The organism is Thermoleptolyngbya sichuanensis A183 (assembly GCF_013177315.1).
Classification (GTDB): domain Bacteria; phylum Cyanobacteriota; class Cyanobacteriia; order Elainellales; family Elainellaceae; genus Thermoleptolyngbya; species Thermoleptolyngbya sichuanensis.
This window is the reverse complement of sequence record NZ_CP053661.1, coordinates 4,661,438-5,122,810: the sequence shown is the minus strand read 5'-3', so window position 1 is coordinate 5,122,810 and position 461,373 is coordinate 4,661,438. Positions and strand designations below refer to the sequence as shown.

373 protein-coding genes, 6 tRNA genes, 3 rRNA genes and 5 pseudogenes (2 of these 387 only partly in view) are annotated in these 461,373 nt (G+C 56.4%); 198 read left to right on the top strand and 189 right to left on the bottom strand.

The genetic code is table 11. The features are described from left to right. Both HPC62_RS21210 and HPC62_RS21205 read left to right on the top strand, forming a co-directional pair. Window positions 1-190, top strand: partial view of a hemolysin family protein gene (locus HPC62_RS21210; RefSeq protein ID WP_172358406.1) — the end only. 857 nt of this gene lie to the left of the window's left edge; only the last 190 of its 1,047 coding nucleotides appear in the window; its start codon lies beyond the left edge, outside the window; its stop codon occupies window positions 188-190. A 19-nt stretch (window positions 191-209) separates the two neighbouring features. Continuing rightward, window positions 210-1,097, top strand: coding sequence for an RNA methyltransferase (locus HPC62_RS21205; RefSeq protein WP_225910583.1), 888 nt, complete (start codon window positions 210-212; stop codon window positions 1,095-1,097). 25 nt (window positions 1,098-1,122) lie between these two features. Here HPC62_RS21205 and HPC62_RS21200 read toward each other — a convergent pair whose 3' ends face one another. Beyond that, a complete protein-coding gene (locus HPC62_RS21200) occupies window positions 1,123-1,350 on the bottom strand; it encodes a hypothetical protein (protein ID WP_172358405.1) in 228 nt (75 codons plus the stop codon). Between the two features lie 1,334 nt (window positions 1,351-2,684). Here HPC62_RS21200 and HPC62_RS21195 point away from each other — a divergent pair. Beyond that, on the top strand, window positions 2,685-4,763 hold the full coding sequence (locus HPC62_RS21195; protein WP_172358404.1) for a choice-of-anchor Q domain-containing protein: 2,079 nt from the start codon (window positions 2,685-2,687) through the stop codon (window positions 4,761-4,763). A 281-nt stretch (window positions 4,764-5,044) separates the two neighbouring features. Then, entirely contained in the window at window positions 5,045-7,174 is a 2,130-nt protein-coding gene (locus HPC62_RS24060) for a bluetail domain-containing putative surface protein (protein WP_276568589.1), read from the top strand. Between the two features lie 262 nt (window positions 7,175-7,436). Here HPC62_RS24060 and HPC62_RS21185 read toward each other — a convergent pair whose 3' ends face one another. Continuing rightward, window positions 7,437-8,876: a hypothetical protein gene (locus HPC62_RS21185; RefSeq protein ID WP_172358403.1), complete on the bottom strand. Its 1,440-nt coding sequence runs from the start codon at window positions 8,874-8,876 to the stop codon at window positions 7,437-7,439. A gap of 642 nt (window positions 8,877-9,518) precedes the next feature. Here HPC62_RS21185 and HPC62_RS21180 point away from each other — a divergent pair. The 3 genes from HPC62_RS21180 to HPC62_RS21170 all read left to right on the top strand — a co-directional run bounded on the left by HPC62_RS21180 (window position 9,519) and on the right by HPC62_RS21170 (window position 13,607). Then, entirely contained in the window at window positions 9,519-12,245 is a 2,727-nt protein-coding gene (locus HPC62_RS21180; RefSeq protein ID WP_172358402.1) for a C45 family autoproteolytic acyltransferase/hydolase, read from the top strand. A 232-nt stretch (window positions 12,246-12,477) separates the two neighbouring features. After that, the gene (locus tag HPC62_RS21175) at window positions 12,478-13,008 is read left to right on the top strand and encodes a hypothetical protein (protein ID WP_172358401.1); all 531 of its coding nucleotides are present in this window, start codon (window positions 12,478-12,480) and stop codon (window positions 13,006-13,008) included. 227 nt (window positions 13,009-13,235) lie between these two features. Further along, window positions 13,236-13,607, top strand: coding sequence for a phage holin family protein (locus tag HPC62_RS21170; RefSeq protein ID WP_172358400.1), 372 nt, complete (start codon window positions 13,236-13,238; stop codon window positions 13,605-13,607). A 41-nt stretch (window positions 13,608-13,648) separates the two neighbouring features. Here the strand turns inward: HPC62_RS21170 and HPC62_RS21165 are convergent, their stop codons facing one another. Continuing rightward, window positions 13,649-13,963 carry a TMEM14 family protein gene (locus HPC62_RS21165; RefSeq protein WP_172358399.1) on the bottom strand — a complete coding sequence of 105 codons (315 nt, stop codon included), beginning with the start codon at window positions 13,961-13,963 and terminating at the stop codon, window positions 13,649-13,651. Window positions 13,964-14,110: 147 nt separating this feature from the next. Then, complete coding sequence (locus HPC62_RS21160; RefSeq protein WP_225906807.1) at window positions 14,111-14,395, bottom strand: small RNA NsiR4-regulated ssr1528 family protein; 285 nt, start codon at window positions 14,393-14,395, stop codon at window positions 14,111-14,113. 322 nt (window positions 14,396-14,717) lie between these two features. On the opposite strand from HPC62_RS21160, the gene HPC62_RS21155 reads away from it, so the two are divergent. Together HPC62_RS21155 and gndA are read left to right on the top strand one after the other, a co-directional pair. Next, window positions 14,718-16,598, top strand: coding sequence for a CHASE4 domain-containing protein (locus tag HPC62_RS21155; protein WP_172358398.1), 1,881 nt, complete (start codon window positions 14,718-14,720; stop codon window positions 16,596-16,598). A 179-nt stretch (window positions 16,599-16,777) separates the two neighbouring features. After that, window positions 16,778-18,214 (top strand): NADP-dependent phosphogluconate dehydrogenase, encoded by a 1,437-nt coding sequence (gndA, locus tag HPC62_RS21150; protein ID WP_172358397.1) that lies wholly within the window; start codon window positions 16,778-16,780, stop codon window positions 18,212-18,214. A gap of 226 nt (window positions 18,215-18,440) precedes the next feature. Here gndA and HPC62_RS21145 read toward each other — a convergent pair whose 3' ends face one another. Continuing rightward, window positions 18,441-20,135, bottom strand: coding sequence for an NAD(P)H-quinone oxidoreductase subunit 4 (locus tag HPC62_RS21145; protein ID WP_172358396.1), 1,695 nt, complete (start codon window positions 20,133-20,135; stop codon window positions 18,441-18,443). Window positions 20,136-20,475: 340 nt separating this feature from the next. Here HPC62_RS21145 and HPC62_RS21140 point away from each other — a divergent pair, with 340 nt between their 5' ends. The 3 genes from HPC62_RS21140 (at window position 20,476) to HPC62_RS21130 (ending at window position 22,056) form a co-directional block, all read left to right on the top strand. After that, window positions 20,476-21,120, top strand: coding sequence for a hypothetical protein (locus HPC62_RS21140; protein WP_172358395.1), 645 nt, complete (start codon window positions 20,476-20,478; stop codon window positions 21,118-21,120). A 5-nt stretch (window positions 21,121-21,125) separates the two neighbouring features. After that, a complete protein-coding gene (locus HPC62_RS21135; protein WP_172358394.1) occupies window positions 21,126-21,575 on the top strand; it encodes a hypothetical protein in 450 nt (149 codons plus the stop codon). A 139-nt stretch (window positions 21,576-21,714) separates the two neighbouring features. Beyond that, window positions 21,715-22,056, top strand: coding sequence for a hypothetical protein (locus tag HPC62_RS21130; RefSeq protein ID WP_172358393.1), 342 nt, complete (start codon window positions 21,715-21,717; stop codon window positions 22,054-22,056). Window positions 22,057-22,314: 258 nt separating this feature from the next. Here HPC62_RS21130 and rpsU read toward each other — a convergent pair whose 3' ends face one another. The 4 genes from rpsU to HPC62_RS21110 form a co-directional block, all read right to left on the bottom strand. Next, window positions 22,315-22,494, bottom strand: coding sequence for a 30S ribosomal protein S21 (rpsU, locus tag HPC62_RS21125; RefSeq protein ID WP_058881784.1), 180 nt, complete (start codon window positions 22,492-22,494; stop codon window positions 22,315-22,317). Between the two features lie 207 nt (window positions 22,495-22,701). After that, window positions 22,702-24,009 carry a hypothetical protein gene (locus HPC62_RS21120; protein ID WP_172358392.1) on the bottom strand — a complete coding sequence of 436 codons (1,308 nt, stop codon included), beginning with the start codon at window positions 24,007-24,009 and terminating at the stop codon, window positions 22,702-22,704. Window positions 24,010-24,618: 609 nt separating this feature from the next. Continuing rightward, a complete protein-coding gene (locus HPC62_RS21115; protein WP_172358391.1) occupies window positions 24,619-26,313 on the bottom strand; it encodes a hypothetical protein in 1,695 nt (564 codons plus the stop codon). Further along, the gene (locus HPC62_RS21110) at window positions 26,310-28,142 is read right to left on the bottom strand and encodes a hypothetical protein (RefSeq protein WP_172358390.1); all 1,833 of its coding nucleotides are present in this window, start codon (window positions 28,140-28,142) and stop codon (window positions 26,310-26,312) included. Before HPC62_RS21110 ends, HPC62_RS21115 begins: the two co-directional genes overlap by 4 nt. A 132-nt stretch (window positions 28,143-28,274) precedes the next feature. On the opposite strand from HPC62_RS21110, the gene HPC62_RS21105 reads away from it, so the two are divergent. Together HPC62_RS21105 and HPC62_RS21100 are read left to right on the top strand one after the other, a co-directional pair. Then, a complete protein-coding gene (locus tag HPC62_RS21105) occupies window positions 28,275-30,080 on the top strand; it encodes a DUF6798 domain-containing protein (protein ID WP_172358389.1) in 1,806 nt (601 codons plus the stop codon). 35 nt (window positions 30,081-30,115) lie between these two features. Continuing rightward, window positions 30,116-31,813 carry a glycosyltransferase family 39 protein gene (locus tag HPC62_RS21100; protein ID WP_172358388.1) on the top strand — a complete coding sequence of 566 codons (1,698 nt, stop codon included), beginning with the start codon at window positions 30,116-30,118 and terminating at the stop codon, window positions 31,811-31,813. Here the strand turns inward: HPC62_RS21100 and HPC62_RS21095 are convergent. Next, the gene (locus tag HPC62_RS21095) at window positions 31,760-32,773 is read right to left on the bottom strand and encodes a lysylphosphatidylglycerol synthase transmembrane domain-containing protein (protein WP_172358387.1); all 1,014 of its coding nucleotides are present in this window, start codon (window positions 32,771-32,773) and stop codon (window positions 31,760-31,762) included. The two genes, HPC62_RS21100 and HPC62_RS21095, sit on opposite strands and share 54 nt — an antisense overlap. A 263-nt stretch (window positions 32,774-33,036) precedes the next feature. After that, complete coding sequence (locus HPC62_RS21090; protein WP_172358386.1) at window positions 33,037-34,014, bottom strand: response regulator; 978 nt, start codon at window positions 34,012-34,014, stop codon at window positions 33,037-33,039. Between the two features lie 882 nt (window positions 34,015-34,896). On the opposite strand from HPC62_RS21090, the gene HPC62_RS21085 reads away from it, so the two are divergent. The 5 genes from HPC62_RS21085 (at window position 34,897) to HPC62_RS21065 (ending at window position 38,749) form a co-directional block, all read left to right on the top strand. Further along, on the top strand, window positions 34,897-35,796 hold the full coding sequence (locus HPC62_RS21085; RefSeq protein ID WP_225910582.1) for a sulfurtransferase: 900 nt from the start codon (window positions 34,897-34,899) through the stop codon (window positions 35,794-35,796). A gap of 420 nt (window positions 35,797-36,216) precedes the next feature. Then, a complete protein-coding gene (locus HPC62_RS21080; RefSeq protein WP_172358384.1) occupies window positions 36,217-36,732 on the top strand; it encodes a LabA-like NYN domain-containing protein in 516 nt (171 codons plus the stop codon). 296 nt (window positions 36,733-37,028) lie between these two features. Then, entirely contained in the window at window positions 37,029-37,238 is a 210-nt protein-coding gene (locus HPC62_RS21075) for a hypothetical protein (protein ID WP_172353202.1), read from the top strand. Then, window positions 37,235-38,227 (top strand): NAD(P)H-dependent glycerol-3-phosphate dehydrogenase, encoded by a 993-nt coding sequence (locus HPC62_RS21070; RefSeq protein WP_172358383.1) that lies wholly within the window; start codon window positions 37,235-37,237, stop codon window positions 38,225-38,227. The genes HPC62_RS21075 and HPC62_RS21070 overlap by 4 nt, the downstream gene beginning before the upstream one ends. 30 nt (window positions 38,228-38,257) lie before the next feature. After that, window positions 38,258-38,749, top strand: coding sequence for an ureidoglycolate lyase (locus tag HPC62_RS21065; RefSeq protein ID WP_172358382.1), 492 nt, complete (start codon window positions 38,258-38,260; stop codon window positions 38,747-38,749). Window positions 38,750-39,214: 465 nt separating this feature from the next. Here HPC62_RS21065 and HPC62_RS21060 read toward each other — a convergent pair whose 3' ends face one another. After that, complete coding sequence (locus HPC62_RS21060) at window positions 39,215-40,387, bottom strand: NAD(P)/FAD-dependent oxidoreductase (RefSeq protein ID WP_172358381.1); 1,173 nt, start codon at window positions 40,385-40,387, stop codon at window positions 39,215-39,217. A gap of 1,285 nt (window positions 40,388-41,672) precedes the next feature. Between HPC62_RS21060 and HPC62_RS24245 the strand changes: the two genes are divergently transcribed. The 4 genes from HPC62_RS24245 to HPC62_RS21040 all read left to right on the top strand — a co-directional run bounded on the left by HPC62_RS24245 (window position 41,673) and on the right by HPC62_RS21040 (window position 45,714). Then, window positions 41,673-41,864: a hypothetical protein gene (locus HPC62_RS24245; RefSeq protein ID WP_068509894.1), complete on the top strand. Its 192-nt coding sequence runs from the start codon at window positions 41,673-41,675 to the stop codon at window positions 41,862-41,864. A gap of 245 nt (window positions 41,865-42,109) precedes the next feature. Further along, window positions 42,110-43,705, top strand: coding sequence for a hypothetical protein (locus HPC62_RS21050; protein WP_172353201.1), 1,596 nt, complete (start codon window positions 42,110-42,112; stop codon window positions 43,703-43,705). A 159-nt stretch (window positions 43,706-43,864) separates the two neighbouring features. Further along, entirely contained in the window at window positions 43,865-44,944 is a 1,080-nt protein-coding gene (locus HPC62_RS21045) for a glycosyltransferase family 2 protein (protein WP_172358380.1), read from the top strand. Window positions 44,945-45,021: 77 nt separating this feature from the next. Further along, window positions 45,022-45,714 carry a class I SAM-dependent methyltransferase gene (locus tag HPC62_RS21040; protein ID WP_172358379.1) on the top strand — a complete coding sequence of 231 codons (693 nt, stop codon included), beginning with the start codon at window positions 45,022-45,024 and terminating at the stop codon, window positions 45,712-45,714. A 68-nt stretch (window positions 45,715-45,782) separates the two neighbouring features. Here HPC62_RS21040 and HPC62_RS21035 read toward each other — a convergent pair whose 3' ends face one another. Beyond that, entirely contained in the window at window positions 45,783-47,489 is a 1,707-nt protein-coding gene (locus tag HPC62_RS21035) for a hypothetical protein (RefSeq protein WP_172358378.1), read from the bottom strand. Window positions 47,490-47,575: 86 nt separating this feature from the next. Here HPC62_RS21035 and HPC62_RS21030 point away from each other — a divergent pair, with 86 nt between their 5' ends. From HPC62_RS21030 to HPC62_RS21020, 3 genes are all read left to right on the top strand, one after another. After that, complete coding sequence (locus HPC62_RS21030) at window positions 47,576-48,982, top strand: 16S rRNA (cytosine(967)-C(5))-methyltransferase (protein WP_172358377.1); 1,407 nt, start codon at window positions 47,576-47,578, stop codon at window positions 48,980-48,982. Window positions 48,983-49,077: 95 nt separating this feature from the next. After that, the gene (locus tag HPC62_RS23245) at window positions 49,078-49,938 is read left to right on the top strand and encodes a hypothetical protein (protein ID WP_216655303.1); all 861 of its coding nucleotides are present in this window, start codon (window positions 49,078-49,080) and stop codon (window positions 49,936-49,938) included. A gap of 31 nt (window positions 49,939-49,969) precedes the next feature. Beyond that, a complete protein-coding gene (locus HPC62_RS21020; RefSeq protein ID WP_172358376.1) occupies window positions 49,970-50,386 on the top strand; it encodes a DUF1824 family protein in 417 nt (138 codons plus the stop codon). Between the two features lie 306 nt (window positions 50,387-50,692). Here the strand turns inward: HPC62_RS21020 and HPC62_RS21015 are convergent, their stop codons facing one another. From HPC62_RS21015 to HPC62_RS21005, 3 genes are all read right to left on the bottom strand, one after another. Continuing rightward, complete coding sequence (locus HPC62_RS21015) at window positions 50,693-54,103, bottom strand: phycobilisome rod-core linker polypeptide (RefSeq protein ID WP_172358375.1); 3,411 nt, start codon at window positions 54,101-54,103, stop codon at window positions 50,693-50,695. 433 nt (window positions 54,104-54,536) lie between these two features. After that, a complete protein-coding gene (locus HPC62_RS21010; protein WP_172358374.1) occupies window positions 54,537-55,424 on the bottom strand; it encodes a CHAD domain-containing protein in 888 nt (295 codons plus the stop codon). A gap of 136 nt (window positions 55,425-55,560) precedes the next feature. After that, entirely contained in the window at window positions 55,561-56,181 is a 621-nt protein-coding gene (locus HPC62_RS21005) for an L-threonylcarbamoyladenylate synthase (RefSeq protein WP_172358373.1), read from the bottom strand. Window positions 56,182-56,520: 339 nt separating this feature from the next. Between HPC62_RS21005 and HPC62_RS21000 the strand changes: the two genes are divergently transcribed. Next, entirely contained in the window at window positions 56,521-57,012 is a 492-nt protein-coding gene (locus HPC62_RS21000; protein WP_172358372.1) for a hypothetical protein, read from the top strand. Between the two features lie 134 nt (window positions 57,013-57,146). On the opposite strand, the gene prmC is transcribed toward HPC62_RS21000, so the two are convergent. Continuing rightward, on the bottom strand, window positions 57,147-58,046 hold the full coding sequence (gene prmC, locus HPC62_RS20995) for a peptide chain release factor N(5)-glutamine methyltransferase (RefSeq protein WP_172358371.1): 900 nt from the start codon (window positions 58,044-58,046) through the stop codon (window positions 57,147-57,149). 17 nt (window positions 58,047-58,063) lie between these two features. Then, window positions 58,064-58,861, bottom strand: a complete 798-nt coding sequence (locus tag HPC62_RS20990; protein WP_172358370.1) for a Tic22 family protein — start codon at window positions 58,859-58,861, stop codon at window positions 58,064-58,066. Window positions 58,862-59,246: 385 nt separating this feature from the next. Here HPC62_RS20990 and xylB point away from each other — a divergent pair, with 385 nt between their 5' ends. Together xylB and HPC62_RS20980 are read left to right on the top strand one after the other, a co-directional pair. Next, a complete protein-coding gene (xylB, locus tag HPC62_RS20985; RefSeq protein WP_172358369.1) occupies window positions 59,247-60,725 on the top strand; it encodes a xylulokinase in 1,479 nt (492 codons plus the stop codon). A 93-nt stretch (window positions 60,726-60,818) separates the two neighbouring features. Further along, window positions 60,819-61,352 carry a GNAT family N-acetyltransferase gene (locus tag HPC62_RS20980; protein ID WP_172358368.1) on the top strand — a complete coding sequence of 178 codons (534 nt, stop codon included), beginning with the start codon at window positions 60,819-60,821 and terminating at the stop codon, window positions 61,350-61,352. Between the two features lie 11 nt (window positions 61,353-61,363). Here HPC62_RS20980 and HPC62_RS20975 read toward each other — a convergent pair whose 3' ends face one another. Then, the gene (locus tag HPC62_RS20975; RefSeq protein ID WP_172358367.1) at window positions 61,364-62,986 is read right to left on the bottom strand and encodes a cation:proton antiporter; all 1,623 of its coding nucleotides are present in this window, start codon (window positions 62,984-62,986) and stop codon (window positions 61,364-61,366) included. Between the two features lie 75 nt (window positions 62,987-63,061). Beyond that, entirely contained in the window at window positions 63,062-64,390 is a 1,329-nt protein-coding gene (locus HPC62_RS20970) for an FAD-dependent hydroxylase (protein ID WP_172358366.1), read from the bottom strand. Window positions 64,391-64,736: 346 nt separating this feature from the next. On the opposite strand from HPC62_RS20970, the gene HPC62_RS20965 reads away from it, so the two are divergent. Further along, window positions 64,737-65,615, top strand: coding sequence for a class I SAM-dependent methyltransferase (locus tag HPC62_RS20965; RefSeq protein ID WP_172358365.1), 879 nt, complete (start codon window positions 64,737-64,739; stop codon window positions 65,613-65,615). A gap of 20 nt (window positions 65,616-65,635) precedes the next feature. Here HPC62_RS20965 and obgE read toward each other — a convergent pair whose 3' ends face one another. Beyond that, the gene (obgE, locus tag HPC62_RS20960) at window positions 65,636-66,646 is read right to left on the bottom strand and encodes a GTPase ObgE (RefSeq protein ID WP_172358364.1); all 1,011 of its coding nucleotides are present in this window, start codon (window positions 66,644-66,646) and stop codon (window positions 65,636-65,638) included. A gap of 27 nt (window positions 66,647-66,673) precedes the next feature. On the opposite strand from obgE, the gene thiL reads away from it, so the two are divergent. Further along, on the top strand, window positions 66,674-67,744 hold the full coding sequence (gene thiL, locus HPC62_RS20955) for a thiamine-phosphate kinase (protein WP_172358363.1): 1,071 nt from the start codon (window positions 66,674-66,676) through the stop codon (window positions 67,742-67,744). A gap of 19 nt (window positions 67,745-67,763) precedes the next feature. Here thiL and HPC62_RS20950 read toward each other — a convergent pair whose 3' ends face one another. Further along, the gene (locus HPC62_RS20950) at window positions 67,764-68,153 is read right to left on the bottom strand and encodes a hypothetical protein (protein WP_172353200.1); all 390 of its coding nucleotides are present in this window, start codon (window positions 68,151-68,153) and stop codon (window positions 67,764-67,766) included. A 243-nt stretch (window positions 68,154-68,396) separates the two neighbouring features. On the opposite strand from HPC62_RS20950, the gene HPC62_RS20945 reads away from it, so the two are divergent. The 9 genes from HPC62_RS20945 to HPC62_RS20905 all read left to right on the top strand — a co-directional run bounded on the left by HPC62_RS20945 (window position 68,397) and on the right by HPC62_RS20905 (window position 77,133). Then, window positions 68,397-68,864: an Lrp/AsnC family transcriptional regulator gene (locus tag HPC62_RS20945; protein ID WP_172358362.1), complete on the top strand. Its 468-nt coding sequence runs from the start codon at window positions 68,397-68,399 to the stop codon at window positions 68,862-68,864. Window positions 68,865-68,898: 34 nt separating this feature from the next. Beyond that, window positions 68,899-70,320, top strand: a complete 1,422-nt coding sequence (locus tag HPC62_RS20940; RefSeq protein WP_172358361.1) for a BCD family MFS transporter — start codon at window positions 68,899-68,901, stop codon at window positions 70,318-70,320. A gap of 5 nt (window positions 70,321-70,325) precedes the next feature. Continuing rightward, a complete protein-coding gene (locus HPC62_RS20935) occupies window positions 70,326-70,913 on the top strand; it encodes a gluconokinase (RefSeq protein WP_225906809.1) in 588 nt (195 codons plus the stop codon). 71 nt (window positions 70,914-70,984) lie between these two features. Beyond that, window positions 70,985-72,427 (top strand): DICT sensory domain-containing protein, encoded by a 1,443-nt coding sequence (locus HPC62_RS20930; RefSeq protein ID WP_172358360.1) that lies wholly within the window; start codon window positions 70,985-70,987, stop codon window positions 72,425-72,427. Between the two features lie 129 nt (window positions 72,428-72,556). Then, entirely contained in the window at window positions 72,557-73,297 is a 741-nt protein-coding gene (locus HPC62_RS20925) for a pentapeptide repeat-containing protein (protein WP_172358359.1), read from the top strand. Continuing rightward, window positions 73,275-73,991 carry a ribonuclease III gene (rnc, locus tag HPC62_RS20920; protein ID WP_172358358.1) on the top strand — a complete coding sequence of 239 codons (717 nt, stop codon included), beginning with the start codon at window positions 73,275-73,277 and terminating at the stop codon, window positions 73,989-73,991. Before HPC62_RS20925 ends, rnc begins: the two co-directional genes overlap by 23 nt. A 111-nt stretch (window positions 73,992-74,102) precedes the next feature. Further along, a complete protein-coding gene (locus HPC62_RS20915; RefSeq protein ID WP_172358357.1) occupies window positions 74,103-74,444 on the top strand; it encodes a hypothetical protein in 342 nt (113 codons plus the stop codon). 21 nt (window positions 74,445-74,465) lie between these two features. Further along, on the top strand, window positions 74,466-75,998 hold the full coding sequence (locus HPC62_RS20910; protein ID WP_172358356.1) for a DUF6745 domain-containing protein: 1,533 nt from the start codon (window positions 74,466-74,468) through the stop codon (window positions 75,996-75,998). Window positions 75,999-76,146: 148 nt separating this feature from the next. Next, window positions 76,147-77,133, top strand: a complete 987-nt coding sequence (locus tag HPC62_RS20905) for a FecR family protein (protein WP_172358355.1) — start codon at window positions 76,147-76,149, stop codon at window positions 77,131-77,133. A 10-nt stretch (window positions 77,134-77,143) separates the two neighbouring features. Here the strand turns inward: HPC62_RS20905 and HPC62_RS20900 are convergent, their stop codons facing one another. Further along, entirely contained in the window at window positions 77,144-77,809 is a 666-nt protein-coding gene (locus HPC62_RS20900) for an HAD family hydrolase (protein ID WP_172358354.1), read from the bottom strand. Window positions 77,810-77,899: 90 nt separating this feature from the next. Between HPC62_RS20900 and HPC62_RS20895 the strand changes: the two genes are divergently transcribed. Together HPC62_RS20895 and HPC62_RS20890 are read left to right on the top strand one after the other, a co-directional pair. Continuing rightward, window positions 77,900-79,924, top strand: coding sequence for a CHASE2 domain-containing protein (locus HPC62_RS20895; RefSeq protein ID WP_172358353.1), 2,025 nt, complete (start codon window positions 77,900-77,902; stop codon window positions 79,922-79,924). 147 nt (window positions 79,925-80,071) lie between these two features. After that, entirely contained in the window at window positions 80,072-81,046 is a 975-nt protein-coding gene (locus HPC62_RS20890; RefSeq protein WP_172358352.1) for a lysylphosphatidylglycerol synthase domain-containing protein, read from the top strand. Between the two features lie 99 nt (window positions 81,047-81,145). Here HPC62_RS20890 and HPC62_RS20885 read toward each other — a convergent pair whose 3' ends face one another. The 7 genes from HPC62_RS20885 to HPC62_RS20850 form a co-directional block, all read right to left on the bottom strand. Beyond that, complete coding sequence (locus tag HPC62_RS20885) at window positions 81,146-81,580, bottom strand: hypothetical protein (protein ID WP_172358351.1); 435 nt, start codon at window positions 81,578-81,580, stop codon at window positions 81,146-81,148. Window positions 81,581-81,830: 250 nt separating this feature from the next. Next, window positions 81,831-83,684 (bottom strand): nickel/cobalt transporter, encoded by a 1,854-nt coding sequence (locus tag HPC62_RS23240; RefSeq protein WP_216655302.1) that lies wholly within the window; start codon window positions 83,682-83,684, stop codon window positions 81,831-81,833. 86 nt (window positions 83,685-83,770) lie between these two features. Further along, window positions 83,771-85,186 (bottom strand): tetratricopeptide repeat protein, encoded by a 1,416-nt coding sequence (locus tag HPC62_RS20870; RefSeq protein WP_172358350.1) that lies wholly within the window; start codon window positions 85,184-85,186, stop codon window positions 83,771-83,773. Window positions 85,187-85,538: 352 nt separating this feature from the next. Beyond that, window positions 85,539-86,831, bottom strand: coding sequence for a DUF4331 family protein (locus tag HPC62_RS20865; RefSeq protein ID WP_172358349.1), 1,293 nt, complete (start codon window positions 86,829-86,831; stop codon window positions 85,539-85,541). 158 nt (window positions 86,832-86,989) lie between these two features. Further along, complete coding sequence (locus tag HPC62_RS20860) at window positions 86,990-87,937, bottom strand: phosphoribulokinase (protein ID WP_172358348.1); 948 nt, start codon at window positions 87,935-87,937, stop codon at window positions 86,990-86,992. A 302-nt stretch (window positions 87,938-88,239) separates the two neighbouring features. Beyond that, window positions 88,240-88,764 carry an RNA polymerase sigma factor gene (locus HPC62_RS20855; protein ID WP_172358347.1) on the bottom strand — a complete coding sequence of 175 codons (525 nt, stop codon included), beginning with the start codon at window positions 88,762-88,764 and terminating at the stop codon, window positions 88,240-88,242. A gap of 373 nt (window positions 88,765-89,137) precedes the next feature. Beyond that, the gene (locus HPC62_RS20850; RefSeq protein WP_172358346.1) at window positions 89,138-89,731 is read right to left on the bottom strand and encodes a hypothetical protein; all 594 of its coding nucleotides are present in this window, start codon (window positions 89,729-89,731) and stop codon (window positions 89,138-89,140) included. 454 nt (window positions 89,732-90,185) lie between these two features. Between HPC62_RS20850 and HPC62_RS20845 the strand changes: the two genes are divergently transcribed. Then, window positions 90,186-91,445, top strand: coding sequence for an inorganic phosphate transporter (locus HPC62_RS20845; RefSeq protein ID WP_172358345.1), 1,260 nt, complete (start codon window positions 90,186-90,188; stop codon window positions 91,443-91,445). Window positions 91,446-91,681: 236 nt separating this feature from the next. Here the strand turns inward: HPC62_RS20845 and HPC62_RS20840 are convergent. Then, window positions 91,682-91,924 (bottom strand): annotated as a pseudogene (locus HPC62_RS20840) (hypothetical protein); the annotation flags it as partial. 478 nt (window positions 91,925-92,402) lie between these two features. On the opposite strand from HPC62_RS20840, the gene HPC62_RS20835 reads away from it, so the two are divergent. Further along, window positions 92,403-93,998, top strand: coding sequence for a NupC/NupG family nucleoside CNT transporter (locus tag HPC62_RS20835; protein ID WP_172358344.1), 1,596 nt, complete (start codon window positions 92,403-92,405; stop codon window positions 93,996-93,998). Between the two features lie 92 nt (window positions 93,999-94,090). Here HPC62_RS20835 and HPC62_RS20830 read toward each other — a convergent pair whose 3' ends face one another. From HPC62_RS20830 to HPC62_RS20805, 6 genes are all read right to left on the bottom strand, one after another. Beyond that, window positions 94,091-94,792, bottom strand: a complete 702-nt coding sequence (locus HPC62_RS20830; RefSeq protein WP_172358343.1) for an esterase/lipase family protein — start codon at window positions 94,790-94,792, stop codon at window positions 94,091-94,093. Further along, entirely contained in the window at window positions 94,789-95,685 is an 897-nt protein-coding gene (locus tag HPC62_RS20825) for an alpha/beta fold hydrolase (RefSeq protein WP_216655301.1), read from the bottom strand. Before HPC62_RS20825 ends, HPC62_RS20830 begins: the two co-directional genes overlap by 4 nt. 169 nt (window positions 95,686-95,854) lie before the next feature. Beyond that, the gene (locus HPC62_RS20820) at window positions 95,855-98,662 is read right to left on the bottom strand and encodes a cation-translocating P-type ATPase (protein WP_172358342.1); all 2,808 of its coding nucleotides are present in this window, start codon (window positions 98,660-98,662) and stop codon (window positions 95,855-95,857) included. 545 nt (window positions 98,663-99,207) lie between these two features. Beyond that, window positions 99,208-100,302: a pseudouridine synthase gene (locus HPC62_RS23235; protein WP_205371053.1), complete on the bottom strand. Its 1,095-nt coding sequence runs from the start codon at window positions 100,300-100,302 to the stop codon at window positions 99,208-99,210. 36 nt (window positions 100,303-100,338) lie between these two features. Next, entirely contained in the window at window positions 100,339-100,638 is a 300-nt protein-coding gene (locus HPC62_RS20810) for an AzlD domain-containing protein (RefSeq protein WP_172358341.1), read from the bottom strand. Window positions 100,639-100,873: 235 nt separating this feature from the next. Continuing rightward, window positions 100,874-101,257, bottom strand: coding sequence for an allophanate hydrolase-related protein (locus tag HPC62_RS20805; RefSeq protein WP_172358340.1), 384 nt, complete (start codon window positions 101,255-101,257; stop codon window positions 100,874-100,876). A gap of 295 nt (window positions 101,258-101,552) precedes the next feature. On the opposite strand from HPC62_RS20805, the gene HPC62_RS20800 reads away from it, so the two are divergent. From HPC62_RS20800 to HPC62_RS20790, 3 genes are all read left to right on the top strand, one after another. After that, entirely contained in the window at window positions 101,553-102,422 is an 870-nt protein-coding gene (locus tag HPC62_RS20800; RefSeq protein WP_172358339.1) for a DUF928 domain-containing protein, read from the top strand. 314 nt (window positions 102,423-102,736) lie between these two features. Then, a complete protein-coding gene (locus HPC62_RS20795) occupies window positions 102,737-103,216 on the top strand; it encodes a CRR6 family NdhI maturation factor (RefSeq protein ID WP_172358338.1) in 480 nt (159 codons plus the stop codon). A gap of 261 nt (window positions 103,217-103,477) precedes the next feature. Beyond that, entirely contained in the window at window positions 103,478-103,717 is a 240-nt protein-coding gene (locus HPC62_RS20790; RefSeq protein ID WP_225910581.1) for a hypothetical protein, read from the top strand. Window positions 103,718-103,754: 37 nt separating this feature from the next. Here the strand turns inward: HPC62_RS20790 and HPC62_RS20785 are convergent, their stop codons facing one another. Both HPC62_RS20785 and HPC62_RS20780 read right to left on the bottom strand, forming a co-directional pair. Beyond that, entirely contained in the window at window positions 103,755-104,219 is a 465-nt protein-coding gene (locus HPC62_RS20785) for a hypothetical protein (RefSeq protein ID WP_172358337.1), read from the bottom strand. A gap of 135 nt (window positions 104,220-104,354) precedes the next feature. After that, the gene (locus tag HPC62_RS20780; RefSeq protein WP_172358336.1) at window positions 104,355-105,884 is read right to left on the bottom strand and encodes a site-2 protease family protein; all 1,530 of its coding nucleotides are present in this window, start codon (window positions 105,882-105,884) and stop codon (window positions 104,355-104,357) included. Window positions 105,885-106,951: 1,067 nt separating this feature from the next. Here HPC62_RS20780 and HPC62_RS20775 point away from each other — a divergent pair. Continuing rightward, window positions 106,952-107,632 carry an MBL fold metallo-hydrolase gene (locus HPC62_RS20775; protein ID WP_172358335.1) on the top strand — a complete coding sequence of 227 codons (681 nt, stop codon included), beginning with the start codon at window positions 106,952-106,954 and terminating at the stop codon, window positions 107,630-107,632. Window positions 107,633-107,744: 112 nt separating this feature from the next. On the opposite strand, the gene HPC62_RS20770 is transcribed toward HPC62_RS20775, so the two are convergent. Next, window positions 107,745-108,557, bottom strand: coding sequence for an HAD family hydrolase (locus tag HPC62_RS20770; protein WP_172358334.1), 813 nt, complete (start codon window positions 108,555-108,557; stop codon window positions 107,745-107,747). A 625-nt stretch (window positions 108,558-109,182) separates the two neighbouring features. Here HPC62_RS20770 and HPC62_RS20765 point away from each other — a divergent pair. Further along, window positions 109,183-112,131 carry a PAS domain S-box protein gene (locus HPC62_RS20765; RefSeq protein WP_172358333.1) on the top strand — a complete coding sequence of 983 codons (2,949 nt, stop codon included), beginning with the start codon at window positions 109,183-109,185 and terminating at the stop codon, window positions 112,129-112,131. Between the two features lies 1 nt (window position 112,132). On the opposite strand, the gene HPC62_RS20760 is transcribed toward HPC62_RS20765, so the two are convergent. Beyond that, window positions 112,133-112,891 (bottom strand): hypothetical protein, encoded by a 759-nt coding sequence (locus HPC62_RS20760; RefSeq protein WP_172358332.1) that lies wholly within the window; start codon window positions 112,889-112,891, stop codon window positions 112,133-112,135. Between the two features lie 291 nt (window positions 112,892-113,182). Here HPC62_RS20760 and HPC62_RS20755 point away from each other — a divergent pair, with 291 nt between their 5' ends. Both HPC62_RS20755 and HPC62_RS20750 read left to right on the top strand, forming a co-directional pair. Then, the gene (locus HPC62_RS20755; RefSeq protein ID WP_172358331.1) at window positions 113,183-114,103 is read left to right on the top strand and encodes a DNA-methyltransferase; all 921 of its coding nucleotides are present in this window, start codon (window positions 113,183-113,185) and stop codon (window positions 114,101-114,103) included. A gap of 538 nt (window positions 114,104-114,641) precedes the next feature. After that, window positions 114,642-114,803, top strand: coding sequence for a hypothetical protein (locus tag HPC62_RS20750; RefSeq protein ID WP_225906810.1), 162 nt, complete (start codon window positions 114,642-114,644; stop codon window positions 114,801-114,803). A gap of 360 nt (window positions 114,804-115,163) precedes the next feature. On the opposite strand, the gene HPC62_RS20745 is transcribed toward HPC62_RS20750, so the two are convergent. The 5 genes from HPC62_RS20745 to HPC62_RS20725 form a co-directional block, all read right to left on the bottom strand. Continuing rightward, window positions 115,164-115,559 carry a hypothetical protein gene (locus HPC62_RS20745; RefSeq protein WP_172358330.1) on the bottom strand — a complete coding sequence of 132 codons (396 nt, stop codon included), beginning with the start codon at window positions 115,557-115,559 and terminating at the stop codon, window positions 115,164-115,166. Continuing rightward, the gene (locus HPC62_RS20740; protein WP_172358329.1) at window positions 115,552-115,917 is read right to left on the bottom strand and encodes a hypothetical protein; all 366 of its coding nucleotides are present in this window, start codon (window positions 115,915-115,917) and stop codon (window positions 115,552-115,554) included. The genes HPC62_RS20745 and HPC62_RS20740 overlap by 8 nt, the downstream gene beginning before the upstream one ends. 29 nt (window positions 115,918-115,946) lie before the next feature. Continuing rightward, on the bottom strand, window positions 115,947-116,321 hold the full coding sequence (locus HPC62_RS20735; protein WP_172358328.1) for an HNH endonuclease: 375 nt from the start codon (window positions 116,319-116,321) through the stop codon (window positions 115,947-115,949). Between the two features lie 290 nt (window positions 116,322-116,611). Continuing rightward, window positions 116,612-117,913: an IS110 family RNA-guided transposase gene (locus tag HPC62_RS20730; RefSeq protein WP_172358327.1), complete on the bottom strand. Its 1,302-nt coding sequence runs from the start codon at window positions 117,911-117,913 to the stop codon at window positions 116,612-116,614. Window positions 117,914-118,428: 515 nt separating this feature from the next. After that, window positions 118,429-118,653 (bottom strand): hypothetical protein, encoded by a 225-nt coding sequence (locus HPC62_RS20725; RefSeq protein WP_172358326.1) that lies wholly within the window; start codon window positions 118,651-118,653, stop codon window positions 118,429-118,431. Between HPC62_RS20725 and HPC62_RS20720 the strand changes: the two genes are divergently transcribed. Both HPC62_RS20720 and HPC62_RS20715 read left to right on the top strand, forming a co-directional pair. Continuing rightward, on the top strand, window positions 118,636-118,896 hold the full coding sequence (locus HPC62_RS20720) for a hypothetical protein (RefSeq protein ID WP_172358325.1): 261 nt from the start codon (window positions 118,636-118,638) through the stop codon (window positions 118,894-118,896). The two genes, HPC62_RS20725 and HPC62_RS20720, sit on opposite strands and share 18 nt — an antisense overlap. Before the next feature lie 33 nt (window positions 118,897-118,929). Further along, window positions 118,930-119,106: a hypothetical protein gene (locus tag HPC62_RS20715; RefSeq protein WP_172358324.1), complete on the top strand. Its 177-nt coding sequence runs from the start codon at window positions 118,930-118,932 to the stop codon at window positions 119,104-119,106. An 11-nt stretch (window positions 119,107-119,117) separates the two neighbouring features. On the opposite strand, the gene HPC62_RS20710 is transcribed toward HPC62_RS20715, so the two are convergent. Next, window positions 119,118-120,632, bottom strand: coding sequence for a hypothetical protein (locus HPC62_RS20710; protein WP_172358323.1), 1,515 nt, complete (start codon window positions 120,630-120,632; stop codon window positions 119,118-119,120). Between the two features lie 333 nt (window positions 120,633-120,965). Between HPC62_RS20710 and HPC62_RS20705 the strand changes: the two genes are divergently transcribed. After that, window positions 120,966-121,841 carry a pirin family protein gene (locus HPC62_RS20705; protein WP_172358322.1) on the top strand — a complete coding sequence of 292 codons (876 nt, stop codon included), beginning with the start codon at window positions 120,966-120,968 and terminating at the stop codon, window positions 121,839-121,841. Window positions 121,842-121,995: 154 nt separating this feature from the next. Here the strand turns inward: HPC62_RS20705 and HPC62_RS20700 are convergent, their stop codons facing one another. Both HPC62_RS20700 and dnaK read right to left on the bottom strand, forming a co-directional pair. Further along, window positions 121,996-123,351 (bottom strand): DUF4912 domain-containing protein, encoded by a 1,356-nt coding sequence (locus HPC62_RS20700; protein WP_172358321.1) that lies wholly within the window; start codon window positions 123,349-123,351, stop codon window positions 121,996-121,998. Between the two features lie 432 nt (window positions 123,352-123,783). Then, complete coding sequence (gene dnaK / locus HPC62_RS20695) at window positions 123,784-125,691, bottom strand: molecular chaperone DnaK (RefSeq protein WP_172358320.1); 1,908 nt, start codon at window positions 125,689-125,691, stop codon at window positions 123,784-123,786. A 700-nt stretch (window positions 125,692-126,391) separates the two neighbouring features. Here dnaK and HPC62_RS20690 point away from each other — a divergent pair. Further along, window positions 126,392-126,465: transfer RNA gene (locus tag HPC62_RS20690), tRNA-Arg, on the top strand. 584 nt (window positions 126,466-127,049) lie between these two features. Here the strand turns inward: HPC62_RS20690 and HPC62_RS20685 are convergent. The 6 genes from HPC62_RS20685 to HPC62_RS20660 all read right to left on the bottom strand — a co-directional run bounded on the left by HPC62_RS20685 (window position 127,050) and on the right by HPC62_RS20660 (window position 132,520). After that, window positions 127,050-127,250 (bottom strand): hypothetical protein, encoded by a 201-nt coding sequence (locus HPC62_RS20685; protein WP_172358319.1) that lies wholly within the window; start codon window positions 127,248-127,250, stop codon window positions 127,050-127,052. Between the two features lie 54 nt (window positions 127,251-127,304). Then, a complete protein-coding gene (locus tag HPC62_RS20680) occupies window positions 127,305-128,096 on the bottom strand; it encodes a coiled-coil domain-containing protein (RefSeq protein WP_172358318.1) in 792 nt (263 codons plus the stop codon). Between the two features lie 320 nt (window positions 128,097-128,416). After that, complete coding sequence (ppk1, locus tag HPC62_RS20675; protein ID WP_225910580.1) at window positions 128,417-130,534, bottom strand: polyphosphate kinase 1; 2,118 nt, start codon at window positions 130,532-130,534, stop codon at window positions 128,417-128,419. A 99-nt stretch (window positions 130,535-130,633) separates the two neighbouring features. Next, the gene (locus HPC62_RS20670; protein ID WP_172358317.1) at window positions 130,634-130,840 is read right to left on the bottom strand and encodes a hypothetical protein; all 207 of its coding nucleotides are present in this window, start codon (window positions 130,838-130,840) and stop codon (window positions 130,634-130,636) included. Between the two features lie 217 nt (window positions 130,841-131,057). After that, a complete protein-coding gene (locus HPC62_RS20665) occupies window positions 131,058-131,663 on the bottom strand; it encodes a superoxide dismutase [Fe] (protein ID WP_172358316.1) in 606 nt (201 codons plus the stop codon). A gap of 149 nt (window positions 131,664-131,812) precedes the next feature. After that, complete coding sequence (locus HPC62_RS20660; protein WP_225906812.1) at window positions 131,813-132,520, bottom strand: bifunctional 4-hydroxy-2-oxoglutarate aldolase/2-dehydro-3-deoxy-phosphogluconate aldolase; 708 nt, start codon at window positions 132,518-132,520, stop codon at window positions 131,813-131,815. 92 nt (window positions 132,521-132,612) lie between these two features. On the opposite strand from HPC62_RS20660, the gene HPC62_RS20655 reads away from it, so the two are divergent. Further along, window positions 132,613-133,044 carry a TMEM165/GDT1 family protein gene (locus HPC62_RS20655; RefSeq protein WP_225906813.1) on the top strand — a complete coding sequence of 144 codons (432 nt, stop codon included), beginning with the start codon at window positions 132,613-132,615 and terminating at the stop codon, window positions 133,042-133,044. A 7-nt stretch (window positions 133,045-133,051) separates the two neighbouring features. Continuing rightward, window positions 133,052-133,378, top strand: coding sequence for a TMEM165/GDT1 family protein (locus tag HPC62_RS20650; RefSeq protein ID WP_172358315.1), 327 nt, complete (start codon window positions 133,052-133,054; stop codon window positions 133,376-133,378). Window positions 133,379-133,388: 10 nt separating this feature from the next. Here HPC62_RS20650 and HPC62_RS20645 read toward each other — a convergent pair whose 3' ends face one another. Further along, on the bottom strand, window positions 133,389-133,907 hold the full coding sequence (locus HPC62_RS20645) for a hypothetical protein (protein WP_205371066.1): 519 nt from the start codon (window positions 133,905-133,907) through the stop codon (window positions 133,389-133,391). A 610-nt stretch (window positions 133,908-134,517) separates the two neighbouring features. Here HPC62_RS20645 and HPC62_RS20640 point away from each other — a divergent pair. Continuing rightward, entirely contained in the window at window positions 134,518-134,763 is a 246-nt protein-coding gene (locus tag HPC62_RS20640; RefSeq protein WP_172358314.1) for a hypothetical protein, read from the top strand. 109 nt (window positions 134,764-134,872) lie between these two features. Here the strand turns inward: HPC62_RS20640 and HPC62_RS20635 are convergent, their stop codons facing one another. From HPC62_RS20635 to HPC62_RS20620, 4 genes are all read right to left on the bottom strand, one after another. Continuing rightward, the gene (locus HPC62_RS20635; protein WP_172358313.1) at window positions 134,873-135,175 is read right to left on the bottom strand and encodes a hypothetical protein; all 303 of its coding nucleotides are present in this window, start codon (window positions 135,173-135,175) and stop codon (window positions 134,873-134,875) included. 20 nt (window positions 135,176-135,195) lie between these two features. Next, window positions 135,196-136,647: an aminotransferase-like domain-containing protein gene (locus tag HPC62_RS20630; protein ID WP_172358312.1), complete on the bottom strand. Its 1,452-nt coding sequence runs from the start codon at window positions 136,645-136,647 to the stop codon at window positions 135,196-135,198. Between the two features lie 572 nt (window positions 136,648-137,219). Beyond that, window positions 137,220-137,948 carry a ParB N-terminal domain-containing protein gene (locus HPC62_RS20625; protein WP_172358311.1) on the bottom strand — a complete coding sequence of 243 codons (729 nt, stop codon included), beginning with the start codon at window positions 137,946-137,948 and terminating at the stop codon, window positions 137,220-137,222. Window positions 137,949-137,951: 3 nt separating this feature from the next. Further along, complete coding sequence (locus tag HPC62_RS20620; protein WP_172358310.1) at window positions 137,952-138,809, bottom strand: ParA family protein; 858 nt, start codon at window positions 138,807-138,809, stop codon at window positions 137,952-137,954. A gap of 329 nt (window positions 138,810-139,138) precedes the next feature. Here HPC62_RS20620 and HPC62_RS20615 point away from each other — a divergent pair, with 329 nt between their 5' ends. The 3 genes from HPC62_RS20615 to HPC62_RS20605 all read left to right on the top strand — a co-directional run bounded on the left by HPC62_RS20615 (window position 139,139) and on the right by HPC62_RS20605 (window position 141,740). Continuing rightward, window positions 139,139-139,732: a hypothetical protein gene (locus HPC62_RS20615; RefSeq protein ID WP_172358309.1), complete on the top strand. Its 594-nt coding sequence runs from the start codon at window positions 139,139-139,141 to the stop codon at window positions 139,730-139,732. Between the two features lie 147 nt (window positions 139,733-139,879). Next, complete coding sequence (locus HPC62_RS20610) at window positions 139,880-140,581, top strand: ATP-dependent Zn protease (protein WP_172358308.1); 702 nt, start codon at window positions 139,880-139,882, stop codon at window positions 140,579-140,581. Further along, window positions 140,556-141,740: a glycosyltransferase family 4 protein gene (locus HPC62_RS20605; protein ID WP_172358307.1), complete on the top strand. Its 1,185-nt coding sequence runs from the start codon at window positions 140,556-140,558 to the stop codon at window positions 141,738-141,740. The genes HPC62_RS20610 and HPC62_RS20605 overlap by 26 nt, the downstream gene beginning before the upstream one ends. A gap of 165 nt (window positions 141,741-141,905) precedes the next feature. On the opposite strand, the gene HPC62_RS20600 is transcribed toward HPC62_RS20605, so the two are convergent. Then, window positions 141,906-142,586, bottom strand: coding sequence for a hypothetical protein (locus HPC62_RS20600; RefSeq protein ID WP_172358306.1), 681 nt, complete (start codon window positions 142,584-142,586; stop codon window positions 141,906-141,908). Window positions 142,587-142,794: 208 nt separating this feature from the next. Here HPC62_RS20600 and HPC62_RS20595 point away from each other — a divergent pair, with 208 nt between their 5' ends. Then, a complete protein-coding gene (locus tag HPC62_RS20595) occupies window positions 142,795-144,045 on the top strand; it encodes an MFS transporter (RefSeq protein ID WP_225910579.1) in 1,251 nt (416 codons plus the stop codon). A 23-nt stretch (window positions 144,046-144,068) separates the two neighbouring features. On the opposite strand, the gene HPC62_RS20590 is transcribed toward HPC62_RS20595, so the two are convergent. From HPC62_RS20590 to HPC62_RS20570, 5 genes are all read right to left on the bottom strand, one after another. Beyond that, on the bottom strand, window positions 144,069-145,076 hold the full coding sequence (locus tag HPC62_RS20590) for a glycosyltransferase (RefSeq protein ID WP_172358305.1): 1,008 nt from the start codon (window positions 145,074-145,076) through the stop codon (window positions 144,069-144,071). 76 nt (window positions 145,077-145,152) lie between these two features. Beyond that, the gene (locus tag HPC62_RS20585) at window positions 145,153-146,280 is read right to left on the bottom strand and encodes a glycosyltransferase family 2 protein (protein WP_172358304.1); all 1,128 of its coding nucleotides are present in this window, start codon (window positions 146,278-146,280) and stop codon (window positions 145,153-145,155) included. Window positions 146,281-146,638: 358 nt separating this feature from the next. Beyond that, complete coding sequence (locus HPC62_RS20580; RefSeq protein ID WP_172353244.1) at window positions 146,639-147,952, bottom strand: NF041680 family putative transposase; 1,314 nt, start codon at window positions 147,950-147,952, stop codon at window positions 146,639-146,641. 121 nt (window positions 147,953-148,073) lie between these two features. Next, entirely contained in the window at window positions 148,074-148,280 is a 207-nt protein-coding gene (locus tag HPC62_RS20575; protein WP_172358303.1) for a hypothetical protein, read from the bottom strand. A 200-nt stretch (window positions 148,281-148,480) separates the two neighbouring features. After that, on the bottom strand, window positions 148,481-149,407 hold the full coding sequence (locus HPC62_RS20570; RefSeq protein ID WP_225906814.1) for a 3'(2'),5'-bisphosphate nucleotidase CysQ family protein: 927 nt from the start codon (window positions 149,405-149,407) through the stop codon (window positions 148,481-148,483). Between the two features lie 335 nt (window positions 149,408-149,742). Between HPC62_RS20570 and HPC62_RS20565 the strand changes: the two genes are divergently transcribed. Further along, window positions 149,743-149,964, top strand: a complete 222-nt coding sequence (locus tag HPC62_RS20565) for a hypothetical protein (protein ID WP_172358302.1) — start codon at window positions 149,743-149,745, stop codon at window positions 149,962-149,964. Window positions 149,965-149,999: 35 nt separating this feature from the next. On the opposite strand, the gene HPC62_RS20560 is transcribed toward HPC62_RS20565, so the two are convergent. Continuing rightward, window positions 150,000-150,920, bottom strand: a complete 921-nt coding sequence (locus HPC62_RS20560; RefSeq protein ID WP_172358301.1) for a PfkB family carbohydrate kinase — start codon at window positions 150,918-150,920, stop codon at window positions 150,000-150,002. A 356-nt stretch (window positions 150,921-151,276) separates the two neighbouring features. Here HPC62_RS20560 and psbQ point away from each other — a divergent pair, with 356 nt between their 5' ends. Then, the gene (gene psbQ, locus HPC62_RS20555; protein ID WP_172358300.1) at window positions 151,277-151,735 is read left to right on the top strand and encodes a photosystem II protein PsbQ; all 459 of its coding nucleotides are present in this window, start codon (window positions 151,277-151,279) and stop codon (window positions 151,733-151,735) included. Between the two features lie 36 nt (window positions 151,736-151,771). Next, the gene (locus tag HPC62_RS20550; RefSeq protein WP_172358299.1) at window positions 151,772-152,941 is read left to right on the top strand and encodes an NAD(P)/FAD-dependent oxidoreductase; all 1,170 of its coding nucleotides are present in this window, start codon (window positions 151,772-151,774) and stop codon (window positions 152,939-152,941) included. 14 nt (window positions 152,942-152,955) lie between these two features. Here HPC62_RS20550 and HPC62_RS20545 read toward each other — a convergent pair whose 3' ends face one another. Beyond that, window positions 152,956-156,654: a Calx-beta domain-containing protein gene (locus tag HPC62_RS20545; protein WP_172358298.1), complete on the bottom strand. Its 3,699-nt coding sequence runs from the start codon at window positions 156,652-156,654 to the stop codon at window positions 152,956-152,958. Between the two features lie 661 nt (window positions 156,655-157,315). Next, the gene (locus tag HPC62_RS20540) at window positions 157,316-158,869 is read right to left on the bottom strand and encodes an adenylate/guanylate cyclase domain-containing protein (protein WP_172358297.1); all 1,554 of its coding nucleotides are present in this window, start codon (window positions 158,867-158,869) and stop codon (window positions 157,316-157,318) included. 244 nt (window positions 158,870-159,113) lie between these two features. Between HPC62_RS20540 and HPC62_RS20535 the strand changes: the two genes are divergently transcribed. Further along, window positions 159,114-159,194: transfer RNA gene (locus tag HPC62_RS20535), tRNA-Leu, on the top strand. A gap of 88 nt (window positions 159,195-159,282) precedes the next feature. Here the strand turns inward: HPC62_RS20535 and HPC62_RS20530 are convergent. Both HPC62_RS20530 and HPC62_RS20525 read right to left on the bottom strand, forming a co-directional pair. Beyond that, window positions 159,283-159,807, bottom strand: coding sequence for a GNAT family N-acetyltransferase (locus HPC62_RS20530; protein ID WP_172358296.1), 525 nt, complete (start codon window positions 159,805-159,807; stop codon window positions 159,283-159,285). Window positions 159,808-159,846: 39 nt separating this feature from the next. Beyond that, window positions 159,847-160,413, bottom strand: coding sequence for a hypothetical protein (locus HPC62_RS20525; protein ID WP_205371079.1), 567 nt, complete (start codon window positions 160,411-160,413; stop codon window positions 159,847-159,849). Between the two features lie 484 nt (window positions 160,414-160,897). Between HPC62_RS20525 and HPC62_RS20520 the strand changes: the two genes are divergently transcribed. Continuing rightward, entirely contained in the window at window positions 160,898-162,517 is a 1,620-nt protein-coding gene (locus tag HPC62_RS20520; protein ID WP_216655300.1) for a sensor histidine kinase, read from the top strand. A 409-nt stretch (window positions 162,518-162,926) separates the two neighbouring features. Here HPC62_RS20520 and HPC62_RS20515 read toward each other — a convergent pair whose 3' ends face one another. The 5 genes from HPC62_RS20515 to HPC62_RS20495 form a co-directional block, all read right to left on the bottom strand. Next, complete coding sequence (locus HPC62_RS20515; protein ID WP_172358295.1) at window positions 162,927-163,904, bottom strand: DnaJ C-terminal domain-containing protein; 978 nt, start codon at window positions 163,902-163,904, stop codon at window positions 162,927-162,929. A gap of 184 nt (window positions 163,905-164,088) precedes the next feature. Further along, a complete protein-coding gene (locus tag HPC62_RS20510; protein ID WP_172358294.1) occupies window positions 164,089-164,718 on the bottom strand; it encodes an AAA family ATPase in 630 nt (209 codons plus the stop codon). 47 nt (window positions 164,719-164,765) lie between these two features. Then, on the bottom strand, window positions 164,766-166,055 hold the full coding sequence (locus HPC62_RS20505; RefSeq protein ID WP_172358293.1) for a glucose-1-phosphate adenylyltransferase: 1,290 nt from the start codon (window positions 166,053-166,055) through the stop codon (window positions 164,766-164,768). A gap of 224 nt (window positions 166,056-166,279) precedes the next feature. Continuing rightward, entirely contained in the window at window positions 166,280-167,128 is an 849-nt protein-coding gene (locus tag HPC62_RS20500; protein WP_172358292.1) for an alpha/beta fold hydrolase, read from the bottom strand. 580 nt (window positions 167,129-167,708) lie between these two features. Further along, complete coding sequence (locus HPC62_RS20495; RefSeq protein ID WP_172358291.1) at window positions 167,709-167,879, bottom strand: hypothetical protein; 171 nt, start codon at window positions 167,877-167,879, stop codon at window positions 167,709-167,711. A gap of 445 nt (window positions 167,880-168,324) precedes the next feature. Here HPC62_RS20495 and HPC62_RS20490 point away from each other — a divergent pair, with 445 nt between their 5' ends. Beyond that, entirely contained in the window at window positions 168,325-169,530 is a 1,206-nt protein-coding gene (locus tag HPC62_RS20490) for a homospermidine biosynthesis protein (protein WP_172358290.1), read from the top strand. Window positions 169,531-169,802: 272 nt separating this feature from the next. On the opposite strand, the gene HPC62_RS20485 is transcribed toward HPC62_RS20490, so the two are convergent. Further along, complete coding sequence (locus HPC62_RS20485; RefSeq protein WP_172358289.1) at window positions 169,803-170,687, bottom strand: Npun_R2479 family HD domain-containing metalloprotein; 885 nt, start codon at window positions 170,685-170,687, stop codon at window positions 169,803-169,805. Window positions 170,688-171,322: 635 nt separating this feature from the next. On the opposite strand from HPC62_RS20485, the gene HPC62_RS20480 reads away from it, so the two are divergent. Further along, window positions 171,323-171,394, top strand: a tRNA-Gly gene (locus HPC62_RS20480). 114 nt (window positions 171,395-171,508) lie between these two features. Next, entirely contained in the window at window positions 171,509-171,928 is a 420-nt protein-coding gene (locus HPC62_RS20475) for a DUF4346 domain-containing protein (RefSeq protein ID WP_172358288.1), read from the top strand. A gap of 78 nt (window positions 171,929-172,006) precedes the next feature. Here HPC62_RS20475 and HPC62_RS20470 read toward each other — a convergent pair whose 3' ends face one another. From HPC62_RS20470 to HPC62_RS20455, 4 genes are all read right to left on the bottom strand, one after another. Further along, complete coding sequence (locus tag HPC62_RS20470) at window positions 172,007-172,744, bottom strand: hypothetical protein (RefSeq protein WP_172358287.1); 738 nt, start codon at window positions 172,742-172,744, stop codon at window positions 172,007-172,009. Between the two features lie 282 nt (window positions 172,745-173,026). Beyond that, window positions 173,027-173,632: a slr1601 family putative cell division protein gene (locus tag HPC62_RS20465; protein ID WP_172358286.1), complete on the bottom strand. Its 606-nt coding sequence runs from the start codon at window positions 173,630-173,632 to the stop codon at window positions 173,027-173,029. Window positions 173,633-173,955: 323 nt separating this feature from the next. Then, on the bottom strand, window positions 173,956-174,051 hold the full coding sequence (psaM, locus tag HPC62_RS20460; RefSeq protein ID WP_172358285.1) for a photosystem I reaction center subunit XII: 96 nt from the start codon (window positions 174,049-174,051) through the stop codon (window positions 173,956-173,958). Window positions 174,052-174,150: 99 nt separating this feature from the next. After that, window positions 174,151-174,321 carry a hypothetical protein gene (locus tag HPC62_RS20455; RefSeq protein ID WP_172358284.1) on the bottom strand — a complete coding sequence of 57 codons (171 nt, stop codon included), beginning with the start codon at window positions 174,319-174,321 and terminating at the stop codon, window positions 174,151-174,153. A 464-nt stretch (window positions 174,322-174,785) separates the two neighbouring features. Here HPC62_RS20455 and HPC62_RS20450 point away from each other — a divergent pair, with 464 nt between their 5' ends. Continuing rightward, window positions 174,786-175,502: a sugar transferase gene (locus HPC62_RS20450; protein ID WP_172358283.1), complete on the top strand. Its 717-nt coding sequence runs from the start codon at window positions 174,786-174,788 to the stop codon at window positions 175,500-175,502. A gap of 32 nt (window positions 175,503-175,534) precedes the next feature. Here HPC62_RS20450 and HPC62_RS20445 read toward each other — a convergent pair whose 3' ends face one another. Next, a complete protein-coding gene (locus HPC62_RS20445; protein WP_172358282.1) occupies window positions 175,535-176,713 on the bottom strand; it encodes a histidine kinase in 1,179 nt (392 codons plus the stop codon). 395 nt (window positions 176,714-177,108) lie between these two features. Between HPC62_RS20445 and HPC62_RS20440 the strand changes: the two genes are divergently transcribed. Beyond that, the gene (locus HPC62_RS20440; protein WP_172358281.1) at window positions 177,109-177,771 is read left to right on the top strand and encodes a dienelactone hydrolase family protein; all 663 of its coding nucleotides are present in this window, start codon (window positions 177,109-177,111) and stop codon (window positions 177,769-177,771) included. Window positions 177,772-177,988: 217 nt separating this feature from the next. Here the strand turns inward: HPC62_RS20440 and psb34 are convergent, their stop codons facing one another. Beyond that, window positions 177,989-178,159, bottom strand: a complete 171-nt coding sequence (gene psb34, locus HPC62_RS20435; protein WP_172358280.1) for a photosystem II assembly protein Psb34 — start codon at window positions 178,157-178,159, stop codon at window positions 177,989-177,991. Window positions 178,160-178,386: 227 nt separating this feature from the next. Further along, the gene (gene codB, locus HPC62_RS20430; RefSeq protein ID WP_172358279.1) at window positions 178,387-179,676 is read right to left on the bottom strand and encodes a cytosine permease; all 1,290 of its coding nucleotides are present in this window, start codon (window positions 179,674-179,676) and stop codon (window positions 178,387-178,389) included. A gap of 124 nt (window positions 179,677-179,800) precedes the next feature. Here codB and HPC62_RS20425 point away from each other — a divergent pair, with 124 nt between their 5' ends. The 3 genes from HPC62_RS20425 (at window position 179,801) to HPC62_RS20415 (ending at window position 182,287) form a co-directional block, all read left to right on the top strand. Beyond that, on the top strand, window positions 179,801-180,361 hold the full coding sequence (locus HPC62_RS20425; protein WP_172358278.1) for a hypothetical protein: 561 nt from the start codon (window positions 179,801-179,803) through the stop codon (window positions 180,359-180,361). A 106-nt stretch (window positions 180,362-180,467) separates the two neighbouring features. Then, window positions 180,468-180,866 carry a hypothetical protein gene (locus HPC62_RS20420; RefSeq protein ID WP_172358277.1) on the top strand — a complete coding sequence of 133 codons (399 nt, stop codon included), beginning with the start codon at window positions 180,468-180,470 and terminating at the stop codon, window positions 180,864-180,866. Window positions 180,867-181,537: 671 nt separating this feature from the next. Further along, window positions 181,538-182,287, top strand: coding sequence for an SIMPL domain-containing protein (locus HPC62_RS20415; protein WP_172358276.1), 750 nt, complete (start codon window positions 181,538-181,540; stop codon window positions 182,285-182,287). A 26-nt stretch (window positions 182,288-182,313) separates the two neighbouring features. Here HPC62_RS20415 and HPC62_RS20410 read toward each other — a convergent pair whose 3' ends face one another. Then, a complete protein-coding gene (locus HPC62_RS20410; protein WP_172358275.1) occupies window positions 182,314-183,402 on the bottom strand; it encodes a serine hydrolase domain-containing protein in 1,089 nt (362 codons plus the stop codon). Window positions 183,403-183,479: 77 nt separating this feature from the next. Here HPC62_RS20410 and HPC62_RS20405 point away from each other — a divergent pair, with 77 nt between their 5' ends. The 4 genes from HPC62_RS20405 to HPC62_RS20390 all read left to right on the top strand — a co-directional run bounded on the left by HPC62_RS20405 (window position 183,480) and on the right by HPC62_RS20390 (window position 185,438). Further along, window positions 183,480-184,064: a peroxiredoxin family protein gene (locus HPC62_RS20405; protein ID WP_172358274.1), complete on the top strand. Its 585-nt coding sequence runs from the start codon at window positions 183,480-183,482 to the stop codon at window positions 184,062-184,064. Between the two features lie 158 nt (window positions 184,065-184,222). Then, window positions 184,223-184,369, top strand: a complete 147-nt coding sequence (locus HPC62_RS20400; RefSeq protein WP_172358273.1) for a hypothetical protein — start codon at window positions 184,223-184,225, stop codon at window positions 184,367-184,369. 31 nt (window positions 184,370-184,400) lie between these two features. Then, entirely contained in the window at window positions 184,401-185,123 is a 723-nt protein-coding gene (locus HPC62_RS20395) for a peroxiredoxin family protein (RefSeq protein ID WP_267313418.1), read from the top strand. A gap of 6 nt (window positions 185,124-185,129) precedes the next feature. After that, window positions 185,130-185,438, top strand: coding sequence for a 2OG-Fe(II) oxygenase (locus tag HPC62_RS20390; protein ID WP_172359085.1), 309 nt, complete (start codon window positions 185,130-185,132; stop codon window positions 185,436-185,438). 145 nt (window positions 185,439-185,583) lie between these two features. Here the strand turns inward: HPC62_RS20390 and secA are convergent, their stop codons facing one another. Further along, window positions 185,584-188,478 carry a preprotein translocase subunit SecA gene (gene secA / locus HPC62_RS20385; protein ID WP_172358271.1) on the bottom strand — a complete coding sequence of 965 codons (2,895 nt, stop codon included), beginning with the start codon at window positions 188,476-188,478 and terminating at the stop codon, window positions 185,584-185,586. A gap of 235 nt (window positions 188,479-188,713) precedes the next feature. Between secA and HPC62_RS20380 the strand changes: the two genes are divergently transcribed. Beyond that, the gene (locus HPC62_RS20380; RefSeq protein ID WP_172358270.1) at window positions 188,714-189,574 is read left to right on the top strand and encodes a mechanosensitive ion channel family protein; all 861 of its coding nucleotides are present in this window, start codon (window positions 188,714-188,716) and stop codon (window positions 189,572-189,574) included. After that, window positions 189,571-191,343: an ABC transporter ATP-binding protein gene (locus HPC62_RS20375; RefSeq protein ID WP_205371083.1), complete on the top strand. Its 1,773-nt coding sequence runs from the start codon at window positions 189,571-189,573 to the stop codon at window positions 191,341-191,343. Before HPC62_RS20380 ends, HPC62_RS20375 begins: the two co-directional genes overlap by 4 nt. On the opposite strand, the gene HPC62_RS20370 is transcribed toward HPC62_RS20375, so the two are convergent. The 8 genes from HPC62_RS20370 to HPC62_RS20335 all read right to left on the bottom strand — a co-directional run bounded on the left by HPC62_RS20370 (window position 191,340) and on the right by HPC62_RS20335 (window position 200,214). After that, window positions 191,340-192,182: a glycosyltransferase family 4 protein gene (locus HPC62_RS20370; protein ID WP_172358269.1), complete on the bottom strand. Its 843-nt coding sequence runs from the start codon at window positions 192,180-192,182 to the stop codon at window positions 191,340-191,342. The genes HPC62_RS20375 and HPC62_RS20370 overlap by 4 nt on opposite strands. 541 nt (window positions 192,183-192,723) lie before the next feature. Continuing rightward, window positions 192,724-194,055, bottom strand: coding sequence for a glycosyltransferase family 4 protein (locus tag HPC62_RS20365; RefSeq protein WP_172358268.1), 1,332 nt, complete (start codon window positions 194,053-194,055; stop codon window positions 192,724-192,726). A gap of 22 nt (window positions 194,056-194,077) precedes the next feature. Next, on the bottom strand, window positions 194,078-194,914 hold the full coding sequence (locus HPC62_RS20360) for a WecB/TagA/CpsF family glycosyltransferase (RefSeq protein WP_172358267.1): 837 nt from the start codon (window positions 194,912-194,914) through the stop codon (window positions 194,078-194,080). 319 nt (window positions 194,915-195,233) lie between these two features. Further along, on the bottom strand, window positions 195,234-196,358 hold the full coding sequence (gene rfbB / locus HPC62_RS20355) for a dTDP-glucose 4,6-dehydratase (protein ID WP_172358266.1): 1,125 nt from the start codon (window positions 196,356-196,358) through the stop codon (window positions 195,234-195,236). Between the two features lie 99 nt (window positions 196,359-196,457). Beyond that, a complete protein-coding gene (locus HPC62_RS20350; RefSeq protein ID WP_172358265.1) occupies window positions 196,458-197,534 on the bottom strand; it encodes a glucose-1-phosphate thymidylyltransferase in 1,077 nt (358 codons plus the stop codon). Further along, window positions 197,506-198,495: a dTDP-4-dehydrorhamnose reductase gene (gene rfbD / locus HPC62_RS20345; RefSeq protein WP_172358264.1), complete on the bottom strand. Its 990-nt coding sequence runs from the start codon at window positions 198,493-198,495 to the stop codon at window positions 197,506-197,508. Before rfbD ends, HPC62_RS20350 begins: the two co-directional genes overlap by 29 nt. Continuing rightward, a complete protein-coding gene (gene rfbC, locus HPC62_RS20340) occupies window positions 198,492-199,037 on the bottom strand; it encodes a dTDP-4-dehydrorhamnose 3,5-epimerase (protein ID WP_172358263.1) in 546 nt (181 codons plus the stop codon). Before rfbC ends, rfbD begins: the two co-directional genes overlap by 4 nt. Window positions 199,038-199,161: 124 nt before the next feature. Then, the gene (locus tag HPC62_RS20335) at window positions 199,162-200,214 is read right to left on the bottom strand and encodes a glycosyltransferase family 2 protein (RefSeq protein WP_216655299.1); all 1,053 of its coding nucleotides are present in this window, start codon (window positions 200,212-200,214) and stop codon (window positions 199,162-199,164) included. Window positions 200,215-200,935: 721 nt separating this feature from the next. Here HPC62_RS20335 and HPC62_RS20330 point away from each other — a divergent pair. Continuing rightward, complete coding sequence (locus tag HPC62_RS20330) at window positions 200,936-202,267, top strand: glycosyltransferase (protein WP_172358261.1); 1,332 nt, start codon at window positions 200,936-200,938, stop codon at window positions 202,265-202,267. On the opposite strand, the gene HPC62_RS20325 is transcribed toward HPC62_RS20330, so the two are convergent. The 4 genes from HPC62_RS20325 to HPC62_RS20310 all read right to left on the bottom strand — a co-directional run bounded on the left by HPC62_RS20325 (window position 202,252) and on the right by HPC62_RS20310 (window position 208,555). Then, a complete protein-coding gene (locus HPC62_RS20325) occupies window positions 202,252-203,394 on the bottom strand; it encodes a Gfo/Idh/MocA family protein (RefSeq protein ID WP_172358260.1) in 1,143 nt (380 codons plus the stop codon). The genes HPC62_RS20330 and HPC62_RS20325 overlap by 16 nt on opposite strands. Before the next feature lie 123 nt (window positions 203,395-203,517). Further along, a complete protein-coding gene (locus tag HPC62_RS20320) occupies window positions 203,518-204,729 on the bottom strand; it encodes a Gfo/Idh/MocA family protein (RefSeq protein WP_172358259.1) in 1,212 nt (403 codons plus the stop codon). 211 nt (window positions 204,730-204,940) lie between these two features. Next, window positions 204,941-207,322, bottom strand: coding sequence for a GumC family protein (locus tag HPC62_RS20315; RefSeq protein WP_172358258.1), 2,382 nt, complete (start codon window positions 207,320-207,322; stop codon window positions 204,941-204,943). 213 nt (window positions 207,323-207,535) lie between these two features. After that, the gene (locus tag HPC62_RS20310; RefSeq protein WP_172358257.1) at window positions 207,536-208,555 is read right to left on the bottom strand and encodes a polysaccharide biosynthesis/export family protein; all 1,020 of its coding nucleotides are present in this window, start codon (window positions 208,553-208,555) and stop codon (window positions 207,536-207,538) included. An 862-nt stretch (window positions 208,556-209,417) separates the two neighbouring features. Between HPC62_RS20310 and HPC62_RS20305 the strand changes: the two genes are divergently transcribed. From HPC62_RS20305 to HPC62_RS20295, 3 genes are all read left to right on the top strand, one after another. Further along, window positions 209,418-210,755, top strand: a complete 1,338-nt coding sequence (locus HPC62_RS20305; protein WP_172358256.1) for an oligosaccharide flippase family protein — start codon at window positions 209,418-209,420, stop codon at window positions 210,753-210,755. Between the two features lie 248 nt (window positions 210,756-211,003). After that, entirely contained in the window at window positions 211,004-212,371 is a 1,368-nt protein-coding gene (locus tag HPC62_RS20300) for an O-antigen ligase domain-containing protein (RefSeq protein WP_172358255.1), read from the top strand. 284 nt (window positions 212,372-212,655) lie between these two features. Then, a complete protein-coding gene (locus HPC62_RS20295) occupies window positions 212,656-213,522 on the top strand; it encodes a LysR family transcriptional regulator (protein WP_172358254.1) in 867 nt (288 codons plus the stop codon). A 176-nt stretch (window positions 213,523-213,698) separates the two neighbouring features. Here HPC62_RS20295 and HPC62_RS20290 read toward each other — a convergent pair whose 3' ends face one another. Further along, window positions 213,699-214,088: a hypothetical protein gene (locus HPC62_RS20290; protein WP_172358253.1), complete on the bottom strand. Its 390-nt coding sequence runs from the start codon at window positions 214,086-214,088 to the stop codon at window positions 213,699-213,701. A 199-nt stretch (window positions 214,089-214,287) separates the two neighbouring features. On the opposite strand from HPC62_RS20290, the gene HPC62_RS20285 reads away from it, so the two are divergent. From HPC62_RS20285 to HPC62_RS20265, 5 genes are all read left to right on the top strand, one after another. Continuing rightward, window positions 214,288-215,484, top strand: a complete 1,197-nt coding sequence (locus HPC62_RS20285) for a glycosyltransferase family 4 protein (RefSeq protein WP_172358252.1) — start codon at window positions 214,288-214,290, stop codon at window positions 215,482-215,484. 735 nt (window positions 215,485-216,219) lie between these two features. Then, complete coding sequence (locus HPC62_RS20280) at window positions 216,220-217,029, top strand: FHA domain-containing protein (RefSeq protein ID WP_172358251.1); 810 nt, start codon at window positions 216,220-216,222, stop codon at window positions 217,027-217,029. A gap of 82 nt (window positions 217,030-217,111) precedes the next feature. After that, a complete protein-coding gene (locus HPC62_RS20275) occupies window positions 217,112-217,615 on the top strand; it encodes a DNA recombination-mediator protein A (protein ID WP_172358250.1) in 504 nt (167 codons plus the stop codon). 58 nt (window positions 217,616-217,673) lie between these two features. After that, a complete protein-coding gene (locus tag HPC62_RS20270) occupies window positions 217,674-218,066 on the top strand; it encodes an MAPEG family protein (RefSeq protein WP_172359083.1) in 393 nt (130 codons plus the stop codon). A gap of 74 nt (window positions 218,067-218,140) precedes the next feature. Beyond that, window positions 218,141-218,632, top strand: coding sequence for a YajQ family cyclic di-GMP-binding protein (locus tag HPC62_RS20265; RefSeq protein WP_172358249.1), 492 nt, complete (start codon window positions 218,141-218,143; stop codon window positions 218,630-218,632). A 609-nt stretch (window positions 218,633-219,241) separates the two neighbouring features. On the opposite strand, the gene HPC62_RS20260 is transcribed toward HPC62_RS20265, so the two are convergent. Both HPC62_RS20260 and HPC62_RS20255 read right to left on the bottom strand, forming a co-directional pair. Next, a complete protein-coding gene (locus HPC62_RS20260) occupies window positions 219,242-220,465 on the bottom strand; it encodes a tocopherol cyclase family protein (RefSeq protein WP_225906815.1) in 1,224 nt (407 codons plus the stop codon). Between the two features lie 5 nt (window positions 220,466-220,470). Then, on the bottom strand, window positions 220,471-221,391 hold the full coding sequence (locus tag HPC62_RS20255; RefSeq protein WP_172358247.1) for a hypothetical protein: 921 nt from the start codon (window positions 221,389-221,391) through the stop codon (window positions 220,471-220,473). 1,155 nt (window positions 221,392-222,546) lie between these two features. Between HPC62_RS20255 and HPC62_RS20250 the strand changes: the two genes are divergently transcribed. The 6 genes and pseudogenes from HPC62_RS20250 (at window position 222,547) to HPC62_RS20225 (ending at window position 231,984) form a co-directional block, all read left to right on the top strand. Further along, window positions 222,547-223,272: a calcium-binding protein gene (locus HPC62_RS20250; protein WP_172358246.1), complete on the top strand. Its 726-nt coding sequence runs from the start codon at window positions 222,547-222,549 to the stop codon at window positions 223,270-223,272. A 403-nt stretch (window positions 223,273-223,675) separates the two neighbouring features. Next, window positions 223,676-224,053: a helix-turn-helix domain-containing protein gene (locus tag HPC62_RS20245; RefSeq protein ID WP_172353945.1), complete on the top strand. Its 378-nt coding sequence runs from the start codon at window positions 223,676-223,678 to the stop codon at window positions 224,051-224,053. A gap of 4 nt (window positions 224,054-224,057) precedes the next feature. After that, a complete protein-coding gene (locus tag HPC62_RS24335) occupies window positions 224,058-224,399 on the top strand; it encodes a transposase (protein WP_172358245.1) in 342 nt (113 codons plus the stop codon). Window positions 224,400-224,472: 73 nt separating this feature from the next. Beyond that, a protein-coding gene (locus HPC62_RS20235) for an ISKra4 family transposase (protein WP_172353248.1) occupies window positions 224,473-225,533 on the top strand; the annotation gives its coding sequence in 2 pieces (ribosomal slippage) (window positions 224,473-224,629 and window positions 224,629-225,533; 1,062 coding nt in all). A gap of 54 nt (window positions 225,534-225,587) precedes the next feature. Then, window positions 225,588-225,821: pseudogene (locus HPC62_RS24020) on the top strand (transposase); the annotation flags it as partial. 649 nt (window positions 225,822-226,470) lie between these two features. Then, a complete protein-coding gene (locus HPC62_RS20225; protein ID WP_172358244.1) occupies window positions 226,471-231,984 on the top strand; it encodes a trifunctional serine/threonine-protein kinase/ATP-binding protein/sensor histidine kinase in 5,514 nt (1,837 codons plus the stop codon). A gap of 155 nt (window positions 231,985-232,139) precedes the next feature. On the opposite strand, the gene map is transcribed toward HPC62_RS20225, so the two are convergent. After that, window positions 232,140-232,919 (bottom strand): type I methionyl aminopeptidase, encoded by a 780-nt coding sequence (map, locus tag HPC62_RS20220; protein ID WP_172358243.1) that lies wholly within the window; start codon window positions 232,917-232,919, stop codon window positions 232,140-232,142. 135 nt (window positions 232,920-233,054) lie between these two features. Next, window positions 233,055-234,881, bottom strand: a complete 1,827-nt coding sequence (gene pabB / locus HPC62_RS20215) for an aminodeoxychorismate synthase component I (RefSeq protein ID WP_172358242.1) — start codon at window positions 234,879-234,881, stop codon at window positions 233,055-233,057. A 573-nt stretch (window positions 234,882-235,454) separates the two neighbouring features. On the opposite strand from pabB, the gene HPC62_RS20210 reads away from it, so the two are divergent. Both HPC62_RS20210 and HPC62_RS20205 read left to right on the top strand, forming a co-directional pair. Then, window positions 235,455-237,419 (top strand): caspase family protein, encoded by a 1,965-nt coding sequence (locus HPC62_RS20210; RefSeq protein ID WP_172358241.1) that lies wholly within the window; start codon window positions 235,455-235,457, stop codon window positions 237,417-237,419. A 683-nt stretch (window positions 237,420-238,102) separates the two neighbouring features. After that, entirely contained in the window at window positions 238,103-239,149 is a 1,047-nt protein-coding gene (locus HPC62_RS20205; protein WP_172358240.1) for a pentapeptide repeat-containing protein, read from the top strand. Window positions 239,150-240,068: 919 nt separating this feature from the next. On the opposite strand, the gene HPC62_RS20200 is transcribed toward HPC62_RS20205, so the two are convergent. Both HPC62_RS20200 and pedR read right to left on the bottom strand, forming a co-directional pair. Then, window positions 240,069-240,329: a hypothetical protein gene (locus HPC62_RS20200; RefSeq protein ID WP_172358239.1), complete on the bottom strand. Its 261-nt coding sequence runs from the start codon at window positions 240,327-240,329 to the stop codon at window positions 240,069-240,071. Between the two features lie 209 nt (window positions 240,330-240,538). Continuing rightward, window positions 240,539-240,790, bottom strand: a pseudogene (gene pedR, locus HPC62_RS20195) (photosynthetic electron transport-dependent transcriptional regulator PedR); the annotation flags it as partial. Window positions 240,791-240,951: 161 nt separating this feature from the next. Between pedR and HPC62_RS20190 the strand changes: the two are divergent. After that, window positions 240,952-241,419 carry a DUF4168 domain-containing protein gene (locus HPC62_RS20190; RefSeq protein ID WP_225906816.1) on the top strand — a complete coding sequence of 156 codons (468 nt, stop codon included), beginning with the start codon at window positions 240,952-240,954 and terminating at the stop codon, window positions 241,417-241,419. 4 nt (window positions 241,420-241,423) lie between these two features. Beyond that, entirely contained in the window at window positions 241,424-242,404 is a 981-nt protein-coding gene (locus tag HPC62_RS20185; RefSeq protein ID WP_172358238.1) for a carbohydrate kinase family protein, read from the top strand. 12 nt (window positions 242,405-242,416) lie between these two features. Here HPC62_RS20185 and HPC62_RS20180 read toward each other — a convergent pair whose 3' ends face one another. After that, window positions 242,417-243,841, bottom strand: a complete 1,425-nt coding sequence (locus HPC62_RS20180; RefSeq protein ID WP_172358237.1) for a gluconeogenesis factor YvcK family protein — start codon at window positions 243,839-243,841, stop codon at window positions 242,417-242,419. Between the two features lie 748 nt (window positions 243,842-244,589). Between HPC62_RS20180 and HPC62_RS20175 the strand changes: the two genes are divergently transcribed. Further along, entirely contained in the window at window positions 244,590-245,372 is a 783-nt protein-coding gene (locus tag HPC62_RS20175; protein ID WP_172359081.1) for an ABC transporter ATP-binding protein, read from the top strand. A gap of 79 nt (window positions 245,373-245,451) precedes the next feature. Here the strand turns inward: HPC62_RS20175 and HPC62_RS20170 are convergent, their stop codons facing one another. After that, window positions 245,452-248,067 (bottom strand): sensor histidine kinase, encoded by a 2,616-nt coding sequence (locus tag HPC62_RS20170; protein ID WP_172358236.1) that lies wholly within the window; start codon window positions 248,065-248,067, stop codon window positions 245,452-245,454. Between the two features lie 135 nt (window positions 248,068-248,202). Between HPC62_RS20170 and HPC62_RS20165 the strand changes: the two genes are divergently transcribed. Next, a protein-coding gene (locus HPC62_RS20165) for an ISKra4 family transposase (protein ID WP_172353248.1) occupies window positions 248,203-249,263 on the top strand; the annotation gives its coding sequence in 2 pieces (ribosomal slippage) (window positions 248,203-248,359 and window positions 248,359-249,263; 1,062 coding nt in all). Here HPC62_RS20165 and HPC62_RS20160 read toward each other — a convergent pair. Then, window positions 249,255-249,695 (bottom strand): PAS domain-containing protein, encoded by a 441-nt coding sequence (locus HPC62_RS20160; RefSeq protein WP_172358235.1) that lies wholly within the window; start codon window positions 249,693-249,695, stop codon window positions 249,255-249,257. The two genes, HPC62_RS20165 and HPC62_RS20160, sit on opposite strands and share 9 nt — an antisense overlap. Before the next feature lie 172 nt (window positions 249,696-249,867). Here HPC62_RS20160 and HPC62_RS20155 point away from each other — a divergent pair, with 172 nt between their 5' ends. Further along, a complete protein-coding gene (locus HPC62_RS20155) occupies window positions 249,868-251,181 on the top strand; it encodes an NF041680 family putative transposase (RefSeq protein ID WP_172353244.1) in 1,314 nt (437 codons plus the stop codon). A gap of 622 nt (window positions 251,182-251,803) precedes the next feature. On the opposite strand, the gene gyrA is transcribed toward HPC62_RS20155, so the two are convergent. Beyond that, a complete protein-coding gene (gene gyrA, locus HPC62_RS20150) occupies window positions 251,804-254,326 on the bottom strand; it encodes a DNA gyrase subunit A (protein WP_172358234.1) in 2,523 nt (840 codons plus the stop codon). Between the two features lie 368 nt (window positions 254,327-254,694). On the opposite strand from gyrA, the gene HPC62_RS20145 reads away from it, so the two are divergent. Together HPC62_RS20145 and HPC62_RS20140 are read left to right on the top strand one after the other, a co-directional pair. Beyond that, window positions 254,695-255,093 (top strand): response regulator, encoded by a 399-nt coding sequence (locus tag HPC62_RS20145; RefSeq protein ID WP_172358233.1) that lies wholly within the window; start codon window positions 254,695-254,697, stop codon window positions 255,091-255,093. 368 nt (window positions 255,094-255,461) lie between these two features. Then, window positions 255,462-256,703 carry a glycoside hydrolase family 10 protein gene (locus HPC62_RS20140; protein ID WP_225910578.1) on the top strand — a complete coding sequence of 414 codons (1,242 nt, stop codon included), beginning with the start codon at window positions 255,462-255,464 and terminating at the stop codon, window positions 256,701-256,703. Window positions 256,704-256,819: 116 nt separating this feature from the next. On the opposite strand, the gene HPC62_RS20135 is transcribed toward HPC62_RS20140, so the two are convergent. Beyond that, window positions 256,820-257,683: a tetratricopeptide repeat protein gene (locus HPC62_RS20135; protein WP_172359079.1), complete on the bottom strand. Its 864-nt coding sequence runs from the start codon at window positions 257,681-257,683 to the stop codon at window positions 256,820-256,822. A gap of 273 nt (window positions 257,684-257,956) precedes the next feature. Next, window positions 257,957-260,464, bottom strand: coding sequence for an ATP-dependent Clp protease ATP-binding subunit (locus tag HPC62_RS20130; RefSeq protein ID WP_172358232.1), 2,508 nt, complete (start codon window positions 260,462-260,464; stop codon window positions 257,957-257,959). A gap of 1,032 nt (window positions 260,465-261,496) precedes the next feature. Between HPC62_RS20130 and HPC62_RS20125 the strand changes: the two genes are divergently transcribed. Then, window positions 261,497-261,745 carry a hypothetical protein gene (locus HPC62_RS20125; RefSeq protein WP_172358231.1) on the top strand — a complete coding sequence of 83 codons (249 nt, stop codon included), beginning with the start codon at window positions 261,497-261,499 and terminating at the stop codon, window positions 261,743-261,745. A gap of 210 nt (window positions 261,746-261,955) precedes the next feature. Beyond that, the gene (locus HPC62_RS20120) at window positions 261,956-262,495 is read left to right on the top strand and encodes a YbaY family lipoprotein (RefSeq protein WP_172358230.1); all 540 of its coding nucleotides are present in this window, start codon (window positions 261,956-261,958) and stop codon (window positions 262,493-262,495) included. 86 nt (window positions 262,496-262,581) lie between these two features. Here HPC62_RS20120 and HPC62_RS20115 read toward each other — a convergent pair whose 3' ends face one another. Further along, on the bottom strand, window positions 262,582-264,171 hold the full coding sequence (locus HPC62_RS20115) for a hypothetical protein (protein ID WP_172358229.1): 1,590 nt from the start codon (window positions 264,169-264,171) through the stop codon (window positions 262,582-262,584). A gap of 324 nt (window positions 264,172-264,495) precedes the next feature. Between HPC62_RS20115 and HPC62_RS20110 the strand changes: the two genes are divergently transcribed. The 4 genes from HPC62_RS20110 to HPC62_RS20095 all read left to right on the top strand — a co-directional run bounded on the left by HPC62_RS20110 (window position 264,496) and on the right by HPC62_RS20095 (window position 269,374). Then, on the top strand, window positions 264,496-265,998 hold the full coding sequence (locus HPC62_RS20110; RefSeq protein ID WP_172358228.1) for a UDP-N-acetylmuramoyl-L-alanyl-D-glutamate--2,6-diaminopimelate ligase: 1,503 nt from the start codon (window positions 264,496-264,498) through the stop codon (window positions 265,996-265,998). A gap of 394 nt (window positions 265,999-266,392) precedes the next feature. Beyond that, the gene (locus HPC62_RS20105) at window positions 266,393-268,024 is read left to right on the top strand and encodes an ATP-binding protein (RefSeq protein WP_172358227.1); all 1,632 of its coding nucleotides are present in this window, start codon (window positions 266,393-266,395) and stop codon (window positions 268,022-268,024) included. Between the two features lie 165 nt (window positions 268,025-268,189). Continuing rightward, a complete protein-coding gene (locus HPC62_RS20100; RefSeq protein WP_172358226.1) occupies window positions 268,190-268,708 on the top strand; it encodes a hypothetical protein in 519 nt (172 codons plus the stop codon). A gap of 93 nt (window positions 268,709-268,801) precedes the next feature. Continuing rightward, on the top strand, window positions 268,802-269,374 hold the full coding sequence (locus tag HPC62_RS20095; RefSeq protein ID WP_172358225.1) for an Npun_F5749 family FMN-dependent PPOX-type flavoprotein: 573 nt from the start codon (window positions 268,802-268,804) through the stop codon (window positions 269,372-269,374). Between the two features lie 55 nt (window positions 269,375-269,429). On the opposite strand, the gene HPC62_RS20090 is transcribed toward HPC62_RS20095, so the two are convergent. After that, a complete protein-coding gene (locus HPC62_RS20090; protein WP_172358224.1) occupies window positions 269,430-271,460 on the bottom strand; it encodes an FAD-dependent oxidoreductase in 2,031 nt (676 codons plus the stop codon). 455 nt (window positions 271,461-271,915) lie between these two features. Here HPC62_RS20090 and HPC62_RS20085 point away from each other — a divergent pair, with 455 nt between their 5' ends. Further along, a complete protein-coding gene (locus HPC62_RS20085) occupies window positions 271,916-272,689 on the top strand; it encodes a peptidoglycan-binding protein (protein WP_205371110.1) in 774 nt (257 codons plus the stop codon). A 259-nt stretch (window positions 272,690-272,948) separates the two neighbouring features. Next, window positions 272,949-274,262: an NF041680 family putative transposase gene (locus tag HPC62_RS20080; RefSeq protein WP_172353244.1), complete on the top strand. Its 1,314-nt coding sequence runs from the start codon at window positions 272,949-272,951 to the stop codon at window positions 274,260-274,262. A gap of 488 nt (window positions 274,263-274,750) precedes the next feature. On the opposite strand, the gene HPC62_RS20075 is transcribed toward HPC62_RS20080, so the two are convergent. From HPC62_RS20075 to HPC62_RS20065, 3 genes are all read right to left on the bottom strand, one after another. Further along, window positions 274,751-275,356 carry a protease-associated domain-containing protein gene (locus HPC62_RS20075; RefSeq protein ID WP_172358222.1) on the bottom strand — a complete coding sequence of 202 codons (606 nt, stop codon included), beginning with the start codon at window positions 275,354-275,356 and terminating at the stop codon, window positions 274,751-274,753. A gap of 401 nt (window positions 275,357-275,757) precedes the next feature. Continuing rightward, window positions 275,758-276,243, bottom strand: a complete 486-nt coding sequence (gene apcD, locus HPC62_RS20070; RefSeq protein ID WP_068507529.1) for an allophycocyanin subunit alpha-B — start codon at window positions 276,241-276,243, stop codon at window positions 275,758-275,760. 211 nt (window positions 276,244-276,454) lie between these two features. Beyond that, entirely contained in the window at window positions 276,455-277,693 is a 1,239-nt protein-coding gene (locus HPC62_RS20065) for an acetate kinase (RefSeq protein ID WP_172358221.1), read from the bottom strand. 237 nt (window positions 277,694-277,930) lie between these two features. On the opposite strand from HPC62_RS20065, the gene HPC62_RS20060 reads away from it, so the two are divergent. The 4 genes from HPC62_RS20060 to HPC62_RS20045 all read left to right on the top strand — a co-directional run bounded on the left by HPC62_RS20060 (window position 277,931) and on the right by HPC62_RS20045 (window position 281,157). Beyond that, window positions 277,931-278,014, top strand: a tRNA-Leu gene (locus tag HPC62_RS20060). Window positions 278,015-278,136: 122 nt separating this feature from the next. Next, window positions 278,137-280,056, top strand: coding sequence for a precorrin-3B C(17)-methyltransferase (gene cobJ, locus HPC62_RS20055; protein ID WP_172359078.1), 1,920 nt, complete (start codon window positions 278,137-278,139; stop codon window positions 280,054-280,056). A gap of 161 nt (window positions 280,057-280,217) precedes the next feature. Next, window positions 280,218-280,385, top strand: coding sequence for a metallothionein (locus HPC62_RS20050; protein ID WP_172358220.1), 168 nt, complete (start codon window positions 280,218-280,220; stop codon window positions 280,383-280,385). Window positions 280,386-280,653: 268 nt separating this feature from the next. Next, window positions 280,654-281,157: a type IV pilin-like G/H family protein gene (locus HPC62_RS20045; RefSeq protein WP_205371113.1), complete on the top strand. Its 504-nt coding sequence runs from the start codon at window positions 280,654-280,656 to the stop codon at window positions 281,155-281,157. A gap of 268 nt (window positions 281,158-281,425) precedes the next feature. Here the strand turns inward: HPC62_RS20045 and infC are convergent, their stop codons facing one another. Further along, entirely contained in the window at window positions 281,426-281,953 is a 528-nt protein-coding gene (gene infC / locus HPC62_RS20040) for a translation initiation factor IF-3 (RefSeq protein WP_197673295.1), read from the bottom strand. 545 nt (window positions 281,954-282,498) lie between these two features. On the opposite strand from infC, the gene HPC62_RS20035 reads away from it, so the two are divergent. From HPC62_RS20035 to HPC62_RS20025, 3 genes are all read left to right on the top strand, one after another. Continuing rightward, the gene (locus HPC62_RS20035; RefSeq protein WP_225906817.1) at window positions 282,499-283,122 is read left to right on the top strand and encodes a ComF family protein; all 624 of its coding nucleotides are present in this window, start codon (window positions 282,499-282,501) and stop codon (window positions 283,120-283,122) included. A 382-nt stretch (window positions 283,123-283,504) separates the two neighbouring features. Next, window positions 283,505-284,164, top strand: a complete 660-nt coding sequence (locus HPC62_RS20030) for a Uma2 family endonuclease (protein WP_172358218.1) — start codon at window positions 283,505-283,507, stop codon at window positions 284,162-284,164. 90 nt (window positions 284,165-284,254) lie between these two features. Continuing rightward, on the top strand, window positions 284,255-284,866 hold the full coding sequence (locus HPC62_RS20025) for an adenylate/guanylate cyclase domain-containing protein (RefSeq protein WP_172358217.1): 612 nt from the start codon (window positions 284,255-284,257) through the stop codon (window positions 284,864-284,866). Here the strand turns inward: HPC62_RS20025 and HPC62_RS20020 are convergent. After that, on the bottom strand, window positions 284,863-285,216 hold the full coding sequence (locus tag HPC62_RS20020; RefSeq protein ID WP_225906818.1) for a type II toxin-antitoxin system VapC family toxin: 354 nt from the start codon (window positions 285,214-285,216) through the stop codon (window positions 284,863-284,865). The genes HPC62_RS20025 and HPC62_RS20020 overlap by 4 nt on opposite strands. A gap of 1 nt (window position 285,217) precedes the next feature. On the opposite strand from HPC62_RS20020, the gene HPC62_RS20015 reads away from it, so the two are divergent. Genes HPC62_RS20015 through ispD form a run of 3 tightly spaced genes read left to right on the top strand, consistent with a single transcriptional unit; the run spans window position 285,218 to window position 287,125 of the window. Next, window positions 285,218-285,397, top strand: coding sequence for a DUF2256 domain-containing protein (locus HPC62_RS20015; protein WP_084781995.1), 180 nt, complete (start codon window positions 285,218-285,220; stop codon window positions 285,395-285,397). Window positions 285,398-285,444: 47 nt separating this feature from the next. Continuing rightward, complete coding sequence (locus HPC62_RS20010) at window positions 285,445-286,413, top strand: isoaspartyl peptidase/L-asparaginase (RefSeq protein ID WP_068507512.1); 969 nt, start codon at window positions 285,445-285,447, stop codon at window positions 286,411-286,413. A 13-nt stretch (window positions 286,414-286,426) separates the two neighbouring features. Then, window positions 286,427-287,125 (top strand): 2-C-methyl-D-erythritol 4-phosphate cytidylyltransferase, encoded by a 699-nt coding sequence (gene ispD / locus HPC62_RS20005; RefSeq protein ID WP_172359075.1) that lies wholly within the window; start codon window positions 286,427-286,429, stop codon window positions 287,123-287,125. A 97-nt stretch (window positions 287,126-287,222) separates the two neighbouring features. Here the strand turns inward: ispD and HPC62_RS20000 are convergent, their stop codons facing one another. Together HPC62_RS20000 and hrcA are read right to left on the bottom strand one after the other, a co-directional pair. Beyond that, entirely contained in the window at window positions 287,223-287,957 is a 735-nt protein-coding gene (locus HPC62_RS20000; RefSeq protein WP_172358216.1) for a proteasome-type protease, read from the bottom strand. Window positions 287,958-287,984: 27 nt separating this feature from the next. Beyond that, window positions 287,985-289,079 carry a heat-inducible transcriptional repressor HrcA gene (gene hrcA / locus HPC62_RS19995; RefSeq protein WP_172358215.1) on the bottom strand — a complete coding sequence of 365 codons (1,095 nt, stop codon included), beginning with the start codon at window positions 289,077-289,079 and terminating at the stop codon, window positions 287,985-287,987. 483 nt (window positions 289,080-289,562) lie between these two features. Here hrcA and puuE point away from each other — a divergent pair, with 483 nt between their 5' ends. From puuE to HPC62_RS19970, 5 genes are all read left to right on the top strand, one after another. Continuing rightward, a complete protein-coding gene (gene puuE / locus HPC62_RS19990) occupies window positions 289,563-290,477 on the top strand; it encodes an allantoinase PuuE (RefSeq protein ID WP_172358214.1) in 915 nt (304 codons plus the stop codon). Between the two features lie 301 nt (window positions 290,478-290,778). Then, complete coding sequence (locus HPC62_RS19985) at window positions 290,779-291,078, top strand: ferredoxin (RefSeq protein ID WP_068507500.1); 300 nt, start codon at window positions 290,779-290,781, stop codon at window positions 291,076-291,078. 632 nt (window positions 291,079-291,710) lie between these two features. After that, window positions 291,711-292,193, top strand: coding sequence for a Dps family protein (locus tag HPC62_RS19980; protein WP_172358213.1), 483 nt, complete (start codon window positions 291,711-291,713; stop codon window positions 292,191-292,193). 387 nt (window positions 292,194-292,580) lie between these two features. After that, on the top strand, window positions 292,581-293,075 hold the full coding sequence (locus HPC62_RS19975) for a hypothetical protein (RefSeq protein WP_172358212.1): 495 nt from the start codon (window positions 292,581-292,583) through the stop codon (window positions 293,073-293,075). 329 nt (window positions 293,076-293,404) lie between these two features. Next, a complete protein-coding gene (locus HPC62_RS19970) occupies window positions 293,405-294,061 on the top strand; it encodes a hypothetical protein (protein WP_172358211.1) in 657 nt (218 codons plus the stop codon). Between the two features lie 37 nt (window positions 294,062-294,098). Here the strand turns inward: HPC62_RS19970 and HPC62_RS19965 are convergent, their stop codons facing one another. Then, window positions 294,099-295,625 carry a YifB family Mg chelatase-like AAA ATPase gene (locus HPC62_RS19965; protein WP_172358210.1) on the bottom strand — a complete coding sequence of 509 codons (1,527 nt, stop codon included), beginning with the start codon at window positions 295,623-295,625 and terminating at the stop codon, window positions 294,099-294,101. Between the two features lie 310 nt (window positions 295,626-295,935). Between HPC62_RS19965 and HPC62_RS19960 the strand changes: the two genes are divergently transcribed. Next, window positions 295,936-297,489 carry a phospholipid carrier-dependent glycosyltransferase gene (locus HPC62_RS19960; RefSeq protein ID WP_172358209.1) on the top strand — a complete coding sequence of 518 codons (1,554 nt, stop codon included), beginning with the start codon at window positions 295,936-295,938 and terminating at the stop codon, window positions 297,487-297,489. Window positions 297,490-297,552: 63 nt separating this feature from the next. Here HPC62_RS19960 and trmB read toward each other — a convergent pair whose 3' ends face one another. Next, window positions 297,553-298,197: a tRNA (guanosine(46)-N7)-methyltransferase TrmB gene (trmB, locus tag HPC62_RS19955; protein WP_172358208.1), complete on the bottom strand. Its 645-nt coding sequence runs from the start codon at window positions 298,195-298,197 to the stop codon at window positions 297,553-297,555. A gap of 99 nt (window positions 298,198-298,296) precedes the next feature. Then, window positions 298,297-299,355 carry a chlorophyll synthase ChlG gene (chlG, locus tag HPC62_RS19950; protein ID WP_172358207.1) on the bottom strand — a complete coding sequence of 353 codons (1,059 nt, stop codon included), beginning with the start codon at window positions 299,353-299,355 and terminating at the stop codon, window positions 298,297-298,299. Window positions 299,356-299,690: 335 nt separating this feature from the next. On the opposite strand from chlG, the pseudogene HPC62_RS19945 reads away from it, so the two are divergent. From HPC62_RS19945 to HPC62_RS19935, 3 genes and pseudogenes are all read left to right on the top strand, one after another. Further along, window positions 299,691-300,044, top strand: a pseudogene (locus tag HPC62_RS19945) (Uma2 family endonuclease); the annotation flags it as partial. 116 nt (window positions 300,045-300,160) lie between these two features. Beyond that, a complete protein-coding gene (locus HPC62_RS19940) occupies window positions 300,161-301,474 on the top strand; it encodes an NF041680 family putative transposase (protein WP_172353244.1) in 1,314 nt (437 codons plus the stop codon). Between the two features lie 132 nt (window positions 301,475-301,606). Beyond that, window positions 301,607-301,756, top strand: a pseudogene (locus tag HPC62_RS19935) (Uma2 family endonuclease); the annotation flags it as partial. Between the two features lie 95 nt (window positions 301,757-301,851). Here the strand turns inward: HPC62_RS19935 and HPC62_RS19930 are convergent. From HPC62_RS19930 to HPC62_RS19885, 10 genes are all read right to left on the bottom strand, one after another. Further along, complete coding sequence (locus HPC62_RS19930) at window positions 301,852-302,610, bottom strand: HEPN domain-containing protein (RefSeq protein ID WP_172358204.1); 759 nt, start codon at window positions 302,608-302,610, stop codon at window positions 301,852-301,854. Continuing rightward, window positions 302,594-303,664: a ParA family protein gene (locus HPC62_RS19925; protein ID WP_172358203.1), complete on the bottom strand. Its 1,071-nt coding sequence runs from the start codon at window positions 303,662-303,664 to the stop codon at window positions 302,594-302,596. Before HPC62_RS19925 ends, HPC62_RS19930 begins: the two co-directional genes overlap by 17 nt. A gap of 127 nt (window positions 303,665-303,791) precedes the next feature. Continuing rightward, window positions 303,792-307,064 (bottom strand): glycoside hydrolase family 15 protein, encoded by a 3,273-nt coding sequence (locus tag HPC62_RS19920; protein WP_172358202.1) that lies wholly within the window; start codon window positions 307,062-307,064, stop codon window positions 303,792-303,794. A 420-nt stretch (window positions 307,065-307,484) separates the two neighbouring features. Then, window positions 307,485-307,694 (bottom strand): hypothetical protein, encoded by a 210-nt coding sequence (locus HPC62_RS19915; RefSeq protein WP_172358201.1) that lies wholly within the window; start codon window positions 307,692-307,694, stop codon window positions 307,485-307,487. Between the two features lie 167 nt (window positions 307,695-307,861). After that, window positions 307,862-309,271 carry a 23S rRNA (uracil(1939)-C(5))-methyltransferase RlmD gene (rlmD, locus tag HPC62_RS19910; RefSeq protein ID WP_172358200.1) on the bottom strand — a complete coding sequence of 470 codons (1,410 nt, stop codon included), beginning with the start codon at window positions 309,269-309,271 and terminating at the stop codon, window positions 307,862-307,864. A gap of 19 nt (window positions 309,272-309,290) precedes the next feature. Next, a complete protein-coding gene (locus HPC62_RS19905) occupies window positions 309,291-310,985 on the bottom strand; it encodes a tetratricopeptide repeat protein (protein ID WP_205371125.1) in 1,695 nt (564 codons plus the stop codon). A gap of 5 nt (window positions 310,986-310,990) precedes the next feature. Further along, the gene (locus tag HPC62_RS19900; protein ID WP_225906819.1) at window positions 310,991-312,421 is read right to left on the bottom strand and encodes a hypothetical protein; all 1,431 of its coding nucleotides are present in this window, start codon (window positions 312,419-312,421) and stop codon (window positions 310,991-310,993) included. Window positions 312,422-312,619: 198 nt separating this feature from the next. Next, window positions 312,620-313,048, bottom strand: coding sequence for a hypothetical protein (locus HPC62_RS19895; RefSeq protein WP_172358199.1), 429 nt, complete (start codon window positions 313,046-313,048; stop codon window positions 312,620-312,622). Between the two features lie 263 nt (window positions 313,049-313,311). Then, on the bottom strand, window positions 313,312-313,503 hold the full coding sequence (locus HPC62_RS19890; protein WP_172358198.1) for a DUF4278 domain-containing protein: 192 nt from the start codon (window positions 313,501-313,503) through the stop codon (window positions 313,312-313,314). A gap of 234 nt (window positions 313,504-313,737) precedes the next feature. Further along, window positions 313,738-313,938, bottom strand: coding sequence for a hypothetical protein (locus HPC62_RS19885; RefSeq protein ID WP_172353199.1), 201 nt, complete (start codon window positions 313,936-313,938; stop codon window positions 313,738-313,740). A gap of 450 nt (window positions 313,939-314,388) precedes the next feature. Between HPC62_RS19885 and HPC62_RS19880 the strand changes: the two genes are divergently transcribed. From HPC62_RS19880 to HPC62_RS19840, 9 genes are all read left to right on the top strand, one after another. Continuing rightward, a complete protein-coding gene (locus tag HPC62_RS19880) occupies window positions 314,389-316,383 on the top strand; it encodes a phosphodiester glycosidase family protein (RefSeq protein ID WP_216655297.1) in 1,995 nt (664 codons plus the stop codon). Window positions 316,384-316,910: 527 nt separating this feature from the next. Continuing rightward, the gene (locus tag HPC62_RS19875) at window positions 316,911-317,270 is read left to right on the top strand and encodes a cupin domain-containing protein (RefSeq protein WP_225906850.1); all 360 of its coding nucleotides are present in this window, start codon (window positions 316,911-316,913) and stop codon (window positions 317,268-317,270) included. Window positions 317,271-317,517: 247 nt separating this feature from the next. Further along, window positions 317,518-317,850, top strand: a complete 333-nt coding sequence (locus HPC62_RS19870) for a HesB/IscA family protein (protein WP_172358197.1) — start codon at window positions 317,518-317,520, stop codon at window positions 317,848-317,850. A 117-nt stretch (window positions 317,851-317,967) separates the two neighbouring features. Beyond that, the gene (rpsL, locus tag HPC62_RS19865) at window positions 317,968-318,354 is read left to right on the top strand and encodes a 30S ribosomal protein S12 (protein ID WP_068507464.1); all 387 of its coding nucleotides are present in this window, start codon (window positions 317,968-317,970) and stop codon (window positions 318,352-318,354) included. 377 nt (window positions 318,355-318,731) lie between these two features. After that, the gene (rpsG, locus tag HPC62_RS19860; RefSeq protein ID WP_172358196.1) at window positions 318,732-319,202 is read left to right on the top strand and encodes a 30S ribosomal protein S7; all 471 of its coding nucleotides are present in this window, start codon (window positions 318,732-318,734) and stop codon (window positions 319,200-319,202) included. Between the two features lie 185 nt (window positions 319,203-319,387). After that, window positions 319,388-321,508, top strand: a complete 2,121-nt coding sequence (fusA, locus tag HPC62_RS19855) for an elongation factor G (protein ID WP_172358195.1) — start codon at window positions 319,388-319,390, stop codon at window positions 321,506-321,508. A gap of 26 nt (window positions 321,509-321,534) precedes the next feature. Further along, entirely contained in the window at window positions 321,535-322,764 is a 1,230-nt protein-coding gene (gene tuf / locus HPC62_RS19850) for an elongation factor Tu (RefSeq protein ID WP_172358194.1), read from the top strand. A 125-nt stretch (window positions 322,765-322,889) separates the two neighbouring features. Beyond that, window positions 322,890-323,207 carry a 30S ribosomal protein S10 gene (gene rpsJ, locus HPC62_RS19845; protein ID WP_068507455.1) on the top strand — a complete coding sequence of 106 codons (318 nt, stop codon included), beginning with the start codon at window positions 322,890-322,892 and terminating at the stop codon, window positions 323,205-323,207. A gap of 221 nt (window positions 323,208-323,428) precedes the next feature. Beyond that, window positions 323,429-324,742, top strand: coding sequence for an NF041680 family putative transposase (locus tag HPC62_RS19840; RefSeq protein WP_172353244.1), 1,314 nt, complete (start codon window positions 323,429-323,431; stop codon window positions 324,740-324,742). Between the two features lie 198 nt (window positions 324,743-324,940). Here HPC62_RS19840 and HPC62_RS19835 read toward each other — a convergent pair whose 3' ends face one another. The 5 genes from HPC62_RS19835 to HPC62_RS19815 all read right to left on the bottom strand — a co-directional run bounded on the left by HPC62_RS19835 (window position 324,941) and on the right by HPC62_RS19815 (window position 331,091). Further along, window positions 324,941-325,714: a glucose 1-dehydrogenase gene (locus tag HPC62_RS19835; RefSeq protein ID WP_172358193.1), complete on the bottom strand. Its 774-nt coding sequence runs from the start codon at window positions 325,712-325,714 to the stop codon at window positions 324,941-324,943. A 56-nt stretch (window positions 325,715-325,770) separates the two neighbouring features. Beyond that, window positions 325,771-326,475: a gamma-glutamyl-gamma-aminobutyrate hydrolase family protein gene (locus HPC62_RS19830; protein ID WP_172358192.1), complete on the bottom strand. Its 705-nt coding sequence runs from the start codon at window positions 326,473-326,475 to the stop codon at window positions 325,771-325,773. Between the two features lie 86 nt (window positions 326,476-326,561). Beyond that, a complete protein-coding gene (locus HPC62_RS19825; protein WP_172358191.1) occupies window positions 326,562-328,502 on the bottom strand; it encodes a sensor histidine kinase in 1,941 nt (646 codons plus the stop codon). A gap of 293 nt (window positions 328,503-328,795) precedes the next feature. Beyond that, window positions 328,796-330,430: an ATP-dependent DNA ligase gene (locus tag HPC62_RS19820; protein WP_172358190.1), complete on the bottom strand. Its 1,635-nt coding sequence runs from the start codon at window positions 330,428-330,430 to the stop codon at window positions 328,796-328,798. A gap of 7 nt (window positions 330,431-330,437) precedes the next feature. Beyond that, a complete protein-coding gene (locus HPC62_RS19815) occupies window positions 330,438-331,091 on the bottom strand; it encodes an HAD hydrolase-like protein (protein ID WP_172358189.1) in 654 nt (217 codons plus the stop codon). A gap of 348 nt (window positions 331,092-331,439) precedes the next feature. Between HPC62_RS19815 and HPC62_RS19810 the strand changes: the two genes are divergently transcribed. Both HPC62_RS19810 and HPC62_RS19805 read left to right on the top strand, forming a co-directional pair. Further along, window positions 331,440-332,564, top strand: coding sequence for a site-2 protease family protein (locus HPC62_RS19810; RefSeq protein ID WP_172358188.1), 1,125 nt, complete (start codon window positions 331,440-331,442; stop codon window positions 332,562-332,564). A 362-nt stretch (window positions 332,565-332,926) separates the two neighbouring features. Beyond that, window positions 332,927-333,781: a retropepsin-like aspartic protease family protein gene (locus HPC62_RS19805; protein WP_172358187.1), complete on the top strand. Its 855-nt coding sequence runs from the start codon at window positions 332,927-332,929 to the stop codon at window positions 333,779-333,781. 7 nt (window positions 333,782-333,788) lie between these two features. Here the strand turns inward: HPC62_RS19805 and HPC62_RS19800 are convergent, their stop codons facing one another. Continuing rightward, on the bottom strand, window positions 333,789-334,124 hold the full coding sequence (locus HPC62_RS19800) for an SH3 domain-containing protein (protein WP_172358186.1): 336 nt from the start codon (window positions 334,122-334,124) through the stop codon (window positions 333,789-333,791). A 110-nt stretch (window positions 334,125-334,234) separates the two neighbouring features. On the opposite strand from HPC62_RS19800, the gene HPC62_RS19795 reads away from it, so the two are divergent. Then, the gene (locus tag HPC62_RS19795; RefSeq protein WP_172353244.1) at window positions 334,235-335,548 is read left to right on the top strand and encodes an NF041680 family putative transposase; all 1,314 of its coding nucleotides are present in this window, start codon (window positions 334,235-334,237) and stop codon (window positions 335,546-335,548) included. A gap of 501 nt (window positions 335,549-336,049) precedes the next feature. On the opposite strand, the gene hemL is transcribed toward HPC62_RS19795, so the two are convergent. Continuing rightward, complete coding sequence (gene hemL / locus HPC62_RS19790; RefSeq protein ID WP_172358185.1) at window positions 336,050-337,351, bottom strand: glutamate-1-semialdehyde 2,1-aminomutase; 1,302 nt, start codon at window positions 337,349-337,351, stop codon at window positions 336,050-336,052. Window positions 337,352-337,499: 148 nt separating this feature from the next. Here hemL and HPC62_RS19785 point away from each other — a divergent pair, with 148 nt between their 5' ends. Together HPC62_RS19785 and HPC62_RS19780 are read left to right on the top strand one after the other, a co-directional pair. After that, window positions 337,500-337,862 (top strand): cupin domain-containing protein, encoded by a 363-nt coding sequence (locus tag HPC62_RS19785; protein ID WP_172358184.1) that lies wholly within the window; start codon window positions 337,500-337,502, stop codon window positions 337,860-337,862. A 200-nt stretch (window positions 337,863-338,062) separates the two neighbouring features. Then, window positions 338,063-338,620, top strand: coding sequence for a glutathione S-transferase family protein (locus HPC62_RS19780; RefSeq protein WP_172358183.1), 558 nt, complete (start codon window positions 338,063-338,065; stop codon window positions 338,618-338,620). Between the two features lie 30 nt (window positions 338,621-338,650). Here the strand turns inward: HPC62_RS19780 and HPC62_RS19775 are convergent, their stop codons facing one another. Next, window positions 338,651-339,091, bottom strand: a complete 441-nt coding sequence (locus tag HPC62_RS19775; RefSeq protein WP_172358182.1) for a VOC family protein — start codon at window positions 339,089-339,091, stop codon at window positions 338,651-338,653. A 399-nt stretch (window positions 339,092-339,490) separates the two neighbouring features. Here HPC62_RS19775 and metG point away from each other — a divergent pair, with 399 nt between their 5' ends. The 3 genes from metG (at window position 339,491) to lptC (ending at window position 343,390) form a co-directional block, all read left to right on the top strand. Then, window positions 339,491-341,092: a methionine--tRNA ligase gene (metG, locus tag HPC62_RS19770; protein ID WP_172358181.1), complete on the top strand. Its 1,602-nt coding sequence runs from the start codon at window positions 339,491-339,493 to the stop codon at window positions 341,090-341,092. A gap of 325 nt (window positions 341,093-341,417) precedes the next feature. Next, window positions 341,418-342,026, top strand: a complete 609-nt coding sequence (locus tag HPC62_RS19765; RefSeq protein ID WP_172358180.1) for a LabA-like NYN domain-containing protein — start codon at window positions 341,418-341,420, stop codon at window positions 342,024-342,026. A gap of 227 nt (window positions 342,027-342,253) precedes the next feature. Further along, window positions 342,254-343,390: an LPS export ABC transporter periplasmic protein LptC gene (gene lptC, locus HPC62_RS19760; protein ID WP_172358179.1), complete on the top strand. Its 1,137-nt coding sequence runs from the start codon at window positions 342,254-342,256 to the stop codon at window positions 343,388-343,390. Between the two features lie 73 nt (window positions 343,391-343,463). Here lptC and HPC62_RS19755 read toward each other — a convergent pair whose 3' ends face one another. After that, on the bottom strand, window positions 343,464-344,789 hold the full coding sequence (locus HPC62_RS19755) for a D-alanyl-D-alanine carboxypeptidase (protein WP_216655296.1): 1,326 nt from the start codon (window positions 344,787-344,789) through the stop codon (window positions 343,464-343,466). 385 nt (window positions 344,790-345,174) lie between these two features. Between HPC62_RS19755 and HPC62_RS19750 the strand changes: the two genes are divergently transcribed. Continuing rightward, on the top strand, window positions 345,175-345,567 hold the full coding sequence (locus HPC62_RS19750) for a hypothetical protein (protein ID WP_172358177.1): 393 nt from the start codon (window positions 345,175-345,177) through the stop codon (window positions 345,565-345,567). A 916-nt stretch (window positions 345,568-346,483) separates the two neighbouring features. Here the strand turns inward: HPC62_RS19750 and HPC62_RS19745 are convergent. From HPC62_RS19745 to glmM, 3 genes are all read right to left on the bottom strand, one after another. Then, window positions 346,484-347,038, bottom strand: coding sequence for a hypothetical protein (locus HPC62_RS19745; RefSeq protein WP_172358176.1), 555 nt, complete (start codon window positions 347,036-347,038; stop codon window positions 346,484-346,486). Window positions 347,039-347,440: 402 nt separating this feature from the next. Continuing rightward, complete coding sequence (locus tag HPC62_RS19740) at window positions 347,441-348,673, bottom strand: DUF445 domain-containing protein (protein ID WP_172358175.1); 1,233 nt, start codon at window positions 348,671-348,673, stop codon at window positions 347,441-347,443. Window positions 348,674-349,094: 421 nt separating this feature from the next. Further along, a complete protein-coding gene (glmM, locus tag HPC62_RS19735; RefSeq protein WP_172358174.1) occupies window positions 349,095-350,549 on the bottom strand; it encodes a phosphoglucosamine mutase in 1,455 nt (484 codons plus the stop codon). A gap of 680 nt (window positions 350,550-351,229) precedes the next feature. Here glmM and cbiT point away from each other — a divergent pair. From cbiT to HPC62_RS19710, 5 genes are all read left to right on the top strand, one after another. Continuing rightward, a complete protein-coding gene (cbiT, locus tag HPC62_RS19730; RefSeq protein ID WP_172358173.1) occupies window positions 351,230-351,832 on the top strand; it encodes a precorrin-6Y C5,15-methyltransferase subunit CbiT in 603 nt (200 codons plus the stop codon). Window positions 351,833-352,157: 325 nt separating this feature from the next. Further along, entirely contained in the window at window positions 352,158-353,027 is an 870-nt protein-coding gene (locus HPC62_RS19725) for a phosphatidate cytidylyltransferase (protein ID WP_172358172.1), read from the top strand. A 170-nt stretch (window positions 353,028-353,197) separates the two neighbouring features. Then, window positions 353,198-354,148: a putative 2-dehydropantoate 2-reductase gene (locus tag HPC62_RS19720; RefSeq protein WP_172358171.1), complete on the top strand. Its 951-nt coding sequence runs from the start codon at window positions 353,198-353,200 to the stop codon at window positions 354,146-354,148. A 199-nt stretch (window positions 354,149-354,347) separates the two neighbouring features. Beyond that, window positions 354,348-355,106, top strand: coding sequence for a 2-phosphosulfolactate phosphatase family protein (locus HPC62_RS19715; RefSeq protein WP_172358170.1), 759 nt, complete (start codon window positions 354,348-354,350; stop codon window positions 355,104-355,106). Window positions 355,107-355,287: 181 nt separating this feature from the next. Next, window positions 355,288-355,935 carry a class I SAM-dependent methyltransferase gene (locus tag HPC62_RS19710; protein WP_172358169.1) on the top strand — a complete coding sequence of 216 codons (648 nt, stop codon included), beginning with the start codon at window positions 355,288-355,290 and terminating at the stop codon, window positions 355,933-355,935. A gap of 355 nt (window positions 355,936-356,290) precedes the next feature. On the opposite strand, the gene HPC62_RS19705 is transcribed toward HPC62_RS19710, so the two are convergent. The 8 genes from HPC62_RS19705 to HPC62_RS19670 form a co-directional block, all read right to left on the bottom strand. After that, window positions 356,291-357,124 carry an ABC transporter permease gene (locus HPC62_RS19705; RefSeq protein ID WP_290427089.1) on the bottom strand — a complete coding sequence of 278 codons (834 nt, stop codon included), beginning with the start codon at window positions 357,122-357,124 and terminating at the stop codon, window positions 356,291-356,293. A gap of 19 nt (window positions 357,125-357,143) precedes the next feature. After that, complete coding sequence (gene argH / locus HPC62_RS19700) at window positions 357,144-358,541, bottom strand: argininosuccinate lyase (protein WP_172358168.1); 1,398 nt, start codon at window positions 358,539-358,541, stop codon at window positions 357,144-357,146. A gap of 198 nt (window positions 358,542-358,739) precedes the next feature. Then, window positions 358,740-359,009: a hypothetical protein gene (locus HPC62_RS19695; protein ID WP_216655295.1), complete on the bottom strand. Its 270-nt coding sequence runs from the start codon at window positions 359,007-359,009 to the stop codon at window positions 358,740-358,742. 163 nt (window positions 359,010-359,172) lie between these two features. Next, complete coding sequence (locus HPC62_RS19690) at window positions 359,173-359,856, bottom strand: Uma2 family endonuclease (protein WP_172358167.1); 684 nt, start codon at window positions 359,854-359,856, stop codon at window positions 359,173-359,175. 57 nt (window positions 359,857-359,913) lie between these two features. Then, complete coding sequence (locus HPC62_RS19685; RefSeq protein WP_172358166.1) at window positions 359,914-361,338, bottom strand: PP2C family protein-serine/threonine phosphatase; 1,425 nt, start codon at window positions 361,336-361,338, stop codon at window positions 359,914-359,916. Window positions 361,339-362,136: 798 nt separating this feature from the next. Continuing rightward, window positions 362,137-362,775, bottom strand: a complete 639-nt coding sequence (locus HPC62_RS19680; RefSeq protein WP_225906851.1) for an ABC transporter ATP-binding protein — start codon at window positions 362,773-362,775, stop codon at window positions 362,137-362,139. A gap of 832 nt (window positions 362,776-363,607) precedes the next feature. Continuing rightward, a complete protein-coding gene (locus HPC62_RS19675) occupies window positions 363,608-364,846 on the bottom strand; it encodes an FtsX-like permease family protein (RefSeq protein WP_172358164.1) in 1,239 nt (412 codons plus the stop codon). Window positions 364,847-365,206: 360 nt separating this feature from the next. Further along, a complete protein-coding gene (locus HPC62_RS19670; RefSeq protein WP_172353733.1) occupies window positions 365,207-366,520 on the bottom strand; it encodes an NF041680 family putative transposase in 1,314 nt (437 codons plus the stop codon). Window positions 366,521-366,866: 346 nt separating this feature from the next. On the opposite strand from HPC62_RS19670, the gene gloB reads away from it, so the two are divergent. The 6 genes from gloB to rrf all read left to right on the top strand — a co-directional run bounded on the left by gloB (window position 366,867) and on the right by rrf (window position 373,549). After that, on the top strand, window positions 366,867-367,640 hold the full coding sequence (gloB, locus tag HPC62_RS19665; RefSeq protein ID WP_172358163.1) for a hydroxyacylglutathione hydrolase: 774 nt from the start codon (window positions 366,867-366,869) through the stop codon (window positions 367,638-367,640). Window positions 367,641-368,148: 508 nt separating this feature from the next. After that, window positions 368,149-369,636 (top strand): 16S ribosomal RNA (locus HPC62_RS19660). A 115-nt stretch (window positions 369,637-369,751) separates the two neighbouring features. Further along, window positions 369,752-369,825 (top strand) — tRNA-Ile (locus tag HPC62_RS19655). 227 nt (window positions 369,826-370,052) lie between these two features. Beyond that, window positions 370,053-370,125 (top strand) — tRNA-Ala (locus tag HPC62_RS19650). Between the two features lie 294 nt (window positions 370,126-370,419). Beyond that, window positions 370,420-373,300, top strand: a 23S ribosomal RNA gene (locus tag HPC62_RS19645). 132 nt (window positions 373,301-373,432) lie between these two features. Beyond that, window positions 373,433-373,549, top strand: a 5S ribosomal RNA gene (gene rrf / locus HPC62_RS19640). Together the 16S, 23S and 5S rRNA genes with 2 tRNA genes alongside form the textbook arrangement of a ribosomal RNA operon. Before the next feature lie 100 nt (window positions 373,550-373,649). On the opposite strand, the gene HPC62_RS19635 is transcribed toward rrf, so the two are convergent. Together HPC62_RS19635 and HPC62_RS19630 are read right to left on the bottom strand one after the other, a co-directional pair. Continuing rightward, window positions 373,650-376,160: a glycogen/starch/alpha-glucan phosphorylase gene (locus HPC62_RS19635; RefSeq protein WP_172358162.1), complete on the bottom strand. Its 2,511-nt coding sequence runs from the start codon at window positions 376,158-376,160 to the stop codon at window positions 373,650-373,652. A 252-nt stretch (window positions 376,161-376,412) separates the two neighbouring features. Next, window positions 376,413-378,848, bottom strand: a complete 2,436-nt coding sequence (locus HPC62_RS19630; protein WP_172358161.1) for a phosphoketolase family protein — start codon at window positions 378,846-378,848, stop codon at window positions 376,413-376,415. Between the two features lie 748 nt (window positions 378,849-379,596). Between HPC62_RS19630 and HPC62_RS19625 the strand changes: the two genes are divergently transcribed. The 3 genes from HPC62_RS19625 (at window position 379,597) to HPC62_RS19615 (ending at window position 382,703) form a co-directional block, all read left to right on the top strand. Continuing rightward, a complete protein-coding gene (locus HPC62_RS19625; RefSeq protein WP_172358160.1) occupies window positions 379,597-380,124 on the top strand; it encodes a peptidoglycan-binding domain-containing protein in 528 nt (175 codons plus the stop codon). Window positions 380,125-380,382: 258 nt separating this feature from the next. Further along, window positions 380,383-380,637 (top strand): UPF0175 family protein, encoded by a 255-nt coding sequence (locus HPC62_RS19620; protein WP_172358159.1) that lies wholly within the window; start codon window positions 380,383-380,385, stop codon window positions 380,635-380,637. Then, on the top strand, window positions 380,637-382,703 hold the full coding sequence (locus tag HPC62_RS19615) for an NAD-binding protein (protein WP_172358158.1): 2,067 nt from the start codon (window positions 380,637-380,639) through the stop codon (window positions 382,701-382,703). Before HPC62_RS19620 ends, HPC62_RS19615 begins: the two co-directional genes overlap by 1 nt. 57 nt (window positions 382,704-382,760) lie before the next feature. On the opposite strand, the gene HPC62_RS19610 is transcribed toward HPC62_RS19615, so the two are convergent. The 4 genes from HPC62_RS19610 to HPC62_RS19595 form a co-directional block, all read right to left on the bottom strand. Continuing rightward, window positions 382,761-384,068, bottom strand: a complete 1,308-nt coding sequence (locus HPC62_RS19610) for an LCP family protein (RefSeq protein WP_290427087.1) — start codon at window positions 384,066-384,068, stop codon at window positions 382,761-382,763. A gap of 274 nt (window positions 384,069-384,342) precedes the next feature. After that, window positions 384,343-384,708, bottom strand: coding sequence for a hypothetical protein (locus tag HPC62_RS19605; RefSeq protein ID WP_172358157.1), 366 nt, complete (start codon window positions 384,706-384,708; stop codon window positions 384,343-384,345). A 96-nt stretch (window positions 384,709-384,804) separates the two neighbouring features. Continuing rightward, on the bottom strand, window positions 384,805-385,713 hold the full coding sequence (locus tag HPC62_RS19600) for an ABC transporter permease (protein ID WP_172358156.1): 909 nt from the start codon (window positions 385,711-385,713) through the stop codon (window positions 384,805-384,807). Window positions 385,714-385,719: 6 nt separating this feature from the next. Further along, entirely contained in the window at window positions 385,720-386,754 is a 1,035-nt protein-coding gene (locus HPC62_RS19595; RefSeq protein ID WP_228721662.1) for an S-layer homology domain-containing protein, read from the bottom strand. A gap of 335 nt (window positions 386,755-387,089) precedes the next feature. Here HPC62_RS19595 and HPC62_RS19590 point away from each other — a divergent pair, with 335 nt between their 5' ends. The 3 genes from HPC62_RS19590 (at window position 387,090) to ptsG (ending at window position 393,006) form a co-directional block, all read left to right on the top strand. Beyond that, window positions 387,090-387,764: a hypothetical protein gene (locus HPC62_RS19590; RefSeq protein WP_172358155.1), complete on the top strand. Its 675-nt coding sequence runs from the start codon at window positions 387,090-387,092 to the stop codon at window positions 387,762-387,764. A 508-nt stretch (window positions 387,765-388,272) separates the two neighbouring features. Next, on the top strand, window positions 388,273-390,831 hold the full coding sequence (gene ptsP / locus HPC62_RS19585) for a phosphoenolpyruvate--protein phosphotransferase (protein ID WP_172358154.1): 2,559 nt from the start codon (window positions 388,273-388,275) through the stop codon (window positions 390,829-390,831). A 252-nt stretch (window positions 390,832-391,083) separates the two neighbouring features. After that, on the top strand, window positions 391,084-393,006 hold the full coding sequence (gene ptsG / locus HPC62_RS19580) for a glucose-specific PTS transporter subunit IIBC (RefSeq protein ID WP_172358153.1): 1,923 nt from the start codon (window positions 391,084-391,086) through the stop codon (window positions 393,004-393,006). A gap of 334 nt (window positions 393,007-393,340) precedes the next feature. On the opposite strand, the gene HPC62_RS19575 is transcribed toward ptsG, so the two are convergent. The 3 genes from HPC62_RS19575 to HPC62_RS19565 form a co-directional block, all read right to left on the bottom strand. Next, window positions 393,341-394,189 (bottom strand): MBL fold metallo-hydrolase, encoded by an 849-nt coding sequence (locus HPC62_RS19575; RefSeq protein WP_306466878.1) that lies wholly within the window; start codon window positions 394,187-394,189, stop codon window positions 393,341-393,343. Between the two features lie 776 nt (window positions 394,190-394,965). Continuing rightward, window positions 394,966-395,088: a photosystem I reaction center subunit IX gene (gene psaJ / locus HPC62_RS19570; RefSeq protein WP_068509544.1), complete on the bottom strand. Its 123-nt coding sequence runs from the start codon at window positions 395,086-395,088 to the stop codon at window positions 394,966-394,968. Window positions 395,089-395,195: 107 nt separating this feature from the next. Beyond that, window positions 395,196-395,681 (bottom strand): Photosystem I reaction center subunit III, encoded by a 486-nt coding sequence (locus HPC62_RS19565; RefSeq protein WP_172358151.1) that lies wholly within the window; start codon window positions 395,679-395,681, stop codon window positions 395,196-395,198. A 315-nt stretch (window positions 395,682-395,996) separates the two neighbouring features. Between HPC62_RS19565 and tsaD the strand changes: the two genes are divergently transcribed. Further along, window positions 395,997-397,064 carry a tRNA (adenosine(37)-N6)-threonylcarbamoyltransferase complex transferase subunit TsaD gene (gene tsaD / locus HPC62_RS19560; protein ID WP_172358150.1) on the top strand — a complete coding sequence of 356 codons (1,068 nt, stop codon included), beginning with the start codon at window positions 395,997-395,999 and terminating at the stop codon, window positions 397,062-397,064. An 11-nt stretch (window positions 397,065-397,075) separates the two neighbouring features. Here tsaD and HPC62_RS19555 read toward each other — a convergent pair whose 3' ends face one another. Further along, window positions 397,076-397,762, bottom strand: a complete 687-nt coding sequence (locus HPC62_RS19555) for an HD domain-containing protein (RefSeq protein ID WP_172358149.1) — start codon at window positions 397,760-397,762, stop codon at window positions 397,076-397,078. A gap of 17 nt (window positions 397,763-397,779) precedes the next feature. Then, window positions 397,780-398,943 (bottom strand): ferrochelatase, encoded by a 1,164-nt coding sequence (gene hemH, locus HPC62_RS19550; protein ID WP_172358148.1) that lies wholly within the window; start codon window positions 398,941-398,943, stop codon window positions 397,780-397,782. 363 nt (window positions 398,944-399,306) lie between these two features. Between hemH and HPC62_RS19545 the strand changes: the two genes are divergently transcribed. After that, on the top strand, window positions 399,307-400,494 hold the full coding sequence (locus HPC62_RS19545; RefSeq protein WP_172358147.1) for a site-specific integrase: 1,188 nt from the start codon (window positions 399,307-399,309) through the stop codon (window positions 400,492-400,494). A 114-nt stretch (window positions 400,495-400,608) separates the two neighbouring features. Here HPC62_RS19545 and HPC62_RS23225 read toward each other — a convergent pair whose 3' ends face one another. From HPC62_RS23225 to HPC62_RS19525, 4 genes are all read right to left on the bottom strand, one after another. After that, a complete protein-coding gene (locus tag HPC62_RS23225) occupies window positions 400,609-401,943 on the bottom strand; it encodes a hypothetical protein (RefSeq protein ID WP_216655294.1) in 1,335 nt (444 codons plus the stop codon). Window positions 401,944-402,027: 84 nt separating this feature from the next. After that, complete coding sequence (locus tag HPC62_RS19535; protein ID WP_225906666.1) at window positions 402,028-402,528, bottom strand: hypothetical protein; 501 nt, start codon at window positions 402,526-402,528, stop codon at window positions 402,028-402,030. Beyond that, a complete protein-coding gene (locus tag HPC62_RS19530) occupies window positions 402,500-402,937 on the bottom strand; it encodes a hypothetical protein (RefSeq protein ID WP_205369946.1) in 438 nt (145 codons plus the stop codon). Before HPC62_RS19530 ends, HPC62_RS19535 begins: the two co-directional genes overlap by 29 nt. A 75-nt stretch (window positions 402,938-403,012) precedes the next feature. Continuing rightward, a complete protein-coding gene (locus tag HPC62_RS19525) occupies window positions 403,013-404,332 on the bottom strand; it encodes a hypothetical protein (protein WP_172358145.1) in 1,320 nt (439 codons plus the stop codon). Between the two features lie 687 nt (window positions 404,333-405,019). Between HPC62_RS19525 and HPC62_RS19520 the strand changes: the two genes are divergently transcribed. The 13 genes from HPC62_RS19520 to HPC62_RS19460 all read left to right on the top strand — a co-directional run bounded on the left by HPC62_RS19520 (window position 405,020) and on the right by HPC62_RS19460 (window position 420,595). Then, the gene (locus HPC62_RS19520; RefSeq protein WP_172358144.1) at window positions 405,020-405,454 is read left to right on the top strand and encodes an Npun_F0494 family protein; all 435 of its coding nucleotides are present in this window, start codon (window positions 405,020-405,022) and stop codon (window positions 405,452-405,454) included. A gap of 178 nt (window positions 405,455-405,632) precedes the next feature. Continuing rightward, entirely contained in the window at window positions 405,633-407,129 is a 1,497-nt protein-coding gene (gene cobQ, locus HPC62_RS19515; protein ID WP_172358143.1) for a cobyric acid synthase CobQ, read from the top strand. Between the two features lie 70 nt (window positions 407,130-407,199). Further along, window positions 407,200-407,439: a 2Fe-2S iron-sulfur cluster-binding protein gene (locus HPC62_RS19510; protein ID WP_172358142.1), complete on the top strand. Its 240-nt coding sequence runs from the start codon at window positions 407,200-407,202 to the stop codon at window positions 407,437-407,439. A gap of 28 nt (window positions 407,440-407,467) precedes the next feature. Further along, a complete protein-coding gene (gene folK / locus HPC62_RS19505) occupies window positions 407,468-407,992 on the top strand; it encodes a 2-amino-4-hydroxy-6-hydroxymethyldihydropteridine diphosphokinase (RefSeq protein ID WP_172358141.1) in 525 nt (174 codons plus the stop codon). Beyond that, window positions 407,989-408,792 carry a 5-formyltetrahydrofolate cyclo-ligase gene (locus HPC62_RS19500; RefSeq protein ID WP_172358140.1) on the top strand — a complete coding sequence of 268 codons (804 nt, stop codon included), beginning with the start codon at window positions 407,989-407,991 and terminating at the stop codon, window positions 408,790-408,792. The genes folK and HPC62_RS19500 overlap by 4 nt, the downstream gene beginning before the upstream one ends. Before the next feature lie 186 nt (window positions 408,793-408,978). Further along, entirely contained in the window at window positions 408,979-410,307 is a 1,329-nt protein-coding gene (locus HPC62_RS19495; protein ID WP_172358139.1) for a methyltransferase domain-containing protein, read from the top strand. Between the two features lie 126 nt (window positions 410,308-410,433). After that, complete coding sequence (locus HPC62_RS19490; protein WP_216655293.1) at window positions 410,434-411,759, top strand: class I SAM-dependent methyltransferase; 1,326 nt, start codon at window positions 410,434-410,436, stop codon at window positions 411,757-411,759. 136 nt (window positions 411,760-411,895) lie between these two features. Beyond that, window positions 411,896-412,378 carry a type IV pilin-like G/H family protein gene (locus HPC62_RS19485; protein WP_172358137.1) on the top strand — a complete coding sequence of 161 codons (483 nt, stop codon included), beginning with the start codon at window positions 411,896-411,898 and terminating at the stop codon, window positions 412,376-412,378. 287 nt (window positions 412,379-412,665) lie between these two features. Then, window positions 412,666-414,921, top strand: a complete 2,256-nt coding sequence (locus tag HPC62_RS19480) for an O-linked N-acetylglucosamine transferase, SPINDLY family protein (RefSeq protein ID WP_172358136.1) — start codon at window positions 412,666-412,668, stop codon at window positions 414,919-414,921. A 253-nt stretch (window positions 414,922-415,174) separates the two neighbouring features. Then, window positions 415,175-415,711 carry a DUF3122 domain-containing protein gene (locus HPC62_RS19475; RefSeq protein WP_172358135.1) on the top strand — a complete coding sequence of 179 codons (537 nt, stop codon included), beginning with the start codon at window positions 415,175-415,177 and terminating at the stop codon, window positions 415,709-415,711. A 90-nt stretch (window positions 415,712-415,801) separates the two neighbouring features. Further along, window positions 415,802-419,011 (top strand): UPF0182 family protein, encoded by a 3,210-nt coding sequence (locus HPC62_RS19470; RefSeq protein ID WP_216655292.1) that lies wholly within the window; start codon window positions 415,802-415,804, stop codon window positions 419,009-419,011. A gap of 137 nt (window positions 419,012-419,148) precedes the next feature. After that, on the top strand, window positions 419,149-419,604 hold the full coding sequence (locus tag HPC62_RS19465) for an EVE domain-containing protein (RefSeq protein WP_172358134.1): 456 nt from the start codon (window positions 419,149-419,151) through the stop codon (window positions 419,602-419,604). A gap of 79 nt (window positions 419,605-419,683) precedes the next feature. Continuing rightward, window positions 419,684-420,595: an amino acid ABC transporter substrate-binding protein gene (locus HPC62_RS19460; RefSeq protein WP_172358133.1), complete on the top strand. Its 912-nt coding sequence runs from the start codon at window positions 419,684-419,686 to the stop codon at window positions 420,593-420,595. Here the strand turns inward: HPC62_RS19460 and HPC62_RS19455 are convergent. Further along, window positions 420,528-421,307 (bottom strand): ABC transporter permease, encoded by a 780-nt coding sequence (locus HPC62_RS19455; RefSeq protein WP_172358132.1) that lies wholly within the window; start codon window positions 421,305-421,307, stop codon window positions 420,528-420,530. The two genes, HPC62_RS19460 and HPC62_RS19455, sit on opposite strands and share 68 nt — an antisense overlap. Window positions 421,308-421,400: 93 nt before the next feature. Beyond that, the gene (locus HPC62_RS19450) at window positions 421,401-422,228 is read right to left on the bottom strand and encodes an ABC transporter ATP-binding protein (RefSeq protein ID WP_172358131.1); all 828 of its coding nucleotides are present in this window, start codon (window positions 422,226-422,228) and stop codon (window positions 421,401-421,403) included. Between the two features lie 524 nt (window positions 422,229-422,752). Between HPC62_RS19450 and HPC62_RS19445 the strand changes: the two genes are divergently transcribed. Further along, window positions 422,753-423,877: an ABC transporter substrate-binding protein gene (locus tag HPC62_RS19445; protein WP_225906665.1), complete on the top strand. Its 1,125-nt coding sequence runs from the start codon at window positions 422,753-422,755 to the stop codon at window positions 423,875-423,877. Window positions 423,878-424,136: 259 nt separating this feature from the next. On the opposite strand, the gene HPC62_RS19440 is transcribed toward HPC62_RS19445, so the two are convergent. Beyond that, the gene (locus HPC62_RS19440; RefSeq protein ID WP_205369932.1) at window positions 424,137-425,018 is read right to left on the bottom strand and encodes an ABC transporter permease; all 882 of its coding nucleotides are present in this window, start codon (window positions 425,016-425,018) and stop codon (window positions 424,137-424,139) included. A 107-nt stretch (window positions 425,019-425,125) separates the two neighbouring features. Then, entirely contained in the window at window positions 425,126-425,380 is a 255-nt protein-coding gene (locus tag HPC62_RS19435) for a hypothetical protein (protein WP_172358130.1), read from the bottom strand. Window positions 425,381-426,137: 757 nt separating this feature from the next. Here HPC62_RS19435 and HPC62_RS19430 point away from each other — a divergent pair. Next, on the top strand, window positions 426,138-426,488 hold the full coding sequence (locus HPC62_RS19430; RefSeq protein WP_172359063.1) for a 4a-hydroxytetrahydrobiopterin dehydratase: 351 nt from the start codon (window positions 426,138-426,140) through the stop codon (window positions 426,486-426,488). Between the two features lie 88 nt (window positions 426,489-426,576). On the opposite strand, the gene HPC62_RS19425 is transcribed toward HPC62_RS19430, so the two are convergent. Continuing rightward, window positions 426,577-427,902, bottom strand: coding sequence for an NAD(P)/FAD-dependent oxidoreductase (locus HPC62_RS19425; protein WP_205369930.1), 1,326 nt, complete (start codon window positions 427,900-427,902; stop codon window positions 426,577-426,579). A gap of 551 nt (window positions 427,903-428,453) precedes the next feature. Between HPC62_RS19425 and HPC62_RS19420 the strand changes: the two genes are divergently transcribed. Next, the gene (locus tag HPC62_RS19420) at window positions 428,454-430,664 is read left to right on the top strand and encodes a sensor histidine kinase (protein ID WP_172358129.1); all 2,211 of its coding nucleotides are present in this window, start codon (window positions 428,454-428,456) and stop codon (window positions 430,662-430,664) included. An 88-nt stretch (window positions 430,665-430,752) separates the two neighbouring features. Here HPC62_RS19420 and HPC62_RS19415 read toward each other — a convergent pair whose 3' ends face one another. From HPC62_RS19415 to pyrH, 3 genes are all read right to left on the bottom strand, one after another. Then, window positions 430,753-431,880: a geranylgeranyl reductase family protein gene (locus HPC62_RS19415; RefSeq protein WP_172358128.1), complete on the bottom strand. Its 1,128-nt coding sequence runs from the start codon at window positions 431,878-431,880 to the stop codon at window positions 430,753-430,755. 168 nt (window positions 431,881-432,048) lie between these two features. Continuing rightward, window positions 432,049-432,597 carry a ribosome recycling factor gene (gene frr, locus HPC62_RS19410; RefSeq protein WP_172358127.1) on the bottom strand — a complete coding sequence of 183 codons (549 nt, stop codon included), beginning with the start codon at window positions 432,595-432,597 and terminating at the stop codon, window positions 432,049-432,051. Further along, the gene (gene pyrH / locus HPC62_RS19405; protein WP_172359061.1) at window positions 432,584-433,312 is read right to left on the bottom strand and encodes a UMP kinase; all 729 of its coding nucleotides are present in this window, start codon (window positions 433,310-433,312) and stop codon (window positions 432,584-432,586) included. Before pyrH ends, frr begins: the two co-directional genes overlap by 14 nt. Before the next feature lie 267 nt (window positions 433,313-433,579). Between pyrH and HPC62_RS19400 the strand changes: the two genes are divergently transcribed. After that, window positions 433,580-434,071, top strand: a complete 492-nt coding sequence (locus HPC62_RS19400) for a glutathione peroxidase (RefSeq protein WP_172358126.1) — start codon at window positions 433,580-433,582, stop codon at window positions 434,069-434,071. 87 nt (window positions 434,072-434,158) lie between these two features. Here the strand turns inward: HPC62_RS19400 and HPC62_RS19395 are convergent, their stop codons facing one another. Then, window positions 434,159-434,710 (bottom strand): thioredoxin family protein, encoded by a 552-nt coding sequence (locus HPC62_RS19395; RefSeq protein WP_172358125.1) that lies wholly within the window; start codon window positions 434,708-434,710, stop codon window positions 434,159-434,161. Between the two features lie 248 nt (window positions 434,711-434,958). Here HPC62_RS19395 and HPC62_RS19390 point away from each other — a divergent pair, with 248 nt between their 5' ends. The 3 genes from HPC62_RS19390 to ctpC all read left to right on the top strand — a co-directional run bounded on the left by HPC62_RS19390 (window position 434,959) and on the right by ctpC (window position 438,801). After that, window positions 434,959-435,753: a glutathione S-transferase family protein gene (locus HPC62_RS19390; RefSeq protein ID WP_172358124.1), complete on the top strand. Its 795-nt coding sequence runs from the start codon at window positions 434,959-434,961 to the stop codon at window positions 435,751-435,753. A 280-nt stretch (window positions 435,754-436,033) separates the two neighbouring features. Then, a complete protein-coding gene (gene ispG, locus HPC62_RS19385) occupies window positions 436,034-437,263 on the top strand; it encodes a (E)-4-hydroxy-3-methylbut-2-enyl-diphosphate synthase (protein ID WP_216655291.1) in 1,230 nt (409 codons plus the stop codon). A 248-nt stretch (window positions 437,264-437,511) separates the two neighbouring features. Beyond that, window positions 437,512-438,801, top strand: coding sequence for a carboxyl-terminal processing protease CtpC (gene ctpC / locus HPC62_RS19380; protein ID WP_172358123.1), 1,290 nt, complete (start codon window positions 437,512-437,514; stop codon window positions 438,799-438,801). An 80-nt stretch (window positions 438,802-438,881) separates the two neighbouring features. Here the strand turns inward: ctpC and HPC62_RS19375 are convergent, their stop codons facing one another. The 3 genes from HPC62_RS19375 to mraY form a co-directional block, all read right to left on the bottom strand. Further along, window positions 438,882-439,127, bottom strand: a complete 246-nt coding sequence (locus HPC62_RS19375) for a DDE transposase family protein (protein WP_172358122.1) — start codon at window positions 439,125-439,127, stop codon at window positions 438,882-438,884. 233 nt (window positions 439,128-439,360) lie between these two features. After that, window positions 439,361-439,513: an isochorismate synthase gene (locus HPC62_RS19370; protein ID WP_068509430.1), complete on the bottom strand. Its 153-nt coding sequence runs from the start codon at window positions 439,511-439,513 to the stop codon at window positions 439,361-439,363. A 175-nt stretch (window positions 439,514-439,688) separates the two neighbouring features. Next, a complete protein-coding gene (gene mraY / locus HPC62_RS19365; RefSeq protein ID WP_172359059.1) occupies window positions 439,689-440,789 on the bottom strand; it encodes a phospho-N-acetylmuramoyl-pentapeptide-transferase in 1,101 nt (366 codons plus the stop codon). Between the two features lie 690 nt (window positions 440,790-441,479). Here mraY and HPC62_RS23220 point away from each other — a divergent pair. The 3 genes from HPC62_RS23220 to cobA all read left to right on the top strand — a co-directional run bounded on the left by HPC62_RS23220 (window position 441,480) and on the right by cobA (window position 445,674). Further along, window positions 441,480-443,372: a Ycf66 family protein gene (locus tag HPC62_RS23220; RefSeq protein ID WP_205369917.1), complete on the top strand. Its 1,893-nt coding sequence runs from the start codon at window positions 441,480-441,482 to the stop codon at window positions 443,370-443,372. Window positions 443,373-443,430: 58 nt separating this feature from the next. Next, the gene (locus HPC62_RS19355; RefSeq protein WP_172358121.1) at window positions 443,431-444,456 is read left to right on the top strand and encodes an ABC transporter permease; all 1,026 of its coding nucleotides are present in this window, start codon (window positions 443,431-443,433) and stop codon (window positions 444,454-444,456) included. Window positions 444,457-444,900: 444 nt separating this feature from the next. Next, on the top strand, window positions 444,901-445,674 hold the full coding sequence (cobA, locus tag HPC62_RS19350) for a uroporphyrinogen-III C-methyltransferase (protein WP_172358120.1): 774 nt from the start codon (window positions 444,901-444,903) through the stop codon (window positions 445,672-445,674). Window positions 445,675-445,688: 14 nt separating this feature from the next. On the opposite strand, the gene HPC62_RS19345 is transcribed toward cobA, so the two are convergent. The 3 genes from HPC62_RS19345 to psaI form a co-directional block, all read right to left on the bottom strand. Further along, window positions 445,689-445,841: a Uma2 family endonuclease gene (locus HPC62_RS19345; RefSeq protein WP_172358119.1), complete on the bottom strand. Its 153-nt coding sequence runs from the start codon at window positions 445,839-445,841 to the stop codon at window positions 445,689-445,691. Between the two features lie 181 nt (window positions 445,842-446,022). Further along, window positions 446,023-446,505, bottom strand: coding sequence for a photosystem I reaction center subunit XI (locus tag HPC62_RS19340; RefSeq protein WP_172358118.1), 483 nt, complete (start codon window positions 446,503-446,505; stop codon window positions 446,023-446,025). Between the two features lie 100 nt (window positions 446,506-446,605). Beyond that, the gene (gene psaI / locus HPC62_RS19335; protein ID WP_172358117.1) at window positions 446,606-446,710 is read right to left on the bottom strand and encodes a photosystem I reaction center subunit VIII; all 105 of its coding nucleotides are present in this window, start codon (window positions 446,708-446,710) and stop codon (window positions 446,606-446,608) included. Window positions 446,711-447,092: 382 nt separating this feature from the next. Between psaI and HPC62_RS19330 the strand changes: the two genes are divergently transcribed. Then, entirely contained in the window at window positions 447,093-449,729 is a 2,637-nt protein-coding gene (locus tag HPC62_RS19330) for a hypothetical protein (RefSeq protein ID WP_172358116.1), read from the top strand. Between the two features lie 53 nt (window positions 449,730-449,782). Here the strand turns inward: HPC62_RS19330 and HPC62_RS19325 are convergent, their stop codons facing one another. Continuing rightward, complete coding sequence (locus HPC62_RS19325) at window positions 449,783-450,427, bottom strand: hypothetical protein (protein ID WP_172358115.1); 645 nt, start codon at window positions 450,425-450,427, stop codon at window positions 449,783-449,785. 388 nt (window positions 450,428-450,815) lie between these two features. On the opposite strand from HPC62_RS19325, the gene HPC62_RS19320 reads away from it, so the two are divergent. Together HPC62_RS19320 and HPC62_RS19315 are read left to right on the top strand one after the other, a co-directional pair. Beyond that, the gene (locus tag HPC62_RS19320; RefSeq protein WP_172358114.1) at window positions 450,816-451,031 is read left to right on the top strand and encodes a hypothetical protein; all 216 of its coding nucleotides are present in this window, start codon (window positions 450,816-450,818) and stop codon (window positions 451,029-451,031) included. A 497-nt stretch (window positions 451,032-451,528) separates the two neighbouring features. Continuing rightward, entirely contained in the window at window positions 451,529-452,128 is a 600-nt protein-coding gene (locus tag HPC62_RS19315) for a Uma2 family endonuclease (protein ID WP_172359058.1), read from the top strand. Between the two features lie 105 nt (window positions 452,129-452,233). Here HPC62_RS19315 and HPC62_RS19310 read toward each other — a convergent pair whose 3' ends face one another. Both HPC62_RS19310 and HPC62_RS19305 read right to left on the bottom strand, forming a co-directional pair. After that, the gene (locus HPC62_RS19310; RefSeq protein WP_290427086.1) at window positions 452,234-452,821 is read right to left on the bottom strand and encodes a CPBP family intramembrane glutamic endopeptidase; all 588 of its coding nucleotides are present in this window, start codon (window positions 452,819-452,821) and stop codon (window positions 452,234-452,236) included. A gap of 338 nt (window positions 452,822-453,159) precedes the next feature. Next, complete coding sequence (locus HPC62_RS19305) at window positions 453,160-454,281, bottom strand: DUF3326 domain-containing protein (RefSeq protein ID WP_172358113.1); 1,122 nt, start codon at window positions 454,279-454,281, stop codon at window positions 453,160-453,162. 865 nt (window positions 454,282-455,146) lie between these two features. Between HPC62_RS19305 and HPC62_RS19300 the strand changes: the two genes are divergently transcribed. Together HPC62_RS19300 and mtnA are read left to right on the top strand one after the other, a co-directional pair. Further along, complete coding sequence (locus tag HPC62_RS19300) at window positions 455,147-456,502, top strand: S8 family peptidase (protein WP_205369911.1); 1,356 nt, start codon at window positions 455,147-455,149, stop codon at window positions 456,500-456,502. A 156-nt stretch (window positions 456,503-456,658) separates the two neighbouring features. Beyond that, window positions 456,659-457,720 carry an S-methyl-5-thioribose-1-phosphate isomerase gene (gene mtnA, locus HPC62_RS19295; protein ID WP_172358111.1) on the top strand — a complete coding sequence of 354 codons (1,062 nt, stop codon included), beginning with the start codon at window positions 456,659-456,661 and terminating at the stop codon, window positions 457,718-457,720. A 51-nt stretch (window positions 457,721-457,771) separates the two neighbouring features. On the opposite strand, the gene psb28 is transcribed toward mtnA, so the two are convergent. Further along, on the bottom strand, window positions 457,772-458,152 hold the full coding sequence (gene psb28 / locus HPC62_RS19290; RefSeq protein WP_172358110.1) for a photosystem II reaction center protein Psb28: 381 nt from the start codon (window positions 458,150-458,152) through the stop codon (window positions 457,772-457,774). A 184-nt stretch (window positions 458,153-458,336) separates the two neighbouring features. Here psb28 and HPC62_RS19285 point away from each other — a divergent pair. Beyond that, window positions 458,337-459,400 (top strand): ISKra4 family transposase gene (locus tag HPC62_RS19285; RefSeq protein WP_172355863.1). Its coding sequence is split into 2 segments (ribosomal slippage): window positions 458,337-458,493 and window positions 458,493-459,400, totalling 1,065 coding nucleotides; the frame shifts between segments, so codons are not numbered across the junction. Here the strand turns inward: HPC62_RS19285 and HPC62_RS19280 are convergent. Both HPC62_RS19280 and HPC62_RS19275 read right to left on the bottom strand, forming a co-directional pair. Then, window positions 459,378-460,151 (bottom strand): hypothetical protein, encoded by a 774-nt coding sequence (locus HPC62_RS19280; protein ID WP_172358109.1) that lies wholly within the window; start codon window positions 460,149-460,151, stop codon window positions 459,378-459,380. The genes HPC62_RS19285 and HPC62_RS19280 overlap by 23 nt on opposite strands. 260 nt (window positions 460,152-460,411) lie before the next feature. Further along, a protein-coding gene (locus HPC62_RS19275) for an ISKra4 family transposase (protein ID WP_172355863.1) occupies window positions 460,412-461,373 on the bottom strand; the annotation gives its coding sequence in 2 pieces (ribosomal slippage) (window positions 460,412-461,319 and window positions 461,319-461,373; 1,065 coding nt in all) (it continues 102 nt past the right edge of the window).

Here is a 461,373-nt window from a genome sequence, read left to right as displayed (position 1 = left end):
CAGCCGCGAACATCTGGCCGTGGTGGTCGATGAATATGGGGGCGTGGCGGGCGTGATTACGCTGGAAGATGTGCTGGAAGTCATTACGGGTGAAATCGTGGATGAAACCGATTACATCATCGACATGCAAGATGTGGCCCGTCGCCGCCGCGCCCGCATTTTGAATGAAAATCCGAGCCTGCTAGACTGATGCGCCGACTGCTGTTGCCGTGGAAAACGTTGTGAATACTGGGCTGGAGCAGATTCGCATTGTGCTGGTGGAACCCGCCGGGCCGCTGAATGTGGGGGCGATCGCCCGCGTCATGAAAAACTTTGGGCTGCGGCAGTTGGTGCTGGTCAACCCCCAGTGCGACCCACTCAGCGCCGAAGCGCGGTTGCTGGCTGTCCACGCGGCCGACGTGCTGGAAGCCGCCCAACAGGTTGCAACGCTATCGGAAGCGCTGACGGGCTGCCAGCGAGCAGTTGCCACGACCGGGCGCGATCGCACCACGCTGCCCATTCGCCTGGAATCTCCCCAAGACTGCCTGCCCTGGCTGCGATCGCCCCTAGCTGACGGCACTTTGCCCGCCGCCGCCCTCATCTTCGGCCGCGAAGACTCTGGACTCACCAACGCCGAACTTAACCTGGCCCAGCGCTTCGTGCAAATTCCCACCAGCGAAGCCTATGCCTCCATGAACCTGGCCCAGGCCGTCGCCGTCTGCTGTTATGAACTGGCCGCAGGTCAACAGTCCGCCGCCCGCCGCCCGCAGGCAGGCTGTGACCACGGAACCGATCAAGTCATCGATCAAGTCACCGATCAAGCTATCGATCAAGCCATCGACAAAATCGACAAAGCAGAGGTAAGCAGGCGCAACCCCCACTCCTCCGCTACTCCTATCGCCTCCCTCGACACCCTAGAAGCCTACTTTAACCAGCTCGAAGCATTGCTGCTCGACATTGGCTACCTCTACCCGCACACCGCCGCCAGCCGCATGGAAAAATTTCGCCGCCTGTTCCTGCGGGCCCAGCTTTCAGAGCCAGAGGTGGCGATGCTGCGGGGCGTGCTGAGCCAGATGAAGTGGGCGATTGGGCGGGGGAGTGGTGAAGTTAGGGAATAAAGTTAGGGAGTCGGAGAAACGGGTTCTACGATTCCAACCGGCTGTCACTTGGTTCCCCGCTGCTTTGCCCTTGATCCTTGTTGATGCAGCCAGGGCGCTTGGCATACTGACAGACGCGAGTCCAGAGGGTGGCGCGAGTGCCCGGTGGGCCAGCAGAAAACAGGACGCGATCGCCCGTGATGCCGCCGGGGGCAATCTTGACCCCGCAGGCAGGACAAACTTTCAACCCAGATGATTCAGCAGACGTAGACATAGAAACGGCTCCTCATGCGAAGGGGGATAACTTACCTTTCAGCGCGACGGGCCTAATTTACTCAGGTCGATAGAAAACGTTAACTTTGGAGGTTGCTGCTTATCAGTAACCGCTCCAGCGTCAAGATGTGCTGCGGTGTGTGCCACATCCGGAGTAATTGACGAAGTGGCTGACAACAGTGGTCGCAGAAGTGCAGGTGGCAATTAACAATGCTGAAAAATAAACATTTTCAGCGGTTTCACGGAATGTTTTATGCATGGTGTGGGCTATTAATGAAAGCGTGGAATCAGATCGGGTGCCTCGTTCTAGCAGATCTGGTCATGTTCGTAGCCATTTTCTCTGTCAGGATCTTCCACCCATTCTTTTAATCAGGGTTTCTGAAAGATCGCTCACTGGACTTCTCTGCTGTCCGCTCTAGACTGCATTTCTTAGATATTTCTTGGGGTGTTATTTACGCAGTCTACTCGTCTTCCTTATCCCCTAGTCCAGACTTTTGGGTGCTTTTTGACTCGTTTCTTGAATACTTCTTGCATCGTAAAACAAGACGAAGTTCGTATCCTATTTCATATTTCGAGCAGTCAAGAATTACCGTTTAATCGTGAGTTCTTGAACCATTACTCTGCGTCTATGGCTTCATCCAGAATTCCCGTCTCAGTATTTTCACGGTAATTTTTGCAGGATCTTGATTGAGTTGGACGGGGCGATCGCCATCGAGTGCATCCCACTTTTGGAACCCTCACCCTAAATCCCTCTCCCGCTTTGGGGAAGGGACTGCCAATCCGGCTCTCCTTCTCCCTTTTTGGGAGAAGGGGCTGGGGGATGAGGGCAAACTTGCAGAACTAGGATGCGCCCTCGCCATCTCGTTTTATCGTGAACAAAATCCTGCACTTTGCGTCTACTCAATTAACCCAATTACGTTCTAAAACCTGACTTGATGCAACTTGATTTCCTGCAATCGAAAGAACCTAATCTGGAATGAGAAATGTTTCTTTTTTTGTTTGCAAAAGCGATGATTTTGCCATCCCTGTGTCAGGGGTAAAAAGGTTCGGCGTTAATGCAAGTCTTCCTTCATTGGAGAGAATATAAAGCAAGTAAATTGACCGTCTTCTAGATGAGCATTGACGTTCTAGTAAGGTGAATTACAGCCTGCATCATTGCGTCCGTTTTGCCCCCCTTTTTTGCCCTTTTCGCGTATTCCGTTTCGGCTGATTAGCTTCCATAAACACTTATGAATTCATCTGCTGAGCGTTTGCTTTAGCGTTCCTCAGGACGATTTCTAGCGTGTCAACCTCTGGTTGCACCCTTTCCAGCTAACCATCAGAAAGGAAACATTCATGTCTACAATCATCACGGTGACAACGACCGCTGACAGCGGTGCAGGATCTTTGCGGGCGGCGATCGCCCAAGCCACCAACGGAGCCACCATCCGCTTTGCCGCCAGCCTCCAGGGAAAGACCATCACCCTGACCAGTGGCCAACTCACCCTCAACCGCTCAATTACGATAGACGGCTCGACCGCCCCCGGCATCACCCTCAGCGGCAACCGCAGCAGCCGCATTCTGCAAGTTGGGGACAATGCCAAAGTGACCCTACGGGAGCTGACCCTGAGACACGGGCGGGTCACGGGCAACACCGAACAGTCGGGCGGCGGCGGCGCAATCTTGACCGGAAACAGCAGCGAGCTGACGGTGATCCGGTGCCGTTTCCAGGAAAACGCGGCTGGGTTTGGTGGGGCAATCTACACCGGATTTCGCGGGCGGACGCTCGTGCAGGGCAGCACGTTCATCGCCAATGACGGCACGCTTGCCCAAAACGAACGAGGCGGAGGAGCGATCGGCACCAAGAGCGGCGGCGTGCTGACCGTCCGCAATAGCCGATTCCTCCGCAATCGCGGCATCAACGGCGGCGCAATCAATAGCCTGCTGGGTGAGCTAACGGTTGAGAATTCGATCTTTCGTGGCAACGACTCCACGCCAGGCGCGTCTCAACGGGGGGTGAGCGGCTACGGCGGCGCAATCTACACCGACGGAGCCAATGCATCGGGCCCCAACAGCAGCTATGGCCCCATTGGCGGCCAAATCACCCTCCGCAACAGCCGCTTTGAAAACAATCGCGGTGCGGCCCAGGGCGGCGGGCTGTTTCTCTTTGCCTATCCGCCCGACAAGGTGCTGATTGAAAACTGTGCGATCGTCGGCAATACTGTGATTCGCGGCGCTGACGGTGAGGCGCTGGGCGGCGGGCTGCGCCACGGCAATGCCGAACTGACCCTGCGGAACAGCACGCTGGCCAACAACACGGCTCAGGGGCAGGGCGGCGGATTGTGGATTGGCGAATCGTCGCCGACTACTATCGTGAACACAACGTTTTCGGGCAACCGGGCCGACGATGGCAACGGCGGCGGGCTGGGCGGCGCAATCACCTTTGGCAACCGTACCACGTCTGCTGCAACGCTGACCAATGTCACCGTTGCCTACAATCACGCCGGATTCCAGGGCGGCGCGTTTTGGATGGGCGACCAGTCAATTACGCTCAAAAACTCCATCGTTGCGTTCAATACTGCTAGCAATCCCTGGAAGACTCGCGTTCAAACGCGCAGACCGCTCATTGACGGTGGCGGCAATATCGAATTTCCAGGGCTGCAAAGTAAAGATGATCCGCGCGTTGTGGCTAACTCTCGCATCATCGACCCCAAGCTCGATCCACTCCAGGCAAACGGCGGATTGGGGCAGACCCATGCGCTGCTAGCCGGCAGCCCCGCCATCAACACAGGAACGGGCGCAGGCGCACCTCCGATAGACCAGCGGGGGCTGAGCCGGGATGCTCAGCCTGATGTCGGCGCGGTCGAGTTTGGGCGGGGGCTGCGGTGGGAAGGCAGCGCCGGGGATGACTGGCTGGTGGGCAGCACGGGTGGCGACACGCTGTTGGGCAGTGGCGGCAACGATCTGCTGTGGGGCGGCGCAGGCAGCGACACGCTGACGGGCGGCGCGGGGGCGGATACGTTTGTCTACGTTGGCGCAACGCTGAAATCGGCTCTGGCTCACTCGCGGCTGTCGAGCCTGGATCGCATCACGGATTTCAACCCTGCTCAGGGCGATCGCCTCCTGATCGAAGTCAACGGCGAATCAGTGTTGCCCAAGGGTTTGTTCCATGCGGGAACCGTGCAGGGCAGCACCCTGAGGGGGGCGATCGCCGCTGCCTACGCCGACAAAAACCAGCAGCAGGCAGGCAAGCAAGTCCTAGCGATTGGTGAAGCGGTGCTGTTTTCCTGGGGCAGTCGCACGCTGCTCTCGATCAACGCAGAGGGTGCTGGCTTTAGTGCGGCCCAGGATGGCGTGATCGACGTGACGGGGATTGCGCTGTCGCCGCGCCAGCAGCGGGCGGGCGTGCTGCCTGTGCAGACAGTTTTCACTTAGGTGAAAAAATCATGAACCCGTTGGAATGTTTCCTGAAGGAATTTTGGCGTTCCCGGAAAGTCGATCAGGGTCATGCGACTTCGTTCGGTTTTGTGTTTCCTCGACTCGGTTGCTTTGGTTCCGTGTGCATCTACTAATCTCTCCGGAAAGCGTTTAATCTCACGTTCTGTGGCTTGATTTCTAACGTGTTGATAGTTGCTTTATTTCCTGTGCATTTCTTGTGCATTTCCTGTATATTTCTCCTGCATTTCCTACAGCTAACCATCAGATAGGGAACACTCATGTCCACAATCATTACGGTGACGACGACCGCCGACAGCGGTGCTGGATCATTGCGGGCGGCGATCGCCCAAGCCACCAGCGGCAGCACGATTCGCTTTGCCAGCAGCCTGGCCGGGCAAACCATTACCCTCACCAGCGGCCAGATCAATATTCCCGCAGGCAAAAATCTAACTATCGACGGCAGCACTGCGCCGGGGCTAAAAATTAGCGGCAACAACAAGTCGCGCATTTTTAACCTGCAATCGACCTCGGTGCAGCCCACCAGCCTGTCGGTGAAAAATCTGACGCTGATCAACGGCTTCACCACCGAGCGCGGCGGGGCGATCGCCACGGAACACCAGGGCAAGCTAACGCTGGAAAACGTTGTTTTCACCAACAATGTCGCCAACAAGGGCGGCGGCGCGGTGTTCAGCGCCTTTGAAGGCTCCCTGACGGTGACGGGCAGCAAGTTCACAGGCAACCGGGCCACGGCGGGCAATGACGAACGGGGGGCAGGGGCGATCGCCTTTTGGGGCCCCGGCCCGCTGACGGTAAGAAACAGCGAGTTTGTCAACAACCAGGGCATCAACGGTGGCGCGATCAACAGCCTCAACGGCAAGCTCACCATCGAAAATTCCAAGTTTCTCAACAACAGCACGACGGCTGCTTTTTACGACACAGGCAAGCCCAACCCGTTTTTGCGGGGCTTTGGCGGCGCAATCTACACCGACCGCGCCAGTTCCACCAGCGAAGCGTCCGGCTTTATCCGCATTGTCAACAGCGTGTTTGAGGGCAACAAGGGCAAGGGCGAAGGCGGCGCGGCCTACCTCTATACAGGCAAGCAAGATAGCGTCACTATTACGGGCAGCCTGTTCAAAGACAACGCGGTGACGGCACTGCCCCAGGGCAACGGGGGCAACGGCGGGGCGATCGTGGTCATGAGCAACGACCTGAACCGGGGGCTGACCATTAGCAACACGGCGTTTGTCGGCAACAGCGCCACAGGTCAGGGCGGCGGCATCTGGACGATGAAGGCTCCTGCCACGATTACCAACAGCACCTTTTCTGGAAACTCGGTCACTGGCCGCGGACCGAGCAATGTGGGCGGCGGCATGGCGCTCTACAACAACGCCACGATTGTCAACACCACGATTGCCCTCAATACCGCAGGCTGGGTCGGCGGCGGCGTTTCGGTGGCAGGTGGCAGCACTGCGACGCTACGAAACACTGTCTTTTTCAACAACACCGCAGCCAACGGCGGCAACACCTGGAATATCCAGCAGCAGAGCAGCGGCACGTTTGCCAATGGCGGCGGCAACCTGCAATTTTCCACCTTTGCGGGCGGTGCAAACAGCAGCAATCTGGTGTTTTCTGGCATTCGCATTGCCGATCCGAAACTGGGCGGTTTGCAGCAGATGAGTGACGGTTTTCTGCTGTTTCATCCGCTTCTGGAGGGCAGCGCTGCGATTAACGCAGGCGTTAGCTCCGGCGCACCCACGACAGACAAGCTAGGCCGCACCCGCGACAGCAAAATCGACATTGGCGCAGTGGAGTTTGGCGCAACGGGCACAGTGGTCAACCCGCCCACCGAAATCACGGGCACGGCGGCAGACGACATCCTGCTGGGCACTGCGGGTGCGGACGTGTTGCGGGGCGAAGGCGGCAATGACATCCTGCTGGGTAGGGCAGGCGGCGATACGCTGGTCGGCGGCGCGGGAGCAGACTGGTTTGTCTATAGCGCGGGTCGGCAGGGCAAGGCGCTCAGGCAATCGCTGGTCACTGCGCCCGATCGCATTTTAGATTTGAATGTGCTGGAGGGCGATCGCCTCGTGTTCGACTTTGACAACAACCTGACCACGCTGAACCGCCCCAAAGCGCTGTTCAACGCAGGCAACATTAGGGCAAAAACCCTAGAAGATGCCGTCAAGCTGGCCTACGCCGACAAAAATCAGAAGCGAGGCGGCCGTCAGGCGCTCAAGGCAAACGAAGCAGTCATGTTTCGCTGGAAGCAAGAGCTATACCTCTCCGCCAACAACGGCACTGCCAGCTTCAATGCCAAGGATGACCTTGTAGTCAACCTCACGACCGCAACCCTCGCAGAGGGCCACGCCACCCTGGGCGCACTGCCCGTTGCTACCTACTTTGCCTGATCCGACCTATAGCAAAGCGTTTTTGAAGCTAGTGAGGCATAAGACTAAGACACAAGCCCTCGCCTTTCCTATCTAGCGCATGCCTCACCTCGCATAAAAATGCTGTACCCCCGCTTGTAGCAATAGTTGGGGACTTTACCAAAGCGCTGCGCGATAACGACTCCTCGCGCAGCGCTTTTTGGGTATCAGTAAACGCTGTTTGGTAAACGTTCGATATTGCCAGAAGTTTTAATGACAGCGCTTCTTAATCGCTTTTTAGTAATTAGTAAGGCGAGAATGTATAAACCAAACCCAGCGTTGCGCCCACATCGAAGCTATCAAACAGCCCGACGTTGATGCCCGTCGTCAGTGCCAGAAAAGCCGTGAGGGGGATATCAAGACCGCCCGTCAGCAGCAGGTCTAACCCGCTGTCATCGCCAAAGGAGAAGGCAATTCCTGCCCCAACGTAGGGAGCCAGCGTTGTGTATCCCGTCCGAATTGGCTCCAGGTCAAAGGTGACAGGCAGTAGCACTTCTACGTCGTCCTCGATCAGCAGACCTGGGCGAATCGACAGCGTGCGGTTCAGGGCAAACTTGCTCAGGATGGCGAAGCTGGTGTTGCCCAGCGCAGAGTCGCCGCCGATGCCCAGGTTCGCCCCAGCGCCAATAAAGCTGGGGTTGATGCGGGATCTGCGGCCAAGCGTATCAGCCGTGCCGCCGACCGCATCCTGCACATCGGCGATCGTGGGACGACGCACCACCGCCCGACGAGCGCTAAAGGTGTAGCCCAGACCCAGCAGAATGCCAAAGTCTACTTCACGGCCAAAGGGCGCAAGGTTGGCTGATGCTGTGGCCACTAGTGAACTGTTGATCGGAAAATCTAGCCCGCCTGTCAGCAAGAAGTCTACGTTGTTGTCATTGCCTGTGGAAAACGTGAGGCCCAGGCCGGCAAATGGCGCAATGCCCGTGCCTGGCCCGGCAATGCCAAAGTCGTAGGTCACAGGAACGAGAATGCTCACATCGTCTTCGATCAGCAGGCTGGGACGCAGGGAGAGGTAGGGATTGAGGGCAATTTTGCTGAGGACAGCAAAGCTGGTGTCGCCGATGGCGGCATCGCCCGCAATGCCCAAGTTGACCCCCACGCCGATGTAGCTGAAGACATAGCGGACTTCGCGAGGGCCTGTTTGAGCAATTTCGATGGGGGCGGGAACTGAGAAGCTGGGATCGGATAGGTCTGGATCAAGCTCTGTATCAGTATTGGCGATCGCCGGATTGGTTGGCATTGGCTCTAGATCTGCGGCCGTGCCCATCGGAATCTCGATTTCAGCGGCTTCGACTTCATCTGACCCAACCTCAGCGCTCTCGATGCTGGGTGTTGTAGTTAGCCCTGTGGTGCTTTCAGAGTCCGGCTCTGCGTCTGGAACAACCACGACGGGTTCGGGAGCAACGGCTGCTTCGGGAGCCACCTCGACAGATTCCAGTGGTTCGACAAGCAAAGGTTCGACACTCAGTGAGCGAATCGGTGAAAGCGGGGGAATCGTGCTGCGAACTGAGCCAGATTTGGTCGTTGATTCTGCGGCAATCGATTCTGCGGCCGCTGCTTCTGCAACGATTGCTTCTGAAGCAACGGCCGCCTGTCCCCCGACAATGACCGTAGACACCAACACGCTGCCCGACAGCAAGAGGCACTGCCATTGGCGGGTAGATTGCAAATCGGATTTCATGGACTCACTCCTCAAAAGATTTCCTCAAATTTCCTCAACACCAGATGCGATCGCAGCACTACCAAAATAAAGGCGCACCAGCATGTAAACCATTGGAAACTCAGTGGTAATAACGGTAATAACCACGTCAATGTATTGCCTATGAAATACTGCCAGGGTCAAGAGATACCGGAAGGAATGACTCAACCCTGCTTAAAAATGGATGGCGATCAGCCGTCCTGCGCCTTTTTTCGGTAAGTGCTTGCTAATGTCGCTATTTTGTAGGATTTTACAAGGTGATACGTGTCTTTGCTAGATATACCCGATACTTTACTGTCGATCTCATTTACACTACGGGTGTGCTTGAAGTGACGCTAAGGGTATTTTCTCGTAGAGCTAGACCGTTTTGAGTCTTCGGTTTGGAAATTTAGGCTAGAAGTTTTTAGTCCAGGAATTTCTTGAAAATTGACTAGCTCCAGGTTGCAAATTCCAAATTCAAAGGCTTGTGTTTGAATTTCTTAAGGGTGCCTCGATTAATTGCCTTATTGAGAATTTTGGGAGCCTGAAACTCTCGTTTTCTCGTAGCTATTATCAAGAAGATCTGAATTTTTCGAGGTGCCCTTAACAGAGTTGATTTTTTTAACAGAGTTGATTGAGAAACCTATGAGGCATGGCGTTTGGGATGTTCGAGGATTGCGAAATTGGGCGATCGCCCGGTTCTTGCGACTGCGGCAGATGTTTCATCGTCCTTATCGTCCGTCTGTAAAACTAGGCGTAGGACTGGGTTTGGGGCTGCTGCTGAGCCTGCTGCTCAACCTGCTGATGGCTCATCGCGTCAGCGCTGCCCAAACGGTGATTCTTCAGTTTCGGGATCAGCGGCTCTCAGTTCCCTATGCCGAATTGGCGACCTTTGCAGCGCAGAAAACCCTTTCAGAACCAACCCAGGCATTGTTGATTGCCGCAGAGATTGAGCCAGACGCAATGCACCACTGGCTGACGCAGGCGATCGCCCTGCCCAATTTGGACGCACTGCCAGAGCGCCAATTTATCCTTCTCCAGATCAATAAAACCGTGGGCGATCCCCTCGGCAGTGAGCGGCTCGACGAGGTGGAAACGGCCCTTCGCCGCGCCCTCCGAGATGACGGCACGTTTTCTGTGCTGGAACTGCTGCAACAGTATCCCCAACCTGCCGTGCGGCTGGAAGTGGGACGACTGGAGCAAGCCTATACGGATGTGGAACTGGTGGTGAATCGGCTGCTGCCCGTGCTGCGGACGGTGCAGACGCTGCTGCCGGAGTTGGTGTGCGACTGCGCTGCAACGCTTGAAGCCACTCGTCTCAACGTCCAGCCTGGTGACCAAGCTCAAACGGCCGCGGCTGGGTGGACTGAAGCCGCTGCGGCGATCGCCCCTGCCATACACTCGCCCCCCATCGAGTCGTCTGTTCAAACCACTGCTCTCACGGGGGCGATCGCCAGCGCAAAAAACCGCCTGATCGCAAACACAGGCATTCTTGCCGACCCCAGCGCCAGCCCAAAACAGACCGCCAGCCCAAAACAGACCGCCAGCGCTCAGGCTGTGCCCCCGCTGCCAGACTTTGCCAATCGGCGACTGGTGATTGCCTTGGGCCCGCTGCGCCCGTCTATCAGCATTGGCGAACTGACCACCTTTGCCGAAACGGGCTACCTTTCACCCGGATGGCGATCGATGCTACGGATTGCCAAAATTGCGCCTGATCAGTTTCGGGAGGCTTTGAACGACTCCATTAGAGCCAACGCAGTTAACTTAGATGAAGATCTGAATTCCATATTGGGAGAATACGCGCTATTTAAGATTGGCGAGGTGATTCAAACCCCATCCAATCGGGCAAATATCCAGGCGCTGCGGTCTACGCTGGTGCTGTCTGCGGCGGGCGACGGGCAGTTCACCCTGCTGGAACTGTTGCAACGCTATCCGACTTCACAGATTGTGCTAGACGGGTCGCGGCTAATTCGCTTGGGGCAGTTGGTCAATCGCGCACCTTCAACGGCCGACGGGGCGATCGCCTTTGAATCGTGGCTGCTAAACCTGCAAGCCTCCGCCGCCGAAACCGTCTGCGATTGCAATATAGCAACCCCAGGATCACCCGCGCCTAAAGTGGCGATCGCCCCCGAAAAAGTCGCTGAATTCCTGCCCGCCAATTGGCAGCCCGTCCCCGCCCACCGAGAAGAGCGCGGCTTAATCAAAATCGTCTGGCTAGCAGGAACCCCCTACGACATGGGCTATCAGCACGGTACCCTACTGCATGATGAAATCGCCAGCATTGGCGAACGGCCGCTGCGGATCGCTCGGCTGGCAGGTGTAGGGCTGGGGCTAGGGCGACTGGCCAAAAACCGAGCCTTCCCAGAGCTACTAGAAGAATGCCGGGGATTGGCCGATGCGACCAGCGATATCGGCATTGATATGGACGTTTGCATGATGATGTCCTACGCGGACGTGTTCCAAGAAATCCTCGGCTACACGCTGCCGCGAGAGCTGTTTTGGGAAGGCTGTAACCAGTTTGTGGCAACCAACGCCGCAACCAGAGACGGCTATCTCTACCACGGCAGCAGCGTCGATAACAACGAAAAACCCGTCGATTACGTCGTCTACAACCCCATCCTGTTTATCCGGCAGCCGCTTGACGGCCTGCCCCATGTGTTTGTCACCTATCCCGGTGTAATCTGGCCAAACTCTGGGGTGAATGTGGCAGGCATTTCGCTGGGCCTGGATACGGCCCACGCGGCGGATATCACCGAACTGTCGCGGGAAGGGCGCAGCAATGTGCAACTTATGGGGCAAATCTTGAAAACGGCCACTAGCTTTGCCGAAGCCCGCAGCCTCATGGAAACGCAGCCTCGCGTGCGGGGCAACATCATTATGATTACTGATGGCAAGTCGCGGGAAGCAGGCGTATTCGAGTTTACGGGGCGGCACTTGGGCGTGCGTCCCCTCCAAGACAACGGCGTGCTTTACGCGACCAATCATTTCGTCCTGCCGGAGATGTTTGAGCGCCAGCCGCTGCCAATTGACCTTTCGAGTGATCTCCGGTTTCAGCGCTTGGGGCAGCTTTTGGAGCCAGATGGTATCAGTTCTCGCTATGGCGAAATCGACCCGACGGTGGTAGCAGACATTTTGCGCGATCGCACTCATCCCATCACGCTGGAAGCCAGCCCGTTTGATGTGTTTGACGACGATGCTAGTCCCGGCGGCAATGGCGCGTTGCGACAGGCAATTTATGACCCGATGCGGCTCAAGGTGTGGATTGCGGCAGGCGATCCGCCTGTGCCCCAAAATCCGTTTCGCTGCTTTGCCGTTGGGCAACTGCTAGGGTTCCCTGATGCAGCGGGCTGCAACGCCCCGATCATCCCCTAGACGGAAGCCTTGCAGGCGGCTTTGCACCGCCTAAGAAATTGCAACCGCGAATGTACGCAGGAAACCTACACAAAAAGCGTTGTTTTCCAGTATCCTGCTGTAATGCATACGGAAATTACTGAGATTTTTTGAAAGCTCCTTCCGGCGTGGTTGGATCGGTTCTCAGAAAACGGGTTGTTTTACAAAGCTGTTTTCTGGGGCGCAACTCGAAGAAACGATTGAGGAAACAGTTATGGTGCAACAATATTTCTCAGAAGAGGAGTGGGCAGTTTTAACGCAAGCGCCTATGCAGGCAATTATTGCGCTGACGCTGGCTGATAAGACCGATCCTGTCTCTTTTATGAAAGAAGTGCAGGCGGGTGTCAAAATCCTGGCTGTTGAGCAGCAGCGTCAAGATCTTCCGCCCGATGGGTTGGTGAGTTCGGTAGTCTCAGCGCTGAATGAAGTTGACCTGGCGGATAGTACTCCGGCTGATTCACTTTTGCTTAAGAAGGAGTTTCAAATTCTCCGCTATATTCGTGATTTGAAAAACGCATCTGAAGGACGAAATGCGGCGATCGCCCATTTTGATAAAGTCAAATCGGTGCTGGCGGCGAAGGTAACGGGGGTGCAAGCCAATGAGTACAGGGGCTGGCTATTGGCGATCGCCACCAAGGTCGCCGAAGCCGTGAAAGAAGGCGGCTTTCTGGGGATTGGCGGCGAGAAGATCAGCCAAGCCGAAGCCTCGGTTCTCCGCAAGCTTGAAGATGCCTTAACACCCTAGTCTAGCCTTGGTTCACCATTAATTTTGGTGCTAATCATCAGTGCAAAGGTCTGACGGTTTCAACTAGAAAGAACGGCTTCTTTCGCAGTGCTATAGGGACTTAAGAATAGAAAGACTGCTCCCTTTTACCGAGCCAGATCGTTTTAACGTTGATTGCATGAATCGTCCTAACCTGTTGTTTGATCTCGCTGATTGGTTTTTAAGTAGTTAACTTTGGAGGAGTGGCTATGATTGGACTTTTAATTTCGATTTTGGTGTTGGCAATTAGCCTGCTGATTATCTCTAAACTCCCTCTGGGAATTGACATTGACAATCCCGGTGCGGCCCTGTTTGCGGGTGCCATTATTGGGGTGCTGAATGGCATTTGGTACGCCTTTCCGCAGTTTATTCGCACGGCCTCCTGGCTGTTTACCCTGGGCATTGTGCCGCTGCTGGGTTCGGTCATTGTGTTTGGTCTGGCGGCCCTGCTGACTCAGGGCTTCCGCCTGCGCTGGGGCATCGGCAGCGCCATTTTGGGGGCGATCGCCCTAGCCTTCGTTAGCTCGATTTTGAACTATATCCTGTCGGCAACGGGTCTGCTGCCTGCGGGTGCGGTGTAGGTTACCCCGATTCAGCCGGTTTCACGACGCGATAAAGCCCATCACAAGATAAAGCCCGTCACAAACAGCGATGCCAGTCCTGCCACGATCATCAGCAGGGCTGGCATTGGCTTTCGGGTTTTAATCCAGCGCATAATAAAAACGACCACCAGTGTCCCAGTGATCAGCGCGGCCAGCCCCCGCGCCCAGGGTATGCCCGCTGCTTGCAAGATCCCTGACAAAAGGAGCAGCGCGCCGCTGATGCCGCCGGAGATGAGCGAGGCCCGGCTGCTCGCCTGCCGATAGCCAATGATGCCGCCGACCAGCGCCAGTAAGCCATAGGCGATCGCCGCAATTGCGCTGGGAGTAGGCACCATTGGAGAAGTTCATGTCTAAAAAACTTTGGCGAGCAATAAGCAACTGGCGATCGCACGCTCCCCAGCTCGATCTCCAACTGCTTACTGCCTGCTTAACAGTATTACAGCGTTTGGTGACAAATCCCTGCGCTCTGTAACGCTTGTTTATTACGATTTACCACCGTAAAAGAAAGCGATTTCTTTATCCTTCAGCGGGGCAAAGTCGGCCGCAATCAACATCTGATTTAGCTCGTCCTGAGGAATGTGCTTTGCGCCGATGCGGACGATGCGCGATCGCATGGTGTTGCTTACGCCGCTGCGCTGCCGACCCGCCTCCAGCCCCATCACTCGACTGTAGAGGTCTAATTTGGCTTGGGGAATGGGCGACCCGTCAAAATCAATGCCACGGGCGATCGCCTCGTCCACTGCGTCAGCCCCTCCATAATTAGGCATTTCTGTTGGTGTTTCTGAATTAGACATTTCCGGGCTAGCCATAGAAAAGCGTGTAGTTTTGGTCATCTGGGAGCATTTTATCAATCGATGTCGCCTCCTCTCAGGAGGCTGGGCACTCTGAGCTTAGAGAATTCAGGAGATAGCCAACGCAGGGCCTTGGAGCGGTGCTATATTCCAGTCTCTAAGTAGTCCAGCCTCTAACTTTGTTTTGCCCTGCGTCCGAGTCTTCTCAATTCAGGTTCCCAGAGTATTTAGAAACCTTGCACCGCTGTTTTTCAAACCGCACGTTTACATGCGAGTTCCGCTTCCAGTTAGCATCTTCTTGATTCTTGGAGGAATCACAACCCTGCTGTTTGCTGGCTCATCAACGATTCTGCTCAACAGCGCCCGTCAGGTCGAAAGGCTGACCCTGACGAGAAACTTGGATCAGGTTGAGCGAGCACTTCAAAATCAAATCGACATTCTGGGCAATGCCGCTACAGACTATGCCATTTGGGACGAGACCTACGCCTATGCCCAGGGTCAAAAGCCAGACTACATCAGCAATTCGATTGGCGACGTTACCTTCACATCGACTCAGGCAGACTGGATGGCGATCGCCCGCGACCCCCAAACCCTACTCTATAGCGCCGCCTACGACTATTCCAGTGGACAAATCAACAGCCCTGCTGATGAAGTCTTTCAGGATGCGCTGATGGCGCTGCCCAAGCTGTTTCAGGTAGGGCGAGAACCGTCAAATCCTCAGGGCATCGTGCTGATTTCTGGACAGCTAACGCTGCTCGTTAGTCGCCCTATTCTGAGAAGTAACGGCAGTGGCCCCGCTGTCGGCAGCTTTATTTTTGGACAAACGCTAGATGCCGATAAGCTTGCTAAGCTCTCCGAATCGACCCAACTGTCGCTATCGCTGCATCCACTCACAGGCCCCACCCATCAGCAAGCCCTAACTCAGCTAAAAACAGGGCAATCGGAGATAGTCATTCCGCTTACAGCGCAGGCGATCGCCGCTTACCGCCTTATCTATGACCTGCACCGCCGGCCCGTCATGTTGCTGCGGATCGATGCGCCCCGACCTGTCTATCAGCAGATGTTGCTGGGTCTGCGCTATTTGGGGTTGTCGCTGATGGGCGCAGGAGCCGTGTCGGGGCTGATTATCTGGCGGCTGCTAGAGCGATCGCTCCGATACCTGCGAGAGCGCGATCGCATCCAGCAAGCCCTCCAGCAAGAAGCCGCCCTGCGTCAGTCAGAACTGCGCTACCGCGAAAAAGCTGAAGAACTCGAACGCACCCTCCAGGAACTTCGCAAAACCCAGGCCCAACTGCTCCACAGCGAAAAAATGTCCGGCTTAGGGCAACTCGTCGCAGGCATCGCCCACGAAATCAACAACCCCATCGGCTTCATCTACGGCAACATCACCCACGCTCGCCAATATGCCCATGCTCTGCTCGACCTAATCGCTCTTTATCAGCAGCACATTCCCCATCCCCCACAACCCGTGCAAGAGGCGCAAGCCAGCATAGATCTACCGTTCATCACTGCCGATCTGCCCAAACTGCTCAACTCCATGCGGGTCGGAGCCGAGCGCATCCGTACTATCGTCCTCTCACTCCGCACCTTTTCCCACATGGATGAGGCAGGACTGAAGCGAGTCGAAATTCATAACGGCATCGACAGCACACTGCTAGTCTTGCAGCATCGGCTTCAAACGTCTGCCAGCGGTTCTGCTATTCAAGTTACAACTGACTACAGCGATTTGCCTCTTGTAGAGTGCTACCCCAGCCAAATCAACCAGGTGGTTCTGAACATCCTCAACAATGCCATTGATGCTCTTCAGACTCCGCGAATTCCCAGCGGATTCCTATCAGATTCCTCCCCTCCCCTGATCCATATTCAGACTCGATATCTGGAGGACAGGGAGGGCAAAGGAGGCAAAGCGGGTAAGGAGGGAAGCACTGATGGACACATCCAAATCCGCATCGCCAACAACGGCCCCCCAATCCCCGAAGATCTCCAATCCCGCCTGTTCGATCCCTTCTTCACCACCAAGCCCGTCGGCCAGGGCACAGGCCTCGGACTCGCCATGTGCTACCAAATCATCGTCGAAACCCACCACGGCATCCTCCGTTGTAATTCTGCCCCAGGACACCACACCGAATTCATCATTCAAATTCCTGTATCCCAGACAACCAAACGGTTTAAGGCATAAAGAAAATCTTTGATGAACTGCCCTTTCTGAAAAACTTGTCTACTCTGATAAGGAACAGACAGTCCCAAAAATCTATATAAAGCCTTGGGGTCGTGTGGGCTTTGCCTGCATTCGTCCTCTGTGAAGCACTTTGGAATTTGGTTCGGCGTTGTCCAGCAGTAAGCAAGTAGGCAGAATCTATGGCACAGAGCTTTGGTCTCATTGGTTTGGCCGTGATGGGCGAAAACCTCGCACTCAACATCGAGCGCAACGGCTATTCAATGGCGGTCTACAACCGCACTGGTTCGGTTACAGAAGAATTTATGAGAACGCGGGCCGCAGGGAAAAACTTCGTCGCCTCCTACACCCTGCCTGAGTTTGTGCAATCCCTAGAGCGCCCTCGCAAAATCCTGATCATGGTCAAGGCTGGTGCCCCTGTTGATGCTGTAATCGAACAGCTTAAGCCCCTGCTTGAACCCGGCGACATGATCATCGACGGCGGCAACTCCCTCTACGAAGACACCGAGCGTCGCGTCAAGGATTTAGAATCCACCGGATTACGCTTTATTGGCATGGGCGTGAGCGGTGGCGAAGAAGGCGCGCTGAACGGGCCCAGCCTCATGCCCGGTGGCACCGAAGCCGCCTATCGCGAAATCGAACCCATTGTCACCAAAATTGCCGCCCAAGTAGACGACGGCCCCTGCGTCACCTACATTGGCCCCGGCGGCTCCGGGCACTACGTCAAGATGGTTCATAACGGCATTGAGTACGGTGACATGCAGCTCATTGCCGAAGCCTACGACCTGCTGAAAAATGCAGGCGGACTGACCAACGAGCAACTCCACGCCGCCTTCGCCGAGTGGAACACCACCGACGAACTCAACTCGTTCCTGATCGAAATTACCGCCGACATCTTCCAGAAGATTGACCCCGACACAGGCAAGCACCTGGTGGATTTCATCCTGGATGCGGCTGGGCAAAAAGGCACGGGTCGCTGGACGGTAATGAGCGCCCTAGAACTGGGTGTCAGCATTCCCACTATCATCGCAGCGGTGAATGCTCGAATCATCTCCTCCATCAAAGAAGAGCGGGTTGCAGCATCCAAGGAACTGACGGGGCCCAGCGGACTCTATGAAGGCGACCAGCAAACTTTTATTAACATGGTGCGGGATGCGCTCTACTGTTCCAAGATTTGCTCCTACGCCCAAGGCATGGCGCTGCTGGCCAAGGCTTCGCAAGAGTTTAACTACAACCTTAACCTGGGCGAAATGGCCCGCATCTGGAAGGGTGGCTGCATTATCCGTGCGGGCTTCTTGAACAAAATCAAGAAAGCCTACGACGAGAACCCTGCTCTCCCTAACCTGCTGCTGGCTCCAGAGTTCAAGCAGACCATTCTGGATCGTCAGGCGGCCTGGCGTGAAGTTATTATGACCGCTGCTAAGGTTGGCATTCCGGTGCCCGCCTTCAGCGCCTCGTTGGACTATTTCGACAGCTACCGCCGCGCCACCCTGCCGCAAAACCTCACCCAGGCTCAGCGCGACTACTTTGGGGCGCACACCTACCAGCGCATCGACAAAGCAGGCACGTTCCACACTGAATGGGCCCCCGAAGCACCCGCACTGGCTAGTGTCAGCTAAGGGTTAGAAGCGCTTTTCCTGCAAGAAACCGCCGCTTGGGTTGCCAGGCGACGGTTTCTTAATTCTCAAAACTTTTTAGTTCTAAAAATTTTGAGGTTTGCAGCGCAGCACTCAGAGATTCGTAACAGACTGGCAGCAGTCAGAACTATCAAAAATTCTGGAAGCTTTGACCAAGCTAACTGAACAAGCTAACTGTCGTCCAAAGCTCCTGCCGTCCACCATCCGGCTATTCCACCACACCCAAGACCGGTGCTTTGGCGCTGGAAACAACTCCATCAAGCAATCCACCCGCATAGGTTGAGGAATGCGTGAGTGCAAATTGCTGATAAGACGTTTGCATTTGAGCATTCACGGCAACAGTCTTGGCATCATACATCTGCATGGCAGGCTTGGGATATAGCCCGATCGCCACAATCAGCGCTAAGAAGCAAACGGCGATAAATAATTCTCGTGGTTTAGCATCCTCAAATTTCGCATCTGCTGGCAACACGCAGTTGGTGCCAAAGCAGGCAGCTTCCTCATTGCCCTGACGCTTCATTTCAAAATCGCCCAGGTCACAGGACGGAACTACGTCGCACATTAGCTCGGCGCTCGTGCCAAAAAAGACCTGACGTAGCATTGACAGTAAATAGATTGGCGTAAGGATTAGGCCGACTGCGGAGAGAAACACCGTTACCGTGCGGAAGGTAGAACCGTAGACATCGCTCGTCGTCATGCCCATGAACACGGCGATTTCTCCAGCAAATCCGCTCATTCCGGGCAGCGCCAGCGAAGCCATTGCGCCAGCCGTGAATAGGGCAAACACGCGAGGCATCACCTGTCCGATGCCGCCCATCTTGTCCATCATCATGGTGTGGGTGCGGTCGTAGGTTACGCCGGCCAGGAAGAACAGCATCGAAGCAATCAGCCCGTGGGAAATCATTTGCAGCATTGCGCCGCTCACGCCGATATCGGTGAAGGAAGCAATGCCTAGCAACACAAAGCCCATGTGGGAAATGGAGGAGTAGGCGAGGCGACGTTTCATGTTCGTCTGCCCGAAGGAATTGAGCGCACCGTAGACGATGTTGACTGCACCAAGGATAGCCAGAACCGGAGCGAAATAGACGTGAGCGTTGGGCAGAAGCTCCATATTCAAACGGATTAGCCCATAGCCACCCATTTTCAGCAGCACACCTGCCAGGATCATCGATACTGGGGAGGAAGCTTCGCCGTGAGCATCGGGGAGCCAGGTGTGCATCGGGAAGATGGCCAGCTTAACGCCGAAGGAGATTAGCAGCCCTGCGTAGAGCAGCAGTTCCATTGGCAGGGAGAAGTCCTTGAGGCGGAGGGCGGCAATGTCAAACGTAGTAGTGTCGCCGGAGAAAGCCATCGCCAGACCGGCCACTAGAATAAAGATAGAGGCGATCGCCGTGTACATTAGAAACTTCATCGCCGCGTAGCGACGGTTTTGCCCGCCCCAGATGCACACCAGCAGGTACACGGGAATTAGCTCCACTTCCCACATGATGAAAAACAGCAGGAGATCCTGAGCAACAAACACGCCCACCTGCGCCGCGTATAGCACCAGCATCAGCGCGTAGAACAGGCGCGGTCGCCGATCGACACCCCAAGCGGCAAACATCGACAGCGTGGTCACAAAGCCAGCCAGCAGCACCAGCGGCACCGACAAGCCATCCACCGAAACCGTCCAGCTTAGCCCAAGCTGCGACATCCACCGGAAGGTTTCCACCATCTGAAAGTCTGCGACAGTGGGGTCATAGTGAGTCCAGAAGGCGAAACACATCAGCACAAAGTCCGCCAACCCCACAGCGAGGGCGTACCAACGGACAATTCTGCCGTCTTTGTCCGGCAGCAAGGGAATTAGGAGCGCAGCCGCCAGGGGCAGCAGAACGATGGAGGTTAACCAGGGAAAGTCGGTCATGGCGATGAAGCGAATGTAATGAGAATAAATACCTATTGGTCTTGTAAAGTTATTTTACTAAACTTTTCGACTTGCACACACCAATTTTTTCAAGGCGAATCAGTATTAGATTTTGGGTCAACCTTAGAGAGAACTCTGGGTTTTTGTCAGAACCGGAGAATTTCTCTCTCAAAACATTCCTCACCCAAACATTCCTCAGATCGTCCTCAAATGCCCCAAATGGGATGAAATTTAGGCAGAGACAGCCTATTTCATGAAGCTTTTATGTAAAACCAGTGCAGTTGTCCCCTGTTCTGGGCATTCTGAGCCAAGATCAGGATAGATAGTGAACCTCCGAGCTATGGCTTTTTCTGACCCTTCTCACCAAATTTCGTCCGAGCAGACCGCCAGCCGCACGCCCGACCGCTTTCGCCCGGCGACCGATTTCCCCAGAGACGTGTCCCAACTTCAGCGGGCAGAGCTAGAGCGCACCTACCTGGAAATGCGAGAGTGCCTAGTTTTTACTAATCGCAGCCGGGGGCAACTGCTTCGCCGCAACGAGGAGCATAAGCAAACGTCGCTGCAACTCAGAGCAGATGTTGCCAAGCTGCAAGTGTCTATCCAGAAGCTAGCGCAGGAAAAACAGCAGCTTGCTGCTTCGAGCCAAGAGCTGCTGCGAGGAATGGAGCAAGAACTGATGGCGATGGGCAGTCGCCTAGAAACGCTGTCATCGGCTTTCGATGCGGTGGCGGATGTGGAAACGGCAGACCGGATGCAGTGGAGCTTTTTGACGCTGCCGCAGCGGTTTTTGAATTTCCTGAATGCGGTTCGCGGTATTGTGAACTGGTGGCGCGAGGAGCAGGGCATCGAACCTACGCCGCCACAGCCTGTGCTGCCTTCTGCGGAGCCAAAGCTGACCCCAGAAGAGGAGGCGCAGAAGCGGAAGGATGATTCGCAAATGTACACAGACCAAGCTTCTGTAGGGCGATCGCTCCTTGATCGATAACTCTCATGGGCAAGAAGCGCATCAACCAACTGCTGAACCAGCTCAAGGAAAACCAGCAGGCCGAACTCCGCAACGCCGCCGCGATTTACTCTGTGGCACAGATTGCAGTGGATGAACTGGAGGCGATCGCCACCACTGGTTTACCCAAGCCAGAACGGGCGATTCGCGAAGCGATCCCTGCGGGAATCGCCCCTGCGACTCCAGCGCCTGCCTTGCCTGCGGCTGTGCCAACCCAACTCACTCAAGCGGAACTGCTGCAACGCTACGGTTCGTATAACGGCTGTCGCAGCGCGGCCAAAGCGCTGGGCATCCATTTTCCTAAAAATCCTAGTTGGCCCCAGCTCATCGCTGCATTTTCCTACATCGATACGTTTCGCCAACTCATCCACGACTACGCCCAACAGCAGGAGATTCGCAATCTTGCTGGTGTCTGGTTCACAGTCACGCTGAGGTAAGCCAAAGTAACCAAGCTGAGTCCTCAGGGTATGTATAGTGCATGTATAAAGTAAACTCTTTAGCCTAATAGCTATCCGGATTTCTGCGGTTCGCATTTGTTTCTCTCTATATCGAGTCGCTGAGGCAGACAGGCAGAAAATGGACAGATTAATCGTAAAGCTGATCGGGCTGGCGCTTTTAGTAGGCGGAATCTACTTCCTGGGCAAGAACGTGTTTTTTGCAACTAGCCTGGCCTTTTATTGGCGCAATCTTCCGGCGACGGGTTCGCTGCTCTGTCTGATGGGCGGCGTGGTCTCGCTGATTTTTTTCCCTCGGCAAACCGGGAGTTTGGGCTGGGGTCTGCTGGCTGTGGGCATTTTGCTGGTCTTTTTGAGTGGGGGTGCATACTTGCTGCCCACCAGCCTGTGGCACTTTGTGGTGTCTTTTGGGGCGATCGCCGCTGGTTTCAAGCTCTTCACCGAGGAGCGCATCCGGTTTTAGAACTCCTGTCTTTCGGGGCCAATCGAGGTTCAGCTATCGCTAACTCAGCGAAAAAACAGGCAAAAAACAGCAGTGGGGAAAGAAACTGGCTTTCTCACCCCACTGCTTAAAATTTATTTGCCAAAACTTATGTGCCATGCATACATCACACGTACACATGAAGTATTAAACTGAGCCTTCGCCTTAAACCTGCGATGCAAAGACTTGCTGCAAAGACATATCGAGGCTTAACACTAAACTCGTAGCTGATCACCAAACCTAACGGAAACGGCGCTTCCGACGAGCCATAATCGCCTTGCGCTTGCGCTTTTCCAGAGGAGTCTCGAAGTGACGGTGGCTCTTCACATCGGCCAAGATTCCCGCCTTGGAAACCTGACGCTTGAACCGTCGCAGTGCCGACTCAATCCCTTCGTTTTCTCCTAAGACCACCTGGGTCATGCAAAACACTCCTTAACTGATTGCAGAAAATGGTTTAGTCACTTTTCTAAGAATACCGCGTTTTATCCATCCTATGCTACCCTTACCGCGCAGTTTGAAAGGTTAGCATGGGAAGGCGCTTATGAAGAACTGAACAAAGCCGGAAACCCGGCAGCGTTGTGATTTGAGGGCAAGTGATTTGAAGTTAAGTGGGTTGAGGTCTAGAAATTAAGTTAAGAAGGACAAATCGACGGAGCCAAAATTAACGCTGAGCGCTACGTTTAGATTTTCCAGCGCCTCAATGAGCCAGCTCACTGCATCACGAGAACAAGATTCGTAATGGCTGAATAAAATTGAGAAGCGCCGTTCCAGGGCGGGCTTGACCTTGCGACACAGCAGCACAATCTTGAGCAGTAGTCCTGTCGTCAGCATCGGGCCAAGATTCGTCAATAGATCTACGAAGACAAAATGCTTAGGGTGCTGAGCGCTGTCTACCACCAGGAAATTCAGCAGATGACTACAGGTGCGAACGAGCAAGAAGTCGTTAAGGCGCTGGTCGTCGCTGTCGGGCATGATGTCCTTTAGATAGCCGTAGAGTTGGTTGTTGAACTGTCTGCGCCCATACTCCGGATCGACGGACGACGTGATGTATTCGTACAGGTCGTTCTTAAAATCGGCGAAACAGTGCGTGTAGTTGCTCTGGGCCAGAAAATTTTGAGCCAAATCTTTGTAGCTGCGGCTTCCTTCGATTTTGCCGGTGTAGTGGCGCACCACGCGATTCAAGTCTTGATCTTCTAAGAGGGTGGGGTTAGAGACTGGGTGAATCAGTCGAGGAGTCGAAGGCGTGGCGATCGCCCCCACAAAGGCATTTTCGGCCGCCCGATCTTGACGCACCTGATAGGTCAGATATTGCGACAGGTCAACCTCAAACTTGTGCTGCCGCGATGCCCGTACTTGGCGAACCGTGTTCTGCTGCTCACGGGTGCAGTCTTCGCTGATCAGGCAATGCTCGTATAGGTAGGGATAGCGCGGAATCAAAGTGCCCAGGGGGCGTTGTCCGTTGCCCTGCTGCGCCTCGGCGGCCTCGCTCAACACTTGGGCCAGGCGACGCAGCGTCAAATATTGCTCGGTTTCGGTGAATTGGCGAGTCAACTCCCGGAGGCGGCGGAGCGATCGCGAGCGGTGGATGCTGATCTGGCTCTGGGCTTGGGCAGCATTGTTTTCAAACAGTTCAATTAGCTTGGGGATGGCCAACTGAGACTGCGATCGCGCCTGCCAGCGGTTAATCAAGATGTGGCAACAGCGGTTTAAGACATAGCGAAATTCTTCGGACGCAAGGCGAGAGGCTGTGACCTTATCAAGCGCCGCCACGATATCGGGATCACTATAGCGAGAGCCATCAATAAACAGCGCATGAAAGCGATCGACCATCTGCTCTGGCGTTTCATGCTCAATCCAGTGCAGGAGATGGTCGTAGATCGTCTGCTCTTCCAGACTAATTTGCCGATAATAGTGATCAACTTGCGTGGTTACCACAACCTAATGCTCCCTTGTCAAACCAAGCCTCAAACTCAGCTTCCGAACCCGCTAAAGCGAACTGTGATAGTAGACAAACCCCAGTGATCAAGCAGCGACTCAGCGGCTAGAACTCAAATGTGAAACCCGAAGTGCAAATTGAGAGCTGCGCTGAGAGCAATACCGAAAGCAACACATTCCTGGCGTTGAGCCTTGCCGTCGATCTCTGCGTAACTTGCTGCTTAACCTTTGCATGTATTTACCCGATTGCATTAAATGCTATCAGAGGCTTTTACGCCTTCGGTGTGACTGAAGTCACGCCAAGCTTAAAGCTTTGATGAACTTCATTGGCGAGATCCTGACATCTGTCAAGGAACCCCATGCGTCTTATATCTACGCTTTGCGTGGGGGTTATGCAAAAACACCAGCCCTCGAATACTGAATTCTCCTGTCGATGTTTGTGTATCAAGTTTTAGAGCAAGGTTCCGTAATAATCTGTATTTTTTAAAGCTTTTGTCAAGTTTTCAAGTTGAACTGTAACCCAAGTCGGCAAGTTCTGTATAGAGGGGACGAATGTTTTAGCAGAATAGATTCCACTTAAACCTACAGCTTTGGTCTATCTTGATGGATTCATCTGCCGCGCAGACAGGCGGCATCTAACACTGTCCATTCCTCAACTTGCAAAACCTGGCAGCGGTTGATGCGTCTCGCCAGGATGGGTTTTGCGGTTTGCAGATTAGCCTGGGCTTCGGTCAGTGCCTCCGGATATTGGCGAAACTTGAGCGCTTGCAGCGTGCCGAGACGAAACGTGGCGCGGGAGATCAGCCAGAAGTCGATGCTGTAGCGGTCGATCGTGGCTCGCAGCAGCGCCGGATCGAGGGTGTATTGGGCGCGAATCAGGTCGATCGCCCGCTGGCGCATCTGCTGTCCGTAGGCTTTGTGGTAGGGAATGGCGTACTCCCGTCCAAACAGGATCGAGCGACTGGAAAAGACCGGAATAAAGTCGGCTTCGTCTTCTAGAGAAGCAATCACAATATCTTTAGGCTGCTGGGCAAAGAACTCATACAGGGCGGGGGCACGACCCACCCGAAACTCGTCGGCGGGAAAGGGCGTAATGTAGCGCGGATAGAACCAAACGCTGGCGGCGATCGCCCCGATTCCCCCAAGCAGCACCACCGCAGGCAGCCACCGAACTTGTGCCCTATGCAGCCAGCGTAGCCCCGCATCCAGGAACAGCGTCAGGGCGATCGCCGCCGCAAAGCACAGCACAAACCGCAGCGTGTAGCCCGTATAGCGACTGGGCAGGTGCAGCCGAAACAGCAGCGCATGGGCCGCAACAAACAGCACCAGTGCGGCCGCCACAATCCGCAGCAGCAGCCCCAGATGCTTGACCTGGCGCACCAGTGGCGTGGGCAGCTTCCACAGCAGCAGCGGCAAAAACACGCCCAGCCCCATGAGCGGCGGCTTGAAGGTGGGAAACAGACCGCTGCGATGTCCCGACAGCCAGAACATAGTGGCATCGTCTAGAAAGAAGCGGCCGCGCCCGTCGCCCAGAAATTCCGGGTCATCCAGCACGTCGGCTGCGGTCAGCGCCGGGCCGTAGGGATTGGCCGCCAGCAGGTAGGGCAGCAGCGTCGCCACTGTGATCCCCAGTCCGATGCCCAAAAACACCCAATCGGCGCGGCGGTGCGTCAGATCCATCTGTCCCTTTTGCCACTGCACCAGCGAGAACGCCAGCACGCCGCCGCACACCAGCGCGTATTGCGGGTAGAACAGGCCCATGAGGGCGATCGCCAGCCAGCAGCCCCAGTGTCGCCGCAGCAGCGTGTACAGAAACGCCAGAAACAGCGGAATCATAAAGGCGCGGGGCGTGGCCGAAGCCAGATCATCGTGGGACCAAAACACCAGGTTTAGCAGCACCGCCGCAAAGAAGCCGCCGATGGGCACCGGGAGGAATTGCATTGCCACGCCAAAGCCAAAACCCGTCGCCACCAGCGCCAGCACGGGCGGCAGCAGTTTGCTGAGCAGCAGCGGGTCAATGCCCAAGGCGGCAAATAGCCGATAGAAAGTGGTAAACCCCCAGGGCGCAACGGACTGAAAATAGTCGGCAATCAGGTCATTAGCAAACAAGTCGGGGTCTAAAAACCGCTGCATCCAAAACAAGTGCTGCCGCGCATCATCCTGCACCACGTATTCGGCGCGAAAGGCCCGTTGCAGCACTAGGCTGCTGTAGGCGATCGCCACCAGCAAGCTTGCGCCCAGCCAAAACCATCGACTGCGGCGCGTGTTTGCCAGAAGCGGGTGAGCATTGGATTGGTGCGTCACGCCGGGTTCCTCCGCAGGCGGTTCAGCGTCAGCACACAGTTAGCGTCGATTATTTGATAGGTCTGATCTTCGTAGCCAATGCAGCGTCGGGGAATGCGCGAGAGCGCCGGAACGATACCACTTTCAATCTGGGCGAGCAAGTCGCCAATGCGGTCGGCGTATTCCACCAGCGACGGATTGATCCGGAAATATCCGGGACGAAAGGCGTTGCGCTGGAGTAGCCAGAAATCTACCTCCTGCTGCTGGATGAACTGCTGGAGTGTGTCCAGGCTGGGGGTGTATTGCGCCTGGATCAGCGCGAGCGATCGCCCCACGACTTCGTTGTAGTAGCCCAGGTGGTAAGGAATGGCGTAGCCCCTGCCGCCCGCCACGAGCGATCGCCGTGTAAAGCTGGGCAAATTGTTCATCTCTGGCGCAATCGAGGCAATGCGCGTGTCCTTGGGCTGCGCCGCCAAAAATTCATACAGTTCCGGTTGCGCTGTGCCGATTACGTAATCCGTGATGGGGTAAGCATTTTCGTTGATTCGCAAAAACAGCGGATAGCCCAGCAGCAGCGCCGTCAGCAGACCCGCCAGCCCCAGCGGAGCCAGCCGCACCCGCGCCGATTGCACCCACCGCAGCAGCGCATCGAAAATTAGCGCCAGCCCAATTCCCGCCGCCAGAATCGCCACCACGCGAAAGGTATGCTCGGTATAGCGGTTGGGCAGGTGCAGCTTGAAGCGAACCAGGTAGGCCAGGACGTAGAGCGCTACTGAAGCGGCGATCGCCTGTCCAAATACATGGGCGTTGCCATTGACCCAACGGGCCAGCGGAAACCGTCGGGGCAGCCGCAGCAGCAGGGGCAGCAGCAGCGCAAAAATCACCTGTGGTAGCCCAAACCGCACCCGGCTGAGGTGAATAGGCGGCTGGGTGGGGTCGCCGTTGTCGGGATAGAGCCAGTTCAGCGGGCCATAATCGACCGAACACCAGTCGCCGGGGAGCATTCCCGCTCGTTTGCCGCAGAGCCAGTAGCGGAGGTAGTACTCAAACGGGTCAGAGAGATAAAACTCTGACCAGTTCGGCTCCCAGAAGGTGGGCATTTGCAGCGACTCGGCGGCGGAAACGGTTGGGCCAAAGCCGTGGTTTCGCAGCACGTAGGGCAATAGGACAAAGAAGGCAACGATCAGTCCGGCGATCGCCCTGCGATAGTGTTGACGGTCATAGGTCAGACCCGGTCGCCAGCCGTCAAACCGCAGCAGCCGTACCAGCAAAATGCCGCAATAGACAAACAAGACTTGTGGGTAAAACAATCCCTGTAGCGCAATGATTCCTAGCAGGGGCAGCAATTTTTGCCGCAATAAGAAATAGAGGAACGCAAAGAAAAACGGGTAAACGAAGGCGACAGGAGTCGCCGACACAATATCATCCCGCATCCAAAAGCCCTGGTTGAGCAGCAGCGCCGACAGGAACCCGGCAAAGGGCACGGGCAAAATTTCTAGCACAGTGATGAAACACAGCGCCGTCGTCGCCAGCGCCAGCACGGGCGGCAGCAGCTTGTGCAGCAGCAGCGGATCAACACCAAGCTGGGCAAAGACCCAGTAGAGCGTGGTGTAACCCTTAGGCGCAACCGCCTGGAAATAGTCGGCGTGAATATCGTTGGGGAACAGATCTGGATCGACAAAGCGCAGCATCCAGGTGACATGCTGCCGCGCATCGTCCTGCACCACGTAGGCATGACTCAACACCTGAATCAGCGCAGGCAGATAGTAGAGCAGCGACACCAGCAGGCTTAGCCCTAGCCAAAACCAAACGTGTGGTTCCCACAGGGATTGCTTCGCGAATTTCGGCATTTTATCAGTTGCCGTCGCTAGAGCAGATGGGTAAAACCAGGGGCGGGAACGTGACATGGCAGAGCGAGGTTACAAAACTTTGCGGACGCGACCCAGAGTAGTGTAATAGTACCTTAGGTTTTGACGGTCGCCATGAGTACCCTCGGCAAGGATTTTCAGAGAAAGTTTGGAAAGCAGATTCGAGCCCCCCTCGCAGCAGTTGCATCGCTCTGGCTGCCTGTGCTGCTGCTGGTAGGGCTGGTCAGCCTGCGGTGTCTCTTGGCTGGCAACATGGGCCAGGTGAATGAAACGAACATCCTCCCCTTTGCCCGCCAGCAGGCTAATCCAAACTGGCTTCCCCAGGACTGGTATCTGAATCAGCCCCCTGGCTATCGCGTTCCGTTTATTGCGATCTTTGGACGCATGGCGGATGCGTGGGGGTTCCTGCCTACCTCGATCATTGGCAGACTGCTGGGCTACACAGGGTTATCGGCAGGGCTGGTCTTCCTCAGCCGTCGCATTGGGCTGAGCCTGCCGCTGCTGCTGCTGTCGATGATTCTGTTCCTCTATGTCAATACGGGCCTGAGCGGCGCGTCGGGGGCACAGGGCACGGTTTCCCGCGAGTGGCTATTTGGCGGCATCGAGCCGAAAATTCCGGCCTACACCTGCATTTTGTTTGCCCTTGGGCTGCTGCTGGAGGGGCGCATCGTGCTGGCGGGGCTGCTGCTGGGCGTGGCGACTTCGTTTCATACGCTGGTGGGCGGCTGGGCCTTCCTGGTGGCGATCGCCTGGCTGGGGCTGTGGCGGCGTGATCTGCTCCGCAATCTGGGCAATGTCCTCAAAATGCTGGCTCTGTACGCGGTGGGCGCGGTGTTTTCGATTCGCCCCGTGCTGCAACAGTTGACCACGCAAACGCCGGAGGGACGCTTTTCAGAATCCTTCGTTTACGTGTTTATCCGCACGCCGCATCACCTGAACCCGCTGTCCTGGGACGGGGGCTGGTGGCTGAAGCCAGTGATGCTGTTGGCGATCGCCCTCGGAAGTGCCGTTTTACTGCACCGCATCGCCAAACAGCGGCGACAGTTGCACACCCCCCATTACCAGGCGCGGATGGGCCTCACTGCGTTTCTGCTGTGCAGCCTGATTCCCTTTGTGGCTGGACTGCTGGCCGCGCCCTTCGACACCGAAGGCAAGTTCTTGCAATACTACCCGTTTCGGTTTGGCGATATTATGCTGCCGCTGAATGCCTGCCTGCTGGGGTGCTGTGCGCTGGAGCAGGCCATGAGCGGGCGATCGCCCGTTGGATCGTTCAGTCAATTGCACGGTGAATTACCCAATAGATTGCCCAGTGAATTACCCAATAGTGGTGCAAGTGCAACTGGGCAAGCAGCAAAACGACTGCGGCGCGTGAGTTTGTGGATTGTGGCGGCAGTCTGTGCAGCGCAGGCGGTTGTGTTTGTGCAGCAGGCGATCGCCCTGCAAGACTTCCCCAGTCGCGCCCAGCGCATCGACCGGGCCGGCAAGGAATTGTGTGAATGGATTCAGCAAAACACGCCCCGCGATGCCATCTTCGTGACACCGCCCGTGGAGTTGGACAACTTTCACTGGCTGGCAGAGCGGGCAACGATTGCTAAATTTAAGCTCGTGCCACCCGCTTCAGTCGGGATTGCCGAATGGATTGACCGTTTAACTCGCTTGAGTGGCAGTGTCGATCCGTGGGTGGGGATTCAGCGCGATCGCAACAACAGTCTGGACATTCAGCGGCGGATGACACAAGGCTATCGCAACCTGACCACCGAGCAGGCGATCGTTCTGATGCAGACCTACAGCGCCGCCTATTTTCTATCCAAAGGGTCACCCAAACTCGATCTTCCCGTCCTGTACCAAAACGAAGACTACACGCTCTATGCAGCACCCAATGCGGCTGCCCAACAAGGCGCTCAGGTTCCGCCGCCGTAGGATCTTCGGCTGATCGCCACTCCATCAGGGTCTCTATGCACACTATCGAAACGCCAGGTTCTGTCAGTCAACTCCTATGCCCAAAGGTTCCGACTTGGCTCCGCTATGCCGTCATTGCGCTACTCATCGCGGGCATTTTCTTCCGCTTCATCAACCTCAGCCAGAAGGTGTATTGGACAGACGAAGCGCTGACCTCGCTGCGATCGTCGGGGCATACCAAAGTGGAGTTTGTGGAGGAGCAGTTTACGGGTGCAGTAATTTCGCCCGAAACGGTGATGCGCTATCAAAGCCTGGAGCCAGAAAACGGCTGGGGGCACACGCTGGCGGCGCTGATGGGCAATGCAGAACACACGCCGCTGTACTTTTTGGGCGTGCGCGGATGGATGCAGTGGTTCGGCAGCGGGTCGGGGGCGGTGCGGGGGCTGTCGGCGGTGTTTGGCGTGCTGGCCTTGCCGTGTGTGTTCTGGCTGGCGCTGGAGTTGTTTCAGTCGCAGGTGGCTGCGTGGGTTAGCTTGGGGCTATTTGCCATCACGCCGCTGCATATTTTGTATGCTCAGGAGGCGCGGCCCTATAGCCTGTGGACGCTGTGCATTGTGCTGTCGAGTGCGGCGCTGCTGCGGGCGATGCGGGTGCGAAGCTGGCAAAGCTGGTCGATTTACGGGCTGAGCGTGGCGCTGGGGTTGTATACACAGCTTTTGTTTGCCCTGGTGGCGATCGCCCATGCGCTCTACATCCTTGGTGTTGAGCAGGTTCTGCAAAAGCGGCGGCTGACGGACACTGCTCGTGCCTACGCGCTATCGGCAGGCGGGGCGCTGCTGTCGCTATTGCCGTGGATGGTGCTGCTGGTGGTGCGGGCCGACCGCATTCGCGACACGACGGCTTCTCTCAACGAGGTGACCTCGTTTGACCATTTGATTAACCGTTGGTTTTTGGGCCTCAGCCGCTCTTTGGTCGGCATCGACTTGGCCGCCGCGAATCTGCTGCTGGTGCTGCTCGTGGGGTGGGCGCTGGTGGTGCTGTGTCGCCAGACGGTGCCGCGCTGCTGGCTGCTGGTGCTGCTGCTGGTGGCGGTGCCGTTTTTGGGGTTGGCGCTGCCGGATGTGCTGTTGGGCGGCAGGCGCACGGTTCGCATTCGCTACCTGATCCCGTCTTACGTTGGGCTGCAACTGGCGCTGGTGTATCTCTTTACTAGGGCGATCGTTACCCAGGCGAGCGGGCAGTTGCATCGCTGGCAACCCTGGCTCTGGCGCGGCGTGCTGGGTGCAATGGTGGCGATCGCCCTCAGCAACACCCTCGACAGCGCCAACTCCGATCTGTGGTGGAATAAGAGCATTTCCCGCAGCGCCTACTATCTTCCCGTGGCAGAAATGATTAACCGCGAGGCCAAGCCGCTGGTGATTGCCGATCGTCATCCCAGCGCCATCCTAGCCTTTAGCCGTCGGCTCGATTCCCATGTGCGGCTGCAACTGGTGGGCGATCGCGCTCGCTTTCAGGTGGCACGGGGCTATAAACCCGTCTTTTTGCTCAATCCCTCCGAAAAATTGCGAACCGTTCTGGAACGCCAGGGCTATTGCCTCAAGATGGTCTACCGCGATCCCCATGCTCCCGATGCCGAGGCCGACCGGCTCTGGCGCATTCAGCGACCCGCCAAGGCGCAGCCCCTCCAGCAAAAACCCGCCTCAGCCCCGGCGGATCTCCCGCGCAACGCTGAGGTATTGTCCGAGGAAGGGTAGGCCGGCGATCGCCGGAATGAAGTAACGCGATGTACACAGCACCCCCAGCGCCGCCGCCGTTGCCGCATTGAAATAGGGTGCATAGAACAAAATGAGCGCTGCATCCCGCGTGCCCACGCCCGCAAACGTCAGCGGCAGCAGCCCCGCCAAAATCGCCAGCGGCGACAGCGCCAGGTTCGTGACAAACGGCACCCACGCCCTCAGCGCCAGAATGAAAAACCAGATTTGCAGCAGGTGCAAAAACCAGATGAAAATTGACATCGCCGAGATTTTTGCAAGCCGGGGGCGATCGCCCCAAAAATAATCGTGCATCTCCTGCCAAGAATGGCTTAGCGTCACCAGCTTTTTGCCCATCTTTTTCGGCGCAATCCGCTCTGCCTGTCGGAAGAAAAACTGGGCAAAGCGCGGCCAGCCCAGCAGCAGCAGCCCCAGCACCAGCCCACTCAGCACGCTCACCGTCATCACCCAAAACAGCCAGTCCTTTTGGGGATAGAGCAGCAGCCCAAACACGCACCACAGCAGCAGCGACAGCATATCGCAGGCTTTTTCAAACACTACCAGCGACAGCGCCAGGAAACCTGTCAAATGCCCGCGATCGCGCATGAAATAGGCCTTGGCAATATCCCCCATCTTCGACGGCAGCACCATGTTCAGTGAACTTGCCGCCAGAATCAGTTGGTTTGCTTCCCAAAAGCTGAGGCGGGCGGGATCAGGTTTCAAATCCCAGGGATCGGGGATCAACTCAGGCTCTGGCTCATAACCCCTACCCCCCGTCCCAGGCATCAGCATTTGCAGCCGTCCCGCCGTTAGCATCGCCAGCGGAATCACCATGCCCAGGCTGATGGCCATCCACGGGCGATCGCACTCGCGGAACACTCGGATCAGCCCAGAAAAGTCAATCTTCCAGTAAATCAGCAGCAGAATCACGCCGCTGACGAGAATCGAAACCAGTCTTTTCATGCGTGCCTTATCATGCCTTGTCTAGCGGCAGCGTCTTGGGCGCTGATGCGACGAAGTTCAGTCATACCGCAGCGCTCAGGCCCGCTTGATCCCGCTTGATTATGACATGAGCAGTTATCAGGTTTTGCGCGCGCATTTTGCACACGCACCGCCACGACTGGGAAACCGTCAGAATCCTATGGCTTGCTGGGCTAAGCGGCGATCGCCCTTGCTAACAACTCGTTAGTTAAGGCAGCTTGCTGGAGTTGAGGCAGCTTGCTGGGCTAAGCGGCAATCGCCCTTGCGCCAATAAAGCTGGAAAACTTATCCATCAGGTCAGGATTGCGCCACCCTTTCGCCGTTTCTTCCATCATGATCTTCAGCGCCTCTTCGGGTGAAAAGGCTGATTTATAGGGACGCTCGCTGGTCAGCGCGTCGTAGATATCGATCAACTGGAAAATCTGAGCCAGGTAGGGAATCTCATTGCCCTTCAGTCCGTCTGGATACCCCGACCCGTCCCAGCGTTCATGATGATGGCGGATAATGGGAACCACTCCCTGCATCGTTCGCAGCGGTTGGCAGATGCGCTCACCAATCAGCACATGCTGGCGCATGATAATCCATTCTTCGGGAGAAAGCTGACCCACCTTAAGCAGCACTGCATCCGGAATCCCGACCTTGCCAATGTCGTGCAGATAGCCGCCCCACATCAGGTCGCGCACTTCCGTCCGCGAGAGGCCCAGAAACTCGCCAAACGCCTTGCCCAGTTGCACTAGCCGCTCGCAGTGGTCGCCCGTGTTGGGATCTCGACTCTCAATCGTGCGGGCAATCGAAAATAGCACCTGCCCCGCATGATCCAGATCCTCATTCAGCCGCTTTTGGCGCACCAAAGAATTCACGCGGGCCGAGAGTTCTAGCTGATCAAACGGCTTCGACAAAAAATCATCGCCACCGGCCTCAATGCCTCGCAAGCGGGCGCGGCGATCGTTTAGTGCAGTGACAAAGACGACCGGAATCAGGCGTGTATGCTCATCCTGCTTGAGCTGGCGGCAAACTTCGTAGCCGTCCATTCCTGGCATCATCACGTCCAGCAGAATCAGGTCTGGATTAGCCTGCGCCACGCAGTCCAGCGCGGCAGTGCCGCTGTCTGCCTCTAGCACGTCGTAGCCTTCCACTGACAAAAGCGCAACCGCTGTCATGCGGCTTGATGGGTGATCATCTACGACAAGGATTTTAGGCTTTTCAGAATCAGAGTAGTTCACAGGAAGATCTCGCTTTCGCTCGCTGGAGGGGCTAGGAAGATTTTGGAGCGCAGATTTTCTATGTGTCGATCTTGAGGAGGGCGCTCGAATAGCTCATAATTACTTCAGTATGTTGAATGACTGAACACCAGAGATCAGGCTTTTTACGGAGATTTTCTGCATTTAAGGCTTAACAATCCCGCCGGGGAGGTAACAGAACTTATAGTCTTAGACTGGAGAGTTAGACCAAGCCTAAATGTAGTCTATACAACGCTGAATTTTCCCAAATCAGAGGATTAAAGGGTTTTCGGGGTTTACTGCAACACCAGGAAACAGCCGAGAGGCGCTCCCTCTCTCTGGAATTAATTAAAAAACTGACAGGATTTACGCACTTGTGGTAGGTTTCCTGGGTTTTGGACGATTTCTCGCGGGCTGCGCCCGCGAGAAATCGTCCAATTGCGTAAGTCCTAACTGATTAAAAAACCAAATGAAAGCGGCGAGAACGGCAAGAATAGCAAATCAATGTATCGCAGTCTTGAATGACTTCTAAACCACGAATCTTCATTCGCTTTTCTAGCTGGAATCGTTTTTAATGCCTCAGGATGACCAGAGGTTAGTGAGAGATTAACCACTTGTATTTTAGAGATTTCTTCCAAGTATCTGTAGCGGTGACCAGTGGTAGCGGATTTGTGGCGGATATGCTGGTGGCATCGGCAACTGGGGCGATGCTCTACGCCCGTTTCGCTTTACCTGTGCCCTGCCTACAGCCCAATGTACCCACACCTAGTCCGTGCCCAACCGAATTTACCTTAACCAGAAAATATACCTTGAATGGCTGAAGAGATTTCACGAAAGATTTCACAAGAGATTTCACCCGACCCCGTTCCTAGCCCTGCTGCTGTCGTGACCGCAGACTGGCTGCTGGCTCATCTGGATGATCCGAGCGTGGCGATCGCCGACTGTCGGTTCTCGCTGATGGAGCCAGACTTGGGGCGGCAGCAGTATTACCAAGGCCACATTCCGGGTGCGGTGTATTTTGACCTGAATGCTGACCTGTCGGGGCCCGTGCAGCGCCACGGCGGCCGCCATCCCCTGCCCCACCCAGACGCTCTGGCGCAAACCCTGGCGGCAGCGGGCATTACCCGCGGCGAAACCTGGGTGATTGCCTATGATGACTCCCGTTTGGGCTTTGCGTCTCGGTTTTGGTGGCTGTTGCGGTATCTGGGGCATGATCGGGTGGCGGTGCTAGACGGTGGCTTCGCGCACTGGCAGGCGGCAGGATATCCTGTGACAGCGGCGACTGCGCCCAGCACCCCACGGCAGGCAGGGCAGTTTGTGCCTGCGTTACGCCCAGAGATGGTAGTGGATATTGAAACGGTGAAGCGGCGCAAAGATCGAGCAGGCGTGGTGCTGGTGGATTCGCGGGAGGGCGATCGCTATCGAGGAGAGCGCGAACCCATCGATCCGATCGCGGGGCATATTCCTGGCGCGGTCAACTATCCCTGGCAGGGCGTGACAGACGATCGGGGCAGGGTACTCTCCGTTGAGGTGCAGCGTCAGCGCTGGCAGGATTTATCCAAGACCAAGACTAATGCCGATACCAATGCTGATACCAATACCGATACCAACGAGATTGATGAAGTGGAGGAGATTATTGTCTACTGCGGCTCTGGCGTGACGGCTTGTGTCAACCTGCTGTCGCTGGAGATGGCAGGGCGGGGCAGCCAGAGCAAGCTTTATGCTGGAAGCTGGAGTGACTGGTGTTCGTATTTAGTTGATGAATCGGGAACGCCACCGGGGTAGAAGCGGGAGAGCGGGCGATCGCCCCCGTAGCTCCGCTGTCATCGCCTCCAGCAGTTGCATCCCCCGTGCAGCTTGAGCTTGTCTCTGTGTCTCAGGGCTGAATCTTGGCGCAAAGCTTGAGGAATCAAGTGATTCTGCCAAATAGCTGAAAAGACCGTGGGATGAGCCTTTCTGGAGGCTGACCGCAACCGTAAAGCTGATTCAGCACAGGACATTCCTGTGCGTTGAAAAACAGCGACGCTGGGCGCAGTTGCTATACTGAGAGCATTTATCAGCCCCTAGTTCTCCAAAAGTTTCTAAATTTATGCCGCTCAGGAATCTCCGCCGGAGTAGATTGTGCCTGCTTTGTGCGATGCCTGACTTACGTTAAGCAATAGACTCTAATTCTCTAAGCTCCCTAATTTTTAGGTTCTAACTTCTATGTCATCTGTTAGCCGCCTTTCGATTTTTGTTGATGGGAACAATATGTTCTACGCTCAACAAAAAAATGGCTGGTTCTTCGACCCGCGACGAGTCCTGGATTATTTCACAAACGACCCCGACGTTGAGTTGATCAACGCTTTCTGGTACACGGGGCTGAAAGATCCGCAGGATCAGCGTGGGTTTCGAGATGCGCTAATTAGCCTGGGATACACCGTGCGAACTAAAATTTTGAAGGAGTATTACGACGACAACTCCGGGCGCTATTCCCAGAAAGCAAACCTGGATGTGGAAATCGTGATCGATATGTTCAATACGGTCGATCAGTATGACCGGGTGATCCTGTTTAGCGGCGATGGCGACTTTGAGCGGGCGATTGAACTGCTACGCTCTAAAAGCACCCATATTACAGTTGTGTCTACTGAGGGCATGATTGCCCGCGAACTGCGAAATGTGACGGATAAATACATTGACCTCAACGATATCCGCGACCAAATCGAAAAAGTGGATGGCTGATCAAAGTGGACCATTGCACCAGTTGAAGCCTTCTCTGGTTGTGGGTTCTGGGCGATCGCAGACTCGACGGAACCTCCAGATCAAGTCCCTCCGGCAGGGATCTTGAACAGCCTTCTTGAACAGCCTTCTTGAACAAAACTATTGAACAGACGGGCACCTCGAAAAATTCAGATCCTCTTGAGAATAGCTACGAGAAAACAAGGGTTTCAGGCTCCTAAGATTCTCAATAAGGCAATTAATCGAGGTGCCCAGACTTCTTAAACAAACCCCTTTAATAGCGTGTGAGGCGTGGTGCAATGGATCGATCTAAAGTGGTAGCGGTGATTACAGGGGCGATCGCCATTTTGCTGAGCATTGCCTACCTGCTGATCGTGCAACTGCTCGACTGGCGAGGCGAGATGATCCCTGCACCCGTCGATCTCTCAGCCCTACCGTTCGCCCACAGCAGCGGCTGGGTGGCGCGGATGATCTCCTGGACGGCTTCGTTGGGTGGACGGCTCCTATGACGGCTCAGCCTGCGAATTTTTCTGCGGAAAGCGTGTCTGCTGCAAGCCTGCCCAAGCCAGTACCCCTTCGACCGACCGTGAATCTGACAGTGTTGGGGGCTGGAGCTTGGGGCGGCACTCTGGCCACGCTAGCAGAGCGTAATGGGCATCGGGTGCGGCGCTGGTCGCGGCGGTTTCATGCGCCCATCGAAGACAGCCTAATCGGGGCTGAAATTTTGGTGTCTGCGATGTCGATTAAGGGCGTGGTGGAATTGGCACCGCGTTTGGGACAAATCGGAATAGACCCGGCGACTATCCTAGTCAGCGCCACCAAAGGGCTTGATCCAGAAACCGGGCGCACGCCTACCCAACTCTGGCGGGATGCCCTGCCGCAGCAGGCGATCGCCGTCCTCTCGGGCCCCAACCTGGCCAAGGAAATCATGCAAGACCTCCCGGCGGCAACGGTGGTGTCCAGCAGCGACGCGGCGGCGGCGCAGTTTGTGCAGCGGGTGTTTGCCTCCGAGCGCTTCCGGGTCTATACGAATACCGATCCACTGGGCACTGAACTGGGCGGCACGCTAAAAAACGTGATTGCGATCGCCGTGGGCGTGTGCGACGGGCTGAAACTGGGCACGAATGCCAAATCTGCCCTGATTACCCGCGCCCTGGCAGAAATCATTCGCGTGGGCACCTATCTGGGCGGCGAAACCGATACATTTTTTGGACTGTCGGGACTGGGCGACCTGCTGGCCACCTGCAATAGTCCCCTCAGCCGCAACTATCAGGTCGGCTATCAGCTTGCCCAGGGGCTTTCTCTGTCGCGGGTGCTGGCAGACCTGGAAGGCACGGCCGAAGGCGTGAATACGGCCAATGTCCTCTTTGATGTGGCCCAGCGGGAGCAAATCCCCATGCCCATCGCTCACCAAGTCTATCTGCTGTTAAATGAGCAAATCACGCCGCAGCAGGCAGTGGAAGCGCTCATGGAGCGGGATTTAAAGTCGGAAGATTAGTGCAAAGAGCAAAGACAGGGAGGGTGACCCATGCCAACGTCAGTCGTTCGTCAGCTTGTGGTGCAGCCCATTTCGGTAGAGGCGTTTCGGCCGTTTGGGCAGGTGATTTTTGCCAGTCCTGATGGGGCGCGGTTTGGCCCCGATGATGCTCAGCTTTGTTTGGATCGGGGCATTCCTCGGTTTTACATCATGCGGCTGCACCAGCGAGGCCGGCAGTTTTCTCGGATTACGCGCCATCGGCAGTGTACCCAATGTCTGGGGTCGCTGGAGGGCAAGGATTGGCTGATTGCGGTTGCGCCGCCGTCGGAATTGGATCAGCCGGAACTGGAGGCGATCGCCGCCTTCCACATTCCGGGCACCTGCTTTATCAAGCTGAACCTGGGCACCTGGCACGCTGGCCCCTACTTCGACCAGGACACGGTGGATTTTTATAACCTGGAACTCAGCGATACCAACCTCATCGACCACCAGACCCACGACTTTCGCCAGAGCCACGGCATTCAGTTTGAATTGGTGGGCTAATTTCTCGATTTTGGATTTGCGATTTTGGATTTCCGATTGTGTGATTTGCGGTTCACAGTGACGTAAATCACGCGATCGCCCTGTCACAATCACCCAGTCGGGTTTGCCCATGTCACTGGCTGGAAGGGTTGCACCCCGCATACTAGACGGTATAGACACCTAGCTAACAACCAAGCTCCTCGCCTAGCCAGAACGTCTATAAACCTCCTGAATATGCTCCTCAAAGCCACGCCGCAAGGGTGGCTTTTTTGTTGGTGGTTTGTTAGCACTCCGTTGCTGGCTTTCCAAACGGGTACATCCCACTTTGGGAACCCTCACCCTAAATTCCTCTCTCAGAGCGGGAGAGGGACTTTGAATCCGGCTCCCCTTCTCCCAAAACGGGAGAAGGGGTCGGGGGATGAGGGCGAATTTGCATCACTGGGATACATCCTTCCAAAGCCGCATATCCAAAATCAAGAACCTACGCTACGTTCCAAACCGTCCCGGACTCAGACCCTCCAGCAGTGGATCGGGCTGTTCCACCAGGTGGCGGGCATAGCGGCGGGCCAGGGGCGGCATGATCGCAAAGGGATTGCTAAACCCAGAGAAAAGATGCATCCCCTCCGCACCGGGAACCGGCCCCACCAGCGGCAGGCGATCGCCACTAAACGCCACAGGACAGCGACTCCAGGTTCCCGGAACCTCCTTGAGGCTGGGCAAGAACCGCCCCACGGCCTGGCGTAGCGCAGACTCGCTGGCCGCCGCATCAACCTCCGGCTCCAAGCTGCTAATCATGCGCGTCACCTGACCAATCCGAATCCGCCCGTCTTTGAACTGGATCACGCCCTCGTCCAGAATGGGCGGCACGACTTCCTGATTGGGCTGATTCCACCGCGCATCTGCTGCACCGGCCGCGGCCTCCTGCTCAAAGCGTTTTAGCGCAGCAGGCATAATCAGCGTGTGCGTCTGAGTCGGCGTATTTGGCGGTGTTTCAATTAGCTCTGCCTGAGAAAAGTAGATCCGCACAGACAGCCCCGCCTGCCGCAGTAGGATGCGACTCCATCCCCCCGCGCTGACAATGACTCCGGTCGCGCTCAGCGTTCCTGTTGGGGTTGTGATGCCCGTCGTGCGATCGCCCTCCCGCACAAAACCCGTCACCTGCGCCAGCCGCATCTCGCCGCCTAGCCGCCGAAATGCCTGCTGATAGGCCAGGGTTGTTGCTTCAGGGCTGACGTGGCCGTGCGTGGTGTGCAGCGCCCCACCCAAAGCCGCCGGGTTCAGCAGTGGCTCCAGTTCGCAGGCAAATTCTACGCTGATGGGCTGCGGCGGAATCCAGCACGAGCGATAGGACTGGGCGATCGCCCCCACATCTTCCCCTGGCTCGATCACCAGCACCAGGTCTAGTTCACGAAACTGCGTGTCTCCCTCCAGCTCGTCCGACAACTGGCGATGAATCTCAATTCCTTCCTGGCAAAGCTGCTGAGCCAGGGGAGTATTACCCGACCAGTAGGCAATCCCACCATAGCTATAGCGTGTTCCATTCTTGGGCGCAGCAAACTGCTCTAGCAGCAGCACAGAACTCCCCAGTTTGACTAACTCGTAGGCCAGTGCCGATCCAGCAACCCCGCCCCCAACCACAATCCAGTCATACGTTGTCATGTGCAGTCCTGATCTTTCCTAATCTTTCCTAATCTTTGTAGAGTCCTGGTAGCGTCCGTTGAATCCACATTCTGGCTTTTCAGAGTAGCGCGAGTTTCTCCAAACGCAAAATTCAACGCGCAAAACTCAACGCGCAAAATCAGGATGCAACCCGATGAGTTCAAAGGGATACGTTCTACTTTTGCGGAAATTCTGTATCTGTGCTTAGCACAATCATTATTTTTGCATAGCACAACATTCAGGATATGACAGGAAAAACAGTGTTTCTGAAATAAAGCGTTACGCCATCCTGCGGGCACGGCCAGAGCAGCATCAGCATCCGCAAATTCTGGATGCAATTTCTAACAAATCGCAGAGATCACCTGACTGTTAATTCGTACAACTCGATACCAGTTTTGCGTCTTAAATGATACAAATTTTATCGCCTGAGCAATCTATTTTTGCCTATGACTTGCAAATGCCAGATTTTAGTCACAGCGCAGAGAGCAGACACTCCAAACTCTATACAAAATATTTAAATCTCGCCTTGACAGAAGCAAATCAAGAAGCAAATTAATTGATGTTCAAAGCGTAAACTCTCACGACGAAGCTTGTAACATTTTCTTTAGAAGTCTTGCACGTCCATTAATTATGTTCAACAATGATAAGTGGAGGACAAGACTAAGCATTATCTTGCGTGATTGATTCTTTGGTTGACTCTTTGGTTAATTGTGAGATTGATCTCGATTGAACTAAACCGTATTTTTATCTGTCAATCAGCCGTCTATCAACTAGCCTTCTATCGGCCAGCTAAGTCGAGTCATTCTGAAAAACTTCTATCCTTCATCCTTTCTTATCCTTTTTCATCTTCATTGGAAATAGTCTGATTCTGGAATAGTTCAAGTCTAGGAAGTCAAATTTTTCTGACTAAGACTGCGAAATTAAGAACGCAAGACTAAGCTTGTGAGTCTTGGACTGCTGGGGTTCGGCTAGAGAGGGCAGTAATTCGTGTTCTTTAGAATCTTCCTCAGGGACGACCTCTGAAAATTCGATCGTGTTCCTCTAGAAACTTTTCAGGTTTTTGTTGAACGCTAGACTTAAAGAGAAGGTTTTAGAAACATGCCGTTAAACACATAACACATATTTAGACGCATTAGACGCATTTCTTTATCGACCTAACCGATTGAAGTAATGCTCGGCGAGAGCTAAAGAAACTTACTCGGATAGCTTCTTCAGGCAGATCTGAATCCTGCATTCCTCGTTGTCTGTATTTCTCGCTTCATAATCAAGCGCTCCTTATAAAGCCATGAACCTTTGCCCTTGCTGCTCTGAGCCTTTGTTGCGCCATGCGCGACACAATCGTGTCTACTGGTTTTGTACGCACTGCTGGCAAGAAATGCCAAACCTCGCAGATGTAATTCAGGCGCGGCAGCAAGTTCAGCTTGCTGCACCTGTGGCGTTGAGCCTGCGAACCAACCGCGTGCTTCAGTCGGTGTAGCCCAATCTGTGTCATGTTGCGTTGTGCCTGTCGTAATTCTGCGTCGCAATCTGCATGACTATCTGCACCACAGTCCGCGTTATCAGCGGCGGCGACGAGTTTGATGTATCATGCCGAAAAACTACGATTAAACTAATAGGCGGGCTTCCGGTTTTGGGGGCCCGCTTTTGGTTGGGGCTTTTTGATAGACGCTTGGTTTTTAATTTAGAGCGATCGCCCATTGGGGCAGGGTGAGGGGTTGCGCGATGAGTCTGCCGATCATTTTTGATATTACGCTTGGGGTTATTTTCCTATTTCTTATCCTCAGTTTGCTGGCTTCAGAACTTCAGGAACTCCTCGCAACGCTGCTGCAATGGCGGGCCGACCATCTCAAAAAGTCCATCGAGATTTTGCTCACGGGTAATGCAGAAGAAGTCAGCACTTATCAAACCTTTATCGACAATTTGTACAGCAGCCCGTTGATGCGATCGCTCAACCAGGAAGCAAAAGGAACCCTGCCCCGATTGTTTCGCCGGGTGTCTCGCAATATCGGGGCGCTCTATCGCAGCGTCACGGGCGCTCGCAATGTGTTTGGCAACCAGTTCAGCGGCCCTTCCTACATTCCATCCAAGACGTTTGCCGATGCGCTCCTCCAGCAGTTGGATGTCGAACGCCTGACTCAAAAAATTAGCGACTACACCATGTGCCGATTGGGCGAAGAAAAGCTGGCGCTGGTAGAAGATATCCTCAAATCGCTCCGCAACAGCGTCGGCGACGACTCGCTTCTAGAAGCGGAATTTGAAGGGCTGCGGCAGCGACTCCGAAACATTCGCGACGACTTTCGCAGCAACCGGATTTCGCTGTCTCGAAGTATGGATCTGGCGACGGAGCAGATTCGCCTGTTTATCGACAGCACCGAGGCGTACCTAAAGAACAACCACCATTGTCAAGACATCATCCTGGGGCGGCTGCCCTACCTGAAACAGGCCGTGCAAATGAAAAAACTGGAGCCGACCATTGGCGAGGTGATGGCGCTTGTCCTGAACAATCGCAGCAATTTGCCTGCCGAGCTAGAGGATGCAGTGATTCAGGTGCGATCGCGCATCAGCCAGCTTCCTCCCCATCTCAAGCAAAACCTGATCATCCTGGCAAACCAGGCGCAAATGCGGTCAGACGGACTCCAGGACGGGCTACGCAAACTGGAGCAAGAAGTAGAGAACTGGTTCAACCGTTCGATGGATCGAGCATCCGGCGTTTACAGACGCAATGCCAAAGGGGTGGCGATTATTTTGGGCATTTTGCTGGCAGCGGCGACCAATGCAGACACGTTTCTTGTGGTCGATCGCCTGTCGCGAGATTCGGCGATTCGGGCTGCGGTGTCCGAAAGCGCCAACCAACTCCTGAGCCAGTCGCCCCAAGCGCCCACCCGGTTTCGTGAAGCCTTCTCCACCACTGGACAGCCATTGCCAATTCCAAATTCTCCCAGTTTTGGCGAGTCCAGTTTTGGCGAGTCCAGTTTTGGCACGCTGGAACCCAGCGCATTGCCGCCGGATACAACGCCCATTTCACCTAGCGCAGCAGCGCCCAACCTTCAGCAAGAACTGGCAGACGTTCGCGATGCGGTCGATACGGTGCTGGACGATATCCCTTTACCCATCGGCTGGAACCGGCGCAACCGCTTGCAACAGTTTCCGCCCAATACCAGTCTGTTTATTTCGATTCCCAAGCGGATTTTGGGCTGGCTGATTACAGGAATTGCGATTTCAATGGGGTCATCTTTCTGGTTTGACCTGCTGAGCAAGGTGGTGCGTGTCCGCAACGCTGGCACACCATCTTTCCCAAATGACCATCGTGTTGAATAATCTTCACAGAGTACCTTGTCGCGTATTTTGTAAAGCGTACTCCGTAACTTTTTGTCTAGGCGTGTTGTCTAGGTAGATTGTCTAGGCTTGCAGCCAGGTTGCCTTCAGGATGCCCGAGGTGGTATGACGACTTCTTTTTCTTCGCAAGATCCGAAATTGATGCATCCAGTTGATGGGCATCCGGTGGATACGCATCCGGTTGAGGGGCGACTAGAGGGGCAGCTAAGGGAGCAGCTAAATGGGGCAGAGAGCCATACCGCTGCACCAGCCCTCTCGGTGGTGGTGCCGATTTACAACGAAGTGGAGAGCCTGCCCCGGCTGATCGAGGCGATCGCCTCCACGCTCCAAGCCAGCGGGATGGACTACGAAATCGTCTGCGTTGATGACGGCTCCAAAGACGGCTCCACTGCCCTGCTGAAGCAACTAGCACAACAGCGCACCGACTTGCGGGCCGTGCTGCTGCGGCGAAATTATGGCCAGACAGCCGCCATGGCCGCGGGCTTTAACCATGCGCGGGGCGCGGTGATCGTGACGCTGGATGGCGACTTGCAAAACGACCCGGCCGATATTCCCATGCTCGTGGCCAAGCTCAACGAGGGCTATGACCTGGTAAGCGGCTGGCGCAAACATCGGCAGGACGCAGCGCTGACCCGGCTGCTGCCGTCTAAAATAGCCAACGCGCTGATCGGCTCCGTCACGGGCGTAAAGCTGCATGACTACGGCTGTTCCCTCAAAGCCTATCGGACAGAGGTGGTGGAAGACATGAACCTCTACGGCGAACTGCACCGCTTTTTGCCTGCCCTTGCCTACATCGAAGGGGCGCGAATTACTGAAGTGCCCGTGCGTCATCATGCCCGCCAGTTTGGCAAGAGTAAGTATGGGCTGGGGCGCACGGTTCGCGTGGTGATGGATCTGTTCACCATTGCCTTCATGAAAAAGTTTCTGACCCGCCCGATGCATGTGTTTGGGCTGTGGGGGCTGGTGTTGATGGGTACCAGCACGCTTGTGGGACTGTATCTGGGCTTTCTCAAGTTTGTGCGGGGGCAAGACATTGGCGATCGCCCCCTGCTGATCCTCGCGGTTGTTCTTTTCTTGGCTGGGGTGCAGTTGTTTTGCTTTGGGCTGCTGGCAGAGCTGCTGATGCGAACTTACCATGAGTCCCAAGGACGACCCATCTACCGAGTGCGCGAGGTGGCCGGGCCAGGGTCATCGCCTCCTCTGCGACAGCCGCCGAACTAAACCCAGACGTGCTGCATTCAAGCCTCTCTCACAGCCTGTCTAAAGCCTGTCTTTAGAAGATAATCCCGGTGGAGTAGATGAGTTCCTTCAATCATGCATCTGTCCCAGAGCAGAATAGCAGCTACGTTCAACCCAATCTGCTGGGGTTAGTCAGCAAGCTGTCGCTCTATGCCCGCAAGCGAATGGTGCGATCGCTCCTCGATCTGGCCCGGCCCACCCCCGACACTACAGTACTCGATGTCGGCGTAACGCTCGATCGCCGCGAAGACTGCAACTTTTTTGAAAAGGCCTATCCCTATCCAGACCGCATCACCGCCGTTGGGCTAGAGGATGCATCCTTCCTTGAACAGGAGTTTCCGGGCCTAAAGTTTGTCCAGGCAAACGCCCTAGATTTGCCCTTTGCCGATCAGAGCTTTGACCTGGTGGTGAGCTTTGCCGTCATTGAACACGTCGGCAGTCGGGCACAGCAGCGAGCCTTCGTTCAGGAACTCTGCCGCGTCGGAAAACAAGTCTATATCGCCACGCCCAACCGCTGGTATCCGGTGGAATTTCACACCATCTTGCCGCTGATTCACTGGCTGCCGGCCCGCTGGTTTCGGCGAATTTTGCGGCTTTTGGGACACGATTTTTGGGCAAAAGAAGCCAACCTCAACCTGCTGACGCTCTCGGAGTTTAAGCAACTGTTCCCGCCCGACCTGACGCTCTACTATCGCCCGACCCGGCTGCTGGGCTGGGTGTCGAACCTGTCGCTGTTCGCCGTTCGCCGTTGATTTGGCTCAGTCAGTGTCTCAAACCATACGCACAAGCCCTGGCAACCCTCCAACTGCCCCTTCATCCCTTAAGGAGACGGCGCGGGCGTTTTGAGCTTGGGCGTTTTGAGCTTGGGCGTTTTGAGCCTATAGGGAGCCATCAAATATTTACTCACCTGAATCGGCTCGCCGACTTTCACCAAACACAGTCCAAACTGCTGCATTTCCCTGGGAAATGGATCGTCGGCAGCGCTCACCGCCTCCAGCCACTTTCCCTTGACTGCATAAATCGTCGGTGCAGCGAGGGCACGCCGAGTGCAGCGGGGACAGCGGGGACGGGAAATTCTGGTCAATCGCTCCTGAGAATTGCTGAGCGGGGAGTCTGCATCGCAGGCGGCTTTCCAGTTGACACTTGCGGGAGTACAGTCCAGGTTTGCGGGGTCAACCGCGCAAAACAGATAAGGCCCCCCAGGCTGGGCGATAAAGGCGGCGGGTGCAAGCGTCTGAAGTGGCTGTAGGCGAGCGATGGTGGAGGGCGGGCGCTTGAATGACAGCACGTTTGGCAGCGTTAGGCTGGATACCAGCGCCGTGCCCAGCAGCAGCAGCCCCAAGCGGCGAAACCAGGGGCCGCTGAGGGGCTGCAAAAAACTGAGCGCTGCTAGCCACAGCAGCAGATAGACGGGCACAAAATATCGCAGGCTGACGCGATTGTGATAGACCCAGGCGAGGCAGAGGAGCGCGGCAAAGCTGAGAACTGCGGCAGCAAGGAAGTAGGAGAACCAGGGCGAGAGTCGGAGGGCGTGCGATCGCCCCTTCATCCACAGGTACCCCATCGTTGCCACGCTGCCCAACACCAGAACGGCATGAACCCCCAGCAGCGGCCCGTGCTGAAAGGTAAGGGTTTCCCAGGCGGCGATCGCCAGGTGCGTTGTGGCGGCCCAGATCTGGTCGGGACTGCTCAGGGTGCCATAGTTCTCATTGCGGCGCATTGCCTGACTCTTGGCAAAGGCGATAAACCCAATGCCGGCCAGCGAAGTCAGCCCCAAGGCCAGCAGGTCGAGCCGGGATAGCCCCATACGCTGCCAGAAGGTTTGGTTAGCAGTTTGGTCAGCAGTTTGGCTAGCAGTTTGGTCAGCAGATGTGGGGCGATCGCCCAGCCGGATCAGCACCAGCACAACGGCCAGACAAAAAAAGATCAGCGCTGAAAAGTCGGAAATCCAAATCGCCAGAAACGCGCAGAGGGCGATCGCCGCCAGGGTCAACGGATGATTTAATGCTTCGCCGGGTCTGGACTTGGTTAGCAACTGGCGGCCCAACAGCAGCGCAGCGCCAACCATCAGAAACTGCGCCCTGTAGGGATGGGCGGGCAGCACCAATTCGACAAAAGAGTCGAGCGGCAAAAACCAGACCAGCGCCAGGATGATGCTGATGAGTGGCTGTTTGAAGAATCGGGCAAACATCCAAAAGCCCGCGATCAAAATCGCATACTGAACGATTGAAATCGCCACTACCGGGCGCAGCGGCAGCAGGGTCAGCAAACCGTGCGCCAGGATAGGTTCCAGGCTGCCGAGGCGATCTTGTCCCCAGTAGTAAAAATCGGCGGGCAGTTGCAGATCCTCTGCCATCAGCACATGGATTGCCTGATCAGAGTTAAGACTGGGCGAATAGTATGCCGAAAAGTTCAGACCCGACAGGATGGCAATCAGCGTGCAGAGGGCGATCGCCCAGAGCCACTGGGTTTTGAGGGTCCAGAATTGTGCGAGTCGGGGGGTTGAGCGGGGTATCGAGCGCTGCATCGAGGATTGCGTTGGGAAACAGGTTTTGAGCGCCAAACTAGGGCAGATCTGATTTTCGCACCAGCTTTTTAGCTACGGTAGTCAGTATGAGTCAAACTGTAGGCCAAAACTTGAGGCAGGTTGCCCTAGACGCGCTGCGGGATGTAGAGCGGGGCGCATTTGCCGATGCGGCGCTGGACAAACGGCTGCACCGGGGTGATCTGTCGGAGCGCGATTGCCGCTTGGCCACCGAACTGGTCTACGGCTGTGTGCGGCGACAGCGCACCCTCGATGCCCTAATTAGCCAACTGGCCACAAAACCCGCCGACCAGCAGCCGCCCAATCTGCGACTCATCTTGCATTTGGGACTTTATCAACTGCGCTATCTCAGCCACATTCCCCCCTCGGCGGCAGTCGATACAACCGTAGACCTGGCCAAGGGCAACGGCTTTGCAGGGCTGGCGGGTTTCGTGAACGGGCTGCTGCGGGGGTATATTCGACAAGCCGCAGAGCGCGAGGCGGGTGACCCGCTGAACCTGCCAGCCGACCCGGTTTCGCGCATCGGCATTGCACACAGTATGCCCGACTGGATCGTGCAGCAGTGGATCGCCCAATTTGGCGAAACTGATGCTGAGCAACTCTGCAACTGGTTTAATCAGCCGCCCAGTATTGACCTGCGGGTAAATCCCCTGCGGGCTTCGGTAGAACAGGTGGAGGCCGCCATGCAGGCGGCGGACGTAGCCGTGGAACGGTTGACGGGCTTTCCCCAAGCGCTGCGGCTGCGAAACCATCGGGGCGCAATTCCAGCGCTACCGGGCTATGCAGAGGGCTGGTGGTCGGTGCAGGATGCCAGCGCCCAGCTTGTGGGGATGCTGCTCGACCCGCAGCCTGGGGAAACGGTGATCGATGCCTGCGCTGCGCCGGGCGGCAAGACGACGCACCTGGCAGAACTGATGGGCGATCGCGGCGTGGTTTGGGCGGGCGATCGCAGCGCCAACCGCCTCAAAAAAGTGCTGCAAAATGCCGAACGACTGCAACTCACCAGCATCCAACTCTGTCCTGGCGACAGCCGCACCCTCACCCAGTTCCCCAAGCAGGCAGACCGGGTGCTGCTGGATGCGCCCTGTTCGGGACTGGGCACGCTGCACCGCCATGCCGATGCCCGCTGGCGGCAAACCCCCGACTCTGTGCAGGAGCTTTCCCAGCTACAGGCTGAACTGCTGCACCGCGTCGCTACCTGGGTCAAACCGGGCGGTACGCTGGTCTATGCTACCTGCACGCTGCATCCTGACGAAAACGAGCGCGTTGTGCAGGATTTTCTGGCCGCCCAGCCTCAGTGGAAAATCGACCTGCTGCCCACCGATCATCCCGCTATCCAGTTTCAACAGCCGCAGGGCTGGCTTCGCATTTTGCCCCATCAGCACGACCTGGATGGCTTTTTTATGGCAAGACTGATTTCCAGCGACCGCACCCTGCCTGCTGGCAATCCAGATCAGGGGGATATGGCAAAATAACGTCGATCTCGGTGCGAATCTCGGTTGCGTTTGACCTGCACTGTTACGATTAACAGATAGTGAATGATTGTTGCGGCAGGGTATAGCTGAGCGTTATGGTTGAACGTCCTATCAAAAAATCTGAGCGTCAGACCCAGGAAGCGTCTGAGACTACTTCTAGCACTCCATCCGGCGGCAACAAGCCGCGCCCGGTTAAAAAAGGCGAACGTACAGGTGGAGATGAGTCGCCGCGTGAGCGATCGGATGATTCCCGATCGGGCGATCGCCAGCGTCGCAAGGGCAAAGGCGGGCGTGATCGAGACGATCGCCCCTCGCCCTCGGTTAGCCCTGCCCTGATGCGCGGGCCCAAGCCAAGCCAGAAAAAAACCGTTGAAGAGCCGCCGCCAGAGGAAATCGCAGCCGAGGACGCAGCACTAGAAGCAGCAACAGCAGAAGTTGTCGCCGAAGAAGCTGTCCCAGAGGAAGTCGTTGCAGAGGTGGCTGAAGCGCCTGCACCTGAGCCTGCTGCGGAACCGGAACCTGCACCGGAACCCGCTGCCGAAGCGCCTGCACCGGAACCCGAACCCGCTGCCGAAGCACCCGCGCCCGAACCAGAATCCGCTGCTGATCCGGAACCCGCTGCCGAAGCGCCTGCACCGGAACCCGAACCTGTTGCCGAAGCACCCGCGCCCGAACCAGAATCCGCTGCTGATCCGGAACCCGCTGCCGAAGCGCCTGCACCGGAACCCGAACCCGCTGCCGAAGCACCCGCGCCAGAGCCGGAACCTGAACCTATGCCGGAACCTGCGGCCGAAGCACCCGCGCCAGAGCCGGAACCCGAACCTATGCCGGAACCTGCGGCCGAAGCACCTGCGCCCGAACCCGAACCTATGCCGGAACCTGTGGCAGAAGCGCCTGTTGATGAAGAAACTGCGGAGCCTGAGGCCGCTGCCGAACCGGAAACCTCTAAGGCATAGTTAGGGATTAGCTTAGGGATTGGCCAGAGTTATGACGGATTCTAAGGCGATCGCCCTCACCTGCGACCAGGCCCATCGCCTGCTCAAGCAGTTCGATTGTCAGACTGCTGCGTCTGTGCAGTCGGCTGAAGAAAAAGCGAGTCTCCGTGAAGCGCTGAGGCTGGTCGCACAGCACTCGGATTACCAAATGCTAGGGGTTTGCGCCAGTTCTCAGGCAGAAGGTTGGGCTGCTCTAGAACAATATGCGATCGCCCTTGGCTATGCACCCCAGCCGCCAGCGGTTTCGCTGGAAGGCCCGGTCTATCTCAAGTTCAATCCCAAATCAAGCCTGTGCTACGTAGACACTTATCCTGGTGAGCATCGCGGCGTGCTAGTTTCCTGTCAGTCTGCTGATCCCGACGACATCAACGACCTCTATGGGCATCTACCCCTAGATTTGTGGGATTAGGGTTAGGACTTACGCAGTTGGACGATTTCTCGCGGGCTGCACCCGCGAGAAATCGTCCAAAATCCTAGAAAACTTATCGTGCGTAAGTCCTGAAGGTTTGGGGTTGAGGGTTGGGTCTACCAGTTAACCCTGCCCTCTGATTCCCCTGACTCTTGCCCAAAAAAAGCCTCGGCGGAGAATTATGCCGAGGCTTTTCTATTCAACGGGTCAAATCAGCCTGTGAGCTTGACTAGACGATCCAGCCAGGGCAGCCGCATAAGCCGCATAGACCGACCGCCCTAACTCCCAAGCCCTACTGCCCGGTTCCTACTGCCCAGTCAGATACGAGGGCGACAGGCTAGACCAGGATTGCTTCACCAGGTCGGCATCAGCCGTCACGCTGCCCAGGTAGTTGCCCGCGGGCAAGGACGGGAAGCGCTTGTAGGGCACCACATCTTCGCCAAAGTAGCGCGAGTATTCGGCGCTTTCCACCATCGCGTCTACGGCTGCTTTCAGACCGCTATCGGCCAGCAGCTTGTTGTATTCGCGAATCTCTGCTTGGGTGGCCGGGGCCCGTCCCAGCAGATGGCGGAACAGAAACTCGATCACCTTGGTATTGGGATAGGGCGTGTAGAACCGCTTGCGGTAGATATCCGAACCCGCCAGCGTCTTCACAAACTCGCGCACGGAGATTTCGCTATTCCGCAGCTTGCTTTCCAGGTCGCTGCGGCGGAACTCTGCCGGGACTTGTCCGCTGAACACGTCCATCACCTGCACGTAGATGGCATCAATCACCAGTTCCGTCTCGCCCCGCGTCATGCTGGGGTTCATGCGGAAGATCCGAGCAGGCTTGCGGCGAGAGGTTCCTACCCCAATCTCAACGGATTGCCCCTGACCTTCCGCCAGGAAGGAGCGGCCCAGTTCCACAAACTTGGGCTTGGTGGGGTCAGGCTGACGAGCTTGGGCGGATAGATTGGCGATCGCCAGCCCGGTCAGCGGCAGCTTAGTCGGATCTAGCTTCGACTTCACTGGCTCAAAGCTCGGCACCACCAGCGTCTTGTTCTGCTTGGTCAGCGTGTTGTATAAGCGCTGCGTATTGGGGAAGTTGGCAGCGGGCAGCGTCAGGAAGCGGTTGTAGGGAACTGTATCCTCGCCAAAGGCCTGCGCGTATTCAGCGCTGTTGACCATCGCGTTGATAAAGCCCTTCAAACCCTGCGATGCCAGGATCTGGTTATACTTGCGAATCTCCGCCTGATCCAGCGGCGCACGACCCAGGAAGTGCTTCGTACCCAACTCAATCACTTTGGTATTGGGATAGGGCGTGTAGAACTCCTTGATATAGAGGTTCGAGGTTCCCAGACCTTCGATGAACTCCTTCAGGTTGATTTCGCCGTTGCCCAGCTTGCTCTCCAGCGCGGTGAACTCGTTCTGAACAATATAAGGCGCGATATCCCGCTCGAAGATTTGGCGATAGGCTGCACCAATCACCGTCTTCAGTTGCGCCACGTCAGCCGCAGCAGTCAGCTTGAAGACCTTTGTCTGTTCCCGCTTCTTCGACACGCCCTGGCTAGAGCGGAACTGCACATCCGGCTCTGTGCGAACTTCCCTCACCGCGCCCAAGCTCACAAAGCTCGGCGTTTCTTCAGCCACGGGTTTCAGCATACCCTTATCGACAATGCTGCCGACTCGGTTGGTTCGCAGCGACAAGCCCGCTGGCGTGAGATAGCGCTCGTAAGGCACCGTATCTTCGCCAAAGGCTTCGCTGTATTCCATACTGTCGATCATGGCATCGACCACCGCATAGAAGCCCTTCTTCGCTGCAATGTCAAAGTAGGCGTTGATCTCTTTGCGGCCGTAGGTGGGTCGGCCCAATAGGCGGCGGTGGATATACTCGATCGCCTTCGTGACGTACAGCGGAGTCCAGTAGAGGCTGCGGAACAGGTCAGACTTCGCCAAAATCCGCACAAACTCGCGCACCGTAATCTCGCCGTTCTCCAGCTTGATTTCGGCAACCTTCTGGCGCTGCCCCTCATACACATCGCGTCCAATCACTTGCAGGTAAATGGCGCGAATGACCGCCTGCGTGGAGCTTTCGGAATACTTGACGCTGATGCCCTTGGTGTCGCCGCCCTTCTTGCTGAAGGTGCCCGTATAGCTGGGAACCTGATCCAGCTTGAACACTTTGGGGCCGAGAGTTCCAGGAGCAACACCGCGTGCGCCCGGATTGCTCAACTGGTTGTTGATACCGGGGCCACGATTGATCAGAATCCGACGGGTGTCCTTGCCAAAGGGCGCAGGACTGGTGCTGGGGTTGCGCGTCTGTTTCGGGAAGATCGCGCCAAACTGGATTTCCAGCGGGTCGTTGCCAGAACCATACACATGCTGATCGGGCAGCGGCTGATTGTACTTGGCAAAGGTGGTGATGAAGTGCGGCACCTTGCGGAAAGGAGCGCTGTACTTAAACAGGTCTTGCTGCGGGCCCCAGTTGCGACACTCTTGGGCCTCTTGTCCCAAACCGCGCAGGTAAGGCACGGTTTCTTCGCCAAAGTAGTCAGAATATTCCTGAGAATCGACTAGGGCATCCACCAGCGCCGACAGCCCACCCTTAGAAACGATGCTGAAATACTTTTGCACCTCTTCGCGAGAGCTGGGCCCGCGACCCAGGATGTGGCGGAATGCCAGTTCCAGAGCGCGGCTGTTGATATACGGCTCGTAGAAGTTCTTGCGATACAGCGGCGACTTGGCCAGGCGGCGGATAAACTCCTTCATGGAGATTTCGCCGTTCTTCACCTTGGATTCCAGATCAGAAATGCCTAGGGAATAGGCGCGGGTGATGTCCCGCTCAAACACTTGGCGGTAGGCAGCCTTCACCACGTCGTTTTTCTCGCTAGCCGATAGCCCCGGCTTCATGGCGTACTTGGGACGACGCTCTGCCGCGTTGAAGTAAATCTGAGGCAGTTGCAGACCTTGCTGGTCGCCAGAGGGCCGCTGACGCAGTTTGTTGGAGGGGCTGGGGGCAACGAACTCGTTGATCAGCACTTCAAAATATTGCGTCACGATCAGCGCAGCGTCGGCATCATTGCGGAACAGCGTCAGGGCCCCGACCCGCATTTCTTGCAGCGCTACGATGGTGGCTTCGCCGGAGCAGGCATTCTCGATGATTTCCCGCAGACCGCGCACGTTCACCGAGATGATGTTGGGGTCGCCCGCGACGATGGCATAGGTGACGTAGCGCAGAAACCAGCTTAGATCCCGCAGAGACTTCTGCATGTTGGCAGGGCCGTAGCGGGCGACGTTGATGGGGCGGAAGCCAGGAGGAATGGGACCGGCACTGGGCGTAGTAAACAGGTTCCGTAATCCTTCCAGCAAGCCACCGCTGCTGCCAGAAACGTAGGTCACGGTGCCTAGCTTCATGGCTTCTTCGGTGTCGAGGGCAACGCCGCCCATCGTCATCATGACAGGGACTTCTTCGGGGGGCTTTTCGAGAAAGGCCATGGGGGAGCCGCCGACAAAGATGCGGTTGGCGGCCCGAGAGACGATGAGTTCGGAGTTTCTGGTGATGGCATCGGCGATCGCCAATCGCTTGAGTCCAGAAGAGAAGAAACTGGTTAATTCGGCGAGTTCACCCCGCCCCAGGAATCGGTCTTGCTGCTCCGCCTGGGAAATGGTTGAGACGGGTAGGGTTTGATAAAGGTTTGGACGCGCAACAGAGCTTCCACCGCTTGCCGTAACACTCATTGGATTTCAAAAGCTCCCTTAATAAACAACTGCCTCAGGTGAGAAGTAGACGTTCCCAGTACGAAATTCAGAACGGCTTGAATAACGACACCCTCCGATGGGCACAGGAGAAATTGTCGCAAGCGATACTAAACAAGCGTTCTGGGGTCTTACAGATTAACTTTTAGATTAGAACGTTTAGGCCCCGCCATGCGGAATGTTAAAAAGCATGTCGAGAACTCTCTCTAGAGTGTCCCAAAAAACCTGATTCTGTGGATGGAATCAGGCTGAGAGAAGTGATAAGTTTTGTTGCAAAACAAAGAGGGCGGGGAGATGGGGCGGAGCGGGGATAAGGGGGTGAGCAATTCTCTCACCCGGTTCACTCCTCCTCCGGTCATTTCTCGGCGTGTCAATCTCAGTGCGCCAGCTCATTTATCAGTGCGTCAATGCTGCATCACTCTAACACTGGCTGGAGCAGCATTTCATAAAGCTGGTAGCGCGAGGCTGGGTCGAGATGCTGGAGGCGTGTTTGGTTCCAGTTCGCCAAAATTTGCTGCTGGTTGGATTGCACCATTTGCCGCAGTTCTAATAGCTCCGTGCCTTTGGGCAGCACGTCGGATAGCAGCTCCAGCAGCACCTGAATATCTTGCAAGCTACCAAGGCTGTCTTGTAGCGACTTTAGCCCAGCGATCCAGGCTTTGAACTGAGCGCCATAGAAGCTGACGAAAAACTCTGCCTGGTAACGAACGTGCTTGCAGGCTTTGCGGAGGTCGTGCAGCGTTGGGGCGGTGTCTTCGGTCAACGCTTCGGTGGCAATGAGCCAGCCGGGGTGTAGCAGCGAGGTCGATAGCAACGGGCTGAGCAGGTCGGGCAGAACGGTCACAATGGGGATTTGAGCCAGTGGCGTGAACCGGGGAGCGCTGAGCCAGGTTTCGTAGGCGGTTTTCAGGTCTTGATAGCGGCTCTGGCTGAGGATGTCGCGGGTGCCTGCAAGGGTTTTGCGGCGCTTTTGCTGGAGTGCGGCGATCACCGTTTCGAGATACGCCTGCTCTGGCTGGCTCAGATGGGGATGATAGTCTGTCTGGAGCGTGGCGATTTGCACGTCCAGATCCCGCAGTTTGCCCAGTGCCTTGGTGAGCGATCGCACGCGCTTGGAATGTGCCGCCTTGGGCAAATCGATGGCGGCTCCGAATACTTGCAGTGCCGTATAGAGCCGACGGCTATGAACGCGCATTTGGTGGAGATGCTCCGGGTCGGTATCTGCCAGGACGTGCTTTTCGTGCTTCACCATCTGGCGATACTGCTCGTCCACGATGCGATGGGCATACTCTCCCAAGGTCAAGGGTTGAGGCGTTGGCTGTTCCTTGGGTTGCCTGATTTGCTTGCTTTGCCTGGGTTGCTTGCCCTTGCTCCGCTGCTCGGTTTTCATAGGAAATTTACCAATTTTTAGTCTTATCTTAACTTACGGCTTTTGCAGCCTATGGCTGGAAAACGACCTGGCCCTGCCGCAAAACGAGCCAGCCTTGATCCGTCCATTTCACCACCGTTGAGGGGGTTCCAGAACCCGCATAGGTGGCAGACACCGAGAGCGATCGCCCCAGTTCGTCCAGTGCTGCTTCGGTCAGCGTATAAACATCGGGAAACTGTGCGTTAATGTCTGACAGATTTTGCAACGCGGGTTCTCCAGAGCGGTTAACGCTGGTGGTGGCCAATGGGCCTGTCTGCGCCAGCAGATGTCGGGCTAGGGCATGGTCGGGTACACGGATGCCGATGGTCGTTGGGTCGGTCGGGTTCATGGCGCGGGGGAGGCGATCGCCCGCAGGCAGCACCAGCGTCACCGCCCCCGGAAAGTAGCGCTCTGCCGCCGCCTGCCACTGCGCCTTTGCCGCTCTATCCCCTGCCACAAACGCCCACAAATCTTCCACACTGCCGCCCATCAAAATCAGCGGCTTGCGCTCGTCCCGCTGCTTGGCGGCATAGATCAGCCCCGCCGCATCTGGTCGCGTTGCCAGCGCGGGCACGGTATCCGTCGGGAAGCTAATCAGCCCAGCACCCCGCCGAGCGACATCAACCAGTTCAGCCAGAGACACTTGCGGCATAGCAGAGAGGTATCACAGACACCACAATAAGTTAGGTGGACATTAATAAACATAAAGCCCAAAGACCCTGTGCCGCCCGCTGCGCGGGCGGCGCAGGGTTCAGGATCTGTTTTTTAATCTGGTCTATCTACTTAGAAAACACAGGGGATTTTAGCTAATCTGAAACTCGCGCTATTCTACGGATTGCAAAGGGTTAAGGCAACGGTTCAATGCCAAATTTCCCCGTTGTGCCGCGCCTCGACTGCGGTACGCTACCCACCGAAACCCTGCTCACCACTATCGCTCACCTCACCACTGCGTAATTCTCCCAAGGTAATTCTCCCAATAAATTCTCCTAATATGGATAATCCGCTCAGCCCAGACCCAACGCCCGTGCAGCAGCAGTGTGCCAGCCTACTCAAAACCTTTTGGCAAGCCAAATACGCCGCCTATCAAAGCGGAGAAGATGCGACTGAGGAAATGCCGCTGCGTCAGAATGCGATCGGTGGCATCGGCATTGCAAGCACGCCTCCCCTGCCCGCCAGTGTCCAGGCTGCCTACGATTTTTACGATGAACACGTGATGCAGCACGACTGGGGTTCGGTGTCTGTTTCTCAAGTGCCGATGGAGGGCGCACCCAACGGCGCGGTGTATGCCGTGGTGACGACGACCGATGGCGATGACGGCTGGCTGGAACTCTTTGACCTAGACGGCAATCCGCTGGGCGCAGCCCGCACGTATCTGGAACTGGTGTCCTGGGGTGATCCAGAGGCGCTGCGGGAACAGGTGCATACGGGCGAGTTTCCCGAAGAGTTGCGGGCGCGGATGGACACGACGCTGTGGGGAAAGTGAGAGGGAAGAACGAAGAGGGAAGAACGAAGAACGAAAAGAGGGAAGAGCGAAGAAGGGAAAGAGGGAAGAGCAGGTTTTCGCTTTTCTATTTTCGTTCTTCCTTTTTCCCTCTTCCTTCAAGTCCCTATTGCCTATCACCTTCTCACGCTGACGGCAAATCGCTCGATTCCGGCCAGGTCGGGATGAATCTGAACCGTGGCGTATTGCCCCGTGTTGCTGAGGAGTTGGGCGACGGCTGGGGCCTGACCGGCCATCATTTCCAGCAGCAAGAGTCCGCCCGGTTTCAGGTAGTGGGGGGCCGTGTGGACAATGTGGCGAATGCAGTCTAGCCCGTCGGGGCCGCCGTCGAGCGCGGCGTGGGGTTCGTGGCGAGCTACCTCTGGGTCTAGGTGGGTTAAATCACTGGTGGGAATGTAGGGCGGGTTTGAGACGATGCCCTGTAGCTGTCCGGCAAGGAAGGCTAGCGGCTCGAACCAGGAGCCTTGGTGAAACTGGATGCGATCGCCCAAGCCAGCAGCATCAGCATTTTGTCGGGCGATCGCCAGGGCGGGTTCACTCCAGTCAACCGCGTGAACCGTAGCCAGCGGAAAGACCGAGGCCAGCCCAAGGGCGATCGCCCCGCTGCCCGTTCCCAGGTCGGCCCAACGGCTGACTTCCTGAACCGGCCAGCCATATTGCAAGGCCGCTGAGTTTGCCAGGTCGATCAGCAGTTCTGTCTCTGGACGGGGAATCAGAACCGCTGGCGACACAGCCAGGTCAAACTCTCGCCAGGGAACTCGACCGACCAGATATTGCACGGGCACTCGGTCACGCAGCCGCGCCTGCCAAAGCCGGGTCAGGTCAGCCAAGGAACGGCTGAGCGAAATTTCTGGTGGAAACGGTGGACCCAGCTTCAGCAGCAGCGGCTCCACGTCGGCCCCCTGTTGCAGTAGCCAATCGACCTCTGCTGGACTGACCTGATGGGCGATCGCCGCCTGACGCGCCAATTGTCGCCACTGCCAGAGGCGATCGCCCGCTACCGTTTCCTTCACCACAGCTTCAACAGCAGGGACTAGCGGGTTCTGCCGCCGCTATTGCGACCGCCCCCGGCTGGTGCTGTGCCGCCATTGGGCTGCAACGTCCGGATATACTCCAGCGTCTCGCGAGGCGGCACCAGCACCACCTGATTCAAATCAGGATCATCGCTGCTTTGGAAAATCTGGATCAGCGTTTCCAAACTGGTCACTTGAACCCGCGTCCGACCTGCCAAACTCGGCTCTTGTTGGGTAATCCGGGTCACCATTGCCTGCAAGTCTTGCTGCGTAAAGAAAATCGGAATCACCCGCTGGTTCCCCTGCTGAATGGTGAGATAGCCACCGCCCTCCTGGGTCGATTCCAGGAAAAACAGCGGAACACCCTCGAAATTCTCAGGATTTTGCCGATTTTGCTGGAGTACCGTGCGGGCCGACTCGACCTGCTGACGCATGGGCACGAAGTAGAACCGCAGGGCATCATCGTCGTTTTGCTGGCGCACCGCCAGTTCAAAAATTTCCGCCAGCGAAACGGTTGTCACTTGCACCGAGTTGCCAAGCTGGGGATTGCGAGATTTCAGTCCCTCGACAAACTGCTGCGCGTCTTGACGGCTGATGAAGACCCCTGCGACGGGGGTGGCGTTATCTCCTTCCCCAGTTGTGGCAACGAGCGGGGTGCCATCGGCATCGGTAACTGCAAACACAGGGATGGGGCGGAGACGTTCCATGACTTGCTCGGTGGTCAACGCCAAGACGCGCAGCCCACCCGCTAATAGACCAGTCAACGCGATGCCGCTTGCTACTGCGATCGCCGCACTCCGTTGAAATAGTGACCTCATAACGACTTAATACTCCTTAATTACAGGCCCAAACGGACGTTGATTTGGGGCTTGTTTGGGTCATCGGGGGAAAGTTTAGACGGTTGCAGCAACGCCGCTCGTCAGAGATTTTTTCCCTGGCACCACCAGCGCCGAAAGTTGGATTCATTCTACAGGCAAGTGGGTCGAGTTAGCAGACTGCTTGTGCCAAAGGCAAGTTCCGCCGCTAAGAGGCACGTCTATTCTTCAAGAGGCAGATCTTTAAGAGGCAGATCTGAGGAGACAGGGTGATTGGCGGGGTGGAGTGGGGTTAAACGGTTGAAGTCAGTCACTCACCCTCACATTTCCTGCTTATCTAGCCCCTTGTTTATTTTTCCTTTTTCCTTTTTCCCTTTTCCTTTTCCCAATGTTTCTTGGAATTGACCTCGGCACCAGTTCCCTAAAAGCGCTGCTGATGAGCGCTGATGGAACCGTCATCGCTGAAGCTTCCCATCCGTATCCGGTGAATGCGCCCCATCCGGGCTGGGCCGAAAGCGACCCGCAGGACTGGTGGAACGCAGGGGCGATCGCCGTTCGGAAGGTGGTTCAGTCCTATGCTGCGCAGGTGCAAGCCATCGGGCTGTCGGGGCAAATGCATGGCGTGGTGGTGTGTGATGGGGCGGGAAACCCGCTGCGGTCGGCGATTCTCTGGGCCGATGGGCGATCGCACTATGAGCTAGAACACTATCGGGCGCTGGGAACTGAGGCGCTGCGGCCGCTGGCCAACCCGCTGACCGTGGGCATGGCGGGGCCGAGCCTGCTGTGGCTGCGGCAGGGAGAACCGGAGGTATATCGGATGGCCCGTTGGGCGCTGCAACCCAAAGACTGGCTGCGGCTGCGGCTAACGGGACAGGCGGCGACGGAACCCTCGGACGCTTCGGGTACGCTGATGGCGGATGTGGCAGCGGGAACCTGGGCGATCGCCCTGCTGGAGGCCCTGCACCTGCGAACCGACTGGCTGCCGCCAATTGTGGCTTCGAGGGCGATCGCCGGAACCCTGACCCGCAGCGCCGCCGAGCATCTAGGGTTGCCTGCCGATCTGCCCGTAGTGGCCGGAGCCGCCGATACTGCCGCCGCGCTGCTGGGGAGCGGACTAACTACGGCTGGAGATTGCCAGCTCACTGTCGGCACGGGTGCACAAATTACGCTGGTGGGCGATCGCCCCACCCTCGACCCGCACGGCTGCACCCACCTGTTTCATGCGGCCCTCCCGAATCAGTGGTATACCCTCGCCGCCATGCAAAATGCGGGGCTGGCGCTAGAGTGGGTGCGGCAACTGCTGGGCCTAAGCTGGGCCGACCTCTACGACCAGGCGTTTACCGTGGAACCGGGCTGCGACGGGCTGGTGTGCTTGCCCTACCTCACCGGAGAACGCACCCCCCACCTGGATCCCACCCCCACCGGGGCCTGGATTGGGCTGGGGCTGCACCACACCCGCGCCCACCTGGCCCGCGCCACGCTAGAGGGCGTTGCCTTTGCTATTGCTCAGGGCTTTGCGGCACTCCAGGCAACCGGGGCAAATCCCGATACCCTGTATCTGGCGGGCGGCGGCAGCCTGCATCCCCAGTGGCGACAACTTTTGGCCGATGTGCTTCAGCGTCCGCTACACAGCGTCGAAACCCAATCGGCCTCGGCCAAAGGAGCCGCTCTGCTGGCGCGGCTGGGAATCGGGCAAGATAGACAAATAGGAGAACCCTGGAAAGAGAAGCAGGCGATTCCTGGAGGGAGCGCGACGCAAATTGCCCCCGCCCCGCAGATCACCATTCCTAACTCCCCTTCCCCTGCCCTAGAAACCGCCCATCAGCGCTTTGCTCAACTTTATCCGGCAGTGCGATCGCAGCTTTGAAAGAAGGGTCAGGAGACAGAAGGCAGGGATTCAGGACGCACGCTCTGCCCGCTTTACTTTTCCCCCTGCCCATCCACAACCCAATCCTCTCCCATGCTCACCCCCGTCACCACCTGGTATCTGGAAATGCTCAGCCCAGAGTGGCTGCGCCCCACCCTATCCAGCCGTGCCGATCTAGTGGTCATGCAGGCCGAGGTTCCGTCGCCAGAGTTTAGCCGCTTTCTCTATACGGCAGTCGGGGGCGACTGGTATTGGCTCCAGCGGTTGTCTTGGAGCTATGAGCAGTGGTTGCGCTATCTCGATCGCCCGCAGGTGCAAACCTGGGTAGCCTATGTGTCGGGTACGCCAGCAGGCTATGTAGAACTGGAGGCGCAGCCCGATGAGAATGTGGAAATTGCCTACTTTGGGCTATTGGGGCAGTTCATGGGGCAAGGGCTGGGTGGACACTTGCTGACCGTGGGCACGCAGCAAGCCTGGAACATGGGGGCAAAGCGGGTGTGGGTGCATACATGCAGCCTGGATGGCCCCTACGCGCTGAAAAACTACCAGTCTCGCGGGTTCAAACTGTATGACCAGCAGGTACATTCCGAAGAGCTGCCGGAGCAGCCACCGGGTCCCTGGGGTTGAGGGTTCAGGGGTTAGCTTTCTTTGGTGGCGGCGATGGGGGCGATTTCTGGCTTGGCGGCTGGTTCTGGAGTGTGAGGATTTTCCTCGTCGTTAATGATTGATTCCAGCAGCGCGGGCGGCTCTTGGCTCAGCCGGCCCAGTTGCACCAGCTCGTAGTAGGCGTTGGACTCTACAGCCAGCAGTTCTTTCCGCAGGGTTTCGATGCCCAACTCAGCCAGGGATGGGTTTTGCTGACAAAGGGACTGGCTCTGCTGCTGCAACTTGTGCAATTCTGCTTCGATGGTGGACTGTTCGGCGCGAAACGCAGCGGGGTCGATGCCTGCGCGAGTGCCTGGCTGCTGCATATAGTCCAGCACTTTTTGCAGAGCGGTTTCCCGCGAGATGAGTTCTAGATACTGCTGCTGGATTGGGTTTGCCTGGATCAGGTCGAGCGCCTGCAACAGCGGCTTGACCGTGATGCCCTGCACCAGGATGGTGAAAAACACCGTGCCAAACACCACCGCGATTAGGGCATCTCGCTGGGGCACGGTTTCGGGCACGCTGAGGGCCAGCGCCAGCGCAACGCCACCCCGCAGCCCGCTCCAGCACAGCATGGTCTGGAGGTTCCAGCCGATATCGACAGTGGTGATGCGGTTGCTGATGGCCGTGAGCAGGGCGATCGCCACGACGCGAGTCACCAAAACAGCGGCGATCGCCACGGCAATGCCCGCCAAGCCCGACCACACCGAGTCGATCAGCAATTGGTCGCCAATCAGGAAAAACAGGATGGAATTAAAGAAAAAGGCGATAAATTCCCAAAACTCGCTGACCACCACCCGCGTCCGGGGGTTCATGCCCACCCGCGACCCAAAGTTGCCCATGATCAGCCCGACGGTGACGGTGCCGATCACGCCCGATCCGCCCAGGTTTTCGCCAATCAGATAGGCGGCGTAGGCTCCCACCAGCGTCAAGGACTGCTCTACTAGCGGCAGGTCAAATTGTTTGGTGATTAGCGAAATGCCAAAGCCCACCAGCAGCCCCACGCCCACGCCAATGCCTACGACCGAGGCAAATTCCACAATCAGGTTTTGCAGATCGAAGGTTTCTGTGCCCGTCGCCAGCCCCAGCAGCAGGCTAAAGGCGACCACGGCCGTGCCGTCGTTGAACATGCTCTCGCCTTCTACCAGCACCTTGAGCCGCGAGGGTGCGCCCAGTTCGCGTAGCAGCGTGCTGACTGCCACTGGGTCGGTCGCCGATAGACACGCGCCCGTCAGCAGTGCCACCGGCCAGAGAAAATCGGCCCACTGCGCCAGCGCAAACGCAATGCCCAGGATCGTCACCACTACGCCCAGCGTGGCATAGAGCGCGATGGGAACCAGGTTGCGGCGGAGTTCGCGCCATCGAATGTTCCACGCTGCCTCAAACAGCAGCGGCGGCAGGAAGATCCACAGAATTAGCTCTGGCGATGGCGAAAAGAAATGAATATCCAGCAGCGCTAGCCCCATGCCCGCGATCACCAGCAGCACGGTGTAGGGCAGCTTCCGCATCCAGGGGATACTCTGCGGCAGTACGGCGATAATCAGCGCCGCCGAGATCACCAGCAAAAACTGCTTTAAGTTTTCTTCAATCGAGACAGGTTCAATTAGGGATTCCATAGCGCAAACACATGAACCGACAAATGCAGTTTAGTGTAGCGTCTTTTCTCTGAAAGCCCGGTACTACAGGCCTCACTAACGCTCTAGTTGGGGTTTTCCAGGGTGTTGGGCGAGTTGGGGCGATCGCCCGCCCAGCCCCGTCATCAGCCGCAGTGCCAGAAACCGCAGCGGCCACAGCCCGGCCATCAGCCGCAGCGCCAGCCGTCGCGCCATCACCAGCGGACGCCAGCGGTTGGAGAAGGTGCGATCCAGCAGGTCGGTAAAGCCCAGAATTGTTAAGTTCTCTAGCTTTCGCCAGCGCTCGTAGCGCTTCAGCACGGGCAAGGTGCCCAAGTCTTTGCCTGTGGCGTGTGCCTGGGTTAGCACCTCTGCCAGCGCCGCTGCATCCCGAATGCCCAGATTCAGCCCCTGACCGCCGACGGGATGGCAACAGTGTGCCGCGTCGCCCACCAGCGCCAGCCGGGGCTGCACGTAGCGATCGCTCTGCATCAGCCGCACCGGGAACAACGCGCGATCGCCCACCAGTTCCAGCCGCCCCAACTGCCCGCCATAGCGTCGCTCTAGCTCTACCAGAAATGCCGATTCTTCTGTCTCTAGCAGCGCCCTGGCTTCTTCATGGGGAGCCGTCAGCACGATCTGGCAGCGGTTGTCGGGCAGCGGCAGCGTGGCAAAGGGACCACTCGTCCAGAAGTGTTCGCGGGCTACGTTGCCGTGGTCTTTTTCGGGGCGAATCACCGCCGTCACACAGGACTGCCAGTATTGCCAGCCGTGGGTGCCGATGCCCGCCGATTCTCGCAGGGGCGATCGCGCTCCGTCCGCCGCCACTAGCAGTTGCGTGGTGAATTGCCGCCGTTCGCTCTCCTGCTCCAAATGCAGAGTGACGTGATCGGATTTATAGTCCACCGCCACCAGCGTTGCGGGGCAGTGCCAAGTGAGGTTGGGCGTGTTGTCTAGGGCTTCGTAGAGCGATCGCAGCAAGACGTGATGTTCGCCCACATAGCCTAGTTCCGCTGTGCCTAGGTCTTGGGGCTGGAGCGTCACCACGGCGGGCGAGTCTTCGTCTGCCAGCCGGATCTGGCGAAAGGTGGCAATTTGCGGCAGAATTTTGTCCCATAGCCCCAGCCCTGCAAGAATGCGCCCCGTCATCAGGGTTAGCGCGTAGGCTCGCCGCCAGGAAAAGCCCGCCTCGATGGGCTTCGCCTCAATCACCGCCACCCGCAGCCCGGAATGTTTCAACGCGCAGGCCAGAGTTAGCCCGACGATGCCCCCTCCGGCGATCGCCACGTCATAATCCAGCCGATGGGTAAAACTGTCTACCGGAGAGGGTTGGGAAACGCTCTGCTGATTTGAAATTTCTAAAACCGAGCCAGCGTGGTCAACCAAAGAACGCGAATCTAAAACCATGTCGGAGCGCAAAAGGCAGATGAATAAGGGAAATTAAAAGTGTTAAGTAATTTAACTAATTCTATTGTGACGCGATCGCCCGCTTCCTTTCAAGCCAGCGAACCGAAATCGCATGGGCAGACCCAGCGTTCTCCAAACTTTCACCCCGCTACGACCTCGACGGAGGGGATGGAAATGGTGAGAAATGCAAGGAGTCTTCCCAGTAAAATAAGAGCTTTGCGGATGCCGAAATTACAAAACCCTTACAAAGCCTCACGCGCCACGCCGACCTCAACCCTATACGCTCAAATAAGACGCTTAAAGATAGACGCTTAAAGACGCTCTCAATTCAACGCTCTAGCTCACTATGCAGCCACTCAGCCCCACCGAACGCCTGATCAAAGCCTACGTAGACCTGGGCAACACGCTCTATCGCCAGGGCGACTTTGCCCAATCGCTGTCCTATTTTCAGCAGGCGCTCGACGCTGCGCCAGACCTGAGCGCGTTTCAGAAGGCGCGGCTGCTCTACAACATCGGCGTGTCGTATCTGAATATGGGGGAGCGCGATCGCGCCATTGGCTACTTTCAGCAGGCGCTCGAACTCTGTCCTGACCTGGCCCCAGCCCGCGCCGAATTGCAGCGGATTGCATACCAGGATGACGTTCAAGCCAAGGGCTATGAGTTTACTCAGGACTGGTTTAGCCGCAACGTCTGGCTCTGGCAGGAACAGCTTCAGGCATTGGCGGGGCGGGAAAACCTAAATGCGCTGGAGATTGGCAGTTGGGAGGGGCGATCGGCCTGTTGGCTGCTGGAAAATGTGCTGACCCATCCCACGGCGCGGCTGACCTGCGTCGATACCTTTGCGGGCAGTTCCGAAAATCTGTCGCTGGATCACGACACCGAGGGCATCGAAGCCCGGTTTGATGCGAACATTGCCCGCACTGGGGCTGCCGAGAAAGTGACCAAGCGAGTCGGGGTATCCAAGGATGTCGTGCGATCGCTCCCCCTGGATTCTTTCGACTTTATCTATGTCGATGGCTCTCACCACGCGCCCGACGTGATGACCGACGGCCTGCTAAGCTGGCTCGTCCTCAAACCCGGCGGCATCCTCATCTTCGACGACTACGACTTTGGGCTAACGGGCTACGGCACCAAAGAGGCGATCGATGCCTTTCTCGCCACCTTCAAGAGTCAGCTTGAGCTATTGCACCAGTCACACCAGGTCGCCGTGCGAAAGAAGGCGTGATGGGTCGGCTGAGAGCCAGGTTAAACTTCCACCTCTACGCTATCTAGCACGCGCCAGACTTCCTGAAGCAGCGCCTCCAGACCCACTCGGGCCACCGCAGAAATCTGGAACACGGGTAGACCGCTGAGGCGGTGCAGTTCAGCGGCGATCGCCTCCGCCCGTTTCCGCTCACCCCCCAGCGCATCGACCTTATTCAGTGCCAAAATTTGCGGGCGATTGGGCAGGCCGCGGCCATAGGCTTCCAGTTCGTCCTGAATCACCTGGTAAGCGGCGATCGGGTCGTCTTGTGTCGCGTCAATTAGGTGCAGCAGCACGCGCGTCCGCTCGATGTGTCGCAAAAAGTCGTGCCCCAGTCCTGTGCCCAGGTGTGCTCCCTCGATCAGCCCTGGAATGTCGGCAAACACTGTGCCGTCGCCCGTGGGCTTGCGGACGACCCCCAGGTTGGGCACCAGCGTTGTGAAGGGATAGTCGGCAATTTTGGGTCGCGCCGCCGACAGCGCCGAAATCAGCGTAGACTTGCCCGCATTGGGCAGACCAATAATGCCCACCTCTGCCAGCAGCTTTAGCTCCAGACGAATGAGGCGCTGTTCACCCGGAAGCCCTGGCAGGGCCTTCTCTGGGGCGCGGTTAAAGTTATTGAGAAAATGCTTGTTGCCCAGCCCGCCCTTGCCACCCTTGGCGACAACAAGCCGCTGGCCGGGCTGCACCAAATCGCCGAGCTGTTCGCCGGTTTCGGCATCGTAAACCATCGTGCCGCAGGGGACGCGAATCAGGCGATCGCTCCCCGAAGCCCCGGTCATATTCTTCGGGCCGCCGCGCTGCCCGTCTTCTGCCTTAAACTTGCGGGCATAGCGAAAGTCGAGCAGCGTCTGCAAATCCGTCGCTGCTTCTAAAATCACCGAGCCGCCGTGCCCGCCGTTGCCGCCCGACGGCCCGCCCGCAGGCACGTATTTCTCCCGGTGAAAGGCCACCAGCCCATCGCCGCCTTTTCCGGCCTCAACTTCGACTTCCGCCTGATCGATAAATTGCATTCCCACTCTTGCCAATCCGCTTTTCTGATGGTATCTGAATCCTTGCAAGTCAAACACCTCGGCGAACAGGGCCTGCTCCGTCGCATTCAGACCTTTTGCCCGGCGGGGATGGTTGGCGACGACGCGGCCCTGCTGACGGTTTCGCCGGGGCGATCGCTCGTCGTCACCGAAGATTTGCTAGTGGATGGCGTTCACTTCAGCGTCGGGCTGGCCTCGCCGGGCGTGATCACCACGTCGCCTGCGGATGCGGGCTGGCGGGCCGTAGCGGCGAACCTGTCGGATCTGGCGGCGATGGGCGCTGCGCCGTTGGGCATTACCGTGGGGCTGGGGCTGCCCGGTGATCTGCCTGTGGACTGGATCGAGCAGCTTTATCAAGGCATGACCGACTGTCTGAGCCAATTCAACACGCCGATTGTCGGCGGGGATCTCTGCCGATCGCCCGTGTTTACCGTGGCGATCGCCGCCTTTGGCGAAGTAGACCCAGGCCATGTCCTGCGTCGCGCTACGGCCCGACCGGGCGACGTAATTTGGGTCACGGGCCCCCACGGAGCCTCTCGCGCTGGTCTGGAGTTGTTGATTCATCCTGAGCAAGGCGAGGGCCTCACCGAGGGCGATCGCGCTGCCCTGATCCGCGCCCATCAGCGTCCTTTGCCCCGGCTGGATGTGATGCCGCTGTTGCGGGCCTGCGGGGCCGCAGGAGAGGGGGAGACTGACGGGAAAGGGCGCTTCAACCCCCCAACTGCCCCGCTCACTGCAATGGACAGCAGCGATGGACTCGCCGACGCGGTGCTGCAAATCTGCCGGGCCAGCGGCGTGGGCGCGGTGCTGCATCGCCGCCAGATTCCGCTCCCCGTGGGGCTGGTGGACTGGGTGGGAGAACCGCAGGCGATCGCCTGGGCGCTGTATGGCGGCGAAGACTTTGAACTGGTGATGTGCCTGCCGGGGGCGATCGCCCAAGCGCTCCAGGCTCAGTTGCCGGGTTCCGCCATTGTCGGCGACATTGTTGCCGGCCACGATGTGATCTTGCGAGACGAAACGGGCGAAACCCCCGATGAGTCTCTCCGTCTCGACCAGGGGTTTCAGCATTTTGGAGATTAGGGGTCAGCCCCTGCTCTCTTTATCCTGCGTAGCGTGCCTCGATCCAGCGCCGCATTTCGTCTTCAGAATCGGTCGAAAAGTGGCGATCGCGCTCTGGGTCATAGGCGTGCCAGTCCACCTGCCCGCTGGCATGTCGGGTCTGCCAGACGCGCAGTTCTGGCGCTTGGGTCAACCAACGAACAAATCCCTGCCATGCATTGCGCTGGCGCTGAGCGGAATCCGCCGTGGGAGTAAACTGAGTCGTCGCGGCTGCTTTGAACTGTTCAAGCTGCTTCAGACTCAACGTGAGTTGAGTAGCGAGGTCATCGGATGGCTGCGTCGTGCGTTGCGATGACACGGACTGAGTTTTCCCACGGAACAGAACCTCAAAGCCATGAGCAATCGGCGTAAAGAGATTGATCGATTTCATAAATTCAACCTCCAAACTGAACTCAACAGAACTTATGCACTTTCGATAAGCTCGGTTTTTGGACAATTTCTTGCGGGCGCAGCCCGCGAGAAACTGTCCAACTGCGTAAGTCCTACTCAAATTAGGAATATCCATCCGTGGAATGCCTTCTATATCTAGAATAGAAGGTGGATTTGGGAATGCACAGCCTGAATCAAAGGTGGAACCGCTTAATAAACTTAAAAACGAAGCAGTTTTTGCCCTATGAGCTTGGAAATAGAAAGGCTCCTAGATGACACAGGCTGGGCGCTGCTGCGATCGCTCCAAGACGATGCGCGGCTGTCCTACAGCGAACTGGGGCGGCGCGTTGGGCTGTCGGCTCCGGCGGTGGTCGATCGCATCCGCCGCATGGAGGAGTTGGGCATCATTACGGGCTATCGCGTCGAACTGGATTTGTCTAAACTGGGCTATAGCATCATCGCGTTTATGCGAATCGAGTCGTTTCCGGGCGAGTTTGCCCGCCTGAGCGATCGCCTCCAGTCCATGCCCGAAGTGCTGGAGTGCCACCGCGTCACGGGCAGCGACGATTACATTGCTAAGGTTGCCGTGGCCTCCGTGGCCCATCTAGAATCCCTGATCGACCGATTTACCAATAGCCAGGTGACAACGCTCATCGTCCTCTCGTCCCCCGTCACCCGCCGCACCATCGATCACGGTCCCCGCCATCCCTGACTCTTTTACTTGATGAACTTGCTAGGACACATTCATGGCTAAAGGAGAGTTTATAAGCTCGGCAGTGGCTCAACCGACGGTCAAGCTGGGGCTACCCACCATGTTTCGGCTGGGTCTGTTTCAGATGGGCCTGGGCATTATGTCGCTGCTGACGCTGGGCGTGCTGAACCGCGTCATGATCAAAGAACTGGCCCTGCCCGCAACCATCGTAGCGGCGACCATCGCCATGAACCAGTTTGTTGCGCCATCGCGGGTGTGGTTTGGGCAACTGTCCGATTCCAAACCGCTGGGCCAGAGCCACCGCACCGGCTACGTCTGGCTGGGGGCGGCGCTGTTTACCACGGCTTCGTTTCTGGCGGTTCAGGTGGTGTGGCGGCTAAACAACAGCATCCAAGCAGCGGGCTGGGGCTTTGCGACCTATGCGTGGATTGCGCTGCTGGCGCTGGTGTTTGCGCTGTATGGGCTGGCCATTAGCGCCAGTTCTACGCCTTTTACGGCGCTGCTGGTGGATGTGTCGGATGAAGACAACCGTCCGAAGCTGGTGGGCATTGTCTGGTCGATGCTGATGGTGGGGATTATTGTGGGGGCGATCGCCTCTAGCGGGCTGCTGCGACAGATCGACTCGGACGCTCCCCTAGAACTGGTGCGGGCTTCGATTAACCGGATCTTTCTAATCATTCCAGCAATCGTGTTTGGGCTGACGCTAATTGCCACCTGGGGCGTTGAAAAGACCTTTTCGCGCTATCGATCGCGCTCGATGATTGCCGACCGGGAAGACAGCATTACCCTGGGGCGATCGCTCAAGGTGCTAACCGCTAGCCGCCAGACGGGGCTATTCTTCAGCTTTTTGATGATGATGACCCTCAGCCTGTTTTTGCAGGAGTCGGTGCTGGAACCTTACGGCGGCGAGGTGTTTGGTATGTCTATTGCCGAATCCACCCGGCTCAACGCCTTTTGGGGACTGGGCACGCTGATCGGCATTGCCACGACGGGCTTTCTGATCGTGCCGCGCATTGGCAAACACCGCACCGCAAAACTGGGCTGCTATGCTGTCGCCGCCAGCTTTGTGCTGATCATCCTGGCGGGCTTTTCGGCCAATCCTCGGATGCTGAACCTGGCGATGCTGATTTTTGGACTAGCCTCCGGCGTGACGACCAACGGCGCAATTAGCCTGATGCTGGATTTGACTGCGGCAGAAACGGCGGGTACGTTCGTCGGCGCGTGGGGGCTGGCGCAGGCCATGTCGCGGGCGGTGGCGGCGGTGCTGGGCGGTGCGGCGCTGGATGCGGGGCGGGTGCTGTTTGGGTCGCCCGTCCTCGCCTACAGCTTTGTGTTTGCCCTGCCCATTTTGGGAATGCTATTTGCCGTGCGCCTGCTGGATCGGGTGAACGTGCAGGAGTTTCAGCTCAAAGCCAAAGAGGCGATCGCCGCTGTGCTTCAGCAAGAGCTGGATTAGGCTCTATGAGGCTTCAATCCATGCCCCAATTCCCCATCGTCTGGATCGTCATGGGTGTCGCAGGTTCCGGCAAGACCGTCGTGGGGCGGCGGCTGGCGCAGTGGCTAGAGTGCGATTTTCTGGAGGGCGATCGCCGCCATTCCCCAGCCAATATCGCCAAAATGCAAGCCCAGATTCCGCTCGACGAGGGCGATCGCCGCCAGTGGTTGCTGGATATGCAGGACGACATTCAGCGGGCGATCGCCCTCCGCCGCGAAACCGTAATCACCTGCTCTGCCCTCAAGCGGGCCTACCGTACCCAACTCGCCGCGCCCGGTGGGGTGCAGTTGGTTTGGCTGGATGTGCCCCCAGCAGAGCTAGAGCGGCGGCTATCCAATCGCCTGAACCACTACATGAAGCTGGAAATGCTAAATAGCCAGCTTGCCGCCTTTGAACCTGTGTCTGCCGAAGAGGCCGTCATCCGAATCGACGGCAGTTTGCCCCCCGATGCCATCGTGGCAGACTGGCTCCGTCAGGCAACCCAGCAGTTTCCGGCTCTCAATCTCCCCTGGTGGCAGCGCCTCCACCCAGAGAGTCCCAAACGCGACCCATAGAGATTTCCTATGAACCGGAAAAGTCTGCGAGAATCGAAGCAAGAAGTCTTGCACCACCGCCAATCGCCAGGATGCTAACCGGATCAATCTTGCAACAGTTGAGGGATGCTCACCAAGGCAGCCAGTCTCAGGGCAAGCGCCCGCTCAACTTTGGAGTTTATTACAAAAACACGCTCGTCGCCCTATGCCACGCGCTAGAAGACTCGATTTTGGAGCATGACTACTCGCCGCTGATGATTACGGCATTTCAGCGGGGCAAGTGGTATTTGCAGGAAGCCGACCGCTATGGGCAGATCGCCGAAAAGTCTCCGCAGATCGTGATTCTGGCAGCAGACGATGCGGGCTTTGCCGAACACCCCACCAGCCAGCGGGACAACGTGGCGCTGGTCAGCCTGGAGGATGCCGACCCGGTGGCGCAGGAGTGGCATTTGATTATCGTTTCGCCAGACTATACGGCAATGGTGCTGTGCCAGGAGTTGGCGGAAGCAGACTATCTCAAAGCAGGCGTGCCGACCCATGACCTAGAGCGCAAGTTCTACGGACTATGGACCTTTGAGCCGTCGCTGGTGCTGGAAACGGCGGAACTGGCGATCGCCCACATTGGCCGCTATAACCCCCAGCTTCAGCAGCAGTTGACCCAGCAACTCAGCGCGATCGCCGCCCAAGTCCAGCAGGTCGACGCGCTCTGCAGCTCCCCCACAGCCGACAACCTGGGCGACATCGTGACGCGGGTGGTGGACTATCTGCAAACCCATCAGGCGGCAGACCCCCAGGCAGAGTTTCGCGATCGCTTCTCGGTCAACGACAACCTGATTTCCAACGAGCTGCAAGCCTATTTGCGAATTGCCCAACTGATCGACCTGACAGACCTCAGCAACCCGATGGCCGCCGCCGAAGTGGCGACGCTCACCGAGGCGATGGGGAATTTGCTCGACCTCCCTGCTTGGCAACTTCATCGGCTCCAGTTGGCCAGCCTGCTGCACCGCATTGCGCGGATCGAGTCGGGGGGGCCCGTGCTAAGTCCGGGCGCGTCGTCTCGGTATGACGAAGACGCGACGGTGCCCCTGGCCTGTCCGCTGATTCCGGGAACCCAATTGCTGCGGCGGATGAACCGTCTGAAGGCGATCGCCACCATTCTCGCTCACCACACCGAACGCTGGGATGGGCGTGGCTATCCGGCCGGGCTACGCGGCGATGAAATTCCCCTAGAGTCGAGAATCCTGGGGCTGGCGATCGCCTTTCAAGCCCACGTCACCCATCTCAATGCCCAGCCCAGCGCCGACCCCCTGCAAAACCTGACCATCGCCCTCGACCAGTGCAAAGCCGAACAGGGCCAGCAATGGGATCCCAAGCTGGTGGAAACACTGTCGCTGCTGATTGCCGGAATCCAGCAAGGACTCAGCCTGCCTGCGGCATTGCCCAAAATCGCCTCTGGACTGTGGCTACTCGACTCCCACTCGGAGGAGGATGTGCTGGGGCTGTCGCAACTTTCCAGTCCTGTCGAAGCGCCTTAGCATCCTGGTTTGCACAGGGTTCTGGTTTGCACAGTGCCCAATTTGCATAGTGTCTAATTTACATAGTGCCCCGGTTTGCATCCTGTCCCCCTTTGCATCACGTCCCGGTTTGAACGCTCTGAACCGCCCATGAACATTAAAGAAATCCACGCCGGAACCCTAAAGCAGCTTGCAGGAGCCGACCTGCAAGACGAAGACCTGGCAGGCGCAGACCTGTCGCGGGTAAACTTGGCCGGAGCCAACCTCACCGGAGCCAGCCTCACTGTCGCCAAACTGAGCGGGGCGCGGCTCGACGGGGCAAACCTGATGGGCTGCGACCTCAGCCGCGCCGACCTGCGGGCCAATTTTCTCGGCGCAAACCTGATGCAGACCAACCTCAGCGAGGCCGACCTGCGCGGCAGCAACCTGCGCGGCGCAAACCTGATGCAGGCAAATCTCACCCGTGCCGTGTTCACGGGCGCATTCCTCAGCGGTGCCAACCTGATGGGCGTGAACCTGAGCGGGGTCGATCTGCGCGGGGCAGACCTGCGCGGCGCAAACCTCAGCAACGCCAATTTGCAACACGCCAACCTGCGGCAGGCAAACCTGCAAGGCGCAGTGTTAACCGAAGCGAACCTGGAATCTGCCGACCTCCAGGACGCGAACCTGGCTGGAGCCAACGCGGTCGGCGCAAACCTGCTCTGCGCTGAACTAGAAGGCGCGAACCTGGACGGGGCAAATCTGTCGGGGGCCTGCGTGCGGGGGACGAGGCTGGATGGGAAGAACGAAGAGGGGAGAGGGAAGAACGAAGAGGGGAGAGGGAAGAACGAAGAGGGGAGAGGGAAGAACGAAGAGGGAAGCGTGACAAATGGTTCTCCATCCTTCTCGTGAAACGAAACTGCGTGGGTTGATGCAAAAGCTGGGTCTGTCTGCAATGGCTCCGGTGGACTTGGGGCTGCTGGATCAGGCGCTGACCCATGCGACGGCTTCGGCTAGCAAGAACTATGAGCGCCTGGAGTTTGTGGGCGATGCGGTGGTGAAGCTGGCGGCGGCGGAACTGCTATATGAGCTATATCCTAAGCTGCCGGAGGGAGAACTGTCGGCGTTTCGGGGCATCATGGTGAGCGATCGCACGTTGGCTACCATCGCTGATCAGTACAACCTGGAGCGCTACTTGCTGATGGGAGCCGCTGCCTATGCAAATCCGGTGGGCAGAGAAACCCGTCTGGCAGACGCGCTAGAGGCAATGGTGGCGGCGTTTTACCTCAGCACCCAGGATCTCAGCCTAATTCGCCCGTGGCTAGATGGCCACTTCCGGGCGATCGCCGCTGACATTGCCCAAGACCCCACCCGCCAAAATCACAAAGGCGCACTGCAAGAAATTACCCAAAGTCGCTATCGCGCCCTGCCAGAATATCGCGTGACCGAAGTAGGGCAAGACTACGGCGATCCGGAGCGCTTTGTCGCAGAGGTTTGGATTCAGGATCAGTGTGTGGGAATCGGGAAGGGCCAGTCTAAAAAAGCAGCGGAGCAGGCGGCGGCACAACAGGCCTATCTCAAGCTAAGCCAACAGCCTCCGCTTTAGCTGGATGAGACCCATCGCATTCAGCCAGAGGCATAACCCTTCTGCCTGCACTCAATAGGTGCTTGAAACTTGCGCCGCAGGTTTCGAGAATTTTGATTTGGAGGAAGTGGTATGAATCCGATTCGCCAGGGTGATGTGATTTTGACCCCTGTGGAGTCCAGCGAGTTGGCACAGCGGCAACCCGCCCTGTTAGACCGAGCGCAAAGACTGAACCATTTGACGCTGGCAGAAGGAGAGGTGACTGGACATCGACACCGCATTGCGGACGGCGAGGCGGAGCTATACGAACGCAATGGCACGTTGTATCTCAGTGTCCGGTCGGAGTCTGCCCGATTAGTCCACGAAGAACACAAGCCGATTGATATTCCAAGGGGCCTTTGGCAGGTTCGGATTCAGCGCGAGTATGTGGGAACGGAACAGCAGCAGGTCGTTTTTCGTTCTGTGGAAGATTAGCCGAGCGAGAGGATTCCAGCCATGACCGATCTGCGGACTCCGCTTACGCCTGAACAGCGATCGCGCTTGCAAGCTTGCCGCCAAAAGTGGGTTGACCTGGCCCATACAACGCAACCCGTCGATGCCAAGCAGGTGACAGAGCGCGTGCTGGAGTTTTATGCGGCGTTTGGGCAGCCAGCCCCTAATGTTGTGGTGTGCCCAGGGGTGATCAGCGCGATGACCGATGCGCTGACCTATCGCCCACTGGGCCAGCGATTGCAAAAAATGCGCTCTAACTGGGAAGAGTGGGTATCAACAATAGGGGTGGCAATCGTCGTCGGCACAATCTGGGGCGGCGGGGCGGTGGTGTTTATCAGGTGTCTGCTGACTGCTGCGGTGTCTGAACTTGAAGGAAAAGCGGTGGATGATTCTCTCAGGCTGCTGACCCGCATTACCCTATGGGGAACGCTGCCTGCTGGAATTGCCGCAATGTTTTTGTTGGGCGTTTTGTGTTCGTCTGTGAGCGCTCTGGTGACCACAGTCTGCGATCGCCATTTTCTGAAATGTACCGAGCGCTCCGTCTATCAGTCGGGGTTCCGCAGCCCCAGGGCGCAAGCCGACCCCAAATGGCGGCAAGTGGCTGATTGGGTTGGCACGGACTGGCGATCGCCCCTGCACGGGATTAACTTCTGGCAAGTCTGGATACTGTGGGAATTTCAGAGGCTCCACTGGCAGTTTCCGGAGTCGATGTTGCGAGCCGTCTGGCAGATCTGCATTAATAGCGATCGCCCCCAGGATGAACTTTATAGCTCGCACTTCGCCAGAGACTTTTTGAATCGTCGTGATTTTGAGGACTGGCAGGCGCAGGCTCGACGAGCTGATCAACGCCTGTGGACGGAGGCTCAATGGCAATTTGTGCTATCCAACGGCTCATGGCGTAACGCTCAGTTGCTAGCACGATTCTCGCTGGAAATTAGCCTGCTGGCTCCCTATTTCACGATGCTGGATTTTTGCGAGGCGGAACTGGGCTATCAGCCTGACCCGGTTCGCTGGAAGGCGCTGCGCCACCTGATGCAATCCACGGGCTATGTGATCGCAGGGGGACGAACCTGCTGGGTGGGCGATCGCCCCATCTGCCTCAAGTGCGATCGCCAGGGCCGCTTCCACGCAGACGGACAGCCTGCCCTCGCCTTTGCCGATGGCGCACGCCTCTATGCACATCACGGGGTTTTCCTGCCGCCCAAGTATGGACAGACTCCCATTGCCCACTGGCAGCCCCGCTGGCTCCTCCAAGAAACCAACGCAACCCTGCGCCAGATTTTGATTCAAGGCATTGGCTATGAGCGCATCGCCCGCACACTCCAGTCTCGCAGCGTCGATTGCTGGCGCGAGTACGTGCTTTGCCGCATCCCGACCCATCCAGACGTGGAGCCGTTTTTGCTGCTCCAGATGACCTGTCCCAGCACCCGGCAAATTCACGTCCTTCGAGTGCCGCCGACCCTGCGAACCGCCCGCGAAGCTGCCCGCTGGGTCAACTGGGACATCGACCCAACCGACTTTGCCATTGAAGCCTGAGCCACCGATCGCAAAATGGCGATCGCAGTGTAAAAAACATCCAAAAGTTTACTGAAGCATCTCCCAAAATTTACGGAAGTTTTTCACGGAATCCCCTGGCAAATGCCTGAATGGATCAGTGGAGTTCTGTAGATGTGCAGGTGCAATCATGCCTTATCGAAAATCCTCGATCGGGTTTCTGGAACGGGTTTCGGGTCAGGTTTTCGGGCAAATTTTGGGACGAGTTTTCGGGCAAATTTTCGGGCTGCGGCGGCGCTTCGTGTCGAGCCTGCTGATCGGGTTTTGGGTGGTGCTGGTGATGGGGGCAGTGGCGCAGGTATCGGAGGCGCAGACCAGCGTCACGCGCGGCACCATTACAGAAGTGCTGGACGGCAATCAGGTGTTTATTCAAAATCGGCAGGCGCGGGTCAACGATGTGGCCAACCGAGGGCAGCAGGTGCGGACGGGTCGGGCCCGTGCCCAGGTCAATTTTAATACTGGGGCTGTGGCGCGGCTGTCCAATAACTCGGTGCTGACGGTGGGGCAATGCGCTCAGCTTCAGCGTGGTGTGCTGCTGGTGAATGGCGCGGTAAACGGCTGTACGTCGTCTGTAACGGCGGGGGTGCGCGGCACGACCTACATTCTGGAGGTGGACGACGACGGGCGAGAGGAAATCAAGGTGCTGGAAGGTGAGGTCGTGGTGACGAAGAACGAGGCTGGCTTTATAGAACCCAGTTCCCTGATGGAGCGACTAGAAGGGCGATCGCGCTTTCGGCGAGGCACTAAACAGCTTTCGCTGCCTCGCAGACCCAGCCTGGGGATTCCGTCCACCCGGCCCAGCCCTAGCCCCTCGCCCAGTCCCTTGCCCAGTCCGTTGCCCAGTCCGGTTACAGAGTCAGCCGATCCAGAGAATACGGTTGTGCTGTCGGCGGGGCAAAAGGTCGCCACGCGGCGCGGCTCGCCCCTGGGCCCGGTCGAAGACATCACGCTAGAAGAAATTAACGCCATTCTGTCGGGCAGCCTGTTCAACGGCTATTTGCAATCGCTGCCGGGGTACGCTGCGATTCAGAGTACGCTTCAGCGGATCTATCCAGGGCTGTCGCTGCCAGGAGTGCCGGGGCTGCCTGTGCCGGGGCTGCGGATACCGTTTTTCTAAGTCTGGTTTTCTAGGTCTGGGCTGCAACGAGCGCTTTGAGTTCGTGCAGGGTGCGGATGTGATGGGTCGCAAGATTGGTGGGGGCCACGCCAGGACGGAGGATTTGCACTGTGGGGATGCCAAGGCGATCGCCCGCGGCCAGTTCCGAGTCAGGATTGTCCCCTACCACCAGCGCCTCAGCAGGGCAGAACTGATGGGCGTTTAGGATGGCTTGAAAAATGTCCTGCTTGCTAGTGCGGTTGGGGTCATCAACTGCATCGATGTAGATCCCGGTAAACCACTGCTCGAAAGGCTGCTCCATGCTCAGCGCCTTAATCTTGCTGTCCTGAAGCGGGCGAAAGCCCGACGTAACCAGAAACAGCATCGGCAGTGGGTCACCCCGCAGTTCTGCTAGGACGTGCAGATCGCCGTAGCCCCGCATCGGCGTGCTAACGCGAGTTTGCGAAATCACGGCCTGCCCCGCCGCCAGCATCTCGTCTGAGAAGTCGTGTTTTTTGGCCACAAAGTCGAGCGCATGATACCAGCAGTCGCCCAGCGCGGCTTCCAGAACGTCGTCGGGCAAGGTTCCCTGATTGGCTTGCCGAATTGCGTCAAATACAGGCTCTAGGAGTTCGGCTCCGGGTTCATCAGCCGCACTGAGGCAGTTATCCAGGTCAAAAATGATGGCTTTGATCATGCGGATGATTCTGCTGGGTGTCCTTCGTTTGGCAAATGGCGATCGCACGGCACGAGGCCGCTCTCATTCTACGGTTAAGGGTGATTCACCATGTTTTTCAAACCACTGCGCCGCGTTCGACCCTTGCCCGCGCTGCGTTCCGAAACGACCCCGGCAGACCAAGCACCCCTAGCGCAATCGCCCTGGCAGGTGTTGGGCTATGGGCTAATTGGCCTGTGGGCGGTGACGGGGGCGATCGCCACGGGCGTTGACCTGGGCACGGTGCAGTGGATGGAGCGACAGGCGCAGGTGTTGTTCTTTCGGCTGCGGGGCCAGGTAGAGCCACCTGCCAATATCGTAATTCTGGCGATCGACCAGGAATCGCTGGCGCGGGGAGCAGACGTGCAGGCAGACCCCGACCGCTATCCCGAACTGGCTCCGATTGAGATTTGGCCCTGGCAGCGGGCAGCCTATGCCCAAGTGATCGATCGGCTGCTAGACAACGGAGCGCGGGCGGTGTCTGTCGATCTGGTGCTGACCGATCCCAGCCTGTATGGTCCAGCGGACGATCGCCAGCTTGCGGCGGTGCTCCGGCGGCATCCGGGGCGGGCGGTGCTGGCGGCAAACTATGAGGTGTTTGGCACGCCCGACGGCGGCGAACAGAGCCAGATCGTGATGCCCAATCCCGACTTTGGTGCGGCGATGACGCAAATTGGGCTGATTAACTTTTTGCGCGATGCCGACAAGCGGGTGTACCAGTTGTCAGACAATCTGATTGCCGAAGTGCTGCAACCCCAGGGCATAGGCGAGGGGCTGGATTCCTTTGCGGTGGCGACGCTGCGGGCGGCCCAGCTTGAAATTCCGGCGGTGACCACGGGCGACATTTTCTACTACGGGCCGCCGACGACGTTTCGGCGGGTTCCCTTCTGGCATGTCCTCGACCCCACAAACTGGGCCGTTCACCAGCGCCAGGGGACGTTTCAGGATGCAATTGTGCTAATTGGGCCGCTGTCCAACGATGTCGGCAATGACTTTATTCCCACGCCCTTTTCGGAAACGATGCCGGGGGTGGAAATTCACGCCAATGCCATCGCCACGCTGATGCAAGACCGCGTGATTCAGAGTGCCTTGCCGACGGCGCAGGAGCGGGGCTGGTTTGTGCTGGCGCTGGTGGGGGGCGGCGGGCTGGCGCTCATGGCGCTGATTCGGCAGCCCGTGATGCAGATGAGTCTGGCGGTGGGGGCGATCGCCCTCTGGGGCACGATCGGCTACCTCAGCTTCACCGCAGGACAGCAGATCTGGCCCGTAGCCGTGCCCTGCTTGGGCCTCTTCCTCAGCGGCGCAACCTGCCTCACCACGGGCACGATCCATACCCAGCTTGAGCGTCGTCGCCTGCGAACCACCCTAGAGCGCTACGTCGCCGCGCCCATCGTGCAGGAAATTTTGACACACCATTCCAGCGATTTTCAGTCCCTCCTGAAAGGGCGGCGGGTGCAGGCGGCGGTGATGTTTTGCGACATTCGCAGCTTCACCACGCTCTCGCTGGAGCTAGAGCCAGAAGCATTGCTTGAGCAGCTTAACGAATACCTGAATGCAATGGTGGAGGCAATCCTGGCAGCAGGTGGCACGATTGACAAGTTCATCGGCGACGCGATTATGGCGGAGTTTGGCTCGCCCATTTCCCACGGTGCAGAAACCGATGCGCTGAACGCGATTCGGGCGGCGCTGGCGATGCGGCGATCGCTCTCCGTTCTGCAAGCCGAGTGGCAGCGGGCAGGCAAACCGATCCTGTTCAACGGCGTGGGGATCAACTTTGGCGAGGCGATCGCTGGAGACATCGGCTCCATCCGCCGCCGCGAATTTGCCCTGATTGGCGATGCCGTGAACATTGCCAGCCGCGTCGAAGCCCTCACCCGCAACTTCTGGACTGACATCCTGATCACCGACTCCCTCTACGCCCTGGTGCAAGATCAGGTGGAAGTCGTTCCCATTGGCGCACAGGAACTCAAAGGGCGCAAAGACGAAAAGGTAATGCTCTACAGCCTCGTCGGCTTCAAAGGCGACGACCCAACGCTGTATCACACCGTCCACGAACGGCTGCGGGCGTTCAAAGGGTTTGAGGAGATGCGGAGTTAAGGGGGGGAAGGGATGATGAGATGATGGAACGAAAGCCAAAAAACGAAGAACGAAGAACGAAAACCAAAAAACGAAAACCCATTCTTCCCTCTTCGTTCTTCCCTCTTCCCTCTTCGTTCTTCCCTCTTCCCTCTTCGTTCTTCCCCAATGCCATCTATAAACCTCCGCCCCAAAGATTTCCTCCGCTGGGCCATTTTCGGCGGGGCGCTGTTCTTTTTGGCGCAGGCGGTGCGGCGACACTGGGCAGAGGTCGCGCAGATTCGGATCGAGGGGGCGGGCTGGAGGCTGCTGGCGATCGCCCTGCTGATCACCCTCATCGCCCATCTCTGGACGGGTTGGGTCTGGGGCTGGATTTTGGGCGATTTGGCTCAGCCCGTTCCGGCGCTCTGGGCCACGCGCACCTACCTGAAAACCAACATTGCCAAGTATCTGCCGGGAAACGTCTGGCATCTCTATGGGCGGGTGGTCGCGTCGCAGAAGCGCGGCATTTCCCTGGGTGCGGCGACCCTCAGCGTGCTGCTGGAACCGCTGCTGATGGCGGCGGCGGCCCTGATGCTGGGGCTAGTGGGAATTCGGCAGGCAAACTGGAGCGTGCAGGCGCTGAGTCTGGTCATCGTGCTGGCAGGCGTGCATCCCCGCGTGCTAAATCCAGTGCTGTCCGTGCTGCGGCGGCTCAAGGGCAGGGGCAAAAAGACGGCTGATGCCGCCGCAGATTTGGCAGATTCCGCGCCGTCTTCTGCGCCGTCTTCTGTGCCATCTGAGGCTAAACCCTGGCAGCTCAAGCGCTATCCCCTGCGGCCGCTGCTGGGAGAACTCCTGTTTGTGGCGCTGCGGGGGCTGGGGTTCGTGGCGATCGCCCTGGCCTTGCAGCCCGTTGCGCCGGCCCAATGGCTGCCGCTGATCAGCGGGTTCAGCTTTGCGTGGCTGCTGGGACTGGTGATTCCTGGCGCACCGGGCGGCATTGGCGTGTTCGAGGCAACGGCGATTGCCCTCCTGGGCAACCAGCTTGCGCCCGCCATTCTGCTCAGCGTTGTCGCCCTCTATCGGCTGATCAGCACGCTGGCAGAGGCCATCGGCGCGGCGCTGGCATGGCGAGAACTGGGAGTCCAGCGTCCACACTAGCAGGGCAACCCACACGGGCGATCGCTTGGTAATCATCTTTCAACCCCAGCAGCAGCCAGAATTGTTTCGCCAAGACAACTGGATGCAAGCGGGAGCGTGCTATGGGCAGCGGCGACCCTGTGCATCCAGCACCACGCACCGACCGTTGTTCACGCTGATGCGGCTATTGGCACCCGCCGTGTCATAGATGGGAACAACGGGCGTAAAGTAAGGCTCATCCTCGATCGGCGTGGCGGAAAGTGGCTCTTCGTTGAGCAACAAGTCCGGGTCGCGGCCCGTCGGAGTCGTGCTACCGCCATTACTGCCAGGATTGTTAAGAGAGGGCGGACGAGACATCGGACTGACTGGATAGGGCGCAGCAGCCGGAGGACGAGTCGAGTTGCCACACAGTCGATTCAGATCCAGCACTTGCCCGCTGCTGGTTTCCATATAGCAAGACAGGTCGCGGTTATCAAGCGGATTGCTGAGGGTGGCTTGCGGAAGAAGGGCGATCGCCCCAGCACCAGACAGCACCAACAGGATGTATTTCAGCATAGGAGTTTGCTCAGAATTTACTCACGATGAAATTGCAGTCACGTTCTCAAAAATCCGGTCAAACAATCGTCAAAATAAGTAGATGGATCAGATTAAAAAACAGATCCTGAACCCTGCGCCGCCCGCGCAGCCGGCGGCGCAGGATCTTTGGGGTTTATGTTTATTAATGTCTACCTACTTAATCTACGGAAATCGCCAGTCCAAAATCCAAAATCGCCAATCCAAAATCCAAAATCACCCTCACAGCACCTCACAGCAATAGTTGCGTAAGCGCCTTAAGCGAAATCCCCACGCCCAGCAGCGTAATGCCCGCCGCGCTAACCAAGGGTAAGATATGCGTCCACCGCTGGGGCGTAGGCACTCGCCAAAACCAGTGCTTGGCCCGCACCAGCAGCAGCCCCAACCCCGTCAGCACGCCTGCCAGCCCCAGGCTAAAAGCCAGCACCAGCACTAGCCCAAACCCAGTTTTACCCAGGGCGATCGCGCTCAGCAGCAGCACCAGCGCCGCCGGACAGGGCACCAGCCCTCCCGAAACGCCAAGCGCTACCAGACTGCGCCAAGTCACAGGTTCACCATCCGCTCCGGGCGGCAGATGAGAATGCCCCTGAGAGTGTTCATGAGAATGTCCGCGGGAGTGTTCATGAGAATGTCCGCGGGAGTGTTCATGAGAATGTCCGCGGGAGTGTTCATGAGAATGCTCCTGGGAGTATTTATGGGAATGCCTCTGGGAATGTCCGTGGGAGTATTCATGAGAATGCTCACGGGAATGCTTGTGAGAGGACTCCTGCGAATGCTCATGAGAAGGCTGGCAAACAGGCTCATTCGGGTACTCAAGACTATCCTCGCGAGAAGATTTATGGAAATTCTCATACGGATGTCTATGAGAATGTTCATGGGAATTTCCATAGGCATGGCTATTAGGATGCTTATGAGAATCTCCTCGATCGTCCTGAGAAGCACAGTGGGAATGTTCAGGAGAACGGCTATGGGGAAGCCCACGCGGATTTTTTTGCAGCCTGTAGGAATCGTGAGCACGAACCAGGGCAGGCACATGAACCAAATTCTGTGAATGATAATGATCTTCTGAATACACTTGATTAGGCTCGGCAGACTTATGAGATTTATGAGGCTGAGGATGTGAATGGAAATGACTGCTAGACGGTGATTTGGAACTCAAGCTGGAATGCAGATTATGATGTACTAGGTCATGCTGATGCGAATCGGGTTTTGAACGTAGCCGACGATGCAGCAGATTCAGACCAATCCCAACCACCATCGCGCCCGATGCCAGACTTAGCCAGGGATAAAGCTGCTCTGGAAGCACGTACTGAGCCGCGAACAGCGTCGCTAGCCCCAGCGCAAACACGCCGAGGGTATGGGTGATGGTGGTCGTCAGCGCTAGGAATACTGCATGTTTGGGCGTGGCGCGTTCGCCTACCAGATAAGCGCCGACGATCGTTTTGCCGTGCCCTGGCGACATGGAGTGAATCGCGCCCCAGAGAAACGCTCCGGCGATCGCCAGCAGCAGTTCCCCTGTGCCGAGTCCGGGCAGTCCTGGCGCAAGGGCCAGGGTTTGTTGCCTTGGGGTAAACAGAAACGTCCGCAGCCGCCCGTTTTGTAGAATTGTGGTCAGGCAGCTTGCCGTGGGCACATCGGGCAGGAACAGGCCGTAGTGAATTTGCACCCCCTGAACAGGCTGGGGCCAGGCAAAGGTAAGGCGTAGCGTGCTGTGGGTGGTGTTTGGCGCGAGGCGGACGCTGTTAGGCAAAGGTGCATTGGCTTCCAGCGGTTCCAGGGTGAGCGTACCGGGGCGGCGATCGCCATCCAGCATCCGAATCTGGCTGCCCAAAAACGCCTGTAGCGTGGTGGCATGGTCGCGCACTTCCTGGGGAGAGAGTTGACCGTTGCGATCGCCATCGGCAAACGCCGTTAGCCCGGTTGGATAGGTGAGCATCATTTCCACAGTGGATTCTGCCACGCGCACTTCCGCAACGGACAAATCTGCCCAGTGGGCCTGCCCAGGAGCCGCCAGTCCCAGCCACAGCATCACTGTGACGACTCCAGAGAACAACGCCCAGTATCGAGAGCGACCTGGTTTACGCATGAGTTTATCCATAGATCAATGCATGAATCCATGCAGTAGAAGAGAATAGAACTGATCCGCAAATACAAACGATGAATGTCATTTCGCTAGCCGCCCAAGCCTATGCCTAGACCAGCGGCATGACGTGCGTTTTGATCAAATTGGGGATCGATCTCAAGCATTTGCTGGCGATAGGCGGCGGCCTGCGCTGGGTTGCCCAGGGCTTCCTCGATTTGGGCGGCGCGATCGCACAGGGCTGCATCACGAGTGCCCAGGGCGATCGCCGCTTGAACCACCTCCCTAGCCTCCTGCCAGCGCCCCATCTGTGCCAGCGCCCAGGCGTAGGTATCGAGCGTGTCTGCGTCGCGCCGCTGCTTGACCTCCGCTTCCATCAGCGCCAGCGCCTCGGCGGTGTCTTCTGGGCGGCCCCGCTCCAGCAGCAATCGCGCCAGGTCACGCCGATGCCCAAAGCCAAAGGCGCTAGAATCCGCCGATGTCTCTGCCAGCGTTTGCCGCAGTTGCAGTTCGGCGTTTGCCCAGTGGATTTCTGCCTGGGCGGGCTGGTGTTGCAGGGGCTTCAGTCGGGCCTGTCCCCGCTGCACCAGCGGTTCGTAAACTGTCGCGGCGCTGCCCATGTCCTCGACCTGGCGATAGTATTGTGCCGCCAGCCCATAGCGCCCCTGCCGCAGCGCCAACTGGGCCAGGTTCAGGCGGGCGGGCAGGTAACTCGGCAAAATTCGCAGCGCCTCATGATACAGACCCCGCGCCAAATCAAGCTGTCCCCGTTCGTAATAGAACCGGCCGAGCAGCGTGCGCGTGCGGGCGGCACTGCCGAGATCGCCTGCTTCCTCAACCTCTAGGGCGTATTGGAAACTTTGCAATGCGCCCTCATCGTCTCCTTGGGCTGCCCGCACTAGCGCTTGTTGGGTAAAGGCGGCTGGACTCAGGGTTTGATCAACGAGGCGATCGCCCGCCTCAGCCGCTGCTACCAGGTTGCCTCTTGCCAGATGCACCGCTGCCTGGACGCTCAGCGCCTCTTTCGACCCATCCAGTTGTACTGCCAGCGCCAGTGCTTGATCAAAGTCGTGCCGTGCCTCTGCCACCCGTGCCAACACGGCGATCGCCTCTGGGTGTTCTGGCATGGACCTTAGCGCCTCCTGCGCCGTCTGGTCTGCCAGCAGATACCAGTGGCTTTGCCCTGTCAGCCGCGCCATTTTCAAATAGCCCAGCGCCAGCGCCGACTGCTCCAGTCCTTGCGCTACGCTCTGGGCAGGCATCTGCCGGACGCGCTCCTGAAAATGGGCAATTTCCTGCTCTAGTCGTGCCGTTGCGCTGCCGGAGGTGCTAACGAAAAACGGGTAGCGGTAGGGGGCATCGAGATGGCGAGAAGGGCGATCGCCCAGTCGATTTAGTGCCGGCCCGCCTGCCTGCGTGAACCACAGCACGGCACTGGTGGCCGACAATCCCACCGCCGCCAGCAGCCATCCCCGCCTGCTGGAACTCAAACTATTCAGCGTGTTCATGACAATTCCTTTAGCTTGAAAAGCTGCCCTGGTTTAGGCACTAACAGACTTGAGACAGCAAACTTACTGCCCTCATCCCCCAACCCCTTCTCCCAAGCGGGGAGAAGGGGAGCTAGATATGGGGTTGAAGTCCCTCGCCCGCTCTGGGAGAGGGATTTAAGGTGAGGGCTGAAATTGCTGCGTGAAGTATATTAGTGCCCTGGTTCAGGGGTTGGGGAATCTTGCCCGGTGAGAACAGGAATCGAAGCCTATCAGGAGAAACACCTTAACTCCCTGATCTGGCGCTGAGAGAGAAACTCTCACCCTCACCCCTAACCTCTACAGGACTGATCGCAACTGCGTCAGTCCTACCCTAATTGGGTGGTGCTAAATAGGGGAAAGTGGTCGCCAGCGGCTGATGCCCCTGCGCCGGATTGCCGGGTGTGCCGTTGTAGGAAACATTGTCGGTGGTAATAGCCCCGTTGGTTACGATGTTTAGCGACGCATCTACCACGTCATCCAGCAGCCGCCGGCCTGCTGCCGGGGAACCCAGCGCATTGAACTTGTTGCCATAGCCGCTGGGGACCGTGGTGTCAATCCGCATTACGTCTGGCAGCAGCGCCCGCACCAGCGCGTTTGCCCGCGTGTCGTTGTTGCCCACCAGTTTCAGAACGGCTGTGATGTTGTTTCGAATTACGGTGCTGTCGGATGAGTTAAACCGGGCAGGCTGCGTCCGGTTATAGGTTTCGTAGATGGTTTGGGAGCCAGTGGTCAGCAGTTCGTTGATGCCGGGCCGGGCAATCTGCTCCACCTGGGTAAATTGACCTGTGCGGGGGTCGCGGATGTTGATCGTGCCCCAGAGGTCGAAGGTGTTGACCGCTCTGCCGCCTGCTAGGAGCTGCTGCGGCACCCGCACGACGATAGTGTTGACGTTGTACCCTTTGGTAAAGTCGAGGGCGGTGTCGGGCGAACGGAAGCTCGCTGCTGGGCCAAAGCCTGCGACCGCCGCCCGCACGCGGAAGTAGGCCTCCACGTCAAAAAAGAAGGGATCTTCGCGCAACCCCGCAAAAACCGTGAGATTAGCGCCCCGCACCCGCACGGTATTGAGCCGAGGGGCCGCATCGGTGATGGACGTGGTGAGAATGCGGCCGCCGCTGGTGGTGGTATTGGTGCTGCTGGTCTGCCCGCTGCTGTCGATGGTGGTCAGGGTGACGACCTGGCGATTGCCTTTATTGGGAGGCGAGAAGGTGAACCGCAGCGTCAGATCGGGCTGAGGTACGGGGGCATTGTTGACATTGGCAACTCGCGCAATCTTGATGTCGTACTGAGCGTTGCTGCTGAAGTAGTATTGCTGGCGAGCGAGCGATCGCGGGTTCGTGTTTAGCACCAAGATCAGGTCGCCCGCACGGGCCGCCGTGTTTTGGTCAATTTCCCGAAAGACGTAGAGATCGGTCAGGCTGAGGGCGCGGCTGCGAACGTCGATATCGCCGTCATCGTGGTCAGAGGCCTGTAGCGGTGCAGGCTGCAAGCCACTCGTCAGACCCAGTGCGGTGATCGAAAGGCAGCCTGCGAGAGTGCTGAGGGCGATCGCCCGCCTTAGCCCAGATCGGCGGGGGATAAGCCGCTGTAAGAAAGTACAAACTGCGATCTCGGAGGGGGGTTCCATAGTTTAATTGACTCCTAATGTGCCTAGAGCAAGGCTTATAAAAACGCCTATCCGGGGAAGGGGGTTGGCGCTCTAGACACAAATACGGAGGTCAAATCAGAATGGATCTCACGAACCAAAATTTCCTGATTTTTAGAATGCCATTTAGAATCTCACCGTCAGGCAACGTTTGCAGAAACGTTCGCAGCCTTCAGCATGTGATAAGTAATCAGCAGTTGAGTAATGGCGAGTGGATAGCTTTGCAGCGTCTCTCCAGTGGTGCCAATCAGCTTGCCAATTCCAGGATTGCCCTCCAGACTGCAAAACTGACCCAAGTAGGGCACCTCCTGGCACAGGCTGCGCTCCAGATCTCGCACCTGCTCTGCTGTAGCGTGGGCATCGATCTCCATTACGTCCACAGGCTTGCCCATGTCGCGGTCTAGCCCCAGCCGCACCGCACCGCCTGCATGTTCTCCGTCGCCAATAATGCTGCTGAAATCTGGATGGGGAATCGTGGGACGCAGCACCAGCCGCACCGCCAGCAGCAGTTCATCCTGCGTTAAGTTATCGCTGGGCGGATAGAAGCTCACTACGACATCCGCCCACTGCCGCTGCGGCCGAATAAAGGCTTCTGAGTCCGACTCGCGCTGCTGGATTTGCTTGATGACCTGCTCACGGGTATAGCCACGCTTGCGGGTATCGCGGTTTATCTTCCAGGTGTGGCGCAGGTCTTCCGGCGGAGCCAAATAAACTTTAACATCGTAGCTGTCGCGCATTCCTCGCGTGGCATAGCCCAGCAGCCCTTCCACAATTACAAATCGCTTAGGTTTGATATACTCTGGCGGGTCGAAGGTGCCGCTGCTGTGGTTATAAATCGGCTTTAAAATGGGCTGTCCCGTCCGCAGCAGCGAGAGGTGCTGCTGAATAATGTCGAGATAATTGCAGTCGGGATGTAGGGCAGAAATTCCCAGCTCAGCCCGCTGTTTGCGGTCGTAGCGGTGATAGTCGTCGGTGCAGATGACGGTCACATCGTTTTCGCCGAGCACCTGCGCGATGCCGCGAGTCAACGTCGTCTTTCCGGCGGCACTATCGCCAACAATGCCAAGGATGATAGGTCGGTGGGACATGGAGCCTCCTAAAAGCGCAATCACCAGCCCCCACCAACGCTTTGCGCCAGTGACCGAAGCTAGGCGATCGAGTTCACGAATAGCCCCAATTATTAGCGTCTGGGGGACTCAGCGCAAGGCTTCTGCAGAGATAGGTAAGATTTTGCAACGTTCCTCTTGAGAGGTAGCGTGAACGGTAGCAAATGTACAAAATTGCTGTAACCTAGCCGTAACCTAATAGAAAATACCTGCGAAACGTTGATCCCGCAGAGACACTGACCCACAGAAGCGTATTGCATCGTTGCGGATGTTTCCCGGCTGCTCTAGGCCTGTTTTTTACGGCCGCGAGTCGAGGTTGTAGAAGTGGTCTTCGTCTTGGTCGAAGTGCGGGGAGACTTGGTTTTGGCGGCGGTGGTGCTGCGCGTGCTGCTGGTGCGGGGGCCGCGCTTTTTGGGGGTGGCAGCGGGTTCTTCGGACGCGGCAGGTTCGACCTCTGGCAGCGCGGCAGCGGCCTCGGTCACGGCTTTTTTCTGAACGGCGGTGCTGCGGCGGCGGCGAGTTTTGCCTGCAGTGCCCGATTTGTCCTTTTTGGTGGAAGCCAGATAGCGTTTGAGGGAAGAGACGCTGATTTTGATGTTCTTATCGGCTAGCAGCGCAGCAATTTCCTCATGGCTATAGCCACGGTCGAGCGCGGTTGAAATGGAGTCTTGCAGCAGCTCGATGGCTTCCCGCAGAGACCAAACTTCTTTGGGCTTTTCGGGGAGTTGTTCCAGCAGGCTGGTGGCCTGTTCGATGGATTCTTGCTGAACCAGGACAGTGCCGGGAAGGCGTTTTTTGGTGGTAGTCATAGTGGTAAAGGTTGGGTCAATGAGCGAGTGTTTCTGCGGTCAGGCTGAGGGTCAGAGGTGATCAGAATCGATTCGCCGCTCTATTCAGCGGTTCTATTCGTACGCTATTCGTACGCTGTTCTTGGAGTCGGCGATTCCCAATTGAGCAGGTTGCAGTGGGGGTTGCAAAGTGGATAACTTAGTGTATCCAAAAGCGAACAATTTCTATCAATTTTCCTGATCCAATCTTGATTGATTTGCTTTTTGCCGTGTCAACTCCGCCTCTTCTTCACAGTCTCGCTGCTGAGGCAAGGCTATTCCTTTGGCAGGGAACGGGATATTTGAGGGACGCTGTGACCCGTTCGCGCCCGCGTTCAGCAAAACGGTAACAAGGTTATCTCTTTCGCTTTTTGCGTTTTTGCTCGGAGGTTGACGACTTCTGAGTTGGAGCGATATCGGTTGCTCTTAGCGGGGGTGTTTCGGGTTTATCGAGCAGGTAGGCGATGACATTTTCGACAGAACGGTTTGAGGCGGAGTGATTTGCAGGGGGGCGGTTTGCAGGGGCTTCTGCGGGGGGTGTGGGGTCTGGGGGTGAGATCGCAGGTGCGGCGGGGGCGATCGCACGGGCCTGCTGTTTGGGTTTCTGTCCAGCGGGCCTGGAGCGCACGGGCGCAGTCCGAGATGCAGCCGACTGCTTGAGCCGGGTCAGGTAATAGCGCAAAGACGACGGGGAGACGGGAATTCCTGCCTGGTTGAGCAGCGCAGCCACATCTTCCTGGCTATAGCCTTTGTCGAGGGCGGCGAGGATCACGTCTTGCAGCAAGGCGATCGCCTCTCGAATTGACCACTCCTTTGCCGGTTCGGGGGGGGTGTCGGGGAGCGCAGTCAACGCCTGACTCGCCCGCTTGAGCGATCGCCGAGGCACCGCAGCCGGAGAGGTTGCGCTGCTCGAAGACGACTTACGGGTTGACTTGGTTTTTCGAGTCACGCCGAAACCCAGAGACACGGGGGAGAAACTGCCCCTTACGTTAACGCTGAATCCTGAAATTGTGAGAGCTTAAGGGGGGTTATTTGCAATTCTCAATAATGTTGTCGGAATATTTCGAGGTCAGGCATTGCACCGATTCTTGATTGGGACTTACGCAGTTGGACGATTTCTTGCAGGCGTAGCCCGCGAGAAATCGTCCAAAGTCCAGAAAACTTATCGAAAGTGCGTAAGTCCTGTGGATTTGGGATTCTTGATTTTGGATGGGCGATTTTGGACGGGGGTCGGGCATCTGCGGGGCTTCCAGTCATCTCATTCTTAGCGAGACTCAGAAGAATTGATGCTGGAAAGTCTGTGAGGAGTGATTGACCGCCTATAGACAGCCGTCTTGTCATTGTTAAGCCATTAAGCCGTTAAGCCATTAAGCCATTAAGCCGTAGCGTGGAGCGCAAGCAGCGTGATTTGGATTGTGATTGCCAGTGGATTAGCCCTGTACGTTGCCTGGAACCTGGGCGCGAACGATGTGGCGAATTCAATGGGCACGTCGGTTGGATCGGGAGCGGTGTCGCTGCGGCAGGCATTGGCGATCGCCGGAGTGCTGGAGTTTGCAGGAGCAGTGCTGTTTGGGCGGCGAGTGGTGGACACGTTGGCCAGCGACGTGGTCAGTCCAGATCAGTTCACCGATACGCCCCAGGTTTTGGTGCTGGGCATGGTGTCTGTGCTGCTGACTTGCGGGCTGTGGCTTAATCTGGCCACGCGGCTGGGGCTGCCCGTCGCGTCGTCTCATGCCGTTGTGGGGGCGATCGCCGGGTTTGGCTGGGCGGCATCCGGTCTGCATTCCGTGAACGGGTCCCTGCTGGGTCAAATTTCCCTCACTTGGCTGGTCACGCCGCTAATTAGCGGGGCGATCGCCGCTGGGGTTTATACCGTTCTGCGGCGCGGCATCTTGCAGGCTCCGCAGCCGCTCCAGCAGACCTATGAATGGCTACCCTGGCTGAGTTTGGTGCTGGTCAGCGGGTTTGGGCTGATTGTGCTGCCTGGGCTGCAACCTGCCATTTCAGCCCAAATTAACCTACCGCCCCACACGCTGGCGCTGGCCACCGGGGCGATCGCCACTCTGGGCCTTAGCGCGATCGCCGCTCGTCCTGTGGCGTTGTCTGATGCGCCAAATCCTACCGAAGAAAATGGGGAGGGGATTGCCGTCAAGCTGGTCAATCCTGTCGAGCAGATCATGGCGCGATTCCAGTTGATCAGCGCGTGCTTTGTCGCCTTTGCCCACGGCTCAAACGATGTCGGCAATGCGATCGCGCCCTTGGCGACAATTGTCCACCTGACGCAGCCTGCCGGGGATGAGGCAATCCTACCGCTGTGGATTTTGGGGCTGGGGGCGCTGGGCATGGTGGGTGGGCTGGCGGTGTGGGGGGGGCGCGTCATCGCCACCATCGGCGAAGGCATTGTCGCGCTGCGACCCAGCAGCGGCCTCTGTGCAGAACTGGCCACCGCCGCGACCGTGCTGATCGCCTCGCGGGTGGGACTGCCCGTGTCTACGTCCCACGCGCTGGTCGGCGCAGTCGTGGGGATTGGTCTGTCCCAGCGCAACAGCCAGATTCACTGGAGCATGGTGCGTCAGATCGGTCTGGCGTGGGTGGGCACGATTCCGCTTTGTGGCGGACTGGCCGCTGCAATTTTTTGGGGATTAATCAGCCTAACGCATTGATGCAGCTTTTTCACCCTCATTCTAAATCCCGCTCTCAGAGCGGAAGAGGGATTTCGATCCGGCTTCTCGCGTGACGGATCTGACTCCCCTGCTTCTTCAACTACTCACCTTTACTCACCTTGCAACTATTCACCTTGCAACTACTCACCTTGATAAACGTCGGGCAGGTCGTCAAATCCGCCCAGCAGGTAGTCGGGAAACAGGGTCGGCGTGGTGTCGGGGCGATCGCCCTGCGATTCTAGCGGCGTGAGGTCGGTGGGTGGGCGATCGCTGCTCCAGGCCCACCAGGCCGTCCCGCAGGCGCAGTGATAAAATTCCTGCCACTTGCGGCGATGGTCATGGGTAAAGACGGGCGATCGCCGATTAATCCACACTTGCTGCGCTTCGGAGCAGGACAAGCGGCAGCTTGGACAACAAAACTCAACGGCGTGAACTGCCGCCTCTGTCCAGTCGGGCGGCACGAGAGCAAAAGCGTCCATGAGCAGGTGTGGGAAAGGAATATCCCTATCCTATCCGACTCGTCAAGCGGCTGGATTTTCAGTGAACCCACACAGAAATTTTTATCCCTTTCCCCCCGTCTTATGTAAAATCCAAAGCGAGGCCGTCAGCAAGTTGCCCCATTTGGAATTGCGCGACCCACCGTGCGACCCACTGCGCGAGCAGGTCGTCCTATCGATTCTTCAGTTTGTGACCGAGCGGGTGATTGAGCGGGTGGTTTAGCGCAGTCTAGCGCGATGTGCAACTTTCAATCAGCCCTCCTGCTCCAAACTCTCCTCCCCAGTCGGGAGCAGGGGAGCAAGCGAGGCTTGAAGTCTCTCTCCTGCTCTGGGAGAGGGATGCAGGGTGGGGGGAATCGGCAAAGTTGCACATTGCGTCAGTCTAAATAGCTGCCTAAATAGCTGCATGTAGCCGCATGACCATGACGACCCGGATATCTCTCAGAGAGGACAACCTCAAATGTCGATTCTGAACTTAATCTCCTTCATTGGAATTTTCGGGCTGTGTGCAGTCGCGTGGCTGTTTTCCGAAAACCGCAATCCCAAATATTTCCCCTGGCGAGTGGTCATCTGGGGCATCTTGCTTCAGTTGATTCTAGGCTTTTTGGTGTTTGCCTTTCCGATTACGCAGCTTTTTCTGCAATGGTTTACCGATTTGCTGAACGTGATTTTTGACGCAGCCGACGCAGGCGCACGGTTTGTGTTTGGCAATCGGTTCGTGCCGCTGCCAGGTCAGGAGCCGCTGGTGCTGTCGCCCCTGCCTGCATCGGGCACCTGTGCGCCAGCGCAGCCGGGAGAGGTGCTGCCGGGGCTGTGTGGCATTCAGTTGGGGTATATTTTTGCGTTTCGAGCGCTGCCAGCGGTCATTTTCTTTTCGGGGCTGATGGCACTGCTCTATAACCTGGGGATCATCCAGGTTGTTACGAACTTTTTTGCTCGGATTTTCTATCGCGCGATGCGGCTGAGCGGGGCAGAATCCCTGAGCGGCGCGGCGAATATTTTTGTGGGCATTGAGGCGGCGATCGTGGTGAAGCCGTTTCTGGCCAGCATGACCCGCAGCGAGCTACTGGCGATTCTGGCCTGCTGCTTTGGCACGGCGGCCTCGTCTACGCTGGCCATTTACGTGAGCTTCCTGAAGCCTGTGTTTCCCAATATCCTGGGGCATCTGGTGTCAGCCTCGGTGATGGCGATTCCGGCATGTTTTGTGCTGTCGAAGATTTTGCTGCCGGAAAGGACCGTGCCCGTGACCGCAGGCGGCATCCCCGATGAGCGATCGCTCGATCAGGCGCTGAACGAAGAAGTGGAAGACTTTGAAGCAGGCGTGGCGCGGACGGAACCCGTGCATCAAGAAACCGTCGCGGGGGAACCGATTGAGCGGGTCAGTCCGCTGGATGCCGCCATTGTGGGCGCACTAGACGGGGTGAAAATGGCCGTGGCGATCGCCGCTGTGCTGATTCTGATCCTGGGTTTGGTGTATCTAGTCAACCAATTTTTTGGGGCATTGGCCAGTATTCCTGGCCCCATTGGCAACGTCTTTCAGGTGATTACGCTGCAAAACATCCTGGGGGCGCTGTTTTTGCCGCTGACAGTGCTAACGGGCGTATCGCTCGACTGGAGCGAACTCTGGGCTTCGTCGGTGATTATCGGTCGTCGCCTGTTTGAGACAGCGATTCCGCCCTACCAATCGCTGGCGGCTGCTTCGCGGGATGGCGTGTTGAGCGATCGCGCTTTGTTAATCGTCAGCTATGCCCTCTCTGGCTTCGCGCACCTGGCCTCGGTCGGCATCTTTGTCGGCGGCACCACAGCGCTGATTCCCTCTCGCCGCAAAGACATTTCCGAACTGGGCTGGAAGGCGCTGTTTGTGGGCACGCTGGCCACCATGATGATTGCCTGCGTGGCGGGCGTATTCGACACGGGCAACCCTAGCATCCTGGGCACACCCGACGAACCCGCGCCGCAGGCTACCCCCGCCAGCCCTGCCGCACCCAGTCCGGCGGCTCCCGCGCAGACCATCCCTGCGCCCCTTCCTGCTAGCCCCTCACCAACCACGCCCTAAAAGAACAGGACTTCCGCACTTGCGATAAGTGTTCTGGGTTTTTGGGAAGCTTTGACTTGATTTCCAGCCAAGCGGAGGCCAAGTCACAGGTTTTACGTCAGATATTTTGCCCACTGGCTTACGATTTCCGGCGAGCCGTACCAGAGCCGCCCCGGTCGCGGCGAATGAACGACATCCGGCAGGGTAATATTTTCCGCGCCTTCCAGGTGGGCTGCTTCGATGGGCGTAATGCCGTCGCCCCAGCAGCCGCCCACGCCGCAGGTCATTTCGTAGCTGCTGTGGGCAAACCAGGTTCCTGGTCGCCGCTGCCCATACACGGCCTTGCCCGCCACGCAGACATAGCGCACCTGCGGATAGAACGCGCCGGGATAGTGCGTTTTCACAAAGTCCAGGTTGCGCCGTGTCCAGCGCTCCCGGCTGATGTGGGGCGTGCCCAGCGTCACCAGTGTTGCCACCGAGGGATGCGCTTTCCAGAGGCAGGTCTTGCCCGCATCGCTGGGATGAATCTGGTACGGCACATCACCCAGATAGATCCGGGCAATCCATCCGCCTGCGGAATGACCAACCAAATTGAGGCGATCGCCCCCCGTTTCGGCCTGCACCAAGCGCACCGTCGTATCCAGCTTTTCCAAAATTGGAGTCATCGAGCGGCCGCCCAGCGTTGGCACCCAGTCTCGTCGCCGCAGGGGAACGGTCTTGGCCCAAATGCCCAGCCCTTCGAGCGCCCGTTCCATCTCCCGATAGGGCGCAGCATCGGCAAAGTACCCCGGCAAAATGACCGTCGGCAAACTCATCCCCGGTTCCCCGCGCTCAACCAGTCCAGCACCAGCCGATTCACCGTGTCGGGGCACTCGTCGTGGGGACAGTGGCCGGCCCCCGCGATAGGCGTGTACTGGACGCGATCGGGTTCGGCGGCCGCCAGTTCTCGGTAGATTTTGGAGCCTGTAATCGGAGTCCAGGGGTCGGCATCGCCCCACAGCACCAGGATGGGCTGATGCACGCGGGGCAGCAGTTCCGTAGGGCTGGGGCCGGGCGGAGCCGTGAGAATTGAGGCGAAGACCTTCTGTGCGCCGGGGTCGCAGGAGGGTTCGTAGATCAGTTCCACCAGTTCATCGGTGATGGCGGTGTGGTCGCGGTAGACTTGCATCAGAGTGCGGCGGATGCGCGGCTTTTTGCGGACTTGCTCAAACAAAAACGGCCCCACTAGTTCCGAACTCACCAGTTGGGTAAACACGCCCATCACTAGCCGCAGCAGTGGGTTTAGCTCCTCTGGGCGATGGTTTAGCCCGCCCGCTGCATTGAGCAAAACGACGCGCTGTACTAGATCGGGATAGTCGGCGGCCATCATCAGGCTAAGCAATGCGCCGATGGAGTTGCCGACAAACACAGCCGGTGCGCCAATGTGGGCGGCCCAGAAGTCTTTGAGCAGGGCTTGCCAGAGTTCCAAACTGTAGGCGATCGCCGGCTTACTCGATCCGCCAAAGCCTAGCAGATCCAGCGCAAACACGCGATAGCCCGCCGCCGCCAGCACGGGGATATTGTTGCGCCAGTGCCCAATTGCTGCGCCAAAGCCATGAATCAGCACCATCGGCTGACCCGCGCCCTGCACAGTGTAGCGGATAGTGTGGCCCTGCCAGTCCCAGTTGAGCCGTTCGAGGGGTTGGGGTGCGGTGAGTTGAGAAGTCACAGATAAGAGGCTACGGAGAATATTGAAGTTTTCTTAACTTCTTCTATCATAAAGGCTTTATCGCCTAGCCCGTGTCCTCACCCGCTTCTGCAACCTTCCCTCTTCTTTTTTCCTTCTTCCCTCTTCTTTTTTCCTTCTTCCCTCTTCTTTTTTCCTTCTTCCCTCTTCTTTATTGCCCCGCCCACTTCCTCACCAGCTTCTGCAACTCTACTGCCCAAAAGCCGATCGTGCTGACCCCCACGCAGGCCCACAACTCAACGCCTGTGAGCGGCTGAGTTTCAAACCAGCGCTGGAGGACTGGCAGCGTCATCACTAGCATTTGTAGCCCAAAGGTGAGCAGCACCGCGCCCAGCATTGGCTTGTTGCTGAGCAGCCCAATTCGCGCTAGCAGGCGCTGTTCCGACCGCATCGCCAGGGCCAGCCAGATCCGAGAAAACGCCAGCGTCGCAAACACCATTGTTTGCCAGTTGGGGCGGCCCGTAGACCAGGCCCAATAGCCAAAGCCGAGGAAGGTAATGCCCATGAGGATGCCGATCCACACAATATCGCGCCCCACGCCCCGACTAAATACACTTTCGCCCGGCGGATAGGGCGGACGCTGCATCACGTTTTTCTCGGCAGGTTCCACGCTCAACGCCAGGGCCAGCAGCCCGTCTGCCAGCAGGTTGATCCAGAGAATCTGAATGGGTCGCAGGGGCAGGGGCATGGCAATCAGCGGAGCCAGCAGCATCAGCACCACGCCGCTGACATTGCCCGTCAGGTTGTAGCGGATGAACTTGCGGATGTTGTCGTAGATGACGCGCCCCTCTTCGACCGCTGCGACGATGGTGGAAAAGTTGTCATTCAGCAGCACCATGTCTGCCGCTTCTTTGGCGACATCGGTGCCCGTAATGCCCATTGCCACGCCGATGTCTGCCTTGCGCAGGGCCGGCGCATCGTTTACCCCGTCGCCCGTCATGGAGACAATTTCGCCGCGATTTTTCAGGGCTTCCACAATCTTTAGCTTTTGCTGGGGCGAGACGCGGGCATAGACCGACACCTCGCCCACCTGCTGCTCTAGTTCCTCCGTGGAAAGCTGGTTAAGCTGCTGCCCGGTCAGGTATTTGTCGTTGGTGGCAATTTCCAGATCGCGGGCGATGGTGCGGGCCATTAGGGGATGGTCGCCTGTGATCATGACCGTGCGGATGCCTGCTGCGTTGCAGGTTTGCACGGCGGTTTTGGCTTCGGGCCGCGCCGGATCGAGCATTCCCACTAGCCCCACCATCACCAAGTCTTGCTCGACTTCTAGTTCTCGACCCGGAGGCGGCAGTTCGTCTAGCAAGCGAAAGGCCACACCGAGGACGCGAGTGCCCATGCTGGCCAGCCGGTCGTTATCTTGCAAAATGCGATCGCGCATGTTGGCATCAAGCGGCTTTTGCCCGTTGTCCCAAATGCGGGTAGACACCTCTAGCATTCCGTCGATCGCCCCTTTGGTGAAGGCAATGTAGGGCGCATTGGGCAGCTTGACCAGGCTCAGCACCAGCTTGCCCACATTGGAAGACTCCCACCCCTGGCGATCGCCCCACTGGTGGATCGTCGTCATCCGTTTGCGGTCGGAGTCGAACGGTGCTTCGGCAACGCGAGGCAGTAGCACTTCTAGTTCTTCTTTGCTCAGGCCCAGACGATCGGCTGCGACCACCAGGGCGATTTCCGTCGGGTCGCCCAGCGCCTTGTCTTTGCCGTCCTCATCTTCTTTGACCAGCGCGTTGTTGCAGAGGGCACTGCCTCCCAGCGTCAGGGCGATCGGCGCACTCAGCGGCACGCCGTCTCCGGGGCGAAAGATGGACTTGTTGCCATCTAGCCGGGAGGTAATTTCGGCAAAGGATTCGCGCAGTTCCACCTGTTCGCCTGCCAGCGCCAGGATTTTCACCGTCATGCGGTTTTCCGTCAGCGTGCCCGTTTTGTCGGAGCAAATTGTGGTGACGGAGCCGAGGGTTTCCACCGCAGGCAGCTTGCGGATCAGGGCTTGCCGCTTCAGCATCCGCCGCGAGCCGATGGCCAGGGCGATCGTCACCACAGCGGGCAACCCTTCGGGAATAATCGCCACGGCCAGACTGACCGCCGTCAGGAACAGATCTTCTACATTGCCTCCCCGCGCCAGACCAATAGCAAACATGAGGGCCACCAGCGCAAGAGCGGCGATCGCCAGCCGCTTGCCCAGTTGATCGAGGCGCTTTTGCAGGGGCGTTTGCTCCGATTCCACAGACTGGATCGAGTCGGCAATTTTGCCCAGTTCTGTGTCCATGCCCGTCGCAACCACCAGCCCACGCCCGCGTCCGTAGGTGACAACCGTGCCCATGTAGACCATGTTGCGGCGATCGCCCAGCGACAGATCTTGCCCGTCGATCTTGGCCACCTGCTTTTCTACCGACTCCGACTCGCCCGTGAAGGCGGCTTCCTGAGTCCGCAGGTTGGTGCTTTCTAGCAGGCGACAGTCTGCTGGAACCTGGTCACCGTCCTCTAGCTGGACGATGTCGCCCACGACCACTTCTCGCGCCAAGATCTGCTGCCACTCGCCATCGCGCAGCACCCGCGCCTTGGGAACCGCCATTTTTCTCAGCGCTGCAAACTCTTTGCCAGCCCGATATTCCTGCGTAAAGCCCAGCACCGCGTTGAACACCACGATCGCTAGAATCGCCAGCGCGTCTTCAAAATCGCCCAGCAGCGCCGAGGCGATCGCCGCCACAATCAGCACCACCACAGTCGTTGCGGTGATCTGTTCCCACAGCATCCGCAGCACGCTTTTGGGCGGCGGCTCGGCCAGTTCATTTGCGCCATCTTGAGAGAGGCGATCGCTCGCTACAGCCTGACTCAGCCCTTTGCGCGGGTCGGTTCCGATCTGGCTCAGTGCCTCCTGCGGCTCTAGTGCATACCACCGTGTCCCGTCTCCCGTTCCCCTTCGCGTCAGCGCATAGTCCGGTCGATTGCCTCTACTCATAGCAAGCCTGCACCATTTGCCCGATGGGCCTAAAAGTCAATTTCGAGAATTCAAGAACACAGATTTCACAACACAAATTTCACAACAGAAATTTCACAACACAAATTTCACAACACAAAAACCAGGTACGACCGGATACGAAGAATTACGAAGAATCATAGAGAACGGGATCGTCTGACCCGGCCATGCCACGCAGTTTGACAGCCGTACCGTCTGACGCACCGCACTGACCGCTGATAGGAGTTCCCCCAATGGCGCTACGGATGAGATGGCTGAAAGCCCCGCAGATGCCCGACCCGCCATCCAAAATTACCCATCCAAAATCGCAAATCCAAAATCCAAAATCGGCATAACATCCATATCTCATAGCACCAATCAGCATTCATAGCATCAATCGACAGATTGAGAGAGTATTTGACAAATCATGTTCTGAATCGTTGGTGTGAAGGACTGGGCGTGAAGGACTGGGCGTGAAGGACTGGGCGTGAACGAATGGGAGTATTCGGTGAGAAGGGATTCAAACAATTCCTTATTCAAACAATCCCTTAACTGCGTGCAAAGGGTGCAGGAAGCGTGAACCTCATGGGCTGCGCGTAGGTGGGATGCAAAAACGTGAGATGGTGAGCGTGCAGGCAATAGCCACAGTCGCCAGGAACGGGCAGTTTTTCATCAGACGCTTCGGTCGTTTCGGCTTCCATGTCAAAGGTGCGGGGCGTGCCGCCAGGAGCGTAGAGCGGGTCACCCAGCAAGGGATAGCCCACCGCCGCTAGGTGAATGCGAATCTGGTGGGGGCGGCCGGTGAGGATGGTCATCTCGACGAGGGTGCGATCGCCCTGCCGCTGCAAAACCTGTCCTTCGCTGTAGGCAGGCAAACCGTTAGGCGCAGCACCATACACGTAGCCGAGAACCGGATGGGACAACTTGCCGATGGGCTGAGTAATGGTAAAGCGATCAGGCAGATCGCTAGGGCCGACTAGCGCAAGATAGGTTTTTCGTAAGGGGCGATCGCCCAGATTCTCAGATTGGAGAATATCCGGGGTATACCAACCAGAATTCAGGTGTGAACGCCGGGGCGAACCAGAGGGAGAACTGGAGGGCGAACCGGGAGGAGAACTAGAGGGCGAACATAAATCCGCAATGAACTGTAACAAGATCTCTGCCTGTCGCGTCTGGTCGCGCATCTGCTGGCTGAGGCGAGATTTTGCGGCGGGCGATCGCCCCAGCAGCACCAAACCAGAAGTCCCCCGTCCCAGACGATGGACGGGCGTTGGCGGGTTCTGCGGGTAGCGCTGCTGCAACTGCCCCAGCAGTGTATGTTGCAAAAAAACGCCCCCCGGCAGCACAGGCAACCCCGACGGCTTCGCCACCACCAGCACGTCCGCATCTTCATGCAAAATGTCAAACGCCAGCGGTACGTCGGGTTCCTGCCATGGGGGACGATGGTATGCAAGCTGCTGCCCCAGGCACAGCACATAGTCTGCCGAAACTGGCTGACCATTCACCAAAACCTGCCCCTGGGCAATGCGGCTTTGCCACTCGTCGCGGCTGGAGTGCGGATAGCGCTGGCTGTAATAATCCAGGAGCGATCGCCCCACGTCGCGCCGCGCCACCTGCTCTCGATAGACCCAGCCCTGGTTCATAAGCTGCGTAGCAACAATAAAGCAAACAGCGCCAGATCACCAGGCAAGGGATGACACCATGCCAAACACCCCGCATCCCAGCAAAATACAGACCGCCAGTGGCCATTTGCACAGCGCTCCGCCCACCACCGCCAGTGTTGTCAAAATCGTTGCCACTGTTTCAGATGGTTGGCTCACCAATCCCATTACACTCGCCACCGCCATTGCCAAAATCACCGCCAGCGGCAGGTAAGCCAGCCATCGGGTGGGAACCCACGCTTCGGGTAGCCACACGCCCGCTGTTCGCATGAGAAACGTGCCAATGCCTGCAAGGAGGATGAGGACGGTGAGGGACATAACGGTGAGATATTGAAGACCGAGATGGGGGATGGGGTTGATTTTGGATTTTGGATTGGTGATTTTGGATGGCCAGTCCGAGTGGCTACGAGGCTTGCAGCGATTTATTGACAGCAGCGTTTGGGAGAACTGGCACGAGGCGCAAGGCCAGCGCTCTGCTCATCATCCTATTACCTTTAGGACTCACGCGGTCTTCCACCCAAAATCCAAAATCCAAAATCGCTCACTCCCTCCATCAATTGACCCGCTCCACATACGCCCGCCAGCCGCCATACTCTGTGATCTCCCGTTCCCCTTCGCACAGGTACGGTTCTCCCAGCACGCCCAGCACGTTTTCACCGTCGTCTAGTATGAGGCGGCCGATGCAGAGGCCGGGGGGTTCTTGCAGCAGGAGTAGGCCCAATCCGTCCGGGGGAACGTCCCAAACTTCGACGGCGATCGCCCGCCCCCCGTCGCGCACCCGCAGCATGGCCGGATGGCGATCGCCAATGCTCCACAGGCGATAGGCAGGCTCCGTTTTGGCCTCGCGGACGAAGGTAGCCCCCACTGCAAGCAGATTGCCATTGAGCGCCAGCCCCCGCATCAGCGTTCCATTGACCGCAAGAGGAATTCGTTGCATAGATACGGCTCTCTTCAAGGTTTTCTTTACAATCCCAGCATTTATCCAGGCTTACGGATTTTTTGTTGCAGAATAGCAGACTGACCTCTCAAACTTTTAGCAGAACTTTTGGCAGAACTTTTGGCAGAATAAGGCTGACGGGGATTATCCCCACGCGCATTTGTTCTGGAGGATGGCGATCGCCCCCATCGACCCGGCTCACCCTTCACCCAGTTCCTGCTCATTGACCGAATCAATGGGGTTGTCGAAACCTTTGCGACCTGAAACGCACTAGTCATCGGAACCGATTCATTAAATGCAGACTTTTTTATCATCGTCGATTCTGCTGATGGCGCTGTTGGGCGTGGGGGCCTTCTCCGAAAGCAGCACTGCTGAGGCGCGGGTTTTCCAAAATGCTGCGCCACCTTCCGTCTTGGACTCGTCTGCGCTATCCCGTCCAGCCTTCGATCCGCCTGTTCAGATCGCGCAGCTAGGATTTAGCGTGCGGCAGTCTCGCCCCGTCCGCAATCGCATTGGCGGCATCACGCGGGGCGGACAGGCGTGCAGCCCAGATGGAGCAACGGGGGTGCGGCTGCTGCCCCTGGTGCCGCCCACCGACCCGACTGCTGCCGAGCAGGGCAAGATCAACGTTGAGCCAACGGTTTCCGAGCAGCCGATGGTGTTTGTATATGTGCCGCAAACGGTGGCTCGGCAGGCGCAATTTTCGCTGGCGATCGCCACAGACACCCCTTCCGGACGCACCGTAGAGGAAGCGCTCTACGAATATCGCCTGCCGCTACCCCAAGAGCCTAGTATTATTGGCATTCCGCTGCGGCCGCTGGACGAGGGACGGCTCTATCACTGGGTGTTTCAGCTCCAGTGCGACCCGTCGGGCGATCGCTCTGGAGACGCGCTGACGGACGGCTGGCTCCAGCGGGTCGTCCCCAACAGCAGCCTCTCGCTGCGGCTCAACCGCGCCACGCCCCAAGAACTGCCCGCCCTCTATGCCCGGTCGGGCCTGTGGCAAGACACCGTAACCAGCCTGGGAACCCTGCGAGCCGCCACGCCCGATGATGCAGCGCTGATCGCCGACTGGGACAGCCTGTTGTCCTCCGTCAACCTGGACGACCTGGCCAACGTGCCGCTGCTGTTTCCCCCCGTGGAATACCGCTCCCTGCAAGAATAAGAGATACAGAACTGTCGTCATTTATGCTTGCTTAGGGCGTGCTTGAAAACCCTTTGATCCCCCCTTAGTCCCCCCTTAACAAGGGGGGAACTGGGCCAAACCGATCCGGAAGTCCCCCTTTTTAAGGGGGATTTAGGGGGATCGACTCAGGGCAATCCCGGAAGTCCCCCTTTTTAAGGGGGATTTAGGGGGATCGACTCAGGGCAATCAACGACCTAGAAAGTTTTAAAACAATGCCTAGTCATCTGCGTTGATCGCAGGCGTAAAAGAGATAAAAGTTCTACCCCTCTGCTCTACCCTTTTCGACACCTAACATGTCCCCCATTCTCACGATCACGGCCGACCAGATCAATCGCCTGGATCTCTCGCCTGCCACAGCGGCGATCGCCCCTTGGCTGGCTCAGCAGACCAGCGCCACGGCCCAGCCCAGCCTCCAACTCCAGTTCAAGATCGACATTCCCCGCGATCCCGACGACCCGCGAGAACTGTCGGAAATTCCCGAAGTGCGGCTGTGGTTTGTGCGGCTGGATGCGTGCTATCCCTGGCTGCCGCTGGTGCTGGATTGGGAAGCGGGTGAACTGGGGCGCTATGCGGCGATGCTGGTGCCGCACGAGTTTAGCCGGACGGAGGGCATCCGGTTCAACCCGGAGGCGCTGGAGCTATTTGTGATGAGCAAGATCTTTGCCGTGGCAGACTGGATGCAGCAGCACGGCGGCATCAGCCCCACCCGGCTCAAGTTCATGACCCAACTGCTGGGCTACGAGCTAGACGACGGCTTCTTTGAACTACTTTGAGTCCGGCAATCTACACTCCACAGCAAAACACTCCACAGCAAAACTTGGCTTGCACCGATTACAAAGTTTTGCTTGCGCCCATCCAATCTATCGACTATAGTCATCCATCAAGCTGTGAAATTTCCCTTGACCGCAGCTTTCTCCCCGAAAATTTGGCCGTTTCGTCGTTTACGGCATTGGCAGGTGTTCGCACCACCCACCAACGCCTGACCCATAGACAGTACGGAGCTGTCTCAGGGCTTTGCCGATTGTATAGCCGCCTTGAAACCTGCTTTGCGTCTTCCGCTGACGTGCGAATTGCCCCAGCGTCGGAGTCTGCGCCACTATATCGTCGGCCAGCCCGCAGACGCGCAACAGGCTATCGATCGCCTGCACTTGCTGCACTATGCCGAGCGCTTTGAGTGGACTCGTGCCCTAGATCTTCCGCAAAACGGCATTGTGATCAACGCGCTCTATCCGGGCGAAGTGCTGCGCTATCTGCGGCGCGATGTGCGGGCGTGAAAACGAGTCAGCAAAGCCCCTCAGACCGACCATTGCCTCAGTGAGGATGTTGCCCCTTCTGGATGGCGGCCCGCTCCTTGGCCAGCCGATCTACCGTTTCGCCTAGGGCGGCCGTCAGGCTCTTGCGGGTCTGGTCGTGGTCGGTCTGCTCGGCCCGCAGCGCTTGGGCCAGGCGATCGCACTCTACCAGGGCTTGCGCTAGGGCTTGCTGCAAGGATTCCAGCGTATCCAGGCTGGCGATTTTTTGGGCGATCGCCGGGGGCACGTCGCCCATTAGCTTGGGCAAAGGGCTGCTCTGGGTCATTTGCAGGCGCTCTTTCAAGTCGGCGATCGCCCGCTGCGACAAGTTAGTTTCGGTGCGCCGCTGCTGAGCTTCTGTTTCGTATAGCCGCCGCCAGTTGGCCGCACTGCTCAGCGCCTCGTCTCGCTCTTTATAGGCGCTCTCCAGCTTATGCTGCAAATGCTTAATTTCAGCTAACCACTGCCGGACATCCTGACTCATGACTCAACGGCTCCTCCAACCTGAGTGGTAATGGGTGGACAAAAAATACGAAGACGAACATCGCCTTGTTTAATCAACGGGCAGTGCAGCATCAAAACCGCAAAGAACTAAAATTAACTAGAGTACATCAATCGTCTATCCGGCGATACCCAAAAGCTGGGACAGAACGGGCGGCGGCGGCAGCAGGATAATGACCAGTAGTGTCAATGCAGCCAACCCCAGAAAGTCGCGCAGGTTGTCCAATTCGCTCACATCATTAAGCGTTGGTGCATCCACCGCAGGTAGTAAAAATAACAGCACTGCCCACAGCAGGAGTTCTTGCTGCACCAGCGACAACAGCAGCACCAGCAGCCGCGCTACCTGCCCGATCAACGCTCCCATCCGCTGACCAAACATGGCGTGAACAATCTGCCCGCCATCCAGTTGTCCCACAGGCATCAGGTTGAGCGCTGTGATCACGATCCCAATGCACCCCGCCACGGCCACCGGATGCAGCCGCAGCGCCGTGTCTGCTGTAAACGCGCTACCCAGCGCCAGCTTGCTCAGCACCGCTAGCAGCAGCGAACCGTGGGGATTAAACGACTCGAACCGGAAAAGACCCGACTCGGCAGTGCGCTGAATCGGCTGCGACTGCGCCAGCCCCCACAGCAAGATCGGCAGGCTAATCAAAAAGCTGACCATTGAACCCGTTAGCCCGATGTCGAACAGGGCGCGACGATGGGGAACGGGCGATCGCCGCTGGAGCAGCGCCCCAAACGTGCCGAAGGGAAACACCGCCATCGGCGGCACGGGGATGAAGTAGGGATAGGACACGCGCAGCCCATAGCGACGCGCCACCCAGAAGTTTGCCAGTTCCCGCCCGCCCAAAATCAGCAAAATGGCGATCGCATAGGGCAGCCCCGTCAACAGCGTCGGCAGGTTAAAGCTGAGAGTGCTGGCTAGTGGCTCATCTGCTGCCACGCCTGCGGTAAAGCGCTCTGTCAGAATTGCCCCGCCTAGGCAGGTGGTGAGCAAAGTGGCCGCAAACAATCCGAGCGATCGCCCTAGTCGTCGTTCGGGTTTTCCGTCCGCCTGGTCTGCTTGGTCGCGCTGGGCCTGGGCATTGGGCACGAGGGCAAAGAAGGGTTTGCCGTTCAGCCCTTCTTGAAACAACACCAGGAAGCGATCGCCAAACTGGGCTTCAATATTTTCGCGAATCGTGCGATAGGCCACCTCCGGCGAACTCCGCAGTTGCCCGCGACAGATCAGCGCCTGCGGCCGATATTCCAAATTCTGCAAATAATAGACCGACCAGGGAAAGCAATTTTGCAACGTGGCTTCTTCCTGTCGATCGATCGGGCGCAGCGGCGCTTTGGGGTCTGGCTCTGGCTTTTGCGGCGATGGCTCGGCACCGGCCTCGTCCGCGGCGGGTCGAGGCGGGCGGCCCCACTGCACCAGCAGCCAGTACAGCACCGGGCTAATCAAAAATGGCCCAAACAGCAGCGTTGCGGGAATTCGAGCATCTGGCCCATTCAGCAAAATCCATCCCGTCCAGATTAGCGCAGGCAGCATCATCGCCAGCCACAGCAGCCAAATGGGGGTGCGCGTGATGCTGGACACGCTTCTCTGCACGATGTAGTAGGTAAATAGCCCAGTGATGCTGAGCAGCAGCAGCCAGAAAATCATAATGGGCTTCTCAGAAGCAGTTGAAAAAACGCCTATGAGCTTTCAAAGCTCTGGTAAACTAGGTGGTTTAACTTGCGGTTTTCACGGGTAGATCTCCAGGATACTCTGGATTCCTCGGTCTCGTGAAACACGATTGGAGTCACGCCAGGGTCAGCAAAAGGCTACCAGGCACACACCAGTCTTCCGTATTATTGAGCGGCGATGCGTTGATCCCCCCTAACCCCCCTTGAGCAAGGGGGGAACCGAACCCTAAGCACCCGAAGCAGGTCAGGACTGGCTCGGAAGTCCCCCTTACTAAGGGGGATTTAAGGGGGATCGAGTGGAGCCTTCCGCCTTGATAAGCTACTGTGTACACACCAGTCTTCCGTATTATTGAGCGGCGATGCGTTGATCCCCCCTAACCCCCCTTGAGCAAGGGGGGAACCGAACCCTAAGCACCCGAAGCAGGTCAGGACTGGCTCGGAAGTCCCCCTTACTAAGGGGGATTTAAGGGGGATCGAGTGGAGCCTTCCGCCTTGATAAGCTACTGTGTACACACCAGTCTTCCGTATTATTGAGCGGCGATGCGTTGATCCCCCCTAACCCCCCTTGAGCAAGGGGGGAACCGAACCCGAAGCGCCCGAAGCAGGTCAGGACTGGCTCGGAAGTCTCCCTTACTAAGGGGGATTTAAGGGGGATCGAGTGGAGCCTTCCGTCTTGATAAGCTACTGTGTACACGCAAGTCTTCTATTCTTGAGCGGCGATGCGTTGATCCCCCCTTAACCCCCCTTGAGCAAGGGGGGAACCGAACCCGAAGCGCCCGAAGCAGGTCAGGACTGGCTCGGAAGTCTCCCTTACTAAGGGGGATTTAGGGGGATCGAGTGGAGCCTTCTGCAAAGAACCGAAAGATACGTAAGAGATGCGTCAGAGATGCGTATAAAACAGTTCATAAAAAGTAAGCGCTCTGTCCTTAGGTTTCCCAGAAGAACGGCCTAAAGACCTAAGGATAGCTCCCTTGTCGCTTCACTGCACCCTTATCTTCAATCCAATCTACTCATCCACCGCGTTTAACCCATCGCTTCTGCCCTATGTCTGTTGCTGTTCGTCCTGCTGCCACCAAGCCGCCGCGCCCTGTGTTGCCAGGAGTGTGGGCTTTTGCGCCAAATCGGGATGCCCTCGGCGGCACGGCCTATCTGCTGCAAGCGCCTGACGGCAACCTGCTGATCGATTGCCCTACATGGGACGATACTACTTGCCAAGCCCTGGCAGAATGGGGCGGCGTGCGCTGGCTGGTGCTAACCCATCGGGGGGCGATCGCCCATGTCTCTGACTTCCACAAAAGCTACGGCTGCGAAATCCTGATCCAGGAACAAGAAGCCTACCTGCTGCCGGGGCTTCCCGTCACGACGTTTCACCAGGAGCATGAGATCAGCCCTGCCGTTCAAATCCTCTGGACACCTGGTCATTCCCCTGGTTCCGCCTGTGTGTACACCCCGATGCAGGGCGGCGTGCTGTTTTCCGGTCGGCATCTACTGCCCGATCGCCAGGGCAATCCTGTGCCGCTGCGCCTGTCCAAGACCTTCCACTGGCCGCGCCAGCTTCGCAGTGTTGCAAAATTGCGCGATCGCTTTTCACCCGACACGCTCCAGCATCTCTGTCCGGGCGCAAACCTCGGCTTCCTGCGCGGCCAGCCCACCGTGACCCCTGCCTACGAAAAGCTCGCTGCCCTCGATTTGGAGGCTCTCCGTACCCAGCCTCCTGGACTGTAGACCCACCTGACCCTCGCCCCCAAGTTCTGACAGGGCGCATCCCTAGCTTTGATCTGACAAGTGGGGGAAATTTTGAGCGGGCGATCGCCCCTTATGCTGAACTCGGCAAGCGCTACGCAGGCAGCCATCCGGGAAACGCGCCGGCAAACTGCGCCAGGGAGATCAGGTGAATTTGTGGGTCTTGCTGGGCGGTGTCGCGCTCGGCGGCGGTGTTGTAGCCCCAGTCTGCCAGAAATAGCTGGACGGCTGCTAAATCGGGCTGGGGCTGAATCGCTTGCAGCGTCTTCAGGCGATCTTCTACAAACCAGATGGCGGGCGGTGTGCCGTCTTGCGTGTGCTGTTGGAGCAGGTCGCGCAGGGTTTGCGCCTTGGGCTGGCGGATCTCTTTGCCAATTAGGCGATCGCCCGGAAAGTCCACCCCCTGCTGCGCCAAAAGCTGCCGAATAAAGCGCGATTCCTTGGTGCTGATGATATACACATCCACGTCACTGCGAAGCACCTGCGCCACCCGTTCCACCACGCCCGGATAAAAGCGATGCTGGGCTAGCCAGGTGTCCAGATCGGCGGCGATCCACTCGTCGCGGCTGCCATCTAGGGCGGCGCTGAGGTCGGCCGGATTTAGCCCTTCCCGCTCGATCTGCTGCTTGGCCAGCGTGCCCCAGTGTGCCAGAATCTCGGCTTCGGAGATGCCCTGCAAGAGCGATCGCACGATCAGCGGCATTTCCCAGCCTGTTTCCACCACGGGCCGCGTGCGATAAAACGATTCTGCCAGTCCCGCAGGCGGCGTTTTCTCCTCTGGTGACCAGATGCGGCAATAGCCCCGCCACGCCGTTTGAAAATATTCAACCATGCCGTCGCACAGCACCCCGTCAAAGTCGAGCGCCAACAGCGTCGGCATGGCATCAGCTAGCACTGCATTGGACATAGAGCATACTGGGTAGGGCGTACTGGGTAAGGCTGACTAGATAGGGCCTACTAGGTAGGGCTTTCCGAAAACACGACGGGTTGCAGCAGCCTGCGCCTGCGAGCGGCAGCCCTGTGCGAAGGTCGCAGCAAACCTGGAAGCGGCCAGATGCAAACTCAAGCGTCAGTCTATCGCAGATGAAATTGGGCATTGCGTAGTCAGGCAAACTGTAGTTGAGCCAAAACTCATGGCAAAGTAGGAGGAATTCGTCGATTTTGGGCTAAACGGGTGTGAGATCGAGGTCAATTTTGATTTAAGCATCGACATTAGGGATGAGTAAGGATCAGGATTGAGGGTCAATCAGGGTGCTGTGTGCAAAGGCTGCGAAAGCGGGCAGTTCGGGGCGGCTGAGGGCTGTCGGACACCGAGCGATCGCCCCAGAGCCACAAGAACAGTTCGCGGTTCTTCAGAGCTGCAAGCGCAGCGCAAAGCCTCAGAACCTTGCAAAACGCTGTAAAATCTGAAGTCTTCGCTTTGAATTCTGGAGTGACGCAGCCAGAGCTTGTAGATTAGAAGGTTATTCGGAATTATCGAAACGTGGTCGAATAATTGCCGGAGGTTTGGCAAACAAACCCCTCTCTGCGCTATGGTTTCTGGGCTTGACTATCTTCGGGCACTGCGAGACTGCTGCCAAGACGAGGCCGCCTTTGATCGGTTAAAGGTGCTGCTCAACTTGGCAGATGACGCTGCACAGTCATTTGCTGCACAGTCATCTGTAGACGCTCATTCTGCGGAACAGCGCTACCGCGCCATGCTGGATGCCATTCCCGATCTCATGTTTCGGCTCGATCGCCAGGGATATTACCTGGATTTTGAGGGCAAACAGGTGGTAACGCTGCCCCGCGAGGCAATGCTTGGTAAGCACGTTACCGAAATTCTGCCACCGGATGTGGCGGAGGTTTGTCTGGCGGCGATTCGGCGGACGCTGGAAACTGGGCAACTCCAGACCTGCGCTTACCAGCTTTGGGTGGATGGAGCATTACGAGACTATGAGGCGCGGCTAGTGGTGAGTGGGAAGGACGAGGTGCTGTCGGTGGTGCAAGATGTGACCGATCGCCAGCGGGTAGAGTCAGACTTGCAGGCGAGTGAAGAGCGGCTCCGCTGCTTTTTTGAAGCGACATTTGAGGCGGTGATCATTCACAACTTTCAGCAGATTTTGGACGTGAACCCGGCGGCGGTGAAACTGCTGGGGTACTCAGCAGAAGAACTGATTGGGATGCCCGTGATTGATCTGATCGCGCCAGAGTCGCAGGAGATGGTGCGCGAAAAGTGGCGATCGCTCACCCGTCCTGAAGATTCCTACAGCTACGAAGCCACGGGTATCCGCAAAGATGGCAGTCGCTTCTTTGGCGTGGTGTTTGCTAAGGGCATTGAGTATCAGGGTCAGCGAGTGCGAGTTGCCAGTATCCGCAACATCACCGCCCGCAAGCAGGCCGAGCTGCGCTATCAAGCAATGCTGAATGCCATTCCAGATCTAATGTTTCGGATTAATCTAGACGGCATTTATCTGGACAGCAAGGCAGAGCGTGATAGCGACCTGTTGGTGCCTGCCAAAGATCTGGTGGGCCGGTCAATTTACGACGTGCTGCCCCATGATGTGGCAGAACAGCGGATGGAGTTTGTGCGGCGGGCGATCGCCACGGGCGAAATCCAGGTCTTTGAATACCAACTGCGGCTCAAGCATCCGTCGAAATATGCAGCCGACCAAAAGGACTGCGACCCCTATCTACGCGACTATGAAGCGCGAGTCGTGGTCAGCGGCGAAGACGAAGCGCTGGTGATCGTGCGCGACATCAGCGAACGCAAACGAGCTGAAGCCGCTCTCCGCCTGTCGGAAGAAAAATTCTCCAAGGCCTGGCGCTCTAGCCCCAACCCCATGAGCATCGCCACGCTGCTGGGTGGGCACATGATCGACTGCAACGACGGCTTTTTGGAGGTGATGGGCTATCGCCGCGATGAAGTGATCGGGCGACAGGTGCATGACCTGAAACTGTGGGCTCGACCGGGCGATCGCAACAAAGTCGTGGCGATGCTCCAGCGCGATGGCTCGGTGCATAACATCGAACACTACTTCTGCACCCGCAGTGGCGAAGTCCGCGAGGGGCTGTTTTCCGCTGAAATTATTGAAATCAACGGCGAACAATGCCTGATCGACACCATCGTAGACATTACTGAACTGAAGCAGGCCCAGGCGCAACTGCTGGCCACCACCGAGCGCGATCGCCTGCTGGGAGAAATCGCCCTCCGCATTCGCCAGTCGCTCGACCTGGAGCAAATCTTGAACACCACCGTAGAAGAAGTGCGGCGCGTGCTAAAGGCCGATCGCGTTACCATCGGGCTGGATCTGGACGATCGGCGCGGGCAGATCGTTGCAGAATCGGTCGATTCCTGCTGGCGCTCCATGAAGGGGCTAATCATCGAAGACATGGAGTATCTGGAGGAAACGCGGCAGGGCTTCACCAAGCACGAGGTCGAAGTGGTGAACGATGTGGCCGCCAGTCATCATCCCCGCGCAACTAGGGCGCTAACCGAGTTTCAGGTGCAGGCGTGGCTGGCCGTGCCGATTACGCTTGAGAAAGATCTGTTTGGGCTGCTGGTGGTGGATCAATGTGACGGTCCGCGCCAGTGGCGCACCGAAGAAATCGAGTTTCTAGCACAACTGGGCACCCAGGTCAGCATTGCCGTTCAGCAGTCTAGGCTCTACGAGCAGGTGCGCGAACTCAACACCGGCTTGGAGCAAAAGGTGCGCGAGCGGACGCTGGAGTTGCAGCAGAAAAACGAAGAACTGCTGGAGCTAAACGCGCTCAAGGATGAGTTTTTGAACGCCTTTTCTCACGACCTGCGAACGCCAGTGATGGGCATTTCGCTGGTGATTAACAACCTGCTAAACCAGCCAGGAGACACGATTCCCCTCAGCCGCGCCATGCTGGAGCGAATGCTGCAAAGCAACGATTATCAGCTTCAGTTGATTAAATCGCTGCTGGAGGCACACTCAGCCGAAACGCGGGGCGTGTCACTGAATTACGAACTGGTGCAACTAAGCCTGCTCATTCAGGTCATTGTGGAGGATTTGGAGCCGCTGGTGGCCAAAAACCACGCCACCCTGCGAAACGACGTGCCACCAGACTTACCGCTGGTCAATGCCGACTCGATGCAGATTCGGCGCGTGTTTGAAAACCTGATTACCAACGCGCTGAACCATAATCCCCCCGGAATTTGCATCACCATCAACGCCACGGTCGAGGGCGACTTGGTTCGCTTTACGATTCAGGACGACGGCGTGGGCATGGCTCCCGAAACGTGCGATCGCCTCTTTACTCGCTACAGCCGGGGGCCAAACTCGCGTCATTCTACGGGTGTTGGGTTAGGGCTATACCTGGCGCGGCAAATCATCACTGCCCACGGCGGACAGATCGGCGTGACCAGCACCCCCGGCAGCGGCGCAACCTTCTGGCTGACGCTGCCGCTGGCCATTCCCCCCGGCGCAAACCCAACCCCAGAAGATGAATTAGATGAGTTAGATGAGTTAGCGTGACCTACGCTCGCTCGGTCATGCGCGTGGTGCGGAAAGTGACATTCACGCCTTCATTGGATTGCTCCAGCACCAGCAGCGGCGTGGGTTTTGCTTTTTGATCCCAGTGAATCGAAGCAATGCGCCCTTGAATCGTCGGCTGCCAGTTGTCATCAGCCTGCTGGCTCATGTAGGTTTGCAGACATTCGATAATCTGGTTAATCGTGACCGAGGTGGGCTGGGTGGGCAGTTTCGCCAGCTTGATCTGGATGCGGAACAGCACGCCTTTTTTGCCGCCGGGAATGTCCGTCAGATCGTATTGAACATCGAAGATTTCATCCACCTGGCGCGGGGTGCTAGCAATGCCCAACGTTCCTTGCTCTGCTTGGGGCGGGCGCAGGGCAACGGTAATTTTTTCCTTGATCTTGATCTTGATCTGGTTGACGATGGCGAAATGGAATTGTTCTTCTTCCATTCGCAGCCGCAGATAGTCCAGGTTGAACTCGCGGGAATGCACCAGGTCGGGGTTTTTCTCCATCTTGCTGATGGTGTTGAGCGCCAGCTTCAGCTTTTTCTGAAGCTCCCGATTTTTGTATTCCTCGAAGCGCTTTTCTTTGCTGATCTTGTCGTAGGTAAACTTGCTGTAAGCCCCTAGCCCCAGCAAGAGCAGCAGCAGCCCACCGGACGTATACATCCAGAACTGTCCGGGCTGAGACGGCTGTGCGCTAGCTTGGGCAAGCGTCGGCTGAATGACGATAGACTGGGCTGAAACGTGGGCTGACATGGCAGGGCTAAATACAGGGCGTAAGGGATATGTATCGTGTCCTATTGGTTAGAGTGCCCCCTGATTCTGGCGATCGCGCTATCAAGCATCTCTCTTCAAGCGTCTACATCTTCAAGCTTCAGATATCAAGCTATCAGATATATTGAAAGCTTCTACTAGGCTTAGAGTGCCCAGCTTTGGCTCAGAACCTTACAGCGGGCGATCGCCAGATAAAGTCCATTGAATCAGTTGATTGAATCAATTGAACTTACGGATTAGTCTCAGTATGGATTAAAGGGAACCCGGTTCGCAATGCCACATCCCCACTCCCCTGCGCCAACTGCCATTTCGTCTCCGCCTCAGCCCTTTTCGTTGCAATATACCCACGCCCACGGACAGATTTATCAGGGCAATTCGGTGGTCTGGCTGACCTCGCTGGCGGCGGAAAGCATAGATTTGGTGTTTGCCGACCCGCCCTACAATGTCAAAAAGGCGGATTGGGATAACTTTGCCAGCCAGGAAGACTACATCGCCTGGTCGCTGGAGTGGATCGCGCAGGCGGCGCGGGTGCTAAAGCCCACCGGATCGCTTTACATCTGCGGCTTTTCGGAAATTTTGGCAGATTTGAAACACCCCGCCTCGCGCTATTTTGCGGGCTGTCGCTGGCTGGTGTGGCATTACAAAAACAAAGCAAACCTGGGACGAGACTGGGGGCGATCGCACGAAAGCATCATTCACTTTCGCAAAAGCAGCCGCTTTCGGCTCAACCTGGACGACATTCGCATTCCCTACGGCGCACACACGCTCAAATACCCTGCCCATCCCCAGGCCGACAGCAGCGCCTACGGCCGCAAGGTCGATCAGACGGGCAAGTCCCGCGCCTGGTTGCCCCACCCCAGCGGCGCAAAGCCCAAAGACGTGATCGAACTGCCCACCACCTGCAACGGCATGGGCGAAACCACCCCCCACCCCACCCAAAAGCCAGAGGAACTGTTGCGGAAGCTGGTGCTGGCGGCATCGAGTCCGGGCGATATCGTCCTTGACCCGTTTTCGGGATCGGGCACAACGCTGGTGGCCGCAGAGCAGCTTGACCGCCGCTGGCTCGGCTGCGACCTGAATGCAGAATACAACCAGTGGGCGATTCGCCGCCTCGAAGCGGTGGACTGCCGATCGCCCCAAATCTGGATCGAGCGCGATCGCAAAACCGCCGAACGCCGCGCCTCCATCCGCTAGCCCCCGACCTGATATGACCTTACACAACCTGATGCACGGTCCACATCGGGATCGGCCAACTCCCGATAAACAAACAGCGCACCGCATGGCGATCGCCGCCAACCCGCTTCACACTCCGTAGCAAAATTTTGCTTGCGCTGAGCGATCCTCTCTACTACAATCGTCCATCAAGCTGTGATTTTTCCAACTTCCGCAGCTTGCTTCACTCCCCGAAAATTTGGCCGGTTCGTCGTTTACGGCATTGGTAGATGCGCCAACACCTACCAACGCCTGACCCCAGGACAGTAGGGGCTGTCTCAGGGCTTTGCCTATTGTATGGCCGCCTTGAAACCTGCTTTGCGTCGTTTGGGCGGCCATCTTTTCGGGGTTTCCTACCCCACTCGTTTCCTGGAGGAAACCCCAAATGCTGACAGTTCAATAAACCTGGTCGTCCCCATTCTCGGAGGCGACCCAGTTTTCGCTGCCCCCGCTCACCTGCGAACTGCCCCACCACCGCCGCCTGCGCCACTGCATCATTGGCCTGCCTGAAGATGCCCAGATGGCGATTGACCGTCTGCACCTGCTCCGCTACGCCGAACGCTTCGAGTGGACTCGTGCCCTCGACCTTCCACCCTACGGCATCATCCTCGATGGTCGCCCCGGCGAAGTGCTGCGCTACCTCCATCGTGAAATCCGCAGCAACCCTAGCGCAAACGAGTAAGAACAGGTAAGGAGGATTTTGGGTTTTGGATTTTAGCAGGGCATCCCCTCAATCCAAAATCCAAAATCCCCACTCCAAAATCCACAACCTTGCAGCCGCGCCATCCAAAGCCTTTGTGAACCCATCTGCCCAACTCCGCAAAACAGGGGTATTATGCAGATTAGCGTCAGCCTAACTCCCCAAATTGGGATCTTAGACAGATCTGAATCAGCCTAATCCCCCGAATTGGGATCTTAGACAGACAAATTTCAGCCTAATTGCCCTTATGGAGGTAGATAGGCAGACACGATCAGTCTAATTACTAGTTGGGCGGCAAGTGACCTAGCCCCCGATTCATCTAAGCTCTGTTACATGGCGTATCTATCTGCTTGCCGCCATCTGCTTAGCTCGGGCTAACAGTTTTGCAGTATCCTCATTGAGTATTTGTTCTTGGGATTCTAGTTCCTGTACACGGGCGCGTAAGACTTCAATTTTTTTCTCAGGTGACAAGCCTTGCAAGAAATCTACCGGGATAACATTAGACTCACCATTAAGCCAGAAAAGAACTCTCTGAAGCATTTCCCTTGTCTTAGACTGGATTCTCGGATTTTCCAATCTTTTTTCTACTGCTACTTTTACATCAGGAGCAGCGTACTCATTTAATCCAGTACTTCTAGACTTGGCATCAAGATCCTTAAAGATTTGTCTAATCATGTAATCAGAGAGTCCAAAAGCCTGTAAGTGGAGTTTGGTAAGCTTCTCAATATCACTACCCATTGGAACCTCCTTGATTTTTCCCAGATACTTGCTTTAGTAAATCTGCTATGTATGTAGCCTGTGCATCAATTGTAGCTTTTAGCGTGGGAACCACCTGTGTAGCGTAGAAGCTTTGGACACTGGTCAGTTGATCAACCAGGCTAGCAATCATCTCCTTCTGTTGATTACTGACTCTTTTCTGTGCCCCAAGTTCACGATTGCGTTGTAGGAGTGCTGGGCCTGCATAGCGAATCATACAGGCAATGATTTCATCCCTAGTAGTTACTTCATCCTGAGAAGCCTCAATAGCGCGTTTAATATCTGCTTGTGTCCAACCAAACTCATTTGCGACTTGTTTAATTAGTGTGGTGCTAGCCATGTTTCAAGATTACTCCAAGTAAAGAAAGCTCAAGAAAAATCAACGATTTTTGTTCCGATTGCAAGATTACAGCCAGGATGTAGCAATTTGAAGTTTTCAGGTCTGTTAGCAGAAGAACCAAAATCTTTTAATGGAAGGACATGATGTACAACTGCATCAGCAAAACGTAGCGGTTCGTTGCAAGCTGCACATTTACCTTCTTGAAATTCAAACTGCTTATTCTTCCAAGATTTTCCAGTTTTTGTTTGAAGCCATCTATTAAATTCTTTACGAGGATCAATAACAGCTTTAGCTTTTTCCAACTTCCTTTGCGTTTCTTTACGTAGTTCCTCTTCCTGCTTTAGTAGGACTAAAAGCTCACTATAAAGTAGATTCAGGTTTTGAGCTGATTTGTCAGATGCCATAGATTCTTCCTCGGATCCTCTTTAGGCATAGCAGTTGAGAAACGTTATGCCTATCAACTAGTATTCCCATGAATCTCGAAAGCCAAACTAAAACTTCTGGGTTGCCGCCCAACATAGGCCCTGAGGGAGACGGAGTCAACAGTCAACCGTGAAAAGGTACTGAGTAAATTGATGCACAGACTCTAAACGCAGCAAACCATAAGCCAGCCCGAGGTTGGCTACATTGCATTAAATGTTTCATTCCTAAATACGTTCCATTTGTTGAACTGTCATGTGTCTTTTAGCGTGACTTAAACCATAGAATTGCCGCACTTATCTGCTGTAGTAGTCATTTCAACTGGGCTTTGGACTAGCATCGCCGCTAGCGGCGACTTCTTCCGCTGGAGCGCCGCCAGATAGCGGTCTTCGTCATAGGGCACTCGGTCTTGCCAGCAGCGCCAGAGAATCCGTCCCCACTTATACGCCAGAGCGCGAATCGCTTTGGGATGACTTTTGCCCGATCGCCGGTGCTGCTGATAGAACGCATTGGCCCACGATGAGTGCCGCCGCGACTGGTCAGCCCACTCTACAAAGGACTGCCGCAAGAACTTTGGACAACTCCAGCGCCAATGCGTCCAGCGTTTCTTGCCACTCTCCTCTTTGACGGGTGCAATGCCGATATAGCTCATAAACGCCTGGGCGCTGCCGAAGCGACTGCGGTCATCGCCAAACGCAATCAGTAGCCGGGGCGCAAGATGGGGTCCTGCTCCGGGTAAAGCATCGAAAAACGCCGCATCTGGCAAAGACTGAAACAATTGCTCAATCGTTTGATTTAACTCATCGAGTCGATGCAACAGCGCCTTGAGCTGAATCACCAGCGTTTGCACCAGCCATTGCATCGGTTCAACCATCCCTGGGTCTTCTGTCAGGGGGATGCCAGCGGTTTGGATTTGGTGAATGCGCCGCTCAATGGCGCTCCGGCGGATGACTCGATGAGACTGGAAGAACAGAGTCAATTCCTCAGCCGAAACCGCTTGGGCAGAGTGGAGGTCAGGGTATTGAGTGATAAAGTCACAAAACACTTGAGTATCTTTATCCTCAAACCACTCCAGCACTTGAGGATAAAAGTTCTTCAAAGCAGCGGTGATGCGATTGGTCAGTCGTACCTTCTCTCCCACCAGCATGCGGCGGGATTCACTCCACTGCCGCAACGCTCGCAGTTCACAAGATGCGGCTTGCCACGGGGGGATCTTGTCTGGGTGCTTGAGCAGCAGCTCAATCAAAATCTGGGCATCTACGGGGTCTGATTTTGCTCGTGAGGGCTGAAAGGCTCGTCGATAGTTAGAAACCGTGCGCGGATTGATGGGAAACAGCACTAGGTTGTCGTACTGGCACAGCGCGTAAATCAGGGGTCCTCGCTTTTGCTCCAGGCAGATGGCAATTGGGCTGTTGCCGTATCGCTGTTGCAAGGTCGCAACCCAGTTGGCAATCTCTTGCGGTTGAGCGCCAATCACGCTGTATTCTCGCTGTGCGCTCTCGGGGTCGTACAGACAGATGTCGTGTTTGCGATCTGACCAGTCAATGCCGATGTAGGCGACAAAGGTTCTTTCCATCAGCTAAGTTGGGGATAGTTTGTTGTCTGGAACTGGGCTGCCTGCTTCTGAGCGAAGAGATTATGGAAGGTGTCTGTCACCACTCCCTGAGAATTCGTTGAAGGAAGCTGGTCAAGGTTGAGGCGATGCAATATGTTAGTAGACATCGAGATGTCTGACGTTGGATGGTCGTCCTCAATCCCTAGCCCAGTTCCTTTTCCTATTACCATTTCTCTGGCTCTTAGTGAGCTGTATGAGAGGAGCGAAGCGATATGTTAGTAGACATCTGACTGTCGCTCAATGCATGGTCGTCTCCTCTCTGTTGCGGTTCTGTCTCCCCATAAACCGTGTTGCAGCAGACGAGTAGAATATGCGAGTAGTGATGAAAACGTTATCTGTCGCTGCTGAACACGAACGTTAGCCCTCAGCGCCTTGGTTCTGTCAGCTTCCGGTGGGGTCGGCGATTCGCCCCCCAATTGCAGAGGCTCGGTTCTTCGAGATCTGGGTCAAGCCGCATACTCTCAGCCGCTTTCGGGTCAGCCGCAGAGGTTGAGTAGCGATAGATTTCGGTCAGTGTGCAACGTCCCAAAAGGTATCCGGGGGGCGATCGCCCAAAGGTGTCGGTGCTGGGAAATGAAGGGCGATCGCCACAAGGTGTCGGTGCTGCCAGATGAGGGCGATCGCCCAAAGATGTCGGTACTGGGAGATGAAGGGCGATCGCCGAAAGGTACGGGTGCAATGAGATGAAGGGCGATCGCCACAAGGTGTCGGTGCTGCCAGATGAGGGCGATCGCCCAAAGATGTCGGTGCTGCCAGATGAGGGCGATCGCCCAAAGATGTCGGTGCTGGCAGATGAAAATCGCGTTTCTGAAGGGCAACTCCTGGCGTATATGGACGACTCGAATCTCCAAGGCGAGCTGGTGCAGGTGCAGGGGCAACTCGATGCAGTCCAGGCCCGACTCGCGCGATCGCAGACGGGTAACCGCCCCCAGGAAATTGCATAGGCCAAGGCCAGACTCCGCAGCGCCGAAGCCAGCTTGTGCCAGGCCAAAGAAGACCTATGCCAATATCATCTGCTATGTGACAAAGGGCGACACTATGAAAGTGACTCTGGCTATAACCAGCGCAACTTGGGGCAGATGTATCACCTGATCCGCACGATCAACCGCCTCAGCGCAACCCCGCCCGAAAAATCCCGCCCAGAGCAAAAGTAGACTAGTTCCCGCTAGAACCCGCGAGCCGACTGACCGAGCCGCTGCCGCGAGGTGTTGCCCGGAACCGCCACATCACCAGATGGATCGTAGGTTCTAGAACTGCCCGGTTCGCAGCGTTCTTCTAGTACGCAGATGGCGTAGAGCAGGGCCCCGCGTTGGCGTTCGTGATGGTCGGCAATCCAGCCAACGCGATCGCCCGTGCTGCCTGTTGTTGCAGCTTCTACGCCGTCGCGATAGTGTCCCAGATCGGTCAGGTCGTCGATGTCCTGGGCGCTGCGATCGCGCGTGGCTCGGTCAACACGTTCCCAATAGTCCCTTACGGCTTGCTGCTGGTCGTAGGCTTCGCGGCCGCGCCGGGCCCAGTCCCAATAGCGATCGCCCTGGGCTGTGAAAAATCCAGGCAAGGGCAGGGCGGCTGCCAGCGTCACCGGATTGCTGGCGGCGCGGCGTGGCGCATGGGTAAAGGCCCAGCCCTGATTTTGCACCTCAAACTGTTCCGTTTGGGCGCGATTGGCAGGGTTGGGGCGAGTCAGGCGCACGGATTGAAAGGCGTAGGCAACCAGTTGCGGATCGGTGGGGTGGGGGCGGGGTGCAATGCGGTCGTCGTAGACCACTTCGCTGCGATACCCCTGGCTATCCGTGACGGATGTAATCCGCCCTAGCGTGTCTCGCGTGATGGTATATCGATCGGGTAGCGCAAACTGAACCTTGGTGCGGCTATAGCCCGACGGGTTATAGCGGACAAACAGCCCGCTGGGATGCATCGACCAGCGGCCGGTTGGAACCTCGCGACTCCCCTCGCCCATGCCAACCTCGCCCACCAGCACAGCGATGCGCTCCATCTCGGCATAGGACGCATTGCCGCGTGTGAGGAGCGATCGCAGGTTCGCCTCTGCCTGCACGACTTGGCGCACCGCAGGCGGCAGTTCGGCAAAAATGCGGCGCTGCACCTCTGGCGGAATGTTGCCCAGTGCGCCGCCATTCAGGTCGTTGATATCTTCGCGGGTGAGCAGCCGTCGCCCTGCTGCCTGTAGGTCGCTGGACAGGTCATTAAACCGGGTCCGCGATAGAATTGCCCACAGCAGCAGTTGGATATCCCGCTGGGGAATGTCGGGATGGGCAACGGAGTTTTGCAACACCCGCCGCACGATGGTTTCTCGCTTGCCCAGCAGCGGCGCATACAGATAGCCGTCGCCTTGCCCCGGCCCGTGCGTCCCTGCATGTAGGCAATAGCTCTGCGCCTCGTATTCATACACACCGGGCACGACGACAAAGCTGCCGTGTTCGCCGCGCCGCAGTTGGCTGGCGGGTGCAACACGCTGGGGATTGTATGTATCCAGCAGGGCCAGTTCCGTTTTCGCATCTTCCAGGCTGGTGGAGACAGGGGGGCGATCGCCCATCAGTTCTCCCAGTCCTGGCACGGGCGGAATCGGCACACCACCGGGCAACCCGGGAATATTTGGCAGCCGCAACTGCGCCATCACCGGAACCGGAGCCATTGCCACCAGCCCTACTCCAACTGCCATTAAAATACGCCGCATATCCATGTCTCCAAACACACCAAGCCAAACTAAGAGTTGTAACGCTGATTGTTGATTCACACCAACGTTTGATTCACACCAATGTTTGATTCACACTAACAGTTGATTCACACCAACAGTTGATTCACACCAAGACAGCGTCGATCCGGGATACTGAATCCAGACTGTATGCAAGATCGCCTCAATTCTGGCAGAGCGATCGCCCCCGCCGCCACAGTTGATTCTAAATGTAACGGACATTACAAAAACAAAGCCGAGGCAGTTTCCCAGAACCGCACCCCCGCCTCGACGCTCGATTCACCCGGATCAGGAAAATTCATGGTTTTAGCATCCCACCTAGCGCAAGTCATCGAACCGGAAACGAAAGGCCTGGGCGGCTTTCAGGCACGGCGCGTATTGCCGAGCGACACCTGCACGATGGTCGGCCCGTTTATCTTTTTCGACCACCTCGGCCCCGCTGTTTTTCCACCAGGCAAGGGGCTGGACGTGCGCCCCCATCCCCACATCAACCTGGCCACATTGACGTACCTGTTTGAAGGCGTGATTTTGCACCGCGATAGCCTGGGCAGCGTCCAGGAAATTCACCCCGGCGCGGTGAACTGGATGACGGCTGGACGCGGAATTACGCATTCCGAGCGATCGCCCGCCTGGGCCCGCCCCATCGAATCGACGCTGCACGGCATCCAGACCTGGATCGCGCTGCCCGATGCCCACGAGGAAACCGATCCCTGGTTTCGCCACTATGCTGCCGCAGAAATGCCGTCCTGGGAAACGGGCGGTGCATCAATCAAGCTGATTGCCGGACAATTGGGCGATCGCACCTCGCCTGTAAGAACCTTCTCGCCCATTCTCTACCTGGATGTAAAGCTTGCAGATAACGCTGAGTTTACGCTGCCTGCACTGTATTCCGAACAAGCCGTCTATGCCGTCACACCCGGAATCGTGCTGAACCAGGAACCGATGACCGTCCACACGATGGCGCTGCTGAAATCGGGGGAATCCGTCACCCTTTCGACGGATCAGCCCGCCCGCTGCATTGTGATTGGGGGCGAACCCGTGGGGCCGCGCCAAAAGTGGTGGAATTTTGTCTCCAGTCGCCCAGAACGCATCGAGCAGGCCAAGCGAGATTGGCAAGACTGGAAGTTTCCAGAAGTTCCAGAAGAAACGGAGTTTATTCCGCTCCCCGAAGCATAGGGTTAAGTCCTGGGGTCGAGAAAATGCCGACAAAAAATCAGGGGTCGGAAACCCTCCGACCCCTGATCTGATGCCTGATTTTCTAGTAAGTCAGCTTTAGTCGGTTAGCCTCGTAGGTTAGCCTCAATAGATCAGCCTCAGTATGTCATCAGCCTCAATAGGTCAGCCATTCTTCTACAGCTTCCTCCTTAGTGTTGGTGCGGCGATCAAGCGTTTCGCGGGTGAACTTCATGTGAATGTTGCGGGTTTGTTCGCCATCGGCCGCAACCGCCATAATTGGGTAGTCAATCAGCCCGTCCTGGAAGGACATCTGGAAGCGGAAGGTGCCGTCGGGATTGAGCTTGATGGGCTGGCCGCCGATGGTAACAGTGGCATCGGGTTCCGTTGCGCCGTAGACAATCAGTTCAGCATCGGCAATTAGCCAGAACTTGCGGGGACGAATGGGCGGCGCGGAGGCAGAGAAGCCGATCCCGCTGCCCGATGCCGTGTAGGCCAGTCCCGCGCCCGATGCCATATAGCCCACGCCCGATGCCATATAGCCCACGCCCGATGCCGTGTATCCCACGCCAGACATGGTGTAACCCATGCCCACGCCCGATGCCGTGATTCCCGACATTGTGGGCACGGCCCACAATCCCGCACCCGACGGGAATACATAGGAACTGACGGCTTTTTCGGCCATGTGAACCGAGCCAAATAGCGATCCTGCAACGTTCGGCACTGCGCCCATCATCGACGCATCGACTCGCTGCCCACCGACCATCGCCTCGCCGAAGAGTTGGTCGTAGATCGAGTCGGCGGCCGCACCCCGCTTGCTGGGGGGCACCAGTTCCAAGAACTGCTTGCCGACCAGTTCCTCGTCCCAGTTCACAGTGATGAACTGATCATCGACCCAATCCGATGGATAGACCGGGGGGACGCGCACCGGAGCAGACCGGGCCAGCACCAGCCAGCGACCATCGGTGCAGACGTAGCCAATTTCAACCAGATAGTCCCGATCGCTCACGGGGACGGGCAAGTACCACTCCCGCGCCAATTCGTCACACTCGTACTGCTGGAGGCTGTGGGGACGCTGCACTGCTAGGTTAATATCCGTCACGTCGTAGAACCGCAGCGCCAAGCGTGAGCCACCCTGCCGACGCAACTCCTCTTTTTGGCTATTGGGAATGTCCCAGTAGGCGTAGACCCACTGCGGGTCGCGGGGCATCAACACAATGCGGCTCTCGCCGTAGCCATCGGGGAGATCGCTGAGGGGTTCATCCACTTCTGCCAGGGACATGGGAGCGCGATCGCTCTGCCCGACATCAAACTTGGCTGCTTCGACCTCCGCCTGTGCTTCCACCAGACGAGAGGAGGCAGGCGCATAGCCCGCAGCCCGCTGAGCGCTCAAAATTGCGGCAACAAGCTGCTCCTTTCTCATGCGGCTATAGCGTGAGACGTTAAACTCGCTAGCCACGCGGCGCAACTGCCGGAGCGTCATCTCTTCCAGGGGTGGGCGTTCCTGTGCCATGATTTTCCTCCAGTAAAGGGATGAAGAAGTGGGTAAAGGAATGACGAATTGACACCCTGCCCAAACGGACGCCAGCCATGTTGCCTACGGGGATCACCAACGGAGCTTATAAACCTTTTGGGATCACGGGGATCGAATCGTTAAGACCTATAGTGCGTAAAAATTCCTATTCGGTCAAGGGGTAGAAAGTGTTGAATCATAGGGACTTCACGAGATTACAGGTTTTGTTGGGATCGTATTGTCAGGAAAACATGACTTTTTGCTGAGTTGGGATCGTCAGTGAAATCGCCTCATTGTCAGGACTTCATGACTTGCTTTGTGCGGGTTAAGGGCAAAATTTAGGCACAAGAAAAGGGGAGCGATCGCCCCCCTTTATTCCGGTTAAATCAGGTTTTAGAACCGTACCAAACCGTTCTTGTTGCAGCCTCAGTTCTACTTGGTTTCCGAGAATTCTGCATCGATCACGTCGTCGTCGCCGCTGCTAGAAGGCGTTCCCGCATCTCCACCCGGAGGCGTTGCGCCGCCGTCGCCACCATCGCCGCTCTGATAGAGGTTGCTGCTGAGGCTATAGAGGGCCTGTTGCAGCTCGCTCATCAGCGACTTGATGCTGTCCATGTTCTCCTGGGCGATCGCATTCCGCAGATCCTTTGCCAGTCCTTCCACCTTGGTTTTGTCGGCTTCAGGCACTTTGTCGCCTTGGTCAGTCAGCAGCTTTTCTGCCTGATAGGCTAGCGAGTCGGCCTGGTTCTTCAGTTCAATCTTTTCACGGCGCTCTTTGTCGGCGGCGGCGTTGCGCTCGGCCTCGTTCACCATCCGCTCCACTTCATCCTTGGGCAGGGTCGAAGCGCCCGTGATGCTGATGGACTGCTCTTTGCCCGTGCCCTTATCCTTGGCGCGGACGTTTAGAATGCCGTTGGCATCGATGTCGAAGGTCACTTCGATTTGCGGCACGCCACGGGGCGCGGGGGGAATGCCGTCCAGCCGGAAGGTTCCCAGGCTCTTGTTGTCCGAAGCCATTTCGCGCTCCCCTTGCAGGACGTGGATTTCCACATTGGTCTGCCCGTCAGCAGCCGTTGAAAACACTTCCGACTTTTTGGTGGGGATCGTCGTGTTGCGCGGGATAATCTTGGTCATCACGCCACCCAGCGTTTCCACACCCAGCGATAGGGGGGTCACGTCGAGCAGCAGAATGTCCTTCACTTCGCCGGCCAGCACGCCCGCCTGAATCGCAGCGCCCACAGCCACGACTTCATCCGGGTTCACTGTCTGGTTAGGTTCCTTGCCCAGCACGCGCTTCACCACTTCCTGCACCGCAGGAATCCGGGTGGAACCACCCACCAGTACCACTTCGTCGATATTGTCCTTCGACAGCTTCGAGTCGCGTAGGGCGGCTTCGACAGGTACGCGGCAGCGGTCGATTAGGTCGGCACAGAGTTCTTCAAACTTGGCGCGGGTCAGCGTTACGTCGAGGTGCTTCGGCCCGTCCTGAGTCGCGGTGATAAAGGGCAGGTTGATTTCGGCCTGGGTAACGCTGGACAGCTCGATCTTGGCTTTCTCAGCCGCTTCTGTTAGGCGTTGCAGAGCTTGTTTGTCTTTGCGGAGGTCGATGCCCTCGTTGCGCTTGAACTCTTCGGCCAAGTAATCCACGATCTTCTTGTCGAAGTCGTCGCCGCCTAGGTGAGTGTCGCCGGCGGTTGCCAGCACTTCAAACACGCCGTCGCCCACTTCCAGAATCGATACGTCAAACGTACCACCGCCCAGGTCAAACACCAGGATGGTTTCGTTGCTCTTTTTGTCCAAACCGTAGGCGAGAGAGGCGGCCGTCGGCTCGTTGATAATCCGCAGCACTTCCAGACCTGCGATCTTGCCTGCGTCCTTTGTGGCCTGCCGCTGGGAGTCGTTAAAGTAGGCGGGAACGGTGATCACCGCCTGGGTCACTTCTTCGCCTAGATACTTCGTGGCATCTTCTTTGAGCTTCCGCAGCACCAGCGCCGAGATTTCTTCAGGGGCAAACTGCTTGCCTTCGGCGGGGCAGTCGAGCTTGACGTTGCCGTTGACGTTTAGCACCTTGTAGGGCACTTCAGTCGTTTCATGGGTCACTTCGTCAAACTTGCGACCGATGAAGCGCTTCACCGAGTAAAACGTATTTTCGGGGTTAATCACGGCCTGCCGCTTCGCAATCTGCCCCACGCGACGTTCTTTGGTCTTGGGGTCAAACGCGACCACGGAGGGCGTTGTGCGGAACCCTTCTGCGTTCGCGATGACCGTGGGCTTGCCGCCTTCCATCACTGCCACGCAGGAGTTAGTGGTTCCCAGGTCAATTCCAACAACTTTTGCCATAGATAGTCTCCGGTTCAGATACAGTTCCAAGTCTTGATTAACCGATGTGTGCGATCGCCCTTCTACCCGTTTTCAAGCTCAATGCAAGCTGAGTCCTAAATGCGATCGCCCGGCCCAGCGGTCTGGGCGCTATTTGTGAACTACGTCTCACAAGTAACGTGTTTCACCAGTGACGTGTTTCACCAGTAACGCAGCGTTTGGGTTACGTACCCTCTCAAGCTGCACACTCTCTGAGGATAGAGTGCCTTCAGCCAGCTCTAGCCAAACCCGTGGGCGGCAGTGGTTCCCAATCTATATACTGCGTACCTTTTCCGAGTTCGATGAAGTCGTATTTCCCGAACCTGGGGTAGGGCGGTTGTGAATTCGCCACCGGTTTGCAGTCTGGGGAGCGATCGCCGCCTTGCGTGCAAACCTGCCTGACAACAGATGCACACTGATCAACCTCACGCTGAATCGATGCATCAATGCAGGCGGAAATTGCCTCTAGAGGGACGATTTCCTGCTCTGTTTGTTTGAGTCGAATGTTGTTGATGTTCCTAAGGGCTTGGTTATGCTGCATGTTTTTAGTGTAAAAAGCAGGCGCGATTAGGATTGACGGTGAACCGTAATCCGCTGGGGCGTGTTTACCGTCTGTCGCTGCCTCCTTTTGGGTTGCTGCTATGATTGGCTTAGAAACATTGGGTCGTCCCAATTCACCCCTGGGGCTGTAGCTCAGTTGGATAGAGCGATCGCCTCCTAAGCGATAGGTCGCGCGTTCGAGCCGCGCCAGTCCCGTTAGCCTCAAAAGCACTGGTAGTAAAGGGTTTAGCCGTTTTTGCGTAATTCCTGACAAAGCCTGAAGTGGCGCAGATGCGTTGGCAATTTCCGGTAATGTGGTCATAGTTTGGGTCATGGATAGCCACAGCTTTGCTGAAGCAGCGATTTTGTGGGCAGTGCAGCGGCGATCGCACTCACACAAATAGGAGTAACTGCAAAAACTGGCTCATCTGACTAACCTATGGCGACTTCCAAGATTGAATAGACGCATGACGCGGTAAGCCAGCGGCTTAAAGATGGGCGCGTCAAGGTGTCGGTAGAGCAGATAGGTGGGATGCTGGCACTGCGGGCCAAATTGCCGCCTAAACCTGGCAGCGATCGCCCCAAGCCCTACCGACAGCGCATATTCCTGAATTCGATGCTGTCACGATGGTGCGATTCTTTGACGGCGTGACCGGGCAGGCGACCGACACCAGCAAATTAGTGGCGATCGCCGATCTCGCCCTCAATACCGTTGCCAGCGCGATGGATCAGAAATTGCGGTCAAGCACAGAATTCGTTGCAGAAAACACTGAGCGAATTTTAGTTGCCAGCGCGATGGATCAGAAATTGCGGTCAAGACGCTGGGCATCGAGGGACAAGGCAGCCTGCGCGAGTGCTTCACCTTTATTCGCAGGCGTGGCTTCGTCGAAGACCATGTGCGACGGCTGAAAGATGAGGCGATCGCTCGGTGGGTGCAGCAGCAGCCCTTCCCCTGGATGGTAGAGGATTCCAGAGGCGACGCGCCTGCTAGTGTGGCTCACCCGCAAGACAGATCAGGGCAAGACCCCACCCACACCATCACGGGCTTTATCTCTTCATACCCTGGCTGCAAGGAGCTGAGAAACCAGCGTCGTAAGCGTTGCCACACTCTGCGCCTGCTGCTCCGCTAGGCGAATATGCCCCTCTAGCGCCCGGTTCTGGCTTTCCAGCGTAATCGCAATGCGGTCAAGTCTGTCGTCAATGGCGACGGTTCGCTGCTGGGTCTGGTCAACAAATGTGGCGATCGCCTCGGATAATCGATCTAGCTTGGCATTGAGCGACGCATCCCGCTGGGCGGCCTCTTCGGATAATCGATCCAGCTTGGCATTGAGCGACGCATCCCGCTGGGCGGCCTCTTCGGATAATCGATCCAGCTTGGCATTGAGCGATGCATCCCGCTGGGCGGCCTCTTCGGATAATCGATCCAGCTTGGCATTGAGCGACGCATCCCGCTGGGCGGCCTCTTCGGATAATCGATCCAGCTTGGCATTGAGCGATGCATCCCGCTGGGCGGCCTCTTCGGATAATCGATCCAGCTTGGCATTGAGCGACGCATCCCGCTGGGCGGCCTCTTCAGATAATCGATCCAGCTTGGCATTGAGCGATGCATCCCGCTGGGCGGCCTCTTCAGATAATCGATCCAGCTTGGCATTGAGCGATGCATCCCGTTGGGCGGCCTCTTCAGATAATCGATCCAGCTTGGCATTGAGCGATGCATCCCGTTGGGCGGCCTGTTGTCCATTAGTAACAATTAGCTCTGACAGATAGGCGATTTGCTGGGTCGAGGTTTCTAGCAACACTGCCACACGGTCGAGGCGTTCATCGATGGTCGGTTGATTCTCACTCATGACGCTATTCCGCTGCGAATAGTTGAATAATATTCCCACGGCGCAACTCATAGCGGGATTCTGAAAATTCGGGCAGCCACTTAACGGACTCGTCAAACGTCGTGTGGGGGATTGGAGCGCTGAATCATGGCGATTTCCTACTTGATTGAAGACCGACAGATTGAAGACCTACTAGAGTAACATTTCAGCCGGGATGCTCAGGTCTGGAAATGCCAGATCGAGTCTTGGCTCTGACCCATCCCTCAGCGTAGTGGGAGCCGCAGGGCACACCTGAGCGCGATTCCCGTAGGGATCGCTTCGCGAATCGCCCAATCGCTTTATCAGGACTGCCGCGCCATGTCCATGAGAATTTGTTGGGCACTTTGCACTGCGTCTGGGGATGCAGGATGGCGCTGGCGATAGCTACCGTCGGGCTGAAGCTCCCATGCCTGGCGGTTGTCGGCCAGCAAGATGCCGAGAATTTCCTGCAAATCTTTGGCGATCGCCCTATCGTCCACTGGCGTAACGGCCTCCACGCGCCGATCCAGGTTGCGCGGCATCCAGTCGGCACTGCCGATGTATACGTCCTCCGCGCCGTCATTGTGAAAATAAAAAATGCGGGAATGCTCCAAAAACCGGCCCACAATGCTGATGACCCGAATGCGATCGCTCACCCCTGCCAGCCCCGGCCGCAGACAGCAAATGCCCCGCACAATCAGGTCGATCTGCACACCCGCCTGCGACGCTTCGTATAGTGCCCCAATCAGCGGCGGATCGACCAGTGCATTCATCTTGGTGACAATCCGGGCATGGCGACCCGCACGGGCAATCTCGCGCTCTCGGTGAATCAGGTCAAGCAGGCGATCGCGCAAATTGGTCGGAGCCACCAGCAGCTTGCGATAGTTTTTTTGCCGCGAGTAGCCCGTCAGCGCGTTAAACAACTCCGTCACGTCTGCACCCAGATCCTCCCGACAGGTCAGCAAGCCCAGATCGGTGTAGAGCCGCGCCGTTTTGGGGTTGTAATTACCCGTGCCAATGTGGACATAGCGACGCAGGCGATCGCCCTCCTGCCGCACCACCAGCATCAGCTTGGTATGCGTTTTCAGCCCCACCAGCCCATAAACGACGTGAACCCCTACCTGCTCTAGCTTCCGCGCCCACTGAATATTATTCTCTTCGTCAAAGCGTGCCTTTAGCTCCACCAGCACCGCCACCTGCTTACCGTTCTCGGCGGCATCGATCAGCGCGTCCACAATCGGCGAATCGCCCGACGTGCGATAGAGCGTCATCTTAATCGTCAGCACGTCGGGATCTTGGGCTGCCCGCTGAAGAAACGCCTGCACCGACGACGAAAACGATTGAAACGGATGATGCACCAGCAAATCTTGCTTCCGGATCAGGGCAAAAAAATCCTCATCCGTGGAATATTCAGACTCCATCAGTCGGCGCAGTCGGGGATGGCTCACAGGCTTCCAGGGCGCATCCTTGAGATGGGGCAACGGCAGATCCACCAGCGCCATTAGGTCGCGCCCGCCCAACAGCCCCACCACCGGATACACATCTGCGTTGCTCAGCCCCATCTCCGCCATCAGCGTTTGGCGAATTTCATCCGGCATGGATTCGTGAACTTCTAGCCGCACCACAGACCCCGCAAACCGCCGCTTGCGAAGCTCCTGCTCGATTGCCTGGAGCAGGTCATCTGCTTCGTCCTCCTGCACTTCCAGGTCAGCATTGCGGGTCACCCGAAACACATGGCAGGCGACGACCTCCATGCCTGGAAACAGCTTGTCCAGATTGTGGGCAACGATTTGCTCGATTGGCACGCCCATCCAGACTGGCGTTTGCTTGCGCCGCTGCAACTCTAGCGGCAACAAGACGAATCGGGGCAGTGAACTGGGCACTTTGAGGCGGGCAAAATGGCTGGTTCCTTCGGGCGATCGCACCACCACCGCCAGATTCAAGCTGAGGTTAGAAATGTGCGGAAAGGGATGCCCCGGATCGACCGCCAGCGGCGTTAGCACGGGAAAAATCCGCTCTTCAAAATACTCCCGCAAATGGCGCTGCTGGGCCTGGTTGAGCGCTGCATAGTCCAGCAGGAAAACGCCGTGGCTCGCAAGCTGCGGCCGCAAGACCGACTGCACATGCTGGTGCTGCTTTGCGACTAGGGGCAAAAGCTTTTGGCAAATGGCTTCGAGCTGTTCCTGTGGCGTGCGACCATCGAGCGATCGCCGATCCACCTGTGCCTGCACCTGGCGCTTGATGCCCGCCACCCGCACCATAAAAAACTCATCCAGATTGCTGCTAAAAATCGCCGCAAACTTCAAGCGCTCCAGCAAGGGCGTGCGCTCGTCCATCGCCTCATGCAGCACCCGCGCATTAAACTCGATCCAGCTCAGTTCGCGGCTGAAGTAGTATTGCGGATCTGACCAGTTGGGTTGGGGCGGCTGGGTAGAAGACACGATAGGAGAATCGGGGGGCTAGAGCTAGGAAATCTGAAGCGAACGCTGAGCAGCCGATCATATCAGATCATTATCCCCCTATTCTCGAACTGAGGATACTCAAAACACCTCATCTTCGCGGCCGACCCACCATTCCCCAAGCTGCATCAGGTCGTGATGCACATCCGCCAACGCCCGGAGATACTCCTCGTTAGACAGGCTTGCTCGCTGCTCTTGCAATTTTTTGAGCCGCAGTTGTGCCAGGAGCCACGGCTGATGGAGGCGATCGCTCTCGGCCATGTAACGTGCCAAGTCTTCACTATTCATAGGAACTATCCACCAGAACTACCTATAGGAACTATCCACTGGAACTACCCACCGGCACTATTCATAGGAAACCGCTTACAAAGCAAGAGTGGATAAAGCGATTTTGCACTCTATCCACTCGCGGCAGCTTCATAACTTACAAAACTGAACCATGCGCTTTATCAAGCTAGAAAAAGCCTCAGAAAAAGCGCCAGCGTCAGCCAAAACCGGGTTGTACCTAGGCGGCAGCCAAGTTCTCAGCGACAAAATCCCAGTTCACCAGCTTATCCAAAAAGTTCTGGATAAAAGCAGGGCGGGCATTGCGGAAGTCGATGTAGTAGGCATGTTCCCACACATCAAGGGTCAGCAGCGCTTTTTGCCCATGTGCTAGGGGGTTTTCGGCGTTGGGAGTCTTGGTCACTTTCAGCGTGCCGTTGTCATCGATCAGCCAGGCCCAACCGCTGCCAAACTGGGTCGCAGCGGCGTTGGCAAAGGCTTCGCGAAACTTGTCGTAGCTGCCGAAAGAAGCGTCGATCTTGGCGGCCAGGTCACCCGTCGGCGCACCGCCGCCACCGGGCTTCAGGCTGTTCCAGAAGAAGGTGTGGTTCCAGACCTGAGCGGCGTTGTTGAACACGCCAGCTTTGGCAGAGTCGCCAAAAGTCGCCACGATGATTTCTTCCAGAGACTTGCCTGCCAGGGAAGAATCGCTCTCGATCGCCTTGTTCAGGTTATCGACGTAAGCTTTGTGATGCTTGCCGTAGTGATATTCAAACGTCTCAGCCTTCATGCCATAGGGTTCTAAAGCATCCATCGCAAAAGGCAGGGGCGGCTGTTCGATAGGCATAGTGTTCATCCTCTATTAACTGCGCTGTGTTCAGTTTGAGTCTAGAAGAGCTAGTTGCCCCTACGCATGATCCGCCAGACGTAGCTAGGGCGGAGCGCGTCCTCAAACTATTGATAGAATTTTATATCAAAAATTGGCCCGGCCGTGTCTTACACAGCACCGAACGCAGCCCGACTGCCGAGGCTTGGTTCAAGGCTGTGTTCAAGGCTGTGTTTTAGCTGCGCGGCTCGTTCTTGCACGATCGCCCATTCCCCATTTTTCACGGCCGCCTTGGGAAATAACTGCCCCGCCAGCCCAACGGCGATCGCCCCTGCCTCCAGCATGGTTCGCGCATTCTCCAGCGTGACCCCGCCCGTGGGCACTAGCGGAATCTCGCCCAGCGGTTCTCGCACGGCCCGCAAATAGTCTGCGCCGCCGACACACTGAATCGGGAACACCTTCACCGCCGCTGCGCCCGCCTGCCATGCGGTCATGATTTCCGTCGGCGTGAGGGCCCCCGCCACAAAGGGAATCTCGAGTTCGGCCGCCTGCTGAATCAGCGCCCGGTTTGTGTGCGGGCTAAACAAAAACTGGGCTCCGCTGGCGATCGCCGCACTCACCTGCTGGGGAGTAGTAATCGTGCCCGCGCCAATCAGACAGTCGGGCAAGCGCTGCCGCAGTTGATGCACCAGGGTTTCAGGGCGATCGCTGTTCCAGGTAACTTCGATCAGCCGCATTCCACCCGCCGCCACTGCCCGCGCCATGGCCTCGCCGGTCGCCAGGTTGGGCGCACGAATGACGGCGATCGCCCGCTCGGTTTGCAGCCAATGCAGCCATCGATCGTTGAAGGAAACCGCCTGAGAATGGGAAGAAATCACAGTTCACTTACCAGACTTTCTAGGAGCGCGGGTGACGGAGCAGACGGATTGCCATAAAATGAGAAGAATATGAAAAACATTGGTGACTGCCCGTGAGCCTGGTTTCCCCCGACTCGATTCTATCTTCACCCGTTTTGACCGCTGAGCGCCCAGTCCCCCCTTCGATTCAGCCGCTTGCTGCGTCGTCTGACGGGGCTGCCGACTCAACCCAGCCTGCGCCGACTGCTCAGCCGCTCCGTCTGCGAGACGAATTCGGCATTTTCTTCTCGACTTTTATCACGATTTTCCTGGCAGAAATTGGCGACAAAACCCAAATGACGGTGCTGCTTATGAGTGCCCAGTCCAAAGCGCCGTGGGTGGTGTTTTTGGGAGCGGGTTCAGCGCTAATCGCCACGAGTCTTTGTGGGGTGCTGCTGGGCAAGTGGCTCTCGACCCGCATTTCGCCCCGACTGCTCGACAAAGCAGCAGCCGTGTTGCTGCTGGTTGTGGCGGGAATGCTGGTGTGGGATGTAATTCAGGGATAGAGCAAAAATGGACTGGAATTTGCTGGGACTGGCGTTTGTCACGGTGTTTGTGTCGGAACTGGGGGACAAAAGCCAGCTTGCGGCGATCGCCCTCGGCAGCAGCGGCAAGTCTGTTCGGGCTGTGTTTTTGGGGACGGCAGTAGCGCTGGTGCTGGCCAGTTTTTTGGGCGTGATGCTGGGCGGCGGCGTGGCTCAGGTTGTGCCGACCCGCTGGATCAAGGCGATCGCCGCGATTGGGTTTGTCGTCATGGCTATGCGTCTGCTGCTGGGTGCGGCGGATGAGTTGCCAGACGAGCCGCTGGATGAGTCATTGGACGGTAACGAACCTGCCTAAACAAACCCACCTAGCGTCCCGCTTCCAGCCGCTCGCCCAAAAACCGCCGACCCACCGCGACCAGCAGCGCTGCACTCAGCCCTAGCTTAACCAGTTCCAAAACCCAGTAAATTCCGTGCATTTGCGCCATGCTGCCAGGAATGCTGGCTTCACTCGTCAGCCAGTTCAGCGGCATCGCTAGACCGCTCATCACGGGAGTCATCACGTAGGTCAATACAAAGGTCACGCCCAACAGGAGCCAGACCGCAGCGATTGCCCAGCCCGCAACTTTGTGCTGCCGCAAAAGCGAGAGAAGCCCCACGAAGGCGATCGCCACACACAACAGCCCCAGACGGTTGAAAACCCAGAACATGCTGTAGCCTGCGCTGGCAAAACCGGGCTGCGTCATCATGCCGCTGGCGTACATGGCAGGCATCACGACCAGATCCAGCAGCAGGCTGCCGCTGAGCCAAAACCCTACCGCCAGTAAAACCGCCGACTGCCAGACAGAGCGACCCGGCAGCAGATTAAATTTAGTAGAAGTCATCATGGGTATAAGACATTCTTAACTCTTACCTCCAGCCTATCGGATTCGGCTCAATCCAGTCATGAACAATCGTTTCGAGTCATAACTAGATTTGTCTGAATCGAGCTTCAACAAATCATTAATGAATTCTTGCTGACTTAACGTAAGTGATTACGCTGGTTCGCGCTATTCTCAGACTAGGAAAATTCAGTATATTCTCGGATAGTTCCTTGAATTTGGGTTGCTCAGTTCTGCTGGTTTTCCAGAGCGTTCAGGAAATTCTTGGTTTTAGTTTGTCTCATGTAGCCGTCTAGGGCGATCGCTCTCGATCCTACGGAGCAATTCTCTCAGCGCAGCTTGATCCCGCTTGGTGCGCTCGAAAGCACGGGTCGCTGATAAGCGTTGTAAGGCGCTAAGGCTTGACTAGCCAGGTTGGCCCAAGCTGACAGAGCTTTCCGGCACTCGCTTTCGTCCTTTTGCTTCAGGTCTTGGTGCTGTTTGTCAAATTTGGTGCTTCGCAGCATACGCGGACTCGAACAGTCTCAACGAATTCCCAACGAATATAGAAAAACCAGTCACCTGTATGAATAGTGCTTGCTTAACAGACTTTTATCGCGGTTGGATGATTGAGGTTGTGCCTCAGGGAATCGGTTATACCAGCGTTTGCTATTCCCCCTCTCGGCAGCGGATCGATGACGACGTAATCTACTCGCGCGACTTTCTGGCGCTAAACGCAGGCAAGGCACTGGTTGATCTTTATCTCGCCTGCCAGCAGTTTTCCGGTGTGCTGCGCGAACTGTACGAATCGGACAAGCTGGAGTACGAAGAGTGGCGATCGCTCAGCCAGTCCATTACTGATGCCATCGGCGTGTCTCGCTAAAGTATTCCCGGCCGTTCCTCGTGAAGAGTTTTGGGGAATTCTTTGGGGCGATCGCACCCGATGCTGCCCATTCCCGCTATCTGCCATCCCAAGGTTCCCGGCTCGTTCGCTATTGGATATAGTCCGGGTCAATGCCGAGGGCCCGCAGGCATTCGGCAAGTCGTTCTGCGCGGCGCTCTGCACGCTCAGCCCGCTGCTGGGCCTGTTCGGCCTGCTGCTGGGCCTGAAGTCGTAGCGTCTCTAGTTCTACAAACGTCAGAAAAGGCTGCCCATCTGGGCGGAAAATCTGCAAGCCCGACTCGCTGGGTTCAAACCGAATCTGCAAGCGCGGACTGACCCAGCCGTCCATCTCCTCGATCACGTCGAGCCGTCCAGCGGGCGATCGCGCTCCAAAAGTGCCGGAGTTGCCCAACCTGCGCCGAAATGTTCCGCTCAGGTGGCCAAGTGGCGTTTCATAATGCGTCCAAGGATTGCCATTCCCTGCTCAATTACCTCTGCATCAAAGGAAAAATTCAGCCGCATTGCCGGGTAGCCCTGCAAATTTGGGAAAAATGCAGAACCGGGTGTGACCAAAATGCCCTCGGACGCTGCCTCGCTGCATACCAACTGCATCGGCAGGCGATCTGGCAGCTTCACCCAGAGAAACAGCCCCCCAGTAGGCACTGTCCAGGAAGCCTCGGCAGGAAAGTATTGCTCCAATGCCTGCAGCATGACACCACGCCCCTGAAGATTGCGCGTACACAACTGCGCCAAATGGCGGCGATAGTAGCCCGTCGCCAAATACTCGCTGACAATCGCCTGCGAAGCCGTAGACACACACAGGTCATGCAGCATCTTGCGCTCTCGCAGCCGTCCATAGTCGTCCCCCGTCGCGACCAGATAGCCCACCCGCAGACCGGGCATCAGCGTTTTGGTAAACGTCCCTGCGTAAATCACAAAGTCGTCTTGATCCAGCGCCTTGATGGGGGGCGGCACGGGGTCAAAGTTCAGCCCTTCGTAGGCGTTGTCTTCCAGAATGCGGCAATCGTAGCGGCGGGCCAGATCGAGCAACTGCTGGCGATGGGCGAGGTCAGTGGTAATGCCCGTTGGGTTGTGCAGCGTGCTGATGGTATAAATCAGCCGGGGGCGATGGCTGTGGAGGTATTGCGCCAGCAGGTCGAGGTTCATGCCGTCGCGAGTCATGGGAATGCCGATCACCCGTGCACCAAGCTGCTGAAGAACCGCCAACGCGCCGTGAAAAGTCGGGCTTTCTACAATGACCCAGTCACCGGGCTGCACAATTTCCTGCATCACCAGCGACAGTCCCTGCATAGACCCATTGGTGACAATCAACTGGTCGGGCGAGGCATCTAGCCCCTTTTGCACCAGCAGTTGAGCAATTTGCTTTCGCAAGGGATATTGTCCCTGCGGCAGGTCATAGTTAAACAGCAGCGCCCCCATCTCCTTAAAGGCGCGACGAGCCACCCGCTGGAGAATGTCTGTGTCGTGGGGGTGGGGAAAGCCGGAACTGAAGACCGTCACGCCATCCTGATGCAGCGCTGACACAGAGGCCATGTAAATGTCGAAGTAAGACATTTCGCCCTGGTCAGGAATAATGACCTCCTGAGAGGGGGCAAAGCGGGACGGCGGAATCGGCGAGGTGACGGACGGTTCGCTAACGAAATAGCCAGAGCCAGGGCGGGCGTAGATCAGTCCGTCTGCTTCTAGCACGCTGTAGGCTTCGATAACCGTGAGCTTGTTGACCTGGGCTGCTTCGGCCAGGCTGCGGATGGAGGGCAGGCGATCGCCCGGTTGCAGCGTTCCCGACTGAATCAGGCGATGGATGCGCTGGCGAATTTGCAGGTAGACGGGCTGGGGCGATCGCCGATCGAGGGGAATTTTCACAGGCGCAGAGCGGCGCAAAACAACCGCTACGAAAGCACTATAGATGCACTATAGGCGATCGCCCCCGTTTTCACCCGGTACAGTTTGGCTCAAAACAGGTAGTACAGTTTCTAGTCTTCAATAACTGTACTAGTTAAAGTTTGAAAATCTGTACCTTATCAAATGGCTTTGAATTAGCGAAGCTTGGAACTGTGAACCCCTTTCCCTCCTCCAAGCCGTATGAATGTTTCTGAAGTTTCTCCCACTTCCTCATCCCAGGCTCCTTCGGTCAGCGCCGCATCTCATCTCGAAAACCCGAATCATTCAACTCAAAATCGTTGGTTAGAACTGGTTTTAAGTTGGGTCAATCATTTATCAGGAAGCTCAGAGCCAATCATCCGAGAAATTCCGCAAAGGACTGGCTCAAGCCTTTGGCAAATCTACGATCCACACACTCAATCTAAAATCACTTGCACTTCCGAACGCGAAGTCAGAATTTGGATAGAGCAGCACTATTCTTCGAGATAGCTGCCAGCTATCAACACCTCCTAGCTAACAAAAAACTATGAAGGGAAGGCTGAATCCATTCTCCCTTAGAAGACTCTGTTCCATGCATCTAGAATGCTGAGCATTCGCTTATCGCCTAGCTTCTCGACCCGTTTGACTACATCCGAAAATGAGGTGAAGGGCGCTTTGGCACGAGCTTTTTCAATGTTTTTGATGAGTGTGTCAGCCGTTTTACCTCGAATACCAGCGCTCGCCAGCTTCTGCATCAGGGTTGCTGGAGGGGCGGTGTTGAAGGTTTCCAGCGGCTCTACCTTCTGAGGAATCTGCTGCTGGAGTGCCTGGAGGTGTTGTTCTAATCGCTGTATGTCTCGCTGCTGGGTTTGTTTCATGTCTTGAATTGCAGCATCCAGTCGCGATTCTAGATTAGTGACTCGTTGATCCATATAGCTAAGAGGGGCAAGGGTAGGCGTTTGCGTGTCGGGGCTGGGCACTGAAGGCGGAGACGGATGCAGCGCTCTAGATTGTTCAAATTGTTCAACCGCAGCGTCTGACACATCCTCCGGCACCACAAACGCATTCACCATCTCGGCTTCGCGGGGGTTGATTTCTCGGGCCCGCACGGCAGCATAATACTCGCGATCGCCCGCCAGCACCTCATAGCTTTCTGCCCCCGTCTGCTTCAGCAGAATGGGAGACAGCAAACCACCCGCCGCCAAAATGCTCTTAGCCAGCGCTTCGATTTCATTTACAGCAAACTGAGAGCGGGGCACCTTCGAGGTAATACTTTTGACATCCACCAGATAATATTCGCTCATTCCCTAGGCCCCAATTTTTTGCATCACTTCGTAGGAAAGGTTCCTGAACTCCTTCACCGACTCGGAATCTGCATCAAATTCAAAAATAGACTTGGGGTCTGGAATCTCCAGGTTTCCCATCGTCAAGGTGTTGTTCACGCAGTTAGACAAGGCAATCCGCTCATAGATGACGGTATCCAGCAGCGGCAGCCCATACCGCTGCACCACTGCTTCTCGCTGCCGGGGAAAGACATGCTCCAGGTAACGATTATTCGTTAACACCTTAGAAGGCAAAACTCCTAAGACATTGAGTGGCTTCTTGCCGATGCTAGACCGTGTTTCATTTACCTCACTGACGAAGTTCTTGACATTGCTCAAGCCCTGGTTCGCAAAGGGCTTCAAATCAGACGGAATAATCAAATAATCGGCCGCAATTAGCGCAATTTCTGCGTAGAGATCACGGGAGGGCGGCGCATCAATAATCACAATGTCGTAGTCGTCTTCTACTTGCTGGAGCTTCATATTCAGGCGGAGGCGACTAGCGGCAATGCGAGTCAGGCGCTGTTGTTCATCGATTAGCGTAATGTGCGAGGGGATGACATCGATTTCTGGCGTGTTGAACCCATTGGAGCGACGGACAATTTCCGGAATGAAGTTGAAATCCCCGGCACTAATGATGTGAAAAATATTTCGGTCTTTGAGGTTGTCCTCTTCTTCAAACTGAAACTTGATCAGGCCCGTTGCAAAGGTGGAATTGGCTTGGGCATCAATATCCACCAGCAATACCTTCTTGCCCTTATTGGTAAAGGCAGCAGCCAGGTTGACAGCCGTGGTGGTTTTTCCGACTCCACCTTTGTTGTGGTAAATGGCGATCGCTTTCATCAGGGCTACATCCCGCTAAAAAAAATCCCTCGTTTATTCAAGCACAAGTATTCAAGCACAAGAATTACCATCAGGATTCTAAACAAATCATCCAGATCCACAGGAATCTAGTAAAGATTTAAGTCTTGTTCTACGGGGTACTTGCTTGATGCAGACGGATAAACTGTCAGATACCCGCTCGCTGCTTCACCAATCGGGCTGATGTCCGAGGGGGGCTGTTGTAAGGAGTCGCTCATGCTTCTTCCGGATGCGCGATCGCCCTGGTGGAAGTTGAGATATTTGGACGGATGTCCGATTCAACCTTCTCAAAGCTTCTGGATGAGCGTGGCATGAAAAAAGCAATCTATTCCCTGACGATGGTGGCTCCGGCTCTGGCCGTGGGGGCGCTGGGCGAGGCGGCAGAGGCGGCACAGTCGCCTGTCAACCTGCGGGCTGAGGAACTGTATCGCAACCTGCAACTGTCGGTGTGCAGCAACGACTGGAACGGGGCACTCAGGGCGATCGCCCCTCTTATCGCCTCGGCAGGCATCACGCCAGAATCGCGTCAGCAATTGGTCGAATATCGCCACCAGCTTGAAGATTTGCGGGCCGTGCGGGCGGTCTACGCCAACCTGCCCAGTTGCCAGAGCAGCGCCCAGCCCATCTGGTCGGATCAGCCCGCTGAGCGCACCATCGTCTTTGCGCCCGAAGCCCAAGACATTAGCTTTGAACAGCTCTATGCCGCGTTTCAGGGGTCGATTTGCAGCAACGACTGGGCCGAGGCACTGCGAGTGATTGGCCCGATGATTGGCTCTCCCAGCATTTCGCCAGAATATCGCGCCCAGTTGGTGCAATATCGCCGTCAGCTTGAGACATGGCGGGCCTCGCAGGCGGTGTTTTCCGGGATGGAGGGATGTGGTGGGGGTGGGGTGGTTTGGAGTTGAGGGGGGAAGAGGGAAGAGGGAAGAACGAAGAGGGAAGAGGGAAGAACGAAGAACGAAGGGGGAAGAAGGAAGGGGGATGATGCGATGATGGGAATGGGAGGGTGAATTATTGCTGCCTCCGGTTGTTGTTTGCTTGCTTGAGTGTTCATGAATCAGTCTGCGCTGAACCTGATCGCGGTTACGGTCTTTGCGTTTACGATGCTGAGCCTGCTGGGGCCGGTGATCCATGTGTCGCCGCTGGTGACGGCGATCGCCGCTGGAGGGCTGCTGGGTGCGGCGACGCTGGACACGCTGACCTGGCAGGGACGGGGCGGGACGCTTCTGCTGGACTGGGTAGCGGGCTTTTCGCCAGAACACCGGGCGCGGGTGCTGCGGCATGAGGCGGGGCATTTTCTGGTGGCGCACCATCTCGACATTCCCATCACGGGCTATACGCTGAGCGCCTGGGAAGCGCTGCGGCAGGGGCAACCCGGCGCGGGCGGCGTGAGCTTTGATACGACCCAGCTAGACGCAGAACTGTTGCAGGGTAAACTGTCGGCCCAGCAAATCGATCGCTACTGTACCGTCTGGATGGCGGGGATTGCGGCGGAAACGCTGGTCTATGGCAATGCCGAGGGCGGCGGCAACGATCGCCAGACGCTTTACGCATTGTGGAATGCCTTGCGGCGATCGCCCGCCGAAGCGGCCCTCAAGGAGCGCTGGGCCACGCTCCAGGCAAAAAATATGCTGGAAACTCACCGCGCTGCCTACGACCGTCTGGTGGCCGCGATGGAGCGCCGAGACAGCGTAGAAGCCTGTCGCGCCGTTTTAAGCAGCCCTGCCGATGCCTCAGCGCCCCCTGCTGTCTGAACTTAGCGTGTCGCTGGTGGTCAGCGACTGGTCGGGGGGCGGGGCAGTGCGAGCGTTGTTGCTGGCGCAGGTGTTGCAAACCCTGGGCTGTGGCGTGCAGTTGGTCGGCTTCCGGTTTGGCGAGGCGCTGTATACAGAGCCGCCTGCGGGGATGGAGGTGCTGGCGTTTCCGGGGGCAAGCTATCCCGCGATCTTGGGCACGGCGCGGCGGGTTTTGTCCCACCTGACGGGCGATGTCCTTTATGCCGTGAAGCCCAAGCCCACTAGCTTTGGACTGGGGCTGCTGCGACGGCTGCAAGTGCGGCGGCCGCTGCTGCTGGACATGGACGACTGGGAGCTAAGCTGGCACGGTGGCGACGACTGGCGCTATCGACCTGGCCCCCAGCAATTGGCGCGAGATCTGCTGAAACCGGGTGGAGCGTTGCGATCGCCCGATCATCCCTTTTACCTTCGCTGGCTAGAGCGGGCCGTGCCCTGGGCCGACGGACTGACGGTGGACACCACCTTTTTGCAGCGGCGGTTTGGCGGCGTATATCTGCCCAACGGCAAAGATACGTCCTTGTTTGACCCAGCGCGACAGGATGCGGCGGCCAGCCGTCGGCGGCTCGGACTGTCGGACGTTTGGGTGCTGATGTTTCCCGGTGCGCCGCGTCCGCACAAAGGGCTAGAAGACTTGCTCCTGGCGCTAGAAGAATTGAACCACCCTGCGGCGCGGCTGGTAATCGTGGGCGGCAACCCTTATGACGACTATGATGAGCAGCTGCGATCGCGCTGGGGTCGGTGGATTATCTCGCTGCCCAAAACGCCTTTAGCGGAAATGCCCGCCGTGCTAGCGGCCGCCGATGTGGTCGTCGTGCCCCAGCGCGACACGGCGATCGCCCGCGCCCAGTTTCCGCTGAAGCTGACCGACGGCATGGCGATGGGCAAACCCGTCCTCGCGACTCGCGTTGGCGATATTCCCAATATCCTGGGCGACACGGGCTATCTGGCAGACCCCGACTCGCCTGCCCAGCTTGCTGCCCAGCTTCGGCACATCCTGGCCCATCCCGATGAAGCAACGCACAAGGGACAGCGGGCCCGCGATCGCTGCGTAGCCCGGTATAGCCTCGACCCAATGGCGATCGCGCTGCGGGCAGTGCTGGAGCGAGTGACGGGGTGATAAGGCGGTGGGGCTGAAGTCCCTCGCCCTTTGGGAAAGGGAGTCAGGGTGAGGGCTACTGAGTGGGGTGAAAGTCCCTCGCCCTTTGGGAAAGGGAGTCAGGGTGAGGGCTACAAACGCAGGATGCACGCCGTCCCCCCACCCTTGTTTAAACTACGGGCATCGCTACGGGCATCGCACGAAGTTGATACCAATGCCACCTGTTCCGGTTTCAGCGACCCAGCCGAGGTTCGTTGTGCCGCGATAATAGACGCGCTGCCAGATACGTCCATCAGCCGTTGTTTGACGCTGAACGGGATTGGTGCCGTAAATGCGATCGCCACTCAACACGCTAGACAGAATCGTGTCGTAGGGAGCCGAGCGCACCACCAGTTCGGGCTGCGTCACCTGATAGCACTGGCCCACAGGGTCAACGGGGGGACGCGCGTCGCAGTTGGTCAGCAGCGTCGCCGAACGCACCCAGCCCACCGCAGGTTCACGAATCTGGGCGACCCCATCCCCCAGCACGCCCGTCAGCGTAATGCGGGTGTAGGGCTGAAGCTGTCGGACGACGGTGCCTTGGGCAGTGCTGGTGTAAACGGCTAACGTACTCGCGCCGCTGTTGCGACAGGTGTTGACGTAGCTGGGCCGCTCGAAAACCTGGACATCAGCTGCCTGAGCGATTGGGGCTTGAGCCAGCAGACCTGCCGATTCCTTCAGACCAGATTCATCCAAGGAGTCGGTTGATGGGGCGATCGCCTGAGCCGCCAGGGGAGCGAAGACGCTTGCGCCCAGCAGCCCTGCTACCCCTGCAACCAATCCGCCGTAGCTGAGAAGCTTGTCCGTCCGCGTTACTCGTTGCACCATGCCGTTCCACTCCTCGATGTCAAGAGTTCTTTTCGCTGAGGAATTTAGCACATTGGGCAATGCTGGAAACTAGCTGTACACAATGTTTTCAGGTTTCCGTAATGCTTGCACATACGCGCTCCCAATTTGCCCGGGACTAGCCCAACTGGGGGAAGTGGCCGCCTGAGGATTCAGCGGACAATGCGACATTTAAGGTTGCTATCTGTCCATGCGCCATGAACCGTCGATGACCCGCGAAAGGCAGAATGTAGCGTTGCTGGCGCTGTGTCAGGCCCTCGCCATGACTAGCATGACTGTGCTGTTTACCGTGGCAGCGCTGGTGGGCAGGGCGCTGGTAGCCGATGCCTCGCTGGCGACGCTGCCGCTGGCGGTGATGCAGGTGGCGGTGATGCTGGCGACGATTCCCGCATCGATGTTGATGCAGCGGCGGGGCAGGCGCTTTGGGTTTGCAGTGGGCACGCTGATTGGCATCGTCGGGATTGGGCTGGCGGTGGCGGCGGTGCTGATCCAAAGCTTTCCGCTGTTTTGTGCGGGAACTGTTTTGATGGGCGTGTTTAGCGGGTTTTCGGGGTTCTATCGGTTTGCGGCAGCAGAGGCCGCCAGCGAGTCATTTCGGGCGCAGGCGATTTCGCTGGTGGTGGCGGGCGGCGTAATTGCGGCGGTGCTGGGCCCCAACCTTGCCAGCGTGGCAAAGGATGCGATCGCCCAGGCAGAATTTGCCGGATCGCTGCTGTCAATTGTGGGTCTACAAGTCCTAATCCTACTGCTGCTGATCGGCATCAGGCTCCCAGTTATGCAACGTCCGGTCATGCACAAAGAAATTGCAGCAGCAGGGCGATCGCCCTCAAGTCCCGAAGGCCGAAGCCTTTCACAGATTTTGCGACAGCCTGTGTTCATCGTCGCAGCCTTGGGCAGCAGCGTCGGCTATGGGGTGATGGCGCTGCTAATGACGGCCACACCGCTTGCCATGACAGGGATGAATCATTCGTTCCATTCAGCGGCCTCCGTCATTCAGTGGCACGTCCTGGGTATGTTCGCGCCGTCGTTCTTCACTGGATTCCTAATCGCGAGATTTGGCGTTCTCAATATTATCCTTGCAGGAGTCGCGCTGAATCTTGCTAGCGTGGCGATCGCCCTCTCCGGCGTGACGCTCCCCCATTTCCTGATTGCGCTCACGGTGCTGGGGCTGGGCTGGAATTTCATGTTTGTCGGCTCCACCACGCTGCTCACCGAAACCTACACGCCCGCCGAAAAAGCAAAAATGCAAGCCGCCCACGATTTCCTAATGTTTGGTGCGGTGGCAGGCTTTACGTTCCTATCAGGACACCTGCTCAACGGCTTCGGCTGGGACGTGGTGAACTATGCCGCGCTGCCGCTGCTGCTGGTGACGCTGGGTGCGATGCTGTGGCTAAAGCTGAGGAGCAAAGAGGGTGCGGGAAAGCGGGGAATCGTGGGCTGATGGAGCGGCCCTCCAGCATTCCGTCACTTCCCAAACCGTGCTAGGAGCGATCGCAGCCTGGGGCCGCGCTGGTGGGGATAGAGCCAGCGGGCAGGCAGCAGTCGGCGCAGTGCTACGGCCAGCCGCAAGTCCTGATGGGAGCGGACTGGCAGCGTTCCGCCCAATAGTCGCAGCGGTTCCTCAATCAGGGCTTCCTGACTTGAAAACTGCACCAGCGGGGCGATCGCTCGAAACAGGTCATATTCTCCAGCCTCCAGGGTTGTGTCGAGTAAGAAATAAAGGCTGCGCTGGCAGTCGGGAAGCAGGTCGGGATAGCGATCGCCCACCCAGCGAAATAGCGCTGCGTAGGACTGCCTCAGTATCCTGGCGTTTTGCGTCAGGTTTGCCCCATGCTGTCGATAAAACGCCGCCACCATCGGCACGTACACCAACCGCGCCCCGTCCCGCAGCAGCGCTAGCCCAAAGGCTCGATCCTCGCAGGCCTGCAGGGTTTCGTCAAATGAGAACTGAGCCAGCACCGACCGATGCAGCAGCATGGCCTGTTGCAGCAGCGGAAAGGGGATGTCGGCCAGGCGATCGGGGCAAATCAGCAATCGCCGCGCCAGGGCTTCTGGAGGCTGTGAGCCAATTTCACAGCGCTGGCGCAGTCCCGATCGCTCCACCCGCTCATAGTCGGAGTAAATTACCAGCCGATCGGGGTGCTTCCCGTCCACCGCCGCAAGCTGGCGCGATAGCTTATCCGACGCAAGCCAGTCGTCCCCATCCAAAAACTGCACCCACTCGCCACGGGCACACCGCGCCCCCAGGTTGCGAGCCGCCGATACGCCGCCGTTGGGCTGCGACTGGTAATGAACTCGCGTATCTTGCTGCATCAGCCCTTGGGCGATCGCCTCTGTGCTATCGGTCGAGCCATCGTTGATAATCCAGCACTCGATATTGTCATAATCCTGCCGCAGCACGCTGTTCACGGCATCTTCCAGAAACCGCGCCTGGTTAAAGGCAGTGACGACGACCGAAACCAGCGGAGGCATGAGAAAAGAAAAATAAGATAACTTACCGAGTTGAACCGTTGACCCTGGAATGGTTGTCTAGATAAGTTTGGCAAGTTTAAGTTTGATAAGTTTGGTAAGTTTGGGTTTGCCCCGTTTGAGATTGCCCCGTTTGAGATTGCCCCGTTTGAGTGTGCGCCGTTTGATTCGTTTGCGACACGCTCGCGTCTGGCTTGGCGGCTGATAAGCCCTCTGACGGGAAGTTTGCCCGCAGCACCCAGTCCTCGATCGCCATTCGCAGCCAGCCAGGACAGCGGCGATCGCCACACAGCGTCAACAGCCGCTCTTCCAAACTCCCGTCCTGCACCGATAGCCGCGCTGGAATCTGCCGATTCTTAATCACCCATCGCCAGATCGACCTAATGCTGGGGTCATCCGCCGCCAGCCCCCATTTCCGCACCGCATGGGCAAAGTTTCGCGCCGTGTAGCCCTCACTCCATTTGAATCGGTAAAACGGCAAGTCCGTTGCGTCAAACTGGGGCAGTAGCTCCGGGTTCAAAAAAATCACGCGGGCAGACGGTTCCAGAATATGCCTGCCGCCCAGCGCTGCCACCTGAAAGGATACATCCGTGTGGCTGGCGAGGCTGTCGAACTGTTCATCCAGCCGCACCCGTTGCAGCACATCCCAGCGCACCATCAGGCAGTGAAACTCGGCTGAATCCACCTCCTGTCGCCGCAGTTGAGGTTCTGCCTGAGCGAGCGGCACGCCCGCCATCAGTTGCTTTTGCTCGAACCAGCGCTTGCCCCAGCGACGGGGATGAAACCGGGTGGCAATACCCGCGACGTGAATCTCTAGCCTGTCGGAATGGGGATCGCCTTGCAAAATGAGCGGCGCAGTGATGGCAGCGTGTTCTGCCTCGGCCGCCAAAACGAGCGATCGCAACCATCCTGGCTGCACCACCACGTCGTTATCCAGAAACACGACGTATCCTGGACGCTCCACCCACGGCAGCGCTAGGTTTCGCGCCTCGTTCGACCGCAAGTATCGCTCCCGAAGAATCAGCGTCATCCAGGGATAGGTAGCGGCCTGGCGTTCCAGGTAGTGGCGCACCGGGGTAGGCGAGTTGCCGTCTACATAAATCAGCCGAAACGGGTAATCGCCATAGCTGGCTAGCAGGCTGTCCAACGATACCTGGCTGGGGCTAAATCGCTCACGCTGCGTCACGATGAGGGTGACTGGTGGCATGGGGACGGATGATGCGTGGGGCACAGCGCCAAAACCCTCGGAATGACGGAAACGATAAACCTACACCCAGAGCTTAGCAGAAGCAACCCATTGGCCTGTTGCCGATCCGCCATAGGGCGGTCTGGAACAGGGGATATCTTGCGTTGGGCGATCGCCCAATCCAGCCTGTAACTCAATCCTCAATCCAGTCCCCAATCCAGCCCGAAACTCAGTCCCCAATCCAATTCCTGTCCAGTTCCTATCCACTTTAGTTTGGACTAACTGGCATCACAATAATGCTCAACAGGATGCCATAAAGAATCTGCTCAACCGTTCATAACAGTTGAACTTAAGGAATTGGATACAATCCTGCTCGCAGTTAAGCTGCTGTTGCAACCGGACTGTTCAGGGATTGTTCGGATGTCTTGCGTTTCGAGGCTCGTTTTTTGACCATCGGATAGCAGGGACGAGGAGTTGGCTTGTGCCCCTTGCCTCGTCCTGGCGATTTACCACGAGGTTTAGGCGCAGGAGCAGGGGTGCCAATCGCTGCCAAAATGCCTGCAAACGCTTGTGCGACCCGACCCGGAGTCAACGTTTCTTGCGGTGCCTGCCAGGGCAAGGGGTGGTCAGTACAGTCCTTTCGCGCTAACCACAACTGCCAACTGAGCAACGGCATCAGGCTGCTCCACTGTTCGGTTGCCGATACAGAACTGAACTGGGGATGTGTCCAATATAGCCTCTGCTTGGCAAAGCGATACCAGTGTTCAATGGCAAAGCGACGGAGGTAGTGCAACCACAGGGTTTCTAACGGAGGCATCTGCTCACCCAGCCAAACTAACCACAAAGGAGCCAAGCGTCGCGTGCTGCTCTGTGTCTCCAGCACCTCCACGCGCAACACTTCCATTGCCCGTTTGGGGGATTTGCGGAAATGGTATGCACTCCAACGACTGACCCGCACTCGTCCCCAGTTGGGATCATCGACTTCAACGGTTTCGACCGGGACACTCCAAGTGTCAGGGTCATTGAGTTTCATCTTATGTCCATGCTTGGCAGGTGCGCCTCGCCCTCGATACGCTGGGGGCGCGCCATAGACACATCGATTGGATGTAACCCGCAGCAGCAAGTCTGCCTCAATCCCTGCCGTTTGGTTGACAAAACTGGCATTGCCGTACCCTCGGTCGTAGATCGCCAACGGACGCACCGCTAACTGCCGAGTCACTTGTTTGAGTTGGAATGCCGCTTTACTGGCGGGTGTTTCAAAGCTGGTGATGCGCTCATGCCGCAATGGTAATGCCCAACTGCCCCTGTCTTCAGCAATCCAGGCTAAGGTACTGTAGTTTTGTCCGGCTATCGGGGCATGTCCTGTTCTGCCTGATAAGGTGCGGTCTTTCAAACGCCTGGCAGCAGGACGGTTCCACCGACTCGCATCACCTGCCAACAACGGTTGCTGCTGAGTCGGTATCTGCTGCACCAACAGCTTCAGCACCTTTGATCGGGGTAGGCGGCTATCGCGCAACGCTTCATAGGTGCTCGACCACTGGCGACGAAAGACAGGACTCTGCGATAGCCTCACAAACGACACGATGCACGCACTCACTAACACGGCATCCATCAGATCAAACAGGGCATCTCTGGCGTTTCCCAAGCTGGCATACAACGTTTGGCGAAATTGCTGAAGTTCGTTGAAAATCATGGGGTCAATGTTGGTTGTACTTCATTGACCTTACGGCAGTCGGTGCTTCTCATTGACTGCCTTCCTCTTCACCATTAGTCCAAACTAAAGTATCCAGAGCTGACTTTTCTGACTTTAGCGTCTAATCGACCAGCATCACGCGGCCGGCTTGCAACTCGTCAAACACGCGGCTAATGTGATATCGCTCCGCTTGGGTTAACCGCTGATCGGACAGGATCGTGGCGGCAAGCTGGAGATGCTCTTTGCGGGTCATTTGCCCCGAAGACAAAATTCGATCGACCAGCGCTTGCGTAGAGACGCTGGCGCGACCAGGAAGCGCCCAAACCATGTAGTGAACCTCTGCTGCTGAATTCTGACCAGATCCGTGTGACAGGAACGGTTTTCCTAGCCTTAGTAAACCCAAGATCCCGCCCCTATGGATCGATCTTCTGGCGAAAACAGGGGATCGGGGGCAAAGCTTCTGTAATGGCGGGTGTCAGGACTGTGAAGATTCTGCGTAGCAGCGGGGTTGGGCGCAGCGCTTGGGGTTCAGGAGAGGCCGTCGATTTCTGCCAGGATGCGAATGGCTTCGGCGCAGAGGGCTTCGTGGCAGCAACCGTTGGAGGCCATCAGTCCGCCCCACTGGTTGACATCGCCCGTGTTATATCGCAAGGGTTCGCCGCTGAAGTGGGTGAATTTGCCGCCTGCCTCGGTGAGGATGAGTTCCGGGGCGGCCATGTCCCAATCCTTGGGGGCAGACTTGCCGGAGAGCGAGATGTAGAGGTCGGCTCGGCGATCGACCAGCGCGGCGATTTTGCCGCCGACGCTGCCAACGGAGAGCTGGTTTTGGCAGGGCAGCTTTTGCAGCAGGGCATTCAGCCGTCCGTCGCGGTGGGTGCGGCTGACCACCACGACCAGATCGGCAGGGCGATCGCACGCCGACACCTGCAACCGCTCCACCTTTCCATCGGGCGTTTCCACAAATGCCCCACCGCCAAGGGTGGCGAAATACTGCCGCTCTAGCTCTGGGCAGGTGACCACCGATAGCACCGGGCGACCGCGATAGGCCAGCGCCAGGTGAAAGGCATATTCCCCCGTTTTGTCAATGAAATCTCGCGTGCCGTCGAGCGGATCGAGAATCCACACCCAGTCTTGAGGGAACGGCGCGGCGGAAGCTTGGGATTTGTAGGTTTCTTCGCTGAGATAGCCGAACTGCTCATCGCCCAGCAAATCGTGCAGTCTGCCGAGTACGAAGCTGTTCACTGCCAGATCGGCTGCAGTCACCGGGCCGTCTTTTTCATTCTGGATATCGAGATTGCGGGCCGTGCCATCCTGAAACGGTTCCCCCCGATAATACGCCCGCAGAATTTTCGCTGCACCCCAGCCCAACGCACGGGCGATCGCCAATAGGTCTTCTAGGGGATGGCCATCTATCAATTCCGCAGGGTTTGCTTGGATCACAACGTTTCCTTTCACGTTTTTTGGGCACAGGCGAGCATCTTTGCCCCTACTGCAAGCCGCTGTAGTATCAGTCACCACAGTATCAGTCACCACAGTATCGGTCACTATAGTATCAGTCACTATCGCCCTAGCATAGAACGGCTGGTCAATTATAGGGCACGGGTTCGACCAATTCTGAACTAAAGCTTAAGCAGGCGTTATCAGACATAAAGCAAGATTATATACAAAACCTCTTTTCATGAATTGAGTTTATATCTAGTCTGGGGAGAAGACGCGATGGTGACTGGTGTTTTTCGCGTCTTCCCTCACTCGCGCTGCCTTCTTTTTACCAACTACCAAAGGTGAATGGCATGAAGAAACTGCCCGATCAAGTGACAGATGGAGGATGGTCGGTTCAAGTGTACAGTGGCGATCGCCGCCTGCTGTGTTCGCTAGACCCGTCTCATATTTGGATGCTGATGCTGGGAATCTTTTTGGGGCTGGTAATGGGCATCTCTTGGGTGCGGGTGTCGCCGCCCGCAGAATCGGAATGGAGTGAATCCAGCGCACCGCCTATCTTAAATGTAGATTAGTCTCAGGCAGTCTTTTTGCGATCAGTCCTTTGCCATCAGTCCGGTTTGGGGAAGCGGGGGTTCTCCTCGTGCGGCGGTGCTTTCATCCAGCGGCGCGGACCAAAGGATTGGCAGGCGCGGGCAGCGACTTGGGCTGCTTGGGCGATCGCCGCCTCGAATCCCAGTTGCAAAATAAAGTGGCAGAATGCGCCGTGAAAGATGTCGCCCGCGCCCAGCGTGTCTACTGGGGAAATGGTGGGAACCGCCACTCGCTCCGCGTGTTCGCCCTTGAGATATTCTACGGGCTGAGAACCGTGTGTCCGTGCGACTTGGGCAACGCCGAGCGATCGCAGGTAGGGCAGCACATCCGCCGAGTCGCACCCTGGCGGCAAAAAGTTGGCCGAGCAGATGGCATAGTCCGTGTGGCGCAAGACTGCCTCAAAGCCCGGTTTCCAACTGCCGCCATCGACTACCACGGGAATGCCCAAGGCTCTTGACTGCTGGGCGATCGCCTCGCTAATTGCCATCTGGTGTCCGTCGATCAGCACCACGTCAAACCTGCGCTCTTTCAGGGCTTGCATCAGGTCGGCTGGAAGGCGATCGCCCGCCACCTGTGCCCCCACGGCATTCCGCGATACCACCGCGCGATCGCCCGTCGCCGCTGTCACCAAAATGGACGACACCGCTGGCGAGGCCTGCCGCTCTGGGTCAAGGTCGCGGTGCTGCACACCCCAAGTTGCCAAGTCTGCCCGAATTGACCCCGCTATTGGGTGCTGTCCCAAACTGCTCAGCAGCAGCGCGTCTCCGCCCAAGTGGGCAAAGGTTACGGCTGCGTTGGTTGCGGGGCCTCCAGCGGCGATCGCCACATCCTGGGCCACGACTTTCTGATTGCTGGCGGGCACGGCCTCGACCTGGTAAATCAGATCGAGCGTCGTTAGACCCACAAATACCCCCCGCCCTCTTGAAGACTCTCCCATGTTCATCGCTCTGTTTTGGATTTTGGTAGGACCTACGCAGTTGGATGATTTCTCGCGGGCGCAGCCCGCGAGAAATCGTCCAGAACCCAGCAAACTTATCGCAAGTACGTAAATCTTGTTTGGATTTTGGATTTTCGATTGCCGTTTGGAAACGCGCATTGGGAACGCACAGGGTTCCGGTCAGATTCAGTGCCCTCTCGTCCTGCGAAACCCTTCCCACTCGTCCCCTTGTGGTTTATAGTGCTTTACCGGAGCCAGTGTTCAGTCTATCGGGATGTTGCGACTATCCCGCCATTGGCTGATGTATTCTGGGGTAATCCGTTGGCAAATGTTGGGCAAGTAATAGAGTGAGATCTATGAAAAAGTGGTATCGAAGCGTCCTCAGTTTGGTGTTGGTGGCGATCGCCGTCTTGTCCATTGGCTGTAGCAGCGCCCCTGTTGCCAAAGGGCCACTTTATTCACCTGAACAACTGGCGCAAATTGAAAAATACGTGAGCGATGTGGACGCACTGCGGGTGCGGATGCAGGAAATTCCCCCGCTGGTGCAAAAGAAGCAGTGGGTGGACGTGCAGACCTTCATTCACGGGCCGCTGGGTGAACTGCGGACGAAGATGACCCGTCTGGCCCGGCTGCTGGAACCCAAGAAAGCTCAGCCCGCCGCGCTGGATGCCGCCAAGGCCGTGTTTGGGCACCTAATCGCCATCGACGAAGCGACCCAGACGGGCGATTCTCAAAAGGCGCTGCTGAACTATAACGAGGCGCTGCGCGATTTTCAGGTGTTTCTGGATCTGATGCCAACGACGCAGGACGGTTAGGATAATCCAGCTAACCCCCCAGAGGCAGGTAGGATTGTGCCAACCGACGGAAGCCGCGTGGTGATCGTGGGCTGCGGAGTGGTGGGGGCGGCGATCGCCTACGAGCTAAGCCAGGTGAATGGTCTGGCGATTACCGTAGTCGATCGTCAGCCTCCGGCCCGCGCCTCGACAGGGGCCGCGCTGGGCGTGCTGATGGGCGCGATCAGCCAGAAAACTAGGGGCCGCGCCTGGAACCTGCGACAAACCAGCCTCCGCCGTTATCAGCAGTGGCTCCCTGAGCTAGAGGAATTGACCGGGCAGCGAGTGTCCGTGAATCGGCAGGGCATTTTGCTCCTGTCCTATGAAGCAGATTTATCGAAATGGGACGCGCTGATCCGCCTCCGCCGGGAGCAGGGCTGGACGCTGGAGCATTGGGCCCCGGCTCAGGTGGGCGATCGCTGTCCTCAGGTTTCTCTGAATGCAGTCACAGCGGGCATCTACTCGCCACAGGACTGCCAGATTGATCCGACGGCCTTGACCCGTGCGCTGGTGGCAGGGGCCGCACAGCGCGGCGTGCAGTTTGATTTTTCGAGTCCGGTTGCATCGCTAGAATTTGCCGATGCGACGGGGCAGCGCTGCGTGGGTGTGCGAACCGTGCAGGGCGATCGCCTCTTGGCCGATTGGGTGGTGATCGCCTCCGGGCTGGGAACTACACCGCTACTCGACGCGCTGCCCCTCCCCCAGATCGACATCCGCCCCGTTTTGGGACAGGCAATGCGGGTGAAACTGGGGGAACCAATGGGCGATCGCACGTTTCAGCCTGTGATTACAGGCAACGATATTCACGTCGTGCCGCTGGGCCAGGGAGAATACTGGATTGGCGCAACGGTCGAGTTTCCAGAATTTGCAGAAGGGGAGTCTGCGTCGAGTTTTAGTCAGGCAAATGGTTTAGGGGCGATCGCCGCCAGCCCCGCCGCGCTAAAAACGGTCTGGGAGGGGGCGATCGCCCTCTGTCCTGCCCTCGCCCAAGCCGAGGTGCAACACACTTGGTCGGGTCTGCGCCCTCGCCCCGCCAACCGCCCCGCGCCTGTGCTGGAGCGTCTGAGCGCCTGCCCAAACGTCATTCTGTCCACAGGGCACTACCGCAACGGCGTGCTGCTGGCTCCCGCCACTGCTGTGTGGGTGCGGGGAGAGATTGAAGATACGAAGGGGAAGATACAGGGTTAGGCTTCGGCTAAAGGCTAAATGCCCGTGTTTCCAGTTCCGCTGAAGTTAGACAAGTCGCCAGCCAGGTTGTTTGGCGTATTCAGCGGCGAATTATTAAAGATCGAATTATTCACCGCCAAAACACCACCTGATGCGATGAAAATCCCGCCGCCGCCCATACCAATATTGCTCGCCTGATTGCCGACAAAATTGGCAAAGTTGATATTGGACGTTCCAGCATTGTACAAGCCACCGCCTGACGAGTTCTGGGCAACATTACCAGAAAACAGAATTCGCTGACCTGCAGTTCCTGTCACATTCAGGGTGCCGCCAGAATCGTTGGAAACCCCGCCACCGATGCTAGCCGCTGCGTTGTTCACGATTTGGCTACTGCCCTGGATGTTAACCGTACCGCTCTGGTTGCTGATGCCGCCGCCCGCGCCGCTCGTCCCACTGCCGGCAGTATTATTCCTTATGATTGTGTTTAGCAGCGTCGTTGTACCGCCTTGGTTGAAGATGCCACCGCCGAGCTGCGCCTGGCTATTCTGCACGACCAGGTTTTCCAGGTTCAGCGTACCGCCCAAGTTGGCGATGCCGCCCCCATTTCCCGTGGCCACGTTTCCACCGGAGATTGTTAGCCCTTCAATCGTTGCTGTGATAGCTGGCTGGAGAGTAAAGATTCTGAAGTTTGTTGCTGCGGCTGAATCCCGCGAAATGGTGAGCGTCCCAGCCCCAGGCCCGTCAATCGTCATATTGCGCGACAAGTCAGGCAGCGCTGAGGCAAGCTGAATCGTGCCGCTTACCGATGACGCAAAGGTAATCGTTGGGTTGGCAATCGAGTTGGCATTATTGGCGGCAATAATCGCCTGGCGCAGCGACCCCGCTCCAGAGTCGTTTGTGTTGGTGACGATGCCGTCATCGTTGAGGATCGTGCTGATCTGCGGGGCTGTCGTGCCGATGGTATAGCCAGACCCGCTAGCGAGCGTCAGGCTAATGGTCTCGTCTGGTTCAATCGTGCCTAGATCCGCAACAGGCTTAATCCGCAAAACAGCCGTGGTCGCCCCAGGTGCAAACGTAATCGTGCCCGCTGTGGGGTTAAAGCTGGCTGCGCCTTCGACCGTGTAGTCATTGCCGCCTGCACCAAACGTCGCCGTACCGCCTACCGCAAAGTTTACCGTCAGCGCACGAGTCGTTGCGCCTACTCGCGTGAAGGTGTAGACAATTTCCTGTCCGCTGTCTTCCAAAACATTGTCGGGCGAAACCGTTAGCGTCACGATTGCGTCGTCGTCTTCGATGATGCCGGAAACTGGTGTCGTGCTGACGGGCGTGTAGCCTGTCCCCGGTTGCAGGGTCAGCGTCACCAGTTCATTCGGCTCTAGGCTGGAGTCTGCAACGGGCTTCACAAGGATCGTCTTGGTCGATTCGCCAGCGGCAAACTGCACCGTTCCCCCCAGCGCCGTGTAGGTAAAGGTTGTGCCTACGGGCGCAGACACCGTGTAGTCGGTGCTGAAGGTTGCTGTGCCACCCACGCCAAAGTTGACCGTAATTGGGCGATCGAGGAACGCTGTACGGGTGAAGGTAAAGACCAGATCTTCGCCGCTATCTTCTAGCACGCTGCTGGGCGATACGGAAAGCTGGATGCTAGAGTCATCATTTTGAATCGTGCCTATGGCAGTGCTGGGTGAACCGACTACATACCCCGTGCCAGTTGCCACCCCAATCACAACAGTTTCACTGGGTTCCACCACGTTGTCGCTGGTGGGCGTGACGGTGATCGTCTTTGTAGTTTCTCCGACCGCAAAGTTAATGGTGCCCTTTCCACCCGTGACCGTTGCGCTTGTGATGGTGTAATCCGAACTTGGCCCGCCTAAGGTTGCCGTGCCGCCGACTGTAAAGTTTACGGTGATTGCGTTGCCTGTGAATCCGTTTCGGGTAAAGGTGTAGACCATCCCCGTGCCGCTATCTTCGAGAACAGCACTAGGCGAAACCGCAACACTTACGGAGCTATCGTCATTTACGATGGTTCCAATCACTGGAGTCATCGTGGCTCGAACGTAGCCGACACCATTGTTAAGCGTCAAAGCCACGGTTTCGTCAGGCTCAACCACTGTGTCTGCGTTGGGGCGGATACGCAGCGTTTTGGTGCTTTCCCCTGCCGCAAAGGTAATCGTGCCCGCCGATGCGCCATAGGTAAATGTTGTTCCTAGCGGTGCGTTTACGGTGTAGTCGCTGGTTGCGCCAAAGCCTGCGGTGCCGCCCACTCCAAAACTCACCGTGATGCTGCGGTTTAGAAATCCTGTCCGAGTGAAGGTGTAAACCAGCTCACTGCCGCTGTCTTCTAGAACGCTAGCAGGAGACACAGATAGTGCGATCTGGCTTTCATCGTCGATGATAGTGCCTGTGGCGCTGCTGGCAGAAGCGAGACTGTAGCCAGCACCAGGGGCCAGCGCTACGATGACCGTTTCGTTTGGCTCGATCAGGTTATCTGCAATGGGGGTGACTTGGATCGTGGCAGTGCTGGCGTTGGGGGCAAAGATAATCGTGCCCGTGCTGCCTGTAATGCTGGCTCCCGTCACGTTATAGTCGGTGCCGCGCGTGGCGGTGCCGCCTAGGGTGAAGTTGACAGTCAGGGCATTGCGGATGAAGGTGGTGCGGGTGAAGGTGTAGACCAGAGTGCCGCCGCTGTCCTCGACCACGTTAGCAGGCGAGACGGCAACGCTGACAGGCACGATGGGAATGGGCACGCTGACATTGAAACTGCCAAGCGTCGCCGCAGGGGCTGCGTTGCCGCTGGTGTCGAAGATTTGCCCGGCTTGCAGCGAAACCTGGTAGGTGCCGTTGTCGTTGGCATCCCAAGTGCCGCCGGGGGCTGTGATTTGATAGGTCACGGTGCGGGAGGTGCCGTTGCCGACGGGAGTAAAGCCGACCAACTGCGCCCCCTGCACAAAGCCATTGGGGCCCGTGATGAGCAGGTTGCCATTGCGGAAGCTGAGGCTATTGAGCTGAACCGCATCGGCATATTGAATAGTGAAGGTCTGGGTGGTTCCTCCCGCAACAGTGATATTGGGATTGGCGATGACTAGGTTGGCAGCGCTGGGCGGCGTGGTGTCGCGGGGGGGCAGCGGGAAGGCGGCTACGTTGGTGCGGGTGAGGCGGCTGACGTTCACATTGCGGACGATCGCCAGAAATTCACCCGTCTGACGGTTGCGAATGATGACGTTGTTGCGGTTGTTGCCTGTGCCCTGGACGATGCTGAGGTTATTGAAGCGCAGGTCGCCTGCTAGACCAATGCGGTCTTGATTGGGGTTGAAATCGGTGATGACGTTGGCGTTTCTTCGTTGGCTACCGCCTGTGCCATTGGCCAGGACGAACACATCGCGGCCGGGGCCACCGGTCATGACATCTCGCCCGCCAGTGCCCGCGACCAGTGTATCGGCTCCTTGTCCACCATTTAGTCGGTTGAGGCCGCTGTCAGCATAGATCAGGTCGTCGCCGTCGCCGCCGTTGAGAGTGTCATTGCCGATGCCGCCGGAGAGGGTGTCGTTGCCAGCGCCGCCATCTATCAGATCGTTGCCTGCATTGCCCTGGAGCAGGTCGTTACCATTGCCACCGTTAATTTGGTCGTTGCCAGCAGCGCCAAGGAGGTAATCATCTCCATCCTCGCCAAAAATGAGATCAGCATCGGGAGTGCCAAGCAAAAAGTCCGGGCCGGGGGTTCCAATCAGAGTAGCCATTAACTGTTTTCCTAACGAACTTGAACAGCGGGAGGAAGTACGGAGGGGGGACAGGGATTCTGCGTTGCCAGATTGGGAATTTCGGAGTTTTTTCGGAGTTCTATTTCATGCTTCTGAGAGCATTTCTGAGAACTCCTGGGAAGGTCGAGAAAGGGAGGCGGGACATGACCTTGCTAGAAGGTTGAACCCAATATCTCCTGATATCTAACGTCTGAAACAAAAGTGATAAAGCAAGGTTGCCCAATCTGGAGCGATGAAATTAACATGTCAATTGATTAATTTGACTAACCTAGTATCCTTTTTGACATAAAACTGAATCCGTAGGCGATCGCCCTATAATTTGCCCTCAGAGAAAGCGTTAAGGCAGCTTTGAAACTGGAGTTTGGCGTGTGGGTAAGCCATCTGAAAAACCGTGCTGTATCCGCACAAGCCACGCTGAAACATGCTTTTCAGAGCGCTACAAAAATTGCTCTGAAAAACGGCTTAATGATAGCAACCCCTGTTTCAGTCAGGACAATTTTTTTAGCCTGAAGCTGGGATTGGAGCTTAGTGCGTCTCTGTCTCAAATCGGGGCAGGGCTTACGCACTTGCGCTCAGTTTTCTGAATTTTGGACGATTTCTCGCGAGCGCAGCCCGCGAGAAATCGTCCAACTGTGAAGTCCTATGGGGATTCAAGCTCAAAGGTGGGCTGGGGTGTGGTTTTGCCTTTGAGAAACAAATCACCGATGGGCGTGCAGGGATAGTGGGGGGCGATCGCCCGATACACCGATTCCGTCAGCAAAATTTGTCCACTGCTGGCAAGGGTCATCAGGCGGGCGGCCGTGTTCACGGGGTCCCCCAGGATATTAAACTCGCGGCGGGCACGGGGCGAGCCGATTTCGGCGGCAAACACTGGGCCCTGGTCGAGGCCGATGCGACAGGCGATGTCCACAGGCTGACCCGCAGACCGTGGTGGTGCAAGCTGGTGGACAATTTGGCGAACCTCCAGAGCCATGTCTGCTGCCCGCAGCGCATCTTCGGGGTGGCTGCCCAGCGCTCCGAAGTAGACCAGCATGTCGGAACCGAGGGAATGATAGGTCACCTTTTGCAAAATGCCGCCGCGCGATCGCACGCTGGCGTGGATCAGCGCAAACGCTTGCGAATAGCGGCGCACCAGCAGATCCACTTCATCAGGCGAGGCCAGGTCTACGGCTTCCGGCAGCCCCATCAGGTTGACAAAGACCACCGTTGGGGTTGGGAAGGCCGGCGGAATCTGACGCTGAGCAGCGCATTCCACCAGCAGGTTCAGAATCGGCGCGGGCAAGTAGCTGGCCAGTGGCTCTACCAGACCTACCGACTTTTGAATTTCCTCACTCAGGCCGGGGATGCTGCGATCCATCAGCATCGATGAAGCCATGCGGCGACGGGGCAGCGTGATGTCATATTCTCCTAGTTCCTCCGGGCTAAGCTGGTCAATCACCAGGCTGTGCTGGGCATCGAGCGGCTGGAGCGGAAATTCTTGACCGAGGCGATCGCCCACTTCCCGACTCACGCACACCCGCCCCACAGCACTAGCTGACTCTGCCCGCTTCGCCTGCTGCACTGTCTTTCCCAGCAGCACCCGCCCCATTCGCTCTGGCGTGCCAATATCCGCCGTCAGAAACCGTCCAGAATGAATGCCCACCCGCATCTCCAGCGAAAACTGACCCTGGGGCATGTCCAGCGCGGTGAATTGGGTCATCGCCCGCTGCATTCGCAGGCCCGCCCGCACCGCCTGCGCCGCATCGCTGCCATCTCGCCCTGGCAAAAACTGCACCAGCATGGCATCGCCCGTAAACTCCAGCAGGTCGCCCCCCGACTTGCTGATAATTTCAATCATGCTGGAGAAATATTGGTTAATCAGCGTCAACAGCGCCGCCGCGCCCTCCGACCCCGCATCCGCATTTGCCTCTAGCAGGGGCGTAAAGCCCGCCAGATCGGTAAACAGCAGCGTCCCCTCCTGCCAGCCATGGCGCAGTTCTCCTGGCAGGGGCGGCGCTTCGGACACCTGGCGGGGCATGTAGTCATGCAACACCTGCTGCATTGTGCGTAGGTGCTGAAACACCTGCATCAGCGTGTCGGCAGTGGGATCGACCCACAGCGCGGCATAGAGGCTGGCGGGCAGAAGCGGGCGCATTCGCTGCTCTAGGTCAACCAGCGGCTTTGGGAGTGAGTCGGGCGAAGAAGGAGACAGCATCAGCGACTAACGAAATGGGCCCAACTTAGACGCGCACCCCTTGAGAGGACGCAACAATGAGAGGCGCAAAACTTGAGGGATGCAAAAATTTTCTAGCCCTGAGAAAAACATAGGCGAAATTGGCGAGAAATTGGTGGCAAATTTGCAGCGCGTGGCTTGGACGATTGCGCGATTTTGGAGTACAGTTAAAGACTGTGAGTAAGTCAGCAGTCATCCCTCATGCTGATTTGCCTGTTCCCCCCACGCGGATGTGGCGGAATTGGTATACGCGCACGTTTGAGGGGCGTGTGGCTTTGCCTTGCGAGTTCGAGTCTCGCCATCCGCATTGAGTCTAGTGTATTGCTCCATTCATCCTTCTACGCTAGGTCGAGGGCAGCCTCAGGCTAGTTTGAGGGGGTGACTGTGAGTGGGTGTCATGGCGAGAAATGTTCGCGGGCGATCGCCCAATACACGACCGCACAGTTGTAGTAAAAAGCGTCTTTTTCATAGGTCATGCCGAGTTTTTGCATGACACGCTGTGAGGCGTGGTTTTCGGGCCGGGCGATCGCCACGATTCGCTCCAGCCCTAAGGTATCAAACCCAAACTGGAGGCTGGCCCGCGCCGCTTCGGTAGCCAGCCCACGTCCCCAAAAGGGGCAACCCAGCACATACCCCACTTCGATTTCTGGCGTGCTGTCCAGATAAATCAGCCCGGCCCGCCCAACAAAAGCCCCTGTCTCGTTTTCCACCAGCTTCCACATGCCAAAGCCGTGCGCCTGCCAATGATCAATCATGCGATGCAGCCCGATTTGAGTTTCTGCTCGCGTACGGACACCTTTTCCCACGTAGCGCATCACGTCTGGATTGGCTGATAGCGCTGCCAGCGCGTCGAGGTCGTCTGGCTGAAACTGTTGCAGATAAAGTCGCTGCGTTTCTAGTTCAGGTGTGGAGTGGAGCATTGGGGTTGTCGATTAGGTGGATATGCGACCCTAAAGCGGTTATTGAGCAACAGCAGTCTGAATCAGCGCTTGCAGGCACGCCGCCGCCGTGGTGAACACCTGAGACCCCGATGCCGAATGCCACCAGCCCGTCGTCGTGTGGGGCGATCGCCACAGATCCAGATGCGCCACGGCGGGTTCTGCATAAAAGCGGCTTCCCCTAGCGCTCACCGCTGGCCCATCTAGCAAGGCCGAACTCCAGTCGGTAAAGCGATCGTGGCTGAGTCGATGGATGGGGAAAGGGCCGCTCAGGGGCATACCCCAGCCGTCTAGCGCAATCAGCCCCAGCACGGTTCCGCCGAGCGCTTGCCAGAGGGGGGCGATCGCCGCCAACCCTACCACACCTGCACTAAAGCCGAGAAACAAGACCGGCGGGGCGGCCCAGGGTGCGCCCAGCCGATGCTGCAACACCTTCAGCCCGTACAGCGGCGAATAAACGGGCTGGCGATCGCCCGGTATGACGCAAATTTGCATCGTGTCCAGCCGATCCAGCGCTACTGCCGCTAGAAAAGATTCTGTAAGCCGGGGCGAATGCATCCCCGGACACACCACCAGTACCGTCGCCAAGTCTCTGCCCTCTGTCTTTTCAGGACTTACGCACTTGCAATAACTTGCAATCAGTTGGATTTTGGAGGATTTCTTGTGGACTGCGCCCGCGAGAAATCCGGCCACTGCATCAGTCCTCTGTTCGTGTCCCAGCTTGAGGGCGATCGCCCCTGATCCCCATCATAGGGCGGGCATTGCGACCCCAGAGTTCGGTTCTAGAGCTAGGCTCTCTGGAGGTTTATCGATATCGTCTTATATAGGAGCATGAGGTGATTCATGAGGTGATTAGTGATAAGGCGCGATCGCTGTGCATTGGCCCAGATGGTGCCAGGCAAGTGTGCCAGGTAAGTGTGCCAGAGAGATGTACCAGAGAGATGTGCCAGGGCTGAATGCCTGTGGGTATACTGCCTCTGTAGAACCTCTCTAGGGGCAATGGCAGCCGCGTTTTACCTCACTGCTCTGCACTCATCGATATTGGAACCGTTTGTTTCCAGGACGCGCAGCCGTGCATAAGTGGTATCTACCCACCCTCAGTGAAGTCGTTGCCCAGGCAGAAAGCCCGGTGCGGCAGCCTGGCCCTGTGGCCCGGCAGCAGCTTAAGGCTGAGCGCGAATGGTGGGGGGCGATCGCCGCGCTGAACCATCTACTTTTGGAAACGCTCCCCCTTGACCCCAAACCTCGATCTTCCAAAGCAAAAGCCCAGGCTTTGGTGCTATCGGGGCCGCTGCCCGTGCTAGAAGCACCCGATGTGGTCGCACGAGTTGCCACCTGGAATTTCACGGTAAATGCGCTAGAAACCGCGTCGTGGCTTCCGTTCCGGCTGTTGCCCTCGGCCCAGCACAACGCCCCGCACGGCTCTACGGCGGCCACGGTGCCCCTCATGCCCAATGATCCGCTGGCGGCGGAGCAGTTTTGCCTGGTGCTAACGCCCACCTTTGGGCTGGTGATGGTGCTAGGGGAAGATCTGGAAGGCACGCCTGCGTTTATGCTGTCCTTTGACCCGGTGGTGGTGCGGGCGGCGTGGCAGGCGCTGCGGGCACGGCTGCTGTTCGCAGGGGCGGGGATCTTGGGACAGATCGAGCCACTGGTTATCCAGTTCATGCCGCTCGATCCCAATCGTCCCGACGATCGCCCCACCGCATTGCCCGACTATCGACTGGTTTCCCGGTTCAATCGGCTGATGCTCGACTTTTTGCCAGAGCCGCTGGAGTGGGAAGCCCATCCCAACTCGCTGCCGACTGTGGGCGATCGCTCCAGTGTCCCAGAAGAAGCGGCCGAGGTCGTTGAGGTGTCGCCCTTGCACTGGCTCCATGATGGCGAGGCGATCGCCCTGGGCTTGCAGCAGTCAAGCTCGACCAATGGAAACAATGCTAGCCGCAAGGGCCAGGCAGAGGCAGATAATCTGCTGAGCGCCAAGAGCGAACACCTGGATATGGAACTCTTGCAGGCGATCGCCCACGAAGTCCGCACGCCGCTGACCACCATCCGCACCCTGACGCGGCTCCTGCTCAAGCGCAAAGACCTCAGCCCCGACGTGCTAAAGCGCCTGCAAGTCATCGACCAAGAATGCACCGAACAAATCGATCGGTTTAACCTGATTTTCCGCGCCGCAGAACTAGAAACGGCTCCGGTCAAGCATCCGCTGATGCCCCTGGCCCCGGTGTCCCTGGCGCAGGTGTTCGAGCAAAACGTGTCCCGGTGGAAGCAGCTTGCCAGCCAGCGCAGTTTGACGCTCCAGGTCGAACTGCCCCAAAAGCTGCCGAACGTCGTCACCGACCCCAACCTGTTTGATCAGGTTTTGACCGGGCTGATCGACCGACTCACGCAGACCCTTGCGCCAGGGAGCGAAATTCGCCTCCAGGTGGAGCTAGCCGGACACCAGCTCAAGCTCCAATTTGAGGCAGAACAACCAGCCGCCGACCCAGCCGGAGCTAATCTGGGCTTTGTGCCACCGCTAAAATCGCTGGGGCAACTGCTGATGTTCCAGCCCGAAACGGGTAGCCTCAGCCTTAGCCTAGCGGTAACCAAAAATCTGTTCCAGGCGCTAGGCGGTAAGCTAATCGTGAAACAACGACCCCAGCGAGGCGAAGTGCTGACGGTGTTTCTGCCGCTGGAGTCGAGGTAGCCAAAAGCCTGGAATAGCTAAAAGCTCAATAAATCCGTGGCTTCATAATCCAAAATCGGCAATCTAAAATCGGCAATCTAAAATCCCCAATCCCTACAGCCCCGCGCACCCCATCGCGCCCACATCAGCAACAATCCATATCAGCGACAAAAAGAGGGACGTGCGGTAGGCACATCCCCTCAGGGAGTCAAGATATATCTCCAGAGTATGTAACTCGATCCAGGGGTGTCCTCTGTCTCAGGAGGTAAATGTGGGGCGCAGCTTTTCAGGAGCCAGCTTTCTGAATCAGCTTTAGGACTTACGCAGTTGGACGATTTCTCGCGGGCTGTGTCCGCAAGAAATCGTCCAACACCCAGCACACTTGTCACCAGTGCATAAGTCCTACAGCTTTCTGAATCGAAAATAAGGGCTAGAGCCGGATGTGCTTTAGTCCACTACGGGGGTCAAACGTCCGGCTATCGCGGATTTTTTCGTAGTATTCGCGCTCAGCAGGGCTGAGATCCTTAGGAGGCACGATGACGATTTTCACCAACTGATCGCCACGCCCGCCTTTAGGATTCACCCAGCCCTTACCTCGCAGCCGCAGCGTTTGGCCGGAGCGGATTCCAGCGGGCACGTTCATGGTCACGAGACCGTCTGGCGTAGGCACGTCGATGGCGGTTCCCAGCACGGCTTCATCAGGGGCGATCGCCACTTCACACACCAGATTGTCCTCTTCAAATCGGAAAAACGGGTGGGGCTGGATGTCGATTTTGAGATACAAATCTCCTCGCTGACGGGTATAGGGATTCATCTGTCCTTTGCCCCGCACGCGAATCTTGCTGCCCGGTTTGGCCCCCGCCGGAATCCGCACCTCGATTTCTTCGCTGCCCAAAATTAGTCGTTTTTGCACACCCTTAAACGCCTCCGATAGGGTCATGCTGAGGTTGGCTTCCAAATCGCCGCCCGCGCTGGTCGGAGGTTCGCCAAACCCACCAAACCCCCCAAAGCCCCCCGGTGGAGTGCCCGGACGATAGCCATAGCTGCGATCGCCACCCGGAACGCCGCCCGCAAACCGGCCCAGCAGCTCATTGATAAAATCATCGAAGCTGCCGTATTGGCTAAAGTCAAATCCGCCAAAGTCGCCCGGAGCGCCGCCGCCAAAGCCTTCTGCCTGTTTCCAATATTGCCCAAACTGGTCATATTTGCGGCGCTTGTCTGGGTCAGACAGCACTTCGTAGGCTTCGTTGATTTCCTTAAAGCGAGCCTCGGCTGCCGCGTTGCCAGGATTCATGTCAGGGTGATATTGCCGCGCCAGTTTGCGGTAGGCCCGCTTGAGTTCGTCGGCGCTGGCGCTTTTGCTGATTCCAAGGATGGCGTAGTAGTCTTTGAAGTCCTGAGCAGCCATCGGGTCATCACCTACTCTGAATTGACTGAATTGACTGAATTGACTGAATTACTTGACTTGCTGAATTGCTTGAATCGCTTGAATGGCTCAGATTCCTCGAATCGATCAAGCTACTTGAGCCAATGGGTTAGGCATACCAACTGGGGGGTGGCGACAACGCCCCTATTCCAACCCTATCAAAGCTTCAAGAGAATTGGGGGTGTGGTTTCCCAAACCGAGCCGAATCCCAGGTTGTAGGGTCTGGACAAAAGGCTGGCGGCAGGTGAATCAAGGTATCGAAGCCGTCGCTGAGGCTGGGTGGGGCTGTGGAGAGGCGGCAATGCATCTGCTCGATGATGGGTTCAGGAACCTGGCGATCGCGCTTTCGGTTTCGCTCCAAACACAGGCTCAGCGGCACATCTAGCCATAGCCCCGTAATGTGTGAAAAGCCACAGCGCCGCCCCAGTTGCACGACCTCCCGCCGCTGCCGCCGTGCTGCATTGGTCGCGTCGTAGAGCGTATGAGAGATTTCGTGAGACGGGGTGCGCGTAAGCGGCTTTGCAGCGTCAGACCGTCGCTTCAGAACGATTTGATTTGGACGAACGCCCGTCACCGCTCGAAAAGCCTGCTCGACTTCCTGCCAGATCAGCGGCCAGGGGCCCTGCGTCGCCTCGTCGCCAAACAGTCGCCCCCGGATCGCGTCTGTAGACACTAGCCGACAGCCATAGTTATTGACTAAAACCTGCGCCAGCGTGGACTTTCCGCTTCCCGGCAGACCAATCAGAACAATCAGATGAAAAACCGTTGGCGTTGGGGCAGCAGTGCGTTGATCCACAGCAGCAGAGTCTTGCCCTCCAGAACCAAACCCTAAGGTCTGAATCCTCAGATCACGGTTCCATCTGGAATCGTTGCCCCCTTGAGAACCACCACGATTCCGTTGCGGATATAGAAGCCGTATTCTTCGCGGGCAGCTTCTTCGACGTGATCCTTGTTCAAAATTTTGACATCGCAGCCGATGCAGGCGTTCTTGTCGATAATTGCCCCGCGAATCGTGGTGTTCGCGCCGATGCCGAGGGGCACTTTGCCATCATCGCAACTGTTCGAGCGCTCGACCAGGGGCTGATAAAAGTCTGACCCCATGATCAGCGTGTCTTGCACTACGCAGCCCGACTCGATGCGCGTGCGGATGCCCAGAACAGAGTGATGCACCTGACAGTTTTTTAGAATGCAGCCCTCGCCGATCATCGACTCGGTAATGGTGCAGTCGAGCAGCTTGCTGGGCGGGAGCGATCGCCCGCGGGTATAGATGGGAGCCTTTTCGTCGTAGAAGCTAAAGGGCGGATGGGGCTGTTGCGTCAGCGCTAGGTTGGCATCGTAGAACGAGCGGATTGTCCCAATGTCTTCCCAGTAGCCGTTATACAAATAGGCCTGCAGGTTGTAGTCTTTGGCAGAGGAGGGAATGATTTCCTTGCCAAAGTCGGTCTGTTCGGGCGATCGCCGCAGCAGGTCAAACATCACCTGCTTTTCAAACACATAGATGCCCATCGACGCAATGTAAGGCTTGAGCTTTGCCTCTTCGGGGGTCAGCCCTAGCACAGTAGTATCCACCTGCATCTGCTTCAGGGCCTCGCCCTTGGGCTTCTCGTAAAAGTCAATGATGCGTCCATCCTCATTGATCTTCATCAGACCAAAATCTGAGGACCGCTCATTGTCCATCGGCAGCACCGAAATCGTAATGTCGGCCTTGGTTTCGCGGTGGCGCTCCACAAAATCGCTATAGTCCATGCGATAGAGGTGGTCGCCAGACAGGATTAGATACTGATCTACGTCGTAGTCCTGGAACATCCAGAGATATTGCCGCACCGCGTCAGCCGTGCCCTGAAACCAGTTGGGATTTTCGGGAGTTTGCTGTGCTGCCAGCACTTCCACAAATCCTTCGTGGAACCCCGAAAAGCTATAGGTACGGGAGATATGGCGATTGAGCGACGCTGAGTTGAACTGCGTCAGGACGAAGATCTTGTAAATGTCGGAATTGATGCAGTTGCTAACCGGAATATCAATCAAGCGATACTTGCCCGCCAGCGGCACGGCTGGCTTGGCTCTCAGCTTTGTGAGTGGATACAGGCGGGTGCCTGCACCGCCGCCCAGAATAATCGCTAATACCCTTTTCACAATGACCTCTTAACCGCCGTTTAACGCCTGTTTGATCCCCACGTTTAGTGTGATGCGACATGTGATCCTTTGCAAGGGGATCGGGGTAAAGAATCGAGACTTTTTTATCCTCCAAAAGGCGGATGTTTCTGGAAAAAAAGTGCTGAAGAAATATATTGATCTCCGAATCTGCTGAGAGAGTCACCGTGAGGTCTGCCCAGAGGGCCGCAGTGAGAGAACCTGGGTCAAATGACGGTTCTCAGCAGGAAGGGCAGGATCGCTTCATTCACCTTGTCGAACCAGTCGATTTGCGGATAGTGCCCCACGTCCGGCAGTTGGATCAGTTCTGCTTCAGGAGTGGCTTGCACAAATGCCTCGGCCAGGCTGAAAGGCAGCCAGCGATCGCGCATTCCCCAGCCCACCAAAACGGGCTTCGTCCAGGCTTGAAACCCCTGCTCAATCTCGGCAGTAGCCTGCGGCAGGCGCAGGTTTTGCACGGCGGCAAACAGGGCCCGACCCGCATCCGAGCTTTTCAAAAAGGGGCGGCGATATACATCCAGATCTTCGTCTTTCACCACATAGCCCCCGCCGCCTTCGAGCGTCCGATCCACCAGCAGCGGGTCTTGGGTGAACATTTCGCCCGCCAGCGGCAGCCCCAACTGCTGCATCTTCCAGGGAAGTTTGGCGCGGCTCGTCACCGGGGCATTCAGGATGACCAGCCGCTCGATCTGGTCGGGATGGCGCAGAGCATATTGCAGCCCCACAGAGCCGATGAATCCCTGCACAATCAGCGAGCAGCGATCGATCCCCAAGGTGGTCAGAAACGTTTCCAGTGCAGTGGCGTAGGCATCGGGCGTGTAGGCAAAGGTGCGGCGGTCGGGTTTTGCCGAGGAACCAAAACCAATCCAGTCGGGGGCGATCGCCCCAAACCCCCACTCCTCCAGCGCCAACATCACACCGCGCCAGCTATAGCCCGCAGCAGGCAGCCCGTGCAGCAGCACGACAGGCACTCGGTTGCTCGCTGTATCTCCTTCTACTGCTCGATAAAACCATTCGAGCTGCCCACAGGTCAGCGTTTTCTCCTGCACCGCCATGACGTTCTCCTTCGTTCCAGAACAGCAGGTGGGATGAGCTTACCGCTGCGGGGGATCAGAGGACAAGCGAAAGCCACAGGAGAAACAGGACAGACGCATCCTATGGCGACCGAAGCCCTGCTTTACCCGCCGGGAGCAGCGCTTGCTGGACTGCCTATTCTATATCGCTCATGTTGCTGAGATAGGCTTTGCGCTTGGGATTGGCGATTTCCGGCAGGCGAGTGCCTCAGGGCAGGATAGAACAACGGAATCACTTCTGCCTCTCTTCCCTCCTTGCGTCCTGAGTAGGCGTTTGCCCTGCTCTATCACCCATTAGCCTCTGGTCGTTTGCGAGAAGGATGTTAAACTGTAGACTGACGTAGCGCTAAAGGGTTGCAAGCCGTTGAAACTCCTTTCTGCTGGAAGTCGCCTCTGGCTTCTCTTCTGGTACTTGGGAATGAATCTACAGCGAATTCGGCTTTCCGATCCTGCATTATCCTGGGCAGACCGCTGCGAAGGGCCCAGTATGCGCTGATCGACCTGCAACTTTAGGTTTGTTTTTATCCATCTGCCTGGGGCCTCCTGAATTGGGGTCGGCTTCTTACAGAAGGTTGAGCAAACTGGGTCGATCTGCACTCCATATCAAAGTTTTTGAACGGCTAACCGCTGGATTTCGCAAAACGGGCGATCGCGCTGCTTCTTCCACGAGGCGCTCGATCACTTGCGGCAGTGCGACAGGGTCTCCGGCGATCTGCTCAGGCAACAGGGTCATCCTGTTCTGGAAGGCTTCTGCCTGCACTTCTGCCAGTGCCCCTGACGAGCTTGCAATCTGTTCGAGATTCCCTGTTTTGAGGAACCCTGAGGGGGTTCTCGCTGTCCTGCCGCGCCGATGAGGTCTTTGAGACAAAATATTTCACCCGCCCTGCGTAACCGCACCCCGTTCAACTCTCTCTTCTGAGCCGACTGGTTTTCGCCGACTGGTGTTCACAAGTTTTCTGCTCTAGTTCTACATCTGACTGCCTGACACATCTCTGGAAACCCCTGATTTCTCGTAGGGGACGCTGGCCCAAAAGCTCCTCTGACCAAGCCCTCCGGCTCCAACTCAGGAGCTATGGGCTTCGATCCCAAGACAACGAATTTTCTGGGCTTTCGGGACTTGTGTCAGGCAACCAGGTTCTACATTCACAATTCACGCCGGATCTTATTGGGAAAAAGCCATGACCAAACTGCTTAGTCGTCAAATTTCGCCTGCGCCGCTGTCTGCCAATATCGGCATCACTGACCTAATTGATACCTACTTCACGGCTTACAACTCAGCCCGTCTGCGCGAAGCCTGTCATCTGCTCAGCCGTGACATCATGCAACCGGGCGTGACGGTTGCCCTCAGCCTATCCGGTGCGCTCACACCTGCGGGGTTGGGGGTATCCGTCCTGTCGCCGCTGATGCGCCACGGGTTTGTAGATTGGATCATCAGCACGGGCGCAAATCTGTATCACGACTTGCACTACGGGCTGGGGATGGAGCTTTATGCCAGCAACCCCTTTGTAGACGACGTGAAGCTGCGCCAGGAAGGGCGAATTCGCATCTACGACATTGTGTTTGGCTATGACGTGCTGCTGGAAACGGATGCGTTTATCCGGGAACTGCTGCGCTCCGAGCCATTCCAAAAGCGCATGGGCACAGCAGAATTTCACCACCTGTTGGGCAAATACATCAACGCGATGGAAAAACAGCTTGGTGTGAAAAATCCCTGCCTGCTGTCTACGGCCTATGAGTGTGGCGTGCCGATCTACACCTCTTCTCCGGGCGATAGCTCCATCGGCATGAACGTCGCAGCCCTAGCGCTGGAAGGCTCGAAGCTGGTGATCGACCCATCGCAGGATGTGAACGAAACAGCGGCGATCGCCTATGCAGCCCGCAACTCTGGCATTCCTGATGTAGAAGGCAAGAGTGCTGCACTCATCCTCGGCGGCGGCAGTCCCAAAAACTTCCTGCTGCAAACCCAGCCCCAACTGCATGAGGTGCTGGGGCTAGAGGAGCGCGGGCATGATTACTTTGTGCAAATTACCGACGCTCGTCCCGACACGGGTGGACTTTCCGGCGCAACCCCCAGCGAAGCCGTGAGCTGGGGCAAGGTTGACCCAGAAGAATTGCCCAGTACCATTGTTTGCTATACCGACAGCACCATCGCTCTGCCGCTGATAGGAGCCTACGTGATCAACCAGTGCGAACCGCGTCCGCTGAAGCGCCTCTATGATCGCCGCGAGGAAATGCTGGCGACGCTGCAACGGGACTATCTGGCAGCCCGTGCGGAACGAACTGAGGAAAAGGTAGCCGCTGCCATTCCCAACGCTAAGCCTGTGCCCAAACCCGAACGGGAGCCTGTGGCCACCTATCCCTGCGGCACGCCCATCCGTCGCTAGGCGGGTTCAGGGCTGGCTGAAAAGGTATAGAAAAGGTTGGCTTTTCGGGCGTTTCGACCTCGAAAAGTCAACCTTCTTCTACGCATCACCCTTCCACGCAAAATCTAGGGCATGTTTTAGAACTCTTCGATTCCCCCTAGCCCCCCTTAAAAAGGGGGGAGCCGAACCACTCCGGAAGTCCCCCTTATTTCTAGCGAAGCGGCGCGTAAGCGCGGGGATTTAGGGGGATCGACTCAAGGCAATCAACGACCTAGAAAGTTTTAAGACACTGCCTAGTGGGTTGCGCTGCCTACAGGCTGATTTTCGGGATGGGGGGTGGAAAGCTGTCCCCCTGGCTCATGCTCGACTACGAACACATTGGAGTAAAGGTTAGCAATGATCTGTTGCCCCTGCTGCGTCAGTGAAAGATACTTCAGACCATCTTTCACATAGGGATAGACTCCGTTCCAATAGAACTTAGGATAGTTTGCCCGCAGGTCACCCGGATGGCGATAGCCCAGCGCCTTGTTCACGCCTGTTTCTTCAAATTCGTAGTAAAGTGCCCCAATTTTTTTGAGATAGCGGGGATCGCTCAACTGGCCAATTAAATCCGCAGCCCGCACCAGCCCTGGATAGTGTATCGTATCTTGGTGGTCGTCGTCGTGGGGCACCGGGAAGCGGGTCAGCTCGATGTTGCGCTTTACAATAGCGGAGTCGATCTTTTGGTTGCCGCCAAACCGCTCGTCGATGAAGAGCTTGGCACGATCGACGTGGTAGGGCGTTAGGGCTGCATCGGATGAGCCTGGTGGCAGGCTGATCATTTCGCCGTTTTGCCCGGTGGCATACCAGCCTTCGCGATCGCTCCGACAGACCCCTTTCACGTAGCCAATATCGTGGCACACCAGCGACACGATGAAATGCAGCCAGTCATCGGGTGAAACACCACCCTCGCGGATGTGTTTGCCACGCAGGATTTCCTGACCCACCAGCGTCACCAAGATTGTGTGTTCGACGTTGTGATAAAGTGCGTCGCTGTTGGCAATGTTCTCCAGCGCCATTGCCCCGACCCAGCCGATAATATCTTCATAGCCAGCATTGAGACCGCCATAGGTATGGTGATATCCCTCTTTGAGCTTGGTCACAAAATCAGAGATTAGGAGTTCAGTAGCGTTAAACATTGCGAATCGCTCACAGCGCTACAAGACAGCAGGAAGAAGGGCAACAGCGATAAAGACAACAGAACACTAAGTATTCGGAAAGTATTCGGACAGGAGGCAACCTAGAAACTGTTAGATTCAGAGTACCCACTTCTACGATATAGATACCGTAGCGTACCTAGCGGCAGATGGGGGGTGAGATGGAGCATCTGGGGCGATCGCCCGCATCACTGGCATTGTGATCTGAGATCACATCTTGCAGATGAGAGGTCGCACCCCTTAATCTGCGCCTGTTTCAATCCCTCCATTCCCCGATATTCAATAGCAGCAAGCAGAGATAGCATCAAGCGAAGATAGTAGCAAGCAAAGATATTGCTCCCGTTTCCATTGATCAACCCTTCATTCAAAATAGACGAATAGAGCGGGTTAAGGGAGTAAATATCAGCTGATTTTTAATTTTTTTAAAATGGGAAGAATTCCCTTGGAAAATAGCCGTAGTCCGCTCTATTTAATTTAAATCAGACTGAATTTGTGATGATTTGTTGCATGGGCGATCGCTCATTTTGATAGCACTCGTTCATATAAACTTATCCATAAACTACCTCCCCCATCGCACGATCAGTGTTCAGGATGCTATCCTAGAAGTCTCCAAAAATGCGGGTGTAGTTCAGTGGTAGAACGTCAGCTTCCCAAGCTGAATGTCGTGGGTTCGAGTCCCATCACCCGCTTTCAATCGCATCATCACATCTATATAGCCCATCCGATACTCTGCTGGGATGCGATAGATTAGGGGTTGGGCCACCCTTCAATATCCGTAGCTTCCGAGAACCTGTACCTTTGTTATGAATCAAACTGCCGAACAAGAGTTGCGTCCTGAGGCGATCGCGCTCCGCAATGAATACGCCGCTCTAGATGACAAGCTGTCCAATCGCTACATTGAGCTAGATCCCCAGGGCTATTTCATTATTTATGTGGATCGGGATGCCAAGCTGATTTGTGCAGACCATTTTTCTAACGTTATCAACGACAAAGGACTGGCCTGCGATCCCGAAACTGGGGAGCCGCTGCCTTGTAGCGGCTCTCTAAAGAGATTGCCCACGGCAACCTTTCGCGGGCGCACCGCCAAGGAACTCTGCATCGAAATTTTTGAAAAAGCGCAGCCTTGCCCCATCAGCCATCTTGACCACGCTGCCTATTTGGGGCGTGAATTTGTGCGGGCAGAGATAGCGCTGCTGTCCGGGCAGGACTATGTGCAAGATTAGTGCGAGATTAGCTGATCAGAGCGATTGATCCCAATCAATTGATCCCAATTGACTCTGGGAATCTGGGAATCCGGCAAGCTAACCTACCTGCTCCACCGCCAGCATCTTATCCAAGCTGTCGGGCTTGTAGGAATCGGGCGGATAGCGATCGAGGTGGCGATACAGCGTCTTGGTTCCAGAAATCCGACAGGAAAACAGTTCTACGGCTGCGTGTCCATCGGGATAGAGGCGCACCTTGGGCGACAGGTCTTTGGGGATCTCGGTTCGCCACTGCCAGTTATATTTGGCAGGGATGCCCTCGATGAGGTGGTGGTAGGCCCAGTTGCGGCGATCGCCCAACACGCCCAATTCCTGAAGCTCTCGTCGCAAGATCGATGCCAGCACAAACGAAGCCGCCGAGCGATCGCCCTCAATGGCTTCCATGACGTGGCCGAGCGCTCCTTCTGGCCGGGGAACTTGAGCAATGTTGTGTTTCTCTTTCACGGCCTTTTCAAGCTGGGCTGTGGTGCCAAATTCTTCTGGCACAGCCCACACCACCCCAACCCCACTGCCCTCTGCTGAGCGATACAGATAGCTCACCAGGCGAAACCCTGGCTTTAGCCACAGCCCCGGCATTTTGATCAGCGGGGCAGCAGGGTTTACCGTGCTGATAAACCACTGTTCTTGCAGAATCGGCGAAAGGGTTGTGACGATGGGCGTTCCCGAAGAAAATAGCCCGCTCAGGTCATCGATGGATTCCGGCTCTGGCAAGTCGTCTAGTGTTTCTACCACCTTTGCCTGCTGCTCGGCATCAGGCAACGCCAGGGTCGTCTGCATGTATCGCCTGATTTTGAGGAGCGTGGCTAGGGGGAATTTTTGAATCGACATGATCCAGGGGCACCATTCCAAAGAGAGCAGGGGTGACCTGTTAGGCGGCTGAAGCTGTACCTAGCCCATCATAATCAACCCAAATCGACATCTAACTCCGGGCAAATCGGTAGACGCAGGGATTCAGCGTAACCCGGATTGATAATCTCCGTAAAAACTAGCACCCTTAAACAGCCCTTGAACTTGGCTCCCCTCGTGGCAGCGCGATCGCCCTCTAGCCAATTCCAGAGGCTACCACCCCAGAGGGGCGACCGATGCCTGACTCGGCACAGCGACCGGAGCCTGAGCGGGTGCAGGATTAGAAACCATATTGGTCGGAGAAGCGTCTGGCTGGCTGGGCGCAGGTGGGGGAACGGGTGTTGTGTCTGGCGGCGTGACGGGCAAAACAGGGTTGGCTGGGTTTGCGACGCTTGTGGGAGCGGCAGCAGGGGTAGGGGCGATCGCCGCGTCTGGAGTGGGCTTTACCCAGACGACCGGACGTTGGCCAATGCCAATGCGGCCGGTTTCTTCCTGCATCACGCTGCGGGCTTGCCCTGCATCAAACTGGCGGGCAAAGGTTTCCTGGAGTCGATCCACGCGCTGCTCTAGTACCGTCACATCTGACTGGAGCTTGTTGAGTTTGTGCTGTTGGCTGATGTTTTGGGGCAGCAGCCGGACAATCGAGGCGATCGCCACCATCCCTACCACGACATTCACGGCTAGCCGAAGGCTGGCTTCAACCGCAACCGACTGATGGGGATTACGCCGCTGCCGGAGCCTGCGTCTTGGGCGGGGAGCCTGCTTGCGAACTGGCTCGATAGGGTAAAGCGGCGGGCGGGAGGGTTGAATCGCATTCATGCTAGCAGTTCATATAAAAAACGGGGCGATTTGACCGGTAGCCCGGAATCTACCCCAATATAATCGCTATGCGAAGCTCTGGCACCTCTCGCGCCGAAACTTAAGACCTAAATTTGGCAATTTAAATCTGGCGACCTAAATTTGGCAACCCAAACTTGGCGATCTAGGCGATCTATAATTAAGCCTGAAATCTGCTATTTAAGCCTGAAATCTGCAAGTCTGAGATCCCGGCAGGCTTGTGAGAGGTTTGAGTGAAACCTGAGAGGGCTGAGTCGCCGAGCAGCAGTGCCCAGCAGAGACTCAGCCCCCAACAGACTGATGACTTACTTATACAGCTCGGTCGAAAGCCGAAATGCCAGCACCGCAGGCAGCAGAGCAATCACCAGCGCTGTAAGAATTTGAGTATCTGACAAGGCCATTTTGTAACACTCCTAATAACAAACAACACGCCAATAAGCGTGCTACTGTCCATCACTTTCGGCTAAATCGGGAGCATCGGGAACATCTTGTCACACAGTTTAATAATCTGTGATGCCGTTTGCAGGGGTTGCCCAGGAGATTGGGGCGAGAGATTGGAGCGAGAGATTGGGGCGAGAAATTGGGGCGAGAGATTGGAGCGAGAAATTGGGGCGAGAGATTAGGGCGATCGCCCATTCACCGTCTTGCCCAGTCGTTCGCTGTTTCTGCATATAGCTTCAATGACATTGCCTCAGTGCATTGCCTCAGGACATTGCCTCAGTGCATTGCCTCAGTGCATTGCCTCACCTGATGAATAAGGTGGAAGCATGAACTGAATAAATTGGAAACATGAACGCTGCTGACTGTTTCCGTGCAGGGGCAAGCGAGTTGGCCTGTAGCAGGATGCATAACTAGGGTGCGTGATCCGGAGCGCCAGATCAAGGCAGCCTGTTTCTACCAAGCACACCATTGCTTAACATTTCGTCTTAATCGCTTGATGGAGCGTTCATAAAAAGCTTCACGAAGACTTTAAAAACATGGGCTACTTTCGGGCTTCTGCAAAGATTCCGTGAAGACGTTTCTGCTGAACCTTTGATCCATAAGCGCTTGCTATATATTCCTGCACGAAAGGGTTTTTACGTATTTATGCGGTCTTCTTCCAGCAGGGTTGTTACTTCAAAAAGGGTTACTACTAATGTCTCGCTATGCATCTCCAGATTCGCTCCAAGACTCACTTAGCTCCGTTTCAATAGCGCCCGCTCTGCACGTACAAACACCTGATCGCCTGCCCCACCCCTCTGTAAATCACTGGTTCAAGCGATCGCTCGATATTCTTGGCAGCCTAGTTGGGCTACTGGTCTTAGCAATTATCTTTGTGCCCGTGGCGATCGCCATCCGGCTCGATAGCCCCGGCCCCATCTTCTACAGTCAGCAGCGCTGTGGCCTATTAGGGCGCTGCTTCACGATTTACAAATTCCGCACGATGGTTCAAGGTGCCGATCGGATGCAGGAGCAGCCGGATAGTCTCTCCGATGCGGCAAAGGGAAAACCTTTTAACTTCAAGCGTGGCCGCGACCCGCGGATAACTCGCGTCGGCTGGTTTCTCAGAAAAACGAGCATCGACGAGTTTCCTCAGTTTCTCAACGTCCTCAAAGGCGAGATGAGCTTGGTAGGCACTCGCCCGCCCACTCTGGATGAGGTCGCCAACTATGCCGACCATCACTGGCTGCGACTGAATGTAAAGCCTGGGATTACGGGCGAGTGGCAGGTGAGCGGACGGTCGAGAATCGATGATTTTGAAGAAATTGTCAAGCTCGATTTGCGGTATCAGGCGCTCTGGCACCCGCTCTACGACCTGTCGCTGATTCTGAAAACCATCCGCGCCGTGCTATTTGGCGTGGGCGCAATGTAGGGCAGGGGCGATCGCCCGTTTGCCCGCGCCCTTTAGGGCCGATAGACTGGGAGCGTAAAGTGGAAGCAGCTTCCGGCTCCCAGTTCTGAATCGACCCAGATTTGCCCGTAGTGCGCCCGCACGATGCGCTGACAAACCGCCAGCCCAATCCCATAGCCGTCTTGCGTGGTATCTCGCTCCAGCCGATAGCTGTCTTCAAAGATGCGATCGCGATTTTCAGCCGGGATACCTGGCCCATCGTCGCAGATGCTCACCTGCACCTTTTGCGTTGTGCGATGCAAGGCCGAAACTTGGATATGACTGCCATTGGGCGTGTATTTCACGGCGTTGTCTAGCAGATTTACCAAAACTTGCCGCACCCGATCGGGGTCAGCATATACCGCAGGCAAATCGCTGGGGATATCTGTAGAAATACTCTGCGCCTTGATTTGCAGCTTGGTCTGAAAATCATCTACCAGACTGAGGCACAGCTTGCCCAGGTCAAACTTGCGAGGCTGCACGTTGAGCTTGCCGCCAGTGCTGTTGGCGGCGTGGAGCGTGTCTGTAATCAGACGGTCAATCGTCTTCGCCTGCGTGCGGGCATGTTTGATGAGCTGACTCATGGTTTCTGGGGTCAGCCGCGACTCGGCGTAGATTTCTCGCATACTGCTGCCCAGTTCCAGCGTTTCCAGCGCAATGGAAACCGCCGTGAGGGGATTTCGCAGGTCGTGGGCCAGCATTGCTATGAGTCGGTCTTTGAATCGAAGCTGTTCCTGTAGTTCCTCTTTTTCCTGATTCAGCCGAAAAATCTCATCCGACAGGCGAATTAGCTCAGCCGAATAGGTGACGGAATTGGGAACTGGCAGCGACTCTATCGCCATTGGCAAGGGCGACGTGGAACCGAGGCTGATCCGGTTTTCCTGGGCAGACTGTTTCCAGCGCGACCACCAGCTATCGATTTGGGCGATCAGGTTGCTGCCAGCCAAGGTTTGGCGAGGCTCTGGGTAAATTTTGATAATGGCCGGCGTGGCAATCAGGCGAAAATGCTCGGCTAGGTGCGGTTGCTCCCCCACATCTACCACTTGCAGGTCGAATGGATAGTCTGCCGCTAGCTCTTTGAGGCGACTGCGAATCTGCCGAATCTTTTCGACGGAGCTAGGGCGCTTGTCTACAAACAACAGCAGTTGCAGAGACGGTTCGGCGCGGTCGGGTGGAGTGGATAAGGCCTCCATATCGGCTACATCACAACGGATGGGATCGGGCGAGCAAACGGAACGTCGGTAGCGCTGTGTTTCAAGTAGGCTGGCTGGAGTTTGAGGAAGGCAGTCGTAAGCTGAGTGCAGGGTTAGAGTGACTTTGGGGGCGATCGCCAGGATAACCTTCTGGCACAGTTCACAGCTTAGGCATGACTAAGAATTGTCAGGGGAGGACACGCCATAAATGCAGCCCGCACGCCTTGTGCAATGCAGCATACACCAAATTACTAAATATTTTAACCTTTTGCAGGGCGGCTTAGGGATTGATTTTCAGCTAACTGTTCGCGCGAACTCTTGCGGGGCAGGACATTTCGAGGCTTTACTGGGTGAGGTTTCTTGAATGGCGACTTGATTTTTAGCTGGCACAGGTCATGGGAACAGAAATTGCAAATCGAGGATATTTGGCACTGCCGTCGGGCGGCTCTGGACCGGGGGTAGTGGTGCTGCAAGAGTGGTGGGGATTGGTTCCCCATATCAAAACGGTGACGGATCGCTTCGCCGAAGCGGGGTTTGTGGCGATCGCCCCCGATCTGTACGATGGCGAAACGACCACCTCACCCGATGAAGCGGGGCGGCTGTTTATGGCGCTAAACATTGAGCAAACGGCTCGTAAGCTCGAAGAAACCCTCCAATATTTGCAGGAGCATCCGGCAGTAACGGGCGATCGCTTGGGCGTGGTGGGCTTTTGCATGGGCGGCCAGTTGGCGCTGCTGGCGGCAACCCTGAGCCAGCGCGTGGGCGCAGTGGTCGATTTCTACGGCATCCATCCCAACGTGCAGCCCGATTTCTCGAAGCTGCGTGCGCCTGTGCTGGGCATTTTTGGGGAAAACGACGGGTTTGTGACTCCAGAGGCGGTGCGATCGCTAGAGGCAGCCATTCAACAGGCGGGTGGCTCCATCGAAACCCACACCTATACTGGAGCCGACCATGCCTTTTTCAACGACACCCGCCCGGAGGTCTATCAACCCGATGCCGCCGCTGATGCCTGGGATAAGACGCTGAGCTTTTTGCGGCGAGAACTGGCGACAGCCTAGCAGAGAGCAAGGGGTCGCCTGGAAAAGCACATTCAGGACTTACGCAGTTGGACGATTTCTCGCGGGCGCAGCCCGCGAGAAATCGTCCAAAACCCAGGAAACTTATCGTAAGTGCGTAGATCCTGACATTAAAAAGCACATTAAAAAGCCGAGTCCTCCAGAGCTGAGCCTGGGGCGCTCGGCTGTTTGATTGGTTCAGGGTGTGCCAAAAGACGGGCTAGGACACAGAGACGGCGATCGCCACGAGACCGCCCACCAGCACCAGTGCGCCGATGCCAGCAATGAGATAAATCGTCTGCTGCTTTTTGCTGGGTGGCTCAGCGGTATACATTTTCGGCTCAACTGCAAAGTTGTTCAGGCGACCGCCATCTTCTGTGGTGTAGCGCATACACTCAATCCTTTTTCCTAGATATTTGTTAATTTTAGCAACTAGTTATGTCCATACTCCCGGCATTCCTTTAGGGAAGTTTAAACATTGGATGGAGTTTAATAAGCCTAAAAGCGCCACACCTAAAAGCGCCACAAGAGATACCCTGCGGCGCTTTGACTAGAGTGTTGGACGGACGGGGTGGGGGAGATCGCCCGTTGCTAAACGTCTCCCACTTTGGGAAAAAACTACATTTCCGTCACCCGGATGGGCTGAGGAATCACCTTGGTCAGCACCGCGTAGAGAATCGCCGCCGCAATAATCCCATTTAGCGGGCCAATGCCGATGCCCGCAGTGCCCGTAAAGTAGGCAATGAGCGCAGCAGCAATATACGAAATCACGCCAGCCCAGTTGAACGCAGGCAGGGGAGTATCCAGCGAGGGAAACTGACCCCGGTGGCGCAGCCAAAAGTCGGTCATGATGATGCCCCCAATTGGCGGGATCAGCGTGCCCAACAGCAGCAGATAAGTAATCAGGTTTTCATAGATGCCCGTCAGCGCCAGCAGCAGCGCAAACAGTGCCCCGCCCAGCACAAAGGCATGGCGCTTGGTAGTGCGGAAAAAGTTGGTTCCCGCCACCGAGAAGGCATAGATGGTGTTGTCTTGGGTCGTCCACACGTTGAGGATCAGCAGAACCAGGCTACCCAGCAGCAGGCCTTGCTTGGCCATCGCCGCGATCAGGTCTTCGCTGCCATAGACCAGGGTGGTAAAGGCTCCCGTAAACACCAGCAGCCCGTTGATAAAGAAAAACGCCAGAAAGGTACTCCAGATGGCGTTTTTGGGCGTGTCGGCAAAGCGGCTCCAGTTGGTGGATTGGGTGCCGCCGGAGATAAAGGTAGACATCACCGTGGCGATCGCCACCCCAACCCCCATCTGCTGGGCGGGCTGTAAGCTGGCCAGGTCGCCTGCATCGCCAAATCCTCGAATCAGGCTAATCGCCATCAGGATCAGCATTGCGGGCACAGCGATACGGCTAAGCCAGTCCATCGCCGTATAGCCGATATAGGCAGTGACGCAAAAAGCGAAGGTAAAGAACACTGTCAGGAAGACCTTCATTCCGTCTGACAGTCCAAACTGCTTCGTGAGCGCATCGGCGATAAAGGCGTTGGTCACGGCATACCAGCCGATTTGCGTAAAGCCCAGCACAAAATCGACCCAGCGAGAGCCGATATTGCCAAAGCTGAAGCGCGACATGAGAACGGTCGTCAGCCCGCTCCGCTGGGCGATGTAGCCCATTGCAGCGCAGTAGGTTCCCAAAAGTAGGTTGCCAATTAGCACAATAGCCAGCATGGTGGAAAAGGGAAATGCTGAGCCAACTAGCCCACCGGCAAACAGCGTGGTAGAGGTGAGCGCAAACCCCATTAGCAGCGGGGCCAGCGACCAAATGGGCTTGCGGGCCTCGAAGGGCACCGCCGAAAGCGGATAGTCTTCCCCGGCCTGACTGCGATCCACGTATTGTGAATCTGACGAAATACTCATACGACTTCAATTCCTCCCCGCGTAGACTCTATATTTATAAAGCTTTTATGGCGGTATTCTCGGTTCTGTGTTCAGGAAGAGAGGTATTGTAGGTTACAAATTCACTTCCAAGGCGATCGCACTCATGATTCCTAGCGACATCACGACGCTTTTGATGACCCTGTTTGGCCCTGCGGTGCAGGCTGCCGAGCCAGAATCCTGGCAAGTCGAGATCGGCAACTTGCGCCTGCTGGTGCTGCTTTCGGAAGACCAGAGCTGGCTGCGATCGCTCGTTTCGATTGATTCGGCGCAGGCGGCTGCCCCCTATCTTGCCCAACTTCTGGAGGCAAATTTCGATGAAACCCAGGAAGTGCGCTATGCCCTCTATCAGGGCGTGCTGTGGGGGGTCTATCAACATGCCCTGGCCAGCCTGACGGTGGAAGATTTTCGAGTGGCGATCGCCCGTCTGGTGTCTCTGCAAGAGCGCGGGCTAACCCCCAGCTTCGACCGTTTGGCCGAAGCCCAAATTCGCCAGATCATTCGCGCTGCCAAGCAGCAAGGGCAGTCGATGGAGACCACGCTGCAAACCCTAGAACGCTTCTATGCTGAGGGCATGATGGGCAGCCTGGAGGCGGGGGCTGCCGAGCGTGACCAAACGCTGGGCGCGTGGCGCTATCAGCTAGAGCGGCTGTGGGACGAAGAATAGCGGAAAGCACCTGGGGCAATGAGTGCCAGCATGGGTCGTAATGTGTCGTATTGTTAAGGAGTAATCACTGACGCAACCGTGACTCACACCAGAGGCGCAACCAACGATGGGACAGCTTGAACGCCTGCTGCTGATGGCAGAAGATGAACTGACGCAATACAGCACCGATGCCCGCAAGATGGAAAAGCTGCGGCAGAAGATTGCCCTGTCGGTGTCGCGGGCTGAGCAGCAGCAGATTAAGGAAACCTTGCTGGCAGAAATGCCTACGGGCGGCCTTGCCAAGCTTGTGGAAACTCAGCGTCAGGCCGTGGCGCTGCCGCTGTGGGGCATTGCAGGGCTGGGCCTGCTGTTGGGCATTTCGTTTATGCAGCCTGTCGATTTTTTGGCGACGATTGTTGGCGGGGCGGGGGCGATCGCCGTTCAAAAGTGGGGCTGGTCGCTGCAAGCTAAGCGCCTGCTGATCAACACGCTGGAAGAGTTGGAGCAACGGATGAAAGGCGGTTAAGGGGGCTAGGGCAGGGAGATCTGCTGGAGCTTGGATTTTAGAGTTGGCAAAGGGGGCGATCGCATCGGGAATTGCCCCAGATGCTGCTGTAGTTAACCACACTGACGAAACCGCTTTCGTGAATAAGGTACTGGAAAGACTGGTCTAGTGAGTAGCCAAGTGTGGCCGCTCTCCTGCTCGGTTGCTCGGTTGTTGGCTGCCAAACTGGCCGCGTCAGTCAGGGATCGCATCATACCCTGCCAGAGTGGAGTGAACGCTGTTCTGGCAGGCTCGACTGACGAACCCAATTGTTTTTATAAAAACTTGACCCAAACGCCGCGCCGCTGCTCGGTGACAGAGCCACGCAACGATTCTCGGACTTACGCAGTTGGACAATTTCTCGCGGGCGCAGCCCACGAGAAATTGTCCAAAATCCAGAAAGCTTATTGCAAGCGCGTCAGTCCTGGATTTTTGAAACTGGAATCGAGCCTGAGCCGAGTCCAGTCCTCAGAGCCTCGTGGAGGCGGCAGGAATCGATGAATAGTTTGTGCCACCCGGAGCCACCAAAGCTCTGGTGAAGCCAGTGTTTATCGCTCCTGCTAGCCCCTCGCGTCAGCGTTGTAAAGCAATTCTCCGCATCGGACGAACGCGCAAAGGGTCTTTATTCTCCCTGGTGGAGAGGAGAAATGACCATGCAAAATTCAGCGTCATCGGAACGCTATCCCCAGCTTTTCGCAGGTTTAGTGGCCCTCTCGCTGGCCCTGGTGGGCAGCACGTTTATCGGCGCAACGGCCCTGCGCGACGTGAAATCCAGCAATGATGTGATGGTGGTGACGGGGTCTGCCAAGCGGCCTATCCGCTCCGACTACATCATCTGGCGACTGTCCGTATCCAGCCAGCAGCCAACGGCTCAGGCTGCCTATCAGGATTTGAAGCGACAGACTGAGCGAGTGCAGGCTTATCTGCGCGAAAACCAGGTGCCTGCCGAAGCAGTCACCCTCAGCGCGATTGAATCTTACTCGATTCCGGAGGTTGCACCCAACGGACGCGAGACTGGGCAAACCCTGGCCTATCGGCTGACGCAGCGGTTTGAGGTGCGCTCGACGGAGGTCGATCAATACACCACGCTGTCGCAGCAATCGACCGATTTGATCAACGAGGGGATTAATCTGGTGTCGGAGTCGCCGCAGTATCTTTATACCGAGCTGAGCAAGCTGCGGATTGAGATGGTGGCCGAGGCGACCAAGGATGCCAAGGCCCGAGCAGAGGCGATCGCCCAGAGCGCAGGCAACCGCGTTGGCGCAGTCCGCAGTGCCGAAACGGGCGTGTTTCAAATCACCTCGCGCAACTCCACCGAGGTCAGCGACTACGGCATGTATGACACGTCCTCAATTGAGAAGGACATTACAGCCGTGGTTTCGGTGACCTTTGGGATTGAGTAGGTCGGCGTGTGAATCCAGGGGTTGGGCTAATCAGGGGCATCTGCCAGCGCCCGGAGGATAGCAAAAACGATGCGCGTCCCCAGGTCGAGGTCATGGCGATCGCGGTTGGCCAGTGCCACTACCGTCGTTGGCTGCCCCTGCACATTCGACAGGTAAAACGCGCCCGTGACGTAGCCAGGCCCTGCGCCATTGTGCCCTGCGACCTTGCCGTAGGGCGACTCCAACCCCAGACACAGCCCTAAGCCATAGCCAATTTTGCCGATCTGGGGATGCTCGAAATCGAACACCTGGATCGGCTCTAGCATTTCGCAAACGCGCTCTGGCTCCAGCAGCCTGCCTGCAAACAGCGCGTCCATGATTTTGCCCAGCTCGGCAGCGGTGGAGATCACGACCCCATGCGACACCCAGCCGGGATGATAGAGCAGCGCGACGTTTTGCAATTCGTCTCCAGTGTCGTCCCCAGTCAAGAACTGGCTGTAGCCGGGGGTTAATCCATGCGCTTGTTCCAGCGTTTCGGGAACGAAGGTGTGTCGCAGCCCTAGCGGGCGAAAAATCCACTCGTGCAGGTATTGCGGCATTGAAAGCCCTGTTTCCTGGGTCAAGATCAGCCGCAGCAGCATGTAGCCAATATTGGAATAGGCCCAGCCTGCGCCAGGTGAAAAAAGCTGTCCCTGGTCTTGCGCTACCCGGAGAAACGTCTCCGTCGTCCAGGCCTGCTGGGGATGCGCCTGCAAATCTTGCACATAGGCGCTGCCATCGCCATAGCCAGGGATGCCGCCTGTGTGGCTCAGCAGTTGCCGCAAGGTCACGGGAGATTCAACGGTGTAGGGGATTTGGGCGAACTGCGGCGCTAGCGATGTGTCCAGATCCAGCCGCCCCGCCTGCACCAGATTCATTGCCACCGTCGCCAGCAGCGGTTTAGTAATACTGTAAATATAGAAGCGGGCATCGCTGGGCAGGGGAATTTGCTGCTGGAGGTCGGCATAGCCTACGCCCGTTGCCAGAAGGATTTCGCCGTTGCGGAGGAGGGCGATCGCCGCTCCCGGTGTCTCTGCCTCTTGCAGTTCCCTCTCGACCGTTGCTCTGACCCGTGCTTCAAGGTTTTGATGGGTCATTCCATACCCCCCGTCCTCACTGTGCCTGCCCCCCTTGAACCTCCCTTGAACCTCCCTTGAACCTCCCAACCTCTGCAATGCTAACTTCTACCGACTTTCGCGGACTGCTGGGCGATCGCTTCTACAAAAACTTCTTCCCCATTCCCGCTACCAATCAGTTTGTCACGGGTAGCCTCGCGCCGCCGTTTGAGCTGCTGGATGTGAAGAGCGATCGCAAGGTGCGCCTGTCGGACTATACGGGCAACCGCAAGCTCAATGAACAGGCGTGGAACCGCCCGGTGCTGCTCTATTTCACACGGATTTTTACGGAAAGGCAGTATTGCCCGCTCTGCTATCCGCATATTCTGGAGATGAACGAGAAGTACGAGGCGTTCACCCAGCGCGGCGCAGAGGTGCTGATGATCACCAGCACGGACGAGCGACAGAGCAAAATCGTGCTGCAAGACTTGGGGCTAAAAATGCCGCTGCTGAGCGATCCTGAATGTCGCGTGTTTCGCCGCTACCAAACCGGGCAGGCATTAGGCGCACCACTCCCCGCTCAGTTTTGGGTTGACCCCGCCGGAAAAATCCGCTTCCGTCACCTGTTCTCGTTTTTGGAGCCAAACGCCAGCGTCGAGCGACTGCTGGTGGCGCTGGAGCGGCTGAAGGAGCCGGAATCCTAGACGACTTTTGGCAGACAGCGCTCTAGATGAACTTGCTAGAAGCTTTTCAGATGCTTGGACTAGCAATCTAAAATCGCCAATCTAACTAAAATCGCCAATCTAAAATCTAGAATCCAGAATTAATCTACCTCCCTCGTGACCCTTAAAACCCTTGCCACATGTCCACTCCCGCAGTTCCGCTCTCGATTGGCGACTCGGCTCTTTGGGCCGCCCTCCCTTCAACTGCCCATCCGCAGCACTACGGCGATTATCTGAATGGCGATCGCACGGTGCTGTTTTTCTACGGTGCTGTTTTTCTTGGGTAGCGCCAGTAGCCCAGAGACTTCGGCAGCGCTAATGGAATTTGTGTCCCTACAAGCCCAGTTGCAGGCGCTGGGGGTATCGGTTTTGGGGGTGAGCATTGATCCACAAGACCAGGCTCTGGGTGAACTGGTTGGGCGATCGCCCCATCTTAATCTTCTGTGGGATTTTGACGGACAACTCAGCACTCTCTACGGCGTGCGCCAGATTGATAGCAACGGCAGCATTGTCTACGATCCCACGACCTTTGTACTGGATGAGAACTTGCGGATTGTTGCTATTATCCCGCTCGATCGCCAGGGGAGTCATGCAGCAAGAGTGATGGAGCAGTTGTCGCAATTGCCGCCGCTCTCGCCGCCAACTCTGGTGACGGGACAGGCTCTGGTGCTGCTGGTTCCTCGCGTCCTAGAGCCAGCGTTTTGTCAATTGCTGATGGATCGCTACGAGTCAGAGGGCAGCGTCGATTCTGGCTTTATGCAGCAGATTGGCGATCAGACGGTGGAAGTGCTGAACCCGTCCATCAAGCGACGGCGGGATCTGCGAATTACTGGCCCTAGCCTGATTGGGCAAATTAATCAGCGCATCTGGCGGCGGATTGTCCCAGAAATTGAGAAGGCATTCTATTACCGTGTGACCAATTTCGAGCGCTATCTGGTGGGCTGCTACGATGACCAAACGCAAGGTTTTTTCAAGCCGCACCGCGACAATACAACCGCGACAATACAAATGTCGGTTCTTTGCATCGTCGCTTTGCCATGACGTTAAATAAATCTTAACGAGGGCTATGAAGGGGGATATCTCAGGTTTCCAGAATATGGCTCTCAGCTTTATCGCCCGGCCCCCGGCGAAGCAGTCATCTTTTCCTGCTTGCTGCTGCATGAAGCAACGCCCGTGACGCAGGGACGACGATTTACGCTGCTGGCATTTTTCTACAACCAGCACGATGCCAAGCTGCGGGAAGCCAACAAGCAGCATGTCGTTTTGCGATCGCCCGCTGTTGCCCCCTCCCCAGCAGCACCCACCGCTGACAAGCCAAGTGGGTTTGGGGCGGCTAATCCGCGAAAAAAACGCTAGCGTCTACACACATCTGAGTAGATGGATATCAGTAAACATAAAACCCAAAGCCCCTGCGCTTTTTCACAGAGTCTTTGAGGTTTCATAAATTCATAGCGTTCTTCCGCAGAGTTGCTACCGCCCAGATTGCGGCATTGACAGTGACCTAAGCCACGGGCTGCGGCTGCGGCTGGAACTGGAACAGCGAGTAGACCACGTTCCGGCGGATGTCGGTCATCATATTTAGGAATAGCTCGTAGCCTTCGCTCTTGTATTCGATCAGCGGGTCTTTTTGACCATAGCCGCGCAGGCCGATGGCTTCGCGCAGGGCTTCCATCTGTTGCAGGTGTTCGCGCCAGAGCGTGTCGATCTGCTGGAGGATGAAGAAGCGCTCGGCCTGGCGCATCAGCCCTGGAGAGGCGGCATCGACCTGGCCTTCTTTAATGTCGTAGGCGATGCGAGCCTGTTCGTGCAGGAAGGTCTTGATTTCCCCCGCAGAGAGGTCTTCAAGCTGGCTCGGCTCCAAGTCCGCCAATAGGTAGACGAACTCTTTGACTTTGGCCACGACCTTATCTAGCTCCCATTCTTCCGGCGGCAGTTCGGGGTTGATGTAGGCATCCACGATGTCGTCCATCGTCAGTTCGGCATACTTAATCACCTGCTCCTTCAGGTCTTGCCCTTCTAGCACGCGGCGGCGCTCGGCGTAGATGGCGCGGCGCTGATTGTTCATCACCTCGTCATATTCAAAAACCTGCTTGCGGATGTCGTAGTAGTAGGTTTCGACTTTCTTCTGTGCGCCTTCGAGCGATCGCGTCAACATGCCCGACTCGATGGGCATGTCCTCTTCCACGCGGAACATATTCATTAGACCTGCGACGCGCTCTCCGCCAAAGATCCGCAGCAGGTTGTCTTCCAGGCTGAGGAAAAACTTGGTGGAACCGGGGTCGCCCTGCCGACCCGCACGGCCACGAAGCTGGTTGTCAATCCGGCGCGACTCGTGGCGCTCTGTGCCAATGACGTGCAGCCCGCCGAGCTTCACCACCTCGTCATGCTCGGCAGACGTGTGGGCTTCGTACTCGCGCTTCACCAGGTTATAGGCTTCGCGCAGTTTCAGGATGACCGGATCGCTGCTGGGCGCTTTTTCCGATGCAGTCGCTAGCTTGTCTTCGGCCTCTAGCTCAGAGAGCGATCGCTCGCCATACTGCTGCACTGCAAAGTCCACCGCTTCTTTAAGCAGCCGCTCAGCTTCCTTGGAAATCGGCACCGGGAACAGATCCGCCGCCACCTTCCAGGTTTTCTGCTTTTTGCCAGGGGCAAAGCCCTGTCCACCCGATCGACCGCCGCCTGCCCCGGCTCCACTGATGGCAAAGGCGGCCTCATCTTCTGGCTGCACAATGCGCGGCATCAGGTATTCCCGCACCTTGAGCCGTGCCATATAGTCGGCATTGCCCCCCAGAATGATGTCCGTACCGCGTCCTGCCATGTTAGTGGCGATCGTCACCGTGCCTTTGCGACCGGCCTGGGCGATAATTTCCGACTCGCGCTCTACGTTTTCGGGTTTCGCATTCAGCAGGTTGTGGGGCACACTTAGCTGCGACAGATAGCTCGACAGTAGCTCCGATTTTTCCACGCTGGTCGTCCCCACTAGCACCGGGCGACCCATCTGGTGCATCTCGGCGCATTCCTGCGCCACGGCTCGCCATTTGGCGTTTTCGTTTTTGTACACCACGTCCGACAGGTCAACCCGACCCGTGGGGCGATTGGTGGGCACGACTGTCACTTCTAGCTTGTAGATTTTCTCAAACTCGGCCTCTTCGGTCTTTGCCGTGCCCGTCATGCCTGCCAGCTTGGGGTAGAGCAAGAAGAAGTTCTGGTAGGTAATCGTTGCCAGGGTTTGGGTTTCTGGCTGAATTTCCACACCCTCCTTGGCTTCGATCGCTTGGTGCAAGCCATCGCTCCAGCGGCGGCCCGGCATCACCCGTCCGGTAAATTCGTCCACAATCACAATTTCACCATTGCGAACGATGTAGTTCACGTCGCGAATAAAGAGTTCGTAGGACTTCAGCGCCCCAAAGATAAAGTGCGCCCAGGGATCTTTGGGGTCGAACAAGTCCTTCACGCCGAGGCGCTGTTCTACCACCTCAAAGCCCTCGTCGCTCAGCAGCACGTTGCGCTGCTTTTCGTCTACTTCGTAATAGCGATCGAGTTCTTCCTTGAGCCGATCGAGTTCGCGGTTAAGCTGGTTGGCTTCGGCTTTGTTGCCTTCTTGCAGAGCAGCGGCGATCGCCTCCTCCACTTTCTCGATTTGCCGCTTCACGCCCTGACGAACTTGCCACAGCTCCCGCGCCACCTCCGACGCGCGGGTATATTTCTCGTTGGGGCGATCCACTTGCCCCGAAATAATCAGCGGTGTCCGCGCTTCGTCAATCAGCACCGAATCCACTTCGTCGATGATGCAGAAGTTAAACGGGCGCTGCACCACCTCCTGCATCGACGTGGCCATGTTGTCGCGCAAATAGTCAAACCCCAGTTCGCTGTTGGTGCCGTAGGTAATGTCGCAGTCGTAGTTGCGCTTGCGCTCGATCGGGTTCATCCCCGACTGGATCAGCCCGACTGACAGCCCCAAGAAGCGATGCACCTGCCCCATCCACTCCGCGTCCCGGCGGGCTAGGTAGTCGTTTACCGTAATCACATGCACGCCCTTGCCCGACAGCGCGTTGAGATAGGCAGGCGAGGTAGCCACGAGGGTCTTTCCTTCGCCCGTCTTCATCTCGGCAATCTGTCCATCATGCAGCACCATGCCGCCGAGGAGCTGCACGTCAAAGTGGCGCATTCCCAGCACCCGCTTGCCCGCTTCCCGCACCACTGCAAACGCCTCTGGCAGCAGGTCGTCCAGGCTTTCTCCTTTTTCAATTCGCTGCTTAAACTCCGCCGTCTTGCCCCGCAGCTCATCATCCGACAGCGCCTCCATTTCTGGCTCTAGCAGCTTAATTTCTGCTAGATCAGGCTGATATTTCTTGAGCTTACGGGCGTTGGGGTCTCCCAGCAGGGCTTTCAGCATGGTGTCAATGGGCGATAGTGAAGAAACTTAGGGTTCTAAGGCCTAACGTTCATTGTAGCGAACTAGGGAATGAGCGAGATGTTTGGACGACTGCCCCCTGCCGTGCGGGGTCTAGAGATCTAGACTCGGTATCTGGGGGGCAGTGCGGTGGTTCGGGATTAGGTTATAGAATGCGGACACCCGTTCCAAGGTTAACTTCCCTCACCTCATACGCCATACTGACGATCTCCTGCTCATGACCTTTGATTTTGATCTGTTTAACCTCGATGCCTGGAATGCCCTGTTGCTGCAACTGCAATCTCTGGGCGTAGACTTTGGGCTGCGACTGCTGGGCGCAGCGATTATTCTAGTCGTGGGTCGCTGGCTGGCCAAGCAACTCCGCCGCCTGATCAAGCGACTGATGACCCCGACCACGATTGACCCTAACCTCGTTGCATTTACCGGCAATCTGGCTGAATACGGACTGACGGCCTTTGTGATTTTGGCGGCGCTGGGGCAACTGGGCATCCAAACCACGTCGCTGGTGGCGGTGCTGGGGGCGGCGGGTCTGGCAATTGGGCTGGCGCTGCAAGGGTCGCTGTCCAACTTTGCAGCAGGGCTGCTGATTGTCTTTTTTCATCCGTTTCGTGTTGGCGACTGGATCGAGGGCGGCGGCGAATCGGGCTTTGTGGAAGATATTCAGCTTTTTACAACGGTGCTGCGGCGGTTGGATAACAAGACGGTCGTCATTCCCAATAACAGCCTTACCGGCGGCAATATCATTAACTATTCCACAAAGGGCATTCTGCGGGTGGATCTGGTGGTGGGCGTTGCCTACCACGAAGACATTGACCGGGTGAAGCGGGCGATCGCCGAAGCGCTAGCCCAAGATGAACGAATTCTCAGCGATCCGCCGCCGATGATTGGCGTTTTGGAACTGGCGGAAAGCAGCGTAGACTTTGCCGTGCGCCCCTGGACCCACACCGAACACTACTGGCCCGTCTATTTTGCCGCCTACGAAAACATTAAGAAAAAGCTGGATGCCGCCGGGATTACCATTCCCTTTCCCCAGCGCGATGTGCATCTCTACCCCGCACCCAAGGCTGAAGCCTTATGATCAGAGGCCCGTCCCCCATTGTCGCTGCGGAGCAAAAGCCCAAGCTCTCGACCCTGCGGCGATTTCTGCAATATTTCGCGCCCTATCGTCAGGAAATTCCCATCGCGCTCCTGCTGGTGATGCTCGGCGCAACCACGCAGTCCATTGGCCCCCTGTTGATTGGCTGGGCAATCGACCACCTCATCTTGCAGGGCAACTGGCCGGGGCTGGCGCGGCTGCTGGTGCTGCTGGTGGTGATTTACGTGCTGGGCGTGGTGGCGATTCGGGGACAAATCTGGCGCATTGGCAACATGATGCAGCGGGTGCTGGGGCAACTGCGGCAGGACTTGTTTACCAAGGTGCAGAGTCTTCCGGTCAGCTTTTTTGACCGCAGCGAGGCGGGCGACCTAATGAGCCGCCTGCTGAATGATGTGAACACGGTGAATCAGGCCTTTGGGCTGACGGTGCCGCAAATGCTGGGGCAGGCGTTTAGCCTGGTCGGCATCATCATCGCCATGCTGTCAATGAACCTGCAACTGGGGCTGCTGAGCAATCTGGTGGTGCCCGTGATGATTTTCACGACCGGGTTCTTTTCGCGCTGGGCACGGCGGCGGTTTCGCGTGGCGCGGGAGACCATTGGCGAACTGTCGGCCAAGCTGGAGGAGGACATTAGCAGCGTGCGCGAGGCGCAGGCGTTTAACCGGACGCAACTGAATATTCAGGAATTTGATAGCCTGAACGAGGCCAATCGCCGGGCCAATGTGCAGGCTGTGGCCGTGACCTCTGCCTTTTTGCCGTCGATTGATTTTCTGAACACGCTGGCGACGGCGGGTGTGATGGCCTATGGTGGCTATCTGGCAGTGACGGGGGCGATGTCTGTGGGCGTGGTGACGGCGTTTCTGCTGTATGTGCAGCAGTTCTTTCGCCCCATTCAAATTCTCAGCCAGTTTTATACGCAGGCGCAGTCTGGACTGGCGGGATTAGACCGAATCTTTTTGCTGCTGGATGAGCCTGTGACGTTGCAGGATGCACCCAATGCGACTGAGATGCCGCCGATTCGCGGAGAGGTGCGGTTCGAGTCGGTGTCTTTTGGCTATACGGAAAATCAGCGCGTGCTGCAAGAGGTGAGCTTGGTGGCAGAACCAGGACAGATGGTGGCGCTGGTAGGGCCGACGGGCGCAGGCAAAAGCACGATCATTAACCTGATCCTGCGGTTTTATGATGTGACGGAGGGCGCAGTGAAAATCGACGGCATCGACGTGCGCCGCGTTACCCAAAGCAGCCTGCGCCGCCAGATTGGGATTGTGCTGCAAGATAACTTACTTTTTAGCGGTACGGTGGCGGAGAATATTGCCTTTGGTGCGCCCAATACCAGTCAGGCAGAGATTGAGGCGGCTGCCCAGACTGCAAATGTGCATGAATTTATCACCTCGCTGCCGCAGGGATATAGCACGCTGCTGGGGGAGCGGGGCGCACCGCTGAGCCAGGGACAGCGGCAGTTGGTTAGTATTGCGCGGGCGGTGCTGATTAATCCAAAAATTTTGATCCTGGACGAGGCGACCAGCAGTATTGACACGCGCACTGAAGCATTGGTGCAAGAGGCGATCGCCCGGTTGCTCCAGAACCGCACCAGCTTTGTGATTGCCCATCGCCTCAGCACCGTGACCCAAGCCGATCAGGTTCTCGTGGTTCAGCAGGGGCAGATCGCGGAACGGGGAACCCACGCTGAGCTAATTGCCCAAAAAGGAATTTACGCAAACCTGTATGCGATCCAACTGGGCGCAAGTTAGCGCAGCAGGGCCCGCTGGCGAACGGAAATTGTCGGGCGGGCAGGTTGCTGGGCATTGTAGGCCTGCCAGAGCGAATCAGCCAGTTTCTTGGAGAACTGCTCCAGGTTGAAGCGCTGCTCGGCCAAAAGGCGGGCGCGGCGACCCATTTCGCGGGTTTCTTTGGGATTATCCAACAGATAGGCGATCGCCCTTTGCCAGCCATCCACATCGCCTTCCTCGACCCACAGCCCAATTCCTTCTCGCTCCAGATCCACACCCACATAGTCGCTGCGCGTCATGGCGATCGCCTTCCCCATTGCCATCGCCTCCGTCAGCACCGTCAGACCAATCGCATTTTTGAACCTGGCTTTTTCCTCCACAACAGGAATCGCCACCGCATACGCCTGCTGATAGAGACGAATAAAATCTCGCCAGTCAATCATGTCTTGCAGGATGGATACATTACTGGGCAAATGCGCCTCGGCACTGCCGACCGCTCGCTGCTTTAGATGCTTGAGATCAAGCTGACCAGCCCCACAAATCGTTAAGCCACAGTCCAAGTTTTCAAACGCTTTGACCAGGGTTGGATAGTCTCGATAAGACTTTCCAGGGCTGAGAATAAACCTCTCCCTGGCAGCTTGTTCAGCCGTTGATTCACTTAGATTGACAGGCTGATAAAATCTCAAATCTGCACCCCACTCAATCAAATCTAGCTTCTGCCTGGGAACTCCAAAATCTTCCAGATCCCTCAGCAAAGATTCACTCAAACACAGAATCTTGTTATTGCCTTCAATAAACGTTTTCACAAACAGCTTCCAATGAAACGCTTTTGTGCGAGGAGCCTGATATCCAATCGCCACAATTGGCTTTTTCAGAAGCCCCAGAATGCTCAGAAAAGAAAGAAGTGTTGTGGTTAAATAATGCGCCGAATAGATTACATCATAGCGACGACAGTTTGCCAACAATCTAAGCTGCTGATCCAAATCTCCAAAAATCTTCAGCTTGCCACTGATTTTTTTGAGAAAGGCACTCCCTTGAAAGGGGAGAATATCAACTCCAATATCATGACGAGTCAACGAGTCATAGCCCCAAAGATGCTGAGACGGAGCGTTTCCATGTTCCTCTTGGAGCAAGTTCAAGATTCCGAGCAGGTCATAGTTGTTGACTAAAATTGCCTTCATGATACTCTCAACAAGTGTTAGCAGTCGCGTTCATTAACAAATCCTCGAATAGACAATGGACGAGTGTGGTCATGTCCAGTTGCCAAATAGAGAGTTTTAGGGGTGTTGTGATAGAGATGTCGAGTTGCTAGCCTTGAAAGATGCTTTAGCTGCATGGAGAAACCTCCAAGAACTTCGATTAATACACTTTTGAAAATTTAATTTTTGAATAAGAGAAGACTTAACTCACATTTGAAAGCTGTCGCTGTCCTGTCTGTGGAGTAGCCAAAGCTGGTTGAGTGATTCCAGCAAAAGCTAGCGTCCACTCAAAGCGCCGCTGCAACCATTCCTCTTGAGTATTTTGTTTTGCAAATTCAACAGCTTGGACTGCCATGTCCGCTAGCAAATCTCTATTCTTGCTGTAGTATGCAATCTTTTGAGACATTTCTTCTATGGACGGCCAGGCAACTGTATCAACCGCACCAGTGGCTGAAAGATCTCTGTAGTAGTAGGTATCAAATGCAAGGATTGGAATCCCTGCTGCCATCGCATCTAGGGCGCTGCGAGGCGTGTCTTCATTGAGCGGTGCTGCTAACAGCAGGTGATATGAGTAAAGCTTCTCAAAAAAGTCCTGGTTAAATGGAAGTGCGCCGTGGAAAATGACTCTTTCGATAATTTTCAAAGATTGTGCCAGACGCTTCAGTTCTTCTAGCTGCTCACCGCTACCAATGACGTGAAATACGACATCGCATCCGAACTGGTGATGGGCGATCGCCACTGCGTGAAGGCACCGATCAACTCCCTTGTAGGGCGTTAACCGTCCGAAGTAAACCACTTCTAGAGGCCGCCCTTGATCTTCTAGATTTAGCAACTTTTGAGCCAGCCGATCTCTTCTAATAATGTGATGCCTGCTATGCGCCGCATCCAAGAAGTTCTTCACATTCGGCTTACCTCTGCCAAAATCACGGCAGAGCTTTTCGCCTTTTAGCAAAATTAGTGAGCAGATTTTGGACGCGCAGTAAACTTGCAGTGCCCGAAAGCTGTCGTAGATATATTTGCAAAGTAGATAACTCTTGAGTGACCAAGTCCCTGTTTCATAGCTCATCTGAGCCGTGTTTCTGAAGTCAATGTCTACGACGTAAACTGTCGGTTTCTTAAGAATTCGACCCAGCAGTGTCGCAATAAACTCCATTGGAAACCAGATGTTTGCAGCCAAGCCAGTATGCAACAGATCGCATTGCGAAATCAGACTTTTTAATCTGTTTGCAACCCGAAATAGCTGAAAAAACTGCTGAGCTTTGGAAGATAAATCTTGAACTCTATACAGCGACTTGAATCGAATTCCTGCTTCAGATTCATCCACAACTGATAGCCATTGCTTCCTATGAGAATACTCCTCATCACTCATTTCAACCAGCCCAACCACAAGATGATTAAAGATGGGTGAAATCTTTTCTCTTAGCAGCATCAAGTGCTTCACAAACGCACTCTCTAATGCAACGGTTTGGGAATCGAGCCTGTAATAGTAAACAGGCAAAACCATCAAATAGGTTTTGGAATCAGAGTTTCTCATCCGTTCAAGGTTCCTAAAGCGTTTAACCGCCAACTTTCTGAGCGATTTTTTCTTGAGATTTGTAGGCTTGATGCGAGAGTGCAGAAAGGTGGGGAGAGCGATAGAGATTCAGCTTTTGCTTGAGGACGAGCCAAAAGAAGGGAAGTCCCTCAATCAGATAGCGTCGCCATAGCCGCCGGGGTTCAGACAGCAGACGATGGAGCCATTCCAGGCCCGCCTCGCTAATCCAACGGGGCGATCGCTGCTTATAGCCCGCCTCAAAGTCAATGGCTGCGCCGATTGCCAGAAAAATACGAACATTTGGGAGCTGATGTTTGTATTTAGCAATCCACTTTTCTTGCTTGGGGGCCCCTACGCCAACGGCCAAGACCGTTGCGCCGGAGCGATTAATCATGTCAATGATCTCGGCGCACTCTGTCTCATCTCGCTCAAAGCCAAACGAAGGCGAGTAGGCTCCCACAACAATGTCTCTGCCTGCTTTGGCATTCATCCGCTGCTGCGCTCGATAGGCAACGCCTTCACGGGCACCCAGCAGAAAGATCCTGATATCTTCGTTGTCTTTGTGGTGCTGACAAAAATCCGGTAATAGTTCAGAGCCAGAGATCTTTTCTCTAATCGGCACTCCCAAGAAGTGAGATACATAATATAAAATTTTGCTGTCACAAACTCGATAGTCCGCCTCTTGATAAACCCGATAGAAATCAAAATCTCGTTCTAGTTTAATGAGGTGATCGACGTTGGGAGTAAACACAACGCCAGAGTCTAACAATTCTAGGAACTCCTGCTTAGAGAAATTGTGTATTGAAATGCCCAGGATTTTAATTTCCCTTAGGGCACCAAACCCGTTACCAAGTTTCATGGCTAGTGATCCTGACGCTTAATGAATGACCAGTGTGAGTGCCTATCGGCTGGATCAATCAACACGCTTGAAGTCGATCAATGAATCAACTTGACAGTGTTTCAAGACGAGCTAATAAGGTGAATAAACCACAAATTAATTGGGCTTGTAAGTATTGATCGTAACCTTGTGACGAGATTTTTCAGGAGAAATTCTATAGCTATAGTTATTTCGGGCGATCGCTCTAAAAATGATTGTTAAATCAAACAAAAAGTATTGGCTGGAAGGATGATTCAGAAATGCAAACCCTGATGATTGAGAGATGAGCGATAACTGCAAACTAACAGCGAGTGGTCTGAAAAAGATCTGAAAATTCGGCAGATGTGTAAGGCAGGGTAAGCTTCTTCGACAACAGCGGTTGCCACCAGAAAGGGTGCGCGAGATACCATTCCACGGTGCGCCGAAGCCCCGTCTGCCAGGTTTCCGCAGGTGTCCAGCCGAGCTGGGCTTTGATTTTGGTTGCGTCAATTGCATAGCGGCGATCGTGCCCTGGACGATCTTTGACAAAGGTGATTAAGTTGCGACTGGGGCGCACTGGCAGTTGGGGCGCAAGTTCATCCATCAGGTCGCAGAGTGCTTGCACTAAGTCCAGGTTCTTGACCTCGTTATTGCCGCCGATGTTGTAGACCTCTCCGGGGATGCCGCGGGTCAGTACTGCTTCTAGAGCGCTGCAATGGTCGCCGACATAGAGCCAATCGCGAACATTTTGCCCATCGCCATACACAGGCAGCGGCCTGCCCAGCAGAATGTTGATGCACATCAGCGGGATCAGCTTTTCTGGGAATTGATACGGGCCGTAGTTATTCGAGCAGTTGGTAATCAGCGTTGGCAGTCCGTAGGTGTGGTGATAAGCTCGCACAAGGTGATCACTGCCTGCCTTCGATGCGGAGTAGGGGCTATTGGGGGCGTAGGGCGTAGTTTCTGAAAAAGCCGGGTCGTTGGGGCCGAGACTGCCATAGACCTCATCCGTGGAGACATGGTGAAAGCGGTAGTGATCGGGCTGCTGCTGCTCGTTCCAATGATCCCGGAAGGCTTCTAGAAGCGTGAACGTGCCGAGGACATTGGTCTGCACGAATGCCGCAGGACCAAAGATTGACCGATCGACATGGGATTCTGCTGCAAAGTGGACGAGAGTGTCAATCGCTTCTTCTCGCAACAGTGAATCAAGCGAGGGGCGATCGCAGATGTCTCCCTGCACGAATCGGATATTTTCTTCTTCAAGGAGTGACTCTAAATTTTGCAGGTTGCCTGCATAGGTCAGGGCATCGAGAATGACTAGACGATCGCCCGGATAGGCCCTGTGCCAATGATGCACAAAGTTCGCCCCAATGAATCCTGCGCCACCTGTAATTAGCAGACGACGAGTAGCTGGTAGATGCACGTTATCCTGAATGGCTTGACTCATTTTTTAACCTTGATATTTCATCTCGACATCTGAACAAAAGAAGTCATTAACAAAATCGGTGTTTTCCCCATTCAAATCCTCTGCGTTACCCATGCCGTGCTACTGGCAAAGCTCGATATGACAGTCGTCGCCCACCATGAACCGGAGGGCCTTTGGGCGTTGCGGTGCGGCTTTGATCTGAACCCGTTGACCGATTACGCTATCTACAATGCGCTGGTGAATTCCAACAACCGCAGCGCCTTCCAAGACAACGCTGTGTTCTAAATCGGCATCGACTAATTTGACGCGATCGCCAATGCTGCTGTACGGGCCAATGAAGCAATTTTCCAGGTAGCAATCCCGACCGATTACAACCGGGCCGCGGATGGTGCAGTTAATCACCTGAGAGTCTGGTGCAATCTGGACACGACCGCTAATTTTGCTGGCGTTGTCGATGTTGCCCTCTAGCTGCGTACAGAGGCAGTCGTCCAGGATAATCTGATTTGCCTCCAGCAGGTCGTCTTTTTTCCCGGTATCCAGCCACCAGCCCTGGATTTGCAGCGCTTCGACCTGCTTTTGCTGATCGATTAAGAATTGAATTGCGTCGGTAATTTCCAGTTCGCCCCGGGCAGAGGGCTGAATGCTGGCGATCGCCTCATGAATCCGTGGCGAGAAGAAGTAAATCCCCACCAGCGCTAGGTTAGACGGGGGATGCTTGGGCTTCTCGACCAGCCGCAGCACGCGCCCTTGCTCATCGACCTCAGCGACCCCAAAAGCGCTGGGGTTTGGTACGCTGCACAGCAGGGTCAATGCGTCCAGTCCCCTCGCTTGGAAGCATTCCAGAAACAGGCCCAGTTCCCCCTGTACTAGGTTGTCTCCCAGATACAAGACAAACGGTGAAGCTTCTAGAAAGGGCTGCGCTGTCTTAACCGCGTGGGCCAGGCCGGCGGGCTGTTCTTGGAGGATGTAGGTAATGCGGACCCCGAAGCGGCTACCGTCGCCCGTCTTCGCCCTTACCTCTGCGCCCGTTTCTGGGCTGATGACGATGCCGATGTCGGTAATGCCCGCAGCGGCGATCGCCTCAATCCCGTACCAGAGAATGGGCTTGTTGGCCACGGGCACCAACTGTTTTGCACCAGTGTAGGTGAGTGGACGCAGGCGCGTTCCTTTACCGCCGGAGAGAATAAGCGCTTTCATAGGAGTGGGTATAAAGTTCAGCCAGCATCTTTTTCAACGATTGCCGCCAGTGGGGGGGATAGCCACCCAGCGCCGCAGCGGTTTTTTTGAGCGACAAGACCGAGTAGGCAGGACGTTGCGCGGGCGTAGGATACTCCGCCGTGGAAATTGGCACAATCCGCTGCACTTGGAGGGGAAACCCAAGCTGACTCGCAATTTCAAAAATGGCCACCGAAAAGTCGTACCAGCTTGCAACGCCGCTATTCGTAAAGTGGTAGGTTCCCCAGAGCGATTCCTGGGAACTGCCATTGACAGGGGAACTGCTCTGCACCAGCAACCCATTCGGCAAGCCCTGATGCACCCGATCCGAAGTCGCACCAGAGCGCGATATCAAAATGGCGATCGCCTGGGCCAGGTCTGCCGCCCAGGTAGGAGCGCCTACCTGATCCGCGACTACGCGAATCTCTGGGCGATCGCCCCCCAGCCGCAGCATGGTTTTTACAAAATTGCTCTTGCCCCAAGTGCTGTAGACCCAGGACGTGCGGAGAATGATGTGGCGATCGCAGGCCTGCCGAATGCCGATCTCCCCTGCCAGCTTGGAGCGTCCATAGGCGCTAATGGGCCCGGTCAAAGCAGCCTCCTGATAGGGCGTGTGGGACTGCCCATCAAACACGTAGTCCGTTGAGACATGAACCAGCGATGCGCCAATGCGGCTTGCAATCTCCGCCAGCGTTGTGGGCGCTTCCGCATTAATGGCGTGGGCGAGTTCTGGTTCGCGTTCTGCCTGATCAACGGCTGTGTAGGCGGCCGCGTTCACGATCACGTCCGGCTTGCATTCATAAACGGCCTGATAGATCCGGTCAGTTTGTGTGAGATCTAGGCAGCGTCGATCCAGGCTTTTAACGGTTCCAATGCAGGGTAACTTTCGCTGCAATTCCTGTCCCAGTTGCCCTGCGGCACCGATTAACAAAATTGAGGTCATGGGTATACCTCCGCCATTCTCAATGGCTGTCCTGCTTCATCTTTTGCAGACAGGATCGGCGACGACTGGAGCGGCCAGGCGATCGCCAAATCGGGATCATCCCAGCGAATGCATCGCTCGTGCTGCGGCGCGTAATAGTCCGTCGTTTTATACAGCACCTCTGCCGCTTCCGACAGCACCACAAAACCGTGGGCAAAACCAGGCGGAACCCAAATCTGGCGGCGGTTTTCGGCGCTTATCTCCCAACCCACCCACTGTGCGAAAGTGGGCGATTGTCGGCGCAAATCGACCGCAACGTCAAAGATGGCACCCTGGATGACCCGTACCAGCTTCCCTTGGGGTTGCTGAATCTGATAGTGCAGCCCGCGCAGCACGTTTTGCATTGAGCGAGAATGGTTGTCCTGGACAAACTGCGCGTCCACACCCGTCTTATCTCCAAAAACCTTCTGATTAAAACTTTCGTAAAAGAAGCCCCGGCTGTCGCCAAATAGACGAGGCTCAAGAATTAAAACATCTGAAATTTCAGCCTGGGTAATTTGCATAGTGCTGCGCCCTGCTTGCCTGTCGATAACGGTCGTGACCGGCCCACTCTTTCTAGGTAAAGGTTGTAGATAAAAAACTCTGACACAGCGTTTACGATTAACGCTTGCTTGAAGCTCCATGCTGCTAATCTTCAGCAGTACGAAGCATCTCGCGGTCAGTGCGAATCCATTTGGTTTGCGGACGGAACAGAAATGTGACGTAGAGCGGAATCTTCCAAAGAATGTAAAACGGAACAGCAAGGATCGCGCTCAAGGGCACGAGCGATCGCCCGAATCGATACCACCCCAACAGCACAGCGACTAATAAAAACGCGCCCGCCAGTGCCGAAATCACTAGAGGTAAGATCGTTCCGCCCACGGCAAAACCCGCCATGGCAGCCAAAACCGACGCTGTCCAAAGCAGCACCAGCAGCGCTAGTGGCGGAACGCCCAGGTCTAGTGCCAGCATCAAGAGATCGAGCCGCTGCTGATGGATCGCTGCCTGCAACAGGCGGGGTACCTGCGTCTTCAAAGTTTGCAAATGACCATGCTCCCATCGCGTCCGCTGCTGCTTGGCAGACGTGCGCTGAGACGGTAGACAGCCTCCAATTTCTGCATCTGCACACAAGAGGGGGGCAGAACCCGCGATCGCCAAGTCAACCGACATCTGCATATCCTCAACCAAGTTTCCGCTGGACAGCGACACCTGGCGAATCACTGACCACGGAAAAGCCATGCCCGTACCTGTCAGCCAGCAGGGAAGCCCAAGCTGCGCCATCCCTACGGGACGAACCAAATTCTTGAACAAGAAGGCTAGAGCAGAAATCAGATCTCGTTGACTCGGAGCTTCAGGAGTCCGCATCAGATAGACTGCCTGAACAGGACGATTTTCTTGGAACGCCAACTGAACAATACGCTGAATGCTACCCGAACGTGCTACGCAATCTGCATCTACTAGAACGACAACATCTGGACGCACAGCTTCGAGATGCCTCAGACCATAGTCCAGTGCATAGCCCTTACCAAGCCGAGCCGGGTTTTGGCGCTCAATCACATCCACTCCAAAGGAACGAGCGATCGCCGCTGTTTGATCCGTGCAGTTATCCGCTACGACTAAGACCTGCTCAGGAGAATCAACCTCGCGGATGAGGTGATGCAAGCAGTCCGAAATGCCAAGCTCCTCGTTGTGAGCAGGCATAAGAACCATAAACCGGAACGAGCGATCGCCCGCTTCTACATCATTTCGTATACTAGACCACGAATCCTCTTCTGAACACAAACGAGGCAGTCTGCCTGATGACTTCTGCGAAATCCGTAACGCCATTACACACTCAGTGAGTAGAACGGCGCAAGGAACTAGAACGACTCCAGACAGCAGAAGCAAGACCCAATCAGTGATGACCATAACTGCAACCCTGGAGCAACAGAAGAGCTTCAGTGAATACACTTAGCTCTGCTCGAATTTATTCTTTAGGCAACACCTGATTTTCGCAATATCTATACCTCAGATTCACGTAAACTTCATATTCAAGAATTGACGACTATGACGCAGGCGATTGCCTCTTTCCAAGACGGATCGGGCTAACATCCCATGAATTCAAGCGTCTTGTGGGCTAGAAATGTTTCCGTGAATACACCGAAGACACTGCTGCATGGCTTTGTTCTAGATCATCAGCTTTACAGTTTCTACGTTTCAAGTTCATGTGAACTTCATAATTCCAAAAAGCTCCGTGCCAGGTCAAATCCCAACACCCCGTCTTTATCTCGCTCTGAACTGTTCATATAAAACATAATTTTGAAATACACAGAACTTGCACAGTCGGCTAACTTCTCACCTTAGTGTTGTCCGGGACATAAATGCAGTGCTGCAATGTGTCACAATCTTTTGAAATTCATTTTTCTCTGAGTGCATCGCTGCTATGAAGATTGCTTACCTGATGAATCAGCATCCCTATGCAAGCTGCACATTCATCCGTCGAGAAATTCTGGAACTGGAAACGCAGGGAATTGACGTAACCCGTTTCTCGATTCGCAAACCAGAACTGGCGCTGACTGACGCGGCGGATCAGCAAGAGTTTCAAAAAACACGGTTTATTCTAGGCTCTAAATTTGACCTGCTGCTGAATGCGGTTCGCGGGGTGATGAGCCGCCCTCAACGATTTCTCGCTGCGCTGCGACTAGCGCTCAAAACGGGCTGGAAATCGGATCGGGGGCTGCTGGTGAACCTAGTTTACCTAGCTGAGGCCTGTGGATTGCTGCGCGGCTGCATAGAAATGGGCATCGACCACGTACACGCGCACTTTGGCACGAATGCAACCGCAGTGGCGATGCTGTGTCATGCGCTAGGCGGGCCGTCCTATAGCTTCACGGTTCACGGCCCCCACGAGTTTGACAAGCCAGAGGCGATCGCCCTCTCTGAAAAAATTCGCCACGCTGCCTTTGTCGTCGCCATCAGTTCCTTTACCGAAAGTCAGCTTTTTCGCTGGTGCGACTATCCGCAGTGGTCAAAGATTCACATCATCCACTGCGGCGTAGATGACTTATTCTTATTGCAGCCGTCTGTACCGTTGCCGCAGGAGTCTCGCTTTGTCTGCGTGGGGCGGTTGGGGGAGCAAAAGGGCCACCTGCTGCTGCTGGAAGCGGTGAGCCAGCTTGCAGCAGAGGGATTAAGGTTTAAGGTCGTCTTGGTGGGCGATGGGCCGCTACGGGCGCAGATTGAACAGCGTATCAAGGCGCTGAATCTGCACGACTATCTAGAAATCACGGGCTGGGCGACCAATGCGGAAGTGCAACAGCAGATTTTGGCGGCGCAGGTGATGGTGCTGCCTAGCTTTGCCGAGGGGCTGCCCGTGGTGCTGATGGAGTCGCTGGCGCTGGGGCGACCCGTGCTAAGTACCTATATTGCCGGGATTCCTGAACTGGTGGAGCCGGGAGTCTGCGGCTGGCTGGTGCCCTCGGGTTCCGTAACGACGCTGGCGGCGGCGATGCGCCAGGTCTTGCAGACACCGCTGGCAGATTTGGAGCGCATGGGGCAGGCTGGCGCAGCGCGAGTGGCTCAGTTCCACAGCGCCAGGGTAGAAGCGGCGCGGCTGGCGGCGTTATTCCAGCGCTACGTGACGCATCCAGGACTTGCAGACATGGCAGACTCTGTACAGGAACGGGACTCTAAGGAACGGGACTCAGGGGCGATCGCCCTCCCTCGCAATCTCGAAAAAGTTCCTAGTCAGATTTCAAGTCAGATCTCATCTTGAGAATACACCAAACCCCACTGGCGACGCATCTCGTCCATTGCTTTTTGAATGGCCAGCGTCTCGTCTAGTGGCATGATCCTGCTCTCGATCTCGCCGCTGCGAAGACACCGCATCACCTCGGCGGCTTCATAGCCGTAGCCATTCCCCGCGTATGGCTCCAGGATGGTTTTGGTTGGCTGACGGAGTCGCTTGAGGAACGGATCGCCGAATTGCAGATAGAGGCGTTGCAGAAGGGAATTGTCTCGAACAGCGGATGCTACGATTTGTTTCAGGCTAGACGGACGATTCCCGCCTGAGGCTTGGCTTGAGCCATCGCCCGCTGCCGCAAACGTCCTCACCGAGAGCTGATGCGGCTTATAAAACGGTGCATGAATGCGAATTTGTCCGCGAGTGCCTGTAATCACAGCTTCGTTGCTGGCGTAGGTTCGCAGATTTGCCGACAGCATCGCCAGTTGCCCGCCCTCATATTTCAGCAAATAGCTGGACTGTTCATCAACGCCTGTGGTGGCGATCGCCGCCTGACTGACCACGCTCTCCGGTTCCCCCAGCAAAAAGTACGCCAGCGACAGCGGATACACGCCCCGATCCAGCAGCGCCCCGCCCCCCAGTTCCCGGTTAAACAAGCGGCTCGACGGGTCAAACGCAGCCGGATAGCCAAACTCCGCCGTCAGCGTACACACTTCGCCAATCGCCCCGCTTTGAACCATCTGCCGGACTCGCTGCACCAGCGGCAAGAAGCGCATCCACATCGCCTCCATGCAAAAGAGATGCTGCTTGCGAGCAAACTCAATGACCTCGCTGGCTTCTCGCGCATTCATTGCAAAGGGCTTTTCGCACAACACAGGCTTGCCCGCCCCCAGACACAGCAGGCAGTCGTCGTGGTGGCGACTGTTGGGCGTGCCGATATAAACCACATCTACTTCGGCATCTTGCACTAGTTCCTCATAGCTGCCGTAAGCCTTCGTCACGCCAAACTCGCGGGCAAACTGCTGGGCGTTCGACAGCGTGCGAGAGGCGATCGCCACCAGTTGCGCCCCCGGCAGCGGCCGTAGCCCCTCGGCAAACGCCCTGGAAATATAGCCCGTGCCCAAAATACCCCAGCGAATTGTGCGCGATGGTGTTTGCATCTCAGAAACTTAGCGCGAGAAATTGAGTGCGAATTCAGTGCGGATCTTACTGCGGAACCTTAGCGTGAGAAACTGAGTGCGAATTCAGTGCGGGATTCTAGTGCGAGATTCGAGTACGGGACTTCACTGCGGGATTCTAGATGTTAAAGCTGCGACTTTCGCCGTGGACATTGGCTCCAATTGGGGCTGTTCCCTCGTCTCTACCCCATCGCTGGCCCAGGGCATTGGCGCAATTGGCTCAAAGGTTGTGGTGAGCCGATAGGTTCGGCTGGTTTCCATTGCGTTTTGAATCGCCAGCACGATTTCGTTGTTGTGCAGCGAAAAGCGGGGCGACAGGCGACAGGGACGACCTTCGGCGATCGCCGCTGCCATTTCTGCCACGCCACGGGCGAAGTCCATCTGCTGAGAACCCTTATAGTTAAACCGTTTGCCCCCTTTTCTCAGCAGCGGGTAGCGCTGTTTGATTGGACTCATAAAGGCTTTGCGGCGCAGGGTCACCATCCGCTGGATGTATACCGGATCTTCGTAATACCAGCAGTCGTGAATGCCCAACACGCCGTCGTCGCCAATGATTCGCAGCCCGTGGTCATGCGGGGCCACAATGCCGCAGGTGAGCCGCGCCACCACGCCAGAGGCAAACTTGATGCAGGCAACGGAGAAATCGGGCGCATTCACCGCCAGCGGCACGTTCGTTTCCTTGTCGGGAATCAGGCAGGAGGAAAACGCCGTCACCGATTCTGCCGGGCCAAAAAATGCCGTGAGCCACGTCACGTAATAGCCTGCATGTTCCAGCGTGCAGCCCACTTCAAATTCGTCCTTGTAGGGCCAGGGCACGCCCGATTCGCTGACCCATTTTTGGTAGGGCATTTTGTGAACCAGTCCGTCGTCCATTTCGGCATAGACCAGGCGCACCTTGCCGATGCGATTTTCCCGCAGCGCCCGCCACACCGTCTGCGCCGTTTCGCCCAGCACGCTACAGGGCGCTGAAGCAATTAGCAAGCCGCGACGTTCAGCCAGTTCAACCAGTTCAGTTGCGTCTGCCATGTCCATCGCCAGCGGTTTTTCAGAATAGACGTGTTTGCCAGCGGCCAGGCAATCTCTGGAAACCTGGTAATGGCTGCGGGGATTGGTGAGATTGAGGACAATATCCACGTCGGGATCTTTTAACAGATCGTCGAACGTGTCATACCGAGGGACGGAATGGTATTCGGAAAAGCGCTCGGCACGTTCTGGAACGCGATCCATCACGCCCATCAGCTTGAGTTCTGGATGCCGCTGCAAGGTTTTGAGATAGTAGTCTGCAACGAATCCACAACCAACAATCGCAATCCGCATTACACCCTCCGCAGCTAAGAATTGAAGTTGAATATCTCAGTCAGATTCCAATTAAAGTCCTATGTTGAAACGTCGAAGCCTGATATTGAACCAGTGATATGAAACCCGTGATGAATGCTGTTGGGATGGGCTGGAATGCGTGCAGACGCTCTGAATAACCACGCCTAATCACACCTAATCCATGCAAAAAACCAGCTTTTTTGAACCGTATCTAGCTTCTGGAATGATGAGAACCATTACCGCCGTTGGAACTACCAGAACTGCCATTCAGCAGGGCGCGGGCGGGTTCCTCCACCATGCGGGCCTGTCGCCGCAGCGGGCGCGGATGGGTGTTGTAGTAGCCCAGAGAGGCGATCGCCCTGGGGTTTGGATGATTGGCAACCACACCTAGACTCGGTAGGCGATGGACGCTCAGGGATTGCAGAGCTTGCATAACGTGCGATTTCTTAGCCTGACAAACGCTCACCACCATGAGAATGCCGTCGGTATTTGCGGAGATGAACTCCGCATCCGTCAATCCCAACAGGTGGGGTGCGTCGTAGATCACCAGGTCGTAGGTCTGATGCAGCCTGAACATGGCGGTCTGCATGTGTTCTGATGCCAGCAGCCGGACGGCTTCTAGCGAGGGTTGCCCAGCGGTCAGCGCGAACAGATTGCGGACGCTGGTGGGTTGGATCAAGTCATCAGGCTGCACCTCACGCAGCAGCATATCGCTCAAGCCCGTCTCGTTCTCCAGCCGCAGCCGTCGATGCAAGTCGGCATGGCGGAGATTGCTGTCTACCAGCAGCACCCGCTTGCCCATGCTGGCAACGACCTGGGCCAGGTGCAGGGCGATCGTGGTTTTGCCCTCGCTGGGCGAGGCAGAGCAAACGGTGATCGAGCGAATTGGCGCACCGTCCGACATAAAGCAGAGATTGGCATAGAGCGAACTGAAGGCTTCCTTAAACAGAGAAGAATCGAGGCGATCGCCCGTTGCGGTCGGCGGAACCTCCGCTTGCAGATGGGCAGCGCCAGCGTCGTAGGGCACCACCCCAATGACCGGCAGATCGATCGCGTCTTGAATGTCCTCTGTTCTAAAGAAAACGTTGCGGAACTGGTCAAGTAAGATAGCCGCCAGCAGCCCCAGCAAAATCGAAGCGCCGATCGCCCCCAGCAGTTCTCGGTTGCTCTTGGCAAAGGGAATCGGGCGACCCTGCCCGTCTTTCGGCAGCGTCGGGGGCGACACCAGTTCCCACGGCACCTCCGTCTGGGCCGATTCAATCTGAAAGTTTTCGCGCTGGGTGAGCAGTTGATCCAGGCTGCGGTTGGAAATCTCAAGCTGCCGCAGGATTTCGCTGTATCGCCGCGAGACAGCAGGAAGCTCCTGAAAGCGGTTTTGTACCTGTGCCTGAATGCCTGCAATTTCGGCGCTGCGGGCCTGCAACACGCGAATCTGGTTGATAGCCGCTACCATTTCTTCGATTAGCTTGAGCCGAACAGAGTTCTGGAATGCCTGCACGCGGGGATTGCCCGTGCCCTGCCCCAGATTTTGCCCCAAGATGCGCTGTGCCTCCTGCGCCATCAGGCTCGAAAGATTGCGCTGCTTTGCACGCAGATCCAGTATAATCGGGCTTTCTTCGCTAAACTGTGCCGACTGAGTGGCAATTTCGGCTTCTAGCTGCTGCATCTGCTCTTGCAGCTTCAGATAGCCCGGTTCTTCGCTGAGGGCAGACGCGGCGATCGCCTCCTCCGGGGTCAGGTTCAACTGTTGCCGCAGCGAGTTATACAGCGTTACCTGTTCCCGCAAGAGTTTGCGCGTTTCCCGCGCCTCTGCCGCAATCTGGCTCACCTCTCCCGACAGCAGTGTTCCCTGCTCCTTGGGGTCAACCAGGTTATATTCCTCTTGCAGCGCTTGCAGTTGGTCTTGCAGCGAGTTCACCCGATTTTGCAGTTCTGGCAAGCGGTCTTCAACGAATTTAATGCCTTCGCTGTAGCGGGTCTTGCGGTCTTCCAGGCTGTATTGCAAATAGCGATTCGACGTTTCCCGCAGCACCATCGCCACCAGTTCGGGGTCGGAGTGGACATAGCTGACGCGAAGAATTTTGGTCATATCCGTATTCGTCTGCCCTTTCCGCTCCACCGTCAGCCCCCGTTGCAGCATCCCCACGTTGAAGTCTGGATAAGACTTTTGCACTTCCTGCACGATCGACTCCAGCATTCCGGGGCTTTGCAGCACGGCAATCTGGCTGGGATAATCCAGCCCGCCAAAGGAATGCTCGGTCGGCACGTTATTGCTCGTTCGCGTGACTGCCAGTGGATCGACTACCCGCGCCTGTGTATTCAGCGGCTCCACCAAAAGCTGAAACTCGCCCAAGTAGGTGGGGGGCGTGGTGGCATATCGCAACGCAGCCAGACTGCTGACCAACCCCACAATGCTCGCCGTTAGCCAGAAATTTCGGAAGATGCTGCGCCGATACGTACCAATGTTCAGCCCCTTTCGCATCAGGCGGGCAAACTCATCGGCATCGCTAGCAGAATTTTGGCTGAGCAACTGGCTGATCAGCTGGTTACTACTCTCCAGGCGGAGCGGCTCGTGACGATTTTCTGGGTTCATACCTGACTCAACTGACGATTGGAGGAGTTACAGAAGACTGGCACAACACACGGATAAAAATACGAAGAAAACATGAACAGCTTGCTGAACGCTATCAATGCAACAGGAATGCGACTCAAAGAATAGGAACGGGCGATCGCCCCACACTCTCATTCACGCTCACTCACACACGCTCACTCACAGTTTGGGAACGCCATCGAACCCTGTACCAAGCTAATTCCCGCCAAAAATTCGGAGGATGCTAAACACCCCCACAAACGGATTAATCGGTCCCAATAGCGTATTCAAAAAGTCTCCGGTTCGCGCCAGCCCAGAGCGACCCACCACCACAATGTCGTTGTTTCTCAGGGCCGGATTAGTGGCTTCGTTGACCTCGGCGGAGAGATCTACCTGAATTTCTCGACGGACGGCCGAACCATCTGGGTTGATGCGGATTAACTGCACTTCGCTGGTGCGGGCACGAGTCAGGTCAAACCCGCCCGCCGCCAGAATTGCCTGATTTAACGAAGTGTTGGACTGTAGCGCCAGCGTTCCGGGAGACTTCACTTCGCCAACGACGTTAATTCTGACCGTTTCGGGCGAAAAGTTTGCGGCAGCCAACTGGACGGCTTCGCGGGGGTCGAGGGCGCTGACTGTCGGCACGATCAGCGTGTCGCCATCTCGCAGGGGAATGTCCTGATCCAGTTCGCCCGCCTGCAAAAATGCCCACAGGTCAACCCGAATCACCTCCTGGCGATTTCCCAACTGCGGCCGGCGAATCTCGATGTTGCGGATATCGGCTAATTGAGTGATGCCGCCTGCGGCCTGGATGGCCTGCGTCACGGTGCGAATGGGAGCGGCTGCCCCATCACCCTCGATTGTGCCGCCCGCCGATTGCCCGGTGGTGTATGCGCCGGGGCGATTTACCTCGCCCACCACGCCGATGCGAACTGGGCGCGGGCTGACCAAGCTGACGGTAATTGACGGTCGGTGGATATAGCGGCGATAGCGCTGCACCAGGGTTTCTGAAGCCTGTTCGGTCGTCAATCCCTGCAAAACCACCTTTCCGACCCAGGGCAAGGTCAGGGAGCCGTCGGACAACAGGGTATACGTTGTGCCGCTGAGATCGGCGACACCAAAAACATCGACCCGCACCTGATCGCCCGCCCCCAGCGTGTACTCGGTGCTGGCTGCTTCTGCCGGAATCGCTGCCGCCGCACGAGAGGGCACCCGTCCGCTAGGTTCGTAGGGCATAGATTCAGGTAAGGTCTGGGCGGTGGATGGCAGCGCAAGGGCGATCGCCCCCATCCAGCAACCCAGTCCTAGTCCTGCTAGCCCAAGACCTGCGTTCCAAACACGCCCTAAAAAATTTCTGGATTCTCCTCCAGACTCATTCCTAACCCCAATAGCAAAGTCCCCACTTCGGGCGTAAATGCGTTCCTGATAATCCGACATAAGGCACGCTCCTTGCGACTGATGCCCTGTCATTAACCTGGCTTTAATAAGTTCTGTGAATCGAAGCAAACAGATAATACCAAACCTGTTCCGGGGCAAACGGTATCATTACGCCTAATCCCGTAAATTTTGGGCGATCGCCCAAAAACAGAACTGCTCGGCAACAGCGATGAAATCCAGAACTGGCAAGGACTACGGGTTTCCTCAGAAAAGGTATCCAGAATTTTATGAAGTTTTGATGAAGGGCCGTGAAATTACTGACAAGCCCCCAGCTTCACCGATATAAGTTAGCTATACAAAAAGAAACAACTGGCAAACTGGCGTTATTTTGAGTCTGATTGAGTCTGAGTCCAATTGAGTCGGCAGACTTTACAAGCTCTGCTAAAGGGGGATTAGAGGGCGATCGCTCCCCGATTTTTACATCGATTTTTCTGCTTAAAGTAGATCTTCTACTCTTCCTTTTAATCTTCTAAGAGTCGTTTTAAGAATACTTTCGGAGTGGCTCTCAAGTTATTTTCAAGTTATTTCCAAATTATTGTTAGAAACACATATCCAAACAGGCAACTGTATCGCAGCGAACTAGCAGTATCTGATGGAATGCGACGAAACTGGTGGATGAATTTGGACGGGTTTGGATTAGCAAAGTTGTTTAGGCAGGGTCATGGCATCTATTAAACAGTTGGCAATTCGCGGGACGGCCTGGGTTGTCCTCACCTACGGCATTTCCCTGGCGCTGCGAATTGGCAGCAACTTGATTCTGACCCGTCTGCTCAACCCCGAAATGTTCGGGAAAGTCAGCTTGGTCTGGGTATTCTTGGGTGCGCTAGTTTTGTTTTCGGACTTAGGAGTTGCTCCTAGCATTATTCAAAGCAAGCGCGGCGATGATCCCGATTTTCTAAACACAGCCTGGACTATTCAGGTGATTCGGGGGTTCATTTTGTGGGCAGGCAGTTTGCTAATTGCGTGGCCCGTTGCCAGTTTTTATGGACAGCCTGAACTGGTCTTATTGCTACCGTTTATGGGGCTTTTTCTGGTCATTGATGGGTTCAACCCGACCAAGCGAATCACGCTCAATCGCCAGCTTTCAATGCGGCATATTTCCACCCTTGAAATCAGCGCTCAAGTGGTTTCGGGTGTTATCTTGATTATTTGGGCCTGGATGAGTCCATCAATTTGGGCGATCGCCTCTGCGGGAGTTATTTCTGCAGTTATCACGCTGATCCTGAACATTTGGAGCATTCCTGGCCCGCTAAATAGGTTTGCCTGGGATAAGTCAGCCGTTCGAGAAATCTTGAACTTTGGCAAGTGGATTTTTGCATCCAGCGCGATGCATTTTCTGGCGACCCAGACCGATCGATTGGTGCTTGGAAAGCTCATCACCCTCTCGATGTTTGGGATTTACAATCTTGCCCTGGGAATCGCAATTTTACCCTCTACGCTGATCGAAAAGGTCGGCGGCACGGTGATCTTTCCGTCTCTAGCCAAGCTGATTCATCTAGAGCGGACTGAACTGCGGGCCAAGATTCTCAAAAACCGGGGATTGGTATTGGCAGCAATTGGAATATTGCTTGCTCTGCTGATTAGCACCGGAGACATTATTATCTCCATCATGTATGACGAACGCTACCGTCAGGCAGGGTGGATGCTATCAGTCCTCTCCTTAGGAATTTGGCCCCTGGCACTGACGAATACAGTGGGCCCTGTCCTTCTGGCGCTGGGACAATCTCAATATTCGGCATTCGGCAAGTTTTTGAGTTTTCTGTTTCTAATTCTGGGAATTCCCTTGGGCGCTCATCTGGCAGGCGATTTTGGAGCAGTGGTTGCGGTTCCAATCAGCAACATCCCCATCTATGCGGCAAACCTTTATGGACTCTGGAAAGAGCGCCTGCTTTGTATCGGACAAGACCTCAAACTAACGCTTGTTTTTTTGGCTATTCTGGCTTTATTTCTGACCGGTCGAGCCATCTTTGGGGTAGATTTTCCAGCACTTACCTCTTGACTCTTAACTTCTGACCCTTAACCCTGAGTCTCAGAGCTAATTTATGAAGCAAATCTTAAGAAGCCTGAAACTCTTGGCATGTGTGGCTTTGAGGTCATGCTTGCCCAGGAAAAGCGGTTTCTCGGAAATCCTTGATTAACAAGGCTTTCAGGCTCCTTTACAAATTAGCTCTCAATACCTGGAACGAAAAGCTCATAACATCGATGATCATTCCTCCTGCTCCCGCACTGCTTGCATGGGTTCCGATCGTGGTTAATTTGTTTCGACAGTTGTCGATTCAATGGGCGATCGTCGTGAGCTTCGTGACAGGGTTTCTCTATCTGTCTCAGTTTGAATTTGAGCTTCCGCTTCTGATTCCGGGGACTCGAATGGCGTTCACAACTTATGCAGTTTTCTTAGGAATCATCCTGTTTAATGCGGAAGCAAAGCGCTTGTTTTCCTTTCGCCTAAGCTGGTTTGATTTGCCGATGATCGTTTGGTGGATCTGCCCGTTCCTTTCGTCTATCTCGAACGACTTGGGCATTTTTGACGGCTTGAAGGAGCTAGGCGCTCAAAGCGTAAATTGGGTCTTGCCCTATCTATTAGGCAGAGTTTATCTCCGTGATTTGGAGGGACTGAGAAAGCTCTGTCTGGGCATTGTTGTGGGGACGCTGAGCTATATTCCACTTTGCTGGATTGAGATGCGTCTCAGCCCGATCTTGCACCAGACCATCTACGGATTTGACGGCTCAGGGGGCCGGATTGGTCAAAACGTGATTGAAGGCGTTGGCTATCGACCGATTGTGTTTCAGGCGCACGGCCTGGTTGTGGGTGCTTGGTTTATGTCTGCTGCTGTAATTTCAGTATGGCTTTGGAAAAGCGGCTCAATCAATCGTCTGTTTGGGCTTCCCTTTAAGTGGCTGGCGCTCGCCATCGTGGTTCAGTCTTTCCTGACGCGATCGCTGGCGGCGACGGTGTTTTTCTGTGTCGGCGTGTTCATCTTTTTTGTCAGCAGATATTTGAGAAACTTTTTGCCGCTGCTAGCAATTTCGTTCTGTATTTTGATTTATTTGCACAACGGCATCTCAGGTTCCCTGGCAAAAGATGGCATTACCGCAGCCGTTAGCGGCGTGACTTCTGAAAGCAAGACGGAATCCCTGCAATTTCGGCTCAATTCTGAAGATGTTCTAGTGGACAAGGCCAATCAGCGAATGTGGTTTGGCTGGGGGGGGTATGGGCGAAATCGCGTGATTGATCACAGGGGCTATGAGTACATCACCGATAGTTTGTGGATTATCGTGTATGGCACTCGCGGACTGGTGGGATTGGTGAGCCTTACGCTCGTTTTTTTGTTGCCCAGTCTGGTGCTAATCTTTTATTTCCCCACAGGCGCTTGGCATCATCGCAGGCTTGCGCCCGTGGCGGCCCTATCCGTCGTACTCGCGCTCAACATGGCAGACGCTCTGCTGAATGCCTTTCCCCATCCGCTGCTGACGATTTCAGCCGGGGGCATTTTGGGCTTGTTTGCCGACCACACCGAGTCCAAAACGCTTGGCATTTCGCTGAAAGCAATCGAAAGTCCCGTTTCTGCAAGCTCGGCGATCGCCCCCTTCTCCCAACGCAGCAGCGTGAAATAGGGCGATCGCTTTTCGAGCCAGTACAGCGCCGTGCTGCAAGCCCATCCAGAAGTTGTGATGGCTCATGCAGAGGTCGTATCGCTTCTATCTGCACACGCCGCCTGATTTTGCGTTCTGGTAACCATTCGCCAAGACTGAGCGCCCCAAAACTGTCGCCCAAGATTCGCCACGCCTCCTGTCTTCCCTTCTACAATGGCTGGCGATATCTGTTGGAATTTGTTGGAATTCTTGCCATAGGGCAAGTGAAATAGGGCAAGTTGCTAGACGCAAACAACCAAAACCAGATGAAGCTATCCCAGCTCCGCATTCTCGTTGCCGTGGCGGAGCAGGGCAGTTTTAGCGAGGCAGCGCTGCACCTGGAAATGTCGCAGTCTGCCGTCAGTCATGCGATCGCCGCTCTAGAAAACTTTCTGGGTGTTGTATTGTTTAGCCGGGGGCGACATGGGGCACGGCTTACGCCAGTGGGCGAAGCAGTACTTGTCCATGCCCGCGAAATTGTGGTGCGGGCGGATGCGATCGCCCAGACAGCGGAAGAGGCCAGAGGCTTGAAACGGGGACAGGTGCGGGTTGCTTCTTTTCGCAGCGTTGCGACTAACCTGCTGCCGTCTGTGATTGCCCAATTTCACCAGCAGCACCCCAGCATCACCATCAACCTGTCGGAACACGACAACTATCCCCACGTCGAGCAGGCCCTCCGCGAAGGGCAGTCCGACGTGGGGTTTACGTTTATGCCCACCACCGAAGAGTTTGAAGTCTGGCGAGTCTTTCAGGATGAATTTATTGCGCTGCTGCCGTCTTCGTTTCAGCCTGCGGGTCCACAGCTAACCTGGGCAGAACTGTTGCAGCACTCGCTGATTATGCCGCCCAGAGATTACCTCATGATGCGCCCCGTCTACGACCATGCCAAAGCCTTGGGGCATTCGCTCAAGGCTGACTATGAGGTGGAAACCGATGCCACGATCGTCAGCCTTGTGGCGGAAGGCTTGGGTGCTGCGATCTTGCCGCGACTTGCTGCGGAACCTATTCCTGCGGGCGTGAAAACCTACAGCCTGCCTACGCCCCTAGAGCGATTGATCGGAGTCGTGACGCTGGCAAATGCCTTGCTGCCACCCAGTGTCTATGCGTTTCTGGACGTGCTGAAGAAACAGTAGCAGTCTTGATAACCGTCTGAACGTCACGAGACACCTGACCCGCTAGCAGGGTTCTGAAGGGTTCTGGCATCGCTATAGCCAGCGATTAGACGGTGGGATTAGACAGTGGGATCAGATGGTGGGGTCAGACAGTGAGATTAGACAGTGAGATTAGACGTTGGGATTAGAGAGTGGCATCAGACAGTGAGATTAGACATTGGGGAACTGGGTGTTTGGGAATATCGCGCTTCCAGCCAGACTCGCAAATCCGCCTCCGAAACGCAATTCACTGACTTTCCGGTTTTTGGATCATAGGCATTCCACAAAACATCCCCGTGCTCATCCCGCGATCGCCACACGCGCGGCTCATCCGATACATCCAGAGCGGCGATCGCCCTTTCCCACAGTCCGTTCAGCCTCGTATTCCAGTTGCGTTTGGCGGTTGCCGTCCGCTGAAAGATGCGCTCCAGAGTTTCAACATGGTGTCGATTTTGGTGCCAGTTCAGACGCGATTGGGATTCGGACTGAAATCGTTGCTGAGGGTTTGCCGGAAATTCTGATTGCCCGTGCCCTAATTGCCATTTCATAAGCATCTACCTCCTTTTTGATATCTCCAGTCTAAAAAACAGTATCTTAAGATACAAAAAGTAGGCTCCATAGCTTCCATGAATAGGTTTGATAGAGTCTCTGAAGGGCTAGAACCTGGATGAATGCGCTGAGGGATGGTGATAGGCTCGGTTCAGCCAGATATTGAAAACACGCCCCAGGCTTGAGACGGGTGAAAGCATGGACGACGCAACCAGCGCCAATGTAGCGGTTCAACCTGCCAACGCCAGTCTCTTGCTGTTGGGGACGGGCTGGTTTCCCAAAACGCCAGGGGGCATGGAGCGATATGTCTATGAGTTGGCAACTCAGCTCGCCAGGGGCGATCGCCTGGAGTTGGGCGGGGTCGGTCTACCCGACGGTTTAGAACGCGGCTCTCTTCGTTTGACGAATTTGTCTGAACCCGATCGCCCGTTGCCCCAACGGCTTTGGGAGGTGCGTCGTCGGTTTGCCCAGCGCACCAGGCAAGCCGATTTTTGGGACATCGACGCAGTAAACCTCCACTTTGCTCTCTATAGCTTGCCGCTGCTCGACCTACTGCCGCCAGATGTGCCTGTCACTTTTACCTTTCACGGGCCCTGGGCGCTCGAAAGCCGCCAGGAAGGAGCCAGCAAGCCAAGCGTGGTGCTAAAGCAATGGGTCGAGCAGCGCGTTTTTTCCCGGTGCGATCGCTTCTTGGTCTTGAGCAAAGCCTTTGGCGCGATCCTGCACGAGTCCTACAGCGTTCCCTGGAGCCAGATCCGCGTCGTTCCTGGCGGGGTAGACACGCACCACTTTGCCCCCACGCAGTCGCGTTCCGAGGCCCGGGCGGTGCTGGGCTGGCCGGGCGATCGCCCCATTCTGTTCACGACTCGCCGGCTGGTGCAGCGCATGGGGCTAGACCGTCTGCTGCAAGCGCTAGTCTCGGTAAAATCTGCCGTGCCAGAGGTATGGCTGGCGATCGCAGGCAAGGGCCCCCTCCGCCAAGCCCTAAAGCAGCAGGCAGATGAACTGGGGCTGCAAGACCACGTCCAGTTTCTCGGCTTTTTGCCCGAAGCAGACTTGCCCCTCGCCTATCAAGCGGCCGACCTGACCGTGATGCCCAGCCTGAGCCTAGAAGGATTCGGCCTGGTGCTGCTGGAGTCGCTTGCGTCTGGAACGCCTGCCCTCTGCACACCCGTCGGCGGAATGCCAGAAATTCTCACGCCTTTTTGCCCAGACCTTGTGACAGACTCGACCGAACCAGCAGCGATCGCCCAGCGGCTGATTGCGCTCCTGACGGGAGAATGCCCCTTACCCGGTCGCGGCCTCTGCCGCCAATATGCCGTTGACCAGTTTGACTGGCAGAGGATTGCGCGACAGGTGCGGCAAGTCTTGCTCCAGCCCAAGAAAATCCGGTAGAAGGTCTACCTGTCCTGTAGTATTTTTTGTTTAAGGAAACCCTATGAGGGATGACCGAGCAGACAGGAAGGGCGATCGCCTCCGTTTCGGCAAAGTCACCTAAGTAATATAGAACACGATACGGATCTCGCAGAGGCCCCCATGAGCAGGGTTCCACCCCAGAGCCAGCCGGGAATTTCGTAGCCTGGAATAGGATTCTCTAGCCATTTCTTTATTGCCCCTGCCCTCCGTAAAGACCCGAAAGTTTAAAGTGACAACTGTAACGCTGGGTGATGTTTATAGTGATGTTTACCCGGAGCGCTTTCTGGGAAAACTTGGAGAAATCCTAAGATTTTCGGGGAGCTTTATAGACTCAACCGTGGTCGTGCGGTTACCTCAGCTTGAAAGTCCATTTAGGCTAGAAAGTGGATACGCGCACGGGTCGGTTTCTTCAGTCAACTGGGGATGACACCCAAGGTTGATCTTGTGTTGATCCTGGGGCATTGCTCCAGTCTTGGAGGCACAGTGGCAGAGTGTGCAGGTCGCCGCGCTCACCACGCTCCCCTCTCGGCGAGGCTCCTCCGCTTCTTAACCGCCAAAGCTGAATCGATGGATGAAGCCAGACCCAGCAAACTATCGTAAGCAACGCAGGCAATAGGTGTCCAAGTCTCAGTTTTAGAGCGATGGCTTTGCCTCTACTGGCTTGCGGCTGGTTTCTGGTTAGATTGCCCAAATCTTCTGTTTTGTCAGTTGTTTATGATTAACCTCAACACCCTGACCGCCTTTCCTGCCGACTCACTAGAAACTGCTTCTGATCACGCTCTACAGCAGCGTTTGGGGCTTTATCGCGTGTTTCTCAAGCTCTACGAGCACAATCGCGAACTGCTCGATGAAATTCTTAATCTAGAAAACTCTGGCAATAAGTCGCTAACGGGCGTTGCGCTTCCCTACGTTCAAGGGCTTGTGCTGGGCGATCGCGTTCACCTTGTCACCAATTTGCTGAAAGGCGCAACCCAGTCACTGTCTCAGCCCCAAAACATTTGGACGATTGGGCGCGACTCTCGGCGCGTGGTGCTGCCGATTCAAGACAAGCGCCTCTCCCGCTGCCACGCCGCCATCGTGTATGACGAAGGGGGATTTCGCCTCGTTGATCTCAACAGCAGCAACGGTTCCTACCTCAACGGCGAACTGATCCGCCATTCTGTGCGCCTCAAAGATGGCGATCGCATTCGATTAGGCAGCCTTACCTTCTCGTTTTTTGTCTGCAATACGGCTCAGGTGTTGCCGCCTGTTTCTGAAGAACTGCTGTCGCAGGTGCGGGCGTTGTCGGCTGCGTCTGAACCCAAGCGGGCGATCGCCCATCCCACGGCCCCTAGCGCCAGCCAGCCCTCCCCGCTTTCCGCCTCCCCCATACAGCCTGCATTCTCGTCGCCCCTGACAAAGAATTGGGAAGAATCTGTGTCCGAAAGCGATTCAGAGACTTGTCTGCAAAGCCCGGAGGATGCGCTCCCTGCCCAAGTCAACCCGCTAGAAGATACGCTCATGTTTATGCGGTCTTCCCACTAGAACGAGTCGCGCATCGGACAAGTCGCGCCAGAGTTACTGACACCTGATAGAATAACTCCGTTGTTCAGCCTGTGTGTGATCGTTGAGCCAGTCGATCGACCTACCCAAAATTGATGACTTCCTACAGGAGCTAGCCACGATCCAGCAGACTGGATCGAAACGCATCGCCCTGTTGGGGTCGCGCCATGTTCCTATTACGCATCAGCATTTGATCGAGATGATGAGCTATGCGCTGGTGCTGGCAGGCAATCGCCTGCTGACCTCTGGCGCAACCGGAACCAATTCTGCGGCAATTCGGGGGGCCATGCGGGCCGACCCTAATTTGCTCACGGTGATCCTGCCCCAAAGTCTGGCTCGCCAGCCCCGCGAGTCGCGAGAGCAGCTAGAGCAGGTCATGCATCTGGTGGAAAATCCTGCTAATGACCCGCTTTCCTTAGCAGAAGCCAGTGCCCTGTGCAATCAGGAAATTATTTCGCGCTGTCAGCAGCTAATCTGCTTTGCGTTTCACGATAGCCATACGCTTCTGAAGACCTGTCGCGATGCCGAGGATCAGCGCAAGCTCGTGACGTTGTTTTATTTTGACTAGGTTTTTTCGACCAGGAGAAAGCAGCGTGATTGCAAGTTTGGAGCAGCTTCCTAGCCCTATGGTTCTGCTGTATGCCATTGTGGCGGCGGCGATCTTGGTCTATGTCCCGTTTGGGGCGGTGGCGCTGGGCCGGGTGCAGGCTGGCTATGACATGGCCGCCCCCCGTGCCCTGTTTGACAAGCTGCCCCCCTATGCACAGCGGGCGACCTGGGCCCATCAAAACTCTTTCGAGTCGTTCACGATCTTTTCGGCGGCTGCTCTGATGGCCTACGTCACGCAGCAGAGCGGCGGCTGGGTGAATCTGGCGGCGATCGCCTACGTCGCGGCACGGTTGTTTTATTCCATCTTTTACATTCAGAATATCCCCCTTGGGCGATCGCTCATGTTTGGCATCGGCAGCGCCAGCATCGCGACCCTGTTTCTCCTCAGCCTGATGAGTTTGAACGCCTGAACGCGCCTTTCAGAAAATCGCTAAGCGAAAACTTTAAACCAGCCTACAGCCCATTTGAAATTCATGATTTAGCTATGGCTTCAGCATTCTCCTTTGACATTGTGAGCGACTTCGATCGGCAGGAATTGGTAAATGCAATCGACCAAACTATGCGCGAGGTGCAAAGTCGCTATGACCTGAAAGATACCAACACCACGCTGGAGCTAGGCGAGTCGGCAATCACGGTCAACACCGACAGCGAGTTTACGCTGCAAGCGGTTCACACCATCCTGCAAACCAAGGCCGCCAAACGAAACCTCTCTCTTAAGATTTTTGATTATGGCAAGATCGAACCTGCCAGCGGCAACCGAGTCCGCCAGGAAATTAAGCTGCAAAAGGGCATCAGCGCTGAATTGGGCAAGCAAATCTCTAAGCTGATTCGAGACGAATTTAAAAAGGTGCAGGCTTCAATTCAAGGGGATGCAGTGCGGGTTTCTGCAAAGTCTAAGGATGAGTTGCAGGCGGTAATTCAGCGGCTCAAGCAGGAAGATTACCCTGTTGCCCTCCAGTTCACAAACTATCGCTAGGTTTGCAGGTGCTAGGCTCTTGCAGATTCGCTGCTACCCAGCTTTTGATCGCCTTTCTGATCTAACAGCTTCCGAACCCAGAGGGGTGCTTTTCTTGCAGATTCGCTGCTACCCAGCTTTTGATCGCTCCTGAAGCGCCCAAGGGCTAGTCCACAACTCGAAGGCGACCGTTTCGCAGTGCATCGAATAGGAGATTTATCTGAGTTTGTTCCTTTTCACTCAAAGAGGACTTAGACAAAAAGATCGCCATGAATCGCTTTTGATCTGCTCGCGTGATACGTCGATCTGCCAGAATATCGCGAATGAGTTGGTCAATTGACGTTTCCGAAGGAGAGGGTTGGGCCCCTGGTAGATGTATGGGCGCTTGCATATACTTAACGATTCAGTGCGTGTTCTTATACCCATAATCATCTGCGTAGCCTTCAGCGTAAACCGTGAATTCTGGCAATTTAATAGGGTTTTTAGACAGTCTTTAAGCTGTGATATGAAATCTTTCTATCGTATCAATTTGCTTGTCCTGGCACTTTTGCAGAAGTTTTGAGTTTATTCGAGTAAAACGTCATACTTCAGATAGAAATTAGCCCCGCAGCGCTGCCTGGCCTTACGCCTTCAGAAATACCAGAAATTGCTGTAGCCCCTGGTATCGGTCGCTGAGAAATCGCCGCCTGTTTCCAGCCCTGCAAGATGACTCTGCGCTTGCAGCAACAGCGTGGGGCGATCGCCCTGTTTTTCCCACAGCTTTACTGTCAGCTTGCCCTGGGTGGTGTCCTGGCAGGCAAAGACCATGCCCTGCGCCGTCGGCACACGGATGGGCGTGGGAGGGCGATCGCACGTCCCCAGCAGTTCCACCATATGACCTGCGTTTTCTGCCTGCATCTGCCAGTATCCCCAGGGCTGCACTCGCCAGCGCACGGTTCCATTCCAGGGCACAAACTCGTAGAACCGCCGCCGGTGGTGAATCCCCACCATGCCTACTGATTCCATCCAGCCCAGCACGCGCCGCCGCCCGCCGCCTGCCGTCAGCGTCAGATCCGCCTCGCTGTCAAACGCATTGCACTGAATCCAAAACCATTGCTGGGGGAAAGCCCCGCCCCAGTTTTTTTCTGCATAGGCGGGCGCTTGGCTAAAGCAGTAGCGGGTTCCGTTCCACTCCACCCAGCCCGTTGCCAGTCCGTGGGCCATTAAAATCTGCCAGCCCGGTTCAAAAATTTGGAACTGCGATAGCCAGCCTGCTGTGGACTGTTGGGGGCGATCGCAATTGCCCCAGCCATAGACGGGTTGAATGCTATAATACCAGCGAGCAGAATGCCGACCGGGTTCGCTGAGAATGCCCTGATGATATGTGGCAGTAAGCTGATAACCTTCACTTGAGAATAGACTAGAGTCTTCAGCCAAGACGGTTTGAGGATGCTTAGAGGAACTCGGAATGGAACAGTCAGAGGAATGCTCTGAGGAATCATTGGAGGAACCGCATTTATCCCCCTTAGGTTCCCTTGGGAAGAAGGGAAATCCGGCAGTCTGCTTATTCAGCTTATTCGAGGTGTGGGGGGATTGGCGCGAGTGGCGGAGGGCAAAGGCGTGGCGATCGCCCCAAAACAGGCGCACATCGGGAAACGTGCGGCAGAGGTACTCGTGGCGCGGGCCGAGGATTTGGGCTGTGCCGCCGCTGTAGGGCGTGCCACCCTGTGGGTCTTCGATGGAATACATAAAGGCGAAGCTTTCGCCCAACTCTGGCAGCGTCAGCCGCAGATACCAGCCCTCAAAAAAGCGGCTGCTTGCCCTCGTTCCGGGATGCCTCCAGTGATAACCGCTGTGGGGAGTTTGCAAACCCATCAAGCTCATTCCGCTGTGGCATCCAGGCAAAAGCTGCGGCACATGACCACGGGCGAATCGGGGCGGCGATACATGGGGCAGTCGAAGTTGGCGCAGGCGGTGCAGTCGGCTTCGGCGTGGATGGCGACGGGCTGCTGGGTGGTGTAGACGCTGATGCCCTGGCTGATGAAGCCCCGTGCCTCCAGTTCCGTGAGGCGATCGCCAATGATCAGCGCCTTTTGGATGCCCATCTGGTGCCGAAATAAGTTAATCCGCTCGATGGTGCGTCGGAAGGTCTGGGCGGGGGTTTTGATTTCCACCAGCACTTTTTGACCCTGCGTGCTAAAGGAGGGCGGCTTGTCCTGGGCAAAGTGGTCGCGATATTGCAGCGTGAAGGTTCCGTCGGGATAGCGCAGCGGCCGCATCAGCCGCAAAAAAGGCACGGTAAAATGCCCCACCTCATCCAGCGCATACCACCAGGACTTGTGCCATGCTTCATTGGGTAAGTTAATGATTTCGTCTACCTGCTTGGGGGGAAAGCCTGCGTGAGAGAGGCGGGCGATCGCCTGTGCCAGCGTCAGGTTGTTGCCCAGAGTGTGCAGTTCCGATTCGCAGCGAGTCAGCTTGGCGTATTCTCGATCCAGCTTTTTGGGGTCAATATTGGCGGCAACTTGGCGGCTGATTTCTTCCGGCGAGCTAGCCAGCACGCAGGTAATATCTTCAAAACTGAGAATGCCGTCAATCGCCTGCCGTGAATCGACGGGCACGCCCACCTGCGACGACACCGAGCCGAGGCGATGGGGCTGGGCGATGGGCGGTGTGCAGCGGATCAGCAGCGATTTTAGGGTAGACTCATCGGCGATCGCCAGCGCAATTTGCAACTGGTCGCGGGCGGCGGTCGCGCTGTGGGTGGGCGGCAGGGGATGAGTCAGGGCGGAGGCCGTCATAGTGCAAAACCCTAACTAAGGAGCAAGTTTGGGGGAGCAAGTTTGGGGGAGCGAGTTTGGGGAACCAAGTCGGTTCTGGGATTCCCCCTCGTTTGACCTCCATTGTGCGGGCTTTTGGAAATCCGGCAACGGTTTCTCACTTTCTTTTAACGCAAGGCGACCCAACGTAACGCCACGTTGCAAACTGCATGACAAAGCTTTACAGAGCATTACAGAGTTTGTGGCTCTTTAAAGCTTGATGCCAAGCCGTATCGAACTTCGATCAAACTTCAATCCACTTCAATCCAACCGGAAACATATCCCATACGGTTGCCCGTCAAGCCGTGAATTGCCGTGAGTTGATGTTGTGAATTGATGTCGATAGAGACTCGATGTGCGATCGCCCAGCGTCTCCGGATGTATCTCCGGGGCGTATCCCACTTTTGTAACCTTTACCCTAAATCTCTCTCCCAAAGCTGGAGAGGGACTTCCAATCCGGCTCCCCTTCTCCTTTTTTGGGAGAAGGGGCTGGGGGATGAGGGCAAACTCGCATATCTGGGATGCGCTCTATCTCCTGGCATATAAGGATGATCCTAAGCATTGTATCCATACCCTCGACCTCTCCAGGTATCCATACCCTCGACCTCTCCAGGCATTGCATACTTTTTCAGGGCCATATCGCCGGAAAAGTAACTGTGTTTAAGAATACTTTTAAGAATCTTTCCTGAAGAAATATAAAAATATCTATCTTTGGGAATAGCATCATGATAACTTGACATTCAGGATCGCATTTTCAGAGTAAGCATCCTGCTTCGCGATATTCAATTCAGCCAGCTATGCCTCTGCTCCAGGTTTCCTTTGCTCCAGATTTCTCTTGGGTTACGTGTTGAGCTGTAATCTTGGGCATCTAAGTTGAACGGCTACGGTTTCACTCCTCAGTAGTTTGAGGAGCAATCATGGCTTTTTGTTAGGCTTGCATAATCGAATAACTTTTGCCTGATTACTGCTGAGTAAGCTTTTGAGAAGCCTCTCCAAAAGCTCGATCTGCAATTCGAGAACCGTCATCGCAAGTAAGTAAGTTCTGCTCAATGCTTGAGTTCGTTTTTGACCGCCTCCTTATCCAGAAGGAGGTCAGGTTTTACCGTGTTTGAACCACACTTTAGGAGCTGAATTAAGATGGCTACTTTCAACGGAACGATTAATGCTGAAGTCATTTTCGGCACGGATGCAGGCGATGTGATTAATGGGAACGGCAGCCTTGGGGGGTACGATCAATTGTTTGGCAACAGCGGCAACGATACCATTTCTGGCAGTGCCGATGAAGAAGACATCTACGGCGGCGAGGGAGACGACGTTATCTACGGCAATGGCGCAGTGAACAACACAGAGCCAAGCAGTTTTAACGGGGTTGCTGCCTACGATATCCTGCACGGAGACGGTGGCAATGACAAAATCTACGGTGGTGCCGGAACCGACTCTATTCGGGGGGGCACTGGTAATGACACAATTTACGGCAACGGTGGCCTTGACGTGCTGTGGGGAGATGATGGGGATGACCTGATCTACGGCGGCTCTCAGAGGGATCAGATCTTCGGCGGCAATGGTAAAGACACAATCTATGGCAATGGAGGCAGCGACCTGATTGATGGTGGAGCAGGTGCAGACGTGATCTGGCTGGGCAGCGGGGATGCAACGGTCGTCCTCACCGCTGGCCAGGGGCCCGATACGATCAACAACTTCCAACTAGGCAAGACCAAGTTTGATGTGGGTAATATCGGCGCTCTGAGCTTCCAGAACGTTGCAGGTGGTGCCCAGATTAAAGAGGGGGCTAACGTGCTGGGGGTTGTGAGTTGGACGCAGGCTAGCGTTCTACAAAGCAACGTCGGCAGCATCTTTGTTTAGGCTTAAATTAGCTTTCCCTAGAAACTATAAATGGCTTGAACGAGTCCGTTTGACTTGTTTAGGACTTACGCAATTGGACAATTTCTCGCGGGCTACGCTCGGGAGAAATTGTCTAAAACCCAGAAAACTGATCGTAAGTGCGTAAGTTCTGCTGTTTTCTTAGGTTTTTGGATGGAGTTGGGTTAGTGTCCTTAGTTTTTCGCCACCTCGATCTGGCAACTGCTGAAACCCTTACAGCATGGTTGTTCTTGATTGGTCATTTTGAGGGTGGCGAATAAATCGGGACACTAACGAGTTGGCAATCGGTTTAACTCATCTCTAGACTGACGTATAGCAATTTCTAGCCTAGTGAGGCGTATTTTGATATAATCTATTCAGTGAATTTACTTTACCCTTAACTCAAATGCGACCCTACTCACTAGATCTTAGACAAAAAATTATTGATGTCTACATTGAAGGGAATACGTCGCAACGTCAAATCGCTCAACAATTTCGAGTTGCTTACAGTTTCGTGCGAAAGCTGATCAAACAATATCGGGAAACAGGTGAGATTGCCCCCAAACGCCGCACTGAGCAAACGCCAACCAAATTAAGTAATGAGCAACTAGAGATCCTAAAAACGATTGCTGAATCAAATCATGACGCGACATTGGCAGAGTTGTGTGACTTGCTGGAACAAAGGGTCGGTGTTTGGATTGGCGTTTCGACGATGTTTCGTATGTTAGAGAAACTGAACTTAACCCTTAAAAAAAACGCTGTATCCCGACAAAAAGGAAACTGAACGGGTGCAAATCGAACGAGTCAAATTTTGGCAACTGGTTCGAGGATTCCTGGCTCAAGACTTAATCTTTATTGACGAATCAGGAGTGAACCTGGCTTTGGCTCGACTCCGGGCACGTGCCCCGAAAGGAAAACGAGCCCATGGTAAGCGTCCCAGCAAACGAGGGAAACGGGTCTCGATTCTTGGTGCAATTAGCCTTAAAAAGGTAATTACCTATTCCAATCTCATCGGTTCAGTCGATGGACTTACCTTTGAAGCCTTCATTTCCCAGAGACTCGTTCCTAAGTTGTGGAAAGGGGCATGTGTCATCATGGATAACTGCGGGTGCATCCCAGTTATGCAATGAGTAGAAGTGCTTAGTGCAGATTAAGGGCAGACGCCGTAGGCTCAGAGCAGTTGCTCTAAGGATAGTTGAAGCGATGGATGCCACCAAGGAAGCCCAAATCAAAGCCCATGCACTGGCGTTAGCGGAGTTGCTTTACGACGAGACAGACCCTGAACAAGTCAAAACATTGGCCGGGATCGAAGTCGCCGTTCGTGACCACCTACTGGAGTATGTGGGGCCTGAGATCGGAAATTTTTTATCTGCACAAGCAGCGGCACAAGCTCTGGGCGAAAGCGGCACATCCAGAGTATCGTCGGACGCTTAAGTCTGAGTCAGCGCCAGAGCCAGCGGCTTAAGGTCAAGGCCCGCACCCAGTGGAGTCCTCAGGTTGAGACGTGCTGCTTGCTGCTGAGTGCCAACGAAGCCTATGCGCGAGCTGCCGACGATATCGCTGTGCTCACCGGGGTGTGCGTGTCAGGGAGTACCCAGCAACGGCTGGTGCATCGTCAAGACCTAGAGCCACCAGCGGTGGACAGCGGGGTTAAGGAAATGAGCTTAGACGGGGGCAAAGTCCGTCTGCGGACTCCTCAGGGGCAGCCCTGCCAGTGGCGCGATTACAAGGGGGTAAACCTGCATCAGTGCAGCATTAGCGCCTTCTACAAAGACAACGACAGCTTGGTCAACTGGCTCAACCAGCAGCCCTTAGCGCATCCCCTCGTTTGTCTTGGGGATGGTCACGACGGCATCTGGAACCTGTTTTCACAGATCGGGCATCGCAGCGAGCGCCTTGAGATCTTGGACTGGTACCACCTGATGGAGAATTTGGGTAACGTGGGTGGGTCTCAACAGCGTCTTGATGCCGTCGAAGCCTGCTTGTGGCAAGGGGATGTGGATGGGGCGGTTAGGCTATTCGACGACTGGTCCCATGAGCGGGTAGACCAGTTTATCGGCTATCTGGCTAAGCATCGGCTCCGTATCGTTAACTACAGCTACTACCAAGCTGAGGGGATTTCAATTGGCTCGGGTGCCGTGGAGTCGACTATCAAGCAAATTGGTAGGCGGGTGAAAATTTCAGGCGCTCAGTGGAAGGAAGACAACGTTCCACAAGTCCTTCGCCATCGCTGCGCTTATCTCAATGGTCAATTCTCATCCTGAGTCTTGTAAGACTGGGATGCACCCGATAACTGCTCGATTCATCTTGGTGAAGAAGTTAGGAGGTTGATTGAGGATGCAGGTGCTAAACTGATGTTTCTACCGCCGTACTCGCCGGACTTTTCACCCATCGAGAATTGCTTTTCAAAGATTAAGAGTATTCTGCGCTCCCTTGGGGCACGGAGCTATCTTGATCTAGACAAAGCCATTGAGGAGTCCTTCTCCCAAGTGTCATTGAATGACCTACAGAATTGGTTCTCCCATTGCTGTTACTATGCCTCGCCAGAATGAAAAACGCTATATAACTTACGTATAAATGATGGGGTTTGCAGATCTTTCAATGACTTCTCGGAGACTTTTTGGTGAGAAGTTGGTGATGAATTGATGAGAACTTACTGAGCTGCGTAAGCACTATCACGGATGAGGGTTATGGACTGCTGCACAGTCAGTTTGTATCCCTCGTTTTTTTGTCCTATTTTTTCTCCTGATGAAGTGGCTGCCTGCGATGCAATAGGCGAGATAGCGGATGCTTATTGTCGATTATTCATCTAGCAAAATCTGTTAAGTCCCTGGTTGAAACGGGCACTCTAGCCACAGCGAGTGTATCCCACTTTTGTAGCCCTCACCCTAAATCCCTCTCCCGCTTTGGGAGAGGGACTTCCAATCCGGCTCCCCTTCTCCTGCTCTGGGAGAAGGGGCTGGGGGATGAGGGCAAACTTGCAGAACTGGGATGCGCCCAGCCACAGCATTGTTGCAGGGGGTAATGGGAAAAGGATGTAGGGGGTTGCTCGCAACGCTGGTGCGAATGGGGTTGAAATTAATCTGACTCGGATTTGCAGGCTTTTTGGGCAGACTTTCTGATATCGCTTTACCTTTCCCCTCAACTATGACGAGGGGTCTTTCTTCCGCTGACGCTCAGCCATAAAAAACTAGAGTATCCATGCACGGAACGATTGAGATTTTAGGTTATCAGTCTCTAGACTTGGTTCACGAAGGCGTGAATACGGTGCTGTATCGGGCGGTTTCCCAGATTACCCAGCAGCCGTTCATTCTCAAGGTGTTGCGGGCGGAGCATCCTACCCTGGAGCAGATTACCCGGCTAAAGCACGAGTATCAGGTGGCGGCTAATCTCGATTTGCCCGGTGTGGTGCGGGTATACGGGCTGGAAACGCATGGGCATCGGGCCGTGCTGGTGTTGGAGGACTTTGGGGGGCGATCGCTCAAGCAGGTTTTGGCCAACCGCAAGTGCAAGATCCTCGATCCGGCGCGGGTGTTGAATATCGCGATTCAGTTGACTCAAGCGCTGGCCTCGCTTCAGCAGGCTCGCATTATTCACAAAGACATTAAGCCTTCTAACATCCTCCTCAACGAGGAAACAGGTGAAGTAAAGCTCACGGACTTTAGCATTGCCTCGCGCTTGGGCGAAGAGCTGACCCTGCCGCAGGAGCTAAACCAGCTTGAGGGAACGCTGGTCTATATGTCGCCGGAGCAGACGGGGCGGATGAACCGGACGCTGGACTATCGCAGCGACTTCTATTCCCTGGGCATTACGCTGTACGAACTGCTGACGGGGCGGCTGCCGTTTCGAGGAGACGACCCGCTGGAACTGGTGCATTGCCACATCGCCAAAGCGCCGCCGCCGCTGCGGAGTTTGAACCCGGACGTGCCGGGGGCGATCGCCGCCATTGTTCACAAGCTCATGGCCAAAAATGCGGAAGATCGCTACCAGAGCGCGGCGGGGCTGCTAGCTGACTTGGAGCGATGCCGCGATGCTCTGATGGAGAGCAAGACGATTCCTGACTTTACGCCCGGAGAGCGCGATCGCTCGTCCCAACTGCTGATTCCCAAAACCCTCTACGGCCGCGAGTCGGAGGTGGCGGCGCTGCTGGCGGCGTTTGATCGGGTGGCGGCCAATACCAGCCCGCTGCTGACGCTGGGCGGCGAGGCAAGCGGCCGCGGCGAACTGATGCTAGTGTCGGGCTATTCGGGGATTGGCAAATCTTCTCTGGTTAACGAAATCCACAAGCCCGTTGTGCGGCAGCGGGGCTACTTTATTAGCGGCAAGTTTGACCAGTACAAGCGGAATGTGCCCTATGCCTCGATTATTCAGGCGTTTCAATCCCTGACGCAGCAAGTGCTGACGGAAAGTGGCGATCGCCTAGAGATCTGGCGCGAAAAGCTGCTCGATGCGCTAGGCTCCAATGGGCAAGTGCTAATTGACGTGATTCCCCAGATGGAGTTAATTCTGGGTTCCCAGCCGCCCGTACCCGAACTGGGCGCAACGGAAGCACAGAACCGCTTTCTCCAGGTGTTTCAATCGCTGGTGGGGGTCTTTGCCCAGCCGACTCATCCGCTGGTGCTGTTTCTGGACGATTTGCAGTGGGCCGATTCGGCCTCGCTAAAGCTGATTCAGGCGTTGATGTCCAACCCAGATAGCCGCCACTTGCTGATGATTGGCGCATATCGGGATAATGAGGTCAGCCCGGTTCACCCGCTGATGAAGACCGTGGAGGAAATTCAGCAGGCGGGCGGCGTGGTGACCCCAATCGTGCTGAAGCCGCTACCGCTGGAGTCTGTGCAACGGCTGGTGCAAGACGCGCTAACGGGCAAGCGGGCCTCTCGGAGCCGGAGAGCCGAAGAACAGCCCTCAGAATACTTGTACCCGCTGGCAGAAATGCTGTTTGCCAAAACTCAGGGCAATCCCTTCTTTTTGACGCAACTGCTGAAGACGCTGTATCAGGAGAAACTGCTCACCTTTGATTTTGCCACGGGGGGTTGGCGGTGGGATGTGCAGGCGATTCAAGAGACGGGCATTGCCGACCTGTCGGTGGTGGATCTGGTGGCGGGTAATTTGGTGAAGCTGCCGCCAGAGACGCAGACCGTGCTGAAGCTGGCGGCCTGTGTGGGCGATCGCTTTACGCTGCCAACGCTAGTGGCGATCAGCGGACTCAGCCTGTCGGCGCTGGCACGGGCCTTGCAACCTGCGCTAGAGGAGCGGTTTATCTTGCCCCTCAGCCAGGATTACAAAATTCCCCTGCTGTTTTCTGAAGAGGAGTTGGGTCAATTCCTGGCTGACACCGCCCAAACGGGAGGCCAGCAGCCCTTTACCTACCGCTTTTTGCATGACCGGGTGCAGCAGGCGGCCTATTCGCTGATCGCTGAGGGCGATCGCCCGGCCACGCACCTGCAAATCGGTCGGCTGCTGCTGCAAACGATTCCCGCTGCGGATCGCGCCACGGGCCAGTTTGAAGGGCTATTTGAAATCGTCAACGCGCTGAACTATGGGACTGACCTGATTAACGAGCCGCAGGAGCGGATAGAACTGGTGCGGCTGAACCTGGCGGCGGGGCGGCGGGCCAAGGCAGCGGCGGCTTATGAAACAGCGGACAACTTTTTACGACAGGGGCGATCGCTCCTCCCCGAAAACGCCTGGACCGCGCACTATGACCTGACGCTGGCCCTCCATGCCGAAGCGGCCCAGGCGGCTTACTTGGTGACGCGGTATGACGAAGCCGAGGCGATCGCCAATACCCTAGAGCAACAGGCCGCCAGTGTTCTTGATGCGGTGCAGTCCTACGAGCTAAAGATCCAGATTTACATTGCCCAACTGCAAATGTGGCGATCGCTCACGGCTGCCTTCGACGGGCTGATGCTGCTGGGCTTTACCATCGCCAGCCCGCTGAACCACGATCATTTCCAAATTTCCCTGCCTGCGCTGGATGGGCTGGATGCCGTACCCGAACTGACCGATCCCGAAAAGCTTGCAGCCTTGAGGATCTTGAACGCGGTGACGGGCACAGCGTATCAAACTCAGCCAGAGGTGTTTCGCTGGGTTGCCACTACGCAGCTTGAACTCTGTGTCCGTTATGGACATTCGCCCTTAGCCGCCCCCAGCTACGCCACCTACGCCTGGTATTGCAGTACGATTCCTGCCGCAGACCGCGCCTACGAGGCGGGGCAAATTGCCATGAAGCTGCTGGAGCGCTATCAGTGTCGCGAGTGGCAATGCAGCATTGTGCAACTGTTTGAGTGCTTCGTACGGCACCACAAGGAACACATCCGAAATACCTTTGTGCCGCTGGTAGACGGCATCCACGTCGGGCTGGAAACGGGCGACCTGGGCTATGTCAGCTATTCGATCATGAACTATTGCGATCACCGATTTTTTAGCGGCGAGGTGCTGGAAAGTCACTACGAAAACCAGGTGCAGTATGGAGCGCTGCTGCTTCAGCTCAAGCAGCATTTTCAACTCTCTGCGGCTCGCATGTGGCAACAGGTAACGCTCAACCTGCTGGGACGATCGGACAATCCCACGCTGCTGGTGGGTGAGGCGTTTGATGAAATTGAGATGCTGCCCCGCTGGGAAGAGTCGCAAAATTTCCAGGCGCTCTTTGTGTTTCACCTGGCCAAGCTGATGCTGCACTACTGGTTTGGCGAATATGAGGCGGCGATCGCCTTTGCCAAGCGCGGGGAATCATACGCGGGCTGCGGCGCGGGGCTGATGGCCACGCCCGTCTACTGGTTCTACTACGGGCTGGCGCTGCTGGCTGCCTATCCCCACGGCACGCCCGCCCAACAAGCGGAGTGGATGCCGCAGGTGCTCACCTGCCAGACGACCGTGCAGCAGTGGGCCGCGTCTGCGCCGATGAACCACCAGCACAAGGCCGACCTGCTGGCAGCGGAGTTGGCCCAGATTCGGGGCGATCGCCAGACGGCGATGGATTGCTACGATCGCGCCATTGCCCGCGCCACCGAAGAGGGCTTTATTCACGAAGCGGCTGTGGCCTGCGAACGGGCTGCCCAGTTTTACGCGGCGTTGGGCAAGCCCCGCATTTCCCAGAATTATCTCATCGATGCCTACTACGGCTATATCCAGTGGGGGGCGATCGCCAAAGTTCATGCGCTCACTGCCGAGCATCCTCTGCTACTCCAGCAGGACGAAGCCAGCAGCGCTCCAGCCGTCGATGCCACCATCACCGCTACTGCGACCACCACCTGCTCCACCCGCAGCACCAGCAGCCAGCGCGATTCCCTCGATTTGTCTACGGTGATGAAAGCCGCCGAGGCGATCGCCAGCGAACTGCATCTCGACGCGCTGCTCAGCCGCATTCTCTCGATCATCCTGGAAAATGCAGGCGCACAAAAGGGCTGCCTGATTTTGGAAAAGGCGGGTCAGTTGCGAATCGAGGCGATCGACACAAACCCAGACCAGATGGCTGTGGTGCTGCAATCGACCCCGCTGGAGGGCAGCCGCGATGTGCCCGTGTCGATGATCCACTTGGTATGGCGAACGCAGCAGCCGCTGGTGCTGTCAGATGCAGCCAACGATGCGCGATTTGAGGGCGATCGCTATCTCCAGCAGCACCAGCCCAAGTCTGTCCTATGTGCCCCGATTCTCTATCAGGGCAAGCGGACGGGCGTGGTGTATCTGGAAAACCCGCTGACGGCCAACGCCTTTCCACCGTCGCGGCTAGAACTACTGAAACTGCTGACGACCCAAGCGGCGATCGCCCTAGAAAATGCTCAACTCTACGCCCGCGAACAGGACAAATCCCAGTGCCTCCAAGACTCGCTGCAAAAGCTCCAGCAAACCCAGGCGCAACTCGTGCAAACTGAAAAAATCTCCCAACTGGGGCAACTAGTGGCCGGGGTCGCCCACGAGGTCAACAATCCCGTCAGCTTTATCGCAGGCAACCTGGCCCACGCCACCCGCTATATCGAAGATCTGGTGGAACATCTAACCCTGTATCAGCAGCACTACGCCCCACCTATCGCGGCGATTCAAGACCACGCTGAGGAGATAGACCTGGAATTTTTGCTCGATGATCTGCCCAAAATGGTGAACTCCATGAAGCTAGGCACGGATCGCATTCGGGATATCATGCAATCGCTGCGAACCTACTCCCGCGCCGACGGCAGCGAAAAGCGCCCCGCCGATCTGCACGCAGGTCTAGACACCACGCTGCTCATCCTGTCCCATCGGCTCAAGGCAAAGCCAGATCGCCCCGCCATCCGCATCATCAAGAACTACGGCACGCTGCCGCCCGTCGAGTGCTACAGCGGGCAAATCAACCAGGTGTTTATGAACCTGATTGCCAACGCCATCGACGCGATGGAAGAGGGCAACGCCGGGAAATCTCTCTCGGAGCTAGAGCAACACCCCAATACGATTACGATTTCCACAACCGCCACCGACCATGCCGTCACAATCCGCATCGCCGACAATGGGCCGGGCATGAGCGAAGCCGTCCGGCAAAAGCTGTTTGATGCCTTTTTCACCACCAAGCCAGAGGGCAAGGGAACCGGACTGGGGCTATCCATCAGCTACCAGATCGTGGCAGAAAATCATGGCGGAACCCTAGAATGCCACAGTTCGCCAGGTCAGGGCGCAGAGTTTGTGGTGCAAATTCCAGTTCAGTCTGGGGTGTCTGCCCAAGTTCTGGTTAGCTCCTAGATCTGGCTTTCTGGAGGAGGGGCTGAAACGGCGGCTATCGTAGAAAATCCCCCACTGCTGTTGCAGTTGCAAGCCTGCAATTTCCTAAGCATGTATCAAGCCCCTTACAAGCCCTACACAGACCCCACATAAAACCCGTAGAAGACCCACAATGGCTAGGCGACGGCCAATTCTGGCATCAGCGTCAGCACATCCACTCCCGTCGCCGTCACCGCAACCGTGTGCTCAAACTGGGCAGAAAGCTGCCGATCTTTCGTCACCGCAGTCCATTTATCCGATAAAACTTCCACTTCCCAAGTGCCGACATTGATCATCGGCTCAATCGTGAAGACCATGCCGGGGCGTAGCTTTTTGCCCTTGCCGCGCTTGCCATAGTGGGGAATTTGGGGAGCCGTGTGGAAGATGCGACCAACGCCGTGCCCCACAAAATCTTGCACCACCGAGAAGCCCTGGGACTCGGCATATTCCTGAATCGCTGCACCAATGTCGCCGATGCGGGCCCCTGGCTTTACCTCGCGAATGCCGCGCCACATACACTCTTCCGTCACTTCCACCAGCTTGCGGGCAATAGGCGATGGCTCTCCCACAAAGAACATGCGCGAGGTGTCGCCGTGGTATCCATCCAGAATCGGCGTTACGTCGATATTGATAATGTCGCCGTCGCGCAGGATTTGTTTGGCATTGGGGATGCCGTGGCACACTACTTCATTGACGCTGGTGCAGATCGATTTGGGAAAGTCGTGGTAGCCCAAGGGGGCGCTTTTGGCTCCGTGCTTTTGGGTCCATTCCTCTGCGGCATCGTTTAGCTCCAGCGTGCTGACCCCTGGCTTCACCATCGGCTCTAGGTAGGCAAGAAGCTGGGCAGCAAGCTGTCCGGCCTGGCGCATCTTCTCGATTTCGCGCTGTGACATGAGGGTGATGGTTTCGTTGGACATTTTGGAGGGAGCTAGACGCTAAACGTTGGAGGTTCGAGGCTGCTGTTAAAGCTAGCTGTTAAAGCTACTGTGTAGAATCACTAGGACTGCTGCTGGAGAGGCGAGTCTACAAAGCTGACGTTTCTAATTTAATTTCTACTTTAATCGGCGGAGGGAGTCTGGATCGAGGGTGGCGTTCCACGGGGTTCGGACGGCGTTGATCAGCAAAATCCGGGTGCAGCGGGAGAGATCTGCGAGTTGCACGATGCGCTCTTTTATTTTGCCCTGTTCCAGCAAAAAGGAGCGATAGATACCGGGCAGCAAGCCGCAGCGGACGGGTGGAGTCACCCATTCGCCATCCAGTTCTAGCACGAGGTTGGCAATACAGGTTTCGGTGAGTTCGCCGCGCTCGTTCCATAGCAGGGTGTCGTTGGCTTCGGGGTGTGCCTGTCGTGCCTGCGTGTAGACGGGGCGATGGGTGGTTTTGTGATACAGAAATGGATCGCCGGAGTCGATGGGCGTTTGGGCGAGCGCCACTCGATAGACACTGGGCAAGGGGGCGATCGCCTGGGCTTCGACCGTGGGCGGCTGGGCTGGCGGCACGATCAGCCGCAGCTTGTGGGGCTGGGGGGGGAGGGTGGCGAGGCGCTGCTGAATGGCGTTTTCAACCGCGTCCCAGGCTACCGTAAAGCCGAAATAGTCTGCGGAGGCGCGGAGTCGGGCGAGGTGGCGATCGCCCCAGGCAATTCCTGCCTCTGGAGTCCACAGCATCGACTCCAGCAGAGAAAAGTCAGGACGCACTTGGGTCAATACCTGCGCCTTGGTGCGGCATTCCTGAAACTCGGAGTCGGCCGTGGAATCCCAAACGATGCCGCCGCCGACCCCATATTCCGCCTGCCCTGTGGGGCGATGCACCAGCACCGTGCGAATTGCCACGTTAAATTGCGCCTGAACAGATGCCTGCGGGTCGGGGCAAATGTACCCAATCGTGCCCGTGTAGACCCGTCGGGGGGCCGTTTCTATCTCGGCAATGAGAGACATGGTGCGGGCTTTGGGCGCTCCGGTAATAGAAGCAGGCGGAAACAGGGCTTGAAAAATGGCTGGTAGGCTGGCTGAGGTTTCTGCCTGAACAGTGCTGGTCATCTGCCAGACGGTGGGATAGCGCTCCAGGGCAAACAGGCGGGACACCTGAACGCTGCCCAACCGCGCTACCCGCGCCAGGTCGTTTCGCACCATGTCCACGATCATTACGTTCTCGGCACGGTTCTTGTCCGAGTGGTACAGATCCTCAGCCTGCTGGCGATCGCCCGCTGCCCACAATCCCCGCGCCGTTGTTCCCTTCATCGGCTTGGATGTCAGTGTGTTGCCCTTCCGTGAAAAAAATAGCTCCGGCGACGCGCTGCACACAGCCCATTCCGGCAGATGGATAAACGCGCCATAGCCTAGCGGCTGTGCCCGAATCATCTGACACCAGAGGGCCCACGGATCACGCACATTCTCTGCTTGCAGCCGAAAGGTATAGTTGACCTGATACGTGTCGCCTGCGTGGATGTGATGCTTAATGCGGGCGATCGCCGCCTGAAACTCGCTGACCGACAGGTTGGGCCGCCAGTCCAGCGGGGGCAGGCTTGCCGCTGCCGTCAGCCGGATCAGGTCTTGCTGCGACAGGATTTGCGGCGCTGGATACAGCCCAAATGCCAGCAGCGGGAAACGGTCAGGTGCAGATGGGGCTGTGTCTCGTACCGTCAGGGTGGGATCAAACGCGGGCGCAGCCTCGTAGCTCACAAACCCCACCGCCCACAGGTGCTCCTGCTCTACCCGCGCTTCGATCTCCGCCAGCGCAGGCAGCACGTCCGCTGGGTCATACACCTCATAGGTCGCCACCGGATTCTGGAACCCCAGCCAGCGATCGCGCTCTGCCTCTCGCACCAGCGCTCCCCATTCCCCCACGCCCTGCCATTCCAGGTCTTCCAACTTGCTCAATCGCCTGCCCCAATGCTCGTTTCCTCACGCTAGCACGGCTTTTCAGGCTGGGGCAGATGGCTGCACAGCGGTCTGCAACTAATCTGACTAATCTGTAATTTCTGACTAATCTGTAATTAATCTGCATGGCACTTACGCAGTTGGACGATTTCTCGTGGGCTGCGCCCGCCAGAAATCGCCTAAAACCCAGAAGACTGAATCGCAGGTGCGGAAATCCTGCTGCAATTAAACCGCGAGAGAATCTGTGCGGCCCACCTCCGCAAAATCTGTGCTATTGGATGTTGCATGAGGGGGTGCTGCGAAATCCGGTGCTGCCATTCCATCGGTTTTTGCACCACTTTTCAATTTTTTGGGCATCTTAGAAGAAGGATAGATATGATCTGAGTCTAAAGGCGGGATGGATTAGCGCTTTGGAGACGGGGTCGAACCTCGAAGTTTTAGATTTCTGAGGCTTTGGGGTTGGATGAGAGGTTGGAGTTTATGCTGAGCTTGGCAACTTCCCTTGAGTAGTCTCTTAGGTGCGGTTGAAAGCTGAACATCTTTTTTGGGAAACTGCTTGGGGTGTCTGAAACGATGACAAACTACTGGGCGATCGCCATCGGCATTAATCAGTATCCGCAGTTGCAGCCCCTCGTCTATGCCGAGCGGGATGCCCAGTCCTTGATTCAAAGTTTGATTAACGACGCAGGGTTTCTGCCCGACTCTTGTGTGCGGTTGACCGATAACTCGCCCCCGGCAGCCTGGGGAGCCACCACCCCCGACCGCGCTGGCATCCAAACGGCGATCGCCCAAGTGTGCCAGCGGCTCAAGCCCAACGATTGCCTCTGGCTATTTTTCAGCGGCTACGGGATGCACTATCAAGGAAAAGACTATTTAATGCCTCAAGATAGCGACCCCACCCAGCCTGCCCAGACGGGGCTTTCGGTCGAATTTCTCTATTCCTTGTTGCAGGCAGCGCCGACGAAAAACCTGCTCGTGCTGCTGGACATGAACCGGAGCCAGGGCGTGCTGTCGGGGGTCAGCGCAGGCACCCATACCGCAGCCCTGGCCGAACAATATGGCATTCCCACGCTGCTGTCATGCCGTCAAAACCAGCTTTCTCACGAAACCATTGCCTTGCGCCACGGATTGTTTACGGCTGCGGTGCTGGAGGGGCTAAAGCGTCCGGGCTGCGTCACGCTGGAGCATCTGGTGCAGTTTTTGCAAACGCGCCTGCCAGAGCTAAGCGACCACCACTGGCGACCCCGCCAAGAGCCGCTGGCCATCATTCCAGATAGCCTGCGCTATCAGCTAATCGTGCCCGGAAAGGAAACGATGTCGCCCTCTCTGCCATCTTTTGCGCCTGTGGACGCTCCGGATCGGGTGCAGCCTGTTCCTCATCGGGATGAACCGCCTCGTCGGTCAGGGTCGGAGTGGCAGCCCTCCCAAAGTCCTGGATCCCACCCCGACTGGCGACACTCCAGCCCGCAAAATCCCAGCTTGCAAACCCCTGCAATTCGGCAGGATCGCCCCGTCGAGCGAGTTACGCCACCTCCGCCTCCGATTCCGGTTGTGTCGGAGGCAGAACCCCGTCGTGAGCCAGCAGACACGCCGCTCCCGCCGTTTTCATCACTCCCTGCGCCGCCCCCGCCCCCACCCCACCGTACGCCCGTGGCGATCGCCTCTGATGCTTCTGAAGAGCGCTCTTGGTGGCAACTGGTGCGCTGGGGGGGCGGGCTTTTGTCGCTGTTGATGGCGGCGGTGATTGTCCGAAATGTGGGCACGGTCTTGCGATCGCCCTCCGACGGTCAGACCATTGCCGTGCAGCCCAGTCCAGGTGTAGTTGCCTCGCCTGCTGGAACCTCGCTGCCAAACCCCGCCGCCAACTCGATTACTTCCACCGCCCCGTCGCCTGCACCGCTGCCCACTCCGGTTCCGGTGGCAAACCCAGCAGCCAATTCGCTGAACCTCCCTGCCCAATCTCCTGCATCGTCTGTGCCGGATACCCGCCCTGTGAGCGAGCCTGCGCCGCCCCTGTCAGATCGTGACATCATGAATGCGGCGATGGCAAACCTGACCAAGGTGCGGGCCGAATCGTCGAGCAATCAGGTATCGGAAATTTCAGAGTCGATTCGACTGCTGCGGCAAATCCGCCCCGATCAGCCGCTGTATAAAGACGCGCAGCAGGCGATTGATCGCTGGAGCCAGGTGATTTTGGATATGGCATCGGGTCGAGCCATGCAGCGCAACGGAGGCGACCTGTGGCTGGCGGCCAACAACTATCGGGCGGCGATCGCCGCTGCCCAACTCGTGCCCAGCGATCGCGCCAATACCTATCAAGCGGCTCAGCAGGCGATCGCCGGATGGAGTCAGCAAATTTTGAACTTGGCGAATATCCACGCCCAGTCAGGCGCTCTGGCCCAGGCGGTGCAGGTGGCTCAACTGGTGCCGCCCGGTACGGCTGCCTACGATGCGGCTCAAGGGGCGATCGCCACCTGGCAAAATCAGCTAGCTCCCGGCATTGGTGCTGTGCCACAAGACCAACCGCTGGCATTCTAAAGTTGCAACCTAACGATGCAACGGCTTACGCCGAGGCTGAGAGATTTTTAACCTGTTTTGGGAATACTGACAGTACTCAAGCCCCAAAGCACGGATTTCACATTCTCTTTTTCATTACAGTTCTACGTGATTTGGGTTTGATTGCGCCGATTGCGCCTCAGAGCAGAATTCTTGCTTCTGCTAGGGACAAGGGCGATCGCTAGTTACCAGTTCTCGTTATTGCCATGCAGAGTCTTTGCAAGCCCCCTGCAAGCCTCTCGCAAGCTTCTTGCAAACCTCTTTCAGGCTCCTTTCAAACCTTCTACAAGCCCTTTTTACAAGCCCTTTAAAGACCTTTTTCAGACCTTCCGCAATTCCGCCATAATTCCTCCGTAATTTCTCGGTTTGGCTTCACCTGAATTAGTGCCACTTTTATCTTGGAATTATATGGATAGGACTTACGCACTTGCGATTAAATTTTCTGGGTTTTGGACGATTTCTCGCGGGCGCAGCCCGCGAGAAATCGTCCGACTGCGTAAGTTCTAATGGAAATCTCCTGAAATTCCCCCCTTGGCGCAACCATCTTCAACCAGTAACCGCCCGAAAATCCTCCTGCTGACCAGCCTGAGATTTTGCCAAAGACATCTGCGCCGTCCTGTCTCCAGTTTCGCGTTCTGGCAGTTTGCAAAAGAGATGCACCACTCATGGCAAATCATGAACATCTAGCTCTGCTGAAACAGGGCGCAAACGCCTGGAACCAATGGCGCGAAACCCATGCTGAAATTCATCCGAACCTCAGCTACGCTGCACTCAACCAGGCCAACTTGCGCGAAGTGACCCTCAACCAGGCTGATTTGCGAGAAGGCATCTTGAGTCGAGCCGATTTCTGCATGGCGAGTTTGCAGCAGGCCGATCTGAGTCGGGCAGACCTACGCGAGGCAATTCTCTACACAACCGATCTGCGCGAAGCCAACCTGAGCGAAGCCAACTTAATTGGTGCCGACCTGCGAGAAGCCAATCTGAGTAGCGCCAACCTGTCGCTGGCTAGCCTTTGCACCGCAACTCTGTGTACCGCAGACCTGCGACGGGCAAATCTGCGCGAAGCCCTTCTACAGGGTGCAAATCTAAGCCATGCTTCGCTGAATCAGGCAGATTTATGCCTGTCTAACTTGCGCGAAGCCGACCTGAGCCGGGCTGATTTGCGGGGCGCACGGCTGTATACCGCCAATCTCTCCCACAGCAATCTCTACGGGGCGAACCTGAGTCAGGCCGATCTGCGCGAGTCTACGCTGAGTCAAGCCAATCTGCGGGAAGCAGATTTGCGACAGGCAAACCTCGGCATGTCAATCATTTGTCTGGCAAACCTGGTTGGCGCAACCCTGTATCAGGCTAATTTGACGCGAGCAAACCTCAGCATGTCGAACCTGTGTATGGCGAACCTGAGTCATGCAAGCCTGGGCGACTCCATTCTGATTGGCACGAATCTAATTGGCGCAAATCTCTACACCGCAGACCTGAGGGCGAGCGTCATGACGGAAGCTGACCTGCGCGAAGCCGCGCTTAATGAAGCAAATTTATCTAACACGAGTCTTTTTCGGGCCGACTTGAGCATGGCGAATCTAAGCCATGCCAACTTGTGTAGGGCAGATTTGCGACAGGCAAACTTACGACATTCAAACCTTTGGGAAGCCCAGCTTGATGGGGCGAACTTGAGCGGGGCGACGATGCCCGACGGACAAATTCATCCATAGTGGCGTTTAGGAGGTGCAGCTTCAGGCGATTTCGCTGGAAACAAGAGGCGGCCTCCCTATACTGAAAGTCGTCTGAGTGGTGAAATGGAAGGGAGAGACTGGTTTACAGAGGTGTGCCGCCTGACCAGAGACTGCCGAACCATCCAGATATTTCGTGGGCGATCGCCCCAACTGGTTACGTTTCTGATATTTGTATAAAACTTGCACAAATAAATCATGCTTTGGCGGTATGCTTTGGGCGACGCAGTGACTTCAGTATGAACCTGACGTAAACCCTGATTGCATGAACAGTGTACGAACGATGAAACCTCTAAAACTCTGCACGAGTCTTGCGTGGCTTTGGGGACATTACCATTTAAGACCCTATCCAAACTTTAGTTAGCCACTGACTCAAGCTGTTAATAGCAGCGTGCTTTTTATCACACTTTGTAAAAAACTTAATATTCGGTTGCTTGCTGAAGCATATTTTATACATGTCTTAGTGAAACTACTGGTATTTTCAACTAGCTCAAACCATCGTTAGTTAAATGCCCTGATTGAGAAGCCCCTTGTCATAAGCCACTATTGAGTCACGACTGAATCACGGCCGCATCTACCAGGAAACTATGGATATCATTACGCTTACCGCTGTTCTGCTGACTTCCCTCACTTCATTTTTTGCTAGCGAAAACGTGTCCTATCTGCAAGATTTGCAGGTTAAAAACCCGCCCTGTGAAGCTATCTACGCAGAGTGTCGATAGACACATCGTGTATTAATTGACTCTCTGGTTTATGCCTGTGTTCCTCTGTTGTTTCGTCGGTAATGTTTTATCACTTAGGGCTTTTGCGTGAGTGGAACTGTAATGACATGAATGAAAAGGGCGACTCTCTCGATTGGAGGTCGCCCTTTTTGCTGGATATTCAAGCTGGATTGAACGCCTTAGAGAGCAGGGGCGATCGCCTGCCAAGCCCCAAAGCGATCGCCATAGTATTGCAAAATTCGCTCGACCTGCTGCTGTGCGGCGGTGGTCGCCTCCTCGTCATCAATTTCTAAACCACCCACCTGGCTTTGCCGATAGTCAAACTCAGTGGATGTTTGGGGCAGTAGGCCAACTGACACGCCAGGAACCTGGCGCAGGTGAGCAGCCACCTCTCGGTAAACCGCAAGCGGGAGTTGAGGCAAGCAGATTTGCCGCTTCATAGCGCTACTTCGTTTACAGCATCAACAACGTCATTCACTGAGTCAGTATCCCCTGAGTCAGCATTCCCTGAGTCGAGATTGACCGATTCAGCCCCTATTTCCGCAGCCACATCATCCCCTGCTTCAGTCATCACTTCCGCAGATTCAGATACTTCAGATTGGAGTGCTGTATCAGGCGGGGGACTAGACGCTTTGGGAATTGCCCCATTCGTGGGCAGCACGCAGCAGTTCACCTCATCCAGACAGACCTTTCCCCACTGCAACGCCCAACGCACCAGTGCTACGCGGTTGCCCGTTGCGGTTTTGGTCAGAATATTGCTGATGTGGTTATCGACTGTGCGCTTGCTAATCTCTAGCTTCTCGGCAATCTCCTGGTTGGTTAAGCCTGCTGCCACTAGTTCAACAATTTGCAGTTCCCGATCGGAAAGAGAACTAGAGTTTTGAGACTCGTCAACCCCCATAGTCTGCACTGTCACGTATATGTACCTACTCGATACTTCAATTTTAGGCGGATGTTTTGCAAAACTGTTGTTAAATCTATCTGTGAATCAAGTTCTGATGGCCTAATGGGTCAGATTAGGCAAGAGGGCTGGGCTATTCTGAAAGAAGTGAAATTTGACCGATGCTGAGATTGCGCCGTAGAACAGGTTGGCAAGAGCGGGCTGGACGGAGGGGGCGATCGCTCGTCGCACTGCTGCTGGGCTGCCTAGTCGGCCTGCTGCTGATGGGTGCGGCGGCGGGGAATGCGGCCGAGCTTGCGCCCCAAGCAGGAACGCCTGCACCCATTGACCAACCCCTGCCGCCGACCAGCCTGAGCGCAGAAGATATTTCTACTGAGAAGGTTCACCAGTTTGTGCAGGCCTATCTCAAGGTGTTGAAACTCGTGGAAAGCCGCGAGGGCGAGCTACAGGCTGCGGAAACTCAGCTAGAATCCCAACGGGTGCAGCAAGAGGTGGAATTGGAGGCGCTGCGCCTGATCGAGGCGGCAGGGCTGACCCAGCGAGAATATCTACAATTGTTGGGGCTGGCAAATACCGACTTGGAGTTTCGGGAACGGATGGTTGCTCAACTACAGGAAATGATGGATTAGCAAGATGACACAGCCGCGTGTGCTTTGTTTGGGTGAGGTGTTGCTGGATTATCTAGCCGATCAGCCAGGGAAACCGATGGAGCAGGTGATGTCTTGGACTGCGTATCCGGGCGGTGCGCCAGCAAATGTAGCCTGCGCTCTGGCAAAGCTGGGTACGCCGTCTGGCTTTGTGGGCTGTGTGGGCAGCGATGAGTCGGGGGATGCGCTGGTGAAGCTGCTGCTGGCCTCCGGGGTGGACGGAACGGGCATTCAGCGGCACGACACTGCGCCGACGCGGGGGGTGTATGTGGTGCGGGATGAAGCGGGCGATCGCCATTTTGCCGGATTTGGCGGGCTGCCCTCCGATGCCTTTGCCGATACGCGCCTGCAAGCCGAGGCTTTGCCCGAAGATCTGTTTGCCAATGCCGATTTTTTGGTGCTGGGTACGCTGGAGTTGGCCTATCCAGAGTCGGCTGGGGCGATCGCCCGCGCTTTGGAATTGGCAGAGCAATACTTTGTCAAAATTTTGGTGGATGTCAACTGGCGGCCCGTGTTTTGGGCCGATCCCGAAGCGGCTCGGCAGCCGATTCATGCTTTGATCAAACGGGTCGATTTTCTGAAGCTCTCCGCCGAAGAGGCCGACTGGCTGTTTGAAACCCGCGACCCCGCCATCATTGCCCATCGCCTGGATAATTTGGAAGGGGTGCTGATTACCGATGGCGACAAGGGCTGTGCCTATTGCCTCAGCGGTAACGACGGGCGCGTCCCGGCCTTCCCGGTCGAAGTGGAAGACACGACGGGCGCAGGCGATGCCTTCGTTGCTGGATTTTTGCACCAAATTTGTCAGCAGGGAATCGCTGCCCTGGCCAATCCTGAGTTGGCCCGGCAAATCGTGACCTATGCCTCGGCAGTGGGGGGTCTGACGACCACGCGCCCAGGGGCGATCGCCGCCCAGCCCAGCCCCGCAGAAGTGGGGGCGTTTTTGTATATGCAGCAGCAGGGCTAGAGGGTGGCTCCGCTACCGAATCCCGGCTACGCGGCTATACCAGCGCAGCAGGATGCGGGCGAGGCGATCGCTGTCGTGGCGCACCAGGCCCGTCTCGACTTCTTCGTCGATGACGTTAGCGATGACTACGCGGCGACCCGTTTGCATCACGCCTTCTCGGTCAAAGTAAACCGGATTTGAGCCTTCCTGGGCGTAGCGGATGAGTGAGTGGGCAGAGGGCATTTTCTTTTGCACCAGAACTGCGTCAAACAGGCGCTTGCCCTGCGTCACCTGGTCGATGGCGCGGATATGGTCGGACACTGCATAGCCATCGGTTTCGCCGGGCTGGGTCATGACGTTGCACACATAAATCCGAGGCACCTGGCGCTGGGCGATCGCCTCTACGATTTCTGGCACCAGCAGATTGGGAATAATGCTGGTGTACAAGCTGCCGGGGCCGATGATGATATAGTCCGCCTCCTCAATGGCGGCCAGGGCGCGGGGCAACGCGGGCGGATTTGCGGGCGTGCAGCCAATTCGCACAATTTTGCCCTGGGCTTCGGTAATGTTTGATTCGCCCTCGATGTGGCGGCCGTCTTCCAAATCGGCCCAGAGGCGCACGTCGCTCAGGGTTGCAGGCAACACCTGCCCCCGCACAGCAAGAACCTTGGAACTGGCGGCGATCGCCTGCTCCAAATCGCCCGCCACCTCGCTCATCGCTGTCAAAAATAAATTGCCAAAGCTATGGCCCACTAGCCCATCGCCCGCCTGAAAGCGATATTTGAATAGCTCCGTCAGCAGCTTTTCCTCATCGGCCAGCGCCGCCAGACAGTTGCGGATGTCTCCTGGCGGCAACACGCCAATCTCCCGCCGCAGTCGCCCCGACGACCCGCCATCATCCGCCACCGTCACAATCGCCGTAATATTGGCGCTATAGTGCTTCAGCCCCCGCAGCAGCGTAGACAGACCCGTGCCGCCGCCTAGCACTACAATTCGCGGTCCCCGATTCAGACGGCGATGGGCCATCAGCCGATCCACCAGTTCTTCTTCTTCTCCCGGCATCAGCACTTCAGTAATCGACCCCAAACTGCGCGTCTGCCCCCAAAACACCAGCAGCACGCCCGCCAGCATCACAAGCGGCCCGCTGATATAGTTCGGCACAATCCGCGTGATGACCTCCAGCACATCCCCAATTAGCTGCCCCAAGCGAAAAATTGGCGTTTGACGCGACCAAATCGCAATCCCCAGCAGCAGCAGCAGACAGCCCCCAACGGTGATAAACAGCCACCGCTTGACCGATAGCCCTGGCGATAGCCATTTGAACCATTGATTCACCCGATGGGGTGTGCGATGGCGGCTTGCGGCTCTGGGTGCAGGCTTTTTGGGTAGGTTGGCCCGGCGGAGGCGCGGCTCAGGCTTGATGGCCTGGAGGGCGTGCTTTAGGAGTCCGTTTGACATGGTGACCTGGCTAAGGCAAAAGGGCAGCGACGCTGCGTATCAGTTTATACTCTGGAAATCGGACTGGGCTTTGCAAACCTTATCACGCTCTGATAATGCTCTAGCCGCGTGGCATTTCACAAGTGAAGTCGTAACCGGATGACGCTGCAATGTCACCCATCTTAGTCACCCATCTTAGTTACCCATCAAACTAGTCATAAACTAGGACTGTGGGATGCGCTTGTGTAAAGTCTTGATGAATTCGTGATGAAGTTTCGGAAGCTTCCCCGTGATTGCATATTCCTACCTGCACGTTCCTGCTTACACTTTCCTACTTGCATGTTCCTGCTTACGCCACTGCTTACGCCACTGTTGTTCAGGGTCAAATTTGGTCTACTTCCGCTGCAAGGATATTAGCCTATCTCGATCGAATCCACGGTTGATTGTTTGAAAGAGCCAGCCTTCGCGTGCCTGGGGCGGATAGCCCCTTTCACTCTGCAACTACTGCGGCTTTGCGAGACTGGTCTTATCATTTGGGTAGCCGGAGGGATGCCAGTTGGTAGGATGCTAGTCGGCGGGATACTAGTCGGCGGGATACTAGTCGGCGGGATATATGTACGAAGCGAACGTGCGGATGCAAGAAGAGGGCACACTGGAAGCAGTTACACCGGGGGAAGGCACGCTGGAAGCAAGCACACTGGAAGCAGACACACTGGAAGCAAGCACCCTGGGGGAAGGCACACTGGAAGCAAGCACACAGGCGCAAAGCATGGGCGAACCGTTGATTGAATTGCGCGGTGTGAGCAAGGCCTTTGGCGATCGCATCGTGCTAGACGAAGTGGATTTAGCCATTTACCCCAATGAGGCAGTGGGCATCATCGGTCCTTCGGGCACTGGAAAATCAACCATCCTTCGCCTGATTGCGGGGCTGATTGCGCCGGATGCAGGCGAGATTTATCTGAAAGGGCAGCGCCGCACGGGGCTGGTAGACGAGGGTAAAGATCCCTTTGGCGTGGGTATGGTGTTTCAGCGGGCGGCCCTGTTCGATTCGCTGACGGTGGATGAAAACGTTGGCTTTTTGCTGTATCAGCACTCTCGGTTGCCGCGTCACCAAATTCGTCAGCAGGTGGAGCGGGTGCTGGAAATGGTGGGGTTGCCAGGAACGGGCGATCGCTATCCGTCGGAACTCTCTGGCGGGATGCGCCAGCGGGTTAGCTTTGCCCGCGCTATCCTAAAAAACCCCGACAATCCGGCGGATAATCCTGAACTGCTGCTCTATGACGAACCAACTGCCGGGCTAGACCCAATCGCCTCCACCGTAATTGAAGACCTGATCCGCAAGCTGCAATGCACTGAGGATGGCTGCACCACCTACGCCATTGTGACCCACCAGCACAGCACCATTCGCCGCACTGCTGACCGCATCGTTTTTCTGCATGAGGGCAAAGTGCAGTGGGAAGGGCGAGTGGAGGAGATCGACACGACGGACAATCCAGCCATGCGGCAGTTTTTTACAGGCAGCGTGGACGGGCCGATACGGGTGGCTGGTTGATGGGAAACAAGCGGATAAGGCGATGACGAGAAATGCTTCAGAAATGCTTCAGAAAGCTCCTCGTCCTTGCCCCCGCTCCCTAGCGCTCTCCTGAGGTCAACTCCAAGCTGGGCAGCGTAACGGTAAAGCAGGTTTCTCCCCGGCTGTCTTCGGTGTGGCTGCTTTCAACGGCGATCGCCCCGCCCAGTCGTTCTACCAGCCGCTTGACCAGCGCCAGCCCCAGTCCTGTGCCGCCATAGCGCCAGGGATCGTTGCTGGGAATGCGATAAAACCGCTCAAAAATGCGATCGCGCTCTGCTTCAGGGATTTCAACTCCTGTGTTGGTAACGCAGATTTGGAAGAGGGTAGGCGCGTTGGGGTAGGCTGGCTCGGTTGGGTCGGCGAAAGATTGGCCACTCTGATGGTGGTTGCGCGATCGGTTCCACGGTCTGGCTTCGACGGTGATGCGCTCTCCAGCGGGGGTATACTTGCAGGCGTTGGTCAGCAGTTCCGTCAAGATGCGCTCCAGGTAGGACGAGTCGGTGATGAGCGGGGGCAGGTTTGCTGCAACGTTAATGAACAACTGCTGCTGATTGTCGCGGGTCTGCTCGATAAACGCTTCGGCGATGTGCGGCACCCAGAGATCGAGGCGGATTTCGCTAGGCAGCAGCGGATCGACCTCGGCATCAAGATGCGACAGGTCAAGCAGGTTGTTGATCAGGTCTGATTCGCGCTGGCACTCGTCTTGCAAGATTTGGAAGTAGCGCGTAATGGGGTTGCTGCGATTCCCGTAGGGATCGCTTCGCGAATCGCCCAAAATGCCCAGCCGATTCAGGTGAATTTCCAAAAGCTGAATCGACATCTTGATGCCTGCAATGGGGGTGCGTAGCTCATGGGACACCGTGCTGAGAAAGTCGTCCTTCAGGCGATTGAGCCGCTCTAGCTCTTCGACCTGAGACAGCGATGTGTAATAAAGTCGGGCCTGCCGGATGGCAATCGCACATTGCGTTGCGACCTGCTGCACTAGGCGAATCTCCGCATCGTTAAACCACTGCTGGCGCTCTCGAAATAGCCAGATATCGCCCAAAATCCCCTGATCGTCAAACACCGGAAATGCTAGAACTGCCAGAGATTCTTGCACTTGGGGCAAGGGATCAGGAGCCATTTGGCAAAACTGAAAAGGCAGTCCCGCCAGCAATTGTCGATACAGATCTGGCTTGTCGGAAAACAGCACGGCCTGCCCCTCGGCGCTGGGCAGCCAGGTCGTGTACTCATAGCTGATGATGCTGCTTTGCAGGTCAGGACTGTAGGTTGCAGTCCGGCAACACAAGATACCGGGCAATCCTTGCCCAACCTCCTCCACCACGCCCTGCAAAATCTGGGCTTCGTCCAGGCTGTCGCGCACTTTGTCAGTAATTCGCTTTAGCAGTGCCTCGAACTCTAGCGCCTGCTGCAATTGGGCAGTGCGATGGGCGACCTGATGTTCTAAATCATCATTTAGCCGCTGCACCGACTGATACAGGCTCAACTGCTGAATGGCGATCGCCAATTGATCAACCACCGCCTGCACCGTTTCCAACTCCCAGCTTTGCCACTGCCGCGACGGTTGCTGATAGTTCAGCGATAGCGACCCCCAAACCCGCCGCTCTGCCGCCTCCGTTTCGGCTATGCTAATTCGGGGAATCGGAACCAGCATCCACGCACCTGGAAAATGCTCCGCAAAGGATTGACTAATGGGGTCGGGTTCATCGGCCAAACTGCTTACGTGCATGACTTGGAGTTGCTTTAGCCCGGCTGCGATTGGATTGCCTTCATCGGGAATGACCACCCCGTTGGCATCAGGCAATTCTGGGCGGTTGCGATAGCTGCATACGTTGATCCAGCAGCCTTGTTCAGGCTGATAGCGCACCAGTTCCGCCCGGTCGAGCCGCAGCATTTCCCCGATTGCAGTCGTGGCGTTGGCGAAAACCGTTTGCAAATCCAGAGAATTGCGAACAGCTTGGACAAGCTGGTTCACAAGCTGTTCTTTTTGGGCTTGCTGTTGGGTTTGTCGATACAGTTCGGCTTGGGAAATGCCAATCGCCAGTTGGGTGCTGAGCTGTTGCAGCAGGTCTTCGCTGAGGGCATCCCACTGGTGCGGCGCGGTGCAATGGTGAGACACCAGCAGTCCCCACAGCCGATCTTGTACGACGATGGGAATGATCAGCACCGCCTGCACCTGAAGCTGGGTCAACATCTCTCGATAGCAGTCCGACAAATCATCACGCTGCACATCGTTGACGCGATGGATGCGACCACTCACGTAGGGATGCGAGTCGGGGAGGGACAAGGATGCCGCGAAGCAGGGATCTTCGATGACTCGATCGAGCAGTGATAAAGGGTCGCGGGCGACCGACTCGGCGACGACTTTGCCGCTCCAGTCGGGCTGAAACTGGTAGATCAGCACCCGATCCACCTTGAGGAAGTGTCGCACCTGTTCCACTGTGGCGTGTAGCATGGTCTGCAAATCGAGCGACTGGCGGATGGTTTGTGCTAGCCGGGTGATGAAGCGCTCTCGCTCAATTGCCTGCTGTTCGGTTGCGAGGGTCTGCTGCATGTCAGCCAGCGATCGCCCCTCCAGGTTTTCAGCCTCTTTGTTAGCCCCTTTGTCAGCCTCTTTGTTAGCCTCTCGTTCAGGGTCGTTTTCAGAATCATGGGCATCGCCCAGATCTCGCAAAATTGTCAGGTGAAGATCTGGAGCAAGGCCGGCGGCGAGGGTGCATCCCAGTTATGCAATGAGTAGAAGTGCTTAGTGCAGATTAAGGGCAGACGCCGTAGGCTCAGAGCAGTTGCTCTAAGGATAGTTGAAGCGATGGATGCCACCAAGGAAGCCCAAATCAAAGCCCATGCACTGGCGTTAGCGGAGTTGCTTTACGACGAGACAGACCCTGAACAAGTCAAAACATTGGCCGGGATCGAAGTCGCCGTTCGTGACCACCTACTGGAGTATGTGGGGCCTGAGATCGGAAATTTTTTATCTGCACAAGCAGCGGCACAAGCTCTGGGCGAAAGCGGCACATCCAGAGTATCGTCGGACGCTTAAGTCTGAGTCAGCGCCAGAGCCAGCGGCTTAAGGTCAAGGCCCGCACCCAGTGGAGTCCTCAGGTTGAGACGTGCTGCTTGCTGCTGAGTGCCAACGAAGCCTATGCGCGAGCTGCCGACGATATCGCTGTGCTCACCGGGGTGTGCGTGTCAGGGAGTACCCAGCAACGGCTGGTGCATCGTCAAGACCTAGAGCCACCAGCGGTGGACAGCGGGGTTAAGGAAATGAGCTTAGACGGGGGCAAAGTCCGTCTGCGGACTCCTCAGGGGCAGCCCTGCCAGTGGCGCGATTACAAGGGGGTAAACCTGCATCAGTGCAGCATTAGCGCCTTCTACAAAGACAACGACAGCTTGGTCAACTGGCTCAACCAGCAGCCCTTAGCGCATCCCCTCGTTTGTCTTGGGGATGGTCACGACGGCATCTGGAACCTGTTTTCACAGATCGGGCATCGCAGCGAGCGCCTTGAGATCTTGGACTGGTACCACCTGATGGAGAATTTGGGTAACGTGGGTGGGTCTCAACAGCGTCTTGATGCCGTCGAAGCCTGCTTGTGGCAAGGGGATGTGGATGGGGCGGTTAGGCTATTCGACGACTGGTCCCATGAGCGGGTAGACCAGTTTATCGGCTATCTGGCTAAGCATCGGCTCCGTATCGTTAACTACAGCTACTACCAAGCTGAGGGGATTTCAATTGGCTCGGGTGCCGTGGAGTCGACTATCAAGCAAATTGGTAGGCGGGTGAAAATTTCAGGCGCTCAGTGGAAGGAAGACAACGTTCCACAAGTCCTTCGCCATCGCTGCGCTTATCTCAATGGTCAATTCTCATCCTGAGTCTTGTAAGACTGGGATGCACCCGGCGGCGATCGCCCGATAGGCGACCCAGCGCAAGCGGCCGTCGGCTTTTAGAATTAGCGTTTGTCCAGACTGTTGGCGATCGCGCAAAAAGTGTGCCCAAGCAGCCTCAGACTGGTACTCTAGCGGCACAAAATCCTGGAGTCGCCGCTGACACAGCGCGTCCACAGGCAATGCCAGAAGATTGCTGGCCGCTGGGTTGGCAGCCCGACAATAACCCGCATCGTCAAACGCCAGCACTGCGTCAAAAGACAGCCCAAAGAGGACTTGCAAGACGGGGTTTGCTTCAAGATCGGTGAGTGGCCTGGCGGCTGGGTTTCCGATGCGCTCATCGTAGATGGACGGACGGATGGGAAAACCCGTAACAGCGTCGCCAGACTCTGGAGGCGGAAGAGACTGTTCAGGGTTCATGTCCCTAGTCAAACTATGGCTGATGCTATAAATGCAGCGATTGGTGCCAACCAAGGATGGCAAATCGTTGCTTGCTTAGTAACTTTAGTTTGGACTAATGGTGAAGAGGAAGGCAGTCAATGAGAAGCACCGACTGCCGTAAGGTCAATGAAGTACAACCAACATTGACCCCATGATTTTCAACGAACTTCAGCAATTTCGCCAAACGTTGTATGCCAGCTTGGGAAACGCCAGAGATGCCCTGTTTGATCTGATGGATGCCGTGTTAGTGAGTGCGTGCATCGTGTCGTTTGTGAGGCTATCGCAGAGTCCTGTCTTTCGTCGCCAGTGGTCGAGCACCTATGAAGCGTTGCGCGATAGCCGCCTACCCCGATCAAAGGTGCTGAAGCTGTTGGTGCAGCAGATACCGACTCAGCAGCAACCGTTGTTGGCAGGTGATGCGAGTCGGTGGAACCGTCCTGCTGCCAGGCGTTTGAAAGACCGCACCTTATCAGGCAGAACAGGACATGCCCCGATAGCCGGACAAAACTACAGTACCTTAGCCTGGATTGCTGAAGACAGGGGCAGTTGGGCATTACCATTGCGGCATGAGCGCATCACCAGCTTTGAAACACCCGCCAGTAAAGCGGCATTCCAACTCAAACAAGTGACTCGGCAGTTAGCGGTGCGTCCGTTGGCGATCTACGACCGAGGGTACGGCAATGCCAGTTTTGTCAACCAAACGGCAGGGATTGAGGCAGACTTGCTGCTGCGGGTTACATCCAATCGATGTGTCTATGGCGCGCCCCCAGCGTATCGAGGGCGAGGCGCACCTGCCAAGCATGGACATAAGATGAAACTCAATGACCCTGACACTTGGAGTGTCCCGGTCGAAACCGTTGAAGTCGATGATCCCAACTGGGGACGAGTGCGGGTCAGTCGTTGGAGTGCATACCATTTCCGCAAATCCCCCAAACGGGCAATGGAAGTGTTGCGCGTGGAGGTGCTGGAGACACAGAGCAGCACGCGACGCTTGGCTCCTTTGTGGTTAGTTTGGCTGGGTGAGCAGATGCCTCCGTTAGAAACCCTGTGGTTGCACTACCTCCGTCGCTTTGCCATTGAACACTGGTATCGCTTTGCCAAGCAGAGGCTATATTGGACACATCCCCAGTTCAGTTCTGTATCGGCAACCGAACAGTGGAGCAGCCTGATGCCGTTGCTCAGTTGGCAGTTGTGGTTAGCGCGAAAGGACTGTACTGACCACCCCTTGCCCTGGCAGGCACCGCAAGAAACGTTGACTCCGGGTCGGGTCGCACAAGCGTTTGCAGGCATTTTGGCAGCGATTGGCACCCCTGCTCCTGCGCCTAAACCTCGTGGTAAATCGCCAGGACGAGGCAAGGGGCACAAGCCAACTCCTCGTCCCTGCTATCCGATGGTCAAAAAACGAGCCTCGAAACGCAAGACATCCGAACAATCCCTGAACAGTCCGGTTGCAACAGCAGCTTAACTGCGAGCAGGATTGTATCCAATTCCTTAAGTTCAACTGTTATGAACGGTTGAGCAGATTCTTTATGGCATCCTGTTGAGCATTATTGTGATGCCAGTTAGTCCAAACTAAAGTTAGTAATTGAAAATAGAGAAAACTCGGAGCAGCTAGACTTAGTTGCCGGGATGCCGGAGCGCCTGATGGCACACTAGAAGGAGAACTTCACCCTGAGCCATTCGAAAATCGAATTATATCTGCAAACGTTACCGAGTAGCTGTCGGGTGAACGTCCCTCTTAAGCCGCTTCGACCGTCATTTTGGGGCTGTCGGTCTCGACGCAGCGTCTATCAAAAACTAGCGCTGGGAATAAGACCCTTATTTGCGATTGGTTGGGAGAAAACATTCAGGGAACGGATTGGGTGAACCGATATATTGGGTGAGTTGAAAGGTTTGAGTCTTCTAGTGTAAGAAGCAGCACTTTACAGGCCATCGACAAAATTAGAGAACTTTCTTGGAAACGAGGGCGATCGCCCGCTGTAATTGGGTGTTTTTACGATTACACTCTCGGCACAAAAACATCAAATCAGGGCACAAATCAGGGCACGCTGTGGGTTGCTGCGGCTGGAATTTGAGAAAGAGAAAAACTATTGCTCATCCTGAGCCTCTTCAGTCTCATCTTCGCCGGGCAAGAGGGCGGGAATGAGGGTAGTAATGGACTCGGTTTTGGCAAGCTTGAGCAGTTTTTCGCCGCTCGTCGTGCCGCTGGGGAAGGACTCGGCAGGAAGGCGGGCGAGGCGATCGCCACTGGTCAGCACAGTTACCATCGTCCCGTCGTAGGCCGGCACCAGCCCCACCACCGCATCCGTCTTGGCCACAAACTGGAGCGCCTGACCCAAGTCCCCACGATTCGCCAGACGCAGGCTCCGCACGGGCAGCCGCTTGCCCATGCCCTGGCGCGAAATCAGCAGGATCTCGTCGTCCGCCGTCAGCGCAACGCAGCCCGCCAGGGTTTCCTGCTTGCCCAAGCGAATAGCCTGCAAGCCTTGTGCAGTGCGGCTTTGCACCGGAAGCTGGTCTTCGTTGATTTCAAACCGCAGCATCCGTCCGCCTGCGGTCGCTAGCACAAGCTGTTCGCCCTCAGCCGCCAGCAGCGCGATTTGCAGCGTGTCGCCGTCTTTCAGCTTCAGGGCCGTCAGCCCTCGCCCAGTTAGGTTCGTAAACTCCGCCAGCGGCACCCGCTTGATCCGCCCCTGGGCCGTCAGCATCACCAAATCTAGGCTTTCCAAAAACTCTGGAGCCAGCACAAACTGCGCCACAATCGCATCGTCTCCGGTCTGCGCTCCCGGCGGCAGCAGCGTCACCAAGGGCGTTCCTCGCGACTGGCGCGAGGTGGGGGGAATATCGCCCACCTTAAGCGTGTAGGCCTTGCCGCTGCGAGTCAGCACGAGCAATTCTTGGGTGGTCAGGGCCGACTCGGTTTGCAGGGCGGGGTCTTCGCTGTCGATCAGCGTTTTGGGCGGAGTGTCTTCTTGTTTAGCCTGCTGACGCTCAAAGGCTTTGGGTGTGAAGCGGCGCACGTAGCCGCGCTGGGTAAACTCCAGCACCACTTCTTCCTCAATCACTTCTTCAGCAATTTCGGCCAGGGTTTCGGCTTCCTCGGCCCGCTCGGTTTCGGTTTGCAGGCGGGTGCGGCGCGGGTCGGCAAACTTTTTCTTGAGGGTCCGCAGGTCTTTTTTCAGAGATTTCATCAGCTCCCGGCGGTTGCTCAGGAGGGTGCGGAGTTCCTGCATTCGGGCGGCGGTTTCGTCGTACTCGGTCTGGAGTTTTTGCTGTTCTAGCCCGGTGAGGCGACGCAGCGGCATAGAGAGGATGGCATCACACTGGCGATCGCTAAAGTCGAACTCTTCTCGAAACTGGATCTTGGCCGCGCCGCCGTCGGGCGCGTTTCGCAAAATTTCAATCACCCGATCCAAATTTGCCAGCGCCCGCAGCAGCCCTTCTAGGATGTGAATGTGGCTTTCTGCCTTGTCTAGCTCATAGCTGTATTGGCGGGTGAGGGTTTCTTCGCGGAAGGCGAGGAACTGTTGCAATAGCTCCCGCAGCGGCATCTGGCGCGGTTGCCCGTCGGCCAGCGCCAGAAAAATTGCGCCAAAGTTGCTTTGCAGTGGGGTCATCTTATAAAGCTGGTTCAGCACCCGCTGGGGGTTGGCTTCGCGCTTGAGTTCAATGACCACGCGCATCCCGTCGCGATCGCTCTCGTCGCGAATGTCTTGAATGCCCTCGATCCGCGTCTGGTTCACCAAATCGGCAATTTTCTCGATCCAGGCGGCTTTGTTGACTTGGAAGGGCAGTTCTGTGACGACGATGGCGGTGCGGCGATGGCGACCCCGTCCCGGCTGAATTTCTTCAAACTGGGCAATGCCGCGCATGGCGATGCTGCCGCGCCCGGTGGTGTAGGCATCGCGGATTCCCTCCGTGCCCACGATTTCGCCGCCTGTGGGAAAGTCGGGGCCAGGAATCAGCGCAAAAAGCTGGTCATCGGGCAGGTCGGGGTTGTCGATCAGCGCCACTAGCCCGTCCACCACTTCGCCCAGGTTATGGGGCGGGATGTTGGTCGCCATGCCCACGGCGATGCCAGACGACCCATTCAGCAGCAGCGTCGGCAACTGGGCTGGCAGCACGACGGGTTCCTGCTGCGAGTTGTCGAAGTTGGGGATGAAATCGACCGTGGCTTCGCCAATTTCCGTCAGCAGCGCCTCGTGGCTGATAGCGGCAAGGCGCGTTTCGGTGTAGCGCATGGCGGCGGGCGGGTCGTCGTCTACGGAGCCAAAGTTGCCGTGGCCGCCCAGTAGCGGATAGCGACTGGAAAAATCCTGCACCATCCGCACCAGCGCGTCATACACCGCCTGGTCGCCGTGGGGGTGATATTTACCCAGTACGTCCCCCACCACGCGGGCGCACTTGCGGAAGGGGCGATCGGGCGTTAGTCCCAGTTCGTGCATGGCGTAGAGGATGCGGCGATGCACAGGCTTTAGCCCGTCGCGCACGTCCGGCAGCGCCCGCCCCACGATGACGCTCATCGCGTATTCGAGATAGGATTGCTGCACTTCGGTATGCAGCGCTGTGGCCACCACTTGGCCGGCGGAGAGGTTGAGCTGTCTAGCCATGAGCGTGTTTAAGGACTAAAAGGCAGGTGAAACGAGCGAGAGAACAGGGGCGTAAGCGATGCCCGAAACCCAACCATAGCGCTAATTTCGCATTTATCAGCAGCATTACTGAATTGCAGAGAATCTGCAAGTAGAGCGCAGGCTTGGGGGCGATGGGGGAATCTGCTGGAGCGAATTAACCGAGGGGGATGGGAAGACGGGGCGATCGCCATCATTGCCAGCTAGACTTTTGTGAAATGCTTTGTGAGATGCTATGTTCAGGTTTTATCACTCTTTTATAGTTCTTCATCATGTTTCCTTAACTGCTGGGGTAGGAGATATTTCATGCTTTTGGGTAAGGGTGAATAACGGGGAGTTAGACAATTGGTATGAAGACCGTTCTAATTGTTGAAGACGATTTAATTAACGCTCGTGTCTTTTCCAAGATTTTGACCAAGCGGGGCGGGCTAGAAGTTCGCCATACCGAGAATGTGGATGAGGTCATGGAGATTGCCACGGCGCGAGCGGCGGACATCATTTTGATGGACGTGTCGCTGTCGCACAGCGTCTATCAAGGCAAGCCCGTGGACGGCATTAAGATTACCCAAATGCTGAAGGCTGATCCCAAAACGGCGGATTTGCCGATTATCCTGGTTACGGCTCATGCGATGGAGGGCGATCGCGAGAATTTCCTGAAGCAGAGCGGAGCCGACGACTATATCTCCAAGCCCGTGGTGGATCACCAGCGGTTTGTTGAGCAAATCATGTCGCTGCTGCCCCAAGAGTAATTTGATTCTAGTACATTTGTATGAACTTGCCGCTCCCGCATTCGCAGAGGCGGCTTTTTGTGGGGCGGGGTTCTGCGGCAGGTAGCGCTTTCCAAGCCAGCAATCCTTGGGGGATGCTTTTCCCAAAAATCCCCGCTTGGGGGATTGAAGCGCGTCCCCCAAACCCCCTCCGACTTGGCGATCGGCGGTGAAACTGAGAAACAGCGCAGCAGGTGCGGTCGGCGGATCGCTCAGATTGCCGCCCTGATTACCCCCTAGAGGATGTTTGTGCTGAAAGGGGCAACTTGTCGTGGGAACTTCTGTTTGAGTAGAGAAATCCTAAAATCTATCTGCAAAGCCAATCAAGAAAGTCAATCCCACGACAAATCGTGAAATTTCGACAGTTCTACTCCGCTTTCCTGCAATCAACTCCTTTTTCGGTCTTTCCTGCCAGCGTTTTCACAGCTTTTCAACGGCGGACGTTTCGCTCCTGGCGCACGAGGCTAACCGCGCTGGGCCTGGCGCTGTCTATGCTGCTTCACTTGCCGCTGGGCGGGATGGCCCAGGCTGCGCTGCCCACCACGGAACTGCGGGGCGTTTGGCTTACTAACATCGACAGCGATGTGCTGTTTTCGAGCGATCGCCTCTCGGAGGGACTCCGCCGCCTTTCCCGCCTCCACTTCAACACGATCTATCCCACTGTCTGGAACTGGGGCTACACGCTGTATCCCAGCGCCACGGCCGAGCGCGTCATTGGGCGACGGGTAGACCCCCACTCCGGGTTGCAGCAACGCGATATGCTCGCTGAAGCCGTGCAGCAGGGACATCGCCTGGGCATGGCCGTGGTTCCCTGGTTCGAGTTTGGCTTTATGGCCCCGGCAGATTCGGAACTGGCGCGACGGCATCCCGACTGGCTGACGCAGCGGCGCGACGGCTCTCAGGTGGTCATGGAAGGGATCTGGCCCCGCGTCTGGATGAACCCATTCCATCCGCAGGTGCAGGAATTCATCTTGAGCTTAATTGCCGAACTCGCCGCCAACTATGAAATCGATGGGCTGCAACTGGACGATCACTTTGGGCTGCCCGCCGAACTGGGCTATGACCCCTACACCATCCGGCTCTACCAGCAGGAGCATCAGGGCCAGTCGCCGCCCGCCAATCCCTACGATGCTGAGTGGACACGTTGGCGAGCCAGCCGCATCTCTGCCATCATGGTGCGCCTGTTTGAAACCGTGAAATCCTACCGCCCCGACTGCCTGGTGGCCCTGTCGCCCAACACCCAGGACTACGCCTATCGCCACTATCTGCAAGACTGGAAGACCTGGGAGCGGCGCGGCTATGTAGAAGAACTGATCATTCAAATCTATCGGGATAACCTGTCCAGCTTTGCAGCCGAACTCAGCCGCCCCGAAATCGTCGAAGCCCGGAGCCACATCCCCGTTGCCATTGGCATCCTAGCCGGACTCAAAGATCGTCCTGCCCGCCCAGAGGTAATCCGCCAGCAGGTCTTTGCCGTTCGGCAGCAGGGCTTTGCGGGTGTGTCGTTCTTCTTCTACGAAATGCTACATGGGCGCGATCGCACGCTCCGCACGCTATTTCCCAGACCCGCTCAGCGGCCGAGGGTGGGGTGATGGGGGAGAGGCGAAAAAATGAAGAACGAAGAACGAAAAATGAAGAACGAAAAACGGACTCTCTTCGTTCTTCGTTCTTCCCTCTTCGTTCTTCCCTCTTTTCCCTCTCCGTCGCCCTAACCTCCCGACTGCCGAATCTGCGCCAGCGTCTCGCGCATCCGGGGAAGCTGGAGGAATCGTCGGGTTTGCTCAATCAGGCGATCGCCCCACAGGTTTTCCCGCAAAAAGTCGATCTCGGCGTAGCGATCGTCCAGGTTGAGGGCGGCTTCGCCCATCGCCAGCGCTTCTTCCTGCTTGCCCTGCACAAACAGCGCCACAGCGACCGCGAGTTGCGGCTCGGCTTGCGTTCCGTCGATGGCGATCGCCTCGCGCCATTTTTCCAGCGCCCCGTCGATGTCGCCCATTTCATACAGCACCAGCCCGATGTTGTTGATGGACGGCCAAAAATCTTCCTGAAGCTCGACCGACTTTTCGTAGCTCTCGATCGCGTCGGCGTAGCGCTTTTGCATATAGTAGGCATTGCCCAGGTCAAACCAGGCACCGGGTTCGTCTGCCTTCAGCGCCAGCCCTTTTCGCAGGTATTCGGCGGAGCGGGCATAGTTCTCGGCGCGAAAATAGGCCGTGCCCAGGGCAAACAAGATCGCCGGGTCTTCTCGGCTAAGGGACTCAGCCTTGAGTAGGGGGGCGATCGCCTTGTCGCCCTGGCCCACTTGCAGATACAGACTGCCCAGCAGCGCCCACACCTGCCCATTTTGCGGCACAAGCTGCGTCGCCAACTGCGCCCGAATCAGCGCCAGTTCATACTGCTGAAACTGCGCGAGTTGCGCCGCTTCCTGCGCCAGACTCAGCCCCTGCTGCTCCATGCGGGCATAGTCCAACTGGGGCACATGGGGAATCAACGCCTGGGCGATCGCCGGACGCGCCCAAAACCCTGCACCCAACACAAACGGCAGAGCCAAGAGAGGAAAACGCTTCAACACCATCAATTTCAGCTTCAGCAAGGTTAATTCCAGCACTATCGTTAAATACTGAGCATAGCTTAGACGATGACTCGACAGATCGCCAAAAGAAATCACTAAAAGAAATCGCCGAAATCACGCCTTATCATTTCGATATTTTGGCGCTCAGTTTCAGTGCATACGCTCCTTGCAGTCAATAGTCCGGACAATTGCTCCCGCATGAGAGGCGACAAGTGGAGTCGGCCCTGCGGGAGCAATGCCTTTTAATTAACTTAATTAACTTAATTAACGGACTTAATTGACGGATTGCAGCACTGGCACATCCTGGCGGCGAACGCGGATCTGTCCGTCGTCGTCCAGATCAACAATAGCTGTGTCGCCTGCGCGGATTTCGCCCGTCAGCATTCCCTCCGCCAGCGCGTCCTCCAGCAGGCGGGTGACGGCTCGGCGCATGGGTCGCGCTCCGTAGGCAGGGTCATAGCCCTCCGCCAGCAGCCGTTCTTTGACGGCATCGGTGACGATGAGCGCCATGCCCTGTTCGCTGAGACGCTGATTCACCTCGCGGATCATCAGGTCGGCCACCTGCGTCACCTCGTCGCGAGTGAGCGGGCGGAAGACGATGATTTCGTCCAATCGGTTCAGCAACTCAGGGCGGAAGGACTGCTTTAGCTCGTCGTTGATGCGATCGCGCATCCGGGTATACTGCGAGTCGCCTTCGCCCAGATCAAAGCCCAGCCCGCTGCCGCCTTTTTGGATGGCGCGAGAACCGATGTTGGAGGTGAAGATGATCAGCGTGTTCTTAAAGCTGACCGTGCGCCCCTTAGAATCCGTCAGGCGACCGTCTTCCAGCAGTTGCAGCAGGATGTTGAATACGTCGGGATGGGCCTTTTCGATTTCATCGAACAGCACCACCGTATAGGGCTTGCGGCGGACGGCTTCCGTCAGTTGACCGCCTTCGTCGTAGCCCACGTAGCCTGGGGGCGAACCGACCAGCTTCGACACCGTATGCGGCTCCATAAATTCCGACATATCCAGTCGGATCATCGCCTCCTCTGACCCGAAGATGGCCGCCGCCAGCGCCTTGGTTAGCTCTGTCTTGCCCACGCCTGTCGGCCCAGAGAAGAACAGGCTGGCAATGGGCCGATCCAGATCCTTCAGCCCCACGCGCGATCGCCGGATGGCCCGTGCTGCGGCCTTCACCGCCTCATCTTGCCCAATGACTCGCTCGTGCAGCCGTTCCTCCAGATGCAGCAGCGAGATAGATTCCGATTCCGTCAGCTTGTTTACCGGAACGCCTGTCCAGGATTCGACCACCTGGGCAATATCCTCGGCAGTGACCGTTGGCGAGGGGGCAGGAAGAGCAGGGGAACCAGGAAGAGAGGAGGGTTCAATCATCCCCACCGCCTGATCCCGGACTCCTGCACCCTGCCCCCTGATCTGTGCCTCTAGCTCGCGCTGGCGATCGCGCAGTTGGGTGGCTTTGTCAAAGTCCTGCTCTTGCACAGCGGCGTTTTTCTCAGCGAGGACGCGGCGTAGCTCCTGCTTCAGCTCCCGCGTAGGAGCCTGGGCCGAATAGCGGAAGCGGACACGGGAGCCAGCCTCATCGATCAGGTCGATGGCCTTGTCCGGCAGGAAGCGATCGGTAATGTAGCGATCGCTCAGGGTGGCCGCTGCGGCCAGCGCTTCGTCCGAAATCAGCAGGTTGTGATGCTGCTCGTAGCGCTGGCGCAGACCCCGCAAAATCTCCACCGTTTCCAGCACCGTTGGCGGTTCTACCATCACAGGCTGAAAGCGGCGTTCGAGCGCAGCATCCCGCTCGATATGCTTGCGATATTCGTCTAGCGTAGTGGCACCGATGCACTGCAACTCGCCCCGCGCCAAGGCAGGCTTCAGCAGGTTGGCCGCGTCCATGCCGCCCTCTAGCGAACCTGCGCCCACCAGGGTATGAATTTCATCGATCACCAGGATGACGTTTCCTGCCTCGCGCACCTCCTGCATGATTTGCTTGAGGCGTTCTTCAAAGTCGCCCCGGAAGCGGGTTCCTGCCAGCAGCGTGCCCATGTCTAGGCTGATCACCTGGCGCTCTAGCAGCAGGTCGGGAACGTCTTGATTCACGATGCGCTGGGCCAGCCCCTCGGCGATCGCCGTTTTGCCCACACCTGGCTCCCCAATTAGCACCGGATTATTCTTGCTGCGGCGACCGAGAATTTGCACCACCCGCTCCACTTCTTTTTGGCGGCCCACCATCGGGTCGAGCTTGCCCTCGGCGGCTAGCTCTGTCAAGTTGGTGCCAAACTCTTGCAGCATTTTGGGCTTGCGGTTGTTGCGGCTGGAGCGCTTGGTCGTGCTGCCCACGGGCACTTCGGCCACTTCGCCCACAGCGCGAATCACCGTGGTTCGCAGTTGATCCAAATTGACACCCAGGTTTTCTAGCACCTTTGCAGCGACGCTTTCCTGTTCCTGGGCCAGGCTCAGCAGCAGATGCTCAGTCCCCACATGGCGCTGGTCGAGGCGGCGAGACTCCTGAAACGCTTGCTCAAAGACTCGTTTTGACTTGGGGGTAAAGGGAATTTCGGGCGGCACGAAGCCAGACCCGCGCCCAATAATATTTTCGACCTCGTGGCGGGCGGCCTCCACGGTCACGCCCAAATCGGTCAGCACGTCTGCTGCAATGTGGTCTTTTACCAGCAGTAGCCCCAGCAGGATTTGCTCTGTGCCAACGAAGTTATGTCCCAGCCGACGAGCTTCTTCCTGGGCTGCCATCACCACAGCGATCGCTTTTTCAGTGAAATACTCAAACATCCTCAGAACCTTGAATGAGGTTTGCCCGGTTTGCCAACTGGCTCCCCGTCAGAAGCACATGCCGCGAGTATTCAGCGGTTCATGCAGTCCCAATACTGGTGCATATGAATTTTTATGTACTCCGTAGTTCCAATGTATCCGCATTCTCGCCTCGATAGCAGGGAGGATAACCGTATCTACCCGGAGGAGTAGGGGGTTAAGGAGTTGCTTGCCCTGAAATGCGATGCCCAGCGAGATGCCCAGCGAGATGCCCAGCGAGATGCCCAGCGAGATGTCCAGCGAGTCGGAAGAGAGTTGGAGATCTAGATACTGTTTCGGTCGTCAAGGTGCAGGACAAGGGCGTGTTTTAATACCCTTCGATCCCCCTTAGCCCCCCTTAACAAGGGGGGGAACCGAGCCGAACCACTCTGAAAGTCCCCCTTAATGAGGGGGATTTAGGGGGATCGACTCAAGGCAACCAGCGACTTAGAAAGTTTTAAGACACTGCCTAGGACCTGACTGCCTGACACATCTCTGGAAACCCCTGATTTCTCGTAGGGGACGCTGGCCCAAAAGCTCCTCTGACCAAGCCCTCCGGCTCCAACTCAGGAGCTATGGGCTTCGATCCCAAGACAACGAATTTTCTGGGCTTTCGGGACTTGTGTCAGGCAACCAGGCCTAGGACTCTTTCGGAACTATTCAACCTTGTGAATCGTACTGAAGTAAAAGGGGGCACAAAACCTCCCTTTGGATAGAAATCGGGTGCGGTAGACCGTCCGTGGCGCGGTGCGGTCTGGGTTCGGTCTGCGGGAAACCCATCCAATTTGGGCAACATTCCACACCTGCAAAACCCTCGTCATGCCTGGGCTAGGGCTAGATACTGTTATTCATTCACTATTCACTTGTGATTCATTCGCGATTCATTCGCGAGTTGCGATCGCCTAAGACTGGGGCCAATGCTCGACAATTCCAATCCTGTCCGCTGACTTTTTCTGATCTCTCTGACATCTTTTGCTGACATCTTTTCTCCTATCTATCTCCGAGGCTCTCATCATGTTCCAACCCACCCATCTACTGGTTTCGCGCTCTCGCAAAACCCCCGTCCAACTCATACCCGGTGCCAATGGGCTAATGCTGCTCACCGAGACGGAATTTAACGCCGGAACGGAGGCAGCGTTTGAAATGCGCCCTCGTCTGGGGATCTTTTGTAAAGGTGTGCCCCTGGTGGGCTATAGCCTGCAACCCATGCCTGCGTCTGTGCCTGCTGCGCCCAGCGCGTCTGCGGTTAGCCCCGCCTGCTAGGGACAGCAATCGGATCGATTCTGGATTGTGGATTTGAGATTTTGGATTGCCCGCAAAGCGTCTGCGGGGCTGTCAGCAATTTCATTCATAGCTCTGGCCAGGAAAATTAACATCGGGGCATGGACTAAGCTTGACTGGCTGGGTCTATCTTTCATAGACTATGCCAACCCAAAGCCCCCTAAAGTGTGCGCTGTGAGCAATATGCCTGTGATGCCACCGCAAGTTGGATTGTCTCTAGTTTCTCTGCTGCTTGGCCTGCTGGTTGGTACAGTGGCGATTCCCACAGGGATCGCCTCGCGAATCGCCCAAACCCCGGCTCCAGAGGTTTCCCCAGAGACTACGCCGGATGCTACACCAGAATTGCCATCGGAATCGTCACCCGATCTACCGCCCGAACTGCCCCCCGACGACCCCCAGGCCCAGGCCTCCGTCAGCGGCGCGGTCGTCTCGCTCCAGCGCAGCGCCCTCCCAACCAATGCCATTCTTAGCGTGCAACTGCTGGATCTGACGCGGGCCAGTGCGTCTACTGTGGTGCTAGCAGAGCAGACGATTCGCACCAACGGGCGACAGATGCCGCTGAATTTTGAAATTCTCTACGATCCAGCGCTGATTCAGGACAATCACCGCTACGCCGTTCGCGCCCGCGTTCTGATCGATGGGGCGCTCGCCCTGACCAGTCCCCAGACCTATCCCGTCATCACCGGGGGCAATCCGAGTCGGGTCGAGGTGCGGGTAGAGCCAGTAAGGTGAGGGAAAAGGGAAAAGGGAAAAAAAGAAAAACGAAAATCGAAGAACGAAAACCGAAACCTCTTCCTTCTTCGTTCTTCCTTTTTTCCCTACGTGTTCATCCGCTCGTAGATTGCCGAAGCCGAGGGCGAGTAGCGCGTCAGGTAGGAGAAAATCCAGAACTTGATGCAGGAATCAATAAACACGGGCACTGTGGCGATAAAGCCGTTGATAAAGACCTTGCTTTCGGGCAGGCCAAAGTGATGAAACACGCCTTCGAGGATGACTTCCCAGCCCTCGGCAGAGTGGAACCCGACGAAAATATCCGTTACCAGGATAAACAGGAACACTTTCGCGGGGTCGCTGAGGGTGAGGAAGGTGCGGTTGGTAAAGTTGCCCAATAGCCGGAGGCGATCGCGCCCAAAGTAGACCAACCCCATTAGCACCAAAATCGAGGTTAGGTCGGCCAGCACGTTTTTGAGGCCGTCAAGCTGCTTTTCGCGGGCTTCGCGCCATAGCTCGACGGCTTTTTCTTGCAGCGCCTGTTGATATTCACGAGCTTCCTCCTCGAGATCGGTGCGGAGTTCGGGCAAGTTGGGCAGGTCAGTTGTCACGATGATGCCACGCGATGGGCTGCCGTGGGCCATCCCTGGAGCTATGCCGGGCGATCGCCCATCGAGCTGGTGGGCAGGCTCGGTCGGTGGCCGTCTAGAGGCAACGGTCAACACATCAGCAGAGGAGCGCATTAGGGTTTTATCTTCAATCGCTTGGTTGAAAAAGGAGCGGTTGCGTTGCCAAAAAGGAGCCTGCGATTGTTCTGCGACAGGTGGCTGATAGTTTTTCAGCAAGTGCCGAATTTCTAGGGCTTCTCGATATTCACTAAATTTAGCGAGAAATTCTTCTTCGATTTCTGTGCTGAGTTCGACGGCAGAGGGATGGCGATCGCTGTAACTACCTAGCAGTGGTTCAAATATCAAATTTTTGGTTAGTACCTGCGTCAGCAGGGGTAGCAGCAACAACACCGCTAGCCAGCGCAGGGCGATACGGTTTTGCTTGCGGCGCAGGCGCAGTTCGGTGACAATTTCCTGCTCCGAGGGTGGGCTTAGTTCTTTGCTCAATTCCTTACCGATAGAAGACAGCCGATTCAGGATTGAGTCAGAACTGTCTGTTTCGCCAGAGTGCATAGGCGGCAGCGGTTTGGACCCAGAGACTTTACCGCGGCTAGTTCGCAAATCTTTGGTCAGCTTGCCGGGTTCTGGAGCGGCAATAGTCGTATCAGCCATTGTTTCATCCCCCGCTTCTGCCGCTATTTGATCAAGCATGTTGTCCAAATCGCGATATTTGCCGATAACTCGCTCGATAAAGCCCAGTTTTTCCAAAATTTGCTGTTCCTGAGCAGTCGGTACAGCAGATTCGGGGGTGACATCGGTATTTTGCAAAAAGCTGCTCAGGCGAAATCGGGTAAGGTTTGCCCGCACGCGCAGCAGTTGGCGATCGCGCTTTGTTTTGACGTAATCAAACACCGTCTTGCTGAGGTCGGCGCGAAAAGCGATGCGATCGCCCCCAAAGTATTGACGTTCTAGCTCCTGAATTTGCAGCGCGCCGCGATAGGCCTCATCGAGCGATCGCAGTTGGTTTTGCACCAGCCAGCGGTTGATCTGATTGGCTCCCGCAGCCCACCATTGCTTGTCATTACTCATCCGCGAATGCTTGTCTACTTATCTAGGTGATTTTCAAAACTGATTCACAAACTGGCTAATGTTGGCCCACAAGCTTGTTTATAGGCCGGTTTACAGGCTGGTTTTGCGACTTTGCAATCCTGCCTGCATTCCATCAATCTGCCATCCAATTTTGAAAAAGTCTGTTCACACCCGCAAAGACTTCATAATTTAGCCTGCTCATGTGGTCTGCCCTGGTCTAACCTGATAAAAAGCGTTCCGCAGGTGTGATCACCCTTTACACTTTCAAATAAGCAGAAATCGAGATGCGAAATCGCAAATGTGCTGTTTGGGAGGCTTGGCGGAATGAAGTTGGTGGAACTGCTGCGGGCGCTGCCGGAAAGCCTGCAACTGCCGGAACATGGGGCGCTGAACGCTGAGGTAACAGGGCTGGCGACGAATTCTCACGCCTGCAAGCCTGGTGATCTGTTCATTGGGATGCCGGGGACGCGGGTGGACGGGGGCGAATTTTGGCAGAGTGCGCTGGCGGCAGGGGCGATCGCCGCTGTGGTGTCCGAAAACGCTGTGCAGAAAAAACCGCCCACCGCCGACGACTGCATCATTCCCGTGGCGAACGTGGCGCGGGCATCGGCGCGGCTGGCGGCGGCGTTCTACGGCTACCCGGCTCAGGCGATGAAGCTGATCGGCGTGACGGGCACCAACGGCAAAACCACCACCACCCACCTGATCGAGCATTTTCTGGCGCAGGCGCAGTTGCCCGTAGCGCTGTTGGGTACGCTTTACACCCGCTGGCGGGGGCATCAGCAGACGGCGCTGCACACCACGCCCTTTGCGCTGGAACTTCAGGGACAACTGGCGGCGGCAAGGGCGGCGGGGTCGGAATATGCCGTGATGGAAGTCAGTTCCCACGCGCTGGCCCAGGGGCGCGTGCTGGAGTGTCCCTTTGAGGTGGCAGTGTTTACCAACCTGACGCAGGATCACCTCGACTATCACAAAGATATGGAGGACTATTTCTCCAGCAAGGCGCTGCTGTTTAGCCCCGGCTATCTGCAAGGGCGGGCCGTGGTGAATCTGGACGACCCCTACGGGAAGCGGCTGGCGGCAGGGCTGGCGGGTCAGTCGGTTTGGACCTATAGCACGCAAGATTCTAGTTCAGATCTGTGGACGAGCGATCTGGTGTATGAGCCTGCGGGCGTGCGGGGCTTGCTGCATACGCCGCTGGGCGACGTGCCGTTTGCCTCGCCGCTGGTGGGCCAGTTTAACCTGGCAAATTTGCTGGCGGCGGTGGGTGCGGGGCTGCATCTGGGTCTGGATTTAGAGGCGATCGCCCAGTCCCTTTCCACTTTCCCCGGTGTGCCCGGCCGCGTCGAGCAGGTGCAGGTGTCCCCCTCGCAGGATATCAGCGTGATTGTGGACTATGCCCACACTCCGGACAGTTTGGAGAACTTGCTGAAAGCGTCGCGTCCGTTTATCCAGGGGCGGATGATCTGCGTGTTTGGCTGCGGCGGCGATCGTGATCGCACCAAGCGGCCCAAAATGGGGGCGATCGCCGCTGAGCTGGCGGATTGGGTCGTGGTCACCTCGGACAATCCCCGCACCGAAGACCCAGAGCGGATCTTGCAAGATGTGGTGGCGGGCATTCCGGCCAGCGTGAGTCCAACGGTGATGGGCGATCGCGCTGCCGCCATCCGCAAAGCCATTCTGGAGGCGCAGCCCGGTGACGGCGTGCTAATTGCAGGCAAGGGTCATGAGGATTACCAGATTCTTGGCACAGAAAAAGTTCACTTTGACGACCGCGAACAGGCTCGTGTAGCCCTGATGGAGCGGCTTTCGCTCAATCCTGCCTAGCCCTGAAAAATTCAGCCCGAAAAATTCAGCCCAAAAAATCTAGCCTAAATTAGCCCCAAAAATCTAACGCAAGAGGGTCGCCAAGCCATGTTCTAACCCCCATACTCCTGATCATCAGCCTTTTCTTTAATAAACTGGAAATTAGCCAGAGCCATTGACTTAGGACTTACGCAGTTGGATGATTTCTCGCGGGCGCAGCCCGCGAGAAATCATCCAAAACCCAAAACGTTTAATCGCAAGTGCGTACGTCCTATGACTTATTCGCGATTGACTAGTTCAACGTCAGGGAATTTAGACTGTGGGGCGCTGCTGCTCCGCTCTGCTTGGAGACGACTCCGATCTGGTTGGAGATGCTCCAATGCATCTAGTGCTTACCCCATAGAATTTCACCCCCATGAAATCGCCACGCTCCTCCGAAGCCTCGCTCTATGAACTAGCCCTCAGTTCTGAGCGTCCTCTGCATCCGCTCCAGGTTAGCCCCACGACGTTCAAGTCGATGCTGACGGCCATTCTCGATCTGCTGATCGAAGAACATTTGCCCGCGACGCTCTGGCTCAAGTTTCCCAAGGGCGACACCTGGGAGTCGGAAATTACTCGCTATTGCACGGCGGCGACCGCGCCCTATACGCTCTATACCCTCGGCAATAGCCAGGGCGATTTGGCAGAGGCCGCAACGCCAGCATCGTCTGGGCACCTGTCGCACCTGGATCAGGTGTCTGATCTGACGGCTGCCGAACTGGCGGGCCTGGTAGACAGCCCCGCTGCGGATTCTCCAGTTTTGACGCATCAGCCGCAACCGACCTCGCTGAATGTGGCGGCCCAGTCTCAGCGCGTTGTTCTGCCGCTGGGAACCGAGAGCCAGTTTAAGCGGGAGTATCTGCTGCTAGTGATGACGGAGGAGTTTTGCGGACTGATTCTGGCCCATCGGCCGCGCTCGGTGCGCCCGTCCAAGCCAGATAGTAGCCCGCCGGAGCGGCCGCTCTGGCTCGAAGAGTTATCCCCCAACTCTGATGAAGACATAGAGCGGCGACATCCGCTGCTGGCGATTTATACGTTTGAATCGGACACGATTTGCCGGGTGCTAGAGGGCATTCATCAGGCGATCGCCCCTGCCGAGGCTCCTGAGGCGGTTCGGGCTGATTTGGAGTCCCTGGTGAAGCACTGGGAGGAGTGGGTGCTAACGGCTGCTAACATTACGCCGAATACCCGAATTGTTGGGCAACTGCTGGCCAAGCAACTGCAAATTCAAGAAGAAATGTGGCACAGCACCGCGATTTATCGGCGACAGGCAGAAATCGCCACCGGGCTGCAAATGGAGAATGAGGAACTGCAAAACGCGATTCGCCTGAAGGACGAGTTTTTGAAAACCGTCGGGCAAGAACTGCGAACGCCGCTGGCCACGATGAAAACTGCGCTGAGCTTGCTCAATTCCCCCAGCCTGAAGCCGCCGCAGCGCCAGCGCTATATGGACATGCTGACCCACGAGTGCGATCGTCAGAGTTCGCTAATTACCAGCGTGCTAGAGCTGGTGCAACTGGAAAATATGGACGATACAGCGGTGACGCAGCCGCTGCGCCTGTCGGATGTAGTTCCGGGCATCGTCAGCACCTACCAGCCCCTCGCCCAGGAAAAGGGCATTTTGCTGGCTTACACGGTTCCGCAGGATCTGCCTGCTGTGTCCTGTACGGTTCCCTGGCTGCGGCAAATTTTGATTAACCTGCTGCACAACGGGATCAAATTTACCCCAAAGGGTGGCCGAGTGTGGGTGTTGGCAAAGCTGCAAGGCGACTATGTGCAAATTGAAGTGCGCGATACGGGCATTGGCATTGCTGCCGCCGACATTCCCAAAATCTTTGACCGCTTTTATCGGGTGCGGCAGGCGGGCAGCGGCGAGGACTCTGGCGGTGCAGGGCTGGGTCTGTCTATTGTGCAGCAGCTTTTGCTCAAGTGCGGCGGCTCGATCTCTGTGAAAAGTAAGCCCGGTGAAGGGTCTACTTTCAATGTGTTGCTTCCGGTTTATCGATAGCTATGAATAGCTGTGAATAGCCGTCAATCGCTGTCAATCAAGCTGTCAATCATCAATAGCTGTCAATCGCTGTCAATCAAATTTGGGAATGAATCGGGAACCCATCCGCTTTGTGTCCGTCTATACTGCTAGACCCTACTAGACCCTAGCTTCTGAGATCCGGCCATGGTGACGAAACTCCGATTTTCTAGCTTGAAACTCCCGATTGGCGGGCGATCGCCCCGATGGATTGGGCTGTTGGTTCTGGGTGTAGCGCTGCTGACGGGCGTGGGGGCGTTTGCCCAGACCGCAAACTTTGGCTCTGCGACCTTGGCTCCTGGCTTTAGCGCAGATGCAGGGACTCTGCGCGGACGGACAGGCGGCAGCAGTTCCCTTCCAGGCATCGTCGCCAACCGCGATAAAGACGGCAACCTCTGCCTTGGCTTTGGGTCATCTACTCCGGATCACCTGATTACGCTCCAAGGCAACTTTTCTGCTCTGACGCTGCAAGTCAATAGCAACCGCGCCGTTTCTACGCTGGTTGTGCAGGGGCCCGGCAACGTTGTCCGCTGCGCCAGCGGCAACAATCGCGCCCCAAATGCCACGCTGTCGGGAACAGATTGGGCTGGTGGCACTTATCGCGTGTGGGTCGGCTCCAATGTTTCTGGGGAACAGTTTAACTACACGCTGACGATTCGGGAGTAGGGTTTGAGGGCAGTAGGAGAAGGTTGGGGTGTTGGAGGGCTAAGCTAGGCTAGGTGCGCTATCCCTCCATCGCGTTCTTGAACCTTAAACCTAATGGCTCCTTGGCGATCGCCCCTTTCCCGCGCTCTGCATCTCAATCGTTCGCTCGTCTATGCCCGCTATGTGCAGCTTGCCACGGTGCGGCCAGACGGTCGCCCCGCCAATCGCACGGTGGTCTTTCGCGGATTTCTAGACCCCACCAATCAGCTCAAGTTCATCACCGACACACGCAGCGCCAAACCAGAGCAAATCGCTCACCAGCCCTGGGGGGAGGTCTGCTGGTATTTTCCCAAAAGCCGCGAACAATTTCGCCTGCTGGGACGGCTAACGCTGATCGATGAAATCCATCCTGATGAAGGTTTGCAACACGCCCGCCAGCAGCAGTGGCAGGCTCTCTCGGATGCAGCCCGCCTGCAATTTGCCTGGCCCCATCCCGCCCAACCACGCCGCCCCGTGGCCGAGTTTTCGCCGCCACCGCCTGACCCCACCGTGCCGCTGCCGACCTTTTGCCTGCTGCTGCTGGCTCCTGCCGAAGTGGATCACCTGCAACTGCGGGGCGACCCCCAAAGCCGCGATCGCTATTTTGAAACCAGCGACGGCTGGCAGATGGAATCGGTCAACCCCTAGCCGCTCCCAATCCCTAGCTGCTTCCCTGGATCGCTGCTCCCCTAGATCACTGCGTCTACCAATCCAGCCGCAGGCCTTGCTCAATCATGTACTGTTGCAGTTGCGGCATTTTTCCTTGAGGGACGATCTGGGCAGGCTGCAAATCGGGTTGATCGACCAGCCAGCCGGCCGTCACCCCCGCCGCCGAGCCAATGGTCCATTCGCCGTGGTGAACACGGGTCATGGCCGTGGCGATGTGCGTGGCGGCGATCGCCTTTCCGCCCACCAGCAGATTCTCCACGCCCTGCGGAATCAGGCTTTCGAGGGGAATCTGCACGGGGCGAATGTAATATTCTTTCACCGAAGCTTTAACTGCCTCGCCCGTCGGCTCCCAGTTGCGATAGCGACAGCCGTGAATGTCAATATCGTAATGGGTCACACCTACCGCAGTTGCCCGAAAGTCTCGTCCTTCCATGTCTTCCCGCAGGTCAGCCTCGCGCAGCATAAACTCCGTCTGTCCGTAGGCCGATCGCCCCAGGATTCGCCGCCCCTCGCGGATGTAGGGCAACATGCTTAGCCCAGAAACCGTCCCCATAGGGGAATCGGCCCCCGCTAGGTAGGCCAACGGCAGCGCTGGATCGGGCGGCTGCTCCAGGAGCCAATGGGCAAACATCAGCGCGTGATTTTCTGCATGGCGCATAGACCGCAGCGACACGCCGCCCATCCAGTTTTGATACTGCCCGGTTTGCATGAGCTTTTCGGGTGTCAGGATTAGCGGCGGATTCATCCAGTTCCAGTCGTTGCCCTGCGTCCAGTTGACCAGCGTAATGTCGTTGAGGACGGGGCTGCCAAAGAAGGGGTCGCTGCGATTCAGGCTGACGATCCGCCGATAGTTAAAAAAGCTGCGCCCGTGAAACATCGGCACGCCTTCTAGCGTGTAGACCCGCATATGCTCGGCGCGAGGATAAAACGACTGGACGTATTCCAGGGTCTTGATGCTCTGGCCGCCATCGGCGCGGATGCCCATTGCAAAGGGGAAGGTAAACGCCTGGGTGCATTCTGGATTGTCGAAATCGGCGGCGTTGGTTTCCCCCGTGGTGTTGCGCGAGTCGGAACCAATGCGTAGCGGCACCTTGGCCCAGCCCACCACTTCGCCCGTATCCGTTGCGTCAATCACGATCATCCGCTTTCCGGGCGGTGGCTGGAGCTTGATCGGGGTTTTGCGGAAGGTGGCATCTTCTTCCCAGGCATACCAAGTGGCTAGCTCCACCGACGGGCGGCCCTGGGGCACATAGCCAGATTCCCGGGGCGATCGCCGCACGGCATAAATCGCGGTGATAAACCGTCCTGTTTCGTCAAACTCTGCGCCCTTGAAGGCAGTAAACGCGCTCCACTTGCTGCTTGTGGAATATTGCGCCGCCCGCTTGAGCCACTCCTGCGATACCACAGCCCCCACCTGCGGCGGAAAACACAGCCGCCCAACCCAGCAGCTATTAATCTGGGCGACCGTGAGGGGCGCAGTGATACCCGTCCAGGCAGGCAGCGTGACGGGCTGCTGCAAGATAAAGTCCTTGAAGCTCTGCCAGCTTGGCGAAAAGTTATTCCGCTCCAGCATGTTTCTGGACTCGTCTACCGCAGACACCCCCTGGGAGCTGATCTGTCCGCCCATCCACGGCGTTAGCTCAATGAGGCAGGTCTTCGCGCCCGTCCGCATGGCATGAGAGGCGGCCGCCACCCCACCCAGCGACCCGCCCACCACTGCTACTTCACATTCCCAGGTTTCGGCTGGCGCAGGGAGCGGCGACAAACTTGGGCGACCATTGGGCAGCAAAAAAGAGTTGTCCGATCCGCTTTTTGTGGGGTCAGATTGCTCAGAAGAATTCAGGGTTTGAGCATTTTCTGCTCCGTCATTGGGGTTGACTGTTTCGGCATCCGGCACAGAGTCTTGGGCAAAAGAAGGCTCTGCTGCGGATAGTTTTCCATCGGTCGTTTCGGCCTGGGTATATTGCTCAATAGTGCTGACTAGTACAGCAGAACTAGCCCCTGCCAGCAGGCTTGCAACGGGAATGATCCATGCTAAACGACGAGAGAAGAAAAACCGTTTCATGCTCGAAACCCGAATGATATGCTAGTAGAAATAATGCTCCTCTGACTGCGGCGGAGCCTGGTTTGTGGCATCTTCACTTTTAGCCCACCTGTCCTATTTTTAGGGTTCCGAAATCCATTCGGCTCACAGTGTAGCTAAATCCAGAAGTATCGGCACATTTAGCCCCTCAAGATTGTCTGATATTTTTTATCTCTGCTCCAGTGCAAACTTTGCATCCGCAGAGGTTCGACCTTGCACTCAGGTCGCATCGAGATTGAGGTGTGTCCTGAACGGTTGTCAGTTTTAGCAGGGGCCTCCCCGAAAAAATTCGCAGCCGCTAAATTTTGTAGTCACGAATGAGCAATCCTCCTATGAAGCCCAACTTTTTTTTCCAGACGCTTTCTGCTTTTAAAGCTTTCAGGTCATGCTCAAACATTGCCGGACAAATTCAAGCTCGCCAAGCCCAAGTTCGTCAAGTGACCCGCTCGATGCTGTGGAAGGTGGCAGGGATGGCGATTGCCTCCTCTGTCTTGCTCACGGGGGGCGAAGCGCTAGCCCAAGTTTACAGCTTTGGCAGCCAGGGATCAGATGTCGCCGCAATTCAGTCGGCGCTGGGCATCTTCGCCGATGGTGTATACGGTCTTGAAACAGAAAACGCAGTTATCGCATTTCAAAGACGAAACGGGTTGATGGTAGATGGGCAGGCCGGCCCAGAAACGCTGCGGGCCCTAGGGCTGGGCTATCTCGTGTCGGGTGGCGGCATCGGCGGCCCGTCGCAGCCCGTTCCGCCGGGGAACTGGTTGGGCCGCGAGGCGATCGTCCGCACCAATAGCGGAATTGGCGTAAACGTGCGTAATCGTCCTGATGGGCAGGTAATTGCAGGCATCGATGATGGGGTGCGCGTGCGCCTGTCTGGACGGCAGGAATTTTCCGGTGGTTTGACCTGGGTTGAACTGGCGGGCACGGGCGGCTGGATTGCCTCTGAGTACCTAGTACCTGCCAACATCGGCGGCCCGACCGACCCAGGGTTTCCGGGCCATTACGGCGGTCCCTACCGGGTTGCCATACCGGGGAGCAGCGATGAGCTACTATTCCAGGTGCGTCGCTTTGTGCGCGATGCCTACCGCGACTCGGACTCGCTGCGGGGGCCATTCATCAATGCAGGCTCTTTCCGCGATTACTCTGCCGCGGCGGCTGTGAATCAGCAGCTCCGGAGAGAAGGGTTTGACGCGCGAGTGGTCTATGACTAGGTTGTATGACTAGGTTGCCTGTGACCGTACTGCCAGCGCGGGATGTTTTCTAGCGGGTGCAGTCAGGCGGGTTGCCCTAGCTGAAACCGTACAAGTCATCGGAAGATCGCTGTGCAGTTAGGCTGTGCAGCGATTTTTACTGATGAAAAACGAACGGACTCGTCACTGACTTTAGTTTGGACTAATGGTGAAGAGGAAGGCAGTCAATGAGAAGCACCGACTGCCGTAAGGTCAATGAAGTACAACCAACATTGACCCCATGATTTTCAACGAACTTCAGCAATTTCGCCAAACGTTGTATGCCAGCTTGGGAAACGCCAGAGATGCCCTGTTTGATCTGATGGATGCCGTGTTAGTGAGTGCGTGCATCGTGTCGTTTGTGAGGCTATCGCAGAGTCCTGTCTTTCGTCGCCAGTGGTCGAGCACCTATGAAGCGTTGCGCGATAGCCGCCTACCCCGATCAAAGGTGCTGAAGCTGTTGGTGCAGCAGATACCGACTCAGCAGCAACCGTTGTTGGCAGGTGATGCGAGTCGGTGGAACCGTCCTGCTGCCAGGCGTTTGAAAGACCGCACCTTATCAGGCAGAACAGGACATGCCCCGATAGCCGGACAAAACTACAGTACCTTAGCCTGGATTGCTGAAGACAGGGGCAGTTGGGCATTACCATTGCGGCATGAGCGCATCACCAGCTTTGAAACACCCGCCAGTAAAGCGGCATTCCAACTCAAACAAGTGACTCGGCAGTTAGCGGTGCGTCCGTTGGCGATCTACGACCGAGGGTACGGCAATGCCAGTTTTGTCAACCAAACGGCAGGGATTGAGGCAGACTTGCTGCTGCGGGTTACATCCAATCGATGTGTCTATGGCGCGCCCCCAGCGTATCGAGGGCGAGGCGCACCTGCCAAGCATGGACATAAGATGAAACTCAATGACCCTGACACTTGGAGTGTCCCGGTCGAAACCGTTGAAGTCGATGATCCCAACTGGGGACGAGTGCGGGTCAGTCGTTGGAGTGCATACCATTTCCGCAAATCCCCCAAACGGGCAATGGAAGTGTTGCGCGTGGAGGTGCTGGAGACACAGAGCAGCACGCGACGCTTGGCTCCTTTGTGGTTAGTTTGGCTGGGTGAGCAGATGCCTCCGTTAGAAACCCTGTGGTTGCACTACCTCCGTCGCTTTGCCATTGAACACTGGTATCGCTTTGCCAAGCAGAGGCTATATTGGACACATCCCCAGTTCAGTTCTGTATCGGCAACCGAACAGTGGAGCAGCCTGATGCCGTTGCTCAGTTGGCAGTTGTGGTTAGCGCGAAAGGACTGTACTGACCACCCCTTGCCCTGGCAGGCACCGCAAGAAACGTTGACTCCGGGTCGGGTCGCACAAGCGTTTGCAGGCATTTTGGCAGCGATTGGCACCCCTGCTCCTGCGCCTAAACCTCGTGGTAAATCGCCAGGACGAGGCAAGGGGCACAAGCCAACTCCTCGTCCCTGCTATCCGATGGTCAAAAAACGAGCCTCGAAACGCAAGACATCCGAACAATCCCTGAACAGTCCGGTTGCAACAGCAGCTTAACTGCGAGCAGGATTGTATCCAATTCCTTAAGTTCAACTGTTATGAACGGTTGAGCAGATTCTTTATGGCATCCTGTTGAGCATTATTGTGATGCCAGTTAGTCCAAACTAAAGTCACTGAAGCATGTGACAAAAATCACAACTGGAGATGATCGCGATCGCGCTTTAGTTCTCTCTGCATCGGCATACTTAAGGAGACTCAACTCTAGCCGAGTCATCAACAGGGAACACACTATAATCCGGCAGACTCAATTCGGGACTGTCGGATTTTTTTGTGGGTGTGACATTACGAGTGTCATAAAATTCTCTGTGCTTCCGTGAATACCGACATCATGGTGTGGAGTTTGCCGGGTAACGCTGACGCTTAAGACCGTTCAGCCGGAGGTTCAGAATGAAGCGGAGACTGCTGCCGAATTTTGCCGCTGACTTGTAATGCTGACTTGTAATGCTGAATTTTGCTGTTAATGCTGAATTTTGCTCTGCTGAATTTTAACGCATTGCACCCATTGTGCTTTTCCAGGAAAGCTCTCGGCAGAGAATTTCTAGCGCCCGCTGGTCTGGGCCAGAAAAAAGGCGGCTATCGACCAGTTCTTGCAGCGTTTGTTGGGTCAGGGCGGGCGCAAAGTTGCCGCCGCAGCGCAGCAGGTGGCTATAGTAGCAAAACTGGGGGCTGCCTGCTTGGTTGAGGTGAAAGCGGTAAATTTCGTCCTGGGTCATGACCGATACGGGCGTGTTGACAGGGACGACCACGCGGGGGATGCCGTGGATGCCGTAGGGCTGCCCGTTGTCCTGCGCCATCCAGCCCACCAGCACTACGCCCAGCAGCGTGCGGGTTTCGGTGATTAAATCTGGCGTAAACAGCGGGTCGGGTTCGCTCGACAGGCGCGGCCCGTTGCTCATAAACATCGGGTTCATCAGCAGCGAGTTGTAGATTAGCCCGACGGCCCAGTGGCGATCGCCCGGTTCCTCCAGCTTTACAAAGCTGCCAAAGCCGTAGTCGTCGGCCTGTGGCGGGTTGTCTACGTCCATGCTGTCATCGACTTGAACCACGTAGTCACAGTGGGAGTTGGATTTGACGACTTTGCCGAGACGCATAGGGGATGGGGGGATTTTGGATTTTGGGTTTTGGATTTTGGGAGCGAGTCGCGGAGTGTTGGGAGGGCGATCGCTCTTCATCATGATGCCCCAAAAGGCGGAAAGTGGTGAACACTTGTACGATTTTCAGCGGTGGGATGTTCGAGTGCGCTGCATCAATTCCTCTCAAGAAGCGCTTTTCTGAGAAAAGGTGAAAGTCTTGCATAACCTGGATTTGCAATCCAAAATCGCCAATCCAAAATCCAAAATTATCCGATCACCCAATCTCGCTACAAAAAACGGTTCCCCGCAGGTGCAGGAATGCTACTTGGTGCAACACTTCTGCCCGCCACAGGGAACAAAGGCTGATATTAAACTTTTTCGATTACACGCCTTCGATCGCACGCCACTGGAAAGCAAAGCTAGGACATGGCCTGGATGATGTAGTCGAAGTAGGGGGCGGCTTCGGCAGCGTCTTCGTCGCTGAGCAGCGCCAGGGATGCCCGCTTGAGGCAGCGGATCGACTCCACCATGCCGGGAACGGGAACGCCCAGAGAGTTGTACATTTCGCGCACGCCGATCAGGCCGATGCTTTCGATGGGCTGCTTGTCGCCCGCCAGCACGCCATAGGTAATCAGGCGCAGATACCAGCCGTAGTCGCGCAGGCAGAGGGCCCGCTGGCGATCGCCGTAGGCATTGCCACCCGGAGAGATAAAGTCGGGGCGCTTTTGCCAGAGTTGCTTGCTGGCTTCTTGCACAATTTTCTTTTCATTCTCCGCCAAGATATTGGCGATACGCACGCGCTGTTCTCCGGTTTGAAAGAACTCGCTGATGCTCTTGAGTTCTCCACTGCTAGGGTAGCGGAGTTCGTCGTCGGCGTTGAGGATGACCTGGCTAACTACACTCATAATATGGCGGTGATGTCAGAGCAAAGATGAATATCGGTCTGTATTGTAACGAGTTGCGGGGACTGAAGAAAAGTCTATCAAAGACCGGATCGATACATTTGCAACAAGGCTTTTAAGTTTTGAACGGTTCCTTGCAGGCTTTGCCCGAGAATTTCCCTCACTGCACCAATCTTAAAGGACTTAATAAAAGTTAGCAAATACGCCCAGGTTGTTAATTTTCTACGCCGACGAGTGTTTTCGACAGGTGCCAACAGTCTTGGGCGATCGCCCAATCTTCCTGAGTGTGGATAATCAGCACGCGCACTGTGGAATCAGCAGCGGCGATGTCCTGATCGTCGGGGTTGCGGCTGAGCTTGGCAGGGTCGAGCCGCAGTCCCAGAAATTGGAACGGTTCGCAGGCGGCTTGCCAGATGTTGGGCGCGTTTTCGCCGACACCAGCCGTGAACACGATCGCCTCCAGCCCGCCCAGACTCGCTAGCATACTGCCCATGAGCGACCGCAGGCGGTGAACGTAGACATCGATTGCGAGCTTCGCCCGCTCGTTGCCCTGGGCGATCGCCTCCAGCACAAGCCGCATATCGTTCGACACGCCCGACACGCCCTCCAGCCCCGACTCCCGGTTTAGCATAGTGTCTACCTGATCCGGCGTATAGCCCAGGTCGCGGATGAGGTACAGCAAAATGCCCGGATCGACCGAACCCGAACGGCTGCCCATCATCAGCCCCTCCAGCGGCGTAAAGCCCATTGTGGTATCTACACACTGGCCGTGGCTTACCGCCGACAGCGATGCGCCGTTTCCCAAATGGCAGATCATCAGCCGCAGATCAGCCAGCGGCCGTCCCAGCAGTTGGGCTGCCCGCTGAGCGCAATAGCCGTGACTGGTGCCGTGAAAGCCGTAGCGCCGGATGCCCTGTTCTAGCCATGCATAGGGCCCCGGATAGACGTAGGCCGCAGGCGGCAGCGTGCTGTGAAAGGCCGTGTCGAATACGGCAACCTGGGGGACGCTGCTGCCCAAAATTTGCTCCAGGGTTTCAATCCCTTCTAGATTGACCGGGTTGTGTACGGGGGCAAACTTGGCTAGGCGGGCGATCGCCGCTTTCACCTCCGCCGTTACAAACACGCTAGCCCGATAGTCCTCTCCGCCATGCACGACGCGATGCCCCACCATGTCAATTTCACCGGGGCGATCGATCACTCTTGTATCCCCTGTCCACAGGGTTTCCAGCAGGTGATGAGTGGCCTCAACCCGCGACGAGGTGGGATAACTCTCCGTTTTTTTCACGCCGGCCGCCGTTTTCACCTTAATTTCTGCCACGCCTTCGGCATGGGTCAGGTCGATTTGCGCTTCCCACAGCGGCTCTGGCGGATGCTCTGGCAGCGCCGCCTCCGGCAATTCGTACAGGCAGGACTTTTGGCTGCTGGAGCCAGCGTTCATGACCAAAATTTTCATAGCCACTTGCATTGAGAGGACAGGAGGCAACAGCGCTCACCCTCAGTTTGCCGGAAAGTGCCCAGACCTCAAGGTATGGGAGATGTCATCTCTGGAAAGTTTTGGGCAGGGAATAGGAATCAGGAAATTGCGGGGCAGTGATTTTCTGACCCTGCCGGAGCATCGCGTCATAGAATAGATAGAACGCATTCGCAGGATTCTTGCGAAGCTTTACTCATTGGGTGCGGCCTAACAGTCGGGGGTATGGCGGAATGGTAGACGCTGCGGACTTAAAATCCGTTGACCTTAACAGTCGTGTGGGTTCAAGTCCCACTACCCCCATTTAAAGAAAGAAGAGAGAAAAAAGAAGAAAGAAAAAAAGCGAGAGAACTCCAGTCTTCGTTCTTCGTTCTTCGTTCTTCCCTCTTCGTTCTTCCCTCTTCCCTCTTCTCTAGGGTTTTAGAATTTTGCTATTTCAAGACTTTCAGCCGATTGCGGCGATCGCCCCCACTCCCCTTGCTGTGAAATCGCTGCGAGCACTGGCAGAGGGCGGTGAGGTGACGCTCTGGGTTCCGGCAGACCTAGCGACGGACGAGTTGCCCTGTGAGGTGTACCAAACCACGCTGCGGGAATTGGTCAACACGCTCTGGCAAACGCATCGGGCTTTGGTGTTTGGGCTGGCGACGGGGGCGGTGGTGCGGCTGATTGGCCCGCTGCTGCAAGATAAGATGACTGACCCGGCGGTGCTGGTGGTGGATGGCGCGGGCAAGGGGGTGATCAGCCTGTGCGGGGGGCATCAGGGCGGGGCCGATTGGCTGGCGCGGGCGATCGCCCTCCGGCTCAATGCCACCCCCATTCTGACGGGCGGGGCCAATGCCCTGGCTCTGCCGGGAATCGATGTGCTGGGGGAACCGTTTGGCTGGCGCAAGGGCAGCGGCGACTGGACGGGGGTGAGTGGGGCGATCGCTCGTCAGCAGCCTGTGCAGGTGATTCAGGAAGCCGGGTCAACGCTGTGGCAAGACCATTTGCCGCCCGATCATCCCTTTGTCTTTGGCTGGGACGACCCGACAGCGGCGCAGCCAAATCTGCCTAAACCCGCCGCCCGCGTATGGATTAGCCCAATTCAGCGGCGCTTTGCGGATGGGGCAGAGGTTCCCTCTGACTGTCCCAAGGTGCAGTGGCATCCCCGCGTGCTGTGGGTGGGCATGGGCTGCGAACGGGGTACGCCGCGAGGGGTGATCGAAGCTGCCGTTGCTGATACGCTGCGGCGGCATCACCTGGCAGAGGGGGCGATCGCCGGCCTGGCCAGCCTCGACCTCAAGGCAGATGAAGCGGGACTGCTGGAATTTTGTGGCGATCGCCATCTCCCCCTGCTCACTTTCTCTGCCGAAACCCTCCGCGCCGTCCCCGTCCCCACCCCTTCCGCCGTCGTCGAGTCGGAAGTGGGCACGCCCAGCGTCGCCGAAGCCGCCGCGATTCTGGCGGCCAGCCGGACGTGCCAGCGTGACCGCCAACCCCAAACCTTTGCCCCCCTTCGTGTTTCCAAGCAAATCTTCCGCCTCCCCGACCATCCCGGCGCAGTGACCATTGCCGTGGCCCAGGCAGAGCAGGAATATACCGGGCGCATTGGAAGGCTGTGGCTGGTGGGCACGGGGCCGGGACGACTGGAGCAAATCACGCCTGCGGCCCAGGCGGCGATCGCCTCTGCCGATGTGGTGATTGGCTATTCGCTGTATATGAACCTGGTGGCGGCGCTGCTGCATCCGGGGCAAATCGTTGAGGCGCTGCCCATTACTCAGGAGCGACAGCGGGCCGAGCGGGCGATCGCCCTGGCCCAGTGGGGGCTGACGGTGGCGGTCATTTCCTCTGGCGACTGCGGCATCTATGGCATGGCGGGGCTAGTGCTGGAACAACTCCAGGCCCAGGGCTGGGACGGCCAAACGCCCGCAGTTCAGGTGTTTCCTGGCATTTCGGCCTTGCAGGCGGCGGCATCGCGGGTGGGTGCGCCGCTGATGCACGACTTTTGCGCCATCAGCCTCAGCGACCTGCTTACGCCCTGGCCCGTCATCGAGCGGCGACTGGCAGCGGCGGCCGCGGCCGATTTTGTGACCGCGCTATACAATCCCAAATCGCAAACGCGGACAGAGCAAATTGCGATCGCCCAGCGCATTTTTCTAGACCATCGCGCCGTCGATACGCCTGTGGCCCTGGTTCGCGCCGCCTATCGCAATGAAGAACAGATTACGCTGACCACCCTGGGGCAACTGCTCGACTGCCCCATCGACATGCTCACTACCGTCGTCATCGGCAACCAAAGCACCCGCTTCCATGAAGGCTGGATGATCACCCCACGAGGCTATTTGGGCTTTGAGAAGGGAACCTGAAAGCGCCTTGGGCGATCGCCTCAAGTTTTTCAGAAAATATCTGAATACCTGTTCATATGTTATTCTTGTTTTTAGAGACGCGCAGGGACACTGCCCTCGCTCAATCGCAAAACCTCGTTTGATAAGTTGACTGATTATTTGACGAAAGGAGAAACCCGGTCATGACTACAACTGTGACTCAAATGAAATGTGCCTGTGAATCTTGCCTGTGCATCGTCAGCCTGGAAGAGGCCATTCAAAAAGACGGCAAGTATTATTGCAGCGAAGCCTGTGCCGATGGACACCCCAACGGGCATGGCGACTGTGGCCACGCGGGCTGCGGCTGCTAGGCTGAGCTTGCCCTGAGCTAAGTTTTCTGAGGCTTGGGGTTGCTAACTCGCTGCATCCGAATATTTGCGGAAACCGTCGTGCAGGCTGCTGTGCGGCGGCTTTACGTTAGAGCGAGAGGGGCAAGCCGCGGTCAAGAACCGGATTCGCTCTAGAGAGAGTTTTAAAGCTTTAGTAAAGAAAAGCAGGTTTCTGTAAATTTCGTCCGGCTAAAAACCGAGTTTTCCCGGAGATTGAACTGTCGTGGTGACAAACTCTCCAGGGTCGCTTATGAAGCCTGAACGACATATGAAACTCTGCTATTTGCTGTTTCGCGCTGGCATAACGGGCGATCGCCCGCAGGATTCGGGGTTCACGCTGATCGAGCTGCTGGTTGTTTTGGTCATTGCTGGCATCTTGTCGGCGATCGCCCTGCCCTCGTTTGTCAGCCAGGTCAACAATGCCCGCCATGCTGAGGCCCGCACCTACGTCGGCTCGATCAATCGGGCGCAGCAAGCCTATTTCCTGGAAAAAAGCGCGTTTGCCACGCTCTCACAATTGGAACTGAGTATTTCCAATTCCAAAAACTACATATATAGCTCTGCACCCAACGGTAGCGGCATGGCATCCAAAGCCATCACCCTGGCCCTACCCGTTGGCCAGGCGCGGGGATTTGCAGGTAAAGTGTGGCTCATGCCTGACCTAGACGGAAACGCCAACACCGTCTCCAGTATTTGTGAAGGGCCGCCGGGTGAAATGCCCGACTTGGCCAGCCCGACCTGTGCAGGATCATAAGGCTGGGGCCGGAGGACTGGATCGATTCTGGATTAGCGATTTTAGATTGGCGATTTTGGATTGCTAGTCGAGCGTTACAGGGCTTCCAGCCATCTCATTCATAGTGCCCCTGAGGAGAACGGGTTAACCCATCCCTCCTGTTTCAAGGCGCTTGTTCCAACGCTAAACCCCCCTGTACAGGTGCTAGCCATAGAGACACTAGCCATACAGGGGGGGGCTAGGCGGTAGCCAGTCTAGGTGTTCAAAAGCCGCAGCAAGCAGCGGGGCGCTATTTCTTGGGAGACAGCAGCATGGTCATGTTGCGGCCTTCCTGCTTGGGTTCTTGCTGCACCTCGGCAACGGTTTGTAAATCGGTTGCCAACTTCTTGAGCAGCGTTTCTGCGAGATCCTTATGCTGAATCTCCCGACCCTGAAAGCGAATCGTTGCCTTTACCTTGTCGCCCGATTGCAAAAAGCGCTCTGCCCGATTGACGCACACACGATAGTCGTGTTCTTCAATCTTATAGCGCATCTTCAGCTCTTTCACGTCGGACGTGTGCTGCTTTTTGCGGGCCTCGCGTGCCTTTTTTTCCTGCTCAAACTTGAACTTGCCATAGTCCATAATCCGACACACGGGCGGGTCGGCTTTGTCGCTCAGCATCACTAAGTCAAGCTCTTTTTCTTCGGCCAGCTTGAGCGCGTCGCGGGGGGTCATAATCCCCAACTGACCGCCATCGGTGTCAATGACTCGAATTTTTGGGAAACGAATGCGTTCGTTAATCGTGGGCAAATCGCGAGTGGGTTTGTTCAGCGCCATGGGCAAGTGAATTTTAAAGATGCTATCGACTCATCAGCTAAAGGTGGACATCCTCATAGTAAGTCGGGCGGCTTGGGGTGGAACCAGAAATTTATTAATTGTCACTGACTAAATCGTTGCAATTCGTTGCAACTTGCAATTCATTGCAAAAAGAAGTCTGCTGCTACATTGCGGCTGGCCCACTGCCGACTCGTTTTCTCTATGGAGGGATTACTAGCATAACGCATCCCCTAGGCTCGACAAATTTCTGTTTGCAAAGTCTTTAGGTTGGGCAAGGTTCTGGATCCGCCCAGCGGGAATTCTAAATGGAGGAATCATTTAGGACTGACGTAGTTGGACAATTTCTCGTAGACTGCGCCCGCGAGAAATTGTCCAAAATCCAAAGAGCTTATTGCAAGTGCGTAAGTCCTGTCATAGTTGGGTCTGAGTTGGGTCTGAACTCTTGGTTGAGCCTGAATGCTTTTGATTCCCGCGATTTTTGCTGAGACGGATGAATGAATTTGCTCCAGCCCTTGTTGAATTTGGTTTTGCAGCCCTGTTGTCCGATGTGCGGACGCACAGATGGGCGATCGCCCGCGCCTCCGTTGTGCATTGACTGCGATCGCCGCCTGACGCACTGCCAAATACCTCAGCCCACAACCGAATGGCGGCCGCCGCTGCCTGTGTTTTCCTGGGGCAAGTATCAGGGCACGCTCAAGCAGGCGATCGCCACGCTGAAATACAACAACCATCCCGAACTGGCGCGGCCGCTCGGTCACGCAATGGGTCGCGCCTGGCTGCATTCCGTACATGGAAAAACGCCGCTGATCGTGGTGCCGATTCCAATGCACGCCGACAAGCAAAAGCAGCGCGGGTTTAACCAAGCAGAACTGCTGGCTGCATCCTTTTGTCAGATCACCCGGCTGCCGCTGGAGCGTCGCGGGCTGGTGCGCGTGCGGGCGACGACCCCACAGTTTGGGCTGAGCGTGGAGGAGCGATCGCAAAATGTGGCTGGTGCGTTTCAGGTGGGCCCTGCTTTTGGGCGATCGCCCCGCCGCCCGGTGCTGCTGCTCGACGATATCTACACCACCGGAGCCACGGCGCGGAACGCTGCTGCCTGCCTGGAAGCACGAGGCATTCGCGTGTATGGGCTGGTGGCGCTGGCTTCTCCGCGATTTGGCGACGACTGATATCGATAGGACTTACGCAGTTGGGCGATTTCTCGCGGGCGCAGCCCGCGAGAAATCGCCCAAAACCCAGCAAACTTATCGCAAGTGCGTAAGTCCTGTGCGATTTTGGATTTGCGATTTTGGTTGGACAGTCAAGCGTTTGCAAGGTTTCCAGCAGTTCTGGAAATATTGGCGATTTGACAATTTTTGACAATTTGACAATTTTTTAGAGTTTGGACAGCCAACTCAACGCGATGTAAGACTTTCCATCATTTCATGGGTAGCCTTGTTATGTAAGAGAGATGAGATCAGTCGAGATCCAGGCTCACTTTTCCTCCTGAACCTGACCTCTAACCCCTGCAATAAAATAGACGAATCCTTTGAATTCCCGTGAGCTGCCGCAATGGTGACTGATCGCTGGCTCCACCTACCTTCAAGCGCTGAGCTGCCCTGCTCAGACGATACGCCCGTGGATAACGAAGATCAGAATCTCATTCCCAATATCCTGCTGTTTTTGCTCAAGTTCATTTGGGCAGAGCGGAACGACTGGTTCTTTGGGGTAGACATGGGGATCTACCACACGACGGGGGTTTCGCCGCTGGTACCCGTCGTGCCGGACGGGTTTCTCAGCCTCGGCGTGGAACGCCATAAAGCGGGGGAATCTCGCAAAAGCTATGTGGTGTGGGAAGAGGCAGGCGTTGTCCCGATGCTGGCGCTGGAGGTGGTGTCGCTGACTCCAGGTGGAGAATACGATGCGAAAATGGCGACCTATGCCCGGCTGGGCGTGTTGTATTACGTCATCTATAACCCCCAATACTGGCGACGCGACCAGCACCAGCCGTTTGAGGTGTATAAATTGCAGGACGGCGCTTACCAGTTGCAAATTGGTGAACCCTACTGGATGCCGGAGGTGGGGTTGGGAATAGGCCGCAGCCCTTACCAGGATGGAACGGTCGTGCGGGAAGCGCTGTATTGGTATAGCGAACAGGGAAGACGGTATCTAACCCCAGAGGAACAACTGGAACGCTATCGCCAGCGGTTTGGCGAGTTGCTAGACGAATAAAGGCTGCAAGACGGTCGCCCATCTGAGAGAATTGCTCGTCGTCCACCCTTCTCATTCACCCAATGTTCACTGAATACTTCACTGAATACTATGTCCACCGATACTGAAGTAGAGCTAGAGCGACTTTTGCAAGCCCGCAACCAATACCCTGATCGCGCGGCTGACATCGATGCCCAGATTCGCGCCCGGTTTATGGAAACCCACGCGATTTTGGTGCTGGATTCTTCTGGGTTTTCGCGCTTGTCGCAGGAGCAGGGTATTATTGCCGCGCTGGCTGAAATTGAGCGGATGCGTGGCATTGTTGCGCCGATTGTGGAAGCACACCAGGGCAGCCCGTTTAAGCTAGAGGCGGATAATGTATATGCGGTGTTCCCCAGTGTGGAGAGGGCGATCGCCGCGTCTCGTGAAATGATGCGCCAGCTTGCCCTGATTAACAAACACGTCAGCATTGGCATTGGCTACGGCGACCTGATCATGATCTCCGATGGGTCGTGCTATCAAGATGTCTACGGCGAAGAGATGAACCTCGCTTCCAAGCTAGGCGAAGACCTGGCAGAAACCGATGAGGTGCTGCTCACCGAAGCCGCCGTTCACCAACTCTGCACCGAGCGCCCCAGAGAACACCTGCCCGTTTCTCCACCCACCGCAATGACCATCTCCAACCTCACGCTCCAGGTCTATCGCCTCACCCCAAATCCCTAATCCCTTGCCACCGCTGCCCAGACTAAAGCAACTTCGTATTGTTGAAACATCGAATCTGCACTAACCAGCATCAGGTCTTCTAGCTGTGCTTGGGCAATCAGCATTCGGTCAAACGGATCACAATGATGAAGCGGCAGCATGGATGCCTGCACCGCATGGGCGGCTGTAATTTCTAATGACCTTGCTCCAAGCTGAGTCATGCGTGTAGAGACATAATCACCAACAGGCTCTGGTAGCAGCAGCTTGCCGATGGAAACCTTAACAGCCATTTCCCAAACACTGGTGACGGAGAACCATAATTCATTTCTTAACCTTAAACCATCCTTTCTTAACCTTAAACCATCCTTCAAAATGCCTCGCTCCAAATCCGACCTGCCCAGCAAACTCTGTCCGGTATGCCAGCGGCCATTTACATGGCGCAAAAAGTGGGAAGATTGCTGGGATGAGGTCAAGTATTGCTCCGAACGCTGCCGTCGTCGTCGCGCTCAGGCGAAATCGGGGGATGACGAAACGCCGCAGCGTCGGCAGTAGCGTTTTGCGGGCTTCATTCACTGTGGACTACTGGAGAAGGGCTTTCTATGCTGATGGGTCAGGTTCAACCCAAGCTAATCATTCATGGCGGGGCGGGCAGTTCGCTCCGGAGTAAGGGTGGGGCGGATGCCGTGCGGCTGTCGCTTTACCGGGTGATCGAAGAAGTGTATGGAATGCTGCTGGCGGGAGCGAGTGCCCAAGCAGCAGTGGTGCGTGGCTGCCAGATGCTAGAGGACGATCCCAGGTTCAACGCGGGTACGGGGTCGGTGCTGCAATCGGACGGGCAAATTCGCATGAGCGCATCGCTGATGAATGGCTCGGCACAGCGGTTTAGCGGCGTGATCAACACTTCGCGGGTGCAGCACCCGATTGATTTGGCGCTGTTTTTGCAGGATGGGAGCGATCGCGTTTTATCCGACTATGGTTCCCTGGAACTGATGCGGGAACTGGGCGTGCCGTCCTACGACCCGCTGACGGAAATTCGCCTGAAGGAATGGATTCAGGAGCGCGACCATAATTTTTCTAAAGAAATGGCGGGCGTGGTGGCCGAGAAAGAGCTAGTGTCGGAGGCGGGTCGCGGCACGATTGGTGTGGTGGCGCTGGATGGCGAAGGTCAGCTTGCGGTGGGTACGTCTACGGGCGGCAAAGGCTTTGAGCGGATTGGGCGGGTCAGCGATTCCGCGATGCCAGCGGGCAACTACGCCACCCACCACGCGGCTGTAAGCTGTACGGGCATTGGCGAAGACATTATCGACGAGTGTCTGGCGGCGCGGATCGTGGTGCGCGTGATTGATGGGCAAACGCTGCTGCAAGCCTTTGAGCGGTCGTTTATCGAGGCGGAGCAAAATCGGCGCGATTTTGGGGCCATTGGGCTAGACCGCACGGGGGCGATCGCCTGGGGCAAGACCTGCCCTACCCTGCTGGCGGCCTATCATGACGGCACGCGCATGGGTGATACGCTCGATCTGCCCGAAGAGATGGTGACGGGTGGCATCGCGTCGCCTGCCCACGCCTAGCAGGAGGTGGCTGGTGTATCTGCTGATTCCTGCCGCTGGCTCTGGCAAACGCATGGGCGCAAGCCGAAACAAGCTGCTGCTGCCGCTGTTTGGCAAACCGATCATTGCCTGGACGCTGCTGGCGGCTAAAGCTGCGCCGTCGATTCACTGGATCGGCATCGTCGCCCAGCCCGAAGAGTGGCAAGACTTTCGGGACATTGCCGCAGGGCTGGGCATGGGGCGGACGGTGCGCCTGATTCCTGGTGGCAAAACCCGGCAAGAGTCAGTCTATAACGGCTTACAAGAGCTTCCTGCCGTTGCGGAGCGGGTGCTGATACACGACGGGGCGCGGTGTTTGGCTACGCCGGAATTGTTTGATCGATGCAGCGAGGCGCTGCTGCACTGCGCGGGTCTAATCGCTGCGATTCCCGTCAAAGACACGATCAAGATCGTTGCGCCGGGAACCGAAATTATCCAGTCTACACCCGATCGCAGTCAACTCTGGGCCGCCCAAACGCCCCAGGGGTTTGATGTGGAAACGCTGAAACGCTGCCACGAGACGGGTCGTGAGATGGGTTGGGAAGTGACCGACGACGCGGCGCTATTTGAACACTGCGGACTGGCGGTGCGGATTGTGCAGGGCGAAGAGACGAACCTGAAGGTGACGACTCCGGTGGATCTGGCGATCGCCGAATTTATCCTGCGCGATCGCCAAAAGTCTGCCACTTCCTGAACTTAAGTTACTCCAGCCTACAACAGCTACTATCGCCACTTGCGCCGTAACACCGCTTTCAGCATTTCCAGGGTTACGCACAGACCTGCCGCAAAATTTACAGCCCCATCCACTCGATCGGCGGCATCTGGTCAAACGCCTGACGCAGCGAAATCTCCCACTGCTTGCGGATTTCTACCAGATAGGGATCGTCTTGCCCTAGCCGGAGGCGATCGCCAACCTTAAAAGAATCTGTCCGATACATCACCAAATCGATCGGCGGGCCGACGGAAATATTCGACTTCATAGTGGAATCGATCGACAGCAGCGCACACTTGGCCGCGTCTTCTACGCTGGTGTCGTAGCTTAGGATGCGATCCAGAATCGGCTTGCCATACTTCGTTTCACCAATTTGCAAAAACGGGGTTTCAGGCGTGGCCTGGATGCAGTTGCCCTGGCGATAGATGAGATAAAGCTCTGGCGGCTCGCCCTGAAACTGTCCTGCTAGCAGGCAGTTGCAGGAAAAGTCGATCTTGTCGCGCTCCAGCCAAGGGCGTTCTCGCTCCTGAATATGTCGAATTTTTTCGCCCACATAGCAGGCCGCATCATACAGCGTGGGCAGTGTGTGGAAGCTCTCGCACTCGCCCAGTTTCAGGTCGCGGTTGAGCATATTCACCACGGCTTGGGTAATGGCCAGGTTGCCAGAGGTGCAGAGCAAAATCACCCGCTGTCCGGGTTCCGAAAAATCGAACAGCTTCTGATAGGTGGAAATGTAGTCCACGCCTGCGTTTGTACGCGAATCTGCTGCCACCACAAAGCCGGATTGGGTGACAATGCCGAGGCAGTAGGTCATGGGGTAAGAAATGTTGAAGCTAAAACACTAGGACTGACTCAGCGTATCAGAAAGGTAGTCCGCTGTGGTTTCCAGCAGGGCGATCGCATTTTCGTACATCATGCGCGTCGGGCCCAGCATTCCCAAACTACCGACGGGCACACTGCCCCGATGGTAGGTGGTGGAAATCAGCGTGCAGCCGCGCATCGGTTCTAGCGGGTTTTCGGAACCGATGCGAACCATCACGCGGCGATCGCCCCCCTCCGAATCAGCCTCAAAAATCAGCGGCCAGAGCTGGTCTTGCTCTGCTTCCAGCACATGCAAAATCGTCTGCACCTGGTGTAGTTCGGAAAACTCCGGATGTCGCCGCAGCACCTCAGCTACACCGCTGATGAAAATTTGGGTAGACACGGGCGACTGGGTGCGCCGCTCCAAGTCTGCCAGCGACCCCCGCAGCACGTTGGCATATTGCTCAAACTCGCGCCCCAATTCTGACCAGTCCAGCGAGGCCACATCACCGAGCGATCGCCCCCTTAAATGAGCATTCAAAAAGTTCGACAAAACCTGTAGCTCCCGCTCCAGCAGTTCTGGATCATCTGGAGATTGGGCAGAATCGGCAGGCGCTTTGGGCAGATCCACCACCACCGACTGCGTTTTGTAAGAATCCAGCACCACAATCAGCATCAGCCGTCCCGGATCAATCTGCACCAGTTGCAAATGGCGCACCTGAGCCACTGTGCTTTGGGGCATCGTCACCAGCGCAATATAGCCGCTGAGCGTCGAGAGAATCTGCGCTGCGCCATGCAGCACGGCTTCTAGGCTCCAGCCTTCGGCATCAAGCTGTTGCGCCAGCACGCGATCGACCCGGCGGGCAGCCTCCTCCGATGGGATCATCAGCTGATCCACATACACCCGATAGCCCGAATCGGACGGCACGCGCCCCGCTGAGGTGTGGGGCTGATAGAGCAGACCCTCGCGCTCCAGATAGCCCATCACATTGCGAATCGTCGCCGAACTGACGCGGGGATTAAATTCTTCCACCAGCGCCTCAGAGCCAACGGGTCGAGCCGTGACAATATACTGACGCACCGTAGCGCTGAGTACCTGCTGCTGGCGATTATTAAGCTTGACTGGAGTAGCCATCTCAGCCTGATTTCTTATGGATTTCTTAACGTATTGATGTGATCGTAATTTAGCGCCTCCGAGATTGTCTATGCGTAGCCAGACATACTAAGCCAGAGATCCGCAGAAGAAAAGGCAGAAGCGGGAAGGAATCCCCAAAGATCTGACAAAAACAAAATTGCCTCTCGACGGTGTGGCACAATACCTGTCTAATTGGGCCCTAGAATCCATCTTTTAAAGCGCAATGTGCAACTTTCAAGCCCTCATCCCCCAACCCCTTCTCCCAGGTCGGGAGAAGGGGAGCAAGAGAGGCTTGAAGCCCCTCTCCCAGAGCGGGGGAGGGGCTGAGGCCTTCGGCATACCAGAAAAGGGTGAGGGGGATCGGTAAAGTTGCATATCCCGTTCTTTATCTCAAGGTTGCTGAGGCAGTCTGGGTCGGCCGATCTATTGCTTTGCGACTCCAAACCTCTTCTGAACTTCTTCCCAATATTGCTCTAAGTGCTTATGTCTACCCCTTATCCCCGCGACCTGATCGGCTATGGCCGCCACACGCCCGATCCACGCTGGCCCAATCAGGCCCGTGTGGCGGTGCAGTTTGTAATTAATTACGAAGAGGGCGGCGAAAACTGCATTCTGCACGGCGATGCGGCATCGGAAGCGTTCTTATCAGAAATTGTGGGTGCGTCGCCGCTGCTGGGGGTGCGCCACATGAATATGGAATCGATTTATGAATATGGCAGTCGGGCGGGTTTTTGGCGGCTGCATCGGCTGTTTACCCAGCGGCAACTGCCTGTGACGGTCTATGGCATTGCAATGGCGCTGGAACGTAATCCAGAGGCAGCGGCGGCAATGGTGGAAGCTGGATGGGAAATTGCCAGCCACGGCTATCGATGGATCGACTATCAATATGTCAGCGAAGAGGTGGAGCGGGAACACATCCAAAAGGCGATCGCCATCCAGACCCAGGTCACAGGCAGCCGGCCCCTCGGCTTTTACCAGGGGCGCATGAGTCCTAACACGCGGCGACTGGTGGTGGAAGAGGGGGGCTTTCTCTACGATGCCGACAGCTATGCCGACGATTTGCCCTATTGGGTGCATGACTATGGTCGCCCCCACTTGGTGATTCCCTATACCCTCGACAACAACGACATGCGGTTTGCCACTGCCCAGGGTTTTAACTCTGGCGACCAGTTTTTTGCCTACCTGCGCGATGCCTTCGATGTGCTGTATGCCGAGGGAGCCGACGCGCCCAAGATGATGAGCATTGGCCTGCACTGTCGGCTGGTGGGCCGCCCTGGACGCGCCGCCGCCCTGGCCCGCTTCCTTGACTATGTGATGCAGCATGATCGGGTGTGGGTCTGTCGCCGGATTGATATTGCGCGGCACTGGCACGAGCATCATGCGCCCGTCTCTCTGTAAACCGATCTCTGTAAACCGATCTCTGTAAACCGATCTCTATGTAAACCTGTTTCTGGATAAACCTGTTTCTGGGTAAAACGGTTGCAGAGTTAACAGCTTGTCTCCAGGTATAAGCAATTCCGGGTTGAAGTTGAGTTTTTCATTACGAATCCAATTCGACCTGAGGGGCGATCGCGGTTGCAGGGCAAAAGTTTTCCCGTAGTATCAGAAATAGGGTTAGCCCGTAGGCAATTATTGCTATCGGATTCTAGAACTGGGCGACCCCCTACTGCCGTTTCAAGTATTTTGAGAGGACTGTTGCATGGCAACCTACAAGGTTACGCTGATCAACGAAGCCGAAGGGCTGAATACCACGATCGAAGTGCCCGATGATGAATACATCCTCGATGCGGCGGAAGAGCAAGGCATCGACCTGCCCTACTCCTGCCGTGCGGGTGCTTGCTCGACCTGCGCTGGAAAAATCAAAGAAGGCACCGTAGACCAGTCTGACCAGTCTTTCCTGGACGACGACCAAATCGAAGCAGGCTACGTGCTGACCTGCGTTGCCTACCCCACGTCTGACGTAGTGATTCTGACCCATCAGGAAGAAGAGCTGTACTAAGCTGCTGGCTGTTTTTGAATTGGTTTTTGAACTTAAAACGGGCTGTCTTTTCGAGCAATTAGCTCTGTGAAAAGGCGGCCCTTTTGGTTTTAATTGGGCTGGGTTGGCGGTTTAACTTCGGAACAGGAGTTGTCAAAACGAACTCATAACGAGTATGATTTAGAAAGATTGTATCGAGAAGGTTGCATTCGGGATGGTTCAGGATCACTGGGTCAGGATCTCTGGGGGCGATCGCCCTTCCTAGACTGCCTGCCAGCAGCGACTACCTGCCAGTAACGACTGCCTGCCAGCAACGCAATGAAGCGGTTTCTGGTCGGTCAACTGACGCGAGGTAGAGCCGTAACCCCTGGCAAACGTCTCTTTGGAAGGATGAAGATCTCATGAAAGTGCTGGAAACTAGAATCAACTGAAGATTTTGGAGCAGTGCGGTTGGGTTGTGAGTGTGTTGGCTCTGGGGGGTTGATTTGTGAGGGGAGGGGTTCTTCATTGAGAAGATGCCTTTGTATCCCTGAGCCGCTGCCGGACTGCTCTGTGTCGCTCTATCAGTGACTAGCTAAGGGTTCTGGATCATTGCTTGAGTTGCTGAACGTTTGGACTGAATTTGGATAATCGTTAACTAGCGAGGTTTGCGTATGACAACGACACTAGAGGCTCGTCAAACTGCTTTGGTTAAGGCGCTGAATCGCGAGCAAGCGAATACGCTGGTCGCCTATTTGAACTACAAAAAGTATCACTGGATGACCTACGGGCCGCTGTTCCGTGACCTGCACTTGCTGTTTGAAGAACATGGCAACGAGATTTTTGCCATGCTAGACGAGCTAGCTGAGCGGAGCTTGATGCTGGATGGCACGCCGATTGCCGATCCCGCAGACTATCTGCCTGCGGCTACTGTGAAGCCGTCTAAGGGCAAGCTAAAGGTGCGGGAGATGGTGGAAGAGGCGATCGCCACTCACGAACATATCATCACGGAAATGCATGAAGATGCTGAACTAGCGGATGATGCGGGCGATATTGGCACTGCCGACTTGCTGACCCGTCTGGTGCAGGTTCACCAAAAGCATCGCTGGTTCCTGAAGGAGATCTTGAAGCAGGGCGATGGCCTGCTGGATAACTAGATCCGTATTTTGGGTTGACTTTTGATTGTTGACTTTTGATTAGTGCGATCGCCCAGATAGCTTGCCAAGCAGCAGGTTCGTCTGGGCGATCGCGCTTTTTTGCGAACCCTTGTGCGCCTTTTTCTCGCATTTCTACGGAGGGCGATCGGATCTTTTTTGAAAAAAGGGCGATCGCCTCCGAAATTCTACGAAGCCCTGGTGAAGTTAATCCCTGCGAGGCACGATAGCTTCGCAGCATACACAGCCGTTACGTTTTCGATACGCATACCTTACGCATACCTTACGCATATCTTACGCATGGGCTACGCATAAGCCGCGTACTGTCTACGCAACGTCAAACTTACCCATACAAAAGTACCCATACATAGGATAAGGAGTCTGCACCTTATGGTGACTATTCAAGAAAAGCGCGAATTGGTGAACCAAACCCGCGAAACCAACCGTGCCGTTCAGGTTTACGACTATGCCGACCTCAGTGGCGTGGCGATCAACCTGCCTTCTAGTCAGCGCGTGAAGCTGACGGGGATCGTCGGCGACGGACGGGCCCAAATCAAAGAGCCTGTGATTGGCTGGGTCAACGCGACTTTCCTCAGAGTCCCCACCGAGATCCGCAAGGGCGCACGCTATCGGGTTCGGATGACCAGCGCACCCAACGGGCTGCTGGCCTACTGGGAGCCGGGCAAAGCCCAAAACGACGGCCCCGCAGGTGGCGCAACGGTATTCCTGACGGAGCCGCAGGATAGCTACGTCGAGGGTGGCCGCAGGTTTGTTCGCGTGTTTTATACGGGCAAAGCCAATAATGAGCGCATTGGCTATGTCTCTCAGGGGCCCATCGGCAGCACCTTGGGACAGCCCAACAGCAACTTTGAGGGGCCGCTGTAGGCGCTCGCCTTTGCCCATCAAAGTTTGATCGGAAGTTCAACTGATTTAACTCATCCAGTTCGGTAGCGCCGTTGGGTCTTGCTCTCTCAGACTCCGACGGCGCTTTCTTTTGGAACTTATGCAGTTGGAAGAATCTCTCGCCTAATTAAACCTAAAATTTAATGAACTCGCGTCAATTTGCGTGATGGATTCCTCACTTGTGGGAGATTCGGCGCTATAGTCAGGCGGGGGAGAATGGTATAGGGTTTAGATCAAATAGCATGGCACGCAAGCGAGTTAAGCCGCAAAGACGTTTTACTGCGTCGAGTAGGGCATGGGAGAAAAGCAATATGGACAACCAGACCGACACGAAAACCACCTCCACCCTGGAGCGAACCGACGCATCAGCACCGGATCCCGTGGCAGAAAAAGGCGCTGAGACGGCGAGTGCTGAGGCGGCGAGTGCTGAGATGGAGCGTGGGGCGATCGCCCCTGAACCTGCCCCGGAACCCGCCCCTGAACCTGCTCCCAATGCAGTGCCCGATCTGCAAGCTGCCCTGGAAGCCTCGCAGGCCAACGAAGCCATTCTCCAGCGCAAGATTGCAGCCCTAGAGACCGAGCTAGCCGCCCAGCAGGCTCAGATCGACCAGCTTAAAGCAGAAGCCGCTGCTGCCGCCCAACTCAAGACTGAACTGGATGAAACCAAGCGCGTCATCGTGCAACTGACAGAGCTAAACGCCAAACTCAGCGAAGAAGCCAAAGCTGCTGCCGCTCTCCAGCCCCTTGCCGCCGCCGCCGCCCAGCCCGCGCCTCAATCCGCGCCCAAACCTGCCGAACAATCTGCGCCTGCTCCTCCAGTCTCTGCCCCCCGCAAAGAGGTGCATCCGGGACACGAACCGTCGCAAACCTCCCAGCTAGAGCTACGGCGCACGCTGCAATCGCCCCCGCCGCTGCCTGGCCCCGTCGCTCCATCTATCAGCAATGACGAAATTGGCTGGGTGGACTAAAACCCATCGGTTGGTGACGAAGGCGGGTTGGCTTGCCCTACTGCATTCGGTCAATAGTGCGGTACTGAATTGCTTCGGCAACGTGAGCAGTTTGCAACCCCTCTTCGCCCGCCAGATCGGCAATCGTGCGGGCAACTTTTAGGATGCGATCGGTGGCGCGGGCCGACAGCCCCAGCTTGCGAATCGCCCCTTCCAGCAGGGCTTGCGTGGTGTCGTCCAACTGACACCATTTCCGCAGGTGGCGGCTCTGCATCTCAGCATTGCAGCGCAGCCCTTGGCTTTGGAGCCGCGCCTGGGAGCGACTCCGCGCCTGCTGCACCCGCTGGCGCACCGTCTGAGAATCTTCGCCTTTAGGCTGCTGGATCATTTCCTCAGGCTTCAGTCGATTCACCGCCACTTGCAGGTCAATCCGATCCATCAGCGGCCCCGACAGCTTGGCCCAATACTGCTCGCGGCTGCGGGGAGAGCAAGTACAGACCTGCACCGTGTCGCCAAAATAGCCGCAGGGGCAGGGGTTGGTGCTGGCGACCAGAGTGAACTGGGCAGGAAAAGCGACGGACTGGCGCGTGCGGGAGATGGTGACGCAGCCATCCTCAAGCGGCTGTCGCAGAAACTCTAGGACATCCCGCTTAAATTCTGTGAGTTCGTCCAAAAAAAGCACGCCTCTATGGGCAAGGGAGATTTCTCCGGGGCGAGGGAAACTGCCGCCGCCGACCAGCGACGGGCCCGAAGCAGAGTGGTGGGGACTGCGAAAGGGGCGATCGCACACCAGGCTGCCTCTTTCCTTCAGCAGGCCGGCGACGGAGTGGATTTGCGTCACCTCCAGCGCTTCCTCAAAGCTCAGCGGCGGCAAAATGCCGGGAAGCCGTCGGGCCAGCATGGTTTTGCCACTACCCGGCGGGCCCACGAATACCAGATTATGCCCCCCAGCGGCGGCGATTTCTAGGGCGCGGCGGGCCTGGGCCTGACCTTTCACGTCTTTGAGGTCTAGACCCGTAAAGGGCGATCGCGCGAGTTCTTCCGTCGCATTCACCTGGAGCGGCTGATAGCGATCGGGATGGTTTAGAAAATCTGCCACCTCCGACAAATGCTGGAAGCCGTATACGTCGATGCCCTGCACCAGGGCAGCTTCGCGGGCATTGTCGGCGGGCACCACGATGCCGCGCATTCCCAGTTGCTTGGCCGTAGCGGCGATCGCCAGCACCCCCGCCACAGCCCGCAGCGACCCATCCAGCGACACCTCCCCCAGCAGGATAAACTGCTCTAACAACTGCACATTCACTTGCTCTGATGCCGCCAAAATGCCCATGCTAATCGGCAAATCGAAGCTGGGCCCCTCTTTTCGCAAATCCGCCGGGGTCAGGTTAACCACCACCCGCCGCATCGGAAAAGCATAGCCTGCGTTCTTCAATGCCGCCTTAACGCGCTCTTTGGACTCCTGCACGGCTGTATCGGGTAGCCCCACCACCACGATCGCAGGTAGCCCCCCAGCGATATCCACCTCCACGCCTACCTTCATCGCGTTGATGCCGATCAGCGAAGCGCTCCAAACTCTTGCTAGCATGATCCACCCTGTTGTCTTCAGTCCTCAGAATTCCCGAAAGGGTAGGTCGGGGAACAGGGGTGATGACTCCGTAGCGCCAGCGCCAGAGAGGTTGGGGGTTGCCCAGCGCTGAGTCTTTTGGCTGGGGCGATCCTCTTCCTTCAGTCCCAATTCGCCAAGCCCACGATCCAGATGAAATCGCTGGAAGCCCTGCAGGCCATTGGACGCGGAATCCAAAATCGCCCATCTAAAATCCAAAATCGATCCAACGGTGGGTTGTTTATGATGGTTGAGACATGCCCTCTGAGAAATGCTTTCTCTCCGATTCCCTATGAGCCGCTCTGTTCGATTGTCCAAGCGTTTTCAATCCAAGCGTTTTCAATCCAAGCGTTTCCAACCTGCTGCGTCGTCCTCCTCGCTGCCGTGGTACGGGCTGGGGCTGGCGGGCATTTTTGGGGTGTCGCTGGCGCTGCGGCTGTGGGGGCTGGGGCGGTTCAATACGCTGGTGTTCGACGAGGTGTATTACGCCAAGTTTGCGGCGGCGTTTTTGCAGGGACAGCAGGAGTTTGGCGGCCACCCGCCCCTCAGCACGTACCTGATCGCGGGCGGCATCTGGCTGTCGGAGCGACTGGGCTGGGGCGGCCCAGAAACCTACAACGGCCTCAGCGGGCTGTATGTTTCAACCATTAGCTATCGCTGGCTGAACGCAGTGACCGGGGCGGTGATTCCGCTGGTGTTGGGGGCGATCGCCCACCTGCTGACGGGGCGAAAGGCGATCGCCCTGCTGACGGCGCTGTTGGCAGCCTGCGAAGGGTTCTTACTGGTCGAATCGCGCTATGCGTTGAATAATGTCTATCTAATCTTATTTGGGCTATTGGGCTGGTGGTGTTTGCTGCGATCGCTCCACAGGCTGCATTCCGCCAACAAACTCACCCCCGTTGTCTGGCTGAATCTGGTGCTGGCGGGCATAGGCTTCGGCGCGTCGGTGGGGATCAAGTGGAACGGCGTAGCGTTTCTGGCGGGGGCGTACCTGCTGTGGATAGTGGCATGGGGAATGCAGCGGTTGCAGCAGCACGGATTGCCCAGCCTGCCCTTTGCCCCGCCGCTGTCGAGCCTGTCTCACTTAAATGCGGGCGTGTGGGCGCTGAGCATGGCGGGAATTCCTTTTCTGACTTACTACCTGAGCTGGCTGCCCTATATTCAACTCGACCCCAGCACCAGCTTTGCAGGCTGGCAAAACCGCATTTTGGACTACCACAGCCGCGTCGGTGGCATGGACGCTCACCCCTACTGTTCGCCTTGGTATACCTGGCCGCTGATGCTGCGTCCGGTTGCCTACTTTTACAAAACAGCGGTGCCGGGCGATCCCGTCCCTGTGGTCGGGCCCGATGCGCCCACGGCGGCTGGAGACTTGATTTACGACGTTCACGCGATGGGCACGCCGACCCTGTGGTGGCTCTCGACGCTGGCTGTGGCGCTGCTGGCGGGTGCGGTGGGCTACTGGCTGTGGCACTGGGGGCGATCGCTCTGGGCTGCCCGGTCGGGCCAGACCGAACCACTCCTGCTGCCACCAGCGACGCAAGGATATCTCAGCGCTGCGGCGTTTGTGGTGGGCAACTGGGCCGTGCAGTGGCTGATGTGGATGCGGGTCACGCGCTGCACGTTTCTCTACCACTACATGAGCGCGGAACTGTTCACGGTGCTGGGGCTGGCGCTGGTGCTGGATCGCTGGCTGCGGAATGCTCAGTCTGGGTCGCGTTGGCTGGCGCGGGGGGCGATCGCCCTCGTGCTTCTCGGCTTTATCTTCTGGATGCCATTGTTTCTGGGACTGCCCCTCTCTGCGGACGGGCTACAGATGCGCCGCTGGCTGCCGTCATGGATTTGAAACTAAACGCTCTACCCCTCTTCCCTCTTCATTCTTCGTTCTTCGTTCTTCCCTCTTCCCTCTTCATTCTTCTTCTGCACCTCTGATAAACAGAGCGCGAAACACAGGTTCCCGTCGAGCAAGGGTGGACGACTCACGCTCGGTGGCAACGGGCAGCGGGTTGTCGGGGAGCCATTCGGCCGATTGGCGCTGAAATGCGGGATGTTCCTGGAAGCGATCGCACATTTCCGCCGCCACTGCTTCGACATCCGATTGCAGAAACACCACACTGCCGGAGGGCATATGGTTCGCCAGCGTTCGCACCATGCTGGGCTGCACAACGCGCCGCTTTTGGTGTCGCTTTTTGAACCAGGGGTCGGGAAACTGGATGCTGACGCGCTGGAGGCTGCTGGGTGGGAGCGATCGCAGCAGGGGTTCCAGCGAGTTGCTGGCGTTGCAAAAGAGATAGTGCAGGTTTCCCAACGCCTCCTCGTCGCGCCATTTCAGCGCTTGCTCGACCAGCGGCTCACGAATCTCCAGCCCCAGGAAATTCCAGTCTGGCTCGATTTGCGCCATTTTTAGCAAAAACACGCCCCGCCCACAGCCAATGTCCAGATGCAGCGGTCGAGCTGGGTGAGTGAAGACTTGCGACCAGTCTGGCGGCTGGATGGGCTGCTGGTACTTTTGGCTGAGCGGGTTGACGTGCTGGCGAACGCGGACAACGGGCATGGGAAAGGATGCCGATCTTGGATTTTGGGATTTTGGATTTTAGAGTTTGGGCGGCGGCAGGGTGAGGGATTGAGCAGGGATTGAGCAACGATATACGCCTTATACGCCTGCATGGCCGATGGCCAGCGCGGCGACCAGCATCCCCAACACCAAAAACGGCTGGGCGCTGGCTTGATATTTCACGTCGTTTTTCAGCGGGTCGCGCAGAAAGTACATATCCTGAAACACGATTTGCGGAATCACCAGCAAAATCAGCAGCACGGCGTAGAGATTTTGCCCGATGCTCATCAGGTACGCCGCGATGCCGCCCTGAAATACGTCAATCATCAGGACGCAAATCCACGCTGCTGTGCCGATACCAAACATCACGGGCAGCGACTTTAGACCAAGCTGGCGATCGCCCTCCACGCTTTTGAAATCGTTGACCACGGCGATGCCCAAGCCTGCCAGACTATAGAACAGCGTCAGCACCATCACCGTCGGCGACAGTCCTCCAAATAGCGCCTGGCCCGCCCACCAGGGTAGCGCGATATAGCTAGCCCCCAGCGCATAGTTGCCCAGCCAGCCGTTTTTCTTTAGCTTCAGCGGTGGCGCGGAGTAGATATAGCTGAGGAAGGAGCCAAAGAGGGCGATCGCCGTGATTTGCGGAAACTCGTGCCCGGCCCATTGGTCGAGTGCGTAGGCGATCGCCAGCCCTGCAAACAGCAGCACCAGAATTTGCGCCTTTACCTGCGGCACCGAAATTGCGCCAGAGGGAATCGGACGGTAGGGTTCGTTAATCGCGTCGATGTCGCGGTCGTAGTAATCATTAATGGTTTGCGTGTAGCCTGCCAGCAGCGGCCCCGAAAGCAGCATACAGGCCGCCGAAATCAGCACATTCTCCAGCGTCCAGGTGTAGTTGCCCGACGCGGCCGCACCGCACACCACACCCCAGATCAGCGGAATCCAGGTAATCGGCTTCATCAACTGGAGGCGGATCTTCCAGATATTCGTCTCGCCCGACTTTGCGCCCTTCATGCCCAAAAGCTGACGCGCCGCCGAACCCGCCTCGCTAGCGACTTCTGATGCACCGTTCGATGCCCCATCTGCTGCTGCTTCCATCGGCGACATCGGGGCTTCAGATTCGGGAATCGAAGAAGGGGTTGTGGACTCGGACATAAGGGTTTATTGGGTTAGGGATTCAGAGGTCAGAATTCGGGAAGCGGGCTGCAAAACTGGCATCCTGCACCCGATACTTTACCCGACACTTCATAATATTGCGTTTAGATTGCGTTTAGTTCACCGATTGGGCGTTTTCAGGTAGCCCACTGTCTCCATCGTCTATTGTGAAGCTATCCCCGCCGCTTTGCCAGCGCTCGGCCGAAATTTTGCCTGCCGACTCTCATCTCTCAACCCCTCACCCCTCGACCCCTCAACCCATGCAGTCTGAACGTTCCACCCCAAGGGCGATCGCCCCTGCTGCGTTCACCGTCCACCTGCCCCCGTCGCTGCCCATGACCGACGAGCAGTTTTTTGAGTTTTGCCAGGTCAATCGCGACTTGCGAATCGAACAAAATGCAGATGGAGATCTAGTGATTATGTCGCCTGTTGGTTCTGGCACTGGCAATCGCGAAGCAGGCATTATTGGTCAGCTTTATGTTTGGAACGAGCAAACTGGGCAGGACGTTGTGTTTAGCTCCAGCGCGGGGTTCAAGCTGTCTACCGGGGCAAAGCGATCGCCCGATGCGGCGTGGATTCGGCTGGATCGGTGGAACGCGCTGACCCCAGAACAGCAGGAGCAATTTGCGCCGATTTGTCCCGATGTGGTGATTGAGCTGCGATCGCCCAGCGACAGCCTGGAAACCCTGTAAGCCAAAATGCGCGAATATCAGCACTTTAGTTTGGACTAATGGTGAAGAGGAAGGCAGTCAATGAGAAGCACCGACTGCCGTAAGGTCAATGAAGTACAACCAACATTGACCCCATGATTTTCAACGAACTTCAGCAATTTCGCCAAACGTTGTATGCCAGCTTGGGAAACGCCAGAGATGCCCTGTTTGATCTGATGGATGCCGTGTTAGTGAGTGCGTGCATCGTGTCGTTTGTGAGGCTATCGCAGAGTCCTGTCTTTCGTCGCCAGTGGTCGAGCACCTATGAAGCGTTGCGCGATAGCCGCCTACCCCGATCAAAGGTGCTGAAGCTGTTGGTGCAGCAGATACCGACTCAGCAGCAACCGTTGTTGGCAGGTGATGCGAGTCGGTGGAACCGTCCTGCTGCCAGGCGTTTGAAAGACCGCACCTTATCAGGCAGAACAGGACATGCCCCGATAGCCGGACAAAACTACAGTACCTTAGCCTGGATTGCTGAAGACAGGGGCAGTTGGGCATTACCATTGCGGCATGAGCGCATCACCAGCTTTGAAACACCCGCCAGTAAAGCGGCATTCCAACTCAAACAAGTGACTCGGCAGTTAGCGGTGCGTCCGTTGGCGATCTACGACCGAGGGTACGGCAATGCCAGTTTTGTCAACCAAACGGCAGGGATTGAGGCAGACTTGCTGCTGCGGGTTACATCCAATCGATGTGTCTATGGCGCGCCCCCAGCGTATCGAGGGCGAGGCGCACCTGCCAAGCATGGACATAAGATGAAACTCAATGACCCTGACACTTGGAGTGTCCCGGTCGAAACCGTTGAAGTCGATGATCCCAACTGGGGACGAGTGCGGGTCAGTCGTTGGAGTGCATACCATTTCCGCAAATCCCCCAAACGGGCAATGGAAGTGTTGCGCGTGGAGGTGCTGGAGACACAGAGCAGCACGCGACGCTTGGCTCCTTTGTGGTTAGTTTGGCTGGGTGAGCAGATGCCTCCGTTAGAAACCCTGTGGTTGCACTACCTCCGTCGCTTTGCCATTGAACACTGGTATCGCTTTGCCAAGCAGAGGCTATATTGGACACATCCCCAGTTCAGTTCTGTATCGGCAACCGAACAGTGGAGCAGCCTGATGCCGTTGCTCAGTTGGCAGTTGTGGTTAGCGCGAAAGGACTGTACTGACCACCCCTTGCCCTGGCAGGCACCGCAAGAAACGTTGACTCCGGGTCGGGTCGCACAAGCGTTTGCAGGCATTTTGGCAGCGATTGGCACCCCTGCTCCTGCGCCTAAACCTCGTGGTAAATCGCCAGGACGAGGCAAGGGGCACAAGCCAACTCCTCGTCCCTGCTATCCGATGGTCAAAAAACGAGCCTCGAAACGCAAGACATCCGAACAATCCCTGAACAGTCCGGTTGCAACAGCAGCTTAACTGCGAGCAGGATTGTATCCAATTCCTTAAGTTCAACTGTTATGAACGGTTGAGCAGATTCTTTATGGCATCCTGTTGAGCATTATTGTGATGCCAGTTAGTCCAAACTAAAGTCAGCAGGAACCGGGCTTTCAGTTGGGCTGGCTGCTGGATCGGGGCGATCGCCGCGCCTATATCTACCGCCCCAGTGAGTCGGTGCAGATTCTAGAAAACCCCGACTCCCTCAGCGGCGACCCCGTGCTGACAGGGTTCCGGCTGGACTTGAGCAAGGTTTGGGGATGAGCTGAACAATGCACAATAGTTAATAGTTAATGCGGCTAGAGAAGACCAGCCAAAGCTTTTTTCAGCCTTTCTCCAGACAGATCAAGCCAGTTTGTTTACTGTACTTGCAACGCTTTGTGAATACTCTCAACAAGCCTCTCAATAAAGTCAACCGCATCACCAACTAGCACCTCATCAATATTCCATCGACTGCCAATATTAAAAGTTGGGTCAATGTCAGCTTCATGAGCAATTTTATTTCTTCGATCAACGATCGAATTTAACTCTTGTTTGATATCTTTTGCAGGCTTACTCATTTGAATAGCTACTTCGTCCCACAATTTTTTATCTGAAATGTACCTGATAGCTTCAGCAATTTTGTCTGCTTGCTGAAAGCTTTGATATCCTAAACGCTCTCTAATTTCACTTTCTAGCCAAGACGTATTATTCAACTTATTAAGAATACTGCTTGATATTATGGGAATCAAATCTGAAATTGTATGAGACTTCTGGAGAAACTCATACCCCTGAATTTGCTGCATTTCAGCCTCAAGCCAAGAAGCAATATCAATTGCTGTCAATCGATCTTGACGCGCACCACCCAGCGAGACTTGAAAGCGTGAGAACGCTGATTGAGCAGTGTTTGCCGAAGGTGCTGGCTCAGAGCGATTTCCTCGATGAATTTCTAGCATTCCCAACGTCACAACTTCATGCACGTAGTAGTCTAATGCGCTTACAGCAAGAACGAGCGCAGCACGCAACATATCTGATATATCAAGTGCGCCAGTGGCTTGAGCCTTGATAGAGTTATGAAGCGCAATCAGGTCTCGAACGCGGTTAATGCTGATGCGAAACTGATCAAGCGCTGACTGCATACGTGAAGCTTTCGGAGCTTAGTGCAATAACTTTGTCTGCTAAATCTGAAAAGGTTTTCCTAAACTCTTCCTGCTTTTGCTGATTCTTCTCCAAGACCACACCTGTTTGTCTTAACTGCTCAGGGGTTAGGTCATAGACTGGAGTTCGATGTTCCTGGGATAGAGCAATTAGGCTATTAAAGTTAGAAATCTTTGCGAGAGAAAAGCTGTCTCCAAGACCCTGATCCCGATACACATAATCTGACAACATCATGTCGCTCTGTCTCAGAGTCGGAACCAGTTTTTCAGCAACAGACTTCTCAATCTTCTCAATCCAAGTTTGAAATGCAGCCGTCTCTTTACCTCGTATAATTCTATAGTTTTGCACAATTGTTCCTAGGAAGCGAAGCTTAACATTAGGAAAAGGGTAGTTAGCTTCTTTCAGAATCTGAAGCGAACTAGCTGACCTAGCCCAGGCATGCCATCTAGGCAAAACCTTAACTAGAGAGTCAATTGCCATTACAGAGAAAAAGTCAGCAGTAGTTGGCACTACGAAAAAATCGCTGATCATCAGTAAGTTCTGATTGATTGAGCCTAAGCTAGGACTCATGTCAATCAGAATATAATCTGCATTAAACTTAGCTGCCGTCTTCTCAAACAAATCATTGATGGAACCTGGCAAGTTTTTAAGAGCTTGAATCGAACCACTTAACTCTTGAGCAATACCAAGTGTCACTTCATACTCTGCAAAGCCAACATGACCAGGTAATAGAAATAAATCATCTCGACCTGATACTGGAATACAATCAACAGCTTCAATGGCTCTGGGTTGTGACTCAAATGCAGGAGCTAAACCTGTCTTTATGTTTGATACTGTATTGTAGATTTCTTGAATCCGGGCCTCGTCATCTTCCGTTTCCTCGCCCAAGGCCATGCCTGTGAGATTACACTGTGGATCGCTATCAACAAGAATGACCCTTTTCCCTTTTGAGGCAAGCATCCAGCCTAAATTGAAGGTGGTTGTGGTTTTGCTAACTCCGCCTTTGTGGTTGAATAAAGCAATTTTTTGAACCATTGCATCAAACCCTTGTGTAAGATTGCGATCGCCAGTTGCTTGAAATTAAGACAGATGAGGACAGTACGCTTAGATTTCTGCCTCAGTATAGCTTGAGGCTTTCGGGTAAAAAGCTTGCCCCAAAAACCTACGCTGCTTGCGACTGTCCTAGCTCCGTCAGGAACTTTAGCGCCTTCACCATCGCGTCGGCGATGGCGGTCGGCGGCAGTTCATAGAAGGCTGGCCAGGCTTGACCTTTGCGCTCGTCGTAGCGGTTGGCATCTTCGGGATGCCGTTCTAGCCAGGCGATGCGGACAGCGTGCCCGATGAACACGTCCAGCACGATGTATTCCTCGAACTGGAGATCGGGGTTCTGTTCGGCGATCGCCGCCAGGGCCATCAGCGCCTCCACGTTCACCTGGCGATACTCCGGAGCCTGGATTTTGTTCAGCAGGTGTTCGACTCGGAGCGCAAAGTTTGTCTCGCCGGGGGTCATTTCCAGCAGCAGTTCACTTTCCAGGCGGTTGCGCCGATCCAGCTTGTCGCCGATGACCAGTCCCTTGCAGTGCTGCAACACGCGCCACACGCAGCGGTAAAAGTCTTTGGGAACCTTGGTCAGTGCGCCTTCCATGCGGCGCTTTTTGGCCCAGCCGCCGCTGGCAGAGTCGCTCGCCGCCGTCTCTTCGCCGCTGGGTTCCACCAGTTCAGGGGCCACGGGCACGGCTGCCCACTGAATATTTTGCTGCTGGCGGATGTGCAGAGACTCCTGCTGGAAGAGAATGTCATTGAGTTGTTCATATTCCAGCAAGACTTTGTAGAGGCGCGTTTTTACCTCAAACGGGCTGAGCTGCATCAAATGCTCGTAGGCTTCATCCTGCGTCACGTCTAGTTCTCGCGCCAGTTCGCTAGTAATCAGCAGGATTAGATAGCCGACGCGCAGTGTGAGCATGCCCTTAAACAGGTGCGGGTCGGTCTTAATCAGCATACTCAGGTAGACCAGGATTTCCTGAGTCAGGGGGCGATCGCGCACGTCCTGCCTTACAAACTCGCGGATCTTGTCCATGATTTCAAAGGTGGACATGGGGCTGGTCATCAGCGAGTCTTCGCTGTAGGACTTGCCGACCGCAATCTGCTTTTGCCGCACGAGGATATCCGTCACCGCGTCCGACAGGTTCACGTCCACCTTATCGAGCAGGCCCGCCGCCTGACGGATAATGCCCCACAGCCGCAGTTGGCTGGCCTTGGCATAAATCTCGTCGAGCAGATCGGCAACGGTGAGCGATCGCCCTGGCCCGCCAAAGCCCGTGTCAAACTCCAGCCCCTCTAGCCGATTCAGCGCCTCCAGCACTTCGATTTGCTCGTAGAGGTTTTCGGAATGGCGCAGGCGTTCTAGCAGAGCAGGCACATCCGTTTCACGCTCCAGGCGAAACTCTTCGGCGCTGCTGAGCGGCTGGTTGCGGTCGGGGCGCAGCGTCAGGAAATAGGGGGTGGGCAGGGCATCCTGCACGGGTGAGGTCTCAAACACAAATTCGTGGATGAAATCGAACCGCTCGGTGCCTGCGGTTCGCATGAGTTCCTGCAAGCGGCCCAGCGTGACGGGAATGCCGCCGCAGTGCCCGTCGCGTAGCTCGCTAAATAGCTCTAGCAGCGGCTCTTTGTCGCGCAGCATGTCGTGGGTCAGCAGCAGCGTCATGGTGGGGCGGCCGAGGCGATTCCAGTGTCGCCAGATGTAGGCCACCTCAGCGCGGATTTGGGACACCAAGATGTGGTAATCGAGCGTTAGATAAAACTGCTGCTGATCCAGAAACGACGGCAAAAACACCATCGTTTCGCCCTTGATCTTGAAAATGCGGGAGGTGGTAAGGCTCCGCAGGCGGCGGATAGGGCGACCGCTCAGGCCCAGTTTGTCGTTGCGCCCGATCTGGGTCAGCACATCCGAAAGCTGGCCCGAGGTTCGCACCTGGGTTGGGTCGATCTGGCTGGGCGTTTGCGTGGCCACCCCAAAGGCGGCCAGTTCTGCCTGGAGTGCCTCATCTTCGGCTAGCAGGGAAATTTGCACCAGGGGTCTGGGATGCTGACCCAGGCGCAGGTGTTGCCCCAGGGGGTCGAGGTCGCCGGGGGCAATCAGCCCTTCCTGCAGGAGCCGACCGAGGAGATAGAGGCTCTGGGCCCAGACGAGGGGCAGGTTATCGTTGGGCAAGCGGGTTTGGCTGCCGGGGTGTTCGCGTTCGGGGGCGATCGCCTCTTGTGGCACGTAGTAAAGCTCTGGCAGCAGCTTCACTCCATCTTTCTCCACGCGCACTGCGTCCAGCTTTTGGCGATAGTCTTCGGCTTGGATGGTGTCGCCGCGAAACAGCGCGTCCAGATACAAGTAGGTAAAGAACAGCGGCCACTCGCACTCAATATGCTCAAAAGCTTTCAGTTCCCACGGTTCATAGTGCAGCCGCGTTGGGTCTTCGATGACGGTCTGGTGGCCATCCCGCAGGAATCGCTTGCAGCCGTAGCGGCCCTGGAGTTTGGTCACGACGTTATTGCGAGTCCGTTCCACCAGGCTCAGGTCTTCGACCGCGAAGGCGGGATAGCCAATGACGCTCAGCACCGCCGCGTCCACTTCTTTGGAAGCCGACTCGCGGGGCAGCAGCGATTCCAGCGTGTTGCGGGCGCGGGCGATTTCGTCCGGCAGGACGTGGATAATCGACGACTGGCTGCCGCGCACGCCAAACAGGTCGAGGCCGCTAATCGCCTCCAGCGCCGCCTTGGCCATGCCGACCGAGCTAGCGTTTAGCTCTGGGTTGCCGTGGTTAATTTTGTTGCCGCGCTCCCAGATGCCGTAGTCGGGGGTGCGATAGGCGCGGCCAATATAGTAGACGAGGTTTTGAATAAAGTTCACCTCGTCCAGCGTGAAAATAATTTGCAGCCCTGAAGCCGTCATCTGCGACAGCATCAGCAGGTAGATCGAGGTGGCATCGATTTGCAGGTGGCCCCAACCGTCGTCGCCGACCACTGTGTTGGTCGTTGCCAGGTCGTATTTGGCATGGAGAGCATCCAGTGGGTGCTGGGTTTGTTTGAACTTTTCAACCTTGTGCGCCTGCCGCATCATGGCAAACAGCAGCCCGCGCATCAGCTTGACGACGCTCTGCTCTAGCTCATAGCAGCGCCCCCGGTCTTCCCCAATGCGGCGATAGGCCAGCGCCAGCCCCCACACGCAGAGGATGCTGTATACGTTGTCGCGCACCCAGGCATCGGTGTAGTTGCCGTGGGAATTGATGGCGGTGCTGGCGGGGAGGAGTCCGGTGACCGGGTGCTGCCGCGCTAGGATAATCAGCTTTACCTCTTCGTAGTAGCGGTCAAGCTGGGACTGGAGGGTGCGAAGCGCATCGGAGGACGACAGACCCGACGGAGAAGAAGCTGGGGTGGACATAACCGCTGTGGCAGGGTTTAGGTTACTTGCCGCGTTTAATTATTGTAATTATTGAGCGTTTGCCGAATGGGAACCGCAGCACAGCTAGCAGAAACGAGCAGAAGGCGGTGCTGGGAAGGATAGAGCGATCGCCCTGTGGTTCAGGATATCGGTCTGGGGGCGATCGCCCGGATCAAAGCTAAATGAATCAAGCCAAAGGTTTATTAAAGACGGCAAATCGGGAAATTTTTCGTGAAGTGTTATGGGACTTGCGTACTCCTATTATTAAGCTTATTGAGCAATGTGCAAGCTTTCGCAGCAGCGCTGCAAAAGAGAATCGCTGCACAGCAGGCTGCACAACGACTTTGAGAGATTGAGTTGAAGGATTAAGTTGAGAGATTGAGCAGAAAGATTGAGCTGAGAAATCTCTCTGAGCAATCCTTAATAGCTGTCTTCTCCGGCGATCGCCCCGGCTTCGGCCGACTCCGCTGGGCTGGGGGAACCGCTCTGGGCGATCGCCGCTTCTCGAATGGCCTGCCAATGGCAGAACAAATCTAAACCGCTGAGATTGGCATTGAGATAGGTCTGAACGGCTTGGTCAAGCTCTTGCTGCGTTTGGGGAACAGGAATCTGGCACACAAAATCTGCCATGAAGACCTCCTTGGCGATGGGTCGCAAAACGTCAAAGCTGAGGCGATGTCTAGGTTCTCAGAAAACTTTTCAGAAAACTTTTCAGAAAACTGTCAGAACAGCCCATGTGCTTATTGTAGTCAGGGAATCTTGAAATAGTATCAAAAGATACAGTTTTTGAGACATTATTACAATTTCTCTAGAAACGCAACACATTCGACATGGGGCGTTTGCGGAAAGAAATCGACGGGCTGGGCGCGGGTGAGGCGATAGGTTCCGTTGGCACAGAGTCTCTTCAGGTCGCGGGCTAGGGTTGCCGGGTTGCAGCTCACGTAGGCAATGCGGTGCGGCAGTTGGCTGAGCAGCGTTTCCAGTACCAAGGCATCGCAGCCCTTGCGCGGCGGATCGAGCAGCACGACATCTGGCTGTTCGTCCAGCTTGGGCAGCAGTTCTTCGACCGTGCCCGCCTGGAACATCGCGTTAGCAATGTTGTTTTGATAGGCATTGGTCCAAGCTTGCTGAATCGACTCCGGATGTAGCTCGATGCCGATCGCCCGCTTGACCTGTCTAGCCAGGGGCAGGGTAAACGTGCCGATGCCGCAGTAGGCATCTACTAGGATTTCGTCGCCCTGGAGGTTGAGTTCGGAGGCGATCGCCCCTAGCAAGGCCTCCGCCTGCTCCGTGTTCACCTGAAAAAACGTCGTCGGTTGAATCTGAAACTCCAGCCCTGCAAAGATTTCCCGCAAATAGCTGCGCCCTGCAATGCAGCGCGTCTCTGGGCCAAAAATCACGTTCGTCTGCGCTGGGTTTAGGTTCAGCGCCACGCCTACCAGGTCGGGATAGCGCTGGAGCCACACCTCTGCCTGCTCCGCCAGCCCCACCAGCCCCACGTCGGTGCTCACCAGCGTCAGCAGCATTTCCCCGGTGTGTCGCCCAATCCGCAGCCCCAGATGGCGCAGCTTGCCCCGATGCAGCCGCTCGTCGTAGATGCTCCAGCCGCGGGTTTGAATATCCTGCTTCACCTCCGCCAGCAAAGGATTCAGCCGCGCATCCTGAATCGGGCACTGGTTTAGATTCACCAACTGGTGGCTGCCCTTCTGGTAATAGCCAGCGCGAACCTGGCCCGACTCGCCCCGGTCGAGGGGGTAGGTGGCTTTGTTGCGGTAGTTGAGGGAAAGCGCGGGGGAGGGGGAAAGGGGCAGAATGGGGGAGACTGGGGGATTGGCAAAGCCGCCGATGCGCTCTAGGTCTTGGGTGACGAGGTTTTGCTTGGCGACAAGCTGGGCGGCATAGCTGAGGTGTTGCCAGTGGCAGCCGCCGCACTTATCGGCCACAATGCAGGCGGGCCGGATGCGATCGCCCGATGGTTCCAATAGCTCATGCAGTTTGCCCTGGGCAAACTGTGGCTTGACGCGGATCAGTCGGGCCATGAGGCGATCGCCCACGGCCGTATCCGGCACAAACACCACCCGCCCGTCTACGCGCCCCACGCCGTCGCCGCTGTTGCTCAGGTCAGTAATCGTCAGTTCCACCAACTCGCCCTGCCGCCAGCGAGAGGGGGTATTGGGCTGGGCTGGTTGAGCGAGGGGGTCGGGCATGGGAGCGGGTCAAACCGGATTAGTTTGAAGGAGAGGGTTGATGCTGGAGACTCTCGGCAGGTGCGTGCAGGCTTGCCAAACTTCTCTGGACGGTGGCAGTTTCGGGGTGGGTCTTGCCGAGCCGCTGCTCCAGAATTTCGAGCGATCGCCGATAGAGCGTTTCTGCCTGCTCTGTTTGCTCCTGATCCTGATACAGGTTGGCCAGATTGTAGAGACTGGAGGCAACTTTGGGATGGTCGTCTCCAAGCTGCTGCATTCGGATTTCGAGCGATCGCCGATAGAGTTTTTCTGCCTCATCATAGCGGCCCTGCACCTTATACAGCAGCGCCAGGTTGTTAAGACTGGTGGCCACATCGGGATGATCGTCTCCAAGCTGCTGTCTGCGAATTTCGAGCGATCGCCGATACAGATCCGCTGCCTCCTCATAGCGGCCCTGCACGCGATAGAGCGTTGCTAGATTGTTCAGGCTGCGGGCGAGTTCTAGGGGGTCGATGCCCGGTTGCTCGCGGAGCTTGAGCGATCGCAGATAGAGCATCTCGGCTTCGTCGTAGCGGCCCTGATCCTGGTATAGCCCTGCCAAGCTGTGGAGGTCGGTGGCCACATCGGGATGCTCGACCCCGTAGAACCGTTCATCAATGGCGAGCGATCGCAGATAGAGCGCCTCGGCCTCGTCGTAGCGGCCCTGATCTTGATACAGCCCTGCTAGGTTGTGCAGATCGGTCGCCACTTCTAGATGGCGCGGGCCATAGACCTGCTCATCGAGGGCCAGCGCCCGCTGAAACAAAGGGTCCGCCTCGCAGTAGCGCCCCTCCGCCTGGTAGAGCAGCGCCAGGTTGTTGAGGGCGGTGGACACCTCAGGATGCGTCGGCCCCAGATGTTGTTCTCGCAACTGGAGCGATCGCCGAAATAACGGCTCTGCTTCGGCATAGCGCCCCTGCTTCTGGTAAATCGTGGCTAGGCGATCGAGGCTGCTGGCCAGATCTAGCGAATCGGCCTGCCGCAGTTGCCCCAAAAGTCCCTCAAACTCGGTCGTCAAATGCCGCAAGTCCTTCTGAGCATCGGCACTGGCCAGCACCTCCAGCGCGGGCAGCAGGTAAGTTTTGAGTAATTCCAGGTCGCTCATGCCATCCGCCCGCGCTGATCGAAACTGCTGCACCAGTTGCAGCGCCTGGAACCGGGCATCCTGAATTGGCGTGGTTGCGCCGTCCTCTTCGTCAGCGACATCCATAGAATCGCTCCACACCACCTCCGTCAGTGCCAGTCGGGGGCTAAACCAGCTATTCATATCCGGCATGGCGTGGATAGCAGTCTGAAAAAAGCTGGGAGTCATCCACCAGATCTGGCGCAGGGGAAGGCTGGCGTAGCGATCGCGGTGATAGTTGAGCAGTCGCAGCGCCTCTTCGAGCGGCACTTGGGGACTAAAGGCTCTGGCAAAGCCCGTAATCGAGACCACTCCGGGCGGCAACTGGCCAAGGCGCTCCAGCAGATCGGCTACGGCGATCGCTGGCGATTGGTTTGGCCGTAGCTCTAGGTCATACACCGGAATACCTCGCGGCTCCAGCGCAGCCCGCACCCGATTCATCACTTCCTGCCGCGAAAACTCCGAGCTATATTCCACCCGCGCCATGCCCGGCATCTCGCGCCCGCCCCACAGCACCAGTCGGGCGCTAATGTCGGCAATGCTGCCTGTTGATGGGGAAACCGGGTCTGCCATTGTCGCTAAATCGTGCCTCCGAGGAAACGACCCCGCCCATCGGCTTCTAGATGACCCTGCCGACCCAAAATATCCACGACCATTGGGTGTAGCCCAAACCAGCGCTGGCCGTTAAACTCCTGCACGGCCCGCGAGTTCAGCAGGGAATACATCACCGGGTCGGTCATTTGGGCTTCTTGGTCGCCTGCATAGATTCGCTTCATGCGATCCACCTTGTGGTCGTAGGTCACGACTTCTCGATCATAGGGGCTTTGTCCCAGTCGCCGCTCATAGTCGCTGCGGAGGTTGACGATTGCCGCATCTAGGTCTGTGGCGCTGATCTGAGCGGCGGCCCGCAACTGGGCCGTGTCGGCGGCGTAGTTGACCAGGGCGAACAGATCGCGCAGGTTGCCCCCAGAGGCGATCGCCACTCGCAGCCACTGGTTTTTTTCAAACAGGTTCAAATCCATCCGCGCCTGCAAGACTTTGCCCACAGCCAGGGAGCCAGGGCGATTCAGCTTGTGGTGGGGGTCGTAGACGGGCGTATCGGGAATCACAAAGCTGCAATCCATCGGGAAGGGCAGTCGCGGTGCAGCGGAGGAGTAGTACAACCCAATGGGCAGCGTAAAAATCAGATGCGTCCGCAAGTCCTGGAACAGGTTGGCATAGGTGACGAACAGTTCCTCGGTGCGCTCGGTGGGGATGCCTGCCCGGTCAAAGTCTTCGCCTACAAACAGCCACTCGTGGCCGCTGGACGATCGGAGGTGCTGGTTGCACTCATCCAGCAGGGCGTTGGCGATGTCGATCAGCTTGATCAGGCGGCTGATGCGATATTCCACCACTTCGACTTTGCGCGTGGCGGCAAACTTGATTTCGCTCTTGAGGTTGGCAAATAGCCCCAACACCTTGCCCCAGAGCGAGTCTGCCGGAAGTCCTGCGCCCGCTTCCAGTTGCATGGCGGCATCCTGGGCCTGCGATCGCATCTCGGTTTCTGTGGCAAACCAGTCCCAAATCTCCCGGAGCCGCTGGTCTGATGGGCGCTTGCCTGCGCCGCCTTGGTCTACAGGACGCGCCGTTCGCTCTGTTACCTCGGCCATCATCAACAGCAGCACATCCAGCGCCCGAAAATTGCCCGGATCGAGGGCCGTCATGGCGCTAAACCGGATGGCGCGAAACTGATCCCGGACGTGCGCCAGCAGCCGCGAAATCTCGGTCGATTTGCCCACGCCGCGATGCCCCATGACGCAGGCTTTGAAGGGAATTCCGTCGGCATAGGCCCGCCGCAAGCGCATCTGAATCCGCTGCATCCGGTCGCCACCCCGGACTTCGTTTAGCTCTTTGCGGTAGAAAGCTTTGAGTTCTTCAATGGTTTCCAGCGGCGCTTGCTGGAGCGTGCGATAGACCTCCGAGAGCGATCGCGCTGGGGTGTGTTGCAAAAGCCGGGGGCTGGGGGTCATAGCTGGGAAACCGTTGGGGAACCGCTAAAACTGCTAGGGGGGGACAGCTACAGTTGTCATCCTACTCTGGTTGTCACGCTCCGATGCGTCTGGATCGGCACGTTGGGGGTCGGCGGCTTGGGGCTGGACGTTGCGAGATTGCTTATCCAGTGGGGTTTAGGTGTGTCTAGTGGCGAACTGCACAAACAGTGTTTTGGCTCAGTCCAGCCGTTTGCGGATGGCTTTGACCTGCACGGCCCGTCCTGCCAGCGTTGCTGTATCTTTTTCAAGCTGCACGTATATTTTCCCCGACAGCGCTTTTTGCAGCCCCTCGCGCTCATAGACCCGAATCTCTTCTGAACCCTCGGTTTCTGGCGCATCCTCGCGGAGCCGATAGCCCAAGTCTGAGAGGATAGGGTCTAGCTGCTTCCAGAAGGTCTTTTTGCTTTTGAAGGGCAACTCGACGGACACCGAGCGGTTGAAGTAGGCCCCGATTAGCCCGCCCAGCAGGCCGCCCATTAGCCCGACCTGCTGCGGAACCCCTGCGATCGCCGTGTCCAGTGATAGCGCTGTGACCAGCGTAAACACAAGCGCAGTGCTGGCGAAGTAGTACAGAAATGTAGCGGTGAAACCGGGGCCAAACTGCATGGTGCGATCGCCTCAAGCGGAGTCTCTGGATGGGTTTAAATCTCCAGATCTAGACCTCCAGAAACTATCACGCTTGAGGCGTACAGTTCAACTTATTCACGCATGACTAAGAGCGGGTAAAGCCAAATTGAGTAAACCGCAGAGGACTGGAGGCATCTCGATTCATTTCTGCAAATTAATGGGCAAATAAATGGGCAAATGAATGAGGAAATCAACGAGTCAATGAATGGCGGATTTTGGAATGGCGGATTTTGATTCTCGGCTCATTGAGGCTTCAGGTAAAACACGCCCCGATAGCGCAACAAAAGTGCTGAATTAGGGACTTCCTGGGGTTTCGATAAATGTCCCTGAAAGGCGATCATACTGCCGCGATATTTTCCGAAAATGATCGATGATTGGGCGATCGCCTCAGCAGACTCAAACTCGGGCTGGGAGTTAGATGAAAAGGAATTCATGGGGGCTTCTCCTGATTTGAATAAAGACCTGAAGTGGCCTTTGGGGGTGCGTTTTGACCTATTTTGGAATTCAGCCTAATTCACCAAGATTCCAGGACGGTGCTTGTGTTTGCTGTCGCAATGGGGTGTGATTTCAATCACGATTGTTGGAGCGCGGCGAGATCGATGATTGCTCCAAGATTGCTTCAAAATGAGCAGCGTGCCATGTTCTTTAGTCCTTAAACTGGCTCATGCTCAGCCCATCCAAGCCGGGACAGAGGGCTGATGCAGAGTGGTGATCAGGTCGGAGGGTTGGGACTGGAGCGCCACCGGGCGCAGGTCAAACAGAAACTCGCCAAAGTCTGCCAGCGTGTCCAGCCCGGTCAGGTTCATCATCACTTCGACTACCAGCCAGCCAGCGGTTTTTTGAAGGAGGCGTTTCCAAGGGGTGTTCATAGCGTGATCCTCGGCAAGCGACTTTCCTGTGCCTACAAAGATTTATCGGCTGCGCCAGACGGAGTTATGCATCTTGGCAAGGATCGGGCTTCAGGCAGCGGTTCTGGCTTTGTGATCGAGGCTTTGTGAGCGATCTGGGAATGAACGTCGGGAAACGAAATTTGCAGCACGTTCGAGATAGGATTTTCGAGATTTGCGAACTATTTGCGAAATTTGCGAAACATTGAGAGGGGCTGCCGTTGCCCGCAGTCATCCTCTAGATTGGAGTCCACGAGTAGATTGGAGTCCACAAGCGATCGCCCCCAAATCGCAACAGCCCACCAGACAGAAACTCTGATCCCAGATGGCGCGTCAGGGATCTTGCGTTTGCAATGGGCTTAGCGATCGCCCCAGCAAGCGTTTCAGCAAGCGTTTCAGCAATCTTTCCAGCAATAGGGTTACGGTGCCGTGGTGAAATTCGACTTTCTGCGTCAGCAGCCTCGTAAACTGCCTGCTTCTCGTCGGTCTGCTGCGTTGCGTCGGCACGGGATACGCCAGCCGCGCCTGTGGCAGACTAGGTTGTTGGGCTGGCTGGCGTTGCCGCTGTTGGCAGGCGGGATCTATGGCACCCTGGCCAGCGACACCGCAGCCCAGTCCAAGCAGCCAGCCAGGATGCAGTCTGCGGCAATTGGGGCCGCCTGGACTCCCAACCTGGCGCAGGCAGCACCCGTGGGGGAACTGGTCACCCAGGGCAGGCAACTGGTGATCAACGGTCAAACTCTGCCGGGGGCGTGGACGGTCTGGCAGCGGCGGGTCGGTGTGGCGGATGTAGACCTGGCTCAGACGCTTGGTGTTCATTTGTTGAGCAATGCTGCGCCTCAGCAGCAGCCCGTACAGTGGTTTACAGAGCCGTTGCAACAGCCGCTTGTGTTAGGAAGCTGGCTGACCCCGCAGCATCGCTATGTGAATGTGACCGATCTGGCGCGATCGCTCGGCTGGAATGTCTCCGTCAACGGGCCATCGTTGCAAATCGTTACCCCGCGAGGGCAGATTAGTAATGTGCGACAAGGCAAGCAGGCCTGGGGCGATCGCCTGGTGGTAGATTTGAACCGGCCGATTCCCTGGCGTGTGGCCGAGGAGGCGACGAGTTTTACCGTGACGCTGGACGGGGCGATCGATCCCGCGATGGCCCAGCAGCTTGCTGAAACGCTCAACCGCGAACCGGGCAATGTCATCACGGGGCTGACGATTTCCACGGCGGGCGATCGCACGCAGATTCGAGCCAACCTCTCGGCGCGGTTGCGTCCCCGCATTTCTATGCTGCCCAACCCGGCGCGGCTGGTGATTGACGTGCGTTCGGACTCGATGCTGGAGCGCACGATCCACTGGGCACCGGGCATCACTTGGCGACAGCAATACGTTGCGGTGGGCGCGGCTCGGTTTCCGGTTTACCTGCTAGAACTAGATCTCCGCCAGCCGGGGATATCCCTGCGCCCCATCTGGACTGATCCGGAGACGGCCGTGGGCACTGCACCCCTGATTCGCACAGCCCAGCGCTGGCAGGTGGCAGCGGCGATCAATGCAGGGTTTTTTAACCGAAACAATCAGCTTCCATTGGGTGCGATTCGCACCGAAAATCGCTGGGTGTCTGGCCCGATTTTGGGACGGGGCGCGGTGGGCTGGTCTGGGGCGGGGGACTGGTTGATGAGCCGCCTGGTGCTGCGAGAGTCCGTGAGTCCGGTTGTGGCCGGAGCCGTGGGCGATCGCTTTCCCATCCTCTCGCTCAACAGCGGCCTAGTGGGAGCGGGTATCTGCCGCTATACCCGCGAGTGGGGCAGCACCTACACGCCCATCACCGATGGAGAGACGGTGGTGACCGTCCGCAACGATCAGGTGGTGGCTCGTCAAGTGGTGGCCAGCCAGGTTGCCAGCGCCCCCCAGACGGGTGATCCCTCACCGCCTGCCGATCTGCCCAGACCGACGTTTCCAATCCCGACGGATGGCTATTTGCTGGTATTGCGGGGCAACGATCTCCTAGTGAATGCCTTTGTCCCTGGCAGCAGCGTCCGCTACGAGTCGGCTACGCTACCCGCCGAATTTGACCGCTTTCCCAACATTCTGGGGGCTGGGCCGCTGCTGGTTCAAAATGGTCAAGTTGTTCTGGATGCTAGAGGAGAAGGGTTTTCGGACGCATTTATTCAGGAACTTGCGATCCGGAGTGCAATTGGCAGACGGGCAGAGGGCACTCTAATCTTGACAGCAGTCCATCCGCGAGTGGGTGGCCCTGGCCCGTCTCTGAGTGAGATGGCGCAGGTGATGCAGAGGCTTGGCTCTGTGGCCGCGCTCAACCTGGATGGTGGGAGTTCTAGCTCTCTCTATCTCGGCGGGCAGTTAATTAACCGCCCGGCCAACACGGCAGGTCGGGTTCACAATGCCATCGGTATATTCCTGCAAAACCCGCAATAAGTTGAGAAGAGCAAGTTGAAAAGAGCCAGAATGCCTCGCCGTCTAATGGTTTGCCTGCACAGTTTTGCCTGCACAGCCCTGCACAGATCAGCATTTCTTGGGATTCATTTTGCGGTGACATGCGCTTAGTTTAAAGATTAGACGAAGTTTTACCGCTGTCGTTCAAGGGGTTGATAAATCCTGCCTGGTTGGTGGAATAGACACTGGTAACCCCTGGAGAATGTTGGTATGGTTTTGCACAGGTGGGCGATCGCTCTTGGCTTGGGGTTCGGGCTTCCAGGCTTCGGGACTTTTATATCTTCTGCAAGTATTTCTTTAGGTGATCGGGTCTGGCGTGCCTATTGTCCTGATGCACATCCAAAGTTCTGAAGAGTCTTCAGGCGGCTAGCCTTTATCACGCCATTTCTGTCAACGCAGCTTTGAACGCAACTTTAGTTTCGAGCGATGTCGTTTTTAAGGAGTAAAAGACTGTGACTCAAGCAAAAGAAGTAGCGCCTTCTACCCTTCCCTCTTCACCTGCGTCCGCGCTGACGAAGGGCGTTGCAGCAACAGAACTGCGCCCCTGGGGATCGTTTACTGTGCTGGAAGAAGGTCGGGGCTACAAGATTAAGCGCATTGAGGTGAAACCAGGACATCGCCTCAGCCTTCAGATGCACCATCACCGCAGCGAGCATTGGATTGTGGTGTCTGGCACTGCCCGCGTCACCTGTGCTGAACAAGAAACCCTGTTATTTAGCAATCAGTCCACCTATGTTCCGCCCTGCACAGCCCACCGATTGGAAAATCCTGGCGTGATCCCGCTGGTGCTGATCGAGGTGCAAAACGGTGAATACCTGGGTGAAGACGACATTGTTCGCTATCAGGACGACTACGCCCGTACCCAATAGTTGCTGTGCTAAGTAGTTAATAGCATCCAACGATACCCAATAATCATTGCCAACCTGCTCAAAACGTTGAAGCAAGTTGGAGTTGTCAAAAGCCTGGAGTGGTCAGTGCGATCGCCCCAGGTTTTTGTTTTGAAACCATCTGCTCAAATTCGCGCTAGTATAGACAACGCAGTGTTGCCTATATGGCATCAGTGCGCCCGGTAACTTAGGTTTTGTTTTGTCTAAGCCTTGACGGTGCAGCAAGTCGATGGTGCAACTCAGTCCAGCCGCCGCCAGAGAAATTGAGCGGTTTCAAAGAACTCAGTCTGCTCCCACGGCGCTGTTTCGGCTAGGAGTTCAGCCGGGTGGCTGCATGGGAACAATGTATACCATCGGTTTGGCGGAAGTCTCCTCGCCGGGCGATCGCATTTACGAGTCTGAGCAAATCCGAATTGTCGTCGATGCCCAGAGCCTTCCCTATGTGGAAGGGGTTTTGCTGGACTACTCAGAAGACTTGATGGGTGGAGCGTTTCGCTTTCAGAACCCAAGGGCGATCGCCACCTGTGAGTGCGGACACTCCTTTGTTGTGGCAGATGTGTAGTCCGTATGAGCTAATCTCTTGGCTCTCTCAGCCAAATTTGACAGAACCTCGGAAAACTCGGTAAGATTGAAGACTGTGAAAACTTGACCCGTCTATCGGCAAAATACGCCAGAGTCCATGCCTACTATCCAACAACTCATTCGGAGCGAACGTCAGAAAGCAAGTTCAAAAACGAAGTCCCCGGCGCTCAAGAGCTGTCCCCAGCGCCGAGGGGTTTGCACTCGCGTCTACACAACAACTCCTAAGAAGCCCAATTCCGCCCTCCGCAAAGTGGCGCGGGTTCGCCTGACCTCTGGCTTTGAGGTGACTGCCTATATCCCTGGGATTGGCCACAACCTGCAAGAGCACTCGGTGGTGATGATTCGAGGAGGTCGGGTTAAGGATCTTCCGGGTGTCCGCTATCACATCATTCGCGGCACCCTGGACACAGCAGGTGTGAAGGATCGGAAGCAGGGCCGCTCGAAATACGGCGCGAAGCGTCCTAAGCCCGCGGCTGCTAAGTAGTGCTGCTTAGTAAGTAGTGCTGCTTAGGTTGGATCTAAGTTTTGAATTGGGCGATGCGCCAAGTCTTCTCTCGGCGGCTTCTCGAAGCTTAAGTCTGCTTGAATCTGTTGATTTAGAATAGCGTCTGACGATTTAGCTCTATTCTTCTTTACATCGGCTGCGTTAGAGCGTGTTAGGTTTTCGGAGTTTCGAGTCCGGTTCCCAGCACTTTGTATCCTGACGGGCTTACAGGCTCAAGTTGTAGGTTGCCCAAGTGCCTGTTTGCCTGGCGCTTTCATCAGGATTCTCTTCGGGTTTTGCCAGGTTTCTCTCAGTCGGTTCTATCTTTACTGTCCACTCTTCTTAAAGGTCTACAAAACACAAGGGCTACTAAAGTTATGTCTCGCCGTACCGTCATTCAAAAGCGTCCGGTTCCCCCAGACCCCAAGTACAATAGCCGCCTGGTTAGCATGATCGTTCGGCGAATCATGCGCTCAGGCAAGCGATCCCTGGCATACGGCATTGTCTATGACGCTTTTGATTTGATTCAAGAGCGAACTGGGTCTGATCCGCTCGAAACCTTCGAACGGGCAGTGAAAAATGCAACTCCTCTGGTTGAGGTGAAGGCTCGTCGGGTGGGCGGTGCGACCTATCAGGTTCCGATGGAAGTGCGATCGGATCGCGGTACGGCTCTGGCCCTGCGCTGGCTGATTCAGTTTTCTCGCTCTCGTTCTGGTCGAACAATGGCTGGGAAGTTGGCAAACGAGTTGATGGATGCTGCAAATGAGACGGGCAGTTCAATTCGTAAGCGCGAAGAAACGCACAAAATGGCTGAAGCGAACAAAGCATTTGCCCATTATCGCTACTGAGCAATCTGTTGGAACTCCTCTGGTTTTCCACTGTAGGTAGGGACTTTATCTTCTGAGGTGAAATCGCACCTTGTGATTTTCAAGGGGTGTGAACCGGGTGTGAAAGATAAAGTATAGAATCTTAACAGATGCATCACAGACGCAGTTATGCGAACATTTGGCGGCAAGCACTTAAGGAGGTAGCCGTGGCACGAAGTATCCCGCTAGAAAGAGTTAGAAACATTGGTATTGCAGCCCACATTGATGCGGGCAAAACTACCACCACCGAGCGTATCCTGTTCTACTCCGGTGTCGTCCACAAAATGGGCGAGGTTCATGAAGGAACCGCTGTCACCGACTGGATGGCTCAGGAGCGAGAACGCGGGATTACCATCACGGCAGCGGCTATCAGCACTGCTTGGACGCGCCGCGACCCGAAAGATCCCACCCAGCCGCTTGCTGGAGAGCCAGAGCATCGCATTAACATCATCGACACTCCCGGTCACGTAGACTTCACCATTGAGGTGGAACGCTCAATGCGTGTGCTGGATGGTGTGATTACGGTTCTGTGTTCGGTGGGAGGTGTACAGCCGCAGACCGAGACCGTTTGGCGGCAGGCCGATCGCTACAAAGTTCCCCGGATCGTCTTTGTTAACAAGATGGATCGCACGGGTGCGGATTTCTTCAAGGTTTATAACCAGGTGCGCGATCGCCTCCGGGCAAATGCCGTTCCGGCGCAGCTTCCCATCGGCAGTGAAGACAATCTGAAAGGGATTGTCGATCTGGTTCGGATGCGTGCTTATATCTACACCAACGATCTAGGTACAGACATCCAGGAAACGGAAATTCCCGAAGAAATTCGCGAACTGGCTGAGGAATATCGGGTCAAATTGGTTGAAGCCGCCGCCGAAACCGATGACGCGCTGACCGAAAAATACCTCGAAGGCGAAGAACTGACCGAAGACGAAATCCGGGCTGCCCTCCGCAAGGGCACGATTTCGGGTCAGATTGTCCCTATGTTCTGTGGTTCTGCTTTCAAGAACAAGGGTGTTCAACTGCTGCTGGATGCAGTGGTGGACTATCTGCCTTCTCCCCTGGAAGTTCCTCCTATTCAGGGCACTTTGCCTGACGGCAGCGTTGCGTCTCGTAATGCCGATGACGAAGAGCCTCTGGCTGCTCTGGCGTTCAAGATTATGGCTGATCCCTACGGCCGCCTGACCTTCATCCGGGTTTACTCCGGCGTGCTGACTAAGGGCAGCTACGTCTACAACGCAACTAAGGGCAAGAAGGAGCGGATTTCTCGTCTAATCGTTCTGAAGGCAGATGATCGCCAAGAAGTGGAAGAACTTCGGGCTGGCGACTTGGGTGCGGCTCTAGGTCTGAAAGATACCTTTACAGGTGACACAATCTGCGACGAGGCAAATCCAATTATTCTGGAATCTCTGTTTATTCCTGAGCCTGTGATCTCTGTCGCGGTGGAACCCAAAACCAAGCAGGACATGGAGAAGCTGTCCAAGGCTCTGCAAGCTTTGGCAGAAGAAGACCCCACCTTCAGAGTTCACGTTGATGCCGAAACGAACCAGACTGTGATTGCGGGCATGGGTGAGCTTCACCTCGACATTCTGGTGGATCGGATGAAGCGAGAATACAAGGTGGAAGCCAACGTTGGCGCGCCTCAGGTTGCCTACCGCGAGACGATCCGCAAGGCAGTTCGGGAAGAGGGCAAATTTGTTCGCCAGAGTGGTGGTAAGGGTCAGTACGGCCACGTTGTGATTGAAGTGGAGCCGGGTGAACCGGGTACTGGCTTTGAGTTTGTGTCCAAGATCGTCGGCGGTGCGGTTCCTAAGGAATACATTGGGCCCGCTGAGCAGGGCATGAAAGAAGCCTGCGAATCTGGGATTCTGGCAGGTTATCCGGTGATTGACCTAAAGGTCACGCTGGTGGATGGGTCATACCACGAGGTGGACTCTTCAGAAATGGCATTCAAGATTGCTGGATCAATGGCGGTCAAGAATGCTGTGCTGAAGGCAGCGCCTGTCCTGTTGGAACCTATGATGAAGGTTGAGGTTGAGGTTCCCGAAGATTTCATTGGGAGCGTCATTGGCGACCTCAACTCTCGTCGAGGCCAGATTGAGGGCCAGGACACCGAACAGGGTACTGCTAAGGTTACCTCTAAGGTGCCGCTAGCGGAAATGTTCGGTTATGCGACCGATATCCGGTCGAAAACCCAGGGTCGTGGCATATTCACGATGGAGTTTAGCCACTATGAGGAGGTGCCTCGCAATGTGGCTGAAACCATCATTGCCAAGAGCAAAGGGAACGCTTAACTCAGGAGAAAGGGACAAGTAAATTCATGGCACGCGCAAAATTTGAAAGAACCAAGCCTCACGTCAACATTGGTACGATTGGTCATGTGGATCACGGCAAAACGACTCTGACTGCCGCGATCACGATGACGCTGGCTGCTCTTGGGCAAGCTCAGGCTCGTAAGTATGATGAGATTGATGCTGCCCCTGAGGAGAAGGCTCGGGGCATCACGATCAATACGGCTCATGTGGAGTATGAGACTGAGAACCGTCACTATGCTCACGTGGACTGCCCTGGACACGCTGACTACGTGAAGAACATGATCACGGGTGCGGCGCAGATGGACGGCGCTATCCTGGTGGTGGCTGCTACTGATGGTGCGATGCCCCAGACCAAGGAACACATTCTGCTGGCTCGCCAGGTGGGTGTTCCCAGCATTGTGGTGTTCCTGAATAAGGTTGACCAACTGGATGACGAGGAACTGCTGGAACTGGTCGAACTGGAACTGCGTGAACTGCTCAGCGAGTACGAGTTTCCTGGTGACGACCTGCCCATCATCCGGGGTTCTGGTCTGATGGCGCTGGAAGCCATGATCAAAGATCCGAAGACTCAGCGGGGTCAAAACGAGTGGGTGGACAAGATCTACGAACTCATGGATGCTGTGGACGAATACATCCCGACTCCTGAGCGTGATATTGATAAACCTTTCTTGATGGCGGTGGAAGATGTGTTCACCATCACGGGCCGTGGCACTGTGGCAACTGGCCGGATTGAGCGTGGCAAGATCAAGGTCAACGAGGAGGTTGAGCTGGTGGGCCTGCGTGACACTCGGAAGACCACGGTGACGGGCATCGAGATGTTCAAGAAGAGCTTGGACGAGGGTTTGGCCGGCGATAACGCAGGTTTGTTGCTCCGAGGTCTCAAAAAAGAAGACATCGAGCGTGGGATGGTGATCGCCAAGCCGGGTACGATTACGCCTCATACTGAGTTTGAGGGTGAGGTGTACGTGCTGACTGAGAAGGAAGGCGGCCGCAAAACGCCCTTCTTTGCGGGCTACAAGCCTCAGTTCTATGTACGAACCACCGACGTGACGGGTACCATCAAGGCATTTACGGCTGATGATGGCAGCAATGCAGAGATGGTGATGCCGGGTGACCGCATTAAGGTGAACGTTGAACTGATCAATGCGATCGCCATTGAGCAGGGAATGCGCTTTGCGATCCGTGAAGGCGGCCGCACCATCGGTGCAGGCGTGGTCTCGAAGATCATCAAGTAGTTCCTTTTGAGCGCTACTCCGGCTTTTTCTGGATGTGAGGCCGGAGTAGTGCTTTTAGAGGGTCAATTTTTGATTCCTAGCCTTCGGTTACGTAACTCTGAACCTTGAAATTTGGATAGTTTTAGATGGCAACTCTTCAGCAGCAAAAAATTCGGATTCGCCTAAAGGCGTTTGACCGTCGTCTTTTGGATACCTCCTGCGAAAAAATTGTGGAAACGGCAAATCGCACGAACGCTACAGCGATTGGCCCTATTCCAATGCCCACCAAGCGGCGGATTTATTGTGTCCTGCGATCGCCCCACGTTGACAAAGACTCCCGCGAACACTTCGAGACACGCACTCACCGCCGGATTATCGATATTTATCAGCCTTCCTCCAAGACAATTGACGCGCTGATGAAGCTAGATTTGCCAGCAGGCGTGGATATCGAGGTCAAGCTGTAAAGTGTGGCTCAAAGCCTCAGCACTGGGCTTCCCCGCATTAACAGCCTTTTTTTTGAATGAGCTATGAAATATTTCTGGAGAGTGGTGTTTAGTAGCGCTTTCCAGAAATTTTTGCATTTGGTTTTTCCAAACTTTAGTTTGGACTAATGGTGAAGAGGAAGGCAGTCAATGAGAAGCACCGACTGCCGTAAGGTCAATGAAGTACAACCAACATTGACCCCATGATTTTCAACGAACTTCAGCAATTTCGCCAAACGTTGTATGCCAGCTTGGGAAACGCCAGAGATGCCCTGTTTGATCTGATGGATGCCGTGTTAGTGAGTGCGTGCATCGTGTCGTTTGTGAGGCTATCGCAGAGTCCTGTCTTTCGTCGCCAGTGGTCGAGCACCTATGAAGCGTTGCGCGATAGCCGCCTACCCCGATCAAAGGTGCTGAAGCTGTTGGTGCAGCAGATACCGACTCAGCAGCAACCGTTGTTGGCAGGTGATGCGAGTCGGTGGAACCGTCCTGCTGCCAGGCGTTTGAAAGACCGCACCTTATCAGGCAGAACAGGACATGCCCCGATAGCCGGACAAAACTACAGTACCTTAGCCTGGATTGCTGAAGACAGGGGCAGTTGGGCATTACCATTGCGGCATGAGCGCATCACCAGCTTTGAAACACCCGCCAGTAAAGCGGCATTCCAACTCAAACAAGTGACTCGGCAGTTAGCGGTGCGTCCGTTGGCGATCTACGACCGAGGGTACGGCAATGCCAGTTTTGTCAACCAAACGGCAGGGATTGAGGCAGACTTGCTGCTGCGGGTTACATCCAATCGATGTGTCTATGGCGCGCCCCCAGCGTATCGAGGGCGAGGCGCACCTGCCAAGCATGGACATAAGATGAAACTCAATGACCCTGACACTTGGAGTGTCCCGGTCGAAACCGTTGAAGTCGATGATCCCAACTGGGGACGAGTGCGGGTCAGTCGTTGGAGTGCATACCATTTCCGCAAATCCCCCAAACGGGCAATGGAAGTGTTGCGCGTGGAGGTGCTGGAGACACAGAGCAGCACGCGACGCTTGGCTCCTTTGTGGTTAGTTTGGCTGGGTGAGCAGATGCCTCCGTTAGAAACCCTGTGGTTGCACTACCTCCGTCGCTTTGCCATTGAACACTGGTATCGCTTTGCCAAGCAGAGGCTATATTGGACACATCCCCAGTTCAGTTCTGTATCGGCAACCGAACAGTGGAGCAGCCTGATGCCGTTGCTCAGTTGGCAGTTGTGGTTAGCGCGAAAGGACTGTACTGACCACCCCTTGCCCTGGCAGGCACCGCAAGAAACGTTGACTCCGGGTCGGGTCGCACAAGCGTTTGCAGGCATTTTGGCAGCGATTGGCACCCCTGCTCCTGCGCCTAAACCTCGTGGTAAATCGCCAGGACGAGGCAAGGGGCACAAGCCAACTCCTCGTCCCTGCTATCCGATGGTCAAAAAACGAGCCTCGAAACGCAAGACATCCGAACAATCCCTGAACAGTCCGGTTGCAACAGCAGCTTAACTGCGAGCAGGATTGTATCCAATTCCTTAAGTTCAACTGTTATGAACGGTTGAGCAGATTCTTTATGGCATCCTGTTGAGCATTATTGTGATGCCAGTTAGTCCAAACTAAAGTTCCAAAGCGTGTCCTAGATTAAGCCCAGGGGCGCAAGGCAATGTGTTTTGCCGCCTGTCTCTGTACCTTTGTCCCTATCTATACCTATTCGGGGGTCACGTAGGCTGCTGTGATGCCGCCATCTACCGTGAAGGTCGCGCCGTTGACGAAGGACGATTCATCGCTGGCCAAGAAGAGGGCCGCCTGCGCCATTTCAACTGCCTTGGCAAAGCGTCCTGGGGGAATATGCACCAGGCGGCGCTGGCGACGGGCTGGATCTGCCAGTAGCTCTTGCAGCAGCGGCGTTTCTACCGGGCCGGGGCAGAGGGCGTTGGCGCGGATGTTTTGCCGGGCGAATTCGACGGAGATTTCTCGCGTCATCGACAACACGCCTCCCTTGCTGGCTGTGTAGGCGATTTGCGCGGTTGCTGCGCCCATCAGCGCCACAAACGATGCAGTGTTGATAATTGAGCCGCCGCCAGCCCGCAGCAGCGCTGGAATGCCGTACTTGCAGCCGAGAAACACGCCTTTGAGATTGATATCAATGGTCAGATCCCAGATGTCTTCTTCGGTTTCTAGCACTGAGCCGTCTGCCGCGTGAAAGATGCCTGCATTGTTAAACAGTACATTTAGCTTGCCGTAGGCTGCCTCAGCTGCCTCAATCATCGCCTTTGCGTCTGCCGCTTTGGAGACATCTGCCTGAATGGCGATCGCCTCTCCACCCGCTGCCTCAATTAGGCTAACCGTTTCCGTCGCCGTGGCCAGGTTTACATCACACACCGCCACCTGTGCGCCCTCTTTGGCAAAGAGAATCGCAGACTCGCGCCCGATGCCGCTTCCGGCTCCAGTAATCAGGGCAACTTTATTTGATAGACGCATGTTTAGGATTTAGGGGTTAGGGGTTAAAAGGAGAATACTGAGCGTTGCAGCCGGGGTCATGGTTTGGCTCTGGCGGCTTCTACGAGTGACTGAAACAATCGCTGGTGGTTGGGGTCGGCGGGCGACAGTTCTGGATGCCACTGGACGGTGAACAGCCACGGATGGTGCTTGTGCTCTAGCGCTTCAATCAGTCCGTCGGCAGCGTGGGCGACAGTCTGCCAGCAATCCGGCAAGGTTTTAATCGCCTGGTGATGCCAAGAGACGACCGTAAGATGCGTAGTGCCCAGCATCTGGGCCAGGCGGCTGCCGGGTTGCACTTGGGCGGGATGCTGCACCGGGCGACGGGGATGATCGAGCCGGTGGGTGACCGACTCGCCATAGACATCCGGCACATGGGTAATCAGCGTGGCTCCACTGGCGACACTGATGACCTGCATTCCCCGGCAGATACCCAGCGTCGGTACGTTCGCGGTCAAAGCTGCCTTTGCCAAAGCCAGCTCGAACTCGTCGCGCTCCTCGTCTACCAGGTAAATCGTGTGGTGCGGTTCGCCGCCATAGGCGCTGGGGTCGATATCGCCGCCGCCAGAAAAAATTAGCCCATCCAGAGTGTCTAATAGCGCGGTCGGGTCGGCTTGGACGGGCGGCAGCAGCACGGGAAACCCGCCCGCAAGCTGCACGGCATCGACGTAGGTGGCAGGCAGGGTAAACTCGCCTGCTTCGCTGCGGCTGTAGGTGGTGATTCCAATCAGGGGCGATCGCATTCGGTCAGGAAACGCACAGTGGGTAGATACACTTGATAGATATGGCAGATACGCTCTATCCGTCAATGCCGAGCCATCAGCATGGGCTAGATCGACGAGGACTCTGGGGAGGATTTGGGCATCATAGCAAGCGGCAGCCTCACGGTAAACGTTGTTTTTTGAAATGGGGTCGATTGACAGGTCAGAGTGCCCCTGTGGCGCTGCTCGACGATTTGACGGCAAATGGCCAGCCCCAGCCCAGTACCCTTGCCCGTGGGCTTGGTGGTAAAAAACGGCTCAAACAGGCGGGCCTGTCGTTCGGGCGAGATGCCAGGGCCATTGTCAGAAATATCAATCTGCACGTCGGTGTCGTTGGCTAAACTCACCTGCATCCAAATGGTGGGACAAAAATCATGTGCTGGACTGCTGTGTTTAGAATAGATGACTTGTTTAGAATAGGTGACTTGTTTAGAATGGATGCCCTCTTCAAGCGCATCAATCGCGTTCACCAGCAGATTCATAAACACCTGATTGAGCAGTCCTGGATAGCACTCGATTTCAGGAATTGCCTGATATTCTTTGATTAATTGAATCGGCGGGCGATCGCGCTTTGGCTTGAATCGATGACCGAGAATAACCAGAGTATTTTCTAGTTCTTGAACCAGATTTGTAGCCCGCCGAACAGACTCATCCATGCGAGAAAAGTTGCGAAGCTGCTGGGTGATTTCTAAAGCGCGATCGCCCCCCATTTTCATGGATCGAATCAGCTTCGGCAGGTCTTCTGCAATAAAGTCTAAATCGACGCTGGCGATCGCCTGCTGAATCTCTGCTGCTGGCTCTGGATAGTGTTTCTGATAAAGCCGCAGAATGCTGAGCAAGTCTTCGGTTTGGGCGCTGGCATGGCTGAGGTTCCCCACGACGAAATTGAGGGGATTGTTTACCTCATGGGCGACACCTGCCACCATTTGACCCAGCGTGGCCATCTTATCAGTCTGAATCAGGCTATGGGTGGCGATGGCGATCTCTGAGCGGGGCTTGACGATAAACACCTTCCAGTAGACTTTGGGAACTTGAAACAGCGAGGCGATCGCCATTTCTTGCAGCAGTTCATCTTGCTCTAGCTCAAACTTTTGCTGGAGATAATCCGTGCGATCGCTGCTATTTGATATCGTCAAAATCGTTGCCAACCGCTGCTCATCTTCGGGGCTGATTTCTTTACTTTCAGCGCTCAGCATGGGCATCGTCGCATTTGGCAAAGTGGGCAGACTTTGAAGTGGTTGAAAAGTCTGTTCATCTGCCAGTTGCGCTGCCTTGAGGAGTGGCAAGAAGAGCGGTTTTTTCTCGACCATTTCCTGCAAGGTGATAAACGTTTCGACGGCTTTTCCGCTGGCGTGAGTCTGCGTTTTTTTCACCCAATCTGGCTTGGGGAAGGCAATAAACTGATTGCCATAGTCCAGCACGATAATGTAGCCGCCTGTCTTTTTCTGCCACAGATTGACGGTCTCTTGCAGCCCTTCTAGCTTGAGATCAACCGTCACCACGCCTAAAAAAGCGCCCTGGCGATAGGCCGGGGCAGTGCAGGTAATCATCAGTTCGCCAGAGTGGGGGTCCATGTAGGCTTTGCTCCAGACGCACTGCCCAGGCTTGGCATACTTCCCTGCGACGTACCATGCTTCCTGGTGATAGCCCACCTCGCACTGGTTATAGTCATCGAAAAACTGGAGCCGCCCATCGGCATCACGTCCCCAAAAGAAGCTCTGGCGCTCGCGATCGCCCGCGAAGGCATACGGCTCGAACCAGACCCCACCACCGGCGATCGCCCCGTCATTTTGAAAATTCAACAGCGGCGGGATCACCTGCTGCATCAGGGATTCTACGGTCGGTAGCGTTTCTGCCATCGTGGACATCGCGCGGGCTAGCGCCTCAATTTCACGAACCCGCGTATACAAATTCAGCACAAAGGCATTACCGATCTGGTCGGTAACTTGGGAGGATTCTCTCAAAAAGGTGCTGGCCGCAGTTCGCTCCGGAGGTTGTAAAAGAGCCATTCCAAATAAGCGTTGTAAGCGTTGATGGGTCGGATTGTTTACTCGAGTCTCGCAGCACCCCAATTTTGTTGAAATTTTGCCCAAAGGCTTATTGTAGGACTGTCTTCGTTGAAGTATCGTGTCTAATGTACCTGCTCAGCAAAATGTGCTGCCTGCGCCCCGAACGCCAAAGTCTAATGGACTGCGCCTTCTAACCTCTCAGCATGGCAAATCTTCTGCGAGTTGTCCAAGTGAAAATTCGGAGGAAATGTAAGGGGCTTATGAACTGAATCTGGGTTTCTGCACTGATTCCCCTACCGCTCTAGCAGCTTAAACGCGGCTTCTAGCGTGTCGGCTTCGGCGGCGGGCTTGTCGGTGCGCCAGCGCAGAATGCGGGGAAAGCGGACAGCAATGCCCGATTTGTGGCGAGTGGAGCGGAGGATGCCTTCAAAGCCAATCTCGAACACCTGCACAGGTTCGACCGATCGCACGGGTCCAAACTTTTCGATCGTGTGCTTGCGAATCCACTTGTCGAGGGCTTCGATTTCGGCGTTGTCCAACCCAGAATAGGCTTTCGCAAAGGAGACCAGCGTTCCCTCGTGCCACAGGGCAAAGGTGTAGTCGGTAAACAGGTTTGCCCGCTTGCCGCTGCCCGCTTGGGCGTAGATCAGCACCGCATCCAGCGTCATAGGTTCTACTTTGTATTTCCACCAGTAGCCGCGCTTTCGCCCAACCAGGTAGGGGCTGTTCGCCGACTTCAGCACCAATCCCTCTGCACCACATTCGCGAGAGCGTTCCCGGAGCGATCGCAATTCATCTATTGAACTGAACGATAGGCTGCTGGATAGTGTGACAAAAGTTGGATCGGCAGCTTGCAAGACAGATTCTAATAGGGTGCGGCGATCGCCCAGTTCTTTTTCGCGAATGTCTTCACCGTTGCATTCCAGCAGGTCGTAGGCGATGAAGTGAACCGGGTTCTCCTGCATTATCTTTTGCGTGACGCGCTTTCGTCCCAGTCGCTTTTGTAAATGGTTGAAGCCAAGGGGCTGACCATTCGCCCAGCACAGGATTTCACCGTCGAACACCAGTCCGTCGGGTAGCGTTAGAAAATAGGATGCCAGTTCAGGAAACTGATCGGTGACTAAATCTTCGCCGCGTGACCAGATGAAGACCTGTCCTGCACGGCGGATAATTTGCGCCCGGATGCCGTCCCATTTCCACTCGGCCCACCAGCGCGAAAAGTCTTCCGTGGCGAATCGGTCTTCTTCTAGCGGCGATGCCAGGAAAAACGGATAGGGGCGTGTCGGCGAACTGAGCGCTTCTGCGGCTTCAATCTGCGTCAGGTGTTGAAAAAACTCGACTGTCGGCTCAAAGTCGCCCATCAGCCGATGTGCCATCACGGGTTCGGGAATGTTAAACTCCTGGGCGATCGCCCGAATCACCAGCTTCTCGGACATGCCCATGCGAAACGCGCCCGTCAGCACCTTGTTCAGCACAAACACGCCCGCCGGAGTCAGGGCTGCCCACCACGACACTACCAGGTCTTTTAGGTCTTCTTCCGACTCGACCTGCTTTGCTTGAGGAATGATCTCCTCCATCCACAGGTGCAGGGGCAGGTTCTCAGCCGTCTGGGCCAGGGGTGTCGTTGGTGTCGCTAATTGCAGAGTGGCGTGGCTTTGCATCAGCAGCGCAATCACCTCAGCCGAGTCGCCGACCTGCGCGTAGCAGTCTTCAAACAGCCATTCGGGAATGTCGGAAATTTGCAGGAAAATATCCCGCAGCACCCGCGAGGTGATCAGCCGCTTGCGCGTTTTACCCAGCAGCAGGTACAGCGCCCAGACGGAATTTGCGGCATTTTCTTCGCGCAGATATCGCCGTAGCGCAGCAACCTTGGCGTTGGTCGAGGTCGTTGCGTCAATTTCCTGAAATAGCTGGGTAAACCGCTGCATCCACGGATTATGGCGTTTGCGATTCTTGCCGGTCAAGCTGGGCGATCGCCGTTACCAGTTCCCCCGGCTCCTGCACCAGGGCATCGGGGTGGCAGGCGGCCAGCGCAGCAGTGGAATTGAAGCCCCAGCCCACGGCAATAACTGGAATGGCGATCGCCTGGGCCGCCTCAATATCCCGCGTCTCGTCGCCCACATACACCAGCGAAGCCGGATCAATCTGATGTTGGCGAGCAATGCGGCGGATGCTGCGCCCTTTGCCAAACAGCGCGACACCCGGCTGAATGTAATCAAACAGTCCTTCCATTTGATGATTTCGCAAAAAGGCGACGACGTTATCGGCTGTGTTGGACGTAACAATGCCCAGGCGATGTCCCTGCTGCTGGAGCAGCACTAGCGCTGCCTGAATTCCGGCGATGGGCTGGAGATGGTTAATTTCCTGGCTCATTTCCAACTTTAGGCGGCGCAGCAGCAGCGGCAGCCGAAACATGGGGATGTTGGACTGGCGAATGATTTCTCGCGAACTCAGGTTTTGCAGCCGCTTGATCTCGCTGGGGCTGGCAGGTTCGTAGCCAAATTCGCGGGCGAGTCGATTGGTAATTTGCAGCACCGCATCGAAGGAATCTGCAATGGTGCCATCGAAATCAAACAGGATGGTTTTCACAAGAGCCGAATCGGGAGGGGTGGATATTACCGCCTGAGATGGGTGAATGGTCGGGCAATCTGTCGCTAGGATCGCAGTAAACCGGGATAGATTAGAAGTTTAAGCAAAAGCTTGGGCAGATCTGAGCGAGATCTGCGTGAGTTTAACAGCAACTTAAACTAGAAACTGAACCTTCATCATAAGCTGCGGGGTGAGCGATCGCCCGATGGCAAGGTTAAATCTCTAGAGAGTCAAAACTCTAGAGCGTCAAAACAGAGAGGCAAAACCGCAGATTCATAAGCCCTCATTAGCCCTCATCAACTCATTAGCCCTCATCAACTAGGTCCTTATTACATACGGTGATGCACGATGGAAAATAACCTGCGAGTCGGCAGTCTTTTTGGCATTCCTTTTTACATCAACCCGTCCTGGTTTTTGGTGCTGGCGCTGGTGACGTGGAACGACGGAAGCTGGCTGAGCTATCAGTTTCCCCAACTGGGGCCGCTGGCCTGGGTGCTGGGGCTGGTGACGGCGCTCCTGCTGTTTGCGTCAGTGCTGGCCCATGAATTGGGGCATAGCTGGGTGGCGCTGCGCCAGGGCACGGAGGTAAAATCCATCACGCTGTTTATCTTTGGCGGGCTGGCTAGCCTGGGCGAAGAATCGAAAACGCCGGGTGAGTCGTTTCGAGTGGCGATCGCCGGGCCCCTGGTGAGCCTGTTTCTGTTTGGCGTGCTGCACGCCATCGGCAGCTTCAGCGGTATTACTGGGCCGCTGGCGGCGATGGTGGCGCTGCTGTCCTATGTGAACCTGGCTCTGGCCATTTTCAACATGATTCCGGGGCTGCCGCTGGATGGGGGCAACGTGCTGAAGGCGATTGTCTGGAAGATTACGGGCAAACCCTATCGGGGTCTGGCCTTTGCCAGCCGTGTCGGTCAGGTGTTTGGCTGGCTGGGGATTGGGCTGGGGCTGGCAGCGACGCTGGGGCTGACGAATATTGGCAGCGTGTGGACGCTGCTGGTGGGCTTTTTCTTGCTGCAAAATGCGGGGCGATCGGCGCAGGCAGCCAGCGTGCAAGAACTCATGAGCGGCTTGACCGCTGCTGATGCAGTCATTCCCAATAGCCCGATTGTGCCGGCCCAAAGCTCTCTGCGCGAGTTTGCAAACAATCACATCATCGGCAATCCGGTGAGTTGGAAAAAATATCTGGTCACAGATGAAGCGGGTAAGCTGGCAGGCGAAATCTGGGTGGATGATATGAAGCAAGTGCCTACCAACGACTGGTGGGATGTGTCGGTGCAGTCGTTGGTGAAGGCTGCTGAAGGAGTTCAGACAGTGCCCGCGACTGCGCCGCTGCTGGAAGTCATCGACCTGCTGAGCGAGCAGGTTCCCGCGCTGGCGGTGGTGAAACCGGAAGATGGTTCGGTGCTGGGGCTGCTGGAAAAGTCGTCGATTTTGATGGCGCTTCAAAAGAAATCTGAAGCTCAGCCTGCCTAATTTGGGGATGATTGAGATAAGAGCTAATTTGTAAAGGAGCCTGAAAGCCTTGTTAATCAAGGATTTCCGAGAAACCGCTTTTCCTGGGCAAACATGACCTCAAAGCCACACATGCCAAGAGTTTCAGGCTTCTTAAGATTTGCTTCATAAATTAGCTCTAAGGGCTTCGGGAGTGCCTTGCAGAGATGCCTTGCAGAGATATTTTGCATTACATGGGTCGTAAAACCATGCAGAAATTTTATCGTCCGCCCCAGCACTGTTCCCAATCCTTTTGGCAACGACTTCGATTGATAGGTTGGGGATTGGCCGTAGCCGGATTGAGTGCAGGCTGTGCTTCCATCGCAGGCAACTCGGTGGAGCCTATGCCCAGTCCAGAACCCGTGGCGATCGCCCCTCCTACCCCTGTGCCCGCTGCATCCCCCGCTCCTGCTGCCCAACCCCCCATTGACCCCTATCCCCAGGCGCTGGAGCAGGCAGCGAATGCAGCCAATATCAGCCAAGCGGCCCAGTCTCAGGACGATTGGCGACTGGCCGTGAGCCGCTGGCAGCAGGCGATCCAACTGATGCAGCAGGTTCCTACCACCAGCCCCAACCACGCCAGCGCCCAGAGCAAACTGGGAGACTATCGCCGCAATTTGGCGATCGCCCAGCAGCAGGCCAGCCGCGGACCCGGAGCCGATGCCAGCGTGATTTTGAGAGCCTCACCGTCGCCCCGCTCGACAGGTGGCAACAACGCTCCCCCTGCGTTGGCTCAAAGTCCGGTGAGCGATCCCCCCAACTCGCCCAGCGCCAGCCAATCTCCAGAACCCCAAACCAGCGCGGCGATCGCCGATTCGCCTCCGGCCTCCGCCAGCTTCCGCACGCCGATTGTGCGCCGCGCCGGGGGAACGCCCGTGATCCGCGTGACGTTCAACGGCGGGCCGACGTTTGAGATGATCCTGGATACGGGAGCCAGCGGTACGCTAATCACGCAGCGCATGGCGGCGGCCCTGAACCTGCGCCCGACAGGTACAGCCACGGCTAATACCGCCAATGCCCGAAACGTCACGTTTCCCACCAGCACCATCGACTCGATGGAGGCAGGCGGCCTGGTGGCGCGGAACGTGTCAGTGGCGATCGCCGGCCCAGACCTCACCATCGGCCTTCTGGGCCACGACTTTTTCGGCAACCACGATGTCGTCATCCGCCAGGATGAAGTCGAGTTCCGCGCCCGATAGTGGCACTTTAGAGATTGTCGAGGGGGCCGGGAATCAGCTCAACGAAATCACTCCTGACCCAGCCGACAATCCCCGAACGAGTCAAGCGTACTTTGAACCAGCAAGAACCATCTGGAGCTACTCCCCAATCCAATAGCTGATCAATTTCATCTCCAATACGACCCTGATGCCTTACTAGATGGTGGGTTCCAGCACCAGCACGAACGTTTATACGAGAACCAAGATCGCGGCCAGTTAGAAAGCCGCCTGTACTTCCTGTTCCTGGCAAAAAACTCACACATCTCTCTTCTGCTGCTTGTTTGTCAGATAAATCTGCATTTGCAGCTTTTGGTGCTAAAGGCATAGAGGGAAGCAGGGTAGAAACTTTAGTTTGGACTAATGGTGAAGAGGAAGGCAGTCAATGAGAAGCACCGACTGCCGTAAGGTCAATGAAGTACAACCAACATTGACCCCATGATTTTCAACGAACTTCAGCAATTTCGCCAAACGTTGTATGCCAGCTTGGGAAACGCCAGAGATGCCCTGTTTGATCTGATGGATGCCGTGTTAGTGAGTGCGTGCATCGTGTCGTTTGTGAGGCTATCGCAGAGTCCTGTCTTTCGTCGCCAGTGGTCGAGCACCTATGAAGCGTTGCGCGATAGCCGCCTACCCCGATCAAAGGTGCTGAAGCTGTTGGTGCAGCAGATACCGACTCAGCAGCAACCGTTGTTGGCAGGTGATGCGAGTCGGTGGAACCGTCCTGCTGCCAGGCGTTTGAAAGACCGCACCTTATCAGGCAGAACAGGACATGCCCCGATAGCCGGACAAAACTACAGTACCTTAGCCTGGATTGCTGAAGACAGGGGCAGTTGGGCATTACCATTGCGGCATGAGCGCATCACCAGCTTTGAAACACCCGCCAGTAAAGCGGCATTCCAACTCAAACAAGTGACTCGGCAGTTAGCGGTGCGTCCGTTGGCGATCTACGACCGAGGGTACGGCAATGCCAGTTTTGTCAACCAAACGGCAGGGATTGAGGCAGACTTGCTGCTGCGGGTTACATCCAATCGATGTGTCTATGGCGCGCCCCCAGCGTATCGAGGGCGAGGCGCACCTGCCAAGCATGGACATAAGATGAAACTCAATGACCCTGACACTTGGAGTGTCCCGGTCGAAACCGTTGAAGTCGATGATCCCAACTGGGGACGAGTGCGGGTCAGTCGTTGGAGTGCATACCATTTCCGCAAATCCCCCAAACGGGCAATGGAAGTGTTGCGCGTGGAGGTGCTGGAGACACAGAGCAGCACGCGACGCTTGGCTCCTTTGTGGTTAGTTTGGCTGGGTGAGCAGATGCCTCCGTTAGAAACCCTGTGGTTGCACTACCTCCGTCGCTTTGCCATTGAACACTGGTATCGCTTTGCCAAGCAGAGGCTATATTGGACACATCCCCAGTTCAGTTCTGTATCGGCAACCGAACAGTGGAGCAGCCTGATGCCGTTGCTCAGTTGGCAGTTGTGGTTAGCGCGAAAGGACTGTACTGACCACCCCTTGCCCTGGCAGGCACCGCAAGAAACGTTGACTCCGGGTCGGGTCGCACAAGCGTTTGCAGGCATTTTGGCAGCGATTGGCACCCCTGCTCCTGCGCCTAAACCTCGTGGTAAATCGCCAGGACGAGGCAAGGGGCACAAGCCAACTCCTCGTCCCTGCTATCCGATGGTCAAAAAACGAGCCTCGAAACGCAAGACATCCGAACAATCCCTGAACAGTCCGGTTGCAACAGCAGCTTAACTGCGAGCAGGATTGTATCCAATTCCTTAAGTTCAACTGTTATGAACGGTTGAGCAGATTCTTTATGGCATCCTGTTGAGCATTATTGTGATGCCAGTTAGTCCAAACTAAAGGTAGAAAGCAGCAGACTGGATGCGACCCAGAATGTGTGTTTCATAGCTCGACGTTATGCTTCATCACATCCGTTCCAATCTATGTGGCTGGACAGCAGGCCAGTAGCGTTGGACTACGGAAATGATTGCGGAGGGTAAAGCATGGGGTCGAGGATCTACGGAAAAGTCTGCGCCTCAGGGTTTTGGGGAGTTCCGGAGGGCAACAGGTGGCCGCTTCATGGCCTATCCACTGGGCCAGTCGCTTAACCAGTCGCTTAGATGGTAGCCACTGCAAATGATCAGGGGCGATGCTTCGAGTCGAGGCTCGGTCGGAACTTTCCGAGCGACCCCGCCCCAAGTTATCGCCCCTGCGAGAGGAATGTGTTGCTGCGTAAACTGCGACCGAAGGCTAGAGCGAACTCATCACCGTGCGGGCAGCCTGAATCGTCTGGTCGATGTCTTCGTCGGAATGGGCCAGAGACGTAAAGCCAGCCTCGAACTGGGACGGAGCCAGGTATACGCCCTGCTCCAGCATTCCCCGGTGGAAGCGACCAAACTTTTGCAGGTCAGACTTTTTGGCATCTTCGTAGTTATGCACCGGGCCAGCGGTAAAGAAGAAGCCAAACATGGCGCTGATGGAGCCACCACAGGCCGCGTGTCCCGTGTCTTTTGCTGCCTGAAGCAGGCCGTCGGATAGTTTCTTGGTGATGCGCTCCAGATATTCGTAGGTGCCCGGACGCTGAAGCAGTTCTAGCGTCTTGATGCCTGCCGTCATGGCTAGCGGGTTGCCCGACAGCGTGCCTGCCTGATACATCGGGCCGGCCGGGGCGACCATTTGCATGATGTCGCGCCGGCCGCCATATGCGCCCACAGGCAGCCCGCCGCCAATGACTTTGCCCAGGGTGGTCAGGTCGGGCGTAATGCCGAACTTCTGCTGTGCGCCGCCGTAGGAAATGCGGAAGCCCGTCATCACTTCGTCAAACGTCAGCAGTGCGCCATGTTCGCGGGTGATTTCTCGCAGCCCCGCCAAAAAGCCTGCGTCTGGGGGAATGAAGCCTGCATTGCCGACGACGGGTTCCAAAATTACTCCGGCGATTTCACCCGGATTTTCGGCAAACAGGGCTTTTACGGCTTCCAGATCGTTAAACGGAGCGGTGAGTGTATTTGCAGTGGTGGACTTGGGCACGCCGGGCGAGTCAGGCAGACCCAGCGTGGCCACACCGGAACCTGCTTTGACCAGGAACATATCGGCGTGGCCGTGATAGCAGCCCTCGAACTTGATCACCTTTTCGCGGCCGGTGAAGGCTCGCATTAGCCGCAGCACGGCCATGCAGGCTTCGGTGCCAGAGTTGACAAAGCGTACCATTTCGATGCTGGGCACCGCGTCAATCACCATTTCGGCTAGCACGTTTTCTAGGTAGCAGGGCGCGCCAAAGCTAGTGCCCTTTTCGGCGGCTTCCTGGATGGCTTTGATGACTTCGGGATGGGCATGACCGCAGATGGCTGGCCCCCAGGTGCCGATGTAGTCGATGTAGCGGTTGCCGTCTACGTCCCACATGTAGGCATCTTTAACACGATCGATCACAAGGGGTTGACCGCCGACGGACTTAAAGGCGCGAACTGGCGAATTTACCCCGCCAGGCATGAGCTTTTGGGCAGCGGCAAAGATTTCTTCTGAACGGGTTGTTTTTAAGCTGGTCGTACTGGTCAAGGGTTTCTCCTGTGTATCGTTATGGACGGATGTTGTAGGGGATTGCGCCGGTTGGCTTGAGGAGGAGAGGCGTTTGGCGCACTGCACATTTCATTATCCTACGTAGTGGAGTAGGGTTAAAGTTCAAGACAGGCGTTGAGGTGATGAGATGCTGGTTCGGAAGCTGATGAGCTGTGAGGCGTTTATCGCGGGCGATCGCACGTTGCTGCGAGAACTGCTGCATCCCGACAAGCAGCCCGTCGATCTGCGCTACAGCCTGGCCCACGCCACCGTTGCCCCCGGCGATACCTCCACGCCCCACGCGCTGCGAACTTCGGAGGTGTATTACATCCTCAGCGGCGTGGGGGAAATGCACATTGGCGACGAGGTGCAGCGAGTCGAACCGGGCGATGCGGTCTATATTCCGCCTAATGCGCGGCAGTTTATTCGCAATATCGGCTCGGAGGCACTGGTGTTTCTCTGTATTGTCGATCCGGCCTGGCGGGTTGAAGACGAGATCGTGTTTGAGTAATTGTTTGAGTGATATAGCGCTGCCCGGTTTTGCTGCCTAGTCTTTGAATGCCTAGTCTTTGAATACTGCCCAGCATTTACACCGCCCAGCCTTTATACAATGTTGCCAGTTGCCAGAAGTCTTCAGTCCGTGGTTATCGGTCTTGGAGACACGTTATACCCAACTGGATTGCGCTGAACTTACGTTTATCGGTGAACTCTATGGCTTTGAAACTCTATGGCGGGGCCCGCAGCCGCGCTTCGATTGTCAAGTGGTATCTAGAAGAGTTGGGGCTGCCCTACGAGTTTGTGCAGCTGGATATGCAGGCCGGGGAACATCGCCAGCCGACCTATCTTGCCATCAACCCCTTTGGCAAAGTACCGGCGATTGTGGAGGATGGCTTTGTACTGTGGGAGTCGGGCGCGATTTTGCTCTATCTGTCCGATCGGCACGATACCGGGCTGACGGCAGAGCAGCGGGCCTGGGTGGCGCAGTGGGTGCTGTTTGCCAATTCCACACTTAGCACGGGGCTGTTTGTAGAAACGGTGCGCGATGCCGAAACGCCGCGCCTGCTCAGCGGGTTGGAGAGCCAGCTTGCTACGCGGGAGTGGCTGGTGGGCGATCGCCTTACGGCCGCCGACATTGCTGTGGGGTCCATTCTGGGCTATGCCACGCTGATGCTGAAGCAAGACTATGCCGACTATCCGGCGATCGCCGCTTATCTCAAGCGTTTGGGCGATCGCCCCCCATTCCAGCGCACGATTATGGGGCGGGGGTAGTGCCGCTGTTGGCCCTGACCTTGCCGATTCCTACTGCGGGTCGCAGCGGATTTCGACCATAAATCCGTCTGGGTCATAGCAATAAATTCCGCGACCCGTTGGGCGAGAGACGGGGCCGTGGTCGATGGGCACTCCGTTGTCGCGCAGCACAGCGACCGCTTCATCAAACAACTCTGGCGCAATGTCAAAGGCCAGGTGATTTGCGCGGGTAAACTGTCGCTGAGGATCAGGGTTGGGCGGCGATAAATCGGGTTCATAAAACAGGTCGATTACCGTGCCGTCTGGTGTGACGAAGTTCGCCACTTTGCCTGCCGCCACTAGGTCGATCAGCGTAGCCGGAATGTCGCTGCCTTGCAGTTCACGGAGTCCTAAAATCGTGCCGTAGAAGTGTCGGGATGCCTCCATGCTGTGAACATTTAATGCGACATGATGAACTCGTCGGAGCGCAGACGGAGGCAGGGTTTTGGACATAGCTGGTTGCTCAAGGTCTTCAGGACGACTTTTTCTCAAAATAGCGTTCCTGGGTGTTTTTGTGGATTAAGACCATCTCTTGCTAAAACGTTTCAAGGGTTTCCAGCGCCGCTACTGGCCTTAACACAGACCGCGCAAAAAATGAATTCAAAGTGCTAGCCTATTAATAGGTTATAGAATTGTAAAGCTTCGATGCAATGCGTTTAGCCGTGTTTCATCAATGATCAATTTCGCAACAATTCCGGTTTTCTGTGCCGCCTTGTTAGAGGACGGTTTAGATTATTACAATCACCATCTCCTCGAACCGTGATCCTGACGAACGGCTGAGCCATGAATTGAGTTGGTCAGAAAGGTGTTGAGTCGGGCCGCGGTTTCTGGAAATTCGGATTTTTTCTATACATGACCTCTTTCTCTAAAGAAAAAAACAAATTTGTTGTTACTACGCCGATCTACTACGTAAACGATCTGCCCCATATTGGGAGCGCCTACACTACGATCGCCGCAGATGTTCTGGCGCGGTTCCATCGTCTAAAGGGTGACTCGGTGCTGATGGTGACGGGCACGGATGAGCATGGTCAGAAAATCCAGCGGACGGCTGAGGCGTTGGGGCGATCGCCCCAGGCTCATTGCGACGAAATTGCTGCCGGGTTTGCTGCGCTCTGGGAACGGTTCAACATCCAGTACGACCGCTTTATCCGCACCACTGCCCCCCGACATGAAGCGATCGTCAAAGAGTTTTTTCAGCGGGTGTGGGATGCGGGCGACATCTATCTGGGGCAGCAGCAGGGTTGGTACTGCGTCTCCTGCGAAGAGTTCAAAGAAGAGCGCGATCTGCTGCCGGAGAAGCACTGTCCGCTGCATCCCAATAAACAGGTCGAGTGGCGCGACGAAAAGAACTATTTTTTCCGCCTGTCAAAATATCAGGACGCGCTGGAAAGACTCTACGAATCTCAGCCCGACTTTATTCAGCCCGAAAGCCGCCGCAATGAGGTGCTGAGCTTTGTCAGCCAGGGATTACAGGATTTCTCCATTTCTCGCGTCAACCTGGCGTGGGGCATTCCGCTGCCCGTTGATCCCGACCATACCATCTACGTCTGGTTTGACGCGCTGCTGAACTATGTGACGGCCTCGGTCGAGCCAGACCAGGAGCCGACGCTGGCAAATGCGGTATGGTGGCCCGCCAGCCTACATCTAATTGGTAAAGATATCCTGCGGTTTCATGCGGTCTATTGGCCAGCCATGCTGATGTCCGCAGGATTGCCCCTGCCAGAGCGAGTATTCGGGCACGGCTTCTTGACCAAAGATGGTCAAAAAATGAGCAAGAGTCTCGGTAATATCATCGATCCGTTTGATTTGGTTCAGCGCTACAATTCCGATGCGATTCGCTACTATTTCCTCAAAGAAATTGAGTTTGGTCGCGATGGCGATTTCAGCGAAACTCGGTTTGTCAATATCCTGAATGCTGACCTGGCAAACGATTTGGGCAACCTGCTGAACCGTGTTTTGAAGCTTGCCCATAAGAACTGTGGGGGGAAGGTTCCGGGAGGAGGGGGCGATCGCCCGTTGCTCGACGAATCCCTTAAAGCAATTGGAAAAGACCTGGGGGAAGCCGTCACTCAAGCTTACGAAACCCTGGCCTTTGACCAAGCCTGTAATGCGGTGCTGTCTGTCGTGCGTGCCAGCAACAAGTACGTAGACGAGCAGGCACCCTGGACGCTTTTCAAGCAGGGCAATCAATCTGCCGCTGAGCGGGTCATCTACACCGTTCTTGAAACGGTTCGACTCTCTGCCTATTTGCTGTCGCCTATCGTGCCCAACTTGAGTAGTCGAATTTATCAGCAGTTGGGCTACGCGGTGGACTTTAACCAACTGGATGAGGCGTTCATCGCGGCTTCGATCCCATTTTCGGCTCACACCCGCTGGGGCACTCTGCCGTCGGGACAGTCGCTCGCTGCGCCGCAGCCTGTGTTTCAGCGTCTAGAGCTTCCGATAGCCTCCTAATAGCTTCCTGAAGACCGTTGACTCGATTCAATTCGCCTGGTTCGATCTGTCCGGTTCGATCTGCCCAATTCAAATTGCTCGACTCAAACTGCTCGATTCAAACTGCCCGATTTAAACTGATTCAAATTCAAATCTTGTCCGATGCAATTTTGATTGACGTTGCGCTTTGTTTTTGTTTACTTTTCAACTGACCGTTTCAATTGACCGTTCAAAGACTGTCTTTTCTTTTTGTTTCTAAGGATAAATCGTTTAATAAACCCTTCGGAACCTTTGAAAATACATCCCTTGGAAAAAATACACAGATAATTTTAAGAGGCTAAATGTGATGCTAAGCCACCATACAGAGAGCGATGCAGTGTTTACTCCAGAGCAGGTGCTAGAAAATCGCGGCCGTGTGGCCATTTTTATCGACGGGTCTAACCTGTTTTATGCCGCGCTACAACTCGGCATTGAAATTGACTATACTAAGCTGCTCTGCCGCCTTACATCTGGCTCACGGCTGCTGCGGTCGTTCTTCTACACTGGCGTAGACCGCACCAACGAGAAGCAGCAGGGCTTTTTACTGTGGATGCGGCGCAATGGCTATCGCGTGATTTCCAAAGACCTGGTGCAACTGCCGGATGGTTCCAAAAAAGCCAATTTGGACGTAGAAATTGCCGTAGATATGATGGCGCTGGTGGGGGCCTATGATACGGCGGTGCTGGTGAGCGGGGATGGCGACCTGGCCTATGCCGTAGATGCGGTGAGCTATCGGGGCGTGCGGGTGGAGGTGGTCAGCCTGCGCTCAATGACCAGCGATAGCCTGATTAACGTAGCCGATCGCTACATCGACCTGGATTCTATTAAAGAAGACATCCAGAAAACGCCCCGACACAACTACACCTATCGTCCGCTGTCGGGTATTGGGCTGTCGGATGAGCAAGAGTCAGAATAGCAAGAGTCAAAATAGACGCTTGAATGCGGCTAGGGGTTTGTCAGCAACCCTGGTGAATGGTGGAGGGTGAACCAGCGGATCGCGCAAAATCTGTCTACCCGCAGGAGCAACAGCGGCCGTCCGTCGTCTAAGGTAGAGGCTGGGACAGATTCAGAACCCTGAAGCGGTACTCCTGGCTGGGCGATCGCCCCTCATGCTTCGAGTTGGGTAAAGATTGGGTGACTTTGATGCCTCGTTTTATCTCTATCTGGGCTTTGCTGACCGCAGGGTTGATGGTCGGGTTGACGGCTTGCCAGCCTAGAAACCGTGCCTCGGAGCGGCTGGCGCGGGATAGCGCTGCGGTTCAGCAAATTGATACCAACCTGACCTTCAACAACATTACGCTGGATCAGGCAGATGAACAGGGCAAAACGGTCTGGCGCATTACGGCTAAGCAGGCGACCTATAGCGAAGATAAGCAAATCGCCAGATTGACCCTGCCCGAAGGCGAACTCTATCAAGATGGAAAAGCGGCCTATCAGGTAAGGGCGCAGTCGGGTGAAATTCTGCAAAATGGCGAGAAGATTTTCCTGCGGGGCGACATCGAGGCAATTGACCTAGAAAGCAAGGCGGTGCTGAAGGCGCAGGAACTGGAGTGGATTCCGAATCGCAGTCTGTTGATTCTTCGCAAAGACCTGACGGGAACCCACCCGCAGATTCAGATCGCCGCAGACCAGGCGCAAATTTTCAACAAAGAACGCCGCATGGAACTGAGCGGGCAGGTCACTGCGACGACGACTGATCCCGTCCTGCAACTGAAGGCAGAGCGGCTCGTGTGGCTGATGCAGCGAGAACAGGTGGTGAGCGATCGCCCGCTGCAAGTGACCCGGTTCTTGAACCAGCAGGTGAGCGATGTGGCCCAGGGCAACCAGGGCAATCTGAACCTGCAAACCAACGTGCTGACCCTGACCAACAGCGCCCGCATTGTCACCAGCAACCCGCCGCTGCAAATTAGCAGCAATTCCCTAGTGTGGAATGTGCCGCAGGAGGTGCTGAGTACCGACCAGCCTGTGACGGTGATTCAGCGGCAGGAGCAAGTGACCTTAGCCGCAAATGCCGGACGGTTTAACCTGGGCCCGCAAACGGCAACGCTCACGGGGAACGTCCGCGCCGTGGGGCAGCGCAACCAGGCGCAACTCAATGCCAACCGACTGGACTGGAATATCCGCAGCCGTGAGGTCGTTGCCGAGGGGGATGTGGACTATCGCCAGACCGATCCACCCGTCACCATGCGAGGCCCCCGTGCTGTCGGCAAGCTAGAGCGGCAGACTGTGACCGTTAGTGGCGGGCGCGTAGTGACGGAGATTATTCCTGAAGGGCTTTGAGGTGGAGGGAAGGCGGGAAGAAAGAGGGAAGAACGAAGAGCAAAAAACGAAACTTCTTCTCTCAATAGGCGGCCTATCGCGGTACGTTTCGTGCTGGGTCGCCAAGCTGCTGTTGATAGATGGGCAGGCGATCGCTCGGCTGAATTTCTGCGGGAACGGGGGTTGCTTCTCCCCACTGGCTGACGAGGGCTTGCAAGAGGCGGTCTTGCTCGGCGCGGACGCTGCCCAGGTCGGCTGTGCCAATGTCGATAATGGCAAACCACACTACGCCGCGATCGCGCGTCGGTAGGGCCCCCGCCAGCGAACTGACCCGATCGAGCGTGCCTGTTTTGACCGGCGTGCCGGCCGTAATGCGGCGATCGCCTAGGGTTCCCCGTTCGCGCCCGACGACGGGAAACAGGTCAGACACGCTGAGTCCCTCCGCCTGGAGCGATCGCTGGGTTGCCGTCAGCATCGCCACCACAGCGCGGGGAGAAATCTGGTTTTCTTCGCCCAGCCCGGAGCCGTTGATCAGCCGGACTTCTTCAGCGGGTATGTTTGCCGCCGCTGCTGCTGTTCGAGCCACCGCCGAGCCACCGCCAAGCTGTTGCGCCACTGAGTCGGCAATGAAGTTGTTGCTGAAAATATTCATTGCCTTCAATACCTGCACCAGGCTGAGGGAGCGGCGTTGCAGCACGGGCGTAAAGACAGGCGGCTGGGCTAGGCTAACCACTTCACCCGCGATCGCCACGCGGGGCTGGGGCGTACCGGGCGGAAGCTGGGTGTATTGGGTCTGCGCTTCGCCTGTCCACAGGTCAGCGTTGATCCCCTGTCGCAGGAGTGCCCCGGCCGTTTGGGGATCGCCTTTGAAGTTCATGGCAAAGTTGCCCGCGATCACCAGATTGCCCTCTACCCGCCGGATGCCCCGCTGTTCTAAGGCATTTCCCAGGGCGATCGCCTCCTCCCAGACAAACAGCGGATCGCCGCCGCCCTGAATCACCAGATCGCCGCGCACCACGCCATTTTTGATGGGCCCCGTCACGCCCACAGTGGTATTGAACGTATGCGACGTACCCCAGGTTTTAAGCGCTGCCAGCGTGGTCGGAATTTTGGTCAGCGAGGCCGCTGGAATCGGCTCCAGACCTTTGTGTTCACTCAAAATTTGGCTGCCCGACTGCACCCATATCCCCTGAGCGCTGGCGGGCATTCCCATCGCCTCCAGGGCCAGCAAGTGTTGACGAAGGGCGGCGATCGCCGTTGGATCTTGCACAAGCTGCGGCTGCACCAGCGCCTCCAGCCAACTGCTGTCTTTCCAGCCCGCCCAATCTACCACTTGCATCGGCTCAGCAGTTTCTTGCTCCGCTGCCAACAGTTCCATAGGAAACAGTCCAACACTCAAACAGCCCAGCAGTGCCGACATCCATCTAGCGCCATATCGAGCCTTCTGTCGGCCAGATCGCAGCCTACCCGAACAGTGGTTTTGACGATTTTGCAGACGCTCTCGCAGAATGCTGACCCGCACAGCCTACTCCCGTAAATCGCATTCGTGAACTATGGTTGAATGCCACTTCTGGCGGCACTCTTTAGTATCTTAAGCAATCCGAATCGAGTGCAATTCAATTCATCACAACTTGGGCAAGGCTAATTGGGTAAGACTGATGCGCTTGCGACAAGCTTTTTAAGCTTGGAATGATTTCTCGCAGCGAGTTCTGTCGGCAACTCATTTGGCGATTTCAGGCAGGTGTTGTAACGTGAGTGAAGCCGGGCCGATGCCGGATTATTGACTAAAACTCGGAACTGAACTCATGAACCCCGACGAAATTTTGCAAGGGATACAAAAAGGCTTTCGCGTCACCTTGGGAGCCGCCAGCACGCTGGCCGAAACGATTCAAGACAGCCAGCGGCGTGAAGAAACCCTGGCGCGGCTGCGGACTGACCCCAGCGGGCTGGCCGACGATCTGGCTGCCAAAGGCGAAGTGACGGAGCAAGAGGCCCGTGCCTTTTTAGATAACCTGATGGCGCAGCGTCCAGCAGGGGCTTCCTGGAGTGGCCCTGCTGGCTCCTCCAGCGGCCCAACCGCCTCGACTGGCGGTGTGCCCGTGGCCCCGCCTGATATTCAGGCAGACTTGAAAGACCTGACAGAGCAAATTTCTGCGATGCGGGCAGAGCTAGAGCGGCTTCGTCAGCAAGGCAGTTAGCCTGCGTCTCCACAGAATAATCGCAAAGCAGTCCTGAGGACTATCCTCAAGACTTTTCTGAGGACAAATCATTGCCAAGATTTGCTGGGAAGCTTCGTAGAAAAGTTTGCGGCATAACGTCTAGAAATACCACTATGTTCTCAGGACTGTCCTGCAAACAATCTTGCCATTGAGCTTCCCAGGAAAATTTTTAGAAAAGCGCTCCGAAACGATTTCAGGGAAGTCCTGTTGTCTTGGGGACTTTCCTAAGAACCATCTTGAGAACTGAACTGTGGGAAATCTTTCAGCAGGCGTTTACTATCTGTATATTCCTAAGGACAGTTCTCAGGACTCTCCTGAGGACAAAGCTGTGGCGAGCCTGTGAGGAAAATCCTGAGGAAAGTCTTTAGGAAAGTTTTTAGGAAAGCCTCAAAAGTCCTCAGGACTGTCCTCAGGACATGTTATAGTTTTAATTGACAGCAGGACTTACGCAGTTGGGCGATCTCTTGCAGGCGCAGCCCGCGAGAAATCCTCCAAAACGCAGAAACTTATCGCAAGCGTGTAAGTTCTGTGACAGAAAAGGCTAAAGGGTTCAGGAAGACTAGCCCCCACTGGTGGGTCGAGCTTCCGCTGGCGGACAAATGCCAGAGCAACTGATAGCCCATCACCTTGGTCAAACCTCAGCCCAAAGCTGTGCCAAAAACTAAGGTGATGCCAGTGCGAACACTAACATCACCTAAGAAAAAGAAAGAACGAACAATCGAAAGAATCGAGTGTATCGAATACGTGAAATCTAGCCAGCTTAACCGCTGGCTTTTCTATTTTACAGGCTTCTACGTATGACGCAAAGGGGCCTGATGACTTTCATATTGGCTGTCACACAGCATATTAGCAGTCATATAGCTGTCTAATTTCTGTCCAATTTCGCTAGCCGTACTCAACTCCGCTCTTTCGAGACTTTCCAGGCGGTTTCTCCACCTGCTCGATATCCCGACTTGGTAAACGTAAATCCGGCTTCTGAAAAGCGATCGCCATAGTACTGCATTTCCGAAATTGACAAATCCAGTAGATCGGCGATCTCGGAGGTTCGCATCAGCCAGCCGTTTCGCGCTGCGTCTTCCAGCTTTTGGTAATAGGCGAGGGGGTCTTGGGGAGGTTGGAGGCGGTTGGCAAACTGGGCGGCGATCGCCGACACTAAATTAATCACATCAGGCTGTATATTGGACAGTCCTGAGGAATCTCCAGAAGAAGAGTTTTGTGCAGGCTGAATGCCCCGGCTTTCCAGAAATTCAGGCATCGTGCCGCCAGATTTGATGAACTGGTGCAAGTCGTCGAGTAGGCGCAACTGTTCTGCATTGACAAAGGACTTGTTGCCGACCTTTTGAGGGTCAATGCCCAGATCGTTCAGCCGTTTATAGACAGCGCTTTTGACCAGTCCATATCGCTGCATCAATTGATTGACCGGGATTCGGTCGATTTCGCCGCCGTTCATCTGCGTTCCTCTGGACAGTCCTGAAGACTATCCTCTCAGTATCGCGTATGATTCCGTCCTGTGAAAAGTCCTAAAGAAAGTCTGCTATGGCAAAGGACAGAGGGACAGGGCCGGGAGCAAAAGGCGAAATAATCAGCGTAATTTCAGCGTAATTCAGGTGAGTCAAGAATTCCAAAGGTCTAGAACCTGATCCTGAAGTCGTGCGTGAAGCGGGCCAAAGCTATGTCAAACTTTGTCCACTAACTTGTCCATTAATTTGTCCATTAATTTGTCCATTAATTTGTCCACTAGACAGTCCTGAGGAATGTAATTTGGTGGTGCATGTCTGTCCTCAGGACTATCCTGAAGACTGTTCTGAACTGGATAAATGGATTCCCGAAAAGCTTCCCGATTTGTTCCTGGCTAGCGCGTCAGCAGCACAAACACCGTCTGCATCAGCCCCACAACCACACCCAAAATGCCGCCCAGGTTCACGATGCCCTGGAGTTCACTTTTCACGATGCCCTGGATGGCGGCTTCCAGGTTTTGCGGCGAGGTCGCTTTGACGCGATCCATGATGACCTGCTCCAGGTTCAAGATGGGAATCGCCTGTTTTACGATCGCCTCTAGATCCCGCTCCAGATAGCGTTCCAAGACCAGAGCCAGTTCCTTGCTGACAGGCTCCAGCGAACTATTCACCGCTTCCGAGGCCCGCAGTCGGTTCACCAGCAATCCTGCCACCTTGTCCCAATCGACCGAATTGCTCAGCCCCATCAGCAACTCTTCGCCCTGGGTTTGCAAATAGTGGCGAAAGTTGTCGCGCAGCGTCCGGCGCAATTGTCGCACTGTAGACACGGGCAGGTTTTGCAGCGACAGATTTTGCAGCACTTCCCGCAGCCGATCCTGAATATTCAGCGTGCGGATGAGTTCCTTGATTACGGCGTTGCTGGCATCGGGTTCGTCTAGACAGTGGGTTCGCAGCCGCACCAGTGCATTTCGCACGCCAAACAGGTTTGCCACGACCCAGTAGGTGCCGCTGGTTTTTGACCGAAAGCTTTCGTCGATGACCTGAATGTTGCGATCGGTGAGGAAGTCGATCGCGCCCTGACGCAGCACGTCTGGGGGCAGCACTGCATCCAGCATCCATTTGGAAAGCTGCTCGGCCTGCGACTGAGAAAACTGAAACTCCAGCAATACTTGGTCAAATAGCTGATTGAGCTGGGCTTCTAGAAAATCTTCGCGCCGCGCCAGCACCTTGATTGTGCGGGGCAACGACTGTCCTACCAGATCGTGCAGAATGTTGGAGACAATTTTGACCGTGCGCTGCTCGTTGCCCTGCTGAATCTGGGTCAGGGTGAGCGAGAGGAGCCACTGAATTGCCGCCTGCACACGCTCCGGCTGCAAGAGCCGTCGGGCAATGTTTTGCAGTTCTTCTGGGGTCAGCAGCGATCCGAGAATGGCGTTAGAAATACGCTGGGCTAGTCGCTCTTGGTTTGCTGGAATTAGCCCCGGCGTAAAAGGCAGTCGCCGTCCGCCAAGGTGAATCGGCTTGTAGGGGCGAAAGAGCATTTTGATGGCGATGTCATTGGTGAAATAGCCAATGATCCCGCCAAGAATGGGGGGTGCAACAAGAATGATGAGAGACTGGAGGTTCAACGGATGCGGCGTGGCAGGATGAGGAGTGGTCTGCCCATTTCGACCATACCGCTTTCTAGGGATCAGGTGCCAGGTTTTGGGAGGGCAGCAGGCGAGGGCTGGGTTTCAAGCCCTTGAGTTTGTAGCCTATGTTGCTTAGAGGATGTTTGAAAAGTCCTACTGTTTGTAGCAAAGCGTGCAAGATCCCCCTAAATCCCCCTTAAAAAGGGGGACTTTCAGGCGGTTTCTCCCCTTGTTAAGGGGGGCTAAGGGGGGCTCTCTGAGTGCTTAACATTACAGGCGATACCTTTTCAAACACCCTCTTAGGGCCTTGTTGTGGAGCAGCGCTGCCGCCAATCATATCTGTGCCCTGAAACATCTGCGCCCTAAGACATTTGTGCCCTAACTTCTTGTTTCCTGGAACTTGTCTCCTGATCCCAAATTAGCCCGCTAAGTGTGTTTCGACTACGGAGACGAGGTGCGTTGTCCAGTGGTCTACCAGATCAGCGTGGGCGGCTTCTACCATGACGCGAATGACAGGTTCGGTGCCCGATGCGCGGACGAGGATGCGGCCGCGATCGCCCATGTCGGATTCTGCCTGGGCGATCGCTCGTTGCAGGGGTTCGCAGGTGTGCCAGTTCAGGCGGCGATCGCGGTCTTCCACGCGCACGTTCCGCAACAGTTGGGGATAGGTCTGGAAGCTCTGATCGCGCAGGTCGGCCAGAGACACCCCAGACTGCTTGACCAGGGCCGCCAGGTGCAGCGCCGTCAGCATCCCGTCGCCGGACACCGCGTAATGCGGGCAGAGGATGTGGCCCGACTGTTCGCCGCCCAGCTTTGCGCCCCGCTTCACCATTTCGGCGTGAACATACTGGTCGCCCACGGCAGTTCTCACCAGGGTTCCGCCCTGCGCTTCCCAGGCCCGCTCAAAGCCGAGATTTGCCATCACGGTGGAAATCAGCGTGTCGTTGGGCAGTTGTCCTGCCTGACGCAGCGTGTTACCCCAGAGATACAGGACGTAATCGCCATCAATGACGCGCCCCTGGCTGTCTACGGCCATCATCCGGTCGGCATCGCCATCAAAGGCAAACCCCATGTCGGCCTGATGCTCTAGAACCGCAGCCTTGAGAGAAGCCAGATGGGTGGAACCGCAGTTGACATTGATGCGATCGCCATCGGGTGCGTCGTGCAGGCAAATTACCTCAGCGCCCATTTCGCGGAAGACCCGTTCACCCAGGTTTGCCGCTGCGCCCCAGGCCAGATCCAGCACAATTTTTAGCCCTGCGAGGCTGACTTGGGGCTGGAAGGGCTGATGCAGCGACGCAACGTAGTCTTGCAGCAGTTCCGGGCGATCGCAGCACAGGCCCGTATTCGTCAGAGCGGGGGCGCTTTCCAGGGGCGATCGCAGCGCTGCTTCGATTTGGGCTTGCAATTCTGGGGCCAGCTTTGCCCCCTGGCTGCTAAAAAACTTGATGCCGTTGTCTTCTGGCGGGTTGTGGCTGGCGGAAATCATCACGCCGCCCGCCGCGCCCAGTTTGTTGGCCAGGTAGGCTACCGCCGGAGTCGGGCACAGGCCCAGGTTCCACACCTCCAGCCCTGCGGAAGCCAGCCCCGCCGACAGCGCCGCCGACAGCATATCGCTAGAGTTGCGCGAATCTTGTCCCAAAATCATCGGGCCCGCCTCGGACGTTTTCAGCACTTGCCCTGCTCGGTAGCCAACCTGAAACGCCAATGGAGCCGTCAGCAAATCTCCCGCCCGTCCACGAATTCCGTCTGTGCCAAACAGCTTGCCCGCCGGTAGCGACAGCGGACTCCAAAGCTCATCAACCGCCCGTCCGCTTGCCGGAGCGCGATCCGCAAGGCGAGACGACCCCGACCATACAGGAGAAACGACCATAACCTAGCACTCCAGAAAAATCACTCCACACACATGAGGAGAATAGCACTTTGTTGGTTAAGAAGATTAAATACCTATTGACAGATGTTTCGATAGGTTGACGACTCTGAAGACAGATCTAGGACTTACGCAGTTAGACGGTTTCTCAGGGGCGCAGCCCGCGAGAAATCGTCCAAAACCCAGAAAACATATCGCAAGTGCGTAAGTCCTGAGATTTTTCGAGCGGGGGCGTGTAGTACTTTGCGGGGGCGGGTTGGGGGTGTCCGGAGGGTTTTGGGAGAGGAGTCCCAAAGGGTTGAAGGGATTTTTTTCGCTCCCTGTCCTCTGTTTCTCCACGATTCTCCGCGCCCTGGCCCCTGTTATAGGTCAGACTTACGGGTTTCGATCAAGAACTTCTGGCGGATTGCCCTTTTGAACCGGTCTGATGGCGGGTTGTGGCGGATTGTGGCAGCTAGAACTTACGCAGTTGGACGATTTCTCGCAGGCGCAGCCCGCGAAAAATCGTCCAAAACCCAGAAAGCTGATTGCCAGTGCGTAAGTCCTGAGCAGTTTCAGATTTGGGCAGGGCTGTTTAAGATAGGGCTGTTTAGGATAGGGCTGTTTAAGATAAGGCCAAAGGCGATCGCCCGTGGGCCAGGTTTCACCCATAGTTCCCGATTCAGCGCGAGGCTCTAGTCTGCATGGCTTCTCCACTTTGGCCCTATGTCACCTCTGGCATTCCCGACGACCGCTTTGAGCAGTTGCCCGGAATTCCCCTGACCAAGCGCGAAATTCGGGTGCTGCTGCTGTCGCAACTGCGGCTGCGTCCGGACGCAGTGTTGTGGGATATTGGCGCGGGCACGGGCACGATTCCGGTAGAAGTGGGGCTGCGGTGTCCTTTGGGAAAGGTTTATGCCATCGAGCGCGACGCGGAAGTGGCCAGCCTGATTCGCCGCAACTGCGATCGCTTTGGCGTAAAAACAGTGGAAGTGGTGGAGGGCAGCGCCCCAGAGTGCCTGAGCGAGCTAGCGGATGCGCCGGACTGCGTGTGTGTGGAGGGGGGGCGATCGGTGAAGGCGATTTTGCAGGCGGCGTGGAGCTATTTGCTGCCGGGGGGACGCATCGTGGCGATCGCCACTAACCTCGAAACGCTCTATGCCATCTCAGAATGTCTCGCCAGCCTCCAGGTTCGCAATGTGGAAGTAGTGCAGTCGGTGATCAACCGCCTGGAAAATCGCGGCATTCATCAGGTGTTTGCAGCGCTTGACCCCATGTTTATCGTCAGCGGCGAAAAAGGAGAATGACCAAATCTCCCCCCAGTTGCTTCTGCCGTTCTAGCAACCCACACTCTACCAAGTTTTCCCTCTTCCCTCTTCGTTCTTCCCTCTTCGTTCTTCCCTCTTCCCTTTTCGTTCTTCGTTCTTCCCTCTTCCTTCTACCGTTTTAGCAACACGCGCTCCGCTGAGAGCGCCCTTACAATATGTAAACGAAACCCATAGATAAGACCGCAGACGGGTGTGTTTATGAAGGATGCACGCAAAAGTGTGCCAAAGTAGTCTTTAACCTCTGCTTAAGTCCTTCTTTACGGTTTCTTTATTGCGGATTGATTGCTCCATCTCTTAATTTTCTATGGCATCGCCCCGAGTTCTCAGCGCTATCATCGCCATCATTCTTGCCTTGGGAATGGTGTGTTTGGGCGGGTGGTATTTCACCCTGGGCGTTGCGCTGATGGTGTATTTGGGGCAATTAGAGTATTTCCAGCTTTGCCGCGCCAAGGGCATGGCTCCGGCTGCCAAGACGACGCTAGCCGTCAGCCAGCTGATTCTGGTAACGGCTACGCTCTCCCCCACGCTGGCTGATGCGGTGGTGCCCGTCGCTGGAACCTGCATTTGCTTTTACCTGCTGTTTCAGCCCAAACTGGCGACGATCGCCGACATTTCTGCCTCCATTTTGGGGCTATTCTACGGCGGCTATCTGCCGAGCTATTGGGTGAGGCTGCGATCGCTCGGCCAGGCAGAAGTCAGCAACCTACCGCTAAATGGCTTTTTGCCCCTCTCCTGGGACGATTGGCAAGCCCTACCGCCAGGGCTGACGACGATGCTCATCGCCTTTGGCTGTATCTGGGCTGCGGATATTGGGGCCTATGTATTTGGCAAGCTGTTTGGCAAAACGCGCCTGTCTGCTATTAGTCCCAAGAAAACGGTAGAAGGGGCAGTGCTGGGGGTGTTGGGCAGCGTCGCGGTCGGGACGATCGGATCTTGGCTGCTGCGGTGGCCGGGCTTTCCGCTGACGGGTATGGCGCTAGGACTAATCATTGGCATTGCCAGCCTGCTGGGTGACCTGACGGAATCGATGATGAAGCGCGACGCGGGCGTAAAGGATTCTGGGCAACTCATTCCGGGGCATGGTGGTATCCTCGATCGCGCCGATAGCTATGTGTTCACTGCGCCACTGGTTTACTATTTCGTGACGCTCCTGCTGCCGCTGCTGCCCGCGTAGGACAGAAATCCTATGTTTGTCTTTGTTAGGAGTTATGCAGTTGGACGATTTCTCGTGGGCGCAGCCCGCGAGAAATCGTCCAGAACCCAGAAAACCTAATCGCAAGTGCGTAAGTCCTATTTGTATAGACTTTACTTGCGGGCAAACTTGCGGGCAAAGAGGACAGCAGCATGGATACGGCTTCAGGATTGACCTACGCCGTCTTGGGCACGGGGGCGCTGGGCGGCTACTATGGCGCGTGTTTGCAAAAAGCAGGGCTAGAGGTTCACTACTTATTGCGGAGCGACTTTGACCTGGTGCAGCGGCAAGGGCTGGTGATTGAGTCGCCGGATGGGGATTTTGCGCTGCCGCAGGTGAATGCCTATCGGCGATCGCCCGATATGCCGCGCTGCGATGTCGTAATTGTGGCGCTGAAGACGACCCAAAATCACCTGCTGCCAGACCTGCTGCCGCCTGTGGTGAAGGATGATGGCGTGGTGCTGGTGCTGCAAAACGGGCTGGGGGTAGAGGCTGAGGCAGCGGCGATCGCCGGCCCAGAGCGCGTTCTGGGTGGGCTGTGTTTCCTGTGTTCCAACAAAGTTGGGCCGGGGCGCATTCGCCACCTGGACTATAAAAAAATTTCGATGGGTGAATACAGCGCGGCGGGGGAGGCAGTGGGCATTACCGACCGAATGCGGCGGATCGCGGCAGACTTTGAGCGGGCAGACATTCCCATTGAACTGGCTGAGGATTTGGTGCTGGCCCGCTGGAAAAAGCTGATGTGGAACATTCCCTTTAACGGGCTATCCGTGGTGCTGAATGCGACGACGCAGGACATGATGGCCAACCCTGATGCGCGATCGCTCGCCGAGGCGCTGATGGAGGAAGTGATGAAAGGGGCAGCGGCGCAGGGACGGGCGATCGCCCCAGAATTCGTACAGACCATGCTGGATCACACGGCAAAAATGAAGCCCTATCGCACCAGCATGAAGATCGACTACGACGAAAAGCGCCCGCTGGAAGTAGAAGCAATGTATGGCAATCCGCTGCGGGCGGCTCAGGCGGTGGGGGCCCGCTTGCCTCAGATTCAAACGCTATATCAACAACTGCGGTTTCTAGACGCGCAGAATCGGGGCTTGTAGCGGAGCAATCGAGAATTCTCTGAAAGTGGTTTAATACTCTTTGGGAGGTTGCTGGCAGGGCGAAGGGTGCGTAGTTTCCGCGCCATGCTCAGAGATTAGTTAATCTATCTGCAAGTTTTCTTGCATGGTTTTGCCTGAGATAGCCGACACAAGACAACGTAAGATGTTAGTCGGCAGTATTTCTTAACAAGGTCAACCTGTGAATCTGTTCGTTTTCCACACACCGGAACTGATTCCTTCCGGCAAAACGCCTGACTGTGCAATCGCCATCGACGTACTCCGGGCGACCAGCACCATGGCCACCGCACTCAACGCTGGAGCCGAAGCGGTTCAGGTGTTTAGCGACCTCAACGAGCTGATGCGGGTGAGCGAATCTTGGGCCCCTGAGAAGCGGATTCGGGCGGGAGAACGGGGCGGCGCAAAGGTAGAAGGGTTTGACTTTGGCAACTCGCCGCTGGACTGCACGCCAGAGGTGGTGACGGGGCGACGACTGTTCATCAGCACCACGAATGGCACTCGTGCGCTGACCTCGATCCAGTCTGCCGAAACGGTGATCGCCGCTGCACTGGTCAACCGTCAGGCTGTTGTAGATTATCTGCTGGCTCGCCGCCCCGAAACCGTGTGGCTGGTCGGCTCTGGCTGGGAAGGGTCATTTTCACTAGAGGATACGGTCTGTGCGGGGGCGATCGCCCATCGATTGCAGGTCGAACTCGGCGTTCCGCTAGAAGACCTCGCGGGCAACGACGAACTGATCAGCGCAGTGAGTCTCTACAGCCAGTGGCAAGATCGTCTGCTGGAACTCCTGCACCACGCCACCCACGGCAAACGCCTGCTGCGCCTGCACTGCCACGAAGATTTGAAATACTGCTCCCAAACGGATCTGCTGAATGTGCTACCCATCCAGCGGGAGCCAGGAGTATTGGTGAAGCATGAAAGCTTGATTGGGGTTGCGGGGTAGTTCACCGTTGGGGGTGAGGCAGGGGTGGACGCAGGGGTGATGCAGGGGTGAAGTGGGAGACGCAGCGGTGACACAGTGATCGAGGATTGGGCATAGCGTGCAAGTCAACTCCAGCAGCACGTCGTCTGCTTAATATTTCGCAATATACTGGAGGGTGAGGTGTCTAATATCAATACCCCCGATGATTCTGGAACCTGCCCAGCGGCGCAAGCTTGACGAAACAGACGATGCGCTGTTCTATGACTATCCGCGTTTCGTGACCCATGTAGACGACAGGTTTATTCAGCAGTTGACCGATCTGTACCGGGAACGGCTGAAGCCGGATACTCGCATCCTGGACATGATGAGTAGCTGGGTGTCTCATTTGCCAGAGGAGATGACCTTCGCCCATGTGGAGGGTCACGGCATGAACGCGGAGGAGTTGGCGCGAAATCCCCGGCTTGATCACTACTTTGTGCAGAATCTGAACCAGAATCAGCTTTTGCCGCTGCCCGATCAGTCCTTTGATGCGGTGCTAAATACGGTGTCGGTGCAGTATTTACAGCGACCGGAGGCCGTGTTTGCCGAAATCTATCGCATCCTGAAACCCGGTGGCCTTGCTATCGTCAGCTTTTCTAACCGGATGTTTTTCCAGAAGGCAATTCAGGCGTGGGTAGAAGCATCGGAACCGCAGCGGGTAAAACTGGTAAAGCGCTACTTCGAGCAGATTCCTGGCTTTGGCAAGATTGAGACGATTGCTCGTCAGCCGTCAGTGCCCCCGTTTCTGCAAATGCTGGGTATGGGCGGGGGCGATCCGTTTTATGCGGTGATGGCTGAGCGAGTGAGCTAGAGGATTTTGGATTTTGGATTGTGGGCTGGCTGGCGTATGCGTAAAAACCGAACCCTGATGTGAAGTAATAACAGGACGGCTGAGCTACAGACCCTCCAGCATATGGTTAGTTGGTTACATACACGTTACATACACTTGGTTCCATAAGTTCCATATACGTTACGTACACTTAGTTACAGTTGCATACTCTTGCTTACATACGCTTGAGATACCGACCGGGATAGCGCAGATCGAAGACGAAGATACATACATAGCAAATACGAGATCCGCAAGATCCCTGACTAACCTTAGGCAAACCTTGCAGATACGCTCCGCTTTTAGAGGGTGTTTTATGGACTGCACCGGTCGTTGCAGGCTAGCTGGAGGCGCTGGTGTAGAACCGCAGGGCGAAGCGCCAGAACTGTTGGGCAAAGAGGAATAGGGCGATCGCCAGCCCAGCAGACGCGCCAATCCAGCCCCAGGCAGTGCGACCCAGCAGCGCCTCTGCCGGAATCGTGGTGAGAAACGCCACGGGCACGATGAAGGTAAAGAAAAATCGATAAGCGGCGGGATAGGCAGCCGTAGGAAAGCGCCCCGCCTCCAGCAGACCCCGCAGCACTTCCGTCACGTTGTACACCTTGACGAACCAGATGCTAGTGGCTCCCAGGATGAACCACAGGCTGTAGAGGGTGACCAGCCCCAGGGCAAGGGCGATCGCCCCAATGCCGTACACCCCCACGGGCAGCCCCAGCCGCGATCCGGCATAGCCCAGCATTATTAACCCAAACATCAGATCAGGGATGCCCCAAGGCGACACGGTGCGTGTAGACAGCCAGAACTGGGCGCTGATGGGCTTTAGCAAAACAAAATCCAGTGTGCCCAACTGCACCTGTTTCACAATCTGACTGAGGTTGGGCGAGAGGAAGGTGGCGGAAAAGCCCTGGAGCAGCGTGAACATGGCCAGCACGACCAGTGCCTCTTCCCAACTCCATCCCTGAAAGCTGTAGCCTGTGCGGTAAAAGAGAAACAGTCCGAACAGGCTACCTGCCAAACTGCCCAAGCTGCTGAGCGTGGCCAGCACAAAGTTAATCCGATATTCCAACTCGGCAGCGATCGCCGTTTCCCAGAATAGCCCCAGCACGCGCAGATGACGGCGGATATAGGGCAGCAGTCCACGTCTTCTTGCAAGCCTTTCAGGAGGCTGTGGCATAGGCTTCTAAGGTTCGTTTCTAAGGTTCGCTGAGGTGAGCGCGGGCCCGATCAAGTGCCTGACGAACCTGGTCAAACCCTGTGCCGCCGTAGCTGTTGCGGGCGGAGACAACGCGGGCAGGGGCGATCGCCTCGTAGATGTCATTCTCAAAGGCGGGATGCAGCGACTGCCACTCTTCTAGCGTCAGGTCTTTTAGCAGTTTGCCTGCCGCCAGAGAGGTTTTCACAACTTTGCCCACCAGATTGTATGCCTCGCGGAAAGGCACGCCCTTGGCGGCGAGGTAGTCCGCCACGTCGGTCGCGTTGGAAAAGTCTTCGGCAACGGCGCTGTTTAGCCGCTCGGTGCGAAACTCCATGCCCTCTTGCAGCAGGATGGTCATAGCCTCCAAGCAGCCGCGCACCGTCTTTACCGCGTCGAACAGAGCTTCCTTGTCTTCCTGCAAGTCTTTGTTGTAGGCCAGCGGCAATCCTTTCATCAGCACCAACAGGGCTTGCAAGTGCCCAAACACGCGCCCGGTTTTGCCGCGCACCAGTTCTGGCACGTCGGGATTTTTCTTTTGGGGCATGATGCTGGACCCTGTGGAACAGCTATCTTTCAGCGTTACGAAGCTAAATTCCTCCGATGCCCAGAGGATCACCTCCTCCGACAGGCGCGACAGGTGAACCATGATCAGGCTGGCGGCGCAGAGGAACTCGATTGCGAAGTCGCGATCGCTCACCCCGTCTAAGCTGTTGGAATATACGCCGCCAAAGCCCAGTAGCTCGGCGGAATAGTGGCGATCGATCGGAAAGGTTGTGCCTGCCAGCGCCCCAGACCCCAGCGGCAGCAGGTCAACCCGGCGATACACATCGCCCAGCCGCTCCCAGTCGCGCTGCGCCATGTCGAAATAGGCCAGCAGGTGGTGCGCCAAACTGAGCGGCTGCGCCCGTTGCAGGTGCGTGTAGCCGGGAATCAGCGTTTCGACGTGCTGCTCTGCCAGAGCAAATAGCACCGACTGAAACTGGCGCAACTGCTGGCGGATTTGCCCAATTTGGTCGCGCAGATAAAGCCGCGTGTCGGTGCCTACCTGGTCATTGCGCGATCGCGCTGTGTGCAGCTTTTTGCCCACATCGCCGACGATTTCTGTCAGCCGTCGCTCCACAGCAAAATGCACGTCCTCCGCGTCGATGCCGGGGTTAAACTGTCCCGATCGATATTCCTGGCGAATTTGCTCTAGCCCGGTCACCAACTGTTCGCCCTCTTCGGGAGAGATAATGCCTGTGTGGGCCAGCATTTTGGCGTGGGCTTGCGAACCCGTTAGGTCATATTCGATTAGCTCGATGTCGAAGCCGATGCTGGCGTTAAAGCGGGCGATCGCCGGATGCAAAGCCGACTCAAATCGCTGGCTCCAGGTTTGCTGCGGAGAAGGATTGACCAAAATCTTGTCCTAAGAGTAAATGCTCAGATAAATGTTCAGCGATTGGTTTAGCCATTACCCTTGCGGTGGGCCTGCCCTTGCTATTGGGCTTAGCTATTGCTGCCAGTTTTGACGACTCCTGCCTGACGTTGCTGCATTAAAAGAGACGATTCTGAGTAGTTTGCGCTACCCAAAACCGCTTAATGCCTACTGATGAATCTAGCCATAGGTTGTAAAACCGCGCAGCAGATACCCAATGACGATGCCAATCAGGAGTGCCCAAACCTGGCCAGTCTTTACAAAGTTGTCTGCTGCCCGCCGCACCCCAGCAAATACGTCCGTATCAAACTGTTGTGCCAGCGTTGGGTAATCAAGGTGCCAGTGCCACAGCAGCCCGTCGGGAGCCAGGCTCCAGCTTGCAGGGTCAGCAAAACTAGGGGCACTAGAAACCCACGTCAAGGCGTGATGCGCCAAATCGATCCACATCATGGGGATTGAAGCCTCGTGAAATGATCCTGAAGCGACCGCTGATTTGCGGCAGCCATAAAATACTACGGAATATACCGTAATTTGCAAGCGTTTGATCCAGCCGACTTGCGGGGATGCAGGTTTGGAGCATGAGGCTTGCGCCGCGTCGCCATGCCTAGGAAAATCAGGTAGATAACGCAGAGAAGCGTTGCACAAAGGCTTGGTGGGCGGCGATCGCCAGTCCCGCCTGAAGAGTGGACAAGACTTTCGGCAGATCGCCCGCCAGCAGCGCATCAGCCGCCAGCCACAGACCCGGAAACACCCGGCTTTGAATGATACCCGCCTCGTCGGGGGCGATCGCTCTATATTCCTCTGCCTCCAGCGCAAACCAGTCTAGCTGACCTTCCAGCGTGCACCAGACGAGGTATTCCTGAACCTGATTGCGGCGATAGACCCGCTTTTTGTCATGCAGGTCAAGGGCGGCGCTGCTGGCAGCAATTTCGACAATGAGGTCTGGCGCACCTTCGATATAGTCATCCCGGCTAATATTGGCGCGCTGTCCGGGAATAAACAGCACCGCGTCGGGTTGGGGTTCATTATCGGGGTCAAGGCGCACGGTCGGCTCAATGCCAAGGATTAACCCTGGGGTAAAGGCTTTGTAGGTTCCTAGCCAGGTAACCACATTGCCGTGCGGTTCGCCGTGACTTTTGATTCGCGGCGGGGATGCCATATAGACCACTCCTTCCACCAGTTCGGCCTTCCTCAACTCCGGCATCGCTTTATATCGCCGTTCAAACTCGGCACGAGAGAGGCGATCGCCATTTTCCAGCGGAGGAATTGTCAGAACTTGCTGAGAAGTGGTCACCATTTGCCCAGGAGTTGTGGCTAACGCCTTACAGGACAGAAGCTTGAGCAAAGAAACTCGCTAATTTGGCTTGACTCGCATCACAATTAACGTCATGTCGTCAGTTGCGTCGCGCCCCGCCCCGACAAACTGCTGCACCTGCCCAAACAGGTATTCCAAAATTTCTTGCGGGTTGCCGTAGGTTTGGCAAGCATACTCGACATCTTTCACCAGGTTTTCTTCATCGTAGCGATCGCCATTCGGGCTAGCCGCATCAGTAAATCCGTCAGTGAAGTAAATGATTGTATCACCCGGAGCCAGTTGCACCTGCGCGTCGAAATACTGCGTATCCACATCCAGCCCAATCAGCATTCCCAGCGTGTCTAGCCGGGTGATTTTGCCTGTCGCGGCTTGCCACAGCAGCGGCGGGTTGTGGGCAGCGTTGCTGTAGGACAAGACCTGGGTTTCAGTGTTGTATTCGGAATAAAACAGCGTCACAAAGCGGTTAGAGTTTTCTAAATCCGCGTACATGACGTGGTTCAAGTGCTGCAAAATCCGCGAGGGCTGGTGTCCGTTCAGCACTTCTGCCCGCAACATTCCCCGCAGCATGGTCATAATCAGCCCAGCCGGAACGCCCTTGCCCATCACGTCGCCGATTGTAATGCTCCAGCGGTTGCAGTTGCTCAGCGTGCCCTTTCTGGCGCGTACCTGGTCATAGTTCACCGGGATGAAGTCGTAATAGTCGCCGCCGACGCGGTTGGCGTTTTTGCAGCGGGCTGCCAATTCCAGTCCTTCGATTTGGGGGCACTGGCGGGGCAAAAGCTGCCGCTGGATTTCTTCGCCAATTTCTAGCTCTCGATCTAGGCGCTCTTTTTTGCGGAGTTCGACAGTGAGTTCGTCTGTGGCGATCGCCACCGCAGTCTGATCCGCCACCAGCCTCACCAGCTTCTGCCGCGTCTCTGTCCACTCATAGTTCGGGTCATAGCTGAAGACATAGAGCCGCCCCCGCTCCTCGTTTTTAGACAAAATTGCCGTGCCAAACATCTGCACGTCTGCGCCCAAGTGGCGATTAACCTGATAGTCGAGGGCCGCCGTCAAATCGGCTGATGGAACCAGCGCAGTTCCCGCAGTGGGGGACGAAGCCGTAAGCTGTAGCGTCGCCGTTTCCAAGGCCTTGCGAATGGTCTGGCAATTGTGTCCATCCTGGCAGTGAATTCGCTCAAGGCGTAATTGCCCGTTGGGGCGAAATAGAATCAGTGCGCCCCCGTCGGCATCGGTCACTCGACTGGCAATCAGCGGGGTTAGCTCTAAAAATTGATTGAGATTGGTAAAGCTTCGCAGCGCAAACCCCAGAGAACTCAGCAAATCTTGGACTTTGTTATGTTCCCGGTTCAGCCGAGACACGAGCTCCTTCAGCGCAAACACAGGCGTGATGTCTGGCGCGGGCGTGCCGCCAGGCAAATCAGGCGATTGTGAAGGCTGTCGTGGAACGGGAACAGTGGTCATGCGAGGCTTAGTTTGCGGCTTGGCAGAAACCAGATAAGACTGGGAGTTGGGACTGTGAAAATTGCCTTATACGAAAATTAGCTTGTAGAAATTGCCTGCAAGGGGCTTGTCGGGCATTACAGTCGGAAGGCAATGAACTTGAGATTAGGTTTTATCGAGTGTACACAGAATTAGCAGCAGAACAACTTAGGAAAGATTTCTTAACCGGAGTATAGGACGATTTTGCGGCTATGGGCAGTTTTGCCGGACAGAGCCAAAACTGAATAGGCTGTATTGAACTGAATAGGCTGTATTGATTGGGAGCGTATTGATTGGGAGCGTATTGATTGGGAGAAGGTCTGAGTGCGGAGATGATTGGGCTTGGTTCTGATTCAGATTTGATGCCCGATTTTGGTACCCGATCAAGCAAGGTGTGTGGCAAAGTGATGACGGCTATGCCGCTCTCCTGCGTAATAGGGATCGACTACAGGGTTACTACAGGACATGCTCTGGCAATCCCGTATCAAGATAACGCTCTGCTGAAGAGTCTGAAGAAGATGATTGGATTCTGGGCCAGGGCAAAGCGCCAAAGCCGTTACGGGGATTGTAGAAGAACTTCGCTAGGCGCAAAGTAAAGTTTTGCGAAAGCTGGATACCCTATTCGTGATGAGTCTTGGGAAGGAGTCGAGTCAGGGCGATCGCCCTCCAGCCCGGCCGTAGCCGCTCCACATCCAGCCATAGCCCCCAGATGATGTTCAATGGCAAGCTCTTTTGATAATAGCGACCTGGAATGGCAACTTGGCGGCTATTTCTTGGCGGCTATTTCAGTCGTCCGTCTTCCAGATACAGCACTCGGTCAGCAACGTCCATAATTCGAGGATCGTGCGTCACGATGAGAACGGTGCGTCCCCGCTCTTTGGCGAGAGTGCTGAGCAGATCGATCACGGCGTGTCCGCTAGTAGAGTCGAGGGCTGCCGTGGGTTCGTCTGCCATAATCAGCGGCGGGTTTCCGGCCAGGGCGCGGGCGATCGCCACTCGCTGTTTCTGTCCGCCAGAGAGGTTCTTGGGCAGGTTTTTGGCGCGACTGCCCAGACCTACGGCTTCCAGCAGCGACAATGCCTCATGGCGGGCCGCCTTGCCGCGAATGCCCTTCATCTCCAGTGCCAGTTCGATATTCTCTAGGGCCGTCAGCGCTGGAAACAGGTTAAAGCCCTGAAAGATGAAACCGATGTTTTGCAGGCGAAATTGCGAAAGCTGCGATCGCGACATTGCAGTAATTTCCTGACCTAGCAGACGAACACTGCCGCCTGAAGGAGTCAGGATGCCTGCCAGGATCGAGAGCAGCGTCGTTTTGCCAGAGCCGGACGGCCCCATCAAGAGCTGGATGCTGCCTGCAGGAATTTCTAGGTTAATGTTACTGAGTGCTTGAAACTGCTCGGCTCCTTCTCCGTACACCATTTCTACGCCGCGAGTGGCGATCGCCTCCGACACAGCAGGTGTCAGCTCTCGCTCTGCCAAATACTGAGACGGCAAAGGCACTACGAGGGATGAAGCTAAATTCAGATGCGATACAGTCATGAACTTAGGATGTAAACGGCAGCGTGATCCACAACAACAGATCGATTAAGGACTGGGCACCTCGATTAATTGCCTTATTGAGAATTTCAGGAGCCTGAAACCCTTGTTTTCTCATAGCCATTCTCAAGAGGATCTGAATTTTTCGAGGTGCCCGACTGAACCATAGAACTGTGAGGCACTCAGTGACTTCAATCCAACCCTGACACCAGGTATTCGGGTGTTTTCAAAATCAAGGCAAGATCCAGATGTCAAAATAAATTGTCAAAAGCTAGCCCACAGTTCTAATCAACTTAAAATCCTAAAGAAGCTATCCCACTAGACTCCAAAACTAGTTCACAGGTTGCATCCCTTAAGACTTGTCTCTCACTTCTCGCAATAACTTCACGATAGTTTGAATGCCCAAAAGTTGCCTTCACCCGGTTGACCGAACCCCCATTTTCTGTATACGAAGACCTCAAACCTGTTCTAATCAATGCTTCACGTGCAAAACCCTCAAATTCGGAATCCGTCTCTCTTTGGGCAGATCTAAACCTATTTAAACTTCAACTCGAGTTGCAAATCATCATCCCTGCTATGAACGGCTCTTAACCTTTATCTAGTGTAATAAGCCTTTCTACTCACACTCCGTAACCCTAGACACGAAAATATTTGCGTTTTTATAAAGTTTTGACTGGGCTTAAATGTCACATCTAGCTTCCCAAACTGCAAACCTCTAAGCCTTGAACACAATAGCTGGGTCAACATGGGTCACTTTCTGAATTGCAAACAGTGCTGAAGTAACGCACATTCCAACCGTAATGCCCAAAATGCCAATGGCGGTCATTGGTGTAATCAGAATCGTGATGCCCTGCGTTGCAAAAGTCCAGGCTCCTAACCCTAGACACAGCGCCACGCTGGGAATATAGCCCAAAATTGCCATCCATAGCGCTTGCTCGATGATGATGCGATAAATTACCCAGTCGGATGCGCCCATTGCTTTCAACGTGCCAAATTCTCGAATATGGTCGGCGACCGATGAGTATAAAATTTGTCCTACAATTACCATTCCCACAATGACACCCACAGTAGCACCTAAGCCTAATACAAAGCCGATCCCCGTGCGCTGCACCCAATACCTCTGTGTCAAATTAGACATCTCTTCTTTGGTATAAGCCTTGGTATTGGGCAAGGCTTGTTCTAATCGGCGCTTAAGCGCTTCCAGATCGGTTCCGGGTTCTGCTTTGACTAAGACGTAGGTAATGACATCTGTGGGAGAGAGGGGGCGAGGTTCTGGCACAGCATCGGGATTGATCGTCCGCTCAAACAGGTTGCTGCAAATCAGTTGACCGTCCTGTAAGCGGCAGCTTGTGGTGGACGTATAAGCAGAATTCAGATAAGCATTTGCGTTTTTGAGGGAAGTAAAAACGTAGGTGCTGGATGCAATCGATTGTGTGCCTCGCGTAAAGCCGACCACTCGTGTTGGCAATGAGCCGATATTGGCGCGATCGCCCACTTGGCTGACATGAATCGACGCTCGGTTTGCTTGATCTGGGATCACGGTGTAGGGCTGCTGCAAATCCTCTACCCTACCCTCCGACAAGTTTCCATAGTTAAATAGACTACTAGCCGGGTCGAACCCCATAATTTGCACGGTGGAAATGTCGCCGCTGGGACTCCGCCACGTTGTAGTTCGCGTAATCATCGCCTCAGCCACGGCTACACCTTCTACTGCTTGTGCCTGCTGCACCATTCCTGCCGGAATTGGAAGCGTGAGCTGTAGATTCACCATTTCCTGGGCCCCAACCCAAATGTCTGCCCTAGAGCCGTCAACTAAGGTGCTGGTTGAGCGGCTAAATCCGTTCAAAATGCCTGTCTGAATCGTTACCAAGCTAACGGCAAACATAATCCCGGCCTGGGCAACGAGAAACCGGGGAATATCCTCAAATAGGTTTTTGCGAGCAACTGAAGCCATGCGGTAGATCGGCCTAGTAGGCCGCTGAGGGCAGATTCAGTAAACGAAGTCAAACCCGTATGCAGAGTTGGCACGCAGATTTGTACGCATACACTTCCTCACTGTACGTTGCTGAGTGATTGGATCTGTGCCAAGTTGTGCCACTCAGCGTAACTGTCTGGAATTACTGTCTGGAATTAAAGTCGGTGGCTTGTACCCGCACTTAGTCAGTGCACTTAGTCAGGCATAAACGTAGCTCTGGTCAGCACTTTAGTTTGGACTAACTGGCATCACAATAATGCTCAACAGGATGCCATAAAGAATCTGCTCAACCGTTCATAACAGTTGAACTTAAGGAATTGGATACAATCCTGCTCGCAGTTAAGCTGCTGTTGCAACCGGACTGTTCAGGGATTGTTCGGATGTCTTGCGTTTCGAGGCTCGTTTTTTGACCATCGGATAGCAGGGACGAGGAGTTGGCTTGTGCCCCTTGCCTCGTCCTGGCGATTTACCACGAGGTTTAGGCGCAGGAGCAGGGGTGCCAATCACTGCCAAAATGCCTGCAAACGCTTGTGCGACCCGACCCGGAGTCAACGTTTCTTGCGGTGCCTGCCAGGGCAAGGGGTGGTCAGTACAGTCCTTTCGCGCTAACCACAACTGCCAACTGAGCAACGGCATCAGGCTGCTCCACTGTTCGGTTGCCGATACAGAACTGAACTGGGGATGTGTCCAATATAGCCTCTGCTTGGCAAAGCGATACCAGTGTTCAATGGCAAAGCGACGGAGGTAGTGCAACCACAGGGTTTCTAACGGAGGCATCTGCTCACCCAGCCAAACTAACCACAAAGGAGCCAAGCGTCGCGTGCTGCTCTGTGTCTCCAGCACCTCCACGCGCAACACTTCCATTGCCCGTTTGGGGGATTTGCGGAAATGGTATGCACTCCAACGACTGACCCGCACTCGTCCCCAGTTGGGATCATCGACTTCAACGGTTTCGACCGGGACACTCCAAGTGTCAGGGTCATTGAGTTTCATCTTATGTCCATGCTTGGCAGGTGCGCCTCGCCCTCGATACGCTGGGGGCGCGCCATAGACACATCGATTGGATGTAACCCGCAGCAGCAAGTCTGCCTCAATCCCTGCCGTTTGGTTGACAAAACTGGCATTGCCGTACCCTCGGTCGTAGATCGCCAACGGACGCACCGCTAACTGCCGAGTCACTTGTTTGAGTTGGAATGCCGCTTTACTGGCGGGTGTTTCAAAGCTGGTGATGCGCTCATGCCGCAATGGTAATGCCCAACTGCCCCTGTCTTCAGCAATCCAGGCTAAGGTACTGTAGTTTTGTCCGGCTATCGGGGCATGTCCTGTTCTGCCTGATAAGGTGCGGTCTTTCAAACGCCTGGCAGCAGGACGGTTCCACCGACTCGCATCACCTGCCAACAACGGTTGCTGCTGAGTCGGTATCTGCTGCACCAACAGCTTCAGCACCTTTGATCGGGGTAGGCGGCTATCGCGCAACGCTTCATAGGTGCTCGACCACTGGCGACGAAAGACAGGACTCTGCGATAGCCTCACAAACGACACGATGCACGCACTCACTAACACGGCATCCATCAGATCAAACAGGGCATCTCTGGCGTTTCCCAAGCTGGCATACAACGTTTGGCGAAATTGCTGAAGTTCGTTGAAAATCATGGGGTCAATGTTGGTTGTACTTCATTGACCTTACGGCAGTCGGTGCTTCTCATTGACTGCCTTCCTCTTCACCATTAGTCCAAACTAAAGTCAGCAGGCGTGAAATGAGTCTACGGTAAGGAGCAGACAAGCTGACTGCCTGACACATCTCTGGAAACCCCTGATTTCTCGTAGGGGACGCTGGCCCAAAAGCTCCTCTGACCAAGCCCTCCGGCTCCAACTCAGGAGCTATGGGCTTCGATCCCAAGACAACGAATTTTCTGGGCTTTCGGGACTTGTGTCAGGCAACCAGGCAGACAAGACGTTTAGACACCGCTGAACCTATCTCGTACAATCTCAGTTCCCCATGCAAATCCATCGTCTTCCAGCCCTATCGGACAATTACATCTTTGTGCTGTATTTCCCTGATACGCATCAAGCGGCCGTTGTCGATCCTGCGGAAGCAGAGCCAGTCTTGAACTGTTTGTTCAGCCTGGATGCTCAGCTTGTGGCAATTCTGAATACGCATCACCACCGAGATCACGTCGGGGGAAACCTGGCACTGTTGCAGCGCTTTCCCGATGCAGTGGTCTACGGTGGCGCAGAAGATCGGGAACGGATTCCAGGACAGCAGCAATTTCTAAAGGAGGGCGATCGTATTGTATTGGGCGATCGCCCAGCCGATGTCCTCTTCGTTCCCGGCCACACCCGCGCTCACATTGCCTACTACTTTCCACCCGCTAGCTCACAGCATCCAGGCGATCTGTTCTGTGGAGATACCCTGTTCGCAGGCGGCTGCGGGCGTTTATTTGAAGGCACTCCCACTCAAATGGTGCACTCTCTGTCCAAACTCCGTGCCTTGCCAGACAACACAAATATCTGGTGCGCTCATGAATACACGCTGAAGAATCTTCAGTTTGCGCTCTCGGTCGATCCCGAAAATCAGGCTTTAGGTCTGCGCTACCAGGAAACGCTCCGCCAGCGACAGCTTCAACAGCCCACAGTGCCATCACTCCTAGAAGTCGAAAAACAAACCAATCCCTTTCTGCGATGGGATACACCCGAACTCCAGGCAGCCATGAACACAGCAGACCCCGTGCAAAGCTTTGCTCGCTTACGAGGAAAAAAGGATATGTGGTAAAGCGCGTACAAAGAAAAATCTTGAGACAATTTTGGAGAGGCAATTGCGGACTACTCCCCCCGCCAGGAAACAGATCAAGCGGCCAAACCCCTTATTTGTTGGGGCTTTCAAGTTTTGGGAGTTTTTTTTGAGAGGGTAGTTGACAGTTATAGGGAGATAGGGCTACATTAGTAAAGCGGTCGGGAGGACAGCCGAAGCGGAGTGAAGGCGAAGCAAGGCTAAAGTCTCGCCGCCCGAACCTAGAAAAGATAATAGTTTGGAAGCCAGAATAGCATCTGTGACCCGTTAATGCAAATATTGGGGGAGTTATTTCTGAGGTTTCAGAGATTTTTCAGGGAAATTGATATTTAGGGACTAGTTCTTGAACTAGTTTTTAGGGATTGATTTTGCCTGAAGAGTCGAGAGACGAGGGAATGACTTTTCTGAATTAACGAAACACAAGGAGATTATTTAGATAATCTCAAACCGGAACGAGAGTTCTGGAGCCAAAAAACTCTAAATGGAGAACAACATGGAGAGTTTGATCCTGGCTCAGGATGAACGCTGGCGGTCTGCTTAACACATGCAAGTCGAACGGGGTGCTTCGGCACCTAGTGGCGGACGGGTGAGTAACGCGTGAGAATCTGCCCTTAGGACGGGGACAACAGCTGGAAACGGCTGCTAATACCCGATGTGCCGAGAGGTGAAACATTTATGGCCTGAGGATGAGCTCGCGTCTGATTAGCTAGTTGGTGGGGTAAGAGCCTACCAAGGCGACGATCAGTAGCTGGTCTGAGAGGATGATCAGCCACACTGGGACTGAGACACGGCCCAGACTCCTACGGGAGGCAGCAGTGGGGAATTTTCCGCAATGGGCGCAAGCCTGACGGAGCAAGACCGCGTGCGGGAGGACGGCCTATTGGTTGTAAACCGCTTTTGATAGGGAAGAAGTACTGACGGTACCTATCGAATCAGCATCGGCTAACTCCGTGCCAGCAGCCGCGGTAATACGGAGGATGCAAGCGTTATCCGGAATTATTGGGCGTAAAGCGTCCGTAGGTGGTTGTTCAAGTCTGCTGTTAAAGCGTGCGGCTTAACCGCATACCAGCAGTGGAAACTGGGCGACTAGAGTGCGGTAGGGGTCAGGGGAATTCCCAGTGTAGCGGTGAAATGCGTAGATATTGGGAAGAACACCGGTGGCGAAAGCGCCTGACTGGACCTGCACTGACACTGAGGGACGAAAGCTAGGGGAGCGAAAGGGATTAGATACCCCTGTAGTCCTAGCCGTAAACGATGGACACTAGGTGTTGCCCGTATCGACCCGGGCAGTGCCGTAGCCAACGCGTTAAGTGTCCCGCCTGGGGAGTACGCTCGCAAGAGTGAAACTCAAAGGAATTGACGGGGGCCCGCACAAGCGGTGGAGTATGTGGTTTAATTCGATGCAACGCGAAGAACCTTACCAGGGCTTGACATGTCCAGAACCCTGCTGAAAGGTGGGGGTGCCTTCGGGAACTGGAGCACAGGTGGTGCATGGCTGTCGTCAGCTCGTGTCGTGAGATGTTGGGTTAAGTCCCGCAACGAGCGCAACCCTCGTTTTTAGTTGCCATCATTTAGTTGGGCACTCTAGAGAGACTGCCGGTGACAAACCGGAGGAAGGTGGGGATGACGTCAAGTCAGCATGCCCCTTACGTCCTGGGCTACACACGTACTACAATGCTGCGGACAAAGGGTTGCAAGCTCGCGAGAGCAAGCTAATCCCATAAACCGTGGCTCAGTTCAGATTGCAGGCTGCAACTCGCCTGCATGAAGGAGGAATCGCTAGTAATCGCAGGTCAGCATACTGCGGTGAATACGTTCCCGGGCCTTGTACACACCGCCCGTCACACCATGGGAGTTGGCCACGCCCGAAGTCGTTACTCCAACCCTCGGGAGGAGGACGCCGAAGGCAGGGCTGATGACTGGGGTGAAGTCGTAACAAGGTAGCCGTACCGGAAGGTGTGGCTGGATCACCTCCTTTAAGGGAGACCTACCCACTTTAGAGTCGAACGCACAGTGCAAATAGATTCAAAGTCGGTCATCCCAAGGTCGTTCGGATTACAGATAGGCTTCCAAACTATACTGGTTCGGTTTATGGGCTATTAGCTCAGGTGGTTAGAGCGCACCCCTGATAAGGGTGAGGTCCCTGGTTCGAGTCCAGGATGGCCCACCTTTGAAAAAGGGAAAAGCGAAGAATGAAGAGGTAAAAGAGATAAGAGCAAGCAAAGCCTCTGTAACGAAGTCTACGAAACCTTTTCTGTAACGAAGTCTGTTCTGTAACGGGTCTTTAAGTTTTGCTTGGAGCCTTAAGAACTGTTTAGGTTGCACTAGGTTTCAGCTTTTGCTCTAGTTCTTTTATTATTATTTCTTCGTTCTTCAATTCTCTGATTTTCGTATGGGGGTTTAGCTCAGTTGGTAGAGCGCCTGCTTTGCAAGCAGGATGTCAGCGGTTCGAGTCCGCTAACCTCCACTGAGGAATCTTGAATCCTCATGAGGCGATAGCTAGTTAACTTGCTTAGAATGCAGCTTGCTTAGCAGGCAGTTTGTTTAGTAGTCCGCTTACTTAGTTCAGCAACTTATCTTGTTCACCGAGTTAAGGAAGACCAAGAGAGCCTGCTGGATTAAACCAGCCAGAACCTTGAAAACTGCATAGAAAATTGTCAGGTAGCAGACAGCGAAAGTTGGCGGAAGAATAACAGCCTGCTGTCAATTAAAGCTGTCACTATCACAGACACCAATGTAAGCAAGACGAAAGCGAAAAAGTGGTCAAGCTACAAAGGGCTGATGGTGGATACCTAGGCACACAGAGGCGAAGAAGGACGCGGTTACCTGCGATAAGCCACGGGGAGCTGGAAGCAAGCATTGATCCGTGGGTTTCCGAATGGGGCAACCCCAAGTACTACCACCTGAATCCATAGGGTGGAGAGAGCGAACCCAGCGAATTGAAACATCTTAGTAGCTGGAGGAAGAGAAAGAAAACTCGATTCCCTTAGTAGCGGCGAGCGAAGCGGGAAGAGCCTAAACCAGGGGTTTTAACTCCTGGGGTTGTGGGACAGCGACATGGACTCTAGCGGCTAGACGAAGCAGCTGAATACTGCACCAGAGAAGGTGAAAGTCCTGTAGTCGAAAGCTTAAAGATACTAGCTGAATCCCGAGTAGGCCGGAGCACGTGGAATTCCGGTTGAATCATCGAGGACCACCTCGAAAGGCTAAATACTCCTGTGTGACCGATAGTGAACCAGTACCGCGAGGGAAAGGTGAAAAGAACCCCGGGAGGGGAGTGAAATAGAACATGAAACCGTCAGCCTACAAGCAATCGAAGCCCGATTAAACGGGTGACGGTGTGCCTGTTGAAGAATGAGCCGGCGACTTATAGGCACTGGCAGGTTAAGCCGAGAATGGCGAAGCCAAAGCGAAAGCGAGTCTGATAAGGGCGACAGTCAGTGTTTATAGACCCGAACCCCGGTGATCTAACCATGGCCAGGATGAAGCTTGGGTAAAGCCAAGTGGAGGTCCGAACCGACTGATGTTGAAAAATCAGCGGATGAGCTGTGGTTAGGGGTGAAATGCCAATCGAACCGGGAGCTAGCTGGTTCTCCCCGAAATGTGTTGAGGCGCAGCGGTAGAGATTATAGCGGGGGGGTAAAGCACTGATTCGGTGCGGGCTGCGAGAGCGGTACCAAATCGAGTCAAACTCTGAATACCCCGTGTACACTCTGCCAGTGAGACGGTGAGGGATAAGCTCCATCGTCAAGAGGGAAACAGCCCAGACCACCAGCTAAGGTCCCCAAATCATCGCTAAGTGGCAAAGGAGGTGGGAGTGCATAGACAACCAGGAGGTTTGCCTAGAAGCAGCCACCCTTAAAAGAGTGCGTAATAGCTCACTGGTCAAGCGCTCCTGCGCCGAAAATGAACGGGACTAAGCGATGTACCGAAGCTGTGGGATATATCTATCGATGTATCGGTAGGGGAGCGTTCTGTAGTAGTTAGAAGCATCAGCGGAAGCAGGTGTGGACGAAGCAGAAGTGAGAATGTCGGCTTGAGTAGCGCAAACATTGGTGAGAATCCAATGCCCCGAAATCCCAAGGGTTCCTCCGGAAGGCTCGTCCGCGGAGGGTTAGTCGGGTCCTAAGGCGAGGTCGAAGGACGTAGTCGATGGACAACAGGTTAATATTCCTGTACCGATGTGTAGTTGTGCAGAGGGACGGAGAAGGCTAACACAGCCAGAGGTTGGTTACTGGTTCAAGCGTCCGAGGCGATGAGGAGCGGTGAAAACGTTCCGAGTTGAGGCGTGAGTACGAGGAGATACGTCTCCGAAGTGTGTGATGTCACGCTTCCAAGAAAAGCTCTAAACACGTTAACTGCATATTGCCCGTACCCTAAACCGACACAGGTGGGATGGTTGAGAATACTCAGGGGCGCGAGATAACTCTCTCTAAGGAACTCGGCAAAATGGCCCCGTAACTTCGGAAGAAGGGGTGCCACCGAGAGGTGGTCGCAGTGAAGAGTCCCAGGCGACTGTTTACCAAAAACACAGGTCTCCGCTAAGTCGCAAGACGATGTATGGGGGCTGACGCCTGCCCAGTGCCGGAAGGTTAAGTGAAGTCGGTCAGCGCAAGCGAAGCTGGCGACCGAAGCCCCGGTGAACGGCGGCCGTAACTATAACGGTCCTAAGGTAGCGAAATTCCTTGTCGGGTAAGTTCCGACCCGCACGAAAGGCGTAACGATCTGGGAGCTGTCTCGGAGAGAGGCTCGGCGAAATAGGATTGTCTGTGAAGATACGGACTACCTGCACCTGGACAGAAAGACCCTATGAAGCTTTACTGTAGCCTGGTATTGGGTTCGGGCTTTGACTGCGCAGGATAGGTGGGAGACTGTGAAGCAATCCTTGTGGGGGTTGCTGAGTCAACGGTGAGATACCACTCTGTCAGAGCTAGAATTCTAACTGAATGCCGTTATCCGGCTTTGGGACCGTATCAGGTGGGCAGTTTGACTGGGGCGGTCGCCTCCTAAAAGGTAACGGAGGCGCGCAAAGGTTCTCTCAGGCTGGTTGGAAATCAGCCGTAGAGTGTAAAGGCAGAAGAGAGCTTGACTGCGAGAGCTACAACTCGAGCAGGGTGGAAACACGGCCTTAGTGATCCGACGGCGCTGAGTGGAAGGGCCGTCGCTCAACGGATAAAAGGTACTCTAGGGATAACAGGCTGATCTCCCCCAAGAGTTCACATCGACGGGGAGGTTTGGCACCTCGATGTCGGCTCATCGCATCCTGGGGCTGGAGAAGGTCCCAAGGGTTGGGCTGTTCGCCCATTAAAGCGGTACGTGAGCTGGGTTCAGAACGTCGTGAGACAGTTCGGTCCATATCCGGTGCAGGCGCAAGAGTATTGAGAGGATTCTTCCTTAGTACGAGAGGACCGGGAAGAACGCACCGCTGGTGTACCTGTTATCGTGCCAACGGTAGACGCAGGGTAGCCAAGTGCGGAGTGGATAACCGCTGAAAGCATCTAAGTGGGAAGCCCACCTCAAGATGAGTACTCTCATGGCAAAAGCCAGTAAGGTCACCCGCAGAACACGGGTTAATAGGCTCTAGATGGAAGTGCAGTGATGTATGAAGTCGAGGAGTACTAACAGACCGAGGGCTTGACCTCTGTTTCGTGTCTTGAATTTAAGTGTGTGTCTAGACGATTTTCTATGCAGCCTTTTGGGTTCCCTCTTTTAGCGGGGTCTTCTGGAAAGAAGATTTCTCGCGTGGAAGAGAGTCTAGACAGCCCAATGAGTTTCCTGGTGCCTATGGCGGTGTGGAACCACGCTCATCCATCCCGAACTGAGTTGTGAAACGCACCTGCGGCGAAGATAGTTGGTGGGTAGCTGCCTGCAAAAATAGCTCGGTGCCAGGGCGATAACACAACCCCCCTCGGATGTAATCATCCGAGGGGGTGTTTGTTTTTCTGAACAAAGCTCCTCCACAAGAAGTCGGGGAGCTTTGTCAGGGTTTGATTAGCTTTGAGTGTAGTCTTTTAGCTCGATGGGAACGGGCTGCACTTTCCAGATGTTTTGGCAGTAGTCACGGATCGAGCGATCGGACGAGAATTTGCCCATGCGGGCTGTGTTGAGGATGGACATGCGAGTCCAGTGATCCCAATTTCGATAGGCTTGACTAACTTGCTCTTGGCAATCGATGTAGGACTGATAGTCTGCTAGGAGTAGGTATTCGTCCTTGTGGAGCAAGTTGTCTACAAGCGGACGGAAAAGACCTGTGTCTCCGTGTGAGAAGAAGCCTGAGGCAATCCGGTCGATGACTTGGCGCAAGTCGTTATTGCTCTCGTAGTAGTCTATTGGTCTGTAGCCTGCTGCTTTTTTGGCGGCGACCTCTTCTGTGGTTAAACCAAATAGGAAGAAGTTTTCGGCTCCGACTTCTTCACGGATTTCGACGTTAGCGCCGTCTAGCGTGCCAATTGTAAGCGCTCCATTCATGGAGAACTTCATGTTGCCTGTGCCTGAGGCTTCTTTGCCTGCGGTGGAAATCTGCTCTGAGAGGTCGGCGGCTGGATAGACTCGCTGGGCGAATTTTACATTGTAGTCTTTGAGGAAAACGACCTTAAGCCGTCCGGCGACATCAGGATCGCGATTAACCACTTCTCCGATGGAGTTGATGAATTTGATAATGAGCTTCGCCATGTAGTATCCCGGAGCTGCTTTGCCGCCGAATAAGAAGGTACGGGGCGTGATTTCAGCGCTGGGATTTGCCTTAATGCGGTTGTAGAGGTGGATGATGTGGAGTGCGTTGAGATGCTGCCGCTTGTATTCGTGAATCCGTTTTACCTGAATATCGAACAAAGATGAGGGATCGACTTCGACATCTGTTTCCGACTTGATGTGGTTTGCCAGGTCTTGTTTGATGGCTTGTTTGATTTGTCGGAATTCGTAGCGGAATCCGGGATCGTCTGCGAACTGCTCAATGCGGCGTAGTTCGTCGAGATGCTTAATCCAGTTGTCTCCGATTTTGCTGGTAATGAGGCTGGTCATGCGGGGATTGCTTAGCACTACGAACCGACGCGGAGTGACCCCGTTGGTGACGTTGGTGAATTTCTCCGGGTACATGTCGTAGAAGTCTTTTAGCACGGTCTGTTTGACCAGTTCGCTGTGGAGTGCGGCGACCCCGTTGATGGCGCTGCTGCCGACACAGGCGAGGTTTGCCATGCGGACGTACTTTTCGCCGCTTTCGTCGATAAGCGATAGGCGGCTGAGGCGGCCAGGGTCGTCGGGAAATTTGATGCGTACGTCATCGAGGAAGCGGCGGTTAATTTCGTAGATGATTTCGATATGGCGAGGAAGCAGTTCGGAGAAGAGCTTGAGGGGCCAGCGCTCTAGGGCTTCGGGGAGGAGGGTGTGGTTGGTGTAGCCGAAGGTGCGGGTGGTGATGTTCCAGGCGTTGTCCCATTGCATTCCGTGTTCGTCCATTAGCAGACGCATGAGTTCTGCGACGGCGATCGCCGGATGGGTGTCATTCAACTGCACCGAGAATTTTTCGGGAAACTTCTCCAGCGACATATTTTGCATTTGGAGGATGCGAATCATGTCTTGCAGAGAGCAAGAGACGAAGAACATCTGCTGCTCCAGCCGCAATACCTTGCCTTGATACTGCTCATCGTTGGGATAGAGGACTTTGGAGATGTTTTCGGAGTTGCTCTTTTGATGGACTGCGCCGAAATAATCGCCGGAGTTGAAGGCACCAAAGTCGAAGGATTCGGTTGCTTCAGCAGACCACAGGCGGAGGGTGTTGGCAGTGTTGACTTTGTAGCCTAGGATCGGCGTGTCGTAGGGAAGCCCTTTCACGACTTTGAAGGGAACCCAGCGGACGCGGTAGTTACCATGCTCATCGATGAAGGACTCGGTGTGTCCGCCGTATTTCACCTCAACAGCCCAATCTGGGCGAGCAATTTCCCAAGGGTTGCCGTAGCGCAGCCATTTGTCCGTGATTTCGACCTGCCAGCCGTCGCGAATTTCCTGGTCGAAGATGCCGAATTCGTAGCGAATGCCGTAGCCGAGGGCGGGAATTTCTAGCGTGGCTAGAGAGTCGAGATAGCAGGCGGCGAGACGACCCAAACCGCCGTTGCCCAGACCGGGTTCTTCTTCCTGCTGGAGTAGTTCGTTGAGATCTAGCCCCAGTTCGGTCATGGCTTGATTGATCTGGTCGTAGATGCCGAGGTTAATCAGGTTGTTACCCAGGTGCGGGCCCATGAGGAATTCGGCGGAGAGGTAGCAGACGGTGCGGGCCTGGGTGTTGGTGTAGGTTTCGGCGGTGTTGAGCCAGCGGCGCAGGAGGCGATCGCGCACGGTGTAGGCCAGCGCCATGTAGTAGTCATTTTTGCTGGCGAGGGCTGGAAACTTGCCCTGGATATAGAACAGGTTGTCCAGAAACGCCCGTTTTAGGGTTTCGATCGATAGCCCAGTGCGATCGTCTTCAATCTGCACTGAGCCGGAAGGAGGGGTGGGTAACGTCTGCATGGTAAAAATCCTGGATGAGTTGGATATTTCTAAGGCTCGTAGGGATCAAGAAGGAACTCCAAGGGAACGAAGTCCTGAAGTTCGGAAAATGCTGCTAGCAAGCAAGGTTGCGGATGGGGCGATCGCTCACTCTAAGAACATTTCAAGATGGCACTCCCAACAGTACGGAATCTCAAAACTAAAGACAAACGGTCTACTGCCCAGAACACTTAATCGGTAGGCAATAGACCGTTCAGCATCAACCCGAAGAACCTAGTAAGGCCACTTCCAGTTCACAATATCGGGACGGTCAATCCCATGCTCAAACGCATAGTTGCGGCAGGCAATTTGCTCATCCTTGAGTTGCTCCTTAGTATGGGCCCCTGCATTCTTCAGCTTGGGTACTCGGTCAATCACATCAATTGCGATACTAAAGCGGTCAATCTGGTTGCAAATCGCCAGTTCCAGCGGCGTGTTGATATTGCCCTTCTCCTTGTAGCCGCGCACATGCAGGTTTTCATGGTTGGTGCGGCGGTAGGTGAGGCGGTGAATTAGCCAGGGGTAGCCGTGGAAGTTGAAGATAATCGGCTTATCCGTTGTGAACAAGCTGTCAAAGTCGCTGTCGCTTAGCCCGTGGGGATGCTCCGTGGCAGGGGTCAGCTTGAACAGGTCAATCACATTGACAAAGCGGATCTTCAAGTCTGGGAACGCTTCCCGCAGCATGACCGAGGCGGCCAGAGACTCTTTCGTGGGAATATCGCCCGCCGTCGCCAGCACCACGTCCGGCTCTTCGCCCGCATCGGTGCTAGCCCACTCCCAGATATCAATGCCCTTGGTGCAATTGCGAACAGCAGCATCCATGTCGTGATACTGCAAGTGCATTTGCTTGTCGGATACGATGACGTTCACATAGTCCTCGCTTTGCAGGCAGTGATTTGCTACTGACAGCAGCGAGTTGACATCCGGCGGCAGGTAGATTCGCACCACTTCTGGACTCTTGTTTAGAATCACGTCCAAGAATCCCGGATCTTGGTGAGTGAAGCCGTTGTGGTCTTGCCGCCAGACTGTGGAGGTGATGAGTAGATTGAGCGATGACACCTCTTCACGCCAGTTAATGTGGCGGCAGATTTCCAGCCACTTGGCGTGTTGACCCACCATCGAGTCGATGACGTGGGCAAAGGACTCATAGGTAGAGAAAAAGCCGTGGCGACCTGTGAGCAAGTAGCCTTCCAGCCAACCCTCCAGGGTGTGTTCACTGAGGATTTCCATCACCCGACCGTCAGGGGATAGCTCACCGCCATCCAAATCCTCAGGCAAGAATTCTGCAATCCAGAATTTTTTGCTGACATCGTAGACCGCGTTCAGCTTGTTGGATGTGTTCTCGTCGGGGCCAAAGATGCGGAAGTTATTCATGTTGTTTTTCATCACGTCTCGCAGGAACACGCCTAGCGGACGAGTGTTTTCGGCTTCGACCACACCGGGGCGATCGACCGGAATGCCGTACTGACGGAAGTCGGGCATATTTAACTCACGCCGCAGCAGACCGCCGTTGGCGTAGGGAGTCGAGCCAAGGCGCTTATTGCCTTCAGGCGCGACCTCACGGATGTAGGGGAAGACCTTGCCGTTTTCATCAAAGAGTTCTTCCGGCTTGTAGCTCCGCATCCATTCCTCGAAGATGCGCTTGTGTTCTTCATTGCCGTGCATAGAACCCATCGGAACTTGGTGCGATCGCCAGAAGCCTTCGACCTTGTGCCCATCGATCTCGCCAGGACAAGTCCAGCCCTTGGGGGTTCGCAGCACGATCATCGGCCAGCGGGGGCGAGTTGCAACGCCACTACTGCGGGCCTCGTGCTGAATCCGCTTAATTTCAGACACGCAATGATCCAGCGTAGCCGCTAGCGCCTGGTGCATAGATTCTGGCTCAGAGCCTTCGACGAAGTAAGGAGTCCAGCCATAGCCCCGGAACAGCGACTCTAGCTCTTCGTGGCTAATCCGCGCCAGGATGGTCGGGTTGTTAATCTTGTAGCCGTTCAGGTGCAGCACGGGCAGCACTGCGCCATCGCGGATCGGATTGAGGAACTTGTTGGAATGCCAGGAGGTTGCCAGGGGGCCGGTTTCAGCTTCACCATCTCCAGGCATCGTCACCACAATCAGGTCTGGATTGTCGAAAGCTGCGCCAAAAGCGTGAGAAATGCTGTAGCCCAGTTCGCCGCCTTCATGGATGGAGCCGGGTGTTTCGGGAGTGCAGTGGCTGCCGACGCCGCCGGGGAAGGAAAACTGCTTGAAGAAGCGCTTCATTCCTTCGACATCTTCGGTGCAATGGCTGAAGTAGTGGGAATAGGTGCCTTCCAGATAGCAGGGACCAAGGAAGCCAGGTGCGCCATGACCGGGCCCGACCATGAACAGCATATCTTGGTCAAACTTCTTGATGATGCGGTTGAGGTGGGTGTAGAGAAACGCGATGCCAGGGCTAGATCCCCAGTGACCCAAAAGGCGCTGCTTGATATGTTCGTCCTTGAGGGGTTCCCGGAGGAGTGGGTTATCGCGCAGGTAAATCATGCCCAGCGCCAAGTAGTTTGCGGCTCGCCAAAAGGCGTGCATCTTCCACAGCTCATCAGGGCTGAGGGGAGTGCCCTGCACCGTAGAGCGGGCTAGGCCAAAGCTGCTAATTGAGGTTTCGACGGTCGGTCTTTCGGAGGAAGCTACCATAATCTCGTTTATCTCTCAAACGCATTGAACTGTGAAGCAAGACAAGTACGGTCAAGTGAGGATCTGAAAGCAAGCGAAACTTCAGATGAAATAACTCTTAGCTAAAAATCCACGGATCGTTAGATTACACAGCATCTCTTTAGGTTTTCGCTGAGAGGATTGGCTGAAACTCAAACGTATGCCTAATCCAGCCACTTTCCAATTCGGTTATGTTTCAACTGCTTTTCCGACTCTCTGAAACAGCACCGCTTTTAGAACATCCAGGCGGCTAAAGGGGTTTGGGAGTAGAGGATTTTCGGTAGCCTCTATAGGCTCTATAGCGGTGAAAGCATGAAAGCTATTGAGAGCGCTTGATAGTGAAATGCTGTCAAATCTTAAGAATGTCAGAAAAGTTTGAAGAAACAGGTAATCCAACTTTTTGCAGAACGGACGAGTGCCAGGGGATACCTGGAGACAGATTTCAGCCAAAAAGGTGTTCTTTAATTTCTAAGAACAATAGGCAAGACGATAGTCGCAGATTGCTTTAGAGATGGAAAGTATTGGGCACAACAGTCGATTAAATTGTCGGAATGAAACTGTCGAAATGAAACTGGGGATTGATGACTTGGGTTGAATGATTGAACTTGGGTGCATGACCCTGCTTTGGGAGATGGGGAGGAAGTGTTGGGAAATTGGATCGAAATCTAAATCTCTTCGGCATCTTTGGGGCAAAGTTCTATGATTAAAGCTAAGGCTGAGCGAAAGGCGCATGGACGCGACACCAAAGTTTGCACATTCTCCTAATGACGACCGCATCGATCTGAGTTGTCTCTATCCTTGGAGTCAGGGGCCGCTGGTTGCCCACTTGCAGGAGCTTTTGGGTGCCTGTGGCTATCAGCTGAGGACGGATGGGGATTTTGGCTGGATTACAGAGGCGGCGGTGCGTGATTTTCAGCGGCGCAATGGCTTACGGGTAGATGGCATTGTGGGCGATCGCACTTGGGCGCTTTTGCTCTCGAAGGTAAAGCCAGGGGCGCGAACGATGCGGCTGGGTTACTGTGGGTCAGACGTAAGGGAACTGCAAGGGCTGTTGCAGGTTTATGGCTATCGGGTTCGTCGCACAGACTGCTTCGACCGTGACACCCAGGATGCAGTGTTGGCGTTTCAGCGATCGCACCATCTGGAGGCAACGGGGGAGGTGACACCGATTACATGGGCAGTGATGTGTGATGGCAAAACTGGGCAGCCGCCACCTGCTCGGAGCAAGTGGCTTTTGGAGCGGGGGCGGTGGCGATAGGGCGATCGCTGATTGCATCTGGCTGATACAGCGCTGAGTAATCTTTGTTCCATCTGGGGAACGTTAGATTCTAAGGGGGCACGCAGGGTGAGGGCGGGGGTGAGCTTCCTGGACTGGTCGCAAAAATGCCAGGTTCTCATAGCGCCAGGATTTCAGCGAGAGCCAGGATACCTGTGTCAAGGCTGTGTTTGCTGGGTTTCGCTAAGGTAGTTAATTAAGCGTTTTTTGATTTTGTTGAGTGAACGAGTGGGACAGTCCATGAGTGTTGAACTGACGATTCCAGATTCTGTTCTCAAGTCGATGCGGTTGCCGGAGCAGCATCTTGAACAGGCGCTGCTCAAAGAGTTGGCGATCGCCCTCTACGCGCAAGAAATGCTGTCCTTTGCCAAGGCGGCAGAACTCGCCGGAATGGAGAGCAGCGAATTTAGCCAGGTGGTGGGTGAGCGCGGCGTTAGCCCCCGGTGCAGCCGCGTCATTATGGATGGCGAGAGCGTCTTTGTGTGCAGCGACTAATGGGTTCCTCGCCGCGCGTAGATCGCTTTTTGGTCTGCGGGCTAGGTAGCCTGGGGCAATATTGCGTCTATCACTTGCAGCGGTTTGCGACCGAGGGGACAGTGGTCTCTGTTACCGCAATCGACCGACAGCGCCCAGAAGAATGGGAGGTCGAAAATCTGACCGATTTGCTGGCGGAGGATCTGCTGATTGGTGATTGTCGGGATGAACCCGTGCTGCTGAAGGCGGGGGTGCAGCAGTGCCGTGCGGCGCTAATTGTCACAAGTAACGAAACGGTGAATATCGAAGCGGCGATCGCCATTCGTCGGCTCAATCCAGACGTGCGCCTTGTGGTGCGCTCGTCTCGCCAAAGCCTCAACGAACTGCTCAAGCTGCGGCTCGGCAACTTCAACGCCTACGACCCGATGGAGATGCCTGCTTTTGCTTTTGCGATGGCAGGGCTACAGGTGGGGCTACTGGGCAGCTTCAACATTGGGGACACGCGCTTGCAGGTGGTGGAACAAACTGTGCAGCCCCGCGATCCGCGGTTTGATGATGCGCGTGCGGTGGCTCAGCACAAAAAATCCTACCGACTGCTCAGCCACCGCCCCCAGGCAGAAATCCCTGCCTTGCCAAACCGGGCGTTTTATCACTGGCAGATAGACACCCGCATTCGGGCGGGCGACACCATTGCCTACATAGAAATCGCAGACGCGCCGGATTATACCCAGCATCAGGCAGGCGGCGACTGGCGATCGCGCTGGCAGGCTGGACTGCAAGCCGTGCTGAAAGAGCAGCCATTGCAGTGGGTTCAGCGAGTGCGGGCGTGGATGCAGGCCAATCGAACTCGTCCACTCATCGCGATGGGTCTGATCACGGCACTGGTGCTGTGGGTGCTAGGGGCGACCATGCTCAAGATGACGGTGCCAGAGCTAACCTGGACAAAGGCGATCGCCTCTGGTGCAGTGCTGCTGCTAGGGGGCTATGGCGACGTATTTGGCGGGTTAGAGAACGACCCCGTTCCCGGCTGGGTTTATTTTGTCAGCCTGCTGATCACGATCATCAGCTTGCTGTTTGTGTTGGGCGTGGTGGGTATTATTGCGGATAACTTGCTCAGCGCCCGATTTAGCTTCCTCCAGCGGCGGTCGCCGATGCCCAAACAGGGGCATGTGGTGATGGTTGGGCTTGGGCGCGTTGGCCAGCAGGTAGCAACCTGGCTTCAGACGTTTCGCCAGCCCTTTGTTGTGTTGACAGATGTGGCGGACAACCTGGCGCTGTTTCCCAAAATCCCGATCATCGTGGGGAATCCGATTCAACAGATCCGCCACGCCAATATTGAAACCGCCAAAAGCCTAGTCGTCGTCACGGACGACCAAATCTTAAATCTGGAGGTGGCGCTTACGGCGCGAGAGCTGACCCGCCAGCAAAAGCAGTCGTTGCAATTGGTGATTCGTTCCTATAACCAGCGGTTTAGCGCCAGTCTGGCCGCGCTGATTCCCAACGCTCGCGTGATGGCTGTGTCGGCCTTGGCCGCCGAAGCGTTTGTGGGTTCGGCCTTTGGCGAAAATATCCTGAGCCTGTTTCGGCTGAATGAACAGACGATCTTGGTGACGGAATTTTTGGTAGAAGCGGGCGATACGCTGGTGGGCAAGCTGCTTTCGCAGGTGTCCTATGGCTATGGTGTGGTGCCGATTTTCTATGAACGCAACAGCGAGCGGCGGACGCTCGACAGCAGCGACAGCCTGATGCCGTCGGAAACCTGGATGCTGAAAGCGGGCGATCGCCTCATTGTCCTGTCCACCATCGACGGACTGCGGCGCATTGAGCGTGGGCAGATGCGTCCCCCCCGAACTTGGCGACTCAGCATGGGCAAGCCCCTGAATCGGGGCAATCTCAGCGAGATTGGCACCACCCTGCACCGCATCTCCGGGCTAAACCTCAACACCGCCAACGCTTTTGCCCAAAACTTGCCCGGCACGATCTATTTGCAGCTTTACGACTATCCAGCCCATCACCTGCTAGCAGAACTGCGGAAGCTTGCGCCGGACGTAACGCTAGTGGCGCTTGAAGAGGGAGAGAAGAAGTAGCGGCGTAATGGCATGGGCTTGCCCCGATACGCTGACCCTACCTTACTCCACCCTCTTCTACTCCACCCGCCAATCTGTGCCCACCTGAACCGTCACGTCCGATTGCAGGTTGCCAGTTCCTTCGACACGCACTTCGCCAAGTCCGAGCGATCGCCGCACCGCCTCAGCTTTTGCAAGGTCGCCGCCCTGGGCAATAATGCGGGTTTCGCGCAGGGGTTCGCTCCAGTTTTCGTCAATGTAAACGTTATAAAACCCAGCCTCTCGCAGCGCGAACATCAGTTGCTCGGCCGCCGCAAGGTTACCTGTGGAGTCTTGAATCGCGATCTCAATGCCATAGTCTGTTTCTGCGGGAACCGAATCGACCCCTGGCTCGGCGTATGGATCGGCAACCGATTCGCTTGAGGCTGGATTGAGTCCAAAGTATTGGCTGCTCATCTCCTGAATGCGAGAGTAACTCGGCAGCCAATAGCTGGCTTCATAGTCGCCCGCCCCGCTAAACTCTCCTGGCAGCATCAGCATCTGCAAGTCGGCCCGCTTGAGCTGCGCTGCAAAGCCCACTAGCGCCACTAGTTCCTCAACCGTCAGGTTAGTATCGACATTTTCCTGAATCACTGACAGGATTTGTGGAATGCGCGTGAGTGTGGCCGGACTGAGGGTCTGCTCGACCAGCGCCCGCATCAGCATTTGCTGCCGCTGCACCCGCCCAATATCGCCGTAGGCATCGTAGCGGAACCGCAGAAATTGCAGCGCCTGTTCGCCGTTGAGGTGCTGTTCGCCCTGCTTCAGGTCGATATAGAGATGCTGGGAATGATCGGTATATTTCATGTCCTTAGGTATGTAGACCGTCACGCCGCCCAGCGCATCAATCAGCTTTTCGACCCCCTGCACATTGATCCGCACATACCGATCAACGGGCACACCCCCTAGTAAATTGCTAATTGACTGAGCCGCCAACGCCGGGCCGCCGTAAGCATTGGCTTCGTTCAGCTTGGTTACGCCCAGCCCAGCGACGCGGGTGCGTGTGTCTCGCGGCACCGATAGCACCACGAGTTTGCCCGTTTCGGGGTTAAACCGCAGCATCAGCATGGTGTCGGATAGCCCATCGAAGGAGTTGACCAGTGCGTGATAGCCCAGATCGCGAACTTCGGGCGGCGGGTTGTCCACATCAGAACTCAGCACCTTAATTCCCAGCACCATGATATTGACGGGGCGGGTCAGCCGGGGCAGGCGAAAGTTTAGGCCGGTCGCGATTTCCCCCTGACCAAAAACCTTGGACTCTTCTGGCGAAAGCCTGCTTTGCAATAGCGGTGTGCTGGCCAGCGTCATAGCAAGCAGCGCTCCTGCCCCCGCGGAAACGGTTGCCACACCCAGCAACCCTAGCAACAGCCAGGGGAGTTTGATTTTTCGAGGGGGCAGGGGTTGGGTTTGAGGAGACAAAGAAGATCGAGCCTTTGGGGATGTCACGAGGGGTTGCTAAGGGAGAACGGGTCTAGAGGTGAAAGACGTGGCTGAAAGCGTTGACGACTGTGGTGGTGGGGTGAGTTCCGACGCTTCATGCAGCATCTTAGCAACGATTTTGCAGAATGGATGATGTGGGGTGTGAGTTGATTGTGGGTAGATCTAGATTTCTGGAACTGGGCTACGGCAGGCGATCGCTCACGTCGCTAATGCCCGGTAGCCGCAAGGGCCTGCGCTGCCACAGCCGCAGCATTAGCCACAGCATGACGACGAAATAGCCGGAGGTGAGGGCGCTGTTGGCAACGAGAAGCGGAATTGCAGAAGGGTCAGCCGTGTGGGCCCCCGCCGCTAGCGCCGCATAGCCCACCAGCCAGCCCAGCCCCAGCGTCGTGGATAGTCGCGCCGCCTGCCGTTCGCGCGAATCGCCCTTTCGCACTGCCAGCGCCCACATCGCTGGAATTACGCCCAGCACGGGCACCAGATAGACAAACATGCGAATTCGCTTGAGCTGCTGGGGATCGTAGGGGTCGTCGTAGGGGTTGGGCATTTGGGAAGGATGGTTGCGGTTGACGAAAAGTAAGGAACGGGATGGCAAGGGCTGGAATGGCTTCACGAGCTTTTTCTGACCCTCAAACGCGCTGCCTCATGCTTCCCGGCGCGGATCGAGCGCATCCTGCAAGCCGTCGCCGATGTAGTTGATGCTGAGGACGGTGAGGAAAATCATCAGACCTGGAAAGACGGCAATGTGGGGGGCGGTTTCGATGCGGTTGTAGGCATCGAACAGCATTCGCCCCCAGGTAGGCACGTCGGGCGGAAAGCCAAGTCCCAAAAAGCTGAGGGTCGATTCGGTGAGGATGGCAGTGGCGATCGCCAGCGTAGCCGACACAATCACCGGACTCAGCACGTTGGGCAGCAGATGATGCCAGATGAGATGGCCCGGACGCGCCCCCATTGCCCGCGCTGCGGCGATAAAGTCGCGGTTTCGCAAGGAGAGGAACCCGGCCCGCACCAGCCGCGCGGTACTCATCCAGTTCAGCCCACCAATGACGCAGACGACGAGGAGGAAGATGCCCCACTCTGGGCCGGCGATCGCCCGTGCGGCGCTGCGAAACAGGTAGACGACCAGCAGCAGCAGGGGCAGTTGGGGCAGCGCCAGAAACAGGTCGGTGAGGCGCATCAGCAGCGTGTCGAGGAGTCCGCCATAGAACCCGGCGATCGCCCCAATGCCCACGCCCAGCCCAATGCTCAGCGCCATTGCTGCCACGCCCACCGCCAGAGAAATGCGGCCACCCACCAGCACTCGCGCCAGTTGATCCTGACCCAGATCGTTGGTGCCAAAGAGGTGAGCCAGGCTGGGCGGAGCCGCCGCTCGTCCAAAGTCAATCGCTGTTGCCGAGACGGGATAGACCCATGGCCCCACCAGCACCGCCAGTCCCAGCAGGCTCAGCAGCCCCAGCCCCAGCATCGCCGTCCAGCTTCGCCGAAATCGCCGCCATGCGGATCGCCACAGAGCAGACGGCTGCAATACAAGCTGTTCCGATAGGGCGACCATTGCTTGCTACTGTCCCCCGACTTGTTCAGCAGTCTGGCTGCTGGTGGGTTCGGTTGCCTGCTGTCCGGCTTCCCGGGCCGACAGCCCGTTCCCCTGGGTGCCAAAGAACCAGAGGACGGCCGCCGCTTCTGCCCGCGTCACGGGCTTTTTGGGCTGAAACAGGGTGGTATAGCCAAAGGCGCGACGGATGTTCGACAAATCGGCGTTTTGGAAATCGGCCAGCACCGCCCGCTGGGCCCGGGGATCGATGCTGGCGGCATCCTGAAAGCCCCAGGTTTGCTGCACGGCTTCTAGGGTGGCGTTGGGCAGCGAACGGCGCAGATCCAGCGGTGTTTTCCACAAAATCAGGTCTTCGCGGGTGAGGGGCGCGTCGGGGCGAAAGGTGACGATGGTGCTGTTGCCCGATAGCGGGCTGGGCACGAGGCCAGCACTGGCTAACCCTTGAATTGCGGCGAAATCTGGATCGCTGCTGGGCACGTCCTGGAAGGCGGGTGTTTCTGAGGGAGACGCGGGGCGAATTTTGTTGGCGGGCTGGTTCGCAAAAATTTCGTTGTTGGCGGCCATCAGCCAGCGGGCAAACTCGCGGCGAGTGATGGGCTGACCGGGCTTGAACTCGGACGCAGCAGGGGTGATCTGGAGAACGCCCAACTCTGCCAGGTCGGTAATGTAAGGCTGCAAATCGGCTGGGGCTTGGGCTAGGTCGGTGAAGCGCTGGGGCGCGGTGCGGAGTGTGCCTGGGCTACTGGTCGTTGCGCTGGGCTGGCCGGGTCGCCAGTTTGCGGCGGGGCGGGGCGATGGCGAGGTGGCGGGCGATTCGGACGGGGAGGCAGGCGGGGCGATCGCCCCTGGAGATTCTGGCGCATTAGGCGAGGGCGTGGCCTCCGGCGAAGCAGGCGGACTGGCCAGCCCCGATTCCTGCCCTGGGCCATTGATCAGCGCTGGATCAGGCGCAAGGCGACGCTGAAACTCGGCGCTGCAAGCCGCCAGCGGCAGCACCGTGCTAATTAGCAGCCCGATGGCGATTTGTTTTCCCCTCAGCACAACAGTCACAGGCTTGATTCACTGGCTGAAAACTCATCAACTCTACGCTAGCGCAAGTGAGGGGATAGGATGTGCCCGGATAGGCACTGAGTAGGGCGCATCCCAGTTCTGCAAGTTTGCCCTCATCCCCCAACCCCTTCTCCCAAAACGAGAGAAGGGGAGCCGGATTGGAAGTCCCTCTCCTGCTTTGGGAGAGGGATTTAGGGTGAGGGTTACAAAAGTGGGATAGACCCCGCTGAGTATTTGGAGTTTGGCATTGCGACAGACGCTATCGCTGCTGCGGATATGCGTAAATGATTCTCGGTTGCCCTGTCCCTCTACCCCAACCGTGACTCATGTCAGACCTGCAAGCCGATCCGGTCTTTTATTCCAGCGTCATGATTGAACACATTGTGCCCCGCAGCAAGGAACTGCCGTTTCGGCGATGGCACGCAGAACTGCTGCATCGCGCTCGGCAGTTTCCGGGCTACATTCGGACGGATCTCTGCCCGCCGCTGGTGTGTCGGGATGGCGTGGTGAAGTGGTATTCGGTGATGCACTTTGATACGCCAGAGCATTTGAACGAGTGGGTGCAGTCGAGCGATCGCAAAGAACTGGTCATCGCGGGGCAGAGCTTTTTGCAGGAATATCGTTTTAAATCCTTTACCACAGGGCTAGAGGGCTGGTTTTCGCAGACATCGGGCACGGAGCGCCCCGCGCTGGGCCCTGCGCCCTGGAAACAAGTGCTGTCGGTGGTGATGGGGCTATACCCTACGGTGATGATTCAATCGCTGGTGTTTGGGGCGCTGGGCATTATGCAAGACTGGCCGCCGGGCAGCGCCATGCTGGTGAATAACCTGATTACTAGCTCGATCCTGACCTGGGGCGTGATGCCGCTGGTGTCGCGGCTGCTGGCTTTTTGGCTAGAGCCGCCCTATCGGCGATCGCCCACCCGCGTCAATCTCCAGGGCGCAGTGCTGGTGGGGGTTGCGCTGTTGCTCATGATGACGGTGTTTAATCACGTAGAGTAGGCACGCAGGGTAGGCATATAGAGTGGGCACGTAGAGTAGAGTTCGGGGTCGAACTCCAATTTCTAATCCCAAAGCTTCTAATCCCAAATCTCTTGATCCCGACCTGGCTGCCGATGTATTTTGCGTAACTGCCAAAAATGGGCGATCGCCCTTATTTGTAAAGCGTTTGGTAACGTTTGGCGGCTCAAAGCTTAAATTTTTAATTCGTAAATTCCAGCACCTTGCTGATCCCTGTGAGGATAAGGTCTATCGTTTGGTTCCTGGCAAGCCAGGAGTTGAAAGTCTGCACAGGTCTGCAATCGCGTGTGATTTCTCGCGGGTGATTCTTTGCGTGTGATTTTTCACGGGCTGTATTTGGTGTGAGTGCAGTTTTTTATCTTTGCAATTTTGTCTTTCAAAGAGTCATCGGGTTGCGATCGCCCGCTTTGGGCTGTGTGGATTGGAATACTGAGAAGTTCTTTACGGTTCAAAACATTTCATCTTGGATATCAAATCAGGAGATTGACGAATGAGCTATGCTGTAGCGCCAGCAGAGACTCGCAGCATGGTGGCGCTGGTTGCCCCATTGTCGGGTCAGTTGGTTCCGATTGAGCAGGTGCCCGATCCGGTATTCGCTCAAAAAATGGTAGGCGATGGCGTGTCGATTGACCCCACGAGCCAGACACTGTTAGCCCCTTGCGATGGCGAGGTGATCCAGCTTCACCCGTCCAACCACGCGGTGACGGTGAAAACACCGGACGGGCTGGAAGTGCTGATGCACATCGGGCTGGACACGGTGACGCTGCGCGGTGAAGGGTTTGTGCCGCGAGTGCGGGTGGGCGATCGCGTCCGGGTGGGCGACCCGCTGATCAACTTCGACGCAGATTTCGTGGCCACGCACGCCCGCAGCCTGCTGACCCAGATTGTGATCACCAACAGCGATCGCGTCGTCAAGTTTGAGCCACGCCTGGGAACGGTCGTGGGCGGCCAGGACATCGCGCTGGATCTGGCGCTGGGCGACGTTTCGGAGGATGGGACGGTCATTGGCGGGGTGACGGTTGCCTCGGAGCCGATCGTCATTCCCAACCCGACGGGGCTACACGCCCGCCCCTCTGCGGTGCTGTCTACGCTGGCGAAAAAGTATAAGTCCGATATCCGCCTCAAGTATGGCGATAAGTCGGCCAACGCCCGCAGCGTGATTGGGCTGATGGGTATGTCGGTGGGCAATGGCGCGACCGTGCAACTGGAAGCCAGCGGCCCCGATGCCGAAGCGGCGATCGCCGAACTCAGCGAAGCCCTCCGCACCGGCCTGGGCGAAGAAGGCGCAAAACCCGTGGCCGTGGCGGCCAGCATCGAACAGCCAGAAATCTCGAAGCCCGCGCCCCGGCCCCGATCGGAAGATCCGAACGTCATTCTGGGAGTGGCTGCGTCGCCTGGGGTGGCGGTCGGCTATCTGCGTCGGGTGCAGCAGCAAGAAATCACTGTTTCGGAGCATGGTGGCGCACCCAATGAAGAACGTCGCAAGCTGGAGCAGGCGATCGCCAAGGCTTCGCAAGATGTAGAGGCGCTGCGGGCAAAGGTTCACGGCCAGGGCGATCCGAAAAAGTCCGCCATCTTTGCCGCTCATCAGGAAATTCTGGACGATCCGGAGCTAATGGACACGGCCGCCAGCGCCATTGACAAGGGCAAGAGCGCTGCCTACGCCTGGAAGCAGACCTATACAAGCCAAGCCGAAATGCTGTCCAAGCTGGATAATGCGCTTTTGGCAGAACGAGCCAATGACCTGCGGGATGTGGGCGATCGCGTCTTGCGAATTCTCACTGGAGTTACGGCCGAAGTCGTCACCTATCCCGAACACACCATCCTGGTGGCCGAAGACCTCACCCCATCGGACATGGCCACGCTAGACCCGACGAAGATCGCAGGCTTCTGCACGGTGGCGGGTGGCGCAACCTCCCACGTCTCTATCCTGGCGCGGGCGATGGACATTCCCTCGATGGCAGGCACAGAGCCGCGAGTGCTGGAGCTACCGGAAGGAACCCCGGCGATTCTGGACGGCAGCAAGGGGCGGCTGCGGCTAAATCCCTCGACGGAGGAAATGGAGCGCACCCAGCAGCGGATTGCCCGCGTTAAAGAACGCCGCCAGCGAGAACTGGCAACTGCGTTTGAACCTGCAATCACGACAGACGGACACCGCATCGAGGTCGTGGCCAACATCAGCAACGCTGAAGAAGGCGCAAAATCGGTCAAGTTTGGTGGCGAGGGCGTGGGCCTGCTGCGGTCGGAACTGGTGTTTATGGAACGCGACAGCGCCCCCGACGAAGACGAGCAGACCGCCATCTACAGTGCTGCTGCCAGAGCGCTGGAGGGTCGCCCGCTGATCATCCGCACCCTGGACGTAGGCGGCGACAAGCCCCTACCCTACCTGCCTATTCCCCACGAAGAAAATCCCTTCCTAGGGGAACGCGGTATTCGGCTTGGGTTCGATCGTCCAGAGATTCTCCGCACCCAGTTTCGCGCAATCCTCCGCGCCTCCGAGGCGGGCAAGGTTCGCATCATGTTCCCCATGATCGCCCGACTGGAAGAATGGCACATGGCCAAGCAAATGCTGGAGGAGGAGCGCCAGTCCCTCGGCGTTGCGCCCATTGAAGCTGGAATCATGGTGGAGGTGCCCTCAACCGCAGTCATGGCGGAGCAGTTTGCCCGCGAGGTAGATTTCTTCTCCGTGGGCACCAATGACCTGACGCAATATACCCTGGCGATGGATCGCGGCCATCCCAAGCTGGCTCCCTACGCTGATGCGCTAAGTCCTGGTGTGCTGGGGCTAATTGGCATGGCGGCCCGCGCTGCAAATAAGTACGGCAAGTGGTGCGGCGTTTGTGGCGGCGTAGCGGGCGACCCGCAGGCCGTGCCGATTCTGATCGGTCTGGGCGTGAAAGAACTCAGCGTCAGCGCTCCCACGATTCCCAGCGTCAAGGCCCAAATCCGCACGCTCAGCCTCGCCGATTGTCAGCGCCTTGCAGAGCAAGCCCTCGCGGCAGATACGGCCGAAGCCGTGCGTGAACTCGTGCCCCTGACTGAGGATTAGGCGCTGGGCGGATGGAGGGACGGAGCGCAGGGATTGAATCCCCCATAGCTCTATTGCCCGATTGCTCTAATTTCCTACCCCTCCATTCCTATCAACGCCATTCCTCGAATATCCATTTCTCCTCAATGGTGCTGCGAATAAAATTGCCGGAAGCCGCGTAGATTCTCGACTGGCAATCCAAAACTGGCAATCCAAAATCGCAAATCCAAAATCGAGAATCGATAGACCTCCCCTCTTCTCTTCAAAAAAACTATGTGGAAAAAATTCTTCGCGCTCGCGCAGCAGATGGGCAAGGCCCTGATGCTGCCTGTGTCGATTTTGCCGATTGCGGGGCTGCTGCTGGGTTTGGGCAGCGCCCGACTGATTGAGATTCAGAACCTGGCCAGCGGCACGATTACGAAAACGACCTTTGGGTTTATCCCGGAGTGGCTGGCGACGATCATGAAAGCGTCGGGGGACGCGATTTTTGGCGTGCTGCCGCTGATTTTTGCCATTGCAGTGGCGATCGCCTACACAGGCAACGACGGCGTTTCGGCGCTGGCGGCAACGGTGGGCTTTATGGTGTTCATTGCGGCGCTGGGTGCGTTTGGCTCGGCACGGGGCTTTGTCACCGAGGCGCAGATTCAAGACCTGATCCAGCAGGGGCAGGATACGCCAAACATCTGGATGAAGCCTGTGCTGGGCATTTTGACGCTGGATACAGGCGTGTTTGGCGGCTTGATCATGGGCTGTATTGCGGCGTATCTGTTCAACCGCTTCTTCCGAATTAAGCTGCCGCAATACCTTGGGTTCTTTGCGGGCAAGCGGTTTGTGCCGATTATTACTTCCCTGGTGGCGATCGCCGTTGCGGCCCTCATGAGCCTGATCTGGCCCCCCATCGGCGGCGCAATCAACAGCTTTGCCAACGCCGCCGCCAGTGGAAATAACATTCCACTTTCGGCTGGACTGTATGCGCTGGTTGAGCGATCGCTCTTACCCTTTGGTCTGCACCACGTCTGGAACGTGCCCTTCTTTTTCCAGATCGGCTCCTACACCGACCCGGTGACAAACCAACTAGTACGGGGCGACATCAACCGCTTCTTTGCAGGTGACCCCACAGCGGGCATCCTGGGCGGCGGCTACTGGTTTAAGATGTTTGGGCTGCCCGCGGCGGCTATGGCTATCTGGCAATCGGCAAAGCCCAAAAACCGCGCCGTTACCGGCAGTTTGATGGTGTCTGCGGCGCTGACCTCGTTTTTGACAGGCATCACCGAGCCGCTGGAGTTTTCCTTCCTGTTTGTAGCTCCGGCGCTCTATGCGATTCACGCAGTCATGGCGGGAATTTGCGACTTCCTGTTTGTGGCGCTGGGTGGGCGCATGGGCTTCACTTTCTCTCAGGGATTCATTGACTTTGCCCTGTTCAACCAGCTTGGCAACTGGAACGGCAATAAGGGCGACGTGTGGAAGCTAATTGTCGGCGGCGGCATTGTGGCAGCGGCGGTTTACTACTTTGTGTTCCGCGCGGCGATTCGCCTGTTTGACTTCAAAACGCCGGGTCGCGAAGTTGAAGAAGAATTGCCCGAAGGCATGACCGTAGCACCCGCAGCGGCAGGCGGCATGGCGCTGGGTCTGGTGCAGGCCTTTGGCGGGCGCAGCAACATCGAGGTGATGGACGCTTGCATCACCCGCCTGCGGATTACCGTCAAAGACAAGAGCAAGGTGAACAAGGCGCGACTGAAGGCGCTGGGTGCATCTGGTGTGCTGGAGGTGGGCAACAGCGTGCAGGCGATTTTCGGCCCGCGCTCAGAAAACCTCAAGACTGACATGATCGAGTATCTGAAAACCGCTGGCCCGGAAGCGGATCTGGGTTACACTCCGGCGGCGGGTGAAGCCGAAGTTGCTGAAGAGGCTGCTGTGGGCAGTGGCGCTCCGGCCCGCGACCCGATGGCCGCCGAGAAGGCTGAAAACCTGATCATTGCCCTTGGGGGTCGCCGCAATATCCGTAGCGTGGAACCTGCTGCCCTGACGCGCCTGCGGGTCGAGGTGGCAGACGACAGCGTAGTGGATGACTCTGCGCTTAGTGCGGCTGGTGCTAACGGCGTGATGCATCTGAACGACCACAAGCTACATGTGCTGGTGGGGCTAAATGCGGATCAGTATGCCGACGAAATGAAGCGGCAGTTGACTCATGTTTAGGGATTGGGGCCAATCGTGAAGATGCCCTGAAGACATAAGGATGGGCAGCGCATCGCGTTGTCCACCTTTATGCAAGGTGCAACTACTATGCAAGGTGTAACTATGCAAGGTGTAACTATGCAAGGTGCAACCTTGCTAATCTCTCTTCCCCTTTTCTGGTCTGCCGAAGGCTTTACCGAAGGCTTTAAGTGTTCTCCCAACGCGGGAGAGGGACTTCAAGCCTCTCTTACTCCCCTTCTCCCCACCTGGGAGAAGGGGTTGGGGGGTGAGGGCAGATTGAAAGTTGCGCGTCGCGGTCGATCGTTATGCCGACTTATGATGCCGGAGTTCTAATCTACGCCGAAAGATTGTTCCCGAATCGCGTCACGTCCAGCACCATGCCCTCGCGGGCTAGCTTCACATTGGGATAGCGAGACTGCACATCCTGCTCGATGCTGTCCAGAAAATCGTCCTCGTGGGCTGGGTCGTGGTGGAACATGATGACCTGTTTGACCCTAGCGGCGATCGCCAAATCGATGCCCGACTGCCAGCCGTGGCTCTGCTCCCCAGTGGCTGCTTCGGGGTCAACTAGAGCGTGGTCGCTGACGTAGGCTGCGTCGTAAATCAGCAGATCTGCATCTTGCGCCAGATACTTCAGGTTTTGCTCCACCGAATCGGGCGATCGCTCGGTATCTGTGGCATAGACCACCGAATAGCCGCCCCAGGTTACGCGATAGCCCAGCGCCCCATTGGGTCGATTGAGCGATACCGCTTCCACCGTCACATCCTCAATCGGAATCACCGACCCCGGCACGATATCTACAAACTTCAGCTCCGCCTGCATCACCTGCAACGGCACGGGAAAATTGGGGCGCAGCATTTGGTCTGAGAGGCGCTGTTTGATTGACGCGCCATTTGGACCGGCCGCCCCGTAGATATAGAAGCAATTTCCCGGCACAAAAGCGGGCGCAAAAAAGGGAAACCCCTGGATACGATCCCAGTGCGTGTGGGTAAAAAACAGGTGCGCCTCGACGGGCATTTCATCGCGTAGGTGCTTGCCCAGCAGGCGCAGCCCCGTCCCTCCGTCGAAAATAATCCGCTGCCCGGCGACTTGCATCTCTACGCAGGGCGTATTGCCTCCATAGCGCACCATCTCGACACCTGGCGTGGGCACACTGCCGCGAACGCCCCAAAATTTGACCATAAAGGTTTGGGGGTCTATCTGCATAAGTTGAGGGGTGTCCGCGACCGCATAAAAACCAACCGAAGAAACATTAGAACCGGACATGGGAGGTCAAACGTACGGGCCTTGCAGAGGATGTGTCGCACTAGAGCAGTTGGGTCATGAGTCGAGCCTCAGTGGGCGATCGCCCCAGACCGATTCACCCAAGTCAAGCCTCAGCGATAGATTTAGCATTCCCTGATTTAACCAGTTTGGCTCATGGGATGCACAGATTTACCCGTCCATCCAGTTGACTTTATGACATGACTGCATAAAGCTCCGGATAAATTCACAGCACTCCGGATACTGTTGCTCCGACATACCATTGCTCCGAACACTATTCCTAAGCAAGCTCTGGGTAAGACGCTCCAGTCTGCGAGATGTGTCAGAACAAGCGCCATGCACCTCAGTATAAATGCCCCCATCCAAATTGACTGCTTCCCATTACCCCACAAGGCGTTACAGCAGCGTAGCCAAGACAGCAGTGCAGCCAAGACAGTGGTGCAGCCATGCAAGCGGACTCTAGATACGACTCATCAAAGCAACGCAGCCGATTAGCAGGGATGTAATGCAGATTTTACCGCAACAGATAAAAACGAAGACCGCTTCCTCAGCAGAAAGCGGCCTCAACGTTGGGTTCCCTGCGGGTGATCTTGGGCGGTTTAGCCTTTGTGCGATCGCACGAGCCGCAGTAGCAAACGGGTCGAAAGCAAGGCCTGGAACGATCGAGCGCCACAGGCCTCTACTCAAGATCCGCACTAGGGGTGGAACAGCAGATCCGGGAAGAAGCGGTTGAACTCAATCAGGATGCCAGCCGTGATGAACATCCAGATCGTTGCCAGCACGGGGGCCGTCGAGAGGTACTTCAAGAAATACTGCATGAACAATGCTCCGAAACGTGAGAGACGTTAGCTTGAGAGACTGTTGAAAACTTGGTTGAAATCCTGTAAAAACGCGAAATGCGCGGGCCGCACCAAGGCGAAAGCGCCTAGCGAGGAGACACCGTGATTTCGTTGTCGGGGGCAGTTAGCTTACCCGTGGTAAACTCCTGCACCGCAGCCAGCGGCCACAGCAGCCCGGTCGTCATGAATTTCACCGCGCGGGGCACGTCGATGATGATTTCAGCCATTTCAGGCTCTTTGTCGCCACGCACCGAAATCACGTAGGCGCGACCGACCCAGCCAATCCACCCGGCAATATAGAGGAACAAAATGCTAGGAATGAGAAACTCGCCCGCATGGGAGAGGCTGCCGTCTACGATTAGATGGGGCAGGCCGTCTTCGCCGCACAGGACGGAGGAATAGGACTGGAATCGGGCTTTGACTTGGGCAGTGACAGCCTTGGCAGCACGCGCCTGAAACGCTGGCGAATCGGCGCAGGGAGTCAGGTTATAGGCGGAGGCGGGGGCTGCAAACCCTCCCCACAAGGAAACCGCCAATACGAGGGCAAATAGCTGAGCAAACAACTTGCGCATGGAATTGCTTCCCTTGTTACAAAATGCAACGACTTATTACAAACAATTAAGATGCTTTTAGAACAGCATTCACGCTTTGGAGCGATCATACTCCGCAAGCGAAGCGTGACCACGTTAAGCTTTTAGAAAATTGACAAGCGCTCAAGGAAAATCGCTGGCAATTGCCAGAAGCCTTGATAGGATTAGCTCTTGACGACTTTTGATATTAGCTTGAAGCGGGTACAGGCGCTACAAAAGTTCAAAGAACTCTACATTTGAGGTTGGATTTGAGGTTGGGCGGGAAGTTGAGTATTCGAGTTAGGAACCAAGCTTGAGATGCCGACGGTTTTAGCGTTAGAGACAAGTTGTGATGAAACGGCTGTGGCGGTGGTGCGCGATCGCCACCTGTTAAGCAATGTGGTGTCGTCGCAAATCCAGGTTCACCAGCAGTATGGCGGCGTGGTGCCGGAGGTGGCCTCGCGGCAGCACTTAGAGGCAATGAACTGGGCGATCGCCCAGACGTTGACCGATAGTGGGCTGGGCTGGGCAGGGATTGACGGCGTAGCGGCGACCTGTGCGCCGGGGCTAGTGGGGGCGCTGCTGGTGGGGCTGACGGCTGCTAAAACGCTGGCCATGCTGCACCATAAGCCATTTCTCGGTGTGCATCATCTCGAAGGCCATATCTACGCTTCCTATCTCAGCGAACCAGAGCTAGAGCCGCCGTTTCTTTGTCTGCTGGTGTCGGGTGGGCACACGAGTCTAATTTACGTCAAAGGTTGCGGCCAGTATGAAACGCTGGGCGAAACCCGCGACGATGCCGCCGGAGAAGCCTTTGACAAGGTAGCGCGGCTGATGGGGCTGGGCTATCCGGGCGGCCCCGTAATCGACCGTCTGGCAAAAGACGGCAATCCGATGGCGTTTGTGCTGCCAGACGGCAAAATTTCTCTGCCAGAGGGCGGCTATCATCCCTACGATTCCAGCTTTAGCGGCCTAAAGACGGCGATGCTGCGGCTGACCCAAAGTTTGCAGGAATCGTCTGAACCGCTGCCCGTGGCTGACCTGGCCGCCAGCTTTCAAGACACGGTGGCGCGATCGCTCACCAAACGGGCGATCGCCTGCGCCAAAGATTATGGACTGGGGGCGATCGCCGTTGGCGGGGGTGTGGCGGCCAACAGCGGCCTGCGGTTCCGCCTCCAGGAGGCCGCCGAGCGCGAAAATCTGCGCGTCCTGTTTCCGCCGCTCAAGTTTTGCACCGACAACGCCGCCATGATCGCCTGCGCCGCTGCCGACCACCTGAAGCACGGGCACACCTCGCCGCTGACGCTGGGCGTACAGTCTCGCTTGCCGCTGTCGCAGGTGATGTCGCTCTATCAGTCGGGGGGCGATCTGTCGGGGGGCGATTAGTCAGGATGTGATTAGTCAGGATGTAATCTGTCGGGGTACGATCTGTCAGAGGGAGGAGTGGTGTCTGGGTCTGGCAGCAAGTAGCCTGCTGCAACCGCCTGGTGGATTAAAGCCTCCACAATCGGCCAGAGTGCGGGAGCGCCCTGCTTCACAGGCTGCATTCGCCCCAAGACGCGATCGCACGTTATGCCATGCAGCCGCCAAGTGCCGCCCTCGGTTTGCAGGTTGTGCAAAAACGGCTGGAAGCGATCGAGGGCGTGGGCGAACTGGGCATCCACGGTCTCCGCCGCCTCAAATTCTTCCCAGCAGGCGCGGAGGGGTTGCCCCAAGTCGGGCGGCAGAAGACCAAACAGGCGATCGGCGGCGGCTTGTTCCCGCTCAGCTTTGTCCTGATTGGCCTGGATGTCAAACGCAAAGGTATTGCCTGCGTCGATTTCTACCAGGTCGTGCAGCAGCAGCATTTGCACCACCCGCGATAGGTCGATGGAGGCGGGTGCGTATTCTGCCAGGGCGATCGCCATCAGCGCCAGATGCCAGGAGTGTTCGGCGCTATTTTCACGGCGCGAGGCATCAGTTAGCAAGGTCTGGCGCAGCACGCCCTTCAGCTTGTCGATTTCTAGAACAAACTGAATCTGCTGTGCGAGGCGAGTCGGCGCAAGGTCGAACTCAGAGAAGAGATTGCATCGCCAATTTTGCACGGCTGAGCGCCTTAAAGCTACAGCAGCCCCAGCGAGTGCAGCGGGCCGTGGCCGCTGATTAGCTCCACCAGCAGCGCCAAGAAACCCAGCATCGCCAGCCGTCCGTTCCAGACCTCCGCCGCCGTCGTCATGCCCCACTCCCAGCGCTCCGGTGGGTAGATCTTGGTGGTTTCGGCGGGGCGGGCAATCTGATCCAGGGTCAGATTGGGAGAATTCAGCGCGTCTACCACCATCTCGGCCAGGTCGTTGATGAAGACCGGATGGGTGTTGAGCGCCGGCACTCGCTGGAAATTGTGAATCCCTGCCTCTTCAGCAATCTCGCGGTATTCAATATCAATCTCTTGCAGCGTTTCGATATGTTCTGACACAAAGCTGATGGGCACGACCAGAAGATGCTGAACGCCCTGGGCAGCCAGTTCGGCGATCGCATCTTCGGTATAGGGCCGTAGCCACTCCACCGGGCCCACGCGGCTTTGGTAGGCCAGCGTATGGGAATTAGGACGATTCAGCGTCCGCAAGATTAGCTCCGTGCATTCCTCAATTTCGCGCTGGTAGGGGTCGCCCGCCTCTTCGACATAGCTCAGCGGCACGCCGTGGGCGCTAAAGAAGATGTGAACCGCGTCAGGATTCTCAAACTGATCCAACTGCTGAGCGATTAGATCCGCCATTGCCCTCAGGTAGCCGGGGCGCTTGTACCAGGAGGTGATTACCGTGTGGTCGATCCGTTGCAGCGCGGGATCTTCTGACCAAATTTTTTCTAGCAGGCGGAAGGAGGAACCGCTAGTGCTGATGGAAAACTGCGGGTAAAGCGGCAAGATCACCAGCCGATCGACCCCATCACGCTTGATGCGGGCGATCGCCTCTTCCGTAAAGGGATACCAGTAGCGCATCCCAATGTAGACCTGCGCCTCCTGTCCTTTTTGCTGAAGCTCAGCTTGCAGCGCTTGCCCTTGCTCCTCAGTAATCCGCCGCAGGGGAGAACCGCCGCCGATCTGGCGATAGTTTTCCTGAGATTTGCGGGTGCGGCTGTTGGCGATTAGCCACGCCAATGGCTTTTGCAGCCAAGGAAACGGCAGCCGAATAATTTCCGGGTCGGAAAACAGGTTATAGAGGAACGGGCGCACATCCTCTAGCTGATCCGGCCCTCCCAGGTTTAATAGCAAAACCCCAACACGACCCATAGTGACTACGGCTTCCCTTGGCTTTAATATTTGTTACTGATTTTAACAACGATTCAACCTGAGAGACTTTCTCAACTACGCCGAACCCCAAAAGCTTAAACTTTCGTAATGTTTGTAACAAGTCTGTCTATTGAGGCTATCGCTGAAGCTGTAACCAGCGTCCCCCGCAAATCCCAGTTTGGATCTGCACGGTATATAAGAAACTTAGCGGCTTATGCTCCAATCGTCCAACCGATTTTGGATTGGTGATTTTGGATTGGCGATTTTAGCTTGATGATTTCGGAACCGTCATATCAGCACTGCACCCGGCTGCCAAAACCCAAAATCCAAAACCCCAAAAATCCTCCCCTCTCTGACTTTCCCATGCCCAGCCTCGACGATCGCATCCTGCAAACCAACCAGCGCCTTAGGGCAGCACGACTAGGGCTACAAATCGAGCGGCGGGGAGAAAAGCTGAGCCTGCGGGGGACGCTGCCGCCGCGCCCGGGCAGCCATCGGCTGAATCCGCACCAGCAGCGCATCAGCCTGAACCTGCCTGCCACCCATGATGGACTGAAGCAAGCGGAAGCCGAAGCCAAAATTATCGCTGCCCAGCTTTTGCAAAACTGCTTCGATTGGCACAATTATTTGCCTGTGAAGGGCGGCGGACGGCTGAGCCAGATGGACTTGTCAGAAAAGCTGGCGGCGTTTCAGCAGGAGTTTTGGACGCGGCAAGAGGGTGCAGCAAATCCCGCTTCGGTGCGGACGACGTGGGAGAAGGCCTACGCGCCGTATTTGAAAAAGTTAGAGGCGATCGCCCAAGCTCGCCCCAACCTCAGCCTTGCCGAAGCCATCTACGCCACGGTGCAAGCCACTCAGCCCAACACCCGCAGCCGCCAAATCTGCTGCACCGCCCTTGGCGCACTGGCAGACTTCCTGCATGTCGAGCTACCCATCGACCTAAAAACTTATTGGGGCAACTACGGAAACAGCAAAACCCAACTGCGCCAGTTGCCGACCGAAGCCGATATCCTCGCCGCCTACGAGCAAATCCCCAACCCGGCTTGGCGCTTCGTGTTTGGCATCATGGCGACCTATGGCTTGCGAAACCACGAGGTGTTTTTTTGCGACTATGATGCGCTGCGGCAGGGCGACCCCAGCGGTGTGATCGAGGTGAAAGACACCACGAAAACTGGAGCGCACCAGGTCTGGCCATTTCCAGTAGAGTGGGTGGATCGGTTCAGCCTGCGCGAGGTAATGCTGCCGCCAATCACCACCGATCTCCGCCAGACGACGCTCCAGCGCATTGGGCAGCAGGTCGCTACCCAGTTTCGCCGCTATAACCTGCCCTTTTCGCCCTACGACCTGCGCCACGCTTGGGCCGTGCGAACTATTCATGTGGGGCTACCCGATACCGTCGCCGCTCGCATGATGGGCCACTCCGTCGCCGTTCACACGCGCACCTATCACCGCTGGATCACCCGACGCGACCAGCAGATGGCGGTGGAGGCGGCCCTGCGACGAAGTGAAGCTTGGGGCGATGAAAAGGCGGGTCAGCCCCGCTTAGGCTAGGGTTCAGCCCAGGTCTGCCCCTTCTGAAATTTGCGAAATTTGCTAAGAGGTGAATTCCGGCAAGTCCCCAATCTATCGGGCGATCGCCCCACAAGTTAGCCCTTCTAAGACTAGCTAAAAGGCGAATTCTGGCAGGTTAATGCTGAACAGCGAGTCGAGAACGCCCGATTTCTCAGTCGATGTTTCAGGCGATTTCTCAGTCGGTGGGGCCTGACCGAGGGAGGGACTGGTAGGGCTAGGCAAATCGCCACCTACGGCTAGGTTGGCGGCTAGGGCGGTGGGCGGTGGCGTAGGCGAATTGAGGGCAACGGGCTGGCTCGTTTGGGTGCGGTAGTGTTCGTAGGCACGGGCGATCGCCCTCATGCGGCGATCCTGGTCGCGGGAAATGCTGTCGGCGGTGTTGCCCAGTCCGGGCGCATTCCACTGCTGCGTATCGGGGTCGATGAAGGCGCGGGTGCGGGCCCACAGAATTGCCGATTCGCCCTGCATTCCCTGCCGCCGCGCTTCGGCTAGCCAGTCGATATAGCCGCCCCGATCGAGCGCGGCCATGGGGGCCTGGTTTGCCAGGTCGATGCCGTTTAGCAATTCCTCCAGAGTGAGAGAAATGCCGTGGCTGGCTGCCTTGCGCTGGAGCAGGTCGGCCTGTTTTTGCAGCCGTCGAAGCTGGCGTTCGTCGGCCTCCTCTGGGGAACTTGCGCCGTGCTGATAGGAAAAGCTGCCCAGATTCCACACGCCGTTGCCGGGGTCGGTGTGGCCGTAGTAGGCTTTGGTGCGCTGGCCGTCGGCGGCGCGAGTCCCTTCGGCGCTGCCCACAACCCTCGCCACCAGCGAGTCTGCGCCGCCGTGAAACAGGGCTTCCAGTTCGCCGTTGGCAGGCTTTGGAACTGGCGGAGCAAGGCCGAGTAGCCGCGCTGCACCGTTTATCGCTTGACCTACTGCCTGATTGACTGGGAAAGGCTGCGGTTCTTCGGCTTTTGCCTGGGCCAGATGACCAGCGGGCACATCGAATCGTAGTTCAACGGATTTTGACCCCGATGGCGCAATGGATAGGGTCAGAGATTCTTCAGGAGAGGCGGGCTGACTCGTCGCCACCAGGGCCGGAGCCGCAGACGGACGGGGGGGCGCAGGTCGGGGAAAGGACTGGGGAAAGGTTTGGGGAAAGGGCTGGGCAATTGCCTCGAAGCCACCCCTCGGCGGCGGGGGCGGTAACTCCGGATTGGCCCGCGAAGCCTCTTGCATGGGCGGCTCGGTCGCATTCGCGGGCACTTGCAGGGGCACATCCAGCGGTGGCTCCAGCATGGCCGTTGGAGTTGCGCTCGCAGACGGCTCTACCGACGACGGCTGCACCACCGCCATCTCAAAATTCAGCGCCAGGTCATCGGCATGGGCGGCGGTCGAGTCACCCAGGGCGATCGCCACCGCGCCCAGCAGCAAGAGGGTACGGTTCATAAGGGGAAAAGGAAAATCAGATTTGTTTGGAGTGTTGGAATCCCAGGGGTTTTGCCTCTGTCCGCGCTCTCCCGCTATTTACCGCTACTTACTGATCATCCGCTCCAGCATTTCCTTGGAGGGTTCTACCAGGGCCCAGGTGCCGTCGGGCTGGCGGCGGAGGGCGGCGAAGTGGAGATAGTCGGCGGAGCCAAGGGAGTCGCCACTGCGGACTCGCCCAGTTTTGCCAGACTTGAGGCCGCAGAGGCGAAATAGGTAGGCAGGCACGTCGGGCGTGGAGTAGATATAGCAGCCCGGTATGTCATTGGACTGCACCTCGCCGTCGAAGGGAATATAGACGCGATCGCCCTTCATCTCGATAGAGATGTCGCCTAGCCCGCCCGCGATGCGGTGTTTGCCGACGGTACTGCCAAGCTGCAATTCCCAGCTTTGCTGAATTGGCACGGTTCGCACCGGGCGAGGGGCTTGGGAGCAGGCAGACCCCAGCAGGGCGATCGCCATCAGGCTCGTCCAGGCGTTGCGCCAGCACCTCTGTAAGGGGGGCTTAATAGGAGGCTTATTGGAAGCTAAAGCGATACCCAGCATACTCGTTGCCCTCGTAGAGAATGACGAGGCGAGTCTGCGGGTCAAAAGCGAGCGGATAGACCTGGCGCTCGGCGGCCACGCCCGCCCTCACCTGAATGTTTTGCAATTGGCAATAGGGAGCGCCTGCAATTTGCGTAATGCGATCGCGGCTGTCGCGTTCGGGCACCGTGAGCAACTGGGCAAGCTGTTCACGGGAGAGGGTAACCTGCTGATTGACCGTGCCCTGGCAGGCTTCGTGATGGCTGCCGGAGGCAACCGGCGACACCATGCCGCGCAAATCTACCAGCAGCCCCGCCATCGCAATCACCATGCCGCCGACCAGCACCGGGTTGAGCGTGGGTCGATCCAGACTGTGACGCTCTAGAGGGTGACGCTCCAGATTATGACGCTCTAGATCACGGCGCTTCATCGTTGCCGCCCTCCCCAACCATCACCAGGCCGCTGAAGACAATCAGGAGCCATATCGCTCCAAGTAAAACTGAGGTCATAGCACGCGCCCTCCGATCAACAGCCCCAGGAAAATGAGGAAAATCCGATAGCCCCAGGTGATGCTGGTGTGGGGGGCGACGGTTGTGCGATAGATTGCCAGGGCCGCCGGAGCGACAATCAGCAGCGCGACGGGGAGCCAGAAGCCCGCATTCACTGCCAGCAGCCAGTCTGCGCCGATACGGGCGATCGCCGCGCCAATCAGCAGCACCGCAGAGGTCTGCATCGAGGGTGCTTCCGTCATGGGGGGCCGCCCTGCTGTGGCAGGGGTGCTTTGCCGCTGCATCGAGCGGGCCGTCCGCTGGCGATCGCTGGGCAATAGCACCTGGCTGACCAGCGCCATCAAGCCCCGCAGCGTCCGCTGAGCCGCCGTAAGTGCGATTGCGATCGCCGACGAGGAGGGCGCTGGCGCAAGCCCCGTGGAGCGATGTCGCCGTCCCCCACCAACCGACCCGCTGCTGTGCCCATCACCTCGATGCCGCAGACTTTGGGCCATCCATTCGGCATCGCGCTCTGCCTGGAATAGGTCAACCGGACGCTTGGTGACCACAAATGCGCCCCTGTCATCTCGCTGCACGAGGGGAACCTCAGGGTCTAGGTATTCGCAGAGGGCAGGCAGGTCACTCGCCTCGCCTGCAAAGATGTACTGCTGGGTGTCCAGGGCTTTCCAGTCGCGTTCTAGCTTTTGGGCGATCGCCTTTAGCTCCAGCATGGCGGCTTCTTGGGCAGCAGAAAGCTGGTTGATTTCGTCTGCCTTCACTTCTAGCAAGCGCATCACTTCCGCCGCCGGGAACTCAGGACGGGTCGGCGCTTCAGGGTGAGACCTGCGCCCTGATGCAGCGGCAATCGGGGTTTTGGGCGATGCAGCGGCCACAGGTGCAGCACCCGCCGCAAACGACGCAGACGGCACACCAGACGGAGCCGACGGCACAAAGGTTGAGGTCAGCGCTGCTGACATGGCCCGCAGCGACTCGGCAGCCTGCTGCAATTCGGCGGCTTGCTGGGCTTCGGCGGCGGCTATGCGGACGGCCGCAGTCACGTCGGCATCCGTAGGGCGATTTTGCGCCGCAACACCAGCACGACTGCGCTCTAGAGGACGTTCTGGAGGGGCGATTCCCGTAGGGATCGCTTCGCGATTCGCGCTCATCCGTCCTGGAGCTGCGCTCTTGGCAGGAAACATTTCTACCATGCGGGAGGCAGGGGACGACGAGACAGCGACTTGTCCAGCCCGAATGGCCTGGAGCCGCTCCTGAATTGCGCGAATCTCGACCTGGCTAGCGGGCATGGATGTGGGTTGGGCGGCGGGGGATTCCTTCATGCGTTCAACTCCTGAAGCGTGCTGACAGTCTGAGAACCTGGGATAGCGCAGAGCAGCGAGCAGGTCGATTTGCTCAGGTCTTGCTCCGTTGACTCGAAGCGCTTGCTCAGATGGGCTAAATCATGCGCTAAATCAAATGCACTAAAATTAAAGATGATCCGAGTTAGTACATAAGTACTTATTTCCGCATGCCTCTCATAGTAACTCAAAATAGTATTTATGTACTAAACTCGTCAACCCTTTTGTCTATGTCTCTTGATACTGGGCTTGAACCCTTGTAGTCATTTCAAGATTGGCAGGACTGGTGAATCGAGTGAATCGGTTTCTTTTGGGCTACAGTGGCGAAACCCTCCAAACTTGCCAGTCCTGTTTTTCTGTTGCTTTCAGGGCAAATTGGGGCATTCTGGAAGTCAGACCGTCGTGCGATCGCCCCGTCCTTTCTATCGGCCCTAGAATAAACAAAGCGTTGTTTGCAAAAGCCACGTTCGAGCCTGGTTCTGGTAGGACGCTCTGGGTTTTGCTAGCCCATCATCCTGCCTGAGTCGTAGACTCGTAGATTTCACGCCCGTTACTGCCCGCCCGTCATCTCACGCAGAGTGCCGCATTCCGACCTTTGTCAGTCTGCCTCGTGTTCTCTTGCTCTGTGTTTCGCCCCTGCCTTTTTTGCGTCTAGCCTTTTTTGCGCCTATGACTGCGATTCAGCCCCCCGACCGCGCTGCGACCCCCGATCAATCTGCTCTAAGGTATCCGCTGTCTACGCTTAAGCGGGCCCGCCGGGCAGTCGCCTGTTCCCCCTTTTTGCTGCCGCTGTTCGCCACGATGCGCCAGGAGGGAGTGTCGCTGAGGGCGATCGCCGGATCATCGGGTGTGCAGCAGCGCTATACTCGCCGCCCGCTGGCGGAACTGGCTGCTGAAGATGCGCTGCTCTGGCTCATCGATGTGGGTGTCCTGCGGCGCGAGGTCGATGGACAGGGACTCACCGATAGCTTTCGGCTTACGCCGTTGGGCCGCATTCTGGTAGACCAGTGGGTCGAGCGCAACTGGATTCCCGCACCAACCCTAGGCGATCGCCTTGCCAATTTGCTATCTCGCTGGTTTCGTCCACCTGCCTGGCTTCAGTAGCTCATTTCTACTCTGAAATTTCCGCCAGTCTTTCAGGTTTTCTTGCTTCATAGGCTGTAAATCAAAACAGCGAGTCAAAACATCTCGAAAGAAACTATCTATTCCTGCGCCCGTACCTGCTTCGCACCTTGCTCATGCACATCGCCCCTGCTCGCCTACGTTCTTTCGGAGGTCTTGGATGAAAGCCATCATGGTGGTGGGAACTGCGTCTCATGTCGGAAAGTCTATGCTGACGGCGGCCCTGTGCCGCATCCTGAGTCGCCGGGGCTGGCGAGTTTCCCCCTTCAAAGGGCAAAACATGGCGCTCAATGCCTACGTTACCGCCACGGGTGGAGAAATTGGTCATGCTCAAGCAGTGCAAGCCTGGGCAGCGGGTGTTGCGCCCCGCGTGGAGATGAACCCTATCTTGCTCAAGCCCCAGGGCGATATGACTTCGCAGGTGGTGCTGAAGGGACGGCCTGTCGGGCGCGTCAGTGCGGCTGACTATTACGCCGAATATTTCGAGCTAGGCTGGCAGGCGATCGAAGAATCTCTGGCGCGGCTGAGCGAAGAATTCGACCTGGTCGTGTGTGAGGGGGCAGGCAGCCCGGTCGAGGTGAACCTGAAAGAGCGTGACCTGACCAATATGCGCGTTGCCACCCACCTCAACGCGCCGACCCTGCTGATTGCCGATATTGAGCGGGGCGGCGTGTTTGCCCAGATTGTCGGCACGCTGGAATTGATGGAGCCAGAGGAGCGTGCCCTGGTGAAAGGCATCATCATTAACAAGTTTCGTGGACAAAAGGCGCTGCTCGACCCCGGACTCACCTGGCTAGAGGAGCGGACGGGCATTCCGGTTCTGGGGGTGATTCCCTGGATGGAGCATTCCTTTCCGGCAGAAGACTCGCTCTCGCTGTTTGATCGGGGGCAACAGAGCGGCGGCAACGAAGTGACGGTCGCTGTGATTCGCCTGCCGCGCATTTCAAACTTTACCGATTTTGACCCGCTAGAGGCGGAACCTACCGTTTCAGTGAAATATATCGGGCTAAAGGATTCCCTGGGCTATCCCGATGCCGTCATCCTGCCAGGTTCCAAAACGACCATTCCCGACCTGATTGCCCTCCAGCGCACTGGGTTGGCTGAGGCGATTCAGAAATACGCTGCTGCGGGCGGAACGGTGTTGGGCATTTGCGGCGGCTATCAAATGATGGGCACGATGCTAGCCGATCCGGAGGGCGTGGAAGGTCAAGAAGGTCGTTACAAGGGGCTGGGTCTGCTGCCGATTAAGACGGTAATTACAGGGCAAAAGGTGGCGCGGCAGCGACAGGTCACGTCTAATTTTCCGCAGGTGGGGCTGCCGGTGCTGGGCTATGAAATTCACCAGGGACGCACCCATCTGGCCGATGCCGACCAAGAGCCGGAGGGGCCCGTGTTCAAGCCGCTGTTTGATGATCGCAATTTGGGCGTGGTGGACTCTACCCAGTCGCTCTGGGGCACTTATCTGCACGGTATTTTCGACAATGGCGCGTGGCGGCGGGCCTGGCTGAACCGACTGCGGCAGCAGCGCGGACTCAAGTCGCTGCCAACGGGTGTCTCCAACTATCGAGAGCAGCGGGAGTCTATGTTAGACTCTCTGGCTGATGCCTTTGAGTCTTACCTGGATTTATCGGCGCTGTCGTCTTATTTGGATGGCTGATCTTTGGTTTGGATAGCTGATCTTTGGATAGCTGATCTGCGTCGCCCATGAGTTTAGACATGATTTAGAAATGAGTGTAGAAGTTCACTTTTTGCCCGACAATGTGACGGTGCAGGCAGACCCCGGCGAGCCGCTGCTGGAGGTGGCGGAACGGGCGGGTGTGATGATTCCTACAGGCTGTTTGATGGGGTCTTGTCATGCTTGCGAAGTGGAGGTGAATGGCGACGAGTCCGTGTGCGCTTGCATTAGTGCAGTTCCCGCTGGGGCGACCCAGCTCACCATCAACCTCTACGTGGATCCCACCTGGTAATTCTCCTGATTACTTTCCATAATTTTCCATGATTGATGAATTTGAGCTGCCGAATGCGGTGCGGGCGGCGATCGCCCTTGGCAGCAACCTGGGTGATTCGATCGCGATTGTCGAGTCGGCCATTGAGGCGATCGCCCGCGTTCCCGGTGTGCAGCTCATCGAGCGATCGCACCTATACAAAACTGCCCCCGTTGGCCCGCCCCAGCCAGACTATATCAACGCCTGCGTGCTGGTCTATACGCTGCTGCCGCCAGACACGCTGCTGAGCGCGCTGCTCGAAATTGAGCGTCAGTTTGGGCGAGTGCGGCGAGAGCGCTGGGGCCCCCGGCTGCTAGATCTTGATCTGCTGCTCTACGGCAACCGCATGGTCAACACGCCCACCCTGCAACTGCCCCATCCCCGGATGCGCGATCGCGCCTTCGTGCTGTGGCCCCTGGCGGAAATCGCGCCCGACTGGGTGGAACCCGTCACCCTCAAAACCATGAAGGCCCTGCGCGACCAGATTGATGGCTCCGGCATCCAAATCATCATCACCTTAGGGCTGAACGGATGACAGGCCCGCCCGCCGATCCAAATGCCCACCCGCCTGCGGTGGAATGGGGCGATCGCCATCCCGCCAAAGCCCACCTGCGGATGCAAGTCTGGCAGACCCTCAAGGACAGCGGCGCAGCCCTCCGCAACCCGGTGTGCCATATTCCCCACTTCGTTGGAGCTGATGCCGCCGCTGCCCAACTGGCCGCGCTTCCCGGCTGGCAGCAGGCCCGGGTCGTCAAGTGCAACCCCGACCGTCCCCAAGCCCCCGTGCGGTTGCGGGCGCTGCAAGACGGCAAGCGCCTCTATATGGCCGTGCCGCGCCTCACCCGCCGCCAGTGTTTCGTCGAACTCGACCCGGCCGACTTGCAGCAGCGGGGCATTCCCCTCAAGCAGGTTGCCGCCATGCGTCAGGCGCTCATCCACGGTCGCCTCGTCCGCTTTGAAGAGATGCAGCCCATCGATCTGGTCGTCGTGGGCAGCGTCGCCGCCACAGCCGCGGGCGGGCGCACGGGCAAGGGCGCGGGCTTCGCCGACCTGGAACTGGCGATGCTGCAACAGTTCAACCTGCTAAAGCCCGATACGCAAATCGTCACCACGATCCACGCGCTGCAACTGGTGGACGCAGCCCAACTGCCCGTAGAGCCGCACGACTGGCCGCTGGACTGGGTGATCACGCCAGAAGGGGCGATCGCCACTCGCCACACATTCCCCAAGCCCGCCGGAATTGACTGGGCCGCCGTCCAGCCCGATCAATACCGCCAGATTCCGATTTTGCGGGCGCTGCGAGAAGATCGGTTGGCCGATCAGGAGTCGGAGTGATGGACGTTGGGTGATTTTGGGATAAAAGGGCGATCGCCCGCGTAGGTCACGCTGCCCAGGTAACTCTGTCTCGTAGATGGGCATACTCATACAGAAGACACAATCGCAAATTCCACAATCCTTCCTATTTCCCTCTTCGTTCTTCCTTCTTCGTTTTTCCCTCTTCCCTCTTCCTTCTTCCCACCCATGCTCTCCCCCGAAGCCCTGGACAAAATCCGCCAGCAATTTGACCATGCGCCCTATCCCCGTGTGCCGCTGGAGCAGTCGCCCAAGGACGATCCAAACTCTCTGTTCAAACACAGCCTGGTGACGGCCTACTACCGTCGCTATGGTCGCGTCATCGACCCACAAGATCGATTGATTTTGGACGCGGGCTGCGGCAGTGGTTACAAGTGCCTGATGCTGGCGGAGGCCAATCCGGGCGCAAAGATTGTCGGCATGGACTTGTCGGAAAAATCCGTAGAGATGACTCAGCAACGGCTGGCGCATCACGGGTTTGATCAGGTAGAGTGCTACGCCGGCCTGATCGAAGACTTGCCCAACCTGGGGATACAGTTCGACTACATCAACTGCGATGAGGTGCTGTATCTGCTGCCCGACCCGCTGACAGGCTTGCAGGCAATGCGATCGGCGCTAAAACCTGACGGCATCTTGCGGGTAAACCTGCACAGCGCCTATCAGCGCCGCCGCTACTATCAGGCGCAAGCCCTGTTTCGGATGCTGGGGCTGATGGACGACAATCCAACGGATTTGGAGGTGGGCCTGGTGCATGAAACCATGAACGCCCTCCAGGATCACGTCGTGCTGAAAACCACCACCTGGCACCCAATTTATGATCAGCAGCCAGAGGGTGTGCTGGTGGATCACCTGCTGGTGGGCGACAAGGGTTACACGATTCCCGATTTGTTTGGGCTGCTGCGCGAGGCGGGGTTGGAGCTGGTCAGCATGGTGAACTGGCTGCACTGGGATTTGCGCGACCTGTTCCAAAATCCTCATGCGCTGCCAGAGCCGTGGGATCAACTGGTGCCCAATTGCTCGATCGAAGACCAGCTTTATTTCTACGAACTGCTGAATCCGGTGCATCGCCTGCTGGATGCCTGGTGCGGCGTTGCCACCGAAGCGGAACCGCCCGACTCGCCCCCAGACCGGACAGTTCAAAACTGGGCGCTGAGCGACTGGCAGCGGGCGACTCTGCACCTGCATCCCCAACTCCGCACCGAGCGAGTGCGTCAGGCACTATTGGCGGCGTGTCAGGCTTCTCAGCCGTTTGAAATAAGTCGCCACCTCAGCCAGGTTTCGCCAACGCCCGTGGTGCTGAGCAGCAGTCAGGCACTCTCGCTGCTGCCGCTGTGGGACGGGCCGCACTCCATCGCGGCGATCGCCCATCAGTATCAGCGCTTCCACCCCGTCCAACTGCCCAGCCTGGAACCGATGACCCCGGATGCTGCCTTGGGGCAAGCGGTTGAACTGATCAAGCGGCTGGAGCGGTGTTTGTTTGTCCTAGTTGAGCTTTAGCGCAATGGCGTGATGCCACGACATCAACGAACAACATTAACGAACAACATCATTAACGAACAACATCAACGCCCCCTTTACTCATCTGAATCATCTGAGCGATTATCCCGTTCCCCCATGACCCCAATGTCCTCTTCTACCCTCGACCAGCTCCGCGCCCAGTTCGACAACGCGCCCTATCCCCGGATTCCGCTCGACCAGTCACCCCTGGCGGACTATGACATGCAGTTTGTGCATAGCATGGTCACGCCCTACTATCTGCGCTATCGGCGAGCAGTGGATACCGTAGGCAAGGTGATCCTGGACGCGGGCTGTGGGACGGGCTATAAGGCGCATCTGCTGGCGATCGCCAATCCCGGTGCCACGATCATCGGCGTTGACCTGTCGGAAGCGTCGGTCAAGCTGGCGCGGCAGCGGCTCGACTATCACCAAATTCCCAACACCGAGTTCTATACGCTGCTGATCGAAGACTTGCCCAGCCTGGGGATGCACTTTGACTACATCAACTGCGATGAGACGCTGTATCTCGTGCCCGATCCGCTGGCAGCATTACAGGCCATGACCAGCGTTCTCAAGCCCGACGGCATCCTGCGGGTCAATCTGCACAGTGCCCTCCAGCGCCATGCGTTTTATCGAGCGCAGGAACTCTTTCGGGCGATCGGGCTGATGAAGCCGGAAACCTCCCAGAGCGAAGCCGTGCAGGTGGTGATCAACACGATGAAAGCCCTAAAGCCAGACGTAGTGCTAAAGCAGCACGCCTGGAAGCCTGAATATGAACGGCCCGAAAGCGACGGCAGCATTTTGGCGAATCATCTGCTGGTGGGCGACAAAGGCTTCACGATTCCCGACGTGTTTGACCTGCTGGGCGCGGCTAATCTGGAATTTCTCAGCATGGTGAACTGGCGACACTGGCAAGTGCCCGACCTGTTTAAGGACGGCGACGACCTGCCCGCGCTATGGGGCATGAGCCTGATGACCGCCGATCCGCCAGCGCAATTACGTATGTATGAACTGCTACATCCGGTCAATCGCCTGATGGATTTTTGGTGTGTGCGGGCGGATGCGGACCCACCGGGGATTCCTGTCGATGCCTGGGATGATGAAGCATGGCAGGAGGCAAGGGTGCATCTGCATCCGGTGTTGCGGGCTGCGCCGATCCGAGAAGCGGCGATCGCCCAGATTGCAGCCAGCCAACCCTTCGAGCTAACCCGCTACATCGACCTGCCTGCAATGGGCCCCGTCTTGCTGACGGCCCTAGAAACCGCCTGCCTGCTGCCCCTCTGGGAGGGCGCTCAGACCGTGGCAGCCCTAGCCCAGCGCTGGCAACAGATCCAGCCCACAGACTGGGCAACGCTGGAGCCACTCAGTGAGAACACGGCATTTGCCAGGGTACAAAATTTGTTGAACCGACTCGATGCGTTTTTATACGTACTCACTGAGTTAGATTCCTGACACTGCAAGGCTTTCAGCCCTTCGGAAAATCCCAGAAAATTTTTGAGACCCCTGATATGAAACTGACGCAAGCTGGGCAAATTAACGCTAGGAGTTAGAAACCCAGTATCCCGCAACCTCAAGGAGACTCTACCCTATGAAGACTGAACTGAAGGCAAAATTTTTGCAGCACCTGATCGACAAGAAAAACGGCGAAGAAGGCTTCACCCTGATCGAACTGCTGGTGGTGATCATCATCATCGGTATCCTATCTGCCATCGCGCTGCCCTCCTTCCTGAACCAAGCCAACAAGGCTCGCCAGTCTGAGGCTCAAACCTACGTCGGCTCTATCAACCGGGGTCAGCAAGCCTACTTCCTGGAGAAGAACACCTTTGGTGCGCTGAGCAACCTGGAACTGGGCATCAGCAACACCAAGAACTACACCTACGCCTCTAGCGCCGCAGGTTCGGGCGCTGCTGCTGTGGCAACCACCACCGCTACCCCGACCGCAACGCTGAAGGGCTACGCTGGCAAGGTGTGGGTTGCGACCGCAAACGATGGTAGCGCCACCACCCTAGCGCTGCTGTGCGAAGGCGGCATTGGTGGCGTCCCCACGATCGCAAATACCGTCTGCCCGTAGGATTTGGATGTAAGCCGGACTGCGATGGAGAGGAGTCAGCCGTAGCGCTGTTTTTCTCTCAACTCGCAACTGGTGCTACGTTCTCTTTTCTTTTATAGAAGGCTGTCGGGAGAAGCTCCTGACAGCCTTTTGTTTTAGAGTGCGTCAGAGTGCGCCAGCGTTTCGATTTTTGCGGGAGGATTGGGTAACCTAATCGAACAGAGAGTCAGCATTGCGATCGCTCTCTAAATCCCTGCAAGTTTGCATCTGCCCCAGCTTTTTCCCTTGCAAGATACCCCCCGATTCCTATGACAGAGCTGACTTTGAGTTCCGAGCCTGTGTCTGATAGCGCCGCCCCTGTCGATTCCAGGCTGCAAGAGGCGATCGCCCTGGTTCGGGCTGAGCGCTATGATGCAGCCGCCGTTGCGCTGGAGCAACTGATCGAGGAAAACGCTGCAATTCCCTCGGCAGTCTGGCATTTGGGCTTGGTGCGGCTGTTGCAAAAACAGGAAGAAGAAGCGCAACTGCTTTGGACAATGATGATGTCTGAGGCAGCGCCAGACCAGCTTGAGCCTTGGACGACAGAGCTATCAAACCTCCTGCACACCGAGGCCCTGCGCCAGCAGCGCAAAGGACAGGCGCAAGCGGCCTGGCTGATTCGCCGCCATCTGCGGGAAGTCAATCCAGCAGACTGGCAAAATGCGCTGCACCTGGTGGAACTTGAGCTAGAGCTAAAGCAGTTCCAGGCAAACAGTCTGGAGGAGTTGGGCTTAATTGAGTGGCTCCGGACGGAGCAGCCCGCCGCCGCAGAGATGGAGCATTTGTCTACCCTCGTCAAGCAACTGCTGGAAACCATCCCCTACGAAACTGCTGTGATTGCCTTGGTGCAGGCATTTATTCCACGAGTGGAGCAGCCAGCCGACTGGATCGATCTGCTGCTGGCGGCAGCCTACAACATTTCTTCCAAGATCATCAACTACAGTCGCGCCATTCCCTATGCGGAACTATGCCATCAGATTGACCCCTATCATTCCGCCACGCTGCTGCGGCTGAGCGCCTATTACCAGGACAGTGAGCAATACGACAAGGGAATCGACTTTGCGGAGCGGTTTTTGGCGGGCACTCAAACAACACTACAGCGCTGGATGGGGACTGCTATGCTGCTGCGGGGGCTGATGATTCGCGGCGGACAGTGGGAACGGGTGACGGCGACGCTGCAAGACATCACGGCGCTTTCAGAAACCTTTCTCGCTGAGTACGAGTTTAAAGACGATCAGCTCTTGGACGCTTCGATCTTAACTGCGTCGATGTACTTTTACCCGTATGTTAGCGATTCGCCCAGAGAGACGCGATCGCTGCAAAATCGAGTGGCCAAGCTCTATCAAGACGATCTCACGGCATCTGTTAAGCAGAAAAGCGATCTTTACATCCCGTATCCGCAAGCGCCGCTGGTGCGGAGCGTCGAGCGCAAAAAGCTGCGAGTAGGATACATCTCGCGCTGTATGCGGGCGCACTCGGTCGGCTGGCTGAGCCGCTGGCTGCTGCATCATCATGACCACGACCGCTTTGACATACACGTTTTGTTTAATCAGCAAATCGAACCAGGGGCCTTTGGGCGCGAATGGTTTGCCAGCAAAGCCGACAGCGCTTACGCCATCGAAGGCGACATTCTGGGCATTGCCAAGACTATTCGTGAAGATGAAATCGACATCCTGGTTGATTTAGATAGCATTACGTCTGATTTGAACATGGGCGTGCTGGCGCTGAAGCCTGCGCCCGTGCAGGTGACGTGGCTGGGGATGGATGCGTCGGGTCTGCCGGCGGTGGATTACTTCATTGCCGATTCCTACGTCGTGCCTGACGATGCCGACGAATACTATGCCGAGACCATCTGGCGTTTGCCGCAGACGTATTTGGCGGTGGACGGCTTTGAGGTGGGTGTGCCGACGCTGCGGCGCGACGATTTGGGCATTCCCAGCGATGCCGTTATTTACCTGAGCGCTCAGATTGCCTACAAGCGCCATCCCGAAACGGTGCGGCGGCAGATGCAAATTTTGCGCGAGGTTCCCAATAGCTACTTTTTAATTAAGGGGGCAGGGGATTCGGAGTCGGTGCGATCGCTGTTTTTACAGATTGCGGAAGAAGAGGGTGTGGCGGGCGATCGCCTCCGTTTCCTCAGCCGCGACAAGACAGAGCTAGACCACCGGGCCAATCTGGCGATCGCCGATGTGGTACTTGACACGTTCCCCTACAACGGCGCAACGACCACGATGGAAACGCTGTGGATGGGCATTCCAATGGTGACGCAGGTGGGCAAACAGTTTGCCAGCCGCAACAGCTACGGCATGATGATGAACGCAGGCATTACCGAAGGCATCGCCCATACGCCGGAAGAGTATGTGGAATGGGGCGTGCGACTGGGCAAGGATGCGAAATTGCGCGAAGAGATTCAGGCCAAATTGCGGCGATCGCGCCAGACCTCGCCGCTGTGGAATGCCCGCCAGTTTACCCGCGACATGGAACGCGCCTACGAGCAGATGTGGGAACGGTATTTGGAAGGCTGAGGGAGGGGAGGGGGTTGGTGGAAAAGGGAAGAAGGAAGAGGGAAGAAGGAAGAGCGAAGAGCGAAAGCGAAGAACGAAGAAGGAAGAGCGAAGAGCGAAGAAGGAAGAACGAAGAAGGAAGAGCGAAGAGCGAAGAAGGAAGAACGAAAATCTGAAATCTAAAATCGAGATTCCGTTGTTGGGAGAATTCATGAACGGCGGCATCAATCCCCCCGGAATCTCCGGCTCCCTGCTATATAAGAACCAGAGCATCATGCAAGGTTGGCTTATGGAAATTCAACGGCTGGGGCGTTGGGGTCTGGTTCTGTTGTGCGGCGTAGTGCTGTGGTTGGGGTGGGCGTTGCCTGCGATTGCCCTGATTCATCCCTATCTGGAGGGTGGGGGGCAGGTGATGGTGCGATCGCTCCAAACGCTGCGAGACGAGTCGGATCATGCGTGGCAGGCGGTGCTGTTTAAGCGGGTGCGCGATGGACAGGTCGTGGATTTTCGGCTGCGGCTGGTGGGCTATCCAGGGGCGGCCTACTTGGCCCATGCCCAGCCGCTCAGCATTTCCACCGGGAGCGGTGAACAGTGGACTGCTCCCGATGTCTTTGGCACGTCTCGCCTGAATGATGATTTGGCAGGAAATGTTGGCGAGTACGATTTTCGAGACACAATGTTACGCTTGCAAACCGACATGCCCCTGCGGTTGGCGCTACCGTTAGAAGAGGGGCGATCGCTCGAATTGACGATTCCTCCCTTTGCCGTCCGCGAATGGCGACAACTCCTCGACTGGCAGCATGAGGATTAGTTCAAGACTAGGATTCCACCCCAGGATTCTGGTCGAGTCTTCTGACACCCGATCCCTTGCTGCCTCTCTCGGTTCTCCCGCTTCTTTCCTATGCCCCTTCCCTGCTGGCTCCGACTCCCGCGCCGTTATGCCATCCCGCTAGCCGGGGTGGGAGGTCTGCTGCTGCTCGATTTGCTGCGGCTGCTGGTTGCAGAGGGGCTGTGGTTTCAGCGGGTGGAGCATCTGCGGGTGTTTTGGCTGCGGCTGGGTGTGCAGGGAGGGCTGGGGCTGCTGGGGTTTGGGCTGAGCCTGGTGTTTCTGTGGGGAAATTTGGCGATCGCCCATCGACATTCTGACCCACACCTGAACCTGACTGCGATTCCCCGGTTTGGGGGGCTGCGGCTGCGTCCACTGGCGGTGCTGGTGTCGGGCATCAGCCTGTTGATGAGTGCGGCGCTGGCCTATCACGCGGGCGTGGCGATTAGCCACTGGCGGCCAGCCCTCAGCGTCTATACCCCTGCCGTCCAAGTCCCAGTGCGATTTCGCGCTGAGGTGCTAGGGCAACTGTTGATTCAGAGCTTTCAGCAGCCGTGGTTGGCGCTGATGATTCTGGGGCTGGCGGTGGGGCTGCTGGTGTATCCGCGAGTGCTGCTGTGGGGCTGGGCGCTGCTCACCAGTCTGGGCTTTGGGCTGGTGCTGTCGGAATATTGGGCCAAACTGCTGCTCGCCGCTTCGCCCACGCCCTTTGACCGAGCCGATCCGCTGTTTGGTCAAGATATTGGCTTTTATGTGTTTCGGTTGCCTGCGCTGGAGTTGCTGTCCTATTGGGCGATGGGGCTGACGCTGCTGGGGCTGCTGTCGGTGGTGCTGGTCTATTTGCTGGCGGGCGACAGCCTCAGCGAGGGGAAATTTTTGGGCTGGTCGCTGCCGCAGTTGCGTCATCTCTGTGGGCTGGGTGGGGTGCTGATGCTGGCGATCGCCCTGGCTCACTGGCTCAATCGCTACGGGCTGCTGTATTCCACCAGCGGCGTGGCCTACGGGGCTGGCTTTACCAATGTCCATGTGCGGCTGCCGATTCACAGCATCTTAGCAGTGGCGGCGCTGGTGTTGGGGGTGATTTTGCTGTGGCAGGCGATCGCCTCGCAGCGCTGGCGGGCGGTTCCGGCGGTGTCGGCTGCGCCGCTGCGGGGGGCGGCCAGTCTGCCGAATCGGGGCTTTGTTTCTCGAACCGCAGCGACACCAGGGTTGCCACCGTTCGCTTCGCAGTCTCGCGGTCGCGTCCCATCGGCTTCGGCGGATTCTGCTCTATCGCTCCGGGGCTGGCGATCGCGCGAAGAGCGAATTGCAGAATATGCCCAGTGGTCGGGGGCTGCGGTTGATTTGCCGCTGCGCTCTGGGCTGGGGGCGGAGGAAACCGTGGCGCTGCTGCCGCGTCGAGTGCCGCCGCTGTTTTGGGGGCCGATGCTGCATCTGGCTGTTGCGGCGATCGCCACGACGCTGATTCCTTTTGTAGTGCAAAGCTTCGTTGTGCAGCCCAACGAACTGGCGCTGGAAACGCCTTACATTCAGCGCACCATCGCCCTCACGCGAGATGCGTTTAACCTACAGGTCATTCAGGACGATATCTTTGACCCCCAGACCGACCTGACGCGGGAGGATCTGCAAGCTAACAACCTCACCATCGACAACATCCGCCTATGGGACTCGCGCCCGCTGCTGGAGACGAACCGCCAGCTTCAGCGCATCCGCCCCTACTACGAATTTCCCGATGCCGACCTCGACCGTTACCAGCTGCCGACCACTCAGGGCACGATTGGCCTACGGCAAGTCCTGATCGCGGCCCGCGAACTGGACTATAGCGGCGTGCCCGCCGATGCCCAAACCTGGGTAAACCAACACCTCATTTACACCCACGGCTATGGCTTTACGGTCAGCCCAGTGAACACCGCCGATGAGGGTGGCTTACCCAGCTACTTTGTCGAAGGCGTGGAGCAAGTTGTAAGCGATCCGCGCATTCCTGCCCTGCTGCCGACCGACAATCCCCGCATTTATTTTGGCGAACTGACCAATAACTTCGTGCTGACGCGCACTCGCGCCCTAGAGTTGGACTATCCCAGCGGCGGCGAAAACGTCTACAACACCTACAGCGGCAGTGGCGGCATCCCCATCGGGTCTTATTGGCGGCGACTGCTGTTTGCGCGGCATCTCAACGACTGGCGAATGCTGTTTAGCGACCAGTTGACGGGAGAATCGCAGTTGCTCTATCGCCGCAATATCGTCAAGCGGGTGCAGGCGATCGCCCCCTTCCTGCGGTTTGACCGTGACCCCTACCCGGTCGCAGTTGAACTAGATGAAAAGATTAGCAACACCGACTCGCCGCCCAGTTCGCTGTACTGGGTTATTGATGCCTACACGACGAGCGATCGCTACCCCTATTCCGACCCGCGCAACAACGATTTCAACTACATTCGCAACTCCGTCAAGATTGTCGTCGATGCCTACAACGGCAGCGTCACCTTCTATATTGCCGACCCCAGCGACCCGATCATCCAGTCCTGGAGCCGTCTGCTGCCTCAGATGTTCCGCCCGTTCGACTCCATGCCCCCGGCTCTCCGCAATCACATTCGCTATCCGCAGGACTACTATCAGGTGCAGTCGAACCAGCTCATGACTTACCACATGACTGATCCGCAAATCTTCTACAACCGCGAAGACGAATGGCGCGAACCGAATGAAATTTACGCTAACGAGTCGCAAATTGTTGCGCCCTATTACCTGATTACCAAGCTGCCCATCGCCGATGCGGAAGAATTTGTTCTGCTGCGCCTCTTCACGCCGTCCCAGCGCACAAACCTGATTGGCTGGCTGGCGGCTCGCTCCGATGGTGAAAATTATGGCAAAGTGCTGCTCTATCGCTTCCCCAAGCAGCGGCTGATCTTTGGCCCAGAGCAAATCGAAGCCCGCATTAACCAAGATCCGCTGATTTCTCAGCAGATTTCGCTGTGGAATCGGCAGGGTTCGCGGGCGATCCAGGGTAATCTGCTAGTGATCCCCGTGGAGGACTCGTTGCTCTATGTCGAGCCGCTGTACCTCCAGGCAGATCAAAACCGTCTGCCCACCCTCACAAGGGTCATCGTGGCCTATGGAAACCGCATCGTTATGGCGGAAACGCTCCAGCAGGCCCTCGATGCCATCTTTGCAGAGGCTCCGGTGGATGGGACTCCTGCCGATGGCACTGTTGACGCGAATCCTGAAGCACCCCCCAATGGAACCATCGTGCGGCCGCTGCCGGAGACTGGGGTAGAGGGGGCGTTGCCGTGAGGGAGCGTTGCTGTCGGGGAGCGTTGCCGTGGGGGAGCGTTGCAGTCATGAAGGGTCAAAGCATTGCGGGAATACGCTTTTTCCCTGCTTTGCATTCCCCTAACCCCTAACCCGTAACCCCTGACCTCGAACCACTGATGCGCTATTGGCTGATGAAATCGGAACCAGATGTGTATAGCATTGAAGACCTGGAGCGCGATCGCCAGACGATTTGGGATGGCGTGCGAAACTATCAGGCGCGAAATTTCTTGCGATCAATGGAGGTGGGCGATCGCGCGTTTTTCTATCACTCCAACGCCACGCCGCCGGGAATTGTGGGGCTGATGCAGGTGTCGCAGCCGGATATCGTAGACCCGACGCAGTTTGACCCCAAGAGCAAGTATTACGATGCCAAGTCGCCGCAGGACAATCCCCGCTGGCGCACGGTGCAGGTCGAGTTTGTGGAGCAGTTTCCTCAGATAGTGACGCTGGAACAACTGCGGCAAACCTTTTCGTCAGAGGAACTGCTGGTGGTGCGCCAGGGCAATCGCCTATCGGTGATGCCGGTAGACGAGGCGGTTGCCCAGAAAATTTTGAAGCTGGCGAAAGGTTGAGGATTGGAGTAAGGTTGAGGATTGGAGTTAGGAGAGGCGGATGTCTCGAAACAAACGCAGGACTGCGAGGCGGGGTAGATTGGCGAGCTTGGGGCTGCTGCTGTGGCTGGGGATGCTGGCTCCCGCTTGGGCAGAGGCGCGTCTGGAGAAAATTCAGCGGACGGGCGTGCTGAGGGCGGGGGTTCGTACGGATGCTGCACCGTTTGGCACGCTGGATGAGTCGGGCGAACCGATGGGATATTCGGTTGACCTGCTGCGGCGAATGCAGGCGGATTTGTCTCGCAGCTTGGGGCAGAGGATTCAGCTAGAACTGGTGCCTACGACGGCAGCAGAGCAGTTTGCCCAGGTTAGCCAGGGCGCATTGGACGTAGCCTGTGGCACAAGCAGCATTACCCTCAGCCGCGAGTCGATGGTGGATTTTTCGGTCGGCTATTTCGTGACAGGGACGCAGTTTTTGCTGGCGCGGGGGCAGGGGCTTTCGGGCAATCGGTTACGAGTTGGCGGCGTATCGGGCACAACTAACGCAGAGCTAATTCGCAGGCGGCTGCCGCTGGCGCGAATTGTGTCCGTGGGCGATCGCGCTGAGGGGCTGTCTTTGCTACAACAGGGACGGATTGACGCGCTGGCCAGCGACGGCATCTTGCTGGAGGGATTGCGGCGATCGCTCCCCGATCCCGACGCTTATGAAGTCATTCCTCCCCAGCCTTTTAGCCGCGAGGTGTATGGTTGTCTGTTACCCAAACAGGATCTGCCGTTTCGTGCCCAGGTGAATCAAAGCCTGATTCGCTTTATGCAAGGCGTGCTGACGGGAGAAACGACAGCGACACAGTCGCTTGAGCGCTGGTTTGGGCCGCAGGGCGCTGTTCCCTGGGAGACGACGGACACCGTGACCCATTTTCGGCAGGTGGTCGAGCAGCACCGATCTAACGGGCCCAGTAGATTAGGTATTTTTCAGCCGCCGCGAAGAATCCGTAGAGCGCAGTCCCCATAATTGCCAGCACCATCAGACCCGCAAACCCCAGTGGTACGTCAAAGTTGGAACTGGCGGTGACAATGAGGTAGCCAATGCCCTTGTTGGAAGCGACAGTTTCCGAAATCACTGCCCCCACAAACGCCAGCGAAATTGCCACCTTCAGCGATGCAAAGACATAGGGCATGACGTGGGGAAAGCCGATTTTCTGAAAAATCTCGAGCTGAGATGCGCCGAGCGATCGCATCACGTCCTTCATCTCTGGTTCCACCGTATCCAGCCCCAGCGCCACGTTGACCGCAATTGGGAAGAATGCCAGCAGGAACGCTGTGAGGATGGCCGGAATCGTGCCAATTCCAAACCACAGCGCAAATAGCGGAACAAGCGCCACCTTAGGAATGGTATTGAACCCAACCAGCAGCGGGTACAGCACAATGTATGCCAGCCGCGAATAGCCAATCATGAAACCGAGAATCACACCCGCCAGAATCGCCAGCAGAAACCCTGCCAAGGTCGTGAACAGCGTTTGCATAGAATTCTCCCACAAAGCCGAACTGCGGGCGATCGCCGATTGCAAAATTGCAGACGGGGCTGGCAGATTGTAGCTGGGAATATTGAACAACCGCACCATCAGCTCCCAAAACACAAACAGCAGCACGGTTGCCACCGCTGGAAATATAATGCTGGCAGATTTGGTACGAGAGAATTTTTCAAGGCGATCGAACGTAGTCATGATAACCAGAAGAATGGTAAAAGCAGGGATTGCGGAGGCAAAGCGGAATATAAAGCAGAATAGAAAAATGAGAATAGAAAAAATGATGCTGCGCTAGTTGCGATGAATGTGGCGACGCAGGTCGGCCACAATGTGGTTAAAGTCGTCCGATAGCATCATGTCTGGCGTAGTGGGGCGCGGCAGCGATACGTCCACTTTGTAAATAATCGAGCTAGGTCGCGGCCCCATGACATACACCGTGTCAGACAAAAACACCGCTTCTCGCAGGTCGTGGGTAATCAAAATGCAGGTGCAGCGATTGTGCATCCATAGCTCTTGCAGCATCACCCACATCTCTTCACGAGTGAAGGCATCCAGCGCCCCAAACGGCTCATCGAGCAGCAAAATTTCAGGTTTGTGAATCAGCGCCCGACATAGCGAAGCCCGCTGGCGCATTCCACCCGACAACTGCCAGGGATACTGCTTCGCAAAGTCCTTCAGCCCCACCGTAGCCAGCAGCTCTTCCGCAGCGCGAGCGTGGATTGCCTTGCGGCTGGGATTGCGAATTTCTTGCTTATACGGCTCCACTACCTCCAGCGGCAGCATCACGTTTGCCAGCGTATTGCGCCAGGGCATTAGCACCGGGTTTTGAAAGGCAATGCCAACGTTTTTCAGCGGTTGGGTAATCTTTTTTCCGCGAAATCGGATTTCTCCCAGGGGCGCGGGCGATAGACCCGACACCATCCGCAGAATCGATGTTTTGCCGCAGCCGCTCGGCCCGACAAACGACACAAACTCGCCCTCGGCAATGTTCAGCGAAATCTCGTCGATAATGCGTCGCGGATTGCCATCGACTTGGTATTGCAGACCAATGCGATCGAACTCCAGAATGACAGGCTTGTCGGTTTTTGCAGCGCTGTCGATTGTTTCGGATTGAACCATGATGAGAAAACCCTTGACGCATTCAAGATGCCCTCCATTTGGGCAGCTAAGCAGGAAGGGATTCTGTAGTTCTTGACACAAAACCTGGGAATTAAGGCAAAGAGTTTTTAAGACGGTAGTTTTGCCAGTTTTGACAAGGTTCTTAATGAATTTTCAAAAGTTGGCGATCGCAAATTGTAGCCTGGGTCACGTTTCGCCGCTTCGGATGTGTATACAGTACACCTTACGCTGAACCAAACTAAGCCAAGGGCACTGCTCACCTGCGCCCTTCCAGCAGTGTCCTCATTAGGTTTGCTGAGTATTGATTTTGCGCTGTTTCGCCTGCTATCGCTTAAATGATTTGTTGAGCTGAACTGAATCTGTGCAGGCAATCTGTGCAGGCAATGCGCTTAACTTTTCAGGACTGATGCAGGATTCTCGACAGCGCAAGCTCAGTTGTTGAGGTAGGTTCAGCGTTGCTAGGGACACCCTGTAGTAAACAACTTGAAGCATTGCTTGGTGCAGATCAACTCTCAAAGCGCACTATGAAACTTAATTGGCTGGCTCGATTTCTCTCCATTGCTCTGGTTGCTTCCCCCATGCTGCTGAGCAGTTGCCAAACGCCTACCCCAGAGGCGACTGCTCCAGAGGCATTGCCAGGGACGACGGCGGCTTCTTCCCCGACGGCTCCGAACGAACTGCGGACGATCAAGGTCAACCCCTCTTGGCTCCTGCAAGGAGACAATGCGCCGATCACGCTGGCCAGCGAGAAGGGTTACTTTGCAGAGGAAGGGCTGAACGTGGTGATTGAGCGGGGTTATGGCTCTGCGAAGACCATCACTGATGTTGCAGCGGGGACGGTGGAGATCGGCTTTGGCGATATGTACTCGATGATCGAGTTCAACGCGAAGAATCCGAATGATCCGGTGGTGGCGGTGGCCGTGCCTTACAACCGCTCTCCGTTTGCGATCGCCACGTTGTCCACCAACGGCATTGCTGATCCCAAAGCCCTCCAGGGCAAGAAACTGGGCGCACCTGCCGGAGACGCGCCGCGCAAGCTTTGGCCTGTGTTTGCAGAACAGGTGGGCATTCCTGCCGACTCGGTGGAATGGATTACGATGGAGCCAAAACTACGGGAAACGTTTCTGGTTAAGGGCGATGTCGATGCCGTCAGCGGGTTTTCGACCAGCATCTTGCCTGCGCTTGCCAAGGCAGGCAAGCAAGAGTCTGACTTGACAATGTTCTACTACAACGACTTTGGGCTGGATCTCTATGGCAATGCCATTGTGGTCAAGAAGTCTTTCTTGGAGCAGAATCCCGACGTGGTGCGGGGCTTCTTGCGGGCCTATTTCCGAGGAATGCAGGACGTGATCAAAGACCCGGCTGCGGGGCTGGCATCGGTGATGAAGGCGGGCGATTCCCTGATGGAGGAAGTGTCAGAAAAGCAGCGCCTAAAGATTGCCCTAGAGCGGCTGTGGGTCACTCCGGAGACTGAGGCGAACGGTCTGGGCGGCATCGATCCGGCTCGCTTTGAGCAGACGATCAAGCAGGTGGCTGGCGTGTTTGAAGTGACTCCACCCCCGATTGGCGAAGTGTTTGACGATAGCTACCTGCCGCCTGCGTCGGAACGTGGCTTGCCGCCTGCGGGCGATCGCCAACCGCTGAACTAGGGCAGATTGGCTCAGTGTCTGTGCTTTGTTTTATGTTTCGTTTCTAGATTTGATGTCTCCTAGAGATTGCGGGGGGTGAGAGCGATGCTTTCATCCCTTTTTTATGACTTGTTTTATGACTTGTTTTATGGCTTGCTTTATGACTTGTCTCCATTCTCCGAAGGGAACTGCGAATCAATCGGGACACCAACTAAAATCCAAAATCGCATTTATTCCACCCAGCTTCAACCCTCAGGCTTCCAGGCTTGGGCTTCAAACCTTAGGCTTCCAAGGCTCCCTGGCGGAGGGCGATCGCCAGTCCACCAAATACAATCAGCATCACCACTAGCGAAAACGCTGCGCCCAGCGGCCAGTTGTAGGACACACCAAACTGGGATGAGATGACGTTACCCAACATGATGCCGCTGGGGCTGCCTACCAGACTCGGCGTGATATAGTCGCCCATCGTCAGCGCAAACACGCTGATAGAACCCGCAAATACGCCCGGTCTCACCAGGGGCAGAATGACTCGGCGAAAAGTTGTGAGCGGCGGTGCGTTCAGATCGGCGGAGGCTTCCAGCAAGTCTTGGGGCAATCGCTCGAAGGCGGTGATGATGGGCAAGATCATGAACGGTAGCCAGACGTGAACAAACGTGAGCATGGTCGAAAACTGGTTGTAGAGGAACACCGTGCTAGGTTCCTGAAGAATGCCCAGCGACAGCAGCGCCGTATTCAACACGCCGTTGTAGCCCAGAATGATTTTCCAGGCAAACACCCGCACCAGATAGCTTGACCACAGCGGCAGGATGACGAGGATCGTCAGGAGCGATCGCCACTTGCCGCCAAACCGCGCAATAAAATAGCCAAGCGGCAGCGCCAGCACGATATCAATCAGCGTCACTCCCAGCGCCGTGCCCACGGTTCGCAAAATCACCGTGCGATAGGCGGCATTCGTAAAAATCGTTTTGAAATTGACCAGGCTGAACTCTTTGACAATATCAAACGCCTCCAGCCGCCACACGCTGTAGGAAATCAGCAGCGCCAAAGGGACAAAATAGAGCAGCGTCGTCCATACCAGCGGCGGCAGCAGCGAGGCATATAGCCCGACCGGACGGCGGGTGCGGCGCGGGGGAGCAGTTTTGACAGGGGCGATCGCAGTCACAATAACGGGGGTGGGGATTTGAGTATGGGGAGCCTAAAAAAGGGATGGAGTGTGGATGGCACAGTTGCTCCATTATCACCCCACCCCTCTCACTTCATCCTCTCTCCTCACATCCGCTGCATGATTTTACGAAAGGCCTGCTCGCGATCTGTGCTGGCGATCGCCCCTGCCAGATTGCCCAGCAGATGAGGCATCGCCATCACAAATCCCAAGTGAACACGCCACTTACTCCAGTTCGTCAGCGCCCGCGACAACGGCAACACGTTCCAAAATCGGTTTACCGAACAGACGGCATCGGTTCCGAGGCTAGACACCTCATGCCACCAGCCCGCAGGAAACCACAACGGGCTTTCCAGGTACAAGATGCTGCTGCCGAAACAGCCTCTGCGTCAGGTTTTGTACATCTATTCGGGGAACTGGCTTGGCAAATGTTTGGAGATTAAAATCTTGAGGATCAAGAGGGTTGTTAGGGAATGAGTTTGGTTGAATCATAGGAGAGTACGCTACGTCACACCACAGGTACAGAACAGTTACAGAATGCGTTCAGGAATGCTTTTAAGAATGCGTTCTGCACGCAAGGCGCTGAAATTGCAAAACGCTGAAAAGCATTTCATAACCATTCATATTGGAACGCTGCCAGACGGATATGCGAGCCGAAACGACATTCCAGCGCACCCGAAACAAGATCACGCCCGATCCAAGCTGAATCGACCGCGATCAAAAGCAGCAATCAGAACAGCAAAGCCAAGAAAACAGCAAAGCGCCCATTGGTGATGACCTCTGGGTGCGCCAATATGTTTCAACCTTAAATATTTGCTGCGAAGCTTGCAGCAGTCTAGAAAACAAGACTGCAAAATTTAACCACAAAAGTACCAGCTTACGGAACTGTTTAATTTCTGCGTAAAGCTTTTTTAAGAAACACGGTTCGATCCCTTGGGCCGCGGCGATCGCCCAGAGGTTGTGATACTAGGAGAACAAGTTTGAGGCAGTTTTGAGGCAGTCAGATGAGTCCCTCTAAGCCCATTAAACAAGTCCATCAAAATGGAGTTTCGTATGCATAGAAATCTCGCACCCCGGCGCAATTGGATACTGGGCGCTGGGCTGGGACTGGTGCTGGCAATGGCAACCGGAGCGCGGGGGGCGATCGCCCTCCCAGTCTTGCTCAGCAGTGATGAGATAGCCCGACAAATGCAGGATCTATCTGACTGGGCCCTGGCAGGACAGGAAATTTCCTGCACTTACTCATTTGGGAACTTTGTGGAGGCGATCGCCTTTGTGAATCGCCTAGTGGAACCCGCCGAAGCCGCCGCCCATCACCCCGACCTGACGATTGCCTACAACCGCGTCACGCTGCGACTCACCACCCACGACGCAGGCGGGCTGACGAATCTCGACTTTCGCGTTGCCCAGGCTGCTCGCGCTGCGACCAATCCTGGCGGCTCGCCGCTGACCTGTGCTGCGATGGAATAGTGCAAATACTAGAGTAGTGCGAATAATGCAAAGATAGGGTCGCTTTACTCCAATATCTCCTGCCCGCTTACCAGCATTTCCCGCCCGCTTACCAGGCATCCTGCAAGCTATATAGACTAAACATCCCCCGCAGATACCACGGGCGCAGGTAGGGCAGCGGGAAGCGGCGGAGAGGCTGGCGGAAGGGGGTTGCCAGATCGGTTTCTGAAATCTTGCCGATTAGCAGATGGGCGATCGCCCGGCCGCTCCAGGTGGCGGTGGCCACGCCGTTGCCGTGATAGGCCAGCGCATAGAAGAGCGTGGGATCATCGGCAAGCTGCCCGACATGGGGCACGAGCGCCCTAGAGCCGCAGAGCAGCCCGCTCCAGTAGTGGGAAATTTCCACGTCGCGCCAGGCGGGAAACATCGTGCCCAGCCGTCGCCCCATCCACTGACGATAGCGGTCGGCTTCTTGCGGGGTGCCCCGTGTGCCGCCCCGCGTCCCCAACAGAAAGCGCCCATCTTTCAGCAGGCGAAAGTAAAACAGCAGATTGCGCGTGTCGTAGATGGGGGTTTCGGTTTTCCAGCCCTGAGCAGCGAGTTCGGCGGCGGTGAGGGGGCGCGTGGTAATGATATTGGAAACGACGGGCAGCAGGCGGCCAGACATGGCCGGGTGGAGGGGGTCTTCGGTGTAGCCGTTGGTCGCGATAATAACTCGCTGGGCCCGCAGGGTTCCCCCTGGCGTGTGCAGCCGATGTCCACGCCCGTCTGTTTCCCAGCGCTGAACGGGGCTATGGGCGTAGACTGCAACGGGTTGCCGCTGGAGGGCGATCGCCAGTCCCCGGCTATATTTCATCGGGTTCAGCCCAAAGCCCACGCCGACATGCAGCGCCCCATGTGCTTCGGGGCTATGGTAGGCCCGTTCGGTCAGTTCCTTGGGCGACCAGAGCTGGCAGGGATAGCCCGCAATGTCGCTAAAAAATTCGTAGGCCGCTTCGAGCGATCGCCATCGGTTGGGGCGATGGGCCACTTCGATCTCGCCGTCCCCCTGCGCGTCTAGGTCAATGCCTTCCTCCTGGGCAATCTGGCACACTAGCTCTGTGCCCTCGCGCTGCTGCCGAAAAAATCGCCCCACTTCCTCGTGCCCAAACTGGTTCAGCAGGGCTTCCGGGTCGAGCCAGGTTGCCCCAACACAGCAAAAGCCGCCATTCCGCCCCGACGCGCCCCAGGCTGGTATTCCCGCCTCCAGCACGCACGCCTCCACGCCCGCCCGCGCCAGGTGCAGCGCCGCCGAGAGTCCCGTGATGCCGCCGCCGATAATCGCCACGTCGCAAGTGCGATCGCCCGCCAGCGCCACCCCTTCCACCGGGTCTACTGTAGTTTCCCAAAAGCTGCCGACAGGACGAGTGCGATCGTAGAGGAACGGGGTATACATAAGATAACGGAGATAACGGAGTGACGGGGTGAGGTGACAGCGGTGACACAGTTGACAGCGGTGACACAGGTGACAGCGGTGACACAGTTGACAGCGGTGACACAGGTGATAGGAGCAGCAAGGTAACGGAGTGCCGGGGTTGATTGAGCCTTATTCCCAGCCTTATTCCTGCACCCCAATTCCCTAAAAGCGTCCCTCCAAAAAAACTGCTATTCTTGTGGATGCTAACCCAGACCATGATATTCGTGTGTTCTTGGCAAACTGAGTGTCGGCTTCGGGGTTCCGATGAAAACTCTGTATCGAGCATTACGAAACTGTCTGGGAGCGCCCTATCTGAGGGATGCTAGCTTGAGATTCACAGGCACTTTGCCACGCAAGCCATCTGAACACTGCTCGATTTGGGATCGCGGTGCTCCCGTGTCAACTCACCTGCGTAATTACCGAAGTCTGATGAGTGTTGGGTACTACGGTAGGGTTTCCAGATTTTGGGCATATTTGCTTCGCTGGACGATCGGCTGCAACGATGTTATGTGCTGAGGAGAGTCCGTGTAGTGAGTCAAGGGAATTTGCCTCAGAATTCGCAGCCTTCGGTTTCAGCACGCCCAGCCAACAAGCATCCCCAAGGATACACAGAGTTGGAGGCGGCGCTGGATCAGGTTGAGCAATTGCTGTCGCGACTGTCGCTAGAGCGCGTTATTGAGGGGGAGGATCGGCAGGAGGATCGGGACGATCGCCCCTCCCGTGATCCATCCCATGATTCATCCAATGCGAAGTCTGCTGGCGACCGATCTTCTAATCCCAAATCTCCTCGTACCGGATCTAGCTCCGATAAATCCACCAGGTCATCTGCTCAGTCTCCTGCGCCAGCCACCTCTCAGGATGCGGGACTGACCGATGCGCTGTTGCAGATTCGTGCCAATTTATCGCGAGTGCTAGATAGCTACGATCATCAGGTTGAGCAAATTCAGCAGCAGTCAGCCCAATCGCACTCGGTTGCCAGCATCACCCAGCGAATTCGTCAGTCGCTTGATCCGGGCGAAATTTTGAACAGCACGGTGATCGAGGTGCAGCAAGCGCTCCAGGCAGACCGGGTGGTGATTCACAGCTTTGAAGATGATGCCGGGTCGGTGATTGTGGCAGAGTCGGTGGTTGCCCCGTGGCCATCGCTGCTGGGAGAGCGGGTTAGTCAGGCGATCGCCGAACAGCGAATTGCCTACTTTCGCCAGGGCCACTACCGGATTGTGGATGACATCGAAACAGGCGACTATTCGCCGGAACTGCTAGAACTCTTCCGGCAACAGCAGACGCGGGCGGTGTTGGTCGCGCCGATCCTGCGGGATGACCAGCTTTTGGGGCTACTGTCGGTGCATCAATGTTCTGGTATCCGCCACTGGCAGCCCCACGAGGTGGATTTGCTGCGCTATCTCAGCGAACAGGTGGCGATCGCCCTCCAACAGTCGCGCCTCTATCAACAGGCGCAGCAGTTGAATGCCGACCTAGAGCAGCAAATCGTGCGCCGCGCCGAGCAGATGGAGCGCGTGCTGAAATACGAATCCATGCTCAAGCGCATTACCGACAAGGTGCGCGACAGCCTCGACGAAAGCCAGATCTTGCAGGCGGCTGTGCAGGAGCTAACGCTGGTGCTGGGGCTGGCGGGCTGCAACTCGGCGCTGTACGACCTAGAGGAAGGCACGTCCACCATCCGCTACGAATATACCCACTCGATTCCCACCTTCTACGGCCGTGTGGCCCAGATGGACGACTCGCCGGATATCTACCACCAGCTCAAGCAGGGGCTGTATTTCCAGTTTTGCTCGCTCTATCCCAACCCCCAGCGGGGACGGGTGTCCATGCTGGCCTGCCCCATTTTTGTCGATGCCAACTCGTCCGAGGGTATGGAGCAGGCCGTGCTAGGCGACCTCTGGCTGATTCACCGCAAAGAGTACGTGTTTAACGAGTTCGAGATTCGCATGGTGCAGCAGGTGGCCAACCAGTGTGCGATCGCCATTCGCCAGGCCCGGCTCTATCAGGCAGCCCAGGCCCAGGTCACGGAACTGGAGCGGCTCAACCAGCTCAAAGATCAGTTCCTCAGCACCGTCTCCCATGAGCTACGCACCCCCATCGCCAACGTCAAAATGGCGATCCATATGCTGAAAACCGCCCCCAGCGAAGAAAAGCAAAAACAGTATCTCAGCATCCTGGAAAGCGAACTGGCGCGAGAGGAAGAACTCATCAACGACCTGCTGGACTTGCAGCGACTAGAAGAATCCGTCTTTCCCATCACCGTCGAGCGCATCGACCTGCCCAACTGGCTGCCCGCCCTGGTGGAACCTTTCCGCACCCGCATCGCCAACTCCCAGCAAACCCTCGAAGTCTCCTGCGCTGAAGATTTGCCGCCGCTGGTGACCGACCCGACCATCCTGCGGCGCATTCTGGCAGAGCTACTGAACAACGCCTGCAAGTATACGCCCAAGGGGCTGAGCATTGCGCTAGACGTATCGCTCCAGCCGCCCACCGAGGAGAATGGGTTCACAGCCTACACCATCTTCCGACTCCAGAATCAGGCCGAAATTCCCAATGCCGACCTGCCCCATATCTTTGAAAAGTTCTATCGCGTCTTGCAAGTCGATCGCTACAAGCACGGCGGCACCGGGCTGGGGCTGGCGCTGGTGCAAAAGCTGGTGGAGCAACTGAGCGGCACGATCAGCGCCGACAGCGCCGACGGCTGGACGAGCTTTACGGTCAAAATTCCGTCTCGCTAGCAGGGCACGGCTGAGCAAACTCTAGTTGAGATTGAGAATTTCTCAGTGGAGAATTTTGCAGTGGAGAATTCTGCCCGTCGAGTCGGCTCTACATTCCTGGGATCAACCCGGCACTGAGGCGTTGAATAGCGCGGTTGGCCACATCGCGATAGCCTAGCTTGCCGCAGAGAATTTGCCCCATCCGCTCCGTGGCAGAGGGACGCTTGATCCCCAGCCGATAGCCCAGGCTGGGAGCCGCGTAGAAAGCATTGGCCAGCCGTTTTGCCCAGATCATTTCCTGGCCCCACTCTTGCTGAATGGTGTGGGTATATCCTTCGAGCGCGTCCAAGTCGCCGCTCAGCGCTGCATGAATTGCCTCCGCCGCCTTCACGCCCGTAAAGATCGAAGGGCGAATCCCTTCGGCTGTCATGGGATCAACCACGCAGGCGGCTTCGCCGGCCAGCAGCGCATTTTGAGTATGCAAGGTCTGGTCGCCATCCCACAGGCATAGGGGATGCCCGTGCTGCTCGGTGGTTGCAAAATCGACGTTAAACAGCTTGGAATATTCCGTTAGGATGCGCTTGAAGTCTTGCGCTTCGCCACCGCGAAAGGTGCCAATGCCAATGGAATAGCCGTCTGCCTTGGGAAAGTTCCAGATATAGCCGTTTTTGACCATGCCAAACTCGAAGTGGATGGTCTGGGCATCGGCAATGGGCTGACGGGCCTCCGCCTCCAGCGCACCGCCCAACTTCCGCTTGCGATCGCCAAATCCCAGCCACTTTGCCATGAAGCCCTTTGCTCCGTCAGCGGCGATTAGATAGGTTCCTAGAAACGGGCCCTGGGCGGTGTTGACCCGCCAGCCGTTGCCTCGCCATTCAATACCCGATACGGCGGTACGGTCTTTGAGCATTGCGCCCTGTTCTTGCGCTTTTTTGACCAGGAAATGGTCGAACACGTCGCGCCGCACCATCCAAATCGGCTCTAGGTTTTCAAGCTGAGCCACCACCGGATCGTCCATGTTCCAGGTGTAGCGGAGGGTGTTGACCTTGAGCGAGATCGCCGGGCCAAAGTCAAAATCAAACCATTCGGCCACTTGGGGCGATACGCCGCCGCCGCAGGGTTTGTAGCGGGGCAGGGATTCCTTTTCTAAAAGCAGCACCGAGCGATCGCGCTTTGCCAGGTGATAGGCAGCACTTGCGCCCGCAGGCCCAGCGCCCACGATGATGCAGTCATACATGAACAGGTCACTCCTGAACGCGGGTCACAAACTAAAGGATCAAACGCAGATCAAACCTAGATCACGGCTGAGCGCGATGCCAAAAGCTCGACCCAACCTCGATGCACCGCTCAGAACCCTGATGCAAGCCGGAGGCAAATTTGACGCAAATCTAGCGTAAATCTAACGCTAGACCGTCGTGATATCGGTTTCCTTTTCTTTGAGCAGCGCGTCGATTTTGGCCACGTACTTATCGGTCAGCTTTTGGATGCTGTCTTGCAAATCCAGCGCAGTGTCTTTGGGCAGGTCGCCGTCTTTTTCTTGCTTGCGAACGCTGTCTACAGCATCGCGGCGGATGTTGCGGAGGGCAACTTTGCCTTCTTCGGCGTATTTGGCGGCGATTTTTACCAATTCTTTGCGGCGATCGCTCGTCAGGGGCGGAATATTCAGCCGCACCACGGAACCATCGTTATTCGGCGTTAGCCCCACATCAGACATCTGAATCGCCTTTTCGATCAGGTTCAGCGTGTTCCGGTCATAGGGCTGGATCAAGATGGTGCTGGCATCGGGCGTGCTGATGTTGGCCAGAGACTTCAGCGGTGTAGGCGTACCGTAGTATTCCACCTGCACCTTGTCGAGAATGCTCGCATTTGCCCGTCCTGTGCGGATGGTGTTAAACGACCGCTGAGTGGCCTCAATGGTCTTCTGCATATTGCCTTCAATTTCAGCTAATTCCACAAGAGCCTCCAACAAGTGTGCCAATGGGTTCACCCATCAAGGCGCGGCGAATGTTGCCTTCAACCGCCAGGTTAAACACCATGATAGGGATATTGTTATCTTTGCACAGGGCGATCGCCGTTCCATCCATCACCCGCAGGTCTTTTTCCAGCGCATAGCTGTAGGTCAGCGTTTGGAACCTGCGGGCATCGGGATTCACCTTCGGGTCAGCGTCGTAAATGCCATCTACTTTTGTCGCCTTGAACACGACCTCTGCGCTAATTTCTGCTGCCCGCAGCGCCGCCGTCGTGTCCGTCGTAAAGAAAGGATTACCAGACCCCGCACCAAAAATTACCACTCGCCCCTTTTCCAAATGGCGAATGGCGCGGCGACGAATATACGGCTCTGCCACTTCCTGCATCTCGATCGCCGTCAGCACGCGAGTTTGCACGCCCTTTCGCTCCAGCGAGTCTTGCAGTGTCATCGCGTTCATCACGGTGGCAATCATGCCGATGTAATCCGCCGTTGCCCGATCCATCCCAGCCGCTGCGCCCTTGATGCCGCGAAAAATATTGCCGCCGCCCACCACAACCGCAACTTCTACGCCCGTATTCACCACATCTTTAATCTCTGCACAAATCGCATCTACCACTGCCGGGTCAATCCCATAGGAGAGATCGCCCATCAGTGCCTCGCCGCTGAGCTTTAGCAAAACCCGCCGATACGTATTCCCCATAGGTCGTGACAATTCTCTAGAACTTTAAAATTGTTTCCAACCCAAGATAGCAGTAGACCGGAAAAATCCGTCAGCGCCAAGCGGCCGGTTTGCCACTGGCTCTAGCAGACAGATGGGCATCGCAAAAGAACATCGCAAAAGGGCATCGCAAAAGGGCATCGCAAAAGGGTATCGCGAAGGCCGCAAACCCTGCATTCGACCCCAGGGATTTCGCTAAAATTGTTAAGTAATGTTTCAGAGTCTTCAGATTAATCCTGGGTTAATACTATGACTGCCGCTTCTGCCTCTATCTACGACTTTTCAGCCACCAGCATCGACGGCAAGCCCGTATCGCTCGATGCGTTCAAAGACAAGGTGCTGTTGATTGTGAACACGGCCAGCCAGTGCGGCTTTACGCCCCAATATCAGGGGCTTCAGTCCCTCTACAGCAAATACGCCGATCAGGGCCTGGTGGTACTGGGCTTCCCGTGCAATCAGTTTGGACAGCAGGAACCGGGGACAGCAGATCAAATCCAGGCATTTTGCGAAACCCGGTTTGGGGTGTCGTTCCCGCTATTCCAAAAAGTAGACGTGAACGGCAGCAACGCCCATCCTCTGTTTCAATACCTGACGAAATCTGCCCCCGGTATCTTTGGCACGGAGGCGATTAAGTGGAATTTCACCAAATTCCTGGTCGATCGCCAGGGCAACGTCGTGAAGCGCTACCCGCCCACCACCAAACCAGAAGATCTGGAGGCTAATATTCAGGCATTGCTGTAGCGCGGTTCCTAATTTCCTAATAATGCTCGGCTAAATAATGATTGGCTAAGGCAAACGATCGGCCACGGCCGACACGGGACGTTCTCGCTATCCTTCTGTCGGCTGTCGCCATTTTACAGAGCAACCGATGGTGTGCGTGTGGGTGTCGGCGATCGCAGTGCCGGAGAGAATGCTGGCGATCGCCTCCCTCAAATAGGCCTTCTGCACCCCGTCGGGATTCTGCGGGCTATCGTCGATCGCCCCGTTATACCGAAGAATCCCTTCGCTATCCAGCAGGTAAATCTCCGGTGTGCGCTCTGCGCCAAAGGCTTCCGCCACCTCTTGCGTCACGTCGCGCAGGTAGGGAAAGTTGATCGCCTGCTCGATGGCAAAGGACTTCATCTTGTCGAAACTATCGTCAGGATAGCGCGTGTCGTCGTTGGGATTGATGCCGATCAACGTCACGCCCTGCCCCTGAAAGTCGTCCTGAATTTGCTTGAGGCGATCAATATACAGCCGCACATAGGGGCAGTGGTTGCACATAAAAACCACGCAAACCGCCCGATGGGATTCAAGATACCGAGCGAGATGATGCACCTCGCCATCTACACCGGGCAGTTCAAAGTCGGGCGCGTAGCTACCAATCGCGGTTCCAGTCATACAGCAAAGAAATTTGCAGAGAAAATTTGCAGGAGACACTAGCCATCATACGCGAATCCTTCAGGGACGCTCATTTGCAAGATGGCCGATTATTTGCCGATGATTTGCAGCCTACTTGCTTTGTAGAGCCGACAGACTCAGGGTATGGTGACTAGGGGCAATCTGAACCACTCGACAACCCAGTTCCCTGCCGCACCCCATTCACACAATCAACCATTTCTCCGCCCTACTCACCGAGGACGCAGGCCATGCTAGAGCTTTATCAATTTGAGCTATCCCACTACTGCGAAAAGATTCGGCTAATTTTGGACTACAAGGGCTTGCCCTATCGCAAGGTGGAAGTGACCCCTGGTGTCGGCCAGCTTGACCTGTTTCGGATGTCCGGCCAGCGCCAAGTGCCCGTGCTGAAAGACGGCTCCACAGTTATTGCCGACTCCACCGAAATTGCCGAGTATCTGGAAAAGACCTATCCCGATCGCCCGATTATTCCCACCGATCCCAAACAGCGCGGGCTGTGTTTGTTAATGGAGCAGTGGGCCGACGAATCCATTGGGCTAAATGCCCGCAAATGCATGATTGGCGCACTGGGCAAAGACCAGAGCTTCCGCCAGTCGTTTCTCCCGAATACGATTCCTGATTTTCTAAAAACAGTCGTTAGCTCTATGCCCAATGAGCTATTCAGCGTGCTGGAACTGGGCGTGGGACTGACCCCGGATGCCATCAAAGCAGCCGAAGCATCCATGAAGCGGGATCTGGCGGCGCTCTGCTTTATCTTGCTCGATCAGCCCTACCTGATCACCGACCATCCCACCCTGGCAGATTTTGCTGTGGCGGGGCTGACGATGTACGTCAAGTTTCCCGATGGCGACTACCTGGATATTCCCCAACCGCTCAAGGGCAAAGGCGTTCCGGGCATCGCCGATGTGGGCACGTTTGCGCCGTTTTTTGAATGGCGCGATCGCCTCTACGCCGACTTCCGCAAAACCGGAACCCCCAGCGCCAGCAGTAGCGCCAACCGCCCCACATCAATTCAGATTGACTAGACGCTAGGGATCGGGGGTCAGGCTTTAGGTTCGACCCCGATCATCCCCTGACACCAAATCCCTGACCTCCATAACCTGTCCATAACCGCCAAACGTGCCCCGTTTATGGCACTCTGGAACGTAGAGCCTTGTTGTAGAGCATTATTTAGTAACGCTCTGAGTGGCTATTAGTAACGCTCCAAGTGGCTCTCATGCTGTTTCGTAGCCGCAGCTTTGGCTCTTCGGATACTCTATCGCCCATCTCGTATTTCATCGCCCATCTCTACTCAGGCCCAAGGGTATGCAAACGCTTCCTAATCCTGTCAACGCGCCCACTGCTCCGTCTGCCCCTGCCGATGCCAACGTAGGCATTGTGCGTCGCAAAACGCGCCCGGTTCCGGTGGGCGACATCACCATCGGCGGCGACTATCCCGTGGCGGTGCAGTCGATGATTAACGAAGACACGCTGGATATTGAGGGTTCCGTTGCGGCAATTCGGCGGCTGCACGAGATTGGCTGCGAAATTGTGCGGGTGACCGTGCCCAGCATGGCCCACGCCAAGGCGATGGAGGAAATCCGCGATCGCCTCTACAAGTCCTACAAGCCCGTGCCACTGGTGGCCGATGTGCATCACAACGGCATGAAAATTGCCCTAGAAGTGGCAAACTATGTGGACAACGTGCGGATCAATCCGGGGCTGTATGTGTTTGAAAAGCCCAAGAGCGATCGCACGGAATACACCAGCGCCGAATTTACTGAAATTGGCGAAAAGATACGCGAAACCCTAGAGCCACTGGTTGTCAAGCTGCGCGACCAAAACAAGTCCATGCGGATTGGCGTGAATCACGGCTCTTTGGCAGAGCGGATGCTATTCACCTACGGCGACACGCCCGAAGGCATGGTCGAGTCGGCGCTAGAGTTCATCCGCATTTGCGAATCGCTGGATTTCTACAACATTGAACTATCGCTGAAAGCCTCTCGCGTACCCGTGATGATTGCTGCCAACCGCCTGATGGTAAAGCGCATGGACGAGCTAGGCATGGACTATCCGCTGCACCTAGGCGTGACGGAAGCCGGGGACGGCGAATACGGCCGCATCAAGTCCACCGCAGGCATCGGCACGCTGCTGGCCGAGGGCATCGGCGACACAATCCGCGTCTCGCTAACGGAAGCCCCGGAGAAGGAGATTCCGGTTTGCTACGGCATCTTGCAGGCGCTGGGGCTGCGGCGGACGATGGTGGAGTATGTTGCCTGCCCGTCTTGTGGACGCACCTTGTTCAACCTGGAAGAGGTGCTGGCCAAGGTTCGCGCTGCTACAAACCACTTGACTGGGTTGAATATCGCCGTGATGGGGTGCATCGTCAACGGACTGGGCGAAATGGCTGATGCCGACTATGGCTATGTGGGCAAGCAGGCAGGCTACATTTCGCTGTATCGGGGACGTGAAGAAATTAAGCGCGTTCCGGAAGATCAGGGTGTGCAGGAGTTAATTAACTTGATCAAGGCAGATGGACGCTGGGTTGAGCCGTAGGGTCTAGAGAGCGATCGCCCTCGTTCCACCCTGGACATCCCAGCCAACGTCGGTGTTGCTCAGTTCCTCACTCTGATTGGGCGAACTTTGACACGCGAACTTTGACACGCGAACTTTGACACAGGGATTTTCTCGTTAATGCTTCTGTTGCCAATGCTTCTGTGCTTCTGTAATGATTAAGCAGCCCGACTCAAGATGCCTGTGCTAGATTGGGCGTACCCTCGTCGTGACCTTCTCCTCCTATCGCTATGGATATTACAAAACGCGGACTCGTTTTGGGCAGCACGGCATTTGCTGTCGCAGCAATGACCGTTACCGGGGCGGGGATGCACCTGTCCAAAGGCCAAGCGTTCTTCCAGGAAAGCCCGAAGGAGCTAGTTGACGAGGTTTGGCAACTGATCAATCGCACCTACGTCGATGCCACGTTTAATCAGGTGGATTGGCAGTCCGTCCGACAGGAGTATTTAGGGCGAAACTACACAAGCCGCGAAGAAGCCTACACCGCTATCCGCGAAATGCTGGAGCTATTGGGTGATCCCTACACGCGATTTATGAACCCGGCGGAGTTTCGGGATATGCAGGTGGATACGTCGGGCGAACTGACGGGGGTCGGCATCCAGCTTTCCCAAGACGAAGAAACCAAGGAACTGGTGGTTGTTGCGCCGATTGAAGACACGCCTGCGTCTCAAGCTGGCATTCTGGCTAGAGATGTCATTACCAAAATCAACGATCAGACGACTGAGGGCATGGATGTGAACCAGGCGGTGTCTCTGATTCGTGGCCCGGTCGGCACTGAGGTTACGCTTACCATTCGTCGGGGCGATCAGGAGCTAGAGTTCAAGCTGCAACGGGCCCGGATCGAGCTACATCCAGTTAGGTACTCTCTGCAAGACTCCTCGCTGGGCAAGGTCGGCTATATCCGCCTCAACCAGTTCAGCGCCAACGCCTCAGAAGAAATGAAAGAGGCAATTCAAGATCTAGAGCGGCAGCAGGCAACGGGCTACGTGCTGGATCTGCGCTCCAATCCAGGCGGGCTGCTCTATGCCAGCATCGACATTGCCCGCATGTGGCTAAATGAAGGTGTGATCGTGTCCACCGTAGACCGCCAGGGCATTGCAGAACAGGAGCGGGCCAACGGCAGCGCTCTGACAGATAAGCCGCTCGTGGTGCTGGTGGATGGCGGTTCGGCTAGCGCCAGCGAGATTTTGTCGGGTGCGCTGCAAGACAATGGTCGCGCGGTGCTGGTGGGAACGCAGACGTTTGGCAAGGGGCTGGTGCAGTCGGTGCGGGGGCTGGGCGATGGCTCTGGGCTGGCGGTGACGGTTGCCAAATATCTGACTCCAAGCGGGCGCGATATTAACAAGCAGGGGATCGAACCCAACGTGCTGGTCGAGTTGACCGACGAACAGCGGGAAACCCTCAGCCAAAACCGGGATCAAATCGGTACGCTGGCTGATCCGCAATATGCGCGGGCACTGGAGGCCCTGCGGCAGGAAATTGCGGCCCATCGGCAGCGCCGAGCCGAATCGCTGCCCTAGTGCGACGCTTTGCGCTCCAAACTATTTCAACTACTCGATTTCAACTACTCGATCCAGCGATCCATTCGATCTGACTATTTTTAGCGCGGCAGGCATTTTCCAGCGCGAATCAGCCCCACCCGACGGGCGATCGCCTCGCTTTGGGGCGCAAACGGCCCCCACTGCTGGATTTCGGTATCTTCTGCGGTCTGCGACGGGCTGGCAAGTTCGGGGTTCAGATCAGCCGCAGCCACGATATCGCAGTGGCCTTCGGGCTGCTTGACGATGTACCAGTCGGTAGGAGCATTGGTTGATCCATTCGTCGCTTCGTGGGTCGATGCATTCATAGGGGCGATGGCTTGTGGGGTAGAGCAAAATGCAGGGAGGGGCGATCGCCTGCGATCGCTTCGTGGCGCTTCAATCCTAGCAGCGTCCCTACAAAAATCCCCCCTTAGCCAATAACAGCATAGAGGAGGGATTTTTTGATTAGTCAACCGATTGATTAGCCAGCCGGATTCGTTCAGAAATGACAGTCGGCGAATGATCTAGCAGAAATGACAGTCGGCGAATGATCTAGCGGCTATTTAGTGGATTCTACGCGCTCAGACAGCGGATCACCTTCGTAGGGCTGCACGCCCGTTTTGGGATATTCGTCTCGGTCAGGGCTGAAAATCTCCGATGCTCCTTCGGTAAGGAATTGAATTGCCTGTCCAATGACCTTAAAAAGATTCATAACGCTGGCCTCAGCAACGAGTGAACGAGGAGCGAGTCATCTGGATAGAGCGGAAATCAAAAGGAAATATAAACTATCCTTAACTTGCCCCACTTCAATCATAGGAAATCCAAGGCTTTTTTTGTTGCGTTCGCTACCATTCTTTACAGGAAGCGCCAGAGCTTTAGCCCTAGCCTTAGCCCTGAAACAGCGACAAGCAAACTAGAACCAGCAGCACGCCAATTAGATAGAATCGCCCCACCACCTGAGTTTCTGACCAGCCCGCCAGTTCCAGATGATGATGCAGCGGAGCCATTTTGAAGAGACGCTTGCCGATACCGTTCTCGTCTTTAGTGGCTTTGTAATAGCCGACCTGAGCAATGACGGACAACGTTTCGACCAGGAAGATACCGCTCAGAATTAGTAGGCCAAAGAGCGACTGGCTGACAATCGCCGCAGCCGCCAGCGCTCCACCCAGCGCCAGGGAACCCGTATCGCCCATGAACACACGGGCGGGGTTGTGGTTGTGTACCAAAAAGCCCAGGTAGCTGCCGCCCATCGCCGCACAGAAAACGGCTAGCTCAGGGTGAGCCGGGGCAACGAGTGCCGCCAGACCAAGCAGGGCGATCGCCCCTGTGCCCCCCGCTAGCCCGTCCAGCCCATCGGTCAGATTGGTGGCGTTGCTCTCGGCCACCAGCACAAACCACGACACCAGCCAGAACAGCGCCCCAAGTGGTAGCGCCAGTCCAAAGGGCAGCAGCACCGTGGTCATACCTGGAAACGAGTGGCTAAAAGCCCAGAGGCAAAATAGCCCCCCAAAGCCGAGTTGCAGCGCCAGCTTCGTGCGGGGAGAAATACCCTTATTCGACTTGCGGCGGAGGATTTGCCAGTCGTCAAGCCAGCCAATAAATCCGTAAGCAAGGGTCAACCCCGCAACCGCTACCACGGTCGGGTGAAACCCGGAGAGCAGCAGGGCGATCGCCACGCCAACAGGAACAACGAAAATGCCGCCCATCGTCGGAGTGCCTGCCTTCTTCAGGTGCGCTTGGGGGCCATCCTCGCGAATCACCTGGCCCGCTTTCCATGCGCGGAGTTGTGGCACGGCCGCATAGCCCAACGCTCCGACCCCCGCCGCAGACAGGGCAAAGGGCAACGTCAGACTAGCCGCTTGCCAGGGCGATCGCCCCGCAGCAACATCCAGCGCCGCCATCAGACAGACCAGAATCGCGGATAACGTCAGGAGCAAGGTGCGCCCCGTTACTGAAATTGACCGACCTGGAGAAATCTTTGCATCCACAGTTTGCGCCTTCACTCCTCACCACAGCCTCTTCTTGCTACTCAAACCCTCAAAACCTGGACTCAGAAGCCAAGGCGACCTACTTTCGCCTAGAAACTACCGAAACGTTTCGAGAACTTAAACCCCAGAAGAGTTATCTAATTCTGGATTACTCAGCGTAATGCCTAAAGCACGATTTGAGCCAAAAATCTAGAAGCTGATATCAAACTTCAAACTCAAACCCGACGAATCCAGAAATCGTAAGCAAACGTCACACCACAAATAATACAGACGGGCAGGCTTTTTTCCACCCTTCATTCGGAAATTTACATTAGTTTACGGCGATCGCGCGTCATTTGAGTCACACATTTGAAAAATGAGCCCGAAAAATTAGAGCTAATTTATGAAGCAAATCTTAAGAAGCCTGAAACTCTTGGCATGTGTGGCTTTGAGGTCATGTTTGCCCAGGAAAAGCGGTTTCTCGGAAATCCTTGATTAACAAGGCTTTCAGGCTCCTTTACAAATTAGCTCTTAAGCTCGAAAAATCAGCAAAAGAAATCGTCCGAGTTGCGCGAGAACCCAGGCTGGGCAGAAATCAGAAAGACTGGCGGTTCAAAAAGCGCGTGGCTCCGGCCCAGAGAACCCGAATCTCGCACAGGTTCCAATCTCACGCAAAATATAGAAGTAGTCCTCAAACGGGAGGCAGAAACAATGTCCCACATCTTGGCGCTAGTCGTTGCCCTGGGCAGCTTTGGGCTGTATATGTCGGCGTTTTTTCTGCCGGAGGTCTACCGCAAAAACGACTTTGTCTGGAGCGGCGTGGGCATGTTCTATGCCCTGGTGCTGTGGGTGTGCGCGGGTCGCATCACGGGCGGCGTGCTGCTGGGACAGATGGCCAGCGTCGCCCTGCTGGGCTGGATGGGCTGGCAGTTGATCGAATCGCGGCGACTGCTTACACCCTACGACCAGCAAACGCGGTTGCCCGGATCATCGCGCAACTTGGGCGATTTGCTAAAACTGGCAGCCGAGGAACTGCCGGGCCGCCTCCAGACCCAGTTCAAGGCTTTGCCGCAGCAAGCATCGGGCTGGATGAGTCAGGTGACGAGTCGTGTCGGCAAATCACCCAAGCTGGCGGGCAAACCCGCGCGATCGCTCCCCAAAGCCAGCCCCAAAACCGTTCCACCCCAGCCCGCGCCTGCTGATGCGTCCAGCGATACCCCTGCGCTCGCTACCCCAGCCGCTGCCAGAACTCGACAACCTCGCCCCCCAGCCAAAACCACCCCTGCGGCCGCTGCCCCCAGCGTTACACCAACTATGCCTGAGGAATCGCCGACCCCATCCGTCGAAGGGGCTGAGCCGCCAGACCAAGCCGTTTCATCGACCGCCCCGCCTACAAAGTCGGAGGCAGCACCAGCCGTATCTGATCCCCTCGCTCCTGCCCCATCCACCGTCCCATTGACTGCCCCATCGACTATCCCATCGACCGCCATCGCTGCATCCGATCCTGCATCCGATGCTGAACTTGGGAGGACTCTGGAACAGGTCGCTGCTGACGAAACCTCGGAGCCAGCAGCGTGGGCAGAACTGGCCACAGACTCAACAGACTCAACAAACTCGGCTTCTCCAGACGCATTCCGGCCTGCGACCGAGGACTCGTTTACGCTGGACGAGGTGCTAGTAGAGCTAGCGACCGGGGAAATGTCGGGCGAAATGTCTGTTAACGTGCCTGCCGATCGCAGCCCTACTGATACCCCTATTCCCTTCTCGGCTGCGCCCGAAGTGCGGGTTGAGCGGCAGCCAGAGACGTTTGAACTGGAGCCTGATGCGCGAACCATGCAGCCCAGTTCTCTAGCACCTCTGCCAGATTCACCAGATTCAGGTCTATCAGATCCATCAGATTTATCTGATGTTCGGGCTAATGTGCAGCCTGACGTGCGGACTGATTTGCGGACTGATTTGCGGACTGATGTACAGCCTGAAAACTCTCAGACTGAGAATCAGCCCCAGCCTCAGATTCAGGACTTGATTGAATCCGCCGATGGGTTATTCGAGTTGGCAACGGAGCCTGAATCTGGTTCGTCGCGTCTGGATGCGCCTGTGGAGGAATTGCCTATGGAGGAATTGCCTATAGAGGAATTGTTGGATGCGCCGCGATCGCTCGATGTGCAGCCGCTGCCTGCTCAGCCCGAAGACGCAGCCTGGGAGTTTGACTGGGAACTGCCGTCACTAGACTCGCCGGGGTCAGGCTCTCCAGCGCCAGATCTGCCAGCGCCGGATTTGCCAGCGCCAAATCTGCAAGACTCAGATTTGCAAAACTGGACAGACGAGGCCGGGGCGATCGCCCAAAACTGGCAGGACGAGTTCGACGACGACTTCAGCGACGATTTTGACCCCGAACCGGAAAATGCTGGGGAAAATGCGGTAATTGTCTCCATTGAGCGCCTTGATTTATCGCCAGCGCTGGCAGACCCCATCGAGCAGCGACCCAACGAAGCAGCGGCTATTTCCCACGCCAACGCTGCCGAAACGACCGAGGATCTAGAACCCGCAAAATCAGAACCGTCCTTTGCAGATGAAGACCCCGATGACGATTTGCTGATATAAAGATATCTCGCTATCCCGCCTCAATTATTCCCAGCCCAACTCGAACCCCCGATTCTGAATGTCCCGTTCCTCCGCCCTCCGCACCTACGTCCTCTCGCGCCTGCTGCTGGCTCCGCTGATGCTGCTCACCATCACGACGCTGGTGTTTCTGCTGCTGCGGGCCACACCCGGCGACCCGGTGGACGCAATCCTGGGGGCACGGGCACCGGACGAGGTGAAAGAAGCCATGCGAACCCGACTGGGGCTAAACGACCCGCTCTGGCTGCAATACGTGAACTATTTGGGGAGTCTGCTGCGGCTGGATCTGGGCACCTCGCTGACCACGCAGGGGCAACCCGTCTGGCAGATTATCCAGCAGCATTTTCCCGCCACGGTAGAGCTAACCGTATGCAGCATGGTGGTTTCGGCGCTGGTGGGAATTGCCATTGGGGCGCTGGCCGCGTCGCGCCCCAACTCTCCGCTGGATGCGGGCGGGCGGCTCTTTGGCATCCTCACCTACGCGGTGCCGATGTACTGGTTTGGGATGCTGCTGCAATTGCTGTTTGCAGTGCAGTTGCGTTGGTTTCCCATCGGCACGCGCTTTCCACTGGCAGCGACCCCGCCGCCGCGCATCACGGGGCTATACCTGTTCGACAGTTTGCTAGAGGGAAATCTGGGGCACTTCTTCACCACGATTTATTATCTGACGCTGCCCAGCCTGACGCTGGGGATCTTGCTCAGTGGCGTGTTTGAGCGGATCGTGCGGGTCAACCTGAAGCAGACGCTGCGGTCGGATTATGTCGAGGCGGCGCGGGCGCGGGGTGTGCCAGAAGTGCGAATCGTTACAGCACATGCGCTCAAAAATGCCATGATTCCTGTGATCACGGTGTTGGGGCTGATGGTGGCCTCGCTGCTGGGCGGCGCAATCCTCACGGAGGTGACCTTTTCCTGGCCGGGGCTGGCAAATCGGCTCTACCAAGCGATCGAATTTCGGGACTATCCCGTCGTGCAGGGAATTATGGTGTTTTTTGGAGTGATTGTGGCGATCGCCTCCATCCTGATCGATATCTTCAACGCCTGGGTCGATCCGCGCATTCGATATTGATGATTCGATATTGATGAATTGATGATTGATGAATTGATGATTGATGCAAATTGATCCGAACGGTATTGAGCCAAACGGCTAAGAGGGTGTTTGAAAAGGTATCGCCTGTAATGTTAAGCACTCAGAGATCCCCCCTAGCCCCCCTTAAAAAGGGGGGAAACCGCCTTAAAGTCCCCCTTTTTAAGGGGGATTTAGGGGGATCTTACACGCTTTGCTACAAACAGTAGGACTTTTCAAACATCCTCTAAATCGAATCCAACCGACGGTCTACTATCAAAAAATGTATCAAAAGGTACGGAATGCACCCTGTGCATGGTAAAGCGATGATTCCCGCATGGCGCTTCTCTGTTCGCCAAAGACAGACGATACACTGACGGAAACAGGAGTCAGGTCGCTTACGCCAACCCTCCAACCCCTCATTCACTCATTTCCTTTCTTCCTTCTATGCAAACTCCCCTCGGCAAAGTCTACCTAGTTGGCGCGGGCCCCGGCGATCCGGGCTTGTTTACCCTGAAGGGCAAGACCCTGCTGGAACATGCAGACGTGGTGGTGTATGACGCGCTGGTGAGTCCGCAGATTTTGGCGATGATCAACCCGAAGGCGGAGCAGATCAACGCAGGCAAGCGGCGCGGGCGGCATTCGCTGGTGCAGGAAGAAACGACTCGCCTGCTAATTGCAAAGGCACAGACCCACGCGATTGTGGTGCGACTGAAGGGCGGCGACCCGTTTGTGTTTGGGCGGGGCGGCGAGGAAATGGAGGATTTGGTAAATGCGGGTGTGCCTGTGGAGGTGGTTCCGGGGGTGACATCGGGAATTGCCGCGCCGGCCTATGCTGGAATTCCGCTGACCCACCGCAGCTACAGTTCCTCTGTTACCTTCGTCACGGGGCACGAGTCGGCGGGCAAATATCGCCCAGAGGTAAACTGGCGGGCGATCGCCCAGGGCAGCGAAACCATCGTCGTCTATATGGGCGTTCACAACCTGCCGCACATCGTCGCAGAACTCCAGGCTGGCGGACTCTCCCTCCACACGCCTATCGCCCTCGTCCGCTGGGGCACGCGCCCCGACCAGGAAGAACTGCTGGGCACGCTGGGCACGATCGCCCAACAGGTCGAAGAAACCGGCTTCGAGGCTCCGGCGATCGCCGTCATCGGCAACGTCGTCCAGCTTCACAGCGTCCTGGCGGGCTGCCGACCTGCGATTTACCCAGCAATCTGATGCACCCATGCTTTTTACCCCATCTGTTGTAGAAACAACTGAGTGATCGGAATCCTAATATCTGGAAAAGCGAGGGGGGCGATCGCCGCATTCCCTGGTTGCGTGTTCAATTGCCGATAGTCGTCTGGAGTTGGCTCCCGAAACACCAGCACTTCGCGGCGATGCACATCCAGAATCCAGTAGAACTTTCTAACGCAAAAGGGGGTGCGGATACCGATCCACGCCCCCTCTGAAAATTTTAGGTAGAGGTTTAGTCAAAGAATCCCAGGAAAGGCCAAGCCGATTGCAGGCTTAACACACGGGTTCGCGCAGATTCAAACCAGAACCAAACGCCTAACCCCCAACCCTCTAGCCTGCCAGGTTGCCAAACGTTTCAAACACGCCCGACTTGAACACCTGGAACACGAGATAGGCGAAGGCTGCGCCGCCGATGCCGCCCACCAGGAAACTGCCTGCAAACTCGCTCCAGCCCTCAGACGTAGAGAGAGCTTCCGGCGGGTTGGGCGTGGTCACCGTGGCGATCGGCTTCTTCACGCCAGCGCTGCTGTAGAGCGACAGGCATACCGTCAGAATCACCACCAGAATCACGGCTTCGATCAGCCCCACCAGATCGCCCACGCCAGAGTTGCGGAACTGGCTGGTGTAAGCAAAGGGGCCAAAGAGCAAGTAGCCATGCGCCATGCCCACCTCTAGCCCGCGACGCTGAGCCGACAGCCCAGGACGATAAGCAGGCAGGTTATTAATCAGCGCTTTGGTAAAGCCGGAGGAATTGATCGGAGTTGCTAGGTTGCCGATCTGGGGATCGCCAGCGGGCTGCACTACGTCTGTCATGTTCGAGAATCTCCAAGAAATTTGTAACGGTTCGTTGCGATATCTGAGAATGAGGAGAAGAAAACCTCAGATAGGATCGGGCAAAGTCGGGCAGAGTGAATTACTCGTCACGCTCGATGTAGATGAACAAAAGCGCCATCGTCACAGCGGGAAACACCCAACCAATGATGGGAACAAAGATGGAAGGCAAATAAGAAGCTGCCATATCAAATTTCCTATCGGGAACTACAAGCGGTTCAGAACCGAATGTACTGCGAATTGTGCTGCAATGTCGAAACGCTAAGAATTTTTAACAAAATCTGCTCAAGTCAGGCTGGTGGTTCCACTTCTGTAGTAATTCGATACACTAAAACCGTGTATTGGACTGTGTATTTGTGTAATTAAAGAAGCACGGTGATCATCCAGCTTGGGCGAGTGCTGAAGACATCTCGAAACATTTGTTTCAGCACATGTTTCAGCAAATCTGTTTCAGCCTGTTTTTCAGGGCGTGATGCTGGACTGAGTGCCGACCGAAAGCTGACCGAAAGCTGACCGAAAGCTGACCGAAATTAGTATTTTGCGTTTCCCAGTCCTGGCAAGAGGTTCTGATGGCGTTTTGGGAATTTCTGATTCAGCAGGAGGGCGATCGCTCTTGGTTGCCCCTAGAGTCTCCCGATGTGGAGGTTCTAGAAGGGCGCTATCGGGTCGTGGCCCGCTCCAGCCGGGTAAATACACCCGTCGAAATTTCTATTATCCAGACCATCACCACCGAGCATCCGCCCCGACGGCGCGTACAAAAGCGGATGGGGCAGACCAATCCTGACGGGCTGCTGGTGGTGTTGCCCTTTACTCGGCTGGAGCCGGGGGCATGGGAGTTGCGCTGCGTTGGCGATCTCATGTCTGACTTGGTGGGTGAGGGCTGGGGCTATGGGGTCAAGCTCCAGGTCTTGAGCCATGAGATGGAGGCAGACGGAGACGATGACCTGTCGCCGACGGACTGGCAAAGCCGCATTGCAGTGACCGATCAGGTGGCAGATTCAGCCCCAGATCGAGCGGATGAGCCTTTGGAGCCTGAAAGACTGCCAGAAGCCCAAAGTTTCGCCCAAGGTTTCCTGGAGCTAGAGGATCTGGGCGATCGCCCCCTAGCCTCACCTCCGATCGAACCCGCCATTACCGAGCCAGTCATCGAGCCAGCCATTACCGAGCCAGCCGTTACCGAGCCAGCCGTTACTGAGCCAGTTTCGGCAGCAGACGACTTTCTAGCAGCATTAGAGGCGATCGAGACGGAACCCCCCGAAGCGTCTGAATCTGGGGCAACGGTAGCCGAGGCTGAGGCGGAAGACTTACCAGACGCTGGTGCGGCAGCAGGTGCAGAAGTTTCACACCGTCCAACCGAGCCGTCGGAACTTGACCCGACTCTGGCGGCAGCGATCCTCTCCCCCGCCGACCTGCCGCCGCTGCGCCTGGTGCTACAGCCCGACCACTATGCCGCGCAGTGGGGCAGTGCGCTGCGGATCACTGGCCAGGTGGTCGCCGCGACTCCCGACTGGGCCGAAGGCTCCCGACCAGAGCTTCCCGCCCTGTCTCTGGATCTGATCCTGCGCGATCCGCAAAGCGGCGAACCGCTGGTGCAAGTCAGGCATCACTTGCCAGATGGAACCCTGCCCTGCCCCATAGACTGCGCGATCGACATTCCCGATGTAGACACCACCCGGCTGATGCTGGGCGAAGCAACGCTGTCCGCGCCTCAAGGAGAACAGCAGGAGCCATTTTTGCTGGCGGCCCAGAGCTTCACGGTGACGGCGGCGCTGGATGATTTGCTGGAGGCGATCGCCAACGATTTTCCAGGCGACCTCACCTCGCCGTTTGTCGATGAAGAAGACCTAGATCTGTCCTTGCTCAACTTGGTGGATGGCACACCCGTCTCCGCCGCGCCATTGCCAGAAGTCCGTCCAGCAGGCGATCAGGTGTTACCGCCGCAGATCTTTCAGCCAGCAGCGGCCGCCGATGCGCCGACCGCCAAGCCTGTGGAGCTACCGCCCTGGGGCAACCCGCTGCCTGGCTTTGAAAACGGCATGAGCCTCTGGCAGTTGGCAGCCGCCGTTTCGACTGGGCAAACCCCCGTCACTCGCCTCGACAGCAGCGCCCCGCCGCCCGATCCATCCCAAACGGACGAAATCCAATCGACAGCGGATCAAACCGAGGGCGAATTGACCCATCGCCTGCTTCCCGACGATCAAGCAGCATGGGTTGAGGAGGTTGCAAATTTTGCGGACTCCGACGCGGCAGCTCCAGAATCGCCTCCCCCGCCCCTCGCCGCAGCAGACGATGCCGATCTTTCGATTTACCTGACTCACGTCAATCGCGCCAGTCGCTCAAAGCCGCCCGTCGAAATCCCCCCGGACGAACCCAGAGCCGCTGTCCGAGAAGTGTCCCCAGCAGCAGCCGACCCTTTGGAGGCAGGCAGTTCCGAAACTGCAAACCTGGAAGCCACAGTTTCAGAGCCGCAGCCCGACCAGACGCAGCCGACTCCGGCGATCGCCGATTCGGCAGATACCCCGCTGGAGTGGAACCACGAAGCATTCTCTCTGGGGCAGCCTGCGCCCTTGCCCAACGGCACACCCCGCTTTTTGTCGCCGGAGGATCGGGCCTTTCAGGCGTTGAACTTGCAGCGTCGCTTTTTGTCTCGGCTGACGGCGCTGGCGACCGATCGAGAGCTGGGGACGCTGATGCAGCCGGGTTCGCCGCCGCTGGGACGTGACCTGGACTTGACCACGGACGAAATCGTGGTGGAAGATGCGCCCCTGCCGCCGCCCCAGCGCTCCAGCCTGTATCGCCCCGAACACGCACCAGAGCTGCCGCCCGTGGTGTTGCCTGCGGAAGAGCCTGTGCCCTCACCTGTGATGGACGTGCCTCAGGGCGAACTCACCTCTGGCCAGCGTATTGAAATTGGTATTGCCTTACCCGATCTGGAGCCGCGCTTTTACATCAAGCTGTGGCTGCGCGATCGCCAATCTCGCACGATTTTGGACGGGCCGCGCTGGGTGATGAACTTTGCACCCGATGGCCAGGGCTACCAGATTGCCTACACCCAAGTCACGGTGCCCTTTGGCTGCGTGGAAACGCAATTCGAGGCAATCGCCGTCGAAATGTCTACCCAGCGCGAGAGCCGCAAGGTCGTCCAGTCGCGCCGGGTGGTGCCGCCTGACCTACCCCAGCTTGATTTGAACGATCTGGGCATTTAATCAGGGCGTTTGATTAACCCACGAATCAACTTATTAGGAATTTAGGAATCAACTTATAGACCGACTCGGATTGATCCGGCATGACAATCCCGAAGCCACAGTCGAATCGCCTGCGCGACCACACCTTCGCTGCCGTCGCGGGGCGGGCTGGCGGGCTGCCGCTGGGGATAGCCACCCACACTCGACAGCACACCTGCCAGGTGCCACTGGTTTGCCTGCTGCGTTAGAAAAACCCAGTAAAATCCCTGGAGTCGGGTATAGCCGCCGTAGCCGTACTGCCGCTCTAGCGTGGTGAAAAAGACCTGCTGGGGTTGGTCGTCGGGGGCGATCGCCTGATATTCTGCCAGCCCCAGTGCTTCCAGATTTGCAGGCAGGGGGCGATAGTCGGGTGGCCCCGCCAGCAGCACGTAGCTCGGCGGCAGGTCGGTGGCGCGGCTCCGGGAGCGCGATCGCGCAATAACGCGATTGGCATAGCTGGGCAAATCACGCAGCAGCAGCGGCATCAAGGACTCGATCGTGTCGGGACAGCGGGTTTGCGGCACGCGCCGGGATGGCTCGCGAGAACGCTGGGCGATATGGATTGGCTCCGTCGGGTGCAGGAGCGTTCCCCCGCTGCCTGCCAGATCGAAACCCCTGGCGGCAGATGGCGTGATGACTATCGGCGCAAACAGGGCGATCGCCCACCATCCATTCCCCATAGCGTTCTACAACCTGCCCCAAGAAAGCCAAACAAGTCAGCCTCAGGCCCTTAGAGGATGTTTGAAAAGTCCTACTGTTTGTAGCAAAGCGTGCAAGATCCCCCTAAATCCCCCTTAAAAAGGGGGACTTTAAGGCGGTTTCCCCCCTTTTCAAGGGGGGCTAGGGGGGATCTCTGAGTGCTTAACATTACAGGCGATACCTTTTCAAACACCCCCTTGAGGCCTCCAGCCCATTCTCCCTAACAAGCCGAAAACCGAGTCCTTCCCGATTCCCAACGCTACTCTGCTGCATAGATTACACTTCATTGCGATTCGCAAACTGTGTAAACCCATCATGCTACGGTCGATACTGTTAATTAAACACATGTATTCGAGATATCGCAGGCACATGAAGGAGAACATTCTAATTTCTTCGACTGAATCCATCGCCGCTCCCACCCTGAGGGAAGACTTCAGCGAATACGTTGCACATCTTCAACTTCACATGGCCCTGCACGCCCGTAAGCTGGTTCCCAACCTAAACAGCACCGATGGTAGCCGTCAGCAGCTGTTGCACCAGACGCAGGCCGACTTCGAGAAGTTTGTGTCTCGCCAAGGTCTGTAGGCTGGCAATCTGGAGTCAGCGTTGATTTAAGCGCTTTTCTTTCAGGAGGCGCTGCTTGCACAGAGTCTCTATACTCTCTATACAGAGTCTCTACTTAGTCTCCACTCAATCGACCCGGATGCCCACCGCTCCAGTCGATAGGTCGTAATCGGCTCCCACCACCTTGAGTTGTCCCGCTCTCACCGCTTGGGATATGCTCACTGCCTAGAGTATGACGGGAGATTGGGTCAGCCGCCGAGTTTGTAGCCGGACGTTTGCTTTCACCGCGCAGGTGAGGCGATCGCCCGGCTTTTGCATGTAAACTGCACATAAACCAATGGCAGCTTTGCCTGGGAAACTTGTAGATCTTTTAGGACTTACGCAGTTGGACAATTTCTCTCGGGCGCAGCTCGCGAGAAATTGTCCAAAATCCAGGAAGTATATCGCAAGTGCGTAAGTCCTGACCTTTGTAGATTTCAGGAATCAGGTCAGGAGAAAATCGGTGGTTCAAATTTCAAATAAATTTAGCTCGACTTCATGCAGACGAATTTATTGCACAGTGTGGCGATCGGGATTCCTATGAGTTGATTGATGGAGAGCTAATTGATTTGGAGCCAACAGGGTTACATAAACAGGGGATTGGCTTTATCGCTCGGAAACTCAGTGTTGAAATTGACCAACTAAACTTGCCCTATGTGATTCCCCATCGTTGCCTGATCTGCATCTCTGACAGCACAGCGTTTTGCCCAGATGTAATTGTTCTTGATCAGACGCAGTTGGTCCATGAACTGCTGTGGCGGCATCAAGCAGTAATTACATCAGGTGTGGCAATTAAGCTGATTGCTGAAGTAGTGAGTACAAACTGGCAAAATGACTATGCTCGGAAGACTGAAGACTACGCGCTACTGGGAGTGCCTGAGGATTGGATTGCGGATTACCTGGGGTTGGGAGGTCGAGATTATATCGGAATTCCCAAGCAGCCAACGATCACCATTGGTCAACTAGAGGGCGATCGCTATCAAAAGCGCTTATTTCATCAAGATGACGACTTAAGCTCAACCATTTTCCCAAATCTGCGGCTCCGGGCAAGCGCGATCTTTTCTGCTGGGAAGGGCTAGGGAACGTGCAAGGGGAACTCAAAGACTACCAAAACTTGCAAAAGGCGCTCTAGAAACTCCGTAAACAAGAAACTCCATAAACAGAAACTAAAGTTGAGACTGCCCCTAACCGCTGACCTCTAGCTGCTTCAGCTTCCAGGTGCCGCTAGAAATTAGATTCGTCACGATATGCGCCACAATCGGCACCAGCAGGTTGCCCGTCAGCAGCGCACTAGCCCCCAGCGCCGCGCCCACCACTGTTGCCCAAACTACATAGGCCCACTGTTGCGACCCGCTGTAGTGCAACACGCCGAAGCACAGGCTGCTGACTAGCACACCAAACCAATTTAGCCCGATGGCGGGCAGCATCACGCCGCGAAACAGCAGCTCCTCACTCAGCCCCGGCAGCAGCCCCAGCCAGATTAGGTCAACCCAGGTCAGCGGCTTGATGACCAGCGCCAGGTAGGTGTCTGCACTGGTGCGATAGGCCGGCCAGAGGCGATAGGCTCCCTCACTGGCCAGGCTAATACCCAGTGCCAGCGCCACCCCAAGCCCTACCGCAGACGGACGAACGCTGACGGGCAGCATGTCCACCGTGTCAAACGCCAGCCAAAACCGGGACGCAATCAGCAGCACCAGCGCCGTAATGCCCATTGCCGTTAGCACCTGGGTGCGATCGAGCGGTTCGAGTTGGGGTTGGGTGGGGGTGGGCACGGTGCTGAAGGGCTAGGGTGCTGAAGGACTAGGGGTTCAAGGGTTGGGGTTTTGGAGGGTAAGGTTTACCCAGGGGCTTGTGATCATTCCGTTGCGCTTGATCATACTATTCAATTCGCACTATCCAATTCGCACTATCCAATTCTCAATGGGCAACTTTGCCGATCGCCCTCACCCTCAATCCCTCTCCCAGAGCGGGAGGGGGACTTCAAGCCTCTCTTGCTCCCCTGCTCCCAGGTCGAGAGAAGGGTTTGGAGGATGAGGGCAGATTGAAAGTTGCACATCCCGTATCCAATTCTTTCTATCACTCCATCCCGTCTGCCTGCTGCCTAATTCTCTCAGGCTAGCATTTTGGGGAGGTTTGCTGTGAGGGATTCTAGGCTGGCGGAAGGGGCGATCGCCCGCAAAGTCTCCACCGTTGGCGATAGAGCAGCGGGGTTGAGGCCAGCGCGGTGGGCGACCAGCACGCCGAGGGCTTCCAGATAAGACTGGACGGCGATCGCCCGAATGCCCATTGCCTTAGCAGGAGCCTGCATCCGCGTGGTGTTGTCCGCCACGGTGATGATTTGGGTGTGGGTTTGCCCCAGGCTGAGGACAGCACTGCCGCCGCAAGCCGTGGCAGGAATCACCAGCGCATCAACCTGATCGGCCCAGATGTCCTGGCTCAGTGGGTTCTGATTCGTCTGGCAAACAAACTGCGGGGCGCGGCTGAGGCCGACCAGCACGCAGGGAAGAAACGTGTGTCCCAATTCCTCAGCAGCAGACTTGGGAGAAAGCGTCGGATCGAGGGGCAGCGGCGACAGGGCGGGCGCGTGGGCGCAGGGAACTTGGAAGGTTCGGACGACGAGATGACTAATGACGGCTTCGGCTCCGGCCAGAGGATCGACTCCTTGCCCGTGGCGATAGTCCTGCAAGGCATTGCTGCCCTCGTCGTCGGGAAAGCGGGCCACAACGGCGATCGCCTCTGCTCTGACCTGCGTAATCAGCGTTTCTACCCCGCGCAGCAGGCTATCGGGATGTTGCAGCGTGCCCCAGGTTGCGCCGGAAGCTGCCGTTTGCAGGCTCACACCCAGCGGCGCATCCGTCACGACATACTCCGTCAGGCTCAGCCCTAGGGTTGCCCGCGCTGCGTCTGCCGCCTGCAAGTGTCGCCAGCGTAGTTCCGGCTCGATGCCCGCATCCAGCAACAGCCCCACTCGGTTCTGGCGCACCGGCCGCAGCCCCCACTGTCCGGCGGCAAACTGATCCAGCCCATAGCCTTCTACGTACAGCGCGTTGGGCAGCGGCCAATACAACTGTGCCCCGTTCAGCACGTTGGGATGAGTAATCAGCCGATCGGCCACCTGGGCGATCGCCCTTGCCACGGGCAGCGCATCCCCCGCATAGCCGCCGATTGCTGCGCCCACCCCCGTCGGCACAATCAGCATTACGGTATAAGGGCGATCGCACGTTGGGTTCATAGGAATCAGGTTTTGAGGATTAGGATTCGGGGAGTAAGGCTCCACAGTAGCCACAGTAGAAACTGATTATAAATCAGGGTGCATCTGTATCCAGAGGGGACTCCAAGTAACTCGGATTGCGGTTTTTAAGGATTATCCAGAAGTCCATCTGCTCAGGTTGCTGAAGATTCTGGATGGTCGGGCGTTGGCTGAAAGACGGCAATCGCCCAGCGCATTTTGGTACAACGGTCTGGCGTAGAGCTTTGCATTGCTCTGCATCAACTTTGCGTCAGTTTTGTGTCAACAGTTTTGTGTCAACAGTTTTGTGTCAACTCTGCATTGGTTTTGCATACGTCTTGCTGCGTCTGAATTATGTCTGTTTGTGCAGCCTAAGCTGCGACCCGGATAATTTTAATTCAGATGGATATTAGTAATGCCAGACCTTACTTACGCTTCATTGCCCGATACCTTAAGTGCTGACTTGCCCGGCCTGTCTTCAGGCTTTCACTTGTCTGGACTAGCAGGCACAACCGATGGCTTCAGTCGCCTCGGCAGCCAAGCATACCCGCAGCAGACTGCCTTCAGTGCCAGATACGATCAGGATACGTTCAAAAACTTATCCGATATTGATTCAATCTCAGGTTCAAGAAGCCGTTCGTTATCGTTTAATTTATCCATATCGAGTTCAAGTATTTGGGATAGTTCTCGGTTTGCATCCGGCTCTCTCTTCAGCGGATCTTTTAACGGACAGGAGGGGGGCGATCGCCCGTCTTTCGCGAATTCCCAACCCGGCCAGCGCCATACCTCAAAGTCAGACGCGCTCACGGGACTCGCAGACGATGAAAGCCTAGTCGCCACAGCCACCCGAAACCGCAGATCGGGCGGCGTGAATGCTCAGCAAACCATCCACGAATCGCTTTCACGCTGGGATGCCCGCAACCCCACTCGCCCCAATACTTACAAAGATGACTACAGGCTGCAAAGCACAACGGGCGGACAGGTACAGCTAGACCTGACCTCTGGCGCGTTTGATGCGTACTTGCAAATCGTCGATAGCCGCACGGGTAGGGTCATCGCCGCAAACGATGACGGGGGCGGCGGCACAAACGCCCGCCTGACGCTCAATCTGCAAGCAGGGGTTGGCTATATCGTCCGCGTGACCAGCTATTGGGCCAATGAAACGGGGAACTACTCGCTGACGCTGAGTACGCCCAATGCTCAGCCCCCCGCCAACGGGTTCAACAGCACCTATGGCTATGGCCTGGTCAATGCCGCAGCGGCCGTCGCGCAGTCGATCGGTCGCACGCCGTATACCCCAGTGGCAGACGCAGGCCATAGCTGGAGCAATAACCTGGTGAATGCGCCAGAGGTCTGGGCACAGGGCTACACCGGACGCAACGTGGTGGTGGCTGTGGTGGATACGGGCGTGGACTATACCCACAGCGACCTGGATGCCAACATCTGGCGCAACACGCGGGAAATTCCGGGCAACGGTATCGATGATGACGGCAATGGCTTTGTGGACGATGTGCGCGGCTGGAACTTTGCCAACGGCAACAACAATCCGATGGACGTGAACGGGCACGGCACCCACGTTGCCGGGACGATTGCCGCAGAGAACAACGGCACAGGCATTACCGGAGTTGCCTACAATGCCCAGATTATGCCTGTGAAGGTGCTGGGAGACGACGGATCGGGCACAAACCTGAGCGTGGCGCGGGGGATTCGCTATGCGGCCGACAACGGGGCAAACGTGATTAACCTGAGCCTGGGCGGTGGCTATAGCAGCGACATTGAGTCGGCGATCGCCCATGCCGTTTCCAGAGGGGCGATCGTGGTTATGGCGGCAGGCAACGAAGGCGCAGCCCGCCCCAGCAACCCGGCCAGCCTTGCGATTCAGTATGGTGTCTCCGTCGGGGCAATCGACAGCAGCGGCAACCTGGCATCCTTCTCCAATCGCGCCGGAACCGATAGCCGAATGCAGCATGTTGTAGCCCCAGGGGTGAATATTCTCTCGACTCGTCCGGGCGGTCGCTATCAATCCCTGAACGGCACGTCGATGGCTACCCCCCACGTCGCGGGTGTGGTCGCCCTGATGCGTCAGGCAAACCCCAGCCTGACCGATGCCCAGGTGCGCCAAATCCTGACCAGCAGCGCCATCCGCGCCAGCAGCAGCTTGTCCAGCCCGGTCGATCCTGCGTCTCTGACGCTGACGCTTGTACCCCGGCGATCGCGCCGCTAGGGAATTCCAGAACCGGGGGCCTGCGCTCCTGGTTCGTTTTGGAAAATGTTCCTGAATTCTGTGGGCTACGCCCAGACGGTCTGGCCTCTGGCGTTTCGGCCCACTGGGGGGTTAATTTAGGACAAAGCTAGACCTCTACCCCCCTGACCCTGTCCTATGAACCTCCCAACCTCGCAGGTCTATCCTGTGATTTGGCAAGACGACCATGTTTGGCTGATTGACCAAAACCGACTGCCGACTGAATATGACCTGGTGCAGATTAGCCGCTGTGATGACATGGCGATCGCCATTAAAACCATGATCGTGCGCGGGGCCCCCGCAATCGGCGTGGCGGCTGCCTACGGGATGTATCTGGGAGCCAGAGAAATCGAGACGGGCGATCGCGATCAGTTTTTGCGCGAGTTAGAGTCTGTGGCGATGAAGCTGCGGGCTACCCGGCCCACCGCCGTTAACCTGTTTTGGGCCACAGAGCGGATGCTGAAGGTGGCACGGCAGACCATCGGCCCGGTGGACTATCTCAAAACAGCGCTATTGCAAACGGCGCAGGCAATCCAGACCGAAGACCTGGAAACCTGTCGGGCGATCGGCGACCACGGACTAGCCGCCCTGCCTACCACGCCCCACAAGCTGCGCCTGCTGACCCACTGCAACGCCGGGGCCCTGGCCACCGCAGGTTACGGCACGGCCCTGGGGGTCGTGCGCTCCGTGTGGCGAGAAGATCGGCTGGAGCGGCTCTATGCCGACGAAACACGCCCCCGCCTGCAAGGGGCCCGCCTCACTGCCTGGGAATGCGTGCAGGAAGGTATCCCCACTACGCTGATCACCGACAGCATGGCGGCGCACTGTATGCAGCGCGGGCTGGTGGATGCCGTCGTGGTGGGCGCAGACCGCATCACCGCCAATGGCGACACCGCCAACAAAATCGGCACCTACAGTCTGGCGCTGGTGTCTCGCGCCCACAATATTCCCTTCTATGTCGCTGCGCCGCTCTCCACGGTGGACTTCAGCCTCAGCGACGGTGGCAAAATCCCCATCGAGGAGCGCGACCCCATCGAGATCTATCAAATCGGCGAAACTATTATCGCGCCGGAGGGCTTGGACTACTACAATCCTTCGTTTGATGTCACGCCTGCGGAGCTAATTACGGGCATCATCACCGAATATGGCGTGGTGAAACCTGCGGACTTAGTGGGTCTGCAAGCTAAGCAAGTGAGCTAATTCACGCAGCCCTTTTGTATCAAAAGGAATCCAGGGAGGATCGCCGCCCAGCTAGTTTTCGCGGTTAGTCTCTTTGCCCTGATATTCCATGCCGTTCGCTTCGGCATAGCGATTCATAAACCGCATAAACCGCGCCCAATGTTCCTCGCGGACTAGCTCAAAGCGGCATTCCACCCGCTTTAGCTCGTCGCCCTCGTCGCCGCCAAAGATAAACTTTATGCTGTCGGGTTCGATCTCGATGCGGCCTTCTTCATCTGTCAGGCAGAGGGCTTTATTAAAGCGGTTAGTGAAGCTCTGGAACCGCTCGATAGACTTGAGCTGCTCGAACGTCATCACGACAAACTGAGCGCCTGTCGTGCGATCGCGCCTCAGGCTCACGCCGCTCAGGTCTTCGGGAATGCCTTCAAAAAATTCAATCGTTGGTAGGGTCATGAGGGATTGGGGATTGGAGATTGGGGAATTTGGCGCAGAACATCCAGCAACTTGCCCGCCTCACAAGCTCCCATTTCTATCATCAACCATCCCATTGGGAAAAGCATCCGTCTGGGAGCATCCCACTTTCGCGAAAACAGTGCGAAGGGTGAGAATGGGAGGGTAGCCCCAGGGATGACTCACCATGACACCTGAAGACCAAAAGCGATTGGAAACTTGTACAGCAGAGATCGCCGAGATTTTGTATCGCAATAGCAACCGAGAGGGGCTCGATAGTCTAGAAGGCATCGAGCAGACTGTACGACGGCAAATGCTAGAGGAGGTGAGCCCTCGAGTTGCCCTTTTTTTGTCAACCAGAAAGCCTACCCCGCCCGAGGCCGGGTTCGCCGATTGAAGAGTTTAGTAGGGGTCCTTGAGATTCGTCAAAGTCAGGCAGAACGGTTAGGCGTAAAGGCTTACAGCCGTCTCAGTGGTGGCCTAGAGAAAGCCAACCTACGCTTAAGTGCCAACGAATCGTTTCAAGATGCAGAGGATGACATCGTAGCCCTGACCGGGATGCGGGTCGGGCACTCGACCCAACAACGTCTGGTGGGGCGTCAGTCGTTCGAGTCTGCCGAGGCTAAACAAGGCGTCAGTGAGGTCAGCATTGATGGCGGCAAAGTCCGTCTGCGTGACCTGCTAGAGTCCGATAGCCCGTGGCGAGACTACAAAGCGGTGCGGGTGGAGGGGATTTATTACAACGCCTTCTTCCAAGACAATGACAGCTTGATTGATTATCTCAGCGCTCAACGCTTGCTCTCCCCACTGGTCTGTCTGGGCGATGGTCACGCTGGGGTGTGGAATCTGTTTGCTCAACTCACCACCGTTGAGACCCGTTGGGAAATCCTCGATTGGTACCATCTCAAAGAAAACCTCTACAAAGTCGGTGGGTCGCTCAAGCGCTTAGCAGCGGCGGAAATGCTGTTATGGCAAGGTCAAGTGGAAGCCGCCAGGGCCCTCTTTGCCGACTGTCGGCGCAAGCAAGCCCGCAATTTTGAAGCCTATCTGAGCACCCATCGCTCTCGCATCGTGAATTATGGGTTCTACCAGGCTGAGCAACTCTGTTCTATTGGATCAGGAGCCGTAGAATCGGCTGTCAAACAGATTGGGCGACGCCTCCAAATTTCGGGTGCTCGCTGGAATACGGCCTCCGTTAATGCCATGTTGAGTCTGCGCTGTGCCTACCTCAATGGACAGCTCGCCAGTTGACTGTTTCATCGAAAGTGGGATGCTCCTCAAAGCAAAGGCTGATTTTTGCATGATTGAGCAACCTCGAATGGAGCATCACATGCTCGCCTCGGTCAAGCAGATCAGGCTTGGAAAAGGTGGAATACAAATAAAAGCGATCGCTCTCTGCTCCTCCAAATCGCGCATGAAGCTGTCGATGGATCGCTTCATTTCGCCGACCATAGCTCAAGATATCAATCCAGCGATGCTGCCGATTGAGTTCCACCCTCAACGTATTTGTCGCAAGCGGCAAGTACATCGCATTAATGCCGTGCGTCTCTCTCACAGAATCAGCCATATCCTGACTGATTGTAAACAGATAGTCCAGGCAAGAAATGGCGGCAGGATTGAGGTGATTTGCGCTAAACCCATCCAACAGGTAACCAATTCTGACATCAAACCGTTTCAGCAGAGGGCCGAGCGTATGCATCGACAGTAGGAACTGCGACCCAAGCCCTACAATAAGCAATACATTTATCCCAGAATCCAAACTGGGCAACTGCTCTAACTCATACCAGGAGCGAAACAGGCGATGCCGATATCGTCGAGTAAAAGACACATAGCGATCGGAAACTTTCAGCGAACCCAGCCGAATTGACTGGTTATGAGTGGGGTAGAGAAAGACAGGCTTAAAAACACTGGATAGAACTTCTTCTAGATTCTGACTGACTGACCAACCTACATGTTGATTATCAGGAGAATTTTCAGACAAGACGTAGAGATTCAGCCCCATATACAGCAACAGCTAAGAGTTTTAGAAGATAGAAATCAAGATATTGTTAGCCCGAAGAATACCAATACGACATCGCTGTAAAACGTTGCCTTACTATCTACAGCCACAATCTACAGCCACAATCTACAGCCACAATACGAAGGCCTATCAGCTATTAATAAAGCGAAAAACATTAACTAAATAAAGCCAACAGAGAAATATTAGGTTACATTCGAGAGCCTTGTTCTCAAGTTAGGAGCATCCCACTTTCGATGAAACAGTCAACTGGCGAGCTGTCCATTGAGGTAGGCACAGCGCAGACTCAACATGGCATTAACGGAGGCCGTATTCCAGCGAGCACCCGAAATTTGGAGGCGTCGCCCAATCTGTTTGACAGCCGATTCTACGGCTCCTGATCCAATAGAACAGAGTTGCTCAGCCTGGTAGAACCCATAATTCACGATGCGAGAGCGATGGGTGCTCAGATAGGCTTCAAAATTGCGGGCTTGCTTGCGCCGACAGTCGGCAAAGAGGGCCCTGGCGGCTTCCACTTGACCTTGCCATAACAGCATTTCCGCCGCTGCTAAGCGCTTGAGCGACCCACCGACTTTGTAGAGGTTTTCTTTGAGATGGTACCAATCGAGGATTTCCCAACGGGTCTCAACGGTGGTGAGTTGAGCAAACAGATTCCACACCCCAGCGTGACCATCGCCCAGACAGACCAGTGGGGAGAGCAAGCGTTGAGCGCTGAGATAATCAATCAAGCTGTCATTGTCTTGGAAGAAGGCGTTGTAATAAATCCCCTCCACCCGCACCGCTTTGTAGTCTCGCCACGGGCTATCGGACTCTAGCAGGTCACGCAGACGGACTTTGCCGCCATCAATGCTGACCTCACTGACGCCTTGTTTAGCCTCGGCAGACTCGAACGACTGACGCCCCACCAGACGTTGTTGGGTCGAGTGCCCGACCCGCATCCCGGTCAGGGCTACGATGTCATCCTCTGCATCTTGAAACGATTCGTTGGCACTTAAGCGTAGGTTGGCTTTCTCTAGGCCACCACTGAGACGGCTGTAAGCCTTTACGCCTAACCGTTCTGCCTGACTTTGACGAATCTCAAGGACCCCTACTAAACTCTTCAATCGGCGAACCCGGCCTCGGGCGGGGTAGGCTTTCTGGTTGACAAAAAAAGGGCAACTCGAGGGCTCACCTCCTCTAGCATTTGCCGTCGTACAGTCTGCTCGAT

Excerpts from the sequence above, each read along its gene's own strand:
- HPC62_RS21200 (WP_172358405.1), bottom strand. The coding sequence starts at position 1,350 with ATGTCTACGTCTGCTGAATCATCTGGGTTGAAAGTTTGTCCTGCCTGC.
- HPC62_RS21195 (WP_172358404.1), top strand. The coding sequence starts at position 2,685 with ATGTCTACAATCATCACGGTGACAACGACCGCTGACAGCGGTGCAGGA.
- HPC62_RS24060 (WP_276568589.1), top strand. The coding sequence starts at position 5,045 with ATGTCCACAATCATTACGGTGACGACGACCGCCGACAGCGGTGCTGGA.
- HPC62_RS21185 (WP_172358403.1), bottom strand. The coding sequence starts at position 8,876 with ATGAAATCCGATTTGCAATCTACCCGCCAATGGCAGTGCCTCTTGCTG.
- HPC62_RS21180 (WP_172358402.1), top strand. The coding sequence starts at position 9,519 with ATGAGGCATGGCGTTTGGGATGTTCGAGGATTGCGAAATTGGGCGATC.
- HPC62_RS21175 (WP_172358401.1), top strand. The coding sequence starts at position 12,478 with ATGGTGCAACAATATTTCTCAGAAGAGGAGTGGGCAGTTTTAACGCAA.
- HPC62_RS21170 (WP_172358400.1), top strand. The coding sequence starts at position 13,236 with ATGATTGGACTTTTAATTTCGATTTTGGTGTTGGCAATTAGCCTGCTG.
- HPC62_RS21165 (WP_172358399.1), bottom strand. The coding sequence starts at position 13,963 with ATGGTGCCTACTCCCAGCGCAATTGCGGCGATCGCCTATGGCTTACTG.
- HPC62_RS21160 (WP_225906807.1), bottom strand. The coding sequence starts at position 14,395 with ATGCCTAATTATGGAGGGGCTGACGCAGTGGACGAGGCGATCGCCCGT.
- gndA (WP_172358397.1), top strand. The coding sequence starts at position 16,778 with ATGGCACAGAGCTTTGGTCTCATTGGTTTGGCCGTGATGGGCGAAAAC.
- HPC62_RS21145 (WP_172358396.1), bottom strand. The coding sequence starts at position 20,135 with ATGACCGACTTTCCCTGGTTAACCTCCATCGTTCTGCTGCCCCTGGCG.
- HPC62_RS21140 (WP_172358395.1), top strand. The coding sequence starts at position 20,476 with ATGGCTTTTTCTGACCCTTCTCACCAAATTTCGTCCGAGCAGACCGCC.
- HPC62_RS21135 (WP_172358394.1), top strand. The coding sequence starts at position 21,126 with ATGGGCAAGAAGCGCATCAACCAACTGCTGAACCAGCTCAAGGAAAAC.
- HPC62_RS21130 (WP_172358393.1), top strand. The coding sequence starts at position 21,715 with ATGGACAGATTAATCGTAAAGCTGATCGGGCTGGCGCTTTTAGTAGGC.
- rpsU (WP_058881784.1), bottom strand. The coding sequence starts at position 22,494 with ATGACCCAGGTGGTCTTAGGAGAAAACGAAGGGATTGAGTCGGCACTG.
- HPC62_RS21110 (WP_172358390.1), bottom strand. The coding sequence starts at position 28,142 with ATGCCGAAATTCGCGAAGCAATCCCTGTGGGAACCACACGTTTGGTTT.
- HPC62_RS21105 (WP_172358389.1), top strand. The coding sequence starts at position 28,275 with ATGAGTACCCTCGGCAAGGATTTTCAGAGAAAGTTTGGAAAGCAGATT.
- HPC62_RS21100 (WP_172358388.1), top strand. The coding sequence starts at position 30,116 with ATGCACACTATCGAAACGCCAGGTTCTGTCAGTCAACTCCTATGCCCA.
- HPC62_RS21095 (WP_172358387.1), bottom strand. The coding sequence starts at position 32,773 with ATGAAAAGACTGGTTTCGATTCTCGTCAGCGGCGTGATTCTGCTGCTG.
- HPC62_RS21080 (WP_172358384.1), top strand. The coding sequence starts at position 36,217 with ATGTCATCTGTTAGCCGCCTTTCGATTTTTGTTGATGGGAACAATATG.
- HPC62_RS21075 (WP_172353202.1), top strand. The coding sequence starts at position 37,029 with ATGGATCGATCTAAAGTGGTAGCGGTGATTACAGGGGCGATCGCCATT.
- HPC62_RS21070 (WP_172358383.1), top strand. The coding sequence starts at position 37,235 with ATGACGGCTCAGCCTGCGAATTTTTCTGCGGAAAGCGTGTCTGCTGCA.
- HPC62_RS21065 (WP_172358382.1), top strand. The coding sequence starts at position 38,258 with ATGCCAACGTCAGTCGTTCGTCAGCTTGTGGTGCAGCCCATTTCGGTA.
- HPC62_RS21060 (WP_172358381.1), bottom strand. The coding sequence starts at position 40,387 with ATGACAACGTATGACTGGATTGTGGTTGGGGGCGGGGTTGCTGGATCG.
- HPC62_RS24245 (WP_068509894.1), top strand. The coding sequence starts at position 41,673 with ATGAACCTTTGCCCTTGCTGCTCTGAGCCTTTGTTGCGCCATGCGCGA.
- HPC62_RS21050 (WP_172353201.1), top strand. The coding sequence starts at position 42,110 with ATGAGTCTGCCGATCATTTTTGATATTACGCTTGGGGTTATTTTCCTA.
- HPC62_RS21045 (WP_172358380.1), top strand. The coding sequence starts at position 43,865 with ATGCATCCAGTTGATGGGCATCCGGTGGATACGCATCCGGTTGAGGGG.
- HPC62_RS21040 (WP_172358379.1), top strand. The coding sequence starts at position 45,022 with ATGAGTTCCTTCAATCATGCATCTGTCCCAGAGCAGAATAGCAGCTAC.
- HPC62_RS21035 (WP_172358378.1), bottom strand. The coding sequence starts at position 47,489 with ATGCAGCGCTCGATACCCCGCTCAACCCCCCGACTCGCACAATTCTGG.
- HPC62_RS21030 (WP_172358377.1), top strand. The coding sequence starts at position 47,576 with ATGAGTCAAACTGTAGGCCAAAACTTGAGGCAGGTTGCCCTAGACGCG.
- HPC62_RS23245 (WP_216655303.1), top strand. The coding sequence starts at position 49,078 with ATGGTTGAACGTCCTATCAAAAAATCTGAGCGTCAGACCCAGGAAGCG.
- HPC62_RS21020 (WP_172358376.1), top strand. The coding sequence starts at position 49,970 with ATGACGGATTCTAAGGCGATCGCCCTCACCTGCGACCAGGCCCATCGC.
- HPC62_RS21015 (WP_172358375.1), bottom strand. The coding sequence starts at position 54,103 with ATGAGTGTTACGGCAAGCGGTGGAAGCTCTGTTGCGCGTCCAAACCTT.
- HPC62_RS21005 (WP_172358373.1), bottom strand. The coding sequence starts at position 56,181 with ATGCCGCAAGTGTCTCTGGCTGAACTGGTTGATGTCGCTCGGCGGGGT.
- HPC62_RS21000 (WP_172358372.1), top strand. The coding sequence starts at position 56,521 with ATGGATAATCCGCTCAGCCCAGACCCAACGCCCGTGCAGCAGCAGTGT.
- HPC62_RS20990 (WP_172358370.1), bottom strand. The coding sequence starts at position 58,861 with ATGAGGTCACTATTTCAACGGAGTGCGGCGATCGCAGTAGCAAGCGGC.
- xylB (WP_172358369.1), top strand. The coding sequence starts at position 59,247 with ATGTTTCTTGGAATTGACCTCGGCACCAGTTCCCTAAAAGCGCTGCTG.
- HPC62_RS20980 (WP_172358368.1), top strand. The coding sequence starts at position 60,819 with ATGCTCACCCCCGTCACCACCTGGTATCTGGAAATGCTCAGCCCAGAG.
- HPC62_RS20975 (WP_172358367.1), bottom strand. The coding sequence starts at position 62,986 with ATGGAATCCCTAATTGAACCTGTCTCGATTGAAGAAAACTTAAAGCAG.
- HPC62_RS20970 (WP_172358366.1), bottom strand. The coding sequence starts at position 64,390 with ATGGTTTTAGATTCGCGTTCTTTGGTTGACCACGCTGGCTCGGTTTTA.
- HPC62_RS20965 (WP_172358365.1), top strand. The coding sequence starts at position 64,737 with ATGCAGCCACTCAGCCCCACCGAACGCCTGATCAAAGCCTACGTAGAC.
- obgE (WP_172358364.1), bottom strand. The coding sequence starts at position 66,646 with ATGCAATTTATCGATCAGGCGGAAGTCGAAGTTGAGGCCGGAAAAGGC.
- thiL (WP_172358363.1), top strand. The coding sequence starts at position 66,674 with ATGGTATCTGAATCCTTGCAAGTCAAACACCTCGGCGAACAGGGCCTG.
- HPC62_RS20950 (WP_172353200.1), bottom strand. The coding sequence starts at position 68,153 with ATGAAATCGATCAATCTCTTTACGCCGATTGCTCATGGCTTTGAGGTT.
- HPC62_RS20945 (WP_172358362.1), top strand. The coding sequence starts at position 68,397 with ATGAGCTTGGAAATAGAAAGGCTCCTAGATGACACAGGCTGGGCGCTG.
- HPC62_RS20940 (WP_172358361.1), top strand. The coding sequence starts at position 68,899 with ATGGCTAAAGGAGAGTTTATAAGCTCGGCAGTGGCTCAACCGACGGTC.
- HPC62_RS20935 (WP_225906809.1), top strand. The coding sequence starts at position 70,326 with ATGAGGCTTCAATCCATGCCCCAATTCCCCATCGTCTGGATCGTCATG.
- HPC62_RS20930 (WP_172358360.1), top strand. The coding sequence starts at position 70,985 with ATGCTAACCGGATCAATCTTGCAACAGTTGAGGGATGCTCACCAAGGC.
- HPC62_RS20925 (WP_172358359.1), top strand. The coding sequence starts at position 72,557 with ATGAACATTAAAGAAATCCACGCCGGAACCCTAAAGCAGCTTGCAGGA.
- rnc (WP_172358358.1), top strand. The coding sequence starts at position 73,275 with ATGGTTCTCCATCCTTCTCGTGAAACGAAACTGCGTGGGTTGATGCAA.
- HPC62_RS20915 (WP_172358357.1), top strand. The coding sequence starts at position 74,103 with ATGAATCCGATTCGCCAGGGTGATGTGATTTTGACCCCTGTGGAGTCC.
- HPC62_RS20910 (WP_172358356.1), top strand. The coding sequence starts at position 74,466 with ATGACCGATCTGCGGACTCCGCTTACGCCTGAACAGCGATCGCGCTTG.
- HPC62_RS20905 (WP_172358355.1), top strand. The coding sequence starts at position 76,147 with ATGCCTTATCGAAAATCCTCGATCGGGTTTCTGGAACGGGTTTCGGGT.
- HPC62_RS20900 (WP_172358354.1), bottom strand. The coding sequence starts at position 77,809 with ATGATCAAAGCCATCATTTTTGACCTGGATAACTGCCTCAGTGCGGCT.
- HPC62_RS20895 (WP_172358353.1), top strand. The coding sequence starts at position 77,900 with ATGTTTTTCAAACCACTGCGCCGCGTTCGACCCTTGCCCGCGCTGCGT.
- HPC62_RS20890 (WP_172358352.1), top strand. The coding sequence starts at position 80,072 with ATGCCATCTATAAACCTCCGCCCCAAAGATTTCCTCCGCTGGGCCATT.
- HPC62_RS20885 (WP_172358351.1), bottom strand. The coding sequence starts at position 81,580 with ATGCTGAAATACATCCTGTTGGTGCTGTCTGGTGCTGGGGCGATCGCC.
- HPC62_RS23240 (WP_216655302.1), bottom strand. The coding sequence starts at position 83,684 with ATGCGTAAACCAGGTCGCTCTCGATACTGGGCGTTGTTCTCTGGAGTC.
- HPC62_RS20870 (WP_172358350.1), bottom strand. The coding sequence starts at position 85,186 with ATGAACACGCTGAATAGTTTGAGTTCCAGCAGGCGGGGATGGCTGCTG.
- HPC62_RS20865 (WP_172358349.1), bottom strand. The coding sequence starts at position 86,831 with ATGGAACCCCCCTCCGAGATCGCAGTTTGTACTTTCTTACAGCGGCTT.
- HPC62_RS20860 (WP_172358348.1), bottom strand. The coding sequence starts at position 87,937 with ATGTCCCACCGACCTATCATCCTTGGCATTGTTGGCGATAGTGCCGCC.
- HPC62_RS20855 (WP_172358347.1), bottom strand. The coding sequence starts at position 88,764 with ATGACTACCACCAAAAAACGCCTTCCCGGCACTGTCCTGGTTCAGCAA.
- HPC62_RS20835 (WP_172358344.1), top strand. The coding sequence starts at position 92,403 with ATGTCGATTCTGAACTTAATCTCCTTCATTGGAATTTTCGGGCTGTGT.
- HPC62_RS20830 (WP_172358343.1), bottom strand. The coding sequence starts at position 94,792 with ATGAGTTTGCCGACGGTCATTTTGCCGGGGTACTTTGCCGATGCTGCG.
- HPC62_RS20820 (WP_172358342.1), bottom strand. The coding sequence starts at position 98,662 with ATGAGTAGAGGCAATCGACCGGACTATGCGCTGACGCGAAGGGGAACG.
- HPC62_RS23235 (WP_205371053.1), bottom strand. The coding sequence starts at position 100,302 with ATGAACCAGGGCTGGGTCTATCGAGAGCAGGTGGCGCGGCGCGACGTG.
- HPC62_RS20810 (WP_172358341.1), bottom strand. The coding sequence starts at position 100,638 with ATGTCCCTCACCGTCCTCATCCTCCTTGCAGGCATTGGCACGTTTCTC.
- HPC62_RS20805 (WP_172358340.1), bottom strand. The coding sequence starts at position 101,257 with ATGCAACGAATTCCTCTTGCGGTCAATGGAACGCTGATGCGGGGGCTG.
- HPC62_RS20800 (WP_172358339.1), top strand. The coding sequence starts at position 101,553 with ATGCAGACTTTTTTATCATCGTCGATTCTGCTGATGGCGCTGTTGGGC.
- HPC62_RS20795 (WP_172358338.1), top strand. The coding sequence starts at position 102,737 with ATGTCCCCCATTCTCACGATCACGGCCGACCAGATCAATCGCCTGGAT.
- HPC62_RS20785 (WP_172358337.1), bottom strand. The coding sequence starts at position 104,219 with ATGAGTCAGGATGTCCGGCAGTGGTTAGCTGAAATTAAGCATTTGCAG.
- HPC62_RS20780 (WP_172358336.1), bottom strand. The coding sequence starts at position 105,884 with ATGATTTTCTGGCTGCTGCTGCTCAGCATCACTGGGCTATTTACCTAC.
- HPC62_RS20775 (WP_172358335.1), top strand. The coding sequence starts at position 106,952 with ATGTCTGTTGCTGTTCGTCCTGCTGCCACCAAGCCGCCGCGCCCTGTG.
- HPC62_RS20770 (WP_172358334.1), bottom strand. The coding sequence starts at position 108,557 with ATGTCCAATGCAGTGCTAGCTGATGCCATGCCGACGCTGTTGGCGCTC.
- HPC62_RS20765 (WP_172358333.1), top strand. The coding sequence starts at position 109,183 with ATGGTTTCTGGGCTTGACTATCTTCGGGCACTGCGAGACTGCTGCCAA.
- HPC62_RS20760 (WP_172358332.1), bottom strand. The coding sequence starts at position 112,891 with ATGTCAGCCCACGTTTCAGCCCAGTCTATCGTCATTCAGCCGACGCTT.
- HPC62_RS20755 (WP_172358331.1), top strand. The coding sequence starts at position 113,183 with ATGCCACATCCCCACTCCCCTGCGCCAACTGCCATTTCGTCTCCGCCT.
- HPC62_RS20750 (WP_225906810.1), top strand. The coding sequence starts at position 114,642 with ATGGCGATTGACCGTCTGCACCTGCTCCGCTACGCCGAACGCTTCGAG.
- HPC62_RS20745 (WP_172358330.1), bottom strand. The coding sequence starts at position 115,559 with ATGGGTAGTGATATTGAGAAGCTTACCAAACTCCACTTACAGGCTTTT.
- HPC62_RS20740 (WP_172358329.1), bottom strand. The coding sequence starts at position 115,917 with ATGGCTAGCACCACACTAATTAAACAAGTCGCAAATGAGTTTGGTTGG.
- HPC62_RS20735 (WP_172358328.1), bottom strand. The coding sequence starts at position 116,321 with ATGGCATCTGACAAATCAGCTCAAAACCTGAATCTACTTTATAGTGAG.
- HPC62_RS20730 (WP_172358327.1), bottom strand. The coding sequence starts at position 117,913 with ATGGAAAGAACCTTTGTCGCCTACATCGGCATTGACTGGTCAGATCGC.
- HPC62_RS20720 (WP_172358325.1), top strand. The coding sequence starts at position 118,636 with ATGAAGGGCGATCGCCACAAGGTGTCGGTGCTGCCAGATGAGGGCGAT.
- HPC62_RS20710 (WP_172358323.1), bottom strand. The coding sequence starts at position 120,632 with ATGGCAGTTGGAGTAGGGCTGGTGGCAATGGCTCCGGTTCCGGTGATG.
- HPC62_RS20705 (WP_172358322.1), top strand. The coding sequence starts at position 120,966 with ATGGTTTTAGCATCCCACCTAGCGCAAGTCATCGAACCGGAAACGAAA.
- HPC62_RS20700 (WP_172358321.1), bottom strand. The coding sequence starts at position 123,351 with ATGGCACAGGAACGCCCACCCCTGGAAGAGATGACGCTCCGGCAGTTG.
- dnaK (WP_172358320.1), bottom strand. The coding sequence starts at position 125,691 with ATGGCAAAAGTTGTTGGAATTGACCTGGGAACCACTAACTCCTGCGTG.
- HPC62_RS20680 (WP_172358318.1), bottom strand. The coding sequence starts at position 128,096 with ATGAGTGAGAATCAACCGACCATCGATGAACGCCTCGACCGTGTGGCA.
- HPC62_RS20670 (WP_172358317.1), bottom strand. The coding sequence starts at position 130,840 with ATGAATAGTGAAGACTTGGCACGTTACATGGCCGAGAGCGATCGCCTC.
- HPC62_RS20665 (WP_172358316.1), bottom strand. The coding sequence starts at position 131,663 with ATGCCTATCGAACAGCCGCCCCTGCCTTTTGCGATGGATGCTTTAGAA.
- HPC62_RS20650 (WP_172358315.1), top strand. The coding sequence starts at position 133,052 with ATGGACTGGAATTTGCTGGGACTGGCGTTTGTCACGGTGTTTGTGTCG.
- HPC62_RS20645 (WP_205371066.1), bottom strand. The coding sequence starts at position 133,907 with ATGATGACTTCTACTAAATTTAATCTGCTGCCGGGTCGCTCTGTCTGG.
- HPC62_RS20625 (WP_172358311.1), bottom strand. The coding sequence starts at position 137,948 with ATGAGCGAATATTATCTGGTGGATGTCAAAAGTATTACCTCGAAGGTG.
- HPC62_RS20620 (WP_172358310.1), bottom strand. The coding sequence starts at position 138,809 with ATGAAAGCGATCGCCATTTACCACAACAAAGGTGGAGTCGGAAAAACC.
- HPC62_RS20615 (WP_172358309.1), top strand. The coding sequence starts at position 139,139 with ATGAAAAAAGCAATCTATTCCCTGACGATGGTGGCTCCGGCTCTGGCC.
- HPC62_RS20610 (WP_172358308.1), top strand. The coding sequence starts at position 139,880 with ATGAATCAGTCTGCGCTGAACCTGATCGCGGTTACGGTCTTTGCGTTT.
- HPC62_RS20605 (WP_172358307.1), top strand. The coding sequence starts at position 140,556 with ATGCCTCAGCGCCCCCTGCTGTCTGAACTTAGCGTGTCGCTGGTGGTC.
- HPC62_RS20600 (WP_172358306.1), bottom strand. The coding sequence starts at position 142,586 with ATGGTGCAACGAGTAACGCGGACGGACAAGCTTCTCAGCTACGGCGGA.
- HPC62_RS20595 (WP_225910579.1), top strand. The coding sequence starts at position 142,795 with ATGCGCCATGAACCGTCGATGACCCGCGAAAGGCAGAATGTAGCGTTG.
- HPC62_RS20590 (WP_172358305.1), bottom strand. The coding sequence starts at position 145,076 with ATGCCTCCGCTGGTTTCGGTCGTCGTCACTGCCTTTAACCAGGCGCGG.
- HPC62_RS20585 (WP_172358304.1), bottom strand. The coding sequence starts at position 146,280 with ATGCCACCAGTCACCCTCATCGTGACGCAGCGTGAGCGATTTAGCCCC.
- HPC62_RS20580 (WP_172353244.1), bottom strand. The coding sequence starts at position 147,952 with ATGATTTTCAACGAACTTCAGCAATTTCGCCAAACGTTGTATGCCAGC.
- HPC62_RS20575 (WP_172358303.1), bottom strand. The coding sequence starts at position 148,280 with ATGGTTTGGGCGCTTCCTGGTCGCGCCAGCGTCTCTACGCAAGCGCTG.
- HPC62_RS20565 (WP_172358302.1), top strand. The coding sequence starts at position 149,743 with ATGAAGAAACTGCCCGATCAAGTGACAGATGGAGGATGGTCGGTTCAA.
- HPC62_RS20560 (WP_172358301.1), bottom strand. The coding sequence starts at position 150,920 with ATGGGAGAGTCTTCAAGAGGGCGGGGGGTATTTGTGGGTCTAACGACG.
- psbQ (WP_172358300.1), top strand. The coding sequence starts at position 151,277 with ATGAAAAAGTGGTATCGAAGCGTCCTCAGTTTGGTGTTGGTGGCGATC.
- HPC62_RS20545 (WP_172358298.1), bottom strand. The coding sequence starts at position 156,654 with ATGGCTACTCTGATTGGAACCCCCGGCCCGGACTTTTTGCTTGGCACT.
- HPC62_RS20540 (WP_172358297.1), bottom strand. The coding sequence starts at position 158,869 with ATGCTGTCTCCTTCTTCGCCCGACTCACTCCCAAAGCCGCTGGTTGAC.
- HPC62_RS20530 (WP_172358296.1), bottom strand. The coding sequence starts at position 159,807 with ATGCTCCACTCCACACCTGAACTAGAAACGCAGCGACTTTATCTGCAA.
- HPC62_RS20515 (WP_172358295.1), bottom strand. The coding sequence starts at position 163,904 with ATGGCTGCTCAGGACTTCAAAGACTACTACGCCATCCTTGGAATCAGC.
- HPC62_RS20500 (WP_172358292.1), bottom strand. The coding sequence starts at position 167,128 with ATGGCGGTGCAGGAGAAAACGCTGACCTGTGGGCAGCTCGAATGGTTT.
- HPC62_RS20495 (WP_172358291.1), bottom strand. The coding sequence starts at position 167,879 with ATGACCCTGTTGCCTGAGCAGATCGCCGGAGACCCTGTCGCACTGCCG.
- HPC62_RS20490 (WP_172358290.1), top strand. The coding sequence starts at position 168,325 with ATGACCAAACTGCTTAGTCGTCAAATTTCGCCTGCGCCGCTGTCTGCC.
- HPC62_RS20485 (WP_172358289.1), bottom strand. The coding sequence starts at position 170,687 with ATGTTTAACGCTACTGAACTCCTAATCTCTGATTTTGTGACCAAGCTC.
- HPC62_RS20475 (WP_172358288.1), top strand. The coding sequence starts at position 171,509 with ATGAATCAAACTGCCGAACAAGAGTTGCGTCCTGAGGCGATCGCGCTC.
- HPC62_RS20470 (WP_172358287.1), bottom strand. The coding sequence starts at position 172,744 with ATGCAGACGACCCTGGCGTTGCCTGATGCCGAGCAGCAGGCAAAGGTG.
- HPC62_RS20465 (WP_172358286.1), bottom strand. The coding sequence starts at position 173,632 with ATGAATGCGATTCAACCCTCCCGCCCGCCGCTTTACCCTATCGAGCCA.
- psaM (WP_172358285.1), bottom strand. The coding sequence starts at position 174,051 with ATGGCCTTGTCAGATACTCAAATTCTTACAGCGCTGGTGATTGCTCTG.
- HPC62_RS20455 (WP_172358284.1), bottom strand. The coding sequence starts at position 174,321 with ATGCAGAAACAGCGAACGACTGGGCAAGACGGTGAATGGGCGATCGCC.
- HPC62_RS20450 (WP_172358283.1), top strand. The coding sequence starts at position 174,786 with ATGTCTCGCTATGCATCTCCAGATTCGCTCCAAGACTCACTTAGCTCC.
- HPC62_RS20445 (WP_172358282.1), bottom strand. The coding sequence starts at position 176,713 with ATGGAGGCCTTATCCACTCCACCCGACCGCGCCGAACCGTCTCTGCAA.
- HPC62_RS20440 (WP_172358281.1), top strand. The coding sequence starts at position 177,109 with ATGGGAACAGAAATTGCAAATCGAGGATATTTGGCACTGCCGTCGGGC.
- psb34 (WP_172358280.1), bottom strand. The coding sequence starts at position 178,159 with ATGCGCTACACCACAGAAGATGGCGGTCGCCTGAACAACTTTGCAGTT.
- codB (WP_172358279.1), bottom strand. The coding sequence starts at position 179,676 with ATGAGTATTTCGTCAGATTCACAATACGTGGATCGCAGTCAGGCCGGG.
- HPC62_RS20425 (WP_172358278.1), top strand. The coding sequence starts at position 179,801 with ATGATTCCTAGCGACATCACGACGCTTTTGATGACCCTGTTTGGCCCT.
- HPC62_RS20420 (WP_172358277.1), top strand. The coding sequence starts at position 180,468 with ATGGGACAGCTTGAACGCCTGCTGCTGATGGCAGAAGATGAACTGACG.
- HPC62_RS20415 (WP_172358276.1), top strand. The coding sequence starts at position 181,538 with ATGCAAAATTCAGCGTCATCGGAACGCTATCCCCAGCTTTTCGCAGGT.
- HPC62_RS20410 (WP_172358275.1), bottom strand. The coding sequence starts at position 183,402 with ATGACCCATCAAAACCTTGAAGCACGGGTCAGAGCAACGGTCGAGAGG.
- HPC62_RS20405 (WP_172358274.1), top strand. The coding sequence starts at position 183,480 with ATGCTAACTTCTACCGACTTTCGCGGACTGCTGGGCGATCGCTTCTAC.
- HPC62_RS20400 (WP_172358273.1), top strand. The coding sequence starts at position 184,223 with ATGTCCACTCCCGCAGTTCCGCTCTCGATTGGCGACTCGGCTCTTTGG.
- HPC62_RS20395 (WP_267313418.1), top strand. The coding sequence starts at position 184,401 with ATGGAATTTGTGTCCCTACAAGCCCAGTTGCAGGCGCTGGGGGTATCG.
- secA (WP_172358271.1), bottom strand. The coding sequence starts at position 188,478 with ATGCTGAAAGCCCTGCTGGGAGACCCCAACGCCCGTAAGCTCAAGAAA.
- HPC62_RS20380 (WP_172358270.1), top strand. The coding sequence starts at position 188,714 with ATGACCTTTGATTTTGATCTGTTTAACCTCGATGCCTGGAATGCCCTG.
- HPC62_RS20375 (WP_205371083.1), top strand. The coding sequence starts at position 189,571 with ATGATCAGAGGCCCGTCCCCCATTGTCGCTGCGGAGCAAAAGCCCAAG.
- HPC62_RS20365 (WP_172358268.1), bottom strand. The coding sequence starts at position 194,055 with ATGAGAAACTCTGATTCCAAAACCTATTTGATGGTTTTGCCTGTTTAC.
- HPC62_RS20360 (WP_172358267.1), bottom strand. The coding sequence starts at position 194,914 with ATGAAACTTGGTAACGGGTTTGGTGCCCTAAGGGAAATTAAAATCCTG.
- rfbB (WP_172358266.1), bottom strand. The coding sequence starts at position 196,358 with ATGAGTCAAGCCATTCAGGATAACGTGCATCTACCAGCTACTCGTCGT.
- HPC62_RS20350 (WP_172358265.1), bottom strand. The coding sequence starts at position 197,534 with ATGAAAGCGCTTATTCTCTCCGGCGGTAAAGGAACGCGCCTGCGTCCA.
- rfbD (WP_172358264.1), bottom strand. The coding sequence starts at position 198,495 with ATGACCTCAATTTTGTTAATCGGTGCCGCAGGGCAACTGGGACAGGAA.
- rfbC (WP_172358263.1), bottom strand. The coding sequence starts at position 199,037 with ATGCAAATTACCCAGGCTGAAATTTCAGATGTTTTAATTCTTGAGCCT.
- HPC62_RS20335 (WP_216655299.1), bottom strand. The coding sequence starts at position 200,214 with ATGCCTGCTCACAACGAGGAGCTTGGCATTTCGGACTGCTTGCATCAC.
- HPC62_RS20330 (WP_172358261.1), top strand. The coding sequence starts at position 200,936 with ATGAAGATTGCTTACCTGATGAATCAGCATCCCTATGCAAGCTGCACA.
- HPC62_RS20325 (WP_172358260.1), bottom strand. The coding sequence starts at position 203,394 with ATGCAAACACCATCGCGCACAATTCGCTGGGGTATTTTGGGCACGGGC.
- HPC62_RS20320 (WP_172358259.1), bottom strand. The coding sequence starts at position 204,729 with ATGCGGATTGCGATTGTTGGTTGTGGATTCGTTGCAGACTACTATCTC.
- HPC62_RS20315 (WP_172358258.1), bottom strand. The coding sequence starts at position 207,322 with ATGAACCCAGAAAATCGTCACGAGCCGCTCCGCCTGGAGAGTAGTAAC.
- HPC62_RS20310 (WP_172358257.1), bottom strand. The coding sequence starts at position 208,555 with ATGCCCTACGAACCTAGCGGACGGGTGCCCTCTCGTGCGGCGGCAGCG.
- HPC62_RS20305 (WP_172358256.1), top strand. The coding sequence starts at position 209,418 with ATGGCATCTATTAAACAGTTGGCAATTCGCGGGACGGCCTGGGTTGTC.
- HPC62_RS20295 (WP_172358254.1), top strand. The coding sequence starts at position 212,656 with ATGAAGCTATCCCAGCTCCGCATTCTCGTTGCCGTGGCGGAGCAGGGC.
- HPC62_RS20290 (WP_172358253.1), bottom strand. The coding sequence starts at position 214,088 with ATGAAATGGCAATTAGGGCACGGGCAATCAGAATTTCCGGCAAACCCT.
- HPC62_RS20285 (WP_172358252.1), top strand. The coding sequence starts at position 214,288 with ATGGACGACGCAACCAGCGCCAATGTAGCGGTTCAACCTGCCAACGCC.
- HPC62_RS20280 (WP_172358251.1), top strand. The coding sequence starts at position 216,220 with ATGATTAACCTCAACACCCTGACCGCCTTTCCTGCCGACTCACTAGAA.
- HPC62_RS20270 (WP_172359083.1), top strand. The coding sequence starts at position 217,674 with ATGGTTCTGCTGTATGCCATTGTGGCGGCGGCGATCTTGGTCTATGTC.
- HPC62_RS20265 (WP_172358249.1), top strand. The coding sequence starts at position 218,141 with ATGGCTTCAGCATTCTCCTTTGACATTGTGAGCGACTTCGATCGGCAG.
- HPC62_RS20260 (WP_225906815.1), bottom strand. The coding sequence starts at position 220,465 with ATGGGTTTGCAAACTCCCCACAGCGGTTATCACTGGAGGCATCCCGGA.
- HPC62_RS20255 (WP_172358247.1), bottom strand. The coding sequence starts at position 221,391 with ATGACGGCCTCCGCCCTGACTCATCCCCTGCCGCCCACCCACAGCGCG.
- HPC62_RS20250 (WP_172358246.1), top strand. The coding sequence starts at position 222,547 with ATGGCTACTTTCAACGGAACGATTAATGCTGAAGTCATTTTCGGCACG.
- HPC62_RS20245 (WP_172353945.1), top strand. The coding sequence starts at position 223,676 with ATGCGACCCTACTCACTAGATCTTAGACAAAAAATTATTGATGTCTAC.
- HPC62_RS20225 (WP_172358244.1), top strand. The coding sequence starts at position 226,471 with ATGCACGGAACGATTGAGATTTTAGGTTATCAGTCTCTAGACTTGGTT.
- map (WP_172358243.1), bottom strand. The coding sequence starts at position 232,919 with ATGTCCAACGAAACCATCACCCTCATGTCACAGCGCGAAATCGAGAAG.
- HPC62_RS20210 (WP_172358241.1), top strand. The coding sequence starts at position 235,455 with ATGACAAACTACTGGGCGATCGCCATCGGCATTAATCAGTATCCGCAG.
- HPC62_RS20205 (WP_172358240.1), top strand. The coding sequence starts at position 238,103 with ATGGCAAATCATGAACATCTAGCTCTGCTGAAACAGGGCGCAAACGCC.
- HPC62_RS20200 (WP_172358239.1), bottom strand. The coding sequence starts at position 240,329 with ATGAAGCGGCAAATCTGCTTGCCTCAACTCCCGCTTGCGGTTTACCGA.
- HPC62_RS20190 (WP_225906816.1), top strand. The coding sequence starts at position 240,952 with ATGCTGAGATTGCGCCGTAGAACAGGTTGGCAAGAGCGGGCTGGACGG.
- HPC62_RS20185 (WP_172358238.1), top strand. The coding sequence starts at position 241,424 with ATGACACAGCCGCGTGTGCTTTGTTTGGGTGAGGTGTTGCTGGATTAT.
- HPC62_RS20180 (WP_172358237.1), bottom strand. The coding sequence starts at position 243,841 with ATGTCAAACGGACTCCTAAAGCACGCCCTCCAGGCCATCAAGCCTGAG.
- HPC62_RS20175 (WP_172359081.1), top strand. The coding sequence starts at position 244,590 with ATGGGCGAACCGTTGATTGAATTGCGCGGTGTGAGCAAGGCCTTTGGC.
- HPC62_RS20160 (WP_172358235.1), bottom strand. The coding sequence starts at position 249,695 with ATGAACCCTGAACAGTCTCTTCCGCCTCCAGAGTCTGGCGACGCTGTT.
- HPC62_RS20155 (WP_172353244.1), top strand. The coding sequence starts at position 249,868 with ATGATTTTCAACGAACTTCAGCAATTTCGCCAAACGTTGTATGCCAGC.
- gyrA (WP_172358234.1), bottom strand. The coding sequence starts at position 254,326 with ATGGCTAGACAGCTCAACCTCTCCGCCGGCCAAGTGGTGGCCACAGCG.
- HPC62_RS20145 (WP_172358233.1), top strand. The coding sequence starts at position 254,695 with ATGAAGACCGTTCTAATTGTTGAAGACGATTTAATTAACGCTCGTGTC.
- HPC62_RS20130 (WP_172358232.1), bottom strand. The coding sequence starts at position 260,464 with ATGTTTGAGTATTTCACTGAAAAAGCGATCGCTGTGGTGATGGCAGCC.
- HPC62_RS20125 (WP_172358231.1), top strand. The coding sequence starts at position 261,497 with ATGTTCCAACCCACCCATCTACTGGTTTCGCGCTCTCGCAAAACCCCC.
- HPC62_RS20120 (WP_172358230.1), top strand. The coding sequence starts at position 261,956 with ATGCCACCGCAAGTTGGATTGTCTCTAGTTTCTCTGCTGCTTGGCCTG.
- HPC62_RS20115 (WP_172358229.1), bottom strand. The coding sequence starts at position 264,171 with ATGAGTAATGACAAGCAATGGTGGGCTGCGGGAGCCAATCAGATCAAC.
- HPC62_RS20110 (WP_172358228.1), top strand. The coding sequence starts at position 264,496 with ATGAAGTTGGTGGAACTGCTGCGGGCGCTGCCGGAAAGCCTGCAACTG.
- HPC62_RS20105 (WP_172358227.1), top strand. The coding sequence starts at position 266,393 with ATGAAATCGCCACGCTCCTCCGAAGCCTCGCTCTATGAACTAGCCCTC.
- HPC62_RS20100 (WP_172358226.1), top strand. The coding sequence starts at position 268,190 with ATGGTGACGAAACTCCGATTTTCTAGCTTGAAACTCCCGATTGGCGGG.
- HPC62_RS20095 (WP_172358225.1), top strand. The coding sequence starts at position 268,802 with ATGGCTCCTTGGCGATCGCCCCTTTCCCGCGCTCTGCATCTCAATCGT.
- HPC62_RS20090 (WP_172358224.1), bottom strand. The coding sequence starts at position 271,460 with ATGAAACGGTTTTTCTTCTCTCGTCGTTTAGCATGGATCATTCCCGTT.
- HPC62_RS20080 (WP_172353244.1), top strand. The coding sequence starts at position 272,949 with ATGATTTTCAACGAACTTCAGCAATTTCGCCAAACGTTGTATGCCAGC.
- HPC62_RS20075 (WP_172358222.1), bottom strand. The coding sequence starts at position 275,356 with ATGCGTCTCGGCAAAGTCGTCAAATCCAACTCCCACTGTGACTACGTG.
- apcD (WP_068507529.1), bottom strand. The coding sequence starts at position 276,243 with ATGAGTGTAGTTAGCCAGGTCATCCTCAACGCCGACGACGAACTCCGC.
- HPC62_RS20065 (WP_172358221.1), bottom strand. The coding sequence starts at position 277,693 with ATGAAAATTTTGGTCATGAACGCTGGCTCCAGCAGCCAAAAGTCCTGC.
- HPC62_RS20050 (WP_172358220.1), top strand. The coding sequence starts at position 280,218 with ATGACTACAACTGTGACTCAAATGAAATGTGCCTGTGAATCTTGCCTG.
- HPC62_RS20045 (WP_205371113.1), top strand. The coding sequence starts at position 280,654 with ATGAAGCCTGAACGACATATGAAACTCTGCTATTTGCTGTTTCGCGCT.
- infC (WP_197673295.1), bottom strand. The coding sequence starts at position 281,953 with ATGGCGCTGAACAAACCCACTCGCGATTTGCCCACGATTAACGAACGC.
- HPC62_RS20035 (WP_225906817.1), top strand. The coding sequence starts at position 282,499 with ATGTGCGGACGCACAGATGGGCGATCGCCCGCGCCTCCGTTGTGCATT.
- HPC62_RS20030 (WP_172358218.1), top strand. The coding sequence starts at position 283,505 with ATGGTGACTGATCGCTGGCTCCACCTACCTTCAAGCGCTGAGCTGCCC.
- HPC62_RS20025 (WP_172358217.1), top strand. The coding sequence starts at position 284,255 with ATGTCCACCGATACTGAAGTAGAGCTAGAGCGACTTTTGCAAGCCCGC.
- HPC62_RS20015 (WP_084781995.1), top strand. The coding sequence starts at position 285,218 with ATGCCTCGCTCCAAATCCGACCTGCCCAGCAAACTCTGTCCGGTATGC.
- HPC62_RS20010 (WP_068507512.1), top strand. The coding sequence starts at position 285,445 with ATGCTGATGGGTCAGGTTCAACCCAAGCTAATCATTCATGGCGGGGCG.
- HPC62_RS20000 (WP_172358216.1), bottom strand. The coding sequence starts at position 287,957 with ATGACCTACTGCCTCGGCATTGTCACCCAATCCGGCTTTGTGGTGGCA.
- hrcA (WP_172358215.1), bottom strand. The coding sequence starts at position 289,079 with ATGGCTACTCCAGTCAAGCTTAATAATCGCCAGCAGCAGGTACTCAGC.
- puuE (WP_172358214.1), top strand. The coding sequence starts at position 289,563 with ATGTCTACCCCTTATCCCCGCGACCTGATCGGCTATGGCCGCCACACG.
- HPC62_RS19985 (WP_068507500.1), top strand. The coding sequence starts at position 290,779 with ATGGCAACCTACAAGGTTACGCTGATCAACGAAGCCGAAGGGCTGAAT.
- HPC62_RS19980 (WP_172358213.1), top strand. The coding sequence starts at position 291,711 with ATGACAACGACACTAGAGGCTCGTCAAACTGCTTTGGTTAAGGCGCTG.
- HPC62_RS19975 (WP_172358212.1), top strand. The coding sequence starts at position 292,581 with ATGGTGACTATTCAAGAAAAGCGCGAATTGGTGAACCAAACCCGCGAA.
- HPC62_RS19970 (WP_172358211.1), top strand. The coding sequence starts at position 293,405 with ATGGACAACCAGACCGACACGAAAACCACCTCCACCCTGGAGCGAACC.
- HPC62_RS19965 (WP_172358210.1), bottom strand. The coding sequence starts at position 295,625 with ATGCTAGCAAGAGTTTGGAGCGCTTCGCTGATCGGCATCAACGCGATG.
- HPC62_RS19960 (WP_172358209.1), top strand. The coding sequence starts at position 295,936 with ATGAGCCGCTCTGTTCGATTGTCCAAGCGTTTTCAATCCAAGCGTTTT.
- trmB (WP_172358208.1), bottom strand. The coding sequence starts at position 298,197 with ATGCCCGTTGTCCGCGTTCGCCAGCACGTCAACCCGCTCAGCCAAAAG.
- chlG (WP_172358207.1), bottom strand. The coding sequence starts at position 299,355 with ATGTCCGAGTCCACAACCCCTTCTTCGATTCCCGAATCTGAAGCCCCG.
- HPC62_RS19940 (WP_172353244.1), top strand. The coding sequence starts at position 300,161 with ATGATTTTCAACGAACTTCAGCAATTTCGCCAAACGTTGTATGCCAGC.
- HPC62_RS19930 (WP_172358204.1), bottom strand. The coding sequence starts at position 302,610 with ATGCAGTCAGCGCTTGATCAGTTTCGCATCAGCATTAACCGCGTTCGA.
- HPC62_RS19925 (WP_172358203.1), bottom strand. The coding sequence starts at position 303,664 with ATGGTTCAAAAAATTGCTTTATTCAACCACAAAGGCGGAGTTAGCAAA.
- HPC62_RS19920 (WP_172358202.1), bottom strand. The coding sequence starts at position 307,064 with ATGTCCACCCCAGCTTCTTCTCCGTCGGGTCTGTCGTCCTCCGATGCG.
- HPC62_RS19915 (WP_172358201.1), bottom strand. The coding sequence starts at position 307,694 with ATGGCAGATTTTGTGTGCCAGATTCCTGTTCCCCAAACGCAGCAAGAG.
- rlmD (WP_172358200.1), bottom strand. The coding sequence starts at position 309,271 with ATGCCCGACCCCCTCGCTCAACCAGCCCAGCCCAATACCCCCTCTCGC.
- HPC62_RS19905 (WP_205371125.1), bottom strand. The coding sequence starts at position 310,985 with ATGGCAGACCCGGTTTCCCCATCAACAGGCAGCATTGCCGACATTAGC.
- HPC62_RS19900 (WP_225906819.1), bottom strand. The coding sequence starts at position 312,421 with ATGACCCCCAGCCCCCGGCTTTTGCAACACACCCCAGCGCGATCGCTC.
- HPC62_RS19895 (WP_172358199.1), bottom strand. The coding sequence starts at position 313,048 with ATGCAGTTTGGCCCCGGTTTCACCGCTACATTTCTGTACTACTTCGCC.
- HPC62_RS19890 (WP_172358198.1), bottom strand. The coding sequence starts at position 313,503 with ATGAATTCCTTTTCATCTAACTCCCAGCCCGAGTTTGAGTCTGCTGAG.
- HPC62_RS19885 (WP_172353199.1), bottom strand. The coding sequence starts at position 313,938 with ATGAACACCCCTTGGAAACGCCTCCTTCAAAAAACCGCTGGCTGGCTG.
- HPC62_RS19870 (WP_172358197.1), top strand. The coding sequence starts at position 317,518 with ATGGTGCAACTCAGTCCAGCCGCCGCCAGAGAAATTGAGCGGTTTCAA.
- rpsL (WP_068507464.1), top strand. The coding sequence starts at position 317,968 with ATGCCTACTATCCAACAACTCATTCGGAGCGAACGTCAGAAAGCAAGT.
- rpsG (WP_172358196.1), top strand. The coding sequence starts at position 318,732 with ATGTCTCGCCGTACCGTCATTCAAAAGCGTCCGGTTCCCCCAGACCCC.
- tuf (WP_172358194.1), top strand. The coding sequence starts at position 321,535 with ATGGCACGCGCAAAATTTGAAAGAACCAAGCCTCACGTCAACATTGGT.
- rpsJ (WP_068507455.1), top strand. The coding sequence starts at position 322,890 with ATGGCAACTCTTCAGCAGCAAAAAATTCGGATTCGCCTAAAGGCGTTT.
- HPC62_RS19840 (WP_172353244.1), top strand. The coding sequence starts at position 323,429 with ATGATTTTCAACGAACTTCAGCAATTTCGCCAAACGTTGTATGCCAGC.
- HPC62_RS19835 (WP_172358193.1), bottom strand. The coding sequence starts at position 325,714 with ATGCGTCTATCAAATAAAGTTGCCCTGATTACTGGAGCCGGAAGCGGC.
- HPC62_RS19830 (WP_172358192.1), bottom strand. The coding sequence starts at position 326,475 with ATGCGATCGCCCCTGATTGGAATCACCACCTACAGCCGCAGCGAAGCA.
- HPC62_RS19825 (WP_172358191.1), bottom strand. The coding sequence starts at position 328,502 with ATGGCTCTTTTACAACCTCCGGAGCGAACTGCGGCCAGCACCTTTTTG.
- HPC62_RS19820 (WP_172358190.1), bottom strand. The coding sequence starts at position 330,430 with ATGCAGCGGTTTACCCAGCTATTTCAGGAAATTGACGCAACGACCTCG.
- HPC62_RS19810 (WP_172358188.1), top strand. The coding sequence starts at position 331,440 with ATGGAAAATAACCTGCGAGTCGGCAGTCTTTTTGGCATTCCTTTTTAC.
- HPC62_RS19805 (WP_172358187.1), top strand. The coding sequence starts at position 332,927 with ATGCCCAGTCCAGAACCCGTGGCGATCGCCCCTCCTACCCCTGTGCCC.
- HPC62_RS19800 (WP_172358186.1), bottom strand. The coding sequence starts at position 334,124 with ATGCCTTTAGCACCAAAAGCTGCAAATGCAGATTTATCTGACAAACAA.
- HPC62_RS19795 (WP_172353244.1), top strand. The coding sequence starts at position 334,235 with ATGATTTTCAACGAACTTCAGCAATTTCGCCAAACGTTGTATGCCAGC.
- HPC62_RS19785 (WP_172358184.1), top strand. The coding sequence starts at position 337,500 with ATGCTGGTTCGGAAGCTGATGAGCTGTGAGGCGTTTATCGCGGGCGAT.
- HPC62_RS19780 (WP_172358183.1), top strand. The coding sequence starts at position 338,063 with ATGGCTTTGAAACTCTATGGCGGGGCCCGCAGCCGCGCTTCGATTGTC.
- HPC62_RS19775 (WP_172358182.1), bottom strand. The coding sequence starts at position 339,091 with ATGTCCAAAACCCTGCCTCCGTCTGCGCTCCGACGAGTTCATCATGTC.
- metG (WP_172358181.1), top strand. The coding sequence starts at position 339,491 with ATGACCTCTTTCTCTAAAGAAAAAAACAAATTTGTTGTTACTACGCCG.
- HPC62_RS19765 (WP_172358180.1), top strand. The coding sequence starts at position 341,418 with ATGCTAAGCCACCATACAGAGAGCGATGCAGTGTTTACTCCAGAGCAG.
- lptC (WP_172358179.1), top strand. The coding sequence starts at position 342,254 with ATGCCTCGTTTTATCTCTATCTGGGCTTTGCTGACCGCAGGGTTGATG.
- HPC62_RS19755 (WP_216655296.1), bottom strand. The coding sequence starts at position 344,789 with ATGTCGGCACTGCTGGGCTGTTTGAGTGTTGGACTGTTTCCTATGGAA.
- HPC62_RS19750 (WP_172358177.1), top strand. The coding sequence starts at position 345,175 with ATGAACCCCGACGAAATTTTGCAAGGGATACAAAAAGGCTTTCGCGTC.
- HPC62_RS19745 (WP_172358176.1), bottom strand. The coding sequence starts at position 347,038 with ATGAACGGCGGCGAAATCGACCGAATCCCGGTCAATCAATTGATGCAG.
- glmM (WP_172358174.1), bottom strand. The coding sequence starts at position 350,549 with ATGGTCGTTTCTCCTGTATGGTCGGGGTCGTCTCGCCTTGCGGATCGC.
- cbiT (WP_172358173.1), top strand. The coding sequence starts at position 351,230 with ATGGCTTCTCCACTTTGGCCCTATGTCACCTCTGGCATTCCCGACGAC.
- HPC62_RS19725 (WP_172358172.1), top strand. The coding sequence starts at position 352,158 with ATGGCATCGCCCCGAGTTCTCAGCGCTATCATCGCCATCATTCTTGCC.
- HPC62_RS19720 (WP_172358171.1), top strand. The coding sequence starts at position 353,198 with ATGGATACGGCTTCAGGATTGACCTACGCCGTCTTGGGCACGGGGGCG.
- HPC62_RS19710 (WP_172358169.1), top strand. The coding sequence starts at position 355,288 with ATGATTCTGGAACCTGCCCAGCGGCGCAAGCTTGACGAAACAGACGAT.
- HPC62_RS19705 (WP_290427089.1), bottom strand. The coding sequence starts at position 357,124 with ATGCCACAGCCTCCTGAAAGGCTTGCAAGAAGACGTGGACTGCTGCCC.
- HPC62_RS19695 (WP_216655295.1), bottom strand. The coding sequence starts at position 359,009 with ATGATGTGGATCGATTTGGCGCATCACGCCTTGACGTGGGTTTCTAGT.
- HPC62_RS19690 (WP_172358167.1), bottom strand. The coding sequence starts at position 359,856 with ATGGTGACCACTTCTCAGCAAGTTCTGACAATTCCTCCGCTGGAAAAT.
- HPC62_RS19685 (WP_172358166.1), bottom strand. The coding sequence starts at position 361,338 with ATGACCACTGTTCCCGTTCCACGACAGCCTTCACAATCGCCTGATTTG.
- HPC62_RS19680 (WP_225906851.1), bottom strand. The coding sequence starts at position 362,775 with ATGGTGTACGGAGAAGGAGCCGAGCAGTTTCAAGCACTCAGTAACATT.
- HPC62_RS19675 (WP_172358164.1), bottom strand. The coding sequence starts at position 364,846 with ATGGCTTCAGTTGCTCGCAAAAACCTATTTGAGGATATTCCCCGGTTT.
- HPC62_RS19670 (WP_172353733.1), bottom strand. The coding sequence starts at position 366,520 with ATGATTTTCAACGAACTTCAGCAATTTCGCCAAACGTTGTATGCCAGC.
- gloB (WP_172358163.1), top strand. The coding sequence starts at position 366,867 with ATGCAAATCCATCGTCTTCCAGCCCTATCGGACAATTACATCTTTGTG.
- HPC62_RS19635 (WP_172358162.1), bottom strand. The coding sequence starts at position 376,160 with ATGCAGACGTTACCCACCCCTCCTTCCGGCTCAGTGCAGATTGAAGAC.
- HPC62_RS19630 (WP_172358161.1), bottom strand. The coding sequence starts at position 378,848 with ATGGTAGCTTCCTCCGAAAGACCGACCGTCGAAACCTCAATTAGCAGC.
- HPC62_RS19625 (WP_172358160.1), top strand. The coding sequence starts at position 379,597 with ATGGACGCGACACCAAAGTTTGCACATTCTCCTAATGACGACCGCATC.
- HPC62_RS19620 (WP_172358159.1), top strand. The coding sequence starts at position 380,383 with ATGAGTGTTGAACTGACGATTCCAGATTCTGTTCTCAAGTCGATGCGG.
- HPC62_RS19615 (WP_172358158.1), top strand. The coding sequence starts at position 380,637 with ATGGGTTCCTCGCCGCGCGTAGATCGCTTTTTGGTCTGCGGGCTAGGT.
- HPC62_RS19605 (WP_172358157.1), bottom strand. The coding sequence starts at position 384,708 with ATGCCCAACCCCTACGACGACCCCTACGATCCCCAGCAGCTCAAGCGA.
- HPC62_RS19600 (WP_172358156.1), bottom strand. The coding sequence starts at position 385,713 with ATGGTCGCCCTATCGGAACAGCTTGTATTGCAGCCGTCTGCTCTGTGG.
- HPC62_RS19590 (WP_172358155.1), top strand. The coding sequence starts at position 387,090 with ATGTCAGACCTGCAAGCCGATCCGGTCTTTTATTCCAGCGTCATGATT.
- ptsP (WP_172358154.1), top strand. The coding sequence starts at position 388,273 with ATGAGCTATGCTGTAGCGCCAGCAGAGACTCGCAGCATGGTGGCGCTG.
- ptsG (WP_172358153.1), top strand. The coding sequence starts at position 391,084 with ATGTGGAAAAAATTCTTCGCGCTCGCGCAGCAGATGGGCAAGGCCCTG.
- HPC62_RS19575 (WP_306466878.1), bottom strand. The coding sequence starts at position 394,189 with ATGGTCAAATTTTGGGGCGTTCGCGGCAGTGTGCCCACGCCAGGTGTC.
- psaJ (WP_068509544.1), bottom strand. The coding sequence starts at position 395,088 with ATGCAGTATTTCTTGAAGTACCTCTCGACGGCCCCCGTGCTGGCAACG.
- HPC62_RS19565 (WP_172358151.1), bottom strand. The coding sequence starts at position 395,681 with ATGCGCAAGTTGTTTGCTCAGCTATTTGCCCTCGTATTGGCGGTTTCC.
- tsaD (WP_172358150.1), top strand. The coding sequence starts at position 395,997 with ATGCCGACGGTTTTAGCGTTAGAGACAAGTTGTGATGAAACGGCTGTG.
- hemH (WP_172358148.1), bottom strand. The coding sequence starts at position 398,943 with ATGGGTCGTGTTGGGGTTTTGCTATTAAACCTGGGAGGGCCGGATCAG.
- HPC62_RS19545 (WP_172358147.1), top strand. The coding sequence starts at position 399,307 with ATGCCCAGCCTCGACGATCGCATCCTGCAAACCAACCAGCGCCTTAGG.
- HPC62_RS23225 (WP_216655294.1), bottom strand. The coding sequence starts at position 401,943 with ATGAACCGTACCCTCTTGCTGCTGGGCGCGGTGGCGATCGCCCTGGGT.
- HPC62_RS19535 (WP_225906666.1), bottom strand. The coding sequence starts at position 402,528 with ATGCTGGGTATCGCTTTAGCTTCCAATAAGCCTCCTATTAAGCCCCCC.
- HPC62_RS19530 (WP_205369946.1), bottom strand. The coding sequence starts at position 402,937 with ATGAAGCGCCGTGATCTAGAGCGTCATAATCTGGAGCGTCACCCTCTA.
- HPC62_RS19525 (WP_172358145.1), bottom strand. The coding sequence starts at position 404,332 with ATGAAGGAATCCCCCGCCGCCCAACCCACATCCATGCCCGCTAGCCAG.
- HPC62_RS19520 (WP_172358144.1), top strand. The coding sequence starts at position 405,020 with ATGACTGCGATTCAGCCCCCCGACCGCGCTGCGACCCCCGATCAATCT.
- cobQ (WP_172358143.1), top strand. The coding sequence starts at position 405,633 with ATGAAAGCCATCATGGTGGTGGGAACTGCGTCTCATGTCGGAAAGTCT.
- HPC62_RS19510 (WP_172358142.1), top strand. The coding sequence starts at position 407,200 with ATGAGTGTAGAAGTTCACTTTTTGCCCGACAATGTGACGGTGCAGGCA.
- folK (WP_172358141.1), top strand. The coding sequence starts at position 407,468 with ATGATTGATGAATTTGAGCTGCCGAATGCGGTGCGGGCGGCGATCGCC.
- HPC62_RS19500 (WP_172358140.1), top strand. The coding sequence starts at position 407,989 with ATGACAGGCCCGCCCGCCGATCCAAATGCCCACCCGCCTGCGGTGGAA.
- HPC62_RS19495 (WP_172358139.1), top strand. The coding sequence starts at position 408,979 with ATGCTCTCCCCCGAAGCCCTGGACAAAATCCGCCAGCAATTTGACCAT.
- HPC62_RS19490 (WP_216655293.1), top strand. The coding sequence starts at position 410,434 with ATGTCCTCTTCTACCCTCGACCAGCTCCGCGCCCAGTTCGACAACGCG.
- HPC62_RS19485 (WP_172358137.1), top strand. The coding sequence starts at position 411,896 with ATGAAGACTGAACTGAAGGCAAAATTTTTGCAGCACCTGATCGACAAG.
- HPC62_RS19480 (WP_172358136.1), top strand. The coding sequence starts at position 412,666 with ATGACAGAGCTGACTTTGAGTTCCGAGCCTGTGTCTGATAGCGCCGCC.
- HPC62_RS19475 (WP_172358135.1), top strand. The coding sequence starts at position 415,175 with ATGCAAGGTTGGCTTATGGAAATTCAACGGCTGGGGCGTTGGGGTCTG.
- HPC62_RS19470 (WP_216655292.1), top strand. The coding sequence starts at position 415,802 with ATGCCCCTTCCCTGCTGGCTCCGACTCCCGCGCCGTTATGCCATCCCG.
- HPC62_RS19465 (WP_172358134.1), top strand. The coding sequence starts at position 419,149 with ATGCGCTATTGGCTGATGAAATCGGAACCAGATGTGTATAGCATTGAA.
- HPC62_RS19455 (WP_172358132.1), bottom strand. The coding sequence starts at position 421,307 with ATGACTACGTTCGATCGCCTTGAAAAATTCTCTCGTACCAAATCTGCC.
- HPC62_RS19450 (WP_172358131.1), bottom strand. The coding sequence starts at position 422,228 with ATGGTTCAATCCGAAACAATCGACAGCGCTGCAAAAACCGACAAGCCT.
- HPC62_RS19445 (WP_225906665.1), top strand. The coding sequence starts at position 422,753 with ATGAAACTTAATTGGCTGGCTCGATTTCTCTCCATTGCTCTGGTTGCT.
- HPC62_RS19430 (WP_172359063.1), top strand. The coding sequence starts at position 426,138 with ATGGCAACCGGAGCGCGGGGGGCGATCGCCCTCCCAGTCTTGCTCAGC.
- HPC62_RS19425 (WP_205369930.1), bottom strand. The coding sequence starts at position 427,902 with ATGTATACCCCGTTCCTCTACGATCGCACTCGTCCTGTCGGCAGCTTT.
- HPC62_RS19415 (WP_172358128.1), bottom strand. The coding sequence starts at position 431,880 with ATGTATGACTGCATCATCGTGGGCGCTGGGCCTGCGGGCGCAAGTGCT.
- pyrH (WP_172359061.1), bottom strand. The coding sequence starts at position 433,312 with ATGGGGAATACGTATCGGCGGGTTTTGCTAAAGCTCAGCGGCGAGGCA.
- HPC62_RS19400 (WP_172358126.1), top strand. The coding sequence starts at position 433,580 with ATGACTGCCGCTTCTGCCTCTATCTACGACTTTTCAGCCACCAGCATC.
- HPC62_RS19395 (WP_172358125.1), bottom strand. The coding sequence starts at position 434,710 with ATGACTGGAACCGCGATTGGTAGCTACGCGCCCGACTTTGAACTGCCC.
- HPC62_RS19390 (WP_172358124.1), top strand. The coding sequence starts at position 434,959 with ATGCTAGAGCTTTATCAATTTGAGCTATCCCACTACTGCGAAAAGATT.
- ispG (WP_216655291.1), top strand. The coding sequence starts at position 436,034 with ATGCAAACGCTTCCTAATCCTGTCAACGCGCCCACTGCTCCGTCTGCC.
- ctpC (WP_172358123.1), top strand. The coding sequence starts at position 437,512 with ATGGATATTACAAAACGCGGACTCGTTTTGGGCAGCACGGCATTTGCT.
- HPC62_RS19375 (WP_172358122.1), bottom strand. The coding sequence starts at position 439,127 with ATGAATGCATCGACCCACGAAGCGACGAATGGATCAACCAATGCTCCT.
- HPC62_RS19370 (WP_068509430.1), bottom strand. The coding sequence starts at position 439,513 with ATGAATCTTTTTAAGGTCATTGGACAGGCAATTCAATTCCTTACCGAA.
- HPC62_RS23220 (WP_205369917.1), top strand. The coding sequence starts at position 441,480 with ATGTCCCACATCTTGGCGCTAGTCGTTGCCCTGGGCAGCTTTGGGCTG.
- HPC62_RS19355 (WP_172358121.1), top strand. The coding sequence starts at position 443,431 with ATGTCCCGTTCCTCCGCCCTCCGCACCTACGTCCTCTCGCGCCTGCTG.
- cobA (WP_172358120.1), top strand. The coding sequence starts at position 444,901 with ATGCAAACTCCCCTCGGCAAAGTCTACCTAGTTGGCGCGGGCCCCGGC.
- HPC62_RS19340 (WP_172358118.1), bottom strand. The coding sequence starts at position 446,505 with ATGACAGACGTAGTGCAGCCCGCTGGCGATCCCCAGATCGGCAACCTA.
- psaI (WP_172358117.1), bottom strand. The coding sequence starts at position 446,710 with ATGGCAGCTTCTTATTTGCCTTCCATCTTTGTTCCCATCATTGGTTGG.
- HPC62_RS19330 (WP_172358116.1), top strand. The coding sequence starts at position 447,093 with ATGGCGTTTTGGGAATTTCTGATTCAGCAGGAGGGCGATCGCTCTTGG.
- HPC62_RS19325 (WP_172358115.1), bottom strand. The coding sequence starts at position 450,427 with ATGGGGAATGGATGGTGGGCGATCGCCCTGTTTGCGCCGATAGTCATC.
- HPC62_RS19320 (WP_172358114.1), top strand. The coding sequence starts at position 450,816 with ATGAAGGAGAACATTCTAATTTCTTCGACTGAATCCATCGCCGCTCCC.
- HPC62_RS19305 (WP_172358113.1), bottom strand. The coding sequence starts at position 454,281 with ATGAACCCAACGTGCGATCGCCCTTATACCGTAATGCTGATTGTGCCG.
- mtnA (WP_172358111.1), top strand. The coding sequence starts at position 456,659 with ATGAACCTCCCAACCTCGCAGGTCTATCCTGTGATTTGGCAAGACGAC.
- psb28 (WP_172358110.1), bottom strand. The coding sequence starts at position 458,152 with ATGACCCTACCAACGATTGAATTTTTTGAAGGCATTCCCGAAGACCTG.
- HPC62_RS19280 (WP_172358109.1), bottom strand. The coding sequence starts at position 460,151 with ATGGGGCTGAATCTCTACGTCTTGTCTGAAAATTCTCCTGATAATCAA.